The sequence below is a fragment of the Phenylobacterium sp. LH3H17 genome, assembly GCF_024298925.1.
Taxonomy (GTDB): Bacteria; Pseudomonadota; Alphaproteobacteria; order Caulobacterales; family Caulobacteraceae; genus Phenylobacterium.
The window spans coordinates 110,554-559,014 of sequence record NZ_CP101283.1 but is presented as its reverse complement, the minus strand read 5'-3'; the positions used below and the strand labels follow the sequence as shown (position 1 = coordinate 559,014).

Annotated in this window: 432 protein-coding genes, 4 tRNA genes, 8 pseudogenes and 1 riboswitch (2 of these 445 cut by a window edge); of the genes and pseudogenes, 217 read left to right on the top strand and 227 right to left on the bottom strand. The window is 68.0% G+C overall.

The features are described from left to right. Positions 1-1,321 carry the 5' portion of an amino acid permease gene (locus M9M90_RS02775; protein WP_254835640.1) on the bottom strand. 77 nt of this gene lie to the left of the window's left edge, so only the first 1,321 of its 1,398 coding nucleotides appear in the window; its start codon is at positions 1,319-1,321; its stop codon lies off the left edge, out of view. 168 nt (positions 1,322-1,489) lie between these two features. Between M9M90_RS02775 and M9M90_RS02770 the strand changes: the two genes are divergently transcribed. Next, positions 1,490-3,235 (top strand): DUF885 family protein, encoded by a 1,746-nt coding sequence (locus M9M90_RS02770; protein WP_254835639.1) that lies wholly within the window; start codon positions 1,490-1,492, stop codon positions 3,233-3,235. 60 nt (positions 3,236-3,295) lie between these two features. On the opposite strand, the gene M9M90_RS02765 is transcribed toward M9M90_RS02770, so the two are convergent. From M9M90_RS02765 to M9M90_RS02750, 4 genes are all read right to left on the bottom strand, one after another. Beyond that, positions 3,296-3,655 (bottom strand): YdbL family protein, encoded by a 360-nt coding sequence (locus M9M90_RS02765; RefSeq protein ID WP_254835638.1) that lies wholly within the window; start codon positions 3,653-3,655, stop codon positions 3,296-3,298. Between the two features lie 9 nt (positions 3,656-3,664). Further along, positions 3,665-3,844, bottom strand: a complete 180-nt coding sequence (locus M9M90_RS02760; protein ID WP_254835637.1) for a YnbE family lipoprotein — start codon at positions 3,842-3,844, stop codon at positions 3,665-3,667. 35 nt (positions 3,845-3,879) lie between these two features. Then, the gene (locus tag M9M90_RS02755) at positions 3,880-6,963 is read right to left on the bottom strand and encodes a YdbH domain-containing protein (RefSeq protein WP_254835636.1); all 3,084 of its coding nucleotides are present in this window, start codon (positions 6,961-6,963) and stop codon (positions 3,880-3,882) included. Between the two features lie 61 nt (positions 6,964-7,024). Continuing rightward, positions 7,025-7,801 carry an SDR family oxidoreductase gene (locus tag M9M90_RS02750; RefSeq protein WP_254835635.1) on the bottom strand — a complete coding sequence of 259 codons (777 nt, stop codon included), beginning with the start codon at positions 7,799-7,801 and terminating at the stop codon, positions 7,025-7,027. A gap of 174 nt (positions 7,802-7,975) precedes the next feature. On the opposite strand from M9M90_RS02750, the gene M9M90_RS02745 reads away from it, so the two are divergent. The 5 genes and pseudogenes from M9M90_RS02745 (at position 7,976) to M9M90_RS02725 (ending at position 14,117) form a co-directional block, all read left to right on the top strand. Then, positions 7,976-10,057: a 3-hydroxyacyl-CoA dehydrogenase NAD-binding domain-containing protein gene (locus M9M90_RS02745; RefSeq protein ID WP_254835634.1), complete on the top strand. Its 2,082-nt coding sequence runs from the start codon at positions 7,976-7,978 to the stop codon at positions 10,055-10,057. A 112-nt stretch (positions 10,058-10,169) separates the two neighbouring features. Beyond that, positions 10,170-11,372, top strand: coding sequence for an acetyl-CoA C-acyltransferase (locus tag M9M90_RS02740; protein ID WP_254835633.1), 1,203 nt, complete (start codon positions 10,170-10,172; stop codon positions 11,370-11,372). 141 nt (positions 11,373-11,513) lie between these two features. Then, positions 11,514-11,924 carry a GFA family protein gene (locus M9M90_RS02735; RefSeq protein ID WP_254835632.1) on the top strand — a complete coding sequence of 137 codons (411 nt, stop codon included), beginning with the start codon at positions 11,514-11,516 and terminating at the stop codon, positions 11,922-11,924. Positions 11,925-12,588: 664 nt separating this feature from the next. Next, a pseudogene (locus M9M90_RS21245) lies at positions 12,589-12,729 on the top strand (PEPxxWA-CTERM sorting domain-containing protein); the annotation flags it as partial. 152 nt (positions 12,730-12,881) lie between these two features. Next, on the top strand, positions 12,882-14,117 hold the full coding sequence (locus M9M90_RS02725; RefSeq protein WP_254835630.1) for an acetyl-CoA C-acetyltransferase: 1,236 nt from the start codon (positions 12,882-12,884) through the stop codon (positions 14,115-14,117). Between the two features lies 1 nt (position 14,118). On the opposite strand, the gene M9M90_RS02720 is transcribed toward M9M90_RS02725, so the two are convergent. The 5 genes from M9M90_RS02720 to M9M90_RS02700 all read right to left on the bottom strand — a co-directional run bounded on the left by M9M90_RS02720 (position 14,119) and on the right by M9M90_RS02700 (position 18,258). Then, entirely contained in the window at positions 14,119-15,513 is a 1,395-nt protein-coding gene (locus tag M9M90_RS02720; RefSeq protein ID WP_254835629.1) for a D-arabinono-1,4-lactone oxidase, read from the bottom strand. After that, positions 15,510-15,848 carry a cytochrome c5 family protein gene (locus M9M90_RS02715; RefSeq protein ID WP_254835628.1) on the bottom strand — a complete coding sequence of 113 codons (339 nt, stop codon included), beginning with the start codon at positions 15,846-15,848 and terminating at the stop codon, positions 15,510-15,512. Before M9M90_RS02715 ends, M9M90_RS02720 begins: the two co-directional genes overlap by 4 nt. A gap of 74 nt (positions 15,849-15,922) precedes the next feature. After that, a complete protein-coding gene (locus tag M9M90_RS02710) occupies positions 15,923-16,132 on the bottom strand; it encodes a dodecin family protein (RefSeq protein WP_254835627.1) in 210 nt (69 codons plus the stop codon). Between the two features lie 64 nt (positions 16,133-16,196). After that, positions 16,197-16,973 carry an alpha/beta fold hydrolase gene (locus M9M90_RS02705; protein ID WP_254835626.1) on the bottom strand — a complete coding sequence of 259 codons (777 nt, stop codon included), beginning with the start codon at positions 16,971-16,973 and terminating at the stop codon, positions 16,197-16,199. A gap of 13 nt (positions 16,974-16,986) precedes the next feature. Next, complete coding sequence (locus M9M90_RS02700; RefSeq protein WP_254835625.1) at positions 16,987-18,258, bottom strand: LLM class flavin-dependent oxidoreductase; 1,272 nt, start codon at positions 18,256-18,258, stop codon at positions 16,987-16,989. Between the two features lie 187 nt (positions 18,259-18,445). Here M9M90_RS02700 and M9M90_RS02695 point away from each other — a divergent pair, with 187 nt between their 5' ends. After that, positions 18,446-18,655 carry a DUF2061 domain-containing protein gene (locus M9M90_RS02695; RefSeq protein ID WP_254835624.1) on the top strand — a complete coding sequence of 70 codons (210 nt, stop codon included), beginning with the start codon at positions 18,446-18,448 and terminating at the stop codon, positions 18,653-18,655. 20 nt (positions 18,656-18,675) lie between these two features. Further along, positions 18,676-19,143, top strand: coding sequence for a Dps family protein (locus M9M90_RS02690; RefSeq protein WP_254835623.1), 468 nt, complete (start codon positions 18,676-18,678; stop codon positions 19,141-19,143). A 232-nt stretch (positions 19,144-19,375) separates the two neighbouring features. Here the strand turns inward: M9M90_RS02690 and M9M90_RS02685 are convergent, their stop codons facing one another. The 4 genes from M9M90_RS02685 to M9M90_RS02670 form a co-directional block, all read right to left on the bottom strand. Further along, entirely contained in the window at positions 19,376-21,925 is a 2,550-nt protein-coding gene (locus M9M90_RS02685) for a TonB-dependent receptor (RefSeq protein ID WP_254835622.1), read from the bottom strand. A 137-nt stretch (positions 21,926-22,062) separates the two neighbouring features. After that, positions 22,063-22,662 carry a TetR/AcrR family transcriptional regulator gene (locus tag M9M90_RS02680; protein WP_254835621.1) on the bottom strand — a complete coding sequence of 200 codons (600 nt, stop codon included), beginning with the start codon at positions 22,660-22,662 and terminating at the stop codon, positions 22,063-22,065. A 159-nt stretch (positions 22,663-22,821) separates the two neighbouring features. Continuing rightward, positions 22,822-23,292, bottom strand: a complete 471-nt coding sequence (gene ybaK / locus M9M90_RS02675; protein WP_254835620.1) for a Cys-tRNA(Pro) deacylase — start codon at positions 23,290-23,292, stop codon at positions 22,822-22,824. After that, positions 23,293-26,655 carry an amidohydrolase family protein gene (locus M9M90_RS02670; RefSeq protein WP_254835619.1) on the bottom strand — a complete coding sequence of 1,121 codons (3,363 nt, stop codon included), beginning with the start codon at positions 26,653-26,655 and terminating at the stop codon, positions 23,293-23,295. It abuts the gene before it with no gap. Positions 26,656-26,876: 221 nt separating this feature from the next. Here M9M90_RS02670 and M9M90_RS02665 point away from each other — a divergent pair, with 221 nt between their 5' ends. Together M9M90_RS02665 and M9M90_RS02660 are read left to right on the top strand one after the other, a co-directional pair. Continuing rightward, positions 26,877-28,268 carry a cystathionine beta-synthase gene (locus M9M90_RS02665; RefSeq protein WP_254835618.1) on the top strand — a complete coding sequence of 464 codons (1,392 nt, stop codon included), beginning with the start codon at positions 26,877-26,879 and terminating at the stop codon, positions 28,266-28,268. Next, positions 28,265-29,440: a cystathionine gamma-synthase gene (locus tag M9M90_RS02660; protein WP_254835617.1), complete on the top strand. Its 1,176-nt coding sequence runs from the start codon at positions 28,265-28,267 to the stop codon at positions 29,438-29,440. The genes M9M90_RS02665 and M9M90_RS02660 overlap by 4 nt, the downstream gene beginning before the upstream one ends. Positions 29,441-29,605: 165 nt before the next feature. On the opposite strand, the gene M9M90_RS02655 is transcribed toward M9M90_RS02660, so the two are convergent. Together M9M90_RS02655 and M9M90_RS02650 are read right to left on the bottom strand one after the other, a co-directional pair. Then, positions 29,606-29,854, bottom strand: a complete 249-nt coding sequence (locus M9M90_RS02655) for a hypothetical protein (RefSeq protein WP_254835616.1) — start codon at positions 29,852-29,854, stop codon at positions 29,606-29,608. Positions 29,855-29,910: 56 nt separating this feature from the next. Continuing rightward, positions 29,911-30,399: an Lrp/AsnC family transcriptional regulator gene (locus M9M90_RS02650; protein WP_254837208.1), complete on the bottom strand. Its 489-nt coding sequence runs from the start codon at positions 30,397-30,399 to the stop codon at positions 29,911-29,913. A gap of 109 nt (positions 30,400-30,508) precedes the next feature. Between M9M90_RS02650 and ald the strand changes: the two genes are divergently transcribed. Further along, the gene (gene ald, locus M9M90_RS02645; protein ID WP_254835615.1) at positions 30,509-31,609 is read left to right on the top strand and encodes an alanine dehydrogenase; all 1,101 of its coding nucleotides are present in this window, start codon (positions 30,509-30,511) and stop codon (positions 31,607-31,609) included. Between the two features lie 210 nt (positions 31,610-31,819). Here ald and M9M90_RS02640 read toward each other — a convergent pair whose 3' ends face one another. Beyond that, positions 31,820-33,430 carry an amidohydrolase gene (locus M9M90_RS02640; RefSeq protein ID WP_254835614.1) on the bottom strand — a complete coding sequence of 537 codons (1,611 nt, stop codon included), beginning with the start codon at positions 33,428-33,430 and terminating at the stop codon, positions 31,820-31,822. Between the two features lie 123 nt (positions 33,431-33,553). Between M9M90_RS02640 and fghA the strand changes: the two genes are divergently transcribed. The 4 genes from fghA (at position 33,554) to M9M90_RS02620 (ending at position 37,735) form a co-directional block, all read left to right on the top strand. Continuing rightward, a complete protein-coding gene (gene fghA, locus M9M90_RS02635) occupies positions 33,554-34,390 on the top strand; it encodes an S-formylglutathione hydrolase (protein ID WP_305885134.1) in 837 nt (278 codons plus the stop codon). Between the two features lie 65 nt (positions 34,391-34,455). Continuing rightward, positions 34,456-35,217, top strand: coding sequence for a polysaccharide deacetylase family protein (locus tag M9M90_RS02630; protein ID WP_254835613.1), 762 nt, complete (start codon positions 34,456-34,458; stop codon positions 35,215-35,217). After that, entirely contained in the window at positions 35,214-36,527 is a 1,314-nt protein-coding gene (locus M9M90_RS02625; protein WP_254835612.1) for an O-antigen ligase, read from the top strand. The genes M9M90_RS02630 and M9M90_RS02625 overlap by 4 nt, the downstream gene beginning before the upstream one ends. Positions 36,528-36,595: 68 nt before the next feature. Then, positions 36,596-37,735, top strand: coding sequence for an acyltransferase (locus M9M90_RS02620; RefSeq protein ID WP_254835611.1), 1,140 nt, complete (start codon positions 36,596-36,598; stop codon positions 37,733-37,735). 7 nt (positions 37,736-37,742) lie between these two features. Here the strand turns inward: M9M90_RS02620 and M9M90_RS02615 are convergent, their stop codons facing one another. From M9M90_RS02615 to M9M90_RS02605, 3 genes are read right to left on the bottom strand one after another with little or no spacing between them, the layout of a single operon-like run. Continuing rightward, a complete protein-coding gene (locus M9M90_RS02615) occupies positions 37,743-38,831 on the bottom strand; it encodes a GNAT family N-acetyltransferase (RefSeq protein WP_254835610.1) in 1,089 nt (362 codons plus the stop codon). 60 nt (positions 38,832-38,891) lie between these two features. Beyond that, positions 38,892-39,323 (bottom strand): hypothetical protein, encoded by a 432-nt coding sequence (locus M9M90_RS02610; RefSeq protein ID WP_254835609.1) that lies wholly within the window; start codon positions 39,321-39,323, stop codon positions 38,892-38,894. A 14-nt stretch (positions 39,324-39,337) separates the two neighbouring features. Beyond that, a complete protein-coding gene (locus tag M9M90_RS02605) occupies positions 39,338-40,531 on the bottom strand; it encodes an NF038122 family metalloprotease (RefSeq protein ID WP_254835608.1) in 1,194 nt (397 codons plus the stop codon). 275 nt (positions 40,532-40,806) lie between these two features. Here M9M90_RS02605 and M9M90_RS02600 point away from each other — a divergent pair, with 275 nt between their 5' ends. Next, positions 40,807-40,974, top strand: a complete 168-nt coding sequence (locus tag M9M90_RS02600) for a hypothetical protein (protein WP_254835607.1) — start codon at positions 40,807-40,809, stop codon at positions 40,972-40,974. A 16-nt stretch (positions 40,975-40,990) separates the two neighbouring features. Here the strand turns inward: M9M90_RS02600 and M9M90_RS02595 are convergent, their stop codons facing one another. Then, a complete protein-coding gene (locus tag M9M90_RS02595) occupies positions 40,991-41,860 on the bottom strand; it encodes a tetratricopeptide repeat protein (protein ID WP_254835606.1) in 870 nt (289 codons plus the stop codon). 180 nt (positions 41,861-42,040) lie between these two features. Between M9M90_RS02595 and M9M90_RS21240 the strand changes: the two are divergent. Together M9M90_RS21240 and M9M90_RS02590 are read left to right on the top strand one after the other, a co-directional pair. Then, positions 42,041-42,196: pseudogene (locus M9M90_RS21240) on the top strand (DUF6538 domain-containing protein); the annotation flags it as partial. A gap of 102 nt (positions 42,197-42,298) precedes the next feature. Beyond that, positions 42,299-43,816, top strand: a complete 1,518-nt coding sequence (locus tag M9M90_RS02590; protein WP_254835605.1) for a site-specific integrase — start codon at positions 42,299-42,301, stop codon at positions 43,814-43,816. A gap of 1,087 nt (positions 43,817-44,903) precedes the next feature. Here M9M90_RS02590 and M9M90_RS02585 read toward each other — a convergent pair. Both M9M90_RS02585 and M9M90_RS02580 read right to left on the bottom strand, forming a co-directional pair. Further along, positions 44,904-45,083 carry a hypothetical protein gene (locus M9M90_RS02585; protein WP_254835604.1) on the bottom strand — a complete coding sequence of 60 codons (180 nt, stop codon included), beginning with the start codon at positions 45,081-45,083 and terminating at the stop codon, positions 44,904-44,906. A 328-nt stretch (positions 45,084-45,411) separates the two neighbouring features. Next, a complete protein-coding gene (locus tag M9M90_RS02580) occupies positions 45,412-46,251 on the bottom strand; it encodes a hypothetical protein (protein WP_254835603.1) in 840 nt (279 codons plus the stop codon). Positions 46,252-46,412: 161 nt separating this feature from the next. On the opposite strand from M9M90_RS02580, the gene M9M90_RS02575 reads away from it, so the two are divergent. Together M9M90_RS02575 and M9M90_RS02570 are read left to right on the top strand one after the other, a co-directional pair. Beyond that, positions 46,413-47,096, top strand: a complete 684-nt coding sequence (locus M9M90_RS02575) for a recombinase family protein (protein WP_254835602.1) — start codon at positions 46,413-46,415, stop codon at positions 47,094-47,096. A 130-nt stretch (positions 47,097-47,226) separates the two neighbouring features. After that, complete coding sequence (locus M9M90_RS02570) at positions 47,227-48,297, top strand: DUF262 domain-containing protein (RefSeq protein ID WP_254835601.1); 1,071 nt, start codon at positions 47,227-47,229, stop codon at positions 48,295-48,297. Between the two features lie 735 nt (positions 48,298-49,032). On the opposite strand, the gene M9M90_RS02565 is transcribed toward M9M90_RS02570, so the two are convergent. The 3 genes from M9M90_RS02565 to M9M90_RS02555 all read right to left on the bottom strand — a co-directional run bounded on the left by M9M90_RS02565 (position 49,033) and on the right by M9M90_RS02555 (position 51,351). Beyond that, positions 49,033-49,122, bottom strand: a tRNA-Ser gene (locus M9M90_RS02565). Positions 49,123-49,336: 214 nt separating this feature from the next. Continuing rightward, entirely contained in the window at positions 49,337-49,810 is a 474-nt protein-coding gene (rraA, locus tag M9M90_RS02560; protein ID WP_254835600.1) for a ribonuclease E activity regulator RraA, read from the bottom strand. Next, complete coding sequence (locus M9M90_RS02555; protein ID WP_254835599.1) at positions 49,807-51,351, bottom strand: class I adenylate-forming enzyme family protein; 1,545 nt, start codon at positions 51,349-51,351, stop codon at positions 49,807-49,809. The genes rraA and M9M90_RS02555 overlap by 4 nt, the downstream gene beginning before the upstream one ends. Before the next feature lie 188 nt (positions 51,352-51,539). Here M9M90_RS02555 and M9M90_RS02550 point away from each other — a divergent pair, with 188 nt between their 5' ends. The 3 genes from M9M90_RS02550 (at position 51,540) to M9M90_RS02540 (ending at position 54,727) form a co-directional block, all read left to right on the top strand. Next, a complete protein-coding gene (locus tag M9M90_RS02550) occupies positions 51,540-53,021 on the top strand; it encodes an AMP-binding protein (protein WP_254835598.1) in 1,482 nt (493 codons plus the stop codon). Between the two features lie 97 nt (positions 53,022-53,118). Further along, the gene (locus tag M9M90_RS02545; RefSeq protein ID WP_254835597.1) at positions 53,119-54,306 is read left to right on the top strand and encodes a thiolase domain-containing protein; all 1,188 of its coding nucleotides are present in this window, start codon (positions 53,119-53,121) and stop codon (positions 54,304-54,306) included. A gap of 4 nt (positions 54,307-54,310) precedes the next feature. Further along, the gene (locus M9M90_RS02540) at positions 54,311-54,727 is read left to right on the top strand and encodes a Zn-ribbon domain-containing OB-fold protein (RefSeq protein WP_254835596.1); all 417 of its coding nucleotides are present in this window, start codon (positions 54,311-54,313) and stop codon (positions 54,725-54,727) included. Here M9M90_RS02540 and M9M90_RS02535 read toward each other — a convergent pair. Continuing rightward, on the bottom strand, positions 54,724-55,272 hold the full coding sequence (locus tag M9M90_RS02535) for a hypothetical protein (RefSeq protein WP_254835595.1): 549 nt from the start codon (positions 55,270-55,272) through the stop codon (positions 54,724-54,726). The genes M9M90_RS02540 and M9M90_RS02535 overlap by 4 nt on opposite strands. Then, positions 55,272-56,489, bottom strand: coding sequence for a CaiB/BaiF CoA-transferase family protein (locus M9M90_RS02530; protein ID WP_254835593.1), 1,218 nt, complete (start codon positions 56,487-56,489; stop codon positions 55,272-55,274). Before M9M90_RS02530 ends, M9M90_RS02535 begins: the two co-directional genes overlap by 1 nt. Positions 56,490-56,562: 73 nt before the next feature. Between M9M90_RS02530 and M9M90_RS02525 the strand changes: the two genes are divergently transcribed. Both M9M90_RS02525 and M9M90_RS02520 read left to right on the top strand, forming a co-directional pair. Further along, positions 56,563-57,729: an acyl-CoA dehydrogenase family protein gene (locus M9M90_RS02525; RefSeq protein WP_254835592.1), complete on the top strand. Its 1,167-nt coding sequence runs from the start codon at positions 56,563-56,565 to the stop codon at positions 57,727-57,729. Beyond that, entirely contained in the window at positions 57,726-58,508 is a 783-nt protein-coding gene (locus M9M90_RS02520; RefSeq protein ID WP_254835591.1) for an enoyl-CoA hydratase/isomerase family protein, read from the top strand. Before M9M90_RS02525 ends, M9M90_RS02520 begins: the two co-directional genes overlap by 4 nt. A 79-nt stretch (positions 58,509-58,587) precedes the next feature. Here M9M90_RS02520 and eda read toward each other — a convergent pair whose 3' ends face one another. From eda to pgl, 4 genes are read right to left on the bottom strand one after another with little or no spacing between them, the layout of a single operon-like run. Beyond that, positions 58,588-59,220, bottom strand: coding sequence for a bifunctional 4-hydroxy-2-oxoglutarate aldolase/2-dehydro-3-deoxy-phosphogluconate aldolase (gene eda, locus M9M90_RS02515; protein WP_254835590.1), 633 nt, complete (start codon positions 59,218-59,220; stop codon positions 58,588-58,590). Then, on the bottom strand, positions 59,217-60,194 hold the full coding sequence (glk, locus tag M9M90_RS02510; protein WP_254835589.1) for a glucokinase: 978 nt from the start codon (positions 60,192-60,194) through the stop codon (positions 59,217-59,219). The genes eda and glk overlap by 4 nt, the downstream gene beginning before the upstream one ends. Continuing rightward, complete coding sequence (gene edd / locus M9M90_RS02505; protein ID WP_254835588.1) at positions 60,191-62,011, bottom strand: phosphogluconate dehydratase; 1,821 nt, start codon at positions 62,009-62,011, stop codon at positions 60,191-60,193. The genes glk and edd overlap by 4 nt, the downstream gene beginning before the upstream one ends. 14 nt (positions 62,012-62,025) lie before the next feature. Then, the gene (gene pgl, locus M9M90_RS02500) at positions 62,026-62,700 is read right to left on the bottom strand and encodes a 6-phosphogluconolactonase (RefSeq protein ID WP_254835586.1); all 675 of its coding nucleotides are present in this window, start codon (positions 62,698-62,700) and stop codon (positions 62,026-62,028) included. 170 nt (positions 62,701-62,870) lie between these two features. Between pgl and M9M90_RS02495 the strand changes: the two genes are divergently transcribed. Further along, positions 62,871-63,935, top strand: a complete 1,065-nt coding sequence (locus tag M9M90_RS02495; RefSeq protein WP_254835585.1) for a glycosyltransferase family 4 protein — start codon at positions 62,871-62,873, stop codon at positions 63,933-63,935. Between the two features lie 12 nt (positions 63,936-63,947). Beyond that, positions 63,948-66,098 (top strand): amylo-alpha-1,6-glucosidase, encoded by a 2,151-nt coding sequence (locus M9M90_RS02490; protein WP_254835584.1) that lies wholly within the window; start codon positions 63,948-63,950, stop codon positions 66,096-66,098. A 181-nt stretch (positions 66,099-66,279) separates the two neighbouring features. Here the strand turns inward: M9M90_RS02490 and pyk are convergent, their stop codons facing one another. Next, complete coding sequence (pyk, locus tag M9M90_RS02485) at positions 66,280-67,698, bottom strand: pyruvate kinase (RefSeq protein ID WP_254835583.1); 1,419 nt, start codon at positions 67,696-67,698, stop codon at positions 66,280-66,282. A 134-nt stretch (positions 67,699-67,832) separates the two neighbouring features. On the opposite strand from pyk, the gene M9M90_RS02480 reads away from it, so the two are divergent. Next, positions 67,833-69,644, top strand: a complete 1,812-nt coding sequence (locus M9M90_RS02480; protein WP_254835582.1) for a glycoside hydrolase family 15 protein — start codon at positions 67,833-67,835, stop codon at positions 69,642-69,644. A 54-nt stretch (positions 69,645-69,698) separates the two neighbouring features. Next, on the top strand, positions 69,699-69,947 hold the full coding sequence (locus M9M90_RS02475; RefSeq protein ID WP_254835581.1) for a DUF5961 family protein: 249 nt from the start codon (positions 69,699-69,701) through the stop codon (positions 69,945-69,947). A 21-nt stretch (positions 69,948-69,968) separates the two neighbouring features. On the opposite strand, the gene zwf is transcribed toward M9M90_RS02475, so the two are convergent. Beyond that, complete coding sequence (gene zwf / locus M9M90_RS02470; protein WP_254835580.1) at positions 69,969-71,438, bottom strand: glucose-6-phosphate dehydrogenase; 1,470 nt, start codon at positions 71,436-71,438, stop codon at positions 69,969-69,971. A gap of 162 nt (positions 71,439-71,600) precedes the next feature. Between zwf and otsB the strand changes: the two genes are divergently transcribed. The 4 genes and pseudogenes from otsB (at position 71,601) to M9M90_RS02450 (ending at position 76,971) form a co-directional block, all read left to right on the top strand. Then, complete coding sequence (otsB, locus tag M9M90_RS02465; RefSeq protein ID WP_254835578.1) at positions 71,601-72,353, top strand: trehalose-phosphatase; 753 nt, start codon at positions 71,601-71,603, stop codon at positions 72,351-72,353. Further along, positions 72,350-73,717, top strand: a pseudogene (locus M9M90_RS02460) (trehalose-6-phosphate synthase); the annotation flags it as partial. The gene otsB and the pseudogene M9M90_RS02460, both read left to right, overlap by 4 nt. Before the next feature lie 37 nt (positions 73,718-73,754). Then, positions 73,755-76,379: a DNA ligase D gene (gene ligD / locus M9M90_RS02455; protein ID WP_254835577.1), complete on the top strand. Its 2,625-nt coding sequence runs from the start codon at positions 73,755-73,757 to the stop codon at positions 76,377-76,379. Between the two features lie 112 nt (positions 76,380-76,491). After that, positions 76,492-76,971, top strand: a complete 480-nt coding sequence (locus M9M90_RS02450) for an RcnB family protein (RefSeq protein ID WP_254835576.1) — start codon at positions 76,492-76,494, stop codon at positions 76,969-76,971. Between the two features lie 55 nt (positions 76,972-77,026). Here the strand turns inward: M9M90_RS02450 and M9M90_RS02445 are convergent, their stop codons facing one another. The 6 genes from M9M90_RS02445 to M9M90_RS02420 form a co-directional block, all read right to left on the bottom strand. Beyond that, positions 77,027-77,890, bottom strand: a complete 864-nt coding sequence (locus M9M90_RS02445) for a Ku protein (RefSeq protein ID WP_254835575.1) — start codon at positions 77,888-77,890, stop codon at positions 77,027-77,029. Between the two features lie 50 nt (positions 77,891-77,940). Beyond that, positions 77,941-79,440 (bottom strand): carboxylesterase/lipase family protein, encoded by a 1,500-nt coding sequence (locus M9M90_RS02440; protein WP_254835574.1) that lies wholly within the window; start codon positions 79,438-79,440, stop codon positions 77,941-77,943. Between the two features lie 63 nt (positions 79,441-79,503). Continuing rightward, entirely contained in the window at positions 79,504-82,719 is a 3,216-nt protein-coding gene (locus M9M90_RS02435) for an error-prone DNA polymerase (protein WP_254835573.1), read from the bottom strand. Between the two features lie 4 nt (positions 82,720-82,723). After that, positions 82,724-83,128, bottom strand: a complete 405-nt coding sequence (locus M9M90_RS02430) for a VOC family protein (protein WP_254835572.1) — start codon at positions 83,126-83,128, stop codon at positions 82,724-82,726. Between the two features lie 13 nt (positions 83,129-83,141). Then, positions 83,142-84,662, bottom strand: coding sequence for a DNA polymerase Y family protein (locus M9M90_RS02425; protein WP_254835571.1), 1,521 nt, complete (start codon positions 84,660-84,662; stop codon positions 83,142-83,144). Next, entirely contained in the window at positions 84,580-85,368 is a 789-nt protein-coding gene (locus M9M90_RS02420) for an ImuA family protein (protein WP_254835570.1), read from the bottom strand. The genes M9M90_RS02425 and M9M90_RS02420 overlap by 83 nt, the downstream gene beginning before the upstream one ends. 135 nt (positions 85,369-85,503) lie before the next feature. Between M9M90_RS02420 and M9M90_RS02415 the strand changes: the two genes are divergently transcribed. Together M9M90_RS02415 and M9M90_RS02410 are read left to right on the top strand one after the other, a co-directional pair. Further along, on the top strand, positions 85,504-86,631 hold the full coding sequence (locus M9M90_RS02415) for a sialidase family protein (protein WP_254835569.1): 1,128 nt from the start codon (positions 85,504-85,506) through the stop codon (positions 86,629-86,631). Next, positions 86,628-86,891 (top strand): MoaD/ThiS family protein, encoded by a 264-nt coding sequence (locus M9M90_RS02410; RefSeq protein ID WP_254835568.1) that lies wholly within the window; start codon positions 86,628-86,630, stop codon positions 86,889-86,891. The genes M9M90_RS02415 and M9M90_RS02410 overlap by 4 nt, the downstream gene beginning before the upstream one ends. A gap of 33 nt (positions 86,892-86,924) precedes the next feature. On the opposite strand, the gene serA is transcribed toward M9M90_RS02410, so the two are convergent. Beyond that, positions 86,925-88,499 (bottom strand): phosphoglycerate dehydrogenase, encoded by a 1,575-nt coding sequence (gene serA / locus M9M90_RS02405; RefSeq protein WP_254835567.1) that lies wholly within the window; start codon positions 88,497-88,499, stop codon positions 86,925-86,927. Positions 88,500-88,639: 140 nt separating this feature from the next. Then, positions 88,640-89,809 carry a phosphoserine transaminase gene (locus tag M9M90_RS02400; RefSeq protein WP_254835566.1) on the bottom strand — a complete coding sequence of 390 codons (1,170 nt, stop codon included), beginning with the start codon at positions 89,807-89,809 and terminating at the stop codon, positions 88,640-88,642. A 173-nt stretch (positions 89,810-89,982) separates the two neighbouring features. On the opposite strand from M9M90_RS02400, the gene M9M90_RS02395 reads away from it, so the two are divergent. Next, positions 89,983-90,900 carry a DMT family transporter gene (locus M9M90_RS02395; RefSeq protein ID WP_254835565.1) on the top strand — a complete coding sequence of 306 codons (918 nt, stop codon included), beginning with the start codon at positions 89,983-89,985 and terminating at the stop codon, positions 90,898-90,900. Here the strand turns inward: M9M90_RS02395 and M9M90_RS02390 are convergent. Next, the gene (locus M9M90_RS02390; protein WP_254835564.1) at positions 90,866-91,327 is read right to left on the bottom strand and encodes a hypothetical protein; all 462 of its coding nucleotides are present in this window, start codon (positions 91,325-91,327) and stop codon (positions 90,866-90,868) included. The two genes, M9M90_RS02395 and M9M90_RS02390, sit on opposite strands and share 35 nt — an antisense overlap. Before the next feature lie 65 nt (positions 91,328-91,392). Continuing rightward, positions 91,393-91,728 (bottom strand): hypothetical protein, encoded by a 336-nt coding sequence (locus M9M90_RS02385; protein ID WP_254835563.1) that lies wholly within the window; start codon positions 91,726-91,728, stop codon positions 91,393-91,395. Positions 91,729-91,974: 246 nt separating this feature from the next. Between M9M90_RS02385 and M9M90_RS02380 the strand changes: the two genes are divergently transcribed. From M9M90_RS02380 to M9M90_RS02360, 5 genes are all read left to right on the top strand, one after another. Next, complete coding sequence (locus M9M90_RS02380) at positions 91,975-93,879, top strand: ATP-binding protein (protein WP_254835562.1); 1,905 nt, start codon at positions 91,975-91,977, stop codon at positions 93,877-93,879. 130 nt (positions 93,880-94,009) lie between these two features. Beyond that, a complete protein-coding gene (locus M9M90_RS02375; protein ID WP_254835561.1) occupies positions 94,010-94,453 on the top strand; it encodes a hypothetical protein in 444 nt (147 codons plus the stop codon). Between the two features lie 95 nt (positions 94,454-94,548). Continuing rightward, a complete protein-coding gene (locus tag M9M90_RS21235) occupies positions 94,549-95,244 on the top strand; it encodes a hypothetical protein (RefSeq protein WP_371876892.1) in 696 nt (231 codons plus the stop codon). Between the two features lie 159 nt (positions 95,245-95,403). After that, a complete protein-coding gene (locus tag M9M90_RS02365) occupies positions 95,404-97,095 on the top strand; it encodes an ATP-binding protein (RefSeq protein WP_254835560.1) in 1,692 nt (563 codons plus the stop codon). Between the two features lie 9 nt (positions 97,096-97,104). Next, the gene (locus tag M9M90_RS02360) at positions 97,105-97,548 is read left to right on the top strand and encodes a GNAT family N-acetyltransferase (RefSeq protein WP_254835559.1); all 444 of its coding nucleotides are present in this window, start codon (positions 97,105-97,107) and stop codon (positions 97,546-97,548) included. Here M9M90_RS02360 and M9M90_RS02355 read toward each other — a convergent pair. Continuing rightward, the gene (locus tag M9M90_RS02355; protein WP_254835558.1) at positions 97,545-98,114 is read right to left on the bottom strand and encodes a nucleotidyltransferase family protein; all 570 of its coding nucleotides are present in this window, start codon (positions 98,112-98,114) and stop codon (positions 97,545-97,547) included. The two genes, M9M90_RS02360 and M9M90_RS02355, sit on opposite strands and share 4 nt — an antisense overlap. Beyond that, complete coding sequence (gene thiD, locus M9M90_RS02350; protein WP_254835557.1) at positions 98,111-98,917, bottom strand: bifunctional hydroxymethylpyrimidine kinase/phosphomethylpyrimidine kinase; 807 nt, start codon at positions 98,915-98,917, stop codon at positions 98,111-98,113. Before thiD ends, M9M90_RS02355 begins: the two co-directional genes overlap by 4 nt. 102 nt (positions 98,918-99,019) lie before the next feature. On the opposite strand from thiD, the gene M9M90_RS02345 reads away from it, so the two are divergent. Then, a complete protein-coding gene (locus tag M9M90_RS02345) occupies positions 99,020-99,760 on the top strand; it encodes an SDR family oxidoreductase (protein WP_254835556.1) in 741 nt (246 codons plus the stop codon). On the opposite strand, the gene folP is transcribed toward M9M90_RS02345, so the two are convergent. The 3 genes from folP to rpsU all read right to left on the bottom strand — a co-directional run bounded on the left by folP (position 99,744) and on the right by rpsU (position 102,922). After that, the gene (gene folP, locus M9M90_RS02340; protein ID WP_254835555.1) at positions 99,744-100,544 is read right to left on the bottom strand and encodes a dihydropteroate synthase; all 801 of its coding nucleotides are present in this window, start codon (positions 100,542-100,544) and stop codon (positions 99,744-99,746) included. The genes M9M90_RS02345 and folP overlap by 17 nt on opposite strands. Before the next feature lie 76 nt (positions 100,545-100,620). Next, the gene (gene ftsH, locus M9M90_RS02335) at positions 100,621-102,498 is read right to left on the bottom strand and encodes an ATP-dependent zinc metalloprotease FtsH (protein ID WP_254835554.1); all 1,878 of its coding nucleotides are present in this window, start codon (positions 102,496-102,498) and stop codon (positions 100,621-100,623) included. 190 nt (positions 102,499-102,688) lie between these two features. Then, positions 102,689-102,922 (bottom strand): 30S ribosomal protein S21, encoded by a 234-nt coding sequence (gene rpsU / locus M9M90_RS02330; protein WP_254837206.1) that lies wholly within the window; start codon positions 102,920-102,922, stop codon positions 102,689-102,691. Between the two features lie 177 nt (positions 102,923-103,099). Between rpsU and M9M90_RS02325 the strand changes: the two genes are divergently transcribed. Together M9M90_RS02325 and M9M90_RS02320 are read left to right on the top strand one after the other, a co-directional pair. Further along, entirely contained in the window at positions 103,100-103,732 is a 633-nt protein-coding gene (locus tag M9M90_RS02325) for a COQ9 family protein (RefSeq protein ID WP_254835553.1), read from the top strand. 24 nt (positions 103,733-103,756) lie between these two features. After that, entirely contained in the window at positions 103,757-104,554 is a 798-nt protein-coding gene (locus M9M90_RS02320; RefSeq protein WP_254835552.1) for an alpha/beta fold hydrolase, read from the top strand. Here the strand turns inward: M9M90_RS02320 and M9M90_RS02315 are convergent. Beyond that, positions 104,551-105,966, bottom strand: a complete 1,416-nt coding sequence (locus tag M9M90_RS02315; protein ID WP_254835551.1) for an HWE histidine kinase domain-containing protein — start codon at positions 105,964-105,966, stop codon at positions 104,551-104,553. The genes M9M90_RS02320 and M9M90_RS02315 overlap by 4 nt on opposite strands. Before the next feature lie 185 nt (positions 105,967-106,151). Between M9M90_RS02315 and M9M90_RS02310 the strand changes: the two genes are divergently transcribed. The 4 genes from M9M90_RS02310 (at position 106,152) to M9M90_RS02295 (ending at position 107,805) form a co-directional block, all read left to right on the top strand. Continuing rightward, positions 106,152-106,475: a hypothetical protein gene (locus M9M90_RS02310; RefSeq protein ID WP_254835550.1), complete on the top strand. Its 324-nt coding sequence runs from the start codon at positions 106,152-106,154 to the stop codon at positions 106,473-106,475. After that, complete coding sequence (locus M9M90_RS02305; protein ID WP_254835549.1) at positions 106,472-106,864, top strand: hypothetical protein; 393 nt, start codon at positions 106,472-106,474, stop codon at positions 106,862-106,864. The genes M9M90_RS02310 and M9M90_RS02305 overlap by 4 nt, the downstream gene beginning before the upstream one ends. Before the next feature lie 68 nt (positions 106,865-106,932). Further along, on the top strand, positions 106,933-107,616 hold the full coding sequence (locus M9M90_RS02300; RefSeq protein ID WP_254835548.1) for a superoxide dismutase: 684 nt from the start codon (positions 106,933-106,935) through the stop codon (positions 107,614-107,616). A gap of 15 nt (positions 107,617-107,631) precedes the next feature. Then, complete coding sequence (locus M9M90_RS02295) at positions 107,632-107,805, top strand: DUF1328 domain-containing protein (protein ID WP_254835547.1); 174 nt, start codon at positions 107,632-107,634, stop codon at positions 107,803-107,805. A 54-nt stretch (positions 107,806-107,859) separates the two neighbouring features. On the opposite strand, the gene M9M90_RS02290 is transcribed toward M9M90_RS02295, so the two are convergent. Next, complete coding sequence (locus M9M90_RS02290) at positions 107,860-108,642, bottom strand: metallophosphoesterase (RefSeq protein WP_254835546.1); 783 nt, start codon at positions 108,640-108,642, stop codon at positions 107,860-107,862. Further along, positions 108,639-109,520, bottom strand: a complete 882-nt coding sequence (locus M9M90_RS02285; protein ID WP_254835545.1) for a diacylglycerol kinase family protein — start codon at positions 109,518-109,520, stop codon at positions 108,639-108,641. The genes M9M90_RS02290 and M9M90_RS02285 overlap by 4 nt, the downstream gene beginning before the upstream one ends. Before the next feature lie 185 nt (positions 109,521-109,705). Between M9M90_RS02285 and M9M90_RS02280 the strand changes: the two genes are divergently transcribed. Both M9M90_RS02280 and M9M90_RS02275 read left to right on the top strand, forming a co-directional pair. Continuing rightward, entirely contained in the window at positions 109,706-110,041 is a 336-nt protein-coding gene (locus M9M90_RS02280) for a YMGG-like glycine zipper-containing protein (RefSeq protein WP_254837205.1), read from the top strand. A gap of 84 nt (positions 110,042-110,125) precedes the next feature. After that, positions 110,126-110,575, top strand: coding sequence for an OmpA family protein (locus M9M90_RS02275; protein WP_254835544.1), 450 nt, complete (start codon positions 110,126-110,128; stop codon positions 110,573-110,575). A 192-nt stretch (positions 110,576-110,767) separates the two neighbouring features. Here the strand turns inward: M9M90_RS02275 and M9M90_RS02270 are convergent, their stop codons facing one another. Beyond that, entirely contained in the window at positions 110,768-111,094 is a 327-nt protein-coding gene (locus tag M9M90_RS02270) for a hypothetical protein (RefSeq protein WP_254835543.1), read from the bottom strand. A 144-nt stretch (positions 111,095-111,238) separates the two neighbouring features. Between M9M90_RS02270 and M9M90_RS02265 the strand changes: the two genes are divergently transcribed. Then, complete coding sequence (locus M9M90_RS02265; protein ID WP_254835542.1) at positions 111,239-111,445, top strand: hypothetical protein; 207 nt, start codon at positions 111,239-111,241, stop codon at positions 111,443-111,445. A gap of 36 nt (positions 111,446-111,481) precedes the next feature. Then, positions 111,482-111,745 carry a hypothetical protein gene (locus tag M9M90_RS02260; RefSeq protein WP_254835541.1) on the top strand — a complete coding sequence of 88 codons (264 nt, stop codon included), beginning with the start codon at positions 111,482-111,484 and terminating at the stop codon, positions 111,743-111,745. A 65-nt stretch (positions 111,746-111,810) separates the two neighbouring features. Here M9M90_RS02260 and M9M90_RS02255 read toward each other — a convergent pair whose 3' ends face one another. Both M9M90_RS02255 and M9M90_RS02250 read right to left on the bottom strand, forming a co-directional pair. Further along, complete coding sequence (locus M9M90_RS02255; RefSeq protein ID WP_254835540.1) at positions 111,811-111,984, bottom strand: DUF1328 domain-containing protein; 174 nt, start codon at positions 111,982-111,984, stop codon at positions 111,811-111,813. 79 nt (positions 111,985-112,063) lie between these two features. After that, complete coding sequence (locus M9M90_RS02250; protein ID WP_254835539.1) at positions 112,064-112,861, bottom strand: response regulator; 798 nt, start codon at positions 112,859-112,861, stop codon at positions 112,064-112,066. Between the two features lie 218 nt (positions 112,862-113,079). On the opposite strand from M9M90_RS02250, the gene M9M90_RS02245 reads away from it, so the two are divergent. Genes M9M90_RS02245 through M9M90_RS02230 form a run of 4 tightly spaced genes read left to right on the top strand, consistent with a single transcriptional unit; the run spans position 113,080 to position 115,790 of the window. Continuing rightward, positions 113,080-113,268: a NepR family anti-sigma factor gene (locus tag M9M90_RS02245; RefSeq protein WP_254837204.1), complete on the top strand. Its 189-nt coding sequence runs from the start codon at positions 113,080-113,082 to the stop codon at positions 113,266-113,268. Beyond that, entirely contained in the window at positions 113,268-113,873 is a 606-nt protein-coding gene (locus M9M90_RS02240) for a sigma-70 family RNA polymerase sigma factor (protein ID WP_254835538.1), read from the top strand. The genes M9M90_RS02245 and M9M90_RS02240 overlap by 1 nt, the downstream gene beginning before the upstream one ends. Positions 113,874-113,883: 10 nt before the next feature. Then, complete coding sequence (locus tag M9M90_RS02235) at positions 113,884-115,605, top strand: sensor histidine kinase (protein WP_254835537.1); 1,722 nt, start codon at positions 113,884-113,886, stop codon at positions 115,603-115,605. 47 nt (positions 115,606-115,652) lie between these two features. Then, positions 115,653-115,790, top strand: coding sequence for an entericidin A/B family lipoprotein (locus M9M90_RS02230; protein WP_254835536.1), 138 nt, complete (start codon positions 115,653-115,655; stop codon positions 115,788-115,790). 56 nt (positions 115,791-115,846) lie between these two features. Here M9M90_RS02230 and M9M90_RS02225 read toward each other — a convergent pair whose 3' ends face one another. Further along, entirely contained in the window at positions 115,847-116,674 is an 828-nt protein-coding gene (locus M9M90_RS02225; RefSeq protein WP_254835535.1) for a protein-glutamate O-methyltransferase CheR, read from the bottom strand. After that, positions 116,671-117,036: a PleD family two-component system response regulator gene (locus tag M9M90_RS02220; protein ID WP_254835534.1), complete on the bottom strand. Its 366-nt coding sequence runs from the start codon at positions 117,034-117,036 to the stop codon at positions 116,671-116,673. The genes M9M90_RS02225 and M9M90_RS02220 overlap by 4 nt, the downstream gene beginning before the upstream one ends. A 207-nt stretch (positions 117,037-117,243) precedes the next feature. Between M9M90_RS02220 and M9M90_RS02215 the strand changes: the two genes are divergently transcribed. Then, positions 117,244-117,969: a glutathione binding-like protein gene (locus tag M9M90_RS02215; RefSeq protein WP_254835533.1), complete on the top strand. Its 726-nt coding sequence runs from the start codon at positions 117,244-117,246 to the stop codon at positions 117,967-117,969. On the opposite strand, the gene M9M90_RS02210 is transcribed toward M9M90_RS02215, so the two are convergent. The 4 genes from M9M90_RS02210 to M9M90_RS02195 form a co-directional block, all read right to left on the bottom strand. After that, positions 117,966-118,397 (bottom strand): nuclear transport factor 2 family protein, encoded by a 432-nt coding sequence (locus M9M90_RS02210; protein WP_254835532.1) that lies wholly within the window; start codon positions 118,395-118,397, stop codon positions 117,966-117,968. The genes M9M90_RS02215 and M9M90_RS02210 overlap by 4 nt on opposite strands. Positions 118,398-118,466: 69 nt before the next feature. Further along, positions 118,467-119,285, bottom strand: coding sequence for an SDR family NAD(P)-dependent oxidoreductase (locus tag M9M90_RS02205; protein ID WP_254835531.1), 819 nt, complete (start codon positions 119,283-119,285; stop codon positions 118,467-118,469). A 59-nt stretch (positions 119,286-119,344) separates the two neighbouring features. Continuing rightward, on the bottom strand, positions 119,345-120,226 hold the full coding sequence (locus tag M9M90_RS02200) for a TauD/TfdA family dioxygenase (RefSeq protein WP_254835530.1): 882 nt from the start codon (positions 120,224-120,226) through the stop codon (positions 119,345-119,347). A gap of 65 nt (positions 120,227-120,291) precedes the next feature. Then, a complete protein-coding gene (locus M9M90_RS02195) occupies positions 120,292-120,678 on the bottom strand; it encodes a VOC family protein (protein ID WP_254835529.1) in 387 nt (128 codons plus the stop codon). 71 nt (positions 120,679-120,749) lie between these two features. On the opposite strand from M9M90_RS02195, the gene M9M90_RS02190 reads away from it, so the two are divergent. Continuing rightward, on the top strand, positions 120,750-122,084 hold the full coding sequence (locus tag M9M90_RS02190; protein ID WP_254835528.1) for an amidohydrolase family protein: 1,335 nt from the start codon (positions 120,750-120,752) through the stop codon (positions 122,082-122,084). A 185-nt stretch (positions 122,085-122,269) separates the two neighbouring features. Continuing rightward, positions 122,270-122,896 carry a glutathione S-transferase family protein gene (locus tag M9M90_RS02185; protein WP_254835527.1) on the top strand — a complete coding sequence of 209 codons (627 nt, stop codon included), beginning with the start codon at positions 122,270-122,272 and terminating at the stop codon, positions 122,894-122,896. 122 nt (positions 122,897-123,018) lie between these two features. Here the strand turns inward: M9M90_RS02185 and M9M90_RS02180 are convergent, their stop codons facing one another. The 3 genes from M9M90_RS02180 to chpT all read right to left on the bottom strand — a co-directional run bounded on the left by M9M90_RS02180 (position 123,019) and on the right by chpT (position 125,142). Next, positions 123,019-123,888 carry a phosphotransferase family protein gene (locus M9M90_RS02180; protein WP_254835526.1) on the bottom strand — a complete coding sequence of 290 codons (870 nt, stop codon included), beginning with the start codon at positions 123,886-123,888 and terminating at the stop codon, positions 123,019-123,021. Positions 123,889-124,025: 137 nt separating this feature from the next. Further along, the gene (locus M9M90_RS02175; protein ID WP_254835525.1) at positions 124,026-124,403 is read right to left on the bottom strand and encodes a VOC family protein; all 378 of its coding nucleotides are present in this window, start codon (positions 124,401-124,403) and stop codon (positions 124,026-124,028) included. A 64-nt stretch (positions 124,404-124,467) separates the two neighbouring features. Then, on the bottom strand, positions 124,468-125,142 hold the full coding sequence (chpT, locus tag M9M90_RS02170; protein ID WP_254835524.1) for a histidine phosphotransferase ChpT: 675 nt from the start codon (positions 125,140-125,142) through the stop codon (positions 124,468-124,470). Positions 125,143-125,208: 66 nt separating this feature from the next. Here chpT and M9M90_RS02165 point away from each other — a divergent pair, with 66 nt between their 5' ends. Both M9M90_RS02165 and cysQ read left to right on the top strand, forming a co-directional pair. Continuing rightward, on the top strand, positions 125,209-125,406 hold the full coding sequence (locus tag M9M90_RS02165; RefSeq protein ID WP_254835523.1) for a DUF3553 domain-containing protein: 198 nt from the start codon (positions 125,209-125,211) through the stop codon (positions 125,404-125,406). Then, positions 125,403-126,164 (top strand): 3'(2'),5'-bisphosphate nucleotidase CysQ, encoded by a 762-nt coding sequence (cysQ, locus tag M9M90_RS02160; RefSeq protein ID WP_254835522.1) that lies wholly within the window; start codon positions 125,403-125,405, stop codon positions 126,162-126,164. The genes M9M90_RS02165 and cysQ overlap by 4 nt, the downstream gene beginning before the upstream one ends. Here cysQ and M9M90_RS02155 read toward each other — a convergent pair. After that, the gene (locus M9M90_RS02155; protein WP_254835521.1) at positions 126,161-126,343 is read right to left on the bottom strand and encodes a hypothetical protein; all 183 of its coding nucleotides are present in this window, start codon (positions 126,341-126,343) and stop codon (positions 126,161-126,163) included. The two genes, cysQ and M9M90_RS02155, sit on opposite strands and share 4 nt — an antisense overlap. A gap of 209 nt (positions 126,344-126,552) precedes the next feature. On the opposite strand from M9M90_RS02155, the gene M9M90_RS02150 reads away from it, so the two are divergent. The 6 genes from M9M90_RS02150 (at position 126,553) to M9M90_RS02125 (ending at position 136,175) form a co-directional block, all read left to right on the top strand. Next, a complete protein-coding gene (locus M9M90_RS02150) occupies positions 126,553-128,640 on the top strand; it encodes a TonB-dependent siderophore receptor (protein ID WP_254835520.1) in 2,088 nt (695 codons plus the stop codon). Positions 128,641-128,777: 137 nt separating this feature from the next. Then, complete coding sequence (locus tag M9M90_RS02145) at positions 128,778-129,566, top strand: enoyl-CoA hydratase/isomerase family protein (RefSeq protein WP_254835519.1); 789 nt, start codon at positions 128,778-128,780, stop codon at positions 129,564-129,566. 44 nt (positions 129,567-129,610) lie between these two features. Continuing rightward, positions 129,611-130,801, top strand: a complete 1,191-nt coding sequence (locus M9M90_RS02140; RefSeq protein WP_254835517.1) for an acyl-CoA dehydrogenase — start codon at positions 129,611-129,613, stop codon at positions 130,799-130,801. Between the two features lie 88 nt (positions 130,802-130,889). Beyond that, the gene (locus M9M90_RS02135; protein WP_254835516.1) at positions 130,890-133,574 is read left to right on the top strand and encodes a PAS domain S-box protein; all 2,685 of its coding nucleotides are present in this window, start codon (positions 130,890-130,892) and stop codon (positions 133,572-133,574) included. A 48-nt stretch (positions 133,575-133,622) separates the two neighbouring features. After that, complete coding sequence (locus M9M90_RS02130; protein WP_254835515.1) at positions 133,623-134,423, top strand: CPBP family intramembrane glutamic endopeptidase; 801 nt, start codon at positions 133,623-133,625, stop codon at positions 134,421-134,423. Positions 134,424-134,495: 72 nt separating this feature from the next. Continuing rightward, entirely contained in the window at positions 134,496-136,175 is a 1,680-nt protein-coding gene (locus M9M90_RS02125) for an MFS transporter (RefSeq protein WP_254835514.1), read from the top strand. On the opposite strand, the gene M9M90_RS02120 is transcribed toward M9M90_RS02125, so the two are convergent. The 5 genes from M9M90_RS02120 to M9M90_RS02100 form a co-directional block, all read right to left on the bottom strand. After that, entirely contained in the window at positions 136,172-137,176 is a 1,005-nt protein-coding gene (locus M9M90_RS02120) for a phosphotransferase (RefSeq protein WP_254835513.1), read from the bottom strand. The genes M9M90_RS02125 and M9M90_RS02120 overlap by 4 nt on opposite strands. A 66-nt stretch (positions 137,177-137,242) precedes the next feature. Next, on the bottom strand, positions 137,243-137,938 hold the full coding sequence (modB, locus tag M9M90_RS02115; RefSeq protein ID WP_254835512.1) for a molybdate ABC transporter permease subunit: 696 nt from the start codon (positions 137,936-137,938) through the stop codon (positions 137,243-137,245). Continuing rightward, positions 137,935-138,831, bottom strand: a complete 897-nt coding sequence (locus M9M90_RS02110; protein WP_254835511.1) for a siroheme synthase — start codon at positions 138,829-138,831, stop codon at positions 137,935-137,937. The genes modB and M9M90_RS02110 overlap by 4 nt, the downstream gene beginning before the upstream one ends. Positions 138,832-138,836: 5 nt before the next feature. Beyond that, positions 138,837-139,145, bottom strand: a complete 309-nt coding sequence (locus M9M90_RS02105; protein WP_254835510.1) for an MliC family protein — start codon at positions 139,143-139,145, stop codon at positions 138,837-138,839. After that, positions 139,142-139,498: a cytochrome c family protein gene (locus tag M9M90_RS02100; RefSeq protein WP_254835509.1), complete on the bottom strand. Its 357-nt coding sequence runs from the start codon at positions 139,496-139,498 to the stop codon at positions 139,142-139,144. Before M9M90_RS02100 ends, M9M90_RS02105 begins: the two co-directional genes overlap by 4 nt. A gap of 129 nt (positions 139,499-139,627) precedes the next feature. On the opposite strand from M9M90_RS02100, the gene M9M90_RS02095 reads away from it, so the two are divergent. Both M9M90_RS02095 and M9M90_RS02090 read left to right on the top strand, forming a co-directional pair. Continuing rightward, positions 139,628-140,122, top strand: a complete 495-nt coding sequence (locus M9M90_RS02095; RefSeq protein WP_254835508.1) for a (2Fe-2S)-binding protein — start codon at positions 139,628-139,630, stop codon at positions 140,120-140,122. 14 nt (positions 140,123-140,136) lie between these two features. Then, positions 140,137-142,317, top strand: a complete 2,181-nt coding sequence (locus M9M90_RS02090; protein WP_254835507.1) for a xanthine dehydrogenase family protein molybdopterin-binding subunit — start codon at positions 140,137-140,139, stop codon at positions 142,315-142,317. Here M9M90_RS02090 and M9M90_RS02085 read toward each other — a convergent pair. Further along, on the bottom strand, positions 142,314-142,910 hold the full coding sequence (locus M9M90_RS02085) for an NTP transferase domain-containing protein (protein ID WP_254835506.1): 597 nt from the start codon (positions 142,908-142,910) through the stop codon (positions 142,314-142,316). The genes M9M90_RS02090 and M9M90_RS02085 overlap by 4 nt on opposite strands. A 32-nt stretch (positions 142,911-142,942) precedes the next feature. Between M9M90_RS02085 and moaA the strand changes: the two genes are divergently transcribed. The 6 genes from moaA to glp are packed head-to-tail and all read left to right on the top strand — an operon-like array spanning position 142,943 to position 146,891. Continuing rightward, a complete protein-coding gene (moaA, locus tag M9M90_RS02080; protein WP_254835505.1) occupies positions 142,943-143,983 on the top strand; it encodes a GTP 3',8-cyclase MoaA in 1,041 nt (346 codons plus the stop codon). 4 nt (positions 143,984-143,987) lie between these two features. Continuing rightward, positions 143,988-144,227: a MoaD/ThiS family protein gene (locus M9M90_RS02075; RefSeq protein ID WP_254835504.1), complete on the top strand. Its 240-nt coding sequence runs from the start codon at positions 143,988-143,990 to the stop codon at positions 144,225-144,227. Beyond that, positions 144,224-144,667: a molybdenum cofactor biosynthesis protein MoaE gene (locus M9M90_RS02070; RefSeq protein ID WP_254835503.1), complete on the top strand. Its 444-nt coding sequence runs from the start codon at positions 144,224-144,226 to the stop codon at positions 144,665-144,667. The genes M9M90_RS02075 and M9M90_RS02070 overlap by 4 nt, the downstream gene beginning before the upstream one ends. A 3-nt stretch (positions 144,668-144,670) precedes the next feature. Further along, complete coding sequence (gene moaB, locus M9M90_RS02065) at positions 144,671-145,225, top strand: molybdenum cofactor biosynthesis protein B (RefSeq protein ID WP_254835502.1); 555 nt, start codon at positions 144,671-144,673, stop codon at positions 145,223-145,225. Then, positions 145,222-145,692, top strand: coding sequence for a cyclic pyranopterin monophosphate synthase MoaC (moaC, locus tag M9M90_RS02060; RefSeq protein WP_254835501.1), 471 nt, complete (start codon positions 145,222-145,224; stop codon positions 145,690-145,692). Before moaB ends, moaC begins: the two co-directional genes overlap by 4 nt. Continuing rightward, entirely contained in the window at positions 145,689-146,891 is a 1,203-nt protein-coding gene (glp, locus tag M9M90_RS02055; RefSeq protein ID WP_254835500.1) for a gephyrin-like molybdotransferase Glp, read from the top strand. Before moaC ends, glp begins: the two co-directional genes overlap by 4 nt. Here glp and M9M90_RS02050 read toward each other — a convergent pair. Together M9M90_RS02050 and M9M90_RS02045 are read right to left on the bottom strand one after the other, a co-directional pair. Continuing rightward, a complete protein-coding gene (locus tag M9M90_RS02050) occupies positions 146,813-148,381 on the bottom strand; it encodes an NAD(P)/FAD-dependent oxidoreductase (RefSeq protein ID WP_254835499.1) in 1,569 nt (522 codons plus the stop codon). The genes glp and M9M90_RS02050 overlap by 79 nt on opposite strands. A gap of 427 nt (positions 148,382-148,808) precedes the next feature. After that, complete coding sequence (locus M9M90_RS02045; protein WP_254835498.1) at positions 148,809-149,801, bottom strand: XdhC family protein; 993 nt, start codon at positions 149,799-149,801, stop codon at positions 148,809-148,811. 100 nt (positions 149,802-149,901) lie between these two features. Here M9M90_RS02045 and M9M90_RS02040 point away from each other — a divergent pair, with 100 nt between their 5' ends. Both M9M90_RS02040 and M9M90_RS02035 read left to right on the top strand, forming a co-directional pair. Beyond that, positions 149,902-150,777 (top strand): bifunctional regulator KidO, encoded by an 876-nt coding sequence (locus tag M9M90_RS02040; protein ID WP_254835497.1) that lies wholly within the window; start codon positions 149,902-149,904, stop codon positions 150,775-150,777. A 14-nt stretch (positions 150,778-150,791) separates the two neighbouring features. Further along, a complete protein-coding gene (locus M9M90_RS02035) occupies positions 150,792-151,499 on the top strand; it encodes a cytidylyltransferase domain-containing protein (protein ID WP_254835496.1) in 708 nt (235 codons plus the stop codon). Positions 151,500-151,508: 9 nt separating this feature from the next. Here M9M90_RS02035 and mtgA read toward each other — a convergent pair whose 3' ends face one another. After that, on the bottom strand, positions 151,509-152,213 hold the full coding sequence (gene mtgA, locus M9M90_RS02030; RefSeq protein ID WP_254835495.1) for a monofunctional biosynthetic peptidoglycan transglycosylase: 705 nt from the start codon (positions 152,211-152,213) through the stop codon (positions 151,509-151,511). Positions 152,214-152,297: 84 nt separating this feature from the next. On the opposite strand from mtgA, the gene M9M90_RS02025 reads away from it, so the two are divergent. Continuing rightward, complete coding sequence (locus M9M90_RS02025; RefSeq protein WP_254837203.1) at positions 152,298-152,960, top strand: nitroreductase; 663 nt, start codon at positions 152,298-152,300, stop codon at positions 152,958-152,960. Positions 152,961-153,126: 166 nt separating this feature from the next. Here the strand turns inward: M9M90_RS02025 and M9M90_RS02020 are convergent, their stop codons facing one another. After that, complete coding sequence (locus M9M90_RS02020; protein ID WP_254835494.1) at positions 153,127-154,095, bottom strand: WD40 repeat domain-containing protein; 969 nt, start codon at positions 154,093-154,095, stop codon at positions 153,127-153,129. Positions 154,096-154,292: 197 nt separating this feature from the next. Here M9M90_RS02020 and M9M90_RS02015 point away from each other — a divergent pair, with 197 nt between their 5' ends. Further along, positions 154,293-154,721 (top strand): biopolymer transporter ExbD, encoded by a 429-nt coding sequence (locus M9M90_RS02015; RefSeq protein WP_254835493.1) that lies wholly within the window; start codon positions 154,293-154,295, stop codon positions 154,719-154,721. A 21-nt stretch (positions 154,722-154,742) separates the two neighbouring features. Here the strand turns inward: M9M90_RS02015 and M9M90_RS02010 are convergent, their stop codons facing one another. Both M9M90_RS02010 and M9M90_RS02005 read right to left on the bottom strand, forming a co-directional pair. Beyond that, positions 154,743-155,678 (bottom strand): NAD(P)/FAD-dependent oxidoreductase, encoded by a 936-nt coding sequence (locus M9M90_RS02010; RefSeq protein ID WP_254835492.1) that lies wholly within the window; start codon positions 155,676-155,678, stop codon positions 154,743-154,745. Positions 155,679-155,716: 38 nt separating this feature from the next. Then, a complete protein-coding gene (locus M9M90_RS02005; RefSeq protein ID WP_254835491.1) occupies positions 155,717-156,787 on the bottom strand; it encodes a GTP-binding protein in 1,071 nt (356 codons plus the stop codon). Positions 156,788-156,891: 104 nt separating this feature from the next. On the opposite strand from M9M90_RS02005, the gene dmeF reads away from it, so the two are divergent. The 15 genes from dmeF to M9M90_RS01930 all read left to right on the top strand — a co-directional run bounded on the left by dmeF (position 156,892) and on the right by M9M90_RS01930 (position 169,926). Beyond that, complete coding sequence (gene dmeF / locus M9M90_RS02000; protein ID WP_254835490.1) at positions 156,892-157,809, top strand: CDF family Co(II)/Ni(II) efflux transporter DmeF; 918 nt, start codon at positions 156,892-156,894, stop codon at positions 157,807-157,809. 92 nt (positions 157,810-157,901) lie between these two features. After that, on the top strand, positions 157,902-158,510 hold the full coding sequence (gene rplU / locus M9M90_RS01995; RefSeq protein WP_254835489.1) for a 50S ribosomal protein L21: 609 nt from the start codon (positions 157,902-157,904) through the stop codon (positions 158,508-158,510). A gap of 31 nt (positions 158,511-158,541) precedes the next feature. Beyond that, a complete protein-coding gene (gene rpmA, locus M9M90_RS01990) occupies positions 158,542-158,811 on the top strand; it encodes a 50S ribosomal protein L27 (protein ID WP_254835488.1) in 270 nt (89 codons plus the stop codon). Positions 158,812-158,936: 125 nt separating this feature from the next. After that, positions 158,937-159,470, top strand: a complete 534-nt coding sequence (locus M9M90_RS01985) for a GNAT family N-acetyltransferase (protein ID WP_254835487.1) — start codon at positions 158,937-158,939, stop codon at positions 159,468-159,470. A gap of 72 nt (positions 159,471-159,542) precedes the next feature. After that, a complete protein-coding gene (gene obgE, locus M9M90_RS01980) occupies positions 159,543-160,592 on the top strand; it encodes a GTPase ObgE (RefSeq protein WP_254835486.1) in 1,050 nt (349 codons plus the stop codon). A gap of 1 nt (position 160,593) precedes the next feature. Further along, entirely contained in the window at positions 160,594-161,721 is a 1,128-nt protein-coding gene (gene proB / locus M9M90_RS01975; RefSeq protein WP_254835485.1) for a glutamate 5-kinase, read from the top strand. A gap of 127 nt (positions 161,722-161,848) precedes the next feature. Then, the gene (locus M9M90_RS01970) at positions 161,849-163,360 is read left to right on the top strand and encodes an aldehyde dehydrogenase family protein (RefSeq protein ID WP_254835484.1); all 1,512 of its coding nucleotides are present in this window, start codon (positions 161,849-161,851) and stop codon (positions 163,358-163,360) included. A 33-nt stretch (positions 163,361-163,393) separates the two neighbouring features. Further along, positions 163,394-164,053, top strand: a complete 660-nt coding sequence (locus tag M9M90_RS01965) for a nicotinate-nucleotide adenylyltransferase (protein WP_254835483.1) — start codon at positions 163,394-163,396, stop codon at positions 164,051-164,053. 82 nt (positions 164,054-164,135) lie between these two features. Next, positions 164,136-164,549, top strand: a complete 414-nt coding sequence (gene rsfS / locus M9M90_RS01960; protein WP_254837202.1) for a ribosome silencing factor — start codon at positions 164,136-164,138, stop codon at positions 164,547-164,549. 16 nt (positions 164,550-164,565) lie between these two features. Then, the gene (gene rlmH / locus M9M90_RS01955; RefSeq protein WP_254835482.1) at positions 164,566-165,030 is read left to right on the top strand and encodes a 23S rRNA (pseudouridine(1915)-N(3))-methyltransferase RlmH; all 465 of its coding nucleotides are present in this window, start codon (positions 164,566-164,568) and stop codon (positions 165,028-165,030) included. Positions 165,031-165,062: 32 nt separating this feature from the next. After that, positions 165,063-165,923, top strand: a complete 861-nt coding sequence (locus tag M9M90_RS01950) for a murein hydrolase activator EnvC (RefSeq protein ID WP_254835481.1) — start codon at positions 165,063-165,065, stop codon at positions 165,921-165,923. Positions 165,924-165,970: 47 nt separating this feature from the next. Further along, entirely contained in the window at positions 165,971-167,359 is a 1,389-nt protein-coding gene (locus tag M9M90_RS01945) for a S41 family peptidase (RefSeq protein WP_254835480.1), read from the top strand. Positions 167,360-167,477: 118 nt separating this feature from the next. Beyond that, positions 167,478-168,635, top strand: coding sequence for a divergent polysaccharide deacetylase family protein (locus tag M9M90_RS01940; protein WP_254835479.1), 1,158 nt, complete (start codon positions 167,478-167,480; stop codon positions 168,633-168,635). Between the two features lie 11 nt (positions 168,636-168,646). Further along, positions 168,647-169,141: an RNA pyrophosphohydrolase gene (locus M9M90_RS01935; RefSeq protein WP_254835478.1), complete on the top strand. Its 495-nt coding sequence runs from the start codon at positions 168,647-168,649 to the stop codon at positions 169,139-169,141. A gap of 8 nt (positions 169,142-169,149) precedes the next feature. Further along, entirely contained in the window at positions 169,150-169,926 is a 777-nt protein-coding gene (locus M9M90_RS01930; RefSeq protein WP_254835477.1) for an alpha/beta hydrolase, read from the top strand. Between the two features lie 120 nt (positions 169,927-170,046). On the opposite strand, the gene sugE is transcribed toward M9M90_RS01930, so the two are convergent. The 9 genes from sugE to M9M90_RS01885 form a co-directional block, all read right to left on the bottom strand. Next, positions 170,047-170,373, bottom strand: coding sequence for a quaternary ammonium compound efflux SMR transporter SugE (sugE, locus tag M9M90_RS01925; RefSeq protein WP_254835476.1), 327 nt, complete (start codon positions 170,371-170,373; stop codon positions 170,047-170,049). Between the two features lie 111 nt (positions 170,374-170,484). Next, complete coding sequence (locus M9M90_RS01920; RefSeq protein WP_254835475.1) at positions 170,485-171,183, bottom strand: hypothetical protein; 699 nt, start codon at positions 171,181-171,183, stop codon at positions 170,485-170,487. A 100-nt stretch (positions 171,184-171,283) separates the two neighbouring features. After that, positions 171,284-171,550, bottom strand: coding sequence for an ATP synthase F1 subunit epsilon (locus tag M9M90_RS01915; protein ID WP_254835474.1), 267 nt, complete (start codon positions 171,548-171,550; stop codon positions 171,284-171,286). Positions 171,551-171,555: 5 nt separating this feature from the next. Beyond that, a complete protein-coding gene (gene atpD, locus M9M90_RS01910; RefSeq protein ID WP_254835473.1) occupies positions 171,556-173,142 on the bottom strand; it encodes a F0F1 ATP synthase subunit beta in 1,587 nt (528 codons plus the stop codon). Positions 173,143-173,158: 16 nt separating this feature from the next. Next, on the bottom strand, positions 173,159-174,028 hold the full coding sequence (locus M9M90_RS01905; RefSeq protein ID WP_254835472.1) for a F0F1 ATP synthase subunit gamma: 870 nt from the start codon (positions 174,026-174,028) through the stop codon (positions 173,159-173,161). 22 nt (positions 174,029-174,050) lie between these two features. Beyond that, on the bottom strand, positions 174,051-175,586 hold the full coding sequence (gene atpA, locus M9M90_RS01900) for a F0F1 ATP synthase subunit alpha (RefSeq protein ID WP_254835471.1): 1,536 nt from the start codon (positions 175,584-175,586) through the stop codon (positions 174,051-174,053). A gap of 4 nt (positions 175,587-175,590) precedes the next feature. Further along, positions 175,591-176,145 (bottom strand): F0F1 ATP synthase subunit delta, encoded by a 555-nt coding sequence (locus M9M90_RS01895; RefSeq protein ID WP_254835470.1) that lies wholly within the window; start codon positions 176,143-176,145, stop codon positions 175,591-175,593. 185 nt (positions 176,146-176,330) lie between these two features. Next, positions 176,331-176,642, bottom strand: coding sequence for a hypothetical protein (locus M9M90_RS01890; RefSeq protein WP_254835469.1), 312 nt, complete (start codon positions 176,640-176,642; stop codon positions 176,331-176,333). 147 nt (positions 176,643-176,789) lie between these two features. Further along, the gene (locus M9M90_RS01885) at positions 176,790-177,128 is read right to left on the bottom strand and encodes a hypothetical protein (RefSeq protein ID WP_254835468.1); all 339 of its coding nucleotides are present in this window, start codon (positions 177,126-177,128) and stop codon (positions 176,790-176,792) included. A gap of 363 nt (positions 177,129-177,491) precedes the next feature. Here M9M90_RS01885 and M9M90_RS01880 point away from each other — a divergent pair, with 363 nt between their 5' ends. After that, positions 177,492-179,477, top strand: a complete 1,986-nt coding sequence (locus M9M90_RS01880; protein ID WP_305885132.1) for a transglycosylase domain-containing protein — start codon at positions 177,492-177,494, stop codon at positions 179,475-179,477. Between the two features lie 18 nt (positions 179,478-179,495). On the opposite strand, the gene M9M90_RS01875 is transcribed toward M9M90_RS01880, so the two are convergent. The 3 genes from M9M90_RS01875 to M9M90_RS01865 all read right to left on the bottom strand — a co-directional run bounded on the left by M9M90_RS01875 (position 179,496) and on the right by M9M90_RS01865 (position 182,225). Then, a complete protein-coding gene (locus M9M90_RS01875; RefSeq protein ID WP_254835467.1) occupies positions 179,496-180,233 on the bottom strand; it encodes a M48 family metallopeptidase in 738 nt (245 codons plus the stop codon). Positions 180,234-180,242: 9 nt separating this feature from the next. Then, positions 180,243-181,514 (bottom strand): polyhydroxyalkanoate depolymerase, encoded by a 1,272-nt coding sequence (locus M9M90_RS01870; protein WP_254835466.1) that lies wholly within the window; start codon positions 181,512-181,514, stop codon positions 180,243-180,245. A gap of 120 nt (positions 181,515-181,634) precedes the next feature. Continuing rightward, positions 181,635-182,225, bottom strand: coding sequence for an SCO family protein (locus M9M90_RS01865; RefSeq protein ID WP_254835465.1), 591 nt, complete (start codon positions 182,223-182,225; stop codon positions 181,635-181,637). A gap of 52 nt (positions 182,226-182,277) precedes the next feature. Here M9M90_RS01865 and M9M90_RS01860 point away from each other — a divergent pair, with 52 nt between their 5' ends. Then, the gene (locus M9M90_RS01860) at positions 182,278-183,666 is read left to right on the top strand and encodes an ActS/PrrB/RegB family redox-sensitive histidine kinase (protein ID WP_254835464.1); all 1,389 of its coding nucleotides are present in this window, start codon (positions 182,278-182,280) and stop codon (positions 183,664-183,666) included. A gap of 80 nt (positions 183,667-183,746) precedes the next feature. After that, entirely contained in the window at positions 183,747-184,304 is a 558-nt protein-coding gene (locus tag M9M90_RS01855; protein ID WP_254835463.1) for an ActR/PrrA/RegA family redox response regulator transcription factor, read from the top strand. A 92-nt stretch (positions 184,305-184,396) separates the two neighbouring features. Here M9M90_RS01855 and mmcB read toward each other — a convergent pair whose 3' ends face one another. The 5 genes from mmcB to M9M90_RS01830 form a co-directional block, all read right to left on the bottom strand. Then, a complete protein-coding gene (gene mmcB / locus M9M90_RS01850) occupies positions 184,397-184,852 on the bottom strand; it encodes a DNA repair putative endonuclease MmcB (protein WP_254835462.1) in 456 nt (151 codons plus the stop codon). A 295-nt stretch (positions 184,853-185,147) separates the two neighbouring features. After that, positions 185,148-185,696 (bottom strand): lipocalin family protein, encoded by a 549-nt coding sequence (locus M9M90_RS01845; protein WP_254835461.1) that lies wholly within the window; start codon positions 185,694-185,696, stop codon positions 185,148-185,150. 90 nt (positions 185,697-185,786) lie between these two features. Further along, positions 185,787-186,917 (bottom strand): ferritin-like domain-containing protein, encoded by a 1,131-nt coding sequence (locus M9M90_RS01840; protein WP_254835460.1) that lies wholly within the window; start codon positions 186,915-186,917, stop codon positions 185,787-185,789. A gap of 93 nt (positions 186,918-187,010) precedes the next feature. Beyond that, positions 187,011-187,376, bottom strand: a complete 366-nt coding sequence (locus M9M90_RS01835) for a cytochrome c (RefSeq protein WP_254835459.1) — start codon at positions 187,374-187,376, stop codon at positions 187,011-187,013. A gap of 143 nt (positions 187,377-187,519) precedes the next feature. Then, positions 187,520-188,650, bottom strand: a complete 1,131-nt coding sequence (locus tag M9M90_RS01830; RefSeq protein ID WP_254837200.1) for a ferritin-like domain-containing protein — start codon at positions 188,648-188,650, stop codon at positions 187,520-187,522. A gap of 182 nt (positions 188,651-188,832) precedes the next feature. Here M9M90_RS01830 and M9M90_RS01825 point away from each other — a divergent pair, with 182 nt between their 5' ends. Beyond that, complete coding sequence (locus M9M90_RS01825) at positions 188,833-189,816, top strand: RNA polymerase sigma factor (protein ID WP_254835458.1); 984 nt, start codon at positions 188,833-188,835, stop codon at positions 189,814-189,816. Between the two features lie 75 nt (positions 189,817-189,891). On the opposite strand, the gene M9M90_RS01820 is transcribed toward M9M90_RS01825, so the two are convergent. Further along, positions 189,892-190,299, bottom strand: coding sequence for a metallopeptidase family protein (locus M9M90_RS01820; RefSeq protein ID WP_254835457.1), 408 nt, complete (start codon positions 190,297-190,299; stop codon positions 189,892-189,894). Continuing rightward, positions 190,292-190,873, bottom strand: a complete 582-nt coding sequence (locus M9M90_RS01815; RefSeq protein ID WP_254835456.1) for a hypothetical protein — start codon at positions 190,871-190,873, stop codon at positions 190,292-190,294. Before M9M90_RS01815 ends, M9M90_RS01820 begins: the two co-directional genes overlap by 8 nt. A gap of 87 nt (positions 190,874-190,960) precedes the next feature. Here M9M90_RS01815 and M9M90_RS01810 point away from each other — a divergent pair, with 87 nt between their 5' ends. After that, positions 190,961-193,279 (top strand): PAS domain-containing sensor histidine kinase, encoded by a 2,319-nt coding sequence (locus M9M90_RS01810; RefSeq protein WP_254835455.1) that lies wholly within the window; start codon positions 190,961-190,963, stop codon positions 193,277-193,279. A 45-nt stretch (positions 193,280-193,324) separates the two neighbouring features. Here the strand turns inward: M9M90_RS01810 and M9M90_RS01805 are convergent, their stop codons facing one another. From M9M90_RS01805 to sdhC, 9 genes are all read right to left on the bottom strand, one after another. Next, positions 193,325-193,858, bottom strand: a complete 534-nt coding sequence (locus M9M90_RS01805) for a DUF882 domain-containing protein (protein WP_254835454.1) — start codon at positions 193,856-193,858, stop codon at positions 193,325-193,327. A 37-nt stretch (positions 193,859-193,895) separates the two neighbouring features. Continuing rightward, positions 193,896-195,338, bottom strand: a complete 1,443-nt coding sequence (locus M9M90_RS01800; protein ID WP_254835453.1) for a murein L,D-transpeptidase — start codon at positions 195,336-195,338, stop codon at positions 193,896-193,898. A gap of 114 nt (positions 195,339-195,452) precedes the next feature. After that, entirely contained in the window at positions 195,453-196,646 is a 1,194-nt protein-coding gene (locus M9M90_RS01795; protein WP_254835452.1) for a trans-aconitate 2-methyltransferase, read from the bottom strand. A gap of 72 nt (positions 196,647-196,718) precedes the next feature. Then, positions 196,719-197,039 carry a 2Fe-2S iron-sulfur cluster-binding protein gene (locus M9M90_RS01790; protein ID WP_254835451.1) on the bottom strand — a complete coding sequence of 107 codons (321 nt, stop codon included), beginning with the start codon at positions 197,037-197,039 and terminating at the stop codon, positions 196,719-196,721. Positions 197,040-197,058: 19 nt separating this feature from the next. Beyond that, entirely contained in the window at positions 197,059-198,288 is a 1,230-nt protein-coding gene (locus tag M9M90_RS01785; RefSeq protein ID WP_254835450.1) for an NAD(P)/FAD-dependent oxidoreductase, read from the bottom strand. 83 nt (positions 198,289-198,371) lie between these two features. Continuing rightward, positions 198,372-199,154, bottom strand: a complete 783-nt coding sequence (locus tag M9M90_RS01780; RefSeq protein WP_254835449.1) for a succinate dehydrogenase iron-sulfur subunit — start codon at positions 199,152-199,154, stop codon at positions 198,372-198,374. A 61-nt stretch (positions 199,155-199,215) separates the two neighbouring features. After that, on the bottom strand, positions 199,216-201,003 hold the full coding sequence (sdhA, locus tag M9M90_RS01775; RefSeq protein WP_254835448.1) for a succinate dehydrogenase flavoprotein subunit: 1,788 nt from the start codon (positions 201,001-201,003) through the stop codon (positions 199,216-199,218). A gap of 4 nt (positions 201,004-201,007) precedes the next feature. Then, entirely contained in the window at positions 201,008-201,400 is a 393-nt protein-coding gene (gene sdhD, locus M9M90_RS01770) for a succinate dehydrogenase, hydrophobic membrane anchor protein (protein WP_254835447.1), read from the bottom strand. Continuing rightward, positions 201,400-201,798: a succinate dehydrogenase, cytochrome b556 subunit gene (gene sdhC, locus M9M90_RS01765; RefSeq protein ID WP_254835446.1), complete on the bottom strand. Its 399-nt coding sequence runs from the start codon at positions 201,796-201,798 to the stop codon at positions 201,400-201,402. Before sdhC ends, sdhD begins: the two co-directional genes overlap by 1 nt. 182 nt (positions 201,799-201,980) lie before the next feature. Between sdhC and M9M90_RS01760 the strand changes: the two genes are divergently transcribed. Then, positions 201,981-202,862, top strand: a complete 882-nt coding sequence (locus tag M9M90_RS01760) for a LysR substrate-binding domain-containing protein (protein WP_254835445.1) — start codon at positions 201,981-201,983, stop codon at positions 202,860-202,862. Here the strand turns inward: M9M90_RS01760 and zapE are convergent. Next, a complete protein-coding gene (gene zapE / locus M9M90_RS01755) occupies positions 202,859-203,974 on the bottom strand; it encodes a cell division protein ZapE (RefSeq protein WP_254835444.1) in 1,116 nt (371 codons plus the stop codon). The genes M9M90_RS01760 and zapE overlap by 4 nt on opposite strands. A 95-nt stretch (positions 203,975-204,069) precedes the next feature. Here zapE and M9M90_RS01750 point away from each other — a divergent pair, with 95 nt between their 5' ends. Next, positions 204,070-204,345, top strand: coding sequence for a hypothetical protein (locus M9M90_RS01750; protein WP_254835443.1), 276 nt, complete (start codon positions 204,070-204,072; stop codon positions 204,343-204,345). On the opposite strand, the gene M9M90_RS01745 is transcribed toward M9M90_RS01750, so the two are convergent. Then, positions 204,336-204,980, bottom strand: a complete 645-nt coding sequence (locus tag M9M90_RS01745; protein ID WP_254835442.1) for a hypothetical protein — start codon at positions 204,978-204,980, stop codon at positions 204,336-204,338. The genes M9M90_RS01750 and M9M90_RS01745 overlap by 10 nt on opposite strands. A gap of 30 nt (positions 204,981-205,010) precedes the next feature. Then, entirely contained in the window at positions 205,011-206,123 is a 1,113-nt protein-coding gene (gene mnmH / locus M9M90_RS01740) for a tRNA 2-selenouridine(34) synthase MnmH (RefSeq protein ID WP_254835441.1), read from the bottom strand. Between the two features lie 65 nt (positions 206,124-206,188). On the opposite strand from mnmH, the gene selD reads away from it, so the two are divergent. The 8 genes from selD to trxA all read left to right on the top strand — a co-directional run bounded on the left by selD (position 206,189) and on the right by trxA (position 217,285). Then, complete coding sequence (gene selD, locus M9M90_RS01735) at positions 206,189-207,223, top strand: selenide, water dikinase SelD (protein ID WP_254835440.1); 1,035 nt, start codon at positions 206,189-206,191, stop codon at positions 207,221-207,223. A 42-nt stretch (positions 207,224-207,265) separates the two neighbouring features. Next, positions 207,266-208,132 (top strand): GNAT family N-acetyltransferase, encoded by an 867-nt coding sequence (locus M9M90_RS01730; RefSeq protein ID WP_254835439.1) that lies wholly within the window; start codon positions 207,266-207,268, stop codon positions 208,130-208,132. Then, positions 208,129-208,614, top strand: a complete 486-nt coding sequence (gene tsaE, locus M9M90_RS01725) for a tRNA (adenosine(37)-N6)-threonylcarbamoyltransferase complex ATPase subunit type 1 TsaE (protein ID WP_254835438.1) — start codon at positions 208,129-208,131, stop codon at positions 208,612-208,614. The genes M9M90_RS01730 and tsaE overlap by 4 nt, the downstream gene beginning before the upstream one ends. After that, positions 208,592-209,692 carry an N-acetylmuramate/N-acetylglucosamine kinase AmgK gene (gene amgK / locus M9M90_RS01720; protein WP_254835437.1) on the top strand — a complete coding sequence of 367 codons (1,101 nt, stop codon included), beginning with the start codon at positions 208,592-208,594 and terminating at the stop codon, positions 209,690-209,692. Before tsaE ends, amgK begins: the two co-directional genes overlap by 23 nt. Positions 209,693-209,712: 20 nt before the next feature. Further along, entirely contained in the window at positions 209,713-210,402 is a 690-nt protein-coding gene (locus tag M9M90_RS01715) for a nucleotidyltransferase family protein (protein ID WP_371876945.1), read from the top strand. Then, positions 210,399-213,410 carry a double-strand break repair protein AddB gene (gene addB, locus M9M90_RS01710; protein ID WP_254835435.1) on the top strand — a complete coding sequence of 1,004 codons (3,012 nt, stop codon included), beginning with the start codon at positions 210,399-210,401 and terminating at the stop codon, positions 213,408-213,410. The genes M9M90_RS01715 and addB overlap by 4 nt, the downstream gene beginning before the upstream one ends. Beyond that, positions 213,407-216,880 carry a double-strand break repair helicase AddA gene (gene addA / locus M9M90_RS01705; RefSeq protein ID WP_254835434.1) on the top strand — a complete coding sequence of 1,158 codons (3,474 nt, stop codon included), beginning with the start codon at positions 213,407-213,409 and terminating at the stop codon, positions 216,878-216,880. The genes addB and addA overlap by 4 nt, the downstream gene beginning before the upstream one ends. Positions 216,881-216,961: 81 nt before the next feature. Further along, positions 216,962-217,285, top strand: coding sequence for a thioredoxin (trxA, locus tag M9M90_RS01700; RefSeq protein WP_254835433.1), 324 nt, complete (start codon positions 216,962-216,964; stop codon positions 217,283-217,285). A gap of 151 nt (positions 217,286-217,436) precedes the next feature. Here the strand turns inward: trxA and M9M90_RS01695 are convergent, their stop codons facing one another. The 10 genes from M9M90_RS01695 to aroA form a co-directional block, all read right to left on the bottom strand. Further along, positions 217,437-218,756 (bottom strand): folylpolyglutamate synthase/dihydrofolate synthase family protein, encoded by a 1,320-nt coding sequence (locus M9M90_RS01695; protein ID WP_254835432.1) that lies wholly within the window; start codon positions 218,754-218,756, stop codon positions 217,437-217,439. A 136-nt stretch (positions 218,757-218,892) separates the two neighbouring features. Then, positions 218,893-219,825 carry an acetyl-CoA carboxylase carboxyltransferase subunit beta gene (locus M9M90_RS01690; RefSeq protein ID WP_254835431.1) on the bottom strand — a complete coding sequence of 311 codons (933 nt, stop codon included), beginning with the start codon at positions 219,823-219,825 and terminating at the stop codon, positions 218,893-218,895. 6 nt (positions 219,826-219,831) lie between these two features. After that, a complete protein-coding gene (gene trpA, locus M9M90_RS01685; RefSeq protein WP_254835430.1) occupies positions 219,832-220,665 on the bottom strand; it encodes a tryptophan synthase subunit alpha in 834 nt (277 codons plus the stop codon). Beyond that, positions 220,662-221,882 carry a tryptophan synthase subunit beta gene (trpB, locus tag M9M90_RS01680; RefSeq protein WP_254835429.1) on the bottom strand — a complete coding sequence of 407 codons (1,221 nt, stop codon included), beginning with the start codon at positions 221,880-221,882 and terminating at the stop codon, positions 220,662-220,664. The genes trpA and trpB overlap by 4 nt, the downstream gene beginning before the upstream one ends. A 7-nt stretch (positions 221,883-221,889) precedes the next feature. Continuing rightward, positions 221,890-222,534 carry a phosphoribosylanthranilate isomerase gene (locus M9M90_RS01675; protein ID WP_254835428.1) on the bottom strand — a complete coding sequence of 215 codons (645 nt, stop codon included), beginning with the start codon at positions 222,532-222,534 and terminating at the stop codon, positions 221,890-221,892. A gap of 59 nt (positions 222,535-222,593) precedes the next feature. After that, positions 222,594-223,004: a large-conductance mechanosensitive channel protein MscL gene (mscL, locus tag M9M90_RS01670; RefSeq protein WP_254835427.1), complete on the bottom strand. Its 411-nt coding sequence runs from the start codon at positions 223,002-223,004 to the stop codon at positions 222,594-222,596. A 70-nt stretch (positions 223,005-223,074) separates the two neighbouring features. Beyond that, positions 223,075-223,359: an integration host factor subunit beta gene (locus M9M90_RS01665; RefSeq protein ID WP_254835426.1), complete on the bottom strand. Its 285-nt coding sequence runs from the start codon at positions 223,357-223,359 to the stop codon at positions 223,075-223,077. 336 nt (positions 223,360-223,695) lie between these two features. Further along, positions 223,696-225,438 (bottom strand): 30S ribosomal protein S1, encoded by a 1,743-nt coding sequence (gene rpsA, locus M9M90_RS01660; RefSeq protein WP_256549224.1) that lies wholly within the window; start codon positions 225,436-225,438, stop codon positions 223,696-223,698. Between the two features lie 132 nt (positions 225,439-225,570). Next, the gene (gene cmk, locus M9M90_RS01655; protein ID WP_254835424.1) at positions 225,571-226,221 is read right to left on the bottom strand and encodes a (d)CMP kinase; all 651 of its coding nucleotides are present in this window, start codon (positions 226,219-226,221) and stop codon (positions 225,571-225,573) included. Beyond that, on the bottom strand, positions 226,218-227,546 hold the full coding sequence (gene aroA, locus M9M90_RS01650; RefSeq protein ID WP_254835423.1) for a 3-phosphoshikimate 1-carboxyvinyltransferase: 1,329 nt from the start codon (positions 227,544-227,546) through the stop codon (positions 226,218-226,220). The genes cmk and aroA overlap by 4 nt, the downstream gene beginning before the upstream one ends. 119 nt (positions 227,547-227,665) lie before the next feature. Between aroA and M9M90_RS01645 the strand changes: the two genes are divergently transcribed. The 5 genes from M9M90_RS01645 to M9M90_RS01625 all read left to right on the top strand — a co-directional run bounded on the left by M9M90_RS01645 (position 227,666) and on the right by M9M90_RS01625 (position 230,522). Further along, positions 227,666-228,133, top strand: a complete 468-nt coding sequence (locus M9M90_RS01645) for a TIGR02300 family protein (RefSeq protein ID WP_254835422.1) — start codon at positions 227,666-227,668, stop codon at positions 228,131-228,133. Between the two features lie 119 nt (positions 228,134-228,252). Next, positions 228,253-228,328 (top strand) — tRNA-Ala (locus tag M9M90_RS01640). A gap of 168 nt (positions 228,329-228,496) precedes the next feature. Then, positions 228,497-229,687, top strand: a complete 1,191-nt coding sequence (gene nhaA, locus M9M90_RS01635; protein ID WP_254835421.1) for a Na+/H+ antiporter NhaA — start codon at positions 228,497-228,499, stop codon at positions 229,685-229,687. A gap of 95 nt (positions 229,688-229,782) precedes the next feature. Further along, complete coding sequence (locus tag M9M90_RS01630) at positions 229,783-230,196, top strand: Hsp20 family protein (RefSeq protein WP_254835420.1); 414 nt, start codon at positions 229,783-229,785, stop codon at positions 230,194-230,196. Between the two features lie 71 nt (positions 230,197-230,267). After that, positions 230,268-230,522 (top strand): DUF1150 domain-containing protein, encoded by a 255-nt coding sequence (locus M9M90_RS01625; protein ID WP_254837199.1) that lies wholly within the window; start codon positions 230,268-230,270, stop codon positions 230,520-230,522. A gap of 49 nt (positions 230,523-230,571) precedes the next feature. Here the strand turns inward: M9M90_RS01625 and M9M90_RS01620 are convergent, their stop codons facing one another. The 3 genes from M9M90_RS01620 to M9M90_RS01610 form a co-directional block, all read right to left on the bottom strand. After that, positions 230,572-231,036, bottom strand: coding sequence for a PTS sugar transporter subunit IIA (locus tag M9M90_RS01620; protein ID WP_254835419.1), 465 nt, complete (start codon positions 231,034-231,036; stop codon positions 230,572-230,574). A gap of 68 nt (positions 231,037-231,104) precedes the next feature. Next, a complete protein-coding gene (hpf, locus tag M9M90_RS01615; protein WP_254837198.1) occupies positions 231,105-231,743 on the bottom strand; it encodes a ribosome hibernation-promoting factor, HPF/YfiA family in 639 nt (212 codons plus the stop codon). 32 nt (positions 231,744-231,775) lie between these two features. Then, entirely contained in the window at positions 231,776-232,396 is a 621-nt protein-coding gene (locus M9M90_RS01610) for an exopolysaccharide biosynthesis protein (protein ID WP_254835418.1), read from the bottom strand. A gap of 300 nt (positions 232,397-232,696) precedes the next feature. On the opposite strand from M9M90_RS01610, the gene M9M90_RS01605 reads away from it, so the two are divergent. Beyond that, positions 232,697-233,746, top strand: a complete 1,050-nt coding sequence (locus M9M90_RS01605; protein ID WP_254835417.1) for an aspartate-semialdehyde dehydrogenase — start codon at positions 232,697-232,699, stop codon at positions 233,744-233,746. Between the two features lie 107 nt (positions 233,747-233,853). Here the strand turns inward: M9M90_RS01605 and rpoN are convergent, their stop codons facing one another. Continuing rightward, positions 233,854-235,344 (bottom strand): RNA polymerase factor sigma-54, encoded by a 1,491-nt coding sequence (gene rpoN, locus M9M90_RS01600; RefSeq protein ID WP_254835416.1) that lies wholly within the window; start codon positions 235,342-235,344, stop codon positions 233,854-233,856. Positions 235,345-235,463: 119 nt separating this feature from the next. Continuing rightward, positions 235,464-236,207, bottom strand: coding sequence for a glutathione S-transferase family protein (locus tag M9M90_RS01595; protein ID WP_254835415.1), 744 nt, complete (start codon positions 236,205-236,207; stop codon positions 235,464-235,466). Positions 236,208-236,312: 105 nt separating this feature from the next. On the opposite strand from M9M90_RS01595, the gene M9M90_RS01590 reads away from it, so the two are divergent. Further along, a complete protein-coding gene (locus M9M90_RS01590; protein WP_254837197.1) occupies positions 236,313-237,035 on the top strand; it encodes a YafY family protein in 723 nt (240 codons plus the stop codon). A 220-nt stretch (positions 237,036-237,255) separates the two neighbouring features. Here M9M90_RS01590 and lptB read toward each other — a convergent pair whose 3' ends face one another. The 6 genes from lptB to M9M90_RS01560 form a co-directional block, all read right to left on the bottom strand. Beyond that, positions 237,256-237,990, bottom strand: coding sequence for an LPS export ABC transporter ATP-binding protein (gene lptB / locus M9M90_RS01585; protein ID WP_254837196.1), 735 nt, complete (start codon positions 237,988-237,990; stop codon positions 237,256-237,258). Positions 237,991-238,012: 22 nt separating this feature from the next. After that, a complete protein-coding gene (locus M9M90_RS01580) occupies positions 238,013-238,564 on the bottom strand; it encodes an LptA/OstA family protein (RefSeq protein WP_254835414.1) in 552 nt (183 codons plus the stop codon). A 68-nt stretch (positions 238,565-238,632) separates the two neighbouring features. Beyond that, a complete protein-coding gene (gene lptC / locus M9M90_RS01575; protein ID WP_254835413.1) occupies positions 238,633-239,250 on the bottom strand; it encodes an LPS export ABC transporter periplasmic protein LptC in 618 nt (205 codons plus the stop codon). Positions 239,251-239,258: 8 nt separating this feature from the next. Beyond that, positions 239,259-239,876, bottom strand: coding sequence for a ribonuclease D (locus tag M9M90_RS01570; protein WP_254835412.1), 618 nt, complete (start codon positions 239,874-239,876; stop codon positions 239,259-239,261). Between the two features lie 51 nt (positions 239,877-239,927). Continuing rightward, positions 239,928-240,014, bottom strand: a tRNA-Leu gene (locus tag M9M90_RS01565). Between the two features lie 31 nt (positions 240,015-240,045). Beyond that, positions 240,046-240,456: a Rid family hydrolase gene (locus tag M9M90_RS01560; RefSeq protein ID WP_254835411.1), complete on the bottom strand. Its 411-nt coding sequence runs from the start codon at positions 240,454-240,456 to the stop codon at positions 240,046-240,048. A 120-nt stretch (positions 240,457-240,576) separates the two neighbouring features. Between M9M90_RS01560 and M9M90_RS01555 the strand changes: the two genes are divergently transcribed. Next, the gene (locus M9M90_RS01555) at positions 240,577-241,548 is read left to right on the top strand and encodes a complex I NDUFA9 subunit family protein (RefSeq protein WP_254835410.1); all 972 of its coding nucleotides are present in this window, start codon (positions 240,577-240,579) and stop codon (positions 241,546-241,548) included. On the opposite strand, the gene M9M90_RS01550 is transcribed toward M9M90_RS01555, so the two are convergent. Then, positions 241,545-242,351, bottom strand: a complete 807-nt coding sequence (locus M9M90_RS01550; RefSeq protein WP_254835409.1) for an undecaprenyl-diphosphate phosphatase — start codon at positions 242,349-242,351, stop codon at positions 241,545-241,547. The two genes, M9M90_RS01555 and M9M90_RS01550, sit on opposite strands and share 4 nt — an antisense overlap. A gap of 219 nt (positions 242,352-242,570) precedes the next feature. Here M9M90_RS01550 and M9M90_RS01545 point away from each other — a divergent pair, with 219 nt between their 5' ends. Both M9M90_RS01545 and gltB read left to right on the top strand, forming a co-directional pair. Next, positions 242,571-244,019, top strand: coding sequence for an NAD(P)-dependent oxidoreductase (locus tag M9M90_RS01545; RefSeq protein WP_254835408.1), 1,449 nt, complete (start codon positions 242,571-242,573; stop codon positions 244,017-244,019). Positions 244,020-244,024: 5 nt separating this feature from the next. Next, on the top strand, positions 244,025-248,560 hold the full coding sequence (gene gltB, locus M9M90_RS01540; RefSeq protein WP_254835407.1) for a glutamate synthase large subunit: 4,536 nt from the start codon (positions 244,025-244,027) through the stop codon (positions 248,558-248,560). 77 nt (positions 248,561-248,637) lie between these two features. Here the strand turns inward: gltB and M9M90_RS01535 are convergent, their stop codons facing one another. Continuing rightward, on the bottom strand, positions 248,638-249,018 hold the full coding sequence (locus M9M90_RS01535; RefSeq protein ID WP_254835406.1) for an endonuclease domain-containing protein: 381 nt from the start codon (positions 249,016-249,018) through the stop codon (positions 248,638-248,640). Positions 249,019-249,095: 77 nt separating this feature from the next. Further along, a complete protein-coding gene (locus M9M90_RS01530; protein ID WP_254835405.1) occupies positions 249,096-250,271 on the bottom strand; it encodes a citrate synthase in 1,176 nt (391 codons plus the stop codon). Positions 250,272-250,346: 75 nt separating this feature from the next. Here M9M90_RS01530 and M9M90_RS01525 point away from each other — a divergent pair, with 75 nt between their 5' ends. The 4 genes from M9M90_RS01525 (at position 250,347) to queG (ending at position 254,400) form a co-directional block, all read left to right on the top strand. Beyond that, entirely contained in the window at positions 250,347-251,432 is a 1,086-nt protein-coding gene (locus tag M9M90_RS01525; RefSeq protein ID WP_254835404.1) for a citrate synthase/methylcitrate synthase, read from the top strand. A 188-nt stretch (positions 251,433-251,620) separates the two neighbouring features. After that, positions 251,621-252,583, top strand: coding sequence for a cation diffusion facilitator family transporter (locus tag M9M90_RS01520; protein ID WP_254835403.1), 963 nt, complete (start codon positions 251,621-251,623; stop codon positions 252,581-252,583). A 10-nt stretch (positions 252,584-252,593) separates the two neighbouring features. Then, positions 252,594-253,280, top strand: a complete 687-nt coding sequence (locus M9M90_RS01515) for a glutathione S-transferase family protein (RefSeq protein WP_254835402.1) — start codon at positions 252,594-252,596, stop codon at positions 253,278-253,280. Beyond that, positions 253,261-254,400, top strand: a complete 1,140-nt coding sequence (queG, locus tag M9M90_RS01510; RefSeq protein WP_254835401.1) for a tRNA epoxyqueuosine(34) reductase QueG — start codon at positions 253,261-253,263, stop codon at positions 254,398-254,400. Before M9M90_RS01515 ends, queG begins: the two co-directional genes overlap by 20 nt. Here queG and M9M90_RS01505 read toward each other — a convergent pair. The 4 genes from M9M90_RS01505 to M9M90_RS01490 all read right to left on the bottom strand — a co-directional run bounded on the left by M9M90_RS01505 (position 254,397) and on the right by M9M90_RS01490 (position 258,285). Continuing rightward, complete coding sequence (locus M9M90_RS01505; protein WP_254835400.1) at positions 254,397-255,035, bottom strand: glutathione S-transferase family protein; 639 nt, start codon at positions 255,033-255,035, stop codon at positions 254,397-254,399. The two genes, queG and M9M90_RS01505, sit on opposite strands and share 4 nt — an antisense overlap. Next, positions 255,035-255,853 (bottom strand): crotonase/enoyl-CoA hydratase family protein, encoded by an 819-nt coding sequence (locus M9M90_RS01500; protein WP_254835399.1) that lies wholly within the window; start codon positions 255,851-255,853, stop codon positions 255,035-255,037. The genes M9M90_RS01505 and M9M90_RS01500 overlap by 1 nt, the downstream gene beginning before the upstream one ends. An 11-nt stretch (positions 255,854-255,864) precedes the next feature. Beyond that, positions 255,865-256,773 carry a glutathione S-transferase family protein gene (locus M9M90_RS01495; RefSeq protein WP_254835398.1) on the bottom strand — a complete coding sequence of 303 codons (909 nt, stop codon included), beginning with the start codon at positions 256,771-256,773 and terminating at the stop codon, positions 255,865-255,867. A gap of 81 nt (positions 256,774-256,854) precedes the next feature. Continuing rightward, on the bottom strand, positions 256,855-258,285 hold the full coding sequence (locus M9M90_RS01490; protein WP_254835397.1) for an MFS transporter: 1,431 nt from the start codon (positions 258,283-258,285) through the stop codon (positions 256,855-256,857). Between the two features lie 152 nt (positions 258,286-258,437). Here M9M90_RS01490 and M9M90_RS01485 point away from each other — a divergent pair, with 152 nt between their 5' ends. Continuing rightward, positions 258,438-259,589, top strand: coding sequence for a trans-acting enoyl reductase family protein (locus M9M90_RS01485; RefSeq protein ID WP_254835396.1), 1,152 nt, complete (start codon positions 258,438-258,440; stop codon positions 259,587-259,589). A 191-nt stretch (positions 259,590-259,780) separates the two neighbouring features. Then, positions 259,781-260,107, top strand: coding sequence for a UrcA family protein (locus M9M90_RS01480; protein WP_254835395.1), 327 nt, complete (start codon positions 259,781-259,783; stop codon positions 260,105-260,107). A 635-nt stretch (positions 260,108-260,742) separates the two neighbouring features. Here M9M90_RS01480 and M9M90_RS01475 read toward each other — a convergent pair. Further along, the gene (locus M9M90_RS01475) at positions 260,743-261,564 is read right to left on the bottom strand and encodes an acyl-CoA thioesterase II (RefSeq protein ID WP_254835394.1); all 822 of its coding nucleotides are present in this window, start codon (positions 261,562-261,564) and stop codon (positions 260,743-260,745) included. A gap of 2 nt (positions 261,565-261,566) precedes the next feature. Then, positions 261,567-262,121, bottom strand: a complete 555-nt coding sequence (gene rfbC, locus M9M90_RS01470; RefSeq protein WP_254835393.1) for a dTDP-4-dehydrorhamnose 3,5-epimerase — start codon at positions 262,119-262,121, stop codon at positions 261,567-261,569. 33 nt (positions 262,122-262,154) lie between these two features. Between rfbC and M9M90_RS01465 the strand changes: the two genes are divergently transcribed. Then, positions 262,155-263,189, top strand: coding sequence for a glycosyltransferase family 2 protein (locus tag M9M90_RS01465; RefSeq protein ID WP_254835392.1), 1,035 nt, complete (start codon positions 262,155-262,157; stop codon positions 263,187-263,189). Here M9M90_RS01465 and argE read toward each other — a convergent pair. Next, the gene (argE, locus tag M9M90_RS01460) at positions 263,149-264,330 is read right to left on the bottom strand and encodes an acetylornithine deacetylase (protein WP_254835391.1); all 1,182 of its coding nucleotides are present in this window, start codon (positions 264,328-264,330) and stop codon (positions 263,149-263,151) included. The two genes, M9M90_RS01465 and argE, sit on opposite strands and share 41 nt — an antisense overlap. Positions 264,331-264,433: 103 nt before the next feature. Here argE and purU point away from each other — a divergent pair, with 103 nt between their 5' ends. The 3 genes from purU to M9M90_RS01445 all read left to right on the top strand — a co-directional run bounded on the left by purU (position 264,434) and on the right by M9M90_RS01445 (position 266,839). Then, positions 264,434-265,276: a formyltetrahydrofolate deformylase gene (purU, locus tag M9M90_RS01455; protein WP_254835390.1), complete on the top strand. Its 843-nt coding sequence runs from the start codon at positions 264,434-264,436 to the stop codon at positions 265,274-265,276. Positions 265,277-265,502: 226 nt separating this feature from the next. Continuing rightward, positions 265,503-266,330 (top strand): enoyl-CoA hydratase-related protein, encoded by an 828-nt coding sequence (locus M9M90_RS01450; RefSeq protein ID WP_254835389.1) that lies wholly within the window; start codon positions 265,503-265,505, stop codon positions 266,328-266,330. 59 nt (positions 266,331-266,389) lie between these two features. After that, a complete protein-coding gene (locus M9M90_RS01445) occupies positions 266,390-266,839 on the top strand; it encodes a DUF2214 family protein (protein ID WP_254835388.1) in 450 nt (149 codons plus the stop codon). 160 nt (positions 266,840-266,999) lie between these two features. Here the strand turns inward: M9M90_RS01445 and M9M90_RS01440 are convergent, their stop codons facing one another. The 7 genes from M9M90_RS01440 to M9M90_RS01410 form a co-directional block, all read right to left on the bottom strand. Beyond that, positions 267,000-267,797: an SDR family NAD(P)-dependent oxidoreductase gene (locus M9M90_RS01440; RefSeq protein WP_254835387.1), complete on the bottom strand. Its 798-nt coding sequence runs from the start codon at positions 267,795-267,797 to the stop codon at positions 267,000-267,002. 2 nt (positions 267,798-267,799) lie between these two features. Beyond that, positions 267,800-268,363: a carboxymuconolactone decarboxylase family protein gene (locus M9M90_RS01435; RefSeq protein ID WP_254835386.1), complete on the bottom strand. Its 564-nt coding sequence runs from the start codon at positions 268,361-268,363 to the stop codon at positions 267,800-267,802. Positions 268,364-268,461: 98 nt separating this feature from the next. After that, positions 268,462-268,962, bottom strand: coding sequence for an FKBP-type peptidyl-prolyl cis-trans isomerase (locus tag M9M90_RS01430; protein ID WP_254835385.1), 501 nt, complete (start codon positions 268,960-268,962; stop codon positions 268,462-268,464). Between the two features lie 11 nt (positions 268,963-268,973). After that, positions 268,974-270,176 carry a threonine ammonia-lyase gene (locus M9M90_RS01425; protein ID WP_254835384.1) on the bottom strand — a complete coding sequence of 401 codons (1,203 nt, stop codon included), beginning with the start codon at positions 270,174-270,176 and terminating at the stop codon, positions 268,974-268,976. A 72-nt stretch (positions 270,177-270,248) separates the two neighbouring features. Further along, positions 270,249-271,331 carry a GNAT family N-acetyltransferase gene (locus M9M90_RS01420; protein ID WP_254835383.1) on the bottom strand — a complete coding sequence of 361 codons (1,083 nt, stop codon included), beginning with the start codon at positions 271,329-271,331 and terminating at the stop codon, positions 270,249-270,251. 71 nt (positions 271,332-271,402) lie between these two features. After that, complete coding sequence (locus M9M90_RS01415) at positions 271,403-272,467, bottom strand: mannose-1-phosphate guanylyltransferase (protein WP_254835382.1); 1,065 nt, start codon at positions 272,465-272,467, stop codon at positions 271,403-271,405. Further along, positions 272,468-274,285: a dipeptide ABC transporter ATP-binding protein gene (locus M9M90_RS01410; protein ID WP_254835381.1), complete on the bottom strand. Its 1,818-nt coding sequence runs from the start codon at positions 274,283-274,285 to the stop codon at positions 272,468-272,470. A 104-nt stretch (positions 274,286-274,389) separates the two neighbouring features. Here M9M90_RS01410 and M9M90_RS01405 point away from each other — a divergent pair, with 104 nt between their 5' ends. Genes M9M90_RS01405 through M9M90_RS01395 form a run of 3 tightly spaced genes read left to right on the top strand, consistent with a single transcriptional unit; the run spans position 274,390 to position 277,189 of the window. Next, positions 274,390-274,917: an HAD-IIIA family hydrolase gene (locus M9M90_RS01405; RefSeq protein ID WP_254835380.1), complete on the top strand. Its 528-nt coding sequence runs from the start codon at positions 274,390-274,392 to the stop codon at positions 274,915-274,917. Continuing rightward, positions 274,914-275,822, top strand: a complete 909-nt coding sequence (locus M9M90_RS01400) for an ABC transporter ATP-binding protein (RefSeq protein ID WP_254835379.1) — start codon at positions 274,914-274,916, stop codon at positions 275,820-275,822. Before M9M90_RS01405 ends, M9M90_RS01400 begins: the two co-directional genes overlap by 4 nt. Next, positions 275,819-277,189 (top strand): ABC transporter permease, encoded by a 1,371-nt coding sequence (locus M9M90_RS01395; protein WP_254835378.1) that lies wholly within the window; start codon positions 275,819-275,821, stop codon positions 277,187-277,189. The genes M9M90_RS01400 and M9M90_RS01395 overlap by 4 nt, the downstream gene beginning before the upstream one ends. On the opposite strand, the gene M9M90_RS01390 is transcribed toward M9M90_RS01395, so the two are convergent. The 4 genes from M9M90_RS01390 to M9M90_RS01375 form a co-directional block, all read right to left on the bottom strand. Then, complete coding sequence (locus tag M9M90_RS01390) at positions 277,146-278,765, bottom strand: cisplatin damage response ATP-dependent DNA ligase (protein ID WP_254835377.1); 1,620 nt, start codon at positions 278,763-278,765, stop codon at positions 277,146-277,148. The two genes, M9M90_RS01395 and M9M90_RS01390, sit on opposite strands and share 44 nt — an antisense overlap. A gap of 34 nt (positions 278,766-278,799) precedes the next feature. Then, positions 278,800-278,964, bottom strand: coding sequence for a hypothetical protein (locus M9M90_RS01385; RefSeq protein ID WP_254835376.1), 165 nt, complete (start codon positions 278,962-278,964; stop codon positions 278,800-278,802). 46 nt (positions 278,965-279,010) lie between these two features. Continuing rightward, on the bottom strand, positions 279,011-280,021 hold the full coding sequence (locus M9M90_RS01380) for a ligase-associated DNA damage response exonuclease (protein WP_254835375.1): 1,011 nt from the start codon (positions 280,019-280,021) through the stop codon (positions 279,011-279,013). 358 nt (positions 280,022-280,379) lie between these two features. Then, positions 280,380-282,290, bottom strand: a complete 1,911-nt coding sequence (locus tag M9M90_RS01375; RefSeq protein ID WP_254835374.1) for a TonB-dependent receptor domain-containing protein — start codon at positions 282,288-282,290, stop codon at positions 280,380-280,382. Between the two features lie 195 nt (positions 282,291-282,485). On the opposite strand from M9M90_RS01375, the gene M9M90_RS01370 reads away from it, so the two are divergent. Together M9M90_RS01370 and M9M90_RS01365 are read left to right on the top strand one after the other, a co-directional pair. After that, positions 282,486-282,902 (top strand): PaaI family thioesterase, encoded by a 417-nt coding sequence (locus M9M90_RS01370; RefSeq protein ID WP_371876891.1) that lies wholly within the window; start codon positions 282,486-282,488, stop codon positions 282,900-282,902. Next, positions 282,899-283,315, top strand: coding sequence for a PaaI family thioesterase (locus tag M9M90_RS01365; RefSeq protein WP_254835372.1), 417 nt, complete (start codon positions 282,899-282,901; stop codon positions 283,313-283,315). The genes M9M90_RS01370 and M9M90_RS01365 overlap by 4 nt, the downstream gene beginning before the upstream one ends. On the opposite strand, the gene M9M90_RS01360 is transcribed toward M9M90_RS01365, so the two are convergent. Both M9M90_RS01360 and phnD read right to left on the bottom strand, forming a co-directional pair. Next, positions 283,312-283,692, bottom strand: coding sequence for a hypothetical protein (locus M9M90_RS01360; RefSeq protein WP_254835371.1), 381 nt, complete (start codon positions 283,690-283,692; stop codon positions 283,312-283,314). The two genes, M9M90_RS01365 and M9M90_RS01360, sit on opposite strands and share 4 nt — an antisense overlap. Positions 283,693-283,750: 58 nt before the next feature. Beyond that, on the bottom strand, positions 283,751-284,743 hold the full coding sequence (phnD, locus tag M9M90_RS01355; protein WP_254835370.1) for a phosphate/phosphite/phosphonate ABC transporter substrate-binding protein: 993 nt from the start codon (positions 284,741-284,743) through the stop codon (positions 283,751-283,753). Positions 284,744-284,873: 130 nt separating this feature from the next. Between phnD and M9M90_RS01350 the strand changes: the two genes are divergently transcribed. The 5 genes from M9M90_RS01350 to M9M90_RS01330 all read left to right on the top strand — a co-directional run bounded on the left by M9M90_RS01350 (position 284,874) and on the right by M9M90_RS01330 (position 289,886). After that, the gene (locus M9M90_RS01350) at positions 284,874-286,568 is read left to right on the top strand and encodes a lysine--tRNA ligase (RefSeq protein ID WP_254835369.1); all 1,695 of its coding nucleotides are present in this window, start codon (positions 284,874-284,876) and stop codon (positions 286,566-286,568) included. A gap of 52 nt (positions 286,569-286,620) precedes the next feature. Then, entirely contained in the window at positions 286,621-286,989 is a 369-nt protein-coding gene (locus M9M90_RS01345) for a YccF domain-containing protein (protein ID WP_254835368.1), read from the top strand. Between the two features lie 104 nt (positions 286,990-287,093). Then, positions 287,094-287,567, top strand: coding sequence for a MerR family DNA-binding transcriptional regulator (locus tag M9M90_RS01340; protein WP_254835367.1), 474 nt, complete (start codon positions 287,094-287,096; stop codon positions 287,565-287,567). A 79-nt stretch (positions 287,568-287,646) separates the two neighbouring features. Further along, positions 287,647-289,434 (top strand): acyl-CoA dehydrogenase C-terminal domain-containing protein, encoded by a 1,788-nt coding sequence (locus M9M90_RS01335; RefSeq protein ID WP_254835366.1) that lies wholly within the window; start codon positions 287,647-287,649, stop codon positions 289,432-289,434. Next, positions 289,434-289,886 carry an OsmC family protein gene (locus M9M90_RS01330; protein WP_254835365.1) on the top strand — a complete coding sequence of 151 codons (453 nt, stop codon included), beginning with the start codon at positions 289,434-289,436 and terminating at the stop codon, positions 289,884-289,886. Before M9M90_RS01335 ends, M9M90_RS01330 begins: the two co-directional genes overlap by 1 nt. Here the strand turns inward: M9M90_RS01330 and M9M90_RS01325 are convergent. The 3 genes from M9M90_RS01325 to M9M90_RS01315 form a co-directional block, all read right to left on the bottom strand. Further along, positions 289,873-290,307 (bottom strand): very short patch repair endonuclease, encoded by a 435-nt coding sequence (locus tag M9M90_RS01325; RefSeq protein WP_254835364.1) that lies wholly within the window; start codon positions 290,305-290,307, stop codon positions 289,873-289,875. The two genes, M9M90_RS01330 and M9M90_RS01325, sit on opposite strands and share 14 nt — an antisense overlap. Further along, positions 290,304-291,293, bottom strand: a complete 990-nt coding sequence (gene cysK / locus M9M90_RS01320) for a cysteine synthase A (RefSeq protein ID WP_254835363.1) — start codon at positions 291,291-291,293, stop codon at positions 290,304-290,306. Before cysK ends, M9M90_RS01325 begins: the two co-directional genes overlap by 4 nt. A gap of 96 nt (positions 291,294-291,389) precedes the next feature. Continuing rightward, positions 291,390-292,526, bottom strand: coding sequence for a DNA cytosine methyltransferase (locus M9M90_RS01315; RefSeq protein ID WP_254835362.1), 1,137 nt, complete (start codon positions 292,524-292,526; stop codon positions 291,390-291,392). Between the two features lie 45 nt (positions 292,527-292,571). Here M9M90_RS01315 and M9M90_RS01310 point away from each other — a divergent pair, with 45 nt between their 5' ends. The 3 genes from M9M90_RS01310 to recQ all read left to right on the top strand — a co-directional run bounded on the left by M9M90_RS01310 (position 292,572) and on the right by recQ (position 296,867). Then, positions 292,572-293,066: a COG3650 family protein gene (locus M9M90_RS01310; RefSeq protein ID WP_254835361.1), complete on the top strand. Its 495-nt coding sequence runs from the start codon at positions 292,572-292,574 to the stop codon at positions 293,064-293,066. Between the two features lie 106 nt (positions 293,067-293,172). Beyond that, positions 293,173-294,912, top strand: a complete 1,740-nt coding sequence (locus M9M90_RS01305) for an amidohydrolase family protein (protein ID WP_254835360.1) — start codon at positions 293,173-293,175, stop codon at positions 294,910-294,912. A gap of 110 nt (positions 294,913-295,022) precedes the next feature. Beyond that, positions 295,023-296,867: a DNA helicase RecQ gene (recQ, locus tag M9M90_RS01300; RefSeq protein ID WP_254835359.1), complete on the top strand. Its 1,845-nt coding sequence runs from the start codon at positions 295,023-295,025 to the stop codon at positions 296,865-296,867. Between the two features lie 18 nt (positions 296,868-296,885). On the opposite strand, the gene M9M90_RS01295 is transcribed toward recQ, so the two are convergent. The 4 genes from M9M90_RS01295 to recF form a co-directional block, all read right to left on the bottom strand. Next, the gene (locus tag M9M90_RS01295) at positions 296,886-297,305 is read right to left on the bottom strand and encodes a CBS domain-containing protein (protein ID WP_254835358.1); all 420 of its coding nucleotides are present in this window, start codon (positions 297,303-297,305) and stop codon (positions 296,886-296,888) included. A 92-nt stretch (positions 297,306-297,397) separates the two neighbouring features. After that, positions 297,398-299,635 carry a TonB-dependent receptor gene (locus tag M9M90_RS01290; protein WP_254835357.1) on the bottom strand — a complete coding sequence of 746 codons (2,238 nt, stop codon included), beginning with the start codon at positions 299,633-299,635 and terminating at the stop codon, positions 297,398-297,400. Between the two features lie 169 nt (positions 299,636-299,804). Beyond that, the gene (gene gyrB / locus M9M90_RS01285) at positions 299,805-302,246 is read right to left on the bottom strand and encodes a DNA topoisomerase (ATP-hydrolyzing) subunit B (RefSeq protein WP_254835356.1); all 2,442 of its coding nucleotides are present in this window, start codon (positions 302,244-302,246) and stop codon (positions 299,805-299,807) included. After that, on the bottom strand, positions 302,243-303,382 hold the full coding sequence (gene recF / locus M9M90_RS01280) for a DNA replication/repair protein RecF (protein ID WP_254837195.1): 1,140 nt from the start codon (positions 303,380-303,382) through the stop codon (positions 302,243-302,245). Before recF ends, gyrB begins: the two co-directional genes overlap by 4 nt. Before the next feature lie 107 nt (positions 303,383-303,489). On the opposite strand from recF, the gene M9M90_RS01275 reads away from it, so the two are divergent. Beyond that, positions 303,490-303,981 carry a pyridoxamine 5'-phosphate oxidase family protein gene (locus M9M90_RS01275; protein ID WP_254835355.1) on the top strand — a complete coding sequence of 164 codons (492 nt, stop codon included), beginning with the start codon at positions 303,490-303,492 and terminating at the stop codon, positions 303,979-303,981. A 47-nt stretch (positions 303,982-304,028) separates the two neighbouring features. Here M9M90_RS01275 and M9M90_RS01270 read toward each other — a convergent pair whose 3' ends face one another. The 6 genes from M9M90_RS01270 to hrcA all read right to left on the bottom strand — a co-directional run bounded on the left by M9M90_RS01270 (position 304,029) and on the right by hrcA (position 312,183). Continuing rightward, positions 304,029-305,960: a prolyl oligopeptidase family serine peptidase gene (locus tag M9M90_RS01270; protein ID WP_254835354.1), complete on the bottom strand. Its 1,932-nt coding sequence runs from the start codon at positions 305,958-305,960 to the stop codon at positions 304,029-304,031. A 53-nt stretch (positions 305,961-306,013) separates the two neighbouring features. Then, entirely contained in the window at positions 306,014-307,132 is a 1,119-nt protein-coding gene (gene dnaN / locus M9M90_RS01265) for a DNA polymerase III subunit beta (protein ID WP_254835353.1), read from the bottom strand. 138 nt (positions 307,133-307,270) lie between these two features. Next, complete coding sequence (locus tag M9M90_RS01260; protein ID WP_254835352.1) at positions 307,271-309,220, bottom strand: PAS domain-containing sensor histidine kinase; 1,950 nt, start codon at positions 309,218-309,220, stop codon at positions 307,271-307,273. Between the two features lie 91 nt (positions 309,221-309,311). Then, positions 309,312-310,301 carry a retroviral-like aspartic protease family protein gene (locus M9M90_RS01255; RefSeq protein ID WP_254835351.1) on the bottom strand — a complete coding sequence of 330 codons (990 nt, stop codon included), beginning with the start codon at positions 310,299-310,301 and terminating at the stop codon, positions 309,312-309,314. A 105-nt stretch (positions 310,302-310,406) separates the two neighbouring features. Continuing rightward, complete coding sequence (gene grpE / locus M9M90_RS01250; protein WP_254835350.1) at positions 310,407-311,021, bottom strand: nucleotide exchange factor GrpE; 615 nt, start codon at positions 311,019-311,021, stop codon at positions 310,407-310,409. 10 nt (positions 311,022-311,031) lie between these two features. Continuing rightward, complete coding sequence (gene hrcA, locus M9M90_RS01245; RefSeq protein WP_371876890.1) at positions 311,032-312,183, bottom strand: heat-inducible transcriptional repressor HrcA; 1,152 nt, start codon at positions 312,181-312,183, stop codon at positions 311,032-311,034. Between the two features lie 14 nt (positions 312,184-312,197). Here hrcA and rph point away from each other — a divergent pair, with 14 nt between their 5' ends. Beyond that, positions 312,198-312,914 (top strand): ribonuclease PH, encoded by a 717-nt coding sequence (gene rph / locus M9M90_RS01240; protein WP_254835349.1) that lies wholly within the window; start codon positions 312,198-312,200, stop codon positions 312,912-312,914. Positions 312,915-313,299: 385 nt separating this feature from the next. On the opposite strand, the gene M9M90_RS01235 is transcribed toward rph, so the two are convergent. Next, positions 313,300-313,539 (bottom strand): helix-turn-helix transcriptional regulator, encoded by a 240-nt coding sequence (locus M9M90_RS01235; RefSeq protein WP_254835348.1) that lies wholly within the window; start codon positions 313,537-313,539, stop codon positions 313,300-313,302. A 1-nt stretch (position 313,540) separates the two neighbouring features. Next, the gene (locus M9M90_RS01230) at positions 313,541-314,071 is read right to left on the bottom strand and encodes a DUF2975 domain-containing protein (protein ID WP_254835347.1); all 531 of its coding nucleotides are present in this window, start codon (positions 314,069-314,071) and stop codon (positions 313,541-313,543) included. A 365-nt stretch (positions 314,072-314,436) separates the two neighbouring features. Here M9M90_RS01230 and rdgB point away from each other — a divergent pair, with 365 nt between their 5' ends. The 8 genes and pseudogenes from rdgB to M9M90_RS01190 all read left to right on the top strand — a co-directional run. Next, a complete protein-coding gene (gene rdgB, locus M9M90_RS01225; RefSeq protein WP_254835346.1) occupies positions 314,437-315,036 on the top strand; it encodes an RdgB/HAM1 family non-canonical purine NTP pyrophosphatase in 600 nt (199 codons plus the stop codon). Beyond that, on the top strand, positions 315,033-316,184 hold the full coding sequence (hemW, locus tag M9M90_RS01220) for a radical SAM family heme chaperone HemW (RefSeq protein ID WP_254835345.1): 1,152 nt from the start codon (positions 315,033-315,035) through the stop codon (positions 316,182-316,184). The genes rdgB and hemW overlap by 4 nt, the downstream gene beginning before the upstream one ends. A 64-nt stretch (positions 316,185-316,248) precedes the next feature. Further along, positions 316,249-318,315, top strand: coding sequence for a S9 family peptidase (locus M9M90_RS01215; protein ID WP_254835344.1), 2,067 nt, complete (start codon positions 316,249-316,251; stop codon positions 318,313-318,315). A 41-nt stretch (positions 318,316-318,356) separates the two neighbouring features. Then, a complete protein-coding gene (gene rsmI, locus M9M90_RS01210; RefSeq protein WP_254835343.1) occupies positions 318,357-319,232 on the top strand; it encodes a 16S rRNA (cytidine(1402)-2'-O)-methyltransferase in 876 nt (291 codons plus the stop codon). Continuing rightward, positions 319,229-319,603, top strand: a complete 375-nt coding sequence (locus M9M90_RS01205) for a YraN family protein (RefSeq protein WP_254835342.1) — start codon at positions 319,229-319,231, stop codon at positions 319,601-319,603. Before rsmI ends, M9M90_RS01205 begins: the two co-directional genes overlap by 4 nt. Positions 319,604-319,617: 14 nt before the next feature. After that, positions 319,618-320,433 carry a SirB1 family protein gene (locus M9M90_RS01200; protein WP_254835341.1) on the top strand — a complete coding sequence of 272 codons (816 nt, stop codon included), beginning with the start codon at positions 319,618-319,620 and terminating at the stop codon, positions 320,431-320,433. A gap of 80 nt (positions 320,434-320,513) precedes the next feature. Next, a complete protein-coding gene (gene gshB / locus M9M90_RS01195) occupies positions 320,514-321,461 on the top strand; it encodes a glutathione synthase (RefSeq protein WP_254835340.1) in 948 nt (315 codons plus the stop codon). A gap of 201 nt (positions 321,462-321,662) precedes the next feature. Beyond that, positions 321,663-322,577: pseudogene (locus M9M90_RS01190) on the top strand (YifB family Mg chelatase-like AAA ATPase); the annotation flags it as partial. A gap of 75 nt (positions 322,578-322,652) precedes the next feature. Here M9M90_RS01190 and M9M90_RS01185 read toward each other — a convergent pair. Next, complete coding sequence (locus tag M9M90_RS01185) at positions 322,653-322,820, bottom strand: hypothetical protein (RefSeq protein ID WP_254835339.1); 168 nt, start codon at positions 322,818-322,820, stop codon at positions 322,653-322,655. 25 nt (positions 322,821-322,845) lie between these two features. Between M9M90_RS01185 and M9M90_RS01180 the strand changes: the two genes are divergently transcribed. The 4 genes from M9M90_RS01180 (at position 322,846) to M9M90_RS01165 (ending at position 325,324) form a co-directional block, all read left to right on the top strand. Then, complete coding sequence (locus M9M90_RS01180; RefSeq protein ID WP_254835338.1) at positions 322,846-323,331, top strand: hypothetical protein; 486 nt, start codon at positions 322,846-322,848, stop codon at positions 323,329-323,331. Positions 323,332-323,493: 162 nt separating this feature from the next. Then, positions 323,494-323,817, top strand: a complete 324-nt coding sequence (locus tag M9M90_RS01175) for a DUF6471 domain-containing protein (protein ID WP_254835337.1) — start codon at positions 323,494-323,496, stop codon at positions 323,815-323,817. Positions 323,818-323,918: 101 nt separating this feature from the next. Beyond that, positions 323,919-324,653, top strand: coding sequence for a hypothetical protein (locus tag M9M90_RS01170; protein WP_254835336.1), 735 nt, complete (start codon positions 323,919-323,921; stop codon positions 324,651-324,653). Between the two features lie 86 nt (positions 324,654-324,739). Then, positions 324,740-325,324, top strand: coding sequence for a hypothetical protein (locus M9M90_RS01165; protein ID WP_254835335.1), 585 nt, complete (start codon positions 324,740-324,742; stop codon positions 325,322-325,324). A gap of 31 nt (positions 325,325-325,355) precedes the next feature. On the opposite strand, the gene M9M90_RS01160 is transcribed toward M9M90_RS01165, so the two are convergent. Next, positions 325,356-325,841: a hypothetical protein gene (locus M9M90_RS01160; protein WP_254835334.1), complete on the bottom strand. Its 486-nt coding sequence runs from the start codon at positions 325,839-325,841 to the stop codon at positions 325,356-325,358. A 68-nt stretch (positions 325,842-325,909) separates the two neighbouring features. Here M9M90_RS01160 and M9M90_RS01155 point away from each other — a divergent pair, with 68 nt between their 5' ends. The 3 genes from M9M90_RS01155 (at position 325,910) to M9M90_RS01145 (ending at position 328,496) form a co-directional block, all read left to right on the top strand. Further along, positions 325,910-326,134 (top strand): helix-turn-helix domain-containing protein, encoded by a 225-nt coding sequence (locus M9M90_RS01155; RefSeq protein WP_254835333.1) that lies wholly within the window; start codon positions 325,910-325,912, stop codon positions 326,132-326,134. 743 nt (positions 326,135-326,877) lie between these two features. Next, a complete protein-coding gene (locus M9M90_RS01150; RefSeq protein ID WP_254835332.1) occupies positions 326,878-327,429 on the top strand; it encodes a hypothetical protein in 552 nt (183 codons plus the stop codon). 131 nt (positions 327,430-327,560) lie between these two features. Further along, positions 327,561-328,496: an STM4504/CBY_0614 family protein gene (locus M9M90_RS01145; protein WP_254835331.1), complete on the top strand. Its 936-nt coding sequence runs from the start codon at positions 327,561-327,563 to the stop codon at positions 328,494-328,496. 40 nt (positions 328,497-328,536) lie between these two features. Here M9M90_RS01145 and M9M90_RS01140 read toward each other — a convergent pair whose 3' ends face one another. Continuing rightward, on the bottom strand, positions 328,537-329,466 hold the full coding sequence (locus M9M90_RS01140) for a hypothetical protein (protein WP_254835330.1): 930 nt from the start codon (positions 329,464-329,466) through the stop codon (positions 328,537-328,539). Between the two features lie 260 nt (positions 329,467-329,726). Between M9M90_RS01140 and M9M90_RS01135 the strand changes: the two genes are divergently transcribed. From M9M90_RS01135 to M9M90_RS01125, 3 genes are all read left to right on the top strand, one after another. Beyond that, the gene (locus M9M90_RS01135; protein WP_254835329.1) at positions 329,727-330,068 is read left to right on the top strand and encodes a hypothetical protein; all 342 of its coding nucleotides are present in this window, start codon (positions 329,727-329,729) and stop codon (positions 330,066-330,068) included. A gap of 208 nt (positions 330,069-330,276) precedes the next feature. Beyond that, positions 330,277-330,828 carry a type II toxin-antitoxin system antitoxin SocA domain-containing protein gene (locus M9M90_RS01130; protein WP_254835328.1) on the top strand — a complete coding sequence of 184 codons (552 nt, stop codon included), beginning with the start codon at positions 330,277-330,279 and terminating at the stop codon, positions 330,826-330,828. After that, a complete protein-coding gene (locus tag M9M90_RS01125) occupies positions 330,828-331,211 on the top strand; it encodes a hypothetical protein (protein ID WP_254835327.1) in 384 nt (127 codons plus the stop codon). Before M9M90_RS01130 ends, M9M90_RS01125 begins: the two co-directional genes overlap by 1 nt. 56 nt (positions 331,212-331,267) lie before the next feature. Here the strand turns inward: M9M90_RS01125 and M9M90_RS01120 are convergent, their stop codons facing one another. Next, a complete protein-coding gene (locus M9M90_RS01120) occupies positions 331,268-331,555 on the bottom strand; it encodes a DUF6471 domain-containing protein (RefSeq protein WP_254835326.1) in 288 nt (95 codons plus the stop codon). A gap of 180 nt (positions 331,556-331,735) precedes the next feature. Here M9M90_RS01120 and M9M90_RS01115 point away from each other — a divergent pair. Further along, positions 331,736-332,704 (top strand): annotated as a pseudogene (locus M9M90_RS01115) (IS1595 family transposase); the annotation flags it as partial. A 593-nt stretch (positions 332,705-333,297) separates the two neighbouring features. On the opposite strand, the gene M9M90_RS01110 reads toward M9M90_RS01115, so the two are convergent. After that, the gene (locus tag M9M90_RS01110; protein ID WP_254835325.1) at positions 333,298-333,612 is read right to left on the bottom strand and encodes an outer membrane protein assembly factor BamE; all 315 of its coding nucleotides are present in this window, start codon (positions 333,610-333,612) and stop codon (positions 333,298-333,300) included. A 99-nt stretch (positions 333,613-333,711) separates the two neighbouring features. Here M9M90_RS01110 and M9M90_RS01105 point away from each other — a divergent pair, with 99 nt between their 5' ends. The 3 genes and pseudogenes from M9M90_RS01105 to M9M90_RS21230 form a co-directional block, all read left to right on the top strand. Further along, positions 333,712-334,113, top strand: coding sequence for a hypothetical protein (locus M9M90_RS01105; protein ID WP_254835324.1), 402 nt, complete (start codon positions 333,712-333,714; stop codon positions 334,111-334,113). Beyond that, on the top strand, positions 334,113-334,814 hold the full coding sequence (locus M9M90_RS01100; RefSeq protein WP_254835323.1) for a hypothetical protein: 702 nt from the start codon (positions 334,113-334,115) through the stop codon (positions 334,812-334,814). The genes M9M90_RS01105 and M9M90_RS01100 overlap by 1 nt, the downstream gene beginning before the upstream one ends. A gap of 56 nt (positions 334,815-334,870) precedes the next feature. Further along, a pseudogene (locus tag M9M90_RS21230) lies at positions 334,871-335,002 on the top strand (ATP-binding protein); the annotation flags it as partial. On the opposite strand, the gene M9M90_RS01095 reads toward M9M90_RS21230, so the two are convergent. Beyond that, complete coding sequence (locus M9M90_RS01095; protein ID WP_254835322.1) at positions 334,963-336,486, bottom strand: recombinase family protein; 1,524 nt, start codon at positions 336,484-336,486, stop codon at positions 334,963-334,965. The pseudogene M9M90_RS21230 and the gene M9M90_RS01095 overlap by 40 nt on opposite strands. A gap of 156 nt (positions 336,487-336,642) precedes the next feature. Between M9M90_RS01095 and M9M90_RS01090 the strand changes: the two genes are divergently transcribed. Next, positions 336,643-337,020, top strand: coding sequence for a response regulator (locus M9M90_RS01090; protein WP_371876889.1), 378 nt, complete (start codon positions 336,643-336,645; stop codon positions 337,018-337,020). A gap of 188 nt (positions 337,021-337,208) precedes the next feature. On the opposite strand, the gene M9M90_RS01085 is transcribed toward M9M90_RS01090, so the two are convergent. From M9M90_RS01085 to M9M90_RS01050, 8 genes are all read right to left on the bottom strand, one after another. Further along, the gene (locus M9M90_RS01085; RefSeq protein ID WP_254835320.1) at positions 337,209-338,312 is read right to left on the bottom strand and encodes a PfkB family carbohydrate kinase; all 1,104 of its coding nucleotides are present in this window, start codon (positions 338,310-338,312) and stop codon (positions 337,209-337,211) included. Between the two features lie 2 nt (positions 338,313-338,314). Beyond that, positions 338,315-339,430, bottom strand: a complete 1,116-nt coding sequence (locus M9M90_RS01080) for a hypothetical protein (RefSeq protein ID WP_254835319.1) — start codon at positions 339,428-339,430, stop codon at positions 338,315-338,317. Positions 339,431-339,432: 2 nt separating this feature from the next. Then, on the bottom strand, positions 339,433-341,343 hold the full coding sequence (locus tag M9M90_RS01075; protein WP_254835318.1) for a hypothetical protein: 1,911 nt from the start codon (positions 341,341-341,343) through the stop codon (positions 339,433-339,435). A gap of 9 nt (positions 341,344-341,352) precedes the next feature. Beyond that, positions 341,353-342,495 carry a hypothetical protein gene (locus tag M9M90_RS01070; protein WP_254835317.1) on the bottom strand — a complete coding sequence of 381 codons (1,143 nt, stop codon included), beginning with the start codon at positions 342,493-342,495 and terminating at the stop codon, positions 341,353-341,355. Then, complete coding sequence (locus tag M9M90_RS01065; protein WP_254835316.1) at positions 342,492-344,435, bottom strand: HAD hydrolase family protein; 1,944 nt, start codon at positions 344,433-344,435, stop codon at positions 342,492-342,494. Before M9M90_RS01065 ends, M9M90_RS01070 begins: the two co-directional genes overlap by 4 nt. A gap of 315 nt (positions 344,436-344,750) precedes the next feature. Continuing rightward, positions 344,751-345,269, bottom strand: coding sequence for a hypothetical protein (locus M9M90_RS01060; RefSeq protein ID WP_254835315.1), 519 nt, complete (start codon positions 345,267-345,269; stop codon positions 344,751-344,753). Beyond that, positions 345,266-345,607, bottom strand: a complete 342-nt coding sequence (locus M9M90_RS01055; protein WP_254835314.1) for a helix-turn-helix transcriptional regulator — start codon at positions 345,605-345,607, stop codon at positions 345,266-345,268. Before M9M90_RS01055 ends, M9M90_RS01060 begins: the two co-directional genes overlap by 4 nt. A gap of 90 nt (positions 345,608-345,697) precedes the next feature. Continuing rightward, complete coding sequence (locus M9M90_RS01050) at positions 345,698-347,017, bottom strand: hypothetical protein (protein ID WP_254835313.1); 1,320 nt, start codon at positions 347,015-347,017, stop codon at positions 345,698-345,700. Positions 347,018-347,125: 108 nt separating this feature from the next. Between M9M90_RS01050 and M9M90_RS01045 the strand changes: the two genes are divergently transcribed. Both M9M90_RS01045 and M9M90_RS01040 read left to right on the top strand, forming a co-directional pair. Then, positions 347,126-347,353, top strand: a complete 228-nt coding sequence (locus M9M90_RS01045; RefSeq protein ID WP_254835312.1) for a hypothetical protein — start codon at positions 347,126-347,128, stop codon at positions 347,351-347,353. Next, complete coding sequence (locus M9M90_RS01040; RefSeq protein WP_254835311.1) at positions 347,350-348,975, top strand: recombinase family protein; 1,626 nt, start codon at positions 347,350-347,352, stop codon at positions 348,973-348,975. Before M9M90_RS01045 ends, M9M90_RS01040 begins: the two co-directional genes overlap by 4 nt. Positions 348,976-349,062: 87 nt before the next feature. Here M9M90_RS01040 and M9M90_RS01035 read toward each other — a convergent pair whose 3' ends face one another. Both M9M90_RS01035 and M9M90_RS01030 read right to left on the bottom strand, forming a co-directional pair. After that, a complete protein-coding gene (locus M9M90_RS01035; protein WP_254835310.1) occupies positions 349,063-349,335 on the bottom strand; it encodes a hypothetical protein in 273 nt (90 codons plus the stop codon). Between the two features lie 65 nt (positions 349,336-349,400). Continuing rightward, complete coding sequence (locus tag M9M90_RS01030) at positions 349,401-349,559, bottom strand: hypothetical protein (protein WP_254835309.1); 159 nt, start codon at positions 349,557-349,559, stop codon at positions 349,401-349,403. A 150-nt stretch (positions 349,560-349,709) separates the two neighbouring features. Between M9M90_RS01030 and M9M90_RS01025 the strand changes: the two genes are divergently transcribed. The 5 genes from M9M90_RS01025 to M9M90_RS01005 are packed head-to-tail and all read left to right on the top strand — an operon-like array spanning position 349,710 to position 353,429. Then, positions 349,710-350,489 (top strand): hypothetical protein, encoded by a 780-nt coding sequence (locus M9M90_RS01025; protein WP_254835308.1) that lies wholly within the window; start codon positions 349,710-349,712, stop codon positions 350,487-350,489. An 8-nt stretch (positions 350,490-350,497) separates the two neighbouring features. After that, on the top strand, positions 350,498-351,595 hold the full coding sequence (locus M9M90_RS01020) for a hypothetical protein (RefSeq protein ID WP_254835307.1): 1,098 nt from the start codon (positions 350,498-350,500) through the stop codon (positions 351,593-351,595). Then, a complete protein-coding gene (locus M9M90_RS01015) occupies positions 351,592-351,930 on the top strand; it encodes a PEP-utilizing enzyme (protein ID WP_254835306.1) in 339 nt (112 codons plus the stop codon). Before M9M90_RS01020 ends, M9M90_RS01015 begins: the two co-directional genes overlap by 4 nt. A gap of 1 nt (position 351,931) precedes the next feature. Then, positions 351,932-352,858 carry a PEP/pyruvate-binding domain-containing protein gene (locus M9M90_RS01010; protein ID WP_254835305.1) on the top strand — a complete coding sequence of 309 codons (927 nt, stop codon included), beginning with the start codon at positions 351,932-351,934 and terminating at the stop codon, positions 352,856-352,858. A 16-nt stretch (positions 352,859-352,874) separates the two neighbouring features. Next, positions 352,875-353,429 carry a cysteine hydrolase family protein gene (locus M9M90_RS01005; protein WP_254835304.1) on the top strand — a complete coding sequence of 185 codons (555 nt, stop codon included), beginning with the start codon at positions 352,875-352,877 and terminating at the stop codon, positions 353,427-353,429. 84 nt (positions 353,430-353,513) lie between these two features. Here M9M90_RS01005 and M9M90_RS01000 read toward each other — a convergent pair whose 3' ends face one another. After that, on the bottom strand, positions 353,514-355,433 hold the full coding sequence (locus M9M90_RS01000; RefSeq protein ID WP_254835303.1) for a ParB/RepB/Spo0J family partition protein: 1,920 nt from the start codon (positions 355,431-355,433) through the stop codon (positions 353,514-353,516). A 498-nt stretch (positions 355,434-355,931) separates the two neighbouring features. Between M9M90_RS01000 and M9M90_RS00995 the strand changes: the two genes are divergently transcribed. Both M9M90_RS00995 and M9M90_RS00990 read left to right on the top strand, forming a co-directional pair. Continuing rightward, entirely contained in the window at positions 355,932-356,285 is a 354-nt protein-coding gene (locus M9M90_RS00995; protein ID WP_254835302.1) for a DUF3768 domain-containing protein, read from the top strand. Positions 356,286-356,594: 309 nt separating this feature from the next. Further along, entirely contained in the window at positions 356,595-358,472 is a 1,878-nt protein-coding gene (locus tag M9M90_RS00990; RefSeq protein ID WP_254835301.1) for a heme peroxidase family protein, read from the top strand. Between the two features lie 217 nt (positions 358,473-358,689). Here the strand turns inward: M9M90_RS00990 and M9M90_RS00985 are convergent, their stop codons facing one another. Beyond that, positions 358,690-359,919, bottom strand: a complete 1,230-nt coding sequence (locus M9M90_RS00985; protein WP_254835300.1) for a type IV secretory system conjugative DNA transfer family protein — start codon at positions 359,917-359,919, stop codon at positions 358,690-358,692. Positions 359,920-361,059: 1,140 nt separating this feature from the next. On the opposite strand from M9M90_RS00985, the gene M9M90_RS00980 reads away from it, so the two are divergent. The 5 genes from M9M90_RS00980 (at position 361,060) to M9M90_RS21180 (ending at position 367,596) form a co-directional block, all read left to right on the top strand. After that, complete coding sequence (locus M9M90_RS00980) at positions 361,060-362,430, top strand: hypothetical protein (protein ID WP_254835299.1); 1,371 nt, start codon at positions 361,060-361,062, stop codon at positions 362,428-362,430. Between the two features lie 43 nt (positions 362,431-362,473). Further along, positions 362,474-363,901, top strand: coding sequence for a phospholipase effector Tle1 domain-containing protein (locus M9M90_RS00975; RefSeq protein WP_254835298.1), 1,428 nt, complete (start codon positions 362,474-362,476; stop codon positions 363,899-363,901). A 287-nt stretch (positions 363,902-364,188) separates the two neighbouring features. Continuing rightward, on the top strand, positions 364,189-365,385 hold the full coding sequence (locus M9M90_RS00970; RefSeq protein ID WP_254835297.1) for a hypothetical protein: 1,197 nt from the start codon (positions 364,189-364,191) through the stop codon (positions 365,383-365,385). Between the two features lie 675 nt (positions 365,386-366,060). Next, positions 366,061-366,603, top strand: coding sequence for a hypothetical protein (locus tag M9M90_RS00965; protein WP_254835296.1), 543 nt, complete (start codon positions 366,061-366,063; stop codon positions 366,601-366,603). 15 nt (positions 366,604-366,618) lie between these two features. Then, positions 366,619-367,596, top strand: coding sequence for a M10 family metallopeptidase C-terminal domain-containing protein (locus M9M90_RS21180; RefSeq protein WP_305885131.1), 978 nt, complete (start codon positions 366,619-366,621; stop codon positions 367,594-367,596). A 557-nt stretch (positions 367,597-368,153) separates the two neighbouring features. Here M9M90_RS21180 and M9M90_RS00950 read toward each other — a convergent pair. Then, entirely contained in the window at positions 368,154-368,348 is a 195-nt protein-coding gene (locus M9M90_RS00950) for a hypothetical protein (protein WP_254835295.1), read from the bottom strand. Continuing rightward, positions 368,341-369,333 carry a hypothetical protein gene (locus tag M9M90_RS00945; RefSeq protein WP_254835294.1) on the bottom strand — a complete coding sequence of 331 codons (993 nt, stop codon included), beginning with the start codon at positions 369,331-369,333 and terminating at the stop codon, positions 368,341-368,343. Before M9M90_RS00945 ends, M9M90_RS00950 begins: the two co-directional genes overlap by 8 nt. Before the next feature lie 323 nt (positions 369,334-369,656). Between M9M90_RS00945 and M9M90_RS00940 the strand changes: the two genes are divergently transcribed. After that, the gene (locus M9M90_RS00940) at positions 369,657-370,067 is read left to right on the top strand and encodes a hypothetical protein (RefSeq protein ID WP_254835293.1); all 411 of its coding nucleotides are present in this window, start codon (positions 369,657-369,659) and stop codon (positions 370,065-370,067) included. A gap of 3 nt (positions 370,068-370,070) precedes the next feature. Then, the gene (locus tag M9M90_RS00935) at positions 370,071-372,740 is read left to right on the top strand and encodes a type IV secretion system DNA-binding domain-containing protein (RefSeq protein WP_254835292.1); all 2,670 of its coding nucleotides are present in this window, start codon (positions 370,071-370,073) and stop codon (positions 372,738-372,740) included. Between the two features lie 45 nt (positions 372,741-372,785). Here M9M90_RS00935 and M9M90_RS00930 read toward each other — a convergent pair whose 3' ends face one another. Then, positions 372,786-373,727, bottom strand: a complete 942-nt coding sequence (locus tag M9M90_RS00930) for a hypothetical protein (RefSeq protein ID WP_254835291.1) — start codon at positions 373,725-373,727, stop codon at positions 372,786-372,788. Between the two features lie 430 nt (positions 373,728-374,157). Between M9M90_RS00930 and M9M90_RS00925 the strand changes: the two genes are divergently transcribed. Next, positions 374,158-375,096: a S1/P1 nuclease gene (locus tag M9M90_RS00925; RefSeq protein WP_254835290.1), complete on the top strand. Its 939-nt coding sequence runs from the start codon at positions 374,158-374,160 to the stop codon at positions 375,094-375,096. 40 nt (positions 375,097-375,136) lie between these two features. Here the strand turns inward: M9M90_RS00925 and M9M90_RS00920 are convergent, their stop codons facing one another. Next, a complete protein-coding gene (locus M9M90_RS00920; protein WP_254835289.1) occupies positions 375,137-375,832 on the bottom strand; it encodes a PEPxxWA-CTERM sorting domain-containing protein in 696 nt (231 codons plus the stop codon). A gap of 127 nt (positions 375,833-375,959) precedes the next feature. On the opposite strand from M9M90_RS00920, the gene M9M90_RS00915 reads away from it, so the two are divergent. Further along, on the top strand, positions 375,960-376,217 hold the full coding sequence (locus M9M90_RS00915; protein WP_254835288.1) for a helix-turn-helix domain-containing protein: 258 nt from the start codon (positions 375,960-375,962) through the stop codon (positions 376,215-376,217). A 17-nt stretch (positions 376,218-376,234) separates the two neighbouring features. Here the strand turns inward: M9M90_RS00915 and M9M90_RS00910 are convergent, their stop codons facing one another. Together M9M90_RS00910 and M9M90_RS00905 are read right to left on the bottom strand one after the other, a co-directional pair. Next, the gene (locus M9M90_RS00910; RefSeq protein WP_254837192.1) at positions 376,235-377,089 is read right to left on the bottom strand and encodes a recombinase family protein; all 855 of its coding nucleotides are present in this window, start codon (positions 377,087-377,089) and stop codon (positions 376,235-376,237) included. Then, positions 376,995-377,525: a recombinase family protein gene (locus tag M9M90_RS00905; protein ID WP_371876888.1), complete on the bottom strand. Its 531-nt coding sequence runs from the start codon at positions 377,523-377,525 to the stop codon at positions 376,995-376,997. The genes M9M90_RS00910 and M9M90_RS00905 overlap by 95 nt, the downstream gene beginning before the upstream one ends. A gap of 407 nt (positions 377,526-377,932) precedes the next feature. On the opposite strand from M9M90_RS00905, the gene M9M90_RS00900 reads away from it, so the two are divergent. Continuing rightward, positions 377,933-378,106: a hypothetical protein gene (locus M9M90_RS00900; RefSeq protein WP_254835287.1), complete on the top strand. Its 174-nt coding sequence runs from the start codon at positions 377,933-377,935 to the stop codon at positions 378,104-378,106. A 27-nt stretch (positions 378,107-378,133) separates the two neighbouring features. On the opposite strand, the gene M9M90_RS00895 is transcribed toward M9M90_RS00900, so the two are convergent. Then, complete coding sequence (locus tag M9M90_RS00895) at positions 378,134-379,300, bottom strand: tetratricopeptide repeat protein (protein WP_254835286.1); 1,167 nt, start codon at positions 379,298-379,300, stop codon at positions 378,134-378,136. 254 nt (positions 379,301-379,554) lie between these two features. Here M9M90_RS00895 and M9M90_RS00890 point away from each other — a divergent pair, with 254 nt between their 5' ends. From M9M90_RS00890 to M9M90_RS00885, 3 genes are all read left to right on the top strand, one after another. Continuing rightward, positions 379,555-380,304, top strand: a complete 750-nt coding sequence (locus tag M9M90_RS00890) for a TylF/MycF/NovP-related O-methyltransferase (RefSeq protein ID WP_254835285.1) — start codon at positions 379,555-379,557, stop codon at positions 380,302-380,304. A 189-nt stretch (positions 380,305-380,493) separates the two neighbouring features. After that, the gene (locus M9M90_RS21120) at positions 380,494-380,628 is read left to right on the top strand and encodes a hypothetical protein (RefSeq protein WP_256549223.1); all 135 of its coding nucleotides are present in this window, start codon (positions 380,494-380,496) and stop codon (positions 380,626-380,628) included. Positions 380,629-380,681: 53 nt separating this feature from the next. Further along, positions 380,682-381,245, top strand: coding sequence for a TylF/MycF/NovP-related O-methyltransferase (locus tag M9M90_RS00885; RefSeq protein WP_254835284.1), 564 nt, complete (start codon positions 380,682-380,684; stop codon positions 381,243-381,245). 820 nt (positions 381,246-382,065) lie between these two features. On the opposite strand, the gene M9M90_RS00880 is transcribed toward M9M90_RS00885, so the two are convergent. Further along, positions 382,066-388,521 (bottom strand): RHS repeat domain-containing protein, encoded by a 6,456-nt coding sequence (locus M9M90_RS00880; protein ID WP_254835283.1) that lies wholly within the window; start codon positions 388,519-388,521, stop codon positions 382,066-382,068. 374 nt (positions 388,522-388,895) lie between these two features. On the opposite strand from M9M90_RS00880, the gene M9M90_RS00875 reads away from it, so the two are divergent. Beyond that, complete coding sequence (locus M9M90_RS00875) at positions 388,896-391,985, top strand: Ig-like domain-containing protein (RefSeq protein WP_305885147.1); 3,090 nt, start codon at positions 388,896-388,898, stop codon at positions 391,983-391,985. 41 nt (positions 391,986-392,026) lie between these two features. On the opposite strand, the gene M9M90_RS00865 is transcribed toward M9M90_RS00875, so the two are convergent. Genes M9M90_RS00865 through M9M90_RS00810 form a run of 12 tightly spaced genes read right to left on the bottom strand, consistent with a single transcriptional unit; the run spans position 392,027 to position 402,008 of the window. Next, the gene (locus M9M90_RS00865) at positions 392,027-392,548 is read right to left on the bottom strand and encodes a hypothetical protein (RefSeq protein ID WP_254835282.1); all 522 of its coding nucleotides are present in this window, start codon (positions 392,546-392,548) and stop codon (positions 392,027-392,029) included. A gap of 10 nt (positions 392,549-392,558) precedes the next feature. Further along, the gene (locus M9M90_RS00860) at positions 392,559-393,764 is read right to left on the bottom strand and encodes a type II secretion system F family protein (RefSeq protein ID WP_254835281.1); all 1,206 of its coding nucleotides are present in this window, start codon (positions 393,762-393,764) and stop codon (positions 392,559-392,561) included. Next, the gene (locus M9M90_RS00855) at positions 393,757-395,463 is read right to left on the bottom strand and encodes a GspE/PulE family protein (protein ID WP_254835280.1); all 1,707 of its coding nucleotides are present in this window, start codon (positions 395,461-395,463) and stop codon (positions 393,757-393,759) included. Before M9M90_RS00855 ends, M9M90_RS00860 begins: the two co-directional genes overlap by 8 nt. Beyond that, positions 395,445-396,191 carry an A24 family peptidase gene (locus M9M90_RS00850; protein WP_254835279.1) on the bottom strand — a complete coding sequence of 249 codons (747 nt, stop codon included), beginning with the start codon at positions 396,189-396,191 and terminating at the stop codon, positions 395,445-395,447. Before M9M90_RS00850 ends, M9M90_RS00855 begins: the two co-directional genes overlap by 19 nt. Beyond that, positions 396,188-396,625 (bottom strand): type II secretion system major pseudopilin GspG, encoded by a 438-nt coding sequence (gene gspG, locus M9M90_RS00845; RefSeq protein ID WP_254835278.1) that lies wholly within the window; start codon positions 396,623-396,625, stop codon positions 396,188-396,190. Before gspG ends, M9M90_RS00850 begins: the two co-directional genes overlap by 4 nt. Then, positions 396,595-397,245, bottom strand: coding sequence for a hypothetical protein (locus M9M90_RS00840; RefSeq protein WP_254835277.1), 651 nt, complete (start codon positions 397,243-397,245; stop codon positions 396,595-396,597). Before M9M90_RS00840 ends, gspG begins: the two co-directional genes overlap by 31 nt. 34 nt (positions 397,246-397,279) lie before the next feature. Beyond that, positions 397,280-399,184, bottom strand: a complete 1,905-nt coding sequence (gene gspD, locus M9M90_RS00835; protein ID WP_254835276.1) for a type II secretion system secretin GspD — start codon at positions 399,182-399,184, stop codon at positions 397,280-397,282. Further along, positions 399,184-399,729: a hypothetical protein gene (locus M9M90_RS00830; protein WP_254835275.1), complete on the bottom strand. Its 546-nt coding sequence runs from the start codon at positions 399,727-399,729 to the stop codon at positions 399,184-399,186. The genes gspD and M9M90_RS00830 overlap by 1 nt, the downstream gene beginning before the upstream one ends. Beyond that, positions 399,726-400,241: a GspMb/PilO family protein gene (locus tag M9M90_RS00825; RefSeq protein WP_254835274.1), complete on the bottom strand. Its 516-nt coding sequence runs from the start codon at positions 400,239-400,241 to the stop codon at positions 399,726-399,728. Before M9M90_RS00825 ends, M9M90_RS00830 begins: the two co-directional genes overlap by 4 nt. Further along, positions 400,238-401,044 (bottom strand): hypothetical protein, encoded by an 807-nt coding sequence (locus M9M90_RS00820; RefSeq protein ID WP_254835273.1) that lies wholly within the window; start codon positions 401,042-401,044, stop codon positions 400,238-400,240. Before M9M90_RS00820 ends, M9M90_RS00825 begins: the two co-directional genes overlap by 4 nt. Next, positions 401,041-401,604 carry a prepilin-type N-terminal cleavage/methylation domain-containing protein gene (locus M9M90_RS00815; protein WP_254835272.1) on the bottom strand — a complete coding sequence of 188 codons (564 nt, stop codon included), beginning with the start codon at positions 401,602-401,604 and terminating at the stop codon, positions 401,041-401,043. The genes M9M90_RS00820 and M9M90_RS00815 overlap by 4 nt, the downstream gene beginning before the upstream one ends. Further along, a complete protein-coding gene (locus M9M90_RS00810; protein WP_254835271.1) occupies positions 401,601-402,008 on the bottom strand; it encodes a hypothetical protein in 408 nt (135 codons plus the stop codon). Before M9M90_RS00810 ends, M9M90_RS00815 begins: the two co-directional genes overlap by 4 nt. 136 nt (positions 402,009-402,144) lie before the next feature. Between M9M90_RS00810 and M9M90_RS00805 the strand changes: the two genes are divergently transcribed. Further along, positions 402,145-402,906 carry a hypothetical protein gene (locus M9M90_RS00805; protein WP_254835270.1) on the top strand — a complete coding sequence of 254 codons (762 nt, stop codon included), beginning with the start codon at positions 402,145-402,147 and terminating at the stop codon, positions 402,904-402,906. A 67-nt stretch (positions 402,907-402,973) separates the two neighbouring features. Here the strand turns inward: M9M90_RS00805 and M9M90_RS00800 are convergent, their stop codons facing one another. Continuing rightward, entirely contained in the window at positions 402,974-403,423 is a 450-nt protein-coding gene (locus tag M9M90_RS00800; protein WP_254835269.1) for a helix-turn-helix domain-containing protein, read from the bottom strand. Positions 403,424-403,430: 7 nt separating this feature from the next. On the opposite strand from M9M90_RS00800, the pseudogene M9M90_RS00795 reads away from it, so the two are divergent. Together M9M90_RS00795 and M9M90_RS00790 are read left to right on the top strand one after the other, a co-directional pair. After that, positions 403,431-403,925: pseudogene (locus tag M9M90_RS00795) on the top strand (ATP-binding protein); the annotation flags it as partial. Between the two features lie 11 nt (positions 403,926-403,936). Beyond that, positions 403,937-404,341 (top strand): GFA family protein, encoded by a 405-nt coding sequence (locus tag M9M90_RS00790; RefSeq protein WP_254835268.1) that lies wholly within the window; start codon positions 403,937-403,939, stop codon positions 404,339-404,341. On the opposite strand, the gene M9M90_RS00785 is transcribed toward M9M90_RS00790, so the two are convergent. From M9M90_RS00785 to M9M90_RS21225, 4 genes and pseudogenes are all read right to left on the bottom strand, one after another. Then, complete coding sequence (locus tag M9M90_RS00785; RefSeq protein WP_254835267.1) at positions 404,326-404,760, bottom strand: hypothetical protein; 435 nt, start codon at positions 404,758-404,760, stop codon at positions 404,326-404,328. The two genes, M9M90_RS00790 and M9M90_RS00785, sit on opposite strands and share 16 nt — an antisense overlap. Before the next feature lie 62 nt (positions 404,761-404,822). Then, the gene (locus tag M9M90_RS00780; RefSeq protein WP_254835266.1) at positions 404,823-405,176 is read right to left on the bottom strand and encodes a hypothetical protein; all 354 of its coding nucleotides are present in this window, start codon (positions 405,174-405,176) and stop codon (positions 404,823-404,825) included. 169 nt (positions 405,177-405,345) lie between these two features. Then, on the bottom strand, positions 405,346-405,738 hold the full coding sequence (locus M9M90_RS00775; RefSeq protein ID WP_254835265.1) for a hypothetical protein: 393 nt from the start codon (positions 405,736-405,738) through the stop codon (positions 405,346-405,348). 124 nt (positions 405,739-405,862) lie between these two features. Continuing rightward, positions 405,863-406,051 (bottom strand): annotated as a pseudogene (locus M9M90_RS21225) (response regulator transcription factor); the annotation flags it as partial. Between the two features lie 99 nt (positions 406,052-406,150). Between M9M90_RS21225 and M9M90_RS00770 the strand changes: the two are divergent. From M9M90_RS00770 to M9M90_RS00760, 3 genes are read left to right on the top strand one after another with little or no spacing between them, the layout of a single operon-like run. Then, positions 406,151-406,540, top strand: a complete 390-nt coding sequence (locus M9M90_RS00770; protein ID WP_254835264.1) for a helix-turn-helix domain-containing protein — start codon at positions 406,151-406,153, stop codon at positions 406,538-406,540. Positions 406,541-406,586: 46 nt separating this feature from the next. Further along, positions 406,587-408,116 carry a response regulator gene (locus M9M90_RS00765; protein WP_254835263.1) on the top strand — a complete coding sequence of 510 codons (1,530 nt, stop codon included), beginning with the start codon at positions 406,587-406,589 and terminating at the stop codon, positions 408,114-408,116. A 37-nt stretch (positions 408,117-408,153) separates the two neighbouring features. Further along, positions 408,154-409,884 (top strand): MFS transporter, encoded by a 1,731-nt coding sequence (locus M9M90_RS00760; protein ID WP_254835262.1) that lies wholly within the window; start codon positions 408,154-408,156, stop codon positions 409,882-409,884. A gap of 160 nt (positions 409,885-410,044) precedes the next feature. On the opposite strand, the gene M9M90_RS00755 is transcribed toward M9M90_RS00760, so the two are convergent. From M9M90_RS00755 to rlmN, 3 genes are read right to left on the bottom strand one after another with little or no spacing between them, the layout of a single operon-like run. After that, positions 410,045-410,875 (bottom strand): serine protease, encoded by an 831-nt coding sequence (locus M9M90_RS00755; protein ID WP_254835261.1) that lies wholly within the window; start codon positions 410,873-410,875, stop codon positions 410,045-410,047. A 4-nt stretch (positions 410,876-410,879) separates the two neighbouring features. Further along, the gene (locus M9M90_RS00750) at positions 410,880-411,308 is read right to left on the bottom strand and encodes a DUF350 domain-containing protein (RefSeq protein WP_254835260.1); all 429 of its coding nucleotides are present in this window, start codon (positions 411,306-411,308) and stop codon (positions 410,880-410,882) included. Between the two features lie 52 nt (positions 411,309-411,360). Further along, the gene (rlmN, locus tag M9M90_RS00745) at positions 411,361-412,539 is read right to left on the bottom strand and encodes a 23S rRNA (adenine(2503)-C(2))-methyltransferase RlmN (protein ID WP_254835259.1); all 1,179 of its coding nucleotides are present in this window, start codon (positions 412,537-412,539) and stop codon (positions 411,361-411,363) included. 176 nt (positions 412,540-412,715) lie between these two features. Here rlmN and M9M90_RS00740 point away from each other — a divergent pair, with 176 nt between their 5' ends. The 4 genes from M9M90_RS00740 (at position 412,716) to M9M90_RS00725 (ending at position 416,455) form a co-directional block, all read left to right on the top strand. Beyond that, positions 412,716-413,720 carry an NADPH:quinone oxidoreductase family protein gene (locus M9M90_RS00740; protein ID WP_254835258.1) on the top strand — a complete coding sequence of 335 codons (1,005 nt, stop codon included), beginning with the start codon at positions 412,716-412,718 and terminating at the stop codon, positions 413,718-413,720. 233 nt (positions 413,721-413,953) lie between these two features. Beyond that, complete coding sequence (locus M9M90_RS00735) at positions 413,954-414,805, top strand: SDR family NAD(P)-dependent oxidoreductase (RefSeq protein WP_254835257.1); 852 nt, start codon at positions 413,954-413,956, stop codon at positions 414,803-414,805. Positions 414,806-414,822: 17 nt separating this feature from the next. Then, the gene (locus M9M90_RS00730) at positions 414,823-415,539 is read left to right on the top strand and encodes a 2OG-Fe(II) oxygenase family protein (RefSeq protein ID WP_254835256.1); all 717 of its coding nucleotides are present in this window, start codon (positions 414,823-414,825) and stop codon (positions 415,537-415,539) included. A gap of 43 nt (positions 415,540-415,582) precedes the next feature. Further along, entirely contained in the window at positions 415,583-416,455 is an 873-nt protein-coding gene (locus M9M90_RS00725) for a DMT family transporter (protein WP_254837190.1), read from the top strand. Here the strand turns inward: M9M90_RS00725 and M9M90_RS00720 are convergent. Next, on the bottom strand, positions 416,452-416,880 hold the full coding sequence (locus tag M9M90_RS00720; protein WP_254835255.1) for a YkvA family protein: 429 nt from the start codon (positions 416,878-416,880) through the stop codon (positions 416,452-416,454). The genes M9M90_RS00725 and M9M90_RS00720 overlap by 4 nt on opposite strands. Positions 416,881-416,931: 51 nt before the next feature. On the opposite strand from M9M90_RS00720, the gene M9M90_RS00715 reads away from it, so the two are divergent. Both M9M90_RS00715 and M9M90_RS00710 read left to right on the top strand, forming a co-directional pair. Further along, positions 416,932-417,711, top strand: coding sequence for an SDR family NAD(P)-dependent oxidoreductase (locus tag M9M90_RS00715; protein WP_254835254.1), 780 nt, complete (start codon positions 416,932-416,934; stop codon positions 417,709-417,711). 117 nt (positions 417,712-417,828) lie between these two features. Next, positions 417,829-420,528 carry a PAS domain-containing protein gene (locus M9M90_RS00710; protein ID WP_254835253.1) on the top strand — a complete coding sequence of 900 codons (2,700 nt, stop codon included), beginning with the start codon at positions 417,829-417,831 and terminating at the stop codon, positions 420,526-420,528. A gap of 59 nt (positions 420,529-420,587) precedes the next feature. Here the strand turns inward: M9M90_RS00710 and M9M90_RS00705 are convergent, their stop codons facing one another. Further along, the gene (locus M9M90_RS00705; protein ID WP_254835252.1) at positions 420,588-422,069 is read right to left on the bottom strand and encodes a helicase HerA-like domain-containing protein; all 1,482 of its coding nucleotides are present in this window, start codon (positions 422,067-422,069) and stop codon (positions 420,588-420,590) included. Between the two features lie 251 nt (positions 422,070-422,320). Here M9M90_RS00705 and M9M90_RS00700 point away from each other — a divergent pair, with 251 nt between their 5' ends. Beyond that, entirely contained in the window at positions 422,321-423,457 is a 1,137-nt protein-coding gene (locus M9M90_RS00700; protein ID WP_254835251.1) for an AI-2E family transporter, read from the top strand. A 211-nt stretch (positions 423,458-423,668) separates the two neighbouring features. Beyond that, positions 423,669-428,513, top strand: a complete 4,845-nt coding sequence (locus tag M9M90_RS00695; RefSeq protein WP_254835250.1) for an NAD-glutamate dehydrogenase — start codon at positions 423,669-423,671, stop codon at positions 428,511-428,513. Positions 428,514-428,579: 66 nt separating this feature from the next. Here the strand turns inward: M9M90_RS00695 and purH are convergent, their stop codons facing one another. The 4 genes from purH to M9M90_RS00675 all read right to left on the bottom strand — a co-directional run bounded on the left by purH (position 428,580) and on the right by M9M90_RS00675 (position 434,109). Beyond that, complete coding sequence (gene purH, locus M9M90_RS00690) at positions 428,580-430,193, bottom strand: bifunctional phosphoribosylaminoimidazolecarboxamide formyltransferase/IMP cyclohydrolase (protein WP_254835249.1); 1,614 nt, start codon at positions 430,191-430,193, stop codon at positions 428,580-428,582. A gap of 23 nt (positions 430,194-430,216) precedes the next feature. Continuing rightward, positions 430,217-430,299, bottom strand: a riboswitch (ZMP/ZTP riboswitch). Between the two features lie 59 nt (positions 430,300-430,358). Then, positions 430,359-432,089, bottom strand: a complete 1,731-nt coding sequence (locus tag M9M90_RS00685; RefSeq protein WP_254835248.1) for a heparinase II/III family protein — start codon at positions 432,087-432,089, stop codon at positions 430,359-430,361. Between the two features lie 4 nt (positions 432,090-432,093). Next, positions 432,094-432,756, bottom strand: a complete 663-nt coding sequence (gene rpe / locus M9M90_RS00680) for a ribulose-phosphate 3-epimerase (protein WP_254835247.1) — start codon at positions 432,754-432,756, stop codon at positions 432,094-432,096. 69 nt (positions 432,757-432,825) lie between these two features. Further along, positions 432,826-434,109 (bottom strand): RsmB/NOP family class I SAM-dependent RNA methyltransferase, encoded by a 1,284-nt coding sequence (locus M9M90_RS00675; protein ID WP_254835246.1) that lies wholly within the window; start codon positions 434,107-434,109, stop codon positions 432,826-432,828. 82 nt (positions 434,110-434,191) lie between these two features. Between M9M90_RS00675 and M9M90_RS00670 the strand changes: the two genes are divergently transcribed. Continuing rightward, positions 434,192-434,392 (top strand): DUF1674 domain-containing protein, encoded by a 201-nt coding sequence (locus tag M9M90_RS00670; RefSeq protein WP_254835245.1) that lies wholly within the window; start codon positions 434,192-434,194, stop codon positions 434,390-434,392. Positions 434,393-434,481: 89 nt separating this feature from the next. Beyond that, a complete protein-coding gene (locus M9M90_RS00665) occupies positions 434,482-435,120 on the top strand; it encodes a hypothetical protein (RefSeq protein ID WP_254835244.1) in 639 nt (212 codons plus the stop codon). 158 nt (positions 435,121-435,278) lie between these two features. Here the strand turns inward: M9M90_RS00665 and pyrF are convergent, their stop codons facing one another. Then, positions 435,279-435,992 carry an orotidine-5'-phosphate decarboxylase gene (pyrF, locus tag M9M90_RS00660; RefSeq protein ID WP_254835243.1) on the bottom strand — a complete coding sequence of 238 codons (714 nt, stop codon included), beginning with the start codon at positions 435,990-435,992 and terminating at the stop codon, positions 435,279-435,281. A 75-nt stretch (positions 435,993-436,067) separates the two neighbouring features. Here pyrF and M9M90_RS00655 point away from each other — a divergent pair, with 75 nt between their 5' ends. Next, on the top strand, positions 436,068-436,757 hold the full coding sequence (locus M9M90_RS00655; protein ID WP_254835242.1) for a MarC family protein: 690 nt from the start codon (positions 436,068-436,070) through the stop codon (positions 436,755-436,757). Here the strand turns inward: M9M90_RS00655 and M9M90_RS00650 are convergent, their stop codons facing one another. Continuing rightward, a complete protein-coding gene (locus tag M9M90_RS00650; RefSeq protein ID WP_254835241.1) occupies positions 436,758-437,561 on the bottom strand; it encodes an SDR family oxidoreductase in 804 nt (267 codons plus the stop codon). Between the two features lie 206 nt (positions 437,562-437,767). On the opposite strand from M9M90_RS00650, the gene M9M90_RS00645 reads away from it, so the two are divergent. The 3 genes from M9M90_RS00645 to M9M90_RS00635 all read left to right on the top strand — a co-directional run bounded on the left by M9M90_RS00645 (position 437,768) and on the right by M9M90_RS00635 (position 441,355). After that, positions 437,768-439,687 carry a potassium transporter Kup gene (locus tag M9M90_RS00645; protein ID WP_254835240.1) on the top strand — a complete coding sequence of 640 codons (1,920 nt, stop codon included), beginning with the start codon at positions 437,768-437,770 and terminating at the stop codon, positions 439,685-439,687. Beyond that, positions 439,688-440,044, top strand: a complete 357-nt coding sequence (locus tag M9M90_RS00640) for a hypothetical protein (protein ID WP_254835239.1) — start codon at positions 439,688-439,690, stop codon at positions 440,042-440,044. It begins immediately after the preceding gene. Between the two features lie 81 nt (positions 440,045-440,125). Continuing rightward, positions 440,126-441,355: an argininosuccinate synthase gene (locus tag M9M90_RS00635; RefSeq protein ID WP_254835238.1), complete on the top strand. Its 1,230-nt coding sequence runs from the start codon at positions 440,126-440,128 to the stop codon at positions 441,353-441,355. Here the strand turns inward: M9M90_RS00635 and M9M90_RS00630 are convergent. Then, positions 441,352-441,558 (bottom strand): KTSC domain-containing protein, encoded by a 207-nt coding sequence (locus M9M90_RS00630; RefSeq protein ID WP_254835237.1) that lies wholly within the window; start codon positions 441,556-441,558, stop codon positions 441,352-441,354. The genes M9M90_RS00635 and M9M90_RS00630 overlap by 4 nt on opposite strands. Positions 441,559-441,692: 134 nt before the next feature. Between M9M90_RS00630 and M9M90_RS00625 the strand changes: the two genes are divergently transcribed. Then, positions 441,693-442,097: an MAPEG family protein gene (locus M9M90_RS00625; RefSeq protein ID WP_254835236.1), complete on the top strand. Its 405-nt coding sequence runs from the start codon at positions 441,693-441,695 to the stop codon at positions 442,095-442,097. Positions 442,098-442,196: 99 nt separating this feature from the next. Beyond that, positions 442,197-442,361: a hypothetical protein gene (locus tag M9M90_RS00620; RefSeq protein WP_254835235.1), complete on the top strand. Its 165-nt coding sequence runs from the start codon at positions 442,197-442,199 to the stop codon at positions 442,359-442,361. A gap of 68 nt (positions 442,362-442,429) precedes the next feature. Here the strand turns inward: M9M90_RS00620 and M9M90_RS00615 are convergent, their stop codons facing one another. Continuing rightward, a complete protein-coding gene (locus M9M90_RS00615) occupies positions 442,430-443,200 on the bottom strand; it encodes a sulfite exporter TauE/SafE family protein (protein ID WP_254835234.1) in 771 nt (256 codons plus the stop codon). Between the two features lie 112 nt (positions 443,201-443,312). Here M9M90_RS00615 and M9M90_RS00610 point away from each other — a divergent pair, with 112 nt between their 5' ends. Then, positions 443,313-443,945, top strand: a complete 633-nt coding sequence (locus tag M9M90_RS00610; RefSeq protein WP_254835233.1) for a LysE family translocator — start codon at positions 443,313-443,315, stop codon at positions 443,943-443,945. Positions 443,946-444,030: 85 nt separating this feature from the next. Beyond that, positions 444,031-444,618 (top strand): hypothetical protein, encoded by a 588-nt coding sequence (locus tag M9M90_RS00605; protein WP_254835232.1) that lies wholly within the window; start codon positions 444,031-444,033, stop codon positions 444,616-444,618. On the opposite strand, the gene M9M90_RS00600 is transcribed toward M9M90_RS00605, so the two are convergent. Together M9M90_RS00600 and M9M90_RS00595 are read right to left on the bottom strand one after the other, a co-directional pair. After that, positions 444,615-444,899: a hypothetical protein gene (locus tag M9M90_RS00600; protein WP_254835231.1), complete on the bottom strand. Its 285-nt coding sequence runs from the start codon at positions 444,897-444,899 to the stop codon at positions 444,615-444,617. The genes M9M90_RS00605 and M9M90_RS00600 overlap by 4 nt on opposite strands. Beyond that, complete coding sequence (locus tag M9M90_RS00595) at positions 444,892-445,200, bottom strand: hypothetical protein (RefSeq protein ID WP_254835230.1); 309 nt, start codon at positions 445,198-445,200, stop codon at positions 444,892-444,894. The genes M9M90_RS00600 and M9M90_RS00595 overlap by 8 nt, the downstream gene beginning before the upstream one ends. A 365-nt stretch (positions 445,201-445,565) precedes the next feature. Here M9M90_RS00595 and M9M90_RS00590 point away from each other — a divergent pair, with 365 nt between their 5' ends. Further along, complete coding sequence (locus M9M90_RS00590) at positions 445,566-446,402, top strand: enoyl-CoA hydratase/isomerase family protein (RefSeq protein ID WP_254835229.1); 837 nt, start codon at positions 445,566-445,568, stop codon at positions 446,400-446,402. 61 nt (positions 446,403-446,463) lie between these two features. Here the strand turns inward: M9M90_RS00590 and M9M90_RS00585 are convergent. Beyond that, positions 446,464-446,538 (bottom strand) — tRNA-Gly (locus tag M9M90_RS00585). A 99-nt stretch (positions 446,539-446,637) separates the two neighbouring features. Then, positions 446,638-447,378, bottom strand: a complete 741-nt coding sequence (locus tag M9M90_RS00580) for a DUF6065 family protein (protein ID WP_254835228.1) — start codon at positions 447,376-447,378, stop codon at positions 446,638-446,640. 76 nt (positions 447,379-447,454) lie between these two features. Here M9M90_RS00580 and M9M90_RS00575 point away from each other — a divergent pair, with 76 nt between their 5' ends. Together M9M90_RS00575 and M9M90_RS00570 are read left to right on the top strand one after the other, a co-directional pair. Next, positions 447,455-447,967, top strand: coding sequence for a prolyl-tRNA synthetase associated domain-containing protein (locus M9M90_RS00575; protein ID WP_254835227.1), 513 nt, complete (start codon positions 447,455-447,457; stop codon positions 447,965-447,967). Positions 447,968-448,052: 85 nt separating this feature from the next. Continuing rightward, positions 448,053-448,461, top strand: the start of a protein-coding gene (locus M9M90_RS00570; protein WP_254835226.1) for a co-chaperone YbbN. Its footprint extends 488 nt past the window's final position; the window shows 409 of its 897 coding nt (coding positions 1-409); its start codon is at positions 448,053-448,055; the stop codon falls past the right edge of the window.

Sequence of the window (448,461 nt, the reverse complement as noted above, 5' to 3'; positions counted from 1 at the left end):
GCATCGTCTTCGCCGTCAGGCTGGAAAACAGGTAGACGCAGCCGACCAGGCCCAGCGGGCCGATCAGCCAGATCGCCGGGGTCTTGAAGAGCCGCTCCAGGGTGGGGGCTCGGCGGCGCAGGACCATGACCGCCAGGATGGTGGCGATGAAGGCCGCCAGGGTTCCGGCGTTGGCCAGGGCGGCGATCTGCGACAGCGGTAGGGCGCCGGCGATGATCGCGGCGATGACCCCCGTCAGGATGGTGACCGCCGAGGGGACGCCGCGCTTGTTCACCCTGGCCAGGCTGCGCGGCAGCAGGCCGTCGCGGGCCATGGCGAAGAACACCCGGCTCTGGCCGAACATGAACACCATGATGACCGTGGGCATGGCGATCACCGCGGCGCCGGCGATCAGCGAGGCGGCCACGGGCTGGTTCAGCTCGCGCAGGATGAAGGCCAGCGGCTCCTCGCTCTTGGAGAAGACGTCGTAGGGCGAGGCGCCCAGGGCGACGGCGGCGACGATCATGTAAATCAGGGTGCAGGCCACCATCGACCCGACGATGCCGATGGTCAGGTCGCGGCGCGGGTTCTTGGCCTCCTCCGCCGCCGTGGAGATGGCGTCGAAACCGTAGAAGGCGAAGAAGATGATCGCCGCGGCGCCCATCACCCCGAACTTCGTCCCGTCGACATCCTGGGCGCCGAAGCCGAACGGCGCGAAGGGGGTGAAGTGGCCAGCGTCGAAGCTGGGCAGGGTGAGGGCGACGAAGGCCGCCAGGGCCACCAGCTTCACGCAGACCAGGATGAAGTTGACCGTGGCGCTCTCGCGGGTGCCCACCAGCAGCAGGCTGGTGACCAGCAGGGCGATGAACACCGCCGGCAGGTTGACCAGGCCGCCGGCCTCCGGGCCCGAGAGCAGGTAGGCCGGCACGGGCCAGCCCGCCTGCTGGATCAGGCCCGACGCGTAGCCCGCCCAGCCCACCGCCACCGCGCTGCAGACCAGGGTGTATTCGAGGATCAGGCTCCAGCCGATCACCCAGGCGGCCATCTCGCCCAGGGTGACGTAGGAATATGTGTAGGCGCTGCCCGCCTGGGGCATGAGTGTGGCCATCTCGGCATAGCAAAGCGCCGCGCAGGCGCAGACCGCGCCGGCCACCGCGAAGGACAGGATCACCGCCGGCCCTGCCAGGCCCGCCGCCACGCCGGTCAGGGTATAGATGCCGGTGCCGATGATCGCGCCGATGCCCAGCGCCATCAGATGCGCCCACCCCAGCGTGGCCTTCAGCTTGTGGTCGCCTTCGTGATGCGGGGCCTCCATGGCTCTGCGGCGTGTGACGAAACTCATGAAGGAACCCCCGGTTTTGGCGCGGCGAGCATGGCCTTAATCGCGAAGCACATGAAGTGGGGTGATTCTTCGCCCCTGGGCGAATGACGTTAGCTGAAAATGCCCTTGGCGCCGGCCACCGCCTGCTCCAGCTTGGCGCCGCCCCAAACCTTGCTTGAAGGTGACCTCATGCGCCACGCGCTCGCCGTCCTCGCCCTGACCCTCGCCGCGAGCCCGGCCCTGGCCGACGACGCGGCCCTCAACCGGGTGGTCGCAGACTACGAGGCCTTCCGCCTGGCCGACGATCCCATCGAAGCCGCCAGCCAGGGCGACCGCGCCGCCCTCTCACGGCTGCCCGACGACAGCCCCAGGGCCGACGCGGCGCGCAAGACGGCGCTGGCGGGGTTCAAGACCCGCCTGGCGGCCATCGATCCCGGCGTGCTCTCGGGCGAGGCCAGGATCAACCGCGAATTCCTCACCTGGGCGGTCGAGCGCCGGCTGGCGAGCCTGGCCTTCGACGAGTCGCGGATGCCGTTCAATTCCGACGGCGGCTTCCACTGGACGATGGGCTATCTCGCCGCCTCCACGCCGATGCGCGGCCTGGCCGACGGCAGGGCCTGGATCGACCGGCTGAACGCCGTGCCGGCCTATTACGCCGTCGAGATCGACAACGCCCGGCGCGGCGCCAAGAGCGGCTTCACCCAGCCCGTCTCCACCACCGAGAAGGTGCTGGCCTTCGCCCGTGAACAGGCGGCGGCGCCGCTGGACACCGACCCGATGCTGGCGCCGCTCAAGGCCCTGCCCACCTCCGTCCCCCAAGCGCAACGCGACGCCTTGCTCGCTGAAGCCACGGCGGTCGTCCGCGACAAGATCCGTCCGGCCCAGGCCGGTTTCGTCGTGTTCCTGGAGAAGGAATACCTGCCCAGGAGCCGCAAGGCGTTGGGGGCCCGCGCGTTGCCGGACGGCGAGCGCTACTACACCTGGCTGGTGCAGGACCACACCACGACCAGTCTCACCCCCGACCAGATCCACCAGAACGGCCTGAACGAGGTGGCCCGCATCCGCCAGGAGATGGATGGCGTCATCGCCGAGACCGGCTTCAAGGGCAGCTTCCCGGAGTTCCAGGCCTTCCTGCGCACGGACCCGCGGTTCTACGCGACCTCACGCGAGGACCTGCTGGAAAAGGCGTCCGAAATCTCCAAGCGCATCGACGACAAGCTGCCCGCCTGGTTCGCCACCCTGCCCCGCCTGACCTACGGCGTGCGGCCGGTGCCCGCCGCCATCGAGGCGAACTACACCACCGGCCGCTATTTCCAGGGCAATCCCAGGCTGGGGATCGCCGGGGGCTACATGGTCAACACCTCCAGCCTGGACCAGCGCGGGCTCTATGAGCTGCCGGCCCTGACCCTGCACGAGGCGGTTCCCGGTCACCACCTGCAGATCGCGCTTGGCCAGGAGGCGCAGGACATTCCGACCTTCCGCCGCGAGGCCGGCGTCACCGCCTTCACCGAGGGCTGGGGCCTCTATGCCGAGAAACTGGGCGGGGAGATGGGCATCTACCGCGACGCCTATGAGCGGTTCGGACGGCTCAGCTACGAGATGTGGCGCGCCTGCCGGCTGGTGGCCGACACCGGCATCCATTGGAAGGGCTGGAGCCTGGAACAGGCCCGCAAATGCTTCGCGGAGAACTCGGCCCTGTCGCCGCTGAATATCGAGGTGGAGCTGGCCCGCTACGTCTCGTGGCCCGCCCAGGCGCTGGCCTACAAGACCGGCGAGATGAAGATCGTGTCCTTGCGCGAAAAGGCGAAAGCCGAGCTGGGCGAAAGGTTCGACATCCGCCGCTTCCACGACGCGGTGCTGCTGGCCGGGCCCCTGCCGCTGGACATGCTGGAGCGCCGGATCGACGCCTGGGTGGCGGTGGAGAAGGCGCGATAAGGCGGCCGTCATCCTCCGGTCAGCCGCAGGCTGATCCGGGGGATGAGAAACGTATGGAATCTACTTCCGCACCCAGTTCCCCGAGGCGTCCTGGTAGAATTCGCCGGGCTTCAGGCGTTCCTGCACCACGGTCTTGAAGGCCGAGGCGCCGGCGACTTCCACGGTGACGCCGTTCTTGGCGGCGGCCTGGGCGTAGACCTGGCGGCGGCCGGCGTTGATCTCGGCCACAGCGGCCTTGGTCGCCGCGTCTCCGGGCTTCACGAAGCCCAGATTGCCGTCGTTCTGCTCGCCAACGATTCCGGCGGCCTTGGCGGCGTCCACGACAGCCTTGGACGCGACGACATCGGCATAGGCCGAGCCCGCGCAGGTGATGCTTCCGACCGCCACGGCGACCGGCGCCAGCCATTGATTGAAGGTCATGGTCATTTCCTAGAACAGGTTCGGGTTCTGCTTGATCAGCGCCTTGACGTCGTCGTCGAGGCGCAGCCGGACATCGGCGTCCAGCTTGGCGTAGATGGTGATGGGCGCCACCTCCACCTTGATGGTGGCGCAGGCCCCCAGGAGTAAGACGCCGATCAGGGCGGCCGCGGCGGCTGGGGCTCTTATCATTCCGTCGTCTCCAATTTCGCGGCGAAGGTGGCGCTTCACGGCTGAACGGCTTGTGAACCGCGCAGCGACCGATAGTCGGCGAAGTCCTTCAAGAGCTGATCCAGGTTCAACGACGTGTCCAGCGTCAAGTCCACCTTGGTGCCCGAAGGCAGGGGCAAGGCCTTTTTGAGGAACCGCCGGGTGATCAGGTCGATGATCGACAGCCGGATCTCCTGCTTCTTCGGCGGGGCATGCTCGCCCTTCACATGCAGCAGGACGCCCAGGCGGCCGTTGGGCAGGCTGTTCACCTCAGCGTCCAGGGACTCGAAGGCCAGATGCTCCATGGCCTGGTAGGCGAATTCGCTGAAGGCGTTGATCTGGCCGGGGGCCGTCGCGGCATTGAGCGCGTCGGCCATCCCCTCGGCCGCGCCGGGCGGCGCGCCGGGCGCTTCGACCGTGGCCGCGCCGCCCTCCTCCGAGACGGGGATTAGGGCCTCGCGTCGGATGGACACCCGGCCGGGCTGGATCGCCGCCAGCTTCCCGTTCGAGACCCGCACCCCCTCCGGCGTCACCTCGAAGGGCACGCGGCCGCTCAGCCGGGCGTCGAGGTCGACGCGGTCGCCGAAGGGCGAGGCCTCGATCAGATCCGACACCTGCACCCCCTCGAAATTCACGACGCCCGTCCAGGTCGCGCCCGGCTTGAACGGCAGGGTGAAGGGCTCGAAGACCAGGGTCCCGCCGCCGACCGCCAGCCTGGCGCCCTCGACGGTCAGGGCCTCGCCCTCCAGCCCGAACCGCGCCTCCACGTCTGTCAGCGGGACCAGGGTGGCGACGCTTTCCGCCTTGAGGCTCTGGCCCGGCGCGGCGGTCAGCGGGATCAGGCTGTTGAACGCCACCTTACCGCTCAGGCCCGTCAGCGGTCCGAACGGGCTCACGAAATCCATCCGTTCGACGCTCAGGGTTCCGTGGCTCGACGAGGTGTCGGGCGTCCAGGCGATCTGGCCCTGGAACCGCGCGCGGCCCGTGGCGGGCGAGGCGACCATGGCGGCCATGGGCGAGAGACTGGCCGGTTGGAGCCCGCCGTCCTCGAAGGCCAGCACGCCCGTGTCGAAGTCGAGGCCGCCTTGGCCGTTGGCCGCGTGGCGAAGTTGGGCCTGACCGAGCCGGCGACCGGCGAGATCGGTGACCACGAATTCTCCGGTCCAACCGCCATCGGCCGCCGAGGCCTCGCCGGTGGCGCGCACCGGCTGGAACCTTGTCTCCGCCGCCGTGTCGTCCACCCGCGCGGCGGTGATCACGGCGCGGCCGGCCAGGGCCTCGCCCGCGCCGTGGAAGTCGAGGTCGCCCGCCGCCTCGGAGATCCTGGCCTCCAGGAACGGCGCGCGGGCGCCCAAGCCCTGGGCCCGTCCGCGCAGCCGCCAACCGCCCTTGGCCAAGGTGAGCATCGGCCCGCCCGCCGGACAGACCTTGGCGTCGATGGCCTCGATGTCGTTCTCGCCGAGTTCGAGTCGCTGAGCGGCGACCATCGCGCAGCGGCTGGCGACGAAGCTGGTCGAGCCGCTCGCCACCCGCAGTTCGCCTGCGGTATCGAGACTCCCTGCCTCGACAGGTCCAAAGCTTCCGCTGGCCTTGAGGGCGGTCGTGGCCACCAGGCCGTTCGAGATCAGACGGTAGCGCGGCACGAGCAGCTCGGCCTTGGGCAGGCCGCCGCCGTCGACATTCAGCCGGAACGCCCCCCGGCCGGCGGCGTAGAGCGGCCCGCCGTGGGCGGCCAGGATCGCCCTGCCGCCGGTTTCGGTGGTCATGGTCGCCGGGGCGCCCAGGGCGACCATGACCTCCTGGCCCTTGATCCGCAGGGAGACCTGGCTCGCCTCCATATGGAAGCCCCGCAGCGCCTTCTTCAGGGCGGCTGTCTGGGCCGGATCGTCGGTGCGGGGCGCTCCGAGGCCGGTCCAGGCTCCGTCAGTCGTTAGTCCGCCCTCAAGTTCCGCCTCGACGACGCCGCCTGCGAATCGCCCCGGCCCCTGGAACTTGGCCACGGCCTGGGAGAGTCGTGTCTCGCCGGAATCGATGGTCGCGGCCCTCGCCTCGGCGAACAGGTTGGCGGACACCGCCTCGCCGCCGGACCGGGTCCATTTGATCTCGTGGGCGTGCAGGTTGAGATCGAGGTCGCGCGCCTTGGCGGCGGAGACTTCCGCGGCCTTGGCGACCAATCGTGTTTCGGCGTCGCCGCGCAGGATCAGGGCCTCCAGGGGCCCTCGGACGCTGCCGCCGAACACCGCGTCGAGACGAGGGGCTTGCAGCTCCGTCCCGCCGGAGACGATCCGCCGTCCCGTCAGATCGATCCGGGCGCTCACCTCCCCGTCAGCGCGCCGGCGGTCGAGATCGGGATAGGGCGCGCGGAGCGAGACTTTGAGCTGGGCGTCGCTGGCCGACAGGCCGCCGACCTGGGCGCGCCTTAGGGGCAGGTTCAGCGCCACGTCGACCCGGCCACGGGTCGTGACCAGCTTCACCTGGCCGGGACCGCTCTGCAGGGACATGTTCCCGTCACGCAGGGCGGTGGCGCCGATCTTCGCATCCAGGGACATCAGCCGGCCGTCGGCGAGCTGGGCGTTGAGGCGGGCCTGGACGGGACCGTAGTCGGTGGCCAGCCGCAGGACGCCCTCGCGAACCCGGATCTCGGGCAGGCGCGCGTCGGGCCTAGGCGGACGCCGCGTGAGCTCTTCGATGACCGGATCGAGGGAGCCCAGGCTGAGCTTGCCGCCCTTGAAGTTAGCCTTGATCACCGGCCGGTGCAGGACCACCGAGGTGATCCGCACGCCAAACGGTTCGCCCGACCAGAAGCCGGTGAAGCCGTAGCGGACTTCGGCGAGCTCGGCGGTGACGTCGGCGTCACGCTCAGGCCCCAGCCGCAGGCGGGCCGCGAAGGCCCCCAGCTCGAAGTCGCGGAACTCCACCGAGGCCGGCACGCCGCGGGCCTCCAGCCAGCCGACCAGGGCCTCGCGCGCCAGGGCCCGGCGCGCGGCGTAGGCGGCGGCCAGGGCCAGGACGACCGCCACCACCAACACCCCGACAGCCCATCGCGCATAGGCCCGCGACGGGATTTTACGGGCCGGCGGAGATGGGGCGGTTTCGGTCAATCGGACGACGCTCAAAAGGGGATCGTCAGGTCATAACGCAAAACCGCCCAAAGCGTGGCCGTCAGAGACCGCCTGTCGTCGCCATGGCCACCCCGCCGTCCACCGCGATGGTCTCGCCAACCACGTAGTCGCCGGCCCGGCTGGCCAGGTAGATGGCGGCAGCGGCCATGTCGTCGTCGCGGCCGATGCGGCGCGAGGGAATGCGCTTGGCGATCTCGTCGCCCTGGTCGCGGGCCACCCGGTTCATCTCCGAGGCGAACGCGCCGGGCGCGATGCCGGTGACGTTGATGGAGTCCTTGATCAGCTCGGCGGCCATGCGGCGGGTCAGGTAGATCAGGCCCGACTTCGAGGCGTGGTAGGAATAGGTCTCCTGCGGATTGAGGCGGATGCCGTCGATCGAGCAGATGTTGATCACCTTGGCCGGCTGGTCGTGGCTGGCCGCGGCCTTCAGAGCCTTGTGCAGGGCCTGGGTCAGGAAGAAGGGCGACTTGAGGTTCAGGTTCAGCACCTTGTCCCAGCCGCTCTCCGGGAACTCATCGAAGGGCGCGCCCCAGGCGGCGCCGGCGTTGTTGACCAGGATGTCGAGCTTGGGCTCCAGGGCGGTGAAGCGCTTGGCGAGTGCCTGGCAGCCCTCCACCGTCGAGACGTCCTGCGGCAGCGAGATGCATTGGGCGCCGAGCTCGGCCGCTGTCTCGTCGCAGGCGCCGGGCTTGCGCGAGGAGATGTAGACCTTGGCGCCCTGGTCGATGAAGCCCTTGGCGATCATCTTGCCGATGCCGCGCGAGCCGCCGGTGACGAGGGCCACCCGGCCCTCCAGCGAAAACAGTCCCTGAGCCATGTGGCGCCTTCCCTAAGGTGATCGTTCCCACCGCTCATAGACCCGGGTTCGGGGCTCGCAAACCCAACGGATTTTTGACTCGCGCGCGCCAAGCGAGGCCTATAAACAGCCGTTTGAATCCGAGCGCGGCCAACTCTTACGAGCCGCCCCTTCCATCAGTCGAGGATGCGCCCCATGGCCGAGATCAATTCGGTGACCGACCTTTCGCTGGAAGGCGATGTCGCCGTCATCACGCTCAACTCCCCTCCCGTGAACGCCCTGTCGGCCAAGGTCCGCGAAGGCCTCTACGAAGGCTTCAAGGCGGCCGGCGCCAATGACGCGGCCAAGGCCATCGTGCTGATCTGCGAGGGCCGCACCTTCATCGCCGGCGCCGACATCACCGAATTCGGCGGCGCCATGGCCGGGCCCAGCCTGACCGACGTGCAGGACATGATGGAGAACTCGCCCAAGCCGGTGATCGCCGCCATCCACGGCACCGTCCTGGGCGGCGGCCTGGAAGTGGCACTTTGCGCCCACTATCGCGTGGCGGTCCCCTCGGCGAAGTTCGGCCTGCCGGAAGTGAACCTGGGCCTGCTGCCGGGCGCCGGCGGCACCCAGCGCCTGCCGCGCGTGGTCGGCCCCGAGCGCGCGCTTGAAATGATGACCTCCGGCCGCCACGTCCCGGCCAAGGAGGCCCTTGCCGGCGGCCTGGCCGACGAGCTGGTCGAAGAGGGCAAGCTCAAGGAGGGCGCCCTGGCCTTCGCGAAGAAAGTGCTGGCTGAGAATCGCCCGCTCACCCGCATCCGCGACCAGAACGACAAGGTCGAGGCCGCCCGTGGCAAGCCCGAAATCTTCGCCGAGTTCCGCAAGGCCAATGCGCGGAAGTTCCGCGGCTTCCTGGCGCCGGAATACAATATCCAGACCATCGAGGCGGCGGTGAACCTGCCCTTCGAGGAGGGGCTGAAGGTCGAGCGCAAGCTGTTCGGCGAGCTGATGAGCGGCCCGCAGTCGGCGGCCCAGCGCTACGCGTTCTTCGCCGAGCGCACGGCCAACAAGATCCCGGGCATCGCCGACGACACCCCGCTGATCCCCATCAAGAAGGTCGGGATCATCGGCGCCGGCACCATGGGCGGCGGCATCGCCATGAACTTCGCCAACGCCGGCATCCCGGTGGTGATCGTCGAGCAGAAGCAGGAGCCGCTGGACCGGGGTCTGGCCACCATCCGCAAGAACTACGAGCGCACCGCCTCGCGCGGCGGGATCACCGCCCAGCAGGTCGAGGACCGCTGCGCCCTGATCACCGGCTCACTGTCGATGGAGGACTCCTTCGGCGACGTCGACCTGGTGATCGAGGCGGTGTTCGAGCGCATGGACATCAAGAAGGACATCTTCGCCAAGCTGGACGCGATCTGTAAGCCCGGCGCGATCCTGGCCACCAACACCTCGGGCCTGAACATCGACGAGATCGCCTCGGTGACCAAGCGTCCCGAGAGCGTCATCGGCCTGCACTTCTTCTCCCCGGCCAATGTGATGAAGCTGCTGGAGATCGTCCGCGCCGATCACACCTCCGACAGCGTCATCGCCACCTCGATGAAGCTGGCCAAGCAGATCGGCAAGGTCGCGGTCCTGGTCGGCGTCTGCCCGGGCTTCGTCGGCAACCGTATCCTGGGCCAGCGGCAGCGCGAGGCTCAGAAGCTGGTCATGGAAGGCGCCATGCCCTGGGACGTCGACCGCGTGCTGTACGACTTCGGCTTCCCCATGGGCCCCTTCGCCATGAGCGACCTGGCCGGGCTCGACATCGGCTGGGTGAAGGAGAAGTCCAACGGCGAGAGCATCCGCGACGTGCTCTGCGAAGCCGATCGCCGCGGCCAGAAGACGGGCGCGGGCTATTACGACTACGACGAGAACCGCAACGCCAAGCCCAGCCCCTTCACCGAGAAGGTGATCAACGACTTCATCGTCAAGTCGGGCGCCAATCCGCGCAAGGTCAGCGACGAGGAGATCCTGGAACGCTGCATCTATCCGATGATCAACGAGGGCGTGAAGATCCTCGAAGAGGGCAAGGCCATCCGCGCCTCCGACATCGATGTAGTCTGGCAGAACGGCTACGGCTGGCCGGTCTATCGCGGCGGCCCCATGTGGTACGGCGATCAGATCGGCCCCGCCAAGGTGCTGGCCAAGATGCAGGAGTTCCAGGCGAAGATGGGCGACCAGTTCAAGCCCGCGCCGCTGCTGGAAAAACTCGTCGCCGACGGCAAGAAGTTCTCCGACCTCTAGGTTCCAGGAGCCCGCCCGCGCCCCGAGCGCCGGCGGGCTCTTTTTTGCCCGCCACCTCCCCCTACGTCAGGTTCGGGGTCGATCTTAAGCAACGAAACAGGACACCCCCTTCATGCGTGAAGCCGTTATCGTCTCCACAGCCCGCACCCCGATCGGCAAGGCCTATCGCGGCGCGTTCAACAACACCTCCGGCGCCGAACTCGGCGGCCACGTGATCGCCCAGGCGGTGGCCCGCGCCGGCGTCGATCCGGGCGAGATCGACGACGTGGTCATGGGCGCGGCCCTTCAGCAGGGCTCGACCGGCAACAACATCGCCCGCCAAGCCGCCCTGCGCGCCGGCCTGCCCAACACCGTCTCGGGCATGACCCTCGACCGCCAGTGTTCCTCGGGCCTGATGGGCATCGCCACGGCCGCCAAGTACATCATCAACGACGGAGCGACGGTGGCCGTCGGCGGCGGGCTTGAAAGCATCAGCCTGGTCCAGAACGACAAGATGAACCGCTACCGCACCAGCGATAAGTGGCTGAACGAGCACGTCCCGGAAATCCACACCTCGATGCTCGAGACCGCCGAGATCGTGGCCGAGCGCTACAATGTCAGCCGCGAAGCCCAGGACGAGTACGCCTACCAGTCCCAGCAGCGCACCGCCGCGGCCCAGTCCGCCGGCTATTTCAACGCCGAGATCGCGCCGCTGACCTCGATCATGATGGTGCAGAACAAGGAGACCGGTGAGTTCTCCGAAAAGGAAGTCCGCCTGACCCAGGACGAGGGCAACCGGCCCCAGACCACCCTCGCCGACCTGCAGAAGCTGGCCCCTGTGTTCAAGGGCGGCCAGTACGTCAAGGAAGGCCGGTTCATCACCGCCGGCAACGCCAGCCAGCTCTCCGACGGCGCCGCGGCCGTGGTGCTGATGGAGCGCAAGGAAGCCGAGCGTCGCGGCCTGACCCCGCTGGGCGCCTATCGCGGCATGGCCGTGGCCGGCTGCGGCCCGGAAGAAATGGGCATCGGCCCAGTGTTCGCGATCCCCAAGCTGCTGGAGCGCAACGGCCTGAAGATCGACGACATCGACATGTGGGAGTTGAACGAGGCCTTCGCCTCGCAATGCCTCTACTGCCGCGACGAGCTGGGAATCGACCCCGCCAAGTACAACGTCTCGGGCGGCGCCATCTCCATCGGCCACCCCTATGGCATGACGGGAGCCCGGGCGACGGGCCACATCCTGCACGAAGGCAAGCGTCGCGGCGCCAAGTACGGCGTCGTCACCATGTGCGTCGGCGGCGGCATGGGCGCCGCGGGCCTGTTCGAGATCTTCTAGGCGACACAGGCTTCAGAAGCCGAAACGCGGTAGGGCCGCCCCGATGGGGCGGCCCTTTTCGTTTGACCACTCGCCCGGCGAGGCTAGGCGGCGGGGCCCTATCCGGCCAGGATGACATCTGGCCCACCAGGGAGACGCGGCATGGACAAGTTCACGGGCGGCTGCCTGTGCGGCGACGTCCGGCTTGTGGCGTTGGGTCGCCCGGACCGGGTCGGCATCTGTCACTGCCTCGACTGCCGCAAGCATCATGGCGCCCTCTTCCACGCCGCGGCTGTGTTCCCTCAGGACGCCGTGAGGATGGAAGGCGAGACCCACGACTACCTCGGCCGCCACTTCTGTCCCCGCTGCGGCTCGTCCGTCTTCGCCCGCAGCGGTGACGAGATCGAAGTGCACCTTGGATCCCTGGATGCTCCCGACCAGCTCATCCCGACCTATGAGCTCTGGACCGTCCGCCGAGAATCCTGGCTGCCGCCGTTTCCGGTCGAGACACGCTACGAACGCGATCGAGACGCCCCACGCCCGTCCGACCTCACTCGACTCGTTCAAGATTGAACGAATCGTCGAAGGCCGACGTTGTCGCATTGGCCAAGTCATTCCCCTCACACGGGAAAATTCACGTTGCGGCGCAGCCACACCCCCAAAAGGGGGCGGTCCCGCCAGGCTTTACCGATCATTAACAAGCCTCAACAGGCCCGGAGTCCTGGGCTCTGTTCGCAAGTTTGTGCGGCAAGTGGGGTGTTCTATGCGTTTTAGGCTTGGTTTTGCTGCGGCAGCGTCGGTGCTGGCGCTTTCGGTTTCCGCGCCCGCGATGGCGACGACGCTCATCGAGGATTTCGAGGCCCCGTTCCCCGCGTGGGAATCGGGCTGGCTAGCGACCAATTCCAATCTTCAGAATTATTACGGCGCGGGCGGCGACCGGGGAAACAACCCCGACGGCCTCTGGATCGCGGACGGCCTGGGTAACGGCACGGACTCGGTGATCAGTTTCGACGCCGCGTTCGGCGCGACCCTGTCGAGCTTCGATATCGACATCGCCGCATACGCCACCCCCACGCTGCGGATCTGGGACCTGGCCGGGGCCACGCTCCTGTCCGTCGTGCTCCCCTACAATCCCGGCGCCTACAGCGACCCGGGCTCCTACAATCACTTCTCGGTCACCTCGACCAACGGCATCGGCGGCTTCTCGCTCATTGGCGACAGCGTCGAGGGCAATGTCAGCATCGACAATGTTCGGGTGAATCTGGAAGGCATGGGCAGCGCGGTCCCGGAGCCCGCGACCTGGGCCATGATGATCACTGGGTTCGGCCTGGCCGGCTCGGCCCTGCGCCGCCGCCGCGAGACCCGCGTCCTGGCCTGAGGCGAAGGGTCCACGGATCGATCGGGGGCCGTCCTGCGGGGCGGCCCTTTTTCGTTCGGCGCGAAATTCCGCTGGCCTGCCGTGGCGTACGGGGGGCCAATGTCCTGGCGAATTCCGCCCGCGAGGCGGTGCGACAAGGCGAGGATATTCCGATGGGCGAGGCCTGGATCATCGATACGGCGCGCACGCCGCGGGGCGTGGGCAAGGTGGACAAGGGCGGGCTGGCCAATGTCCACCCGCAGCGGATCCTCTCGACGGTGCTGAAGGCGCTGGCCGAGCGGAACGGCCTGAACACCGCCGACGTCGACGACGTCATCGCCGGCTGCGGCACCCAGAGCGGCAAGCAGGGCTCCTGCATCGCCCGGATGGCGGCGCTGGACGCCGGCTACTCGGTCGAGGCGCCCGGCATGAGCCTGGACCGCTTCTGCGGCTCGGGCCTGACGGCCGTGAACCTGGCGGCCATGGGCGTGATGTCCGGCGCCCAGGACCTGGTGATCGCCGGCGGCGTGGAGAGCATGTCCCACGGCTCGACCCTGAAGCGGCAGGCCGGCCCGACCCTCGACAGCCTGAACACCCATCTGCGCGCCATCCATCCGCAGCCCCACCAGGGCGTGTGCGGCGACGTGGTGGCGACCCTGGAGGGCTTCACCCGCGAAGACGTGGACAAGCTGGCGGTCGAGAGCCAGCGGCGCGCGGCCCATGCCCTGGCCAACGGCTATTTCTCCAAGAGCCTGATCCCGGTCTACAACGACGACGGATCGCTTGCCCTCGACAACGAGGAGTATCCGCGGCCCCAGACCACCCTCGAGGGCCTGGGCCAGCTCAAGGCCGCCTTCGCCGCCCTCTACGACATGCCGCTGGACGAGGAAGGCCTCTCCTTCCGCCGCCTGGTGGAGGCCACCTATCCCGACCTGAAGATCAACCACGTGCACCATGCCGGCAACTCGTCTGGCGTGGTGGACGGCGCGGGCGCGGTGGTCATCGCCTCGCCGGACTATGCCCGCGCGCATGGCCTGAAGCCGCGGGCGCGGATCGTCTCCATCGCCACGGCAGGCGACTCTCCGGAGCTGATGCTGAACGCCCCCGGTCCGGCGGCCCGCAAGGCGCTGCGCAAGGCCGGCATGTCGATGAAAGACATCCAGCTGGTGGAGATCAACGAAGCCTTCGCCGTGGTGCCGCTGAAGTTCATGCGCGACCTCGACGTCAACCCGGACATCGTCAACGTCAATGGCGGGGCCATCGCGCTCGGCCATCCGATCGGCGCAACCGGGGCCATGATCCTGGGCACTCTGCTTGACGAGATGGAACGCCGCGACTTGACCGTCGGCATGGCCACCCTCTGCGCCGCCGGCGGCATGGCTCCGGCCGCGATCATCGAGCGGATCTAGGTCAGACCCCGAACAGACCCTTCAGATACGGGTTCAGTAGCCGCCCCTCCGGATCAAGCCGGCGGCGGACCTCCAGGAAGTCCGTCCAGTTCGGATAGAGGGCGGCCAGGTCGGTCGCCTTCAGGCTGTGCAGCTTGCCCCAGTGCGGGCGGCCGCCGTGCTTGCGCAGGATCGGCTGGATCAGGCTGAACAGGAAGTCGTACTCGTCCTTGTAGTGACAATGGACAGCGATGGAGCCGCGCGGGCCACCCTGGAAGGGCGAGAGCCAGGCCTCGTCGGCGGCGATGCGGCGAACCTCGATGGGAAAGAAGACGTCGCGGCGGTGGGTCTCGATGGCGGCCACCACCTCCTTCAGCGCCGCCATGTGGGTGGCGACCGGCAGGTGGAACTCCATCTCGTTGAAGCGCACGGGCCGCTCGGTGGAAAGCAGCTTCCAGCCCTCGTCGATGGCCTCCTCCGGCTCGGCGGAGCCAAGCAGGGCCTTGGCCGCGGCCTTGCGCATCGGAGTGGAGAACCGCGTCAGATTGCGGAGTTGCTTCAGCACTTCGAGAAAGGCGTCGTCGGTGGAGGCCGCCCGCACGGTCGCGGCGGCGTCGGTCTCGTCATGGCTGATCCCGGCGGCTAGGTCGGTGAACGGCACGGCGTAGAACTCGAAATTGCGATGCTTGTCCCAGCGCGCCTCGGCCGCCTCAACCATGGCCTCGAGCGGTTCGATCCAGACGCGGCGGTGCAGGCGGCGGTTGGACGTGGTCGCGAGCCGTGCCTGGGTGATAACGCCCAAGGCGCCCAGCGAGACCTTGGCGGCCTGAAAGACGTCCGCGTTCTGATTGGCGTCGCAGTCCAGGACATCGCCCGAGACGGTGGCCAGGCGCAGGGCGGTGACGTCGCCGTGGATGGCCTTCAGCGCCTTCCCCGTGCCATGGGTGGCGGTGCCCAGGCAGCCGCCCAGGGACTGCTTGTTGATGTCGGGCAGGTTGGCCATGGCCCGGCCGCGCTCGGCCAGCGCGGGGCCCAGCGCGCCCAGCCGGGTCCCGGCCCAGACCACCGCCTCGTCGCCCTCCCAGCGCTCGACACCGGCGAGACCGTCGAGGGTCATCAGGCTGCCGGAGGTGGGCACGAGGGCGGTGAAGGAATGGCCGGCTCCGACGGCGCGCACGGGCCCGACAGCGGTCCTGAGCGCCTGGGCGACCTCGGCCTCCGACGTCGGGGCCAGGCGGGCGGCGGGATAGGCGTGCTCGATCCCCGACCAGTTGCGCCAGAGCAGGCGGTTGTCGGCGTCCAGACTGGGCGGGGACGGCGGCTCGGGTTTGTCGCGGGTCGCCAGGTAGGTTCCGCCCGCTCCCACGCCCACGACGCCGGCGGCCCCGGCGGCCAAGGCCGCGCGCCGCGAGATCACGACTTGCCCGCCATGAACCGGGTCAGGGCCTGGAAGTCGTCCGGGGTGCAGGCGGCGCATTGCCCGCCGGCCGGCATGGCCTTGAAGCCCTGGATCACGTGATCCCTCAGCACGTCCTCTCCCTGCTTCCAGCGCGGCGCCCAGGCCTTGGCGTCGTGGATGAGCGGCGCGCCCGATTGCGGATTGACGTGGCAGGCCTTGCACGAGCCCTCGTACAGGCCCGCCAGCCGGGCGTCAGTCGGGGCGAGGCTCGCCGGGTCGGCCGGCGGCCCTTCCTTCGCCCCGCAGGCGCAGAGGATCAAACCCGCGAGCGCGAGCAGCGCAAGATGCTTCAAAGAGTCCCTCCCGCAGCGTTCGCCGTCCGGCCTAGCTTAGCCTTGAGTCCCCGGCGAAGTCTCGCTGCGGAGCCCTAGCTCGGGTCGTACTTGAAGCTGACGCTGAGTTTGGTGCGGAAGGACTCTATCTTCCCGTCGGCCCCCAGGGTGATATCGAGCTTGGTCACCTCCGCGACCCGAAGCTCGCGCAATGACCCCGCCGCCGCGGCCAGGGCCTGCTTGGCCGCATCCTCCCAGCCGGTTTCGCTCGTGCCGATGATCTCGGTGACACGGTAGACGCTCATAGGCTTCTCCCTTCGCATCCCCCGACCGTCATTGAGCGCCGCAATCGACGCCACGGCAAGCGGCTCAGCCCAGCCGGTTGACCGCCTCCACCACGGCGCCGGTCTTCTCCAGGATCACCATGTGGCCGGCCTCGGGGATCGAGACCAGCTCGGCGCCGGCGATCCCCTTCTTGAAGCCGTGGGCGTAGAAGGGGGGCACGAGGCGGTCGCTGTCGCCCCAGACGACGACAGTCCTGGCCTTGATCCGGTAGAGCCGCTGGGCCAGGCCCCGCTCCGGGATCGGGAACAGGATGCGGCCGGCCATGCCGAGCTGGCGCGCATTGGTCACCAGATAGGTCTGCAGGAAGTTGGGGTCCTCGACATTGCGCCCGGCGGTCAGCATGGCGGCGCCGGCCTCCGCGTCATGGAACAGCATCTGCGGCATCTCGTAGGGCATCAGCGAGAAGAGATCCGCGACGGGATGGTCGTCGTCCCACAGCCCCGCCGGACAAATCAGGGCCAGGCGCGAGACGTCGTGGGGCGCGAGGGCGGCCATTTCCGCGGCGATCATGCCGCCCATGGAGTGGCCGACCAGGATCGGATCCTTCAGGCCAAGCGCCTCGACCACGTCCCAGCCGTGCAGGGTGAAATCCAGCATGTCGCGGATCTCGGGGCATTCCTCACTGTCGCCATAGCCCGGGACCAGCGGCGCATAGACGTGGTGCGTCTGGGCCAGGGCGTTCAGGAACGGATCCTCGGCCGTTACGCCGCCCGCGCCATGCAGAAACACCAGGTCGGGGCCCGAGCCGCCTTCCAGGTAGCGAACGGGCACGTGCCGGGTCTGGACGGTCTTCAGTTCCATGTTCGTCGTCCCCTCAAGCGTAGGTCTTGGCGAGGTCGGCGCCGGTGGGCGCCTCCTTCGGCAGGCGGCCGGCGGTCACCCGCTTGTCGAGGGGACTGGTCCAGAAGCGGTTGTCGTCGTCCCAGTCGGGGAACATGTTCCGCAGCTTGGGCATCACCTTCTCGGCGAACAGCTTGGTGGAATACATGCACTTGTCGGCCGGCATGTTCCCCACATGCATCAGGCAGAAGATGTTGCCGACGTTGAGGCCCTTGATCAGGTCTTCCATCCGCTGGCGGACGGTCTCGGGAGAGCCGGCGATCACGTGGCCCTGCTCGGTCAGCTCCTTCCAGGTGAGCTGGGTGTAGCCGCCGCGCGGCGGCGCGTACTGGCTGAGGGCGCCGGTCTGGATGGTCTTGATGGTCCGGTAGCCCGGCGCGTCGGCGAAGCCCGGATAGACGTGCAGGCAGCGATTGTAGAAGTAGCTGACGTGCTCGGAATAGAGACGCTCGGCCTCCTCGTCGGTGTCGGCCACCAGGATGGTCTGGGCGAAGCCGGCCCGGTAGGGGCTCTTGTCCACCCCCCGCTCCTCGACCCGTTTCCAGTACCCGCTCATCAGGGCCTGGGCGCGCAGGTAGCCCGAGAAGCTGAGGTAGGAATAGGAATAGGTGTTGTCGATGCAGAAGTCGTAGGTCTCCACCGAGCCGCCGCCGGGGATGTGGACCGGCGGATGCGGCTTGTCCTGGATCGGGCGCGGCCAGATGTTCACGTGCCGCAGCTTGTTGTAGCGGCCGTTCCAGGCGAAGGGCTCGCGCGTGGTCCAGGCCTTGATGATCAGGTCGTGGGCTTCCTGGTACTTCTCCCGCGTCAGGGACGGGATCTGGCCGTAGCAATAGTTGGTGTCCATCGAGGTCCCCACCGGGAACCCGGCCACCAGCCGCCCGCCGGAGATGCAGTCCAGCATGGCGAACTCCTCGGCCACGCGGATCGGCGGATTGTAGAGGGCGATGGAGTTGCCAAGGACCACGATGGCCGCGTCCTTGGTGCGGCGCGCCAGCCCCGCGGCGATGATGTTGGGGCTGGGCATGATGCCGTAGCCGTTCTGGTGGTGCTCGTTCACCCCGACGCCGTCGAACCCGAGCGTGTCGGCGTACTCAAGGAGGTCCATGTAGGTGTTGTAGACCTCATGGCTCTTGGCCGGGTCGAACAGCTTCTGGTCGATATCGACCCAGACCGAGCGGTTCTTCTCCCGGAAGTCGTCCGGCAGATACGGCCACGGCATCAGGTTGAACCAGGTGAACTTCATGGGTCGCTCCTCCACGCCGCCTCTGTCGGGCGATCATGTGAACAACGATAACCAAAATGTCCGGGACGCCAAGCGACTTCGGGCGATAAGCAGACGCCGCCTCGCGGAAGAAAAACTGATCGCCGACAGGCTTCCAATAAGTTCGCTTTAGGATATATTGCGAACCATTCTCAATTGGATGCCCGCCATGCACGCCGCCAAGAAAACCCTGAGCTACAGCCTGATGCACATGACGGTGGCGATCGGGGTGGCGTTCGCCCTGACACGGGACTGGCGCGCGGCCCTGGCCATAGGCCTGATCGAACCCATCTTCCAGACGCTCGCCTTCGCGGTGCATGAGAGGGTCTGGGAGCGGATCGGCCGCCGAACCGACGCGGCGCGTTCCGCGACCGCCTGACAGCCAAGGAGATTGAAGACATGACCAACGCCGGACCCAATCCCGCCGCCCGCAAGGCCGCCGCCGACGGCCTTGCCAGGCTGCTGGCCGATTCCTACGCGGTCTATCTGAAGACCCATGGTTACCACTGGAATGTCCGGGGCTCGAACTTCGCCCAGCTCCACACCCTGTTCATGGACCAGTACACCGAGATGTGGACGGCCATCGACGAGGTCGCGGAGCGCATCCGCGCGCTGGGCGAGCTCGCTCCGCAGGGCTACGTGTCGTTCGGCAAGCTGTCGGCGATCAAGGACGGCGATCCGACCAACAAGGCCGAGGGGATGGTCAAGGACCTGATCTCCAGCCACGAGACCCTGATCGGCACGCTTTACGCGACCTTGCCCGCGGCCCAGGAGGCCGGCGACGAGGTCACCGCGGGTCTTCTCACCGACCGGCTGACCGCGCACGAGAAGCACGCCTGGATGCTGCGCGCGACCCTCGACATCTAGGCCCAAGCGACGCCCAGCCGCCGCGGACCGGGGAGGTTCTTTGGCGGCTGGACTCGCAGGCAACGACACCTGACGGCGCCGCATGCGGCGAGGACAGGCCTCGCCGACTACGCCTGGAGACTGGCGCCGCCCGCGACGCGGCGCATGATCCATCCGGACTATGGCGGAGGCTGGAACGGGAAAGGGCGCCGCGGTCTCCCGCGACGCCCTTGGAACCCAGGTTTGGAAACCCTTAGAAGCGGTACTGGAACTCCATGCCGAACGTGCGCGGGAAGTTCAGCTTCACCGTGCGGCGGAAGGTGTTGGCCGCGGTGACGGACGAGGTCGTCGAGCTCTGATAGGCCGTCTCGTCGAAGGCGTTCTTCACATAGCCGATGATCGTGAAGCGGCTGTCGCCGTCCTTCCACAGCGCGCGGAAGTCGACAATCTCGTTCGACGGCGCAGTGGAGTTGGGCTGGCTGAAGACGGTGGTCTGCATATCGTCAGTATAGGTGTAGGTGCCGCCCAGGGTCAGGCTCCCGGCCGCGAAGTCAAAGGTGTAGTTGGCGCCGAGGTTCAGCTTGTGCTCGGACGTCATGGGCAGGCGATTGCCGACCAGGGTTTGCGGCTGGCTGCCATTGGGCAGGGCCGCGCCGATCGGCTTGGCCCCGGGCTGCAGGGCCCGTGGGTCGTTGGCGTCGACGAAGCAGCAGCCTTTCTCGATCTCGGCGTTGAGGTAGGAGTAGCTGCCGAAGATCGACAGGTTGTCGAGCGGGGCCCACTGGGTCTCGAGCTCGAAACCGTAGTTGCGGGCGTCGAGGTTCAGGAACTGCGAGCCGGTGGAGCCGGTGGTCGCGTTGAGCACCACGGTGAGCGGCGCCTGGAAGCCCTTGTAGTCGGCGTAGAACACCGCCGCATTGACCTGGAAGCGGCCGCCGAAGGTCTTCTTCAGGCCGAGCTCATAGTTGTCGACATATTCAGGGTCGGCGTAGGGGAACGGCGTCAGACCGTTGGAAGCCAGCCAACCGCCCGACTTGTAGCCGCGGCTATAGCGGGCGTAGGCGTTGGTGTCATCGTCAGGCTGCCACTGCAGGCCCAGGGTCCCGGTCCAGGCGTCGTAGTCGGCCGCCAGGTTGCGAACCAGGCCGCCGTTCGGGTCCTGCCGCAGATTGGAATACAGCGGATTGGCCGCGCAGGTGGCGATGGTTGGGCCGCCGCAGACCACGAAGGTGGTGAAGTCGACGGCCATGCCCTGGGCGGCGGTCAGCGGAATGCCGACCGAGCGCAGGATGGTCGTGGTGGTGTTGGTCCGCGACACGTAACGGGCGAAGTCGGTGCCGGTCTTCTCATCCTTGGTCCAGCGCAGGCCGGCGGTCAGGGTGAGGGTGTCGGTGAACGCGTAGTCGATCTGGCCGAAGGCGGCGAACGAGTCGACCTCGAGGCTCCCGTCCACCAGCAGGAAGTTGCCGTTGGGGTTCGGGGCCGCCAGGCCGCCGGTGGCCAGGTTGATCGGCGACAACATCGACGGATCGCCCAGCACGCGCAGGCCCTGCGGCTGCGAATAGACCTGGTGGTACTGGAAGGCGCCGACGATCCATTGCAGCGGGTCATCGGTGTTGGACGAGATGTTGATCTCGTTCGACCACCACTTTTGCTTCTCCTGATAGAAGAAGCGCTCGTTGGGCGAGACGCCGGTGGCGGTGTAGGCGCCGAACGGGGTCGCCGCGTTGACGCTGAAGTTGCCGGAGCGCGAGGAGCGGTCCTCGTCGCCGTTGGTGTTGTAGACATAGGCCTGGTACCCGGCGAGGTACTTCACGCTGATGTCGCCGAGGTCCCAGGTCAGGTCGAAGTGCAGACGGTTGTGGTTGGAGAGCTTGCCCTCCATCGTCTGGTTGGTGTCGATCTTGAACGGGTCGGACCCGGTGATGTTCGCCGTGCCGTAGCCAAGCGTCGGGTTGTAGTAGAGCGCCGCGTTGCCCAGGCCCGTGACGGACACGGTGTCGTAGGGCGTGATGACCGCCTCGTGGACGTTGCCGACCCCGTAGCTGTCGTCCCAGTCGAACTTCGTATAGCGCAGGCGCGCGGTGATGTTCTCGCCGAGATCGGCCTCGATCTGGGCCTCGACCACGTAGCGCTTCACGGCGCTGGTGTCGCCGGCCGGGCCGACGTTGTCGATGAAGCCCTTCTCGCGCCGCTCCAGCGAACCGCCGAGCAGGAAGCGCAGGCCCTCGGTGACGGGTCCGGTCACCAGGGCGTCGGTGCGCCAGGTTCCGTAGTTGCCGACCGCCGCGCGGACCTCGCCGTTGAACTCGTCGCTCGGCCGCTTGCCGATGATGTTGAGCGCGCCGCCGATGGAGTTGCGGCCGTAGAGGGTGCCCTGCGGGCCCCGCAGGATCTCTGTCCGCTCGATGAACAGCGACGGCGTCGAGCTATCGGCCATCGAGTTGGAGAAGATGCCGTCCGAATAGAGCGCCACCGAGGGGTCGGTGCCGATCGCGTTGGTCAGGCGCCCGAAGCCGCGGATCGAGAGGCGGTCATTGTTGGTGTAGGCGACGCTGGGCGTGACCCGCGCCAGGTCCTCGACGGTGGCGACCCCGAGCAGGTCGCGTTTTTCACTGGTGTAGGCGGTGACGGCCACCGGCACGTCCTGCAGGCTCTGTTCCCGCTTTTCGGCGGTGATCACCAGCTCTTCGATGGTGAAGGCCGTGTCCTGAGCCATGGCCGGTGCGGCCGCGGCGGTAAGTGCGGCGACAGACGCGCCCATGACGAAAAGACTGCGAAGACGCAGGGGTTGATGCAGCAATGTTACCTCCCAGCCAGACGCGGGCGTTATGCCGCCCGTCGCGAGTGCTTAATGGATTGACGCTGGAGGTCTCGAACGGCGTTCGAATAGGGGGAAATACGTCGCGCCCCGTTTTCCTCTGTGGGGTGTGTCTTTCATCACGCGCGGGCGATGAGCGCCGTCAGCCCCCGCACGGCGGACTGCACCGCCTCGTCGCCCTGCTCGCCGCCGTCCGCGCCGCGGGCCAGGCCGACGGCGGCGATACCGCGCCCCCAGGCCCAGATCGCCTCGGCCATGTCGTGGGCGATGGCCTCCGGATAAAGGCCCTGGAAGTCGGCCATGATCGCGCTGCGGGACACCGCGATGGCCTCGGCCTCGGCCTCGGCGACGTCGGTCCGGCCGGAGTCGCGCGCCTCGTACATCAGTTCGTAGAGCTCGCGCTTCTCGCGCAGGAAGGCGAGATAGGCGCCGCCCGTGGTGCGCAGGCCCCCGCCCGCTGGATCGGCCGCATAGGCCTCGTGCATGGCCAGGGCCAGTTGCCGGAAGCCGTCGACCGCCAGGCCGGCCAGCAGCGCGGCCTTGTCGACGTAATGATAGTAGACCGTGCCTGGCGCGACCCCGGCCCGCTCGGCGATGGCGCGCAGGCTGAGCGCGGCCCGGCCGCTCTCGGCCAGGATATCGCGCGCCGCCGCCAGCAGCTGCCCGCGCACATTGCCGACATGGTAATTGCGCCGCCGGGCGAGCCTCGCCGGGGTCATGCCATCGAACCGAAGGCAGGGCGTTCGCCCCGCGACACCGTCACGCTCATCTCGCCTCGCGGGCGCGCCAAATTATCAATGGTAACCTATCCGGCTCAAGCAGCGGCCGCCAACGAAACCTGCCCGCAAATCGCAACCGATCCGTGAAGACGACCGGTGTCACGTCAGGCGCGCGACCTTGGCGCCCAGGGTGGCTGCCAGGTCGCCGGGCGCGAGCTCCACCTGCAGGCCCCTCTGGCCGCCGTTCACATAGACCTTGGGGTGGGCCATGGCGGCGGCGTCCACCACGGTGGGAACCGATTTCTTCTGGCCGAAGGGGCTGACCCCGCCCACCCGGTAGCCGGTGATCCGCTCGGCGTCGGCGGGTTTCATCATGCCGGCCGACTTGCCCCCGACCGCGGCGGCCAGCTTCTTCATGGCCACCTCCTGGTCCGAGGCCAACACCGCGCAGACCGGATTGCCGTCCACCAGGGTCATCAGGGTCTTGAGCACCCGATCCGGCGCGACCCCCAGGCTCTCGGCGGCCTGCAGCCCGACCCGGGGCGCGTCAGGATCATAGTCGTAGGTCGCCAGGCCATAGGCGACGCCCGCCTTGTCCAGCGCGAGCGTCGCGGGGGTGCTCCTGGCCATCTAGTCGTCCTGATGGCTGACGGCGGCGGTGGAGCCGACGCCCCAGCCCTCGGCGCCCGGCAGCTCGAACCAGAACGGCTTCTTGGCCTTGCCGCCCAGCTCTTCCATCGACATGGCGTCGTAGACCCGGCCGTTGGCGACGGTGTAGCGGATCGAGGTCGAGTTGCGGATGTCGGCCAGCGGGTCGGCGTCCAGCACCAGCAGGTCGGCCAGCTTGCCAGGCTCAAGTGAGCCGAGGTCGCGATCCATTCCCAGATAGGCCGCGCCGTCGAGGGTGGCGGCCTTCAACACCTGCATCGGGGTCATGCCGCCCTGGGCCATCATCCACATCTCCCAGTGCGCGCCCAAACCCTCGCGCTGGCCGTGGGCGCCGAGCTGGACTGAGACCCCCTTGTCGGCGAGGGCTTTCACCATCCGGGCGATGTTGACGTGGTTGTACTCCTCTTCCGGCGCCTTGACCGGCCGGCGCGCGCGGGCGTCGAGGATGCGGCGGGGGACATACTTCGAGAGCCGTGGATCGGCCCACACATCGGTATGGGCGTACCAGTAGTTCTCGCCGAAGGGGCCCCCATAGGCGACGATCAGGGTGGGGGTATAGCCCACCTTGGTGGCCGGCCAGAGCTGCAGCACGTCGTCATAGATGGCCGCCGGCGGGATCGAGTGCTCCACCCCGGTGTGACCGTCGACCACGAAGGTCATGTCGTGCTCGAACAGCGAGCCGCCTTCCGGGACCACCATCATCTTCAGCTCGCGGGCGGCGGCCAGGATCTGCTGGCGCTGCTCGCGGCGGGGCTGGTTGTAGCTCTTGACGCTGAAGGCCCCGATGGCCGCCATCCGGCGCAGGGTCGAGCGCGCGTCGTCCAGGCTGTCGATCTGGGCCGTGAACGGCGCCTTGGCTCCGTAGAGGATGGTGCCGGTGGAGAAGATCCGCGGCCCTACCACCGCCCCGGCCTTGGCCAGCTCGGAGTGGGCGAAGATCTCGCCCGAGTCGTTCGAGGGGTCGTGGATGGTGGTGACCCCGAAGGCCAGGGAGGCATAGTTCACCCAGCTCTGCTGCGGGATGATCTGGTCCGACCCCATGGAGCCGTGCCAGTGCACGTCGATGATGCCGGGGATGATGGTCTTGCCAGCCACGTCGATCACCTTCGCGCCGGCCGGCACGGTGACGGAACCACGCGGCCCCACCGCCTCGATGCGATTGCCGTTCAGCACCACCACGCCATCGGCGATCACCTCGTCGCCCTTCATGGTGACGATGCGGGCGCCGGTGAGCGCCGTGCGGCCGGTCGGCGCCGCATAGGCCTGGGTGAAGGAAATGTCGGTCCCGTGCTCGGCCGGCTTGGGCAGCTCCTTGGGGGCGCCGTCGACGAAGGCGAAGGCGTCCTTCAGGTCGCGGGAGAACAGCTCAGGGCCTTCCGACCACCACAGCTTCCTGGCGTCGCCCGACCAGTGCAGGAAGTAGCCCGCGTCCTGGGTCACCCGAGTCACCGGCAGGGCCGCGGCCTTGGGCGAGATGTCCACCGACTTGCCGGTGCGGGCGAAGGGCATGACATAGGCGTTGAACCGCTCGGTCCAGGCCACCCACTTCTCGTCGGGGCTGATGGCGTACTCGGCGGCGAATTCGCTCAGCAGGTGGCTGCGCTCCTCCGAGCCGTCCAGCTTGGCCGACTTCAGCGCGCGCTTGTTCTCCGCCTCGAAGGACATGAAGAACACCCGGTCCCCGGTCGCCCCGAACTGCGGCTGCACCCCGCCCTTCGAGACCAGGGCCGGCTTGCCGCCGCCCTTGGCCGGGATCGCGTACAGGCCCGGCTCGCGGCCCCACATGGCCGAGGTCAGGAAGCCGTCGGAGACCGCCCGATAGACGATGGTCGCGCCGTCGGGGCTGAAGGCCGGTTCCAGATAGTGACCGGGTTGGCTGGAGACCACGCGGCCCTCGCCGCCGCCTGCCGGGACCACCCGGACCGTGCCGAAGTCCTGGTCGTTCCAGGTGGTGTAGACGATGGACCGGCCGTCCCGGCTCCAGGCCGGATAGAACTCGAAGTGGTCGCTCTGGCGGGTCAGACGGCGCGGGCGCGCGCCCGATTTCAGGTCCTTGATCCAGAGATGGCCGAGGGCCTGGTAGACGACCATGTCGCCGGCCGGATTGACCTCGGTCCAGCGCAGCATCTTCACCTTGAAGTCCTTGGGCGCGACCTCCACCGGGAAGCGCACGGCCTCCTGGATCGTGCGGCTGGCCTTCACGTGGAAGGGGATTTCGGCCACCGCCCTAGAGGCCACCTCGACCCGCTTGATCTTGCCGCCGGCCCAGACCACCAGGGCCTTGTTGTCGGGGGTCCAGGCCATGGACGGATAGACCCCGTGGATGGCCCAGGTCTCCTGCATGTCGCGGTCGAGACCGTCGAAGATCGCGGTTTCGCGGCCCGAGGCCAGGTCCATCACGAAGAGGGTGGATTTGTACCGGACCCGCCGGATGAAGGCCAAGGACTTGCCGTCCGGCGAGGGGGTGGGGCGGATCGATCCGCCGGGCCCGGTGACGAACGGCTCGAGCTCGCCCTTCTCGCGGTCCAGGCGTTGGATCACATAGATCTGGCCGTTGACGTCCTTGGAGTATTCGAACACCCCGCCGGGTGTGGCGTCGTCGCTGAAATAGAGATAGCGGCCGTCGGGGCTGAAGGCCGGCTCACCGGAGTCCTTCTGCTCGGTGCGCTTCTTGGTGAGCTGCAGCCCCTCGCCGCCCGAGCGGTGATAGAGCCACATCTCCCCGGCCCCCAGCGAGCGGGTCGAGCTGAAATGCTTGCGCGCCACGATGTATTCGGAGTCCGGCGTCCAGTCGGGCTGGCTCAGCAGGCGGAAGGTCTCCTTGGTGACCTGGCGCGGGTTGGAGCCGTCCCGGTCCACGATCCAGATATTATCGCCGCCGCCCCGATCCGAGGTGAAGGCGATCCAGCGCCCGTTGGGCGAATAGGCCGGGTGCATGTCCCAGGCCATGCCGGTGGTGAGCGCGCGGGCCTCGCCGCCGCCGATCGGGATCACATAGAGGTCGCCCAGCAGGTCGAAAACCACCTCGCGGCCGTCGGGGCTGACGTCCAGGCTCATCCAGGTGCCGGAGGTCACGTCGATGGAGACCTCCCGGGTCGGTCCGGGCGGGGCGTCCACGTCCCACTTGGGCTTGTCGGCCGCCTTCTCCAGCGACGGCGTCGCCACGGGCTTGTTCAGTTCCGAGGTGTTCGGCCGGGGCTCCTTCTCGGCCTTGCCCGCCTCGGTAGGGACCGGCTGCGGCGTCGGGGCCGGCGCGGTCTGGGCGAAGGCCGGCGCGGACAGCGCGGCGACGAGGGCTGCGGCGAGCAGGCGGCGAACGATCATGAGGACCCCGGACTTGATGTGCGCGCAATTCAACCGAGGGGCGCGAGCTTGTCGAGTCCGCTCAGGCGCGATTTCGCGCGATCTCGTTCGACGGACGCTGTTCCTGTGGCGGTCGAAGCGGGCTATTGGGGTAAAATCTCCCATGCGCCCGGACAGATGGCGCGGAAACGGACCCTTGGGCGTTTCCCCGTCTGCCCCCACCTTTCGACGACGAGAACCCGATGAACGCCCATCCGCCGCTTTCCCCGCCGGTCGGGTCCGCCCTGGACCTGATAGGCAACACCCCGATGCTGGAATTGACCGGCTTCGACACCGGGCCGTGCCGCCTGTTCGTCAAGCTGGAGAACGCCAATCCCGGCGGCTCGATCAAGGATCGGATCGCGCTCTCCATGATCGAGGCCGCCGAGGCCGACGGCAGCCTCAAGCCGGGCGGGACGATCGTCGAGGCCACCGCCGGCAACACCGGCCTGGGCCTGGCCCAGGTGGGCGTGCTGAAGGGCTACCGCATCCTGCTGGTGGTCCCCGACAAGATGAGCCGGGAAAAGATCCAGCACCTGCGGGCCATGGGCGTGGACGTGCGGATCACCCGCTCCGACGTCGGCAAGGGGCATCCGGAATACTACCAGGACATGGCCCTGCGCCTGGCCGCCGATATTCCCGGCGCTTACTTCATCAACCAGTTCTCCAACCCGGCCAATCCGAAGGCCCATGAGACCACCACCGGCCCCGAGATCCTGGAGCAGATGGAAGGCGACCTGGACGCCGTGGTGGTGGGCGTTGGCTCCGGCGGGACGCTCACGGGCCTCGGCCGCTACTTCGCCAAGGCCTCGCCGAAGACCAAGATGGTGCTGGCCGATCCGACGGGTTCGATCCTCGCCCCCTTGATCAACACCGGGAAGACCATCGAACCCGGCTCCTGGGTGGTCGAGGGCATCGGCGAGGACTTCATCCCCGACAACTGCGATCTCGAGCTGGTGTCGAAGGCCTACTCGATCACCGACACCGAAAGCATCGCCGCCGCCCGCGAACTGCTGAACAAGGCCGGGGTGCTGGGCGGCTCGTCGTCGGGCACCCTGCTGGCCGCCGCCCTGCGCTATTGCCGCGAGCAGACCGAGCCCAAGCGGGTGGTGACCCTCGTCTGCGACACCGGCTCCCGCTACCTGTCGAAGGTCTACAACGACTCCTGGCTGGCCGAGCAGGGGCTGACTGAGCGTCACCTGCACGGCGACCTGCGCGACCTGATCGCGCGCGCGCCTTCCGAAGGCGGGGCGATCACCGTGGGGCCGCACGACACCCTGCTCACCGCCTATAACCGAATGCGCCAGGCCGATGTCAGCCAGCTCCCGGTGCTGGACGACGGGCGGCTGATCGGCCTCATCGACGAGAGCGATCTGCTGGACGCGGTCGAGGACAGCAAACCCGACCGCCGCTTCGCCCAGGACGTGGCCACGGCCATGACCGCCAAGCTCAACACCCTGCAGGCCGGCGACTCGCTGGACGCCCTGTTGCCGGTCTTCGAAAAGGACCAGGTGGCCATCGTGCTGGACGGGCGCGAATTCCTCGGGCTGATCACCCGTATCGACCTCATCAACTATCTCAGGCGCGCGGCGTGACCGAAGACATCAAGGGCAAGAACCGGCTGGAATTCGCAACCCGCGCCATCCACGGCGGCCAGTTCCACGACCCCACCACCGGGGCGGTGATGCCGCCGATCTACGCCACCTCGACCTACGCCCAGACCAGTCCGGGAGAGCACAAGGGCTTCGAATATTCCCGCAGCCAGAACCCCACCCGCTTCGCCTTCGAGCGCGCGGTGGCGGACCTGGAGAGCGGGACAAGGGGCTACGCCTTCGCCTCGGGCCTGGCGGCGATCTCGACCTTCCTGGAGGTGCTGGACGCCGGCGACCACGTAATCGCCAGCGAGGACCTCTACGGCGGCTCGTTCCGGCTGTTCGACAAGGTGCGCAAGCGCTCGGCCGGGCTTGAGTTCAGCTTCGTCGACCTGTCCGACCTGGCCGCCGTCGAGGCGGCGATCCGGCCCAATACGAAGCTGATCTGGGTGGAGACCCCCACCAACCCGATGCTGCGCCTGGCCGACCTCGAGGCCATCGCCGCGCTCGCCAGGAAGCATGGCCTGCTGGCCGCGGCCGACAACACTTTCGCCAGCCCCTACTGCCAGCGGCCACTGGAGTTCGGCTTCGACGTGGTGATGCATTCCACCACCAAATACCTCTCGGGCCATTCCGACATCGTCGGCGGCTGCCTGATCGTGGGGAGCAACAAGGACCTCGCCGACCAGGTGGGCTTCCTGCAGAACGCCGTCGGCGCGGTGGCCTCGCCGTTCGACTCGTTCCTGGCCCTGCGCGGCGTGAAGACCCTGGCGCTGCGCATGCAACGCCACTGCGAGAGCGGCATGAAGATCGCCCGCTGGCTGGAGGCGCGGTCCGACGTGGCGCAGGTGGTCTATCCGGGCCTTCCCAGCCATCCGCAGCACGAGCTGGCCAAGCGCCAGATGACCGGCGGTTTCGGCGGCATGATCTCGGCGGTGCTCGACCGCGACCTGGCCGGGACCGTGCGGATGCTGGAGCGCACCCGGCTGTTCACCCTCGCCGAGAGCCTGGGCGGGGTTGAGAGCCTGATCGAACATCCGGCGATCATGACCCACGCCTCGATCCCGGCGGAGACCCGTGCCCGCATCGGCATCGCCGACGGCCTGATCCGGCTGTCGGTGGGCATCGAGGACGCCGACGACCTGATCGCCGATCTGGATCAGGCGCTGAGTTAGGAACGGAACAAGACCCAGTTGCTCCCCCTCTGGGGGAGCTGTCAGCGAAGCTGGCAGAGGGGAATTTGACTCTTGTGGGCTTCAACCCCCTCCGTCACGTCGCCGAAGAGGGCGACGCGCCACCTCCCCCAAAGCGCGCTGCGCGCTGGGGGAGGATCTGAGCCTCTAGTGACCCGCGTGCTTCGCCTTCTGAGCCGTATCCCAGGCCACGAACTCGGGGCCGTCGATCTTGCCGTCAGCGTTCTTGTCGGCCTTGGCGAACTCGGTCGCGGGCAGCTTGTAGGCGACCCATTCGGCCTTATCGATCCGGTCGTCCTTGCTGGTGTCGGCCGGATGGATGAACCGGCCTGGGGCAGCCAGGGCGGTCGAGGCGCAGGCGGCGAGGGCCAGTGCGAGAAGGGCGGTGACGCGCATGGGGGAACTCCTTGTTGCGGCGGGAACCTGCCCAGGACCCATGGCGAAATTGGGCCCTAGCGGAGCGGTAGGGCCGTGCGTCGCACCACCGTGCGCAGGGCGATGGACGAGTTGATCCGCGCCACCCCGGGCAGCCGGGTCAGGCGGGTGGCGTGCACCCGCTCCAGGTCGTCCATGTCGGCGGCGACCACCCGCAGGACATAGTCGGCCTGGCCGGTCATCAGGTGGCATTCCATGATCTCGGGCGCCTCGGTCACCGCGGCCTCGAAGGCCGACAGCACGTCCTGGGCCTGGCTGGCCAGGGTGATGGACACGAAGACCGAGAGGCCCAGGCCCACGGCGCGGGGATCGACCGCCGCCGCATAGCCTGTGATCACCCCCTCCGCCTCCAGGGCGCGCACCCGGCGGAAGCAGGCGGACTCCGAGAGGTGCGCGGCCTCGGCGAGTTCCACGTTCGTCGCTCGTCCATGCGCCTGCAAATGAGACAATAGGCGCTTATCCGCGATATCGAGGTCGTGAGTTGAGGATTTCACCGCGAGGGGCATCTTTCGCACAAGAAACTTGTGGAACACTGATCTCTGGCCCGCTGTTTTTCAAGGTTTCATCTGCAACTATCCACTAGCCTCGGCGCTATAAGGTGGAGGAAAAACGCCCATGCGCATCGGCACTGTGACCGAGATCAAGCCTCTCGAGCGTCGCGTGGGCCTCGTGCCCGCCGTCGTCGCCACCCTGACCGCCCACGGCCATGAGGTCTTCGTCCAATCGGGCGCCGGCGCCGGGGTCGGCCTGAGCGACGCCGACTATGCCGCCGCGGGCGGCAAGATCGTTCCCGACGCGGCCGCCGTCTTCGCCGCCGCCGACACCATCGTGAAGGTCAAGGAGCCGCAAGCCCAGGAGATCGCCCTCCTCACCCCGCGCCACACCCTCTTCACCTACTTGCACCTCGCCCCTGATCCAGAGCAGACCAAGGGTTTGATGGCCTCGGGCGCCACCTGCATCGCCTATGAAACCATCCTCGGCCGCAAGGGCGACCTGCCGCTGCTCACTCCCATGAGCCAGGTGGCCGGGCGCATGGCCGCCCAGGTCGGCGCGGCCTACCTGCTTGCCCCGGCCGGCGGACGCGGCCTGCTGATGGGCGGCGTGCCCGGCGTGCCTCCAGCCAAGGTGTTGATCCTGGGGGCCGGGGTCTCCGGCTTCAACGCTGCGGAGATCGCCGTCGGCATGCGCGCCGACGTAACCATCATGGATATCCTGCCCGAACGCCTGGCGGCGATGGACTCCCATTTCGAAGGCCGCGCCCGCACGGTGCTGTCCTCGCGCGGCGCACTGCTGGAACTGCTGCCCACGGCCGACCTGATCATCGGTTGCGTGCTGATCACCGGCGCCTCGGCGCCCAAGCTGATCCGGCGCGAGGACCTGAAGCTGATGCGCAAGGGTTCGGTGCTGGTTGACGTCGCCATCGACCAGGGCGGCTGTTTCGAGACCTCGCACCCGACCGCCCACGACGAGCCGACCTATGTGGTCGATGGCGTTGTCCACTACTGCGTGGCCAACATGCCCGGGGCCGCCCCGCTCACCTCGACCTATGCGCTCGGCGCGGCGACCACCCCCTACGTGCTGGCTCTGGCCGACAAGGGTATGGAGCGCGCCTTCGCCGAGGATCCCGGTTTCGCCGCCGGACTGAATGTCGCCGGTGGACGGGTCGTCCACCCGGCGGTGGCCGCTTCGCAGGACCTTCCCCCGGTCGCGGCCTGACTCGGCCTGGGGGCGGCGGAGGTTTCCCCGCCCCCGGCCTTTTTCCTTCCCCCGAGATCCTCCCCCAGCGCGAAGCGCGATTTGGGAGAGGTGGATCGCCGCCCTCTTTGGCGGCGAGACGGAGGGCGCTGAAGCGCTCAGAAGAGAGTCAAAGTCCCCCTCAGTCAGCTTCGCTGACAGCTCCCCCAAGAGGGGAGCATCTGGGCTGGGTCACTTCCCCTTCGGTGGCGTGAGTTCCGTGGGCGGCCACCTGACCCCGAGCTGATCCAGATAGGTCGGGTATTTTTCGGGGTTGTAGTAGAATTTCGCCATGTCGGGACGATAGCGCGCCATGACGCCGGTATTGATCTCGACCGGCGGCTTGTCCGTGGCCGAGAGCATCGGCTGGTACTTCTGGTCCTTGGTCTGGACCTTGGTGAAATAGTCGCTGGCGGCAGTGCGAAGAGCCGGCCGGGTCAGGATGTCCAGCAGGGTCATGGCCACCACCTTCGATCCCGCGACCACCCCCTTGTGCGCCACCGGCGTGGCCATGGAGATGGCGTTGGACCAGTGGTGCCCCGGCAGTTCCGGGATGTTGGACGGGTAGTAGATCGAGACGGTCGGCATGGTCCACGAGATGTCGCCGATATCGTCCGACCCGCCGCTCTCGGGCTTCTCGAGCGGTGTCTTCAACCCTTCCAGCTCGGTGGCGAGACCCTTCTCCCTGGCGCCGAGATTCTTCTGCACCGCCTTGGCGAAGGCCTGTTCCTCAGGCGTCCACCTGGGCAGGCCGACCCTGTCGATATTGGCCTTGGCGGCCTCGGCCAGGGGCTTGTTGAAATGCTGCGGCGCGGCCGCGCCGATCACCCGGCGCTCGACCGTGGTGTCGGTCATCTTGGCCGCCGCCTCGGCGATGGTGTTGCCGATCTCGAAGCTCTTGCGGATGTCGGCGAAGTTCTGCTCGCGGAAATAGTACCAGACCTTGGCCACGGACGGGACGACATTGGGCTGGTCGCCGCCGTCGGTGATCACATAGTGCGAGCGCTGTTCCGGCCGCAGGTGCTCGCGACGCATGTTCCAGCCCATGTTCATCAGCTCGACCGCATCGAGTGCGCTCTTGCCGCGCCAGGGCGCGCCGGCCGAGTGGGCGGCCGAGCCCTTGAAGACGTACTCCACCGAGACCAGGCCGGTGCCCTGGGGCTGGCCCCAGGCGGTCTGAAGGTTACTGCCGACGTGGGTGAAGACTGCCGCGTCGACGCCCTTGAACACCCCGTCGCGGACCATGTAGGCCTTGCCGCCCAGCAGCTCCTCGGCGACGCCAGGCCAGAGGACGAGGGTACCGGCGATCCCCTCCTTCTCCATGATCTCCTTGACCGTGAGCGCGGCGACCACGTTGAGCGCCTGGCCGGAATTGTGACCCTCGCCGTGGCCGGGCGCGCCCTCGACCAGCGGCTCGTGCCAGGGCACGCCAGGCTTCTGTGAGGCCTTGGGAATGCCGTCGATGTCGCTCCCCAGCGCGATCACCGGGCCGCCCTTGCCGTTGGTCCAGGTCGCCGTCCAGCCGGTGGGCAGGCCCGCCACGCCGCGCTGGATGGTGAAACCGTTCTTCTCCAGCACCCCGGTGACGTATTTCGAGGTCTCGACTTCCTGGAAGGCCAGTTCGCCATAGGAGAAGATCTGGTCGTTCATCACCTGGGCGAGCTTGGCGCGCGAGTCCACGCCGGCCATCGCCCGGCCCTTCAGAGCCGTGACCTTGCCGGCGGAATAACCCTGGGCGAGCGCCGCCGGCGCGGTGGCGGCGAGCAGACCGGCGAGCGCCAGGGCTGGCAGAAACGTCCTCATGGAGACCCCCTCGAATCCTGAAGCGACAGGGGGACATGGAATCGACCGCCTGCGAAAGCCCCGAGGCGAAACATTGCGCGCCGAGGCGAGTCCCCCGGCAAGGATTCCGGGTTAGAAGACCCCATGAGCCTGGAAATCCTGCAACAACACCGCGTCCACGGCGGGACGCTCAGCTATCGCCGCCACGCCAGCGCCGCCACCGGCACGCCCATGCGGTTCAGCGTCTTCCTGCCCCCGGTCGAGGGGCCGGTCCCCTGGGTGATCTGGCTGTCGGGCCTGACCTGCACCGAGGACAACTTCACGACCAAGGCCGGGGCCTATGGAGCCGCGGCGCGGCTGGGGCTCGCCGTGGTGGCCCCCGACACCAGCCCGCGCGGCGAGGGCGTGGCCGACGATCCCGCCTACGACCTGGGCCAGGGCGCGGGCTTCTATGTCGACGCCACGCAGGCGCCCTGGGCGGCGCACTTCCGCATGGAAACCTACGTCACCCGCGACCTGATCGACGTCGTGACCGAGAGCTGCGCGGTCGTCCCGGCGCGGCTGGGGGTTTTCGGCCATTCCATGGGCGGGCACGGCGCGCTCACCCTGGCCCTGCGCCATCCGGACCTGTTCAAGTCGGTCTCGGCCTTCGCCCCGATCTGTTCGCCGAGCCGCTGCGACTGGGGCCGCAAGGCCTTCAACGCCTATCTGGGCGATGATGAAGCAGCCTGGCGCGAGCACGACGCGGCCCAGCTGCTGGCGGCCCGCGCCGCGCGCGGCCGGTTCGACGACATCCTGGTCGACCAGGGCCTGGCCGACAGCTTCCTGGAGGCCCAGCTCAAGCCCGAACTGCTGGAGGCCGCGGCGGCCGAGGCCGGCCAGAAGCTGACCCTGAGGCGGCAGGAGGGTTACGACCACTCCTATTTCTTCATGACCAGCTTCATCGAAGACCACCTGGCGTGGCACGCGGCGCGGCTCTAGCAGGCGTTTGTTAGGATTGAACTGGCAGGATTCGGCTGCGCCCCCGCAGCTTGGATTCCACAACCATGGGCATCTACCGCAAGGTCAACAACGTCCTGACCCGCCGTCTGCCGGTCAACACCGTGCGCTCGCGCGCGCCGAGGGCCATCGCCAGCATCACCTATGACGACTTCCCCAAGAGCGCCTGGACCGTGGCCGGTCCGATCATGGCGAAGTTCGGGGTGCGGGCGACCTACTATGTCGCCGGTCGGTTCTGCGGGATCACCGAGGACGGCATCGAGTACTTCGATCTGGCCGACCTCAAGGCCGTGGCCGCCGCCGGACACGAGATCGGCTGCCACAGCTATTCCCACGGCTTCGCCTCGAAGTCCGACAATGGGACGCTCCTGCACGAGATCGAGCGCAACGCCGCCTTCCTGCGGAAGCACCTCGGCGATCTCGTCATCGAGAGCTACGCCTACCCCTACGGAGACGTCTCGCCGCGCACCAAATCCCTGCTGGGCGGGGCCTTCAAGAGCGCCCGGGGCATTTCGCGGCGGGTCAATGAGGGGATGATCGACCTCGCCATGGTGCATTCCATCGTCCTGGAGCATCGACGCTGGCGGCCGGACGAGATCGAGGCCTCCATCGCCCGCGCCAAGGCCACCGGCGGCTGGATCACCTTCTTCACCCACGATGTCGGCGACGCTCCGCTCGATTTCGGCGTCCTGCCCGAACGCCTGGAGTGGGTGCTCCAGCGCATCGCCGACCACGGCATCGAGGTCCTGCCGGTCAATGAGGCCGTCGACCTGATCGTCAATGGCGAGCCGCAAGCAGCGGCGGCGTGATCAGCCCCGACCAGCTCGCCGAACCCTATGAGCGGCTGACGGTCGTTCGCCTGATCGAGGCGAGCCTGACCGTCCTGGTGGTGGCGCTGATGTCCAGCGCCCTCATCGGCCCGCTGTTCGATCCGCTGCAGACCGGGGGCGACGAGGTTCCGATCCTTCGGGTCATGTGGTTGCCGGTCTATGCCCTGATCGCCGCCCTGGCCGCATTCCGGCTGCCCCAGCTCTTCAGGTTCTGGGGTCCGGCGCTGGCCTTCCTGGTCCTGGTGGGCTGGGCCGGCGCCTCGGTCATGTGGTCCATCGAGCCGGACGTCACCCTGCGCCGGGCCATCGCGCTCGCCGCCACCACCCTGATGGGGCTCTATCTAGCCTCCAGCCTGGGCGGGCGGCGCTTCGCCGAACTGGTGGCGCTCACCATGCTGCTGCTGGCCCTGGGCAGCTATTTCGTCTGCCTGGCCGTGCCGAAGATGGGGGTCAGCCAGGACATCAACGCCGGCACCTGGCGTGGGCTCTGGTACGAGAAGAACGAGATGGGGGCGATGATGGTCTACGCCTCGCTCGCCGCCGTCGCGGCCTTCCTGACCAATCCGCGCCGGCGGCTGCTGTGGGGCGGCGCCCTGGTGCTGTTCATCGGCCTGATCATCATGACCCGGTCGGCGACCTCGTTCCTCAGCCTGCTGATCGTGCTGGGCGGGGCCACGGTTTTCGCCTTCATGCGCCTGGGGCGAGCGGCTTCAGTGGTGGCGATCTGGCTGGGGGTGACCGGGATGTCGGCCCTGGCCGGCCTCTACCTGTTCGCGCCGACCCTCTTTTATGCAGCGCTTGGCAAGGATGCGACCTTCACCGGCCGCACCGACATCTGGAATGCGGTGCTACGCGCCCACGAGGCCGAGCCGGTGCTGGGCTACGGATATGCAGCCTTCTGGGGTCGGCAGTCCGACATCGCCAACTGGATCCGCGATGCTCTGCAATGGCGGGTGCCCAGCGCCCACAACGGCTGGCTGGACCTGCTGATCCAGCTCGGCCTGGTTGGCGTCGGCATCTTCGCGGCGATCTTCGCCATCAGCCTGCTGACCGCCGTGGTGCGCCACCAGAGGCTGGGCGACGGCTATTGGGCGACCCTGTTCCTGGCGGTCTACAGCCTACAGACCATGTCGGAGAGCATCATCCTGGTGCACAACAACCTCTCCTGGGTGTTCGCCGTCGCCGCCATGGCCCGGATTCTGGGCCCGAAGCCGGCAACCGCCGGGGCCGCCGCGCACAGGCCGGCCGTGACCGCGCGGCCCATGACCTGGACCCCCGCCCACGCCTGAAACTGTCCCATTCCGGGATGGCTTGACCCTTGCAATCCGCCCCCTTGATGGACTGCGGGAGGTCGGCGATGTCGTGGTTTGGGATTGAGACGCGGAAGAGCGTCCCGCCGATCGAGCGGGGCGGCTGGCTCGACGTCATGCGCATCGTCGTCGCGATCCTGATGATCCTTCACCACTTCGAGCTGGCGGGTCCCTCCCCGACGTCCAGCTTCATTCCGTTCTTCGAGCGGGGCTACCTGCTCACCGACTTCTTCCTGATCGACTCCGGCTACGTCCTGGCCCGGGTCTATGGCGAGCGCGTTCTGGCCGGCGGCATGTCCCTGGGCGACTTCTTCAAGAAGCGCTTCCTTCGCGTCGTCCCGGCACACCTCATCATGTCCCTGACCCTGATCGCCCTGGTGCTGGTAAGCGGCGCGCTGGGCGTCATGCCGCGCAACCCGCAATGGTTCGACTGGAAGGAGCTTCCCGCCCAGTTCTTCCTCGTCCAGTCCTACGGCGTCCCCGGCGGACGCGGCTGGAACGCGCCTAGCTGGTCGCTCTCGGCCCTGCTCGGCTGCTACCTGATGTTCCCGCTGCTGCTGCGCGGCATGTCCCGGTTCAACCCGTTCGTCATGCTCGGCCTGGGGATCGCCGTCTTCACGGCCTGCAACCTGGCGACCTGGGCGATCCTCAACTATCCCGTCTACCAGATGCCCCTGAAGTTCGGCATCTTCCGGGCCCTGCCCCTGTTCATCCTGGGCATGGCGCTCGCCCGTTTCGCCCAGCAGGTCTACCTGCCCGAGCGCCTCGCCAAGGGCCTGGGCCTGGTCGCCCTGGCCGGCTTCATCGGCGTGCAGACCTTCGGCGAGTTCAGCCTGATCTCGCTCAGCCTGATCTGCGCCATGATCATGGCCTCGGGCGCCATCCCGGTGCGTCGCAAGTCCTGGCTGGTGGAGAAGGCCGCAGTGATCTCCTTCTCGGTCTTCATCACCAACGAGGTTGTCCGCATCGCCTGGTTCGGGGTGGTCAACCAGCTCATCGCCCGGTTCGGCCTGAGCGAACCCGTCCAATGGACCCTGTGGGGCATGGGCGTGGCTCTCGCCCTCGCCTTCGCCACCGCCTTCCACTACGCGATCGACAATCCGATCCAGGTAGCGGTGAACCGTCCGAAGACGCAGACCGGCCGGGTGCGCACGGTAGTCAACCAGTCCGTGCCCTACCCCAGCTAGCGAACGCCTAGACCGGAGCCGCCGCCCACTGGGCGGCGGTGCGCTCGACCCGACCCACCACGCGCCGCGGCAGGCTGGCCGCCGGACCCACCGGCAGGGCGGCCCAGCGCCGGCCGGCTTGAGCCATGGCCTCGGTGGCGCGGCCGATGGGGGATGTCGCATAGGCCAGGCCCCGGACCAGCTCCGTCCCGCCATTGCCCAGTTGCCGCTTCCATGGATAGTCGCCCGGTCCGAGATCGACCTCGTGGACCCCATCGGCCGCCTTGCCGCGCACCACCTCCAAGGCGAGGACATTGCCTGGCGCGTAGGTGGCGAATTTGGGCTCGTAGGTGGTCAACCAGTAATGCAGCGCGCCACCGCTTCGCAGACCCAGATGGGCCGCCGCCAGTTCGCCATCGACCCTCATGGACGACAGCACGGCGCCGAAGGACTCCGGCGTTGCCTCCGGCAGGGCCGCGATCAGGCGACGGCTCCACGCCCACGACAGGGCGTCGGGATGGCGGGAACGGCGATACTGCGCCGACTTCAGCGCCATCAGGGTCGCCAGGGTTTCCGGCGAACGGTCGTCGATGACGAACTCGACCCGGCGGCCGTCGGCCTCAAGCTTGCGCATCGCGCCGCGGTGGTTCGAGAGCGCTTTTGGCGCGGCGCGACCCTGAGGCCGGGCATAGGCTTCGAAGCCGTCGGCGATATCGACCATGTGTGAGACATCGCGGTCGTCGGCATGGGCGGCGAGGCCTGGATCGGCCGCAGGCGCGCCCTCGAACCGATAGCCCGCGGGCCCACGCGCCAGGGCTGCCCCGACGTCCAGCGTCAGGCCGGGCTCGGCCACGAAGCCATGCCAATCGCAGAATGTCCCACCGGCCGGGCGGGCGACGCCGAACACCCCGGGATGGAAGGGCAGGAACGCCACGGCGCGCCCGCGAGCGGTCCCACGCGAGACCAAGAGGTCACCGCGCGCGCGGTCCACCGCGTCGAACCAACCGAGGTCGAAATAGGGGCTAGAGAGGAAGCGCTGCGCGGCGCGAAAGGTCGTCCAGGCCTGGCGGTCGGCCGGCGTCAGCTCCCGCCAGCGGACGATCTGGAAATCGACCATGAGGTCACGACCCTTGCTCCCGTTCGGGCGGCACCATGGCCCATTCCGAATACGAAACGGTTAAGTCCTGGGCTTGCGAACGGGCGCCTTGGCCGGCGCCACGAGCGGCGCGGTCGGCTTGGGCGCCGGGGTGGTGAACAGCACCGTGCCGGTGACCGGCTGGGCCACGCCCATCAGCTTCGCGCGGAGGGTCAGCAGGTAGCGTCCGTCGGTGTTGAGGTCGGTCTTGAAGGCGTAGACCCCATGGTCGGCGGTCGGCAGGACGGTGACCGGGGCGTAGGCGCCCGGCTGGCCGTCGGGCGACTTGTCGAGGCTGGCGTCCAGGATGGCGGCGCCATGCTGCGGCCGGCCGGCGGCGTCGCGGATGCGCACCTGCAGCACCACCCCCACCTGGCGGCGCGGATAGGGATCGACCGCCTCGAACAGGTAGTCGGAGGTCTGGGCGAACGCCGGGCCGCCGGCTGCGATCCCCAGGACCGCGACCAGCAGCACCAGGCGCCGCCCCGTCAGGCCCGCGCGAACGCCGGATTGCGCCGGGTCCGGCGCATGGCGCCGCCGATCAGGAAGAAGCCGGTGATCGTCAGCGCCCATGTGGTGGGTTCCGGAATGGCCGCATAATAGATGTCGCGGGTGGTGTAGGACCTGGTCGAGTTCAGCACATCATAGTCGATGTTCCAGCCGATGGCGTCGAAGGCCGCCAGGTCCAGCGACGTCACCCTTCCCGCCTGGCCATAGGCCACCGTGGGGTCCAGGGCGCCCAGCTGCGGCATACCGACCAGATTGTCCTTCCAGTGCGAAGCCTGGCGGCCGTCGCCGTTGTACGCGCCCGTCGAAAAGTAGCCCCCGCCATAGATGGTCTTCCCGTCGATGGAGAAGAACGGCGAGCCGCCCACCGACCAGTCGAGCGCGACGCCGCTATTGCCGCCGCTGTAGCGGTAGAGGTCCAGCACCGAGGCGATGGCGAAGTCGTCCAGCGGCAGCATGCCCAGCGCCGGGTCGGTCAGCAGCGGGCCGTCCGGGAAGCCAAGGACATCATAGATGTCGACGCCGCTCACGAAGCCCAGGACGTGGCCGATCTCGTGTACCGCCACGCTGATGAAGTCGATGGCGTTGTCGGCGATCCCGTTCGACGGGTCGAAGTCGAAATTGAAGTCGCTGCTGAACGAAATGGAGCCGTCGGCGACGTTGCCGAACCCGGTGAAACCAAGGGCCTTCAGGTTGGCGCTGTTGGCGTCGAGGAACGAGTTGTTGGCGCTGCCGTCGGCGTCCAGCACGCGGGTGAGGGCATTGGAGCCCAGACCGCCGCCGAGATCGCCCGGCGTGATCACGCTCAACGCGCCCACCCCGTAATCGCCTGGGGTCAGGGTCGGCAGGTTGGCGACCGCGATGGCGTCCAGCGACGTCGACCCGACCGCGGCAAGCTGGTTCTGGATGGTCTCCGTGTCGACCACGAAGGACCGGCTGCCGGCCTGACCCAGGACGCCCGGGCCCAGGGACTGGAAGCGCACATCCAGGTTGATGGTGACGTCGTTGGTGAGGCGCTTGGACCAGAACCCGGCCGCGGCGGTGAAACCGAACAACGCCTGACTGCCAGAATCCACGCCGCCCAGATTGTTCAACACGATCGTCGCCGAGGTCGCCGGCGTCGAAATCCCGCCGACGACCAGAGCCATGGCCGCGGACAACATAAGCTTCCTCATACGCCCCTCCTGATGATCCCGGACTGCGCAGTATCCGGAGGTTCACGGCCCCGGGATGCTTAATGACCTTTAACAATTTCGAGCGAAACACAGCCGATTCTGTCCGGCAATGGAAATTTATTGCCACGCTTGTTGATCTGGCGCATGACGTCACCTCGTTAACCATCTTTTCCGGAATGAAATCACAGTGCGGCTAGAATCGGGCCGCGCGCGCTTTTCGCCGGACAGGGGACGGGCCCAGGCGTTAGACTCTCCTCATCAAGAGGACGCTGACCATGGCCGACGACGCACCGCCCTCCGAGACTCCGATCCAGAAGGCCCTGCGGCTGAAGAAGGCCGCCATCGCCGCCAAGCCCCAGCCGCCTCGGGGCGGCAAGTTCCAGCGCGAACAGGCCGCCGCGGCCCAATCCTCGTCCAAGTCCAAACCGTGGATGTCCCGCTAGGCGCGCCGAAGCTGCCTCACGCGGGGATCGTCACCCTGCCCGGGTCGCCGCCAGCCATTTCCCACAGGTCGCGCTCGGCGGCGATATAGCCGAAGGCGAAGCGGCTGCGGCCCTGGAGGATCTGCTCGAACACCTCACGGGCGCGGTCCATCTCCCCATTGTACAGATACCAGTTGCCGACCCCATATCCCTGGGTGGCGTAGATGGTCTCCAGGTCGTGGATCACCTGGGAGCCCTTGTCGGGATTCAGCAGGTCCTCGGGCCGAAGCTCCCCGCGGTACATCCGCAAACGACGATAATAGGAGGGTCCCTCGACGAACGCCCCGTCCGGCAAGTCGTCGGGTATCGCCCCCAGAACCTGATCCGCCGCGGCATCGTCGCCCTTGCGGCGCAAGGTCATGTAAAGCCAGTCGTTGCAGGCGGTTAGCCCGTCATAGTCCTCCGGGCGCACCCACTCCAGGCACCGCCGGTAGGCGGCCTCCGCCGCATCCCACTCCCTCAGGAGATAGTGCGCCAAGGCGAGGTGATACCAGGTGTTGAACTGAATGCTGGTCGCCGGCACCGGAAGCTCGTTGCCGATCCCGTCCGGCTCGATCCACTCCGACATGCCCTCGATCAGGTCCGCGGCGCGCGCAAGGTCGGCCTGTCCCTCGGCGAACCGCCGGGTCGATAGAAAACGGTGGCCGCGCTGACGCAGGAGTTCGAAGGAGTCTGGAAAACGCTCCAGCCCTTCGGTGAACACCGTGATGGCTTCGTCTATCCGATACCGGAACCCCAGCACGCGGCCGTACCACACGGTGTTGGCCAGGGAAGGGTCGCCTTGGAAATGGGAGCGGGCGCTCTCCAGGGTGCGGCGGGAGCGTTCACGCGTACTGTCTTCGGTCATGCCGCCAGTGAAGCCGCCGGCGCGGGCGCTGGCAAGGGCGGCCGAGGCGATATTGCGTGGCGGAGAGGGTGGGACTCTTTCATGTGATACGCGCCGGATACTGATCTATAAAAGAAACTTGACGATCAATAGGTTGAGTGTGAAACGCGCACCACAGCTCGTATCACAAGTGGTGATTTTGTGCCCCGCGTACCCTCACACATCTTCGACCGCGACGGATGGTTTGCATACCGACGCCGCGTCCCTCTGAGCATTCGCCACTTCCCAGAATTCAGCGGGGCCGAGTGGTTCCACAGATCACTCAGAACGAGGAAGCTCGTTGAGGCTCGCCGCGCTGCGCAAGAGTACGAGGAACTATTCGAAAGGTGCCTAGCTCAAGTGAGCAGCTACGCTTCCGGAGCCACAACGGCACCGGAAGCCATCCTCACAGATGACCTCTTGAAGCAGATCGCCTTCGAGGTGTGGAGCAAAGGCGTTGAAGGGATTAAGCGGGAACACAGGGTGAACCGCACGCCCGATGCCCAGATGGCGGTCGCAGACGAGGACGAATGGGCAACCCAGACCGCTGCGGGGCTTGCCGATCCAACGCGAGCACTCCGGACCAGATGGCTATTGAGACGAGACATCGAGGAAGTGCTTCAGATCAGCGCCGAGGCTGAGTGCCGGAAGAGGGGGCTTCCGGTAGGTGGGCATGAACAGGGCCAGATCGCCGATGCGTTGTTCGAAGCGGAGGTCGGCAAACTGCAAGCACGGTCCGAACTAGCCCATGGGTTGGCGCTTCCAACGGTCGATCACCGCCTGGTTCCGAGCCAACAGATGCCGAAGGGGCGTGGAGCTAGCTGGACGTTCTCCGAATGGGCAGAGAGGGCTCTTTCTGCGCAGCCAAGCGGCGCATCTTGGCAGCACAAAGTCAGAAAAGTTGCGGACGATTTCGAAGCATTCCTCCCGCGGAAGAAAGCGATCTACGAAATCGAAAAAGGCGACATTCAGGACTTCGTCGATTTCCTAATTCAATGCCCTAATCGGTCAATGCAACGCTTCCCCGGTTTGAGCCTGCGTGACGCTGTTCGAGCAAACAACTCTCGCCAAGGCGAGCTGAAGCCATTCAGGACAGTGAGTCCCAACACTATTCGGGACACACAGTTCGCGGTCCTCCGGTGGGTGCTGGCTTTCGCGCATGCACGTGACGCCGTTGCCTTTAACCCAGCCACCGGGGTGAAGGTGCCGGGTGCGAGAAAGAAGGGCGGTCGGAAGTCGGCTTTCCAGATCGAGGAGCTAAACGCCCTATTCGCCCACCCAACCTTCGTCGGTTGCAGGTCACCAATCCGCCCCAACACCCCAGGCGACTACTTGTTTGCGGACCATCGAGTTTGGGCTCCGCTGCTGATGCTCTTCACCGGAGCGCGCCCCAGCGAGTTGGCCCAATTGAAAGTTAGCGATGTGAAACTGGGACATCGCTATCCGCATATTAACATTCTGACAGAGTACGATCCCGACGATCCAGACGATCACGAGTACACGGCGTTCAAAACCGAGAACGCCCGAAGGCAAGTTCCTATCCACCCCGAACTAGATGCGCTTGGGTTTGCGTCCTACGTCGCAAAGCAGCCGAAGGCGGGACGCCTCTTTCCGGAGTGGAAGAGTTCACCTGACGCGAGAAAGCTGTACTCGTCTGCTGGGTGGATCAGGCGCATCAACGACACCTACATCCCAGCGATCACGAATAGGAAGCCCAAGCCGACACTCTATTCGCTTCGCCATACGTTCAAGACCCAGATGGCTCGCGATGGCGTTCCTGCGCAAAACCAGAACCAGATATTGGGCCATGCTCAAGTCGGTATGGACCCAAACTACCTGGATGACCTTGGCATCGAGAGCCACTACGAACATGTCCGCCGCGTGAACTATCGCGGACTTGATCTCAGCTCGTTGCGCTCGAAATACTCGAAGTCTTAGAAAACATCCAACCCAGAATGACCCTGATACCCGGTTCATTCCATGAAGCATTCAGACCCTTATACTTCGACGGACCCTTTACTAAACCGAACAAAATTGCCCGGACCTATTAGGTCCCGACCCTTATATGTGGAAAACCGAGGCCAATAACCGTTATAGTGTTTCGATTTGTGCGGGCAGATGCTCATCTGGCGGCCCAACTTACCTAACGCGTCCGAACCAATGTGCCATTCGTAGCACCTGCGGATGAAGAAGCCCCCCTTCGCTCCCAGATATCCAGGTGCATTCGGCGCGCAAGTGAGCCATCGCGGATAAGACCTATAAGGGTCCCTTGGTTGGTCAACATAGATGCTTGCAGGGGGTCGCATTCCCCAAGCGCTACCTATCCAGCGGTTTCTCGCCCGATCGACGCCAGCGAGCTTCCCTGCGCGCCTTTCAGCTATCGTCAGCGGGACCTTTGGCCTGCGCACAACTGAGCCCTGCGGAGACCAGCGCGAACTCCTCAACCGGGTCACCGCCATTCGAGCTGCGGCTCGGGAAGCCGACCATTGGAGGGGCGAGTTCATCCGCGCGATTAAAGGCTAGCCGACCGACCTTCGCCCCCTCCGCAGTCGGCCAACAATCTGCTACAAGCCCAGCGATGCCTGAGCGTAGTCCGTCGCTTCCTGTCGAAGCCGTTTTTGATGATGAGACCTCGCTACCGGAGCGGTCACCTCCGCCGAGCTTGAAACGGCTGAGAGCCATGAAGTTCCGCGCGTCAGGGCGTGGGGAGCAGCGGCTGAAGAGGGAGGTAATCTGGCATAGCGAGCGCGGAAAGCCCCGGAAAGTTCGGTCAGAAAAATCGAGATCGGCGTGGCGAACCGACAAGCGCCGAGACGAGAAAATCTTTAGTTTTATCAACACGTCTTTGCGTTCTAGACAGCCCGTCCGCGTGACTCCGTCGAGCAGCGATACAGTTAGTGCCGCGAAAGAACAATTGCGAGATGCGAAGGTCTCCGGAACACGGATCATTCCGGAAGTTGGGCTTCCTCATTGGGATCATGCCGACCCACACTTGAAGATGCTCGGATGGGGGATGGCGTCTTGGTCATTGAAAGCGGTTCCCTTCTCCCTCCACCTGAACGAACTCGTGGTCCAGAACGCCAAACAGGATCGACGGGGCCTGGCGCGACACCTTCAAGATCGGATCGGGCGTCACCTGCGGGAGCGGTTCCCAGAAGCAACCCCATCGTTCTGGTTTGCCGTGGAACAGGGCTCTCTCGAACAACCACACCTCCACGGGGCTATTCAAATTCCCGAAGGACAGGACGAGCTAATCCGGAGCGCCCTAAGAGCAGCCGGTGGTTCTTGGAAATCCGCAATCCGTCAGCTCACCCTCAGCCCTCGACGCAACGCGGTGAGTTGGGTCGGCTACTCGACTAAGTGGTTATACGGGACGAGGGTGCGGCTGAGAGACGAAAAAACCACGGGCGCAAGCCACACTATCCGGCAAGCCGCCCGCGCCTGGTATCAAGAGGCCCGAAGGAGTCGGGTGACCCTTTATCCCTAGGCAACCCAAAGCCAATCCTCGAAAGTGCCAGACTGTTTTGAAGGAGCTATCTGTCGCCTTCTGGGTCACCACCCTCTTCCGGCTGCGATGGCGTGGACATCTGAGCGCCCCTCGCCACTCGTTCCCGCAGCTTCTCTTGATGGCGAAGCCTTCGTGTTCGTTCAGCGAGGGCGCTGCTGATAGGACTAGCGCGCCCTATGTACGTGCGGCTGACGTTGTGCTCCGACAAGGTCTTACCACCAGACGGATTTAGAGCGCTTACTCCAAAACCCATAGCGCTTTGAAATACTCCCCGCTGCGCACTAACCCATGCAAGTCTCTCGGGCCAATTTGCGTACTCGCGCCCTCTTTCGGTAATATGTACTTGGTCATCAACAACATCTATGAGGCCATGCTGGTATAGCACTGTTAAAATGTTCGATCTGTTTGATGGCGAAAGCTCAGGCCAGCTTGAATTAAATTCGCCTATGCTCATTACGCCACCCAGTAACAACATATCCAACAACTGCTGCGTGCTTAGGACGAGCAATCCGTTCAAATATCGGAAGTCGTCCTCTCTCTTCTTGTTCGTCAAAAGCACCTCGACTAGGCGATCCCCAGGTGCAGCTCCACCGGGCTCATCCTCCTGTCGGTCGTTTTGTTCAGCGGCCTCCACCGCTGCGACTTCGCCAGCTTGATCGCCATCCCTAGGGGGCGCGAGGTCTACAGGCTGCACCGGCATCGGGTCGAATACTGCGCCCTTCGGCCTAACGTTCGTAAGAAATACAGCGATCTCCGTTCCAAATCTTCTGAAGAAAATGACGATTACGATCAGGGCAAGTGGGGGCCAAGTGAGGAATACCTTGAGGTAGTCCAGCAAGATCACCCAATCGAGGTTGCACGCCATCAGAGACTCCAGCTCGTGGTTGCTCAAACCCTAGCTGCTCGCGGTGCGCGTAGGAAGGAAGTCCCCGCATTCAGTGCGCTTCACTCAGAAATGGACCCTTGGCCCCGAACTTCCGGCGTGTGACATTTGTTTCAACGTCGGATGAAACAGGTGCCACGCTTATGAAGCGTTACGTCGCTTACTATCGAGTCTCGACCAAGCGTCAGGGCGAGAGTGGTCTTGGGCTTGAAGCTCAACATGAGGCGGTAAGGCGCTTTATTGGCGAAGCTGATTTGGTCGCCCAGCATCAAGAGATTGAGAGCGGTGGCCGTGCCGATAGGCCAGCTCTCGAAGCCGCGCTGCGGGATTGCCGGGTCCACCGAGCTACGCTGGTGATCGCCAAGTTGGATCGCCTCGCTCGATCCGTGGCTTTCATCTCAAAGCTTCAGGAAGAGGGTGTCGATTTCGTCGCCGTCGATCTGCCACACGCCAACACGTTCACAGTGCAGATCATGGCAGCGACCGCGGAATTCGAACGCAAGCTCATATCGGAGCGGACACGCGCCGCGCTCGGTGCCGCGAAGGTGCGAGGGGTCCGCCTTGGCGGTCGTCGTGAAGGACACCGGATCGAGGACTATTCCCACCTTGGCCGGGAGCAGTCTGCGAAGGTGCGATCCGCGCTGGCCGGTGCGCTTGCCGAAGATCGTTCGGAGATCATCCAGGCGATCCGATGCGAGGGAGCAACCAGTCTTCGGGGGATAGCCCGCGCCCTCAACATGAGAGGTGTTCCCGCGCCGCGTGGGGGTCACTGGTGCGCCGGGCAGGTGAAGCGAGTCATCCAGCGGGCTGGCGCGGGAACGACCTAAAGATCAAGGCCGCTCGACGAGGCCACCCGAGCTGGAAGCCTCCTGATGCGCGCTCCGGTGTTGTGGACTTCAAGAAAGAGCTAGACAGTTGGGTGGGCGCTGCTGTTCGCGTCCCTAGGCGAATAAGAGCATGAGACGATCAGAACGCAGCAGCTATACGCCGATTGACTTTGTTCAGTGGCATGAGGCCGGAACGCTAGTCATATCGCCGAAATTTCAACGTCGTGGCGTATGGAACCGCGCTGCTCGTTCGTACTTGATCGACACCCTACTACTCGGCCTACCCGTGCCTCCGATCTACATTCGAGTTACCCAAGACGTGAAGCGCCGATCTGTCATACGAGAGATCGTGGACGGACAACAACGCGTTAGTGCCATTCTGGACTACATGAACGACAAGTTCACTCTAGGAAAGAACATTGAGTCTCCGTGTGCCGGAAAGCGGTTTAAAAACCTAACCGAGCAAGAGCAGGATAGGATTTCTCAGTATTCATTCGTATGCGAGGTGTTTTACGGCGTCGAAGACGATGATATACTTCGGGTTTTTTCTAGGTTGAATACTTATTCTGTTCGATTGAACGATCAAGAACTTAGAAACGGCCAGTATTTCGGGGATTTCAAGCAGTCGGTTTATAAACTCGCCCTCGAACATCTCGCGTTTTGGCGGAACAACAAGCTTTTCAGCGAAACCGGCATCGCACGGATGAACGAGGTCGAACTGACGAGCGAACTTGTGATCTTAATGATCGACGGAATTCAGGACAAAAAGAAAAGTATCAATAAGTACTATGCGAAGTTCGAGGAAGCCTTCGAAGACCGCGAAGTGCTGGAAGGTCGTTTTAGATTTGTAATTGATAGCATTAATGATGCAATGAAGGGAGAAGGACTCAGCGGTACGGAATTTAGACGTGTTCCACTTTTCTATTCCCTATTCGGTGCTGTTTACGACAAAGCCTTTGGGATGCCCAGGGATAGAATTACTCAAAATCCCCGTGGCCGGATTTCTGCTGACGAGATAGAGCAGCTAGGGGATGCAATTCATACGCTGTCGGACGCCCTAGCTTCCGCGAAGGAACCCGAAGGCGCGGATGGAGTGGCTCCAGCGTTCGAAGATTTTGTCCTCGCCTGCCTGCGCCAAACGGACAACCTCAAGCCCCGGCGCACGCGCCTTGAGACAATCTACAAGGTCGCGTTCGGGTGAGATGCCCCGTCCTCTCCCGCCCCTAGCCGACGATTTCGCGCGGCAAATCAGACTTGCTAACGACCTCACTGGGCGGATCGAGGCCGCGCAAATTGGACTTCGTGGTCAGGGGGCCGCGCGGGGAGAAATTGGTCTCACGAGCCTCGAGCTGACATACGAGCTGGCCTATCTAAGAACATTCCTCGCCTGGGAGGTTTTCTTGGAGGAGGCGTTTTACCGCCTGCTCTGCGGCTACACTCGGATCGGTGTCCAGGAGCCGCTTCGTGGAGCGCGGTACTTTCATCGGATAGCGGATGCGGAGGCCGCAGTTCTAAACGGTCGCGCGTACAAGCTCTGGCACAACCCGGGCCACGTGATCACGCGCGCACAGGGCTTCTTTGCAGGTGGGAATTTCGAACTGGTCCTGTCGTCAGCCCAAGTCAGACTCGGCTACTTCGCCGCAGTCCGGCACCGCATAGCCCACGCACAAACCCACGCTTCGGCGGAGTTCGATCAGAGTACGCAGACCCTGGCTGGCCGCAGATATCGCGCTTCCCGGCCTGGCCGCTTCCTGAGAGATCGCGTTGCCGGATCGGTGCCTCCGGAACGGTGGATCGAGGCCATATCGGACGAACTGCTCGGATTAGCTCGCCAAATCTGTCCCTAGGCCACCTCGCGGGCCGTGCGACACAACGCGTGACACATCAGACGTCAGTCCGCATCAATGGCATTGAAATTATTACGATTTCTGTGTCATGGCGGAGAGGGTGGGATTCGAACCCACGGTACCCTTCCAGGTACGCCGCATTTCGAGTGCGGTGCTTTCGACCACTCAGCCACCTCTCCAGAGACGACATCGGGCCCCGTTGAAAGGGCCCGCTGAGCGAGGCGCGGAACCTACTCATCCGGCCCCGGTAGATCAAGCGGGCGTTTTGGCGCCCCTCAGTTGGGCCGCAGGACCATCTGGCTGCAGCGGAAAAGCGCCATCAAATTGCCGGTGTCGGGGTTGGTGGGGATCGGCGTCGGCGAGGGCGGGAAACTGAGCGGACATGGCGCGATCCTATCCGTCGGCGGCCAGCACCGCGATCCCGTCCTCGTCGGCGTGCAGCATGTCGCCCGGCACGAAGACCACGCCGCCGAAGGCCACCGGGGTGTCGACCACCCCCTCGCCGCGCTTGATCCCACGCATGGGGATGGTCCCCAGCGCCTTGATCCCGATGTCGAGGGTGGACAGCACCACGCTGTCGCGCACGGCGCCGAAGACCACGATCCCGGCCCAGCCGTTCTTCACCGCGTCGCCCGCCAGCACGTCGCCCACAAGCGCCCGGCGCAGCGAACCGCCCCCGTCGACCACCAGGACGCAATCCTCGCCCGGCTCGGCCAGCAGGGCCTTCACCACGCTGTTGTCCTCGTAGCAGCGGACCGTGCGGATGGGACCGGCGAAGGCGGTATTGCCGCCGAAGTCGCGGAACTGGATTTCGCAGACCTCGACGGTCTCCTCGTGCTCGTCGCAGAGATCGGCGACCGAGGTCACGAGGCCGGCCCCCTGTAGGCGTCGCGCAGGTCGCGTTTCAGCACCTTGCCGATATGGCTGCGCGGCAGGTGGTCGACCAGCTGCAGGTCGGCCAGGCGCTGGGTCTTGCCCAGCTTGTCGTTGACCCAGGTCTTCAGGGCCTCGGCGGCGATGGACCGGCCGGGCTTCAGCGCCACGAAGGCCACCGGGGTCTCGCCCCACTTGTCGGACGGCACGCCGACCACCGCGGCCTCCAGCACGCGCTCATGCTTGACGATCTCGACCTCCAGGTCGCTGGGATAGACGTTGAACCCGCCCGAGATGATCATGTCCTTCTTGCGGTCCATGAGGGTGAGGAACCCGTCCTCGTCGAAGCGGCCGACGTCGCCCGTGCGGATGAAGCGCAGGCCGTCGGGCGAATACCACTCGGCCTCGGAGGTCTTGCCCGGCTGGTTGTGGTAGCCCACCATCATCGCGCCGGAGCGGCCCACCACCTCGCCGACCTCGCCCTGGGCGACCTCCTTGCCGTCCTCGTCGATCAGCCGGATGTCGTGGCCCGGCAGGGGCTTGCCCACCGTGTGCAGCTTGTCGGGATGCTCGTGGGCCACCAGGCCGCAGGAGCCGCCGCCCTCGGTCATGCCGTAGTATTCGATCAGCCCGCCCGGCCAGCGCTTCAGCACGTCGGCCTTGATCTCCGGTGAGAAGGGCGCGCTGGTCGAGAACTTCATCTTGAAGCTGGAGAGGTCATAGCTGTCGAAATCGGCCCGCTCCATGATCCGGCGATACTGCACCGGCACCAGCATGGCGTGGGTGGCGCGGTGCTTTTCGGCCAGCTTCAGGAACTGCTCGGCGTCGAACTTGGGCATCAGCACCGCCGTGCCGCCGTTCGAGATGGTCGGCAGGTACGAGACGAGCGTCGTGTTCGAATAGAGCGGGGTGGAGATCATGGTCACTGAGTCGGCCGGATAGACCCCCCGGCGGATCTGGCCCCAGCGCATGCGGTGCGGCTGGACGATGCCCTTCGGGGCGCCGGTGGTCCCCGACGAATAGATGATGTTGAAGCCCTGGTCGGGATCGACGGTGACCGGAGTGGGTTTGGAGCCCTTGGGCGCCAGCCAGGACTCGAAGGCGATTCCGGCCGACGAACCGTCGAGCGCCACGCGCTGGGCGGTGATCTGGTCGGCCACGCCCTCCAGCTGCTTGGCCACGCCGGCGTCGAGGAAGAACACCCTCGCCCCGCAGTCGTTGAGCATCATGACCAGGCTATCGGGTGTCGACGACGGCGCCAGGGGGGCCACCACGGCGCCCGCCCGCAGGATGCCGAAGAAGGTGGCGCCATATTCGGCGGAGGTCGTGGCGCAAACCGCGGCCACGTCGGCCTTGCCGACGCCCTCGCGCTGCAGGGCCGCGGCGATGCGGTCCATCAACTCGTCCAGCTGGGCGTAGGAGATGGTGCGGTTGGCGTCGACCAGGGCCGGCTTGGCGCCCAGTTCCTTGGCCTGGGCGCGGACCACCTGCTCCAGCGTGCCGAACTCCTGGGTCAGCAGCTCTTCCACGGACATGGCCTTCTCCCTCTCAAACGCTTGTACGACGTCCTAAAGCCCGAAATGGCCGCCGCCGCAATCGGCGCTTGCCATCCGAGCCTGCCGCGAAGGAAACTCACCGCGCCCGCCCCCGCATTTCGGCGGCGCACCCCATTCAAGATCAGCGGGCCGCCAGAGCCCGATCCATTTCCAGGGACGGAACACACATGTCTGACGAGATGATCTCGCTCGGCGCCAAGCTGAAACTGCTGGCCGAGCTGAAGCCCGACGCCCCGGCGGTGAGCTGCGGCGACACCACCCTGACCTATTCGCAGTTCCACAAGCTGACCAACCGCGCCGCGCGGGGCCTGCTCGCCCACGGCGTGAAGCTGGGCGATCTGGTGACGCTGGGCCTGCCCAATTCGACCGACTTCGCGGTGGCCTGCTGGGCCATGTGGAAGGTGGGCGCCACGCCGCAGCCGGTGGCCTTCCGCCTGCCCAAGGCCGAGCTGGAAGCGATCATCGAGCTGGCGAACACGCCGGTGGTCATCGCCGAGTTCGAGCATCAGATCGACCGGCCGATGCTGTCGGTCTCCGACCTGCTGGCGCTCTCCGACGACGACAGCGACCTGCCCGACGTCACCGCCCCGGTCTCCAAGGCGCCGACCAGCGGCGGCTCCACCGGACGGCCCAAGCTGATCCTGGCCGGTCAGCCCGGGGTCAGCACCAGGGAGATCCCGGAGGTCGGCGGCTGGCGGCTGAAGGCGGACTCCATCGCCCTGCTGCCCGCGCCGCTCTATCACAACGCCGGCTTCGGCATGATGATGGCGGCCTTCGCCATGGGCGCGCACATGGTGCTGCTGCCGCGCTTCGAGGCCGAGGCGACCCTGGCCGCCATCGAAAAGCACAAGGCGACCTGGGTCTATCTGGTCCCCACCATGATGAACCGCATCTGGCACCTGCCTCAGGAGGTGCGCGACCGCTACGACCTCTCGTCGCTGGAGACGCTCTGGCACCTGGCCGCGCCCTGCCCGGCCTGGCTGAAGGAGGCCTTCATCCACTGGGTGGGAGCCGAGACGGTGATGGAGCTCTATGCCGGCACCGAGGCCCAGGCGGTGACCACCATCTCCGGCGCCGAGTGGCTGGAGCATCGGGGCTCGGTCGGTAAGGTCAGCGCCGGAGAAATGATGGCGGTGGGCGACGACGGCCAGCCCCTGCCCCCCCGCGAGGTGGGCGAGATCTACATGCGCCGCGCCGCCGGCGCCGCCCCGACCTACAAGTATCTGGGCGCCACGGCCAAGACCCTGCCCGGCGACTGGGAGAGCCTGGGCGACATCGGCTGGTTCGACGAGGACGGCTATCTCTACCTGGCCGACCGGCGCACCGACATGATCCTGGTGGGCGGCTCCAACGTCTATCCGGCCGAGATCGAGGCGGCGCTGGAGGAGCACCCCGACGTGCAGTCCTGCGCGGTGATCGGCATCCCCGACGACGATCTGGGGAACAAGATCCACGCCATCGTCCAGACCAAGGGCGCGCGCGACGAGGAGAGCATCCGGGCGCACCTGGCGTCCCGCCTGGTCACCTACAAGCAGCCGCGAACCTACGAGTTCGTCGATGAACCCCTGCGCGACGACGCCGGCAAGGTGCGCCGCACGGCCCTGCGCGATGAGCGGATCGCCAAACTGAAGGCATCCCAGCCGGCATAGGCCTTAGCTCGACCAGGACTTGCCGCGGGGCGATTGTCGCCCTTGCTGCGCTGCGATATGCCAACGCCATTCTTCAAAGATATTTCCGGGGAAACGCATGAGTATCAGAGGCAAGGCCTACATCATGGGGGCCTACGAGCATCCGCTCCGCGACGCGCCCGACAAGTCGACGCCGCAGCTCCACGCCGAATGCGCCAAGGGCGCCCTGGCTGACGCCGGCCTGACCAAGGACGATATCGACGGCTATTTCTGCGCCGGCGACGCGCCCGGCTTCGGGGCCATGTCGATGATCGACTATATGGGCCTGCGCAATGTCCGGCACATGGACTCCACCGAGACCGGCGGCTCGTCCTACCTGCTGCACGTGGGCCATGCGGCCCAGGCGATCGCCGAGGGCAAGTGCAAGGTGGCTCTCGTCACCCTGGCCGGCCGTCCGCGGCAGAACAAGGGCGGCTGGGGCGGAGGCGCGGGCAAGCCCGGCCAGCTCACCGACGGTCCGCCCGAAGCGGGCTACGAGAACATCTACGGCGGCTCGACCCACAACACCTATGGCATGTGCGCCATGCGCCACATGCACGAGTACGGCACGACGTCGGAACAGCTCGCCTGGATCAAGGTGGCCGCCAGCCACCATGCCCAGTGGAACGAGCACGCCTTCCTGAAGGACGTGGTGACCGTCGAGCAGGTGGTCAATTCCCGCATGATCGCCGACCCGCTGCATCTGCTGGACTGCTGCGTGGTCACCGACGGCGGCGGCGCCCTGATCGTCGTGGCCCCCGAGATCGCCAAGAGCCTGAACCGGCCCAAGGTGAAGATCATGGGCGCCGGCGAGTCCCCCAAGGGCCCTATGGGCGGTCGCGATCTCGACCTCACCCATTCCGGCGCCGTCTGGTCCGGCCCCATCGCCTTCGGCGAGGCGGGCGTGACGCCGGCCGACATCAAGTACGCCTCGATCTACGACAGCTTCACCATCACCGTGCTGATGCAGCTTGAGGACCTCGGCTTCTGCAAGAAGGGCGAGGGCGGCAAGTTCGTCTCCGACGGCAACCTGATCTCGGGTGTCGGCAAGCTGCCCTTCAACACCGACGGCGGCGGGCTCTGCAACAACCACCCGACCAACCGCGGCGGCATCACCAAGGTGATCGAGGCGGTGCGCCAGCTCCGCGGCGAGGCCCACCCCAAGGTCCAGGTGCCCAACTGCGATATCGCGCTCGCCCACGGCACGGGCGGCTCGCTCGGCACCCGCCACGGCGCGGCGACCCTCATCATGGAACGGGAGGCTTAAGACCATGAGCGACGTTCAAGACGCCCCCACCAACATGGCCCGCAAGATCCCGGCGCCGCCGGTGACCATCGAGAGCAAGCCCTTCTGGGACGCGGCCGCCGAGGGAAAGTTCCTCATCAAGCGGTGCAACGCCTGCGGCGAGGCCCATTGGTATCCGCGCGCGCTTTGCCCCTTCTGCTTCTCGGACGAGACGGTCTGGGAAGAGAGCCCGGGCGAAGGCGTGATCTACACCTACAGCGTCATGCACCGCTCCCCGACCGGCCCTTACGCCATCGGCTATGTGACCCTGAACGAAGGTCCGGCGGTCCTGACCAACTTCGTCGACGTCAAGCCCGACGGTCTGTCCATCGGCCAGAAGGTCAAGGTGAAGTTCCAGGACACCGAGGGCGGTCCGCCGGTCCCGGTGTTCGCGCCGATCTAAGCCACGGCCTCGCGAGCCAGCCGCGCGATCAGCGGCTGGGCCTCGCGGGGATGGCGCAGGCGATGGATCGTGAGATGGCTTAGCCGGTCGTCGGCGAAGGCCTCCACGTAGCGCGCCCGGCGGCGGGCGAAGGTGTCCCAGGCCCAGCGGATGGGATGCTCCTTGTCCAGCCAGGACGCCCAAGTCTCCACATTGCCGGTCCCAGGCCAGACTTCCTTCCGGCTCAGCGATCGCTGGAAGGAGCGGCGCAGCACCCGCGACATGATCACGCCGCGCCCGTAGTCCAGCCAGACGATATGGGTGGCGCGGGCCAGGATGGTCGGCAGGACGCGGCTGTAGTTGCCGTCGGTGACCCAGGCGTCGCCGGCCACGGCCGCCTCGACCCTGCGGACGAAGGTTTCGGGATCATGAGTGTTGAGGTCGCGCCAGCCCGCCTGCCAGTTGATGGCGTCCAGCTCGATCACCGTTAGGCCGCGCGCCGCGCCCAGGCGGCGGGTGAAGGTCGACTTTCCCGACCCGGAACTGCCGACCACCGCCACCCGCATCAGTCGTCCTTCAGCCCCATCTCGGCGCGCACCTCGGCGGTGTTCTCGCCCAGGCGCGGGGCGTGGCGGCGGATGTTGCTGGGCGAGCCGGTGAACTTCACCGGCGGCTTCATGGCGTTGTAGGGCCCCGAATGGGGGTGCTCGTAGCGCTCGAAGAAACCCACCGCCTTGAGGTGCGGGTCGTCGGGCAGGTCGTCCAGGCGTGCGGTCTTCACCACCGGGATCGACAGCGGCTTCAGCAGGTCCAGCCACTCGTCGGTGGTCTTGGTCTTGGTGACCTCGCCGACCAGGGCGTAGAGCTCGTGAATGTGCTTGCCCCGCGTCGAATAGTCGGAGAATCGCGGATCCTTGCCGAAGGTTTCACCCCAGCCGGCGGCGGCGAAGAACTGGTCCCACTGCTTGTCCGTATAGGGCAGCAGGCCGATATAACCGTCCTTGGTCTGGTACGGGTTGCGGTTGGGATTGGCCACCCGCTGATAGGCCCACTGGCCGGTCGGCGGCTCGAAGGTGTGGTCGTAGAGGTGCTCGACCAGGGTGAAGCTGGTGACGCATTCCAGCATCGGCACCTCGATGAACTGCCCTTCGCCGGTCCGCTCGCGATGCAGCAGGCCCGCGGTGATCGCCTGGCACATGAACAGGCCTGAGACCTTGTCGGCGATCAGGCTCGGCAGGATGCGCGGGGTGGGGTTGCCGTCGGTGCGCGGCAGCAGGTCGGCCAGGCCCGAGGCCGACTGGATCAGGTCGTCATAGGCCGGCTCCCCGGCATATGGGCCCTCCGAGCCGTAGCCGGCGGCGTGGACATAGACCACGTCGGGGCGCAGGGCCTTCACGTCCTCATAGGCCAGGCCCAGGCGCTTCAGGCCGTCATAGCGGATGGAGGTGGCGAACACCTCGCAGCTCGCAATCAGGGCCTCCAGCAGCGGCCGCGACTTGGGGTCCTTCATGTCGACGAGGACCGAGCGCTTGTTGCGGTTGATGGTCAGGAAGATGGGGCCGAGGTCGCGGGGGGTGTCCTTGGGCACGTGGCCCGCCCAGCGCATGATGTCGCCGCCGTCGCCGCGGCCGGAGCCCGGATCCTCCAGCTTGATGACCTCGGCGCCCTGGTCGCCCAGCATCTGGGTGGCGTAGGCGCCGAAGACCACGCTGGTGAGATCCAGGATGCGGATTCCCTTGAGAGGGCCTGTCGCCTCGCCGGCCAGTTTCCTCGGTTCCGTCACGTCACGCCTCCCCTAGACCGCGCCAGTCGCTATGATCGTCGCAAAGATCGCGCACTGACGCGGGGGAGGGCTAGTGGACTTCGCACTTTCCGACGAACACCGGATGCTCAAGGAGCTGGTGGCGCGGTTCGTCAAGGACGAGCTGATGCCGCTGGAGGCCGGTGTTCTGGCCCGCGAGACGTCCGGCGGTGGGCTGGGCATCGGCGCGGCCGAGCACCAGCGCCTCGATGAGGTGTCCAGATCGCTCGGCCTCTGGGGCCTGGATGCGCCCGAGGACGTCGGCGGGGTCGATCTGCCCTATGTCGCCATGGTGGGCGTCAACGAGGAGCTGGGCCGCACCGTCACCCCCTACACCCTGCCGCCCGACAGCCCGAACCTTCGCATGCTGATGGCCACGGTGAGCGAGCGCCAGCGGGTGGCCTATCTCGCCCCCTATGTGGCGGGCGAGACCATCAGCGCCATCGGCATCTCCGAACCCGGCGCGGGCGCCGACCCCGCCGGCATGCTGACCACCGCCGAGCGCGACGGCGAGGACTGGATCCTGCGCGGCCGCAAGATCTGGATCACGCGGGCCGAAGAGGCCGACTTCACCATCGTCATGGCGGTGAGCAACAAGGAGAAGGGCGCGCGAGGCGGGATGAGCGCCTTCCTGGTCGACAAGGGAACGCCCGGGTTCAACATCCAGCGCAAGATCCCGATGATCGGCGGTCAGGCGACCTATGAGATCACGCTCGACGATTGCCGCGTCGAGGGCTGGAAACTGTTGGGCGAGGAAGGCAACGGCTTCGGCCCCATGCAGATCCGCCTGGGCACCCGGCGGATCGAGATGGCCTCCTGGTCGATCGGCATGGCCCAGCGGGCGCTGGACATGATCTGCGAGTACGCGCCCCAGCGGAAGACCTTCGGGCTGCCGCTGTCGGAGCGCCAGGCGATCCAGTTCTGGGTCGCCGACGCCGCCACCCGCATCCACGCCGCGCGGCTGATGACCTATGACTGCGCCTGGAAGCTGGACCAGGGCCGCGACGTCCGCCAGGAGATCTCGATGATCAAGGCCTACGCCACCGAGATGGCGTGGGAGGTGGTCGACCGGGCCATGCAGACCTTCGGGGCCATGGGTATGACCAAGGAACTGCCGCTGCAACTGATGGCCGCCAAGCTGCGGACCATGCGAATCTATGACGGCCCCACCGAAGTCCACAAATGGGTGGTGGCCCGCAACCTGTTGGGGACCAGACGATGAAGACCGCTTACGGCGACGACCTGACCGTGACCCTCGACGGCCACGTGGCGACGGTGATCATCGACCGACCGCCCTACAACCACGTCTCGGTCGGGCTGATGCGCGACCTGGCCGACGCCCTGGAGGACGCCGACCGCGACAACAACATCCGGGCCATCGTCCTGGCCTCGGCTGGCAAGGCCTTCTGCGCCGGCGCCGACCTAGTGTCGTCCGACGGCATCGCCAACAACGGCATGGGCGGCATCAACGCCCTCTATGACCAGGCGGTGCGGCTGTTCTCCGTGGAGACCCCGATCGTCGCCGCGGTGCAGGGCGCCGCGGTCGGCGCGGGCCTGGGCCTGGCCCTGGTGGCCGACTTCCGGGTGGCCGCGCCGGAGGCCAGGTTCTCCGCCAACTTCGTCAAGCTGGGCTTCCATCCGGGCTTCGGCCTCACCTACACCCTGCCCCGGCTGGTCGGCGAGCAGCGGGCCAGCCTGATGTTCCTCACGGGCCGCCGCGTCCCGGCCGAAGAGGGCCTGGCCTGGGGTCTGGTGGACGAGGTGGTCCCGCAGGAGCACCTGCTGGCCGCCGCTCAGCGCCTGGCCGGCGAGATCGCCGAGAACGCGCCGCTGGCGGTGACCGCCACCCGCAAAACCCTGCGCGGCGAACTGGCCGCCGCGGTCCGCGCCCAGACCAATCACGAACACGCCGAGCAGACCATCCTGCGGGCCACCGAGGACTTCGCCGAAGGGGTCCGGGCGGTGCAGGAACGCCGGCCGGGGAACTTCCAGGGGCGATAGAATTTCAACAGCATTGGCGTTGAATCGCCTGTCGAAGCTGACTGACGGCGACCTTTACTCTTGCCCTTGGGCTTGAGGGTCAGGCCGCCGCCACAGGCGCCTTGCCGAGCTGGGAGGCGGCCTTGGCCAGGGCGGTGATGCGGTCCCAGTCGCCGGCCAGGACGGCGTCGCGGGGCGCCACCCAGCTGCCGCCCACGCAGATCACATTGGGCTGGGCCAGGTAGTCCGGCGCGTTGTTCAGGTCGACCCCGCCGGTCGGGCAGAAGATGGCTTGCGGGAAGGGGCTGGCGAAGGCCTTCAACGCGCCCACGCCGCCGACGATGTTGGCCGGGAACAGCTTGAAATGGCTGAAGCCCGCTCGCAGGCCCCACATCAGTTCGGTGGCGGTGGCGATGCCCGGCAGCAGCGGCAGGGGGCCGTCGGCGCCCTCGCCCTCGATCAGGCCGGGGCTGACCCCGAACTTGGCGCCGTTGTCGGCCGCGGCCTGGCGCTTGGCGGCCGTGGTCACGGTGCCGACCCCGACAACGGCCTCGGGGACCTCGCCGGCGATGCGACGCACGCAATCCAGGGCCACCGGGGTGCGCAGGGTGACTTCCAGCGCGTAGAGCCCGCCCGCCACCAGGGCCTTGGCGAGGGGCACGGCGTGCGCTTCCTCCTCGATGATCAGGACCGGCACCACGGGCGCCAACTTCAGGATCTCGGCGAGGGTCAAAGGCGGCTTCCTTCCAGTTGTTCCAGCACACGGGCCGCCCCAACCAGGGCCGCGTAGGGATGCACGATCAGCGAGGTCGGGATGTCGCGGGTATAGTCCGAAAGCCGGCCCTTGTCCTCGAACCGGCGGCGGAAGCCGCCCGAGGCCAGGCGATCGGCCATGCGCGGGGCGATGCCGCCCGACACATAGACTCCGCCGCGGGCGCCGCAGGTGAGCGCCAGGTCGCCGGCCACCGAGCCGAGGATCTCGCAGAACCGGTCCAGGGTCTCCTCGGCCAGCAGGTCGCCGCCCGCCTGGCCGGCCGCCAGCACGGCCTTCTCGTCCGGAAGATCGGCGGCCACGCCGCGCACGTCGGCCAGGCCGCGATAGAGCGCATGCAGCCCCGGCCCCGACAGGATGCGCTCGATGGAGACCCGCCCGTGGGTGCGGCGCAGGCTGGCCCAGACGGCGGCCTCGACCCCGTCATAGGGGGCGAAGGCGGCGTGTCCGCCCTCGCTGGAGATCGGAATGTCGCCGCGCTCGGTGCGCACCACCATGGAGACGCCGAAGCCGGTGCCGGCCCCCAGCACCACCACCGGAGCGCCCTCCGCGCCCTTCAGCTTCGGGCCGATCACCCGCAGGTCGTCGGCGTCCAGCACCGGGGCGGCCAGGGCCTGGGCGGCGAAGTCGTTGATCAGCTTGGCGGCGTGGAACTCGAAGGTGCCGATCAGCTCGCCCTCGGAGACCCGCCAGTCGAGGTTGGTGAACTCGATCTCGCCGTCGACCACGGGTCCGGCCACGGCCAGCACCGCCTTGTCCGGGCGCTGGCGCCCGGCGATGGTCTCCAGATAGTCGGCGATCACATCGGTCAACGCGCCGTATTCCGACGCCGCATAGGTCTTGGGATTGCGGATGCGGCCCGTCGAATCGACCAGGGCCAGGCGGGCGTTGGTGCCGCCGACATCGCCGACCAGACCGATATAGGCGACCTTCATGCTGCGTCTCCGAACAGGGCGCAGGCGCCGGCCTCGGCGGGCCCCGCGGCCCGGCGCATCCAACCAAACAGCTCGCGGCCGTAGCCGAAGGCGGCGGGCGGCGTGGGCGCGGCGGCGCGGGCCGAGAGCTCGGCCGGATCGACCAGGATCGCCAGCTCGCCGGTGTGGCCGTCGAGGCGGATGACGTCGCCGTCCCGCACACTGGCCAGTACGCCGCCCATGGCGGCCTCCGGGGTCACGTGGATGGCCGCGGGCACCTTGCCCGAGGCGCCCGACATTCGCCCGTCCGTGACCAGCGCCACCTTGAAGCCCTTGTCCTGCAGCACGCCCAGCACCGGGGTCAGGCTGTGCAGCTCCGGCATGCCGTTGGCGCGCGGGCCCTGGAAGCGGACCACGGCGATGAAGTCGCGGTTGAGCTCGCCACGCTTGTGGGCCGCCAGCAGGTCGTCCTGGTCGTCGAACACCAGGGCGGGCGCCTCGACCGCCAGGTTCTCGGGCTTGACCGCAGAGGTCTTGATGACCGCGCGGCCCAGGCCCCCCTTCAGCAGCCGCAGGCCGCCCTCCGGCTGGAAGGGGTCGGAGACAGGGCGCAGGATGTCGGGGTTCAGGCTCTGGGCGGTCCCGTCGCGCCAGACCAGTTCGCCGTGCTCCAGGAAAGGCTCCTGCTGGTAGCGGCGCAGGCCGGGTCCGGCGACCGTGGTCACGTCGTCGTGCGCCAGGCCGGCGTCCAGCAGTTCGCGCACCACGAAGGCCATGCCGCCGGCGGCGTGGAAGGCGTTCACATCCTCGCTGCCGTTGGGATAGACCCGCGCCAGCAGCGGGGTGACGGCCGACAGCTCGTCGAAATCCGTCCAGTCGATCAGCACGCCCGCGGCCCGGGCCATGGCGACCAGATGCAGGGTGTGGTTGGTCGAGCCGCCGGTGGCGAGCAGCCCGGCCAGGGCGTTGACGATGGCCTTGGCGTCCACCACCGCGGCCATCGGCGTATAGGCGTTGGCCGCCTGGGTGATCTCGACGGCGCGCTTCGGAGCGTAGGCCACGAGGGCGTCGCGCAGGGGTGTGTTGGGGTGGATGAAGGCCGAGCCTGGCAGATGCAGGCCCATCATCTCCATCATCATCTGGTTGGAGTTGGCGGTGCCATAGAAGGTGCAGGTCCCCGGCCCGTGATAGGACTTCATCTCGACGTCGAGCAGTTCGTCACGGGTGGCCTTGCCCTCGGCGAACAGGCCGCGCACCCGGGCCTTCTCGGCGTTGGAGAGGCCGCTGCTCATAGGCCCGCCGGGCACGAAGATCACCGGCAGGTGGCCGAAGGCCAGGGCGCCGATGGTCAGGCCGGGCACGATCTTGTCGCAGATCCCCAGCAGCAGGGCGGCGTCGAAGGCGTCGTGGGTCAGGGCGACGGCCGTCGACATGGCGATGACGTCGCGGGAGAACAGCGACAGCTCCATCCCCGGACGGCCCTGGGTCACGCCATCGCACATGGCGGGCGTCCCGCCGGCGAACTGGGCCGTGGCGCCCACCTCCTCCGCCCCGGCCTTGATGAGCTCGGGGAAGCGCTCCAGCGGCTGGTGGGCCGACAGCATGTCGTTATAGGCCGAGACGATGGCGATATTGGGCGCCGCGGGATTGCGCATCCGCTGCTTGTCCTCGTCCGGCGAGGCGGCGAAGGCGTGGGCCCAGTTGGCGCAGGAGAGCTTGGCGCGACCCGGGCCCTGGTTGCGGGCGGCCTCCATGCGGTCCAGGTAGTCGGCACGGACCTCGCGGCTGCGTTCGACGATGCGTTCGGTGACAGCGGCGGTGACGGGATGGAGGGACATGGCGGCTCTCGAACTCACGGCGTCCAGAGGATGCGAACGGGCGCTTTAGCCTGTTCCAGCAAGGCGTGCACGGGAAGACCGGCGCCGTTCTCGACGATCGCCCGCTTCGTCGCGCCGGAGATCAGGATCAGGGTGGCGCGGGCGCGCAGCAGGGCGGGCAGGGTCATGGTGATCCGCGCGACGGGCGGGGAGCCGACGCCGGCCGGAACGCCCAGCAGCAGGCGGTCGGAGGCCAGATCCATGCCGGCCGCGAGCACAGGGCTGCCGGGGATCAGCGAGGCCACGTGGCCGTCCTCGCCCATGCCCAGCAGCAGCATGTCGTAGGAGCCGAGGGCCGCGATCTCCGGCTCGGCCAGGTCGGCGGCGGCCTGGGGACTGTCGGCCGGGCGCGACAGCGGCACGAAGCGCGCGGCGGCGGCGGCCTCGACCAGCAGCCGCTCGCGCACCAGGCGTTCGTTGGAATCCGGCGAGTCCGAGGGCACGAAGCGATCGTCCGACAGGGTGACGGCGACCCGGCTCCAATCCAGCCGCGAGCGGCAGAGCTGGTCATAGACCGGCGCGGGCGAACGGCCGCCGGTAGCCACCAGGCTGGCGCCGCCGCGATGGTCGATCGCCGAGAGCAGGGCCGCATGCGCGGCGGTCGCGGCGGCCGCGGCGAGGGCGGCGGAAGTCGGGAAGGTCTCGATCATGTTCCGCCCTTAACGCCTGTGAACGACAAACGCCGCCGCATTTCGCCTATCGGGCGAGAATTAGCGCCGCGCTGCGGAACAATCCCCTGGGTTGGGGAGCTATGCCTATGGCCCGCCTCCAATCCGCGCGGCCTGTTGAGGGGGCTTGCCCGCATCGTCAGGAGTCCACCATGAGGATCGCTCAGGTTCCGCCGCTCTATGAGGCCGTCCCGCCCAAGTTCTATGGCGGCACGGAGCGGGTGGTGGCGCACCTGACCGACGCCCTGGTGGAGTTGGGCCACGAGGTCACCCTGTTCGCCAGCGCCGAGGCCCAGACCAAGGCGCGGCTGGTCTCCGTCCGCGACCAGGCGATCCGTCTGGACCCGGCGACGCTGAAGTCGGACCTGGCGGCCCACATGACCCAGCTCATCGAGGTGCGGCGGCGCGCGTCGGAGTTCGACGTGATCCACTTCCACACCGATATGATCCATTTCCCCTTCTTCGAGGCCATGCCGGACAAGACGCTCACCACCCTGCACGGTCGCCTGGACCTGAAGGACCTGCCCGACGTCTACCGGCGCTGGCGACAGTTCCCGCTGGTCTCGATCTCCGACGACCAGAGGCGGCCGATTCCCTTCGCCAACTGGGCGGGCACGGTGCATCACGGCATGAGCGCCGACCTCTACCGGCCGAGCTACGAGCCCGGCGCCTACCTGGCCTTCCTCGGGCGGATCTCGCCGGAAAAGCGGCCGGACCGCGCCATCGCCATCGCCAAGCGGTTGGGCATGCGCCTGAAGATCGCCGCCAAGGTCGACTCCGCCGACCAGCGCTACTATCAGGATAAGATCGAGCCGCTGATCCTGGCCGAGCCCCTGGTCGAGTTCGTCGGCGAGATCGGCGACGCTGAGAAGTCGGCTTTCCTGGGCGGGGCCGCGGCCCTGCTGTTCCCCATCGATTGGCCGGAACCCTTCGGCCTGGTGATGATCGAGGCCATGGCTTGCGGGACGCCGGTGGTGGCCTATGCCTGCGGCTCGGTGCCGGAGGTGATCGAGGACGGGGTCACCGGCTATATCGTTCACGACGAGGACGAGGCCGCCGCCGCCGTGCGCCGCGCCGTGGGCTTGGACCGGCGGGAGGTGAGGCGCAGATTCGAGCATCGGTTCTCGGCGACGGCCATGGCCCGGCGGTATCTTGATCTGTACGCGGGCGCCGGCGCGTCCGTCCCGCGCGACGTCGCCCTCGCCGCGAACGGCTGAGGACAGAGACCGATGGACGACCTCGCGCCGGCCCCCGACGCGCCCGTCGAGCACGGCGAAACCCGCGAGCCCCGCGTCCCGTACCGGATGTTCTCGCTGAAGGACAAGGACACCTTCGTGGTGTGCGACGCCTTCGGCGACATCCTGGGCGCCGGCGACGGCCTGTTCCACAACGACACCCGTATCCTGTCGCAGTTCCGGCTGCTGCTGGGCGGCCAGCCCCCGTCCCTGCTGTCGGCGGCGATCGCCCAGGATAACGTCTTCTTCACCTCCAACGGCGCCAACCAGGCCCTGCCCTATCCCGGCGGCCCCATGGGCCCGCCCGGCGTTCTGCACGTGGAGCGCAAGCGGTTCCTGTGGGAGGAACGGCTTTACGAGCGGATCACCTGCTTCAACTACAGCCGCGACGTGGTGCTGCTGCCCCTGTCGCTGGAGTTCGCCGCGGACTTCCACGACATGTTCGAGGTGCGCGGCATGACGCGCGCCAAGCGGGGCTACCAGCGCACGCCCGAGCTCGACGGCCGCTCAGTGCGCTTCCGCTACGAGGGGCTGGACGCGGTCGAACGGACCAGCGTCATCACATTCTCCGACCCGCCTGGGCGGCTGGGAGCGCACCGGGCCGACTACATGTATTCCCTGCAGCCCGAGGGCCGGCTGGAGCTCTATCTGGAGATCGGATCGGACGGCGGCCACATCCCCAGCAAGGAGCGTTTCCGCGACGCCGCGGCCCGCGCGCGCTGGGACATGCGGGCGCGGCGCCGGCACGGGGCGCGGCTGCGGACCTCAGGGCGACTGTTCAACGAATGGCTGGAAAAATCCAAGGCCGACCTCGCCCTGCTCACCACCCGCATGGAGACCGGTCCCTATCCCTATGCCGGCATCCCCTGGTTCTCGACCGCCTTCGGCCGCGACGCGATCATCACCGCCTGGCAGATCCTCTGGTTCGAGCCCAGCCTGGCCAAGGGCGTGCTGACCTACCTGGCCGCACACCAGGCCGAGGAGGTCTCCGCGTTCCGCGACTCCGCCCCGGGCAAGATCATGCACGAGACCCGCAAGGGCGAGATGCCGGCCTTGGGCGAGGTGCCGTTCGGCCGCTATTACGGCGGCGTCGACACCACGCCGCTGTTCGTGGCCCTGGCCGGCGCCTATGCCGAGCGCACCGGCGACTTCGCCCTGATCGACGACCTGTGGCCGGCCCTGCAGGCGGCGACCGCCTGGATGGAGCGCTACGGCGACACCAACGCCGACGGGCTGATCGACTACAAGCGCGGCCAGGATTCCGGCCTCTCCAACCAGGGCTGGAAGGATTCCGAGGACAGCGTCTTCCACAAGGACGGCCGGTTCCCCGATGGTCCGATCGCGCTGGTGGAGGTGCAGGGCTACGCGTTCAGCGCCTTCCGGGCCATGGCCGGTTTCGCCCGCCGCAAGGACGACACCCGAAGCGCCGAGCGCTGGGCCGGGCGCGCCGAGCAGATCCGCGAGGCGGTCGAGCGGCTGTTCTGGATGGAGGACCAGGGGTATTACGGCATCGCCATCGACGGTGAGGGGACGCTCTGCCGAGTGCTGTCCTCAAACCCAGGCCACCTGCTGTTCTCCGGCCTGCCGTCCCCTGACCGTGCGCGGCGGGTGACCAAGCGGATCCTTTCGGCGGCGTTCGATTCCGGGTGGGGGGTGCGCACGCTGGCCACGGGCCAGGCGCGCTTCAACCCGATGAGCTATCACAACGGATCGGTCTGGCCGCACGACACCGCGCTCTGCGCCATGGGCCTGTCGCGCTACGGCGAGCGCGAGGGGGTGGTGTCCCTGACCTCGGGCCTGTTCGAGACCGCCAACAATTACGAGATGCGCCTACCGGAACTGTTCTGCGGCTTCACACGCATGCCCGGCGAGCCGCCCGTGGCCTACCCAGTGGCCTGCCTGCCGCAGGCCTGGGCGGCGGGTTCGGTGTTCATGATGGTCCAGGCCTGCCTGGGCATCCATATCGACGGCGACAAGGGCGAGGTCGACGTCTACGACCCGCGTCTGCCGATCGGCATCGACCGGTTGTGGATCGATGGCCTGCGGGTCGGTGACGCCAGGATCGACCTGGGCTTCGAGCGCGTCGGTTCGCGTGTCGAGGTTCACGCCCGCGGCGGCGCGGGCGTGCCGGTCAGGGTGCGCTAGTCGTTTGCTGGCAAGAGTCCAGGACCACAGATCCTCCCCCAGCGCGGAGCGCGGATTGGGGGAGGTGGATCGTCGCGAAGCGGCGAGACGGAGGGGGCTTCATCCACGGCCGAGAGAGTCAAAGTCCCCCTCAGTCGGCTGCGCCGCCAGCTCCCCCAGAGGGGGAGCATTTGCCCTGTCCCTATCGGCGTGGGGTATGGGCGAGCCGCAGGATATTGGCCGCGCCGGGCGAGCCCATGGGCAGACCCGCCAGGATCAGAACCCGCTGACCCGGCCCGGCAAGACCCATCTCCATGGCCTGCTCCACCGCTGCGCGGGCGAGGTCCTCGGGGTCGGAGATCGCCTCGGTCACCTTGGACTCCACGCCCCAGACCAGGGCGAGCCGGCGCGCCGCCGCCGGGTACGGCGTCAGGGCCAGAATCGGCTGCAGCGGCCGCTCGCGCGCCATCCGCATGGCGGTCTGCCCAGTGGTGGTGAAGGTCACCAGGCAGGCGGTGGAGGCGGCCTCCGCGGCGCGGCGGGCGGCGGCCACCAGAGCGTCGGCGTCGGCGTCGTCCACCGGATACTCCGCGCGCATCAGCTCGCTCCAGCGCGGGTCCTGTTCCACGCGGGAGAGGATGCGGTCCATGATGGTGACGGCCTCCACCGGATAGTCGCCCACCGCGCTCTCGGCCGAGAGCATGACCGCGTCGGCGCCCTCGTAGACCGCGCCGGCCACGTCGGAGGCCTCGGCGCGGGTGGGGGTCGGGGAGTGGATCATCGATTCCAGCATCTGGGTGGCGACGATCACCGGGATGCCGCGGGTCCGCGCCGCCCGGATCAGGGCCTTCTGCACCACCGGCACATCCTCGGGATTGAGCTCCACCCCCAGGTCGCCGCGGGCGACCATCACCGCCTGGCAAAGGTCGAGGATCTCGTCGAGGGCCTCCAGGGCGGCGGGCTTTTCGATCTTGGCCAGGACGCTCGCGCGGCCCTGGACGATCTGGCGCAGCTCGGCCATGTCCGAGGCCCGCTGGACGAAGGAGAGCGCCACCCAGTCGACGCCTTCATTGAGGGCGAAGGCCAGGTCCTGGCGGTCCTTGGGCGTCAGGGCCGGGATCGGGATGGCCAGGCCGGGCAGGTTGAGGCCCTTGTGGTCGGAGAGGCTGTCGCCGGAGACCACCACCGTATCGGCGAAGTCCTTGCCGCAGCGGCGGACCTTCAGCCGCACCTTGCCGTCGTCCAGCAGGATGTCGGCGCCCGGCCGCAAGGCGGCGAACACCTCGGCCAGGGGCACGCCCACGCGGCTGGCGTCGCCGGGAACCTCGGAGAGGTCGAGCCGGAAGTCCTGGCCCGGCCGGATCCGCACCGTCTTGTCCGCGAACTCGCCCAGGCGGATCTTCGGGCCCTGCAGGTCGGCCAGCACCGCCAGCGGCCGGCCGACCACGGCCTCGGCCGCGCGAACGTCGGCAATGGTCCGGGCGTGGTCGTCATGGACGCCATGGCTGAAATTGACCCGGAACACATCGGCGCCGGCGCGGGCCAGTTCGGCGATCCTGGCCACACCCCGGCTGGCCGGGCCGAGGGTCGCGACGATGCGGGCTCGGCGGTCGCGGATCATCCTGGGCTCCTTGGGGGCGGCAACCGGTGTCATGGCGCTCGGGCGGCGCCTGATGATTCGGATCGCAGACTATCAAACCGCGCACGCATGGTGTCTCCCTTGAACCGTTCCTGCCGCTTGCGGATTCCTGACCAATGACCCAGACCCTCGACCTGTTCCCTATCGGCAACTGCGCGGCAAGCGCCCTGATCGACCGCGCCGGCCGGTTCGTCTGGGCCTGCGCGCCCCGGGTCGACGGGGACCCGGTGTTCTCGGCCCTGCTGGGCGGACGCGATCCCGACGAGGACATCGAGGCCCAGGGACTTTGGACGGTGGACCTGGAGGACCAGGCCAGCGTCCGCCAGAGCTACCTGCGCAACACCCCGATCCTCTCGACCGAGATCACCGACAAGTCGGGCGCCGTGGTGCAGGTGATCGACTTCTGCCCGCGCTACCGGCAGTTCGGCCGGGTCTACCGGCCGATGGCCTTCGTCCGCATCGTGCGGCCGCTGGCCGGCACGGCCAATATCCGCATATCCCTGCGCCCGACCGTCAACTGGGGCCAGACACCCCTCGCGCGGACCTCCGGCTCCAACCACATCCGCTATGTGGGTGGGGAGATGACCCTGCGGATGACCACCGACGCGCCCGTGGGTCACATCGAGCACGAGCGGCTGTTCCGGCTGGAGGAGCCTATCGCCATGTTCCTCGGCGCCGACGAGGGGTTTGATTCCGACCTCTCCACCACCGTCGAGCGGATGCTGAAGGAGACCACCGACTATTGGCGCGGCTGGGTGCGCACCCTGTCGGTGCCGCTGGAGTGGCAGGAGGCGGTGATCCGCGCGGCGATCACGCTCAAGCTCTGCGCCCATGAGGAGACCGGCGCCATCGTCGCGGCCCTGACCACCTCGATCCCCGAGCACCCGCCCCACGACGGCCAGCAGGGCCGCAACTGGGACTACCGCTATTGCTGGCTGCGCGACGCCTATTACGTGGTGCAGGCGCTGAACCGGCTGGGCGCCGCCGACATGCTGGAAAACTATCTCGGCTACCTGCGCAACATCGTCGACCGCTCGAAGGGCGGCCACGTCCAGCCGCTCTACGGGGTGGGGCTGGAGCCCTCGCTCACCGAGCGTTTCGCCGAGCACCTGCCGGGCTATCGCGGCATGGGCCCGGTGCGGCTGGGCAACCAGGCGCACGAACACCTGCAGCATGACGTCTACGGACAGATCGTGCTTTCCACGGTGCAGGCCTTCTTCGACGAGCGGCTGTTCCGGCCGGCCACGGTCGACGACTTCCGCAGCCTGGAGCCGGTGGGCGACCGGGCCTTCGAGCTGCACGACAAGCCCGACGCCAGCCTGTGGGAGTTCAGGGGCCGCGAGGCGGTGCACACCTATTCGGCGGTGATGTGCTGGGCGGCCTGCGACCGGCTGGGCAATGCGGCGGCCAAGCTGGGCCTGCTGGAACGCGCCGATTTCTGGAACGAACGCGCCGCCACGGTGCGGCAGACCATCGAGACACGGGCCTGGAACGCCGAGCTCGGCCGTTTCGCCGCGACCTTCGGCGGCGACGAGCTGGACGCTAGCCTGCTGCAGCTGGTCGATGTCCGCTTCGTCAGTCCGGACGACCCACGCATGGCCGCCACCATCGCGGCGGTCGAGCAAGGCCTGCGCCGGGGGTCCTTCATGCTGCGCTACGCCCAGCCCGACGACTTCGGTGAACCCAAGACCGCGTTCAACATCTGCACCTTCTGGCTCATCGAGGTGCTGCACCTGTCGGGACGCGCGGCCGAGGCCCGCGAGCTGTTCACCGAGATGCTGAACCGCCGCACGGCGGCGGGGTTGCTGTCGGAGGATATCGCCTTCGACGGCGGCGAACTGTGGGGCAACTATCCGCAGACCTATTCCCTGGTCGGGCTGATCAACTGCGCGACCATGCTGTCGAAACCCTGGGCTTCGGTGAGGTGAATCCTTTTCGCGTCCTGGGAGTTGTCTAGCGGACACGCCAGCAAGAGGCGCCCGATGACGAGCCAAACCCAGTCCGCCCCGATCCGCCGGTTCTCGGCCCACGGGGTCCATGAACGCCGCAACCAGAGCCACGACGTGTTCGGGGTGAGCTTCGAGGACGCAGCCCTCGACTTCATCGACCGCTGGCGCCCCGTCCCCGACGAGGACGGCGAGATCCAGGTCCAGCTCACCGACTGCGAGACCGGCGAGCGCCAATGCCTGATCGTCGACCTGGAAGGCGGCGAGATAGGAAGCTGCGACTAGGCCCCGCGCAGGTGGGCGCGCCTAGTCGTACCAGGCCCGTTCGGAGCGTTCGATCAGGGCGAAGGCGCCCGACGGGCCCCATGACCCGGCCGCATAGGGCTTGGGCGCCATGCCGGATTCCCGCCAAGCGTCGGCCACGCCGTCGATCCATTCCCAGGCCCGCTCCACCTCGTCGCGGCGGACGAACAGGGTGCGGTTGCCCGCGATGACGTCCAGGATCAGCCGCTCATAGGCGATGCGCCGGCGGGCGTTGGGGCCGGAATAGGCCTTGGCCAGGGAGAGCGACAGCGGCAAGGACTGCAGCCGCATTCCGCCCTCCGAGAGGCCCGGCGCCTTGTTCATCATCAGCAGTTCGATGTCTTCGTCCGGTTGCAGGTCGATGACCAGCCGGTTGGCCTGCAGGTCGGCCTTGGCAGCGGCGTCGAAGATCGAATGCGGCACCGCCTTGAACTGGATGGCGATCTGAGTGCGCCGCTCCGGCAGGCGCTTGCCGGTGCGCAGGAAGAACGGCACCCCGGCCCAGCGCCAGTTGTCGATATCGACCCGCAGGGCGACGAAGGTGTCGGTCTCCGACGGCTGGCCGCGCTCGGTCGCATAGCCCGCGGCGCTCTCGCCGCTCACCACGCCGGCCGTGTACTGGCCGCGCACGCTGACCGCCTGGACGTCGGCGCGGGTCACCGGACGCAGGGAGCGCAGCACCTTGACCTTCTCGTCGCGGACCGAGTCCGGCTCCATGTCCGACGGCGGCTCCATGGCCACCAGGCATAGGAGCTGCAGCATGTGGTTCTGCACCATGTCGCGCAGGGCGCCGTACTCGTCGTAATAGGGCCAGCGGTCCCCCACCCCTTCCGTCTCGGCCACCGTGATCTGCACGTGGTCGATGGTCAGGTTGTTCCACAGCGGTTCGAAAAGGACATTGGCGAAGCGCAGGGCCAGAAGGTTCTGCACCGTCTCCTTGCCGAGATAGTGGTCGATCCGGAAGATGCTCTCCTCGGCGAAGACCTGGGCCACCGCGCCGTTGATGACCTTCGAGCTCGCCAGGTCGCGGCCGATGGGCTTTTCCAGCACGATGCGCGTCTGGGGCGTGGCAAGGCCCGCGGCCGCCAGGGCGGCGCAGACGCGGCCATAGATGCTGGGCGACAGGGCCAGATAGAAGATCGGGGTCTTGGCGGGGCCGATGGCGACCTTCAGCTCCGCGGCCCCCTCCGGGGTGGTGGCGTCGGCGCCCACATAGTCGAGCCGGGCCTCGAACCGGGCCCAGACCTTCTCGTCGAGTCCCGACGCGCCTCCGCGGCCTCCGACCGCGTCCTTGACCTGCGCCCTGAACGCCTCGCGGCTCATCTCGGCGCGCGCCGTGGCGATGATCCGGAAGCCGTCGGCGAGGAACCCGTCGGCGTCCAGGAAGTACAGCGACGGGAACAGCATCCTCTGGGCGAGGTCGCCCGTGCCGCCGAACAGGACGATCACATCGGCGAGAGGCTGCTCGGCCATCGAAGTCACCTTTTCGAGAGATTGGGCTCGAAACGCGCATAGCCGTGTTCGGGGGCGCAACGTCAAGCCCTGGTCCGTCGTTCAACACCTGGAACGGGAGGATATGGATCGATACACGCTGGCGAGCGTTTCCTTGCCGGTGGGCGCATCTATAAGGAATTCATGAGCATCGCGGAATTGCAGATCGGGCTCGAAAGTCCGCCGGCGCGCCTGGCGCTCGCGGGTACGGCCCTGTTCCTGGACCTTGATGGCACCCTGGCGACCATCGCCGAGCGGCCTGAGGACGTGCGTCCCGATCCCCGCCGCACCAACCTGGTCGAGCGCCTGTTGCATGGGTTGGACGGTCGCCTGGCCGTGGTCAGCGGTCGCTCGCTTGAGGATATCGATCACATCCTGGAAGGCCGGGTGACCACCGTCGCCGCCATCCATGGCCTGGTTCGCCGCGACGCTCGCGGCGTGGTGGGCGAAGCCGCGCCGCATCCGGCCCTGGGCCAGGCGGCGGCCCGGCTCGCCGAGTTCGCCGCCCGCGACCGCGACCTGCTCATCGAGGACAAGACCCTCAGCCTGGCCCTTCACTATCGCCAGGCGCCGCACCTGGCTCAGCCGGCCCGGGAGCTCGCCCGGGCGATCGCCGACGAGACGGGCCTCACCTGCCAGCCCGGCGACATGGTGGTGGAGTTGCGCACCCCCGGCGCAAGCAAGGGCGACTCCATCCGCGCCTTCATGACCGAACCGCCCTTCGCCGGCGCTATGCCGGTCTTCCTGGGCGACGACCTGACCGACGAACACGGCTTCTTCGCCGCCAATACGCTGGGCGGGTACGGTGTCCTCGTGGGCCCCCAGCGCCGCACCGCGGCGCGCTACCGCCTGCCCGACGTCGAGGCCGTCCTGGCCTGGCTGGAGGCGGCGTCATGAGCCGCCTGATCGTCGTATCCAATCGGGTCAATCCGCCCAGCGGCAAGGGCGACGAGAGCGTGGGCGGCCTGGCCATGGCGCTGTCGGCGGCCCTGCGCGAATATTCCGGCCTGTGGTTCGGCTGGAGCGGCAAGACCACGCCGGAATTCACCGGCCAGCTCTCCGTGCAGATCGCCGACGGGGTGACGGTGGCCACGATCGACCTCGAGGAGGCCGATGTCAGCGAGTACTACAATGGCTATGCCAATAAGACGCTCTGGCCGCTGTTCCACTACCGCCAGGACCTGACCGCCTACGACCGCTCGTTCGACGAGGGCTACCAGCGGGTGAACCGCCGGTTCGCCGAGACCCTGCGCCCCCTCATCGAGGAGGGCGACCTGATCTGGATCCACGACTACCACCTGATCCCGCTCGGCCGGGAACTGCGCGCGCTGGGGGTCGAGAACCGGATCGGCTTCTTCCTGCACATCCCCTGGCCCGCCCACCAGCTGGTGGCGACCCTGCCGCGCCACAAGCAGCTTGTGGAGGCCCTGTTCGACTACGACCTGGTCGGCTTCCAGACGCCGGAATACCGCCAGGCCTTCGAGGAATACGTGCTGAGCGAGGTGGACGGCGCCGTCGTCGACGAGACGCGGCTGCGGGCCTTCGGCAAGACCGTCCAGGTCGGCGATTTCCCCATCGGCATCGACGCGGCCGAGTTCGCCGAGATGGTGGCGAGCGAGCGGGCCGAACGCACCTTCGGGGTGATGGCGGCCCACACCGCCTTCCGCAAGATGATCGTGGGCGTCGACCGCCTCGACTATTCGAAGGGTCTGGAGGAGCGGTTCCTGGGCTTCGAGCGCCTGCTGGCCGACAACCCGGACCTGCGCCGCGAGGTGCTGATGTTGCAGATCGCCCCGGTGAGCCGCGAAGGCGTCGACTCCTACCAGGAGATCCGCGCGCGGCTGGACGCCCTGTCGGGCCGGATCAATGGCGAATATGCCGACATCGACTGGAATCCGGTCCGCTACGTGAATCGCAACTACCGCCGCGACGAGCTGGCGGGGGTCTATCGCGCCGCCAAGGTCGGCTTGGTCACGCCCATGCGCGACGGCATGAACCTGGTGGCCAAGGAGTTCGTCGCCGCCCAGGATCCCGACGATCCCGGCGTGCTGGTGCTGTCGAAGTTCGCCGGCGCCGCCAAGCAGATGGGCGAGGCCCTGATCGTCAATCCCAACAGCCCTGAAGAGATCGCCGAGGCCCTGAAGCGGGCGCTCAGCATGGGGCTCGCGGAGCGAATCCGCCGTTGGAGCGCTCTAAACGAGGGCGTTCAACGCGACGACGTCACGGCCTGGCGGGACGCCTTCGTAAAGGCGCTTGCCGGGGAAGAAGAGCCGCGCAAGCCAGCCGAAGGCCGACATTATGGCGAACAAGCTCGCCCGCTATCAGTCGATGAGAGACTTCTCCCGGACCTCGGAGCCGAGCGGGAAGCAGACGTCCGCACCTTCGGAGCGTCTGCGCTACGTGATTCAGAAGCACGCGGCGACCCGTCTCCACTACGACTTCCGACTGGAACTGGACGGAGTCTTCAAGTCCTGGGCCGTGACCAGGGGACCCTCGCTCGACCCACACGACCGTAGGCTGGCGGTCGAGACCGAGGACCATCCGCTCGACTATGGCGACTTCGAGGGCACGATCCCCAAGGGCGAGTACGGCGGCGGCTCGGTCATGTTGTGGGACCGCGGCTATTGGGCGCCCGAGCCCGGGACCGACGCCCACGAGGGTCTGAAGAAGGGCGACCTGAAGATCGTGCTCGAAGGCGAGCGCCTGCACGGGGGCTTCGTCCTGGTGCGGATGAAGAGCGACCGCGAGGGCGGCAAGCGCAACAACTGGCTGTTGATTAAGCACCGCGACCAATTCGCCAGGGAGGGCGACGCGGACGCCTTGCTTGCGGAGAACGCCAGTTCCGTGGCCTCCGGGCGCGACATGGACGCCATCACCGCCGGCAAGGGCAAGGCGCCCAAGCCGTTCATGAAGCTGCGGAAGACGAAGGCGACCGCCGACGACACCTGGCGGAGCAAAGGCGTCTCCGAGATCGCGTCGAGGCCCCTGAAGGCCGCGCCCGCGCCCAAGCTCACTGGCGCGTCAAAGGCGAAGTCCACACCTCTTCCGTCCTTCGTCGAGCCGCAGTTCTGCAAGTCCGTCGACCGCCCGCCGCTGGGCCCGGGCTGGGTCCATGAGGTGAAGTTCGACGGCTACCGGCTGCAGATCCGAGTTGAAGGCGGCAAGGCGGTGATCCGCACCCGCAAGGGCCTGGACTGGACGGCGAAGTTCAAGGCGATCGCGGAGGCCGCGTCGAAGCTGCCCGACTGCATGCTGGACGGCGAGGCCGTGGCCCTGGACCACAACGGCGCGCCCAGCTTCCACGGCCTGCAGGCGGCCCTTTCGGACGGCGACACCGGCGACCTGATCTATTTCGCCTTCGACCTCATGTTCGCCGATGGCAAGGACCTGCGTCCGCTAGCCCTGGGCGACCGCAAGGCGGCGCTGAAGGCGCTGTTGTCGGAGGACGATCCCCGCCTTCGCTATGTCGACCACTTCGAGACCTCTGGCGACGCGGTGCTGCAGTCGGCCTGTCGCATGGAGCTGGAGGGGATCGTCTCCAAGCGCCTGGACGCGGCCTACCGCTCCGGCCGCGGCGAGGCCTGGACCAAGGCCAAGTGCCGGGCGGGCCATGAGGTGGTGATCGGCGGCTGGACCGGCGAGCGGGGGCAGCTCCGTTCTCTGCTGGTGGGGGTCAACCACGACGGCAAGCTGCTCCATGTGGGCCGGGTGGGCACGGGCTTCGGCCGCGACGTGGTCGCCCGCGTGCTGCCGGCCCTCGAGGCGGCTGAGAGCGACAAGAGCCCGTTCACGGGCCCCAAGGCTCCCCGCAAGTCGCCCAACATCCACTGGGCCAAGCCCGAACTCGTGGCGGAGATCGAGTTCGCGGGTTTCACCGGCGACGGCAATGTCCGGCACGCCGCCTTCAAGGGCCTGCGCGCCGACAAGCCGGCCGAGGAAGTGGAGGCCGAGGTTCCGGTCCCGGTCGAGGAAGCCGAGCTGGCCCAGCCCAAGCCGGCCAGGACCATCGCCAGGGGCGCGGCGAAGGAGGCCGAGGTGCTGGGGGTGCGCATCTCCAGCCCGGACAAGCCGCTCTGGCCCAACTCGGCCGACGATCCCAGGCCGGTGACCAAGCTCGACCTGGCCCAGTACCTGGAGGCGGTGGGGCCATGGATGATGCCGCACATCGTGGGCCGTCCCTGCTCGGTGATCCGCACCCCGGACGGAATCGGCGGCGAGCAATTCTTCCAGCGCCATGTGGGCAAGGGCGCCTCGAACCTGATCGAGCAGGTCCAGGTTCTGGGCGATCACAAGCCCTACCAGCAGATCGACCGCATCGAGGGCCTGATCGCCTTCGCCCAGACCGGGGCCACCGAGTACCACCCCTGGAATTGCCGGCCGCATGAGCCGGAGGTTCCCGGCCGCCTGATCTTCGATCTCGATCCCGGGCCCGACGTCACTTTCGACGACGTGATCGCCACGGCCCGCGACGTGCGCGACCGGCTGGAGGAGCTGGGCCTGGTCGCCTTCTGCAAGACCACCGGCGGCAAGGGCCTGCATGTGGTCACCCCCCTGGCCAAGCCCAAGGGCAAGCTCGACTGGCCCACCGCCAAGGCCTTCGCCCGGACCCTGTGCGAACGCATGGCCGCCGAAGAGCCCGACAAGTACGTAGTCAACATGTCCAAGAAGCTGCGCGGCGGCCGGATCTTCCTCGACTATCTGCGCAACGACCGGCTCTCCACCGCCGTGGCCCCGCTGTCACCCCGGGCGCGGGAGGGGGCGACGGTCTCCTTCCCCCTCACCTGGAGCCAGGTGAAACCGGGTCTGGATCCCAAGCGCTACACGATCCGCACCGCCCCCGGCCTGCTGAAGAAGACCACAGCCTGGACCGATTACGCCGACAGCGAGCGGCCGCTGGAAACGGCGATCAAGCGTCTGGGCTGACACATCGCGGTCCAATTGCGTCGCGGGGATGAACCTAAGCTGAGCCATTCCGTTCAGACCGGGCTCAAGCGGGACCCATCATCATGGCTCCAAGTTCAACAGGAGAGCCGAGATGAAGAAAATTCTGACCGCCACCATGGCCTTGGCCGTCCTCGCCAGCGCCGGCGCCGCCAGCGCGCAACCCCATAACGGTGTCCGCCACGATGACCGCCGCGATGAACAGCGCCACGACCGCCAGGACGAGCGCCGCGATGACCGCCGCGACTATCGTGACGACCGTCGTGAAGACCGCAGCGAGAATCGCGCCGAACGCCGCGCCGAACGCCGCTATGACCGTCACGTCCAGCGCGCCCACAAGCATTACCGCGCCGCCGAATACCAGCGGCCGTCGGCCTACCGCTATCATCAGTGGACCCGCGGCGAGCGCCTGCCGGCCAGCTACCGCGCCGCCCATTACCGCATCGATCACCGCCACTACGGCCTGCGCGCGCCGCCCCGCGGCTACTACTACACCCGGGTCGACAACGACGTGGTGCTGACCGCGGCCGCCAGCGGCCTGATCGCCTCGGTGATCGTCGGCCTCTTCCAGTAGGTCGCGCCTTCGACATAAACGAGCGCCCCCGGCGAGATCCGGGGGCGTTCGCATGTCAGGCCCGCTTCTTGGCCGCCGGCTTGCGGGCCGCCGAGGTCTTTGCGGGCGCCTTGCGGGCCGGGGTGGCCTTGCGCCGCGATCCGCCGCCCTCGCCCAGGCTTCGCCGCAGGGCCTCCATCAGATCGATGACCTCCGCCTCCTTGGGCTCCTCGACCTTAGCGATTCGGCCGTGGTGCTTTTCCTTCTCCGTGATCAGCTTGCGCAGGGCGTCCTCGTAGCGGTCGTTGAATTCGGCCGGGTCGAAGGGGCCTTCCAGCTGCTCAATGATCTTCTCGGCGATGGCCACCATCTTGGGATCGGCGTGGGCCTTGGGGATGTGGCCGAACACGTCCTTCGGATCGCGCACCTCCTTGTTGGAGCGGATCGTATAGGCAAGGATCCCGCGGTCGCGAGGCTCCAGGGCCAGGACCCGCTCGCGCTGGTGCATCACCACCCGGGCCAGGGCCACCTTGCCCGCCCCTTCCATGGCCTCGCGGATCACGCTGTAGGCCTCGATCGCCATGTCGCCGTCGGGGGCCAGGAAATAGGGGTCGTTCCAGTAGAGCCGGTCGATCTCGGACTCGTCGACGAAGCGCTCGATATCGATGGTCCGGGTGGTCTCCAGCCGGACGTTCCTGATCTCCTCGTCGGTGACCACGACGTAGCGGCCCTTCTCGATCTCATAGCCCTTGACGATGTCGGCGCGGTCCACCGGCCCGGTCTCCGGATCGGTGGGGATCATGCGGATACGGTTGTGGGTCTCCTTGTGCAGCATGTTGAAGGAGACGTCGCTGCTGCGCGAGGTGGCGGTGTGCAGCGCCACGGGGCAGCTCACAAGGGACAGGCGCAGATAGCCTTGCCAGGTCGGGCGGGGGGCCATGACGCGGACTCCGAAGCTTCAGAAGTCCGTGGAACGCCGCGCGGGGCGATTCAGTTCGCCGGCAGGGCCAGGGTCGGCAGGGCCACGGTCTCCTGGGCGTCCAGCCGGCTCTTGCGGAAGCCGGCGCGAACGCCGTTTCCGGCCCCGAACTCCATGAGCTGATCGCTCCTGGGCGAGTAGGCCGGCCAGGGCTGGGTCCCGCATTTCGGAACGCCCGCCTTGGCGAAGGCGACCCAGCAGGCGTGCATGAGGGTGGCCATGGCGCGGTCCTCGTCGCTGACCGCGCTCATCGGCGTGCGGCGGCCCCAGTATTCGAAGACGTACTGGATCTCGGCGGCGTGGAAGGCCCGGGTCATCATCGGCCGGAAGCGGCTACCGACATAGGAGAAGTGATAGAGCCAGGCAGGCTTGCCGCCCGAGGCCTTGGCCGCCACCCAGCGGGCCGGCCCGACCATGAGCCGGTCGGTGAAGACGGCGCGGCCGAGGGTCTCGTCACTGGCCGCGGCCTCCTCGGCATAGACGCTCCGGGCGGCGGCCGAAATCGTGGCGGCCATCTCCGGCTTCCACGGTCCCAGCAGCGAGTCTTCGCCCGAATTGGCCCCGATGATCAGCGGCAGGTCGGCGGCGCGCCCGGCGGCGAACGCCTGGCTCGGGGTCTCGGTCATCAGCTTGCCGTCGACGAAGGGGCCGTAGTCGCCGCCGAGCTTGGCGATCAGCGTGGCGGCCGGCAGCTTGCGCAGGTCGTTGGCGCTGGCCTCGGCGCCGGCCAGGCGCAGGCTCTCGGCGGCCTTGGCGCCCTTGGCCTCCTCGTCCGCCAGGGTCGAGACCCGGAACCAGCCGCCGCCCGACTGGACGATGGCTCTCTTGAACAGCGGCTTGGCCTTGGGCGTGGAGAGCAGGGCCAGGGTGCTCATGCCCCCGGCGCTCTCGCCGAACACGGTGACGTTCTTGGGGTCGCCCCCGAAGGCCGCGATATTGCGCTGGACCCATTCCAGGGCCGCGATCTGATCCATCAGGCCATAGTTGCCGGTGGGCTCGGCCCCGGCCTCGCGGGTCAGGGCCGGATGGGCGAAATACCCCAGCGGCCCCAGGCGGTAGTTGATCGACACCAGCACCACCCCGTCACGGGCGAAGTTCGAGCCATCATAGACCCAACCGGCGCCCGTTCGGTGGCCGCCGCCGTGCAGCCAGACCATGACCGGGGCCTTCCTGGCGGCTTTCGGTGCGAAGACGTTGAGCTGCAGGCAGTCCTCGCTCATCGGCCCGTTGGCGCCGCCGGCATTGGGCGAGCCGTCCGGGCTCATCGGCTGCATGCAGGACGGGCCGTTGGCGGTGGCGTCGCGCTCTCCGGTCCAGGCCACGGGTGGCGCGGGCGGCGCCCAGCGCAGCTTGCCTACCGGCGGGGCGGCGAAGGGTATGTTGCGGAAGACCTCGGCGGTCTCGCCGGACGTCCCCGCCAGCACCCCGCTCTCGACCGTGGCCTTGACCTGCGCCTGGGCCGACCCGGCCAGCATCAAGACGCTCAGCGCCGTCGCAAAAAACCGAAGCATGGCGTTTTCCCCCCGCCCGTTGGTTGTGCGGAGGATTTGCCTGCACGCCCTCCGGGTCAAGCCTCAGTGGAAATCGCGGCTGCGGATCAGGCGGCCCGTGACGTTGCTGCGGATCGCCGGGGCCGGGCCGTCGTCGTCCCGCATCTGGGCCAGGCGGTCGGAGAGGTCGGTGAACCGGCGGGCGACGATGTGGATCACATTGCTCTCGCTCTGCACCTGGCCGTGGACCACCAGGAACGAGGCGCTCATCACCAGGCGGCGGTTGGCGTCGAAGGCGTCCTTCCAGACCACGATATTGGCGATGCCGGTCTCGTCTTCGAGGGTCAGGAAGGTGACCCCCTTGGCGGTGCCGGGCCGCTGGCGGACCAGGACCAGCCCGCCCACCGTGACCAGCCGCCGGTCGGGCGTGCGGGCCAGGTCCTTGCAGGGGATGGCGCCGTAGCTCTTCAGGGTCTCGCGGAAGAAGCCGATGGGATGGGCCTTCAGGGAGAGGCTGGTGGTCCGGTAGTCTTCCATCACCTCCTGGGGCAGGTGCATCAGGGGCAGCTCCACCTGGCGCTCCTTCACCCCCATGGCGGCCAGCAGGGGCGCGTTTTTCAGGCTGCCGGTCTCGTCGGCCAGGCCCTTCACCGCCCACAGGGCCTGGCGGCGCGAGAGCCCGAGACCTGCGAAGGCGTCGGCCTCCGCCAGCAGCTCCAGCGACCGCCGCGAGAGCCCGGCCCGCACGGCGAAGCCGTCGAGGGTGCGCACCCCGGCCTGGCGCGCGGCGATCAGGCCTTCGGCCTCCTCCTTGTTGAGCCCCTTCACCTGGCGCAGGCCCAGCCGCACGGCGCGCAGCCTGCCTGGCACGGTCGCCGGCTCCAGGGTGCAGTCCCAGTCGCTCTCCAGCACGTCGGGGGAGCGTATCTCCACCCCATGCTCGCGCGCGTCGCGGACCAGTTGGGCCGGCTGGTAGAAGCCCATGGGCTGGCTGTTCAGCAGGGCGGCGCAGAAGGCGTCGGGCCAGCGCCACTTCATCCAGGCCGAGGCGTAGACCAGGAGGGCGAAGCTGATCGCGTGGCTCTCCGGGAAACCGTAGGAGCCGAAGCCCTCGATCTGCTTGAAGCAGCGGCGGACGAACTCCGGATCGTAGCCGCGGGACTCCATGCCGTTGATGAACTTCGCCTCGTACTCCCCGACATTGCCGTGGTGGCGGAAGGTGGCCATGGAGCGGCGCAGGCCGTCGGCGTCGTCGTCCGAGAACTTGGCCGCCTCGATGGCGATCCGCATGGCCTGTTCCTGGAACAGCGGCACGCCGTGGGTCTTGCCCAATATGGCCTTGAGCTCGTCCTGGGGATGCGGCGGGGCCGGGCGCGGATAGTCGATCAGGCTCGGGTCGTTGCGGCGCTTCAGATAGGGGTGGACCATGTCGCCCTGGATCGGGCCCGGCCGGACGATCGCCACCTCGACCACCAGGTCATAGAACTTGCGGGGCTTCAGCCGGGGCAGCATCGACATCTGGGCGCGGCTTTCCACCTGGAAGACGCCCACCGAGTCGGCCTTGCAGAGCATGTCGTAGACCTCCGGGACCTCCTGGGGGATGTGGGAGATGTCGGTGATCTTCCGCCCCACCGTGGGGTCGTCCTCGGGGATCATCTCGAACCCCCGCTTCAGCGCCGTCAGCATGCCCAGCGCCAGGACATCGACCTTCATCAGGCCCAGCGCGTCGATGTCGTCCTTGTCCCATTCGATGAAGGTGCGGTCGTCCATGGCGGCGTTGCCGATCGGGACGGTCTCGTCCAGCCGCCGCTTGGTCAGGACATAGCCGCCCACGTGCTGCGACAGGTGGCGGGGGAACTTGAGCAGCTGGGTCGCCAGGCTCACCGCCCTGCGGACCTCGGGATTGGTCGGATCGAGCCCCGCCTGGCGCACATGGCCGTCGGGCACCTCCTCGCCCCAGCTGCCCCAGATGGTCCCGGCGAGCGCGGCGGTGACGTCCTCGGTCAGGCCCAGGGCCTTGCCCACCTGGCGGATGGCCATGCGCGGGCGGTAGTGGATGACCGTGGCCACGATGGCGGCGCGGTGGCGGCCATAGCGGCGATAGACGTACTGCATCACCTCCTCGCGCCGCTCGTGCTCGAAATCCACGTCGATGTCGGGGGGCTCACCGCGCTTCTCGGAGATGAAGCGGGAGAACAGCAGGTCCTGGTCTTCCTTCGTCGGGTCGACCGCCGTCACGCCCAGGCAGAAGCAGACGCAGGAATTGGCCGCCGAGCCCCGGCCCTGGCAGAGGATCCCCTGTTCGCGCGCCCAGGCGACGATGTCGTGGACGGTGAGGAAGTAGTTGGCGAAATCGAGCTTCTCGATCAGGTCCAGCTCATGCTGGATGGTCCGGCGCTCCCTCTCCCCCATGCCCTTGTCGAAGCGGGTCTTGGCGCCCTCCCAGGCCAGGTCGCGCAGGTGCTGGATGGCGGTCTTGCCCCGCGGCACCGGCTCGTCGGGATATTCGTATTTGAGCTGGGAGAGATCGAAGCCGATCCGATCGACGATCTCCAGGCTGCGCTCCACCGCGCCGGGGAAGCGGGCGAAGAGGCGGGCCATCTCGACGGGGGACTTCAGGTGCCGCTCGGCGTTGGCCTCCAACTTCAGGCCTGCGTCGTGGATGGTGCAGGTCTCGCGGATGCAGGTGACCACGTCCTGCAGCGGGCGGCGTTCGGCGGCGTGGTAGAGCACGTCGTTGGTGGCGACCATCGGGGCGCCCGCAAGCTCGGCCAGCGCGGCCAGCTTCGACAGCCGGTGCAGGTCGCGGGCGCCATAGGGCCGCGAGGCGGTCAGCCAGACATCGCCGCGCAGCTCTCCGGCGATCCGTTTCAGCTCGTGCTCGAAGGCCTCGTCCAGGCGGGCGGGGGGAACGATCAGGACGAGCTGGCCCTCGGAGTGCTGGGCGAAATCCTCCCAGTGCAGCTCGCACTCGCCCTTCTCCGAACGGCGCTGGCCGACGGTGAGCAGGCGGGTCAGGCGGCCATAGGCCTCGCGGTCGGAGGGGTAGCAGAGCAGGGACGGCGTGCCGTCGGTGAAGTCCAGACGACAGCCGGTCAGGGCGCGGACCCTGGTTCCGCCCTTGCCCAACCGCCGCATCTCCGACCAGGCCCGGACCACCCCCGCCAGGGAGTTGCGGTCGACGATCCCGATGGCCTCCATGCCCAGGCAGGCGGCGGTGAAGACCAGCTCGTCCGGATGCGACGCCCCGCGCAGGAACGAGAAGTTCGTCGTGGCCTGGAGCTCGGCGTAGCGGGTCATGATGTCAGGTAAGGTCGGTGAAGGGGTTCCAGGCCACTTCCCAATAGTGGCCGTCCGGATCGGCGAAATAGCCGGAATAGCCGCCCCAGGAGACGTCCTTCGGAGGCACGGTGGCGACGGCGCCGGCCGCCAGGGCCTGGGCGTAGACCTGGTCGACCGCGGCTTTGCTGGGGGCGTTGTGGGACAGCATGACGCCGCCGAAGCTGGGCGGCGCGGCGGGTACGTCCACCTCCTTGGCCATCTCCCGCCAGGGGAACAGGGCGAGCCAGGTCCCCTCCAGCCGGAACATGGCGAAGTCCTCGCCTTCCTTGAAGTTGTGAATCGGGAAGCCCAGGCCATCCCGGTAGAAGGCGATCGAACGGGGCATGTCGGTGACGGCCAGGGTGATCAGGCTGATCTTGGGTTTCATGGTCTCTCCTCATTCATCCGAACAGTCCGTGCAGCCACCACCTGGCGGGTTGGTCTTCGGAATAGAGCCCCTCGCGATAGAGCCAGAAGCGCGCGCCTTCCTGGTCCTCCACCCGGTAATAGTCGCGGACATGGTCGGTGCGGACCTCGTCGATCTCGCCGCGCCACCATTCGGCGCCGATGCGCTCGGGCCCTTCGGCGAAGCGCACGCGGTGGGTCTGCTTGCGCCACTGGAACTGGCGGGGCGGGTCGTCGGGGGTGAGCGCCAGGACCAGGTCCAGGGGCTCTGGACGGCGAAAGAGGCGCAAGGGCCGCGGGGTCTCCGGGTTCCAGCCCTGGCTGGGGCCAAGCGGCGCGCCGGGCCGCGCGCTCTGCTCGGGGACGTGGCTCTGCACCGGGGCGCTCTTCCAGACCCGGTCCTCGCCCAGGCGGTTGGCCAGCCGGTCCACCAGGGGCGCCAGGCCCTCCTCCAGCGCCGCCTCGCGGGTGGCGTCCAGCCGCGCCTGACGACCGGACAGCACCTCCACCGCCTCGGCGGTGATCGTCACCACCTCGATCCCGAAGCCGGGATCGACGGTCTCCAGCTTGGGCGCGAACAGCTTGGCGATCCGCGCCGGATCGCGGCCGGGGATGGAGAGGCCGATGGTCAGCGGATAGGCCTTGCCGTCCAACCGGTGAAAGGTGAGCTCGAACCGCTTGGCCCCCCGACTTTCCAGCTCCAGCCGCGCGCAGAGCTTGGCGGCCACGTCGCGGCTCACCCTTGCCAGGTCCTCCAGCACGCTGATCGGTTCGAAGAAGGCCAGCCGCGCGAACCACGGATTGGGCGGGCGGCGGAAGGTCAGCGCCTCCTCGGCCCGGCCCATGGCCTGGTCCAGCCGCAGCAGGGCCTGTTTGCCGAACCGGCGGGCGAAGGGGGCGCGCGGCAGGCCGATGATCTGGAACAGGTAGCGCAGACCCAGCCGCTCGATCTGGGCGGCGGCCTCGGGCGGGAGGCGCAAGGCCGCGGGGGGCAGATAGGCCAGCAGGTCGGCCTGGCCGCCCGGCGGCGCGATGATCTCCGCGCCCTTCCCATGGTGGGCGAGCGCCCAGGCCGCGCCGGGGGTGTCGGCCACGGCGCAGCGGAAAAAAAGGCCGTTGCGGGCCAGGCGGGCGCGGAAATCGGAGACCAACTCGGCCTCGCCGCCCCAAAGGTGGTCGACCCCGGTGATGTCCAGGAACAGGCCGTCGGGCGGAGCGGCCGCCACCGCGTGGGAAAACCGAACCGACCAGTCGACCAGGGCGGTGAGCGCCGCGGCGTCGGCCTCGGGTTCCGCCTCCGCGGTGACCAGGTCGGGAACCAGGGCCGCGGCGTCGGTGGCTTTCTGGCCGGGGAACAGGCCCGCGGCCGCGGCGGCCTTGTCCACCGCCGACAGCCGCCGCACGGCCTTCACGGTCTCGATCAATCCGAACGGGCTAGGCCGAGAGTCGGACGGATTGCGCCGGCGCCAGTTGGCGATCGCCCAGTTCGGCGACCAGGCGCAGAGGATGCGGGCCATCTTGGGCCTCCCAGGTAAAAGCGGCTTGCGCCTCCATCAGCCAGCCGCCGGGCCGCCCGCCCCGGCACCGTTCCAGCTCGACCCGCCAGCGCGGAGGACCCAGGCCGAACTCGCCGGGCGCGGGCTCGCTGGCCGCGGGCGCGATCTTCCAGCGGGTGGCCGCCGCCGAGCCGCTGGCGCTCTGCCTGCCTAAGCCCCCATAGGGTCGGCGGCGGATCACGAACCCGGTGGCGCCGTGCTTCTCGCAGGCCAGTTGCAGCCGCCGCCCGGCGGTGAGATCCACGGCCTCCACCTCGGCGAAGACCGCGGTGACGCCGGCGGTGGCTAGCGCATCCTCGGCCACGGCTAGGGCCTCGGCCTCGTCGCGGGCGCAGACCTGGATCAGCCGCTGCGCCGGAAAGCCCAGCCCCGACAGGCCCGGAGCGAACAGGTCGTCGCGCCGCAGCACCCAGACCGCCTCGCCCCGCCGGGCCAGGGGCGCGGCGACGAGCGCGGCGAAGGCGGCGGGGGAGGCCCCGGTCTCGACCTCCATCCCCGCCCCGGTGAATTCGTGCCATTGGCCCAGGGGCAGGCCCTGGCCCAGGAAACAGCCGTCCAGCCGGGGATCGCCGAACGGCAGGGACTCAGAGTCCGCCCGTCCGCCCGCCTCGAGGGCGGCGATCTTCGCCTTGAGCGCGGCAAGTCGCGCCTCGCGAAAACCGGACATGGCTTTCTGTTCTCCTGTTCTTATTTTGTTCTAGTTTTGGACTCAAAAGAGTCAAGCGCCTTACGGTGGAGTCAGCTCTCTTGACCCCGCTCGCGACCGGACGAATCCTGCGGGGTCTGGAAGAAAGGGCACGCCATGGCCGCCACCCAGCTTCTCGTGGGCACCCGCAAGGGCGCCTGGATCTATCGCAGCGACGATGCGCGCCGGACCTGGAGCGTCCAGGGACCGATCTTCCTCGGCCACATCGTCAACCACCTGGTGCTCGACCCGCGCGACGGGAAGACCCTGCTCATGGCCGCCTCCACCGGCCACCTGGGCCCGACCATCTTCCGCTCGATCGACGGCGGGGCCACCTGGACCGAGGCCGAGCGTCCGCCGGCCTTCCCGAAGGTCGAGGAGGGCCAAGGCCCCGCGCGGTCGGTGAACCACAGCTTCTGGCTGGAGCCGGGCCATGCCAGCGAGCCCGGCGTCTGGTGGGCGGGGACCTCGCCCCCCGGCCTGTTCCGCAGCGCCGACGGAGGAGCGACCTGGGACGGAGTGGCCGGCTTCAACAACCATCCCATGTACTGGAAGTGGTGCCCGGAAGACGGCGGCACGCCGGACGGGGCGCTGCTCAACCAGATCCAGATCGATCCGCGCGACCCGCGCCACATGTATATCGCCACCTCCACCGCCGGGGTGTTCGAGAGCCATGACCAGGGCGCCGGCTGGGCGCCGCTGAACCAGGGGGTGGAGGCCAGCTTCATGCCCGACCCCTATCCGGAATATGGCCAGGACGCGCACTACATCGCCCTGGCGCCCACCATGCCCGACCGCCTCTGGCAGCAGAACCATTGCGGCGTCTATCGGCTGGACCGGCCGGCCGAGCGCTGGGACCGGATCGGCGAGGCCATGCCCAAGGAGATCGGCGACATCGGCTTCACCATCGTCCCCCACCCGCGCGCCGCCGACACCGCCTGGGTCTTCCCCATGGACGGCACCGAGGTCTGGCCGCGCACCAGTCCAGGCGGAAAGCCGGCGGTCTACCGGACCCGTGACGCGGGCGCGAGCTGGGAGCGCCAGGACCGGGGATTCCCTGTCGAACAGGCCTGGTTCACGGTCAAGCGCCAGGCCTTCTGCGCCGATCGGGACACCTCGGTGGGGCTCTATCTGGGGACCACCGGCGGCGAGCTCTGGATGAGCGACGATGAGGGCGAGGCTTGGCGGCCGATCGCCGCCCACCTGCCCGAGATCTACTCGGTGAGCGCCGCGCCCCTGCCATGATCGCGGTCTTCATCCCCTCCCAGCTCACCTCCTACACCGGCGGGGCCAGCCGGCTGACGGCGGCCGGGGCAAGCATCGAGGCGGTGCTGGACGACCTGGACCGACGGTTTCCGGGACTGAAGTTCCGCGTGGTCGACGAGCAAGACCGCATCCGCCGCCACATGCGCATCTTCCGCAACGGCGACCGCGCCCAGGACGTCCGCGCGCCGGTGGGCGAGGGCGACGAGGTGCTGATCTTCGGGGCGCTGTCGGGAGGCTAGGTCCCTCCTCACAAGGAGGAGGGACGAGCGCATTCAGAACCGCAGGGTGCGGGCTTCCTTGACGTGGGGCAGGGCGCGGATCTTGGCGATCAGGCCATCGGTGGGATCCTGGTCGACCCCGACCAGGGCGATGGCGTCCTCGCCGGCCGAGACCCGGCCCAGGTTGAAGGTGGCGATGTTGACCCCCGCGTCGGCCAGCAGGGCCCCCAGGGCGCCGATGAAGCCCGGCTTATCCAGGTTGTTCACATAGAGCATGGTCGTGCCGAACGGCGCGTCCAGGTCCATGCCCTTGACCTCGATGATGCGCGGGGTCCCGGCCATGACCGACCCGGCGAAGGAGCGCTTGCCCAGCGACGTGGTGACGGTGATCCGCACCAGGCTCTCATAGATGGGGCTGTCGTCCTGCTTGCTCTCCGAGACGGTGATGCCGCGCTCCTTGGCCACGGCCGGGGCCGAGACCATGTTCACGTCCTCGAGCATCGGGCGCAGCACGCCGGCCAGGGCCGCGGCGGTGAGCGGCCGGGTGTTGAGGTTGGCGACCTCGCCCTCATAGGCGATGTCCACGGCCTTGACCTCGACGTCGACCATCTGGCCGGCGAAGGCGCCCAGGCGTTCGGCGAGCGCGATGAAGGGCTTCAGCTTCGGGGCCTCGTCGGCGGTGACCGAGGGGCTGTTCAGCGCGTTGGAGACCGCGCCGGTGAGCAGGTAATCGCTCATCTGCTCGGCGACCTGCAGGGCCACGTTCTCCTGGGCCTCCATGGTCGAGGCGCCCAGGTGCGGGGTGGCGATGAAGTTCTCCGCCCCGAACAGGACGTTTTCCTTGGCCGGCTCCTCGACGAAGACGTCGAAGGCCGCTCCGCCGATGTGGCCATCGTCCAGGCCTTTGCGCAGGGCCGCCTCGTCCACCAGGCCGCCGCGGGCGCAGTTGACGATGAGAACACCCTTCTTGGTCTTGGCCAGGTTCTCGGCCGACAGGATGTTGCGGGTCTTGTCGGTGAGCGGGGTGTGCAGGGTGATGACGTCGGCGCGGGCCAGCAGGTCTTCCAGCTCGACCTTCTCCACGCCCATCTCCACGGCGCGCTCGGCCGACAGGAACGGGTCGTAGGCCACCACCTTCATCTTCAGGCCGTTGGCGCGGTCGGCAACGATGCCGCCGATATTGCCCGCCCCGATCAGGCCCAGGGTCTTGGCGTAGAGCTCCACGCCCATGAAGCGGTTCTTCTCCCACTTGCCGGCCTGGGTGGAGACGTCGGCGGCGGGGAGCTGCCGGGCGAGCGCGAACATCATGGCGATGGCGTGCTCGGCGGTGGTGATCGAGTTGCCGAAGGGCGTGTTCATCACCACGATCCCCTTGGAAGTCGCCGCGGGGATGTCGACATTGTCCACGCCGATGCCGGCGCGGCCGATGACCTTGAGGTTTCCGGCGGCGGCGATGACGTCCTTGTCGGCCTTGGTGGCCGAGCGGACCGCCAGGCCGTCATAGTCGCCGATGATCTTGAGCAGTTCGTCCTTGGTGAGGCCGGTCTTCACATCGGCGTCGACGCCGCGCTGCTTGAAGATCTCGATGGCGGCGGGGCTGAGTTTGTCGGCGATCAGTACGCGGGGCATGGGGCGGTGTCCTTACGGAGATATCTGTGAAGGCCCCCTCCACCGCTTCGCGGTCCCCCTCCCCCAGTGGGGGAGGATCTTGGGCCCGGATGCTCCCCCTCTGGGGGAGCTGTCGCGAAGCGACTGAGGGGGTTTAGGGCTTAGGCGGTCTGGAGCGCTTCGAGGGTCGAGGCGAAGGCCCAGTCGAGCCAGGGGGTCAGGGCCTCGATGTCGGAGGTTTCCACCGTGGCGCCGCACCAGATCCGAAGACCGGCCGGGGCGTCGCGATAGCCGCCGATGTCCAGGGCCGCGCCTTCCTTCTCGAGGATGGAGGCCAGCTTCTTGGCGAAGTCGGCCTGGGCCTCGTCGGAGAGCGCAGTGATGCGGGGGTCGACCACCTTGAGGCAGACCGAGGTGTTGGACCGCGTCGCCGGATCGGCGGCGAGGAACTCAACCCAGCCGGTGCGTTCCACCCACTCGGCCAGGGCGGCGAGGTTGGCGTCGGCCCGGCGCTGCATCTCGGCCAGGCCGCCGATGGAGGCGCCCCACTTGAGCGCGTCGATGGCGTCTTCCACGCAAAGCATGGAGGGCGTGTTGATCGTGGCGCCCTCGAAGATCTCGCGCGACAGCTTGCCGGCCTTGGTCATCCGGAAGAGCTTCGGCATCGGCCAGGCCGGGGTGTAGCTCTCGAGGCGCTCGACGGCGCGCGGCGAGAGGATCAGCACGCCGTGCGCGCCCTCCCCGCCCAGCGCCTTCTGCCAGGAGAAGGTCACCACATCCAGCTTGGCCCAGTCGAGATCCTGGGCGAAGGCGGCGCTGGTGGCGTCGCAGATCACGATGCCTTCACGGTCGGCGGCGATGAAGTCGGCGTTGGGGACGCGGACCCCGGAAGTCGTGCCGTTCCAGGTGAAGACCAGGTCGGCGTCCTTACGGACCTTGGAGAGGTCCGGCAGTTCCCCATAGGGGGCGTCCAGCACCTCGGCGGGCAGCTTGAGCTGCTTGGTCACGTCGGTGACCCAGTCCTTGCCGAAGCTTTCGAAGGCCAGCAACTGGACCGGCTTGGGACCCAGCATCGACCACATCGCCATCTCGACGGCGCCGGTGTCGGAGCCGGCCACGATGCCGATCAGGTAGTCCTCCGGAACCTCCAGCACCTGGCGGGTGCGGTCGATCGCCTCTTGCAGGCGCGCCTTGCCCAGCTTCGACCTGTGCGATCGGCCGAGGACGGCGTTCTGGAGATTTTGGGGATTCCAGCCGGGGCGCTTGGCGCAGGGCCCGGAAGAAAACTCGGGGCGAGCCGGGCGCATTGCCGGCGTGGCGAGGGTCGTCATAGCGATGTCTCCCATCCTTACAGATGAGCAGCGCCCCGTTGGGGGGGCGTGGCCCGCCGCGGAGAAACCCTGGTTTCCGCCCCGGATCAAGCGAAAGTTTTCGAAACCCGATGTGAGCGGAACTGATGACGCGACCGCTTGGTGCGCGGAGCGACCCGTGATCTCAAGGTCTGATGACGAGCCGCCCGCAACCGATCGACTGGCTGGTGATGGCCTTCCTGGTGATCGCCTGGGGCTCGGCCTTCGCCGCCTTGAAGGTCGCCGTGGAGTACATCTCGCCGGTCTGGAACGCGGCCCTGCGACTATGGATCGCGGTGGCGACCTTGGGCCTGGTCCTGGCCATCCAACGCCAGAAGTTGCCGCCGCCCGGCGACCCGGCCTGGCGGTTCTACGCGGTGGTCGGCCTGGTCGGCATGGCCGCGCCCTTCGTGCTGTTCGCCTATGCGGCCCAGAGCCTGCCCTCGGCGGTCAACGCCATGTGCAACGGGGCCTCGCCGATCTTCACCGCCGCCCTGGCGCATGTCTTCGTGGCCGGCGACCGGCTGACCCTGCAGCGCAGCGCCGGGGTCGGGCTGGGCTTCGTGGGCTTGGCCGTGCTGCTGGCGCCCAAGCTGATGGGCGGCCTGACCATGGAGGCCATGGCCATGATGGCCGCCCTGGGGGCCGCGGCGCTCTATGCCGTCGCCAACGTGGTGACCAAGCACGCGCCGGCCGTGGCGGCGACCGCCGGCGCCCTGATGATGTCGCTTTGGGGGGCGGCCTACGCCACGGCGGCGGCCGTGTTCACGGCGCCCCTGCCCGCCTGGCCACCGCTTCCGGCCCTGGTCGCGGTGATCGCCCAGGGCGTCTTCCCCGCGGGCCTCGCCACCATCGGCTGGGTGTTCCTGATCCAGCGGCGCGGCCCGCTGTTCGTGTCGCTGTCGATCTATCTGGCGCCGCTTTGGGCGACCGCGGTCGGGGTGACCTTCCTGGGCGAGCGGCCGAGCTGGATGGCGTTCGCGGCCCTGGGCCTGATCCTGGCCGGGGTGGCGCTGGCGACCCTGGAGCGGCGCGGACCTATGCCGCCGCGGCGGCCTTCGACGCAGCCTTGACCCGCGCGCGCCAGGAAACGATCGCCCCGGCCGTCAGACAGATCAGGATGGCGTAGAGATTGATGTTGTTGATCAGGCGATGGAGCGAATCCACCTCGCGGTCGGTCACCAGATAGAACGAGTGCAGGCTGAACTGAGCCGCCTGGAACATCAGGGCGCCGCCCAGCCAGAGGCTGGCGTAGCGCACCGCGATGGCCAGAAGCCCGACCGCGGTCAGGCCGTCGCCTATCAGCTGGGCGATGGGCATGAAACTGCTGAAGCTCGGAGGCAGGAGACGGCCGAATTCCCAGAGCAGGGCGAAGCCCAGGATCAGCGCAGCGCCAAGGCGCTCGGCGGGGCCGCCCTTCCAAAGAGCGAAGCCGCAGGCGCTCAACATCAGGACCAGGAAGAGGGCCCAGAAGAGCAGATGGATAGCTACGTCCGACATGCATTGCGCCCCTAACCGAGATTAGGGGCGCAACACCAGTTAAACTATTGCAACCAAGTCGGGGGTTAGCCGACTTCGCGCATCAGGGTCTTTTGAACGGCGAGGGCCATGGGCGGCTTTTCGTAGCCGTTCATCTTGGTCCGCACGCCCAGGCGAAGCTGAGCTTCGGCCAGTTCGTTGTGCACGCCCACCATCGCGGTGCGGGCTTCGCTGAGCGCCTTGACGGCCGCCATCAGCTTCACTTGCACGTCGTCGGCGAACACCATCGACACCTTAACGTCCTGGCGGGCCTTCAGGAGGTCCGCCATCAGCTCGGCGGCTTCAACCATGGCCTGATCGACCGCCGCTTCCGTCGAGAACAATTTGGTCGCGACACGCTGTGCGACAAACGCCTTTTCCATGGGAAACCCCTCCGAGGAATTAACTTACCGGAAGCTAAGGTAAACCAGAGGTTAAGGGGCGTCTAATAGATTCACGTTCGGTTAACTATGATTTCCCGCGACAACTGCGCGCAACGGTTGTGACTGTGTCGGAAAGGCAACAGATTCCGTCGAATTCCCCTGATGGGCGAGGTCCGAGCGGGACCGTGGAAGCAAACCGTTAGGGGAAATCGACTAGGTAAAGCGCTCGATGGAACGCCGAGCGCCATGACCGACCAGCCTCGCAAGACCGGCACGGCCCACCACGCGACCTTCCATGCGCGCGTGGCCGGCGTGGCCCTGATCACCACCGTGGTTGTGCTGGTCGCCGCCTGCCTGACCTTCATGCTGCAGCAGTGGGCGGTGGCCCGCGAGCAGACCCATCAGAGCCATGTGGCGCTGTCGGAGATCACCGCCAGCGCGGCCGGACAGGCGCTCTCGGAACGGGATACGGACGCCGCCGCAGCCTCCATCTCGGCCCTCGCCAAGGCCGATCGGGTGATCGGCGCCCAGCTGTTCGACAGCCAGGGTCGGAAGGTGGCGACCTTCGCCCGCGCCGGCGGAACCGACGCCCTGGAGACCGAAATTCTCCGCACGCCGGTCCGCGCTGGCGGCGCCCAGGTGGGAGAACTGGTGATGACGGCGGAGACGCCGCGCCTCACCGCCCTGCTCCCGCAATTCATCGCCCTGACCGGCGCGCTGTTCTTCGGTGGCGTCGGCGTGGCGCTGTTCCTGGCGCGCGGACTCGCCTCTCGCGTGATCGCGCCGGTCCAGAAACTGTCGGAAGCCATGCACGAGGTCGCCGGAAGCGGCAGCTTCGCGCCCGTCGAGGTTGCGGCGGACGACGCCCTGTTCCGCAGCCTGACCGACAGCTTCAACCACCTTTTGGCGAAACTCGATGAACGCGAGCAGGCCCTGCAGCGCACCCTGCGCGAGCTGGTCGAGGCCCGCGACGCCGCCAACGCCGCCAATGTGCTGAAATCCCAGTTCCTGGCCAATATGAGCCACGAGATCCGCACGCCGCTGAACGGCGTCCTGGCCATGGCCGAGGTCATGTCCATGGGCGACCTGACCCACGTGCAACGCGAACGCCTGGACGTGATCCGCCAGTCGGGCGGCCTGCTGCTGGCCGTGCTGAACGACGTGCTGGACCTCTCCAAGATCGAGGCCGGCAAGCTGACCCTGCTGGTCGACGACTTCGACCTGGAGACCGCGCTCGCCCCCACTCGCGAGAGCTTCGCCGTGGTCGCGGAACGCAAGGGGCTGTCGTTCAAGGTCGAAGTGGCCGAGGCGGCCCGCGGCGCCTGGCGCGGCGACGCCGACCGCATCCGCCAGGTGGTGGGCAACCTGCTCTCCAACGCCGTGAAATTCACCCTGCAGGGCGAGGTCAGCGCGACCTTCGACGTGGCCCCCGACAGCGGCGACCTGCGCCTGACCGTCCGCGACACAGGCGTCGGCATCGCCGCCGAGAAGCAGGCCGCCCTGTTCGAGAAGTTCACCCAGGCCGACAACTCGGCCACCCGCCGGTTCGGCGGCACGGGCCTCGGCCTGGCCATCTGCCGCGAGCTGACCCAGATGATGGGAGGGGTGATCTCGGTGGAGAGCCGAGAAGGCCAGGGTTCGGTCTTCATCGTCGAGCTGCCGCTGGAACGCGGCGAGGTGGCGGCCCCTTCGATCGTCGCTGTCCAGGCCGCCGCCGAGGGCGCCGACGAAGGCGCCCTGCGCCTGCTGGCCGCCGAGGACAACCCGACCAATCAGCAGGTGCTGGCCGCGGTCATGGGCTCGCTTGGCATCGAGATCGACATCGTCGCCGACGGCAAGCTGGCCTTCGAGGCCTGGCGCGATGGGGCCTACGACCTGATCCTGATGGATATCCAGATGCCGGTGATGGACGGCATCGACTCGGCCCGCGCCATTCGCGCCGCCGAGGCCGAGCGCGGCCGCCCGCGTACGCCCATCGTGGCGCTCACGGCCAACGCCCTCTCCCACCAGGTCGAGGAATATCTCGCGGCCGGCATGGACGGCCACGTGGCCAAGCCGATCGAGATCTCCAAGCTGTACGACGCCATCAGCCGCGCGCTGAGCGAAGCGGCCACCGTCGGCGCGTCGCAGGCTTCGGCCACCGCCGCCTAGCCGCTCATCTGGCGCCCACGTCCATCTGAACGTCAGACAACGACCGCCTCAGGTCCGTTTCACCTGGGATGGGGTCATCTAGGGCTCAACGTCGCCTCACCAGGCGGCGTCGACGTCCAAGGAGGACCCAATGAAGAAGATCCTGCTCTCCCTGACAGCGGCCGCCGCCTTGACCGCCGCCGCCGTCCCGGCCGCCGCCCAATCCTATGACGGCCATCGCACCTATGAGCGCACTTACGAACGCGGCTACGATGGCGGCGACCGCTATGATCGCGGAAATCGCTACGATGGCGGCGACCGCTACGATCGCGGAAATCGCTACGAGCGCAACGACCGCGCCGATCGCCTGCAATGGCGCATCGAAAGGGCCGAGCGCCGTGGGGACCTCAGTTACCAGGAAGCCGCGCGCCTGAGGGGCTATGTGCAGGCGGTTGAGAACCTGGCCGACCGCTATCGCCGCAACGGCTACACGACCGCCGAACGCCGCGCCATCGAACAGCGCTACGCCTCGATCGAGCACCGCCTGCGCCAAGAGCGCAATGAGTACGGCTACGGCTACGGCGAGCGCCGTTAAGCGGCCCGGCCGCCGCTGAACCAATCATCCTTCGGCTCGTTTCCCTCGCCATGCCGGCGGGGGGCGACGCCGGAGGAACGACTTAGGAGATCACCATGAAAAACAAGACCCTGACCCTATTCGCCGCCGCCGCCGCCTCGGTGCTCGCCCTGTCGGCCGGCACGGCCTCGGCCCAGGCCTGGAGCTCGATCAATGAACGCCAGGCCACCCTCGACGCCCGCATCGACGCCGGCGTCCGCTCGGGCGACCTGACCCGCAGCGAGGCAGTCGAGCTGCGCAGCGCGTTCAACGACGTGGCCCGCCTGGAAGCCCGCTATCGCGTCGACGGCCTGTCGGCCTGGGAACGCGAGGATCTGGATCGCCGGTTCGACGCCCTGTCGAACCGCATCCGCTATGATCGCAACGACAGCCAGGACCGCCGGGATAACGGCAATGGTCGTTGGGACAACGACAACAATGGTCGTTGGGACAACGACGACAATGGCCGCTGGGATAACAACAACTGGCGTGACGGCCAGGGCCGCTGGATGAACATCAACCAGCGCCAGGCGCAGCTCGATCGCCGGATCGATCAAGGCGTGCGTAGCGGGAAGATCACCACTCGCGAGGCCTATCGCCTGCGGGCCGACTTCCAGGTCATCGCGCGGCTCGAGGCCCGCTATCGGGTCAACGGGCTGTCGGCCTGGGAACGCACCGACCTGGACCGTCGCTTCAACACCCTGGCCGCGCGGATCCGCTGGGAACGGCGGGACGATGAGCGCTACCGCGACGGCTACGGCCAGCGCCGCTAAAGCCTCAAGCGCCCTGCGGCGGCGACGTCGCGGGTGAGGAGAGCGGAAGGGGGACGGCTTCACGGCCGTCCCCCTTTTCGTGCGCTCGGGGACCGCTGGTTTACGGGGGGTTAGCACGTAACGCGTTATGCCAAGTGACTCGACTGACAAAGGCCAGGCATGGGCGCTGTCCGCATCTCGTCCGACCTGATGGAGGTCCTGGCCGCGAGGCGGTCCCAGGCACGCTTCCGCATCGGCGTGGCCGTGGCGATGCTGGCGGGTTTCGGAACCACCGTCGGCTGGGCCTTCGCCTTCGGCTGGTTCGCCGTTTATATGGGCCTCCAGTTCGTCGAGCATCTGCTCCTCCGCCGCGGCGACCTCTCGACCGTCGCAAGCCTGGCCCTGCTGTCCACCAACGCGATTGTCTTTGGAGCCTATGGCGCCATGGGTCCGGTCATGGACGGCGCCTGGGGCCTGGCCTGCGCCATCGCGCTGATGTGCGGGGGCCTGCTCAACACCGCCCTGACCAGCCAGAAATCACTGCAGGCTTTCGTGGCGAGCGCCTGGCCCTTCGCCTTCTTCCTGGCCGCAATGCCCTTCGCGGCGATCGCCATAGGGGCCGAAGTCCGCCATGCCGTGGCGCTCGCCATCTCCGCGGTCCTGATCGTCGCCTGCACAGCCATGATCTGGCGCGCCGCCGCCCGCGCGCTCATCGCCGAGGGCGAGGCGCGCGCCAGGGCCGAGGCCGCCGACGCCGCCAAGTCCGCCTTCGTCGCCATGGTCAGCCACGAGCTGCGCACCCCCATCAGCGCCATCCTGGCCGGCGCCGTTGAGGCGGGCCGGCCAGAAGCCGCCGGCGCCAGGGCCTCCAATCTGGATCTGATCGGCTCCTCGGCGCGGATGATGCGGACCCTGCTGGACGACCTGCTCGACCTTTCCAAGATCGAGGCCGGCAAGATGGGCGTGGAGGTCACGCCCTTCGACCTGCGCCGTCTGATGTTGGAGACCGTCCGCTTCTGGGCGCCCGAGGCCCGCCGCCGCGATCTGCGCTTCCGCGTCGAGGGCGCGCGCCAGGTCCCGGCCTGGGTCGAGGGTGACCCGACCCGCGTGCGCCAGGTGCTCAACAACCTGTTCTCCAACGCGCTGAAGTTCACCGACGCCGGTTCCGTCACCCTGAAGTTCACGTCAGGCCCGGACGGCCAGGCGACCCTGTCGGTGATCGACACCGGCCCGGGAATGGACGCCGATCAACTTGACCGCCTGTTCACCCCCTACGGCCAGGCCAGCGACAGTGTCGCGCGGACCCATGGCGGAACCGGCCTCGGCCTCAATATCAGCCGCGAACTCTCCCGCCTGATGGGCGGCGACCTGGCGGTGGAGAGCGCGCCGGGCCAGGGATCGGCCTTCCATCTCCAGGTCAGGCTGCCCGCCGCCGCGCCGCCGTCCGTCGTGGTGGACGCGACCCAGGATCGCGAGGGCCTGCGCCTGTTGATCGTTGACGACCACGAGATCAACCGCCGCGCCTTCACCCTGATGCTGCAGGGCGCCTGCGACGAGCTCGCCGTGGCCCAGGACGGAATCGAGGCCCTGGAACAGCTGGCGACCCAGCCCTTCGACCTCGTGCTCATGGACCTCAACATGCCCCGCATGGGCGGCATGGAGGCCGTGCGGCGCCTGCGGGCGGAGCCGGGCCCCAACCAGGCCACGCCGGTCATCGCGCTCACGGCCTCGGTGGCGCCCAAGGAGGTGGCCGCCTGCATGGCCGCGGGGATGAGCGGCTTTGTCATGAAGCCGGTGGAGGCTAAGGAGCTGTTCGCGGCGATCGAGCAGGCTCTGACCGAGGCGCCCGCGCCCGTCGCCCTCACCGCCTAGAGAACGTCCATGCCCCACGAGACCCGCACCGCCGATGGCTTCGTCGTGAGCGACGAGGCCGCACGCTTCGACCGTGACCGCGCCCATGGTTGGATCGCCGGCGAGAGTTACTGGGCGCCCGGCATCCCGCGGGACCTGTTCGACAAGTCGCTGGACCACAGCCTGGTCGTGGGCGTCTACGCCCCCGACGGGACCATGGCCGGCATGGCCCGCGTGGTCACCGACCGGGCGACCTTCGGCTGGATCTGCGACGTCTTCGTGGGCGAGGCCTATCGCGGCGCCAACCTCGGCAAGGTCATGATGGCCTATCTGAAGGATCATCCGGACATGCAGGGCTTCCGCCGCCTGCACCTGGCCACCCGCGACGCCCATGGGCTCTACGCCCAGTTCGGGTTCGTTCCGCTGACCGCTCCAGAAAGCTGGATGGAGATCCGCGGGCCCGGCTACCTCTAGGCCTCGATCGAGAGTTCCGGCCAGCGGGCCTGGGCCGCCTGCGCCGTACGCAGGAATCCATTGGTCCTTCGGGTCGGATTGGGGCGCAGGCGCAGAGCGAAAATGTCGTCCAGGCCGAAGGGCGCGACGATCGTCATCCGCCCGTCCCGCTGCAGCCGCGCGCCCACGGCGAAGGTCGCGCTGGTGAACCGTCCCAGGGCCTCGGCGCTCGAGCCGAGCGGCGCATAGGGCTCGCCGAACTTGCCTTCGAACCACAGGTGAACGCGGGCCTGATTGCGCACCTCGACCATCTCGCGCAGCCGCGGTTCGAAGGCGGCCGCCACTCGCTTGATGACCACGTCCTCGGCCTCGTAGCTGACGTCCGGATCGAAATAGCCCAGATCGTAGTCCTTGATCCCGTAGTCGGGGTCGCGGCCGGTGAGATGGTTCAGGGCCCGCTGATAGATGGCCCCTGAGAACAGCAGCCAGTCCGGTAGGTCGAGTTCCCGGGCCGTCTCCATGACCTGCATCAGGCTCGGCGCGGCGCGCAGGATGGCCTCCAGCCTCTCGGTCAGGTCCCGGCTCATCGTTTCTCCCGCAGCGGCCAGCCGTGGTCCAGCGGGCCGTGGCCCGCCCCGAACCCCGGCGCACGGCGCATGGCCTCGTGCACATAGGCCCAGGCCCGCGCCACCGCCTCCGTGAGGCTCAACCCCTGGGCCAGGCCGGTGGCGCAGGCCGAGGCCAGGGTGCAGCCGGTGCCGTGGGTGTGGCGGGTCTCCAGGCGCTCGCCCTCGAAGGTCGTCTCGCCGTCCGGCGTCACCAGCACGTCGATCACCGTCGCGCCGGCCACATGGCCGCCCTTCATCAGCACGGCCCGGGCGCCCAGCTTCAGCAAGGCCTCGCCCGCCCGGCGGAGGTCGTCGGTGGTGGCCACCGCCAGGCCGCTCAGGGCTTCGGCCTCCGGCGCATTTGGGGTCAGCAGGGCCGCGCGGGGAATGAGCAAGGTGCGGACCGCCACGACCGCCTCGGCGGCCAACAGGCTCGCTCCGCCCTTGGCGACCATCACCGGATCGATCACCGCCGGAAGCGTCCGGGCGCTGTCGAGGACGCGCGCCACGGTCTCGACCATGGCCACATCGCCCAGCATGCCGGTCTTGATGGCGTCGGCGCCGATATCGTCCAGCACGGCGCGGGCCTGGGCCTCGACCACCGCGGCCGGAATCGGATGGACGCCGGTGACGCCCAGGGTGTTCTGCACGGTGACCGCCGTGACCGCGGTGGCCGCATAGCCGCCCAGCGCCGTGACCGTCTTGATGTCGGCCTGGATCCCCGCCCCGCCCCCGGAGTCGGAACCCGCTATGATCAGCACGCGACCTTTGTTCTCGGACATGGCCTGGACCTAGCGTGACCGGCGGCGAAATGCATCGGGATTTGCGCGACGTCCGCCGTTCTCTCATGGCGTGGTCGCACCCCGCCCTGCTAGCTTGACCGGATGACAGACAAGATCGCACTCGTCACCGGCGCGGGCTCCGGCATTGGTCGCGCTGCGGCGCACGGCTTGCTGGACGCCGGCTGGAAGGTGGTCCTGGCCGGACGGCGGGCCGATGCGCTGGTGGCCACGGCCGCCCATGCGCCGGACCGGGCCCTGGTGGTGCCGACCGACATCGCCGACGAAAGCCAGGTCCACGATCTGTTCGCGGCCATCAGCGTCGGTCACAAGCGCCTGGACCTGCTGTTCAACAACGCCGGCGCCTCAGCGGGCGGGCGGCTGGAAGACCTCTCGCTCGAGAACTGGAAGCGGGTGGTCGACGTCAACCTCACCGGCGCCTTCCTCTGCACCCGCGGCGCGTTCCGGATGATGAAGGCCCAGACGCCGATGGGCGGGCGGATCATCAACAACGGCTCGATCTCGGCCCACGTCCCGCGGCCCTTTTCGGTGGCCTATACGACCACCAAGCACGCCATCACCGGGCTCACCCGGTCGACCTCGCTGGACGGACGCGCCTATGACATCGCCTGCGGCCAGATCGACATCGGCAACGCCGCCACCGAGATGACCGGCGCCATGGCCAAGGGCGTGCCCCAGGCCGATGGGACCTTCGCCTCGGAGCCGCTGATGGACGTCAAGGCCGTCGCCGACGCGGTGGTGTTCATGGCCGGCCTGCCGCTGGACGCCAATGTCCAGTTCATGACGGTGATGGCCACCAAGATGCCCTTCATCGGGCGCGGTTGATCGCCTCCCAGACCTTGAGGGCCTGAACCGTCTCTGCGACGTCATGCACCCGCACGACCGCCGCGCCGGCCTGGACCCCCGCCAGGGCCGCGGCGAGCGAACCTGGCAGGCGCGTATCGGCAGGAAGGGCTGCGGGATCAAGGGCGGCGATGAAGCGCTTGCGGCTTACCCCCAGCAGCACCGGGAAGCCCAGGGCGACCAGGACGTCCATATGGGCAAGCAGGGCCAGATTGTGCTCCAGCCGCTTGCCGAAGCCGATCCCGGGATCGAGCCAGATCTTCTCGCGCGCCACCCCGGCCGCCATTGCGACCTCGGCCCGGACATTCAGGAACGCGGCCACCTCGGCCACCACGTCGTCGTAGCGTGGATCGGCCTGCATGGTGCGGGGCTCGCCCTGCATATGCATCAGCACAACGCCGCAGCCGAGCTCGGCGGCGACGGCCGGCGCCTCGTCGGAAAAGCCCAGGGCCGTGACGTCGTTCCAGATGTCGGCGCCGGCGGCCATGGCGGCGCGGGCCACCTCGGGCTTCATCGTGTCCACCGAAATGGCGACGGCGCTCTCCGCGCGGATCGCCCCGATCAGCGGGACCAGCCGGGCGATCTCGTCGCCCGCGGAGACGGGGGCGGCGCCGGGGCGGGTGGACTCCGCGCCGAGGTCCAGGATGTCGGCGCCTTGCGCGATCAGGTCGCGGGCATGGGCACGCGCCGCGTAGGGCGCCAGGAACCGGCCTCCGTCGGAGAAGCTGTCTGGGGTGAGGTTGACCACCCCCATGACCTTCACCATCGCGCCCTCGCCCAAATGAAAACGCCCTCCCGATACAGGATCGGGAGGGCGTGGAGAATGGTGGAGACCCTTGGCCCTAGGCGGGTTCGGGACGCGGCGAGATCGGCACCGAGACCGAGGGACCCGAAGGCCGCTTGATATCGCTGTCCTCGCGGTTCGGCGCGACGCCCTTCAGCACGTTGATGATCTCGTCGCCGCTGAGGGTTTCGTATTCCAGCAGGGCCTTGGCCAGGGTGTGCAGTTCGTCGAGCTTTTCCGTCAGGATGCGGCGGGCCTCGTCGAACGCGTTCTGGACCAGGGCCTTGACCTCCTGGTCGATCAGCCGGGCGGTTTCTTCCGAGACGTTCTGGGTGCGCGACACCGAGTGGCCAAGGAAGACCTCGTCCTGGTTCTCGCCGTAGGAGACCACGCCGAGCTTGTCGGAGAAGCCCCACTTTGTGACCATGGCGCGCGCCAGGCGCGTGGCCTGGTCGATGTCGGACGAGGCGCCGGAGGTGATCTTGTCCTTGCCGAAGATCAGCTCCTCGGCCATGCGGCCGCCCATCAGGATGGTCAGGCGCGAGGTCATCTGCTCGAAGGACATGGAGAGCTGGTCCCGCTCGGGCAGCTGCATGACCATGCCGAGCGCGCGGCCGCGCGGGATGATCGTGGCCTTGTGGACCGGGTCGGTGGCCGGGACGTTGAGGGCCAGCAGGGCGTGGCCGCCTTCGTGATAGGCGGTGAGGCGCTTTTCCTCGTCGGTCATCGCCATGGACTTGCGCTCGGCGCCCATCATGACCCGATCCTTGGCGTCCTCGAAATCGCGCTGGGTGACCATGCGGCGGTTCTTGCGCGCGGCCATCAGGGCGGCTTCGTTGACGAGGTTGGCCAGGTCGGCGCCGGAGAAGCCCGGCGTGCCGCGCGCGATGGTCTTCACCTCCACGTCGGCGGCCAGGGGCACGTTCTTCATGTGGACGCGCAGGATGCGCTCGCGCCCGCCGATGTCGGGGTTCGACACCACCACCTGTCGGTCGAAACGGCCCGGACGCAGCAGGGCCGGGTCCAGGACGTCGGGACGGTTGGTCGAGGCGATGACGATGATGGCTTCCGACGGGTCGAAGCCGTCCATCTCCACCAGAAGCTGGTTGAGGGTCTGCTCACGCTCGTCGTTGCCGCCGCCCAGGCCCGCGCCACGATGGCGGCCCACGGCGTCGATCTCGTCGATGAAGATGATGCAGGGGCTGTTCTTCTTGGCCTGCTCGAACATGTCGCGCACGCGGCTGGCGCCGACGCCGACGAACATCTCCACGAAGTCGGACCCGGAGATGTAGAAGAACGGCACGCCGGCCTCGCCCGCGACGGCGCGGCCCAGCAGGGTCTTGCCGGTGCCGGGGGGGCCGACCATCAGGGCGCCCTTGGGAATCTTGCCGCCCAGGCGCTGGAACTTCTGCGGGTCCTTCAGGAAGTCGACGATCTCGCTCAGCTCTTCCTTGGCCTCGTCGACGCCGGCCACGTCGTCGAAGGTCACCCGGTTCTTGTTCTCGGTCATCATCTTGGCCTTGGACTTTCCGAAGCCCATGGCGCCGCGGGCGCCGCCCTGCATCTGACGCATGAAGAAGATCCAGACCCCGATCAGCAGCAGGATCGGCAGGCTGTTGAGCAGCAGGCCCATGAGGCCGCCGCCGGCGGACTTCACATTGATGTCCGCGCCCTGGGCTTCCAGGCGCTTGAGCAGCTCTTCCTGGTTGGTCGGCGTCAGGGCGGTAAAGGACTTTCCGCTGGCGTCCTTGATCTCGACCGCGGTGCCGCGGATCGTCGCGGACTTCACCTCGCCGGAGTTCACCTTGGCCAGCATCTGGGAATAGGAGACCTGCCCCGCCGCGCCGGCCGCCTGGCTGCCGCCGGTCATCATGCTGTACAGGCCGATCAGGACGACGACGATGACGCCCCAGATGGCGAGGTTACGTAGATTCATGTCGCGCCTTCGATAAGTGTCTCACTTGCCCAAGATAGGTGGGCGGACCCCAAAACTCCAGCAAGGCCCGTGCCGCGCGACCGAACATCGCGGTTCGGTGAACGCATTACACGCCAAGGCGGCGCTCCAGGCAGCAAAAAGGCCGTACGGAACCCGCACGGCCTTTTAAAGCTTGGCTTTGAAAGAAGTCCTACCGCACGGGCTTCTTCGGCGCCGCGATCAGGCCTTCGCGCTGCGCGCGCTTGCGGGCCAGCTTGCGGGCGCGGCGAACGGCCTCGGCCTTCTGGCGCGCGCGCTTCTCGCTCGGCTTCTCATAATGCACGTGCCGCTTCATCTCGCGGAACGAGCCCTCGCGCTGCATCTTCTTCTTCAGCGCCTTGAGGGCCTGATCGACGTTATTGTCGCGAACGAAAATCTGAACCAGAGGTCTCTCTCCTATTACCCGTTCCCGCTCGGCCAATCCTGGGGTCAGGCGGCGGCGAACGGACAAAAGCTTTTTAACCCGATGGCTACGGGCCTTCGAGTTGAGCGCGGGCAGATAGCAGAACGATCAGCCGATGTCCACGGCGGACAGGCGCAAAAAGGCCGGTTAAAAGAAGCCATGACGAACCAAGACGGCTGGGCCGAAACCACTGAGCAACAGGTGCTGGACGCAGCGCTCACGCGAGTCACCACCGGGGGCTTCACCTGGCCGACGGTGCGCGCGGCGGGCCAGGCCTGCGGGCTTTCTGCGGCCGAGACCGAACTTCTGCTGCCGAACGGACCGGCGGACCTCGCCGCCCTGCTGGCGAGACGGCATGATTCCACAGCCCTGGCCGCCCTGCCCGACCCCGCCGGCCTGAAGATCCGCGCCAGGATCCGCGCCGCCGTCGAGGCGCGGCTGGACGCCGCGGCCCAGGACGAGGCGGCCGTGCGCCGCTGGGCGGGATACTTGTCCCTGCCGCTCCACCTCCCGCTGGCCGCGCGGCTGCTGTGGGACAGCGCCGACAAGCTGTGGCGCTGGGCGGGCGACACGGCCACCGACGAGAACCACTATTCCAAGCGCGCGATCCTGGCGGGCATCCTGGCCTCGGCGCTCGCCATCCGGCTGTCGGGCGGCAAGGAGGAGGCGATGAGCTTCGTCGACGCCCGCATCGAGAACGTCATGGCCTTCGAGACCTGGAAGGCCGGCCTGAAGACCGGCGACCTGCTGAAGGACCTGGCGGGCGCCCTGGCCAAGCTCCGCTACGGCTAGGCCGTGACGCTGGGAGACGATTGAATGCCGACCGTGCATGTGAACGGACTTGATATCTATTTCGAACGGGCCGGCGAGGGTGCGCCCCTGCTGTTCATCTCCGGCACCGGGGGCGACCTGCGCAACAAGCCCAACCAGTTCGACGGACCGCTGGCCAAGGCTTTCGACCTGGTCTCCCACGACCAGCGCGGGCTCGGCCGGTCCGACAAGCCTGATCGGCCCTACAGCATGGCCGACTATGCCGATGACGCCGCCGGGCTGATGGCCCACCTCGGCTGGGACCAGGCCCATGTGGTCGGCGTCTCATTCGGCGGAATGGTGGCCCAGGAGCTGGCCCTGCGGCATCCCGGCCGCATCGAACGCCTGGTCCTGGCCTGCACCTCGCCGGGCGGGGCGGGCGGCGCCTCCTATCCCTTCCACGAGATCGAGCATCTGACCGGAGAAGCCCGGGCCAGGCATCTGATCCCGATCTCCGACACTCGCCGCGACGCCGGCTGGGCGGCCGCCAACCCCGAGACCTACGCTCAGCTGGTGGCGTTGGGATCGGCCGATCCCTTCGCCGACGAACCTGGCCGCAGGCAGGGCGCCCACCGCCAGCTCGAGGCCCGCAAGGACCACGATACCTGGGACCGGTTGGGAGACATCGAGGCCCCGACCCTGATCGCGGCGGGTCGCTACGATGGCGTGGCCCTGCCGGAGACCCAGGAGAAGATGGCCGCCCGTATCCCGCACGCGACGCTGCGCTTCTTCGAGGGCGGCCACCTGTTCATGCTGCAGGACCGCGCCGCGGTCCCGGCCATGGTGGAGTTCCTGAAGGTCTAGACTCCTCGCAGCACCGCCGCCACGGCGGCCGCCACCTGCGTCACGTCATAGGGCTTGCGGATGATCGGGGCGTCGAATCCCAAGGGGGCGCCGCCAGCATCACCATAGCCTGTGGCGAACACGAAGGGGATGCCGCGCGCTGCGAGGGCCTCGGCCACGGGGGTCACCGACAGGCCGTTGAGATTGGCGTCGAGCACGGCCGCGTCGATCCGCTGGTTCAGTAGGGCCATGGCCTCGGAGAGTTCGTAGGCGGGGCCGATGACTTCTGCGCCCGCCTCCGACAGCCCGGTCTCCAGCTCCAGGGCCAACAGCACCGCGTCCTCGACGATCAGCACCCGCGAGCCGGTGAGATCGGTCGGACCGGTGGGCGCCGAGACCGTTTCGATCGCCTGGCGCACCGGCGCCTCTGGGACGGTCTCGGGTCGTGCGACCACGGCCGCGGGACTGGCGCGCAACCGCACCCGCACCCCGGCCCGACGATACTCGACCTCGGTCTCGCCGTTCAACTCGCGCCCTGTCACCTGGGCCAGCAGGGTGGAGCCGAAACCGCGTCGGGTCGGTGGATTGACCGGGGGTCCTCCAGTCTCCGTCCAGAACAACTCGAACCCGCCGTCGGCGAGCCGCGTCCAACGCACCTCCACGCGGCCGGACTCTACGGAGAGCGCCCCGAACTTGACCGCATTGGTGGCCAGTTCGTGCAGGGCCAGCGAAAGGGCGTTGGCGGCACGAGGCGTGAGGAACAGCTCCGGCCCCTCCCAGCGGGTCTGGCCGGGCGCCAAGCCGCCCAGCTCCGCGGCGGCGAGGTGGGCGATCGCCGCGCCTCGCCAGCGGGCGGCGGTCAGCAGTTCGTTGGCCGAACCCATGGCCTTCAGCCGCCCAGCGAAGGTGGCCAGGAAGCTGTCCAGTGAGGTGGTGCGCTTGGCGGTCTGGAAGGCCAGGGCCTGGACCGTGGCCAGGACGTTCTTCACCCGGTGATCCAGCTCCCCCATCAGGGTGCGGCGGCGATCATCCTCCAGGTGGTTGTCGCTGACGTCCTGCACGACACCGCAGACGCGGACGGGGCGGCCGTCATCATCACGTACCAGCAGGCCGGACGAGCGCATCCAGACCGTGCGCCCGTCGTCCTCGCGAATCCGCCGGTATTCCGTCTCGAACCGCCCCGTGGCGCGCATCGAGGCTTCCATGGTCTTGCGGGTGGTTTCGCGATCCTCGGGATGGACGCCGCGATAGAGCGCCTCGCCCTTCTCGGCGTCCAGGTCGCCTTGCGGCAGGCCTGTTATCGCCGACATCCGCGCGCTGATGCGGAAGATGTCGCGGACCATGTCCCACTCGTACTCGCCCAGGCGCGCCGATTGCAGCGCCAGCTCGAGGCGTTCCCTGTCGAGGTTGGGTTCAGAGGCGGTCTTCGCCATAGCCGCACCATAAAGCCAGCTTCGCTGCGAAGCGACAGGAACCGAGAGTTGCACCCAGCCTTTTGCGGCGTCGTCAGCAACCGGCTTCCGCCGCATGCCGGAACCGCCTAATATGTGCGGCGTTTGGGCTGTAACGCCTGGGCGCCCTTGCTTGAGGCCTGCCGAACATCCTGGAGACCACCCACATGGGCACGAACGCCATCGACCATGCCACCGACGAGGCCCGCAACGCGGCTCACTCGGTCACCGAGTCCGCCGCCAAGCTGACGGCCGAGGCCCAACGCAGCTTCAACGACGCGGCCAAGCGTTTCGAGAAGGTGGTCGCCGAGGGCCTGGAACAGGTCCGCGCCCAGTCGCGCACCTATGCCGACAACGCCGGCCAGCACATCGACGAAGCCCAGCGCTACGTCGTCGAGCGCGTGAAGGAACGTCCCCTGATCGCCGCGGGCGCCGCCCTGGGCGCCGGCCTGCTGATCGGCCTCCTGCTGGCCAGCGGCCGCAAGCGTTGATCCTGAAGAAGGCGGTCTATTTCGCCGTCGCCGTCGCCGCGCTCGCCGCGGCGGCGGTCGTTTGCGTGGTCGCCCTGGCCATGGCGCTGCACGCCGCGGTGCTTCCCTCGGTCGGGCCCGCCTGGGCGTCGGTGATCGTCGCGGGCGCCGCGACGGTGGTGATGGCCATCCTGGCCGCGATCCTGCTGATCCGCGCTAATCCGCCGAAAAAGTTGCGCGTCGGGGGCCAGGAGAAAGACCTGACCTCGCGCGTCTTCGAGCTGGCCCGCGACAAGCCCTGGGTGGCCGCCGGCGTGGTGGCCGCGGCCGCCGCCGTGGCGCTGAAGAACCCTAAGATCACCGCCGCGGTCGTCTCGGCGGTCATGGCCGGCCGCGCCTCCAAGAAATAGCGAACCAAACGCCCGGAGGGGGGTTTTCCAGGGACAGCGGGCTTACCGCGCCTCCCCAGGATGATCCCATGTTCGAGCTTCCCCCACTGCCCTATGACCACGCCGCGCTTGAGCCGGTGATTGGTCGGGCGACCATGCACCTGCACCACGAGAAGCATCACCAGAAGTACGTCGACACCACCAACCAGCTTTTGGGCGAGCAGGGCGCGCGCCCCACCAGCCTTGAAGATGTCATCCGCGAAGCCGCCGGAAAGGCGGACGCCAGGAAGCTGTTCAACAACGCCGCCCAGCTCTGGAACCACACCTTTTTCTGGACCTGCATGAGCGCCAAGGCCCAGACGCCGACGGATGGCCTGGCCGAGGCGATCGACCGCGATTTCGGCGGCCTGGCCGACCTCAAGGCGAAGTTCGTCGAACTCGGCGCTGCTCACTTCGGCTCGGGCTGGGTCTGGCTGGCGGCCGAGGGCCAGACGCTCAGGGTGGTCGACACCCATGACGGCGACGACCTGCTCACCCACCAGGGCCTAACCCCGCTGTTCGTCTGCGACCTGTGGGAGCACGCCTATTATCTCGACCACAAGAACGACCGGCAGGCCTTCCTGGAGGCGTGGTTCGACGCCCTGCCGAACTGGGCCTTCGCCGGCGACCAGTATGCGGCGGCGCGCGGAGACGGCGAGATCTGGCGCCATCCGGATCCCGTCAGTTCTTCGGGAACGGGAGCGGCCGAAAAGCGTTCGAATCTGGGACGCTAACTCGGAGGAACGACTATGCTCGGTTGGGCTTTGACTTTCCTGGTGGTCGCTCTGATCGCCGGTCTTCTCGGTTTCACTTCCATCGCCGGCGCGGCGATGGGCATTGCGAAGATTGTCTTCTTCGTGTTCTTGGTGCTGTTCGTGGTTTCCCTCATCATGCACATGGTGCGAGGGCGCGGCGCACTCTAGCACGCTCCACGACTCGACAACTAAAACGCCCGCCTTCCCCGGAAGGCGGGCGTTTTATTGCCGGCGGTCCAGCGACCAGGTGCGCGAGGTCTCGTAGTGCGAGCCCTTCCAGTCCTGGGCCTTGATGTGGATCTCGCGCTCGTCGGCCTCCACGATGTTGAAACCCGCGGGCACACCGCGTTCGCGCAGGGAAAGGGTCCCGGCCCCGGCGGCGTAGGTCTTCGCGTCGCCGAAGGGATAGGGCCAGGCGAAGGGCGCGTGGATATGGCCTGAAAGCACCAGGTCGACCTGGCTTTCCGAAAACGCCTTGGCCGCGGCCTCCCCGCCCCAGACCTTGGCGGTCATCGGGCCCCCGATCATCTCGGACAATGGGTGATGACACACCAGCACCTTGAGCTGGCTGGCCGGCGCCGCGCAAAGCCAATCGCGGGCGCGCTCGGTCTGGCTGCGAGAAATCTGGCCCTTTGACCAGTTGGCGCGCGGCTGGACGCCCCGGGCCGTATTGACGCCGAACACGGCGAGGCCCGGCGATACGTGGGTCTGGCCCTCGACCTGGCCGATCAGACGCTGGAACCGTCCGAAGGGCGAGAAGAACCGCTCGAACCAGGCGATATAGGGCGCGTCGTGATTGCCCGGCGTCACCAGGACGGGGCCCGGCAGGGTCTTGATCCAGGCCGCGGCGGCCTCGAACTCGCCGATCTCGCCGAACTGGGTCAGGTCGCCCGAGATGATGGTCAGGTCGAATCCGCCGCCGCGCAGCACCTCGGCCGCGCCGGTCACCGCGGCGACGTTCTCTCCTCCGAAATGGATGTCCGACAGGTGCGCCAGGCGGATCAAACCCCATGCTCCTTTGGCGGGGCGAGGATCCGCGCCACCTTCGGCCGCCAGGTCACCCGGGTGGTGGCGTTCAATCGCACGGGCTCTCCGTCCAGCACGGCCGGAATGCGGCCGGCGGCCCAGACCCCGGCCGAACGGCAGGACCGCACCTCCACCGCTGGATCGTTGCGCCAGTCGTCGACGATGGCCTTGATCCCCATGCGGGCGGCGTCGGCCAGGCCCTTGGGATCGATGGCCGCGACCTCCAGGGCCTGCTCGTCGTTCGACATGGCCTTCGACGCCATTGGGCAGAGAAAGGTGAGCGCCTCGGCCTTGCCTCGGGGCCCACCGTCGAGGGCATAGCGCAGGCGTCCGGAAAAGGCGCGACGCCAGGCGCGCTGGGCGCGGGCCAGGGCCAGCTTCAACTCCCCGTCGCGCACCGCCTCGCGGGCGGGCGCCCAGAGGGCGGGCGAGCCCAGGATCGCCGCCACCAGGAAGGTGCGGCCATCGATCTCACCGCCACCGATCGCCTGTTCCCGGCCGTCCTCAAGAATGGTCTTCAGGGCCTCCTGCCAGGGAACGACGCCATAGACCGCGTGAGGCAGCATGTTCATGGTCCCGCCCGGCAGCGGGGCGATCAGCGGACCGTCGGGACCGGCGAGCTCCGCCGCCGCCCGCGCCGTGCCGTCGCCGGCTAGCACCAGCACGGCGTCGGGCGCAGCGTCGATGGCATCCCGCAGGCAACGGCCCAGCTCGCCCGGAGCCGGCGCGCTGACTGTGGCCCGAACGCCCCATTCCGCCAGCAAGGCCTGTATCTCATCGGGCGCGCCCGGCCCGACGCTGCCGGAGGCGACGTTCACCACCACTTCGACTCTGGAAATCTTCGGCTTACCCGCCACTGTGTCGTCCTTAGCCCCACTCGCCGATCCGGCGCCCTTATGACGCAGACGGCGGCGTTTCCGAAACGGCGCCGTCTGCGGCAGGTTCCGGCAGGTCGAACCCGGAACCCCGGCGACCGCCGATGCGTTGCGGCACGAGGGATAAGCTCAAGGAGAGCCAAGAGATGCTGAAGCACCGATCATTCATGCCGCTGATCGCCATCGCCGGCGCCGGCCTGTTGGCCGCGGCCTGCACCACCACCGGCAATGTCGAGCGCAACGCCGCGGGCGGCGCGGCTCTGGGCGCACTGGCCGGCGCGGTGATCGGCAATAACGTGGGTTCCGGCGACGCCGGCACCGGCGCCGCCATCGGCGCGGCCATCGGCGGCACGGCCGGCGCGGTCAAGGGTTGTCGGGAAGACGGCGGCTGCGGCGCCAACTCCACCAACAAGCGCCAGTATTATGACGAGCGTGCGGGGCGGTACTATTATTACGACTCCGCCTCCGGCCGGTATTACTGGGAAAACGGCAGTCCCCGCTGAGGCGGCGGCTACAGCACTGGTATCAGAAGGGCGGTCGGCTATGCTGGCCGCCCTTTCCACGTTACGGCGCGACAGGGGCGTACGATGAAGGCTCAGGCGATCTTGACGATCACCCTGGTTGCGGGACTTGCAACCGCCGGCTGCGCCACGCGCGCGGGACGGGACCGCATCGTCACCGCGACCTCGCGCTGCGAGGACGTCACCGTCCAGGTCTATTTCGAACCCGACAGCGCACAGATCACCTCGGAGGGCCGCGCGGTGCTGGCCCAGGCTTCGACCCAGGCCAAGACCTGCAGGGTGGACCGCGTGACGGTTCTGGGGCTGGCTGACGCCGCCGGCGCCCCTGCGGCGAACCTCGAACTCTCGAAGAGACGCGCCGCCTCGGTGAGCGAGGCCCTGGCCGCCACAGGCCTCCCAACCGCGGAAGTCGACCTGACAGCCGCCGGCCAGAGCGGGGCCACCACCCGCACCGGGGACCTGCAGCCCCTACGCCGACGGGCCGATGTGACGGTGGAGCTCAGCAGGCCCCGCTAGGCCGAGGCAGGCAAAGAAGAAGGCGGACCTGGGGTCCGCCTTGAAGTCTGCATCATCGAGAAAAAGGGGGTGCGGAGACGGCAGACCGGCATAGTCGCCGGCCTCAAGTCGGGGGGGGGCGTCGCCGCCTCCGCATCGAATAAACCCACACCCAAATGTTATGTTCCCGGCATAGGCGAGTTTTTTTGCCGCCTATTCGAAGGTTGGTTCGATGGCCGGCATGGCGTCGAATTCGGCCTTGGTCAGGGGCGCGCTCAGGCTAGCGCCCGCGACCTTCAAGGCCTTGACGGAGAGGCTGCGAGGACCGCTGGCCCGGACGCCTTTAGGCCGCACCAGCACCTGGGCCGGCGCCCCATCGGCGCCCAGGATCACCCGCTCCACATGACCCAGCACGACGCCGCCCTGGCCGATCACAGCCTTGCCCTCGAGGCCGGCGGCGTCGACCGGCGCGGCGGCCTGGGCGGTCAGCGGCAGCGACATCAGGAGGAGGGCCGCGATCAGGGATCTGAACTTGCTCATGGCCCTAAGATGGCCCTTCCGGCGCAAAAAGCGAACCCGCCCGATGACGCGGGCCGCCGCGCACGGTCAAGCCGGGAACACCGGACTGGTCCCGCACGTTAGCGAGGTGCGGGCGTTTCGCCCGTGAACAGGGGCGCGAGGGACATGATGCGCGGATACGAGGCTCCGCACGGCGGACTGGTTCTCTTCTCCACACCCTCCCGTCGACAGCGCATAGCGCGGCGGCGATGGATGGCGATCGGGGCGGTTCTGAGCATCGCGGTGGCCGGCGGCGTGCTCGGCCAGATGTCGGCCGTCCGCGACGACACCGAGCACCCGGTTCCTCCCGGCCCGTTCAGCTATCTGCCCTAGTTCCCGCCTCTGGCGACGCATTCAGGAGACCACTGCATGGCCACCACTTCCCGATTCACCCGCACCGGCCTGGGCGCGACGCGCGCGCGGCAGGGACGGCTGGGCGTTCATATGTTCTGGGTGCTCGTGGTTTCCACGGCGCTGGCGGCGCTCGCCCTTTTCGGGGCTTGGAGCTGGCGGGCCGACGACCTGGCCTCGACGGCGCCCAACAACGCCCGCCAACAGGCCGACGCCAAGGCTTTCGACATGGGCGAGCCCGCGCCGGCGGCCCTGCAGACGGCCCCCACGCCCGGTCGCTGACCTCCGCGTTCGGGAAATGGAAACGGCCGCCCGCGGGCGGCCGTTTTCGTTGGGCGACGGATCGCTCAGAGCACCGACTGGCCGCGCACGGCCCGCAGGACGAAGCTGGCGATCAGCAGGACCAGGAAGACCACGAACAGGACCTTGGCGATGGTGGCGGCGAGCCCGGCCAGCCCCACGAAGCCGAGCAAGCCCGCCACGATGGCGAGAACGGCGAAGACCAGCGACCAACCCAACATGGCGAACTCCCGAAATGAAAACGCCGCGCCCGGCGGGGCGCGGCGAGATCAGTTCAACGCCTTATGCAGAGCGTCGTTCCTAGGCCGCCTTGCGGGTGTTCCTCGGATGAAAGAACAGGGCCTGGCCGATAGCCGCCTTCACGGTTTCGGGTTGGAACGGCTTGGTGATCAGGAAGGTCGGCTCGGGCCGTTCCCCGGTCAGCAGTCGTTCGGGGAAGGCGGTGATGAAGATCACCGGGATGTCGAAGCGGGCCAGGATGTCCTTCACCGCATCGATGCCCGAAGAGCCGTCGGCGAGCTGGATGTCGGCGAGCACAAGCCCCGGGGTGCGGCGGTTGATGGCGTCCACCGCCTCGGTGCGAGTGGCGGCGATATCGACCACCGTGTGGCCCAGTTCGGTGACCAGGGCTTCGATGTCGGCCGCGATGACCGGCTCGTCCTCGATGATCAGCACCTCGGTGGCCAGTTCGGCGTCGATCTCGGCTTGAGCCTCGCCGATCAGCCGTTCGACCTCCGCGAAGTCGGCGCCCAGGATCTGGGCGGCCTCGGACGGGGTGAAGCCCTCAAGAGCGGTGAGCAGGAAGGCCTGGCGCGAACGCGGCGCGATCCGCATCAGACGGCGACTGGCGTCGTCGGTCCCTTCCGTGACGTCCGCAGGGGGCTCGAGCTGGGCGCCGGTGGACAGCCAGATGGCGTGGAAGACGTGGTACAGGGCGACGCGGGGAGTCAGATTCGACTCCAGGACCCGTTCGCCTGCAGCCAGCGCTTCCAGCGCCACGCGGACATAATGATCGCCGGTGGTCTGATCGCCAGTAAGCGCGCGCGCGTAGCGGCGCACATAGGGCAGATGCGGCGCCAGTCGGGCAAGAAGACTCAAGGCTATACCCCTCCCGTAAAAAATCATGAGAGCGCGCGGGGGCGTGACCCCGAGACCCATCATAGGCGCCTAAACGTGGCCTTTGGGAACCGGTTCCCTCGGAATATGGTTTTCTGCATCTTAGGGCGCACGCATGGAACCCGGATTGGAATGGGACGTTGAGCGGCGACGAAGAGGTATCGAGGGGGCGGGCTCCGCGAAAGCCGGGCGCCGACGACATGATAGAACAGCGACCCACAGAGGAACGACGCAAGGCGTCAGCCGCTCTGGACGAAGCCCGCCTGCGTCAGCAGGCGATCGGCGTGCGTTTGCGTCAGATGTTCGACGAAGTGGTCAGCGAACCTGTCCCCGACGAGTTCCTCGAGATTCTCCGCAGGGCTGACAAAACGGCTGCGGAGAAGGGCTGATGGCGGAAGTTAAGGCCGACCGTCCCCCCCGCACGCCTGCGGCCGACGAGGCGTTCAAGCGCGAACTCGTCCAGCTCATTCCCCATCTGCGGGCCTTCGCCCGCACCCTGGCGGGCGAGCCGGCCGGCGCCGACGACCTGGCGCAGGACGCCATGATGAAGGCGTGGGATGCCCGCGCGAGCTTCCAGATGGGCACCAACATGAAGGCCTGGACCTTCATGATCCTGCGCAATCAGTTCTATTCCGAGAAGCGCCGATCCTGGCGCCAGACCCAGCTCGACCAGGAAGCCGCCGAGCGGACCCTTGTGGCCGTGGACGACCCCGAGGCCCCGGTGGCCTTGGACGAACTGCGGCTCAGCCTGGCCCAGCTCCCCGCAGAACAACGCGAGGCGCTGATCCTGGTCGGCGCCGGCGGCTTCGCCTACGAGGAGGCCGCCGAGATCTGCGGCTGCGCCGTGGGCACGGTGAAGAGCCGCGTCAGCCGCGCGCGTAAGGCCTTGCACGTCATCCTCGACGACGGCTCATATGAGCGCGACGGCGGGTCGGCCGGCGACGCCATGCGATCCATCCTGGCGGACGCGGAGCGTCTCAGCACCGTTCGCTAGAAAGAGGACGATGCATTCGCCCTGGGGTTCGCTGTCAACGATCAGGGTCCGGCTGACGGCCGCGCTGGCGGCCGCGCTTTTGCCGGTCCTGATGCTGGGCGTGATCCAATCGGCGATCGCATTCCGCAATGATCGCGACCAGCTCCGCGAGGAGTTGGCCGCCTCGGCCGAGCGCAGCGCCGCAACGGCCCGGGCGCGGATGGAAGCCGCCGACATCCTGCTCCAGACCCTGGCGCCGGGGTCGGTGGGCCTGAACTGCGCCACCCGCCTGGACCTCGTGACGAAGCGCATCCCGGGCTATTTCAACCTGATCCGCTTCGATCGGCGCGGTCGGGTGGCCTGCGCCGCCAGCGACGTGCCCGCCGATCCGGGCCGCGCCGGACGGGAGTGGTTCAAGCGAACGGCGGCCGGCGACAACCTGGTCATCACCCGCGATCCGGGCGCCGAATACGCCCGCGTTCCGGCCCTGCTGGCGGCGGTGCCGGCGAGGGACCCCCGCGTGGGCTTCGACGGCGCCTTCGTGGCGGTGATCTCGCTGGAGAGCCTGGCGCCGCGGACCGCCGACCGCTCCCTGCCCGAGCAGGCCGAGGTGGCCCTGGCCGACGGCGACGGGGGCTTCATCAACGCCACCGACAAGGAGGCCTTCCCGGACCTCCCCGCGAACTGGCGCACCGAGGCGATGAAGAAAGGCTCGCTGGTCTGGTACGCCAACGACCTGCGCGGCGAGCGCCGAGTGTTCTCGGCCGCGCCGCTGGTGGGCGACGAGCTCTATGTGATCCTCTCGGCGCGCTCGGGCGGGATCTTCTCCTGGGCGACCCTCAACCCGCTGACCGGCATAGCTTTTCCGATCCTGACCTTCATCCTGGCCCTGGTGGCGGTGTCGGTGGTGACCGAACGGGTGGTCACCCGCTGGATCGCCTATCTGCAGCGGATCGCCGCGCTCTACGCGCGGGGCCGGCTCAGCGTGCGGCCGATCCAGGCGGAACAGATGCCGCCCGAAATCCGCGACCTGGCCGAGACGCTGGAGGACATGGCCGACGCCATCGTCGGGCGCGACGCCTCGCTGCGCGACAGCCTCGCGCAGAAGGACGCGCTGATGCGCGAGATCCACCACCGGGTGAAGAACAACCTCCAGGTCATCTCCTCCCTGCTGAACATGCAGCAGCGCGCCCTGGCCGACCCCGCCGCGCGTGCGGCCATGTCCGACACCCGCCAGCGGATCACGGCGCTCGCCCTGATCTACCGCGCCCTCTACCAGGGTCCGGACCTGAAGCGGGTGGACCTGCGCGCCTTCCTGGAGGAACTCACCGCCCAGCTGGTCTCGGCCGACGCCATCCGCGGATCCCACGTCCAGACCGAGATCCATGTCGACGACCTGGTGATCGATCCCGACCGCCTGGCGCCGCTGGCCCTGTTCGCGGTCGAGGCCATCACCAACGCCCAGAAGCACGCCTTCGCCGGCCGCGGCGGCACGCTCAGCGTCAATTTCCGCGTCCATGGCGAGGAGGCCGAGCTGGAGATTTGCGACGATGGCGCCGCCCCCGACGACGCCCTGGTCTCCTCCGGCGTCGGCCGCACCCTGATGACCGCGTTCAGCCGCCAGCTTCGCGGCCGCTCAGAGCTGGTGCGAAACGACAAGGGCGGGATAACCGCGCGGCTGATCTTCCCGACACCCTCGGCCGACCCACAGCCAAAGCCGGCCTCGGCCAACGGGAACCAGGCGGCGGCTTAACCGTTAGGTCTGCGCGAGATTTCCAACCATCCCTGGAGACACCCAAAATGCGTATGTTCGCCATCCTGGCCGTCATGGCCGCGAGCCTCACCATCAGCGCCTGCAACACTGTGTCCGGAGCCGGCAAGGATGTGAGCGCCGCCGGTGACGCCGTCAGCGACACGGCCGAAGACGCCAAGCGCTAGGCAACGCCTGATGAGACGAGAAGGCCCCGCTCCGGCGGGGCCTTTTTCGTTTGACCCTAGGCCGCGACGCGAAAGGCGGGGTTGCGGGCGAACAGGCCTGGCCGGCCGGCCACCGGCTGGAAGGCGTCCTCGAAGCCCGTGGCGGTCTCGCCTTCGCCCAGGAACAGAAAGCCCTCGGGGCTGAGCGCGCGGGCCAGGTTCTCCAGCAGGCGGGCCTTCATCGGCTCGACCAGGTCGCACAGCACATAGCGGCAGAAGATCACGTCGAAGCGGCCGGCGGTAGACAGGTCGGCCACCAGGTTGATCCGCCGCCAGCGCACCATCTGGCGGACCCGCGGCGAGAGCGCCCACATGTCATCGACCTTCTCGAAGTGCCGCACCAGCTGGCGGATCGGCAGGCCGCGTTGCACCTCGAACTGCGTGTATAGGCCGCTCTGGGCCTTTTCGAGCTGGCGTTCGCAGAGGTCGGAGCCGAACAGCTCGACCTTGATCCCAGGCATCTCGGGCCGCTCGTCCTCGACGATCATGGCCAGGGAATAGACTTCCTGGCCCGAGCCGCAGGCGGCCGACCAGATGCGGATGGGTTCGCCGTCGCGCACGCGGGCCAGGGTCGGCAACACCTCTTCGCGGAACAGCGAAAACGGCGCGCGGTCGCGGAAGAATGCCGTCTCCGACTGGGCCATGGCCTCGACGATGGCCCAGGCCAGCCGGTCCTCGCGTTTGGTGCGCAGGGCGGTGACCAGGTCGGGGATCGCGCTGAAGCCCTCACGCCGCGCCACGGGCGCGAGGCGGCTCTCGATCAGGTAGGACTTTTCGGGATCGACCCGAAGCCCCGCGCGCGCCGCGCAGAGCTGGGCCACCAGTTCGCGGTCTTCCGGCCTCATACCAGACCCACCTCGGCGAACTTGGCGGCGATGATGTCGCCGTCGAAGGGCTTCATGATGTACTCGTCGGCGCCGCAATCGAGCGCCTCTCGGATCCGGGCCAGGTCGTTCTCGACCGTGCAGAACACCACGACCGGGGCCTTGCCGCCCGGCTCGAGCCGCAGGTGGCGCAGGAAGTCGATGCCGGTCATCTGCGGCATGTTCCAATCCAGCAGGACAGCATCGGGCATCGCCGCCCGGCACCAGGCGAGCGCCTCCATCCCGTCGGCGGCCTCGGCGATCTCGAAGCCGATGTCCTCCAGGATGCGGCGGGCGACCTTGCGGATCACCCGGCTGTCGTCGACGACTAGGCAGGTCTTCAACGGGATGCTCCTTCCCCCGGGTTTCTTGTGCTCCGCTGGTGGTTAAGGAGGGGTATGGCCGCGAGATTTTTTTGCACTGCGATGGGCGCGCGGGGTCTCGGCCGCCCAAGACTTTCCCGGACCGCCTATCAGTTTTTGTCGGCTTGAAGCCGCTCCGCCCGCCGCTAGGGTCTCGAACCTGCCCGCCAAAGTCCCGAGAGGCCCGCGATGATCGACGTCCACTACTGGCCGACCCCCAACGGCAAGAAGGTCACCATCCTGCTGGAGGAACTGGCGCTTCCCTACCAGATCGTCCCCGTCCGCATCGGCCAGGGCGACCAGTTCACCGACGATTTCCTCAAGATCAGTCCCAACAACCGCATGCCGGCCATCGTCGACCGCGCGCCGGCCGACGGCGGGCCGCCGATCGCCATCTTCGAGTCCGGGGCGATCATGCTGTACCTGGCCGAGAAGGCCGGCCGGTTCCTGGGGCACGACCTGCGAAGCCGCTACGAGGTCACCCAGTGGGTGATCTGGCAGATGGCGAACCAGGGCCCGAAGTTCGGCGAGCGCGGACATTTCAGCCGCGTCCCGCAGAGCGCCGGCGACCAGTCCTACGCCCAGCGCCGGTTCAACGACGAGACCCATCGCCTCTACGGCGTGCTGAACAATCGCCTTTACGACCGGCCCTATATCGCGGGCGACGAATACTCGATCGCTGACATGATCAGCTATCCGTGGACCGCCGGCTGGGAGCAGCAGGGCATCGACATGGGCGAGTTCAAGTACTTCAAGCGCTGGTTCGACGAGATGGCCGCGCGGCCCGCCGTCCAGCGCGGCATGGCGGTCACCGCCGGCCCCTCGGTCGATCCCGCGACCCTGACCCCCGAGGAGCAGGCGGCCATCCGCAAGATGCTCTACAACCAGCGCGCCCGGCCCGCCCCGGTGGGCTAGGGCGCCGGCGTCGGGGTCACCTGGACGAAGACTACCTGCCAGCGGCCGTCGCGCCAGGCGAACACGTCCGAATAGTGGAACCGCTCGACGAACGGCTTGCCGTTCTCGCTCCCGCGCAGCTCCACGCGGCCGCCGACGATGGCGGCCTGCGGGCCCAGGGGCACGAAGACCGGGTCGAGGATGGTCAGGGGTTCGAAGGTCATGCCCGGCGTCAGCCAGCCGGCGATGAAGTCGGCGCGATCCGCATGCTTGCCCGATCCCCGGACGATGACGAAGTCCTGGGCCAGGAACCGTTCCAGCGCCGCCTTGTCGCCGGTGAGCTGGGCCTGATCGAAGGCCTTGGCGGCGGACCTGACGTCCATGTCGGGCGCGGGCGCGGCCGCGATCAGCAGTGGCGCGAAGAGACCGGCGGTCAGCAGGCGGCGCATGGAGGACCTCCGGGAAAGCGACCGCCTTCCTAGCGATCCCCCACGCGTCGCGCTGTCAGGTTTCTAGGTTCACACCAGTTCCGACGGCTTGACGCCCAGCTCCTTGAGGAACGGCTCGGCATATTCGACCCTGCCGGTCATGGTCTTGGGATCGCCGGAGGCCAGGCGATAGACCGCCTCCGAGATGAACTCGATGGGCTGGACGCGGTCCTTGGTGGCCTCGTTGATCAGGCCGTGCACCGCCACGCCGGGGGTGTCGACCAGGCCCGGCGAGACCACATTGACCGCGATGCCGTCGTCGTAGACTTCCGAGGCCAGGCCGGTCGTGAAGCGCTCCAGCGCCGCCTTGCACATGCCATAGACCGTGCCGCCGCGGCCGCCGCGATAGGGCTGTTTCGGGTGGATGCCCGCCGGCGAGGAGATGTTGACGATCCAGCCCTGCTTGCGGGCCTTCATGCCCGGCAGGACGAGCTGGGCCAGGTGGAAGGGCGCATAGACCTGCACCTCCATCATCAGCTTGAAGCGCTTCTCCGGGAACTCCTCCACGGGGATGAAATAGGTGATGGCGGCGTTGTTGATGAGGATGTCGATGGGCCCGAAGGTGGCCTCCGCCTCCTCGACCAGCCGTTCCCGTTCGATCGCCTGGGCCAGGTCGGCCTTGACGAAGGCGGCCTTGCCGCCGGCCTTGTTGATGCGGTCGACCGTGTCGGCCAGGGTCCCGGGCAGGCGGCTCTCGCCGTCCGAGGCGGTGCGGGCCGAGACCACCACGCTGGCGCCCTCCATGGCCAGGCGCGCGGCGATGGATTCGCCGATACCGCGGCTGGCGCCGGTGACCAGGGCCACCTTGCCCTTCAGGCTTCCGTTCGGATTGATGCGGGCGTCGCTCATTTGAAATTCTCCCTGATGAAAGTCTTTGTTTTTAAATTGGATAACGAACTCGAAGCGGCCTACTCGGCCGGTTCTGAGACTTGCGCGGCTGAGGTTCTGGCCACCTCCGACGGCCAGGCGTCGACCGTCACCCGGCGCATGTGCCGCCGCTCGCCGGGATAGTCGTTGAGCGCGAAATGCCAGACCGAGCGGTTGTCCCAGAAGGCCACCGAACCCGGCGCCCACGCGAACCGGCAGGTGAAGGCCTCGTAGCGGGAATGCTCGAACAGGAAGTCCAGCAGGGCCTTGCTCTCCCGCCGGCTCCAGCCCTCGATTCGCATTGTGAAGGCCGGATTGACATAGAGCGCCTTGCGGCCGGTTTCCGGGTGGACCTTGACCACCGGATGGACGAACTCGCCCACCGCGCCCTCGGCCTCGACGACCTTCATGGTTTTGCGCGACTGGGCCGAGTGGCCCTGGGCGGAATATTCCCGGCCGGCCGAATGGACGGCGTTGAGGGTCTCCAGGGTCTTCTTCAGCCCCGGCGACAGGGCGTCGTAGGCGGCCGCCTGGCTGGCGAACAGGGTGTCGCCGCCGAACGAGGGCAGCTCAACCGCATAGAGGATCGAGCCGATGGAAGGATGCTCCAGGAAGCTCATGTCGGAGTGCCAGCCGCCGCCGAAATTGACCCGGTCCTCAGGCTCCTTGACGATCTCCATCACCTCCGGATGGGCGTCCATGCCGGCCACATAGGGGTGGATGTTCAGCGGCCCGAACCGGCGGCCAAAGGCCAGTTGCCGCTCCGGCGTCAGGGCCTGGTCGCGGAAGAAGATCACCTGGTGGGTGACGAAGGCCGCGCGGATCTCGGCGATCGTGGCGTCCGACAGGTCCTGCGAGAGATCGACCCCGGAGATCTCGGCGCCGAGCGCTCCGGCGATTTTACGGATCTTGAGACCGGCCATGGGGACCTCCGAGTGATGCCGGCGAATGAAACATCGCAACGGCGCCGGAAGCCAGCGAGAAGCGCTCAGGCCGGTTGCAGTAAATCCCATCGGTTCCCGTAGAGATCCTGGAAGACCGCCACGGTGGCGTAGGGTTCGTGGCGTGGCGCCTCCAAGAACCTCACGCCGGCCGCGCTCATCGCGGCGTGGTCGCGGGCGAAGTCGTCGGTGCTGAGAAACAGGCCCACCCGGCCGCCCGTCTGGTCGCCGATCCGCGCGGCCTGGGCGTCGTTGACCGCCTTGGCCAGCAGCAGGCCGCAGGCAGAGCCCGGCGGGGTGACCACCACCCAGCGCTTGCCGTCGCCCTGGGGAACGTCGGAGGTGAGCGTGAAGCCCAGCTTCTCCACATAGAAGGCGACGGCCTCGTCATAGTCGGCGACCACCAGGGCGATGAGGCTGATCTGCTGGGGCATGGCGGCGACTCGAGCGGCTGGACGGCGGGGAGGCTCAGGCTAGAGTGCCGCGGCGTTTCGGGGGAGTTCTCATGCATCGTCTAATGGCCGGTATCTCGGCGATCGTCCTTGGCCTGGCCGCCGCGAGCGGCGCGGCCGCCCAGCCGGCCAAGGTCACGGTGATCCACGCCGGCGCCCTGCTGGACCGCCCGGGCCAGGCGCCGCGCGGCGCCTCCACCCTGGTGATCCGTGGCGGCAAGGTGGAGTCGGTCCGCGACGGATTCGTCGCCCCGGAGACCGGAGCGGAACTGGTCGACCTGAAGGACCAGTTCGTCCTGCCGGGCCTGATCGACATGCACGTCCACATCTTCAACGACGACGACAAGCTGCGCGCCCGGATCGAGGGGGCGAACCGCGACATCGAGGACAACATGGTGATCGGGATCGACAACGCCCGGCGCACCCTGGAGGCCGGCTTCACCACCATCCGCGACCTGGGCTCCGACATCCGCAGCGTCACGGCCCTGCGCGACGGGATCAATTCCGGCCTGCTGGCGGGGCCCACCATCGTGCCGGCCGGGCGCGCGATCGCCATCACCGCGGGCCATGCTGACGGCTCCAACAATCTCAACCGCGACCTGGCCGAGATCGCCCGCGCCCGGGCGGACAACGTCTGCAACGGCCCCGAGGACTGCCGCCGCGCGGTGCGCTCCCAGATCGGCCAGGGCGCCGAGGTGATAAAGTTCACCGCCACCGGCGGGGTCAATTCCAACATCGCCGGCGGCCTGGGCCGCCAGATGTTCGACGACGAGATGAAGGCCATCGTCGACACCGCCCACATGTTCAACCGCAAGGTCGCCGCCCACGCCCACGGCACGGACGGCATCATCGCGGCGCTCAACGCCGGGGTGGACTCCATCGAGCACGGCACCTTCGGCACCAAGGAGACCGACGCCCTGTTCAAGAAGACCGGGGCCTATTTCGTCCCGACCATGCTGGCGCCCCAGGCTGCGCTTTCGCAGGCCCGGGCGGGCTCGCGCTCGAAGGCCACGCTGGAGAAGGCCGAGATCGCCGGGCGCGCCGCCATGGACAACCACCGCCGCGCCATCGCGTCCGGGGTGAAGATCGCCTTCGGCACCGATACCGGCGTCTCCTCGCACGGCGACAACGGCAAGGAGTTCGCCCTGATGGTCAGCGTGGGCATGAGCCCGGCCGAGGCGATCAAGTCCGCCACCGTTACCGCCGCCGAACTACTGGACCGTTCGACCACCCTGGGAACCCTGGAGCCCGGCAAGGACGCCGACATCATCGCCGTCGCCAAGAGCCCGCTCACCGACGTCGCCGAGCTGGAACGCCCGACCTTCGTCATGCGCCGCGGCGTGGTCCACAAGCTGGCCGGCCAGCGCCAGGCGTTTCCGGCGGACTAGGCGCGCCGAGGGGCGGAATGGCATGGTCCGTCATGAGCCGAATGGGACTTACGCCAAGCGAGACAACGCGAAGCAGAGCGAACGCCACAGTCGGCGCTATCGCTGACTATCCGGCAGATTTGCCTACTGGGCCGCTCAAGGTCAGCCAAGGGTAGATCCCAGTCACACCAGGAAAGGGCCGGCGCATGATCACCGTGTGGGGCGGACAGACTTCCCGATCGATCCGGGTCGTCTGGGTGCTGGAGGAGATGGGCCTTCCCTATCGGGTGCGGCAGGTGGACATGTTGGCCGCCGAGCAGGACCCCGAGTTCCTGGCGATCAACCCCGCTGATTACATCCCGGCGATCCAGGACGGCGACGTCGCCATGGTCGAGTCGATCGCCATCATGGAATACCTGATGGGCCGCTACGGACCGACGCCGCTGGCGCCGGCGCCCAGCGATCCGACCTTCCCTGCCTACCAACAGTTCCTGCACCTGGGCGAGGCCGGACTCGCGACCCTGATGATGCCGGTCGTCGTCAGCCGCTTTATCGCTCCTGAGGCCGAGCGTGAGAACTGGGGCGCGACCTGGTGTCTGAAGTCATTTCAGAAGCGGCTGAAGCTGGTCAGCCAACGGCTTGCCCACTCGCCCTACCTCGCCGGCGAGACCTTCACCGCCGCCGACATCTCGGTGACCTACGCCCTGAACCTGGGCCTGAGACACTGCGACGTCACCCTGAGCGACGCCGAACGGGCCTACCTCGCCCGCACCACGGGCCGCGACGCCTACAAGCGCGCCATGGAGCGTTCGCACGAAGGGGTGAACACCTAACCCCCCGTCTCCGCCGCGCAGCGAGACAGGAGGGGGGCCGCACCCAAGGTCCACAAAGGGTGGCTATCAGACATGGAGCCGGGATGGTTGCGGCTGATCTTGTCGAGGGTCCCGGAGGCCCGTCAGCCATGCCCCTCAAGTTGCCTAGCCATGGCTTCAAGCGACGGCCATGGCGGGCCCTTGCGCAGGGTGTCGATGAAGTGTTCGGCCCACTGTCGGCCGTTCGGGAACTGGTCGTCGGCATCCCAACGCCACGCCGCGACCATCGCGAGTACGAGGGCGCGGCACTCGCTCAGCAACGCCCGATCCACATCCGGATAGTGCTCGATGACCGCCTCAGGCACGTGAGCCAGGTCGAACTCTATCGGCCCGAAACAACAGGTCTCAAGGTCGATGAATAGCGGCCCGATCTTCGTTCCCAGCACGTTCCCCGGGTGCGGTTCGCCGTGAAGCAACTGCTCCGCTGCGCCGCGATCGACGATCGTTCGCCTGAGGCTGTTCAACATGCCGCTGAGAAGTTGCCGGTCTGCCTCGGCGAGGTCCGGTGTTCGGCCCCGGTCCGCCACGAGTTCCTGGGCTTCCGCGACGCGGTCGGTGAAGTGTGGGGCCGTGATCTCGATCGTCCGCATGCCGGCGTGCAGACGGCAAAGCGCATCTGCATAGTCGGCCGGCGCGACGCCCGGCGTCACGGGCGCGTAGTAGGTCCAAAGCGTAATCGCGAAGCCGGCGCGCTCGTAGACACGCGGCGGAACCCTAGGTTCGAGAGCCGCTGCAGGACTCTCGATCTCGGCAAGCCGCCCGGCAAGCTCGACCTCGAAGTGCGCCACTTGTCCCGCCATGGGCGCGACCCGGGCAAATGAGTCACACGGTTGTAGGCACAGGGCGAGCTTGTTTGAGTTGTGAAGAACGACCGCGTCGTCGACGTGGAGGCCAAGGCCCTTGGCGGTCGAGATGGCCGCGGCCACCGCACGCTGAAGTTCAGGGGCCTGCAAGGGGTCCTCGCTCTGCGCTCAAGGATTGGCCCAGTACGGGAAGCTGCTCCCCATCAACACGGGTCGCACGGGCAGGCAACCTAATGGCGGCGGATGTCCGCTTGCGGTCGAAAGCGGACGTCCAGGTCCCGACCGCCTCAGTGCATCGTCCCCGCGACGATCTCCAGCTTGTTGCCGTCGGGATCGAGGAGCACACAGCCGTAATAGTCGGGGCCGATGTCCGGGTGCGGGCCGGAGGCGCGGACCGAGGTGGCGCCCGACGCCAGCGCGGCGGCATAGGCCTTGTCCACGGCAAGGCGCGAGTCGGCGGTGAAGGCGATGTGGGTCCCCAGGCCGGCCACGCGATCGCCTTCGACCGGATAGAGCCAGAAGTCGCGGGTCGCGCCGCCCGGTCCATAGGCCAGCTCGTTGTCGGCGGCCCAGGCGTTGGCGCAGCCCAGCGGGGCGAAGAAGGCGTCGTAAAAGGTCTTCGCCGCGGCGAGGTCTCTGACGCCGACGGAGAGGTGATCGAACATGGAGAGACGCCCTTTGCGGTGAAGCCCGGGCTGTAGTTGGGAGCCACGCCTCAACGCCGCAAGGTCAGCCCGGGATCGTGGCGGCGAAGGTGACCTTCTCCTCGGTCACGTCGGCGAAAATCCGCCCGCCGGCGTCCCCGACGAACAGGTGGGTGTAATAGGCCTGGACCCAGTGGCCGTGCAGGCCTTCGCCCGGCCCCTCGCCCTGCAGGCCGCGCAGGACCTCGGGGCGCAGCCGCGCCTTGGGGCCGACAGCCTCGACGGCGATCGCCATGCCGCCGCCGGCCTCGGCCACCGCACGGATGCGGGCCACGCCGCCGGTCGGCAGGGCCGCGCCGGCCATCTGGGCCAGGTTCAGGAGCGTGCGCGCGGCGGGCTTGTTCACCGCCGGCGGCTCCACCTGCCAGTCCAGTTCGGCGCGCATGTGATGGAACAGCCCGCCCGCCAGCTTGGCCAGTTCGCGGGCGTCGAAGGTCTCGGCCGAGGCCGAGGCGCCGAAGGCCACGCGGCTGAAGGACAGCAGGTCGGCGAGCTTGCGCGCCGAGCCCTGGATGAGGCCCATGGCCTCTTCCTTCATGTCCTGGGCGCTGGGATCATCCAGGAGGTCGAGCCCTGAGACGATGGCGCTGGCCGGACTTATGAAGTCGTGACACATGCGCGCGGCGAGATAGGCCGCCACTTCGGCTGTTTTCGGCGGGGCCGGGGGTTCGGCGGGGGCGGGGGTGTCGACGTGCGTCATGAGAACCCGAACTTGGTCTGATTTGGCCCTTTGGCAAACCGGGCGGGCGCTCTACAGAACGCGGCCATGAGCGGTCCCGATCCCTTCCTGGAGCCCGGCGTGCTGGTGAGGCACCCGACCCTGGACGACTGGGGCCTGGGCCAGGTGCAGTCGGTGGCGGGAGCCAAGGTGACAGTGAACTTCGAGAACATGGGCAAGCAGGTGATCGACTCGACCGTCATCACCCTGGTCTTCGTCGGCGACGATCCGCGCGAGGCCCGATGAGCAACGAACTCGGCGCGGCCCTGGCCGACATCTGCGAAGAGGCCGCCGCCCTCATCCTGCCCCTGTGGAAATCTGGCCTCACCGTCTTCTCGAAGGCCGACGAGAGCCCGGTCACCGAGGCCGACCGCCAGGGCGAGGCCCTGATCGTCGCGCGGCTGACCGCGCTCTATCCCGACACGCCGGTAATCTCCGAGGAGGACGCCAGCGAATTCGGCACGCCCGACGCCATCGGCCCGCGATTCTTCCTGGTCGATCCGGTGGACGGCACCAAGGCCTTCGTGCGCGGCGACCCCAACTTCACCGTCAATATCGGCCTGATCGAACATGGCCGCCCGGTCGCCGGGGCGGTCTGCGCGCCCGCCACCAACGAGACCTGGTTCACGGCGGACGGCAAGGCCATGAAGCGCCAGGCCGGCGGCGCCGCCCGGCCCGTGAGCGTGCGGCCCTGGCCCACAGGCGCGGCCGTCGCCCTGGTCAGCCACACCATGGGTGAGGAGACCGTCGCCAGGCTCACCCGGCAGTACGGCTTCGACCTGCGCGAACCGATGGATTCCTCGATCAAGTTCTGCCGGATCGCCGAGGGCGCGGCCGACATCTATCCGCGTCACGGGCCGACCATGGAGTGGGACGTGGCCGCCGGCCACGCGGTGCTGGAGGCCGCGGGCGGGACCGTGACCACACCGGAAGGCGAGACCTTCCACTATGGCAAGGCCCTGGAAGGCTTCCGCAACGGCTGGTTCGTCGCCAAGGGCGGCTAGATCTCGCGGGGGATGTCCCGAGCCATCGACAGGGGCTCGGTGACGGCGGGCGTGGCCGCGCGGGTCAAGGCCTGGGCGCCGCCGCCCAGCAGCAGGTAGCCCAGGAACCCCACGGCGAAGCCGACGGCCGCGAGCCACAGGAACGGCCGCGCGATGTCGGATGGGCTGGCGGCGAGCATGATCCTTCTCCGGTGAACAGCGCCTGGATGTGGAACCAGCGAAAGCCGGCTTGGTTGCGCGCGGTCAGTTGCGAATAATTCTCATTGCTAAGACGAGACGCGATATCTAAGAACGCCTCTTAGTTTCATTCGCATATTGGCTTGAGGGGTTGGCGGTGGTGGTTCGAGGCAAGACAGGCGGGCGCCTCCAGGGGACGCTGGCGGCCCTGATGGCCGGCGTCGCGGCGCTGGCGCTCTCGCCGCGGCACGCCTGGGCCGAGACCGACCAGGCCGTCGCCTCCATGGCTGCCGTGGAGATCTCGGGCGTCACTGTGACGGGCCGCAGGGACGCCTACGACGCCAAGCAGATTTCCACCGCCACCAAGACCGACACGCCCCTGCGCGACGTCCCGCAATCGGTGACGGTGATCACCCAGGAGCTGATGTCGGACCAGGCGATGCAGAGCATGGCCGACGTCGTCCGCTACGTTCCCGGCGTCACCATGGGCCAGGGCGAAGGCCACCGCGACGCCCCCACCATCCGGGGGAATTCCAGCACCGCCGACTTCTTCGTCGATGGGGTGCGCGACGACGTCCAGTATTATCGCGACATCTACAACGCCCAGCGGGTCGAGTTCCTCAAGGGCCCCAACGCCATGATCTTCGGCCGCGGCGGCGGCGGCGGCGTGATCAACCGCGTGACCAAGCAGGCCGGCTGGGACCCTCGGCGCGAAGTGAAGCTGGAAGTCGGCTCCCACGACCACAAGCGACTCACCGCAGACCTGAACCAACCGCTGAGCGCCCAGCTCGCGGGCCGGCTCAACGTGCTCTACGAGGACTCCGGGAACTTCCGCGACCACGTTTCGCTGGAGCGATGGGGGATCGCGCCGACCCTCACCTATCTTCCCAACGACCGGCTCGCGCTGCGCGTCGCCTATGAGCATTTCGAGGACGACCGGGTCGTCGACCGAGGCATCCCGTCATTTCAGGGCCGCCCGTCGCGTGCGCCCGTCGAGACCTTCTTCGGCGCGCCGAGGCTCAGCTACGCCACGGCGCGGGTCGACGCGCTGAGCGCCGCGGCAGAGTACGAGATCGGCGAGGGCCTGACGGTCAGCAGCAACCTGGTCTACGCGAGCTACGACAAGTTCTATCAGAACGTGCTGCCCGGCGCGGTGAACGCCGCTGGCGCCCAGGTCACGATCACGGGCTACAACAGCCCGACCGAACGGGAGAACCTGTTCAACCAGACCGACCTGATCTGGAAGACCCAGACCGGTTCGATCAAGCACACCCTGCTGGTGGGCGCCGAGTTCGGGGTCCAGGAGACCGACAACTTCCGCAGCACCGCCTACTTCAACGGGACCGCGACCTCGATCCTGGTGCCGTTCGCCAGCCCGACGATCCTCAACGGCGATATCGCGTTCCGGCAGAGCGCGACGGACGCCGACAACCACGTCACCGCCAAGGTGGCCGCGGTCTATCTCCAGGACCAGATCGAGCTCACGCCGCAGTTCCAGGTCATTCTCGGGTTGCGCTACGACAGCTTCGACCTGGACTTCGAGAACCACCGCAACGGCGACCGGCTGAGCCGCACCGACGACCTGGTCTCGCCGCGGGCGGGCGTGGTCTACAAGCCCATCGACGCCGTCTCGCTCTACGCCAGCTATTCGAAGTCCTTCCTGCCGAGCTCAGGCGACCAGTTCTCGTCCCTGACCGCGACCTCCAGGACCCTGGAGCCGGAAGAGTTCGAGAACTACGAGGTGGGCCTGAAATGGGAAATTCGTCCCGATATCATCCTGACCGCGGCCGCCTATCAGCTCGACCGTGACAACACCACCGCGCGCGACCCGAACAATCCCGCCTTGACCGTGCAGACGGGCAGCCAGCGCACCAAGGGCTTTGAGCTCGGCGTCAGCGGCCGGATCAACGAGGTCTGGGAGGTGGTCGGCGGCTTCGCCTGGCAGGATGCCGAGATCACCAGCGCCACCACCGCCGCCAACCCTGGTCAGAAGGTCGCCCTGACCCCCAGGCACACGCTCTCGCTGTGGAACAAGTTCCAGGTGACTCAGGACTGGGCCCTTGGATTGGGCCTGATCCACCAGGACAAGATGTTCGCGGCTATCGACAACGCCGTGATCCTGCCCGGCTTCACGCGCGTCGACGCGGCGGTGTTCTACGACGTCACAGGCAGCCTCAAGCTGCAGGTCAATGTCGAGAACCTGCTGGACGAGGCGTACTATCCGACCTCCCACGGGAACAACAACATCATGCCGGGCGCGCCGCGCACGGTGCGCGCCTCCCTGGCCGCCAGGTTCTGATCCCGCGGCGCCGATCCCCTCCCCCCTCGGATCGGCTCTCGTGACGCCCCGCCGGCCGGCCCGGCGGGGCGTTTTCGCTCAGGCCGCTTGCTTCCCGCGATCGATGGGCGAGACTTGCCGAAACGGGAGGGGCGCATATGGCCTACGAGACCATCACCTACGAGACGCGCGGCCAGGTCGGCGTCGTCACTCTCAACCGCCCCGAAAAGCTGAACGCCATTTCCGCCGAGCTGAGGCGCGACGTGCATGCGGCCTTCGCCGAAGCCCGCGAGGACGACAACGTGCGGGTCCTGGTCATGACGGGGGCTGGGCGCGGCTTCTGTTCGGGGGCCGACCTCACCGGGACCCTGCCGCCGGCCGCGACGTCGCAGAACGACCGACTGGACGAGATGGGCTGGGTGGGCCGCTGGGCGCGGCTGTTCCACGACTTCGACAAGCCGCTGATCGGAGCGATCAACGGGGTCTGCGCCGGGGCCGGCATGAGCGCGGCGCTCGCCTGCGACGTCCGGATCGGCGGACCCGGCGCGCGGTTCAAGACCACCTTCGCCGAGCGCAATCTCTCGCCGGACTCCGGCCTCTCCTGGTTCCTGCCGCGCATCGTCGGCTACGCCGCGGCCGCCGATCTGATCTTCACCAGCCGCATGGTGGAAGCGCAGGAAGCCCTGTCGCTCGGCCTGCTCAACCGGCTGGTCGAGGGGGATCTCATCGAGGCCGCCGTGGCCTATGGCGAACAGATGGCCCAGTGGCCGCCCCTGGCCATCCGATCCTCCAAGCGGGTGCTGCAGCATAGCCACGGCGCGGGCCTGGAAGAGGCGCTGAAGTACGAGTCGGTCGGCCTTGGCTTCTCGCGCCGATCTCCCAATGACGCCAAGGAGTCCATCGCCTCGTTCCGTGAGAAGCGCAAAGGCGTCTACACGGGCACGTAAAATGGCGTCATAAGGCGCGCGAACTTCCTTCAAGGAGACGCGCCATGGCCCTGGACGCCGCAGACACCCAGAAGACCTTCGACTGGGAAGACCCGCTGGACCTCGCCTCGCGCCTCACCGAGGAGGAACGCATGGTCTGGGACGCGGCGCGATCCTACGCCCGGGAGAAACTGCTGCCCCGGGTGGTCTCGGCCTATGCCGACGAGCGGTTCGACCGCGAGATCATGACCGAGATGGGCGCCATGGGCTTCCTCGGCGCGACCCTGCCCGAAAAGTACGGCGGGGCCGGGGTCAGCCACGTGGCCTATGGCCTGATCGCCCGCGAGATCGAGGCGGTCGACTCCGGCTACCGCTCGGCCATGAGCGTGCAGTCCTCGTTGGTCATGTACCCGATCTACGCCTTCGGTTCGGAAGAGCAGAAGATGAAGTACCTGCCGGGCATGGCGCGCGGCGAGATCGTCGGCTGCTTCGGCCTGACCGAGGCCGACGGCGGGTCCGACCCGGCCTCCATGCGCACGGTGGCGAAGAAGACCGACGGCGGCTACGTGCTCAACGGCGCCAAGATGTGGATCACCAACGCGCCCATCGCCGATGTCTGCCTGGTCTGGGCCAAGCTGGACGGGGTGATCCGCGGCTTCCTGGTGGATCGCGGCTCCAAGGGTCTGGAGACGCCGAAGATCCTCAACAAGCTCTCCCTGCGCGCCTCGGTGACCGGCGAGATTTCGCTCAGCGACGTCTTCGTGCCGGAGGACATGATGATGCCGGGGGTCAGCGGCCTGCGCGGACCGTTCTCCTGCCTCAACAAGGCGCGCTACGGCATCTCCTGGGGGGCCATGGGCGCGGCCGAGTTCTGCCTGCACGCCAGCCGGGACTACACCCTGACCCGCAAGGTGTTCGGCAAGCCGCTCGCCGCCCGCCAGCTGGTGCAGAAGAAGCTCGCCGACATGCAGACCGAGATCGCGCTGGGCTTCGAGGGCGCCCTGGCGCTCGGCCGCCTGCTCGACCAGGGCGCCTGGGTGCCGGAAGCGATCAGCCTGATGAAGCGCAACAACTGCGGCAAGGCCCTGGCCATCGCGCGCGAGGCCCGCGACATCCATGGCGGCAACGGGATTTCCGGCGACTATCACGTGATGCGCCATGCCGCGAACCTGGAGACGGTAAACACCTATGAAGGCGCCCACGACGTCCACGCCCTGATCCTCGGGCGCGCCATCACCGGCGAGAATGCTTTCTAACCGCAACTTCTGCGATTGGCGCCGGCGCCTCATACGTTGCGTTTACCGCGATTGGTCTAGGCTCCCCTGAACTCGGGGGAACGGGGCGATGCCCACACCGCAGCGGATCGGCGCGGCCAACACCGGCGACATGGCCCGGTGGCTGTTCAGCAACAGCCGCGAGGTCATGTTCATCATCGGCGGTGACGGCCAGGTCGAACAGGTCAACCCGGCCTTCGAACGCGCCACCGGCTGGACCCAGGACGAGATAAGCGGTCGCGGCGTGCGCGACATCGTCCACCATGAGGATCTCGCCGACTACGACGCCCATCTCGCCCGGCTCGTCGAGGGCGGGACCAGCGAGAGCCTGTTGCGGCTGCGTACCCGGGACGGCGGCTTCCGCTGGTTCGACGGACGGGCGGAACTCACGGCGGATGGCCGCATCGTGGGAGTCGCGCTGGACGTGACCGAAGAGCGGCGCCGTGCGGACGAGCTGGCCACCGCCCATCGCACCCAGGTCCTGCTGTCGGTCACCGCCGGAATCGGCAGCTGGGTCTTCGAACCGGAAACAGACACGATCACCTGGTCCGAGGACATCCTCTCGGTCACGGGCTACGCGCCGGAGGAGATCGCCGACAGCGGCCAGTTCGAAGCCCTGCTTCATCCCGACGAGGCCGAGCGGATCAAGGCGATCTTCATCGCCGGAACGGTCAAGGGCCAGGGGCGGACCTTCGAACACCGAATGCGTGGCCGAGGCGGCCGGTGGACCTCCTGGCGCGCCACCTTCCATACCGAGCCGCGGCCCGGCGGCGCCTACGCCCTGGTCGGCGTCTCCCAGAACATCACCGAACTGGCCAAGGCCCGCGACGAGGCCCTGCGCGGCCAGCAACAGATCCACCAGTTGATCGAGAACGCCCCCTTCGCGGTGGCCATGTTCGACCGGCAGCTGCGCTACATGGTCGTCTCCAACACCTGGCGGCAGGCCTTCAAGCTCGATCAGCGCGACCACATCGGGCTCACCCTGAAGGATGTTTTCCCCACCGCGCCGAAGCGGCTGCTGGACGCCCAGGCTCGCGCGCTGACCGGCGAGTTGGTCAGGGCCAAGGAGGATCGGTTCACCGACGGCCAGGGGACGAAGCACTGGGTGCGCTGGGAGGCCCGTCCCTGGCGCGACGCCAAGGACGCGGTCCAGGGGATCATCTGCTACGTGGACGATATCTCGGCCCTGGCCGAGGCGCGCACAGACGCTCAGCAGAACGCCCACCGGCTGAAGCTGGCGCTGGAGGCGGCCGACGCCGGAGTCTACGAGATCGACCACCGCAACAAGACCGTCTGGGTCTCGCCGGAATATCGCCGGCTGCTTGGGGGCCACCCCGGCGGCTACGAAGCCGCCCAGCAGCTGAAGTTTCCGCGCTTCCATCCCGACGACGTGGACCACGTGCGCCAGTCGTTCCGGAAGATCCGCGCCGGCCGGGAAGCGGGCGGCGCCATCATCGAGGCGCGCGTGATCGGGCGGGAGGGCGCCATCCGCTGGACGCGGATCTTCCATCGCCTGAAGCACGACAGCAAAGGACGCCCGGTCAAGGGCGTCGGCATGATCCAGGACTTCGACGAGCGTAAGCGCCAGGAGCTGGCCCTGGTCGAGGCCCAGTACGCCGCCCAGGCCGCCGGCGACGCCAAGGCCGCCTTCCTGGCCAATATGAGCCACGAGATCCGCACTCCGATGAACGGCGTCATGGGCGTGTTGCACCTGCTGAAGAGCGAGGCCCTATCGGAGGAGGGCCGCAAGATGCTGGAGGAGGCGCTCTCCTGCGGCCAGATGCTGGCCGAGCTGCTCAACGACGTGATCGACTTCTCGAAGATCGAGGCCGGCCGGCTGGAACTGGCCTGCGAGCCCACCGACCCGCGCGCCCTGATCGAGGGCGTCGCGCGCCTGCTGCGACCGCAGGCGGAGGCCAAGGGCCTGTTGCTGAACGTCGAGATCCCGGCCGACCTGGGTTGGGTGCGGACCGATCCGGTGCGGTTGCGCCAGGCGCTATTCAACCTGATCGGCAACGCGGTGAAGTTCACCCTCGCGGGCCAGGTCACCATCCGCGCGGCCCTGAAGCCCGGGCCGGTCGAACCGCTGCTGCGCCTGGAAGTGGCCGACACCGGGGTCGGCATCCCCGAAGCCGTGCAGCCGCGCATCTTCCAGCGCTTCGACCAGGGCGACGCCTCGACCACCCGCAAGTTCGGCGGCTCGGGGCTGGGCCTCGCCATCACCCAGCGTCTGGCCGAGATGCTGGGCGGCAAGGTGGGCTTCGCCTCGACCGAGGGCGTCGGCTCGATCTTCTGGCTTGAGGTGGCCGCCCCGGCCGCCGATCCGGTCGCCGCGGCCATCGAGACCAACGAGCCCTATCTCGAGGGGCTGAAGGTTCTGGTGGTGGAGGACAACCCCACCAACCGGATGATCGTCACCAAGCTGCTGGAGAACCTGGGCGCGGTGGTGGAGACCGCCGCCGACGGCCTGCTGGGCGTCGAGGCCGCAGCCCGCGGCGGATTCGACCTCATCCTGATGGACGTCCAGATGCCAGGCATAGACGGCCTGGAGGCCTGTCGCCGCATCCGCGCCCTGGGCGGCCAGACGGCGGCGACGCCGATCGTGGCGCTCACCGCCAACGTCCTCTCCCATCAGCGCCAGTCCTATCTGGCGGCGGGCATGGATGGGGTGGTCGGCAAGCCCATCTCCCCCGCCGCCCTGCTGGCCGAGATCTCGCGCCTGAGCGGCGATGCTGTGGACGAGGCGGCGGCCTGAGGACTTGACGGCGAGCGGCGAAGCGGCCCGGATCGCCCGTCCAACGCTTTGGAGGCCGCGCCCCTGACCCCTGCGCCCACGACGCCCCCGTCGCCGATCCTCTTCCTGTCGATCCTGTTCGCGGCCTCCATACCCTTCTGGGTGGTGAGCTCCCGGGTCGGGGTGCAGTTCCTGCCCGGACTGCCCCTGTCGGCGAGCATGGCCATCCTGCCGTCCCTGGTCGCGCTGTTGCTGCTGTGGCGTCGCCAGGGCCGTAGCGCCGCGCTCGCGCTGCTGCGACGGTGCTTCGATTTCAAGCGTCTGCCCCGAATCGTATGGCTGGTCCCGGTGGTGCTGATTGCACCCCTCGCGACCTGGGCGGGGCTCGCCGTGCGGCCGGATCTTGGCCCGCTGCCGGCCAACCTGGCGGTGACCGCGACGGTGATGTTCGCGGTGTTTTTCGTGAGCGCGCTGGGCGAGGAGCTGGGCTGGTCCGGCTATCTGCTCGAACCGATGCAGGCTCGCTGGGGCGCCCTGCCCGCCGCCCTGATGATCGGGGCCGTCTGGGCGGCCTGGCATGTGGTCCCGTTCCTTGAGGCCGGACGCTCGGTCGACTGGGTCGCGTGGCAGGCCGCCAAGACCGTCGCGGGGCGGGTGATCATGGTGTGGCTGTTCCTGAACACTGGCCGCAGCATCTTCTACGTCAGCCTCTTCCACGCCCTGGACAATCTGGCGGTGTTCACCTCGCCGGGTTACGGGATCGCCTACGATCCGATGGTCACCGCCCTGGTCACCATCGCGCTCGCGCTGATCGTGACCTTGCGATGGGGCCCGACGCTCGTCGGCCGCGACCGGCGCGCCGGCGCCTGACACCGCCCATGCTCTTCCAACGCGCGCGCGCTCGGTGCTAGACCACCTGCCAAGGATTTGGGGGAGAGAAGCATGGCGGAGATCGCCGCGGACTCGACGGACACGGCGGAAAAGAAGCCCGCCTCGCTGCGCACCGTGGTGGCGGCCTCCGCCGCCGGGACCACCTTCGAGTGGTACGACTTCTTTGTCTTCGGCAGTCTGATCCAGGTCATCTCCAAGACCTTCTTTTCGGGCCTCAGCGACACCGCGGGCTACATCGCCGCCCTCGCCCTGTTCGGCGCGGGCTTCCTGTTCCGCCCGGTGGGCGCCCTGGTGTTCGGCCGCATCGGCGATAAGACCGGCCGCAAGGGCGCCTTCCTGGTCACCGTCATGCTGATGGGCGGCGCGACCTTCGCCATCGGCCTCTTGCCCACCTATGCCCAGGCTGGGCTGTGGGCGCCCGGCCTGCTGGTGCTGATGCGCATTCTGCAGGGCTTCGCGCTAGGCGGCGAATACGGCGGGGCGGCGATCTATGTGGCCGAGCATGCGCCGCCGAACGGCCGCGGCCGGGCGACCAGCTGGGTGCAGACCTCCGCCGCCTTCGGCCTGTTCGGGGCTCTGGTGGTGATTCTCGTCACCCGGCTGGTGGTCGGCGATCTTTATGGACCCGAGGCTTTCGACGCCTGGGGCTGGCGCATTCCTTTCCTGTTCTCCGCCGGCCTGTTGGCGGTCTCCATATGGATGCGTCTGAAGCTCACCGAGAGCCCGGCCTTCGCCAAGATGAAGTCCGAGGGCGGCGGCTCGGCCTCGCCCTATCAAGAGTCCTTCGGCCAGTGGAAGAACCTGAAGATCGTGCTCCTGGCGCTCGCGGCGATCATGTCGGCCCAGGGCGCGGTCTGGTACACGGCCTTCTTCTACACCCAGACCTTCATGGAGAAGTTCCTCAAGGTCGATCCGGCGACCATCAACCTGCTGATGATGTCGGCCACGGCGGTCAGCGCCATCTTCTACGTCGTCTTCGGCTGGCTGTCGGACAAGGTCGGCCGCAAGAAGGTGATGCTGTTCGGCATGACCCTGATGCTGGTGGCCTATTTCCCCGGGTTCCACATGCTGGCCCGCACCGCCAACCCAGCGTTGGCCGAGGCCGAGGCCCGCACGCCGGTGGTGGTGGTGGCCGACCCGGCCGACTGCTCGCTGCAGTTCGATCCCGTGGGCAAGGCCTCCTTCACCTCGTCCTGCGACATCGCCAAGAGCACGCTGGCCAACGCCGGGGTCTCCTATTCCAACCAGGCCGCCCCGGCCGGGACCCTGGCCCAGGTGAAGATCGGCGAGGCGGTGGTCGCTTCGACCTCCGCCTCGGGCCTGGCCAAGGACCAGGCCAAGGTGGTCAAGACGGGCGTCGAGACCGCGATCAAGGCGGGCCTCACCGCCGCCGGCTATCCGGCCAAGGCCGACCCCGCGCGGATCAACATCCCCGGCGTCTTCGCCGTGCTGTTCGTCTTCGTGATCGCCGCCACCGCCCTGTTTGGCCCGATCGCCGCGACCCTGGTGGAGCTGTTCCCGACCCGGATCCGCTACACGGCCATGTCGCTGCCCTATCACATCGGCACCGGCTGGATCGGCGGCTTCGTGCCCTTCACCGCCTTCGCTATCGTCGCGGCGACCGGGAACATCTATTCGGGCCTCTGGTACCCCTTCGCCTTCACCCTGCTCTCGGTGGTGACCTGCTTCTTCCTGCTGCCGGAGACCAACGGCCGCTCGCTGGACGACTAGGCGGCCACCAGGGCCAAGGCCTCCGGGAACCGGGCTGAACGCAGGCCGTCCAGGGCCGCGTTCAGGCGCGCCTTGCCGTAGGCCAGGCGGCCGCGCCAGGTTTCCAGCGCGAAGTCGCCGGTCCCCAGAGCCTGGTGAATCTCCGCCAGGCTCGGGGCCTCCAGGCTGGTCTCGCGCAGATCGGGACATTCTGCGGCGACGCCGTTCAGCAGGATCACCCCGTAGAAGACCTGGTTGATCTGCCGCATCAGATAGAGCCGCGCCTGACGCTCGGCGGTCGGCGCCTGGCCGAAATAGGTCGTCGCCAGCAGCGCCTCCTCCTCCGGCGTGTGGGCGAAGACATTGGCGAGCGTCGCCAGATCCACATAGCGGTCGGCCAGGAACGATGACTCCCAGTCCACCAGCCACAGGCGCCCCCCGTCATAGAGGATGTTGCGGGGGTTCAGGTCGTTGTGGCTGGAGACCCGGTCCCCTTCGGCCGTCCGATAGCCGGCGCGCAGGACGGCATAGCGGGCGAACAACTCCTCGACCGCGGCCGGGGCGATCAGGCCGCTGGCCTGGAACACCCCGATCAGCCCGTCCATGCCGTCCATGTAGTCGATCAGCGGCGGGAAGGCGGGCGTCTCGTGCAGGGCGCGAATGGTCTGGGCGGCCTCGACGATCAGGTCGGCGCGGGTCCCGCGATAGTCCAGGACCAGGGACTGCTCCTCGATGAAGTCCATGATCGCCACGCCATCGGCGGCGTCGGCGTAGCGCACCCGCGGCGCAATGTACGCGGCGGCCGCCGCGCCCATGCAACCGTACCAGCGGCCGGGGTCCCGGAAGTCGTCGCGGGCGCCCTCGATCCGCAGCAGATAGGCGATGCCGCCGACACGGATTCTGTAGACCGAGGCGCCGGAAAGGCCGCCGGTCAGCGGCTTGGCGGAATCCATTTCCGTCGTCCCGAAGGCGGCGGTCAGGGCGCGGTCGACCGCGGGACGTTTGGCTTCGGGAATGGGCATGGACGGCTCCAGATGAGCCGTTATTTTACCCGGATATAATTCCGAGTCAATAATACCCGGATGATATTAGCTCGAACCCCGCGAGGTGCGGCCCGCCCAGCGGCCCACCGCGTCGGAGACCAGGACGGCGGCCACGGCGATGGCGGCGGCGACCAGGCACAGGGCCGCGGCCCGGGCCTCGCCCCCCGGCGACTGGGTGGCGCCGTAGATCGCCGACGGCAGGGTCAGGGTCTCCCCTGGAATGGCGGCCACGAAGGTGATGGTGGCGCCGAACTCGCCCAGGGCCTTGGCGAATCCCAGGATGGCGCCCGCCGCCACGCCGGGGGCGGCCAGCGGCACGGTCACCCTGAAGAAGCGCGTGAAGGGGCCCGCCCCCAGGGTCAGGGCCACCTCGTCGACCTCGCGGTCGATGGCTTCGATCGCCAGGCGCATGGGCCGCACCATCAGCGGGAAGGCCATGATCCCGGCGGCGAGCGCCGCCCCCGTCCAGTCGAAGGCGAAGACGATCCCAGCCTTCTCCAGCAGCGCCCCGACGGCGCCGCGGCGGCCGAACAGCAGCAGCAGCACGTAGCCGGTCGCCACCGGCGGCAGGACCAGGGGCAGGGTGACCGCGGCGTCCAGCACGACCCGGGCGGCGAAGCGGCCGCGCGCCTGGGCCAGCGCGGCGGCCAGGGCCAGGGGCAGGCCCAGCAGGGTGGCGGCCAGCGCCACCTTCAGCGACAGGGCGACGGCGGCGAAATCCTCCGGCGTCAAGGCGCTCACCGGTCGGGCGCCGCCGACAGGACCTCGATGGCCGCGCCGGCCGCGGCCAGGGCCTGCAGGTCGGCGGGCGACGGAGCCCCGCAGATCACCCGCACCACCCGCAGGCCCGAGCCGGCCAGGGCTGCGAGCCTGGCCGGAGTGACGGCGTCGGGCGCCATCCGCTCGGCGTCGCGGCGGGCCAAAGTCAGGATGTCGGGGTCGGCCTCGGCGTCGGCGATGAGGACATCAGCGGCGGCGAGTGCGCGGCTGGCGCGCAGGGTCAGCAGGTCGGCGGGGCCGCGCCCGGCCACGAACTGCACCTTGCCCTGGGCAGAGGGCCCCTTGGCCAGGGCCTCGCGGAGCAGCCGCGTCGCGGCCTCCATGTCGTCGGCCTGGGCGGCGTGGGCGGCAGGCCCGGACAGGGCCTCGCGCAGGAAGGCTCGGCGGGCCGGCAGTTCAGGCAGGGCCTGGCGCACCTCGTCCTGCAGCATGCGGAACAGGGCCGCCACCCGGCCCGCGCCCTCAGGCACCCGCTGCTCGATGTCGTTGCGCAGCATGGCGGCCAGCATGGGCGAGGCGCCGCCGGTGCCGATGGCCGCCACCACCTCGCCCCGGTCGATCACCGAGGGGGTGGTGAAGTCGCAGAGCGCTGGGCGGTCGACCACATTGACCAGCACCCCGGCGGCGCGCGCCGCGCGAGCGGCGGCCTGGGCGAAGAGGTCGTCGTCCGTGGCGATGAAGGCCAGGACCGCCCCAGCATAGGTTCCGGCGATGAAGGCGGCCGGACCCTCGACGCGGACAAGGGTCGCGGGGGAGCCCGCGAACAGGCGGGCCTTGGCCTCGGCCGCCTCGCCGGAGCCGGCGATCACCACCTTGGCCCCGTGCAGGGGAATGAAGGCTGGGAAGACGTCCACGCGGCTCAGCCGGTCCGGCAGTCGCGGTAGGGGCCGCCGGCCGCGCCGTTCAGCAAGGCCCCGTCGCCCTTGGTGAAGAGCTCGACGCCGGCCCGGGCGTAGCGCGCGCCTGAGCCCGATCGCACGTGCGGCAGGCTGTAGGATGTCCCGCCTGCGGTCACCCGCGCCTTGTCTCCCTTCAGGGCGTAGGCCGCCGTGAACCGCTTGCCGCCCGCGCAGGCATAGGTCATCGGCGCGTCGGTGGCGTCCTCCGGCATGACGCTGGCGCAGCCGCCAAGCGCCAACAGGCCGACCAGGACGAGAGCCGCCCTCACTTGAGGGTTTTCAGATAGGACACGACGGCGGCGCGGTCGGCGGGATTGGCCACCCCGACCATCATCTTGGTCCCGGGGGCGAACCTGGACGGGGCGGCGACGTAGGCGTCCAGGGCGGCGTCGGTCCAGGTCCCGCCCTTGCCGGCCAGGGCCGCCGAATACTTGAAGTCGGAGAGGCGCGCGATCTTGCCGCCCGCCACCCCCGCCAGGCTGGGGCCCATGAGCGTGGACTTGGCGCCGTGGCAGCTCTTGCACTGCAACTGGAAGACCTTGGCGCCGTCGGCGGCTGCGGCCGGGCCTGCGACGAACAGGGCCGCCAGGGCCCCGGCGAACATCCTTGCAGACCGAGTCATTTTCATCTCCCACCAAGCTCCGCAGATACCTAACCCGTCAGCGGGCGAACCGCCACTTGGACCCACTTTACCGCGCCAGCTAAACACTGTTAAGATTGCATCGTTATCCGACATTCGGGAGGGCTCTCCATGGCCATGACGCTTGACGTGAACGGCAAACCCTTGGCCGTGAAGGCCGCGGCTGACACGCCACTATTGTGGGTGCTGCGCGATGAACTGGGCCTGACCGGCACGAAGTATGGCTGCGGAATCTCTCAGTGCGGCGCCTGCACGGTGCTGGCGGACGGCCAGCCGATCCGGTCCTGCGCCATGCCCATCGAAGGCTTGGCCGGGGTCAAGATCACCACGATCGAGAGCCTGGGCGGCGCCCATCCGGTGCAGGCCGCCTGGGTCAAGCACGACGTGCCGCAGTGCGGCTACTGCCAGTCCGGCCAAATCATGTCGGCCGTGGCCCTGCTCGATTCCGCCCCCAAGCCCACCGACGCCGACATCGACGGCGCCATGGACGGCCACATCTGCCGCTGCGGGACCTATCAGCGAATCCGCGCGGCCATCAAGGACGCCGCGGGCCTCGCCCCGGCCGCTCCGGCGGCGGTCGTCGCCGCGCCGGCCGCCAAGCTCTGATCGGGACCCACGCCATGAACGCTCATGTGAAATCCCCCCTGAAAGCCACCCGCCGCGACGTGGTCATCGGCGCGACCCTGGTCGGCGGCTCGCTGCTGGTCGGCGGCTGTTCGATAGGCGACGTCCTCTCGGTCGGCGCCAAGACCGACTTCGGCGCCTTCGGGCCCTTCGTGAAGATCGACCCGGCCGGCGTCGTCACGGTGGTCTGCAAGCACATCGAGTTCGGTCAGGGCAACCATGCGGGCCTGGCCGCCATCGTCGCCGAAGAGCTCGAAGCCGACTGGACCAAGGTCAAGGTCGAGCACGCCCCGGCCATCGCCAAGGTCTACGCCAACACGGGCATGGGGGTGCAGGGCACCGGCGGCTCGTCCGCCATCGCCAATTCCTGGGACCAGCTGCGCAAGGCCGGCGCCTCGGCCAAGGCCATGTTCGTCGAGGCCGCCGCCAACAAGTGGAACGCCCCGGCCGGCGAGATCGTGGTCAAGGACAGCGTGGTCGGCCACCCCGGCTCCTCCAGGTCCGCCACCTTCGCCGAGCTGCTGCCGGACGCCGCCAAGGTGACCCCGCCCCAGTCGCCCACGCTCAAGGACCCCAAGACGTTCACCCTGATCGGCACCGACCGGGTGCGCCGCAAGGACGCCCAGGCCAAGTCGGACGGGACGGCGAGGTTCACCCAGGACGTCCAGATGCCGGACATGCTGGTGGCCATGGTGGCTCACGCCCCGCGCTACGGCGCCAAGGTGGCGTCCTTCGACGCGGCCGAGGCCAAGAAGGTCGCGGGCGTGGTCGAGGTCTACGAGATCCCCACCGGGATCGCCGTGGTGGCGCAGAACACCTGGGCCGCCCGCAAGGGCCGCGACGCGCTCAAGGTGACCTGGAACGAGGACGAGGCCGAGAAGCGATCCTCCGACGCGATCCTGACCAGCTACAAGGACCTCGCCTCGGGCAAGACCCCGGCTGACGACAAGGTGAAATGGAAGCCCTTCGAGTCGAAGGGCGATATCACCACGGCCAAGGGCGAGGCCTTCGAGGCGGCCTATGACTTTCCCTATCTGGCCCATGCCTGCATGGAGCCGATGAACTGCGTGGCCCAGGTGGGCGGCGGCAAGGCCAAGCTCACCTTCGGCTCGCAGATCCCCACCGTCGACCAGCTCAACACCGCCAAGATCGTCGGCATGCTGCCGGGCGCGGTGGAGATCGAGACCCTGTTCGCCGGCGGCTCCTTCGGCCGCCGCGCCAACTTCCAGTCCGACTACATCGCCGAATGCGTCCAGATCGCCAAGAAGGTCGGCAAGATGCGGCCGGTGAAGCTGGTCTGGACCCGTGAGGACGACATGGCGGCGGGCTATTTCCGCCCGATCGTCCACCACACCGTCCGGGTCACCGTGGACAAGGACGGCTATCCGGCGTCCTGGCGCCAGCGGGTGGTCACCCAGTCGATCATGAAGGGCTCGCCCACCGGGGAGCCGAAGCTGGACGAGACCGCCGTCGAAGGCGTGCTGGGCTCGCCCTATCTGAAGGCCACGCCCATCGTCGACGCCCAGCTGATCCAGCCGGACATCGGCGTGCCGGTGCTCTGGTGGCGCTCGGTGGGCGCGACCCACACCGCCTTCGTGATGGAGCACACCATCGACCAGCTGGCCAAGCGGGCGAACAAGGACCCGGTGGACTATCGCCGCGCCCTCTACACAAAGGCCGACGCCAAGCGGCACCTGGCGGTGCTGAACCTGGCCGCCGAGAAGGCCGGATGGGGCGCCCCGGCCCCGGCCGGCTGGACCCGCGGCGTGGCGGTGCACGAGAGCTTCGGCTCGGTGGTCGCCCAGGTGGCCGAGGTCAAGCTGGTGGACGGGGTCCCCAAGGTGGGCCGCGTGGTCACCGCCATCGACTGCGGCACGGCCATCGCGCCGGACCAGATCGCCGCCCAGATCGAGGGCGGCACCTGCTATGGCCTGTCGGCGGCGCTCTATGGCAATATCAGCGTCAAGGACGGGGTGGTCGAGCAGACCAACTTCGACACCTACCGGGTGCTGCGCAACAGCGAGGCGCCGATCGTCGAGACCCACATCGTGCCCTCCGGCGCGGTCCCCAGCGGGGTCGGCGAACCCGGAACACCGGTGATCGGGCCGGCCGTGGCCAACGCCCTGTTCGCGATCAACGGCCAGGCCGTCACCAGCCAGCCGTTCGTCAAGGCCTAGCTCGCTAGGTCGCCGCGCTCGTCCACGTCGAACAGCACCCCGTCGTCGGGGGCCTCGACCAGGGCGAGGCGGTCGCCCAGGTTCTTGAGGATCGCCCGCGCCCCGGCATCGCCCGTGAGGGTCAGCAGCTCCGGCAGCAGGGCCGCGCCGATCAGGGCCGGGTGGCCGCGCCGCCCCTCGAAGACCGGGGCGGCGGCCGGCGCGCCGGCTCGAACCGCCTCGATCAGGGGCGCGAACACCGCGTGAGGAACTCTTGGCATATCGCCCAGGAACACGAACACGCCCGCGCAGCCGGGGCTGAGCTCGGCGGCGGCGCGGCGTAGGGAGGCGCCCATGCCCTCGGCATGGTCGGCCGCATTGACGAGGGTCAGCCGACCATCAACGGCCGGGCTGGCGCGGACGGCGGCGGCCACCGCATCGCCGTCGGCTCCCGTCACCACGATCACCTTGACCACCGGCGCGGCGAAGGCGGCGGCCAGGGCGCCATCCAGCAGCACCCCGCCGGCATGGGGCGCCAGCAGCTTGCCGCCGCCGAACCGAGTGCCCGCCCCGGCGGCCAAAACCACCGCCTCGAATGCGCCCGCCCCTGTCACCGCCCCGTCTTCCCCTCTATGTTAGGGCCAGCATGACGCCCCATGACGCCCCCTCGCCGCAAGCGCCAACGCGCTCGACCCCGGTCCTGATCGACGGTTTTGGCCGGGCCGTGACCTATCTGCGGGTTTCGGTCACCGACCGTTGCGACCTGCGCTGCGTCTATTGCATGGCCGAGCACATGACCTTCCTGCCGAAGGCGCAGGTGCTGACCCTCGAGGAGCTGGACCGTATCGCCTCGGCCTTCATCGGCCAGGGGGTGCGAAAGCTGCGCCTGACGGGCGGCGAGCCCCTGGTCCGCAAGGGCTTCATGGGCCTGGTCGAGAGCCTGTCGCGGCATCTGCGGTCCGGCGCCCTGGACGAGCTGACCCTGACCACCAACGGCACGCGGCTGAGCGAATTCGCGAGCGACCTGGCCCGGTTCGGGGTCCGGCGGATCAATGTGTCCATGGACACGCTGAAGCCCGACCTGTTCCGCAAGCTGACCCGCGGCGGCGACCTCGCCAAGGTGATCGCCGGGATCGACGCGGCGCTGGCCGCCGGCATCGCGGTCAAGATCAACGCCGTGGCGCTGAAGGACGACAACGCCGCCGAACTGGCCGACCTGATCGCCTGGGCGCATGCGCGGGGCTGCGACGCCACCCTGATCGAGGCCATGCCGCTGGGCGAGATCGAGGTCGACCGCACCGACCAGTTCCTGTCGCTGAAGGACGTGCGCCGCGACCTCGAGAGCTTCTGGACGCTCACCGACATCGACCACCAGACGGGCGGACCGGCGCGCTATGTCCGGATCGCCGAGACCGGCGGACGACTGGGCCTCATCACCCCGCTCAGCCACAATTTCTGCGAGGCCTGCAACCGCGTGCGGCTGACCTGCACCGGCACCCTGCACACCTGCCTGGGCCGTGAGGACGCCAGCGACCTGCGCGCGGTGATCCGCGCCGGCGCCGACGACGAGGCCCTGATCGATGCGGTCCGCCTGGCGGTGGACGCCAAGCCTAAGGGCCACGACTTCCAGATCGCCCGCGCCTCGGCCCCGGCCGTGGCCCGCCACATGTCGACCACGGGAGGCTAGAGCCATGGCCCGGGTCCTGCTGTTCGGCCGTCTGAGCGATGTCGCCGGCTGGCGCTCGCGGGAGGTCGAGAGCCCCAGCGTCCACGCCCTGCGCGATCTGCTGAGCGCCGAGGATGCGCGGCTGGGCGAGGCGCTCGCCGCCCCCGGCGTCCAGATCGCGCTCGACCAGACCATCGTCCGCGGCGACGCGGCGCTCTCCCTCCGCTCCGAGGTCGCCTTCCTGCCCCCCATGAGCGGCGGATGATCCGGCTCACCGACCAGCCCTTCGATCCCGGCGTCCTGCTCTCGGACTTCTGCCGGGAGCGGACCGAGACCGGGGCGGTCGCCAGCTTCGTGGGCCTGGCCCGCGCCGAGCTTGGCGCCGCCGCCATCCTGGAGCTGGAAGCCTATCCCGGCTTCACCGAGGGCGAGATCAACCGCATCGCCCAGGAGGCGATCGACCGTTTCAGCCTGGACGACTTCGCGGTCGTCCATCGGGTCGGCCAGATCGCGCCCGGCGAATCCATCGTCTTCGTGGCCACCGCCGCCACCCATCGCCGCGCCGCCTTCGAGGCCTGCGATTTCCTCATGGACTACTTGAAGAGCCGCGCCCCCTTCTGGAAGAAGGAGACCGGTCCGGACGGCGCGCGCTGGATAGAGCCGAAACCACAGGACCACGCCGACATCGCCCGTTGGGAGACTTAGAGAATGAACGCCCCTGTCGCCGCCCCCGGCGGCCACATCAACGCGAACCTGGCCCTCAAGCCGGTGCGGATCGCGGTCCTGACCATCTCCGACACCCGTGACGAGGAGAGCGACACCTCCGGCCACGTCCTGGCCGAGCGGATCACCGGCGCCGGCCACGAGCTGGCGGCCAAGGAGATCGTCAAGGACGACGTCGCCCAGATCCGCGAGCAGATCAAAGCCTGGGTGGCTTCGGGAACCATCGAGGCCATCATCACCACCGGCGGCACCGGCATCACCGGCCGCGATGTGACCCCCGAAGCCGTCGAGCCGCTGTTCGACAAGAAGCTCGATGGCTTCTCGGTGATCTTCCACCTGGTCTCCTACCAGTCGGTGGGGCTCTCGACCCTGCAGAGCCGCGCCACGGCGGGCCTAGTCGGCGGTGTGTTCGTCTTCTGCCTGCCAGGCTCCAACGGGGCGGTGAAGGACGGGTGGGACAAGGTGATCTCCGCCCAACTCGACAGCCGCCACGGCCCCTGCAACATGGTCGAACTCATGCCCCGCCTGCTTGAGCAGTGAGCAAGCTCACCCATATCGACGAGACCGGCCGCGCCAACATGGTCGACGTCTCGGCCAAGGCGGTCACCGCGCGCGAGGCCGTGGCCGAGGGGTTCGTGCGGATGTCCGCCGAGACCCTGGCGCTGGCGCTGTCCGGCGACGCCAAGAAGGGCGATGTCCGCGCCACCGCGGAGATCGCCGGGATCATGGCGGCCAAGAAGACCTCCGATCTGATCCCGCTCTGCCATCCCCTGGCCCTGTCCAAGGTCGAGGTCCGGGTCGAGCCGGGCGACGGCGGGCTTTCCGTAACCGCGCGCGTGCGCACCTCCGGCCAGACGGGCGTGGAGATGGAGGCGCTCACCGCCGTCTCCGTGGCCTGCCTGACCGTCTACGACATGCTGAAGGCCGCCGATAAGGCCATGACCATAGAGGCCGTGCGCCTGATGAAGAAGTCGGGTGGCAAGTCCGGCGACTGGGTCCGCCCATGAAGCTGATGAGCGTGGAGGCCGCCCGCGCCGCCATGCTGGCGGAGGTTTCCGCCCTGCCCGCCGAGACTGTCCCGCTGGGCCAGGCCGTGGGCCGGGTCCTGGCCGAGGATATCGCCGCCGTCCGCGACCAGCCCCCCTTCACCAATTCGGCCATGGACGGCTGGGCCGTCCGGTCGGCCGATGCGCCGGGCACGCTGACGATCATCGGCGAGAGCGCCGCGGGCCACGGGTATGAGGGCCAGGTCCAGCCGGGCGAGGCGGTGCGGATATTCACCGGCGCGGCCTTGCCCACCGGCGCCGACAGCGTGGTGATCCAGGAGAACGCCGCGCGCGATGGCGGCCTGATCGCCGTCCCGGCCTGCCGTCCGGGCGACAACATCCGCGACGCCGGCAAGGACTTCCGGGTGGGCGATGTGCTGCTGCGCAAGGGAACCCGCATCGATCCCTGGCGGCTGTCGCTGGCCGCCTCGGCTGGCCGCGCCGAGGTCGCCGTCCATCGCCGTCCGCGCGTCGCCATCCTCTCCACCGGCGAGGAGATCGTCGAGGCGCCGGCCACGCCCGGACCGTTCCAGATTTACGATTCCGGCTCGCCGGCCCTGAAGGTCATGGTGGAGGCGTGGGGCGGCGAGGCCACCAAGCTCTCCGGCGTCCGCGACCAGCTCGAGGCGGTGGTAGAGGCCATGCGCGGCGCCGACGCCGACCTGATCGTCACGGTCGGCGGCGCCTCGGTGGGCGACCACGACCTGGTGCGCGCCGCGGCCCAGGCGCTCGGCCTGTCCCTACGGGTCGAGAGCGTCGCGGTGCGTCCCGGCAAACCCACCTTCTTCGGCGTGCTGGCCGACGGCCGACGGCTGCTGGGCCTGCCCGGCAATCCGGCCTCTGCCTTCGTCTGCGCCGAGTTGTTCCTGAAACCCCTGGTCGCCGCCTATTGCGGGACCACGGCCGAACCGGTCCTGGCCACGGCGCGCCTGACCGCGCCGCTGGCCGCCAACGGACCGCGCGAGCACTGGATGCGCGCCAAGCTCCGCCACGACGAGGGATCGACCCTCGCCGAGCCCTACCTCGACCAGGATAGCTCCCTGGTCGGCGTCTTCGCCGCCGCCGACGCGCTGCTGCGCCGTCAGGCGGGCGCCGCGGCCCTGTCGGCCGGCGACTTGGTTGAGGTGCTGCCGCTGGCCCGCGCCGGGGCGCCTTCGTAGACGAAGGCCGCATCGTCGAGGTCGATGGCCGGGATCTCGTCCTTCTCGGCCCAGTAGTCCTGGGTGTGGCGCCATTCGGCCTTGTCGCCGCTCTTAGGCAGCAGGTGCATGCCGCGCATCAGATAGCCCGGATTGAAGTTCTCCGGATCGATCCAGGGCTGCAACGCCATGTCCTGGTCCTGCGGCCTCAGGGCCACCATGACCTTCTTGACGCCCTTCTTCTCCATGTGCCCCAGCAGCCGGGCCACGAAGTCGCCGATCAAATCGGCCCGCAGGGTCCAGCTGGCGCGGAAATAGCCAAACACCCAGACCAGGTTCGGCACCCCCGTGAACATCATGCCGCGGTAGGTGACGGTCTTGGAGAAATCTAGAGGCTGGCCGTCGATCGCAAAGTCGATGTCGCCCAGGACATTGAGATCGAAGCCGGTGGCGGTGACCACGATGTCGGCCTCCAGCGTCTCGCCGGACTTCAGCAGGATGCCCGTCTCGGTGAAACGCTCGATCTCGCCGGTGACCACCGAGGCCTTGCCGGCCCGGATTCCCTGGAACAGATCGCCGTCAGGGATGAAGGCGATGCGCTGGCGCCAGGGCCGGTAGGTGGGGGTGAAGTGCTTCACCACCTGGTCCTCGGGCAGGAAGGCGCGGACCCCGGCCAGCAGCTCGGCCTTGACCGTCTCCGGCTCCTCCAGCGACCGCCGGGTGAAGGCCGCCTGGTCGAAGAGGATCTTGCGGCGCACGATCTCGTGGATCCAGGTCTCGTCGATCTCGAGCTGGCGCAGGGTGTCGGCCAGCTCGTTGGCGTTGCGGCCAGGGATGAAATAGGTCGGCGAGCGCTGCAGCACCGTGACGTGCGCGCAGTCGCCGGCGATGGCCGGGGCCAGGGTGGCGGCGGTAGCGCCCGAGCCGATCACGACGACCTTCTTGCCCTTATAGTCGAGGTCCTCAGGCCAGGTCTGCGGATGGACGATCTTGCCCTTGTAGTCGGCCATGCCCTCCCATTCGGGCGTGTAGCCCTTGCCGTGACGGTAGTAGCCCTGGCACATCCAGAGGAAGCCGGTGGTGAACCGCACGGTCTCGCCGGTGTCGGAGCGCACCGCCTCCAGCGTCCACAGGTTCTCGCGGCTGGACCAGCTCGCCGAGGTGATCGTGTGCCCGTAGCGGATGTGGGAGCCGAGGTCGTTCTCCTCGATAACCTCGTTCATGTAGGTGAGGATCTCGGCCGCCGTGGCGATCGGGGTTCCGGTCCAGGGCTTGAAGCGATAGCCGAAGGTGTAGAGGTCGCTGTCGGAGCGGATGCCCGGGTACTTGTGGGTCAGCCAGGTGCCGCCGAAGTTCTCCTGGGCCTCCAGCACCACATAGCTGTCGTTCGGGCGCTGCTTGCTGAGGTGATAGGCCCCTCCGACCCCGGAGATCCCGGCTCCCACGATGATGACGTCGAAATGCTCGACGGCCTTTGTCGTCGGCCGGGTGAGGGTGGCGCTGGCGCTCATGGTGTCTTCCTGCCCTGTCAGTCGGCGGCGACCTGCCAAGAGGGGGCGCCGCTCGCAAATTCGAGTCCGCCCGATCCTGAGTTATCAATGATAAGTTTGCAAGGGGTCGGCGGCGCCTTGGATTGTGGCGCCTCGCCTCAGGGGGTCATTGACCAAGGTCAAGGCGCGCCGCGCCTTGACCGGAACGCCAGGACTATCGCGTGCTGCGGCGATCGTTGAGCAGGGGCTTGCGCGATTGCGGGGCCCAGGAGCCGGCCGACGAACGCGAGTCGATGAGGTCGCGCCGGACGGGCGTCGGGGGCGTGGTGGCGTAGGGTTTCATGGAACAAGGGCCTTTCGGGCCGCGCCACGCGGAGGTTCCGCGCCGGGCGAAGCCTCAGAATAGCACATCAGACCACTCCGTGCGGTGTTTAGGCCTGTTCCGCGCCTAGGAGACCGTCGCCCTGTCACGCTTGGAGGGCGCTTCGCGCGCCGGTTCGGGCGTGCGGGGATGGCGCAGGCTGACGATCTCGCCGATCACCGAGATGGCCACCTCCCAGGGGGCCTTGCCGCCGATATCGAGGCCGATCGGCGCGTGGACCCGCGCCAGAACCTGTTCCGGCACGCCGGCGGCGCGAAGGGGCGCCAGGCGTTCCGCCAGCCGCTTACGCGCGCCCAGCAGGCCCACATAGCCCGCGGCCGAGGGCAAAGCGGCGGCCAGGGCCTCGCGGTCCGTGTCGATATTGTGGGTGGCCACCGCGATGTAGGTCCAGGCGTCGCAGCCGATGGCGTCCAGCGCGGCCTGCGGCTCGTCGCGGCGGTAGCCCAGGCCTGGAATAGGCGGCGGCGCCTCGGGTCCCTTCGAGCGCACGAACGTGGTCTCCAGCCCGCTCAGCACCCCCAGCTGGGCGATGGCCAGCGCCGTGGGGTCGGAGCCGAACACCACCAGGCGCGGGACCGGATCGTGGCGGCGGCTCACGGCTCCCTCCCAGGCCTGGGCGTCCTGCGCGCAGACCCGGCGGCGGCCGTCGCTGACCCAGGTCGTGGGCCGGCGCTCAACCATGGCGGCCAGCAGTTCGGCGAGCGCCGGATCGCCGGCCTCGACCTTCTCCACGAAGATTTCGATGCGCGCGCCGCACAGCAGGGCGATGTCCGGCCACGGGCTGCCCTCGCCATAGACCAGCCGTCGGGGCTCACCGTCTTCCAGGCAGGCGAAGGCGTGGTCGGCGACGTCGCTTTCCACGCATCCGCCCGAAAAATAACCGGCGACGATCCCGTCGGCGAAGACCATCTGGGTCCCGACCGGACGCGGTCCGCCACCCTCGACCGCGATCAGGGTGGCCAGGGCGACGGTGGTTTTCCGTTGCCGGGCTTGGGCTAGGGCGGGCCGCACATCGTCGGCCAGGCCGAACAGGGGCCACTCGGGCAGGGGTTCACGCATGGCTTGAGCTTAACCCCCCATAAACGTCCTAGACACGGGTTCTTTAGGCCTTTGACCAAAGATGGGGGCTCTTCGGGTTCGTATCCAGCACACCGGCTTCATGACCTCACCACTTTCCAAGCTCGGCCTCGGCTCCGCCCAGTTCGGCCTCGACCAGTCCGTTGGCGTTCGCGGCCGCTCGCCGCAGATCGACGCCCGCGACATCCTGGACATCGCCGCGCGTTCGCAACTGGCCGTGTTCGACGTGGCCGGCCATTCGGCCATGGCCGAGACCGCGCTCGGCGAGGTCATGCCGCGACCCAATCCGTTCCGCGTCTCCATCTCCACGGTTCGCGCCGACCGCGGGCCCGACTTCGTCGAGCAGGAGGCGCGCGCCGCCCTGCGCCGCATGGGCGTGGAACAGGCCGACGCCATACTGGTGCCCGCCGCCTCCGAGCTGTTCGGCCCACATGGCGCGGCCCTGTGGGATCGCCTGAAATCCCTCAAGGACCAGGGCCTGACCCGCAAGATCGGCGTCTCGGTCTTCGCCTCCGACGACCCGCTGGGCGTGGCCCGCCGGTTCCGTCCCGACATCGTCCAGGCCCCGGCCTCCCTGCTCGACCAGCGCCTGCTGATCGACGGGACCCTGGCCGCGCTCACCGGCTACGGGATAGAAGTGCATCTGCGCTCCATCTTCCTGAACGGCCTGCTGTTCCTCCCGCCCGACCGCGCGCCCAACCACCTGAAGGCCGCCGCCAGCCGCATCAGCCGCGCGCGGCGCCTGATCGCCGAGGGCAGGTCAGACCCGCTGCAGGCCGCGCTCGGTTTCGCCCTGTCGCGGCCCGAGGCCGCCACCGTCCTGGTGGGCGTCTCCTCGCCCGCCGAGCTTTCGGCCGTCATCGCCGCGGCCTCCAGCCCGCCCCCGGACCTCGATTGGGACGAAATGGCGCTGGACGATCCCGTGGCGCTCGATCCCCGCGCCTGGGCGGCCGCCTAGAGGCTAAGAATGCCATGATCCTCGCCATCCTGCAGGTCCGGATGACCTCCCCTCGCCTTCCGGGCAAGGCGATGGCGCCGCTGCGGGGCGAGCCGATGATCTGGCGGCAGGTGGAGCGTATCCGTCTGGCGCGCTGCATCTCCAAGCTGGTGGTCGCCACCAGCGCCGAGACCTCCGACGATCCCCTGGCGAGCTTCCTGGTCTCCCGCGGCCAGACCGTGTTCCGCGGCGCCTCGGAGAACCTCTCCGACCGCTTCATGCGCTGCGTGGAGGCCGCCGGTCCGGTGACCCACGTGGTGCGGATCAAGGGCGACTCGCCCTTCGTGGACCCCGCCGTGATCGACGCGACCGTGCGCCTGGCCCTCGCCACCGGCGCCGCCTACGTCTCCAACCGCGTCGAGCGCTCCTTCCCCAAGGGGCTGGAGGTCGAGGTGGTGACCGCCCAGGCCCTGGCCAGCGCGGCGACCGAAACCGACCCGCAGGTTGCTGCCACGAGATCGCCCCTGGCCCAGATCCGCGAACGCGCCGACCGCTATCCCCAGGCCCACTGCCTGGCCCCGCGCGACTTCTCGAAACTGGACTGGCGGGTGAAGACGCCGGCCGATTTCGCCTTCGCCCGCGCCGTCTACGACGCGCTGCATTCGGCCGATCCGGGCTTCTCGATGGAAGACGTCCTGGACATCACCCAAGGCCGCCAGGACCTCGCCCGCTGGGCTGCCTGAGCCGACGCTTCACCCCAGGACGCAGGCGGCCATGCCCTCGCGGTTGATGGTCCCGGCCGCGCGGGTGATCTTGCCCGAGCGGCGCTTCACATAGGGACCCGGCTTGGCCGCGCGCCATTTGAGCGGGCTGGGCAGGATGGCCGCCAGCCGCGCGGCCTGGGCGGGGGTGAGCTGGTCGGCCCCGACCCCGAAGTTCTTCCGCGCCGCAGCCTCCGCGCCATAGACCCCGGGACCCCATTCGATGGAGTTCAGATAGACCTCCATGATCCGCCGCTTGCCCCACATGGTCTCGATCAGGACCGTAAAATAGGCCTCCAGCCCCTTGCGGACATACGAACGGCCCGGCCACAGAAAGACGTTCTTGGCGGTCTGCTGGCTGATGGTGGAGCCGCCGCGCAGCTTGCGGCCCTTGGCGTTGTTGGACATGGCCTTTTCCAGGGCGTTGAAATCGAAGCCGTGGTGCTCGCAGAACTTGGCGTCCTCGGCGGCGATCACCGCGCGCACAAGCCGGGGCGAGATGTGGTCCAGGGACCGCCAGCGCCGGTCGAAGCCCTTGCCCTCGAACACCCGCTGGATCATCAGCCAGGTGATGGGCGGCGGCACGAACCGGTACATGGCCGTGGTCAGGATTGGGCCGATCAGACCGAACACCACCACCAGGACGAAGACGCCCCGGGCCAGCCGACCGAAGAATCCCTTTGATGGCTTGGCCAAGCTTGCTTGCCCTTACGTGGCGGCGAGATGCTAGCGATGCGTTGAGCCGCCCACATGGTCAAGCCACCCGAAGGACGCACCACCGTGAACGTTTCCGACGCCGTCGAACGCCGCGTCTCCATCCGGGCCTTCAAGCCCGAGACCCCGCCGGAACAGACGGTCCGGGAGATCCTGCAGGCCGCGGCCCGCGCGCCGTCCGGCGGCAATCTGCAGCCCTGGCGGGTCTATGGCCTGGCCGGCGCGCCGCTGGCGGAGCTGAAGGCGCAGGTGGCCGCCAATCCGTTCGGCGAGACCCCGGAATACGACGTCTATCCGCCCAATCTCTGGGATCCGTTCCGCACCCGGCGGTTCCAGAACGGCGAGGACCTCTACGCCACCCTCGGCATCCCTCGCGAGGACAAGCCCGCCCGCCTGCGGCAGCTGGCCAAGAACGGCGAGCTGTTCGGCGCGCCCGTGGGCCTGTTCTTCTGTCTCGATCGCAAGCTGGGCCCGCCCCAGTGGTCGGACGTGGGCATGTACATGCAGACGGTCATGCTGCTGGCGGTCGAGCGGGGCCTGGACACCTGCGCGCAGGAATACTGGGCGCGTTATCCGCAAACCCTGGCGCGCCTGCTCAACCTGCCCGAAGACCACATGGTCTTTTCCGGCATGGCGCTCGGCTGGCGCGACGAGAGCGCGCCCATCAACAGCCTGCGCTCGGCCCGAGACCCCTTCGAGACCTGGGCCGAACTGCGCGGCTTCGACTAGCGATCGCCTAGTTCCTCCCCCAGCGCGGAGCGCGATTTGGGGGAGGTGGCTCGGAGCGGAGCGGAGAGACGGAGGGGGTTGAAGCGCTCTAAAGAGAGTCAAAATCCCCCTCACCCGGCCATACGGCCGGGAGCTCCCCCAGAGGGGGAGCAACTATCGACGGAGACTAGCCGATATCGGCCACTCCGGCGCCGCCGTCCTCGTCGCCCCAGGCCAGCCGCTTGCCGTCAGGGGTGATCGCCAGGGCGGTGATCGGCGGGCCCTTCTCGGCCTTGACCGTATTGATCCTCTGGCCGGCCAGGTCGCACCACCAGACCCGCCCGTCGTCCAGGCCCGCGGCCACGATCTGGCCGTTCGCGGTTCCGGCCACCCGCGCCACCATGGCGCTTTCGTCGAAGCCGATCTCGGCGGCCTGCTTGCCCATGGGCCCGGTGGAGCCGGCGAAGGGCCAGATCACCGCGCCAGGCGCCCCGGAGGTCGCCAGCAGGGCGCCCTTGGCCAGGAAGGCCAGGCTCTTCACCTTGCCCGGATAGCCGCCCATCTTGAGGTTCTTCTCGTCGGCCACCCGCCAGCCGTGGAGCTGGTTCTCCTGCATGGCCGACATCAGGAACTTGCCGTCGGGGCTCCAGGCCAGGCCCACATGGCTGCCGGCCCACTTCAGCACATAGGGCTTCTGCTCGGCGATCCGCCCGTACCAGAGCCAGGCGCCGTTGTAGGTGGCCGTGGCGATTCGCCGTCCCTTGGGATCGAAGGCCACGTCGGCCACCGACTTTTCATGAGAAAACACGCGGGAAAAGGCCGGGTCGGCGGTGTCGCGGACGTGCAGCTCCTTGCCCGCCCCGAAGGCGATCAGCCTGGACTCGGGGCTGGCCGCCACCGATTCGATCCAGCGGCCCTGGACCTTGGCGATCTCCTCGGACCCGGTCGTGCGCGTCCAGACCAGCCGTCCGTCGTCGCCCCCGCTCAGCACGCCGTCGCCGGAGGGATGCAGGCAGGCGGCCAGAATCGCCCCGTCGTGGGCCTCGACGTGCTCGCCGGTCTCGAATCGGATGCTGCCGTCCCCGAGCGCGAAGGCGGCCTTGCCGGCCTTTCCGAACAGGGCGGCGGTGACATAGGCGTCGAAATCGAAAGTCATGGCGCCTCTTAGCCGCCTAACGCCGGTCTTGGCGAGGGCCGGAAATCCAGGCCACGCCGCCATGGAACCAATCAAGGGTCGAACTTGGCGGCCAAGTCGGGGCGGTTGGCTCTTTACAATCGGCTTTCGTTTGGCGAAGGGTTTCCGCGACCACGTGGCGGCCCCGGATCCAAGGGGCCCTAGGGAAGGAATATCATATGGGTGCGAAGCTGGGCGGCGGGGGTAGCGGCAAGTTCGATCTCGGCCAGAACAGCGACATCAACGTCACGCCGTTCGTCGACGTGATGCTGGTGCTCCTTATCATCTTCATGGTGGCCGTTCCGGCCGCCACGGTTTCGATCAAGCTCGACCTGCCGCCGGCCATCCCGCCGCCGCCGGGCACCAAGATCGTCGAACCGACCCTGATCAATATCCAGATGGCCGGCCTCTATATCGGCGACGTGCCCACCACCCTGGACACCCTGCCGGCCGATCTGTCGCGCATCATCGACAAGCCCGAGCCCACCGAGGAGCGCGTCTATATCCGCGCCGATCGCACCGTGCGCTACGGCGACTTCATGGCGGTGATGAACACCCTGCAGAGCAACGGCTTCTTCCAGGTCGCCCTGATCAACGAAGAGCTGTAGTCCTTCGGACCACCGACGAGATCAGGCCCGCCCAGGGAAACCGGGGCGGGCCTTTTTCGTGGCGTCTATCTCCCGCAGCCGGTTGTGGATGGCGGTGGCGGCGATGGCGGCCTCGCCCTGGGCCGTGCTGATCTGGTTGAGGCCGCGCACCAGATCGCCCGCCGCGTAGAGACCAGGGACCGAGGTCTGCTGGTGGTCGTCCACATAGAGCCGGCCGTCGTCGTCGAAACGGGCGCCGAGCCGCACAGCCAGTTCCGAACGAGGTTCGACCCCAAGGGCCGAATAGATGATGTCGAAGCGCCGCGGCTCGCCCGGGCCGAGGCAAAGCGCGCTGATCTGGTGGTTGTCCAGCACCACCCGCTCCACTCCGGTCTCGATGATGTCGATACCGACCTCCATGAGGTCCCGGCGGTCCGGGTCCGGCAGGTCGCCAGGCTCGCCCACATGGATCAGGTTGACCTGGTTGCTATAGGTCTTGAGGAACAGGGCCTCGCGGGCGCCGGGCGCGCCGGCGCCGATCACCGCCAGGCGCTGGTCCATCGCTTCGTAGCCGTCGCAGATCGGGCAGATGCGCACGAGGCCCTGGCGAACGGCGGCCTCGACCCCGGGCAGGGGCGGTTCGTTGTCGGACACGCCTGTGGCCAGCAGCACGGTGCGGGCGAACAGGTCCTTGCCTTCGACCACGGCGCGGAAGCCGAGTTCATCCACCTCGAGGTCTTCAACCACGGCCTTGCGGACGACGGCTCCATAGCGCTCGGCCTGAGTCCGGATTCGGGCGAGCAGCTCGATCCCGCCGACCCCGTCGGGAAAGCCCGGATGGTTATGGCTGGTCGGAATCCAGGCGGCCCGGCTGTCTCCGGAATCGAAGATCACTGCGTCGCGGCGGAAGCGGCCCAGATAGATGCCGGCCGTAAGCCCCGCAGGGCCGGCGCCGACGACAATGGAGTCGAGGATCATCCGGCGAGAACGCCGTCGAGCCGTTCCGGCTCCCGAGGCTAGGCCGCGCAGGCCTCGAAGCCGGCGCGCAGCTTGGCCTCGTCCAGGTTGCGGCCGATGAACACCATGCGGCTGTAGCGCTTGTCGCCCGGCTTCCAGTCGCCCTGGAAGTCGCCCTCCAGGATCATGTGGACGGCCTGGAACACCAGCCGGCGGTCGTCGCCGGCCACGTCCAGTATGCCCTTGGCCCGCAGGATGTCCGGCCCCTGGTCGGCCAGGAGCTGGTTCAGCCAGTTGGTGACCCGCTGGCCATGAATCGGCTTGTCGAGGGTCAGCGAGATGCCGCGGATGCCCGCCGCGGCCGCATGGTCCTCATGACCATGGCCGTGGTGATCGTGGCCATGAGCGCCGTGATGATGATGGTCGTGATCATGGTCGCAATCCTCGTCATGGACGTGGCCCTCCTCGCCGTGGGGAGGGTTCAGGAATTCGGGCTGCACCTCGGTGATGCGGGCCAGGTCGAAGCCGCCGCGGCCGAGGATCTTGTCCAGGGACACATTGGAGCGCTGGGCGCGGTGGATGGGGGCCAGCGGGTTGATCCGCCGGATCGCCGCCTCGACGCTCTTCAGCTCGGCCTCGGTCACCAGGTCGGTCTTGTTCAGCACGATCTGGTCGGCGAAGGCGATCTGCTCGACCGCCTCGCGGCTGTCGGCCAGGCGAAGCATCAGGTGCTTAGCGTCCACCACGGTGGTGACGCTGTCGAGCTGGGTCTTGGCCTTGACGTCGTCGTCGACGAAGAAGGTCTGGGCCACCGGGCCGGGATCGGCCAGGCCCGTGGTCTCGACGATGATGGCGTCGAACTTGCCCTTGCGCTTCATCAGGCCCGAGAGAACTCGGATCAGGTCGCCGCGCACCGTGCAGCAGACGCAGCCATTGTTCATCTCGAAGACCTCTTCGTCGGCGCCGACGATCAGGTCGTTGTCGATGCCGACCTCGCCGAACTCGTTGACGATGACGGCGTAGCGCTTGCCGTGGTCCTCGGTGAGGATGCGGTTGAGCAGGGTGGTCTTGCCGGCGCCGAGATAGCCGGTGAGCACCGTAACGGGGGTCTTGTCGGTCATGGCCGACATCTAGTCATTGCAGGGGCCCAAGGGAACAGGCGCCGCGCTTGCAGTCAAAAGTGTTATCATATAACACCACGGCTGAAGACCGTAGTTGTGGGAAGAGTGCGACCGTGACCACCTCCACGCCCGAGACCCAAGCGCAGATCGACGCTTTCCGCGCCGACCGCGTCTATCTGGGCGCGGACCATGCCCGCAACGAGCGGCGCACCTGGATCGTGGCGGCCATCTGCCTCGTGACCCTGGTGGTCCAGATCGTCGGCGGGCTCATCTTCAACTCCATGGCCCTGGTGGCCAACGGCCTGCACCTGGCCGCCCATGTGGCCGCCCTGCTGGTGGCGGCCGGCGCCTATGGCCTGGCCCGGCGGTTCGCCGACGATCCGAGATTCTCCTTCGGGACGGGCAAGCTCGGCTACCTGGCGGGTTTCGCGAACGCCTCGGTCCTGGCGATCACGGCCCTGTTCATCGCCTTGGAGAGCCTGTCGCGCCTCATGGAGCCGGCGCCGGTGGCCTATGACGGCGCCCTGGCGCTGGCGGCCGGAGCCCTGGTGGTCAATCTGATCTGCATGTGGCTGCTACGGCCGGCCCATGCCCATGCGCATGATCGCGACGGCGACCTGAACCTCTCGGCCGCCCACCTGCACCTGGCCGCCGACGCGGCGGTCTCGGCGCTCGCCATATTCGGCCTGGCGCTGGGGCGGTTCTTCGGTTGGGGCTGGGCCGACAGCCTGGCGGGCCTGGCCGGGGCGGTCCTGGTCGCCCACTTCGCCTGGCGGCTGTTGCGCAGGGCCGGCGCGGTGCTGCTGGACATGAATCCGTCGCCCGAACTCACCGCCGAGATCCGCCACCGGCTCGTCACCGGCGACGAGCGGCTGCTGGACCTGCACCTGTGGCGGCTGGGTCCCGGCCACCATGCCGCCATCGCGGTGATCGAGGCCAAGGCCCCCCTGTCGCCGTCCGCCTATCGGGCGCGCCTGGCCGGCCTGCCCGGATTGAGCCACGTGACCGTCGAAACGAGGGACTCGCGTTGACTTGCACAGGACCCGCTGTATAAGTCCGGCCCTCTCGCCTGCGGGGCCTCTCGCGGGCGCAATTCCTTTTGCTAAAGTCCAAGGCGCTAACGATGTACGCGGTGATCAAAACCGGCGGAAAGCAGTACCGGGTCCAACCTGGCGATCTGCTGGTTGTCGAAAAGCTCGACGGTGAACCGGGCGCCAATGTGGCCTTCGGTGACGTCCTGATGCTGGGCGATGGCGAGACGGTGACCCTCGGGGCCCCGATCGTCGACGGCGCGAGCGTCTCGGCCACCCTGATCGAAACCCGCAAGGGCGAGAAGGTGAAGATCTTCAAGAAGATCCGCCGCCAGGGTTACCGCCGCACCAAGGGCCACCGCCAACACGAGTCGGTCCTGCGCGTCACCTCGATCGCCGGCGCCGGCAAGACCGACAAGTGGGACGGCACCGTCGACCTGACCACCAAGGCCATGCTGGACGCCCGGGCCCGCAACCTGAAGCACGTGATCACGACCCTGGAAGGCGTCGCCGCCCCGGTCGCGGCTCCTGCCAAGGCCAAGGCCGCTCCGAAGGCCGCCGCGCCCGCCGCCGCGACCGAGGAAGCCCCCGCTAAGAAGGCCGCCGCGCCGAAGAAGACCGCGGAGCCCAAGGCCGAAGCCGCCCCCAAGGCTGCGCCGAAGAAGGCCGCCGCCAAGAAATCCGACGACGCCGCCGAATAGGCCCGGCGTCCACCAAGTTTAGGAGAGCACAATGGCTCACAAGAAATCTGGCGGCTCCTCGCGTAACGGTCGCGACTCGGCCGGCCGTCGTCTCGGCGTGAAGAAGTTCGGCGGCGAATCCGTCGTCGGCGGCAACATCATCATCCGTCAGCGCGGCACCAAGTTCTTCGCCGGCGACAATGTCGGCATGGGCAAGGACCACACCCTCTTCGCCATGGCCGCCGGCGCCGTGAAGTTCATCACCAAGCGCAACGACCGCACCTACGTGAACGTGGTGCCGGCCGAGACCACCGCGAAGTAAGACGAGCCTCATTCCGGGTTCGTCGCAAGGCGAACCGGGCAAAGAACTTCCGAGGGGGAGTCCGGAACGCCGGACTCCCCCTCGTTGTTTTTTCAGGGTCCCAGCAGAGGACCGGGAGGTAGACCATGTGCGCCATCGAGATCGAACCGGTCATCCGCACGCAGCGGCTTGCGCTGCGCCGGCCGCGCAAGGCCGACGCTCCCAGGATCGCCGAGTACTGCAACGACTTCGACGTGGCCAGGATGACCTCGAAGGTCCCCTACCCCTATGGGCTGGCCGACGCCGAGGCGTTCCTCCAACGGCTGGACTATATGGATCCGGAGCACGAGATCACCTTCGCCATCGAGCATCCCGACGACGGCCTGGTGGGCGTCATGGGCTTCTTCGACAATGACGAGGGCCGTCCGGAGATCGGCTACTGGCTGGGCCGTCCCCACTGGGGCAAAGGCTACGCCACCGAGGCTGCGGAACGCGCCCTGGTCTGGGCCCACCGGACCTGGGGTCGCCGCTATGTCGTGGCCGGCCACTTCTCGGACAATCCGGCCTCCGGCCAGGTCCTGAGCAAGCTGGGCTTCCTCTATACGGGCGAGGTCAAGCTGCTGGCCTCCACCGCCCGCGGCGCGGAGGTCCCCGCCCGCATGATGGTCTGGCTGGCCTGATCCACCCTTCAACTCCCCGCCCGTCGCGCACCAACGCTCGACGGGCGGCTTCCCGTGCTACAAAAGGCCCCGATGAAGTTTCTCGACGAGTGCAAGATCTACATCCGCTCCGGAAACGGGGGCGGCGGCGCCGTGTCGTTCCGGCGTGAGAAGTATATCGAGTACGGCGGACCGGACGGCGGCGACGGCGGTCGTGGCGGCGACGTCTGGATCGAGGCTGTCGAGGGCCTCAACACCCTGATCGACTTCCGCTACGCCCAGCATTTCCGCGCCGGTACCGGCATCCACGGCATGGGTCGCAACCGCCACGGGGCGGCCGGCGACGACGTGGTGCTGAAGGTCCCCGTCGGCACCCAGGTGCTGGCCGAGGACAAGGAAACCCTGGTCGCCGACATGGACAAGCCCGGCCAGCGCCTGTTGCTGCTCAAGGGCGGCAACGGCGGCTGGGGCAACGACCGCTTCAAGGGCCCGGTCAACCAGGCGCCCAAGCACGCCAATCCCGGCCAGGAGGGCGAGGAACGCTGGATCTGGCTGCGGCTGAAACTGATCGCCGACGTGGGCCTGGTGGGCCTGCCCAACGCCGGCAAGTCGACCTTCCTCGCCGCGGCCAGCGCCGCCAAGCCGAAGATCGCCGACTATCCGTTCACCACCATCGCGCCCAACCTGGGCGTGGTTGACCTCTCCACCAACGAGCGCTTCGTCATCGCCGACATCCCCGGCCTGATCGAGGGCGCCTCGGACGGGGCGGGACTGGGCACCCGGTTCCTGGGCCACGTGGAGCGCACCGCCACCCTGATCCATCTGGTGGACGCCACCCAGACCGACGTGGTCGAGGCCTGGAAGACCGTCCGCGCCGAGTTGGAAGCCTATGCCGACGAGCTGGGCGACAAGGTGGAGATCCTGGCGCTGAACAAGATCGACGCCCTGGACGAGAGCACGGTGGAGATGCAGCGCGAGGCCCTGGCCGACGCGTCCGGAGCCGAGGTCCGACTGGTCTCCGGCGTCTCCGGCAAGGGGGTGACCGAGCTGCTGCGCGAGGCCTACGCCATGGTCCGCGAACGCAGGGCCGCCGCCGCCCAGGCCGACCCCACCGACGAAGCCAATACCGGCTGGGTCCCCTGAGATGAGCGGACTCGCCCAGGCCAAGCGGGTGGTGGTGAAGGTCGGCTCGGCCCTGGTGGCCGGCCCCGACGGTCCCGACCGCGCCTGGCTCGCCGCCTTCGCCGCCGACCTCGCCCGGCTCAATGCGCGGGGCCAGCAGGTTCTGGTGGTCTCCTCCGGCGCCGTGGCGCTCGGCCGCCGCCGGCTCTCCATCTCGCGCAAGGCGCTGACCCTGCCGGAGAAACAGGCCTGCGCCGCCGCCGGCCAGTCGGCCCTGATGCGGGCCTGGGAAGAGGCGCTGGAGCCCCACGGCCTGGCCGCCGCCCAGGTGTTGCTCACCCGCGACGACACCGAGGTCCGCCGCCGCTGGCTGAACGCCCACGCCACCCTCTCGACCCTGCTGGCGCTGGGCTGCGTGCCGGTCATCAACGAGAACGACACCGTGGTCACCGAGGAGATCCGCTACGGCGACAACGACCGCCTGGCCGCCCGTGTGGCCCAGATGATCGGCGCCGACGTCCTGGTGCTGCTGTCGGACATCGACGGCCTCTACACCGCTGATCCGCGCCACGATCCCGACGCCCGGCATCTGGCCCGGGTCAGCCACCTGACCGCGGAGATCGAGGCCATGGCGGGGGGCGCCAACGCCCGGGCCGGGGTCGGCACCGGCGGCATGGCCACCAAGATCGCCGCCGCCCGCATCGCCCAGGGTGCTGGCTGCACCACGGTCATCACGCTGGGTCGCCGGCCCTCGCCGCTCGCCGCCATCGAGGACGGCGAGACCGCCACGGTCATCGAGCCCTCGGTATCGGTGGCCGCGGCCTACAAGGCCTGGATCGCCGGATCCCTCGCGCCCTCGGGGGCCGTGGTGGTCGACGCCGGGGCCGCCCGGGCGCTTTCCACCGGCAAGAGCCTGCTGGCCGCCGGGGTCCGCGCCGTGCAAGGCCGGTTCGGCAAGGGCGACGCCGTACGGGTGGTGGACGAGGCGGGGCTGGAAATCGGCCGGGGCCTGGCGCGCTACGACGCCGCCGACGCCGAAAAGATCTGCGGCCTGAAGTCGGACGCCATCGAGGCCATGCTGGGCTTCACCTCCGGCCCGCTGATCCACGCCGACGACCTGGCCCTGACGCCCACGCGGGCGCCGGCCTGATTTTCGGCCCGGATTTGCGGCGCCGGGCAAAGGGGCCTACTAAACCTCAACTTGAGCATATGGGCGCGTGATGGACGACGCGGCGGCGAGACCTACGGCTGAAGCGGCGGCGCCCCGGTCCGGGCGGTTGGAAACGCTCGCCCCAGGCCAGGCCATCCCGTTCGGCGGCGACCGCGTCGCCCATGTCTCCGAGCCCCTGGCCAAAGCCTTCCAGACCGGCGACCGACTGGTGGTGGTGCAGGAGACCGGCGACCTGCTGCACGTCCCCGCCGTGATCCAGAGCCTGGCCGCCGACGCGGTCGGCAGGGCCCACGGCGCCTTCCAGGCGCTGGGCGCGACCAGCGACCAGGCGATCACCGATTTCTTTCGGGCCTTCGCGGCCAACCTCGCCGACGACACGATCTGGAGCGCCATCAGCGACGCCAACGCGACCGATGTGGCCAGCGCCCAGACGCGCGGCCGGTCCACCACGCGGCTGGCGGTCAGCGAGGTCATGCGCCGCGACATGATCGCCGGGCTCGAGGTCTGGCGCGTCGCCCCGGCCAGCCGTGGCCGGGTGCTGGAACGGGTCGAGCACCCGGGCTGGAGCGTCGAGCAGACAGCCGCCCCCCTGGGGGTGGTCGGCTTCATCTTCGAGGGCCGGCCCAATGTCTTCGCCGACGCCACCGGCGTGCTGCGAACCGGCAACACCGTGGTCTTCCGCATCGGCTCAGACGCCCTGGGCACGGCCAGGGCCATCGTCGAACACGCCCTGGAACCGGCCCTGAAGGCCGCCGGCCTGCCCGAAGGCGCCGCGGCCCTGGTGGACAGCCCCGCCCACGCCGCCGGCTGGGCCATGTTCTCCGATCCGCGCCTGGCGCTCGCCGTGGCCCGCGGCTCCGGCCCCGCGGTGGCCCAGCTGGGCGCCATCGCCCGCCAGGCCGGAACGCCGGTCAGCCTGCACGGCACGGGCGGCGCCTGGATCGTCGCCGACCCGAGCGCCGACGCCGAACGCTTCAAGCGGGCCGTCTACCACTCGCTCGACCGTAAGGTCTGCAACACGCTCAATGTCTGCGCCATTGTCCGCGAACGCGCCTCCGATCTGGTCCCAGCCTTCCTTGAGGCCCTGCGGGCCGCCGGGGAGCGCCGCCAAGGCGTAAAGCTGCACGTGGTCGAGGGCGGCGAGAGCCTGCTCCCCGCGAGCTGGCGCGCCGCACGCCTCATGGTCGCCCGCGCCGAAGGGCCCCGTGAGGAAGACCAGGTCGAGATCCTGGCCCGCGAGGATCTGGGCCGTGAATGGGAGTGGGAGGAAACCCCCGAGCTCTCCCTGGTGATCGTCGACAGCGTCGAGGAGGCCGTCGCGCTCTTCAACCGCTACAGCCCGCAGTTCGCCGCCAGCCTGATCGCGCAGGACGCCCAGGCCCACGAGCGCTTCTACGCGGCGATCAACGCCCCCTTCGTCGGCGACGGCTTCACCCGCTGGGTGGACGGCCAGTTCGCCCTGGACCGGCCCGAGCTTGGCCTCTCCAACTGGGAGCACGGCCGGCTGTTCGCCCGCGGCGGGGTGCTCTCCGGCGACGGGGTGTTCGCCGTCCGCGCTCGTGTGCGCCAGACCGATCCCGACCTCGACCGCAATCCCGACACGGCCAGGCCGCTTTGAACCCCCATCCAGTTTTGAACCTCAGGAACGCGCATGTGGTTCGCCGGTCCCGCTAGGCGTCGGCCCAAGGCCGGGCGGCCGGCGGCGCTCAAGCTGGGTTTCCAGTTGGAGCCCGGCATGCGGGTCGGCCTCTATGGCGGCTCGTTCAATCCGGCCCACCAGGGCCACGCCCACGTGGCGGAGACGGCGCGCCGCCGGCTGGGCCTCGACCGGGTGATCTGGCTGGTCTCGCCGCAGAACCCCCTGAAGGCCTCGGCCGAGACCGTGCCGCTCAAGCAGCGCATGGCCGGGGCCAGGGGCGTGGCGCGGGGCCGGGCGATGGTCGTCTCCGACGCCGAGACCCGCACCGGCTCGCAGTACACCATCGACACCTTGCGGGCGCTGAAGGCGCGGTTCCCGCGCGTGCATTTCGTCTGGATCATGGGGGCCGACAGTCTGGCCACCTTCCACCGCTGGCGCGGGTGGACCCAGATCATGGCCGAGGTTCCGGTCGCCGTGGTCTCGCGTCCCTGGATCTCGCTGAAGAGCCGATTTTCGCCGGCCGCGCGGCGTTTCGCCCATGCCCGCCTGGCCCCGCAGCAGGCCAGGCTGCTGCCCGGCGCCACGCCGCCGCGCTGGGTTTTCCTGACCGGACCGTTGAATTTCCAGTCCTCCACGGCGCTCCGCGAGCGAATGCGGCAAGGGGGCGGCTGACGACTTCGTGAGGCTGGGCTGACCGATGCGGCTTTTCGTGATACGAGGGGTTTCATAGCGAGGCTAAAAAGGAGCGACCCCGCTGAGCCCTGACCCTGCGCCTAGCGCGCACGAAGCCGTTGTTTCCCAGGCTTCCCTTGACACCCAGGCGCGGATCACCGCCCTGGAAAACCTGATCCTGGCGCGTCTCGACGACGACAAGGCCCAGGATGTCGTCTTCATCGATCTGAAGGGTAAGAGCGCGGTGGCCGACGGCCTTGTCGTCGCCTCCGGCCGTTCGCACCGTCATGTCGGCGCCATGGCCGACCACCTGCTGCGCGCCCTGAAGGAAGAGGGCTACGGCAAGGCCCGGGTCGAGGGCATGCCCCACTGCGACTGGGTGCTGATCGACACCGGCGACGTGATCGTCCACCTGTTCCGGCCCGAGGTCCGCCAGTTCTACAACATCGAGAAGATCTGGTCGGTCGACGCCCCGCACCGCACCGCCTCGAGCTGACGGCCCTTCCGCCGAAGTGAAAATCACGATCCTCGCCGTCGGACGCCTGCCGCGCTCGCCGGAAGCTGATCTCGTGAAACTGTATGTCGAGCGCGCCACCGCCGCGGGCCGCGCCCTGGCGCTCGGGCCCGTCGAGGTGGTGGAGGTCGAGGCCAGGAAGCCCGGCAAGGGTCCCGAGGCCGAGGTCCTGCGCCCGCACCTGGAAGGCGCCCATGTCATCGCCTGCGACGAGCACGGGACCCAGCGCACGTCCAGGGACTTCGCGTCCCTGGTCGCGCGGCTGCGCGACGATGGGACGCGGCGGCTGGTGCTGGTGATCGGCGGCGCGGACGGCCTCGATCCCGTCCTGCTGGGGGAGGTCCACGGCAAGCTGGCCTTCGGGCCCCAAACCTGGCCGCATGCGCTGGCCCGCGTCATGCTGACCGAGCAGGTCTACCGCGCCGTGACCATCCTGGCCGGCGGCCCCTACCACCGCGATTGAGGCTCATGGCGACGCGGACTATCCCTGGGGACATGACCCGCCGCTTCGCCCCCGCCTTAGCGCTAATCGCGACGCTCGCGTTCACGGCCGTGGCCCTGGCCGCCGACGATCGCGCGCGGCTGGAGAAGCTGAACGTCCGCGAGACCGTACTGGCCGCCGAGCAGGGGCGGAACCTCAATCGCCTGGCCCGGCTGCTGACGGTGCTGGCCCAGTTCCGCCGCGATCCGCCGCCGGCCCTGCTGGTCAGCCCCGATGACGCCGTCGACGCGGTGCGCGCCGCCATACTGGTCAAGGCGATCACGCCCGAGCTGCACCGACGCGCCCGGGCCTATTCCGCCGAGGCCGTGCAGATCGCCCGCCAGCGCCGCCTGGCCGCGGTGGCCAGCGAGGCCCTGTTCACCGCCGACAGCCGCGCCGCCGAAGCTCGTGCCGACACCACCCCGCCGGGCGCGGCCCTGGCCCTGCGCCCGGCCCTGGACGCCCCGCTGTCGGCGCCCGAGGGGCTGGCGATGCCGACGCCTGGAGCACTGACCCACCGGTTTGGCGAGGCACTGCCCGGGGGCGGCCGCGCCAACGGGCTGACCATCGCCTCGGCGAAAGGCGCCCGCGTGACGGCGCCGGGCGCCGGATTGGTCCAATATGTGGGCCCGGTTAAGGGTTGGGGCGTCATATTGATCTTGAGATTGCCGGGTGGATACCATCTGGTGTTGGCAGGCCTCGACCGGGCGACCGTCGGTATCGGACAATCGGTCGCGGCGGGCGCGCCTGTCGGAAGGATGCCGGATGGGAGACAATCCCCATCTGAGCTCTATCTGGAGGTCCGGGAAGGCGGAGCGCCCGTCGATCCGGAGCGTTGGTTGAGAACCGGAGCGAAACAAGCTTCGGGAGATTGATGCGTAAGCGGCGCTTTTTCGCCGCAAGGGAGGCTTAAGGGCCTGATATGCGAAAGTATCTTCTGATTGGGGCTTCGGCCTTCGTACTCGGCGCCGGCTCCATGGCCTATGTCAGCCAGGCCGCCATCGCCTCCGCGCAACCCAAGACCCAGACCTACAAGACGCTTCAGTTGTTCGGCGACGTGGTGGACATCGTCGAGCGGCAGTATGTGACCGAGGTCGACGATCAGAAGCTGATCGAGGCGGCCATCGACGGCATGCTGACCTCGCTCGACCCGCATTCCGGCTACCTCAATCCCGACAGCTTCGACGACATGCGCGACCAGACGCGCGGCGAATACGGCGGCCTCGGCATCGAGGTCACCAGCGAGGACGGCGTGGTCAAGGTGATCTCGCCCATGGACGACACCCCGGCCTTCAAGGCGGGCGTCAAGGCCGGCGACTTCATCACCGCGGTTAATGGCGAAAGCGTGCTGGGACTGTCGGTCAACGAGGCCGTCAAGCAGATGCGCGGCAAGCCGGGCGAACTGGTCACCCTGACCATCGCGCGCGAGAAGACCGATCCCTTCGACGTCAAGATCGTCCGCGAGGTGATCAAGCCCAAGTCCGCCACCGCCAAGATGGAAGGCGACTACGGCTATCTGCGCGTCTCGGCCTTCAACGAGAAGACCACCGACGAGGCGGAGGCGGCGCTCACCGACCTGAGGATCAAGAATCCGAAGATGAAGGGCCTGATCCTCGACCTGCGTAACAATCCGGGTGGTCTGCTCGACCAGGCGGTCGGCATCTCCGACCTGTTCCTGGACGGCGGCGAGGTGGTCTCCCAGCGCGGCCGCGATCCGCGCGACATCGAACGCTACAACGCCCGCACCGGCGACGCCGCCGGCGGCCTGCCCATGGTGGTGCTGATCAATTCCGGATCCGCCTCGGCCGCCGAGATCGTGGCCGGCGCCCTGCAGGACCGCAAGCGCGCGGAACTGGTCGGCCTGACCAGCTTCGGCAAGGGTTCGGTCCAGACCGTGATCCCGCTGCACGGCGGCATCGACGGGGCGCTGAAGCTCACCACCGCCCGCTACTACACCCCCTCGGGACGCTCGATCCAGAAGACCGGCATCGAACCCGACCTGGAGGTCGCCGAGACCCGCGACGAGGCCCAGCGCATCGCCAACCGCGCCTTCCAGTTCTCCGAGGCCTCGTTCCGCAACGCGCTGAACGCCGAAGAGGGCAAGAAGCGCATCGGCGCCCATGAGCCGGCCGAGGCGCCGCCCACCGATTTCGACACCAAGACCGGCGATTTCCAGCTCGCCCGGGCCAAGGACGTGCTGCGCCACGGCTCGGTCGCGGCCACGCCCAAGCTTCCGAAACCGGCCCCGAAGATGGCCGCCGTGGTCGCCCCGCGCTCGCCCAACGTCGAGCCGCCGGCAACCAAGAAATAATCGCCGGAATCCTCCCCGTCCTTGAGCGCGGGGAGGCCCTTCCGACGTTCACTGTATAAGTCGTTGTTAACCATAAGCGTGGGACGGTGCGGACCTGGAACGTTCCGTGATCGCGCGCATGTTTTCGACAAAGAACCTGATCCCCGCCATGGCCGCGCCGACCGACGGATTTCGTCCGGCGGACCTGTTGGCGCGCGCCTTCTCCAACCCGCACCTGACCGCCGGCCTGGCGGGCGGGTTGCTGCTGATCACCCTCCTGACGGTGATCGCCCTGCTGGGCGACCCGCGGGCCAGCACCCCCGTGGTGCGGCTGTCGCTCGCCAAGGTCCAGGGCGTGGCGGCCCCTCCCGGATGGCGTGAGGCCCTGACCGCCGCGCCGCGCGAGCCGGTGGTGGTCGAGGACATCTTCCGCCTGTCGGAGACCCCGCTTGAACCCGGCGGCGCCTTCGGCGGCCAGGCCACCATCACCATGGCCGGCGGCCGCGCCTTCCACGCCGCCGATCCCCTGGCCCAGGCGCCCCTGGCCGGGTTCCACGTCCAGGGCTCCGGCGGCCTGCTGCCGATCATCGCCGCCAACGGCAAGACGCCGGCCGAGGCCTATGCTCGGCCCTTCGTCCCCAACGGCCGGCCCAAGGTGGGCATGGTGGTCGGCGGTCTGGGGCTCAACGCCCAGGCCACCCGCCAGGCGATCGACGGGCTGCCGCCGGAGATCACACTCTCCTTCGTCCCCTATGCCGAGGGCCTGCAGGGCTGGATCGACCTCGCCCGCGCCGCCGGCCACGAGGTGCTCCTGGAGACCCCCATGGAGCCCGTCGACTATCCCGACAACGATCCGGGCCCCTACACCCTGATGGCCACGGCCCAGGGGACCGAGACCGTCAAGAAGCTGGAGTGGGTGCTGTCGCGCGCCACGGGCTATTTCGGGGTGACCAACTATCTCGGCTCGCGCTTCCTGGGCTCCGACACCGGCATGAACGCCTTCACCGGCGCCCTGCGCGGCCGGGGCCTGGCCTTCATCGACGACGGCCAGGCCGCCCGGCGCGGCGGCGGCATCCCCAGGGCCTCGGCCGTGCGGATCATCGACGAGCAGCTCTCCGGCGAGGCCATCGACCAGCAGCTCCTGCAGGTCGAGGCCTTCGCCCTCCAGAACGGGCAAGCCCTGGGATCCGGCTTCGCCTATCCTGTGACCCTGTCGCAGGTCGCATCCTGGGCTGAATCGGTAGAATCTCGCGGATATCAGCTGGCTCCGGCTTCCGCCCTGACCAGCCGTCGCTAAAATAGGACGAGATGAACCACGACCTGGCCCTCTATCGCCCGAATGTCGGGGTGGTGCTCTTCCACCCCGACGGACGCGTCTGGCTGGGCCGTCGTTACGCGGCGCCTGAACCCTACAACTGGCAATTCCCGCAGGGCGGCGTCGATGAGGGCGAGAACCTGACCGAGGCCGCGTTCCGCGAGCTCGCCGAGGAAACCGGCGTCGTCTCGACCACCCTGCTCGGACGCACCGAAGGCTGGCTCGCCTACGACTTCCCGCCGGAGCACACTGGCTCGAAGGTCGCAAAGGGCTGGAAGGGCCAACGCCAGGTATGGTTCGCCCTGCGCTTCGACGGCGACGAGAGCGAGATCGACCTATCCGGGAACGGCCATCCCGAGTTCGACGCCTGGCGCTGGGGAAAACTGGAAGAGGCACCTGGCCTGGTCGTGCCGTTCAAGCGCGCCAACTATGAGGCCGTGGTGCGGGCGTTCCGCGACTTCGGCCGCTTCCGGGGACGCGCGGCCTGAGCCGGCCCATGGCAACAGACATGCCGCCGATCATCATGGTGCATGGCGCCTTCTGTGGCGGCTGGGCCTACGAGGCCTTTCGCAGGCCCTTCGAGGCGGCGGGCCACCTGGTCCTAACCCCCAACCTGCGCGGCCATGGCGAGGGCGAGCGATCGGACGCCGTGGCCGGGGTCTCGATGACCGACTACGCCCGCGACATCGCCGCCCTCTGCGCCGCCCAACCGCGGCCGCCGATCCTTGTGGGTCACTCCCTGGGAGGGCTGGTTGCCCAGCTCGCCGCACGCCGCGCAGAGGTCTCGGCGGTGGTCCTGCTGGCGCCGTCCGCCCCCTGGGGCGTCTCCGGGTCGTCGATGGAAGAGGCGGTGACCGCCTTCGGCCTGCACATGCTGGGACCGTTCTGGGCTCAGGGCGTGGCGCCCGATCGTGGGCTGATGCGCCAGTACAGCCTCAATCGGATGCCCAAGCCCGAACGCGAGGCCGTCATCGACCGCCTGCGCCCCGAGAGCGGCCGGGCGCTGTGGGAGACGCTGAACTGGTGGATGGACCCGTTCATGACCACCGCCGTGGGCTCCGGCCCCCTGCCGGCCCCCAGCCTCGTGCTGTGCGGCGACCGCGACGTGGTCCACCCGCCCGGCACCGTGCGCCAGACCGCCGAGCGGATCGGGGCGGCCTTCCGCCTCAAGCCCGGCATGAGCCACTGGCTTCTGGGCGAGCCCGGCTGGGATGAGGTGGCCGACGAGATCCTGACCTGGCTGGACGGCGTCCCCGCGCGCGACGCGGCGTAGCCGCCAAGACGCTCGTCCTTGGCCGGGGCACATCAGGCCTCGGTCGCCTGGCGCGGGTCGTTGGCTCTATGGGTAGGGATGCCGGACCTGCCGACGTCGAGCCCGTCCGTCAATCGCCGATCACTGACCCGGGGGGCTCAGGATCTTCAGGCCGACGATGCCGGATACGATCAGGCCCACGCAGGCAAGCCGGGCGACGGTGGCGGGCTCCTTGAACAGGATGATCCCCAGGATGACAGTCCCCACGGCGCCGATACCCGTCCAGACGGCGTAGGCGGTGCCCAGGTGCAGGGATTTCACCGCCAGTCCCAGCAGGGCCATGGAGACCACCATGCTGGTCACTGTGGCCACGGTCGGCCAGAGCCGGGTGAAGCCGTCGGTGTATTTCAGACCCACCGCCCAGCCGATCTCGCAAAGACCGGCGACGAACAGAATGACCCAAGCCATGGCTCGCAGCCTCCCAGCTATTGGGGTCGTCCCCGGGAAAAGCAAAAGGCGCCGGGGTCGTCCCCGGCGCCTTTCCGAAATAGGTCGCGCCCGCAGGCGCGGCAACCCGACTTAGAACTTGCGCTCGGAATAGAGCACTTCGCCCATGTCCCACTTATTGTTCACCGAAGCGCCGTCCGGCTTCTTCAGCTGCATGAACACCAGGCCGATCGACTCGTGGTCGGTCAGATATTCCCAGGTGTTGGTGACGCGCTTGTACTCCGCGCTCGGGGTGTAGTCGTTGCGCTGCTGCAGCAGCTCGGGCTGATGCAGGAACGAGAAGATGTTCAGGCCCACGATGATCGGCGTCTCCTTGCCGATCTCGTAGTTCACGACCATGCGGCAGACGTCCTTGTTGGATCCGGTGGGCCAGATGGTCAGGGTGTAGGGCTTGCCCACCAAGGTGGCGGTGTAGGTCAGGTCGCGGCGGCTCTTCTTGTACCCCACCATCCCCTTCATGATCTGGTCGAGGTTGCCGCCCTTCACCAGGGGCTTACAGACCCGGTTCAGCACGTCGATGATCTGACCTTCCGCACCGGTGGTCGGGATGGTGTAGACCTTCTCCGGAACCGGGGCCGGCGGGGCCACGGCGGCCGGCGGCGCGGCGGGATTGGTCGCGGGCGGAGCCATCGGATCGACCGCCGGCGGGTTCGCGGGGGCGGCCGGAGGGGCGGCGACGGGAGCCGGTTCAGCGGCAGGCGGCGAGGTCTGGGCCGTGGCGCTGGTGGCGACGCCGGCGAGGGCGATCAGACTGACGATGGCGGTGCGCATGGCTGCGTTTCCCCTGACTTGATGTTGCATCACACTCAATGCGGCCGTCCCTCACAAGAGCCCTAGTGGAGCTTTCCGGCGAGTTCGAGGCCTTAGAGTGTCAGCCGCGCGCCGCGACAGCGTGCTCCGCGAGAATGGTCAAGCCGTCCGGGGTGACGTCGGCGAAGCCGCCCTCGACCTCGAAGACCGTCAACTGGCCGTCGTTGTGGACGACCACCTGGCCCGCCTTGAGCGCGGTCATGAACGGCGCGTGGCCGGCCAGGACGCCGAAGCCGCCCTCGGTCCCCTGCGCGTCGACCTGGTCGACCTCGCCGGAGAACAGTTCGCGTTCCGGCGAGACCAGGGAGAAGTGAAGCTTCTCGGCCATCTTGCTTAGGCTTCCGCGGCCAGACGCTCGGCCTTGGCCACCGCGTCTTCGATGGTGCCGACGTTGTAGAACGCGGCTTCCGGCAGGTGGTCGTACTCACCGTCCACCACCGCCTTGAACGAGCGGATGGTGTCTTCCAGGCTGACGAACACGCCCGGCATGTTGGTGAACTGTTCGGCCACGTGGAACGGCTGGCTGAGGAACTTGGAGATCTTCCGGGCGCGAGCCACGGTCAGCTTGTCGTCTTCCGACAGCTCGTCCATGCCCAGGATGGCGATGATGTCCTTCAGGGACTTGTAGGCCTGAAGGGTTTCCTGGACGCGGCGGGCGACCTGGTAGTGCTCCTCGCCGATCACCAGCGGGTCCATGATCCGGCTGGTCGAGTCCAGCGGGTCCACGGCCGGGAAGATGGCCTGGGCCGCGATGTCGCGTGAAAGCACGGTGGTGGCGTCCAGGTGGGCGAAGGAGGCGGCGGGCGCCGGGTCGGTCAGGTCGTCGGCGGGCACGTAGATGGCCTGGACCGAGGTGATCGAGCCCTTGGCGGTCGAGGTGATGCGCTCCTGCAGGTTGCCCATCTCGGTGGCCAGGGTGGGCTGATAGCCCACGGCCGAGGGGATGCGGCCCAGCAGGGCGGACACTTCGGAACCAGCCTGGGTGAAGCGGAAGATGTTGTCGATGAAGAGCAGCACGTCCTTGCCCTCTTCGTCGCGGAAGTACTCGGCTTGCGCCAGGCCGGTGAGGGCCACGCGGGCGCGGGCGCCGGGGGGCTCGTTCATCTGGCCGTAGACCAGGGTGCAACGGCTGTCGCCGCCGCCGCCGGCCTGGTTCACGTTGGACTCGATCATCTCGTGATAGAGGTCGTTGCCTTCGCGGGTGCGCTCACCGACGCCGGCCAGCACCGAGTAGCCGCCGTAGGCCTTGGCGATGTTGTTGATCAGCTCCTGCATGGTCACGGTCTTGCCCACGCCGGCGCCGCCGAACAGGCCGATCTTACCGCCCTTGGTGTAGGGGCAGAGCAGGTCGACGACCTTGATGCCCGTGACCAGCACTTCGGCCGAAGTCGATTGCTCGGCGAAGGTCGGGGCGTCGCGGTGGATCGGCGAATAGAACTTGGTGTCGATCGGGCCCGCCTCGTCGATCGGGTCGCCGATGACGTTCATGATGCGGCCGAGCGTGGCCGGGCCCACCGGCACGGTGATGGCGCGACCGGTGTCGATCACCGGAGCGCCGCGGGTCAGGCCCTCGGTGGTGTCCATGGCGATGGCGCGGACGGTGTTCTCGCCCAGGTGCTGGGCGACTTCCAGCACCAGGCGGAAGGGCGCGCCCGTCCGTTGGTCGGTGTTGGTGGTTTCCAGCGCGTTGAGGATCGCGGGCAGGGCGCCTTCGAACTCGACGTCGACGACGGCGCCGATGATCTGCGAGATGCGGCCGGTGGCGACGCCGGCGACAGCCGCCGGCTTCGGCGCGGCGGCCTTCTTGGCGGCGGGAGCCGCAGCCTTGGCGGCAGGCGCCTTGGCCGTGGCGGCCTTGGGAGCGGCGGCCGCCTTCGGGGCGGCGGCTTTCTTGGCGGGGGCCTTAGGGGTCATAGCCATGGTCGGACTCTTTCGGTTAGAGCGCTTCGGCGCCGGAGATGATCTCGATCAGCTCCTTGGTGATCTGCGCCTGGCGAGTACGGTTCTTGAGCAGGTTGAGCGCGGCGATCATGTCGCCGGCGTTGCGGGTGGCGTTGTCCATGGCCGCCATCTGGGCGGCGTAGAACCCGGCCTGGTTCTCGAGCATGGCCGACATCACCTGGACGGTGAGGTTGCGCGGCAGCAGAATCTCGAGGATCGCGCCTTCGTCAGGTTCATATTCGTAGGCCGCGCCCTTCAGGTCGACCGTGGGCGCATCGCCCCCGATCTGGGCGGGGATGAGCTGGCGCACGGTCGGGGTCTGGGTGACCACCGACTTGAACTGGCTGAACACCAGGGTGACCACGTCGACCTCGCCGGCCTCGAACAGCTCGGTGATCTTCTCGGCCACCGGCTGGGCGACGGCCAGGGACGGCACGCCGGCCTCGAAGGTCGCCACCGTGCGGTCGCCGTACTGTCGGCGCAGCAGGTCGCGGGCCTTCTTGCCGACGGTCAGGATGCGGACATCCTTGCCTTCGGCGATCAGGGTGCGGATGCGTTCGCGCGCGGCGCGCAGGATGGCGGTGTTGAAGCCGCCGGCCAGGCCGCGGTCCGAGGTCGCCACCACCACCAGGTGCTTCTGGTCCGAGCCGGTGCCCACCAGCAGCTTGGGCGCGCCGTCGCCGGAGACGCCCGCCGCCAGGTTGGCGATCACCGCGGCCATGCGCTGGGCGTAGGGCCGGGCGTTCTGGGCGGCTTCGGTGGAACGACGCAGCTTGGCCGCGGCGACCATCTGCAGCGCTTTCGTGATCTTCCGCGTGGAATCCACGCTTTTGATCCGATCGCGCATCTCTTTGACGCTGGCCATCTCCTAATGCTCCAGCGTCGTCTTAGGCGAAGGTCTTCACGAAGGCTTCCAGAGCTTCCTTGAGCTGGGCCTCGGTATCCGCCTTCAGCTCCTTGGAGGTGCGGATGGTGTCGAGGATGCCCTGGTGCTTGGAGTGCAGGCGGCTAAGCAGCTCGGCCTCGAAGCGGCCGACCTGGTTGGTCGGGATGGTGTCCAGATAGCCGCGGGTGCCGGCGTAGATCACGGCCACCTGCTCCTCGACCGCGAGCGGCGAGTACTGGGGCTGCTTCAGGAGTTCGGTGAGGCGCTCGCCCCGCGCCAGCTGGCGCTGGGTGGTGACGTCGAGGTCGGAGCCGAACTTGGCGAAGGCGGCCAGCTCGCGATACTGGGCCAGGTCGCCCTTGATCGGTCCGGAGGCCTGCTTCATCGCCTTGATCTGGGCCGAGGAGCCCACGCGGCTGACGCTAATGCCGACGTTCACGGCCGGGCGGATGCCCTGGAAGAACAGGTCGGTTTCCAGGAAGATCTGGCCGTCGGTGATCGAGATCACGTTGGTCGGGATATAGGCCGACACGTCGTTGGCCTGGGTCTCGATGATCGGCAGGGCGGTCAGCGAGCCGGAGCCGTTGTCCTCGTTCAGCTTGGCCGCGCGCTCCAGCAGGCGGCTATGCAGATAGAACACGTCGCCCGGATAGGCTTCGCGGCCCGGCGGGCGGCGCAGCAGCAGGGACATCTGGCGATAGGCGACGGCCTGCTTGGAAAGGTCGTCATAGATGATGACGGCGTGCATGCCGTTGTCGCGGAACCACTCGCCCATGGCGCAGCCGGCGAACGGGGCCAGGAACTGCAGCGGGGCCGGCTCCGAGGCGGTGGCGGCGACCACGATGGTGTAGTCGAGCGCGCCGCGCTCCTCGAGGGTCTTGACGATCTGGGCGACGGTCGAGCGCTTCTGGCCGATGGCGACGTAGATGCAATAGAGCTTGGCGCTCTCATCCGTGCCCGCGTTGATCGACTTCTGGTTCAGGATGGTGTCGATCGCCACGGCGGTCTTGCCGGTCTGGCGATCGCCGATGATCAGTTCGCGCTGGCCGCGGCCGACCGGGATCAGCGAGTCGATGGCCTTCAGGCCGGTCTGCACGGGCTCGTGCACCGACTTGCGCGGAATGATGCCGGGAGCCTTGACGTCCACGCGGCGGCGCTCGGCGGCGCCGACGATCGGGCCCTTGCCGTCGATCGGCTCGCCCAGCGGGTTGACGACGCGGCCCAGCAGGCCCTTGCCGACCGGCACGTCCACGATCTCGCCCAGGCGGCGGACTTCGTGGCCCTCCGAGATGGCGCGGTCATCGCCGAAGATCACGATACCGACGTTGTCGCGTTCCAGGTTCAGGGCCATGCCCTTCACGCCGGCCTTCGGGAACTCGACCATTTCGCCCGCCTGGACGTTGTCGAGCCCGAATACGCGGGCGATGCCGTCACCGACGGACAGCACCTGGCCGACGTCGGAGACGTCGGCTTCTTCGCCGAAATTGGCGATCTGCGACTTGAGGATGGCCGAAATCTCGGCGGCGCGGATGTCCATGGGCTTACGCTCTCTTCAGGGCGAACTTGAGGGAGTCGAGCTTCGAACGGAGCGAAGCGTCGAACAGTCGGGAACCGACCCGCACCTTGATGCCGCCCAGGATGGACGGATCGACGCGGGTCTCGATTTCAGGATCCTTGCCGAGCGCGGTGCGCAAGGCGGCGGCGACGCCCTTGGTCTGGGCGGGCGTCAGCGGGATGGCGGAGGTCACCTGGGCCGAGACCGCACCGCGCGCCTTGGCGGCGAGGGCCTCGAAGGCCTCGATCACCGCCGGCAACACCGCGGCGCGGCCGTTGGCGGCCAGCAGGCCCAGGAACTTCTTGGTGGTGGCGTTGAGCTTCGCCTTGTCGGCGATCGCGGCCAGGGCGCGGCCCTTGTCCGCCGCGCCGAACGCCGGAGAGGCCAGCAGGGTATGGAAGTCCCGGCTGTCGGCGCGCATCTTCTTCAGCGCTTTCAGGTCGGCCTCGACGGCCGCCAGCTGCTTTTCGTCGTTCGCGAGATCGAACAGGGCTTGAGCATATCTGCCGCCCACATTCGAAGCCTTGGAATCGTCCGCCACTTATTATGTCCGCCCGATGCGTGTCGAAAGCCGCGGCAGGGGAACCCCACAGCGGCCTAAAGGCTTGAAAGCGCTTGGAAAAGCACATTGGCCGTCGGGACTGGTAGAGCCCCCTGGCCCGAAGCCGCGCGCCTGATAGCACGCGATTTTCGGCGCCGCAACCAAACCGGCCGCGACACCTTGGATTATACGGCCTTGGAAGTCTCCCCGGATCTGCGGAAAACGGCCGAAGCGGTCGCCAGGACCGCGCCATCGGGGGCCAACAACCGTCCATGGGCGAAGACGAGCGTGCGCGTCGCACGCTCGACGGCGGCCTCGACCACCACCGCGGCGCCCGGCGACGCCGTCGGGCCGTAGTCGAGCGTCAGAGAGACCGGCTCTGCCCCGGGGCCCGCGGCCTCCAGCAGCAGCGGCTCGATCAGGCGGGCCACGGCGGCCGGGGCGTCGGGCAGGCGCGCCTGGCGGCGCAGGCGTTCGAGGGTGGTGTCTGGGGTCATGGAGGCGGTCCCTTACGCGGGCGCGCGCGAAACTCCAAAGAAAAAGGGCGCCGGGGACATACCCCGGCGCCCAAGTGACAGGCTCGACTGGAAACAGCGGCTGGGAGGCGCGCCTCCCGGTGCGCGAACCTGCTCGTGGAGTTGCGACTAGCGGTTGGCGACCTGGGTGGCCGGCAGGGCCGCCACGTTGCAGGCGCCAAGCTTGGTCTCGTCCAGTTGCTTGCGCGCGCCGCCAAAGGAGGCGACCGCGCCCAGTTCCTTCGCGAGGTCCTTGCAGGTCGAGGTGGCGTAGGTGCGCGAGGACGGGGCCGAGGCCACGCAGGTGTCGCCTTCGCAGAGGAAGACGGCGCCGCCGGCGATGACCTTGGTCTTGGAGGCGATCGGCGCCTGCAGCTTGGCGGTGATGGGATCGTCGGCCAGGGCGGCGCCGGCGAACGAGACGGAGACAATAGCGGCGCAGGCGGCCGCAAGGGTACGGAGCTTCATGGAAAGCCCTCCAGCGTTTCGGGGAGAAAAGGCAGGCCTGAAGCCTGGCTCGGCGCAATCCGGGGATCGCAACCGGTATCCCCACCGGTGGCGCGAAATGAACTAAGCAACGCTAAGATAACACTGCTTAGATTGGTGGCAAGAGACAATTTCTATGGTCAGCTATTCAAAAATGCAGGGGTGTCGTTCGAGCCACGGACATCTATCGATCGCAATCGCCTCGTGGAGCCGTGCTCCCACGCCAGTCGTCCGCGCGCGACTGCCCGGCCCGTTCATCTCTCGTCAATCTTGTCGCGCGTTTGGTGCGGCTAGGTTATCTGTCGCCTCGGAGCGGGGGCGATCCACGGCGATTTAGGACGAGACATGGCCAGACCAGGACCGGATTCCCGCCGGCCGGCCCCGCGAACCCCGCAGCGACCCCCACCGCGAACCCCTCTCCAGGCCTTCCTCTACTGGACCATGGTGCTGGGCGTGTGGGGCCTGATCTTCGTGGTGGCGTTCTTCGCGGTCTTCGCCACCGATCTGCCCGACACCTCCAAGCTCTACGATGTCCAGCGCCAGCCCTCGATCTCCTATCTGGACCAGTCCGGCGCCGTGATCGCCGTGCGCGGCAGCCAGTACGCGCCGCCCGTCGACCTGGACAAGCTGCCACCGCACGTTCCCAAGGCCTTCATCGCCATCGAGGACCGCTGGTTCTACTGGCACATCGGGTTCAACCCGTGGGGCATTCTTCGCTCGCAGATCTACAACACCACCCACAAGGGCGGTCCGCTGCGCGGCGGTTCGACCATCACCCAGCAGCTTGCCCGCAACCTCTTCCTGACCCCGAACCAGAACTACCGCAGAAAGGCTCAGGAACTGATCCTGGCCATGTGGCTGGAGGCCAAGTTCAGCAAGAAGGAGATCCTCTCTCTCTATCTGAACCGGGTGTATTTCGGGGCCGGCGCCTACGGAATCGAGGCCGCCAGCCAGCGCTATTTCGGCAAGCCGGCCAGTCAGCTCACCCTGGGCGAAAGCGCCCTCCTGGCCGGGCTTATGAAGGGCCCCTCGCGCTACAGCCCGGTCTCGGCCACCAAGCGCGCCGAGCAGCGGGCCAATGTGGTGCTGAATGAGATGGTCCGCTCCGGCGCCATCACCACCGCCGAGCGGGACGAGGCCTTCAAGACCCCGGTGAAGGTCAATCCGACCCTGGCCAGCCAGAGGGCGCAGTACTTCACCGACTGGGTCGACGACCAGGTCCGCTCCCTGCTTGGCGAGCCCACCGAGGACCTGGTGGTGGAGACCACCCTCGATCTGCCCATCCAGACCGCCGCCGAGCGGGCGGTGCGCCGCGGCGTCGCCGCCGCCAAGGGCCAGGGCGTCCAACAGGCCGCCCTGGTGGCCATCGACGGCGAGGGCCGCATCCGCGCCTATGTGGGCGGCGTCTCCTATGAGGAAAGCCAGTTCGACCGCGCGACCATGGCCCGGCGCCAGGCCGGCTCGGCCTTCAAGCCCTTCGTCTATCTCACCGCCATGGAGAACGGCCGCACGCCGGACGTCCAGGTGGTCGACGAGCCGTTGAAGATCGGCAACTGGGAGCCGCGCAACTATACGGGCGACTTCCGCGGCCCGATGACCCTGCAGAATGCGCTGGCCCAGTCGATCAACACGGTGGCCGCGCGCCTGGCCAACGAGGTGGGCACCGGCAACGTGGCCGCCACCGCCCGGCGGCTTGGGATCACCTCCCATATCCAGCTCGACCCCTCGATGGCGCTAGGCGCGGTGGAGGTCAGCCCCATGGAAATGGCCCAGGCCTATGCGCCCTTCGCCAATGGCGGCTTCCTGGCCAAGGGGTACGGCATCACCCGCATCCGCACCGCCTCGGGCAAGGTGCTCTACGACCACACCGTGGAAAAAGCCCAGCGCCAGGCGGTGATCGGCTCGCCCGCCCTGCAGTACATGAACCAGATGATGCGCCAGGTGATCGCGTCGGGGACGGGGACGCGGGCCAATGTTCCCGGCTACGACCTGGCCGGCAAGACCGGCACCACCAGCGACTACCGGGACGCCTGGTTCGTCGGCTACACGGGCGGCTTCGTCACCGCCGTCTGGGTGGGCAAGGACGACAATAAGCCCATGAAGCGGGTCACCGGCGGCAATGCGCCGGCCGGCATTTGGCGCGATTTCATGGCCGCGGCCCTGCCGCGCCTGAAGACCCAGGAAATCCCCGGCGGGACCGTCACGCCGGAGCGGGCGGACGCTGACCCCATCGGGGACGTCATCGACGGCATCGGCGACGCCATTGGGATCGGAAACGATCCGCCGCCGCCCGAAAGGCCGCCCGCGCGGGAAGAGGCGCCGCCTTACTGAACGCGGCGCCCTCGACGCCTACCGCCCGAAGGCGTGCAGCCTGGCGCCTTCGGCCCGCAGCCAGGCGCGGTGGGGGCGCTCGTCGCCGACCAGCGCCTTCACATGGGCCCAGAAGCGCGGCCCGTGGTTCAGCTCCAGCAGGTGGGCGCATTCGTGGGCGGCCACATAGTCGGCGACCTCGAACTCGGCCAGGGCCAGGCGCCAGGAGTAGCGGATCGCCGCGGGCTTGCCCGGCAGGCCCGGACGGCAGGAGCCCCAGCGGGCGCGGGCGTCCATCACCGTCACGCTGGGCAGCTTGGCGCCAAGCCGGGCGCAGTGGACGGCGGTGCGCTCGGTGAACACCCGCAGGGCCTCGCGCCTGATCGCGCGGATCACGGCGTTGGCGTAGGTCGCCCCCTCACCCCGCGCGGAGATTCGGGCCGGCTCATCCCCGGCGGCGGGATGGAAGCGGGCCGGCTTGCCGCTGGCCTCCAGGCGGCAGGGCTGGCCGAACAGGACAATGGTCATGCCCGGTGCGATGGACTGCGACTGCGGGAGTTCGGCCAGGCGCTCGGCGATCCATTCGGCGCGGTCGCGGGCGAAGGCGGCGGCCTCGGACAGGCGCCGGGCGCTGGGGGCGGTGGCGACGATCTCGCGCTTGGTGCGGTCCAGCCGCAGGGAGACGCGCCGGGCGCGGGAATGGACTTTCAGGCGCACGACGGCCCCGGCCACCTCCAGCCGATCGCCGTCGGCCAGGGTACGGCCGAACAAGCTCATGCGACCTATCTAGGCTGCGTCGCGCTTCTTTTCGATGCCCGCTTCCTGGCGGCGAATGAACGCACGCACCCGCGGATAGATCTCCTCGCGGAAACGGCGGCCGTTGAACACGCCGTAATGGCCCACATGCGGCTGCACGTAGTCTTCCTTGAAGTCGTCCGAGAGCCCGGTGCAGAGCGCGTGCGCCGCCTGGGTCTGGCCGATCCCGGAGATGTCGTCGTTCTCGCCCTCCACGGTCAGCAGCCCGATGTCGCGGATCGAGCCGGGCTGGACCGATCGCCCGCGATGGACCAGCTCGCCCTTGGGCAGCAGGTAGCTCTGGAACACATAGTCGATGGTCTGGAGGTAGAACTCCTCGGGCAGATCCAGCACCGAGAGATACTCGTCGTAGAACTCCAGGTGCTTCTCGGCGGAGTCGCCGTCGCCCGCCATCAGGTCCTTCAGATACTGCTTGTGAGCGTCCTGATGCTTTTCCTTGTTCATCGACATGAAGCTGTAGAGCTGCACGAAGCCCGGATAGACCCGGCGGCCCATGCCCGGATAGGGCGCGGGCACGGCGTCGATCATGTTGGACTTGAACCAGGCGAAGGGCTTTTCCTCGGCCAGCTTGTTGGTGACCGTGGGCGAGAGCCGCGCGTCGATGGGAGAGCCCATGATGGTCATGGTGCCGGGACGGCTTTCCTCGTCGTCCTCCGACATCAGGGCCGCGGCGGCCAGAACGGCGGGCCCCGGCTGGCAGACGGCGACCACGTGCGGGCGCGGTCCAAGCAGGCGCAGCATGTCGCGGACATGGTCGACGAAGTCGTGGAAGTCGAAGCGGCCTTCCATCAGCGGGACGTCGCGGGCGTTGGACCAGTCGGTGATGAACACCTCGTGGTCCTGCAGGAAGGCCTCGACCGTGCCGCGGAGCAGGGTGGCGTAGTGGCCCGACAGGGGGGCGACGATCAGCACCGCGGGCTCCAGCTCGCGGCGGCCGGCCTTGCGCATGTCGGACATGTCGCGGCTGAAGTGGATCATCTTCACCCACGGGGTCGACGAGACCACCGTCGGCCGAACCCGCACCGGCTTGCCGTCGATCTCGACGCTGTCGATGCTCCAGGCGGGCTTGCCGTAGCGGCGGGTGAGGTTGGCGAACAGGTCGGCGTTGGCGAACAAACGCCGGCCCAGGTCGCTGTCCTTTGCCGGATTCAGCGGCGAGGACCAGAAGTCGCGCATGGCCCGGGTGGCGAACCGCAACGGGGTGGAGGCGTAATAGCCCGCCTCGTAAAGCGTATAGAGCATCGTAGAAGACGTCCTTGTGCTGCGTCGCAGCGTAGCATGACCATACTTAAGGATGTCCAGCGGTAACCGGTTCCCGATGCGGCGCTTCGACGCTCCGGACAAATTTCGCACCTGCGGCGCCTAGCCCATGGCCTCGCCGATCTGGCGGGCGATTTCCTCGGGCGTGATCCCGTAGGGCAGGATGCGGTCGAAACGGCCCTTGGGGTCCATCAGGTAGGCCGGGGTCGAATGGTCGACCAGGTAATCCGGCCCCTCGCCATTCTTCTTGTAATAGGCGTGGTAGGCCTTGGCCGCGACGGCCACCTGCTCCCGGGTCCCGGTCAGGCCGATGGTCCCCTTCGGAAAGGCCGCGCCGGCGAGATAGGTCTTCAGCTGGGCGGGGGTGTCGCGTTCGGGATCGACGGAGATGAACACCACCTGGGTCCGCGCAGACTTCGGTCCCAGCAGGGCCTGGGCGCGCTCCACGGCCTGCAGGGTCGTCGGGCAGACATCGGGGCAGTAGGTGAAGCCGAAGAACACCACGCTCCACTTGCCCTTCAGGATGGTTTCGTCGACCGGCCTGCCGTCCTGGTTCACAAGCTGGAAGGGACCGCCTACCGCGGCCGGGGCGGGACTGTCGAAGGCGCCGGTGCGCCAGGCGATGCCGGCCAGCACGGCCAGGCCCACCAGACAGGCGGCGAGCAGGATCAGGTGGCGGGGTTTCGTCGGCATGGAGGCCTTTGGGGCTCGTCAGGCGGGGCGCAACGCGCGATGGTCGCGGTCCATGGCGTCCACCAAGAACACGTCGCCGCAGAAGCCGTCGCCCGGCCTCGATAGGCAAAGCGCCGCGCCCGCGCAAGCCGGCGACGACTGGGGCCTTGGCGGCGGGCGCGGCGGGCGCCTGCGCCTGCGGACCCTGGTCACCCTGCGCTGGATGATCGTGGCCGGCGAACTGCTGCTGTTGGCGGTGGCGGGCCTGGGGTTCGGTTTCGAGGCCCCCTACCCGTTCTGCTTCGCCGTCGTCGGAGCCTCGGCCTGGGTGAACCTGCTGACCGGCGTGGCTTCGCCGGGCCAGCGCCTGATCAGCGACTGGGAGGCGGTGGGCCAGCTCAGCTTCGACGTCGTCCAGATCTCGATCCTGCTGTTCCTCACCGGCGGCACAGCCAACCCGTTCATCCTGATGCTGATCGCCCCGGTGACCCTGGCGGCCGCCACCCTGGCGCCGCGGGCGGTGACGGCGTTGGGGGCCGAAGCCATCACGGCCTCGATCGCGCTGGCCTTCTTCCACCTGCCGCTACCCAGCCTGCCCGGCGCCGCGGTCGAGTTGCCGCTCAGCTTCATGATCGGGGCGGCGGCGGCCAATGTCGCGGGCGTCATCGTCATCGCCGGCAATGTCCGGCAGGCGGCCGAGGAGTCCTCGCGCATGGCCCTGGCCCTGGACGTCACCCAGGCGGTGCTGGCGCGCGAACAGCGGCTCTCGGCCCTGGGGGCCCTGGCCGCCGCCGCGGCCCATGAGCTCGGCACGCCCCTGGCCACCATCTCCATCGTCGCCAAGGAGCTCGCCCGAGAGGCGCCGACCGCCCAGGTCAAGGAGGACGCCGAGCTGCTGATCGCCCAGTCCGAGCGCTGCCGCGAGATCCTGCGCCGGCTGACCGACGCCCCCGCCGCGGCCTCGGACGAGCTCCACGAGCGGATGAGCCTGCTGCAACTGCTGAACGAGGTGATCGAACCCCACGCCGATGTCCGCGGCGTGCGGGTGGAGGCGATCGTCTCCGGCGCTCCCGGGGTGGCCGCCCCCAACATCTGGCGGATGCCCGAGGTGCTGCACGCCATGACCTCCTTCGTCGAGAACGCCGTCGACTTCGCGGCCTCGGAGATCCTGGTGACCGTCCGCTTCGATGCTCAGAGCGTGGGAATGGAGGTGCGCGATGACGGACCGGGCTTCTCGCCCGAGGTGCTGGCCAAGCTCGGCGAGCCCTATGTCACAAGCCGGCCGGGGGTGGCCGGCGGTCGCACCGGCCACATCGGGATGGGCCTCGGCTTCTTCATCGCCAAGACACTATTGGAACGAACCGGCGCTGTAGTCACTTTCCAGAACGGTCGCCCGCGCGGCGCCGTGGTCGCGGCCCGTTGGCCGAGGGCGCGGATCGAGGCGCTGGGCGGAAACGGCTGAAGACCCTTGCGGATCGCCGCCAAGCAGCGACATGATGCCGCAGGAGGCGTGGACGCCAACGCCCCTATCGGAGGTTGCGCATGACCGATCTCTCCGCCGACATCGCCGCACTGTCGGATCGAAGCCTGCTGGTGCTCGATGACGACGCCCCGCTGCGCACGCGGCTGGGCCGAGCCCTCGAGCAACGCGGGTTCGAGCCCGTGCTGGTGGGCAGCGTCAGCGAGGCCCTGGCGGCGGTGAAGGCCCATCCGCCAGCCTATGCCGTGCTGGACATGCGGCTGGAAGACGGAACCGGCCTGAAGGTGGTGGAGGCGGTGCGCGGCGCCCGCGCCGACGCAAAAGTCATCATGCTGACCGGCTACGGCAACATCGCCACGGCGGTGGCGGCGGTGAAGTCCGGGGCCATCGACTACCTCTCCAAGCCCGCCGACGCCGACGACGTGGCCCGCGCCCTGCTGGCCCGCAAGGACGAGTCGCCGCCCCCGCCTGACAATCCCATGAGCGCCGACCGGGTTCGCTGGGAGCACATCCAGCGGGTCTACGAGCTGTGCGGCCACAACGTCTCTGAGACCGCCCGGCGGCTGAACATGCATCGCCGCACCCTGCAGCGGATCCTCGCCAAGCGCGCCCCAAAATAGACCGCCCGGGTCCTCTCCTCCTGGGGGAGCTGGCGCAACGCCTCGGTCAGCTTTGCTCACGGTTCGCGCCGAGAGGGAGCATCTAGGCTGCGCTAGCCTTCCAGCTGGGTCACCACCACGCCGGCCGCGCGCATGGCGGCCAGGCGGCCGAAGGCGATGGTCAGCGCCTTGCGCCGGGCGCCGGCCAGGGGAACGGTGGGCGCCTCGCGCAGCACCGCGCCTCCGAAGGCGTCGCAGACGATCAGGCCCGGCTCCTCCGGCAGGATCTCGCGCGGGAACTCAGGCGCCACGGCGAAGGCGAAGCTGTCGCAATAGGGCATGTACTCATGCCACTTGCGGTCCACCCGATAATCCTCGAGGCCCGACTTCACCTCGACGATGACGATGTGGCCCCTGGGCGACAGGGCCATGAGGTCGGCGCGCCGGCCGTTGGGCAGGGTCACCTCGGCCAGCGGCGCATAGCCCAGGTCGACCAGCAGCCGGGCCGCGCCGCGGGTGACCGCGGCGGTGATCTCGGGACGGGTGATGGTGACGATGGTGACGCCCATGCCCGAATTTATGTTCCGGCTTCGTTCCGGATGCAAGTCGCCTAGGAGTGGGGGGCGGGGCGCTGGTCTTCCGGATTCTCGCCCGCCACGACGTTTCGATAGTCCTCGATCCGGGCGCGCAGGCCCTCGATCTGGCCTCGAAGCTCGCCGATCACACGGTCGAGCTCTTCGGGCTGGTCCCAACTACGGGGCTCGGAGGGACGGGGAGACTGATGCGAATTGGAAGGCATTGGGAGGGCAACCCAAGCGGGCAACGTCCGGTTCCCGACAGACGCCCAGAAGTTGTTGCAGCGCTTCAGTTCTTCGCGGGCTGGGGGAATTCCAGTCGGGCCACGTCGTAACCGAGCTGCTTGACCCGGGCCAGGGCCTGGGCCCGGACCCCGCTGGCCAGGGTGGGACGTTGCGACATCAGCCACATGGCCCGGCCGCCCGGCGTGCCCAGGATGACCCATCCCTGGTCGGGGCGATGGGCCAGGACCCAGTATTCCTGCTTCACCATCCCGCCGAAGAAGGTCATCTGCAGCTTGGCGTTGGTCTTGGGATCGATGACCTTGGCCTTGGCCTTCCATTCGGTGGCCGGCCCGGCCAATGAGCCCTTGTAGCAGGCCTGGAGCACCGAGAACCCTTCGCCGTTCCGGACCCAGTCGGAAGTGCCGCCCTGACAGCCGCTCTGCACCTTGTTGGGCAGGCGTGCGACTTCGTACCAGCGCCCGGTCATCTTGGTCAGCTCGACGCGCTCCGTCGGCTGCGGGGGCGCGGCCAGGGCGGGGACGGCGGCGACGCACAGGGCCGCGAACGCGACACAGGCGGCGACAAACGCGATGGAGAGGTCCGGAAAACGCATGGGCGGTATGGCTAACGCTTCAGGGGGGAACATGTAAACGCCCGCGGACCATGTCCGCGGGCGCATGAACCCAATCCGAACGAAAAAGGGCTATTCCGCGGCGATCGAGACGTTGGCGGCGATGCGATCCTTGAAGTTGATCTTCTGGAGATACTTAATCCCCTCCTCAGCGATGTCGTCGCCGACCATCCTGTCGCCTTCCGCCTTCAGCTCCTCCATGTCGACATACATGCCGTAGAAGGCCCGCGTGCGGTCGGTGATGATTCCGGCGTTCAGCAGGGTCTTGATGAGCACGCGGAAGATGTTGCTGGCTTCCTTCATGTCCTCGCGGCGCGCCTCGTCTGTGGCGATCAGCTGGATCTCCTCCAGGACGCGCGCGGGGTCGAGGCCGAACTCCTCATAGAGCGCGACCTGTTCCGAGGGCGAGACCAGGTTGAACAGCACCGCCTGGAAGCAATGGGCCGCCCAGTCCTCGACGATGATGTGCTCGGCTTCCGACAGCTTGGGGATGGTCCGGTCGGCCCAGATCTTCCCGAACTTGTGGTGGAAGGCCTCGTCGGTCATCACCAGCTGCATGAGCTGGCGTCCCAGGGGGTCGTTGAGCTTCTGATAGAAGGTGGCGAAGGCGCCCATGGCCAGGCCCTCCACCAGCATCTGCATGCCGATGATCTTCTTATAGACCTCCGGCGAGCCGATGATGTCGACCAGCAGGTCCTGCAGCACCTTGCTGCACGCCACCGGCCGGCCCCAGCGGGCCTTGATGTACTTGGCGAAGGCCGTGACGTGGCGGGCCTCTTCGCGGGTCTGGTTGGCGGCGTATTCCTGCGCGCCCTGGTCCAACAGCACGTGGCAGAGGCTGGCCGAGAGGTTCAGCGCGCCCTGCTCGCCATGCAGGATCGAGGAGAAGGAGTAGAGCAGCGACTTGTTGAGGAACTGGGCGCGCAGCGACGGCGTGTTCAGCTTCGCCTTCACATAGTCCGTCTGCAGGGCCGCGCTGAGCTCCTCCGGCATCAGGGCGTCGTTCTCCATGTCCCAGGGCGCGGAGAAGTCGATGTACTTCGGGTCGAGCGGATCCCAGAAGTGGTCGTGGGTGGCCGAGATGATCTTGTCGAAGGCCGTCGAGCGGTTGTTGTAACGGTCGAGGTCGAGCATGGACTCGAAGTCGTCCGGCGCCACGGCGTCGTAGATCAGATCCTTGGTGATGTTGCCGTCGGCGGCCATGCGATCCTCCCGGTGATCTTGTCGGGGCGAAGGTCATCACCCCCGAAGCCGGGCGTCAACGCAAAATGACGCTTGCGTCATCTTCGTCGACCCTCAACGGGGCGGCGGCTCGGACTGCAGGGTCTCCAGGTAAGCCACCAGATCTTCGGCCTCCTGGCGACCGATCTGGATCGGCGGCATCTCGCCCGAGCCGTGCTGCGAGATTTCCGTGAACCGCCTTTGCAGGGACAGGGCGTTGTAGCGGACCCTCAAGTCGCGGAAGCGTGGCCCGAACGAGGCAGGGCCATCGTCCAGGCCGACCACATGGCAACCCGCGCAGCGCCGCTCGGCGAAGGCCTGGCCCCGTTGAACGGCCGGATCGGCGGCGCCGCCGCCGCCAGCCGCCGGTACGGCGGCTGCTCCGGCGCAGCCGGCCAGGGCCGCGGCAAGACCCAGCATCGCCCAAGACCTGTTCGCCATCGAAGCCTCCATGGGATGGAATCACAGCATGGCGCCGTTCGACGCCGCGCGCGCCTCCGTTGCTCTACCTAGACGCGGCGGCGCACGAAAAAGCCCGCCGGTGGGGGCCGGCGGGCCGAAGTCGTTGAGGAAGCTGGCTCGGCCTACTCCGCGGCGATGGAGATCGCCTGGCCGACGCGGTCTTTGAAATTGATCTCCTGGAGGTACTTGATGCCCTCTTCGGCGATGTCGTCGCCGACCATCCGGTCGCCCTCGCCGCGCAGTTCCTCGATGTCCACATAGGTGGCGTAGAAGGCCTTGGTGCGGTCGGTGATGATGCCGGCGTTGAGCAGGGTCTTCACCAGCACCCGGAAGATGTTGGTCTGCTCCTTCATGTTCTCACGGCGCTTGTCGTCGTTCATGATCTCCGCCATCTCGGCGATGACCTTGTCCGGATCCAGGCCGAATTCCTCATAAAGGTCGCGCTGCTGGGTGGGCGCCACCAGGTTGAACAGCAGGGTCTGGAAGCAGTGCGCCGCCCAGGTCTCGATGATCTCGTGCTCGGCCTCGGAGAGATGCGGGATGGTGCGGTCGGCCCAGATCTTCCCGAACTTGTGGTGGAAGGCCTCGTCGGTCATCACCAGCTGCAGGAGCCGCTTGCCCATCGGGTCGCGGATATTGTTGAAGAAGGTGGCGAAGGCGCCCATGGCCAGGCCCTCCACCAGCATCTGCATGCCGATGATCTTCTTATAGACCTCCGGCGAGCCGATGATGTCGACCAGCAGGGCCTTCAGCGTCGGGCCGCATTCCACCGGCCGGCCCCAACGGGCCTTGATGTACTTGGCGAAGGCCGTGACGTGGCGGGCCTCTTCGCGGGTCTGGTTGGCGGCGTATTCCTGCGCGCCCTGGTCCAGCAGCACGTGGCAGAGGCTGGCCGAGAGGTTCAGCGCGCCCTGCTCGCCATGCAGGATCGAGGAGAAGGACCGCAGGGCCGACTGGTTCACGAACCGGACGCGGGTCTTCCAGTCGCTGAGGTGGTTGGAGACGTAGTCGGTGGACATGGAGATGATCATGTCCTCCGGCAGGAGCATCTCGTTCTCCATGTCGAAGGGCTCGTCGAAGTCGATGTACTTCTTGTCGAGCGGATCCCAGAAATGGTCGTGGGTGGCCGAGATGATCTTATCGAAGGCCGTCGAGCGGCTGTTGTAGCGATCGAGGTCCAGCATCGCCTCGAAGTCGTCGGGCGACACGGCCTCGTAGATGATGTCCTTGGTGATGTTGCCGTCGGCCGCCATGGGCAGATCCTCCTTCGGCGGGCGCGCGCGCAGGCGGCCCACGGTTTCCTCTTGGCGCGAACCCTCCCAAGAGAACGCAGATCAGTCAAGGAAAATGACGCATGCGTCACTTTCCTACCGACCCAGTATCCTTGACGCGCCGCCGTTCGTCTTGAGCAGATGGACATCAGGGAGGAGCGGCGATGACCGAGCCGATCACGGACGACACCTCGCGCGCCCTGCGCACGGCCTGGTTCGACTATCTGGACGCCATCGAGCCGTTGCGCTCGGCCCTGCACGCCTACGGCCTGAAACTGACCGGCGATGTCTGGGACGCCGAGGACCTGGTGCAGGACACCCTGCTGAAGGGTTTCGCTATGATCGGCCGCGGCGACCTGCACGGGCCGGGCAGCCCGGTAGCCGACACCAGGGCCTATATGTTCCGGACCGCCTCCAACCTATGGATCGACCGGATGCGCCGGACCGCGCGGGAACAAGCCTGGATCGCCGAACCCCGGCTGCAGCCCGCGAGCGCCGATCCCGACGCCGCGCGCCAGGGCGCTGAGGCGCTGTTCGCCGCCGCCTCACCCCAGGCGCGGGCGGCCGTGGTGCTGAAGGACGTGTTCGACTTCACCCTGGAGGAGATCGCCGACCAGCTCCGCACCACGGTGGGCGCGGTGAAGGCGGCCCTGCATCGCGGCAGAGCGGCCCTGGCCGCCGCGCCATCCCATCCACCCCGCCGGGACGGGCCGTCCCAGGTCCTGGTGGAGCGGTTCATCGACGCCTTCAATTCCCGCGACGTGCCGACCCTGACCGCGGTGCTCACCGAGACCTGCTCGATCGAGGTCCCCGGTGTCGGTGGCGGCCGCGGACGGCGCGGCGGCTGGGCCGAGGCCAGCGTCGGCCATGCTGACGGTCGCCTGGAGTCGGACGTCTATCGCGGCGAGCCGGTGGTGCTGTTCTTCAACGAGGCCGGCCAGCTCTACGACATCGTGCGGCTGGAGGGCGACGGCGAGCTGGTCAGCCGGATCACCAACTACTGCTACTGCCCCGACACCCTGGAGGCGGTGGCCGCCGAGTTGGGCCACGAGGTCTCGCCGCTGGGCTACCACCAGCCGCCGGACATCCTCACCCGCATGATCGCCACCACCACCCTGCCCTGGGGCGAGACCGGGCTCCGGGCTTGAGGCCACCCCCACCAATGTTTCGCGGCCCCCCTCCCCCGTAGCTGTGGGGGGAAAGGGATGCGCGAGCCCGCTCCCTTAATCCGCCGCCGCCTCGATGGCGTGGATATCGTCGTCGGAGAGGCCGAAATGGTGGCCGATCTCGTGGACCAGGACGTGGGTCACCAGGTCCTCCAGGGTGACATCGCCGCGCTCGGCCCACTCGTCGAGGATCGGTCGGCGATAGAGGAACACCCGCGAGGGGCCGGGGCTGGGGTCGAAGACCGAGCGGTGGCCGAGGTCGACACCATGATAGAGGCCGGTCAGTTCGAAGGCGTCGGGGATACCCAGCTCGTGCAGGACGTCGGCCGTGGCGAAGTCGTCGACGCGGAACACCACCTCGCCGGTCATGTCGCGAAAGCCCTTGGGCAGGGCGGCGAAGGCGGCCTCGGCGATGGCCGCCAGGTCGTCCAGGGTCGGCGCGGGGCCGCGATACGGATCACTCATCGGGTACGATGATATGCGGCGACTCGGGCAGGCGCGCCTCGAAAAGCCCGATATCGAGCGGCTGTTGCGGCTTGACCGCCCGCAGCGGCTGCTGGGTCAGGGCGCGCACGGTCTCCGGATCGAGGTCCTGGCGGCCCTTGCGGCGGGCTTGGCGCGCCTGGGGCGTTTCCGTTCGGACAGCGGGCGCGGCCCCGATCCGCCAGTAGGAGACCATCAGCCGCCAGACGGTGGGCGGGGCGGCCTTGGCCGTCGGCCAGCGGCGGCCGTCCTCGTAGCTGGGCTCCGCCTGGGCGGGGGCGCGGGTGCGGCTCGCCGCCACCGTCTCGGACAGGCGCAGGTAGCGGTCCTCGGGCGGCAGGCTGGCGGTGCGGCCCGGTCGTTCGTCCTCCAGCCGCCCGGCATAGGCGTCGAGCGCCGCCTCCCGGGTCGCGAACGGGGGGCCGGCGGGCTCCACGACGAAGGCCACGGGCTCGCCGGCCAACGCCTGGGCCTCCCGTTCACGCGCCGCGCGCGCCAAGGGAGCCGAAAGCGCCTGTTCGGCGTTGGCCGCCACGGGGTAGAGGATCGCGGTCATGCTTGCGATCATCGCCGAAAACACAGGACCGGAATATGGTGATCGGATGATTCGCTGTCGACGAGGACGGGCGTCGATGGAACGCCGATGAGCGAGCACGAGCTCATCCTGGCCGCGGCCGCGGGCGCCGTCATGCTGGCCATCTGCGCCACCCTGCTCGCACTGGCCCAGCGGCGGCAGGGCGAGGCGAGGATCGAGGCCCTGCGACAGCAGGTCGCCGGCCTGGAGCTGGGCGCCGAGGCCGCCCAGGCCTCGGCCGAAGCTTTCGATTCCGCCCTGCTGGCCGTCCAGGACGGCCATGCCCTGCTGGCCTCGGGCGAGGAGAGCCTGGCGGTCTGCGTCACCGCGCTCGGTCTGGTCAACGCCGATCCCCAGGCGGTGATGGCCGCTCTGATGCGGGCCGACCCCGACCACGCCCGGCGCCTGCGCGCCCTGTTCGAGCGCGGCGAGGCCTGCGCCTTCGAGGTGCGCGGCCCGGCCGGGGTGGTGGCCGTGGAGGGACGCGCGGCCGGGGCGCTCGCCTGGCTGCGGCTTTCGGCGATCATCGGCGAGGATGCGGGCCTGCCCACCGCCCCTCGGTTCGCCGCCTTCCTCAACGCCCGCGCCACCCCGGCGTGGATCGCCGCCGCCGACGGGGCGCCGGTCTGGGCCAACGGCGCCTGGCTGGCGGCGGCGGGCGTGGCCGATCTCGACGAGGCCGCGGCCAAGGGCGCGAGCTTCGACAAGGCCAGCGACGCCTTGGCCAGCGAGGCCGCCAACCTGGGCCGCAAACGCGAGACCCTCCGCTGGACCAGCCTGGATGGGCGCCGCCGCGCCTTCCAGGTCACCGCCCAGCCGCTGGAAGGCGGCGGAGTCGGGGTCTGGACCGAGGATGTCACCGAGGCCGAGGAGATGCGCGAACTTCTCAAGCGCCAGCTCGCCGCCCACGACGAGACCCTGAACCACATCGCCGACGCCGTGGCGATCTTCGGCGAGGGCAAGAAGCTCATCTTCCACAACACCGCCTTCGCCGAGTTGTGGGGGCTGGAGCCCGCCTGGTTGGCCGAGCTGCCGACCCACGGCGAGATTCTGGACCGCCTGCGCCAACGCCGCCGCCTGCCGGAGACCGTCAACTACGACAAGTGGAAGGCCGCCGAACTCGACCGCTACGAGGATGTCGCCTCGGCGCCCGACGACCTGTGGAGCCTGCCTGACGGCCGCACCCTGCGGGTGGTCCGCCAACCGCACCCCATGGGTGGGGTGGTGCTGCTGTTCTCCGACATCACCGGCGAGCTGAAGCTCAAGGCGCAATACAACGCCCTGATCCAGGTGCAACAGGCCACCCTCGACAAGCTGAACGACGCCGTGGCGGTGTTCGGCTCTGATGGCCGCCTGCGGCTGCACAACGACGCCTTCGAGCGATTCTGGAACATCACGCCGGCGCAGCTGGATCTGGCCCACGACTTCGAGGGCGTGGTCGAGCTCTGCATCCCGCGCCTGCACGACATGGGTTTCTGGCGCGAGCTGAAGGGCCGGGTGGCCGACACCGATCCCCAAGCCCGCGCGCCAATCTCCGGCGAGGTGAAGACCTCTGACTCCCGCATCGTGGTCTACCAGTCACGCCCCCTGCCGGATGGGGCCACCCTGATCGCCTTCACAGACGTCACCGACGCCCGCAAGCTGGAGAGCGCCCTGGCCGACCGTTCCGCGGCGCTCGCCGACGCCGAGCGGCTGAAGCGCGACTTCGTGGGCAACGTCTCCTATGAGCTGCGCACGCCGCTCACGACGATCATTGGCTATTCCGAGCTGCTGGAGCGCTCGGGGGAGAACCTCTCGGAGCGCGGCCGCGGCCACGCCGCGGCGGTCCGCACGGCGGCGACCCAGCTCGCCCGCTCCATCGACGATGTTCTGGACATGGCCCAGATCGACGCCGACGAGATGGCGCTGGATCTCGACGACGTCCGGGTCGCCGACCTGCTCAGCCAGACCGCAGGCCGCTGGACCCCCGAGGCCGACGCCGCCGGGGTGACCATCAAGGTCGAGCATGCCGAGGACATCGGCCTGATCCGCGGCGACATGAAGCGCCTGACCCAGGCGCTGGACCACCTGACCGAGAACGCCATCCGCCAGACCCCCCCCGGCGGGCTGGTGACCATCGCCGCGCGTCGCGCCCAGGGCGAAATCCAGCTGCAGGTGACCGACACCGGGCGCGGCATCCCGTTCCACGTCCAGGCCCATATCTTCGACCGGTTCATCGGCCGCGAGCGCGGCGGGCCGGGCCTGGGCCTGGCCCTGGTCAAGGCGCTGGTGGAGCTGCACGGCGGCTGGGTGGCCCTGGAGAGCGAGCCGGGCGCCGGCGCGACCTTCACCTGCCACCTGCCCGAAGCCGCCCAGGGGGCGGCGGGACATCCGGAGCTGAGCTTCTAGAAGGTCCAGTTCCACCGGGGGGCCGGCGGCGCGGTCGGGCCGCCGTCAGCCAACCCACTGGCGGGGCCGACCCACGTCGATGTGCACGAAATCCGATCCGGGATAGTAGCCGACGCCGCCGCGCTGCAGGTTCAGGGCGGCCTGTCTCACGCGCGAAAGCGGTGCGCCCGGGATGCGGATGTCCATGGCCTTGCCGTCCATGTGCAGGCTGCGCGTGGCGACGCCGGAACTCTTCCGATGCAGGGCGGCGTTGCTGGCCGGCGACCGATAGCCGGAAATGACCTGGACCGGCTGATCCGACCCCAACTGGTCGGTGAGGGTCGCCAGGAGGTCCAGGAGGTTGCGGTCCATCGCATGCACTTCGCCCGTGCGGTGGTCGCGGAGCACCTTGTCAATGGCGCCCAGGGCGTCGGTCATGTAGCCGCCGCCTTCGAAATAGGTCGCCCGAATCGCCTCGCCCGTATGCAGGTTCAGCAGCGACACGCGGCGCGGCGCGGCGGCATATGCGCGGGCGCCGCAGGCGGTAGCCCCCAGGAAACCCACTCCTGCGGCGAGCAGACGGCGACGGTCGGGTGACATTGGGCCTCCTCAAGTTCGGGCCTGAGTATAGCTCAGCTCAGCGCGATCTTGCCTCAGCGCACTCTGTCGCACCTCGAGGGTTCGCCGCAACGCCGTATTGTCCGGCCAGGGCCTTGGCGAGGACATCGTCCCAGCGATACGGGTCCGGGCGGAGATTCACCCCGGACGCGTCGACGAAGGCGGTCTGGTAGATGACGTACAGGGGCAGAGGCCTCTCGAGGCCGATGCGGCGGGTGACGTCCGTGGCGATGGCGACATCGATGTCGGTCGCCGTCCATCCTTGCGTTTCGAGGAGGTCGGCCGCCAGTTCCCGGGGCCGCTCCAGACGCATGCAGCCGTGGCTGAGGGTACGGATGGGCCGGGCGAAGGCGCTCTTGCCCGGTGTGTCGTGCAGGTAGACGCCGAACGGACTGGGCAGGTCGAACTTGACGCGGCCCAGGGCGTTGGCCGCGCCGGGGCGCTGCTGCAACCGCCCCTCGACGTAGCTGAACCCATGCCGCGCCAGGTAGCCAGGGTCTCTTGCGGCCTTCGGAAGGATCTCTTCCGAGGCGATCGACGCCGGGACGTTCCAGGGCGGATTGAACACGATCGACTCGATCTGCGAGGCGAACATCGGAGTCTTGTGCTTCAGGTCGCCGACAATGATCCGCATCGACAGGACGGGCTCGCCGGCCTCGAACAGGGTCGCCTCGGCGGCGGCGACGTTCACTTCCAGCCGGCGGGGCGGAGGCTGGCGGGGCATCCATCGCATCCGCTCCAGACTGGCGTCGATCTGCGCCAGCCGGGCATCGGCCGATACGTCTAGCGCCCTGCGGGTCTGAGGCCCGACCACGCCGTCCGGCTCGAGGCCATGAAGGCCCTGGAAACGCACCAGCGCCGCCTGCAGGTCGGCATCATATACCTCCGGCGTCGGAGCGCTCGACAGCCGATAGCCTTCGGCGGTCAGACGCTCTCGCAACATGACGACCCGCGGGTCGGACTGTCCGGCCCGGAGGCTGTAGTCGGACGGCAAGGCGTCCCAGCCGCCGCGGGCGACCATGGCGGCATAGTCGCGCCGGGCGGCCGACAGGGCGGCGTACCGGGGATCTGCCGGAGGCAGGGAGCTCAGCCATGCCGCAAGCCGGCCCTCGGTCCGGACAGCGGCGAATTCCGCCGCAAGATCGCGCTTCTCGGGCTGCAGGCTCCAAAGGCGATCGATCGCGGAGGGCCGAAGCCGCTGCCCGGTCTCGGCCATGGCGTACTCCAGCACGGCCCGCTCGAGGGCGCTGTCGTCGAGGGCGGCCAGGGGCGTCGCGATGGGTCGCGGTCCATCGGTCAGAACCTTGTAGATCATCTGCCGCTCGGCGCCCGACAGGGGCGCTGGGGCCGGCTCGCTCTTCGCCGAGAGAGGCGCGACCAGGATCGCGAACAGCACCGTGAGAGCTAGCCAGCACGATCTGCGCTGGGCGTATCCCGTCCGGAAGCCTTGCTTGTTTTGCATGCCTGCACGTTCAACCCAGGCGTTCGAGCGCGCCTTGACGCGCGTCAACCTGCAAGGCCGAGACGCCCCGGAGTCCGCCGTCCAGACCCTGCCCACCGTGGTGAGGCGCATCGCTCAGCTCCGCAGGGCGCGGCGCGACCAGCCGGAATAGGTCATGGCCGCGGCGGCCGGCGCCTCGGCGTAGGCGTAGCCGGTCAGGCCCGAGTTGCTCTCCAGATGCAGGCGGATCACCGCGCCCGCCGGCGCCTGCAGCCGGAAGCGCCAGCCGACCGGGAGGTTGGCGGCGTTCGGGAAGGCCGCCAGCACGTCGGGCCGTTCGCGGTCGGGGACAACGCTGAGCGCCAGCCGGCCGTCCACGTGGACGCTGACCCGGGAGATCTCGCATCCAGGCGTGCGCTCCAGGGCCCAGCCGGCATAGTCGCTCTCGCCGGTCGGCAGCAGGGTGGCGGTCTCCAGACCGCCCATGGGCGTGCTGGCCAGCTTCAGGCCCGAGAGGTCGACGCCGGGGGCGCCCACCACATAGAGGTCCTGGTTCTCGTAAAGTCCCTTGGGAAACCGCCGCCAACTGGCGCCTGGGCTGACCGCCTCGATCGCGGCGCCGACATAGGCCTCCGTCACATAGGACATGCCGTAGATTTCCAGGTCGAGGGAGCCGCTCTCGCTGAACCGCAGATAGGTCAGGCCGGACGGGTCCATGGCGTGGCCGGGCGGCAGGATGGCCTGGTCATGGACGCTGAAGGCCAGCACGCCCCGGGGGCCCAGGAAGCTATGCAGCTTGGCCAGCCACCGCTGGAACAGGCCGTCGGGCAGGTGGGAGAACATCGAGCCGACGAAGACCAGGTCGTGGCGGCCCGTATGGTCGAATTCTTCGGGGTCAGGGGCGGAGAAGACGCCGGTGACCCCGAAGGTCTGTTCCTGCCAGGCGACGGCGTCGTGATATATGTCGCCGACGAAGATCTGCGACGGCTTGAGCGTCTGCTCCAGGACCCGGGTCAGCCGTCCCCAGCCCGAGGCGAAGTCCAGCACCGTACCCAGGTTGGCGAAGCCGCCCAGGGCGCCGTCGACGATCTGGCGATAGGCGTCGAAGTGGCGGAGCGTCGACTCGACGAACTTGAACCCGGCGATCGAGACGTCGTGCTCGTAGTTCGGCAGGATCGCCTTGAAGAACATCTCGTCGTTCGCCGGCAGCGGCCGGCAGAAGCGATCGGAGTCCAGGCCGTAGCGGCCGAGATAGTCGCGGATGAAGGCCAGATAGCGCGGATCGATCGTGTCGAAGGCGAGATCGCGGCTCTGGCCGACGTCCGTCATGGGCATGCTCCGCAAGGTCCCGACCCGATTCCACGGGCCGGGGTGGGACCTAACCCAATCGTCGGAATGCGCCTAGTGCTGGCTCTCGGGCAGGCGCACGACAAGGCCGTCCAGCTCGTCGGAGACCTTGATCTGGCAGGAGAGGCGGCTGTTGGGTTCGACGTTCTCGGCGAAGTCCAGCATGGAGTCCTCCATGGCCGATTTCGCGCCGGTTTTGGCCAGCCATTCGCCGTCCACATAGACGTGGCAGGTGGCGCAGGCGCAGGCCCCGCCGCAGTCGGCGTCGATGCCCGGGATGTTGTTCTTCACCGCGCCTTCCATCACCGTCAGGCCGGTCTTCACGTCGATCGCGTGCTCGGTTCCGTCGTGTTCGACATAGGTGATCTTTGCCATTTACTCCCCTTCGCCGCTTTTATGCGGCGACCTCTTTCATGGAAACGGATGGGTCCGCAAGCTTGTCGAGGTCGACCGGCTTGCGGTTGGCGATGAGCAATTTGCCCATCATGAATTCGGGCGGCGAGTTGATCGCCTCCACGGATTGGATCTGGTCGCCCTTCAGGTGGAAGACGGCGAACTTGGCGTTGGCCGGGTCGCCGCGCAGCAGGATGCGGTCGACGTCGAAGGCGTAGCCAGCGATCTGGAGCTTCAGGTCGTACTGGTCCGACCATTGCCACGGCACCTCGCCCGGCGGGGGCGCTCGGCCGACAATGGCGCTGGCGGCCTGCTTGGCCTGCTCCAGGGCGTTGGGCACGCTCTCCATGCGGAACATGCGATCATAGATCGGCATCGGCCGGTGGGCCACGTCGCCGATGGCGAAGATCGAACGGTCCGCGGTGCGCGCCTCCAGGTCGACCACGATGCCGCGAGCAGTCTCGAGGCCGGCCTCCTTGGCGATCTCGTCATTGGGCGCGGCGCCCACCCCGATCAGGGCGGCGTCGCAGGCGATGACCCGGCCATCGGCCAGCTTCACCCCGGTGACACGGCCGTTCTCGCCTTCGAAGCCCGCCACCGTGGCGCCCAGCTCGAAGGTGACGTCATGGCGGCGGTGATAGTCGAGGAAAAAGGTGGAGAGCTCCTCGCAGGCGACGCGGGCCAGCAGGCGCGGCTCGCGCTCGATCACCACCACCTCGGCGCCGAGGGCGCGGCCCGAGGCCGCCGCCTCCAGCCCGATATAGCCGCCGCCGATCACCGCCAGGCGTTTGCCGGGCCCGATGGTGGCCTTTAGAATCTCGGCGTCGGCCGCCGTGCGCAGCTCCAGCAGGCCGTCCAGGTGCGCGCCCTCGACCGGCAGCTTGATGGCCCGGGCGCCGGTGGCGATGATCAGAAAATCGTAGGTCAGCACCTCGCCGGTGGACAGGGTGACCTGCTTGGCCTCCCGCGCCAGCTTGGTCGCTCGGGTGTTCGGCCGGAAGTCGATCCCATGCTCGGCGTAGAATTCCAGCGGCTTCAGGGCGAGGGATTCGGCGTCGGCCTCCCCCTTCAGCCAGGCCTTGCTGAGCGGCGGCCGCTGATAGGGCGGGATCGGTTCTTCGCCCACGAGGGTGATCGGGCCTTCGTGGCCGTACTGGCGCAGCAGGGCGGCCGCGGTGCCTCCCGCGTGACCGGCCCCGAGGATCACCACATGCGTGTCCGAATGGCTCATAGATGCCCCATGCAGAAAAGTGACGGCGGCGTCAACTTCCCGAACACAGTTCGGATTGCATTAGCCTCCCCGGAAGAGAAGCCTCAGACGACGCGGTCCACCAGCATCTTCTTGATCTCGCCGATGGCCTTGGCGGGATTCAGCCCCTTCGGGCAAACCTGGGCGCAATTCATGATTGTGTGGCAGCGGTAGAGCTTGAAGGGGTCCTCGAGATCATCCAGCCGATCGCCGGTCGCCTCGTCGCGGCTGTCGACCAGCCAGCGGTAGGACTGCAGGAGGGCCGCGGGGCCCAGGTACTTCTCGCCGTTCCACCAGTAGCTGGGGCAGGAGGTCGAGCAGCAGGCGCAGAGGATGCACTCGTAGAGGCCGTCGATCTTGGAACGGTCTTCGGGGGTCTGCAGCCACTCGGTCTGCGGCTCAGGGGTGGTGGTGTGCAGCCAGGGCTCGATGGAGGCGTACTGGGCGTAGAACATGGTCATGTCGGGGATCAGGTCCTTGATCACCGGCATGTGGGGCAGCGGGGCGATCTGGCACTGGGCGCCCGGGACCTCTTCATGGCCGTGGGTGCAGGCCAGCGTGTTGCGCCCGCCGATGTTCATGGCGCACGACCCGCAGACCCCTTCGCGGCAGGAGCGGCGGAAGCTGAGCGTCGGGTCGACGGTGTTCTTGATGTGGATCAGCACATCCAGGACCATCGGGCCGCAGGCGTCGACGTCCACGTCATAGGTGTCCCAGCGCGGGTTCTCGGTCCCCTCGGGATCGTAGCGGTAGACCTTGAAGGTCTTGACCTTGCTCGCGCCGGCCGGGGCCGGGTGGTGCTGGCCCCTCTGGACGCGGGAGTTCTTGGGAAGGCGGAGTTGGACCATCAGGCGCTGACCTTGAGCGGGGACGCGTGGATTGGGGTGCGGGGAAACGCCATCGCCGGGCCTAGTAGACCCGCGCCTTGGGCGGGATGTAGGCGATGTCGTTGGTCATGGTGAAGCTGTGCACCGGCCGGTAATCGATGGCGACCTTGCCCGTGGCGTCGTCGAACCAGGTCAGGGTGTGCTTCATCCACTCGCCGTCGTTGCGGTCGGGGAAGTCTTCGTGCGCGTGGGCGCCGCGGCTTTCGGTGCGGTTGTGGGCGCCAGCCACCGTGGTGATCGCCTGGCCGACCAGGTTGTCGAACTCCAGGGTCTCCACCAGGTCGGTGTTCCAGATCAGGCCGCGGTCGGTGACCTTGAGGTCGGGCCGCTTGGCGTGGATGGCCTCCAGACGCTTGACCCCCGAAGCCAGGCTGTCGGTGGTGCGGAACACCGCGGCGTCATCCTGCATGGCCTTCTGCATCTCCAGGCGCAGGGCGGCGGTGGGGGTGTTTCCCGAGGCGTTGCGGAACCTGTCGAAGCGGGCCAGGTGGCCGTCGGTCATGGCCGGCTTCAGCTCGACCTGGGTCGCGCCGGCCTTGATGGTGTCGGCGCAGCGCAGGGCCGCCGAGCGGCCGAACACCACCAGGTCGATCAGCGAGTTGGACCCCAGGCGGTTGGCGCCGTGCACCGAGACGCAGGCCGCCTCGCCCACCGCCATCAGGCCCGGAACCACCTTGTCCGGATCGTCTCCCAGCCGGGTGACCACCTCGGAATAGAAGTTCGTGGGGATGCCGCCCATGTTGTAGTGCACGGTCGGCAGGACCGGGATGGGCTCCCTGGTCACGTCGACCCCGGCGAAGATCTTGGCGCTCTCGGAGATGCCCGGCAGGCGCTCGGCCAGGATCTTCGGGTCCAGGTGGTCGAGGTGCAGGAAGATGTGGTCCTTCTTCGGACCCACCCCGCGCCCCTCGCGGATCTCGATGGTCATGGCGCGGCTGACCATGTCGCGCGGCGCCAGGTCCTTCACCGACGGCGCATAGCGCTCCATGAAGCGCTCGCCCTGGGAATTGGTCAGGTAGCCGCCCTCGCCCCGGGCGCCCTCGGTGATCAGGCAGCCGGCGCCGTAGATGCCGGTGGGGTGGAACTGCACGAACTCCATGTCCTGCAGGGGCAGGCCGGCGCGCAGGGCCATGCCGCCGCCGTCGCCGGTGCAGGTGTGCGCGCTGGTGGCCGAGAAATAGGCGCGGCCATAGCCGCCGGTCGCCAGGATCACCTGCTGGGCCTGGAACCGGTGCAGGGTGCCGTCGTCCAGCTTCCAGGCGGTAACGCCACGGCACACGCCCTCGTCCATGATCAGGTCCAGGGCGAAGTACTCGATGAAGAACTCCGTGTCCTTGGACAGGGCCTGGCCATACATGGTGTGGAGCATGGCGTGCCCGGTGCGGTCGGCCGCCGCGCAGGTGCGCTGGATCGGGGCCTCGCCATAGTTGCGGGTCATTCCGCCGAAGGCGCGCTGGTAGATCTTGCCTTCCGGGGTGCGCGAGAACGGCACGCCCCAGTGCTCCAGCTCATAGACCGCGGCCGGGGCGTTACGGCACAGGTATTCGATGGCGTCCTGGTCGCCCAGCCAGTCCGACCCCTTGACGGTGTCGTACATGTGCCAGCGCCAGTCGTCCTCGCCCATATTGCCCAGGCTGGCGGAGATGCCGCCCTGCGCCGCCACGGTATGGCTGCGGGTCGGGAAGACCTTGGTGATGCAGGCCGTCTTCAGGCCGGCCGCGGCGCAGCCCAGCGCCGCGCGCAGGCCGGAGCCGCCGGCCCCCACCACGACGACGTCGAACTTGTGGTCGATGAACTGATAGCTCGCCATGGGATCAGAGAGCGCCTCCCAGCGCGACCTTCAGGATGGAGAACACCGCCAGCGCACCCGCGAGCGCGCAGACGAAGAGGTTGAGCAGCAGCAGGCCGGTCCGGCTGAGGGTCTTTTCGACATAGTCCTCGATGACCACCCGCATGCCGCCGTGCATGTGCAGGTAGCTGACCACCACCAGCAGGACCATCAGGGTCGGATTCAGCGGCGAGGCGGTCAGCCAGGCGACGGCGCCGGCATAGTCCATCCTGGCGAGTTGCAGGACGGCGAAGACGCCCCAGAGCACCAGCGGCACGAGGGCCACGGCCGTGACGCGCTCGGAAATCCACGCCCCGACCCCGTGCTTGGCGGCGCCCAGCCCGCGGGCCCGGCCGAGCGGCGTGCGATAGCTGCTCATCAAAGCGCTCCGGTCATGAAGGCGATGGCCCAGATGGCCAGGGTCGCGGCGATGGCGAAGGCGATGCAGACCACCGCCCCCATGCTGGCGGTCTGCGGCCGGTAGCCGAAGCCCGCATCCCAGATCAGGTGCTGCACGCCCTTGGCCAGGTGGAAGAAGGTCGAGAGGGTCAGGCCGAACATGGCCAGCAGCCCCAGCGGCGAGCCGATCACCGCCTGGAACGTCGCATAGGCCTCAGGCCCCGAGGCCAGGCAGACCGCCCAGGCCGCGAGGATCAGGCCGCCGCCATAGATGGCGCAGCCGGTCACGCGGTGGGCGATGGAGGTCGCCATGGTCACGTGCCATCGCCAGATGGACGTGAACGGCGAGAGCGGGCGTGCGCGGGGAGCGTCTGTCATGGGGCCGTTTTCCGAACAGGAAGAAGCGGCTCCGCTTTTAAGCCGCCTCCCCGGGCTGTCAACGAAGGCCCGGGAACAACGGCGAACGCCGCGCGCCTTCCTTCGCCAAATCCGAAGTCTGAGCTATTCTGGCGATGGCGCAATGCGTCTTTGCTGTAGGTTCCCTTCGCGGGAGACGAAGGTTGCGGTTCGATCTGGTCGATCTGAAGCTGTTCTGCGAGGTGGTGGACGCGGGTTCCATCACCGGAGGCGCGGAACGCAGCGCCCTGGCCCTGGCGGCCGCCTCGACGCGCATCCGCAACATGGAGCAGGCGCTGGGTGCGCCTCTGCTGTCGCGCTCGCGCCAAGGGGTCGCCCCGACCCCGGCGGGCCTAACCCTACTGAAGCACGCCCGCACCATCCTGGCCCAGAGCGCTCTCCTGCGCGAGGACCTGGGGTCTTATGCCGGAGGCTTCTCCGGCGAGGTGCGGCTGCTGGCCAACACCAATGCGCTGACGGAGTTCCTGCCCGAGGCGCTCAGCCGCTTCCTGGCCGATCACCCGCAGGTCAGCGTCAATCTGGAGGAACGGCTCTCCGATGAGATCGTCGGGCTGATCGCCGAGGGTGTCGGCGACGTCGGCATCGTGGCGGGCACGGTGGACGTGGGCCGACTGGAGACCTTCCCGTTCCGCACCGACCGCTTCGTGGTGGTCACCGGCGCCGGCCATCCGCTGGCGAGCCGGGCCTCGGTCACCTTCGCCGACGTCCTGGACTGCGACATCGTCGGCCTGGACCGGGCGAGTTCGCTGCAGCGCTTCCTCGCCGGCAAGGCGGCCCGGGAGGGCAGGCCCCTGCGTCTGCGGGTGCAGCTTCGCAGCTTCGACGCGGTCTGCCGGCTGGTGGAGTGCGGGGTGGGCGTCGGCATCGTGCCCCAGACCACGGCGGCACGGGCGGCCAAGACCATGGCCCTGGGCGTCGTCGACCTTTCCGACGACTGGGCCCTGCGCGAACTGACCATCTGCGTGCGCGGGATGGACGAACTTCGACCTTTTGCGCGGGAGCTGGTGGCCAGCCTGCGCGCCTAGTCGCGCTCGCTCAGCCAGTCCGCCGAGCGCATTTCCTGCAGGCGCGAGGCCGTGCGCTCGAACTCGAAGGCGCCGTCGCCTTCGGGATACAGCGCCATGGGCTCGGCCTCGGCCAGGACGATCAGCCGGACGCGGGCCTCGTAGAGGGCGTCGATCAGGATCACGAACCGGCGCGCCTCCTCCCGCCGGTTGGCGGTCAGCCGCGGCAGGTCCTCCAGGAACACGGTGTGGAAGTGTTCGGCGACGGCCACGTAGTCGTTGGGGCCCAGCGCCACCGAGCAGAGGCTGGCGAACGAGGCGCGGACCATCCCGCCCGAGGCGTGCGGCAGGTGCACCTTGCGGCCCAGGATCTCCAGGGTCTCGCCGATCTCCCCCTCGCCGCCCAGCATGTCGCGCCACAGTTCCATGAAGCTGCGCTGGTTGTCAGGATCGTTGGGCGAGAACCAGGTCCCGGCGGCCCGCAGCCGATCCAGGCGGTAGTCGTGCGAACCCGCTACCGAAACCACCTCCATCCGCGCCTTGATCAGGGCGATGAACGGCAGGAACAGCTGACGGTTGATGCCGTCCTTATAGAGGGCGTCGGGACCTCGGTTCGAGGTCGCCACCAGGGTCACGCCGCGGGCCAGCAGGGCCTCGAACAGCCGCCCCAGGATCATGGCGTCGGCGATGTCGGTGACCTGGAACTCGTCGAAGCACAGCAGCCGAGCCTCGGCGGCCACGACATCGGCGACCGGAGCGATGGGATCATCGCCCTTGGCCTGACCGAACCTCGCCTTGCGCGCCGCGGGGTCGCCCTTGCGCCAGGCGTCGATCAGCCGGTGAACCTCGCCCATGAAGACGTGGAAGTGGGTGCGGCGCTTCTTCTCCACCGGGGCCGTTTCGAAGAACAGGTCCATCAGCATGGACTTGCCGCGCCCGACCGGGCCCCAGAGATATACCCCCCGTTGGCTCTCCGGCTTCTTGAACAGGGCGCCCCAGCCGCTGGGCTGGGCCTCTTCCAGATCGGCCTCGAGGCGCGCAAGGGCCGCCAGGGCCGGACCCTGGGCCGGGTCGGGACGGATGTCGCCCCGCGCCAGGCGGGCGTCATAGGCGGCGGTGAGGGCGGACGGCATCGTCCCGGCCTAACCCGCCCGCGCGGCGGCCTCAAGGGGAACGGGCCATGCCGCTCACGGGTTGATGATGCTGCACCCAGCAACAGGAGCCGACCATGCCCCAGGAACCCCGGAGCTATTCGCCGACGCCGCATGAGGCCAGCCGGGCCCGCGAGTTGGACGGCAATGTCGGTCAGGACGGTCCGCGCGACCCCGATCAGGTCGACGGGGAAGCCCGCGCCTTCGAACCGGGACCGGCCAATCAGGACCTGTTCGAACTGGAGGAGGAGCTGCTGGCCGAACGGCCGAGCAAGGCCCCGGCCGACCGCGAACACGGCCCCAAGACCAAGGGCCGCAGCAAGCAGATCGTCTCGGGAAAGCCTTACGGCTGAGCCGCGCCCAACTCCTTGCGCACGAAGCGGTAGGTCTCGCGCTTCTCGCAGGCGCAGGCCCGCATCTCGCCCTCCGGGGTCCACCAGACCAGTAGCGGATAGGCGAAGTTGATCCCGTTGGCCTTCATCAGCGGGGTCATATCGTCGACGAACTTGCGGCCGGCCTCCACCACCGCCGTGCGGGCCAGGTCGCCGTCGGCCGGCGGGATCCCCGGCGCCTTCCAGGCTTCGGCGGGGACGGATTCCCATCGCTCCATCAGCGGCCATGACCGATTGAGCCACAGCTCGGCCACCGTGGCGCGCTCGGCCGGGGTGGATTTCGAGACCCCGTTATAGTCGCGCCGAGCGACCTCAATGACACGCGTGTCCACCTTGGCCGCGTGCAGGCCCGGAAACTCCTCCTGCTTGAACCGGACACAATCCGGGCAGGTCCGGAACGAGACCATGTAGAGCTTGGGCCCGGTCATTCCGGGCGAGACCCAGCCGGCGGTCTCCAGCAGCTTGGCGATCTCTGCTTGATGCTTGGTGATGGTCTTCGGCCGCCAGCGCAGGTCGTAGTTCCACCAGGCGAATAGGCCGCCGCCGACCACGGCGACGATCAGGATCAGAATCGCCCACAGACGAAAGCGCTTCATGCATGGCTCCGACACATCTTGGGCGTGACGTTAGGTCGTCCGGTCCGTCTCCACCAGCGCGGCGACGCGGTCGGCTGCGGCCGACAGGGTCGTCGGCTCGAGCGTGTCGAGCTCGATCAGGGCCAATCTCGGCCTCGTGTCCTTGCGCGCCGAGCGTTCATAGGCGGGATCGTAGTGCAACTCGATCAGGGCCTGGGCCAGGTCGGCGAAGGCGCCGGCCTCGATCATGCCACGCCAGCCGGCCAGGCGCTTGGCGCTGGGATGCGCCGGCAGCCGGGTCAGGGCGTCCTCCAGCCGCGCGCGATCCCGGGTGATATCGCCATAGGCGCTGAGGGTGTAGCGGGCCCGCTCCGCCACCGGGGCGGCGATCTCGATGCGCGGTGCGCCGGCCATGGCCTTCCAGAGCATGGGCGGGGTCATCCGGTCGCCGATCTTGCTGGACTCCGCCTCGGCGACGATGGGTCGGGTGGGATCGAGCTTGTCCAGGGCCGCCAGCAGCCGGCTCTCGAACATCTTCTGGCTGGGCTGCGGCCGCCCGGCTATGGCCCCGAACAGCGACCCTCGATGGCCGGCCAGGCCTTCCAGGTCCAGAACCTGCAGGCCCCGCGCCGCCAGCATTCCCAGCATCTCAGTCTTGCCCGAACCGGTATGGCCATCCAGCAGGACCAGCTTCAGCGGCGCCTCGGCCTCGTAGAGCCGCGCCTGGACGCTGCGCCGATAGGTCCGGTAGCCGCCGGACAACAGGGTGGTGCGCCAGCCCACCTGGGACAGGATCGTGGCCATGGCGGTCGAGCGCTGTCCGCCCCGCCAGCAATAGACCAGGGGGGCGAAGGCTCCCGTCCGGTCGGCCAGCGCGGTCTCCAGGTGCCGGGCGATGTTGCGCGCCACATAGGCCGCCCCGATCCGGCGGGCCAGGAACCGCGACTGTTGGACATAGATGGTCCCGACCTCGGCCCGCTCGGCGTCGGTGAGCACCGGCAGGTTGATGGCGCCCGGAACGTGATCCTCCGCGAACTCGCCAGGACTACGGACATCGATGATCGCGTCGAACCGCGCCAGGCTGGCGGCGTCGACCTCGGTGGTGACCCCGATGGCCGCCGCGCCCTGGCCTCCCGACGCCACGGGCGTCCCGTCCTGCCCCATCGCCTCTTTCCGCGCGCTGCTGTAACCCGTCCATCTCGCCTCTTGGCCAAGGGACCGCAAGCGCCATGACCATTCGTCTCACCTCGCTCGCCCATGGAGGCGGCTGCGGCTGCAAGCTGGCGCCGGGCGTTCTGAAGGACATCCTGTCGGGCATGCCGGCCACGGCGATCTTCCCCCAGCTGCTGGTGGGGACCGAGACCTCGGACGACGCGGCGGTCTGGCGACTGAACGACAGCCAGGCCCTGGTGGCGACCACCGATTTCTTCATGCCGGTGGTGGACGACCCCTTCGACTTTGGGCGCATCGCCGCGACCAATGCGCTGTCGGACATCTACGCCATGGGGGCGACGCCGATCTTCGCCCTCGCCATCGTCGGGATGCCGGTGGATAAGCTGCCGCCCGCCACGATCCGCGCCATCCTGGAGGGGGGCGCCTCGGTCTGCGCGGCGGCGGGGGTTCCCGTGGCCGGCGGCCACTCCATCGACAGCGTGGAGCCGATCTATGGCCTGGTGGCGCTCGGCCTGGTCCATCCCGACAAGCTGTTGAAGAACAACGGGGCCCGGGCCGGCGACAGCCTGATCCTCACCAAGGGCCTGGGCGTCGGCATCCTCAGCGCGGCCTTCAAACAGGAGAGGCTGGACGCCGACGGCTACGCGGGGTTGATCGCCTCGACCACCCAGCTCAACACCGTCGGAGCGGAGCTCGCGGGCATGGTTCATGGGCTCACCGATGTCACCGGCTTCGGGCTGCTTGGCCATGCCCTGGAGATGTGCCGGGGGGCCGGCCTCGCCGCCGAGCTCTTCGCCGAGGCGCCCATCCTGCTGCCCGGGGTCGAAGCCCTGGCGCGGGACGGCGTGCGCACCGGCGCCTCGGGCCGCAATTGGTCGAGCTACGGCGAGGACGTGCGCCTGCCGGGCGACCTGCCCGACTGGCGGCGCGACATCCTGTGCGATCCCCAGACCAGCGGCGGCCTGCTGATCGCCGTCTCGCCGGACAAGGCCGCCAGGGTGCTGGAGCTGGTCCGCGCCCGCGGCTTCGAGCGCGCCGCCGTGGTCGGCCGGCTGACGGACGGGCCGCCGCAGGTGCGGGTGCTCGGCTGAGGCGCTTGCGGTAGGCGAGGGGCGGAGGGCACACTCGCCGTCATGACGGTCGCGACCACCTCCGACGTCGTGCGGGCCGCCCAGGACCGCCACGACCACATCGTCGACATCCTGATCGCCGAGCGGGCGCCCAAGCTCTCGGGAAGCGCGGCCTGGCCGCTGGCGCGCCCGCTGCTCTACGCCCTGCTGGACTACGCCAAGGCCCGGCGCATGGCGCAGGCCATCGCCCCCCTGCCCGGCCGCGCGGCGCTGGACCATGTGTCCCGGCTGCTGGACGTGCGGGTGACCACCCGGGGCCTGGCCCATGTGCCCCCCACGGGCCGGGTCATACTGATCTGCAACCACCCCACCGGCATCGCCGATGGGATCGCGGTGTTCGACGCGCTCAAGGCCGTTCGCCCGGACATCTGCTTCTATGCCAATTCCGACGCCCATCGGGTGTCCCCCGGCTTCGACGAGGTGCTGATCCCGGTCGAGTGGGTGGAGGCCAAGCGCACCCGCGAACGCACCCGGCTCACCCTGCAAATGACCCGCGAGGCCATGGAGGCCGAGCGCGCCCTGGTGATCTTCCCGGCCGGCCGCCTGGCGCGGCGCGGTCCCGACGGCCGGCTGTCGGACCCGGAGTGGCAGACCAGCGCCCTCTCCCTGGCCCGCAAGTACGAGGCGCCGGTCGTGCCGATGCACCTGACCGGTCCAACTTCGAACCTCTTTCATCTCTTCAACCGCTTCAGCGGCGAGCTGCGTGACATCACCCTCTTCCACGAGCTGCTGAACAAGCGCGGCCGCGCCTTCGGCCTGACCGTCGGGCGGGCCGTGGCGCCGCACAGCCTCGACCCCGACGCCACCGCCGCGACCCTGGCGCTGAAGGCCTATATCGAGCGCGCGCTGCCTGCCGAGGCCGTCACATGATCGCCCTGCCGGCCGAGGGCGACTTCCGCCTCGACGACGAGGCGGCCACCGCGCGGCTGGGCGCGGCCATCGCCCGCGAGCTCCGACCCGGCGAAGCCGTCTGCCTGAGCGGACCGCTGGGGGCCGGCAAGTCGACCCTGGCCCGCGCCCTCGTCCGGACCCTGACCACGGCGACGGAGGAGGTGCCCAGCCCGACCTTCACCCTGGTGCAGTTCTATGAGGGCCACGGACTCAAGGTCGCCCATTTCGACCTCTATCGCCTGACCAGCTCGGACGAAGCCTATGAGATCGGCCTGGACGAGGCGCTTGACGACGGCGCCGCGGTGATCGAATGGCCGGAGCGGCTGGCGGGCCACCTGCCCGCCGACCGACTCGATATAGAGATCGTCATCGACATCGCGCCGGACGGCGGGGAAGCGCGCCGCGCACGGCTGATTCCCGCCGGCGCCTGGGAAGGACGTGGGCTTGAGTTCGCAACGTGAGGGCCAGAAGGCCGAGTTCCTGAGGCAGGCGGGCCTGGCCGACGTCCAGCGCGTGGCCCTGGCCGGCGACGCCTCGACGCGCACCTATGAGCGCCTGTATCTGGCGGACGGGACCAGCCTGATCCTGATGGACCAGCCGCCCAACGCCGAGACCGCGCCCTGCCCACCCGGCGCCACCCCGGAACAGCGCCGCGCCGCCGGCTACAACGCCATGGCCCGCCTGGCCGCGGGCCGGGTCGACGCCTTCGTGGCCACCGCCGCCTGGCTGCGCGGCCAGGGCCTCTCGGCGCCGGAGATCATCGCTCACGACGCGCCCCATGGCCTGGCGGTGCTTGAGGACCTCGGCGACGGCCTGTTCGCTAAGCTGATCGAGGCCGGCCAGGACGAGGCGCCGCTGTATGACGACGCCATCGCCACCCTGGTCAGCCTGCACTCCGCCGCCCCACCCAGCGTGTTGGAGGCGCCGGGCGGCGTCGCCTGGCCGCTGCTGGACTATGACGATGTGGCGCTGAAGACCGCCGGCGACCTGTTGCCGGAATGGCTGCCGAAGCTCAGGCCCGAACTCGCTTTCGACGACGCCGTGATCGCCGAGTGGGAGGCCATCTGGGCCCCGATCCGCGCCCACGGGGCGGCCGGCGCCAGCGTTTTCTGCCACCGCGACTACCATGCCGAGAACCTGATCTGGCTGCCGGAGCGGCTGGGTCCGGCCCGGGTCGGCCTGCTGGACTTCCAGGACGCCGTGCGCGCCCATCCGGCCTGGGACATGTCCATGCTGCTGCACGACGCCCGTCGCGACGTCTCGCCCGAGCGGGAGGCCGCCGCGCTGGCCCGCTATTTCGAGCTTCGGACCCAGGTCGACCGCGACGCCTTCCTGGCTGACTATCATGCGCTGGGCGCGCTCAATATCGTGCGCATCCTGGGGATCTTCGCCCGGCTGGTCACCCGCGACCGCAAGCCCCGCTACGCCGCCTTCATGCCCAGGCTCTGGACCTATCTGGACCGCTGCCTGGCCGATCCATCCCTGGCGGCGCTGAAGGGTTGGATGGACGCCAACGTCCCGGCCGAGGCGCGCCGGTGACCGCCTCAATCAAGACCGCCATGGTGCTGGCCGCGGGCCTGGGCACCCGGATGAAGCCGCTCACCGACCACCGGCCGAAGGCCCTGGTCGAGGTGGCCGGCAGGGCGCTGATCGACCACGTGCTGGACCGCCTGGCGCAGGCCGGGGTCGAGACCGCCGTGGTCAACGTCCATCACTTCGCCGAACAGATGGAGGCCCACCTTGCGGGGCGCACGCGGCCCCACGTGGTGATCTCCGACGAGCGCGCCGCCCTGCTGGACTCCGGCGGGGGAATCAAAGCGGCGCGGGCGATCCTGGGCGACGAGCCGGTGTTCGTGGCCAATATCGACAGCCTGTGGATCGACGGGACCACGCCGCCGCTGGAGCTGATGAAGGCCGCCTGGGACCCGGCGCGCATGGACATCCTGATGCTGCTGGTCCCCAAGGGCCAGGGGATCGGCTTCGAGGGGCCCCGCGGCTTCTTCCTGGACCCCGACGGACGGGTCACCCATTCCGCCGACGACGCCAACCCCGCGCCCTTCGCCAATATCGGCTTCCAGATCATGAAGCCCGGCCTGCTGGACGAGGAGCCCGACGGCGCCTTTTCCATCCTGCCGGTGTGGTGGCGGCTGCAGAAGACCGGGCGCATCTTCGGCGTCGCCATGGACGCCTTCTGGATGCACGTGGGCGACCCCGCCGCGCGCGACGAAGCCGAGGCGAGACTGACGTGAGCGCCTCCGGGCTCTTCACCGGCCCGGCCCCGCGCTGGTTCACGATCCCGGCCTACCGCCCCTTTGTCCACGACCTGGCCCAGGGCCTGTTCGACACCCTGAGCCACCTCGGGCCCGAGGCCCTGTCCCAGGCGGTGGTCCTGACCCCGACCCGGCGCGGCGCCCGGGCGCTGGCCGACGCCTTCATCGCGGCCGGCGGCGGGCGCGCAGTGCTGCCGCCGCAGATCCGGCCCCTAGGCGACCTGGACGAGGGGGAGCCCCCCTTCGAACCCGGCGACCTGGCCCTGGACCTGCCCGCCGCCATCGGAGCCCTGCAGCGGCGCTTCGAGCTGACCCGGCTGGTCAAGCAGCACGAGGCCAAGCTCAATCGCGACCTGGACGCCGCGGCCGCCCTGGAGCTGGCCGACGCCCTGGGCGGCTTCCTCGACAGCCTGCAGATCGAGGAGGTCGAAGGCGACGGCCTGGCCGACCTGGTGTTGGGGGAGCTGGCCGAGCACTGGAAGGTCAGCCGCGATTTCCTGCAGACCGCGCTCACCGAGTGGCCGAAGCGGCTTGAAACCATGGGGCTGGTGGACGTCACGCGCCGCCGGGTGGCCCTCCTGCGCAAGCTGGCCGAGACCTGGACCTTCCATCCGCCCCAGGGGGTGCTGATCGCCGCGGGCTCCACCGGCACCGCCCCAGCCACCGCCGACCTGCTGCGGGTCATCGCCGAGCTGCCCCAGGGCGCGGTGGTGCTGCCAGGCCTGGATCGCAACCTGGCCAAGGAGGCCTGGGTCGAGGTCGGCGAGCAGCATCCGCAGGGGGCCATGAAGCGCCTGCTGGACCGCGCCGGGGTCACGCGCGAGGACGTGGCCGACTGGCCGGCTTCGGCCAGCTTCCAATCTCGGGGCCGCTGGCGGCTGCGGGTGGTCAACGAGGCCCTGCGCCCCCCGGAGCGCACCGCCGACTGGCTGAGCGTGATCGAGACCCTGCGCAGCGAGGCCGCCGAGGAGAGAATCGATCCGGTCGTCGAGGGGCTGAAGGGCTTTTCCGTGGTCACCGCCCGCGCCGAGGACGAGGCCGCCACGGTCGCCGCCCTGCTGCTGCGCGAGGTCCTGGAGACGCCGGGCAAGACCGCCGCCCTGGTGGCGCCGGACCAGACCCTGGCGCGGCGGGTCGCCGCCAAGCTGGCCCGCTGGGGCGTGGCCGCCGACTCCTCGGCCGGCTGGGCGTTGTCGGGCTGTTCCTGCGGCGTACTGGCCGGCCTCGTGGCCAAGGCCCTGGTCGATCCCCTCGACCCCATCGTGCTGCTGGCCATCCTCAAGCATCCCCTGGTGCGCCTGGGCCTTGACGGCGAGAGCCTGGAACGCCAGCGCACGGCCCTGGAGCTCGCCGCCCTGCGCGGCCCGCGCAAGACCACCTGGGACGCCCTGGAAGCCCAGCTCGGACGCCGTCGGGAGGACCCGAAATTCCAGGACGTCGACCAAGCCCTGGTCCTGGCGCGTCGCCTGCGCGAGCTGTTCCGCGACCCAGCCGACGAGGCGCGCCCGCCATCGGAGATCGCGCGCCGCCTGGCCCACGCCATGGAGTCCCTGGCCCAGGGCGAGACCGGCGATGATCTGTGGGCCGGCCACGGCGGCGAGGCCCTGGCGCGCCTGCTCTCGGGGCTGATGAACGAGTCCGAGGGCCTGCCCCACACCAGCCCGCGCGGCTTCGCCGACCTGCTGACCCGGCTGATGGCCGGGGAGAGCGTGCGCACCGGCGGCGCCACCCATCCGCGCCTGCGCATCCTGGGGGCCATCGAGGCCCGCTTGACCCGCGCCGACCGGCTGATTGTGGCGGGGCTGGAGGAGGGGGTCTGGCCCCAGGGCGCGCCGCTCGACCCCTTCCTGTCACGGCCCATGCGCAAGCAGCTGGGCCTGCCGCCGCCGGAGCGCAGGGTGGGCCTGGCCGCGCACGACTTCGCCCAGGCCGCGTGCGCCCCAGAGGTGATCCTGCTGCATTCCGAGCGCCGCGAGGGCGCGCCGGCGGTGAAGTCGCGCTGGCTGTGGCGGCTGGAGACCCTGGCGCGCGGCGCCGGGATCGACCTGCCCGGACGCCCCGAGGTCCTGGCCTGGGCCCGGGCGCTGGACGCCGCCGACGAGTACAGGCCCGCCAGCCGCCCAGCGCCCGATCCGCCCCTGGCCGACCGCCCGCGGCGGATGGCGGTGACCCGCATCGAGGCCCTGACCCGCGACCCCTATTCGGTGTGGGCGCGCGACATCCTGAAGCTCTACCTGTTGGACCGCCCCGACGAGGCGGTGGAGGCCCGCGCCCGCGGCACGGCGATCCATGCGGCCTTCGAGCGCTTCGCGACCGACCATCCCACCCAGCTTCCGGACGACGCCGCCGACATTTTCGAAGCCCTCTACCTGGCCGAACTGGAGGCCGCAGGCATGCCGCATGAGGCGCTGGCGCGGGAAGCCGCCCTGGCCCGCGAGGCGGCCGCCTGGGTGGCCGAGCTGGAGCAGCGCCGCCGCGCCGACGGCCGCGCCATCTATGTGGAGAAGAGCGGCGAACTGACCTTGCCCCTGCCGGGCGGGCCGTTCACCGTCACCGCCAAGGCCGACCGAATCGAGATCGACCCCCAGGGCTTCGGCCACATCCTCGACTACAAGACCGGCAAGGCGCCCTCGAAGAAGGTGGTGGAGACCGGCTTCTCGCCGCAGCTCACCCTGACCGCGGCGATCCTGCAGGCGGGCGGCTTCAAAGGCCTGGGCCATCCCGAACCCGGAGAGCTGACCTATCTGGAGATCACCGGCCGCAAGCCCGCCGGCCGCGAGGAGGTTCGCGCCCTGCCCGGCGACGAGAGCGCGCTCGCCGCCGCCAACGCCTATGAGGGCCTGGCCCGGTTGATCGGCCAGTTCGACGAGGGTCGCCGCTACGTCTCGCGCATCGCCCCGCAGTTCGTGAAACTGCACATGAGCGACTACGACCACTTGGCGCGGGTGTTCGAGTGGTCGACCAGCGGCGAGGAGGAAGGCGAGTGAGCCTGACGCTCGTCCCGAAACCCGATCCGCAGCGCCTGGCCGCCGATCCGGGCCTCTCGGCCTTCGTCACCGCCAACGCCGGTTCGGGCAAGACCAAGACCCTGATCGACCGGGTCGCGCGCCTGCTGCTGGCCGGCGCCGAGCCCGAGACCATCCTCTGCGTCACCTACACCAAGGCTGCCGCCGCCGAGATGCAGCGCAGGCTGTACGAGCTGCTGGGCGGCTGGTCCGTCTGCGACGACGCCGCCCTGCGCAAGGCTCTGGCCGAGCTGGAGGGTCGCGAACCCCAGGACTACGACCACCGCGGCCTCTCCTCGGCCCGGGCCCTGTTCGCCCGCGCCCTAGAGACTCCGGGCGGCCTGAAAATCCAGACCATCCACGCCTTCTGCGAAAAGCTGCTGCGGCGGTTCCCGCTGGAGGCGGGCGTCTCGCCGGGCTTCCGGGTGATGGACGACGCGGCCTCGGCCACCATCGCCGCGGCGGCTCGCAAGGCCGTCGCCCGTCACGCCCTGCGCGGCGAGGGCCTGGTCGCCGAGGCCTATGCCCGCTTCTCGGTGGCCCTGGACTTCGGGGCCTTCCAGGCGATGTTCGCGGCCTTCGAGAGCGGCCGGGGCCGGCTGGCGGCCTATTTGGATCGCGAGGGCGGGCTCGAGGGCGCGGTGGCCGACGTCTGGCGGGTCTGTGGCTTCGATGCGGAGATCGATCCCGAGACTCTGGAAGCCGAGGCCATGGATGGCCTGGACCAGCGCGCCTGGATCGCCTGCGCCGAGGTCCTCGCCAATGGCGGCAAGACCGACCAGAAGTGCGCCGACCAGCTCCGCATGATTGCCCGAAACCCTGCGGCGACGATCGCCGACTGCCTGGGCGCGCTCTTCACCGAAAAGGGCCAGGGAACGCCCGCGGCCTGGGTGGCCAAGACCAGCGGCCTGAAGTCGCGCGAGGATCTGCGCAGCTTTCTGCTGCTGGAACAGGACCGCCTGGCCGAACTGCGCGAACGCCTGCGCGCCGCCCAGGTCGCCTTGGACACCAAGGCCGCCCTGATCCTGGCCCACGCCTATCTGGAGGCCTACCGGCTGGAGAAGACCTTCTCCGGGGCGCTGGACTTCTCCGACCTCATCGAGAAGACCCGCGACCTCGTCGCCTCGCGGCCGATGGCGGCCTGGGTGCTCTACAAGCTGGACGGCGGCATCGATCACATCCTTGTGGACGAGGCCCAGGACACCGCCCCCGAGCAGTGGGAGATCGTCCGGGCCCTGACCGAGGAATTCTTCTCCGGCGACGGCGTGACGGCCGATCGCCGCCGCAACATGTTCGTGGTCGGCGACGAGAAGCAGTCGATCTACTCCTTCCAGGGCGCGCGGCCCGAGCTGCTGATCCAGGAGTTCGAGTTCCACCGCAATCGCGCCACGGGCGCAGGTTACCGGTTCGAGCGGGTGGACCTGCTGACCTCCTGGCGCTCGACGCCGGAGGTGCTCGGCTTCGTCGACGCGGCCTTCGCGCCAGCCGAGCTCTCCCAGGCGATCCTGCCGCGGCTTGAGGCCGAGCTGATCCGCCACGAGGCGGTGCGCCGCGACCATGCCGGCTGCGTCGACCTCTGGCCCCTGGAGCGCGAGATTCCCAGCGACGACCGCCTGGCGTGGGACGCGCCGCTGGACGAGGAAGCCGAGGGCAGCGCCAACAAGCGGCTGGCTGGCAAGATCGCCGCCGAGATTTCCGCCCTGCTGGCTCGCGGCGACCGCGTCTGGGACAAGGACGCCAAGGTCTGGCGGCCGGCTAAGGCCGGCGACGTGCTGATCCTGGTGCGGCGGCGCAAGGCGCTGTTCGAGGAGATCCTGCGGGCGCTGAAGCGCCGCGGGGTCCCGGTGGCCGGGGCCGACCGGCTGGCGCTCTCCGAGCACATCGTCTTTGACGACCTGCTGGCCGTGGCTCGCTTCGTGCAGTTCCCTGCCGATGAACTGACCCTGGCCGCCCTGCTGAAGAGCCCGTTCTGCGGCCTCGACGACGACAGCCTCTACGCCCTGGCCAAGGGCCGCGCGGTGGGGCTGTGGGCCACCTTGGCGGCGCGGGCGGCGGAACATCCGGCCTGGGCCGAGGCCCACGCCCTGCTTGACGATCTCCGCACACAGGGCCCCCGGCGGCGGCCCTTCGAATTCTACGCCGGCCTGCTGGGGTCACGCGGCGCCGACGGCCGCTCCATGCGCCAGCGCCTGCTGCGACGCCTGGGGAGTGAGGCCGAGGACGCGCTGGACGAGTTCCTGGCCCAGGTCCTGGCCGCCGAGAGCCGCGGGGTCGACGACCTGGAGAGCCTGGCCGCGGCCTTCGCCAGCCTCGACATCGTGGTCAAGCGCGAGATGGAGGCCGGCCGCGACGAGGTCCGGGTGATGACCGCCCACGGCGCCAAAGGCCTGGAGGCTCCCATCGTGTTCCTGCCCGAGACCACGCTGGCGCGCGGCGCGCGGGGCTCGCCCCTGATGCCCACCGAGCAGGGCGGATTCCTGTGGAGCGCCGCCAAGGGGTCCGACTGCGAAGCCTCCGCCAAGGCCCGCGAATGGCGGGCCGGCAAGGAGGAGGACGAGGCCTACCGCCTGCTCTATGTGGCCCTCACCCGCGCCCGCGACCGGCTGGTGCTGTGCGGCCGGGTGGCGGCCAACGCCAAGGAGGAGAACCTCAAGGGCTGGTGGGGGGCGCTCACCGCGGCCTTCGAACACGCCGAGGTCTCGCCGCGCAAGCGCCATGTCCGGTCGGGCGGCATGGATATCCTGCGCTTCGGCGACGATCCCACGCCCATGGGCGCGGCGACCGCCGATGTCGCGCCCGCCCACCCCATCCCCGCCTGGACCGCCGAACCGGCCAGGGCCGAGGCCTATGCCCGCTACGCCTCGCCCTCGCAGCTCGGAGAGGACGTGGCGGCCCCCGCCGCCTCGCCCCTGGCGGCCCAGGGCGGGCTGGGCCGTTTCCGGCGCGGCGACCTGATCCACCGCCTGCTGCAGATCCTGCCCGACTTGGCGCTAGCCGGGCGTCCCGACGCCGCCCGCCGCATTCTGGCCCGCGAGCGCGACCTTACCGGGGAGCAGCGGGCCGAGATGACCGCCGCAGCCCTGGCCGTCCTGACCGACGGCGCCTTCGCCGAGGTGTTCGGGCCTGGAAGTCGGGCCGAGGTCTCGGTAGCCGGCTCCGCCAAGGCCCTGCCCGACGGTCTGACGATTTCCGGACGCGTCGACCGGCTGGTGGTGCTGCCCGACCGGGTGCTGGCGGTCGATTTCAAGACCAACCGCCCCTCCCCGGACCGTATCGAGGACGCCGACCCCGCCTATCTCACCCAGATGGCTGTCTATGCCGCTGTGCTGGCGGAAGTCTTCCCCGGCAAGGACATCGAGGCCGCCCTGGTCTGGACCGATGGTCCGAAACTGATGGTGGTTCCAGAAAACGTGTTGGCCTTGTCCCTTGCTCAGCTGGGCCGCTCCGGTTGATACCGGGTGTGACGCCGCCTACATGGCTGGATCGAGAGTCGCGGCTGGGCGTTCCCAAAGCCGCGCAATGAGGAGCTTTTCATGAGCACCGTGACGGTCACCGACGAGTCCTTCGACAAGGACGTCCTGCAAGCTTCCGGCCCCGTGCTGGTGGATTTCTGGGCGGAGTGGTGCGGTCCCTGCAAGCAGATCGCGCCGGCCCTGGAGCAGATCGCCACCGAACTCGGCGGACAGGTGACCGTGGCCAAGCTGAACATCGAGGATTCGCCCACCACGCCCTCGCGCTACGGCGTGCGCGGCATCCCCACCATGATGCTGTTCAAGGACGGCCAGATGGCCTCCATGAAGGTCGGCGCCATGCCCAAGCAGAAGATCCTGGACTGGCTGAGCGAGGCGGGGGTCTAGGGACCTCCAGATGCTCCCCCTCTGGGGGAGCTGTCAGCGAAGCTGACTGAGGGGGACTTTGACTCGCTTTCGAGCGCTTCAACCCCCTCCGTCACGTCGCCGAAGAGGGCGACGCGCCACCTCCCCCATGAGGGGAGGATCTGGAAGAGACCTAGCTCGGCCACGTCTCCGGGCTCATCGCCAGGACCTCGCCGGCGAAGTGCAGCCCGCCGCAGATCAGGACATGCGGCGCTGGGCCGGAGCCTTCCAGCGCCCGCCGCAGCCCCGCCTCCACATCCAGGACCACCTCGGCCTCCAGCCCGGCGGCTCTGGCCGCGGCGGCGAGTTCGCCCGCGTCCGCTGCATTGGGCGAGTCGAACGTCGTGGTGAAGACCTTGGGATTGAGCCCCGCGAAGGGCTGGAAGAAGCCCAGGGCGTCCTTGCGGGCGAACATCGCGGCCACCAGCACCAGGGGACGCGGATCGCGGGCGACCAGCCGGCCGGCCGCCTCGGCCAGCGCCCGGCCCGCATGGGGATTGTGGCCGCCGTCCAACCAGAGATCGGCCCCGCGCTCATCGGCCAACTTGGCCATCGGTCCATCGGTCAGGCGCTGGAACCGCGCCGGCCAGACCGCCGAGGCGACCCCCTTGGCCAGCGCCGCCTCGTCGATGCGTGGATCGCCCAGGGCAAGCGCCGCGGCCACGGCCAGGCCGGCGTTGGCGAACTGGTAGCCGCCGAACAGGCTGGGCGGCGGCAGGTCGTATAGCCGGTCCTCCATCTGCACCAGTAGCCGGCCGCGCTCCTCCCAGGCGTCGAAGTCGCGGCCCATCAGGGTGACCGGGGCGCCGAGCGCCTCGGCCTCCGCGAGGATCACCGCCTCGCCCTCCTCGATCTGGCGCGCGACGACAGCTGGGCGGCCCGCCTTGATGATCCCAGCCTTCTCCCAGGCGATCTTGGTCAGCTCCGGCCCCAGCATCTCCAGGTGGTCATAGTCCACCGGGGTGATCACGCTGACCGCCGGTGCGTCGAAGATGTTAGTGGCGTCGAACCGGCCGCCAAGGCCCACCTCGACGATGCAGAGGTCGGCCGGGGTCTCGGCGAAGGCCTGTAGGGCCAGGACCGTGGTGATCTCGAAGAAGCTGATCGGTTCTCCGGCGTTGGCGGCCTCGACCCGGTCGATCAGGTCCGAAAGCTGTGCGTCGGTGATCAGGGTCCCGGCCAGGCGGATGCGCTCGGCGAAGCGGACCAGGTGCGGCGAGGTGATGGCGTGGACCCTCAGACCCGCGGCCTCGCCGATGGCCCGCAGATAGGCCACGGTCGAACCCTTGCCATTGGTGCCGGCCACGTGGATCACCGGCGGCAGGCGCTTCTCGGGGTTTCCCAGGGCGGCGAGCAGGCGCTCCACCCGCCCTGTGGTCAGGTCGATCAGCGACGGATGATGTGCGCGCAGCCGCAGGATCACCTCGTCCGAGGCGCGGATCGGATCATACATTTCTAAATCCTCCCCCGCTGGGGGAGGGGGACCACGAAGTGGTGGAGGGGGCCGCAGCCGCCGCAGCGTTGAGAGTCAAAGTCCCCCTCAGTCAGCTTCGCTGACAGCTCCCCCAAAGGGGGAGCATCTATGGAAATCAGGCCGCTTTCGAACGCGCGCGTCCCATCATCAGGGTCTTGAGCAGGGAGCCCAGGACCTGGGGCAGTTCGGCGCGGGTGACCACTCGGTCGACCATGCCGCGCTCCACCAGGAACTCGGCGCGCTGGAAGCCCACCGGCAGGGTCTCGCGGATCGTCTGCTCGATCACCCGGCGGCCGGCGAAGGCGATCATGGCGTTGGGCTCGGCCAGGTGGATGTCGCCCAGCATGGCGTACGACGCCGTGACCCCGCCCGTGGTCGGGTCGGTGAGCACCACGATATAGGGCAGGCCCGCGGCCTTGACCTCGTTCAGCGCCAGGGTCGTGCGCGCCATCTGCATCAGGGCCAGCGTGCCCTCCTGCATCCGCGCCCCGCCGGCGGCGGTGAAGATCACATAGGGGACCTCGCGGCGCACGGCTTCCTGGGCGGCCTTGATGAAGGCCTCGCCCACCCCGATGCCCAGCGAACCGCCCATGAAGGCGAAGTCCTGCACCGAGACTACCGCGCCCTGACCCTTGATGGTCCCGTAGGCGCTGGTCATGGCGTCCTGCGACCCGATGGTCTTCCGGGCGGCCTTCAGCCGTTCCATGTAGGGGCGCACGTCGGGGAACTTCAGCGGGTCGTCGACCACGCCCGTAGGCGCCGCCAGCTTCTCATAGACCCCGTCGTCAAAGGTGTAGCGCAGGCGCTGATCGGCGCCGATCCGCATGTGACTGCCGGAGGGGGTCACCCAAAGGGCGGCCTCCAGGTCCGAGCGATAGATCATTTCCCCGGTGTCGGGGCACTTCACCCAGAGATTCTCGGGGGTCTCGCGCTTGGCCACCAGATTGCGCACGCCGGGCGCGATCTTGGCCAGCCATCCGCGTCGCTCGCGGGGCCCCTGGGGACCGCCCTTGCCGGGCTTGTCGTTTCGCTGTTCAGCCATCGCCATGGGGTTCTACACCGTGAGGCTTTCGACTCGCGCGGAGCGCACAGCCTTAGCCAAGGATTCGACTTTGGAAAGCACCCGCCCGGTCACAGATTCGTTCATTGCCAAGGCGAAAGCGACCTCGTCAACCAGCGCGGAACCCACCACCACGGCGTCGGCGACCTTGGCGATCGCTCCGGCGCGCTCCGGCGTCTTGATGCCGAAGCCCACCGCCACCGGCAGGCCGGAGGCGGCGCGGACCCGGGCCACATGGGGCGCCACGGTGTCGGCGTCGGCTTCCTTCACCCCCGTCACCCCGGCGACGGACACGTAATAGACGAAGCCCGAGGTGCGGCGCACGACGATGGGCAGTCGCGCATCGTCGGTAGTCGGCGTGGCCAGCCGGATCAGGGACAGGTTCTCCGCGTCGAGCGCGTCGGCCAGGGGATCGGCTTCTTCCGGCGGGATGTCGACGACGATCAGGCCGTCGACCCCGGCGGCGGCCATGTCGCGGGCGAAGGCCGGAAAGCCCCAGCCGATCAGCGGATTGGCGTAGCCCATCAGGATCACGGGCGTCGTGTCGTCGCCCTTGCGGAACTGCGCCACCGCGGCCAGCACGCCCTTCAAGGTCATGCCGTTCGCCAGCGCCCGCTGGGCGGCGCGCTGGATCGGCGGCCCCTCGGCCATGGGATCGGAGAACGGGAAGCCCACCTCGATCAGGTCCGCGCCGGCGCCCGGCAGGGCCTTCAGGATCGCCGCGGCGGTGGCGGCGTCGGGATCGCCGGCCATGACATAGGGGACGAAGGCCGCCCGGTTCTCCGCCTTGAGCTGGGCGAAGCGGGCCTCGATACGGGCTTTGGTCAAATCTGGCGTCCCAGATGGGCGGCGACGGTCTCGACGTCCTTGTCGCCGCGGCCGGAAAGGTTGAGCACCACGATGCCGTCCTTGCCCACCTCGGCGCAGATCTCGGGCAGGCGGGCCAGGGCATGCGCCGACTCGATAGCTGGGAGGATGCCTTCAAGCTCGGCGAGCAGCTGGAACGCCGCCAGGGCCTCGGCGTCGGTGCAGGTCAGGTACTTGGCCCGGCCCACGTCGTGCAGCCAGGAATGCTCCGGCCCGATGCCGGGATAGTCGAGCCCGGCCGAGATGGAGTGGGCCTCGGTGATCTGGCCTTCCCTGTCCTGCAGCAGATAGGTCTTGTTGCCGTGCAGGACGCCCGGGCGTCCGCCGTTGATCGCCGCGGCGTGGCGCTCGGTGTCCAGGCCCTGGCCGGAGGCCTCGACCCCGAAGAGTTTCACCGACTCGTCGTTGAGGAACGGGTGGAACAGGCCGATGGCGTTGGAGCCGCCGCCGACGCAGGCGACCAGGGCGTCGGGAAGGCGGCCCTCCATCTCCAGGATCTGCTGCCGGGCCTCGATTCCGATCACCGCCTGGAAGTCGCGGACCATGAGCGGATAGGGGTGCGGCCCGGCCGCCGAGCCGATCAGGTAATAGGTGTCGTGGACATTGGTGACCCAGTCGCGCAGGGCCTCGTTCATGGCGTCCTTGAGGGTCGCCGATCCGGAAGTCACCGGCTCGACCTTGGCGCCCAGCAGGTTCATGCGGAAGACGTTGGGCTTCTGCCGCTCCACGTCCACCGCGCCCATATAGACCACGCAGGGCAGGCCGAACCGGGCGCAGACGGTGGCCGTGGCCACCCCGTGCTGGCCGGCGCCGGTCTCGGCGATGATCCGGGTCTTACCCATCTTCATGGCCAGCAGAATCTGGCCCATGCAGTTGTTGATCTTGTGCGCGCCGGTGTGGTTCAGCTCCTCGCGCTTCAGATAGATCTTCGCCCCGCCATAGTGCTGCGTCAGGCGCTCGGCGAAATAGAGCGGGCTGGGGCGGCCCACATAGTGCTTGAGGAAGCTCTTCAGTTCGCCCTGGAAGGCCGGGTCGACCTTGGCCGCCGAGTAGGCCGCGTCCAGGTCGTGAACCAGCGGCATCAGGGTCTCGGGCACATAGCGCCCGCCATAGTCCCCGAACCGGCCGGCGGCGTCCGGGTAGGCGGTGTAGTCGTTGGGGGTCAAAGGCGCGTTCAAGAGAACCTCAGGCGCGACGGACGGCGTCAAGGAAGGCCACGATCAAGGCCGGGTCCTTTAGTCCGGGACCGCGCTCCACGCCAGAGGAAACGTCCACCAGCGGCGCGCCGGACAGCCGCACGGCCTCGCCCACGTTCCAGGGATCCAGGCCCCCGGCGAGGAACCAGGGCCGCTCGAACCTGCGCCCGGCGAGCAGGGTCCAGTCGAACCGCGCCCCCGCGCCGCCCGGCAGCGGATGGTCGCTGGGCGGCTTCGCGTCGAACATCAGGTGGTCGACGACACTCTCGTAGGGCCGGGCCGTGTCGATGTCGTGGGCGCTCGAGACCGAGATCACCTTGATCACGCCGGCGCCCGAGCGCAGCGCCACCTGGCGGGCGCGAGCGGGGGTCTCCTTGCCGTGCAGCTGGATGAAGTCGGGCTTGAGCGTCGCGGCCAGCTGCTCGACCAGGGCGTCGTCGGGATCGACGGTCACCGCGACGATCTTGGCGTTCTTTGCCCGCGCCGGCGGCGTCAGGCGCGCGGCCATCTCGGGTTCGATGTTCCGCGGGCTCTTGGCGAAAAACATGAAGCCCAGATGCGACGCGCCGCCGTCCAGGGCGGCCGTCACGGTCTGGGGGGTAGTCAGGCCACAGATCTTCGCGGTCACGCTCATGGCGCCCGAATAGGGGCTTCGGCGGCCCCGCCGCAAGGGCCTGCCGGAAACGAGGTCTCCTAGCGCGACTTCAGCAGGTCGCGGATCTCGGTCAGCAGGGCCTCGCTGGGGGTGGGCGCCGCGTCCGCCTCGGGCGCGGCCGCCTGCTCCCGCCGCATGGCGTTCACCGCCTTGACCAGCAGGAAGATGACCCAGGCCACGATCACGAACTGGACGAGCGTGTTGAGGAACGCGCCATACTGGATCGACACCAGCTCGCTGGCGACGGTGGCGGGATCGTCCGGCTTGAGTACCCACTGCAGCTTGGCGAAGTCGAACCCACCCAGGGCCAGGCCGATGGGGGGCATGATCACCTGGTCCACTAGGCTGGCGACGATCTTGCCGAAGCTGGCGCCTATGATGACGCCCACCGCCAGGTCGACGACATTGCCCCGCGCGATGAACTCGCGGAACTCCGAGAACGTGCTCATGGTCGGACCCTCCTGAACCCTGAAGTCGGAGGATCGGCCTATCGGACGCCGCAGGTCAACCTTGCGTGGCCTACTCGTCGGCGTTGAGCCGCTCTCGCAGCTCCTTGCCGCTCTTGAAGAAGGGGACGTGCTTGGCGCGCACCTCGACGGCCTCGCCGGTGCGCGGATTGCGGCCGGCGCGGGCTTCGCGCGAGCGGACCGACAGGGCGCCGAAGCCGCGCAGTTCGACCCGGCCGTCCGTTTCCAGCGCCTTGATCATGCGTTCGAGGATCACCCCGACCACGCGCTCGATATCGCGCTGCGTCAGGTGCGGATTCTCTTCGGCGAGCCTGGCGATCAGTTCCGACTTGATCATGCCTATTTCCGAATCCCCGAGCCGCGTGGGAGCCACGGCCTTTCGAAAGTTCAACAAGAGCATCGCCTTAGCGGTCGAACTCAAAAACCACGGTAATGCTCGGGAGCGAGCGGGACCATGGTCGAGTCCCGTTGGATGTTCAAGGCGCAATCCGGGTTTAGCCGATGATCGCCACTCCTCCACGACCGGTTTTCGGAAAAACCCCACCGGACGTACGCTGCTGGGCAAATTCTACTCAGAATTGCAGTACGGGGCGCCCGACCCCGAAAAAAGAGAAGGCGGCGGACCGGTTTCCCGATCCGCCGCCCAGCTTCGATCCCCGGAGGGACGCGTGGCCTACTCTTTGGTGGTGCCGGCCTTCTCGCGAAGGGCCGCGCCCAGGATGTCGCCCAGCGAGGCGCCGGAGTCCGAGGACCCGAACTTCTCGATGGCTTCCTTCTCCTCGACCATCTCCAGAGCCTTGATCGACAGAGCCACGCGGCGCGCGGCCTTGTCGATGCTGGAGATCTGCGCGTCGACGCGGTCGCCCACGGCGAAGCGCTCGGGGCGCTGGTCGGCACGGTCGCGGCTGAGGTCCGACTTACGAATGAAGGCCGTCATCGGGGCTTCTTCGTCGCCGAACTTCACCTCGATGCCACCGGTCGTGATCTCGGTGACGGTGACGGTGACGGTCTGCTTGGTGCGGTAGGTGTCGCCCTGCATCGGGTCGCCGGCCAGCTGCTTGATGCCCAGCGAGATGCGTTCCTTCTCGACGTCGACGTCAAGGACGCGCGCCTTGACCACATCGCCCTTGTTGTACTTGGCGATGGCCTCTTCACCCGACACGGTCCAGTCGAGATCGCTCAGGTGCACCATGCCGTCGATGTCGTTCTCGAGGCCGATGAACAGACCGAATTCGGTGGCGTTCTTGACCTCGCCCTCGACCGTCGATCCGACCGGATGGGCGGCGACGAAGGCGTCCCACGGGTTGTCCATAGCCTGCTTGAGGCCCAGGGACACGCGGCGCTTGGACGGATCGACGTCCAGAACGACCACGTCGACTTCCTGGCTGGTGGAGACGATCTTGCCGGGGTGGACGTTCTTCTTGGTCCAGGACATTTCCGAGACGTGGACCAGGCCCTCGACCCCGGCTTCCAGCTCCACGAAGGCGCCGTAGTCGGTGATGTTGGTGATCCGGCCGGTGAACTTCGCGCCCACCGGATACTTGGCTTCCACGCCGTCCCACGGGTCGGACTGCAGCTGCTTCATGCCGAGGCTGATGCGCTGGGTGTCCGGGTTGATCTTGACGATCTGGACCTTCACCGTGTCGCCGACCGCGAGCACCTGGCTCGGGTGGTTGACGCGCTTCCAGCTCATGTCGGTGACGTGCAGCAGGCCGTCGATGCCGCCCAGGTCCACGAACGCGCCGTAGTCGGTGATGTTCTTGACCACGCCTTCGCGGATTTCGCCCTCTTGCAGCTGGGAGACCAGCTCGGTGCGCTGTTCGGCGCGGGCTTCTTCCAGGATCGCGCGGCGGGAAACGACGATGTTTCCACGAGGCCTGTCCATCTTGAGGATGGCGAAGGGCTGTTCCTTGCCCATCAGCGGGCCGACGTCGCGCACGGGGCGGATGTCGACTTGGCTGCCCGGCAGGAAGGCCGAGGCGCCGCCCAGGTCGACGGTGAAGCCGCCCTTCACGCGGCCGACGATGGCGCCCATCACCGGCTCGTTCTTCTCGTAGACGCCTTCGAGGCGCGTCCAGGCCTCCTCGCGGCGGGCCTTGTCGCGGCTGATGACCGCTTCGCCCATGGCGTTCTCGACGCGCTCGAGGAAGACCTCGACGGTCGCGCCGATGCTGATCGGCGACTTGCCGTCCTCGTCGACGCCGAATTCCTTCACCGACACCCGGCCTTCGGTCTTCAGACCGACGTCGATGATCGCGAAGTCCTTCTCGATCCCCACGACGATCCCCTTGACCACCGTGCCTTCCATGAAGTCACGGCCGCCCATCGACTCGTCGAGCAGGGCGGAAAAGTCGTCGCGGGTGGGGTTGAGGCTCATATCGTCAGCCATTTTGGTCTTTCGTTCTTCAAATGACATTGGGTCCGCGACGCCGAAGCGTTCGGAACGGAGTCCCCGTGTCGGGTTAAGGGTTGCGACCGATAGCGTGATGACTCACGCCGGTGATTTGCCCGCGGCCGTGCGAGGGAAAGGCGCGGTTGGATTGCCGGACTAGGATCGCTCCCAGCGGGCTCGCGCCGCCTCGACGATACGGCGGGCCGCATCGGTGGCCTGCTCTATAGTCATTTCGCTGGTGTCCAGCAAGACGGCGTCGTCCGCGGGCCGCATCGGCGAGTCGGCGCGGCCGCCGTCGCGGGCGTCGCGCTTGCGGATGTCGTCGAGGATTTCCTCGAAGGTGACCGCCTCGCCCTGGACCTTCAGCTGCTTCCAGCGGCGCCCGGCCCGGACCTCGGGCGCGGCGGTGACATAGAGCTTGGCCGGCGCCTCGGGCGCGATGACGGTGCCGATGTCGCGCCCGTCGATCACCGCCCCGCCCGGCCGACGGGCGAAGGCCTGCTGCATCTCGCGCAAGGCCAGGCGCACCGGGGTGTGGATCGCCACGCGGCTGGCGGCCTCGCCCGCCTCGCGGGTGCGGAACGCGGGGTCGCCCAGCACATCGGCGGTCAGGGCCCGGGCCACGGCGGTCACCTCGGCGACCGCGTCGAAGTCGATGCCCTTTCGCGCCGCGAGCACGCCCACCGCCCGGTAGAGCAGGCCGGAATCCAGAACCGGCATGTCGTAGGCCTCGCCCAGGCGGTGCGCGATCGTGCCCTTCCCTGAGGCGGCCGGCCCGTCGACGGCGATGACGAAGGGCTCGCTCACGCCTCCTCCAGGGTTCCGCCCAGGCCGCGCATCATCTCGACGAAGCCGGGGAAGCTGGTGGCGATCATGCCCGGCTCGTCGACGCTGACCGCACCCTCGGCGGCGAAGCCCATGACCAGGTGGCTCATCGCGATCCGGTGGTCGCCATGCGTGACCACGTGGGCCCCGCCGGCGGCCGGATGGTTGCCGCGCGCCGAGCCGACCACGATCAGCCCCTCCGGCTCTTCCTCGACCCCGATGCCGCAGGCGGCCAGGCCCGCGGCCATGAGGGCGATGCGGTCGCTCTCCTTGACCCGCATCTCGCCGATGCCGCGCATGTGGGTCGGACCGTCGGCATAGGCCGCGGCCACGGCCAGGATCGGATACTCGTCGATCATCGAGGGCGCCCGTTCGGGCGGCACCTCGACACCGCGCAGGGCCGAGTGGCGGGCGGTGACGTCGCCCACCGGCTCGCCGCCCTCGTCGCGGCGGTTCGCGATGGTCAGGTCGGCGCCCATATCGATCAGGGTGGTGAAGAGGCCGGTGCGCAGCTCGTTCAGCAGCACGCCCTCCACCGTCACCTCCGAGCCCGGGGTGATCAGGGCCGCCACCAGGGGAAAGGCGGCCGAGGACGGGTCGCCCGGAACCCGGATCTTCGTCCCCGTCAGCACCTGGCCGCCGGCCAGGCCGATATGACGCTCGCCGTCCCGGTCCTCGACATCGACTACGACCCCGAAGGCTCGCAGCATGCGCTCGGTGTGGTCGCGGGTCGGCTCGGGCTCGATCACCCTGGCCCCGCCGTCGGCGTGCAGGCCGGCCAGCAGCACCGCCGATTTCACCTGGGCCGAGGGCTCGGGCAGTCGGTAGGTGATCGCCTTCAGGCGCCCGCCCTGCAGGGTGAGCGGCAGCCGGCCGCCGGAGCGGCCCGAGAACCGCGCGCCCATCTCGATCAGGGGCTTCATCACCCGGTTCATCGGCCGGCCGCGGAGGGAGGCGTCGCCGGTGAAGGTCACCGCCAGATCGAAACCGGCGGCGGCGCCCATGATCAGCCGCACCCCGGTGCCGGCGTTGCCGCAGTCGATGATGTCCGACGGTTCGGAGAAGCCGCCCTGCCCCTCGACCCGCCAGCGTCCGTCGCCCAGCCGTTCGACGCTGGCGCCGAACGCCCGCATCGCCTGGGCGGTGCGCAGAACGTCGTCGCCTTCCAGAAGCCCCTCGATCTCGGTGACGCCTTGCGCCAGGGCGCCCAGGATGAGCGCCCGGTGGGAGATCGACTTGTCGCCTGGGGCGCGCACGCGGCCCCGCAGCGGGCCGCCGCGATGCGCGGTCAGTCCTGCCGACGTCATAGGAATGCCAAGCTCCTCGGAGTCTTGCGGGTTTCGGAAAAGGGGTTTGCTTTTGACAGCGCCGTCCGCGCGTGGCAAGGGAGCCGGCTTCATTTGAACCCCTGTCCAGAGGCCCGCCCTTGGCCAATCCCGAACTGGGTGCAAAACAGCTTTGCCCCAACTGCCAAGCGAAATTCTACGACCTGACCCGTCGCCCGGCTCACTGCCCCAAGTGCGACCACGAATTCGACCCTGACGAAGCCGTCCGTAATCGCCGTGTCCGCGCCCGCGCCGCGCCGGTCGATCACGACGCCGAGGAGGCCGAAGATCAAGTCCGCGCCAAGGCCGAGGCTGAAGACGAGGAAGAGGAGGACGAAGTCGTCACCCCCGAACTCGACGAGGCGGTGGCCGACGTTCCCCTGATCTCCGACGACGACGACGAGGCGCCTGACGCCGCGCCGGAAGACCAGCTCTCGGAGTTCACCGAGGACGACGACCTCGAGGACGAGGACGACGCCGACGTGCCGTTCCTGGAAGACGAGGACGAGGACGATTTCGACGACACCGAAATCGAAGGTCTGCCCGGCGAGGGCGACGACGACCGCTAGGATTTCAGGCGCGACAACCCGCCCGGAAAAAAAGCCTTCCGGGCGGGTTGATCGCGCCAAACTCTCAGACTAGGTTCCGCGCCTCTTCGGCGGGGACCCCGCCAGAGACCCGAGACCTCGGGGCTATAGCTCAGCTGGTAGAGCGCTTGAATGGCATTCAAGAGGTCAGCGGTTCGACTCCGCTTAGCTCCACCATGGAGGCCCGCAGTGAAAGCTGCGGGCCTTCGCCTTTTCCGGCGCGGGCTTCGGATCACGATCCAAGCCACCACCATGACAAGTCCGACGGCAGGTCTGCGTTCACATCGCTATGACCGTCGCCGCTTTCCTTTGCGCTGAGCTGGACCGTCGCGGTAGCCACTCCGGATGACCGTTCCGATACGACCGCGCGCCGCCTCGATGCTCCGGGACTTCCTGCGCAGCGAGTCAGCGGGGGGGCTGGTGCTGATGGCGACAGCCGCCGCCGCCCTCGTCGTCGCCAACTCGCCCTTGGCCGAGGCCTACTTTTCGACCCTGCACATGCCGCTCGCCGGGCTGGACCTGCTGCACTGGATCAACGACGGCCTGATGGCGATCTTCTTCCTGCTGGTGGGACTGGAGATCAAACGCGAGATGCTCGACGGGGAGCTCTCCACCTGGTCGCGCCGCGCCCTCCCCGGCTTCGCCGCTGTCGGAGGCATGATCGTCCCAGCCCTGATCTACGTGGGGATCAACGCCGGATCGCCGGAAACCCTTCGCGGCTGGGCGATCCCCGCGGCCACAGACATCGCCTTCGCCTTGGGCGTGCTGTCGCTGCTCGGCAAGCGCGTGCCGATTTCGCTCAAGGTCTTTCTCGCGGCCCTGGCGATCCTGGATGACCTGGGGGCGGTGCTGATCATCGCCTTCTTCTACACCGACGACCTGTCTCCCGTGTTCCTCGGCCTGTCGGCCCTGACGCTGGGCGGCCTGATCGCCTTGAACCGGCTCAAGGTGACGCGACTGACGCCTTATCTGGCCCTGGGGGCGGTGCTCTGGTGGCTGGTGCTCAAGTCCGGGGTGCATGCGACGCTTGCCGGGGTGGCGCTGGCCCTCACCATACCCATGCGCGCCACGCCCGCCGCACCGGAAGCCCGGGACTCTGCCTTGCATCGGCTGGAGCACGCGATCGCGCCGTGGGTGGCCTTCCTCGTGGTGCCGATCTTCGGTTTCGCCAACGCCGGCGTTTCCTTCGCGGGCATGAGCCTCTCGGCGCTCGCCGCGCCGGTCCCGCTCGGCGTCGCCGCCGGCCTCTTCCTCGGCAAGCAGATCGGGGTTTTCGCCGCGTCCTGGATCGTGGTTCGGCTGAACCTCGCCGACCTGCCGGCTCACGCCACCTGGCGGCAGGTCTACGGCGTCTCGTTGCTTTGCGGGATCGGCTTCACCATGAGCCTGTTCATCGGTCTGCTGGCGTTCAAGGCGCCGGAACTGCAGGACGCGGTGAAGCTAGGCGTGCTGGCCGGTTCGGGGCTTGCGGGTCTGGCGGGCTCGGCGGTGCTGGCGGGAGCCAAGCGTGAGCAGACACCGACCGCGAGCCGTTGAAATCGGTGGGCCGACGCACCAGATAGGGCCTAACCGGGGCGTCGCGCCGATTGCGGGCGAGGTTCCGGGGAGTCGCTTGGAGCGAGGACTCTGGAATGAATCGGTCGATCGTATTCGACAGCCCTTTCCTGCTGGGCTTCGATCACACCCGTAGCCTGATCGAGCGTGCGGCCAAGGCCGCGGCCGAGAGCTATCCCCCCTACAACGTGGAGGATCGCGGCGACGGGGCCCTGCGCATCACCTTGGCCGTGGCCGGGTTCACGCCCGACCAGCTCCACGTGACGGTGGAGGACCGCCAGCTGATCGTGGCCGGCAAGCGCGAAGGCGCGGGCGAGGAGGCCTATCTGCATCGCGGCATCGCGGCGCGGGGCTTCATCCGCAATTTCGTCCTCGCCGACGGCATGATGGTGGAGGGCGCCCTGCTGGAGCACGGCCTGCTTCATATCGACCTAACCCGACCGGAACCTGAACGGCTGGTTCAGAGGATTCCCATCCGCACCGGCGGATAATCCAGCCCAGCTAGGACGATCGGCTGAACCTGCGGTCGTCGGATGCGTTGAGTTTTACGGAGGTGGTCATGATGACGCCGAATCTTACGACCGAAGCTTTTGCCGCTCTTGGCGGACCCGATCTCGTCTATGTCCGGCCGATCAAGGCCGCCGAGATCATCGCCTCGACCCCAGCGGCCCAGATCCAGGGCTTCGATCTCGATCCCAACCAGACCCTCTACGCGGTCCACCGGGCTGACGGCGAACGTCTGGCTGTGCTGACCGACAAGGAATCCGCCGTCGCCGCCGCCCTTGCCCACGAACTGGCGCCGGTCTCGGTCCACTAGGTCGTTGGGCGCCGCTCATCCCCGCCGCGAGGCGGGGACTTGAGCGCATTCACGCGGCCGCGGACGGCCGCTCCTGCACAAGCAAGGCATGGATGGCGTCGGGCGTGCGCGCCTTGCGCAGATGATCGCGCAGGTCGCCCTGGCGCAGCAGGCGCGAGACCCGCGCGAGCGCCCGCAGGTGCTCGGTCGAGGCGTTCGGCGGGGCGAACAGCGCGAAGATCAGATCCACCGGCTGGTCGTCCACAGCATCAAAGTCCACCGGGGTGTCGAGGCGGATGAACACGCCGCGCATGCGGGTGAGGCCTTCCAGCCGCGCGTGCGGCGCGGCGACGCCGTAGCCCACTCCGGTGGAGCCCGCGAGCTCGCGATCAGCCAGAGCGTCGAGGATCACCCCGGCGTCGATGCCGAAGTTGCGGGACGCGACCTCAGCCACCAGAGCCAGGACTTGGCGCTTGTTCGGCGCGGAGGCTCGCGCCGCGATCGCGGCGCGGTCCAGGATATCGCCAATCTGCATAACGTGTGACGCCCAAACAAAATGGCCCCGACCACACCCCGGGATCGGAACGCCGGAAGTCCGGGGTCCTAGACCCCGGCTCCGTTCAGCGCATTCCCATTCACGGATTTCGTGCGTTCAGGGTCGATCCAGCCGATATTCCCGTCAGGCCGGCGGTACACGACGGACAAGCCGCCGTGAGCGGCGTTCCTAAACACGATTGTCTGAGACTCCGTCAAGTCCAACTCCATGACCGCGCTGGAAACGGTCATCTCGCGAACGGGCCTTTCCGTTTCCGCGATAACCATTCCCGATGGCGGCGTATGGGCGGACTGCGGCGTTTCGCCTTCGTCCCAGTCCATGTCCTCGTCGCCCTCGGGCGCTCGGATCACGAAATAGGAGGCGGTCTCCGCCTGGCGGGCGGAGGCCGCGGCGGAGTGGCTCTTCAACCGGCGCTTATAGCGCCGGATGCGAGTCTCCATCTTGGCCAGGGCGGCGTCGAAGGCCCCGTGGGCGTCTCCGCCCAGGCCATGACTTTGCAGGGCTTGGCCTGAGGCCAGCTTCACCGCGCAGTCGACTCTGAAGGAATGGCCCTCTCGGCTGACGACCACGTCCGCGGCGCCGCCGCGATCGAAGTATTTGCCGATAGAACCGGTGATTTCGTCGGTGACCCGCTCGCGCAGGGCCTCCCCGACGGCGACATGCTTGCCGGAAACAAGGACTTGCATGTGAAGAACAACGCGCCTCCGCGCGGTTGGTGTCAAGCGGCCCCGAACCAGTTCACGAGATGTCGAACGCCATCGATCACCAGGTCGGCTGCGACGAACAAAACCGCGCCGCTCACGGCCGCCAGGGCGTAGCCCAGCAAGGCGAAAACCCCATCCCGCTGGAACAGGGAGAAGCCCAGCACGCCAATCGTGAGCGCTGGCAACAGATTGCCCAGCGGGATTGGCAATATCAGCACGAAAGACAGCAGGGTGCAGATCACCCCGATGATCCGATCCCCCGCCGGCCCGAACATGAAGGTAAGCCTGGGTCGTGAAACCTGCTCGATCCGCTCCACCCAGGGGAGCAGCCGGTTGAAGGCCACATGGAGGCTGGCGCCCGTCACTTTGCGGTCGTCGATGATCCGCGGCAGCCAGAGCGTGGATATGCCCAGCGCCACCTGCGGCGACAGCAGCAGCAGCGGCGCGCCCAGGAGGGTGGATGACCCCGGTGGCAGAGGGAGCAGGTTGGGTATCGAGAAGACGAACATCAGCGCGCCGAACGCCCGGCGGCCGAACAGGTCGACGACCTCGCCCACGGACAGGCTTTCCTGCTCGCCGAGGTCGCGGAGGATCTGGGAGATCGGCTTTCGGTGATCGCCGGCGGCCAGCGTCATATTGCTTTCCAAGACTCCCAACTATCGGCTCCAAGATCGTGGCGCAGCCACAACGCGCGAGCGACGAAATGGATTTGCGCTGCTTTGCGCTGTTTACAAGCAGCCCAGCTTCGAACTATTTCGCGGCCATGCGTCGTTCGATGATCAAAAGCGCGATTAAAACCACCATGCCCGCGGGGCCTGGGGTTTGGCGCGCGCACGCCGCGTAGCACCCCCAAGGACCCCGCCGCCAGGACGGGGTCGCCGATTTCCTTCGAAGACAGGCTCCCCCTCCTCCGGCATCACTGGAGACGAGACCTGATGCTGTCCACCCTCGAAGCCCCTGCCCGCCCCGCCGGCCAGAAGCTGTTCAATGTCGCGGTCGTAGGCGCCACCGGCGCCGTCGGCGGCGAAGTGATCGGCTGCCTGGAACGCCGCCGGTTCCCGGTCCGCGACCTGCGCCTGCTGGCCTCGCCGCGTTCGGCGGGTAAGACCGTCAGCTACAACGGCCGCGAGGTCACCATCGAAGCCCTGGACGAGTCGAGCTTCGCCGGCATGGACATCGCCATCTTCGCCTCCTCCAGCGGGATCAGCCGCCAGTACGCTCCGATCGCCGCGGCGGCCGGCTGCCTGGTGGTCGACAACTCGTCGGCCTTCCGCATGCAGGACGACATCGCCCTCGTGGTGCCGGAGGTGAACGGCGAGCTGCTGGCCTCCCGTCCGGCGATCGTGGCCAATCCCAACTGCGTGGCCGCCATCGCGGTCATGGCCCTGCAGCCGCTGCACGCGCACAACAAGGTCGTCCGGGTGATCGGGGCCACCTATCAGGCCGCGTCGGGCGCCGGCGCCGCGGCCATGGCCGAGCTGGAGCAGTCCACCGCCGCCTACCTGGCCGGCGAGACCTACGCTCCGCAGGTCCTGCCGCACCCCTACGCCTTCAACCTGTTCAGTCACAACGCCGAGGTCGATCCGGCCAGCGGCTATAATGGCGAGGAGCTGAAGGCCATGGCCGAGATCCGCAAGATCATGTCGGCCCCGGAGATGCGGCTCTCCTTCACCTGCGTGCGGGTGCCGGTTCTGCGAGCCCATTCCATGTCGCTGGTGGTGGAGTTCGAGAACCCGGTGACGCCTTCCCAGGCCGAGGCGTGGCTGGCCGACGCCCCCGGCGTGCGGCTGATCAACGACCACGCCGCCAACCGCTATCCGATGCCCAACGAGGTCTCGGGCCAGGACGAGGTGGCGGTCGGCCGCATCCGCACCGACCTGTCCGACCCCACCGGCCGCACCCTGTCGATCTTCCTGGCCGGCGACCAGCTCCTGAAGGGCGCGGCGCTCAACGCGGTGCAGATCGCGGAGGTCTTGGCGCGCTAAGGCGCTTGCTCCCCGATCCATGGGGGAGGGTGACCGTCTTTGGTGGTGGATGGGGAGACGGGGCTCGGCGCTTGAGGCCGCCTCTCCACCACCCTTAGGGCCGCGCCCTAGGCGGTTTCCTTGAGCATCCGCCGACGCTCCACCGAGGAGGGGATGCGCATGGCCTCGCGGTACTTGGCGACCGTGCGCCGGGCGATGTCGACCCCGGTCTCCTTCAGGATGTCGACGATGGCGTCGTCGGAATGGACGTCGCTGTCGGTGCGCTCGGCGTCGATCAGCTGCTTGATCTTATGGCGCACGCTCTCGGCCGAATGGGCCTCGCCGCCCGAGGACGAGGCGATGGAGGAGGTGAAGAAGAACTTCAGCTCGAACATGCCGCGCGGGGTGGCCATGTACTTGTTGGAGGTCACCCGGCTGACGGTGGACTCGTGCATGCCGATGGCGTCGGCCACGGTCTTGAGGTTCAGCGGCCGCAGGTGCTCCACCCCGTAGGCCAGGAAGCCGTCCTGCTGACGGACGATCTCAGAGGCCACCTTTAGGATCGTCTTGGCGCGTTGATCGAGGCTCTTCACGAGCCAATTGGCGCTGGCCATGCAGTCGGCCACGAAGACCTTCTCCTGGTCGGTGCGCGCCGCCCCGGAGACCCGGGCGTGGTAGCGCTGGTCGACCAGCAGCTTGGGCAGGGTGTCGGTGTTGAGCTCCACGTGCCACAGGCCGGCCTGGCCCTCGCGCACGGAGACATCGGGGGCCACGGGCTGGGAGGGTTCGCCGCCGAAGGCCGCGCCCGGCCGGGGGGTCAGGGCCCGCAGCTCGGCGACCATGTCGCGCAGGTCCTCGTCGTCGACGCCGCAGGCCTTGCGCAGGGCGGTCATGTCGCGCTTGGCCAGCAGTTCGAGATTGTCCAGCAGGGCCATCATCGCAGGGTCGCAGCGGTCCAGCTCCTGGAGCTGCAGCAACAGGCATTCGCGCACGTCGCGGGCGAAGACGCCGGTGGGCTCGAATCCCTGCAGGGTCTTCAGCACCGATTCCACCATTGGCAGACCACAGCCCAGCCGCTCGGCCGCGTCGGGCAGGTCGCAGCGCAGATAGCCGCCCTCGTCGACCGAATCGATCAGTACGGTGGCCACGGCGAGCTCGGCCGGCGAGAGCCGCGCCACGGAGAGCTGGTCGTGCAGATGCTCGCCCAGGGTCTTTTCCTTGGTCAGCCGGCCCTCGAAATCGTCGCCGTCCTCGAAGCCGCCCCCGCCCGAACCGGCCTTGGACCAGTCGATGGCGCCGCCGGCGTGCTGGGCTTCGGAATCCCCCGTGGCGATCTCGCCGGGCGAGGCCTGGTCGTGGGTGATGTCCATGTGCGGCTCGGCGCCGCCGTCCGGAATCTGGTCGGTGGAGAAGTCGTCCGATTCGCGCGGCGCCTCCTCGCGATCGGGCTCGTGATCGGTCTCGTCGCGGGCCAGCAGCGGGTTGCGTTCGAGCTCGCCCTCGACATAGGCCTCGAGCTCGAGGTTCGACAATTGCAGCAGCTTGATCGCCTGCTGCAGCTGGGGGGTGATGACCAGCCCCTGGCCTTGCCGAAGTTCCAAACGCGCGCCGAGCGCCAAATCCGCCTCCTGGCCTGAATCTTGCTCAAACCTAGGGCGCCCATCACCACCGATTAGTTAACTCCCTCAAATTGGGATTGCCGCGCGGACGGCGGGGGAGCGCCGTCCGCGCGCCACTGTCACGCGGCGACCGCCTCGGGCGCGCGGAACAGCGGGGTCCAGTCATGGTCGGGATAGACGCCGGCCATCATCCGATCGACATAGGCGACCAGGTTGTCGAACCGCATGGCCCGGTCTCGGATCGGGGCGTCGAAATAGGGCGTCATCAGACCCGACAGCATGCCGAAGGCGACGGCGTCGAGGCTGGTCGGGCGCTCGCCCATCATGAAAACCTGATCGCCCAGCAGGGCCGAAAGCGCGGCGAGCGAGCGCACGCCCAGGCCTAGGATCTCGGCCTCCGAGTGGCGGCCGACCCCGACGGCGCGGATATTACCGCCGATCTCGTGCTGGATCTGCTTGCGCAGGTCCTCCTGCATCTCCGGCGGCAGGTCCTTGAAGAACATGGCCGGGCCCTTGGCGAAGTTCTCGGGCACGAGCCAGCGCACGTGGGCCATGGTCCAGGCGAAGTGGTTCTCGATCATCCGCTCGATGGCCCAGGCCTGGGCCCGCTGCACCGGGCAGAGGCCCTCGTCGAAGTCGACCCCGTACTTCCGCTCCAGGTGCAGGCGGATGAAGTGGCTGTCGGCGATCATCTCGCCGTCGTCCTCGATCCAGGGGAGCTGGCCCTTGGGCGAGCTCTCCCGCTGGGCCTCGACCCGCTCATAGGCGACCCCGGCCATCTGCAGGTGCACCTCGGTCTTGGTGACATAGGGGCTGATTTCCGGAAGTCCGAAACCGGCGCCGAAGCCGTGGAGCGTGATCATTGGGGTCCCTCCCGTGATTTGACCCCCTAGGCTTAGCGCGCGTCTGCTGCCACCATGTTGTCAGCAGCGTGGCGGCATGCTGCGGTCATGACGAAGCGGATGTCCATGCGACGCGCCGACCGGCTCTTCCAGATCATCCAGATCCTCCGCCGATCGCGCGGGCCGATCACCGCCGACAAGGTGGCCGAGGAGCTGGAGACGTCCAAGCGCACGGTCTATCGCGACATCGCCACCCTGATGGGCCAGCGGGTGCCGATCCGCGGCGAGGCCGGCATGGGCTATGTGCTGGACCAGGGGTTCGACCTGCCGCCCCTGATGCTGACGCCGGACGAGATCGAGGCGGCGGTCCTGGGCGCCCAGTGGGTGATCGGCCGCGGCGACCCGGCCCTGGCCCGCGCCGCCGAGGACCTGATCGCCAAGATCGCCGCCGCGGTGCCCGAGCGCCTGCGCCCCTATGCCCTGGAGCCGACCAGCCGGGTCCCGCCCGCCTGGATGACCGAGCCTGACCGCGTGGACATGGCCCAGGTTCGCCTGGCCATCCGCGGCGGCCGCAAGATCCACCTCAAGTACCGCGACGAGCAGGAGCGCCCGACCGAGCGGCTGATCTGGCCTATCACCGTGGGCTACATGCAGACCGTCCGCCTGCTGATCGGCTGGTGCGAGCTGCGCCAGGACTTCCGCAGCTTCCGCACCGACCGGGTGGAGGAGGCGGCCTTCCTGGAAGACCGCTACCCTGAACGTCCCGCCGCCCTGCGCGCCAAGTGGCGGGCCAGCATCCCCAACCGACCGCCGCCGCGGCCGCCGAAAGCTCCTCCTCTCCCCGCTTGAGGGGAGAGGGTAGGCTCTGCGGCGCGCTGCGGCGCAATCCGGCCTCTCAGCAGACTCAAAGCAGCGGCAAAGCCCCCTCACCCGACCCTCTCCCCCCGAGAAGACGGGGGAGGAGAGGAGGAGATCGGCACCCCGCGCCGAGAAGCGGTCGGCACGTAGAGACGCTGCGGATCGGTATTGGCGCGTCTCAAGCCTGATTTGTCCAGGCGCTGGCCCGCGCTCAGCCGAAGTGTTCGCCCAGATAGACGCGGCGGACTTCGGGGTTGTCGACGATCTCGGCGGGAGAGCCTTCGAACAGCACTTCGCCGGCGTGGATGATCGAGGCGCGGTCGATGATGTCCAGGGTCTCGCGGACATTGTGGTCGGTGATCAGGATGCCGATGCCGCGGCCCTTCAGGTAAGAGATCACCTCGCGGATGTCGGCGATAGCCAGGGGGTCGATGCCGGCGAAGGGCTCGTCCAGCAGCATGAAGGAGGGCTCGGAGGCCAGGGCCCGGGCGATCTCCACCCGGCGGCGCTCGCCCCCCGACAGCGAGATGGCCGGCGACTTGCGCAGGTGCTCGATGTGCAGCTCTTCCAGCAGTTCGGTGACCGTGGCCTTGGCGCGGGCGGCGCTGGTCTCGCGCAGCTCCACCACCGCCATGACATTCTCCTCGACGCTCATGGCGCGGAAGATCGAGGTTTCCTGCGGCAGGTAGCCCACGCCCATGCGGGCGCGCTGGTACATGGGCTGGCCGGTGATGTTCTCGCCGTCCAGATAGATCGAGCCGTAGTCGGCCGGGATCAGGCCGGTGATCATGTAGAAGCAGGTGGTCTTGCCCGCACCGTTGGGGCCCAGCAGGCCCACCACCTCCCCGCGGGCCAGCCGCAGGGAGACGCCCTTGACCACCGGACGGCCGCGGAAGGACTTGCCGATATTATCGACCACAAGTCCCTCGCCGGCGAGTTCCGGCAGGGTGGCGAAGCGTTCGGGCACCCTAGCGACGCGGGGCGGACGGCCCCGCCGCTTGCTGCTTCTGGGGATAGATCACCGCTCGCGGGCGCGCCTTGCCGCCGCGGCCCTTGGAATTCGACTGCATCTGGGCGTCGCCGGTTGCGACATTGACGGTCAACCGCTCGCCGCGCAGCACGTTCTGGCCGTTCACCGCCACCACGTCGCCGGTGATGACGATTCGCTCGCCCGGCACGTCATAGTCGGCCGCGTCGCCGCGCACCTTCTGCTGGGGGGTCACGTAATAGACGTTGCCGATGGCCTCCATGCGGTCCAGCTCGCCGCAGGTGGCGCCCTTGCCGCCGGCCTTGGCGGGCCCCTTCTTGCTGTAGGTCTTCAGCACGTCGGCGCGCAGCCGGGTGCGGTCCTGCAGGGCCTCGGCCGAACCGCTCCAGATCGACAGGCACTGGGTGTTGACCACTTCGAGGGAGTCGGCGGTGATATCGACGGGGGCGTCGGAATCCTGTGAGAGCTGCGCGCTGGCAGGCCCCGCGGCCAGGAGGCCCAGGGCGCAGGCCCCGGCGGCCCAGCGTTTCATCTCAAGCTTGCTCATGCTCATGAAGCCCATGTGGGAAGCCCCGCGCCCCAAACCCAGTCCGTGGAAGTCTACTTCGAATTTATCTGGCCGCGCACGCCGCCCTTGAAGACCAAGCGCTCGCCCTTGTCGTACACGCCATAGGACTTCGCGGTGATTTCGCCAAGCGATCCGACGCCCGATATCTGGCCCTGACCTTCCAGCTCGCCGGTGGCGGTGTTGAAGATCGAGCTGGCGGTGTCGAAATTGGCGTTGGCCCCGTTCATCTTGACGCCGCCGTCCAGGTTCAGCACCCGGCGGTCCTCGCGGTAGACGCCGGATTTGGCGGTGATCCGCGTGGGATTGGGCCCCTCCTCGTCGAGGATCAGGGTCGGCTTCTCCAGAACCACGCGCTGATAGTCGCCCTCGTCGCGCACCGCCACCTTGGCTGTCAGGACGAAGGCGCGGCCCTTGTCGTCGCGGCCGACGAAGCGGGGATTGACCAGCTGGATCGGTTCGTCGTCCCCGGCCGGCGTCGCGCGCCCGCCCATCACCGTGGCCTGGACCACGAAACCGCCCATGGTCAGCAGGATCAGCGCGATCGCGCCCGGCAGCAGAATCCGCAACCGCCGGATCATCCGCGAGCGCCGGCGCCACCGGGCGAAGTCCCGGCGCGGTCCTGGAGAGGCGGAGATGGCGGCGTCGGTCACCTAGGACCTCATGCGTGGGCGAAGATATCGACCTCTTCCCATCCCGCCACGTCCAGCATGGCGCGGTGGGGCAGGAAGTCGAAGCAGGCGCGGGCCAGGTGGTCGCGGCCCTCGCGGACCAGCATGGCGTCCAGCCGCGCGCGCAGGGCGTGCAGATGCAGCACGTCGGAGGCCGCATAGGCGAGCTGGTCGTCGGAAAGCTTGGCCGCCCCCCAATCGGAGCTCTGCTGCGCCTTGGACATGTCGACGCCCAGCAGCTCCCGCGAGACATCCTTCAGCCCATGGCGGTCTGTATAGGTCCGCGCCAGCTTCGACGCGATCTTGGTGCAGTAGACGGGGGCGGTCATCACCCCAAGGTGCAGGTGGAACATGGCGATATCGAAGCGGCCGAAGTGAAAGATCTTCACGATCTTCGGATCGGTCAGCAGCCGCTTCAGATTGGGGGCGTCGTAGTCGGGCCGCGACAGGCGCACCACATGGGCGTCGCCCTTGCCGTCGGAGAGCTGGACCACGCACAGCGGATCGCGGCCCAGCCGCAGGCCCATGGTCTCGGAATCCACCGCCACGGCCTCGGCGTCCATAAGGACGCCCGCCGGCAGATCGCCTTCGTGCAGGAAATTAGCCAAGGGGCCTCACGCTCCGGATCAGTATGTGTCCTCTCATTATAGAGAGGAGGATGGTGCCCAGGAAAGGACTCGAACCTTCACGACCTTACGGCCACTGGCACCTGAAGCCAGCGCGTCTACCAATTCCGCCACCTGGGCCCGATCCGCCGGATCGCGCGAGGCGCGTTCCTTAGGGCGCCGTCTGGGCCGGGTCAACGCCCCTTTGCGACGGGATGACGGCGGTCACCTCGATCTCGACCCGGGCGGCAGGCGGCGCCAGCCCCGAGACCTGGACAAGGCTGGCGGCCGGCAGGGCGGCGCCGAACACCTTGGCGTGGGCGCGCGCGACATGATCCAGGTCGGCGAGGTCGATCACGTAGGTCACGGTGCGCACCACATCGTCCATGTGGGCGCCCACCTCCGACAGGGCCGAGGCGATAATCGCCAGGGCCGAGCGCGCCTGGACATAGGCGCTGGCCTCGAGGTCGGCGGCCCGCGCCGTGGTGCCGGCGACGAAGACCTGGTTCTCGACCCGGACGGCCCGCGAATAGCCGTAGACCGCCTCAAAGGGCTCGCCGGATCCAATCCTGGTGACAGACATGGCATCCTCCTGACGCCGCATCATAACCCCTGAAGCGCCCGCGCGGATCGCTCGCATTGCGGCGGCGCGGCGCATCGTCTATCCGGGCGGCCTAGCAGTCACTGATTTCAGGCAGGCGCCATGCAGGATCTGGTCACCGTCTTCGGCGGATCGGGCTTCGTCGGAAGCCAGGTGGTGCGGGCGCTCGCCCGTCAGGGCCTGCGCGTCCGTGTCGCGGTCCGCCAGCCGCACCTGGCCCACACCATGCGCCTGATGGGCGACGTTGGTCAGATCGAGGTGGTCCAGGCCAATATCCGCGTCGCCGATTCCGTGCGCCGTGCGCTCCAGGGCGCCGTGGCCTGCGTGAACCTGGTGGGCGTGCTCTACGAGACCGGCCGCCAGAAATTCGACGCCATCCATCTGGACGGCGCGCGCAACGTCGCCGCCATCGCCAAGGAGCTCGGCGTCGAGCGCCTGGTCCAGATCTCCGCGCTTGGCGCCGACGAGGGTTCCTCGTCGAAGTACGCCCGCACCAAGGCGGCCGGCGAGGCCGCGGTGCGCGCCGCCTTCCCCGAGGCCGTGCTGGTCCGGCCCTCCGTCGTGTTCGGCGCCGGCGACGACTTCTTCAACAAGTTCGCCGAGATGGCGGTGATCAGCCCGGTCCTGCCGCTGATCGGCGGCGGCGCCACGAGGTTCCAGCCGGTGTTCGTGGGCGATGTCGCCAAGGCCGTGGCCAAGGCGGCCTCCGAGCCCGGTCACCAAGGCAAGACCTACGAGCTGGGCGGCCCGGCGGTTCTCTCGTTCCGCGAGGTCCTGGACCTGATCCTCAGGGAGACCGAGCGCAAGCGCATCCTGCTGCCCCTTCCCTTTCCGATCGCGCGGATGATCGGCGCGCTGTGCTCGCCCCTCGCGTTCTTCACGCCGTGGGCCCCGCCGCTGACCACCGACCAGGTCGAATCCCTGAAGTCCGACAACGTTGTCTCCGGCGCCTATCCGGGTCTGGCTGAACTCGGGATCGAGCCGACGACGGTCGAGGCGATCCTGCCCACCTATCTCTACCGCTTCCGCAAGGGTGGCCAGTTCGCCGACCTGACGGAGTCGGTCGCGGTCTAGCTTCCTGCGAACTGCAGAACGCCGAGCCCGATTACGCCCACGGCGATCCGCCACCAGCCGTAGGGCGTCAGGCCGAAGCGGTTGATGAAGTCCAGCATGGTCCGCACCACGACCAGGCCGGAGATGAAGCTCACCACGAAGCCGACGGCGATGATCCCGAGATTGTCGCCGGTCAGCACGTCCTTGTTCTCCCAGAAATCCAGGGCGAAGGCGCCGACCATGGTCGGGATGGCCATGAAGAACGAGAACTCGGCCGCCGCGCGCCGGTCGATACCCAGCAGCACCCCGCCGACGATGGTGGCCCCGGAACGCGAAACCCCCGGAACGATCGACAGGCACTGGCAGAGGCCGATCCCCAGGGTGCGCTTCCAGGACAGCGCCATGGAGTCCGCCTCCTTGGGCTTCGGCGCCCAGCGGTCGACGGCGATCAGGGCGATCCCGCCCAGGATCAGCATGACGCAGATCAGGCCGGCGCTCTCGAAGAGCACGGTCTTGATGAAGTCGTGCAGGGTCAGGCCCACGATCACCGAAGGGATCACCGCGATCACCACGCTGGCGGCGAACCAGCGGGCCTTGGGGTCGCTGGGCAGCCGCAGGAACACGTCCCACAGCCTTTGGAAATAGAGCACCACGACCGCCAGGATCGCGCCCAGCTGGATCATGACGCTGAAGGTGTCCCAGAAGCCGTCCGGGAGGCCCAGCAGGGTCTTGGTCAGCAGCAGATGCCCCGTGGAGGAGACCGGAATGAACTCCGTCAGGCCTTCGACGAGGCCGAGGATGACGGCGTAGATCCAATCGGCCACGGCAGAACTCCTTACTGGGACAGGGTGGGACAAGGCGGCGAACATGGTAAATATGGCGTTTATCCCAATATTGGACTAAATTGCACGCCCAACCCGAATGGAAGGCTAGCATCGCCAATCCGTCCTGCTAGATAGTCTAATTACTGGATCAACTGGTTTTCCAGCGACCGGTTCTTGTGTAGAAACCTGCCGCGCCCAGGTCGGGCGGGAGGCGCCGCCATGGCCGAACGGATGCTGAAATTCACCACCGTCGAGCGGTCCACGCCGGCTAAGCGCGCGGCGATCGCGCGCACGGGCGACTTCCACGAGATCTATGCCGACTTCATCGACGCCAAGGCGGCCGAGCAGGCCTCGCGCTGCTCGCAATGTGGCATCCCGTTCTGTCAGACCCATTGCCCGCTCCACAACAACATCCCCGACTGGCTGCGGATGACGGCGGAAGGACGGCTGGAAGAGGCCTATCTTCTGTCCCAGGCGACCAATTCCATGCCCGAGATCTGCGGCCGCATCTGCCCGCAGGACCGGCTGTGCGAAGGCTCCTGCACCATCGAACAGTCTGGCCATGGCACCGTCACCATCGGGGCCGTCGAGCGCTACCTGACCGACAAGGCCTGGGAGGAAGGCTGGGTCGCCCCCCTGCGCGCCGGACCGCCGCGCGGCCAGTCGGTCGGCGTGATCGGCGCCGGGCCCGCGGGCCTGGCCGCCGCCGAGCGTCTGCGCGAGGGTGGTTATGATGTCACCATCTATGACCGCCACGACCGGGCCGGCGGCCTGCTGATCTACGGCATCCCCGGCTTCAAGCTGGAGAAGGAGGTCGTGGAGCGCCGCACCCGCCGCCTGGCCGAGGGCGGGATCGGGTTCAGGCTGAACTTCGAGGTCGGCCGCGACGCCACCCTGGAGGAGCTGCGCCGGCGCCACGACTCCATCCTGATCGCCACCGGGGTCTATGCGGCCCGCGATCTGATCGTCCCCGGCGCGGGATCGGCCGGGGTGACCCCGGCCCTCGACTACCTGATCGCCTCGAACCGGACGGGCCTGGGCGACCGTGTGCCCGCCTTCGAGAGCGGCGAACTGAACGCCGAAGGCCGCGACGTGGTCGTGGTCGGCGGCGGCGACACGGCCATGGACTGCGTTCGCACCGCCGTGCGCCAGGGGGCGAGATCCGTCACCTGCCTCTATCGCCGCGACCGGGCCAACATGCCGGGCTCGGCCCGCGAGGTCGCCCACGCGGAGGAAGAGGGCGTGGTGTTCGAATGGCTGGCCGCGCCCCGCGCCGTGCTGGGCGAGGCCGATCGGGCCGAGGGCCTGCGCGCCGCGCGCATGCGCCTGGGGCCACCCGACGCCACTGGTCGCCAGTCGCCGGAAGAGGTCGAGGGCGGCGCTTTCGACCTGCCCGCCGACCTGGTCATCAAGGCGTTGGGCTTCGATCCCGAGGACCTGCCGCGGGCATTCGAGGCGCCCGGCCTGGCGGTCACCCGCTGGGGCACGGTGAAGGCCGACTTCAAGACCATGGAGACCGCCCTGCCGGGCGTCTTCGCCGCCGGCGACATCGTGCGCGGCGCCTCCCTGGTGGTCTGGGCCATCCGCGACGGCCGCGACGCCGCCGACGCCATCCATTCCTACCTTCAGGCCAAGGCCGGCGCCCCGGCGCTGGTCGCGGCGGAGTGACACCCATGAGCGAGATGCAGCGCTATCTGGCCAACCGCGAAAAGCTCATCGAGGGGCACGCCTACAACCCCGCCGACGAGCGCGACGCCTGCGGCGTGGGCCTGGTCTGCGCCCTGGACGGCCAGCCGCGCCGCGAGGTGGTGGAGCTGGCCATCCGGGCGCTGAAGTCCGTCTGGCACCGGGGCGCGGTCGACGCCGACGGCAAGACCGGCGACGGCGCCGGCATCCTGCTGAGCGTTCCGCAGGACTTCTTCGCCGACCAGGTCGCCCGCATCGGCCACACCGTGCGCCCCGGCCCCATCGCCGTGGGCCAGGTCTTCCTGCCCCGCAACGACCTGGGCGCCCAGGAGGCCGCGCGCACCATCGTCGAGGCTGAGGCCCTACGCTTCGGCTTCTACATCTATGGCTGGCGCCAGGTGCCGGTGGACACCTCGGTGATCGGTGAGAAGGCCAACGCCACCCGCCCCGAGATCGAGCAGATCATGCTCTCCCCGCCCGCCGGCCTGTCGGGCGAGCCACTGGAGCGCGCCCTTTTCCTTTGCCGCAAACGGATCGAGAAGCGCGTGGCGGCCGCGGCGATCCGCGACTTCTACCTGTGCTCCTTCTCGGCCCGGCAGTTGATCTACAAGGGCATGTTCCTGGCCCAGCACATCGACGAGTTCTATCCCGACCTGACGGACGAGCGGTTCTCGGCCGCGGTGGCGATCTTTCACCAGCGCTACTCCACCAACACCTTCCCCGAGTGGCGGCTGGCCCAGCCGTTCCGGATGCTGGCCCACAACGGCGAGATCAACACCGTCAAGGGCAACATCAACTGGATGAAGTCCCACGAGATCCGCATGGCCGCCGACGCCTTCGGCGAGCTGGGAGACGACGTGAAGCCGGTGATCCAGCCAGGCGGATCGGACTCAGCGGCCCTGGACAACACCTTCGAGGTGCTGGTGCGGGCCGGGCGCGACGCGCCCATGGCCAAGGCCCTGCTGATCCCCGAGGCGTGGAACGCCCGCTCCGACGAGCAGATCAGCCCGGCCCACAAGGCGCTCTACGCCTATTGCAACGCCGTGATGGAGCCCTGGGACGGGCCGGCCGCCATCTGCGCGAGCGACGGGCGTTGGGTGGTGGCCGGCAAGGACCGCAACGGGCTTCGGCCCCTGCGGGTGGCCTATACCGACGACGGCCTGCTGATCATGGGCTCGGAAGCCGGCATGTGCCGGGTCGACGAGGCCCGCATCGTCAGGAAGACCCACATCGCGCCGGGCCGGATGATCGCCGTCGACCTGGCCGAGGGACGGCTCTACGCCGAGGACGAGATCATCGACCACCTGGCCGACCGCCACCCCTACGACCAGTGGCTGGGCAACATGGTCGACCTGGAGGCCAGGATCGGCGCCGGGCCCGAGCCCCGGGCCTATGGCCGCGAGGAGCTGGTCCGCCGCCAGGCCGCCGCCGGCATGAGCCTTGAGGACCTCGAGCTGATCCTCGCCCCCATGGTGGAGGACGCCAAGGAGGCCGTCGGCTCCATGGGTGACGACGCGCCGCTTGCGGTGCTGTCCGACCAGTACCGGCCGCTCAGCCACTTCTTCCGGCAGAATTTCAGCCAGGTGACCAACCCGCCGATCGATTCCCTGCGGGAAACTTCGGTGATGAGCCTGAAGACCCGGTTCAAGAACCTCGGCAACATCCTGGCCCAGGACGAGGCCCAGACCGACGTCTTCGTGCTGGAGAGCCCGGTGCTCACCACCGGAATGTACCAGCGCATCCTCGGCTTCATCGGCGAGAAGAACGTCGCGATTATCGACTGCAGCATGCCGATCCCGCCGGCCGAGTGCCGGCCGGGCGACGCCCTGCGGGCCAATCTCGACCGCATTCGCGCCGAGGCGGAGGACGCGGCCCTGCGCGGCTGCGCCACCATCGTGCTCACCGACGAGGCCTGCGGACCCGACCGCGTCGCCCTGCCGATGATCCTGGCGACCGGCGGGGTGCACACCTGGCTGGTGGCCAAGGGGCTGCGCTCCTACGTCTCGATCATCGTCCGCTCGGCCGAGTGCCTGGACACCCATTATTTCGCGGTGCTGGTGGGCTGCGGCGCCACGGCGGTGAACGCCTATCTGGCCCAGGAGAGCTTCCAGGACCGCCTGGAGCGCGGCCTGACCGGCGAGCTGACGCTCCGCGAGCTCTGCCTCAACTTCAAGCACGCCATCGAGGGCGGGCTCCTGAAGATCATCGCCAAGATGGGGATCGCGGTGATCTCCTCCTATCGCGGCGGTCTGAACTTCGAGGCCGTGGGCCTGTCCCGCGCCCTGGTGGCCGAGTTCTTCCCGGGCATGCCCTCGCGCATCTCCGGCATCGGCCTGGCTGGCCTGGAGGCCAAGGCGGCGGACCTGCACCGCAAGGCCTGGGACCCGGCGGCGGTCAGCCTGCCGGTCGGTGGCTTCTACAAGGCGCGCCGCGCCGGCGAGAGCCACGCCTTCGAGGCCCGCATGATCCACACCCTGCAGGCTGCCTGCGACACCGGCGACTACGGGACCTACAAGCGCTTCTCGGACGGCATGCGGCGCATGCCCCAGATCCAGCTCCGCGACCTGCTGGACCTGCGCTCCAGCGAGCGGCCCGTCAGCCTGGACGAGGTCGAGAGCGTCAACGAGATCAGGAAGCGCTTCCTGACGCCCGGCATGAGCATGGGCGCGCTCAGCCCCGAGGCCCACGGGGTGCTGAACATCGCCATGAACCGCATCGGGGCCAAGAGCGTCTCCGGCGAGGGCGGCGAGGACAGCTCGCGCTACAAGCCCCTGCCCAATGGCGACAACCCCAACTCGGCGGTGAAGCAGATCGCCTCGGGCCGGTTCGGCGTCACCGCCGAATACCTGAACCAATGCCGCGAGATCGAGATCAAGGTCAGCCAGGGCGCCAAGCCCGGCGAAGGCGGCCAGCTGCCCGGCTTCAAGGTCACCGAGCTGATCGCCCGACTGCGCCACGCAACGCCGGGGGTGATGCTGATCAGCCCGCCGCCGCACCACGACATCTATTCCATCGAGGACCTGGCCCAGCTCATCTACGACCTGAAGCAGATCAATCCCGACGCCCGGGTCTGCGTGAAGCTGGTGGCCATGACCGGCATCGGGGCCATCGCCGCCGGGGTCGCCAAGGCCAAGGCCGACGTGATCCTGATCTCCGGCAATGTCGGCGGCACCGGCGCCTCGCCCCAGACCTCGATCAAGTATGCCGGCGGACCGTGGGAGATGGGACTGTCCGAGGCCAACCAGGTCCTGACCCTCAACAACCTGCGCCACTCCGTGCGCTTGCGGGCCGACGGCGGCATGCGCACCGGCCGCGACGTGGTGATCGCCGCCATGCTGGGCGCGGAGGAGTACGGCATCGGCACGGCCAGCCTGATCGCCATGGGCTGCATCATGGTGCGCCAGTGTCATTCCAACACCTGCCCGGTGGGGGTCTGCACCCAGGACGAGGCCCTGCGCGCCAAGTTCTCCGGCAGCCCGGAAAAGGTCATCAACCTCTTCACCTTCATCGCCGAGGAGGTGCGCGAGATCCTGGCGTCGCTCGGCTTCCGGTCTCTCATTGAGATCGTCGGCCGCACGGACCTGTTGCAGCAGGTCAGCCGCGGCGGCGAGCACCTGGACGACCTGGACCTCAACCCTCTGCTGGTCCGGGCCGACCCCGGCCAGAACAAGCCCTACTGCGTCGTCGAGGGCCGCACCGAGGTGCCCGACACCCTGGACGCGCAGATCGTCCGCGACGCCGCCCCGCTGCTGGAACGCGGCGAGAAGATGCAGCTCACCTACACGGTGCGGAATACGGCCCGCGCCATCGGGGCGCGGACCTCGTCGCACATCGTTCGCAAGTTCGGCATGGACGGGTTGGCGCCCGGCCACCTCACCGTCCAGCTCAAGGGCTCGGCCGGCCAGAGCCTGGGGGCCTTCGCCGTCCAGGGCCTGCGCATCGAACTGACCGGCGAGGCCAACGACTATGTGGGCAAGGGTCTGTCAGGCGCGACGATCATCATCCGGCCCTCGCCGCACCTGGCGGCGCCCGAGGCTAACGCCATCCTCGGCAACACGGTGCTGTATGGCGCGACGGCGGGACGCCTGTTCGCCGCGGGCCTAGCCGGCGAGCGGTTCGGCGTCCGCAATTCCGGTGCGGTCACGGTGGTCGAGGGCTGCGGCGCCAATGGGCTGGAATACATGACCGGCGGCCGGGCGGTGATCCTGGGGCCGGTGGGCTTCAACTTCGCCGCCGGGATGACCGGTGGCATGGCCTATGTGCTCGACCTGCACGACCGTTTCGAGACCATGCTCAATACCGACAGCGTGGTGATCCAGCGGATCGGCACCCACGCCTGGGAGCATGACCTCAAGGCCCTGGTGGAGGAACACGCCCGCGAGACGGGGTCAGCCTTCGCCGCCGGCATCCTGCGCGACTGGGACCGCTATCTCGGCAAGTTCTGGCAGGTGGTCCCCAAGGAAATGGTCCACCGCCTCGACCTGCCCCTGGCCGAGGAAGAGGCCGTGCATCACCGGGCTTAGCAGCTCTTCTCCTCTCCCCATTCATGGGGAGAGGGTGGGGTGAGGGGGCGCGACGCGAAGCGGCGCAATCCGGTGGTTCAATCGGGCAGGTTCGGCAAGTCCGGCATGTTTGGCGACTCGCCGCCGCACGCTTCCAGGATCGCATCACAAACGCCTTCGCGGCCTTCGAACACAGCGTGATTCCAGAAGCGCAAAATCGTGAACCCCTGAGTCTGCAGGAACGCCGTGCGGCGCTCGTCGTACGCGACAGCATCTGCATGCTGAGCGCCATCGAGCTCAATGACGAGCCGGTTCTCAAGGCAGAGGAAGTCGACGATGTAAGCGCCAACCGGAACCTGGCGGCGCCACTTCCAACCGCCCAGTCGGCGATTTCGCAGGACCTCCCACAGGCGAGCTTCCGCTCGTGTGTCGTTGGCGCGAAGCGCCCGCGCTCGATCTGTGGGCACGTTGCGCGGCACGGAGGCCCCCCTCACCCTACCCTCTCCCCCCTGGTAGCGGGGGGAGAGGAGGTGTCAACATTCCGAGCGGTGGGCGACTATCCCCCCTCCACATCCACCCCCACGTAGCGCGCCCTTGGCCGGATGAGCTGGTCGGTCTGGCCTTGCTCGATGGCGTGGGCGATCCAGCCGGCGCAGCGGGCGACGGCGAAGAGGGCGAAGGGCGCGTCCCTGGGCAGCTTCAGGGTCTGCGCCAGGGAGACCAGGGCGAAGTCCACATTGGGGGCCAGGCCGGTGACCGCCGTGACCGCGCCCTGCAGGGCCTGCATGTCCGGCGTCGGCGTGAACCGCTCCAGCAGAGCCTCGGCGCGCGGGTCGCTCTGCGGATAGAGGTTGTGGCCGAAGCCGGGGATCAGCCGGTCCTCGGCCAGCAGAGCCGCGATGGCGGCGCGGGGACTGGTGGCCGCGGCCTGGGCGGCGAAGCTCTGACAGGCCGCCGCCGCCCCGCCGTGCCGGGGCCCCGACAGCGCCGCCAGCCCCGCCAGCGCGCTGGCCGCCAGGGAGGCGCCCGTGGAGGCCGCCACCCGAGCGGCGAAGGTCGAGGCGTTGAGCTCGTGATCGGCCAGCAGCACCAGGGCGCGGCGGATCAGGTCGGCCCCCGTCCCGCCCGGTCCCAGGCCCCAGGCCAGGGCCAGCCGGTTGGCGATCGCTCCTCCGCCCACCTGTCCCGCCACGGCGTCGGTCAGCACGTCCAGCAGGGTCGCGGCCTCCACGGCGAGCGCCATGGGATTGCGCCCCCGCGCCGGTGGGTCGACCCCGGCCCGGGCGGCCAGGGCCGCGAAAGCCCGCGAGCGCATGTCAGGCCCCTCCGGCGGGCTGGGCCGGTCGGTTCGTTTCAGCGCCACCCCATGTCCGCCGCGCAGCAACCGGGCCACGGCCTCCAGGGTCTCGGTGTCCGACAGGGTCACGGCGTCGCGGCCTCGGTAGTAGAGCCGTCCGCCCGAAATGGTGGTGATCGCCGAGGCCAGGACCGGCTCGCCCCAGGCGATGGCGCCGGCGGCCACCTCGGCCACCTTGCGGCTCCGGGTCTTGCGATCGGTGAGCGCGGCGATGTCGGCCGCCCGATAGAGGCTGCGGCGGGGATCGCGGGGATCGACCCTGACCTGGACCCGGCCGCGACTGACATAGGCGTAGAGGGTCTGGGGCCGGACGCCCAGGCGCTCGCGGGCCTCGTCGGCGGCAATCCAGTCGGTCTTGGCGGCGTGGCTGGTCATATATTGATTATATTGATCAAGATTGACGCACTCAGCTTGGCGGCAAATATCGCTTCAAGCAAGAGGAGATGCGCCATGTCCGATGGCCTTGAGAACGTCGTCGCCGCCGAGACCGTGATGTCCGAAGTCGATGGCCAGCGCGGCGTGCTGATCATTCGTGGCCGGTCGCTGGACGACCTGGCCGGCCGCACCCGGTTCGAGGAGGTGGCTCGACTGCTGTTCGACGGCTTCTTCAACGACCTTCCCGACGATCTGACCGCGGCCCTTGGCGCGGCCCGAGCCGAGGTGTTCGGCGAGGTGGCGGCCCTGGACACCGGCCTGATGGACCGCAGCCCCATCGAGGCCATGCGGGCGCTCACCGCCCGTCTGGCCGACGGCGACGACCTGGCCACGGCCTTGCGCCTGACAGCCGCGCCGGCGGTGTTCACCGCCGCGGTGGTCCGCGCCCAGGCCGGCGAGGCGCCCATCGCCCCCGATCCGGGCCTGACTCACGCCGCCGACATCCTGCGCATGACCCGGGGCGGCACGCCCACCAAGGCCGAGACCGAGGCGCTGGACACCTATCTGGTCACGGTCAGCGACCACGGACTGAACGCCTCGACCTTCGCAGCCCGGGTGATCGCCTCGACGCGGGCGGGCCTGACCTCGGCCGTGGTCGGCGGGATCAGCGCGCTCAAGGGCCCGCTGCATGGCGGCGCGCCGGGCCCGGTCATCGACATGCTGAACGAGATCGGCCGGCCGGAGAACGCCCGCCAATGGATCGAGCAGGCCCTGGCCCGCGGCGACCGGCTGATGGGCTTCGGTCATCGGGTGTACCGGGTGCGCGACCCGCGCGCCGACGCGCTCAAGGCCGCCGTTCGGAAGCTGCGCGAGGGCTCCAACAGCCAGCCGGCGCGGGTGGAGTTCGCTGAGGCCGTGGAGGCCGCGGCGCTCGCCATCCTCAAGGAGCACAAGCCCGACCGGGCGCTGGACACCAATGTGGAGTTCTACACCGCCCTGCTGCTGGAGGCCCTGGCCTTCCCGCCCAGCGCCTTCACCTGCGTCTTCGCCATGGGCCGGGTCGCCGGCTGGATCGCCCACGCCCGCGAACAGGTCGCCGGCGGCCGCCTGATCCGCCCGCAGTCGCGCTATGTGGGACCGGCGCCGCTTAAGGCGGCGTAGAGCCCTCCGGCGCGGCGCGCGGGGGGAGGATCTGGAGTTCGCGCAGCCCCCCAAGATGCTCCCCCTCTGGGGGAGCTGGCGGCGAAGCCGACTGAGGGGGACTTCGGCCTGCGTCCGGCGCCGCGGAGACTCCCGGTTGAGAGTCATTCTCGGTGGGATCGGCTGAAGGCTCGCATTAGACAGGCGGGATGAACCCCGCCCAAGGCCTCACCACCGCCGAGACCGCCCGGCTGACCCGAGGGGTCACTCTGCTGTCGATCGGCGTCGCCCTGGTGCTGGTGTCGATCAAGGCGGTGGCCTGGCGGGCGAGCGGCTCGGTCTCCCTGTTGGCTTCCATGGCTGATTCCGGCCTCGACCTGCTGGCCTCCATGGTGACCTTCTTCGCCGTGCGGTACGCGGCCGCGCCGCCCGACGCCGAGCATCGCTTTGGCCACGGCAAGGCCGAGGCCTTCGCCAGCCTGGTGCAGGCGGGCCTGGTCTTCGCCTCGGCCGCCCTGATCGGCCAGGAAGCCATCCGCCACATGCTCGAACCTCACGAGTTGCGGGAGGAAGGGCTGGCGGTCGGCGTGATGGTGATCTCCACCATCCTGACGGCCGCCCTGATCGCCGCCCAAAGCTGGGTCCTGCGGCGCACCGCCTCCGTGGCGATCGCCGGCGACCGGGCCCACTACGCCACCGACCTGGCCTCCAACGCCGTGGCCTTGCTGGGCATCGGTGCGTCGGTCTGGCTGGGGCTCAACAATCTCGACGCCGCCGCCGCCCTGGTGGTCACCGCCCTCCTGCTCTGGGGGGCGGTCAGCGTGTTCCGCGAGGCCTCCAACCAGCTCCTCGACCACGAACTCCCTCAGGAGGACCGCGACCATATCGTGCGGCTCGTCACCTCCGACCCCAGGCTGACAGACGTTCACCAGCTCCGCACACGCGCGTCGGGCCCCTATATCCATATGCAGATGCACGTGGACCTCGACCCCAACCTGTCCCTCGAGGACGCGCACGCCGTGCTCGTCGCCGCCGAGAAGCGCGTGCTGGAAGTCTTCCCCCGCGCGGACATCCTGATGCATCCCGACCCGCGCGGCTCGGCCGAGCCGCACGGCGGCGCGTTCGCGGAAATGGGTCTCGGTAAACGCGGCCTTAACGCGGACGAGCGATAGTCCGCCACTGATGAGCGCAGAACGCACCCTTCACCACTTCCCGCTGGACCCGGCCTCGCGCCAGGTGCGTCTGGCGCTGGGCGAGAAGCGGTTGCCCTTCGCCGAGGAGCCGGCGAAGTACTGGGAACGGCCGTCCGAGCTGATCGCCATGAACGCCTCGGGCCTGACCCCGGTGCTCGTCATCGGGACGGGCCGCGACCGGCTGGTGCTGTGCGAGAGCCGCGCCATCCTCGACCATCTGGAAGAGGCCCATCCCGAGCCGCCACTGCTCGGCCGCGAGCCTGCCGAGCGGGCCGAGGCGCGACGCCTGCTGCAATGGTTCGACCGCAAGTTCGACTATGAGGTCGGCGGCTTCCTGCTGCACGAGAAGATGGAGAAGCGGCTGCTGGGCCTGGGCTCGCCCGACCTGGCCGCCCTGCGTCAGGGTCGCGACGCCCTGCGCCAGCACCTGGTCTATGTGGAGGGCCTGCTCGCCTCCCGCGACTGGCTGGCCGGCAAGCGCCTCTCCCTGGCCGACTTCGCCGCAGCCGCGCACCTGTCGGTGATCGACTATTTCGGCGACGTGCCCTGGCGCGACTTCCCCGCGACCAAGACCTGGTACATGAAGCTGAAGTCGAGGCCGGCCTTCCGGCCCCTGCTGACCGATCGTTGGCCCGGCCTCGCGCCGGCGCCGCATTATGACGATCTCGACTTCTGATCCACGCAAAGAGCTGATCGCCGCCAAGGCCGCCGAGCTGGGTTTCGACGCCTGCCGGTTCGCCGACGTCACGCAGGCCTGGCCGGCCGGCGAGCGGCTGATGGAATTCCTGGCCCAGGGGCGCCACGGCGAGATGGGCTGGCTGCAGGAAACGGCCGAGCGCCGCGGCCATCCGCGCGCCATGTGGGCCGGCGCCCGCACCGCGATCATGCTGGGGACCAACTATGGCCCGGACGCCGACCCCCTGGCGGCGCTGGCGCGCAGGGACCGCGGGACGATCAGCGTCTATGCCCAGGGCGACGACTATCACGAGCTGATCAAGGGCCGGCTGAAACAGCTCGCCGGCTGGGTGGTCGCCAGGTTCGGCGGCGAGCTGAAGGTGTTCGTCGACAGCGCGCCGCTGATGGAGAAGCCCCTGGCGGAGCAGGCAGGCCTCGGCTGGCAGGGCAAGCACACCAACCTGGTCAGCCGCGAGTTCGGCTCCTGGCTGTTCCTGGGCTCGATCCTCACCGAACTGCAGTTGGCCCCCGACGGCCCGAGCGGCGGGTCCTGCGGCCAGTGCCAGGCCTGCCTGGACATCTGTCCGACCAAGGCCTTCCCCGCGCCCTACCAGCTCGATGCGCGGCGCTGCATCTCCTACCTGACCATCGAGCTGAAGGGACCGATCCCGCGCGAGTTCCGCGAGGCGCTCGGCAACCGGATCTATGGCTGCGACGACTGTCTGGCCGTCTGTCCCTGGAACAAGTTCGCCGCCGTGGCCCGCGAGCAGCGGCTGCACGCCCGCGACGCCTTGCGCGCGCCGACCCTGGAGGATCTCGCCGCCCTGGACGACGCCGTGTTTCGCGCCCTGTTCGCCAAGAGCCCGGTCAAGCGCATCGGCCGCGACCGCTTCGTACGCAACGTACTCTACGCCATCGGCAATTCGGGCGAGGCTCGGCTGGCGGCGGCGGCTGAGCGGTTGCTGGGCGATCCCTCGCCCCTCGTGCGGGGCGCCGCGGTCTGGGCCCTGTCGCGCCTGCTGGATGCGGGAGCATTCGGGGCGCTGCGGGACCGCTCCACCGAACTCGACCTCGATGTACGGGCCGAATGGAACGCGAACCCGCTCACCCCGGCGGTCTAGGCCTGCCAGTCGGGGACAGCCTCGCTCGCCTGCGCCGCCTTGGCGCCTTTGAAGCCGTCGCGCTCCTGCAGCCGGGCCCAATAGGCGGCCACCGCGGGGCTGAACCGCTCGTGCAGCCCCAGGGTCTGCGCTAGGAGCAGGGCGTAGCCCACCGAGATGTCCGCCGCCGTGAACCGGCCGGCGCAGAGGTGCTCGGCGGTTTGCAGGGCCGTGTCCACCGCCCGCAGCCGGGCCATGAACCAGCGGCTGTAGTCCTCGGCCACCTGCGGATTGCGCCGCTCCCTGGGCTCCAGCCGCGTGTAGCGAAGTACGAGGGTTTGCGGGAAGGTCAGGGTCGCCTCGCCCAGATAGAGCCAGTTCAGCCAGGCGCCATAGGCTGGGTCGTCGGGGCTCACCAGCAGCGGGCCGCCGTGCTTGACCGCCAGGTACTGGACGATGGCGGAGGACTCGGTCATCCGCGTGGCCCCGTCGACCAGCAGCGGGATGGTGCCCAACGGGTTCTCGGCCAGATAGTCCGGCGCGCGGACCCTGGGCGGGAAGGGCAGCAGCTTCAGCTCATAGGGCACGCCCAGCTCCTCCAGGGCCCAGAGGACGCGGAAGGAGCGGGCGTCGGCGCAGTGGTAGAGGGTCGGCATCAGTCGGCGTAGACCGCGGCGCGCTTCTGCATGTTGGACATCACCGCCTCGACCTGGTTGGGCGAACCGATGAGAGCGGTCTGTTCCTGGCTCTCGGCCAGCAGGATGGCGTGCTGGTCGGCGTCCGGCGCCATGTCCAGCAGCCGCTTGGCGGCGCGGATGGCGTGGGGGTTCTTGGCCGCGATGTCCGCCGCCAGGGCCAGGGCCTCGGCGTAGGGATCGGCGCAGACGCGGGTGGCGAAGCCCATTCGCAGGGCCTCCTCGCCGTTGAACTGGCGGCCGGTATAGGTCAGCTCCCGGGCCACGTCGTCGCGCACCAGGCGCTTCATCAGCACCAGGCCGGCCATGTCGGGCACCAGGCCCCACTTGATCTCCATGACCGACATGCGGGTGTCGGCGGTGACGAAGCGGATGTCGGCGCCGAGCGCCAGCTGGAACCCGCCGCCGAAAGCCACCCCGTGGATCGCGGCGATCACCGGCACGGTCTGTTCGCGCCAGACCATCACCGCGTGCTGGGCGCGGTTGGATCCGCCGGGGGTGCGCTTGGTCGTGACCAGGGTCTCGCCGGTGGACGACTGGCCGCCCGATCGCTCGCCGGAGGCCATCTTGCCGAAATTGCCCATGTCGAGCCCGGCGCAGAACGCCCGGCCCTCGCCCGAGAGCACGATGGCCCGGACGCCGGGCCGGGTCTTCAGCGCCTCGCCGGTCTCGATCAGGGCTGAGAACATGGCGTCGTCGAGGGCGTTCATCTTGTCGGTGCGGACCAGGCGGACATCGGCCACGCCGTCCTTCAGCTCCACCTTGATGCGGTCTTCCATGGGGCGCTCCTTCAGGCCTTGCCGACGCGATAGCCGGCGCGGGGAAAATGGATGTGGGTCTTGCCCAGTTCGGGCGTCTCGCGGGCGATGACCACCCGCTCGGGGGTGGCGGCGACGAGGGTTCCGGCGACGGGGTCGCGGCCGTAGTCGTCCGCCTCCACGGTCACCGCCGCGCCCACCGCCAGGGCCTGCGGATCGGCGTGGTCGTGGATCGGCGGCGCGGCCGGCTCGGCGTCGTGGGCGACCTGCAGAGCCTGCGCCCCGGTGATCTCGCGGCGGGTCCCGTGGCCGATGGCGGCGACCCGGTCGCGCCAGGCCTGGGTCCGCGGCATGCCGCTCAGCAGCCCATAGGCGACGGCGGGCAGGCTGCGGGCCAGGAACCACAGGTTCATATAGGCGGCGATGTCGGAAAGCCCGGGCGCATCGCCGTCGAGCCAGTCGCCGCGCGCCAGGCCCGCCTCGATCCAGGCCGCCTGGGCGCGCCATTGGGGCCGCATGACGCCGGCCGCGGCCTTCATCGCGGCGACGTCGAACGGCCGGCCGGACAGCTTCTCGCGGTCCAGGATGAACTCGCGCGAGGTGGCGTCGCCCAGCTCCCCGAAGATGATCGGCACGGTGACACCGAAGAACAGGCGGTCGGCCCAGAAGTTGACCGCCCAGCCGGCGCCGAAGACGCTGGGCGGGCTGGGGGCGCGGGCCTCGATCTCGGCCAGGATGACCTGGGTGTCGCAATAGATGTCGGCGCCGATCTGCATCACCGGGATGCGGCGATAGCCGCCGGTCAGGGGGACCAGGTCGGGCTTGGGCATGATCACCGGCGCCTGCACGGAATCCCAGGCCAGCCCCTTCAGGCCGAACATCAGCCGCACCTTCTCGGAGAAGGGCGAGGTGTCGTAGTGGTGCAGAATCAGCCCGGCCATCGTCGTTCCTCGCGCGCCTCCGGCGGGCCCGCTGGCCTTACGCTGTCACGGATCTGGCCGCGAGAACACTCTGACCCGACGTCAGCCGGGCTTGCCGTCGGGCGCCAGGACAGGGATCGCCGGCTCGGTCCCCAGGCTCTCCACGACCGGGGCCTCGGCGTACTGGGCGTCATGCGCATCGAGGCGGATGCGGATCTCGGCGTGCCGAACCGAGTCGAGCCGCCATCCGATCAGGCAGGCGCCGCCCAGCATGACGAAGACGATCGGCCCCGCGATGAAGGCGATCTCCAGGCTGCGGATCGCCTCGGGCGTATTCACCGCGCCGGCCGCGGCGTCGTACCCAAGCTGTCCCAGAAGGGGGAAGGTGACCCCGATGGCGAAGGCCGCGGCGATCTTGGCGCCCAGGGAGTTGAGCGCGTAGATCAGGCTGATCTGCTCGCGGCCCTGCTCGAGGCGAACCTCGTCGGCCACGTCGGCGAGCATGGCCCGGATCATCAGGTCGAACCCCGCGGCCATGAAGCCGCACCACAGCATCACCGGCAGCCCCCAGGCGACGCTGCCCTTGGGGACGAGCATCACGGTGCAGAGCGCCAGCGAGTAGGCCGTGGTGGTGGCCATCAGGGTCTTGTGCTTGCCGAACCGGGTGGCGACGAAGGCCGTGGTCGGCGCGCCGAGGACGCCGGCCACCACATAGACCAGCAGCAGGATCGAGGCCTGTTCGGCGCTGTAGCCGCGCGCGTCGGTGAAGAAGAACAGGTAGAGCGCGCTCATCCAGCCCGGGCCCATGGTCAGGGACATCTGGGCCAGGAACAGGCGCAGCAGGTCAGGCTTGAGGAGCAGCCGGACATAGTCCTTGAGCGCGAAGGCCGGCCCAGGCGAGAGAGGCAGCAGCTTCTCCGGCGTCCGGGCGGTCAGCAGGACCGCCAGCGGGATCAGGCCGAGGATGAACCAGCCCTGGGCCTGGACGCCCTTGGCCTCGCTCAGGCCCATCCCGTCGGCGATGATGGGGATCATCAGGACCGCGACGGCCCCCACGACCCCCGCGGCGGCCAGCACCCCGAAGACCCGCGAGCGCTCGTTGTACTCGGGCGCCAGGGTGGCGGCCCAGGCGGAGTGTCCCAGGCCCAGGATCGAGGTGCCGAGATACAGCACCAGCAGCCAGCCGATCAGATAGATCGACCCAATGCCCGCCGGCGCGAGGAACAGCGCATAGGTCGCCGCCATCATGATCGGGCCGCCCAGCAGCATCCAGGCGCGGTATCGGCCGAGCCGGGTCCGGGTCCGGTCCATGGCGACGCCCAGGATCGGATCGACCACCAGGTCGATCAGCCGCACGACGGCCCAGGCCCCGCCGATCACCGCCAGGCTGACTCCCAGGTGCTTGGCGAAGTAGGCCGGAAGATAGACGGCGACAGCCACTGCGTAAGCGCCGAGCGGCACCGAGAGGGACGCGAAGCCGAACACCAGGGATAGGGGCAGGCGCCGGTCGCGCGACGGTGGGGCCTCGGACAACTGGACATGCTCCTCAGCGCCAAAGTGACGCGGGCGTCATTGATCGCGGCGCTCCCAGGCGGGGTCAAGCCACGTTGATCGCGTTACCCCGCCTTTGCAGCCGCGTCGGTTCCGGGCATAAAGACGTACATTGTAAATCCCAGGAGACGGCCATGAACCGCGACGCGGAGTTCGACATCATCGTCTATGGAGCCACCGGGTTCACCGGCCGGCTGGTGGCCGAGTACCTGGCCCAGCGCTACGGGGTCGGCGGCGAGGTGAAGTGGGCCATGGCCGGGCGCAGCCCCGACAAGCTGGCCGCGGTGCGCGATGAGATCGGCGCGCCCAAGGACACCCCCCTGGTGGTCGCCGACGCGGCGGACGCCGCCTCGCTCAAGGCCATGGTCGGCCGGGCCAAGGCGATCCTGACCACCGTCGGCCCCTACCAGCTGTATGGCGACGCCCTGATCGCGGCCTGCGCCGCGGCCGGGACCGACTATCTGGACCTGTCGGGCGAGCCCAACTGGATGGCCGCCACCATCGCCGCCCACCACGAGACCGCCAAGGCCAGCGGCGCGCGGATCCTGCACTCGGCGGGCTTCGACTCCATCCCCTTCGAGCTGGGCGTGTTCTTCGCCCAGGAGACCGCCAAGGCGAAGCTGGGCGGTCCGGTCCCCCGGGTGAAGGGCCGGGTTCGCTCCATGCGGGGCGGCCTCTCGGGCGGCACCGCCGCCAGCGGCCGGGCGACCATGGCCGCGATCATGAAGGATCCCAGCTTGATGGCCTTGATGGCCAACCCCTTCGCGCTCACGCCCGGCTTCACCGGTCCGGAACAGCCGCGCGGCGACCAGCCCGAGCACGACCCCGACATGGACGCCCAGGTCGGCCCCTTCATGATGGCGGCGATCAACACCAAGAACGTCCACCGCTCGAACTTCCTGATGGGCCATCCGTACGGGACGGACTTCGTCTATGACGAGATGAGCGTGGTCGACCCCAAGGCCCCGGCCAGCTTCGCCATGAGCGCCGAGGGCGGACCCCAGCCCGGCGAGGGCCCCAGCAAGGAAGAGCGCGACGCCGGCTTCTACGACCTGGTGTTCATCGGGATCGCCAGGGACGGGCGCAAGGTGAAGGTCAGCGTCCATGGCGACCGCGACCCGGGCTACGGCTCGACCTCCAAGCTGATCGCCGAAACCGCCATCTGCCTGGTCAAGGACGCCCCCGAGGTCGGAGGCGGGGTGCTGACCCCCGGCGCGGCGCTCGGAAGCCGCCTGGTCGACCGCCTGCAGAAGAACGCCGGCCTGACCTTCAAGGTCGAGGGCTAGGTAACCCGCCGCCGCGTCAGCCTGTGACGCGGCGGCGTCACCTAAGTAAACTATATGTAACCAGATTAATGAACTTCCTGTAATACTCTTAAATCTCTGTCATTACTCCGACTTAACAAGACTTCGTCACTCATGAGGTCTACCTCGTTGGTCATCGGCCGCCCAGGGCGACCAGCAACGGGAGAAACCAGATGTTCAAGTCCACCCTCGCCGGCGTCGCCACCCTGGCCCTCGCCATCATCCCGGTCGCCGCGCTCGCCACGGCCGCCCACGCCGCTCCGGTGACCATCCGCGCCGCCGACATCGACACCCTCAGCCCCGAGGGCGTCCAGGCCTTCCACGACCGCGCCGAGGCCGCCGCCCGCAAGTTCTGCCGCGCCGAAACGGCGAACCAGCGCGGCCTAGTCGCCAACGCTCGGTGCATGGAAGCGGTGAAGGTCGAGATCTCCGAGAAGTTCGCGGCCCGCAACTCCGCCCTTGCCGCCCAGCGCCAAGCCAACACCCTGGCCAGCCGCTAACCGCCGCTGTCAGACCCCGTCCGGACCCGGCTCCCCCCAGGTTCGGACTCCCAAGGCCCGCCGCCCCACGGCGGGCCTTTTCATGTCTGGATGTCACGCCTCCCAGCTGCTCCCCTCCTGGGGGAGCTGTCAGCGAAGCTGACTGAGGGGGACTTTGACTCACTCGCGCGCGCTTCAACCCCCTCCGTCGCGCCGCCGAAGAGGGCGACGCGCCACCTCCCCCAAACCCCGCTGCGCGCTGGGGGAGGATCGGAGCCGGCGCCTACTCCCGCACCAGCGGCAGGCTGACCCCTTCCCCAGATGCTCCCCCTCTGGGGGATCTGTCAGCGAAGCTGACTGAGGGGGACTTTGACTCACTCGCGCGCGCTTCAACCCCCTCCGTCGCGCCGCCGAAGAGGGCGACGCGCCACCTCCCCCAAACCGCGCTGCGCGCTGGGGGAGGATCGGAGCCGGCGCCTACTCCCGCACCAGCGGCAGGCTGACCCCTTTCCCAGATGCTCCCCCTCTGGGGGAGCTGTCAGCGAAGCTGACTGAGGGGGACTTTGACTCGCTATTGTGGGCTTCAACCCCCTCCGTCACGTCGCCGAAGACGGCGACGCGCCACCTCCCCCAGAAGGGGAGGATCTATCCACCTCTCACCGATAGCGGATCAGGGCTTCCTGGGCGGCCGAGGCGACCAGCTTGCCGGCGCGGTTGAAGATCGATCCGCGGTTGAAGCCCCGCCCACCGGAGGCCGAGGGGCTGTCCTGGACATAGAGGTGCCAGTCGCTGAAGTCGGTGGCCTCGTGGAACCACAGGGCGTGGTCCAGGCTCGCCACCTGCAGCCGCCCCTCGCTCCACACCACCTCGTGCGGACGCAGGGAGGTGTCCAGCAGGGTCATGTCGGAGGCGTAGGCGAGCGCGCACTGGTTTATCGCCACATCGGCGGGCAGGGGCTCGCGGGCCTTGAACCAGACCGACTGGGTCGGCTCCATCTTCGGCGCCTTGCCGTGCGGCATGGGATCGACCGGACGCACCTCGATGGGCCAGGTGCGGCGCGCGCTGTCGTCGCCGGCCGCCTTGCGCAGCTCGTCCTCGTCCATCAGCCCGTCGGGGCCGGGCGGGGAGGGCATCTCGATCTGGTGCTCGAACCCGGTCTCGGGGACCTGGAAGGAGGCGGCCAGGTTGAAGATCTGCTGGCCATGCTGCAGGGCCACCACCCGGCGCACGGCGAAGCTGCCCCCGTCACGCACCCGCTCCACCTTGAGCAGGATCGGGATCTTCGGGTCGCCCGGCCGGATGAAATAGGCGTGCATTGAGTGGCAGTGGCGCCCGTCGATGGTGCGATAGGCCGCGGTCAGCGCCTGGGCGATCACCTGGCCGCCATAGATGCGGCGGGTCTCGCCCTCGGGGGTGTGGCCGCGGAACATGTCGAGGTCGATGGGCTCGATGTCGAGGATGCGGACCAGTTCGCTCATGATCAGAACGCCGCCGCCGGCAGGTCCCTCAGCCGGGGCAGGACCTTGTCCTTGTCCGACAGGGTGGGCTCACCGGTGAAGCCCCAGTCGATGGCCAGGTCCGGATCGTTCCAGATGATCCCGCCCTCGGTCTCCGGCGCATACTGGCCGTCGACCTTGTAGAAGAGCTCGCAGTTGTCGACGAGCGTGCAGTAGCCGTGGGCGAAGCCGCGCGGCACCAGGATCTGCTCGCCGCCCTCGGCGGTGAGCCTCGCCCCCGCCCACTGGCCATAGGTCGCCGAGCCCTGGCGGATATCCACCGCCACGTCGAAGATCGCGCCCCTCAGCACCCGGACCAGCTTGGCCTGGGCGTGGGGCGCCTTCTGGAAGTGCAGGCCGCGCACGGTTCCGGCCCGGGCGCTGAAGGCCTGGTTGTCCTGCACGAAGTCATGGTCGAGCCCGGCCTGCGCCATCACCCGGCGGCTCCAGGTCTCGGAGAACCATCCCCGCCCATCGCCATGGCGCTTGGGCGTGATAAGCAGGACTTCAGGGATCGAGAGCGGCGTGATCGACGTCATGGCGGTCCGGGAGCTTTGGAAAACCGCCACCGCATGGACGACCGCGCGCAGGAAGACAAGGCACCCCTCATCACCGTGTGCGTGATCGCCTGGAACTCGGGGCCCACCCTGCGCACCTGCCTGGAGCATCTGGCCGCCCAGAGCTTCACCGACTTCGAGACCCTGGTCATAGACAACGCCTCGCCCGATCCCGGCGACGCGGCGATCGCCCGGGCGTTCCCCGGCATGCGGCTAATCGAGAACGCCGAGAACCTCGGCTTCTCCGGCGCCGGCAACCAGTCCGCCCGCGAGGGCCGGGGGAAGTGGCTGGTCTTCCTCAATCCCGACGCCTTCGCCGACCCCGACTGGCTGGCCGAGCTGGTGGCGGCCTCGCAGCGCCATCCCACCGTGCGCTCCTTCACCTCGCGCCAGCTGATGGACGAGGATCCCGCCCTGCTGGACGGACTGGGCGACGTGATGAGCGGCTACGGCATCCCCTATCGCGGCGGCTACCTGTCGAAATGCCCCGACCGGATACCGGAGGGCGAGGTCTTCTCCCCCTGCGGCGCGGCCATGATGATCGACCGGGCGCTGTTCCTGGAGCAGGGCGGCTTCGACGAGTTCTTCTTCTGCTATTCCGAGGACGTGGACCTGGGCTACCGGCTGCAGCTGGCCGGCGAGCCCACCGTGCTGGCGCCCAAGGCGGTGATCCGCCACGTGGGCTCGGCCTCCACCGGCGGCCGCAAGTCGGAGTTCGCCGTCTTCCACGGCACCCGCAACCGCTTCTACGGGGTCTATAAGGACACCCCCTGGCCGCTGCTGCCCATCGTCGTGCCGCTGCACCTGCTGGCGGTGGCCTATATCTCCTCGCGCCGGGAGAACTGGCCCCAGGCCCATATCGTCTGGCGCGCCTTCAAGGCCTCGCTGAAGGGCCTGCCGACCGTGCTGAAGAGCCGTCGCGAGGTCCAGGCCCGGCGCAGGGTCTCCGCCTGGGCCATCGCCCGCGCCATGACCTGGAACCCCCGCGACCTGACGGGCCGCCGCCCGGTCATTCGCCGCGTGCGGCCCAATCGACCAGGCGAGCCATGAAGGCCGCCCCGCGCTCCATCTGCGAGCGCTCGACATATTCGTTGGCCTGGTGGGCCTGGTCGATGCTGCCCGGACCGCAGATCACCGTCGAATACCCCGCCTGCTGGAACTGGCCGGCCTCGGCGGCGTAGGGCACCACTCGCGGCGGGCCGTTGTCGCCGGCCAGCCGCCGGGCGAAGGCCTCGGCCGCCCCGTCCTTCTCCACCGACATGGCCGGCGTGCCCGAGCGCCGGGAGATCTTCGCGCCGGCCTCCGGGAAGCGGGCCTTCATGGCGGCGTCCGCGGCGGCGATCTGGCCGAAGAAGGGCTCCAGGACTTTCATTGGATCCTGCCCGGGCGGACAGCGCAGGTCGAACTGGAAGCTGCATTCCCGCGCCAGGATGTTGCCGGCCGTCCCGCCATGGACGAGGCCGATGGTCAGGGTCGTATGCTTGGGCACGAAGGGTGAGGCCGGGTCCGCCTCGCGCTCCAGCCGCTCGGCTAGGTCCGACAGGGAAGCCATGAGCTTCACCGCCTCCATATTGGCCGAGACGCCTAGATGGGTCTGGCTGGAGTGAGCCTCCTTGCCGGTCACCGTGACCACGAAGCTGGAGATCCCCTTGTGGCCCGACACCGCCACCATGTCGGTGGGTTCGCCCACCACCACCAGGGCCGGACGCGGCAGCTCGGCGGCGATCAGGGCGATCAGGTCCGGCGCCCCCAGGCAGCCGATCTCCTCGTCATATGAAAAGGCCAGGTGCACGGGCGCCCGAGGCTTGGCCGCCACGAGGTCGGGCACCGCGGCTAGCGCCAGGGCCAGGAACCCCTTCATGTCACACGTGCCGCGCCCATAGATCCGTCCGTCGTCCTTGGGCGTCAGCACGAAAGGATCGGTGACCCAGGCCTGGCCGTCCACCGGCACCACGTCGGTATGGCCCGACAGCACCACCCCGCCCTCGACGGCGGGTCCCACCGTGGCCAGCAGGTTTGACTTGGTCCCGTCGTGGTTCGGAACCCGCCGGTGCGCCACCCCGTGGCCGTCCAGATAGGCCTCGACCCACTCGATCAGGGCCAGGTTGGAGAGCCGCGAGGTGGTGTCGAACGAGACCAGGCTCGCGAGGATGTCGATGGCGCGGGGCGTCAGGGCTTCGGCTGAGGGCATGGCGGCGACCCTAGCCGGTCGCCCCGCGCGCTTCCAAGCGATGAGGCTCTCCGGCGCGCTGTAACTTGACGGTCAGCCTAAAGTCGGGGCTTTGAGCGGCGCCATGATCCTGACCCTCTCCTGTCCCGACCTGCCGGGCATCGTCGCCCGCGTCTCCAGCTTCCTATACGAGCGCGGGGCCAACATCCTCGACGCCCAGCAGTACGACGATGTCGAGACCGGCCACTTCTTCATGCGGGTGGTGTTCGCCGCTCCCGGCGCGGACACGGACGCCCTGCGCGGCGAGTTCGGCGACCTGGCCCAGGGCTTTTCCATGCGCTGGAGCCTGCGCGACGCGAAGGTCCGGCAGAAGGTGATGATCCTGGCCAGCCAGCAGGACCACTGCCTGGCCGACCTGCTCTATCGCTGGCGGCGCGGCGAGCTGCCGATGGAGATCGCCGCGGTGGTCTCGAACCACCCGATCGAGACCTACGCCAAGCTCGACCTCAGCGATGTTCCCTTCCACCACTTGCCCGTCACCCGCGCCACCAAGCTGGAGCAGGAGGCGGCGATCTGGGCGCTGATCCAGGAGACCGGGACCGAACTGGTGGTGCTCGCCCGCTACATGCAGGTGCTGTCCGAGGGGCTGGCGGCCAAGCTGGAGGAGCGCTGCATCAATATCCACCACTCGTTCCTGCCGGGCTTCAAGGGCGCGCGGCCCTATCACCAGGCCCATGAGCGCGGCGTGAAGGTGATCGGCGCCACCGCCCATTACGTGACCGCCAATCTCGACGAGGGCCCGATCATCGAGCAGGACGTGGAGCGCATCAGCCATCGCGACACCCCCGCGGCCCTGATCCGGAAGGGCCGCGACATCGAGCGCCGCGTCCTGGCCCGCGCCGTGCGCTGGAAGCTTGAGGACCGGGTGCTGCTGAACGGGGCCAAGACCGTGGTGTTCACGGACTAGCGCCGAGCGCTTCAACCCCTTCCGACTCTCCGCTTCGCTGCGAGCCACCTCCCCCAGACCGCGCTGCGCGCTGGGGGAGGATCTAGGAAGCTCCGAACCGGATGCTCCCCTTCTGGAGGAGCTGTCACCGCAGGTGACCGAGGGGGACTTTTGACTCTTGCCCCTCCCCCTGGACTACCGGGACGGCAGGCGCCTAGCCTCCCTCCAAAGTCCAGGGAGGACGCCAATGGCCGAAGAACCGATCCTGCTGATCGACGAGCCCGCGCCGCATGTGCGCCGGATCACCCTCAACCGCCCGAACAAGCGCAACGCGTTGTCAAACGCCCTGCGGGCCGAGATCTACAGCGCCCTGGAGGCCGGCGACCGCGACCCGGAGGTGCGGGTGATGATCGTGCGCGGCGCGGGAACTTGCTTCTCCTCGGGCTATGACCTGGCCGGGCTGGGCGAGCTGCCGTGGCACACGGCGGGAAACCAGGGCCAGTGGGCGCGCCATGTGGTCGAGGGCTGCTTCAAGGTCTGGGACCTGGCCAAGCCGGTGATCGCCCAGGTGCATGGCTGGTGCCTGGCCGGGGGCTCGGAGCTCGCCACCTCCTGCGACCTGGTCTATGTCGCCGAGGACGCCCAGATCGGCTACCCGGCCGTGCGCACCATGAGCCCCGCCGACAACCATTCCCATGCCTGGCTGATGGGCATGCGGGCGGCCATGGAGCAGATGCTGACGGGCGATTCCATCGACGGCGCCGAGGCCGTGCGGCTGGGCTTCGCCAACCGCGCCTTCCCCGCCGACCGGCTTGAGGAGGAGGTCTTGGCCATGGCGATCCGGGTGGCCAAGGTCGACCCGGAACTGGCCCAGCTCAACAAGCGCGCCGTGCATCGCCAGATGGAGGCCATGGGCATGCGCACCGGCATCCGCGCGGCCACCGACGTCCATGCCCTGGGCTGGCACACCAAGGCGTCGCGGGACTACATGGCCCAGATGCGCCAGGGCGTGACCCAGGCGCTCACCGCCCGCGACAGCGCCTTCGGCGACTACCGGACCGGCGAGAAGTCGTAGTATTTACATAGTAAGCGAATAGAGCGAAGGTCGCCGCGCCAATCGCCTGGAGTCGCGCCGTGACCGACCTCGTCCTCGCCATCGCCCACCACCTGCTGGTCTTCGCCCTGGCCGCCATCCTGGCCTTCGAGCTGGCCCTGGTTCGCCCTGGCCTGGCGGGCGCGGATCTCAAGCGCCTGGGGATGATCGACCTGCATTACGGCCTGGTCGCGGGCCTGATCCTGGCGGTCGGGTTCGCCCGCGTCTTCCTGGGCGTGAAAGGCCCCGACGCCTATCTCGGCAACTGGGTGTTCTGGGCCAAGATCGCCGCCTTCCTCGTGGTCGGGGTGCTGTCGGTCCAGCCGACGATCCGCATCGCCGGATGGCGGCGCGCGGCGAAGGCCGAACCCGGCTTCGCCTTGTCCACCGAGCAAGCGGCTTCAGTGCGCGGCTTCATCGTGGCCGAACTCGCCATCTTCGCCCTGATCCCCGCCCTCGCCGCCGCCATGGCCCGGGGCTACGGGCTGTAGGAAGACCAGATCCTCCCCCAGCGCGCAGCGCGGTCTGGGGGAGGTGGATCGTCGCCTCTTCGCGACGAGACGGAGGGGGTTGAAGCGCCCGAAAGAAGGTCAAAGTCCCCCTCACCCGGCCATGCGGCCGGGAGCTCCCCCAGGAGGGGAGCATCTAGGATCAGCCGATCCGGCTGGACATCCCGCCATCGACCATCAGCACCACGCCGGTGATGAACCGCGCCTCGTCGGAGGCCAGGAACAGGGCCGCATAGGCGGTGTCCCAGGCCGTGCCCATCCGGCCGCCCAGGGGCACCCGGGCGTTGCGGGCGTCGCGGACCGCCTGCTGCTCCTGGCCGCTGGCCTGAGCGATGCCGGCCACGGCCATCGGGGTGTCCATCAGGCCCATGGCGATGGCGTTGCAGCGCACGCCCTTGGCCGCATTGGCCTGGGCCGTCGAGGTGGTCAGCCGGTTCACCGCGGCCTTGGAGACCTCGTAGGCCACCTGGTTCCCGCCGGCGATGGAGGCCAGGGACGAGATGTTGACGATCGCCCCGCCGCCCTGCTCGCGCATGATGGGCAAGGCGGCCTTGGTCGACAGCCAGGTCCCCTTGAGGTTCACCGCCAGGATGCGGTCGAAGGCCGCCTCTTCCAGCCGGTGGGCCGGGCCGTCGCCGCCCCCGCCGATGCCGACATTGTTGACCAGGATGTCGATACGTTCCCAGCGGGCCTTGGCCGCCTCGACCATGGCCTGGCAGTCGGCCGCCTTGGTGATGTCGGCGCCGAAGGCGGCGGCCTTGCCGCCCTCGGCGACGATCATCTCGGCCGTCTCCTCGGCCCGCTCCACCAGCCGGTCGACACAGAGAACCTCGGCGCCTTGCCGGGCGAACAGCAGCGAAATAGCCCGGCCGTTGCCGATGGTCTCGCCCGGCGTCTGGCCCGCGCCGACGACGATGGCGGTCTTGCCCGCGAGCCGCATGCTCAGAAGCCCTTCAGGTCGGGATCGAGCACCTGGCCGGCGTCCAGCTGCACGCCGAACGAGTTCAGGATCATCGAGACCTGGGTGTACTGGCCGGCCGTGAACACCACGTCCATGCACTGCTTGTCGGAGAAGTGGCGGGTGAGCGCCGCCCAGGTCCCGTCGGTGATGAACTGGTCCTTGTGCAGCTCGTCGGCGGCGTTCAACAGGGCCCGGTCGGCGGGGCTCCAGTTGGGCGCGTCGCCGCCCTGCTTGATCGCCTCGATCTCGGCGGCGGTCAGGCCCTCGCGCAGGCCGATGGCGTGGTGCTGGGTCCACTCGTAGCCGGACTTGCAGAGATAGCCGATGCGCAGGATGACGATCTCGCGCTCCCGGGCCGGCAGGTCGTTGCGGCGCGAGAGCACGTAATTGCCCCAGGCCAGGAAACCCTTCGCCGCCTTTGGGGCCTGGACCATGGTGCGGAAGATGTTCAGCACCCGATCGCCCATGGGCGCGAGGATTTCCTTTTGGTCGGGGGTCAGGTCGGCGTCCTGGACCGGCGCGATCCTGGGCTTGGTCAGTCTCATCCGTGTGTTTCCCCATGCTGATTTGGGGCCAACAAACAGATGCCGGGCGATGCGCGCAATAGGCTTTCCGCCAGGGGTCCTCTATCGGCGGGTATGCGTCAGCCCTGGCCGATGCGACCCGGACCGGGCAGAACGTCGATCAATTCGATACGGAAGATCAATACACTGTTGCCCGGGATCTCGCCGCCGCCCGCGCCTTCTTCGCCATAGCCCAGGGCCGGCGGCACATAGAGCACCCACTCGTCGCCGGGCCGCATGAGTTGCAGCGCCTCCTGCCAGGCGGGGATCAGCGCGCCCAGCGGCATGGCCGCCGGGGCGCCGCGCTCATAGGATGAGTCGAACACCTTGCCCGACAGCAGCTTGCCCTCGTAGTGGACCTTGACCTCGTCCTGCGGGGCGGGCTTCAGCCCGTCGGCGGGGCCCGAGCGGACGATCTTGTACTGCAGGCCCGACGGCAGGGACTTGACCCCCGGCGCCTTGGCGTTGGTCGCCAGATAGGCGGTGGCCTCGGCGGCCGCCTTGGCGGCCTCCTGGCTGTCGGCCTTGCCGCAGGCGGCCAGCGACAGGGCGGCGGCCAGGGCCACGATCAGACGTTTCATTCGCAAGACCTTCAGACGGCGCGCGGCGGGTAGCCGCGATCGCGCAGGGCGTCCATGATTTCCTGGGTGTGCTGGGCGTCGCGGGTCTCGATCATGATGTCGAACTCCGCGCCCTTGGCCGGCACGTCGAGGGCCAGGCGGTTGTGGGCCACCTCGACGATATTGCCGCCCATCTGGCCGATCACCGTCGAGACAGTGGCCAGCAGGCCCGGCCGGTCGTCGCCGATGATCCGCAAGCTGACCAGCCGCTGTTCGCGCACCAGCTCCCGGGTCAGGACCGAGGCCAGCAGCCGGGTGTCGATGTTGCCGCCGGTGACAATCAGCCCGACCTTCTTGCCCCGGAACTGCTCGGGATAGGCCAGCAGGGCGGCGAGCGACGCGCCCCCGGCGCCTTCGACCACGGTCTTCTCGACATTGCAGTACAGCGCAACGGCCCGCTCGAAGTGCGACTCCTCGATCAGCAGCACCTCGTCGATCAGCGGCCGGGCCACGGCGTAGGACAGGGCGCCGACCTGCTTGACCGCGATGCCCTCTGCGATGGTGGCCCCGCCCGTGATCCCGTTCACGCCGCGCATCTTGGCGGTGAAGGAGGGGTACATCGCCGGTTCGACGCCGACGATCCGGACCCGCGGGTTGATCGACTTGGCCACGGTGGCGCAGCCGGCGATCAGCCCGCCGCCGCCGATGGGGATGGGCAGGACCTCCAGGTCCGGCACGTCCTCGAACATCTCCAGGGCCACGGTGCCCTGGCCGGCCATGACCTGCAGGTCGTTGAAGGGGTGGACGAAGGAGAGGTCCCGCTCATTGCAGAGCGCCATGGCGACACCCGAGGCCTCGTCATAGTTGTCGCCTTCGATCACCACCTCGGCGCCGTGAGCGCGGGTCTGCTGCACCTTCACGAACGGCGTCCCGCGCGGCATGACGATGGTGACGGGGATTCCCAGGCGCGCCGCGTGATAGGCCAGGCCCTGGCTGTGGTTGCCGGCCGAGGCGGCGATCACCCCGCGCCCGCGCTCGTTGTCCGAGAGCTGCAGCAGGGTGTTGAGCGCCCCACGCTCCTTGTAGGCCGCGGTGAACTGCAGGTTCTCGAACTTCACCCAGACCTCGGCCCCGGTGATCTCCGACAGGGTGCGCGAATGGCGGCAGGGGGTGCGTTCTATATGCCCGGCCAGCCGTCCGGCGGCCGCGCGGATGTCGTCGATGGAAAGCGTCATGGCCTAGCCGATGTGGTGCGGGACGCCACGTCTAGCGGCGAGCGCGCCAATCGGCAATGTGCGCCGCCTCGGCTACCGAAGCCCTCGCCACTGATCCATGCGGCGCATCGCCTTGCCGGGCAGTTCGGAAATCTGGCCCAAGGGCAGGGCTTCCGCCACACGGCGCACCCCATAGGCGACCGCCCGCGTCAGGGTCGCGGGGGAGGGGGCGCCGACGAAACCGTGGGTCACCCACTGGCCGTGATTGGCGAGGTCGCGCTTGAAGCGGTAGTCGCCGGGGCCGAGGTCCAGGCGGCGATAGGGCGTGTCGTCCATCCAGCGCAGGATGGACTGGAACAGCAGCAGACCCGGGGAGTAGCGCTCGAACTCCGGGTCGTGGGCGATGATCCAGCCGTGGATCGTGCGGCGCCCGCGCAGATGCAGGTGCGCCGCCGCCAGCCGGTCGCCGAAGTGCAGGGTGAACATGACCCCGCCGAAGTCCGGATCGCGGCTGGCGAACATCTCGGACATCAGGTCTCGGGTCCAGCCGGTCTCGAAGATGTCGGTCTGGCCGGTGGCCTTGAGCTGGGCGCGCTTCCACGCCATCAGCTTGTCGAAGTCGGCGCTGGAGCGGGAGAAGGCCTGGAAGACCGCGGGACCGATCTCGCGCTCAGCCTTGCGGCGCTTCTTGTCGCAGTCCTTCAGCACCGAGGTGCCGGCCGCGCGGCGCTCGGCCTCATAGGCCTCGTAGCCGCCCTCGACATCGATGACATGGGAGACGAACCGGCCGCGGGCGAAGCGACGGAACGCCGGCTGGCTCTCCAGCATGTGGGAGAAGTCCAGCCGATGGACGCCCAGGGCCGCGACCATGGCGCGGGCGTCGACGGCGACCCCGGCCTCGGCCACCACGCCCTGGTAGTCGCACATCGGGGCCCCGGCCGGCATGGCGGTGAAGGAACCCACCCTGACCGGCATGAACGCCACGTCGCGGCCGTCCTTATGGGCCACGGCGACGCGGACATTGCGCGCGCCCTCGCCCTGGATCCGCTCGATCAGCCGCGCCCAGCCCGGCGCGAGGAAGGGCGTATCCAGCTCGATATCGGCCGCCTGGAGTTCGCCCCAGCGCGCGACGCGCTCAGCCGAAAGGTCCTGCGGACGTAGGACGTCGATTTGCAAAGGCGCGGTCCCCGGACCCGAAACTTGAGCGGTCAAGGATAACGCCCAAGTCTTTCCGGGACCTTGCCGCGCTACAGGAGGTCGCTTCTGCCCTTGGCCTTGAGCGCGTCGACCGCGGCGCGGACGGCGCCGGGGGCGTCGCGGCGGGTGACCAGGACCACCCCGTTCTCCACCACCACCACCAGGTCATCGACCCCGGCCAGGACCACGGCCGGGCCGTCGGTGCGCGCGAGCGAGCCGCGGCTTTCCACCGCCGTCACCTCGCCGTCGAGCGCATTGCCGTCGGCGTCGCGGACGGACAACTCCCAGAGCGCGTCCCAATTGCCGACGTCGGCCCAGCCGATGTCGGCGGCGACCACCCCGGCGCGGTCGGTCTTCTCCATCACCGCCACGTCGATGGCGATGCTGGGCGCCGACAGGAAGGCCTCGCCGAGGCTCACCAGGCCGCCGGCCCGCGCGGCGCCGGCCACGGCGGCCTCGGCGGCGGCGGCCACCTCGGGCGCCAGGGCTCGAGCGATGTCGAGGAATGCCGCGGCCTTGAACAGGAACATGCCGCCGTTCCAGGAGTAGTCCGGGTCGGCCACGAAGCGCCGGGCCGTAGCGAGGTCGGGTTTCTCCACGAACTGGGCGACCCGGCGCACCGGGCCTTCGCCCGTGGCGCGGATGTAGCCGTAGATGGTGGCCGGGCCTGCGGGCTTCAGCCCGAACAGCACGATCTGCCCGGCCTCGGCCGCCGCGCGACCGGTCTCGATGGCGGCGTGCAGGGCGGCCACGTCGGCGACCAAGTTGTCGGCGTGCAACAGCACCATCAGGGCGTCGGGGTCGCGCTCGGCGCCGAAGGCGGCCACCGCCACCGAGGCCGGGCCTGTGTTGCGCGGCGCGGGCTCGGCGATCAGGGCCTGGGGCGTCACCCCGACCTCGGCGAGCTGGGCGCGGGCGAGGTCGGCATGGGCCGCGGCGCAAACCACGATCGGCGCCGCGAACATCTCGCCCACCACCCGCAGGGCGGTGTCCTGGATCAGGCTGTGCTCGCCGCCCAACCGATGGAACTGCTTGGGCCGGGCCTGGCGCGACAGGGGCCACAGACGCGTGCCGGCGCCCCCCGACATCAGGACGGGGATGATCTTGCGCGCCACTCAGGCGACTCCGGCGGGCGGGTCGTATTCGGAGACCAGGTGTCCGGGGGCGATCTCCTTGAGCTCCGGGACATAGACCTGGGCCAGCGGGTCGGCGGAGAGCCGCGAGGGCAGGAAGCGCAGGGCGCTGCGCGGATCGAGCGGGGAGGGCGGCTCACCCACCAGCTTGACGCGGGCCCGGGCCCGCTCGCGCACCGGATCAGGGATCGGCGCGGCCGAGAGCAGGGCCTTGGTGTAGGGGTGCTGCGGCGCCTCATAGAGCCGCTGGCGGTCGGCCTGCTCCATGACCCGGCCCAGATAGAGCACCATGATCCGGTGGCTGATCTCGCGCACCACCGCCAGGTCGTGGCTGATGAAGATCATCGCCAGGCCCATCTCCTTCTGCAGCTCGATCAGCAGGTCGATGATCTGAGCGCGGATGGAGACGTCCAGGGCCGAGACCGCCTCGTCGCAGATCACCAGCTTCGGCCGCAGGATCATCGCCCGGGCGATGCCGACCCGCTGGTTCTGACCGCCGGAGAGCTCATGCGGATAGCGGTTGATGAGGCTGGGCGAGAGGCCGGCGCGCAGCATCATCGCCTTGACCTCGGTCTCGCGCTCCGCGTGGGTCATGCCGTTGCGGAAGACCTGCAGCGGCTCGGCGATGGAGTCGCCGACGGTCATGCGCGGATCGAGGCTGGCGAGCGGATCCTGGAAGACGATCTGCAGGTCCTTGCGGGCGGACCGCATGGACTCGCGGTCCGCATGGGTGATGTCGCGGCCCAGCAGGGTGACGGCGCCGGCCGTCGGCGGCAGCAGGTTCAGCACCGCGCGGCTCAGGGTCGACTTGCCGCAGCCGCTCTCCCCCACCACGCCCAGGGTCTCGCCTTGGCGGACCTGGAAGCTGACCCCGTCGACGGCGCGAAGGGCGCCCTTGGCCCCGAACGCGCCCTGGCGGACCGGGAACCAGACCTTGATGTCATGGCCCTCGACGATCACCGGGGCGTCGGGCGCCACTGGGGCCAGGGTCGGCCGGCCGCCGCGATCGGCGCGGTCCAGGCGCGGGATCGCCTCCAGCAGGGCCCGGGTATAGTCCGACTTCGGCGCGCCGAAGATCGCCTCGGCCGTGCCCTCCTCCACATAGGCGCCGTCCTTCATCACGCAGACGCGGTCGGCCAGCCGGGCGATGACCCCCATGTCGTGGGTGATCAGCACCATGGCCGTGCCGGTCTCGCGGCCGAGCTCGGCCATCAGGTCGAGGATCTCGGCCTGGACGGTGACGTCGAGGGCGGTGGTGGGTTCGTCAGCGATCAGCAGGGCCGGACCGCCGGCCATGGCCGTGGCGATCATCACCCGCTGGCGCATGCCGCCGGAAAGCTCGTGGGGATATTGCGACAGCCGCCGCGCCGCGTCGGGGATACGCACCCGGCCGACCCAGTCCTTGGCGTGGGCCATGGCGTCGCGATCGCTCATGCCCAGGTGCAGGCGCAGGGGCTCGGCGATCTGCTCGCCGATGCGCACGTGCGGGGTGAGCGCCGTGAGCGGATCCTGGAAGATCATGGTCATCTTCGAGCCGCGGATCCTGTTGAGCGCCCGGGGCTTCAGACCCAGGATCTCCTGGTCCAGGAACTTCACCGAGCCGCTCGCGCGGCCATTGGCGGCCAGCAGGCCCATGACCGCCATGAAGGTCTGGCTCTTGCCCGAGCCGCTCTCGCCCACCACGCCGAGGGTCTCGCCGCGTTGGACGGACAGGGTGACCCCGCGCACCGCGTTCACCAGCCCGTCATGGGTGGTGAAATCGACCTTCAGGTTGTCGATGGAAAGGACGGGATCAGCCAAGGCGACCTCAACTCTGGGCAAACGCGAGGGCCGACCATAGCCTCGTCGCCGTCCATTGCGAAAGCGTAAGCCCCAAGCCGTGCGCCTGGCTGTATAGTGGCGCCGTGAGCCTGCCCGACGCCCAGACCCGCCCCGCCCTGTTCCTCGACCGAGACGGGGTGCTCAACAAGGACCCCGGCTATGTCCACCGCTGGGAGGATTTCCATTGGATTCCCGGCGCGCGGGACGCCGTCGCCGCCTTCAACCGCGCGGGCTGGTGGGTGTTCGTGGTGACCAATCAGTCGGGGGTGGGGCGCGGCTACTATGGCGAGGACGACGTGGTCGCCCTGCACGCCAGGATGTCGGAGAGCCTGGCAGAGGCCGGCGGCCACATCGACGCCTTCTACTATTGCCCGCAGCATCCGGACGCGACCGTGGAGGCCTATCGCCACCCCGATCCGCCGGACCGCAAGCCCAATCCCGGCATGATCCTGCGCGCCCTGCGCGAGCATCCTGTCGACGTCGCTCGCTCGATCATGGTCGGCGACAAGGACGCTGACATGGAGGCCGCCCGTCGGGCGGGCATCCGCGGACTCAAGTTCCCGAGCGACAACCTGATGGACTTCCTGGAGAAGGAACTGGTTCCGGCATGATCGAGGTGAAGGACGTCGTCTACGACTACCCATCGGCGCGGGCGCTGCATGGGGTGTCGTTCAAGGTCGAGGCGGGCGCTGTCCTGGCCATGGTCGGCCCAAACGGAGCGGGCAAGACCACCCTGCTGCGCTGCATGGCGGCGCTCGACAACGCCACCGAGGGGACGATCTCCATCGGTGGGCTCGACACCCGCGACGACCCGCGCGGCGTCCACGGGACCATTGGGTACCTGCCGGACTTCTTCGGCCTCTACGAAGACCTGTCGGTGCGTCGCGCGCTCACCTACGCCGCCCGCTCGCGGGGGGTTTCCGAAGCCGCCACGCCGCACGCCGTCGAGCAGGCCGCCTCCCGGGTCCAGCTCACCGACCGGCTAGAGATGCGGGCCGGGGAGCTGTCGCGCGGCCTAAAGCAGCGCCTGGCCATCGGCCAGACCATCGTCCACCAGCCCCGGGTCCTGCTGCTGGACGAGCCCGCCGCGGGCCTGGATCCCGAGGCGCGCCGGGCGCTCTCCGACCTCATCCTTCGGCTCTCTCGCGAGGGCATGACCATCGTGGTCTCCTCGCACATCCTTTCCGAGCTGGAGGACTATTCCACCCAGATGCTGATGATCCGCGACGGCCGGGTGGCCGGCGGCGGGGTGGTCGCGGCCGGCGCCGGCGTGCGCGATGGAACCCGGATCAGCGTCACCTTCGTGGGCCCGCCCGCCGACCTCGACAAGGTGCTGGCGAAGCTCGACATCGCGCTGGAGCGCCGCGACGGCGACAGCGCCATCCTGCTGGCCGCCAACGGCGACGACGACGCTGCGGTGCTGGCCAAGCTGGTCGGCGCGGGGCTGAAGGTCTCGGCCTTCCAGCCCACCCGCCGGACCCTGGAAGACGCCTACCTCGCCGAGGCCCAGTCATGAACCCGGAATTCCAGCGCAATATCTGGCTCGAATCGGCGCCCCGCCGCGTGGCCTGGGCCGTGGTCGTCCTGCTGATGATCTATGGCGCGGCGATCATGGTCCTCCGCACCAATCCCTATGGCGCCCTCACCGGCCTGGGCGGGGTCGGCGCGGTGGTCTTCGTGGCCTGCGGGATGATCTGGGGCGCGCGCGCCACGGGGGGCTCGATCCTCAACGAGATCGCCGACCGAACCTGGGACTTCCAGCGGCTCTCGGCGCTGGATCCCTGGTCGATGACCTGGGGCAAGCTCCTGGGCAGCGCCAGTCTGGCCTGGATCTGCGCGCTCACCGGCCTGTTGCTGATGGCCGCGGCCAGCCTGCAGCGGGGCGAGCCGGGCGCGGTCTCGACCCTGGTCTTCCTGATAGCCCTGGCGGTGCTGCTGCAGGCGATCTCCATGGGCGCGGCCCTGATCGGGGTGCGCAAGGCCCGGGCCGAAGGCCGAACCGCGCGCGCCGGCGGCGTGCTGGGCGGGTTGATCGTCGGCGGCGTCCTGCTGTCCTGGGTCGCCGGCTCGGCCGGCTTCCAGCGCGGGGCGGGGCTGGAGGGCTTCGGCGCCATGCTGGGCGCCAAGGGCCTCATCGACTGGGGCGGTCGATACTGGTCCGCCGACGCCTTCCGGGCCGTGTCGGTGACGCTGTTCGCCGCCTGGGCGGTGATCGGGGCCTGGCGGCTCATGCGGCTGGAACTGCAGATGCGCAACGGTCCCGTCGTCTGGCCGGCCTTCCTGGTCTTCCTGGCCGTGTTCGCCGGCGGCTTCGCCTGGCGGGACGGCGGGCTTTCCGGAGCCCTGACCACCGGCGCCCTAGTCGTGGCGCTCAGCGCCTATGCCGCGGCCTTCGCCGAGCCCGCCGACCGGGTGCGGATGCGCCAGTTCCGCCACCACGCCCTGGCCGGAGACTTCGCCCGCGCGGCCCCGCTGGCGCCCGCGCCCCTGGCCCCACTGGTCCTGGCCGCCCTGCTGGTCGTCGCCGCCCTGGCGGTCGGCGCCGGCAGCTTCGCGCGGCCGGGCCTGGCCCAGGCCGCGGCCCTGATCGCCTTCCTGCTGCGCGATCTGGGCGTCATCGCGCTCTGCCGACTGGGCGAGCGGCCGCAGCGCGGCGACTTCTCCGCCGTGGTGGCGTTGGCCGTGTTGTACGGGGTCGGCGGCGTCGTCGGCTGGTCGATCGACCGGGAGACCGGGGCGGCGCTCTTCGCCCCATTGAGCGCGGCGCCGATGCTGAGCCTGATCTCGGGCCTTGTGCAGGCGGCCATCGCCTGGGCCCTGGTCGTCCGCAGGCTGGGACCTAGCGTCCCTCCATCTGCGTCAGCATCCGTTCCAGCGTCGTAAGCTCGTCGGCCTCCCCGGCCGGCTTGTCCCAGCGGATACGGCTGATGCGCGGGAAGCGCATGGCCACGCCGGACTTGTGCCGGGTCGAGCGCTGCAGACCCTCGAAGGCCACCTCGAACACCAGGCCGAAATGGATCTCGGCCCGGACCGAGCGCACCGGGCCGAACCGCTCGACGGTGTTGTCGCGGACGAACTTGTCGATCTGCTTCAGCTCCTCGTCGGTGAAGCCGAAATAGGCCTTGCCGACCGGGGTGAGCGCCCGCTTGCCGTCGGGACCCTCCGTCCAGACCCCGAAGGTGTAGTCGGAATAGAAGCTGGAACGCTTGCCGTGGCCGCGCTGGGCGTACATCAGCACCGCGTCGATCAGGAACGGGTCGCGCTTCCACTTGAACCAAGGTCCCTTGGGCCGGCCGGCCTCGTAGATCGAGTCCCAGCGCTTGAGCATCAGGCCCTCGGCGATCTGCGGGTCGCCCGGCGGCGGCTCGCGGCGCAGATCGGTGAGCTGGGCCCAGGTCTCGAAGGGCTGCATCGGCGAGAGGTCGATCCGCGAGGTCTGGAGCCGGCCCACGAAGACCTCCAGCCGCTTGCGCCGCTCCGCGAAGGGCAGGACGCGGGTGTCCTCGGCCCCGTCGGCCAGCAGGTCATAGGCGCGGATACCGGCCGGGAAGTTCAGCAGCATCTTGGCGTCCACGGTCTTGCGGTTCAGCCGCTGCTGCAGGTCGCCGAAGCTCGCGACTGTCCCCTCGCGCATCACCAGCAGCTCTCCGTCCAACGCGCCCTCGAATTCCAGGGCGTCCAGCACGTCAGGGAAGGTCCTGGAGATGTCGTCGCCATTGCGGGTGTAGAGCCGGCGCACCCCCGCCTCGTTCACCGCCTGGACCCGGATGCCGTCCCACTTCCATTCGGCGGCGTAGTCGGCGGGATCGAGCTTGCCGAAGTCGACGGCCTCGTCGATGGCCTGGGCCAGCATCACCGGCCGGAAGCGGCCAGGCGCCACGGCTGAGGGCCGGTCCGAGCGGCCCTCCAGCCAGGCGAACAGGTCCTCATAGGGCGGGTGCAGGGCGTGCCAGACCTCCTCGATCTGGGCCACTTCCACCTGGCCCAGGTCGGCTGCGGCCTGCTTGGCCATCCGGGCGGAAACCCCGACGCGCAGGCCACCGGTCATCAGCTTCAGCAGCGCCCAGCGGCCGGTGGGCTCCAGTCCGTCCAGCCAGGCCTCGATCAGCCGCTGGACCTCGGTCCGCGAGGCGCCGCGCAGGGCGTCGACCACCTCCGAGAGTTCGGGCTCGCGGTTGGCGCCCGGCCGCGCGGGCCAGACCAGGGCCACGGTCTCGGCCAGGTCGCCCACATAGTCGTAGGACCAGCGGAACAGGGTGGGATCCATCCGCTCTTCCACCGCCTTGCGGATGAAGGCGGGCTTGGCGGCGTTGAAGCTGAGATCGCCGGTGAGCGCGGCCAGCGCCCAGCCCCGGTCGGGATCGGGCGTCTCGGCCAGGTAGTCGCGAACCAGGGTCAGCTTGGCGTTGCGCGACGCCGTCAGCGACAGTCGGTCCAGAAGCTCGGCGAAAGCGCGCATGGCGAGAGCTTAAGGCGCCCCGGGCGGCTTGGCCTCAACCCTCGCCGATCATGCCGCCTTCGCGGTCCGGCTGGCGCGGGGCGGGGGCGGCCTCATCGATCATGCCGGTCTCGGCCGGGGGCGGCTGTTCGGTGGATTTCAGGCCGCCCTCCTTCACGGGCTCCGGCGGCGGGGCGGGCTTGTTGCGCGGGTCGGTCATGGTGCGTCTCCCTTGCCGCCCCAACGCGGAGGGCGGTCCTCTGTTCCTAGTCCTCGGCCTCGTCGTCATAGCCGACCAGGGCGAGCGCCCGAGCCTTGATCCCGTGCAGCTCGGCCCAGCGGGCCAGGGCCTCCTCGCGGCCGTGGGTGATCCAGAGTTCGCCCGGGCGAATCTCGTCCACCGTGGCGGTGAGCTCGTCCCAGTCGGCATGGTCGGAGATCACCAGGGGCAGCTCGACGCCGCGCTGGCGGGCGCGGGCGCGGATCTGCATCCAGCCCGAGGCGAAGGCGCCGACCGGATCGGGGAACCGCCGCGACCAGCGGTCGGCGATGGCCGAGGGCGGAGCGATGATGATGGCGCCGGCGAAGTCCTGCCTGGTGGTTGAGGTGGCGGGGGCCAGCGGCCCCAGGGGAATGCCGTGGGCCTCATAGAGCCGGTTCAACCGCTCCAGGGCGCCGTGGACGTAGATCGTCTTGTCCCAGCCCGCCTCGCGCAGCAGGCGGATCACCCTCTGCGCCTTGCCCAGGGCATAGGCCCCGACCAGGTGCGCGCGCTCGGGAAACTGGGCGACCGAGCGCAGCAGGCGGGCGATCTCGCCCCGGTCGTCGGGATGACGGAATACGGGCAGGCCGAAGGTGGCCTCGGAGATGAAGACGTCGCAGGGGACCGGCTCGAAGGCCGGGCAGGTCGGATCGCGGCGGCGCTTGTAGTCGCCCGAGACCACCATGGTCAGGCCTTTCCAGCGCACCACCGCCTGGGCTGAGCCGAGAACGTGCCCGGCCGGGACCAGGGTCACCTCGACCTCGTCGCGAGCGATGGTCTCGCCGTAGGCGGCGGCCTGGGTCTCGTAGGCGAAGTCCTCTCCATAGCGCTCGGCCATGATGGCGAGGGTCTGCGGCGTGGCCAGCACCCGCTCGTGGCCCGCCCGCGCATGATCGGCATGGCCGTGGGTGATCACCGCGCGCGCCACCGGCCGCACGGGGTCGATGTAGAAGTCGCCGGGCGCGCAATAGAGCCCCTCGGGCCGGGGGCAGAGCAGGGCTTCGGGCTTGATCATCCTTGGCGATATGGGGGCTGGTCTGACTTCAGGAACATTACAGAGTATTCATATTGTGAAAAAGGGGTCATGACTAAGACTTAACGAGTATTCGGAAGAGAAGTTTCATATACCCCTCTCATCGGGTTGCGGTTGTCGCGGCCCAAGGAAAAAGAGGGACACCACCATGCACAAGACCTCCGCCTTCAACGGCCTCGCCAACCTCGTCCTCGCCGCCACCCCGCTGCTGGCCGTCGCGCTCGCCGTCTACACCCAAGCCTTCACCGCCGTCTAAGGCGCGGTCGGTTGAATAACGATCAGGAGACGGAGGCGCTCCGCGGCCGATAGGTCCAAGGCCGCCTCCGTCCAGATCGAAGCCTCAGAACTCCTTCGTCACCAGAACACGGAACCGCCGCGGCGCGGTATAGGCGAGGGTCTCGGCCGGACTGGCCGAGTAGCCGTAGTCATCCAGGACATTCAACGCCTGAACCCGCAGGGTGGCCCTGCCCGGAAGGCGATATCTCAAGCCAAGATCCAGCGTCGTATCCGCCGCAAGCATGGGCTGGACGCCGCCGGCCGCGCTCCGATACGGCCGCCGCCCCACATGCTCCAGGCCCGTGTCCAGCGACAGGCCCGGCATGGCGCGAACCACATAGTTGAGATTGGCCACGGCGCGGAACCGCTCCACGCCCACCGGCCGCCCGCCGGAGAGCCCATCGCGGGTCGGATCCAGCACATAGCCCCCCACCACCACCGACAGCGCCTCGCTCAGCCGTCCGGCCAGCGAGGCCTCCACGCCACGATGGCGGACCACGCCGATCAGGCCGTAGGCATTGGTGGCCGTATCCAGGCCGGCATAGGGCTTCTCGGTCTCGAACGCCGCCACCACCAGCCGCATGCCCGCCGACACGGCGTAGCGCATCCCGGCCTCCACCTGGCGCACGCGGATGGCCGGCAGCAGCTCGTTGCGGTTGGCGGCCGAGGCCGGGGCCGTGCCCGCCTCTTCCAGGCCCCGGCTGACGCCGCCGTACAGATCGAGCCGATCGGTGACCCGATAGGCGCCGGCCAGGTTATAGAGCCAGGGGGTGGCGGTGCGGGCGCTGCGCAGGCCGTCGGCGGCGATCGAGGTCTTGTCGTAGTCGGTGCGCAGCAACCCGGCATTGACGGTCAGCGCGTCGCGCCAGTCGAGTCGGTAGGACAGACCCAGGCCCCATTGGTCGACCTCGCTGGTGGCGTTGGCCCGGGCCGCGGAGAGGTCCGGCGCGGCCACCGGGCGAAGGCGACCGCCCAGGGAGACTGTCCCCAGGTCGACGATCCGATCGCCGCCGAAGCGGCTGTCGGAGAGCCGTCCGCGGCCGATCAGGGTCAGGCGGTGGCGGGTATCCTCCCACCGGCCGCCCCAGGCCAGCCGCGCCTCGCCCGACCAGGCCGAGGCTTCCTGCGCCGGGGAGACAAAGGCCACCCCCCGGGCCGTCAGGTCGCCGTCCAGGCCGCGATAGAGATGGGCCACGGCCCGGCTGGGATCCTCCTGAGAGAAGGCCCCCGTCAGGCCCAGGCTCCACGCCTCCGACAGGGGGGCCTGGACCATGACCCCCAGGATTCGCCGCTGGCCGCGCTCGACCGCCCAGTCCTGGACGGCGCGCGCACCGCGTTCCGGCCGCGGCGGATGCGCGCCATCGGCGACGGTGAATCGATAGAGGCCGCCGCGCTCATAATCGTACTCGCCGCCGAACACCTGTAGCCGCACGGCGCCCAGCGACACCCGCGCCGTCCCGCCCAGCAGCATGGAGCGGCCCGACGGACCGCCCTGGCCGTTGTCGTTGTCGAACACGACCCCCAGGCCCAGGGCCCCGGAATGTCGGTCGCGCCCGTCGCCGTGTTTCAGGAGCAGGTCGGCATAGGGCTGCTCGTATTCGTCCAGGCCCAGGGTGAGGTAGCTCGCCTCCCCGGGCTTGGGGTCGCGGATCTTGTAGTCCACCACCCCCGAGGGACCCGGCAGGTCGATGGCCAGGGCGTTGAGGCCGATCCGTACCGTGGTCGACTCGATGAAAAAGCTGCTCACCCCGGAGCTCTTGACGAAATAGCCGCCATTGACCCGGTAGTTGCCCGCCGCCTCCAGGCTAAAGCCCCGCACCGCCGTGGCGTCATAGATCCCGACCGCCTCATCTCCGGCGATGAAGCCGAAAGCGTCGTCGGCGCCGACCACCGCATTGGCGGTGGCCTGGCCGAACGCCGGCCCGGCCAGGCAGGCGACCGCCAGGGAGACGGAGACGGAAAGGAATGGACGCATGACAAGGGGGCTCCACAAGACGCGCGACCGCCGCGCGGGCCGTGGATGACCTGGAGCCTGACCGTCCGACACTCCGTTTCTTGTGCGGGAATTCGAAGCCCGCCTTCCGCTCCGTCACATTGACCGCACAGGGCCGGCGCCGCACCTTGCAGGATGACCGCAATCCCAGAAGCGTTTCGCCAGCAGGCCCGGAACATGGTGCAGTCGGTGCCCCAGGCCGCCGCGCTGGGCTTCGAACTCATCTCGGTGGAGCCCGGGCACGGCGCCATCTTCGCCCCCTGGCGCGAGGACCTGGTGGGCGACCCCGACACCGGCGTCATCGCCGGAGGCGTGGTCACCGCCCTGCTCGACCATTGCTGCGGCCTGGCGATCACGTCCTCGATGATGGGCAATGTCGCTGCCTTCTCGACCGCGACCCTCGACCTGCGCATCGACTATATGCGCCCCGCCGCGCCCCGCGCCGGCGTCACCGCCCAGGCTCACTGCTACAAGGTCACGCGGAGCATCGCCTTTGTGCGCGCCCAGGCCTTCGACACCGACCCGGCCGACCCTATCGCCACGGCCCAGGCGGCTTTCGTCCTGAAGCGCCCCGAAGAGCCGGCCAAGCCATGAGTGATCCCGCCGAACGCCTGCAGGCCTTCCTCGAGCGCGTGCCCTATGTGCGCTTCCTCGGCATGCGCGCCGAACTGGCCGGGGACGAGATGACCGCCATCCTGCCCTTCGCCCCGCACCTGATCGGCAACGTGATGATGCCGGCCCTGCACGGCGGGGTGATCGGCGCCTTCATGGAGATGGCCGCCCTCTCGCAACTCTCGCTCACCGCCCAGAGCCCGCGGGTCCACAAGACCATCGACGTCACCATCGAGTACCTGCGCCCCGGTAAGGCCCAGACCACCTACGCCCGCGCCGACGTGCGCAAGATCGGCCGCCAGATCGCCAACGTGCATGTGGAGGCCTGGCAGGAGGCCCGGGCCAAGCCGATCGCCGCCCTGCGCGGTCACTTCCTGCTGGCGGGCGAGTCCTAGGCCGCGGCCTCCGCGTTCTCGCGCTTGTTCATGGTCGCCTGGGCGGCCATGGCGATGTCCAGGATGGCGATGGCGGCGACGGTCGCCAGGGCCGCGATGGCGTAGTTCCGCCGCGGATTGTCGCGATCCACGGCGCGGGCCAGGGCGGTGATGTCCATGACGTCGCCGCCGACCCGCATCCAGAACCAGGGGCCAGGCTTGACGGGCGAGAGCAGGCCCGCGCCCGAAGCGATCTCCCGGGCCCCGAACGCGCTCATCGCCTCGTCCTCGAACTTCAGCCCGAAGAACTTCGACACCCGCTCGGGCGACGCCACGGCGACGAGCCCCAGCCCGATGGAAAACAGGCCCAAGGCGCGTTTGGCGATCAGCAGGTTCATCGGCGGCGTCCTCTCCAGTTCGGAGCAATGACGCCCAAGGCGGCGGTTGGGTTCCGGCCTAGAGACCCAGCGCCTTCCTCTGCGCCGCGATCTTGGCGAGCTCGGCTTCCGCCGCGGCCGTGGCGGCCGCGTCGCCCTTGCGCCTGGCGACCATAAGCTGGCCGGCGGCCTCCATCTCGCGCACCGGCAGCAGGTGGCTGTCGTCGGCGCGCTTGAAGGGCTTGGTCTGGATACGCTCGAGGATCTTGCGCTGGCGCTCGGCCTCGGGCCCCTCGCCGACGCCGTAGCTGAACATGAAGGCGTCGATCTTGGCCTTGAGCGTCGGGTCCAGGTCCTTGCGGCGGACCATCGGGTCCTCCGGGATGGTCGGCGAGGTCCAGATCACCTCGACATTCTTCAGGGTGTTGCGGGCCATGTCGGTCTCCATCATCCCCATCCGGTCCATGGAGGCGGTGTTGTTGGTGGCCGCGTCCAGCAGGCCCTGGGCCACCGAGAACAGATTGGCCTCGTGGTTGGCCGAGCGCAGGGTCTTAAAGCAGGCGTTGGGATCGATCCCCCGCGGCGAGAACAGGTAGGTCATGGGCGCGAGCGTGCCCGAGGTCGACTTGGCGTCGCCCATGCCGAAGTCCAGGCTCCTGTCGCAGGCCAGCAGTTTCTCCAGCGTGATCCCCGAGCCCTTCTTGACGATAATCACCGCCTGGTAGCCGTCCGGCCCGTTGGGCTTCACTGTGCGGGCGAAGACCTCGCCATTGGCCCGGCGCACCGCCTCCAGCCCCGACTGGTTGGTGAACCAGCCCACATCGGTCTGCCGGAAGCGCATGGCCTCGATCAGCGAGGTGTAGTTGGTGCCGAAGAACGGCTTCACCGGAATGCCGATCTGCTTCTCCATCTCCGCCAGGAACGGGCCCCAGTCGGCCATCATGGTCTGGCGGCCCTCGGTCGACATGATCGAGAAGTTCAGCACCGTGGGCGCCGCGGGCGTCTCTTCAGCCGGCTTCCCGCAGGCGGCCAGCGCCAGGGGAAGGGCCAGAACCATGCGCCTTGCGATCATCCGTGACTCCTCGATCTTGGCCCACAGCGGGCCAAAGCGTCAGTGTCGGCGGCTTGCGTGACACGCTCGCGACGGAGATGAGCCGAAAAGTCCGCTTGAGGCGAGGGGCTTAGGGCGTTAACGCCCGCCCATGTCCGTGACCAACGCCCTGCATGGCCTCTCCCACCAAGCCCGCGACGCCAAGAGCTGGCCCTTCGAGCAGGCCCGCCTGCTGCTCGACCGCATCCTGCGCCTGCGCCTGACCGACGGTGAACGCGACCTGGCCGCCAGCCTGATCGGCGAGGGCAAGGCCGCCGAGGCCGTGGCGACCTTCCCCGCCCTGCTGAAGCCGGTGGTCTTCGAGACCGGCTACGGTCCCTCGGGCCTGCCGCACCTGGGCACCTTCGGCGAGGTGGCCCGCACCACCATGGTGCGCGTCGCCTTCCGCGCCCTGACCGACGACGCCATCCCCACCCGGCTGATCGCCTTCAGCGACGACATGGACGGCCTGCGCAAGATCCCGCCCAACGTGCCGAACGGCGACGAGTTGGCCCTCGACCTCGACAAGCCGCTGACCGTGGTCCGCGACCCGTTCGGCACCCATGCCAGCTTCGGCGCGCACAACAACGCGCGCCTGTGCGCCTTCCTCGACGGCTTCGGCTTCGACTACGAGTTCGTCTCCTCCACCGACTGCTATCGCGGCGGTCGCTTCGACCCCACCCTGCTGACGGCGCTCGAGCGGTTCGACGCCATCCAGAAGATCATGCTGCCGTCCCTGGGCGAGGAGCGCCGCGCGACCTATTCGCCGTTCCTGCCGATCAGTCCCAGGACCGGCAAGGTGCTGCAGGTCCCGACCCTCGAGCGGAACCTCGAGCGGGGCGCGATCGTGTTCCGCGACGAGGACGGCGAACAGGTAGAGGTCCCGGTCACCGGCGGTGGCGTGAAGATGCAGTGGCGGCCCGACTGGGCGCTGCGCTGGACCGCGCTGGAGGTCGACTATGAAATGTCCGGCAAGGACCTGATCGACAGCGTCCGGCTCTCGAACCAGGTCTGCAAGGTGCTGGGCGGGACCCCGCCGGCCGGGTTCAACTACGAGCTCTTCATGGACGAGAACAACCAGAAGATCTCCAAGACCAAGGGCAACGGCCTGACCATGGAGGAGTGGCTGCGTTACGGCGCGCCGGAGAGCCTAGCCTACTACATGTACCAGTCGCCCAAGTCGGCGAAGCGGCTCTATTTCGACGTCATCCCCAAGGCGACGGACGAGTATCTGCAGCAGTTGGACGCCTATAACCGGGCCCGCGCCGAGGGCGCCAACGGGCCGGCCATCGACAATCCGGCCTGGCACGTCCACCACGGCGCGCCGCCGGAAAAGGGATCGCCGGTCAGCTTCTCCCTGCTCCTGAACCTGGTCTCGGCGGCGGACGCCTCGACCAAGGAGATCCTCTGGGGCTTCATCCGCAACTACATCCCGGGCGCGACCCCGGAGAGCGAGCCCCTGCTCGACCGGCTCAGCGACTTCGCGATCAACTACTACGAGGACTTCGTGAAGCCCTCGAAGCGGTTCCGTGAACCGGACGCCAAGGAACGCGCCGCGATGGCCGATCTGGTCGCCCGCTTCAAGGCCCTGCCGGTCGGCGCCGACGCCGAGGCGATCCAGAACGAGGTGTTCGAGGCTGGCAAGGCCGCGGGCTTCGAGCCGTTGCGCGGCTGGTTCCAGGCGCTCTACGAGGTGTTGCTGGGCCAGAGCCAGGGACCGCGCTTCGGCTCCTTCGCCGCCATCTTCGGCATCGATCGCACCGTGGCCCTGATCCAACGGGCCCTGGCCGGCGAATTGGTGGGCTAGGCGCGCCTCGCGGTCTGTCCATGCTATTGATCCGCGTCAGCGGAGGGGCCCGATGAGACTATTGCTCAACCTACTTTGGTTCATCCTCGGGGGCTGGATCTCCGGGACCCTGTGGCTGCTGGCCGGGGCGATCCTGGCGATCACCATCATGGGCCTGCCCTGGACGCCCGCGGCGTTCCGCATCGCCGGCTTCAGCTACTGGCCGTTCGGCAAGACCATCGTCGACCGCGACACGGGCGCGACAAGCCTGCTGCTGAACATCCTGTGGCTCGTCCTGGCGGGCTGGTGGCTGGCCCTGCATCACATCGTCCTGGCGGCCGGACTGGCGGTGACCATCATCGGCATCCCCTTCGCCTGGCAACACGTCAAGCTGGCGATCCTGTCCCTGACTCCGGTCGGCAAGACTGTCCTCGAGACCTGAACCGCCGGCCGTCACGCCCAGGTTACCGTCGATCACCTTGACGTAAACGGAAGGGTGGTTTTACAGTGTCAGGAATAGAAACACAGCGTCCAGGGAGGACGCCCATGCCCGCAGATTTGCGCCGGCCAAACCGCACCTTCACCATCCGCCAGCTCTGTCTGGAGTTCAAATGCACGCCCCGCGCCCTGCGGTTCTATGAGGACAAGGGCCTGCTGGCCCCGGCCCGCGACGGCATGAACCGGGTGTATTCCTACAAGGACCGCGCCCGGCTGCAGCTCATCCTGCGCGGCAAGCGGGTGGGCCTGGCCCTGGCCGAGATCGGCGAGATCCTCGACCTCTACGAGGTGGACGACGGCGGCGCGGCGCAGAACGCCAAGTCGCTGATGAAATTCCGCGAACGCATCGTCGCCCTCGAGGCCCAGCGCAACGACATCGACCAGGCGATCGAACAACTCCGCCACGGTTGTGACGCCCTGGAGCGGCAGCTGGCGGCCACCCGGCCCGACCTGCTGCCCCGCGCCGCCGATTACGACCAGGTGCTGCGCGAGCGGCTGGGCGATCTGGAACACGCCAAATAGGCTTCGACGCGTCGCCGCGGCAGGCTATCTGGAGGGCTCGCGGCGCGCCGCGAGCCCTTTCTCGTCCATCGGAGCGGACATGCCCTACCAGCCTCCCGTACGCGATCACGTCTTCCTGCTGCGCGACGTGCTGCAGCTCGAGACCTATTCCAACCTGCCGGGCTTCCAGGACGCGGCCATGGACGTGGTCGAGCAGATCATCGAGGAGGCCGGCCGCTTCACCGGCGAGGTGCTGGCTCCCCTGAACGCGGTGGGCGACAAGCAGGGCTGCACCTGGAACACCGACCACACGGTCACCACGCCGACCGGCTTCAAGGAGGCCTACGCCAAGCTGGTGGAGGGCGGCTGGCCGGCTCTGGGCGCCGAGCCCGCCTATGGCGGCCAGGGACTGCCACATGTTGTCAATCTGTCGTTCTCGGAGATGAGCTCCTCGGCCAACATGGCCTTCTCCATGTATCCGGGCCTGACCCACGGGGCCTATTCGGCGATCCTCAACGGCGGCTCCGACGACCAGAAGGACCTCTACCTGCCGAAGCTCGCCTCCGGTCAGTGGGGCGGGACCATGAACCTCACCGAGCCGCACTGCGGCACGGACCTGGGCCTGCTGCGCACCAAGGCGGTCCCGCAGGGCGACGGCAGCTACAAGATCTCGGGAACCAAGATCTGGATCTCGGGCGGCGAGCACGACATGGCCGAGAACATCGTCCACCTGGTCCTGGCCCGCATCGAGGGCGCGCCGGGCGGAACCCGCGGCATCAGCCTGTTCATCGTGCCCAAGTTCATTCCGGATGCGCACGGCAAGCCCGGCCCGCGCAACAGCGTCTATTGCGACGGCCTGGAAGAGAAGATGGGCATCCACGGCAACGCCACCTGCGTGATCCGCCACGAGGAGAGCACGGGCTGGCTGGTGGGCACGGAGAACCAGGGCCTGCGGCTGATGTTCGTGATGATGAACGAGGCCCGCATCGGGGTCGGCATGCAGGGCGTGGCCCAGGCCGAGGCCGCCTACCAGGCCGCCGCGGCCTTCGCCAAGGAGCGCCTGCAGGGCCGCTCGCTGACCGGGCCGAAGAACCCCGACGGCCCAGCCGATCCGATCATCGTCCACCCCGATGTGCGCCGCATGCTGATGGACAGCCGCGCCATCATCGAGGGCGGTCGCGCCTTCCTGTTCTGGACCGCCCTGCACGGCGATCTGGCCCATGCCAGCCCCGACGAGGCGGTGCGCCAGAAGGCCGGCGACTACATGGCGCTGATGACCCCCGTGGTGAAGGGCTACCTCACGGCCAAGGGCCTCGACGTCTGTTCCGACGCCGTCCAGATCCACGGCGGCTCGGGCTTCACCGAGCACTTCCCGGTCAGCCAGTACATGCGCGATGTCCGCATCGCCCTGATCTATGAGGGGACCAATGGGGTCCAGGCCCTGGACCTGGTGGGCCGCAAGCTGGCGGCGGACGGCGGCCGGGCGGTGATGAGCTTCTTCGCCGAGATCGACGCCTTCGTGGAGGCCAATCAAGCCGATGAGGCCCTCAAGCCCTTCACCGAAGGTCTGGCCGAGGCCAAGACCAAGCTGCAGGACGCCACCATGTGGCTGATGCAGAACGGGCTGATGAACCCCGACAACGCCGGGGCGGCGTCCACCGACTACATGCACCTATTCGGCCTGACGGCGCTCAGCTACATGTGGGCCCTGATCGCCAAGGCCGCTAACGCGAAGATCGCGGCGGGAGACAGCGATCCGTTCTACGCCAACAAGCTGGTGATCGGCCGCTACTTCAACCAGCGGATCCTGCCCGAGGCGGACGGTCACCTGGCCAAGCTCAAGACCGGGTCCGAACTGATGATGGCCTTGCCGGCGGAGGCCTTCTGATGGCGACTTACACCGCCGACATCGCCTGGGAATTGCGCGACGGCGAGGACTTCGCCAAGGGCCGCTACAGCCGCGGTCACGTCATCAGCTTCGACGGCGGCCTGATCGTTCCGGCCTCGGCCTCGCCCCATGTGGTGGGCAAGTGGGCGGTCCAGGAGGCGGTGGACCCGGAGGAGATGTTCGTCGCCGCGCTGTCCAACTGCCACATGCTGACCTTTCTCCATAAGGCGCGGCTGGCGGACTTCGTCGTCACCGCCTATCGCGACCACGCTTCGGGGATCATGGAAGAGATCGCGCCCGGCCGGATGGCGGTGACCAAGGTGACGCTCACGCCCCGTATCGAATGGGACGGCGCCGGGCCGGACGCAGCCGCGCTCGCCCACCTGCACCACGAGGCGCATGAGGAGTGCTTCATCGCCAATTCGGTGAAGACCGAGGTCACGGTGACCTAGTTGGGCTCGGCGGGGACGCCAGCAGCCTCGCCAGCCGATCGCGCAAGGCCGGTGCGTCCTTCAGATCGCACTCCCAGATCGTCTCGACCCGCCAGCCCCGGGCGCCCAGCGCCTCGACGGCCACCCCGTCGCGGGCCTTGTTTCGGGCCACCTTGCCGACCCAGTAGTCGCGATTGGCCTTGGGCACCCGCGACCCGCGCGCGCAGTCATGGCCGTGCCAGAAGCAGCCGTGGACGAAGATCGCCAGCCTGCGCCCCGGCATGACGATGTCCGGCGAGCCCGGTAGGTCCTTGCGGTTCAGCCGATAGCGGGCGCCGAGCGCCGTCAGGGCCTTGCGCACCAGCAGCTCGGGCGTGGTGTTCTTGCCCTTCACCCGGCGCATCACCGCCGAGCGCTTCTCCGGCGGATAGACGTCGGTCAAAGCCCGTCGAACAGCGCCGTCGACAGGTAGCGCTCGGCGAAGCTCGGGATGATGGCCACGACCAACTTGCCCCGGAACTCGTCGCGGCTGGCCAGGTCGAAGGCCGCCGTAAGCGCCGCGCCGGACGAGATGCCCACCGGGATACCTTCCTCGCGGGCGACCCGGCGGGCCATGGCGAAGCTGTCGTCGTTGGAGACCTGGATGATCTCGTCGATGATGCCGCGATCGAGGATCGAAGGCACGAACCCCGCCCCGATGCCCTGGATCTTGTGCGGCGCCGGCTGACCGCCGGACAGCACGGGCGAGGACTCGGGCTCGACGGCCACCATGCGCACCGAGGGCTTGCGGGCCTTCAGCACCTGGCCGACCCCGGTGATGGTGCCGCCGGTGCCGACCCCGGAGATCACCGCGTCGACGCGGCCATCGGTGTCGTTCCAGATCTCCTCGGCGGTGGAGACCCGGTGGATCAGCGGATTGGCCTCGTTGTCGAACTGCTGGGGCATGACCGCGCCAGGCGTGGCCTCGACGATCTCGCGGGCGCGGGCGACGGCGCCGGCCATTCCGCGTTCGGCCGGGGTGAGTTCGAGCTTGGCGCCCAGGATGATCAGCATCTTGCGGCGCTCGATCGACATGCTCTCGGGCATGACCAGGGTGATCGGATAGCCCTTGGCCGCGGCCACGAAGGCGAGCGCGATGCCGGTGTTGCCGCTGGTCGGCTCGACGATGGACCCGCCGGGCTTCAGGTGGCCCTTGGCCTCCATCCATTCGATCATCGAGACGCCGATCCGGTCCTTCACCGAGGCCAGCGGATTGAAGAACTCCAGCTTGGCGACCACCTCGCCCTTGGGCTTCAGCGCCGCGGTCAGCCGCGGCAGGCGGACCAGCGGGGTGTCGCCGATCAGATCGAGGACGGAGTCGAATATCTTGCCGCGCCCGGCGCGCTTATAGCGGGCGGCGTCATAGGTGGTGGATCCGGCGTCGGCCATGGGATGTCTCTGGCTGCAAGGGTCGATTGCCGGTGAACTTAGGCCCGTGGCCGGGATTTGGAAGCGCACTTCTTCTGGGGGTCGGCGGCAGAACGCCTATTCGGCCGCCATTACCTCATCGGCCCGCTTGAGCAGCGGCTCCAGGATCTCGGCGGCCAGCCAGGCCACCACCGGGACCACCACCCCGTCGCCCATGACATGCAGGGCCGAGGTGGCCGTGGATGGAATCCGATAGGTCTCCGGCAGGCCCATAAGCCGCGCGGCCTCCCGTCCCGTGACCAGGCGCGAGCGGACGCTGTCGCCCTCCACCACGATCAGGGTCTGGCGCGAGGAGCCGCCGCGCGGGGTGCGCAGGCAGCCGGCCAGGCCGTCGAACCGCGCCTCGGCCCGCTGGATCCGGACCCCGTCCTCGATCCGCATGCGTTTGAAGACCGCGCCGACCGAACGGACGCCGGTCGCCTGGACCGCCGCCAGCCGCCGCCGGTGCAGCGGCGACATCAGCTCGATCAGCCGCGCCGTGCGCGCCGTTCCGTGCCAGGCGACCGCCTCGTCCGGCTCCAGCACGCTGGCGAGGTCGGTGTTACGCGCCGCCGGCCCCTCCCCCCGCCACCAGATCCATCGGGCGGCGAGCTCGGGCGGCAACCGGGCGTGGGCGTCTCGCACCAACCGGGTCTGGAAGGGGCTGTCGCCGACGAGAAGATCCGGCGGGGCCTCCCTCGTGGCGACGACGAACACCCGCGGTCGCGACTGCGGGACGAAGCGTGCCGCGTCGATCTCCAGGACGCCGAAGCTGTAGCCCCGTTCCGCCAGGGCGGCGCAAAGGGCGGTGAAGTCCGCCCCGCCGTGCGAGGTGAGCAGGCCGCTGACGTTCTCGATCACCACGCAGCGCGGGGCGTCCGGCCCCAAGGCCTCGATCAGCCGCCAGAACCCGAAGAAGGCCGAGGACTTGCCGCCCGCCAACCCGGCCCGGCCGCCGGCCAGGCTGAAATCCTGGCAGGGCGAGGAAGCCCAGGCCAGGTCGGCGGCTCCCGGCAGGCGGGCCGGATCGATGTCCCAGACGTCGCCCTCGTGGAAATGCTCCGCCGCGTCGGCGAAATTGGCCCTGTAGGTCGCGGCCTTCACCGGATCGAAGTCGTTGGCGAAGGCGCAGGACCAGCGCGCGCCCAGGCCCAGCCGCGCCATGCCGCCGCCGGCGAAGAATTCCAGAAATGTTAGGGCGCTGTTCCGACTCATCGGGCAGGAGTCTAGCCTGCCCGCGCCGCCGCGAAAGGACTGCCGATGCGACATGGTCTCCCCTGGACGCTTGCCGGCGTACTGGCCGCCCTGATGCTGGCCGCCTGCCAGCCGCAGTCGCCGGACGGAAAGGCCGCGCCGCCGCCGGCCGACGCCCCTGAGGCGCCCGTAGCGCCGCAACCTCCCGAAGCGCCGGTTGAGCCCGCGACGAAGGAATTTACCGGCGACCTCGATGCGCGCGGCAATGAACCCTTCTGGGCCCTGGCGATCCGCCCCGACAAGATCACCTTCACCCGGCCCGACCCGGAGCCGCCGGTGGTGGTGGACAATCCCGGCGCCGGAGTCGACGACGGCCAGCACGCGGTGTGGTCGACCAACAAGGACGGCAAGACCTTCATGGTCAGCCTGGCGCAGGAAGAGTGCTCCGACGGCATGTCGGACCTGAAGTATCCCTATCTCGCCGTGGTCACCCTGGGCGACCAGACATTCAGAGGCTGCGCCTTCAAGACCGGTCAGCAGCCCCGCGAGGACGCCCAATGACGGCTCTCCGCCTTTGAGCCTCATTCGGAGAATGACGCTGGGGCGCCCTTGACCTGACCCCACAGTCGGGCGGCTAATTCTTCCAAGGAATTTGGGAGAGACGGCCATGGAACAGGCCTGGGACCTCGTGATCCGCGGCGGGACCGTGGTGGATGGTACGGGGACCGCCCCGTTCCGCGCCGACGTGGCGGTCAAGGACGGGCTGATCGCCCGGATCGGCGAGGTCGCCGGCCGCGGGGCCGAGGAGATCGACGCCACCGGCCGGATCGTCACCCCGGGCTTCGTCGACATCCACACCCACTATGACGGCCAGGCGACCTGGGACCACCACATGCAGCCCTCGGCCTGGCATGGGGTGACCACCGTGGTCATGGGCAATTGCGGCGTCGGCTTCGCCCCCTGCCGGCCCGAGGACCACGACCGGCTGATCCGCCTGATGGAAGGCGTCGAGGACATCCCCTTCCCGGTGCTGACCGAGGGCCTCCCCTGGAACTGGGAAAGCTTCCCCGACTACCTCGACTCGCTCGACCGGCGGTCCTTCGACGTGGACATCGGGACCCAGTTGCCCCACGCGGCGCTGCGGGTCTATGTGATGGGCGAGCGCGGGGCCAACCGCGAGGACGCCACGCCGGCCGACATCCACGCCATGGCCGCCATCGCCAAGCGGGCGGTGGAAGCCGGCGCCCTGGGCTTCTCCACCTCGCGGACGCTGAACCACCGCACCAGCGACGGCCAGCCGACCCCCACCCTGACCGCCTCGGAGGACGAGCTCGCCGGCATCGCCATGGGCCTGGCCGCCGCCGGCAAGGGGACCCTGCAGTTCGTCTCCGACTTCGCCGATCCCGAGGCCGAGTTCGCCATGCTGCGCCGGCTGGTGGAGCGCTCGGGCCGGCCGCTGTCCTTCTCGCTGGTGCAGAGCCCGCGCGATCCCGACCAGTGGAAGCTGCTGCTGGAGCGCCTGGCCGAGGCGTCGGCCGCCGGACTGGAGATGCGCGCCCAGGTCTGCGGCCGGCCGGTGGGGATCCTGTTCGGGTTCGAACTGACCCTCAATCCGTTCAGCGCCTATCCGACCTATCGCGACATCGCCACGCTGCCCCTGGCGCAGCGGATCGCACGACTGCGGGACCCCGACTTCCGCGCCCGGTTGTTGGCCGACGGCGCGCCCGGCGGGCCGGGTTTCGGGGCCAACATGACCCGCAACTGGCAGATCATGTTCCTGATGGGCGAGACCCCGGACTACGAGCAGACCGCCGACCGCACCATCGCCGCCCTGGCCGCCGCGCAGGGGACGACACCGGAGGAGCTGGCCCTGGACCACATGCTGTCCAATGACGGCAAGGGCATGCTCTACCTGCCGTTCCTCAACTACGCCAACGGCTCGCTGGACCCCAGCTACGCCATGCTGACCCATCCCGACACGGTGCCCGGCCTCTCGGACGGCGGCGCCCATGTGGGGATGATCTGCGACGGCTCCTTCCCGACCTCCAACCTCACCCACTGGACACGGGACCGCACGCGCGGCCCGAAGCTCAGCCTCGAGGCGATGATCCGTATGCAGACAAACGACACAGCCAAGGCCGTCGGCCTGTACGATCGCGGCCTGATCGCCGAGGGCTACCGGGCCGATCTCAATGTCATCGACTATGAGAACCTGACCCTCAAGGCGCCCGCCGTGGCCTACGACCTGCCGACCGGCGGTCGACGGCTGGTGCAGCGCGCCGACGGCTATGTGGCCACCATCGTCGCCGGCCAGGTCACCTATCGCGACGGCGAACCTACCGGCGCCCTGCCGGGCCGTCTGTTGCGCGGCGCGCGGGCAGCGCCCGTCGCCATGGCCGCGGAGTAGACCGGAGCGCGCCTTGCTGCGGAAATGCTGCGCAGCATGAGCTGCAGCAAAACGCAGCCGCGTCGCATTGCCTCTTCGCCTGCCGGGCGGCGCACGCCATATAGCGCCCTATGCCAGCCTCTCGCCTAGATGAGGCGCGGGAGATCCTGCGCCGCACCTTCGGACATGCCGAATTCCGTGGCCGCCAGGCCGAGGTGATCGCCGAGATCCTGGGCGGGCGCAGCGCCATGGCCGTGCTCCCCACTGGCGGCGGCAAGAGCGTCTGCTATCAGATCCCCGCCATGATGCGCCCGGGCCTGGGCCTGGTGGTCTCGCCGCTGATCGCGCTGATGGCCGATCAGGTGGCCGGGCTGCAGCAATCGGGCGTCTCCGCCGCGCGGCTGGATTCCACCGGCGAGGCCTGGGAGCGGGCCGACACCTGGGAGAAGATCGAGGCCGGGACGCTGGACCTGCTCTACATCTCCCCCGAGGGCCTGATGCAGCCCTCCATGCTGGAGCGGCTGTCGCGTACGCCGCTGGCGCTGATCGCCATCGACGAGGCCCACTGCGTCAGCCAGTGGGGCCATGACTTCCGGCCCGAGTACCGGATGCTGGGGCGGCTGGCCGACATCTTCCCGAAGGTTCCGCGCCTGGCGGTCACCGCGACCGCCGACGCCCGGACCCGCGACGACATCCGTGCCGAGCTGAAGCTGGAGGAGTCGGCCGAGTTCGTGGCCTCCTTCGCCCGGCCGGAGCTGGCTCTGTCGGCCGAGCGCAAGCGCGGTAACGCCCACAAGCGGGTGGCCGAGCTGGTGGCCGCCCGCCCCGACCGTTCGGGTGTGATCTATGCCGGCTCCCGCGACGGGACCGAGAAGCTGGCCGAACTGCTGCGGAGCGAGGGCGTTCCGGCCCACGCCTATCACGCCGGCCTGGAGAAGGGCCTGCGCGCCCAGCGGCTGGAGACCTTCCTGGAGGCCGACGCCGCGGTGATGGTGGCGACCATCGCCTTCGGCATGGGGGTGGACAAGCCCGACGTCCGCTACGTGATCCACGCCGATCCGCCGGCCTCCATCGAGGCCTATTGGCAGGAGATCGGCCGCGCCGGCCGCGACGGAGACCCGGCCGAAGGCATCACCCTCTACGGCGCCTCCGACATGGCCTGGGCCTATCGGCGGATCGACGGGCGCGAGGTCGACGACGGGGTCAAGCAGGTCCAGAGCCGCAAGGTGCGCCAGCTCTATACGATGCTGGACGGGACAACCTGCCGCGCCGCCGGGGTTCGGCGCTATTTCGGCGAGGAGGGGGTGGACGCCTGCGGCGTCTGCGACCTCTGCCTGGGAACCGTCGAGACCATCGACGCCACCGAGGCCGCGCAGAAGGCCCTGTCGGCGGCGCACCGCATGGGCGGCCGGTTCGGGCGGGGGCGCCTGGTCGAGCACCTGTTGGGCAAGACCAAGGAGCCCTCCAGCTTCGAGGCCGGCCTCACCACCTTCGGGATCGGTAAGGAGTTCAGCCCCACCGGCTGGCGCGACCTGATCGATCAGCTGCTGTTCGACGGGCTGCTGCGCGAGGACCCCAATGACGGCCGCCCCCTGGTGGGGCTGGGCGACATCGAGGGGGTCAAGGCGGTCTATCGCGGCGAGCGCCGGGTGGCCCTGCGCCAGGGGCTGGAGGAACACGACCCCACCACCAGGTCGGGCAAGCCGCGCAAGAAGACCCGCGCCTCAAGCGCGGCCACCGCCATCGGCCCGCACGACCAGCCGCTGTTCGAAGCCCTGCGCGCCTGGCGCCGCGACGAGGCCCACCGCCAGCACCTTCCGCCCTATGTGATCTTCCACGACCGCACCCTGGCCGAGATCGCGGTGAAGAAGCCCGGCGGCCTCGCCACCCTTGCGGCCATCAACGGGGTCGGCGAGGGCAAGCTGGAACGCTACGGCGAGGCGGTCCTCGCCGTGCTGCGGGGCATGGACGCCTAAGGTCGCCCGGGGGCGGCCCTAGTGGATCGTCTGGCTATGCTCGCCGCCCGGCTGGGCGATGCCGCTCAGCGCCTCGCCGGCTTCGGCGTTGTGGCCGGTGCAGGCCAGGTCGGCCAGGGACACGATGCCGACCAGCCGCTTGTTGCGGTCGAGAACCGGCAGCCGACGGATCTGCTGCTCGCTCATGTTGCGCAGCACGTCGTCCACATCCTCGTCGTCGAAGCAGTAGAGAACCTCTGTGCTCATCAGCTCGCGCACCTTGGCGTCGGGGCCCCGGTTCATGGCGACGCCACGGATGGCGATGTCCCGGTCAGTGATCATCCCCACCAACCGGTCGTTCTCGCTCACCGGCAGGATGCCGGCGTCGAGTTCGGCCATCCTCGTGGCGGCTTGGGCGGCGGTTTCGTCCGGATTGGCCATCCGGACGTCGCGCGTCATGCATTCGCTCACACGCATATCGAACCTCATTGGGACAGGTTGGGCCCCCGCATGAGGTGAACCACGGCCGGGGGCCGTTGTTCCTGCGCGATCTAGAACTTCGCCTTCACCTCGACGCCGAGGGTGCGGGGGTCGTTGACGAAGCCGGTCAGGTTGTTGAAGTCGATGCCGCCCTCCAGGCTCTCGTCGTCGGTGATGTTGCGCGCGAAGACCGCCGCCTCCCAGCCGGCCGTGGCGGCGTAGCCGAGGCGCAGGCCGCCTTCCAGCAGCCGGTCGTCGGTGAACTCGGCGGACTGGTAGAGGAAGAAGTTGATCTTCGAGCGATAGGCCCAGTCGGTGAAGGCAAAGAACTCGCCGTCGCCGTAGGGGATCGCGTAGCGCGCCGTGAAGTTGGCGATCCAGCGCGGGGCGTTGGGCAGGCTGTTGCCGTCGATCCGCACCGTGCCGGCGATCGGGCCGGCCGGGTCCAGCACGGTGCAGCCGCCGCCGCAGGGCTGGGTGAAGAGGTTCGGGTCCTGGATCTCGGTGTGATTGTAGGAGAGGCCTGCGGTGAGCAGCAGGTGCTCCATGGGCGCAGCCTCGCCGTTGAACTCGAAGCCGTAGCCCTCGGCCTTGGCGGCGTTGATCAGCTGATTAAAGTTGGCCCCGCCGCCCACGGCGGTGAGCTGCAGATCGTCGACCTTGTAGAAGAAGACGTTGGCGTCGACCCGGGCGCGGCGGTCGAACAGGTCGGCCTTGAAGCCGGCCTCGTAGGACATCAGGGTCTCCTTGTCGGCCACCGAGATGGTCGAGCCGAACAGCAGCCGTCCCTGGATCGAGGGCGCGCGATAGCCCTTGGCGATGCGAGCGTAGAGATTGACGTCCTCGGTGACCGCATAGGTGGTGTTGAGGTTGAAGCTGATCTCGTCGCTCTCCGGCGAGGCGCGCAGCACGCCCGGCGGGACCGGGGCGAAGGGCGGGGTGATCAGCTGGGCGGCCATGAACTCCTTGCTGTCGTCGGAATAGCGCAGGCCGCCCCCGATGCTCCACTGCTCGGTCAGCTTGTAGTCGAGATTGCCGAACAGGGCCCAGGAGGTGGTCTTCTGGTGCTGGATGGCCAGGCCGTTGCGCGCCCCGCCGCCCAGGGTGTCGTAGTTGATCGAGTCGATCTTCACGTCTTCGAAGAAGTAGAAGGCGCCCAGGGTGTACTTCAGGGCCCCGGCGTCGCCCGCGACGCGCAGCTCCTGGCTCCACTGAGCGTGATGGGGCATTCCGTCGGCGCTCTCGGCGGTGAACGGGATGAAGCCCGGGCCGGACGGCGGGGCGAAGACGGCGCCGAAGCCGCCGTCGATATCGCCGCGCGAGAAGGCGGTGACGTGCTCATAGGCGGTGATCGAGGTGATCACCGGCCCGCCCAGGTCATAGGTCAGCTTCAGGCTGGCGCCGGAGGCTTCCACCGTCTGGCCGGACCGGGACTCTGCGTCCTGGAAGATGGTCTCGCGGTCGAAGCCGGGAACGAAGTCGTTGGTCCCCTTGGTGATGATGTTGGCCCGGAAGATCTGCGGCGTGCCGTCTAGGTGCATGTAGTGGGCGTTGAACAGGGCGCTGAACGCTTCGTTGGGCGTGAACAGCAGCTGGCCGCGGAAGGCGTGTTCGTCATAGCCGCCGGTGGCGTTCTTCTTGCCGGTGAAGCCGTTGTCCACCCAGTCGTCGCGGTGCTGGTAGAGGGCCGACAACCTGCCGGCCAGCACGCCCTCGATGATCGGGCCGCCGACCGCGCCCTCGGCGTTTATCGTCCCGAAGGTGGCGTAGGAGACTTGGCCGTAGCCGCCGAAGGTCTGGCGGGGCTTGGCGCTGTCGAACTTCAGGACCCCCGCCGGGGTGTTGCGGCCGAACAGGGTGCCCTGCGGCCCGCGCAGCGCCTCGACCTGATCGATGTCGAACAGCGGGAAGCCTTTCAGCACCGGGCTTTCCAGCACCACCTCGTCATAGACGAAGGAGACCGGCTGGGAGGCGTTGAGGTCGAAGTCGGTATTGCCCAGGCCGCGGATATAGGGCCGCGGGAAGGTGCGGCCGAAGGAGGATTCCAGGGTCACGCTGGGAATGCGGGCGGAGAACACCCGGATGTCGCCGCCGGACGAGCGGATCACCGCCAGCTTCTCGCCGCTCACCGCCGTCACCGAGACCGGCACGTCGTTGAGGCTCTCGGCCCGCTTCTGGGCGGTGATGATCACCTCCTCCAGCTCGGTCCCGGCGTCCTGGGCCAGGGCCGCGCCCGGGGCGAGCATGGCCATCACCAGAGCGGCCCGCGCCGCATGCTTCATGAAATGCGTACGCGAAAGCGGCGACATGGCGAGATCCTCTTGGGCTGGAATTGCTCGCGCTCTAGGCGAGTCCAAGCCGTCATGGAAGCGCAACAATACGGTGGTGCGCACGAGAGGCGCGCAATGTGTCCCGGGCGCCGCGAAACGCCCGGAACTCAGGCGTCCCGGGGCAGATTCAACCCCGACTCTCGCATTTTCAGACGTCGACCTCGGCGTCCAGGGCGTTCGCCTGGATAAACTCGCGGCGCGGCTCGACCAAGTCGCCCATCAGGCGGGTGAACATGTCGTCGGCGTCGTCGGCGTGGTTGACCTTGACCTGCAGCAGGGTGCGGGCGTCGGCGTCCAGCGTGGTTTCCCAGAGCTGATCGGGGTTCATCTCGCCCAGACCCTTGTAGCGCTGGATCGCCAGGCCGCGGCGGCCGGCTTCCATGACCGCAGCGAACAGGTCCAGCGGGCCGCGCACCTTGGCCGAGCGGTCCTTGCGGGTGAAGGTCCCCACGCCCTGGAAGGTCTCGGCCATGGCGGCCGAGCGTTCAGCCAGGCGTCGCGCGTCGGCGGCGTGCAGCAGCAGGTCGTCCAGCACCACGCGCTCGGACACACCGCGGCGGATGCGGGAGAAGGCGAAACCGCCGGTGGCCGCGACCTCTCCGGTCCAGGCGCCGTCGCCTTCCTCGGCGTAGAGGTCCATGCGACTGGCGGCCTTGGTCATGTCGCCGCCGCCCTCGTTCAGCAGTCCGGCCAAGGCGGCCTGCTCAATGGCGATGGCCGGCGCCCGGCTGGAAAGCCGCTCGATATTGGCCTTGGCCCCGCGGGCGCTCTGCACCAGGGCCAGCAGGTCGGCGCCGACCAGCCGTTCACCGGACTCCAGGTCCAGGGTCGCGCCCTCGACGCCCTCGTCGATCAGGTAGTTTTCGAGCTCGGCGTCGTCCTTGAGGTAGCGCGACTGCCGGTTCTTGGTCGCCTTATAGAGCGGCGGCTGGGCGATATAGAGATAGCCGCGCTCGATCAGCTCCGGCATCTGCCGGTAGAAGAAGGTCAGCAGCAGAGTGCGGATGTGGGCGCCGTCGACGTCGGCGTCGGTCATGATCACGATCTTGTGGTAGCGGAGCTTCTCGATATCGAACTCGTCGCGACCAATGCCGGCCCCCAGCGCCACGATCAGGGTGCCGATCTGGTCGGACGACAACATCTTGTCGAACCGGGCGCGCTCCACGTTCAGGATCTTGCCGCGCAGGGGCAGGATCGCCTGGTTCTCACGGTTGCGGGCCTGCTTGGCCGAGCCGCCGGCGGAGTCGCCCTCCACCAGGAAGATCTCGGACTTGGCGGGGTCGCGCTCCTGGCAGTCGGCCAGCTTGCCGGGCAGGGAGGTGATGTCGAGCGCCGACTTGCGCCGCGTCAGTTCGCGGGCCTTGCGGGCCGCCTCGCGGGCGGCGGCGGCCTCGGCGATCTTCTGGACGATCAGCTTGGCCTCGGTCGGATGCTCCTCGAACCACTGGCCGATGCCCTCGGAGACCAGGCCTTCCACGGCCGGCCGGACCTCGGAGGAGACCAGCTTGTCCTTGGTCTGGGATGAGAACTTCGGATCGGGCACCTTGACCGACAGCACGCAGGTCAGGCCCTCGCGGGCGTCCTCCCCCGACAGCGAGACCTTCTCGCGCTTGGTGGCGCCCGAGCTCTCCGCATAGCCGGTGATGATCCGGGTGAGCGCCGAGCGGAAGGCGGCCAGGTGCGTGCCGCCGTCCTTCTGCGGGATGTTGTTGGTGAAGCAGAGGACGTTCTCGTGATAGCCGTCGTTCCACCAGAGCGACATGTCGAGCTCGACGTTCTCCTTCTTGCCGCGGATCACGATCGGGGCCCGCAGCAGGGGCGTCTTGGCCTTGTCCAGGTGGCGCACGAAGGCCTCGATGCCGCCCTCATAGTGCAGCAGCTCGACGAAGGGCTCGGCCTCGCGGTTGTCCTTCAGCCAGATGGTCACGCCGGAGTTCAGGAAGGCGAGCTCCCGCAGCCGGTGCTCCAGGGTCTTCCGGTCGTAGTCGACGAAGGCGAAGGTGTCGGTTGAGGCCATGAAGGTGACCTCGGTGCCCGAAAGGAATTCGCCGTTCTCGCGCAGGGGCGCGTCGCCGGTGACGATCAGGGGCGAGACCGCGTCTCCGCGGCGGAACTCCATCTCGTAGGCCTTGCCGCCGCGATAGATCCTCAGCTTCAGCCAGTCGGAGAGCGCATTCACCACCGAGACGCCGACGCCGTGCAGGCCGCCCGAGACCTTGTAGGAGTTCTGGTCGAATTTCCCGCCGGCGTGCAGCTGGGTCATGATGACCTCGGCCGCCGAGACGCCTTCGCCCTCGTGGATGTCGGTGGGGATGCCGCGGCCGTCGTCGGTGACGGTCACCGAACCGTCGGCGTTGAGGATCACCTCCACCCGCGTGGCCCAGCCGGCCAGGGTCTCGTCGATGGCGTTGTCGACCACCTCATAGACCATGTGGTGCAGGCCCGAGCCGTCGTCGGTGTCGCCGATGTACATGCCGGGGCGCTTGCGCACCGCGTCCAGGCCCTTCAGCACCTTGATGGATTCCGCGCCGTACTCGGCTTGGCCGGCATGCTCGCCCGAGGTGTCGGGGATCTGCGTCTCGTCAGTCATTCAGTGTCCAGAATCGCCAGGCTGGAGCCGTCCACATGGACGCCCTGGGCCCGGCCCTTCAAATCCTCAAAGAGAAGCTCGTCCGTGCCGGTCAGGAACGCCTGCAGCTCGAGCGCCTCGATTTCGTCGAACAGCGCGGCCCGCCTGCGGCGGTCCAGGTGCGCTGCGACCTCGTCCAGCAACAATATAGGGTTTGGCGCCGATTCTGCACGCGAAAGACGCGCCGCCTGGGCCAGAACAAGGTTCAAAATCAGGGCTTTCTGCTCGCCGGTCGAGCATTCCGCCGCCGGACGGTCCTTTTCGGCGTGGACCACCAGCAGATCGCCCCGGTGGGGGCCGGTGAGCGCCCGCCCGGCGGCGGCGTCGCGATCCCGCGCCGACGCCAGGGACCGGGCCAGCCGGGCCTCGATCTCGGCGAACTCCACCCCTTCGCCCGCCATCCGCTCCCAGTCGCCGGTGAGGGTCAGCTTCGCCTGCGGGAAAGGCCTGTCGCCGCGGCCGTCGATCTCGGCCTGCAGTGCGGCTAGCGTCCGGGCGCGGGCCTCGGCCATCAGGGCCCCGGCCTCGGCCAGCCGGGCTTCCAGCGCCGAGAGCCAGGCCGGGTCGGCGGGCCCGTCGGTCAGCAGACGCATGCGCTCGCGCTGGGATTTCTCATAGGCCGAGACATGGGCCGCGTGGCTGGGCTCGCCGGCGAACACCAGGCGGTCCAGGAACCGGCGGCGGTCGCCCGCGCCCTCCAGGAACAGCCGGTCCTGGGCCGGGGTCAGCCAGACCTGGCGCTGAAGGTCGGCCAGGCGCCCCGGCGGCACGGCCTCGCCCTCCAGCCGCACCGTGCGCCGCGCGGCGCCGGGGGTCTCGACGCCAGTTCCGACGCGGGTCTCCTCGCCGGCCTCGACGATGACGGCGGCCACCGCCCAGGCCCGTCCCTGGGTCTCGCCCGGCTGGCGGCGCCCCAGTTCGGCGATGGCCGCGCCGCGCAGCCCCCGGCCGGCGGTGAACAGGCTGATCGCCTCCAGCAGGTTGGTCTTGCCCGCCCCGTTGGGGCCCACCAGGAACACCGGCCGCCCGTCGAGGGCGAGCTCGGCCCGCTCATAGGAGCGGAAGTCCGTCAGGGTCAGGTGGTTGAAGGCGGTCACCGGCGCGTCATAGCGGGTTTCGCGCACGCGCGCGAAGGCGGCGAGCTCTGCCGTCGGAACAACCGGTGGCCCGCCTCGTTCGACATCCTCAACGGAGGATGCCCCCCATGACCGACACGACCGACATCAAAGCCAAGTTCTGGAAAGCCCTGAAGTCCGACAGGACCGTCATGCTGGGCCTGGCCGGGGTCGAGGAAGACCACGCCCAGCCGATGACCGCCCAGACCGAGGGCGACCACGACCAGGGGCCGATCTACTTCTTCACCGCCAAGGACACCGATATCGCCGAAGCCCTCGGGACGGGCCATCGCGCCGTGTTCCAGTTCGCCGACAAGGGCCACCACCTGTTCGCCTCGGTGCATGGCCGGCTGTCCCCCGACAATGACCGCGCCACGATCGAGCGCCTTTGGAACCCCTTCGTCGCAGCCTGGTTCGAGGGCGGCAAGGACGACCCGAAGCTGCAGCTCCTGCGCTTCGAACCCGACGACGCCCAGATCTGGCTGAACGAGAACAGCCTGTTCGCCGGGGTGAAGATGCTGCTCGGCAGCGATCCCAAGCAGGACTACGCCGACAAGGTCGCCGAGGTGCGGCTGAACTAGGCTTCACAGCCGATCTCGGCGTCTGCGCCCGCGCTCGCGCGGAGCGGCTACGACCCCGCCCCAAACACCTTCCGCAGGAACAGCGTCTCGGCCTCCCGTAGCGCGTCGCGGTTCTGTTTCTTGCGGAAGCCGTGGCCTTCGTCCTTGGCCATCATCCACCAGACGTCGCCGCCGTTGGCGCGAACCTTGGCGACGATCTGCTCGCCCTCGGTCCAGGGCACGCGCGGATCGTTGAAGCCGGCGATGACGAACAGCGGCTTGGTCATCTTGTCGGTGAGGTTCAGCGGCGAGATGCGGTCGAACTCGGCCTTCATCTTCGGGTCGCGCTCGTCGCCGTACTCCACCCGCCGCAGGTCGCGCCGGTAGCCCTCGGTATGGGTCAGGAAGGTGGTGAAGTCGGAGATGCCCACCGTGTCGATGGCCCCGGCCAGGCGGTCGTTATAGGCCGCCAGCGCCGCCAGGGTCATGAACCCGCCATAGGATCCTCCGGACACCACCACCCGGCTTTTGTCGAGGTCCGGCTGGCTCGCGATCCAGTCCAGCAGGGCTCCGATGTCCCGGACCGAGTCCTGGCGCTTCATGGCGTTGTCCAGCGCCAGATAGGTCTTCCCATAGCCGGTCGAGCCGCGGACATTCGGCGAGATCACCGTCGCCCCCAGCGCGTTCACCCAGTACTGGTATGTGGTCGAGAAGCCCGGCCGCGACTGGCCCTCGGGCCCGCCATGGATGTCGATGATGACGGGCGTGGGCTCCTTCGCGGCCTTGGGCCGGTAGACCCAGGCGGGGATCTGCCGCCGGTCGAAGCTGACAAAGCGGATCAGGCTCGGCTCGACCATGTCGGCGGGCTTCAGTCCCCCCATCTCGCTATGGGTCCAGCGGACCAGGCTCGCCTCGGCGATATTCCAGGTCCAGACATCGGCCGGCGAGGTCGCCGAGTTCAGCCCGATGGCCAGGCGCAGGGCGTCGGGCGAAAACTTCAGGTCCGCCAGCACCCCCACCGGCAGCTCCGGCTGCGGCAGGGCGCGGCGGGTCATGATGTCGGCGACCACCACCCGGGAGCGGCCGTCCTGATTGATCGCATAGGCCAGCAGCCGGCCGTTCTCGGAGAGGTCGAAGGCCTCGATTTCCCAGGCGCCGCCGTCGGCGACCACCGTCTTGCGGCCGCTGACCAGGTCGTATTCGACCAGCCGGGCGACCTCGGACTTTTCGTCCGACAGCATCAGGACCCGGCGGCCGTCGGGGGTGAACTCGCCGCCGGAATAGGCGATCAGCTTCCGGGACGGATTGATCTCGGTCACCCGGCCGGTGGCGGTTTCCAGCACGAAGACCTTGCTCGACTGGGCCGAGATGGCGCGCCTGAAGAGGATCCTGCCGCCATCCGCCGAAAAGGCCGCGGGCCCGACGGCGCCCTTGCCCTTCAGGGCCACGCGGCGGGTCGCCGGCTGGCCGGTGCGCATCAGCATGATGTCGTAGTCGCCCTTGCCGGGGGTCACCCGGCTCCAGGCCAGCAGGGTCCCGTCGGGGGAGAAGACGAACCCGGTGTTGCGGGTCTTGGGGTCGGTGACCAAGGCCTCGCCGCCCTCGACCGCCGAGGCGTAGCCCTGGAAGTACTCATCGCCGCCGGTGTCGCGGGCGAGGACGAAGGCGCCCGGAACCATCGGCTGGGCCGCGGCCGAGGTCACCGGTTCGTCGAAGAAGGTGAGCTGGGTTCGGTCGCCTCCGGGCGCCTTTACATGGTGGATCTGCGGCGTCTGGCCGAAGCGGGTGGCGATCAGCATCGTCCCGTCGCCCAGCCAGTCGAGGAAGTTGGCCGAGCGGGTGTTCTGATAGCGGTGGAGTTGCTCGCGCACGGCGGGCGGGGTCTCGGGCACGTTCTCGGTGACCAGGGCCCCGACCTCGCGCTTAACCACGGGCGTCGCGGCCAGGGCGGAGCCGCCCGTCAGCAGGGCGGCGAGGCCGCCGATCAGCACGCTACGCATGGACGTTCCACCCGTAATCTCATGGGCGAACCCGCGCCGCCGAGCGTCGAGGGTCAGACCCGCAGCGGCATCAACACGTACTGGACGTCCGCGTCGGTGGGATCGAGCACCAGGGCCGGGTCGTTGGGACCGCCGAAGCGGAATTCGGCCTGTTCGGCGCTGATCTGGTCGGTGACGTCCAGCAGGTAGCGGGCGTTGAAGCTGAGCTCGAAGGCCTCGCCGTCGTAGTCGACCTCGATCTCCTCGACCGCCTGGCCGGCTTCCATGTTGCGCACGGTGAGGATCACCTTGCCGGGCTCGATGGCCATGCGAACCGAGCGGCTCTTTTCGGCCGAGATGGTGGCGACGCGATCCACCGCCTGGGCGAACAGCTTGTTGTCGACCATCATCACCCGGTTGTTGTCCTTGGGGATGACACGGCTGTAGTCGGGGAAGTTGCCGTCGATGACCTTCGAGGTCAGCGCCGCCCCGCCGAAATCGAGCCGGACCTTCTGGGCGCTGAGCTGCAGGTCGACCGATTCGCCGGCGTCCTCCAGCAGGCGACGGGCCTCGGCGATGGTCTTGCGCGGCACGATGACGCCGGGCGTGCCGGCCGAGCCCTCGGGCGCGATCATCTCGGCCAGGGCCAGCCGGTGGCCGTCGGTGGCCACGGCGCGCAGCTTGGCCACCCCGTCCTCCACCACCGTGTGCAGGTAGAGGCCGTTCAGATAGTAGCGGGTCTCCTCGGTGGAGATCGCGAACCGGGTTTTGTCGATCAGTCGGATCAGGTCGCCCACGTCCACGGGCACGCGCGAGGAGAGCCCGTCCGAGGACATGACCGGGAAGTCGCCGGCCGGCAGCACCGGGAGGTTGAACCGCGAGCGCCCGGCCGAGACCGTCAGGCGTGGGTCCTCGCCCGTGAAGGACAGGGAGACGTCGGCGCCTTCCGGCAGCTTGCGGACGATCTCATAGAGCGTGTGGGCGGGCGCGGTGATCTGGCCCGGCTGGTCCACCTGGGCGAAGGCCTCGTCGATGATCTCCATGTCGAGATCGGTCGCCGAGAAGGTCAGCCGTTCGCGCTCGGCCGACAGCAGCACATTGGACAGGATCGGGATGGTGTTGCGCCGCTCGACGGCGCTCTGCACATGCCCCAGCGCCTTGATGAGCGCCGCCCGTTCGATCGTAAGCTTCATGATGTGGTCCGGACCTCCAAGCGCCGGTGCGAGGGAGTCGCCGGCGCCCCCCGCAGGAAGGGACCTGGGACTTTAATCATTTAGAAGCCGCGGGGAAGAGGGGCTTGGCGCCTGCGGCGTCCGGCCTGGTGATATTGCTCAGCCGGGGGAGAGTTCGGCGGTCCCGCAGACGCCGCGCAGGATCTGGGCGAGCTCAGACTGGGTGTACGGCTTGGCCAGCCGCGGCGTGGTTTCGCCCTCGCCGGGCGACAGCTCGGCGTAGCCGGTCGCCAGGATCACCGGCAGATCCCCGTAGCGGCGCGCGATCTCCTCCGCCAGCTGCAGGCCGCTCATCTGCGGCATGGCGTGGTCGGTGATCACCACGTCCACGCGGGTCTCGCCCAGCCTCTCGAGCGCCTCGGCGGCGGAGGACGCGGCGATCGGCCGGTGACCGAGGTCTTCCAGCATCGCGGCGAGGTTCAACAGGACCAGATGGTCGTCATCCACCGCGAGGACGACCAGGGGCCGGAGGCGCTCGTCGCCGGGCGGCCCGGCCGCGCGCGGGGTTTTTGGCGTCCCGACTGCGTCGGCGCGTGGCAGCCACAGGGCCGCCGTGGTCCCGTGATCCGGCCGGCTGCTCAGCACAAGGCGACCACCCGACTGCTCGGCCAGGCCGTGGGCCGTCGAAAGACCGAGCCCCGTGCCCTTGCCGACGCCCTTGGTGGTGTAGAACGGCTCGGTGGCTCGAGCGAGCGTCTGCTCGTCCATCCCGTCGCCCTCGTCGACCACCGCCAACCGGATGTAGTCGCCGGCCGGCAGGCCCGGCCCGGCGCTGGGCTCGATGCACTCCGCCGTCGCTCCGATTGTGACCGTTCCGCCTCCCGGCATGGCGTCGCGGGCGTTCACCACTAGGTTCAGGAGCGCCGCTTCAAGCTGGTTGGCGTCGGTGAAGGCTGGCGGAAGCGCGGGTGGGAACCGCATGACAAGCTTGATGGACGGCCCCACCGATCTCTGCAGCAGCCCGGTCATGCCCCGCACCAGGGCGGGAACGTCGACCCCGTCCAGCTCCAGCTCCTGCTTGCGGGCGAAGGCCAGCATCCGCTGGGTCAGCGCCGCGCCGCGCTGGGCCCCCTGCACGGCGTTGTCGAGCAGGGCCCTGGCCTTGGGGTCGGCCGGGAGCCGTTTGCGCAACAGCTCCAGGCTGCCCAACACCGCCATCAGCAGGTTGTTGAAGTCATGGGCCACGCCGCCGGTGAGTTGGCCGATGGCCTCGAGCTTCTGAGACTGGAAGAGCGCCTGGCGGGCCTGGTCGAGTGCGTCCTGCGCCTGCCGTCGCTCGGTGATGTCGCGGGTGATCTTGGCGAATCCGATCGCCACGCCCGCGTCGTCGCGGATCGGGTCGATGACCACATGGGCCCAGAAGCGCGTACCGTCCTTGCGGACGCGCCAGCCTTCCTTTTCGAAGCGCCCCTCCGCCGCGGCGGTGCGCAACGCCAGGGCCGGTTCGCCGGCCTCGCGGTCCGCCTCGGTGTAGAAGCGGCTGAAATGCTGGCCGATGATCTCCTGGGGCGCGTAGCCCTTGATCCGCTGGGCTCCGGCGTTCCAACTGGTCACGCGTCCGTCCAGGTCGAGCAGGAAGATGGCATAGTCTGTGACGCCCTGGACCAGCAGCCGGAACTGCTGCTCGCTGCGCCGCAAGGCTTCCTCCGCCGCCCTGCGCTCGGTCAGGTCGCGGGTGATCTTCGCGAAGCCCACCAGCTCGCCGGTCGGAGCGCGGATCGGATCGATCAGCACGTGAGCCCAGAATCGGTCGCCGCCCTTGCGGACGCGCCAGCCCTCGGTCTCGTACCGGCCCTCCTGAGCCGCGGTCCGCAAGGCGGTGGCCGGAACATCCGCCGCGCGGTCCTCCTCGGTGTAGAAACGGGAGAAGTGATCGCCGATGATCTCCTCGGCCTCATAGCCCTTGAAGCGACGGGCGCCCGAGTTCCAGCTCACCACCCGGCCGTCGGGATCGAGCATGTAGATGGCGTAGTCGGTGATCGCATCGACCAGCACGCGATACCGACTGTCGTCGGTCGCCAGCGCTATGGAATATCCCGGGCGATCCATCACGACCCCAAACGCAGGGGCCACGGCCCCTCCAACGACCCGAAGCGTATATGCGTGGCTAAGGTTCCCGCCAGGGGTCCTCGGCGCTCGCCTAGGCCCTGGCGCTGTCGGCGATGTCGAAGCGGACCGAGGAGCGGCCGAAGTCGAGCGACACGGTGGTGAACTGGGTCAGCAGGTCGATACCCAGCATCATCGTCGGGGTGTCGTGCAGATCCCACAGCCTGAAGACCGGCACGTCGCTGAACACCACCGGGACGTTGCCCAGGGTCAGGCCGCCCAGGCGCATGAACGGCAGGTTGAGCTGCTCGCCCGTGAAAGCCTCGCCGGCGATGGACAGCATGCCGACCTTCTGGGCCTTGGACGCCGCCCTCGGGTCCATCCGTTCGATGATCCGCCGCAGGGCGGTGTTGCCCAGGGAGAACTGCGAGCCTGAATCGATCATGGCGCTGATCTTGTGGCCGCTGAGATCGGCGTCGACGATGGTGAGCTGACCGGACTTCCGCCGGGCCGGCACCACCACCTTGCCCTCCGCGCTGGCCTCGCGGCGGGACTTGGTGATCTCCAGCGTCCTGCCGGCGAAGCCCAGGACCAGGCGCTGGCCCTTGAGCCAGTCGATGCCCAGCACCCCGTCGATCCCGAACGCGCCCATGGGCAGGACCGGCGCCTCGATATTGCGCCGGCTGCGCGAGCCGATGTCGAGACGGTCGATGGTGACGCTGGCCCGCGAGCGCGGTCCGACGACGGTGTGCACCCTGAGCGCCCGGCCGCGCGGCAGGGCGAGGGTCTCGGCCAGGCCCTGCGAGACGCAGGACGTGTTGGCCCCGGTGTCGACCATGAAGCGGAACGGCCCGCGGCCATTGATCATCACCGGCGCGGTGACGTGGTCGAACACGTTGCTGGAGGCGGTGTCGACCCTGGTCGGCGGGTGGTCCTCGTCGGCGACCTCGGCCAGGACCTCGGGGGGAAGAACGGTGGACGCGGCCTCCTGACCGAACGCCCAGCCCGGCGCGGTGAGCAGGGCTCCGCCAGCGGCGGCGCTCCACCCCATCAGCGCCCGGCGAGTCTGTGACCCTGCCTGCACGTTTCCGACCCCTTTTTGTTCTGGGCCGAGCTTACGCCCGGTGGGGGTCACGGTCAAATGACCGAGGCCGGAATTTCCCTTGCGGGACAAGGAGTAACTCAGACGTTACGCCCGGGTGTCGACCGCGCCGCCAGAGTCCTCGCCGTCCTGGGCTGCATAGGGATTGGCCGGGGCGTCGCCGCCGCCTGGGGCCTGGGCGCCGGAGCCCTTGGCGGCCACCACGACCATGGCCGGACGGATCAGCCGGCCCAGCAGTTCGTAGCCGGGCTGCAGGGTGTTGATCACCCCGCCGGCGGCCACGTCCGGCGAGGCCTGTTCCATCACCGCCTGGTGCTGGTGGGGGTCGAACCTGGCGCCGGCGACCGGATCGATCTTCTTCAGGCCGTTGTTCTCGAAGGCGGTCTGCAGCGCCTTCTCGGTCATCTCGACGCCGACCACGAAATTGTTCACCGCCGGCTCGCCGCTGGCCGGCGGGGTGGTCAGGGCGCGCGACAGGGTGTCGGACACCGTCAGCAGGTCGCGGGCGAATTTCTGGATGGCGTAGGCGCGCGCGTCATTGGCCTCGCGCTCCGTCCGGCGCTTGGTGTTCTCCGCATCGGCGGCCACGCGCAGGACCTGGTCCTTCAGCGCCTGGTTCTCGGCCCGCAAGGCCAGGAGCTCGTCGGCCGCAGCGTCGGCGATCTGTTCGAAGTCTTCAGCCGGCGTTTGATCGTCGGACATCTACAATCCTTTACCCGTTAGCGACCTGGGAGAGCACGCGGGCGGTATAGTCCACCAGCGGGATCACCCGGGCATAGTTGAGACGCGCGGGCCCGATCACGCCGATCGCGCCCAGCACCTTTTGCTGGCCCGTCATATAGGGCGCGGCGATCACGGCGGAACCCGAAAGCGAAAACAGCCGCGTTTCGGCGCCGATGAAGATCCGCACGCCCTGGGCTTCCCGGACGTCGTCCAGCAAACCGATCAGCTGTTCCTTTTGTTCAAGATCGTCGAACAGCATGCGGACCCGCTCCAGGTCGTCGAGGGCCTCGCGGTCGTGCAGCAGGTTGGCGCGGCCGCGGACGATCAGGGACCGCTCGGCGCCTTCGCCGCCCCCCCAGCCGGCGAGGCCTTCCTCGACCAGGCGCGCCGTCATCTCGTTCAACTGGCTGCGCGCGGTGTCCAGCTCGTGCCGCACCTCGGCCTTGGCCTCGTTGAGGGTGCGGCCCCGCAGCCGCGCGTTCATGAAATTCGAGGCTTCCTGCAGGGCGCTGGGGGTGACGCCGGCGGCCAGCTTCATCAGACGGTTCTCGACCACCCCGTCCTCGAACACCATCACCGCCAGGGCCTGGTCGGCGGAGAGCGAGACGAACTCCACGTGCTTGACCCCGGCGTCGCGCACCGGACTCACCACCACGCCGGCGCCGCCCGCCAGGCCCGACAGGATCGCGGTGGCCTCGTTCAGCGCCTCCTCGAAGTTCATGCCCTTGCCGGTGAGGCGCGCCTCGATGGAGCGGCGGTCGTCCTCGGCCACGTCGCCCACCTCCAGCAGGCCGTCGACGAACAGCCTCAGGCCCGCATGGGTCGGCGCGCGGCCGGCGCTCACATGCGGCGCCCCCAGCAGGCCCAGCTGGGTCAGGTCCTGCATGGTGTTGCGGATCGAGGCGGGCGACAGGTGCACCCCGCCCTTGGAGAGCGTGCGCGAGCCCACGGGGTCGCCGGTCTCCAGATAGCTCTCCACCACGCGGCGGAAAATATCGCGGGCGCGGGCGTCCAGTTCGGCGAGCGAAGGCCCGGGTGAAAGCAGGGGACTGGTCACGATAGGCGGCGGTGCTCGTTGCGAGCCATGGACGGAACCTCTTCGATCTAGGATAAGCCCGCCGGCGCAAGACGCCAGCACCATCGCCAAGGTTTCCCATGCGCCCGTCCGACCGCACCGCCGACCTGCTCCGTCCCGTGACCCTGGAGGTGGGCGTCAACCGCTATGCGGAGGGCTCGTGCCTGGCGTCCTTCGGCCACACCAAGGTGCTGATCACCGCCAGCGTCGAGGACCGGGTGCCGGGCTTCATGCGCGGCCGCGGCCAGGGCTGGGTGACCGCCGAATACGGCATGCTGCCGCGCGCCACCCACACACGGGGCCGCCGTGAAGCCTCGGAGGGCAAGCAGTCGGGCCGCACCCAGGAGATCCAACGGCTGATCGGCCGCTCCATGCGCGCCATCGTCGATCCCATAGCGCTCGGCGAGCGCCAGATCTCCATCGACTGCGATGTGATCCAGGCCGATGGCGGCACGCGGACGGCGGCGATCACCGGCGCCTGGGTGGCCCTGCGGGTGGCGACGAAATACCTGATGGAGGAAGGCCTGATCGTGAAGGACCCGATCCTGGATCAGGTGGCGGCGATCTCGTGCGGGATCTTCAAGGGCGTTCCGGTCCTGGACCTGGAATACGAGGAGGATTCCAACGCCGAGGCCGACGCCAACTTCGTGCTGACCGGCACGGGCGACATCGTGGAGGTCCAGGCCACCGGCGAGAAGCGCGGCTTCAGCCAGGGCGAGTTCGAGGCGCTGTTCTCCCTGGCCCGCAAGGGCATCGGCGAGCTCTGCGAGCTGCAGAGGATCGCGACGGGCGGCTGAGGACTCGCTGCGCCCATAGATGCTCCCCTTCTGGGGGAGCTGTCGGCGAAGCCGACTGAGGGGGACTTTGACCCTTGCTCGTGGGCTTCAGCCCCCTCCGTAACGTCGCCAAAGAGGGCGCCGCGCCACCTCCCCCAGAAGGGGAGGAACGAGCGGTCTTAGAACCCGAACAGCGGGTAGCGGTACGAGCCGCCGCGGGCGATTTCGCGGGCGAACGGGCCCATCAGCTTGACGATGAAGGTCTCAATGGCGTGAGCCATGATGCAGCTCCTTGTGTGCAATGCAGCAATTGTTGCAGCGCACATATGAGCAGAGTCCTAACTTATCAATGGTTAGATCGGCATTTTTGACGGGTGCGCTGCAATTTCTTCGGGCGTATAGCGACCTAGAAGCCGTCGTCGTCGCCGGGACCGTCGTCGGGCCCGGGCTCGTAGTCGAGCAGGTCACCTGGCCGGCAGTCGAGTTCACGGCACAGGGCCGAGAGGGTCGAGAAGCGCACCGCGCGCGCCTTGCCGGTCTTGAGGATCGACAGGTTGGCGATGGTCACGCCGGCCCGGTCGGCAAGCTCGGTCAGCGACATCCGCCGCTCCAGCAGCACGCGGTCGAGGTTTACACGGATCGGCATGTCAGATCGTCAGTTCCGCTTCGCGGCGCAGCCGCGCACCCTCGCGGAACACCTCCGCAAGTACGAAGACCACCAGGACCGAGAACCAGGCGGTCAGGCTGAAATTGGGTTCGACCTCATTGGCGCCGGGCAGCAGCCAGGCGCCCACGGCCCAGACGGCGTAGCGGAGCAGTTCCAGGCCGGCCAGGATCAGGCCGATCACCCGCAGGCGCCGCACATTGTCGGGGTGGAAGGGGTCTCCGGCCGTCAGGGTCATGAAGATCCGCCGCAGCCGATCGACGATGAACAGGACACCGGTCATGTAGAGCGCCGCAGCCGCCAATCCGCCCACCATCACGGGGCCGAGATTGGCGATCTCCGCGGCGCCGGCGCGGATCGAGATGCTGTCGATCAGCTCCGGATTGAAGCTTAGGAGCAGAGCCAGCAACATCAACACGCCCACCAGGATCACCCCCGCCCAAAGGGCGAAGAACACCACGTCCAGGATGGTCTTCAGGAAGCTCGACACCGAGCCGGGTCCCAAGGCGCGCATCGCGGCCCTCCGTCGAAAGCGAAGGCGCCAGACTAGGCGATCAGGCGCTGCGCCACCACGGCCACGGTCGGAACCGCCGCCATAACCACGACCGCCATCATCAGGACCCGGTCCATCGCGCTCATCATGGAAGAGAACATTTTCAATCTCCTGTCTCATTGTGCGACGCAACATTTGTCGCGCCCTTCTGAGCAGCATGAATAGGACCACATCGCTTTTCGATCAATCTAATTATCGATTATCGATATTAAATCGACGTAACATTATGAACTTTTCGCAATGCAGCAGAAGCGCCGCGGCCGGCGGCATGGCGGGCGGACCCGGCCTCGCCTATGGTTCGCGGCCATCCTGTCCCGGAGTCCTCCATGGCCCTCAAGCTCGAACCCGGCGCCAAGCTGGTGGTCGCCACCCATAATCCCGGCAAGGCGCGCGAACTGGCGGCCATCCTCGACAATCGCTTCGAGCTGGTCACGGCCGGAAGCCTCGGCCTGCCGGAGCCCGAGGAGACCGAGGCCACCTTCACCGGCAACGCCCTGCTGAAGGCCCGCGCGGCGGCCGAGGCCTCTGGGCTGATCGCCCTGGCCGACGATTCTGGGCTGTCGGTGGCGGCCCTGGACGGCCAGCCGGGCATCTTCTCGGCGCGCTGGGGCGGCCCGGACAAGGATTTCGCCGCCGCCATGCGCAAGGTCGAGGAACGTCTGGAGGAGACCGGAAGCGAGGATCGCGGCGCCTGGTTCACCTGCGCGCTCGCCGTCGCCTGGCCGGACGGACCGGCGGTGGTGGTCGAGGGCCGGGTGGACGGGACCCTGGTCTTCCCCGGCCGCGGCGACCGGGGCCACGGCTATGATCCGATCTTCCAGGCGCTCGGCCATGACGTCACCTATGGCGAGCTCGACCCCGAGGTGAAGGACGCCGACAGCCATCGGGCGCGGGCCTTCGCCAAGCTCAAGGCCGCCCTGACTTGAGCCCCGCCCCGCCGCTGGGCGTTTATGTCCACTGGCCCTATTGCGCCCGCATCTGCCCCTATTGCGACTTCAACGTCGTCCGCGCGCGAGGCCGCGACGAGGAGCAGGCGCGGCTGGTCCAGGCGATCTGCGCCGACCTCGCCGCCCAGCGCGAGCTGACCGGCCCGCGTGAACTGGTCTCGGTCTTCCTGGGCGGCGGCACGCCCTCGCTGATGGACCCGGACTGGGCAGGTGAGATCGTGGCGCTCGCCAAGCGGCTCTGGACGCCCGCCGACGACATCGAGGTCACCCTCGAGGCCAATCCCACCGACGCCGAGGCCGACCGGTTCGCGGGCTTCGCGGCCGCGGGTGTGGACCGGCTGTCGCTCGGCCTGCAGTCTCTGCACGACGACGCGCTCAAGCTGCTTGGCCGCAACCACGATGCGGCCCAGGCGCTGCGCGCGGCCGAGGTCGCCGCCAGGACCTTCCCACGGCTGTCCCTGGACCTGATCTACGCCCGCCCCGGCCAGACCCCGCTCGCCTGGGCCGAGGAGCTCCAGGCGGCGATCAAGCTGGGCGCGGAGCACATCTCGCCCTACCAGCTGACCATCGAAACCGGCACCGCCTTCGACCGGGCGGTGCGGCGCGGGACCCTGGTCCCGCCGGGCGAGGACACCGCCGCGGATCTGTTCGAGACCACCCAGCAGGTCCTGGAAGCCGCGGGCTTCGAGGCCTATGAGGTCTCCAACCATGCGCGCGGGTCCGCCGCCCGCTCGCGCCACAACCTAGTCTACTGGACCGGCGCAGACTATGTGGGCGTGGGTCCTGGGGCCCATGGGCGCCTGACGCTGCAGGGCCGACGCGTCGCCACCTGCGCCCAGGCCAGGCCCGCCGACTACATCGCCGCCGTCGCCGCGGCCGGGACCGGCTTCGCCACCCGCGAGACCCTCGATCCGCGTCAGACCGCCGAGGAGCGGCTGCTGTCGGGCCTGCGGATCGGGCCGGGCGTGGCCTTCGCCGAGGTGGCGGCCCTGGGACTCTCGCCCGATCACCCCGAGGTGGCCTCCCTGGTCGCCGCCGGCCTGATCGCGGACGATAGCCTTCGCCTGCGGGCCACAGCCGCTGGCCGCCTGCTGCTGGACCACCTCACCGGCCGGCTGGCGAGCTGACCCTGCGACTTGGCTTCGACGCCGCGACGAGCCTAGGTTGCGCGGAAACTCGAAGGGGGACGACATGGCGAACTGGGCTCTGGCGATGGCGGCGGCGCTCGTCCTGTCGGGCGGCGCGGCGTCGGCCCAGGCTCCGGCCGCGGCCCCGGCGGCCAAGCCAAGCGCCGCCGGCGGACTGGGCCTGACCCAACTCGCCCTTATGGACCGGGTCTCGGACCCCCGCCTGTCGCCGGACGCCCGGCGCGTCCTCTACAATGTCCGCGCCACCGACTGGGCCGGCAACCGCGGCGCCACGGCCCTCTGGGTGATCGAGCCCGACGGGTCGCGCCGCCGGCTTGCCGTCTCCGATGGCGGGGCGAGCTCGGGCCGCTGGGCGCCGGATGGATCCATCTACTTCCTGTCGAGCCGGGGCGGCTCCAACCAGGTCTGGCGCGCCGACCGCGACGGCCAGGCGGCGGCGCAGGTGACCAGCCTCCCTGTGGACGTCACCCATTTCCGCATCTCGGCCGACGGCCGCGACCTAGTCCTGGCTGCGGCGGTCTTCCTGGACTGTTCCGACCTCGCCTGCACCCGCGACCGCCTGAAGGCCCAGGCCGACAGCAAGTCGACGGTCCGCGCCTATGACCGCCTGCCCCTGCGGCCGTGGGACACGTGGAACGACGGGCGGCGCAGCCACCTGTTCGTCCAGCCCCTCAACGGCTCGGGCCTGGCGCAGGGCGCGCCGCGCGACCTCACGCCCGGCTTCGACGGCGACATCCCGTCGCGGCCGCTGGGCGGCGACGACGCCTTCGTCATCAGCGGTAGCCACGTGGTCTTCCAGGCCCAGAACCAGGGCGCGGCCGAGGCCTTCACCGACAACGCCGACCTGTTCCGCGTGGCCCTCGCCGGCGGCGCGCCGGCAAACCTCACCCAGGCCAACCGCGCGCCTGACTACGCCCCGGCCATCTCTCCCGACGGCCGGCGCCTGGCCTGGCTGGCGGGGCGTCGCGAGAACGTCGGCGGCGACCAGCCGGCGATCGTGGTGGCCGACGCCGACGGGTCCAATCCCCGCACCATCGCCGGAGACTGGGATCGCGGCCCGGGCAGCCTCAGGTGGAGCTCGGACGGCAGGGCGCTCTACGCCACCGCAGCGGAGAACGGGCAGCAGAAGCTGTTCCGCATCGAGGTCCGATCGGGAGCCGTCGCCGCGGTCAGCGGAACCGGAACCGTCGCCGGCTTCGACGAGGCGCGGGGGCGGCTGGTCCTAACGCACGAGAGCTTCCAGGGCCCGACCCAGATCGTCGAAGGCGGCCGCGCCCTGACCGATCACAACGCCGCAGCCCTGACCGGTCTGGACCTGCCGAAGGCCGAGGTATTCACCTTCCCGGGCTGGAACGGCGAGCCGGTGCAGGGCTGGGTGTTCAAGCCGGCGGGCTATGTGGAGGGGCGGCGATACCCCGTAGTCTACCTCATCCACGGCGGCCCCAAGTCGCCCTGGACCGACGGCTGGAGCTACCGCTGGAACCCGCAGGTCTATGCCGCCGCCGGCTATGGCGTGGTGATGGTCAACTTCCACGGCTCCCCTGGATTCGGCCAGGCCTTCACCGATTCGATCACCAACCATTGGGGCGACCGGCCGCTGGAAGACCTGCAGAAGGGCTGGACCGCGGCCCTGGCGGCCAATCCCTGGATGGACGGTGACCGGGCCTGCGCGGTCGGCGCGTCCTACGGCGGTTACATGGTCAACCTGATCGCCGGACGCTGGAACGGGCCCTGGCGCTGCCTGGTGAACCACGCCGGCGTGTTCGACGTGGCCCAGATGATGAACGCCATGGACACGGCCAATTTCGTCAGCGAGTTCGGCGGCCCCGCCTGGGAGCGGCCGGAGGTCTACGCCGCCTTCACCCCCAACGCCTACGTGGCCGACTGGAAGAAGCCGATGCTGGTCCTGCACGGCTCGCGCGACTTCCGCGTGCCGGTGGAGCAGGGCCTGGCTACGTTCTCGGCCCTGCAGCGCAAGGGAATCGAGAGCCGCTTCGTCCACGTGCCGGACGAGAACCACTGGGTGCTCAAGCCCCAGAACTGGATGGCCTGGCAGCAGGAGATCCTGGACTGGACCCAGGCCCATACCGGACCGCCGCCGGCCCCCTGATCGGGCTTGCCTTCCGCGGCCTGAGCGGCGAAGCCTTGCCCATGTCGCGCCATCCCCCACCGCCGCAGCTCTCTGACGCGCCGCTCGCGCCCGGCCTCTATGTGGTGGCCACGCCCATCGGCAACCTGCGCGACATCACCCTTCGGGCCCTCGACGTGCTCGCCGCCGCCGACCTGGTCCTGGCCGAGGACACCCGGGTGGCGGGCAAGCTGCTCCACGCCTTCGGCCTCTCCAAGAAGCTCGAGCGCTATGACGAGCACGCCGCCGAGCGGGCCGGTCCCAAGGCGCTCGCCGTCCTCGCCGATGGCGGCCGGGTGGCCCTGGTGTCGGACGCCGGCACGCCTCTGGTCTCCGATCCCGGCTTCCTGCTGGTGCGCGAGGCGATCGCCCAAGGCTCGGCCGTCTATCCGATCCCCGGCGCCTCGGCCCTGCTGGCGGGGCTGTCCGTGGCCGGATTGCCCACCGACCGCTTCCTGTTCGCGGGCTTCCCACCGCCCAAGAGCGCCGCGCGGCGCACCTTCTTCGAGGAACTGGCCGGAATCCGCGCCACCCTGGTGTTCTTCGAGGGCGGCTCGCGGGTGGCCGCCAGCCTGGCCGACATGGCCGCGGTGTTCGGGCCGCGCGAGGCCGTCGTCGCCCGCGAACTGACCAAGCTCTACGAGACCGTGACCCGTGGGTCGCTGGACGACCTGGCCGCCGATCCCAAGATGGTCGCGCCCAAGGGCGAGTTCGTCCTGATGGTCGGGCCGGGCCGGGTCGAGGCCGCCACCGCCGCCGACGCCGACACCGCCCTGCTCGACGCGCTTGCTCGCCTGCGCCCCGCCGAGGCCGCCGCCGAGGTGGCCAAGGCGCTGGGCCTGCCGCGCCGGGACCTCTACCGCCGTGCCATGGCGCTCAAGGCGGGAGACGGGGAGTGAACCCCGTCCGCCAGGCGCGCGGGACCGCGGCGCGGCTGGCCGGCCGCCGGGCCGAGGTCTGGGCGGCGATCTGGCTGATGGCCAAGGGCTACCGCATCCTGGGCTTCCGCCTGCGCACGCCCCAGGGGGAGATCGACCTGCTGGCCCAACGCGGCCAGGTGCTGGCGGTGGTCGAGGTCAAGCAGCGCACGACCCTTGAGTCCGCTCTGGAAGCCGTCACCCAAACCCAGCGCGATCGCCTGCGCCGGGCGGGGCAAATGCTCGCAGCCCGACGGCCCAGCTTGCAAAAACTCGCGGTTCGCCTCGATCTGATCGCGCTCGCGCCCGGCAAGCTTCCGATTCATAGTCGGGACGCTTGGAACGGCGCCTGAGTCGCCAGGAACTGATGACCCGAGAAGACGCTGAAACCCTGCTGAAGGAAGCCGGCCGCGCCGGCGACGGCGACTTCCCGCTGCTGGAGGCCGCCATCGCCTGCGCCGTGCACGAGGATCCCGAGCGCGATCCGGACGCCGCCCGCGACCTGGCCCGCTTCGGGGTCGAGCGCCTGACCGAGCGCCTGGCCCTCGAGAGCCCGGAAGAGGCCCTGGCCGAGGCCATGGCCGGCGACCTGCGCCTGGGCGGCGACCTGTTCACCTACGAGCATCCCGACAACGCCGACGTCGTGGCCGTGGCCACCCGGCGCAAGGGCCTGCCCGTGGCGCTGGGGGTGTTCTACCTGCATGTGGCGCGCAAGTGCGGCCTGACCGTCCAGGGAGTCGATTTCCCCGGCCACTTCCTGCTGCGCATCGAGACCGCCGAGGGACCGCTGGCCATGGACCCGTTCAGCGAGGGCCGGGTGGTGCTGCCCTCCGAGCTCACCCGCCGGGCCCTGCACGCCGGCCTGACCCCCAACGTGGCCGACCGGCTGGACCGGCTGATGGCGCCGGCCAGCGACCGCGATGTGCTGATCCGTCTGCAGAACAACATCTTCGCCCGCGCCAGCAACGCCCGCGACTTCCCCCGCGCCGAGCGCGCCGCCCTGCGCCGCGCCCTGCTCGATCCCGCCGACCACCGCCCCTGGCTGGACGTCGCCGCCGCCCGCGAGGGCCAGGGCGCGCTGGCCGGCGCGATGGAGGCCCTGACCCACGCCGGGACCCTGGACGGCGGCGCGGCGCTGGCCGCCCGCGCCCAGCGCGAACGGGTGCGCCTGCGGCTGAACTGACAGCGCCCTCAGCGATCCTCGCTGGCGCTCGGGCCCCGCCCCGCCTATCTCAGACGCCTTCGCCGTAAGGAACCGAGCCGATGTCGTTGAAGGTCGCCGTCCAGATGGACCCCCTCGAGGCCGTCAATATCGAGGGCGACACGACCTTCCTCATGCTGGAGAACGCCCAGGCGCGGGGCCACGAGCTGTTCGTCTACACTCCGGACCGGCTGGCCATGGAGGATGGCAAGGTCTTCACCCGCGGCCGTTCGGTGACCGTCGAGCGCGTCAAGGGCGCCCATGCCAGGTTCGGACCCTGGGAGGTGCGCGAACTGGCCGAGTTCGACGTCATCCTGCTGCGCCAGGACCCGCCGTTCGACATGGCCTACATCACCTCGACCCATTTCCTGGACAAGGTGCATCCCCAGACCCTGGTGGTGAACAACCCCGCCGAGGTGCGCAACGCGCCCGAGAAGCTGTTCGTCACCGACTTCCCCGGCGTCCAGCCCCCGACCCTGATCACCTCCGACATCGAGGCGATCTACGACTTCCGCGACCGGCACGGGGACATCGTGCTGAAGCCGCTCTACGGCCTGGGCGGCTCGGGGGTGGCGCGGCTGCTGGCGGACGACCCCAATCTCGACGCGATGCTGGACCTGCACCGGGCCATAGGCCGCGAGCCGGTGATCGCCCAGAAGTTCCTGCCCGCCGTGTCCAAGGGCGACAAGCGCATCCTGCTGGTGGACGGCGAGGCGGTCGGCGGCATCAACAGGGTGCCAAAGGCCGGCCAGATCCGCTCCAACCTCGCCGTCGGCGGCGTCGCCGAGGCCGTGGAGCTGTCGGCCCGCGACCTGGAACTGTGCGCCATCATCGGTCCCGAGCTGAAGCGACGCGGCCTGATGTTCGTCGGCATCGACGTGATCGGCGACTACATGACCGAGATCAACGTCACCTCTCCGACCGGCGCCCAGGCCCTGAAACGCTTCAGCGGGATCGACGCGACCGAGGTCATGTGGAAACGGATTGAAGCCCTCCGCGCCAAGGCTTAGCTTGGGCTTCAAGACACCCGACCAAGTCGCGGAAACCGCTCACTTTCCCCTTAGGTTCTATTTTTGTTCTTGATCCGAGCCGCGCGGCGTGCTGGGCTTGTGGATAAAGTTGAACTCTTTCAAGCGCGTGATTGCCGAAAGTAAAGACGAGCTTCGGCGAGCATCAGTTCTTGATTTCTAGTGGGACGGGCGGGGGTCTGCATGGCGTCGCGGGTGGTCACGGTGGCGTTCCAGGGCGTCGAGGCGCGGCGCGTGGACGTCGAGGTCCAGCTCACCGGCGGCGAGCCGAAATTCATGCTGGTCGGACTGGGCGACAAGGCGGTCGCCGAAAGCCGCGAGCGGGTTCGCGCCGCCTTCGCGGGCCTGGGCCTGGCCATGCCCTCGCGGCGGATCATCGCCAACCTGGCGCCGGCTGACCTTCCCAAGGAAGGCGCCCACTACGACCTGCCTATCGCGCTCGCGGTCATGGGGGCCATGGGCATCCTGCCGCCCGACGCGCTCGCCGACTGGGCGGCCATGGGCGAGCTCTCGCTGGACGGACGGATCGTGGCGGTGGCCGGGGCCTTGCCCGCCGCCGTGGCCGCCGGGGCCATGGGCCTGGGCCTGATCTGTCCCGAGGCCTCGGGCCCGGAGGCCGCCTGGGCCGGCGACACCCGCGTGCTGGCCGCGCCCTCGCTCATCGGCATCGTCAACCACTTCCGCGGGACCCAGATCCTCTCGGCGCCCCGGCCCGGCCCCATGCTGGACGGCGAGCGGGTCCCCGACCTGCGCGAGGTGAAGGGCCAGGAGAACGCCAAGCGGGCCCTGGAGATCGCCGCGGCCGGCGGCCACAACCTGCTGTTCACCGGCCCGCCGGGCTCGGGCAAGTCGATGATGGCCGCGCGCCTGCCCGGCCTTCTGCCGCCGCTGTCGCCCACCGAGCTGCTGGAGACGTCCATGGTCCACTCGGTGGCCGGACTGATCGCCAAGGGGGCGCTGACCCGGACACGGCCGTTCCGCACCCCGCACCATTCCGCCAGCATGGCGGCGCTCACCGGCGGCGGTCTGCGGGTGAAGCCTGGCGAGGTCTCCCTGGCCCACAACGGGGTGCTGTTCCTGGACGAGCTTCCGGAGTTCTCCGGCCTTATGGAGCAAACACACCCACGCTGAAGCTGCCCTTTTTGGGGGTCCGGGGGTATTTTTGAGGGATGCTTACTCACCCAGCTTCTCCTCAAGCTCCGCGACCCGCGCGTCCAGCACCTCGATCTGGCTGGACAGGTCCTCGACCTTCGCCAGGGCGTTGCGCGCGTTCACGTCGGCAATCTCCAGCCGCTCAGGATCGACGCACCCCACCACGCTCAGCGCGGCAACCAGCGCCAAGATCAACCTGCCCACATCGACCCCCATGTCCGTAGAGCGCCCCAACACAGTCGCAGGCCTGATCGCCAAGCGCGACGATCTCATCAAGCTGCGCAACCACCTAGAGGCTGAGGCCCGAAAGGTGACTTGCGACATCGACCACCTCGACGCGGTGATCCCGTTGTTCAATCCCGCGAACGCGCCTGAGGCCATCCAGCGCTACGTGACCAAGCACCGGGCGCGGAAAAACCACCTCAAGCGCTTCGTCATCGCCTTCCTCCGCGACAACGACGGGTTCCACACGTCGCGTACGATCACCGAAGCGTGGATCGCGGATCGGGGCTTAAGGGCCGATGAGGCGACGTACGTCATCTTGCGCAAGCGCGTTGGCGCTTGCCTCACGGTGATGCGCACGGACGGCCTGACGATCAACGGTGAGATGGACGGCGAGTACAAGACGTGGGGACGAGCCGAGTTGAACGCCGAGGCAAGGGCTGCGCTGGTGGCGCGCCCGAAATTCATTGCGAACTAGCCGCCCTGGAAATACCGGCTGAGGGCGGATTCTGCTGTCACCGCACCTGCCAGGAGGTTGTTCGTCACAGGCCGTACGGGTTGTTCCGCGCCAAGCTGAGAGAGCGAATCTTATTGTATGATGCCTCTCTATCTCGCTTCACCTTCGTCCTCAGAGAACCGGATGGCCTACAGCGCCGCGAATGCTTCGTCCTCTGACATTCGGAAGACGTTCGCCAGCGAGAGCGACCGGATGATGATGTTCATCGCGCTAGGAGATATGGGCCTGGGAAAGGAGTGGGAGGAACGGGCGAAGGGATTGCTCAAGGGCAAACTTAAGCGACGCCAGGTCGGCTATGCCCAGCTAGCCGTCCGCCTTGACGCCATGGGGATCACAGAGAGCTCGGCCAACATCGCCAACAAGATCAGCCGTGGCGCCTTCACAGCCGTCTGCCTCCTCCAATGCATGGAAGCCATTGGGCCTAGGCTGAGAATGGGTGAGGACTAGTGGCGTACTCGCCGTTTCATAGGCGCTCGCGTGACCCTGATGCGCCCAAACCAAAGCGGGACTGGGTCGACTACACGACGATAGGCACAGCGATTGTCGGGGTGATCGTTGTCGTCATCTCCACCGTCCTTACCCAAATCAATAGCGCTGGCTCTTCCAAAGACACTGCGGATGCCATCGAGCGGGTCGCAGATGTCGCGGAAGCTGCGCAAGCGCAAGCCGACGCGATGAAGGCCCAGATCGCCGAGATGAGAACCCAGACTGGCGCGTTAGAGAAACAGGCCACCGCTGGCCGTGATCAGGCCCGAGCCCTTGATGAAGCGAATAACAACAATCGGACGACGATGATGCTGAATGCTCGCCCGAACGTGAGCATTAAGCGACTAGAATTCCTAGAAGTTCCCTCTCCCGATGGCGGGGACTTGGAATTCACGCTCACACCGGTTTGGCTCAACAGCGGAAGCACTCAGACAAAGAATCTTTTCAATAATACCGAGTGCTTTCACACCGATAGGCCGATGTTGGAGATGAAGACCGTTCGGGGGCTTCCAAGAGGGGCCATCAGAAACATCATTGGCCCGAGGGCAGACGCTCAAATAGGTTCTTGTACCGTTTCCGGAAAACTGATGAACAGTCTCAAGCTCGGCAAGCGATATTTGTACTTTCGCGCTCGACTTGACTACACAGACGCGTTTGACAACGAACAATACCGAACCGAGATGTGTGCAGAAATCCGCCCAAAGCCCGGCGATTACACTACACGCGGCCAAAATCTTGGCATGGACGCGGTAACGTGTGGTCGTTTCAATTGCCAAGATGGCGACTGTGAACCGTAAGTCCCCGCTTGGCGTGTTCTGGGGTTTGCGGATTCTAACGCGGTCGAACACCATGCGCGAAAATGCCAAACTTTGGTGCCGCCTCAATGGCCAAGGTCGGAAGCTGCCAAGCCGTGTTAGCCTTCGGAATGACACCGCAAGCTGAGCCAAGCAACTTTTGGGAGGCGTTCTCGGCGGTCGCGACTGCCGGTGCGGCAGTCGTCGCACTTGGCATCGCCGTCGCGTCCTACCTCATCGACACTCACCGCCGATGGGAAGCCGCACGCAGCACGTTGAGGCTCGCGGAGTCTGTCGCGAAGGACGCCACCGACTTCTTCCAAACGATGCAGGATCGAGGCAGCTTCACTAGCCATTTCTGTAAGATCACGCGCACCAGTGGCAGCTTCCAAGCAGTACTGCTTAACATGCAGGAGCTTCGACTAGTCGACCTTCCCACCGAAAGGGCCGTGGCGGCATTCAGCCGAGTGCGAGCCCTGGTTATGGATTTCGACGGTAGCTTGGCCCTGCTCGCAGGTGTGCCGGGGTCGGCGTCGAGAATCAATGCGAAACCCCACCTCAGCGGATGCGGCGTTGCTGCACTAAATCTGACGTTGGAGGTCGAGGCGTTCGCTCACCCCCTGGCTTTCAGGTGGCCTAGGCTCTGGAAGCGGAGGAAGAGGCTTGAGGCCTGAAACGCGCGCCATGGCGCTATCCTGTTTCCCCTCAGCGCGGACCTTCGTAGCCCGCCGTATAGGGCCAGGCCGCCTGGGCGATGGCCTCCGCTTCAGCCTCCTTGGCAGTTCGCCCGTGGGCAGCGAAGTAGGCGTTTTCGTATCTTGTCCTCGCGGCCCGCTCACGCGGGAACCAGTATGACTCGTACTCGGGGATATCCGCGTCAGTGGCCGGGTAGTGATTGTTGGCTTCGGTCTGGGCCGTCAAGAACTCTGCGCGGGCCTTCTCAAGCGTCGCCAAGCTTTCGGCCTTCCGTCGACGCTCTAGGCCTTCAGCCTTGGCGCGGGCGCTGTCATTGAGCGTCGCTTGGGCCTCCTCGGCCTTCTTCGTAGCTCTTGTGGCGATCTCGGCGGCAGCTTCAGCTTTGACTTTTTCCGGGCGCACCAAGCCGTCGATCTTACTGCCTACGAATGCAAACCCAGCCAGAGCAACAAAGGCCGCGATGCCGCTACCGAAGCTAGGGGAACTGTTTGCCATCGCCGCCTCCGTGCCAATAGGCAGTATACTGCCTAGACGGTGCCGCTTGCGGACTGGCCCGTCAAGGCATGGGTCCGTGGGAGAAAATCGTTGGCGCCAACGTGCGCCGCCTACGCACAGAGCGCGGCCTTACCCAGGAACAACTGGCCTTCGAGGCTGGGATCGCGATGCGCTACATCGGCATGATCGAACGTGCCGAGACTTCAGCGACCGTGGGGATGTTGGGAAAACTGGCGGCGGTTTTGGGGGTGGAGCCAGGGGCGCTGCTTAGCGCGACCGAAAGCCCTGCTTGAGGTGAAGCTCAAGGAATTGGCGAAACGCTGAGAGCGCCGCGTCGGACGTCAAGCTGGCTGGAGGCCCCAAATTCATCGCCTCAAATCCCGTAACCCCGCAGGCGGCGGTCACTCCTTCCGGACTATCAAACCGAAATATTAGGGGGCGGTCATCGTGAGGCCTCGGCCTCAGGACGTATGTGAATTGTTTTCGGTGCGCGGTGTCGACGTCCAGCAACTGGAGGCTTCTACCGCCGGGATGGCTCGACACTTTGAGCCTCGCCCGCGAAACAATTCTCATAGCCTGAGAGACATTCTGATCAGATTCACGCTCGGCGATGCGTTCCTCTTGATCAGACCATTCGTCGCGGGAGCTCTGCTCCAACAGTACGCGAACTCTGCGCTCTTCGTCGGTTTCTTGATCTTCGCTCATCGAGGCTCCTCTACCGACATTGATACCTCATTGTCGGCGCTCTGACACTCTCAGGTCTCCGCCTTTCGCCAGAATACGAAATTGGCTCCCGTGGGCAGTTCACTTGGGGCCTCAGAAGGCGCCTTGCCTGAGGGTGCTGAGCAAAGTTCATCGCCAGGAAAAATCCGTCGCGACATCTCGTCCACAATATCGAACAACAGCAGTATACGATGATGATCATCCATTATAGCGCCCCAGCCTTTGCCGTAAGTTACAGAGTATTCTTAAACAATATTGCCCAGTATACTACGCTTGTTCGTGAAATTGTCAACAACAAGGAAGAGTCAAAACCGTGGTTGTCTCAATTGATCAGCAGCTGCTGCCAATATTCTCGTTCGCCGCCGGATTTGCCGCGAAATGGCTGGCGGATTGGCAACAGAGTTCGCGCCAAACACGACGCGAACGCGAGGCGCGGTTAGATGCTCGACGAGATCGGCTTGAGCAGGAGCAGATCAGTTTCCAACGGCAGACTTTGTTGGCCGCGCAAGAGTCGTCAGCGCGGCTGATGAGAGGGATGGGAAAGGCCCATCACGCTGACATCATCGCATTCCGCTTAAGCGGAAAATGGAAGAAAAACTACCTGCCCGAGGGAGATGCCGAGGCAATCAGGCAGGGGATAGAAGACATCATAAAGTACTCGGTTCGCATTCGGGATGTCGAGGCGCGCGGCCTCCTGGATAGATTCCGAGAAGGCTCGAATTATGTGGAGTTTGTAGAGGGGCCGGACGAGGCAGATCAGGCGCTGCTGAGCATGTCGAAGCTCTACGAGGCAGTGAATGCAAGGATTGGACATGTGCTTAGAAGCTTGGACGACCACGACCTATTGGGTGTGGCGGGCAAGTAGGCCGTCACTCCTATTTTGTGGCGCTCGACTCGACGCTTCCGCCCCGGCAAGGCCACCGTGGCCAAAAGTTGAGTTTCGAGGGGGTCCGTCGGGGCATACTCGCCGTCGGAGCTGATTCCGAGGACCTAACGATGCCGCCCTTCAAGACCTTCAAACAGCGGAAACTGGAAGCTGAGCGCGCGGGGATGGGAGAGGTCTATAAATACGACGCGTTATCCCAAAAGCTGAGAAACCAGCTCGGTCAAATTTTCGCGGACGCCATTGGAGAGTATAGCAATAGAGAGTATCAAGTAGAGAACAATTCATATTGGGACGCGGTACATAAACATTTGTGTAAAGTTGAAGGTCGCGACTTCTTAACTGATCAGAACTTCGACGCAAAAGATGACATCATATACTACATCAGGACATGTCAGGATGTTGATGACGCGTTGAGTGCAATTGAGATGTGCTGCCGAATGATCGATTTAATTGGTCGGTCTGTGCCTACCTATGAGTATTCCGAAAAAGGCATTGTGCAGAACGCAGACGACGCCCTCGCGGAAGTCAACTATTGGTTCCGTGAGGCAGCCGTTGGCTACCAATTCGAGAGCGGCCACGTGATCCGCGTGGACTCGCAGATGACACACGCCGAGATCGTCAAACCGGCGCTGATCCTGCTCTCCGACAAGCGGTTCGCGGGGCCGGAGCAAGAGTATCTTCAAGCGCACAACCACTATCGATCCGGGCAGTACAAGGACGCGATCGTCTGGGCCAACAAGGCGTTCGAGAGCACGATGAAGGCGGCGTGCGACATTTGCCATTGGCCTTACCCGGCAGGCGCTCGGGCGTCCGATCTGCTGAAGGTGCTAAGGGCGAACAAGCTCTGGCCGGACTATCTCGACACTTCGTTCGACCAGTTGGCCGCAACCCTCGCGTCTGGACTTCCCAAGGTGCGGAACGAGGAGGGCGGGCATGGCGACGGTGCCGAACCAAGGCAAACACCTGGCTACATTGCCGCCTATGCACTTCACCTAGCTGCGGCGAAAATCTTGCTCATCGCTGAAGCTGCGCTGAGCAAGCGATAGACCTCGGTTCTAAATTTGAGTGCTCGCCAACAAGATGGTCCTATTGGTGAGGGCTTAAGGCGGCGGCAGCATCCGTGGCCAGGGCCGCGGCGTCGGCAGCCTTGTCGATCTCATTCCAATCGCCGGTGTCTGCCGCCTCTGTGGCCTCAACGTCTGAACTAAAATCGATCATTGGCGCCGCGTCAGATTGCGGCAAGACGACAACCGGCAGTTCCGCGAGCATTGCGCCGACCACGCTGCGGGATAGCCCAACCAACGAAATCGCCTGTTCAACCGTGAGCGTTTCCTCCGGGTGGAAAATTACGTTTCGATGCAAATCTTTCAATTGCTGAAGCGCGGCAATCACCTTGGCGTCCCCGCAGCCCGCGCTTTTGAGCGCGTGGAGGTAAACTCCGATGTTGCGTTGCTTGGGCTTGGGCAGGTTGCCGGTCACAACCTCCCAGTAGCGACGGAGGACTGCCTCAACTGCTCTAAGGGTGTGGAAGCCACACGCTGTGGAGAGTTCGAAAGCGAGGCACTTGCCAGCCTCCCGCATGTCATCAACTGCATCAGGTACTTTGCCCTTAATGTCTGCGGGAAAGAGGTCTTCCCCGGCCGCAATAAGGCTTATGGTCGAATATGGCGGCTTCTCAACGACGATGTAGCTGTCGGTCACCGCCAGTTCGCTCGTAAGAACAATCTCGAAGCTGTTCATCAGATTGATGAGCTGCGCCTTATCCCAATTGCTAAACGGGTCTTCCCACTTTCGTTGGGTGATCGCCTCGACGAAATTGTAAACTTGATACCCGTGGCTCAGCGAGCTGCGGAAGCAGCCTTTAATCGTCGCGTCCGTAAAGAGCTGTTTCACTGCCGCTAGTACTGCATGAAGTTCAAACCAGACATCACCCACGCTGACATCTGAGGCCATATATCGAACCGAGTTGAGGGTCGTGCTCAGTCGATAGAAGTAGGACAGGTCTAGGCGCAGCATGATGTCCTCGGTTTGTTATGCCCGGCGAATCGAGAGATCGACCCACGAGATCGGATCTCGGATATCACCCAAATAACATTCCGCGAAGATGGCATTCAAGCATATCAAGCACGCATCTGATGTACTATTATAATACTTTGAATATTGACCTTGATTTCTTGACTATTTGTGATTCGGGCGCAGAATGTCGTCAGTTAGTTGATCCATTATTTTATCAACGCATTGCTCGGACAACTTAAATGTCATCACAAAGCTCAAGGATGCGACTTGTAGTCGGTCATCGCGACGCCCTGCCGGTCGAAGCGCCCCTGAAGGTGGCGTTGCTCACAAAAGCGCCCACGCCGGAAGGCTGGTTCGGCGTCGAGCTGGAAGCGCCAGGTTATGCCCGCGCTGACGTGACGTTCGACATAGTGCGACCCACCGATTCCAAAGCTCTCAGTGAGACCAACGTTGAATGGAGCTTCGCGGGCATCTGGGCGGTGACGCATGCGGCGATTATCAGCAGCGAGGGAGATACGCTCGCCTATGGCCCAATTGAGGGGCCGCGTCCTTTTGCGGGAAGCATCGCCTTCACGCCGGGACGGTTGGAGCTTCGGTGTTAGCGGCAGCGCGGCGACCGCATGCAGCATGTGACCGGTGGCGGAAGAGGCCCCCGAAGCATTGAGCGACGAAGAATCGCTCGGACTCCGTTCGGGGCGCTTGTCAATATGGCTTGGGTAACCACTTGACAGATAGTATGATTCGCGAGGCGCCGCTGTGCGCAGGGAGTCCGGTTTGCAATTCAATCATCCCCGAGCGCGAAGGACGGGAATGGTCCCGAACCCTGATAAGGTTCGGGAGGCGATTGTGCACATTATCGCGGAGGCCGACCGGCGCCATATCCTCGTGACGCAGTACGACATCCTGAAGTCGATGTTTTTCGCGGATCGAGCCCACCTGAACAAGTACGGTAGGCCAATCACTTTTGACGAGTACGTCGCCATGCCCGACGGGCCGGTGCCTAGCCTTGCGTACAACGTACTGAAGGAGGAACCCCCCGCATTAAGGGAGGTTGGCCTCGACGCGGTGCTTTGGAAGGTGATGGCAGGAGGCGGAAAGAAAAAATACTACTCGGCGGCCCAGCGCGAGGCTTCCGATGAGGTGCTTTCCGAGAGCGATATCGAGGAACTCGACGTGGCTCTCACGCACGTTAAGCGGCTTGGCTTTGCAGGCGTGTGGCGCGAAACCCACCGAGACCCGGCATACATGGCCGCATGGCGCGACGATCCTGAGCGACGCCAGTTCCCAATGGACTACGCGCTTCTTTACGAGCGGCCAAATCCACAGGCTGCCGAAGAATTGAAGTTCTACGCTTCACTCTAATGGCATTCGTTCCAGGCGACATCATCAGCCTGGATTCTCCCGTCGCCGGCCACAAAAAATACCACGTCTGTCTGGGCGATAATGCCCACGGAGTGCTGGTCTGTCTGTATCTGAACTCCGCTGGCGGCTACCTCGACAACCAACCGTTCGATTGTTTGCGGTTCCCAATGATACCGCCGTCGGCGAGCGGACTAACGGTGGTCGCGTATTCCATGCTCCCACGATACGCGCATCGACAGTTGACGATCTTCAAGGCTCAAAAGCTGGGTGAAATTGCGAAGGATGTTGCGGCGGAAATGGCCGCCTTCGTCCCCGGGGTTAAGTCACTGCCGAAGCCCGACAAGGCCTTCGTTCTGGGGCAATTGCAGATGATGGCGATCTAGCACTACGAAACTGATCAAGCGTTCCTCACCTGGCTCTTTGTGGCGCTCGCTACGCGCTAAGTGCCGCGCGACCAAAGCTCCGGATTCACCGCCGGGTTGGGAAACTCGCCGTCCAGCCGCAGCGTCTGGCAATCCATCGCCACGAGACACTGAACGAAGAAGGTCGCGGAGAAGGTGCCGCGCGCGATCTTGTTTCGGAGGTTGCGCTCGTTCTCCTCGATCCCCCACCGGCGCAGGACCGAAATCAGGTCGGCGGTCTTCATGTTCCGTTTGACCATCTCCGCCCGCAGCATGCCCTTCACGCGGGCTTGCCACTCGGTCTCAAGAGCTTCGTTGACGATCATCCGTCCGCCCCTTCGGGTAGGTTGGCATCAAAAATGATGCTCAGGCATTGTAATTGATGCGCGTCTCAGTATATACCACCACATATGATGCTAACGCATGGAATGAGGTGATTGGCCGCAGAAGCCACATATGAGGCCCCGTACGTCCCTTGGGAGGGTCACATCAGGCGGCGTCGGGTCTTGGTCAACGAGCGGGGCCAGGAGAAGCAGCACTATCTGCTGAGCGCTGCGTCGCGCACGCTTTCGCCGATGCGAATCGCGCGGCTGTCGGACGACGAAGCCTACCGAACATTCTGCACGATCCGGTTCGCCGACACCGGCGGGCACCCGACGTGTCCTCACTGCAAGTCCGCCCGCATCTACGAAATCTCGACCCGCCGAATTTTCAAATGCGCGGACTGTCGGCGCCAGTTCTCCGCCACGTCGGGCACGGCGTTCGCCAGCCGCAAGATGTCGTATCGCGACATCCTCTACGCGGTGATGGTCTTCGTGAATGGAGCAAGCGGCGTCTCAGCGCTCAGGCTGAGCCGGGAGGTCGATTGCAGTTACAAGACCGCGTTCGTCCTGTGCGCCAAGCTGCGCGAAGCGATGGCGAAGTCCCGCGATCCACGGCCGCTCCAAGGCGAAGTTGAGGTCGACGGAATTGTCTTCCCGCATTCGGCCCGCAAAGGGAGGATGAGAGATCAGCGGTTCACACAGCCGAACCCTCGCAGTACGCAACAGGTGGTCGTGGGTGCTCGTGAAAGGGGCGAGCACGGCCAAAGCCGTCTGACCGTTGTCCTCAGGAACGAGACCGTTGGCATCCCATTCATCCTAGATTCCGTGAGCGCGGGCAGCACCTTCCTCACAGACAATGGAGCTTGGACGCCCTTCGGAACCAAGGGTCCGCACTACATCGTGAACCACGACGAGGGGTATTTGATCGACGACATCTGCACCAATCAGATCGAGAGCCTGTTCGCCCGCCTCCGCCGATCCCAACGCGGCGTCCACTACCGGATAATCGGCTCGAATCTCGATCTGTACGCACAGGAGGTATCCTGGCGAGAGGATCACCGGCGTCTCAGCAACGGGGAACAGTGGTTACGCCTGCTGCATGCCACGAGCCATCAACCGGTCTCGCCGCGATGGAAGGGCTACTGGCAACGCTGGCTCGGGCCGACCGTCACCCGTCGCAAGCGTGACCGCCGTTATCATTGGCGCGTCGCCTATGGCTTCAGGCGAGCCGCGCAGGTGTCGCAGAGCGGAGCGCGTATAGCATCGGCGATCCCTGACCTATTTCCAGCAGGCCTGCCGCATGCAGCCGCTTTGCCGCTGCTCTCACGCTGATGTCGATCTTTTTTGCGACTTCCTCAGGTTCACCACCCCTCCCGGTCAGCGCCATCACGCCTCTCGCGATCTGGCGAGCCGTCATCGGTTCGCGGCTCTTTCGCAGGACGGTCAACATGGCCTGGGGTACGCCATTGCGCATCAATAGCTGGGCCTCTCGTGGCTTCCTTGGCTTGATACCGCGTGGCTTCCATTCCGGATCAAACATCCGGATCACGTAGGCGAGTTGGCTGAGGCCCTTCTTGATCTCGGCCTTTCGCCGATCGATCCGCTCGGTAGCTAGCTGGATGTTTCGAAGTCCCCACTCGCCTTCGATCTGGCGCTCACAGGTCGCTAGATCACCAAGCAAGTCAGCGTATTTTCGGGTCAGAGATTTGACGACTTGGACGCCCGCCACGCGATCACCTCAGGAGCTAGAACCGGCCACCGGTCTGGGTACGGTTGATCTCGCGGACCATGCGGCCCGACGCGTCGAACATGATCGAGATCGAGCGGGCGCCAGACTTGCCGGAGAGCATGTTCGCCTCACTGTGTAGCCACAGCAGAAGCAGGTGTCCGTCTGGCATGGTGGTCTGAGAGTTGGGTTGGCCCAGGCGAGAAATTACCTCGGACTTCGACATGCCTGGCTGAAGCTGCGTTGCCGTCGCCTCGTCGTAGTCAGTACCCATGCTGGCGCAGCTCGAACAGCCAAGCGCGAGGATCAGACAGAGTGCGGCGGCCTTGTGCATTGATGCGTCCCCCACCTCTTATAGTATAGCTTACTACAAGGACACGTCTCGCGAAAACGCGCGACCGGCCGCAGGTTCCCCGAGCAATTGAGGCTGGGCATGGCAGTTCAAGACCCGGAAGTCTCGTCGCTGGTCTCCGCATTGCTCGCGAGCGAGTTGGATTGGCTCGGAGTGGAGGTGGCTCAGGCCATAAGCGACCTAGAACAACGCGCACTCGATACGGCGGACGATAGATACGGGGCGGGGCGCCAACAGCTCGATCTGATGGAGCGCGTCGTGTTTGACGTCACGAAGGGTGAGATCGACGCCACCCGTGAATTGAGAGAACTGGCTCCCGAGTTTGAAGTCGAGGCCGTGGTGACCGTCGGCCTGCCGGAAGGTCGGGAGGACGATCTCACCGATCCTAGGCGTGAGATCGCTTTGAGGAAGTTCAACGATGCGTTGGTAGAGGCAATCGGAAGGGCAGACCAAGCGATCCGTCGCCGAGAGGAGCTGCTCTAGTGGACAACCTGCTCCAACAGGCCGCACACGATCTCAGCGTCACCGTACCGGGATTCACTGGCGGAAAGGCGTTCGAAGGGCTTGTGCTGTTCAAACTGGCAATCGAACTACGAAACTTGGGCAACCCGGTTGAAGCCCTAAGCCACAAGGGTAATCCTACTCTCACGTTTAGATTGCGAGGCGGCCCCGGTCACATTCCAAGCCCGACGCAATCGGGCCTGTACCCATCTTACTTTCGGATTGGAACCCCAAGTTTCCTGACGGAACTGCACAACAGCGTTGAGTTCACCGGGTTCAGTGGCGGAGACCACGAGATTGATATTGCCGCAGTGCGGTCGGCTGATGTCGACGCCGTCCGTGCGAAGGGCGGGGGGCAATTGGAAATGCCTCCAATCGTCGGGGCGGAACTCAAGCGATACGCTTCTTCGGCAACGCTAGATAAGAATTTCATTCGAGCGCTGCTGGGGTGGATTGTTGATTTGTTGCCCCTTTGGACATTCGACCTTGTCGTGTTGAAGGGGCTCCGCGCCTGGAGCGGCGCGTCAAAGACCTCGGCATTTTGGTTTCTAACGACAGGGCAACTGTCGGACGAAGCCAAAGGCTTCGGTCGCCACTACTCCCTGCACGTAGAGGACGGCGTCACGGCGGCCAACCTGACACCGCTGGTCGCGGAGATGGCGACCTTTGTCGAAATGGCTTGAAAATACCCCCGGACCCCCAAAAAGGGCAGCTTCAGCGTGGGTGTGTTTGCTCCATAAGGCCGGAGTTCTCCGCCCAGGCCCTGGATTCCCTGCGCCAGCCCCTGGAGACCGGCGAGGTGACGGTGGCCCGGGCCAACGCCCATGTCTGCTACCCGGCCCGCTTCCAGCTCGTCGCCGCCCAGAACCCCTGAGGATGCGTGGCACTTTGGTCGCTTGTTCCCGAAGGGAGATAGAGGAGATCGATTTCGATCTCCTCCTTGCCGATAACGATGCGGTTGGTGGTCGCCTCGACCATCTGACGCTTCTGCGGAGCCGTCATTGAGGACCAACCTTCGGTAAGGGTCTTAGCTCCTTGGATGGCCTCTTCTTGGGAAGAGGCTGCGATACGCATCACGTCGAGTTCGGCTTGGATGCGCGGCAGCTCTTCTTCGAGCTGCCGGCGTCGTTCAGATATCGGCCGATGGCGACGCGCGAAGTCTTCCTTCGGAAATCCGCCCGCGTTGTACAGGTCGAACACGGCGTCCTCTTCCGCCTCGACCTTCTTGAAATCGCCGAGCGTCTTTTCGATCAAACGCTCCTTCTCGCGGATCGCGTCGGCGACCGCGCGCGAGTGCGCTTCGATCTCGGCGGGAGAGAGCAGGAAGCGATGGAGTTCGGAAAGGAAGACGGCTTCCAGGTCGCCAGTGGGGATTTTGTTGCGGCAACCTTCGCAGACGTATTTCGGCGAGCCTGCGCGCACGTACATCTTCGTGCCGCAGTGGCAGTGCGCGATGCCCGCGAAGAGGTGCACCGCCTTGCGCGTGACGTGCTTCACCTGCTGGCTTTGAGTGGTGAGGATCGCGGCGCACTTGTCCCACAACTCGTCTGAGACGATGGCCTCCACCGGCACCATGACCCAGTCGCTCTCGGGCTTGAGCGTCCACGCCTTCTTGTTGTCGTTGGTGCGGGTGTAGTTCAGGCGGCGGACGCCGCGCGCACTGGTGTCGGTTAGGAGGCGGTCGATGGTCGTCCCCGACCACATCTCGCCCTTGCGGGTTCGATAGCCCCGATCATTGAGGATGCGAGCGACCGTGCGCTTGCGCTGATGCTCGGCGAACAGCTCGAACATGAGCCGCCGGACGGGCGCTTCGTCGGGATGTACGGCCAGGCGCTTGTCGAGCCATTGGTATCCGTACGGAGCGGCCCCACCCGTCGACTTGCCGAGCTGCGCGCGGATCGGGACCGTGGCCGCGACGCGGTCGGCAATCTCCTCACGCTCCCACTGCGCCATGGCCGCGATCATCGTGAAGAAGAGCCGGCCAGCGGGCGAACTCGTATCGATGCTTTCCTGAAGCGAGATCAGGTCCGCGTTCGCGGCGCGGAAGTGATCGGCGAATTCCAGCAGCTCCTTGGTGTTGCGCGCGAGCCTAGCGAGCTTCGAGAAGACGAGGCCAGAGATACGCCCGCTGCGGATATCGGCGAGCATTCGCTGGGCCTCCGCGTGCGCGATGACGGCCTTCCCGCTCACCGCTTCGAGGCGATAGGTCTCGGCAACCTCCCACCCCTTCATTTCGGCATATGCGCAGGCCCTGCGTTCATGGTGCTCGGGGCTCTCGCCGCGCGCCTGGTCCTCGGTCGAAACCCGTATCCAGACGCCAACCCGCTTGGCGTCTAACCCCCCGTCACGCTGCATTTCAGCCTCCAAGGTGTGGAACAAAGAGGATACGAAATGGCGAGGCCAATGTGAATCGAAAACACGGCGTGCGAGCAAACAAGCCGCGTGGGTTGCAACGACTAGCGCCGCCCATCAGTTAGGGATTCAGTCGGGCAACGGACGTCACCTGGCGGAGTGAAGCGTGTGATTCAGGGGCTGCGGGGACACGTCCTCATCATCGAAGATGAGATGCTCATCGCGATGGAAATTGAGAACCTGCTCGCGGACATGGGGTTCCAGACCTTCGACATCGCCGACAGCCCCGACCGCGCCTTGGCGTCCGCCATGGCCCATCGGCCCGACCTCATCACCGCCGACGTGCGGATCATCGGCGGAACCGGCATCGAGGCCGTCAACGCGATCATCGCCACGCTCGGTCCCGTCCCCGTCGTCTTCGTGACCGGCAACATCGATGACCTGAGAGATCAGGACCCATTCGCTCTCGTCGAGAAGCCAATCAGCGCCCGCTCCCTCGCGATGGCGTGTGAGCGCGTCTTCGACCGGGCGGCGTAAGTCCGAAAGGGCCTACTCATTCCTGACGAACTCGGCGCGGGTCCCCCCAAATAGAGGCCCTTCGATGCTACCTGTTCATGCCGCCGTCACCCGTCCAGTCGAGTGCTGGGGAGACCTCGACGGATTTTGTGGCATGACGCTCTTCGACGTTGCCGGCCCCGAGATGGCGGCAGTCGGCCGCCATTGCGTCACGCCGCCGATGTCTTGCGCCGGGCTGGCGTGTCGATCTTTGCTGAGGACAATCTTTCCTTGGGCTTGTCAGGCGGACAGGCCGGGCACGCGATTGACGTGCTTCGCATCTTCTGTCTCGGCTCCAGGGGAACCGTCTCTAGTCTGCCGGAGAGCAGGGCCTCGATCTGAGCGTCCAGCGCTGATCGGTCGATGGCGTACATGCCGCCGCGGGCACCCTCGAATCCGCAATTCCAAGCTGCCAACGCTTGGCCATAGCGAAGCGCCGATTGAATACCCTCAACGCCGGCGGCGCGCAGACCCTTTTGGCCACTGGCCGCGACCTTCGCTACCAAGCCTGCAGTACACCAATCGCCCGAGCCGCAGGTGTCGGCCACACGCGGGGCCGGAACGGCGTCCAAGTGCTTCCAGGCTGAGATTCCGCGGCCCAGTCGATGACGGAACTTCAACCCAGCCGCACCCAAGGTTTGAACCTCGACCAAAGTCGCCGAATCTTCCGCCATCACGCCTCCGACCGCCGCTAGGCGTTGATCCGCATACTTGACGACGTGGGCCAGCCTCAAGGCCTCGGCGAAAAGCTTCGGATCGGATTTGCCAGACGGTTCAAAGACCACCACAGCGCCGTCGGCCGACGCCTGAGCGGCCAAGGTCAGCGACGCGCGAGACAAGCGATCCATGAAGAATACAGCCGACCCAGCCAGCTTGGGCGCTACCGCCTCCACCGCATGGCGTGTCACGGCCTTGAAGCTGGGTAACCACTGCCCACAGCGCGGACAGGCCCAGGAGAAACGATGGGTCGGCGCGCCATCACGCCCGCGTCGGATCTCTTGAATAATGATCGGGGTATGGCTGGTCGGCGCGCAGCCTGCGAAGTCGAGCCGAACACCCCACTGCTTCATGTCGGCTTTGACGCGCTGCGAAGCCGGATCCCCGTTCATGCGGCCGATCGGGTAGGCGTCCCATCCCAGATAGGCCAGGATCGACAACACGTTTCCGCAGGTTCCACCCGCCCAGGATCGAACGGGCGCCTCAGGGTCGGCGCTCATGACGAGATCGAGGGCGATCAGTCCGGTGCCGAATGCCTGGGGTTTTGGGTCAGACATCGTCATCGCACAGGGGTACTTTCACTATGCAGCGCCGGGCGGGGCTGCGGATAGACGTCCCCTTCCAACCAGATATGAACGAGGTGCGGCTCCGCGGTCACGGCGGGAATAGACGCATCGAGATCGTAACCGATCGCCTCCATGTAGGCGACCGGCAAATCGCGCTCCAGCGCGGCCATGAGAGCCCCCAACGCCATGACCTTGCTCCCCACCGGCGACAGAACCAGCAGTGACCCGCCCACTTCCTGGAACACGGGCCTCCGCAGATCGTCCAATCTGAGGATGGTTCGGTAAAGATCGAGTGGATCGTCCTCGGCTGCATAAACGATGTTGCGCGTATCTACCGACCAAGCGCTCTCGAATTCGGTCAGGAATGCCTCAGCTAGCTCGTCTCCGAGGCGAGGGTTGGCCGCCGGGAAAGGTAGAATCGGGCAGGTGTCGTGAGGCGCTACGAAGTCATGCAGTCGGGTCAGCGCTCCTCGACGACGGACCGCTAGCTGCGGCAGCCACAACTTCGCGGCCGCGGCCGTGCCGTCGAGGGTCGAGCCACCCCGGAAGCCGTGCACATACCCCGGCGCGTCGCCGGCGATGGATTGAATCTCTGCGTCGAGCGTCGGGTCGTGGGCGACGAACACATGGAGATTGGCCGGACCTTTGCCCTGCTCGATACGCTCCACCAGATACCGGATGAGCGGGAAACTGGTGCCGACAGACAAAGCGCTGCTATCGACCACGACGTCCGTAAGGCCGTCGAAATCCTGGCGAGCAAGCACGGTGACAGCATTCCGCCCCCCGACCACCGCGCCGTCCGGCCCGAAGATGTCGATTGGCGCCACAACGTGGTCGGCGAGCGCCGCCATCAAAGCGCTGGCGTTGGTCGTCGCCCGTTGAAGCAGCCCCTGTGGCGGCTTGGGCCGGTTCTCCTGGATAAGGAGCCCCTTGACCGATCCGGCAGCAGCTGCGAGCCGCAAGGCGACCGCCGTTGATCGTGGATCAAAGCCGGCGCCGCCGACGAACAACACCTTGCGATCGGTTTGAGCAAAATAGTCGGCGATGAACGGATCGACCTCTTCCGCCCGATGGGCGATACAGGGATCCCAGCGGCGGGTCCGGGCCATGGCTACACCTCACCCAGCATCCGCACGAGATCGTTCGTACGCCGCTCCAAGAATCCGCCGCGCTTGAGTGTGAGGCCATGATGGAGCAGCAGCACACCGCCCAACTCGATCAAGCACCAGACCTTTTTCTTGGTCCCATGGTTGGGGACGAGGACGAAGGCGTTGTAGGCGACGCCAAATTGCAGAACTCGCGCCAGGTCGGGATGGGTGGTCGGTATCGCGTCGAACTCTTCCTGGGGAATCCCGATCGCGTTGGCACCGCCGCCGAGCGAGGCGTTTCCCTCCAAGCTCTTTTTGAGGCACTCGGCCGCCATCGCATCGGCGAGCCGGCGAACCAGCTGGTGCTGCGGAAAATCCCATTCCCTGACGATTTCGCCCGCGCGATCCCGTAGTAGGGCATTCTGGACGCCGCTGCGTAGGGTTGGCGGCTTGGCGCGAATAAGCTGGGTTTCGGACTGAGAGACGAGGCGAGCGGCCAACTGGAGGAACTGCTCTGCGTTCTCCGAGCTCGCGTCACACAGGGGATCGATGCCAAAATAGAACGGCCGGTCTTGCCGATGTAGCAAGTGGACGCGGGCGCCCTCCGCGACGCCGGCGTCGGCGGTCAACGGCTTGCTGAGTTCAGCATCCGTTGCGCCGTCATCGAAGAGGTTGGCCTGAGGAACGCGCTTGGCGTACCGCTGCAGGAGGATGGCCAGCATCGCCAGCTGAAGGTCTTCGCCCTCTTCGCCAGCACCCTTCATGTAGGCTGCTATTTCGGCTTCAAGATCCTGCCGCCGCTGCGCCGAAACGCCGTATCGGCGCTGAAGACCATCGACCTGGCCGGCCAACTTCTCCCGCTTGCCTGCAGCGATCACTTCCGGCTCGGTGGACAGCAGGTCGCCGAGGTTGTGGAGACCGCGCCGATTGAACACCTCCATTTGCCGCAAGTATCGCGCGGACATGTCCTTCGCCATCTTGCGGAAGGCACGCCGCTGGTTGGAGCGATCATCGCCGCTCTGAAGCCAGATGTCGGTGATCTCTCTTGCGCGCTTTAGACCCGGCTCCTCAGTGCTCCCCTCCAAGTCCTGTTCGACCAGAACGTCAGCGGGGGTCAGAGCGTCCAAGCGGGTGAGAATCCAGCGCCCGACCTTCAACTCTCGCCGAGCCAGCCAGCGCTGCAAGGCCGTGAGCTGAGCTGGATGCAGGCTGTGGGCGTCGTCGAAGATGACGAGTGGCCTGAGGTCGAATGTCTCGTCCCCATCTTTGACGCGAAAGGACTCGATGACATCAAAGGGACGATAGGCCGCCGCCGCCTCGCTATCGATATCGGCTACGTCGGGGGGCATCAGGGCGGCTGAGATTCGATAGATGGCCAGCTCGACTTCGCGAGCCCTGGTGAGGAGCGCAGGTCCTTGGACGCCGCCGATCACGGTCAGCGCGGCATCGGCGTCGGCTCGCGGAACGATCTCGACATCATCGAGTGAAACACCCGCCGCTACGAAATTGCGCAGCCAAGCCAGCACAGTACGGGCTTGCAGCAGCGCGATCATCAGGCCGGTCTTCAGATCTTCCGGATAGGGAAATTCCCAGAACTCCCGATACTCGCCTTCCAACGGCAGCCGACCCCCGATCAGAGTCGGTCGTTCGTCCTGGATCGCGCCGCAGGCAGTCAAGGTGTCGATCAGCGGCTTGTAGGTGCTGAGGCCGCGATTGCGCAGCAGTGCGCGGAGCGTGGAATATTGAAAGAGCCTCGCCAAGGTCGTCTTGCCGCTGCCCGGCGTGCCGATGATCATCGTGAGACGATCGTAGAGCCGCCCCTCGGTCGCGGGCTTCTGGAAGAAGGTCGCTAGCGGCTCGGGCGTCACGACCGCCAGAAACGCCTCGTCGTCACGGAGGTATTCGGTCGCGCGCTTCTCGAACGGGTTTGCCATCTCGTCTCTCTAAGCGTGGCGCTGGCGACGGCGGAAGAGCGGCCGCATGGCCGGGGCGAGAACGTCGTCGCGCTCCCCACCGTCGGTTTCTGCCCACAGCAGTGCGACGGAGTTGTTGGGTGTATTGTGGTCCAACACCAGCGGCAGCGCGCATCCGCCGTAGCCCAATCCCAGGTGCTCGACACCGCCAACATCAGTGTGGGCGGTCCGGATCGCTGGGTCATAGTAGGTGCGGGTCAAGGCGAGGAACTCGTCATAGCGGTTGGGGAGCGCGTCGATCGGCAGATCCGCTGGCAGCACTGCGCCGAAGGAGAAGTGCACGGCCTTCGCCCAGCCGTCGCCAGCGAGCGCCACCTGAGCCTTCGCTTGTCGTTCCCCGATGACCTGAGCGGCTGCGGTGGTGCCGACATAGTGGTGGACGCAGAGTTCCCAATCTGGCGCGAACAGACTGTCACCGCCCAGCTGTGCAGTCGCGGCGTCAACCGCCGCCTTGAACTTGACGAGCTTGCCCTTCCATTTCTGCTTCGTCTCGTCGAAGCGCAGGAACGAGGTTCCCGTCCCGACAAAGTCATCGATCAGATAGACTAGCCGGAATCGAGCCTCAGGGTCGCCTAGCTCATCTCGCAGAGACTTCAACAGATCCTGCCACTTGTCGGCATCGACCTGGGTGGCGACCACGAGCTGCTCGTTGGTGAGAAGCCCGGCGTTGGCATGACGGACTATGTCGATGCGGGCGCCGTCGCTCAGACCCATGAACAAGGTCTCTCGCCGAAGACGCTCGGCCGCCGCCCGGGCCTGTGGATCGGCTAGGACCCGATAGATCGGAATATCTCGTTCGGCCGCGGTTGTTCGGATCAGCCGTTCGCGGACGGTGCGTGGATAAAATTGTTCGACCAGCCGCTGCATCTCGTTTGGGCCGATGTAGACCAGGGCGCGGCGCACAAAGGCGTAGGCGGTTTCGCGTTCCGCCTTTTTAAACTGCTGAAGCCAGGTCGCGAGGCTTTCGATGAAGCGCATGCCGGCATGGAAGTCGCGATAGCCGTCGTACTTCAACCGGGCCATCAGGCGGAGCCAATTGAACTCTTCCCGCGCACGCTCGTCGCTCCAGTCCATGATTTGACTGAGGGTCTTCAGGCCGAGTTCCTGGTTCATCGAAACGCCGCCGGGTCGAACCTAAGGCAGCCGCCGTCGGGCCTTAGAGCGCGGAGATAGTCGAGAGTGGCGGCCACTCCACGTTGCCCGCGGACCGCCAGATTCCAGCAGGTGGTGGGGTCAACACTGATCTCATCAACGCTTAGGGCGTAGGGCTCGCGCAGCAGTTCATAGTCGTTGCCGGGCCATCGCCCCCGGTCACCGATCGTCAGCAGCGGCGCCGCGCCGACCACCACGCGCACGCGCTCAAGTACGTTTAGTTTGGAGACGCCTGCGGCGACGATGTCGATCGAGTGGCTCGATCGAGTGATGCGGGCGTCCTGATGATCGGTCATCAGGACGACCTGATGAGCCAGATCCCAAAGCCGGTTTTCTGGCATGGCCCGTTTGGCCTCGAGCGTGATCTGGTAACGCCGATCGGTCTGGTCCGCAGCATCGGCGAGCTCTGGCTGCGCCCGCAGCGCGACCGCGAGCGCAGCCAGAGTGTCGCAGACGATGTCGCCGCCATCCGGCGCGGCGCTATCGTCCAAGGCGGCGATCTCCGCGCCGTTGTAGTAGCCGATCAGGATACGCGGCCAGAGCTCTTGAGGGAGGCTGGCCTGCAAGTCGCGCCGAACAGACGCCCCGCGGCCGGTGGCGATGGCGATCTGGGCCCCGCTCTCGGCCAGTCTGCCCAGTTCGGCCGCAATGTCGGGGCGCGGCCTGAAAAATCGATGACGCGCATCGACGATTGTGCCGTCGTAATCCAAGACAACGCCGGCGAACGCGGCGTCTCGCAATCGGCCCTCAAAGGTCGTCAGCGCGGCGCGCCAGCGGTCGAGTTGACCCCTCTCCTCCAGGCGTTCGGGCGTCAGGCCGGCCTTGCGGGTAATCGCTACGGCCGCACGATCCGACACCTTTCTCGTTCTTGAGGACGGCGGCTTGGGCAGCGGCAGGTTGTAGAGCTTGCGGCCGAACTCCGGCACTCCGGGCCGGCCGGGATCAATGCCGCGGGCCACGCCTGCCCAGCCTGTAATCCGAAGCGCGGCGATGAGCGACGCTATCGACGCAGCCGCCGGCGACCCTGGCAGCTCCAGGCGAGCTTGTGGGATGTCCTGGGGGATTAGCGCAAGGGTTCGCTCGGCGAGCGCGCGGTCTTCATCCGAGAGGAAGGCGATGATCGCCGTGTGCTCCCCACGCTTCGCCAGCCAGTGGTGGCGCCCGTGGGCGAAGTTCCGATAGTCGGCGAGGTGGAGGTTCCCTAGGGCCGCTTCGGTAAATTTCGACTCCAGATCGACCGCGCCGATTCGGGTGGTCGATCCATGCAGGATCAGGGTCGTCGGGCGTTCCCATAGCGGCGAGGTATCTCTCGCCCAGGCCGATATCGGTTCAGCTCCGTCGATCAGCAAGGGCTCAACTTCGGCGACCGCCTGTTCCCAGGCCCTGGCGTTGGGAGCGAATTCAAGGGCGTAGGCGCGCGTCAGCAGGGCCGTGAAGGCGAGCAGTGAGTTTGTCGCCAAGAACCCGTCCTTGCCGGCAGGTGGCTCATAGAGGAGCAAATCGACGAAGGCGTGGTCGCGCCCAAGGTCGGCTAGCGCGCTATCTGAGCGACCACAGAGGACGCCAAGCTGGCGCGGCTCTCGGGCGACCAGAGCCTTGAAGGCCGCGAGGATATCGACATTACCGCCACCGGCGCTGAGCAACCATGTGGCGACACCCTCTTCGAGCGGCTCAGCTACGGCGTCGAGTGGCGTGGCGACCGCAGCGACACGTCCTGTCCAACGCTGATGCAGACCAGCGAGCGCATGGGCGGCGGTCAGAGATCCTCCCGATCCGATGGCGCGGAGAGGCGAGAGCCCTGCGGTCCTGACGGCCTGGCGCAACGGCACAAGATCGACGGCGTTCGCCCAAGAAAAGGTCTCGCGGAGCTTCGATATCTCAGTGGCGTAAGGCTTCGCCATAGGCATCCATCTTCCATGCTGCGCTGTGGAGCGTCTGCCTTCCGTTGGGCACTCGCAAGAACAAAATGCGAACAAATCGACTGCAAGCTCGATCCTTGAGTCGCTCAACCTTTTGTAGCGGTCGAAAGCGGCGTTCGTCACGGCTTCAGGCCGTCGCACGAGATCATCATTCCCAGCCAGCGAACTTCCGCACGGGGCTTAGGCAGACGACGGGATCGACCTCCGGACCTAGTGTCCGACCGCGAAGGGGCGCTCCGAGGGGCCGAGAAGAGGCCCAATCCAGTCGGTTTGGCGTACGGCCACCATGTGACCCAACTAGTAGATCAGCGAGTCGAACAGCCCGCCGGCTCCGAACCGGAAGTGTGTGAGGACGAGTGCCGCCGCCGAGAATAGCGCCATCCGTTCGTCCTCGCCGTGCCAGGCACGGCGCGGCTTCGGGAGCCTATGACGGAAGGCGTCGATATGCCGAGCAACCGCTTCGGCGATCTCCTGACGAGTGATCGCCCCGATACCGGAAAAACAGGTCCGGACGTGGTCGCGGGTGTAGACCGCCACTTGAACGCCGAGGTCGGCGGCCAGGGCGGCGATGGCGCGGCAAAGGCGAGCGACGCGATCGCCGCGACCGGAGGCCTCTCGTTCAAAAGCTTCCAGCACGATGGATTCGGGCTGGAAGCGCCGTAGCAACCGCTCGACCCGCCGCATGCAGATCAGGTTCTTGTCGCGGCGCGCGCTGACCATGCCCCAGTCATAGGGCGCGAACGGCCCTTCGAAGACCACCCATCCAAACCCTCGGGAATGGGCGTGCAGGCCGAGCGTGAAGGAGGGCGCCTTCATGCGGCAGGAAGTTGATTTGATCTCTCCACGATGTCGGACAGCAGTCTGCGCTTCAGGGCCGATTGCTCCCCTGGTTGGCTGCGCAGCTGATGATCCAAGAGCGCGCCGCGGTTCAGGACGTCTTCCTCGATCTTACCGTAGAGCGCCGGGAACATCTGGGCTGGCGGAATGCCGAAGACGGCCTGGCAGGCCAGGGCGAAAGGCAGGGTCGGATCGCGCTCGCCGAGCTCAGCCCGCCGGACGGTGCTGCGCGCCGAGTAGCCGATAAGGTCGGCCAGCTCCTGCGCGGAGAGGCCGTTTCGCTGGCGAAAGAACGCCAGATAGTTGGGGTGGGACATAGGGGTGAAAAATTAGAGACCCCGTCAGGGTCCCTTACATCATCGCCCACACGCGCGCGCATTCGTAGGCGGGCAATCGTGCCACTGTGGCTACATCGCGTCCGTGCGCTCGCCGGCGACGCCCGCGCGCTGCGCGAGCACTTGGATCGCCCCGAATTCCGAACGCGGCACCACATAGACGCCACGCATTCGCATCGTCCGCAATCGCAAGCGCGCGCGCAGAACCGCGCCGACCGCTTTCGGACTCATCGGCGCGCCTTGGTCTTCGGCCAGCCTCAGATTAAGCGCGACCGTCACCGCGCTCACGGTCACTTCTGGCGCGCCGCCGGCGAAGAGCTCAAGCAAGACGCGCAGCACTCCGGCTTCCAAGCTCGCCGCGCGGTCGTCACGCCATCGCGCCTGTTCCCTGACCAGGCGCTCACCAAGGCGACGCCGAACCTCCGCGTCCTCGATCAGCGACAGCAGCGCCAGGCCGGTCTGGTTCAGCCGCGGCTCGACGCCGGAGACCGTCCGCGACGGCTCGACGCGCACGCGGTCGCGATGATCGAAGCGCCAGGTCAGCAGCTTGTCGCGCAGGCTCGCCGCTTCGCCATGGAACGCGTCGGGCAGGGCGATCGGGATGTCGGCGCGGAGGCGATGGGCGCCGGTCTCCTCGGTGAGGAAGCGGCTTTCCAGCGCTCGGTCGGCGAAGCTCTCGCGCATGGCGACGATCTTCGGCCCGTAGACCTTGAAGGCGCGCGGGCTGAGCTCCCCGTGGCGGTTCGACATAGTGCGCAGGATCGGCAAGCCGTCGGCATTGCCGTTGTTGAGAATTTTGGTGAGCTGAGCGGTGGCGTCGGAGAACCGGAGATCGGCTTCGTCTAGAATCAGGGTGCCGCGGAAGACGTCGAGGATGTGGAAGATCGGCGAGACCGTGGAGGCGCCCGAGGCGAAGAACGACTTGTAGCAGAGGCTGCCCAGGGCCAGCAGGGCGCGGGTCTTGCCAGTGCCGTAGTCGCCGCGGAACCGCAGGTAGGGCAGGTCACGGAAGGCGTCGTAGACCCAGGTCAGCAGCACATAGTAGGGCGCGATCTCCCCGAACGACGCCGACAGATCGACATAGCGATGCAGGAATGCCGAGATCTCGGCGACCAGGTCCTGCGTGTTCGTCTGAGGACCAAAGCCGCAGGGCAGCAGCACGCTGCCGCTCGCGATGAGATTATTGGTCGGCGAATAGGGGACCAGGCGCTCGCCGGTCGGTAGGTCGATGCTCAGCTCCAGGGTCCGGCTCCCGTCGGGCCGGCCAATCGCTAGCGACGTCGTGGCGGCCACCGGATCGTAGACCAGCTCGATCAGGGTCCCGTCCGCCAGCCGCCGCGACACCGTAGGTTCGGAGACGGGTCTTCGCGCACTCGGTCTGGGATCAGGCATCGGGTCCAGCTTACGGCCGCTGTTCGCCCCCTCCCAGGCCGGCAACCTCGCCACGCCGGCGCGTTGGCCCGCCTGGTCGTTCGCCGGTCCTTCGGCGACGCTAATCACATGACCGACCCCGCCCGCGAACCCGGCGCCTTCCTGCTCGATCGGTTCCTCCCCGACGCACCCGAGGAGATGCGAACACGCGCCCTCGATGCCTTCCGGCGCTACGGGCGGCATCTTTCAAATCTCGGGCGGGCGCTCGACCAGTCCGACCAACCCACCTGGGCCAGCTCGCCGGAAGACGGCGGGCACCGTAGACTGGACCCTGGCGACCCCGCCGCCTCTCCATGAAAACCTACCTCGCCTATGTCCGCGTCTCGACGGTCAAACAGGGCCAACACGGCTCCTCCTTGCAGGAGCAGAGAAGCGCCATCGAGGCCTACGCCCAGCGCCACGGGCTCGAAATCGTCGGCTGGTACGAAGAGATGGAGACGGCCGCCAAGCAGGGACGCAGCACCTTCAATCGGCTGCTCACCGACCTGCGGAAACGCCGGGCGGCCGGCGTGATTCTGCACAAGATCGACCGTGGCGCGCGCAATCTGAAGGACTGGTCGAAGATCGTCGATCTGTCGGACCAGGGGCTTGAGGTGCATCTCGCGCATGAGAGCCTGGATCTCCTGACCCGCGGCGGGCGGCTGGCGGCCGACATCCAGGCCGTGGTGGCGGCGGACTTCATTCGCAACCTGCGCGACGAGGTCCGGAAGGGCATCCGGGGACGACTGAAGCAGGGCTACTACCCGTTCGCCGCGCCGCTGGGATATCTCGACCGCGGCAAGGCGGTGGCGAAGGCCATCGATCCGCTCAAGGGTCCGCTCGTCGCCGAGGCCTTCGAGCGCTACGCGTCCGGCCAGTACACCCTGGAACCCCTGCGGCAGGTCATGGCCACGCTCGGCCTGGTCGGTCGAGGCGGTAGGCCGGTCGCCAAAGCGTACTTGGCCGACATGCTGCAGAACCCGTTCTACATCGGCGTGATCCGACTGCGGACCACCGGCGAGACCTTTCAGGGCCTGCACGCGCCGCTTATCCCCAAGGCGCTGTTCGACCGGGTGCAGGACGTCCTCAGCGGCCGCGCCTTCGCCCGGGAACAGCGGCATCGCCACCTCTACCGACGGCTGATCCGTTGCGCGGCGTGCGGCCGGCTCCTCACCGGTGAGCGACAGAAAGGGCGGGTCTATTACCGCTGCCATGCCGTCACCTGCCGCGGGGTCTCGGTGGCGGAGGCCGAGGTCGACAAGCTCGTCGACGGTCTCTTCGCGCTGGTCGCCTTCACCGACGAGGAGTTGAGGGACTTGGGGGACTTGCTGACAGCCTCCGAGACCGACCTGCGGGACGCCGAGCGCGCCGCCAAGGCGGAAGCGGCCCTGCGGCTCGAACGCTGCGACGCCCGCCTGGAGGCGCTGACCGATGCCCTGCTCGACGGACGGATCGACAAGACGGCCTATGACGAACGAAGACCGGCCTTGCTCATCGAGCGCCGTGGCTATCTCGACCAGATCGAGGCCCAAGTCGAGAGCCCGAGCGCTCAAGCTCTTCAAAAGTTCGAACGGGCGAAAACGGCGCAGCTAGGCCGTATCGGGCTGACGCCGGATCAAATCCGCGAATCGCTCCTGGAGCTGAGTTCGAACTTGGTCGTGGAGGGAAAAAGGCTAGGCGTTAGGCTGCGCTTTCCCTTCGACGTGATCGCGAAATGGCGGCTTTTACAGGAATGTGGACCACTCCTTACCGCAGTTCGAACTTTTCCGATCACGGCGCTGGTTTCCGACGCCTCGAACGAAGTCCCCCAAGTCCTCATGTCCCTCGACGACGGTACTTGGTGTTGGCGGCCGCCTCCGGAACACGGGCGGCTTTCCCAAGCCCGTGTTCAAGACGAGACGCGAGCCGCCGACACCCACACCGAACCCCCGCGACTGTAGGGCCGAGGGGATCAATGGCAACTTGGGCCTTAGAACGAAACCGACCGCCTCGCGGTCGAAGGCGTCGTCAGCTACGCGGAGGGCTGATCACCAGTCCTCCTCGAGGACGAGCTCCCCGTCCTTACGGATGAAATGCAGGGGATGGCAGGTGGGGTCGCCGTCGCCCTTCAGCAGATAGAGCGGGCCGACATAGCCTGGCGATCCGGAGATGAAATCGAAGCGGACAGCATAGGTCCCGCATTCTTTCAGCATCGCCCTGCCTTCGCCCGGCTCAAGCCCCCAGGCCTCCCGGACAGCCTCGATGCCGGCCAGTTCTTCCCACTCACCATCCGTCAAGGCATGCGGTGCGTTGTCAGTCATATGTATTTAGTTTGTATACAGAGTATGTGGCGCCGGGCGGGAACCCGCAAGCCGGGCGCCCAGCCCTAGGTGGGGTCCTCGGCGTCTGGCGGCGGCTTCAACGATTCATAGAGCGCCGCTTCCTCGCGGGCCAAACGCCTAGCCTGCCGGCGGGTCGGCCGCTTGCCGAAGACCCGCTCCCAGCGATCGGCGAATTCCTCGAGTTCGGCGTCGGTCAGATCCATGCCCCCCAATCATCGGGCAGAACGCTATCGGCCGCACGGCGGGTCTTCTCGCCAGCCCCGCTTCCTAACCCCAGCCCTACGCGCAACTTGGCTGTTGACCGCTGTTCTCAAATTTGAGAATATGCGAATGACAGAGCTTTGGGGATGACGATGGATTTGACGGTGATCAAGGACTTCCTGAAGGCGCGGCTCTCGACACGAGAGGCCATGGAGGAAGCGGCCGCCGTGGCTGGCATCTCACTTGCGACCGCTTATCGCTACAAATCCAACCCCGAAGCGATGAGCCTCGGCGTCCTGACTCGCCTCTCGGAGCACTTTGGCCTGCCCCTCGCCAATGGCGCGGCCTGGGGGCGAATGGATGTCCTGGGGTCGGAGCGACGGCGCCTCAGCCTCGAGACGACGATCTCCGCGCAGGCCGGTGCCCGGTTCATGATCATGGCGCCCTACACCGTGAACGACGAATTGGCCGACATCACCCGCGAGCTGCTGCGGGCCGACTACGGCACCCGGGCGGCGCAGCTCGAAGGCGAGATCCTCTCCATCCGCGGCAAGCGGGCGGAGCTCTACCGCAGCGAAACCTATGACAGCTGGGAGATTTGGAATGGCCTCGGCTACGCAGACTTCTTCCATGGCCGGGGTCGCTTCGCCGCAATCCCCGAGGATCTCAGACGGGCCCAGATCGACGTCTTCCTGACCTCGTCGGCGAGTCCCAAGCGCCACCGCTACTTTTACACCGCCCCCGACCTTCCCACATTCGGTTGCTACTCCGATCCCGGGGTCGCGCTCGTGCGGATCGAGGACATCCATCTGGAGTTCCAAGCGCCGACGCTGGTGTCCAGCTTTGAGGACACCTTCAACGAGCTTCTCAACCGATGCGAGACCAAGACGCGTGATGATTTTGTCGATTTCGCCAAAACCCCTCCTCACTGAGCGCAAAAATGACCCCCATCGGCAGCATCGAGACCGGCGCGGCCCCTTCTCTGTCGATCCCCCAAAGGGGTTCGTCGCCTGATTTCCCCGTCGTCGGAAGCGCGAGCCGCTCGGCGACCGCCCTGCACAATGTCGAACAGAGCATCGCCCGACACGAATCCTGGTTCGGCCGCGAACGGCTGATCCGCCTGATCGGCGGCGTCCCGGCCGCCGACCTGGAGGGGCATGTCGACCACTATCGCCAGGTGATCCGCACCCGGTCCTGGCCGAACGAGTCTCGCCCGACGCCACTGGCCACCTTCATCGACGAGTACGAGCGCGCGGCCCTGGCCTATGTCGGCGCGGGATTCCAGGCCCTGATCTATGTCGAGGATCCGACGCTTGCCGGCTTCCGCGCCGCCAACCGCCTGGTCGAGGCCTCCGAGGCGCTGCGGGGGCAGTTTGGAAAGCGCTCGCCTAACGGCCTTGACGCGCGCCTCGACGCCTATGAAGGCGAACTCGCCAGCCTCCTCGATGAGACCGGACTGGGCGATGAGCCAAACGCCCTCGAACTCCTCTGCACGCCGGGCGAACCCCACCTGTCGGCGGAGAGCACGCTGCTCCAGGATCTCGCCCGGGCGCAGAGGGCCTTTCCCGAGCCGCCGACCCTCGAACATCTCAGCCGAGCCGAGCCTGGGCGCGCCGAAGCCGTCTGGGTGTTCCTGCGCCGCCACGCGAAATGGAGCCTCGCGCAACTGGGCTTCTGGTACGAGCAACTGAGCGGAGAGCTCCTCCGGGATCAGGGGCGGGCCGCGGCGCGGCGGCGGAACCAGATGGCGCAGGCGCGCCACGACCTGATGATCAAGATCGGCCGCGTCGCGAGCCTCGCGGCGCAGGGCCGCATTCACGACCTTTCGACGGCGATGACCCTTCTCAACCACCTGAACCTGAGCCTGGAGCCGAGTTTCAGCTTCAAGGGCGGGCTGGGGCTGGCCCATGACCTGGTCTTCCGTATGGGTGAGGAAGCCGTCGATTTCGAACGCGCCAGCATCGACACGATCCGCGCCAAGAAGTGGGTCCTGTTCGCGACCGCAGACCTTTCCAGCCGAATGGAGGCCCACGCGTGAACCAGGTGAAGAAGTACAGCCTGCCCTGTAAGCCGGCCTGCGGCGGGCAGGCCACCGGACGCCCGGTCGTCGTCAGCGGCCCGCAGGACTTGGCCCAAGTAGGTGCGGGCGACATCCTGGTCGCGCTGGAGACCAATATCGCCTTCGTGCCGGCCATGCACCGGGCGGCGGCGATCGTGACCGAGCAGGGCGGCCGGTTTTGCCATGCGGCGGTCTGGGCTCGCGAGAACGACAAGCCGACTGTCCTTCAGGCGACGGACGCCACCCAACTGCTGCTCGGCGTGATGCTGGTCTGTGTCGATGCCGACCGCGGCATGATCGAGTGGGAGGGCTGACATGTCGCTCAAGGCCAAGAATCTGGAGATCCTGGGCCGCAATGGCGTCGCCGTCCCCCGAGGGTTCGCGCTGAGCGAAGACCACTTCGCCGCGGCCGTGTCGCCCTATGCGAGCGCCATTGTGGAGGCCCTGCCAGACGCGGACCGCATCGCGGCCATCATCCAAGGCCTCCCGACGCCGCCGTTGACGCGCCGTAGGCTCACAGAAGGTCTCGCCGCCCTGGGCGACGCCAGCCGCTTCGCGGTTCGATCTTCGGCCCATATCTGGGCCCAGGGTCAGGCGGTCGCGGAAGATAGCGAGATGGTCTCCATGGCGGGACAGTTCGAGTCCTATCTGAACGTGCCGCGCCACCAGGTCATGACGGCGGTCCGCCGTTGCTGGGCGTCCCTGTTCAACGACCGCAGCCTAGACCGCTTCAAGGCGGACGCCGCCTATGTCGCCGGCAGCCGCATGGCAGTCATCGTCCAGGAGATGGTGGTGGCGAAAGCCTCAGCCGTGATGATGACCGCCGATCCCCAAGGATCGGGCGAGACCGGCGCCGTCGAGTTCGCTTGGGGACCTTGCGAGGCCATCGTCGCCGGCATGGTCAGCCCCGACGAAGCGACCTTCGATCGGCGGACGGGCCGTGTTCTGAGCCTGACGACCGGTCGCAAGGAGCTTCGCGTCGCCTACGGCGCGTTCTCGCGGCTCGGCGAGAACATCACGCGCCTTCCCACCAGCCCGGCCGAACGCGCCACGCCGGCCTTGAGCCCGGAGGTGATCGACCGACTGATCGCCCTCGGCTGCCGGATCGAGACCCTGTTCGGCCGACCACAGGACATCGAGGCGGTCGTGGACGCCGGCGACCGGATCGTGATCACCCAGGCGCGCAGCGTAACGACCTTACCCCCAACCCTTGCGCCGCTGACCATCGCGGCCGCTGTATAATCTAGGAACCCTCCGCATGACCAAGGCACTGATCTGCATCGACTTCATCAACGAGATCGTCGGCTCCGACGGGAAGCTGGCGGCGAAGGGTTACCATGCGTTCGTCGAACGCCACGGCACGCTCGGCAAGCTCGCGGCCCTTCAGTCGGCGATACGCGCCGAGGGCGGCCGGGTCATCCACGTGCATTTGGGGTTCAGCCCGGACTATGCTGACCACCCGGCCGCCTCGCCCTTGTTCGGTGGCGCTCGCGCCGGCGGAATCCTGCAGCTTGGTTCCCGCTCGACCGAGATCGTGCCTGAGGTCGCTCCGCGCGACGGCGACATCGTCATCGCCAAGAAACGGGTGAGCGCGTTCTATGCCACGACGCTGGAGCTGACGCTCCGCAGCCTCGGGATCACCGAGGTCACGATCGCCGGGGTGGCGACCGACATCGCCGTGCAGTCGGCCGCCCGCGACGCCCATGATCGCGATTTCGCGGTCTCGGTGGCGCAGGATGCCTCTGCGGCGGCCTCGGATGAGGACCATGCGGGAGCGCTGGCCAATCTCAGCAAGATCGCCCGCTTGGTCTGACACCGGCCGGCGGCGCGCAGCGCCGCCGAAAATATGAAAAGAGGGCCGCCCGAAGACGGCCCTCACCACCGCCCGCTCTCAACCTCAGGTGGTGGTGACGCCGAGGTCCGGGTCAGGCGCGGCGTCCAGCGACCTTAGCACCTGAGGCAACCAGCGACGCCCCTCCAGCAACCCCTGGGCCGCCAGCGCCATGGGCTCTTTCTTGAGACCGTCGACCTGACGCAAGGCCTCCGGCCCCACGCCCTCCTCCACTGCCGCGAGGATGTGCGGCTTGGTCACCCGGCCGAGATAGCTTTCCACGGTCGGGGTCCAGTAGTCGGCCATGTCGAGCCCAAGCCGGATCGCCAGGGCGTCGGCCTGGTCCAGCGCCCGAGACCGGCGGCCCGGCGTCTGGACCGCGTTCAGGCTGAGCGCCGTGCAATGGGCGAGTAGACGGAGCTGTGCCTCCTGCGACATCTCCAGCACATGGGTCCAGAGCGCCGAAGCTGATCGCGGCAACTCAGCCGCCCATTGCGCGTGCCGCGCCTCGATCTCTCGCCCGGCCGGGCTGTCGGCGAGGCCGGGGGCGTAGCCCTCCAGGTGGACGCTCTCCAGCCGGAGGTCCAAGCAGGTCCCGAAGCCGCCGTCCAAGTCGAAGCACTGCAAGGCCAAGGCATGGACCACCGCCGCCAGGGCGACGTCCGGGGTCTCGCCGAGCGCATGACGCAGGGCGGCGGAACGATGGGCGGTTAGGTCGGCGATGAGCCGTTCCGGCAACGGAGACGGCCCGGCCGGCTCGTCCCGTTCGGCTGCGGGTTCATCGGACAGCTCGTCAGGCTCTGGGCTCGCGGGCTCGTCCTCGCGACGGATGAACCCCGCCTCGAGCCGCGCCGCGCCGTCGGGTCCCAGCACCACGAACACCCCAGCCCGGGCGATATCCTCCGGGTCATAGGCCACCCGCTTGGCGTCCAGCTCGGCCAGCTCCGTGTCCAGGTCGTGCAGCTTGGCGAGCGCGGCCTCGTCCTCGTCTTCCTCCAGCTCGGCGACCAGGGCGTCGTAGTCGGTGGCGAGCTGCGCGGCGCGCGCCTCATCCTCGGCCGGAAGCTCGTGGCGTCGGGGATAGATCCGGCCCATCTGGAAGGCCGATGGATGGTCGAGGCTGGGGGTCGCCCACTTCCACCCCTCCTGCAGGGCGGCCTCAGCCAGGGCGGTGAGCTTCTCCATCGCCAGCCGGTCCAGCAGGGCCGGGTCGGCATAGTAGCCGCCATGATCGTCGGCGAAGAGGTCGCGTTCGAGGACGCCGCCCGCCGCCAGATAGGCCTCGGCCCCGACATAGACCGCGCGCTTGTCGCGCCCCGACACCCGGTCCTCGGTCAAGGCGCGGCGGATAACCTGCGGCTCCTTGTTCCAAGAGAGGCCGTGCCAGACGGCCTCCTGCCGGGCGTGGTCGTCGCTCAGCGTGAAGGCCATCAGCTGGTCCAGGGTCATGCCGCCCTGGCGATAGAGCTTCATCAAGGCCGGGCTGACGGCGGCAAGCTTCAGTCGCTGGCGGACCACGGTCGGCGTCACCCCAAACCGGGCGGCGATCTCCTCAGGCCCGAACCCGCGATCCTGCGCCAGTTGTTGGAACGCCTCGAACTGGTCGGCCGGATGCATGGCGAAGCGGGTGATGTTCTCATCGAGGCTGATCTCGTGCGCGTCGTTGGCGAGATCGACCAGACAGCGAATGGGCGACGCCTTGCCGATTTCCTTGCGCTGGGCGCGCAACCGAAGCGCCTGACGGCGACCCTCGCCGACCGTGACGAGATAGTAGCCGGTGGGCAGGCCGTCGCCGTCCATTTCCGGCTCCACCACCGGCGGCTGAATCACCCCCTTAGCGGCGATACTGGCGGCCAGGGCTTCCACGTCGGCCTTGGCGTGCGGGGTGCGCCGGGCATTGCGCGGCGAAGCCTTGAGCCTGTTGAGCGGCACCTCGATCACCGCGCCGTGGCCGGGCCGAGATTGGATTTCAGATTGGGCAGTCATGGGAATAGTCCTTCCTGTTAGGGCGCAAGCGCGCCTCGCGCCTGCGCCCCTGCCCGTCGGCGAGACCGGGGGTAGCAAGCGCCAGGGCGGACCGCCGGGAGGGGAATCGCCCGGTCTGCACGGAGCCGAAGGCGGAGGAAGATCGGGGAGACCCGGCGGGCCGGCGGCCGCGAGGCCGCGCACCCTGGCGGGCGCGAGGGGCGGCGCCCCTTAGCTCTTTTCGGCTACCGCCCCAGGCTTCGGCCGGGGGGTCTGTCGCGCCATAGTCATCATGCCGCCTTGCCGGGGCCGCGCACGGCTGGCCTTGGCGCCAGGGCGGCGCGATCGCCAGCCGTGCGGACGGACGCCGCCCATGGGAGCCTGGCGGAGGAGGGGGCTCGCGTGCCGCGGGGAGCGCCGGATCGGCCGGCGCTCCCGAACAGCACGGGAGTTTTCAATGGTTCCTTCTGAACGTCAGCGGGCCACATGCCCGCTACCCATCGCCATGGGATGCGTCCGATGACGGACCAGCCTTCATCGGACACGCAGAGGATCCGCGCCCTCAACGATCAAGTCCGGTCGGCCGGGCCCACGCAATCGGCCCAAGCACGATGGCTGATAACGGCGGGCGTTCGGGCGCTAGGAGATGCCGCCACCACGGCGGCGGTTCAAGCGGTGCGAAGGTTCGAAACCTTCGACGCCAATAATGACCCGCACGGCGAGCACGACTTCGGAGCGTTCACCATCGTCGGCGAGCAGCTATTCTGGAAAATCGATTACTACGACCACGACCTGTCGGCGGGCTCACCCGACGCGGCCGATGAGACCCTGACCTGCCGCGTCGTGACCCTCCTGCTCGCGTCTGAGTACTAACCTCTGCGGCGGCCCTAAATGGGCCGCCGCTCCTCGTTGCCACCTCTGGGGTTGCTAGAGGCCGCCACCACCGGGATGGGAAGGTCGGGACTGGCGGCATCCACCGCAGTCATTGTGTTCATGGTCTGTTCCGAGTAGCCTGGGAAGGGCAAGAGTGAGCGGTTGATCCGAGTCTCTCGACGTTCGGCGCCCCGCTCCAATCTTTCCCGTCAACGGGGAGATGTCGCGAATGTGAGTTAGCCTCAGTCCACCGATTGCTACATTAGATAGCAGCATTACGCATCACACCTGAGCCGAGAAGGCGCAGCCATGACGTCAGACCCGTCCGCTGTCTATGCAATCACTGGAAACGCGCGGACCAGTGGGGGCGCCGCGGCCGGCGTCGCAGTCGCTGTTTTCGATCTGGATCGCGGTCGCCTTCCGACCTTGTTGGCCGAAACCACCACGGACACGGATGGGCGCTTCCGACTGACCTTTGCCCAGGCTGCCGCGGGCGGTCGCGGCGAGGGCGACGTCGAGGCCTTGATCGTGATCGGCTCGGTCGGCGCGACCCGCCATCGCCTACCGTCACCGATCAGTCCAGGTGACCTCGACGTTGGTGAGCTCACCGCGCCTGAAAGCCCGACGACTGAGACCCAGGCGCCTGGCGATCCCGACACCGATGTCGGGCAAGGCGGTCAGAGCGCGGGCGATCCGAGCGGGGCCATCGCCGCGCCCGCCGATCGTGATCCGTCCTCCAAACCGGGAGACAATCGCGGGCATGGACGTAAGAGCCGGGACCTGCTGGTCCCGCGGTCGCCATTCTATGAGGGCGCCTTCGGTCGCCTGTTCCGGAAGCTGCCGCCTTGGGTGCCGCCCGGCAAAACCGACGCCGAAAAGGAAGCCGCCATCCGCGCGATTTCTGCAACCATGTTCGAAGGACCTGACCAAGGCTGGTCTGCTCCCGCCGACAATCCCGCCATACCCGCCGCCTATACCTACTTTGGTCAGTTCGTCGACCACGACGTCACTTTCGATCCGACATCCAGCCTGACGAAGCTGAACGATCCCGATCGACTTCAGAACTTTCGAACGCCCAAGTTCGATCTCGATAACCTCTACGGGGAGGGCCCCGACGATGAGCCCTTCCTCTATGACAAGACCCGGACCGGAGCCTTTCTCATGGGTCCCGGCAAAAGCCCTGGCGAGGTCGACCTGCTCCGTAACCCACAGGGTGTCGCGATCATCGGCGACCCGAGAAACGATGAGAATATCATCGTCTCGCAAATCCAAATGGCCTTCCTGAAACTGCACAACGCAGTGCTGGACCGCGTGCTTTCCAGTGGGGAGCATCAGGGCCGCGACGCCTTCCACCAGGCTCAAAACCTCGTGCGCTGGCACTATCAGTGGGTCGTGCTCTTCGACTTCCTGCCGAGGATATGTGGTCAAGCGATCGTTGACGCTGTGATCGCCCAGCGGCCTGGCGGCGTGGGTTACGACATCGATCTCCAGTACTACCGCCCCAAGCAGACCTCCTACATGCCGGTGGAGTTCTCGGCCGCCGCCTATCGTCTGGGCCACAGCATGATCCGCCAGGCCTACAATCTGAACAAGATCGTGACGGATCGTCCGATCTTCACGGACGCGGCAAACCCGGGGGAACTTGACGATCTGCGCGGTTTCCGCCCCTTGCCAGGCTTCTGGACCGTGGATTGGCGCCACTTCGTCGATTTGGATCCGGCGCAGCCCGTTCAACCTTCTCGGCGGCTTGACGCCAAACTCAGCAAGGCCCTTGAAAAGCTGCCCGGGGGAGAATCCTTGGCCGCGCTCAACTTGCTGAGAGGCTTCCGCCTAGCCTTGCCTTCAGGACAGTCCGTGGCCAAGGCCATGGGTCAGACACCCCTCGACAACGGCGAGCTTGGCTTGGACCCCGAGCTCGCGGGACCCGAGGCACCCCTTTGGTTCTACATTCTCAAGGAAGCCGAACTGCTCGGCGGCGGAGCGCATCTTGGGCCGGTCGGCGGCCGCATCGTAGCTGAGGTCTTCGTCGGGTTGGCCAAGAACGATCCGAACGCCTTCCTCAATGTTGATCCCGCCTGGACACCCACCACCGCCTTCCAGGGCCGCCCGCTTGTTCCCTTCGACGGCCCATTTCAATTGCGTCATCTGTTCGTCCTCGCCGGCGTCGACAAGGATCCTTTCCCCTAGGACAACTGCCTTCTGCGCGATGCGGGGCTGCAAGCCGCGCGTCCTCGGCCGGCCCATGGACCCGGCCGGCGAGACGCAATCTCGCGGGGTCCTGACGGTCCTGCAGGCATCCGGGTACTAACCTCGCGGCGGCTCCTGCAGAGCCGCCGCATTTCGTTGTCCCGCCCACGATGTCGCGAAAGTCCGGCGCCATGAGGTCGGGCGCGCATCCCTCTACTCAGATGTAGCCTTGCCAAGGCTGGGGAGGCGGGTCCGCTGGCGGCTCGTTCGCTATCCCCGCGAGTTCCGAAGACGCCATCATCATGGCGCTGAACGGCGGGCTGGGCGCCCCATCGATCATCAGCTTCAGATAGATGAGGCGGTTGGGCAGGTTGAGCAGGTCCTCGACCCCGAAATGCGGCTGGAACTCCTGGGCCAGGACGAGGGCGTCCTCCGGTCCCACCCGGAAGCTGATCAAGGTGCCGGCGTTGCCGAGCACCGCATGACGGATGTCCGGCTTTAATTGATGCAGATGCTGATGAGCTAGCACCAAGCCCACCCCGTATTTGCGCAGCTCCGACATCATGTTGATCAGCGACAGGGTGGTGAAGTTCTGGAACTCGTCGAGATAGACCATGAAGGGCGGCCGATCCGCGGGCGTGTCGGCGCGCGAAAAGGCCGCGAGGCCTAGGGTCGAGACGATCAGACCGCCCAGGATGTGGGCGCTGTCCTCGCCGATCTGACCCTTGGAAAGGTTGACCAGCAGGATGTGGCCTTCGTCCATCAGCACCCGGAACCGCAGATCGACCGGCGGCTCCACTAGCAGCCGGTAGAGCATGGGATCGGACAGCAGCGCTCCTAGCTTGTTCTGGATCGGCATGATGGCCTCGGCCCGCATCCGAGGCGGATAATTCTCGTATTCGACCTTCCAGAACGTCCGCACCACGTCGTTCCGAATCCCAGGCACGAGGCGTTTGCGGAACTTGTCGTCCTGTAGCAGCTCGAGGATGTCGGTGAGCTGCGAGCCGTCCTGCTCCAGCAGGGCGTAGAGGCAGTTGCGCAGCACATGCTCCATGCGCATGCCCCAGGCGTCCGGCCACAACTTGCTCAGGGTCTCCAGCAGGCCCGACACCGCCAGCGGTATCTTGTCCGACCGCACCCGCCGTAGGGGATTGTAGCCGAACGGCTGCATGGGATCGGGGGCGTCGAGATAGGTCACCCGCTCCCGCGCTTCCTCCGGCAGCGAAGCGTACAGCCGCTCCACTAGGTCGCCGTGCGGATCGACCAAGGCGAACCCGCGGCCCGCCACCGCGTCCTGGTAAGCCAGGGTCTCCAGCAGGGTCGACTTCCCCACGCCGGTCTTGCCGATGATGTACGCGTGGCTCAGGCGATCGGCTTGCCGCCAGCCGAACGGCCGGAACCGCCGGCGGAAAGTGGTGCGCCCGACATATGATATTCCAGGGGCCACGCTTCCAGACTCGCGTGGATCCGTCGGAAACACACGGCGGGCGATGTGGCCGTGGAGGCTCCCGACTCCGGCGGGGATCGGGGCTTGGCCGTCGAAGTCCGATCAGTCGTGTTCGCCTCTCGATGCTCTTGAAACGTTGAACACGCGCGGTGGCGCTGGAGGGACCGCAGGCCGTCGCTTGTTCCCGGCTAAGGCGCTCCGAGCGCGCGACGACTGCGTCCAGGAGGCCTTGTCTCGACCCTCCCACTGCGGCGGCGCACCCAGCGTTAAACGCTGGCACGATGTCCCTCCTGACCGGTTGCCATCAGGGCTCCCGCGCATCCGTGCTAGATGTTCATAACGGGGGGTTCGATGGTCGAGCGCTTTCTTCGCAGACAAGACTTCCTGGCAACACGCGATGGCTGCCTGAAGGGGGGCGCTGCCGCCAATGAACGCGGCCGAGCGCTTAAGGAACAGTATCGCGCTCTACAAGCTGAGTTGCGTCCGAAGATTGACGCGTTACAGCGTCAGGCCGACGAGGCGGCGAGCGAGTTCAAGCAGGCCTATCAGGAAGCAAGCGCAGCCTATTCAAGCGACGAGAAGGCCCTTGTGCGAAGAGCCTTTCGCTTGAGGGCAAGGCAGCACAATCGCGGTGCGAGAGCTTGAACGGCCAGGTGAACGCCCTGCGTTCACAGCTGAAATCGCTTCAGGACGGGTATCAAGCCGCATTCGAGGCAGCTAGAGCGGCGCAACTCGGTGCCGCCGAGGCGGAGCAGAAGGCGAAAACGGCACGAACGACGAGGGTTGAGGTCGCGCACAGCGGCTTTCTGTCCAATGATGCCGTCGGGGCCATCCTAGATCTCTTCCCCCAATCCGTTGCGGCGCAGATCACCTCAGTTCGTTTTGACGCAGGCCTCTCCGGTCCATCGGGCACAACAGCGCGAGGCGCTACTTTGTGGGATCGAAGTGGACGAGGCCAAATAGTGGTCGGTCCGCAGCCTTCGAGGCTCAACCATCCGAAGGAAACGCTCGGCTGTAGTTTGTGATCCGACAATCAGAGGTGGCGAGGCGTTGGGAGCTGTGCCTTAAGTACTCTAGGCGGCGCGCCGATCGCTTTTAGGACCCGAAGGGCGGCATCGAAACCAAGGAGCAGGGCCATAAATGAACCAGGCTTATATCCGCACGGCTCTATTAACGGCTCTTGGGGGCCTCATCCTAGGCTGCATCGTGTTCCAGGCCAGTTCCATGGCCTTCGACTACATGAAGCTCCGACACTTCCCGCTCTATGGCAGTGCGGCGTCGCTTGGAAGCTACGCCGAGACCGTCGACCGATTAATCGGCGAGATGGACCAGCGGGGCGAAACAGTCCGAAACCTGATCCGAGATCGATCAACGATCGACATCGACGTGGCGGGCCGCGCCCAGGCCGCTGAAAGCGCCATAGTGGAAGCTCGCAATTTTCTTCGCCAAAACCTCACCTCGCAGCAGATTGCGAACTCACAGTTCGACAAGGCCAGCGTAAATTTCACCGGTACGGACGCGATCTTCCAGAAGTTCTGCTCACCATCCGCTAACTCCGCCGCGGGCGGCGCCGCCACGGCGATAGAAGGGGTCTCGGGGGCCGGCGGCGATACGCCTTCCTCGGCGATTACGGAGTCCAGATCCGACGCGGCGGCGATGCTCTCCACAACGCTCACGCCGGCGCAGTTGACGATGTTCAAGGCCGCCTGCGCCATCACCGTCGACTATTGCGATGGGGATGCGCCTCATCCGTCCGCGGGCCAGCGGGCCAAGATGATCTGCACCCAAAAGACCCTCCAGGCCGCCAATCGCCGCAAGGAGGCCATCACGGCCTTCAACTATGACGCTGCCAAGTACATCACTGACGTTCAAAGGCTCAGCTATCCGAGCTTTGCCTCAAGTGACGTCGACACGGCCATCGCGGTCACCGAAAGCTATCGCGCCCTCACGGGTCAAGCGCTCCGAACCCCTTGCGCGACTTGCGGCAGCCCTGTTGTTGGTGAGGCGACCGTAGGGGCTTCAAAGCCCGCCGTCCGATCGCTCCGAGAGCGCATCTTCACGCCATTCTGGGACTTCTGGCTCAGCCTCCCACTGGCGATTTTGTACTTGGCTCTCGGTTTCATCTTCGGCGCCATCGGCAGCCTTTCCAGCTACCTCTACGGCTTCGCCGCGCCCAACAGTGTCGCCCCGACCCCGACGACAAGCCCTTGGTTTATGTTCTCCGCAGGGGGCGGGGCCGCCATCCTCATCTTGCTCATCGTGATGGCTGGCTTCCAATTCCTAACCGTCGGAGCGTCTAGCCCCGACCTGGCCTACCCGAACCCACTCACCGTGTGCGCGCTTAGCGTTGTGGTCGGCCTGCGCGGCGACCGGGTCCTTAGCGCCTTACAGGATTGGACAGGTCGGATGTTTTCGTCGAATCCGCCACCTGGCGGGCCTCACGCCAGTGGCGGGGCCGGCTCCGGAGGGGCCGGTGCAGGCGGCGGGGGCGGGGGCGCCGCGACGACCTAGGCGGCGAGGCACGCCGCGCGGGTGTTTCAGGCTGGAGAAGTGGATGGCGACGATGGCGAATAAGCGGCTGGTGTTTTGTTTTGACGGGACCAGCAACACGCTGGATCGGGACTACCCAACCAATGTTGCCACTACGGCCGCGGCTGTGCGCAACACCTCCAAGACTGGTCCACAGATCGTCTACTATGACGAAGGGGTAGGATCGACGCGTAAGGACGCCTTGGCAGGCGGCGCCTTCGGCGCCGGCCTCTATGACAAGGTCATCGAGGCCTACAAGTTCCTCGTCTTCAACCATGAACCTAACGATGAGATATTCATCTTCGGCTTTTCGCGCGGCGCCTACACTGCCCGCTCTTTCGCCGGCCTCATCCACCATGTCGGCGTTGTGAACAGCTGCTTTGCGGACAAGATCAAGGTGGCGACCGCCCTTTATCAGAGCCGCGGGAAAGATCCGGCGGACGGGCTTGAGGTGCTCAACCGGTTCAGAGCCGAGTTCGTAACCGACTGTTGCGCCAGCGACGAGGATCGCGCGTGGCGGGAAGGCAATCTCGCGGCCTTCGACCCTGCCCAGACACCGGTGGTCCGTATCCGCTATGTAGGTGTCTGGGACACCGTGAAGACAATCGGTTCTGGCTTATTCGGCGACCGCGACGATGACGGTGCGTATGACGCAGCCGAATTCCATGACCATCGGCTCCACAGTTCCGTGGAATCCGCCCGGCACGCCGTGGCGCTCGACGAGCGCCGCAAGAAGTTTGACGTCACACTCTGGGACAATGTTGACAAACTGAACCGGGATAAGGGCTTCAAGATTGATGACCCGGCGCGACCGTACCAGCAGGTCTGGTTTCCGGGCGACCACGGCTCGGTGGGCGGGGGTGGCGACGTTCGCGGGCTGTCCGACGAGGGGCTCGAATGGGTGCTCGAGGGTGCCAAGGAAGCTGATCTCGAGCTGGACACCTCTACGGTCTCGCGCATCTGGGGCGTGAAGCCAGATGTCCTCGCACCTCTGGAGAATGCCTCGAACGTCGGCTGGACCCCAGCCGAGATCGCCATGCGATTGCTACCGCGGGAGGACCGCAAGGGACCCCAGGGGCTGCACGAGGTCTCGCGCAGCGCGATCATCCGCTCGGCCGCGCCCGGAGACCTGACGCCGGAGAAGGCGCCCTATCGACCAAAGTCGCTCAAGTCAGTCGCCGCGGGCATTGGGGCGATCGAGAGCTTCGAGCCATGGGAATTTCAAGTCCGAGGGTCATACGGCGTGCCTGGCGAGAAGGTCGCCAACATTAAGGCGGGCACCCGCGAGTTTCGGAGGTACGTCGTCGCTCCAGGAGACCAGCTGGCGAAGATCGCCAAGGTTCTACTCGGCGATCCAGCACGACGCGTCGAAATTCTCGCACTCAACAGGACAACCATCCTTGATCCCGACCGTCTCTATGTTGGCCAGGTGATCAATGTCCCGCTTGCCTAACGGGAGCATATTCGAGACACAGTGCGTGTGCGCCGCCTTCTAGCTGCCGCCACCAAATGTGAAGCTGAGCTGACTTGGAATGAACGGCTCACCCTGCGGGAGTCGCGAAATACCACTCAGGTCAGCCTACTGATCGCATCAGGGCTTGACACAACCTTATGGTCGGCAAAACGTTGACACGCGCCTGAGCTTTATTGCCCGATCGGCAGAGACGGCGGCATCCTCCAGTAACAGTAAGTCGGCGCGTATCTTCGCGTCGGACGTATTCGTTTAGTTGGGAGAACATCGTGGCTAGTGAAGTCTATCAGAAATTCGTCAAAGAACTGACAGAGGACTTCCCTCTTGGTGACGCTGCCGCAGACTTTCCCGCACTCTCCGTCCCGTTGGACGATGGTGTGCAAGATCTGATTCAGAACGCCCTGGCCGCGGTCGGAGAGGCGGCCAATCCACTGTATGTCGAAGATCTTCTCAATGATTGCATGGTGCGGATCGGCAACTGCCTCAGCCTTCGAGATCGGGCCTACGATCTTGAAGTTCGTGCCGTCGGTGACGCTTTGGCCTACCGCGTCGAGAAGGCCGCTCTCGACCTGCAGAACAAGTCACTTGCCGTCCTGGGCCCGCACCAAGGCAAGCTCCTTCAGAACGCCATCGGCCTTGCTGTGGGAGACAAAGTCATTGCGCCCCAAAGTCTCGATGAAACTGCTTGGAAGGAACTTGAAGTCCTGCAAAGAGGGATGAACGCAGCAGTCACGACGGCGCTGGGCGTACGAAAGGCCAAGGCATCCGAGGATGGAAACGGTTCAAACTATTCACAACGATTTGCGTTTGTGAAGTCACTATTTGATCTCAACATCGTAGAAGCCTATCTTCGCTGCAGAGTATGCCGAGCCGGTTTGAAAGAAATCTATAAAATAGATCTGGAACTTCCGGCGCCCTCACCGACTGGTTACCTGGATAAGCTGGCAAAATGGGCACAGGAGGCATCTGATAAGCTCGATCGCGAGTTGGACTCGCGATCCATTGGCAATGCGATTTTCGCACTCTCGTCAGACGATGAGGCAGCAACAGATTTGTGGCTGATGGCCAAGGGCGAGTATGAAGCCGGGGTAGCCGCACGTCATATCCCGTTCAGACTGACGTCTTCAAACTTCGAACGTCTCGGCATGAAGGATGTGCTCCTCCGATCAGTGAGAATTCAGGCGCGTCCAGTGGACGATACGAAGACTCGCGTGTGGCAGGCCGTGTTGGCCTTGCCTCATAACAACTTGACGAGGCGGATCGAGAAATTCGCTGCAGCCATGTCAAGCAGCTATCAAGATCTTGCGGAGGCCGAGACTGTCGTTCGCGGGGTTCACAATATCTCACCCATTGGTCAGTGGGCGATCGACACTCTGTCTGCCAAGTCGCTGACCGGAGAACCGACGACAAAGGAGAGTCTGAAGAACATATATGTGATGCTTCGCGTCTCCTACAGGCCATTGTAATGCTTGTTCCGAGCAGAGCCGAGCGTCTCGAAGCTCGGGCCGCGATTGGCTCAGGCCGTGGTTCACATGCCGGTGGCTCCCGTTCAGCCGAGATGATTTCAGCGTCCACTGGAGAGGTTGCTCGTCACGAAAAGGAGGCAGCCCGGCACTCGAGCGACGCAGCCGCTGCAAGAGCCGTTGAAAAGGCGCTCAACCGAACCTCCGTTGGCCTCGGCGCAACTGCGGGCATAGTGGGAAGAGCTCCTCATCCTGGGGCCAAGGCAGTGGGAATAACTCTTGCCGTCGGCGCAGGGGCAGCGAAGGTGGGCGCGCTCAAAGCTGGCGAAGTCGCTGATGATAATGAAAAAGCCGCCCAAGAGGCCCGGGCGTCCGCCGAGCGAGCGCGGAAAGAAGCGGCACGAAAGCAGAGTGAGGAGCGCAAACGCAAAGAGACAGAAAGAGCAGAGCGGGGGCGCGATCGTGCGTTCGCCATCGACCGCGAGACCCGCGCCTTCGAGCGAGCGGAGCGATTTAGTCGTACCTGCTGAGGCACCTGCTCTTCGGGGCCGGATGCCGCATTCATCGTCTTCACCTAAATGGACTGGAACGGACGTGTTGGCGAGGCGGTGGTGCCCCTAATCTCAAGCTCATGATTGACGGGACGCCGAGCCGGCCATTCAGCGCGAGGACGCTTGCATGGTCGTGCGGTACAATAATGAGACCGCCATGTTGAATGCTCGGCATATCCTCGCTCTGGTTGGCTGCGCCTTGATAGTTACCTTTACGGCGTGGGCCCTGACGATCGGGCCGCTATCGAGCGTTCCAACACCTACAGAAACTGGGCGTGTGACGCCTCACGCCCCTCAAGCGATAATTGACTTTGCCGCGACGCTCCAGCCTGACGCGGAGGAACTGCGCGATGTGCTGTCAGAGTTTCAACCCGAGGAAAATTCAGGCCAGCAAGTCAGTTACCAGGCGTTCGACCTCAACGGGGATGGGGCGAGGGAGCGCTTCTTCTACATTTCGGGGGCTAGCAGTTGCGGAACCGGCAACTGCGCTATTCGCGTTTTTAGCGGTCCCTACGGCGCAAGACCGCCGATATTTGAAATTTCGTCCGGCCCTCTTATCTACGTGGTTAAGACCAAGACGAACGGGTTCTTCGACTTAGCGACCCCGATGACCGGGGAACGAGCGGGCGAGTTCAGAATTTGGCGTTGGAACGGTCAAACATACGACTAGGGAAGGTCGGGGGCGATGGCGAAGACCTACAAGCAGTTTCTGGATGCGCTCGGCCAAAAAGAGTCAGGCGGTAGCTATACGGCCGTAAATTCCTACGGCTATCTCGGAAAATACCAGTTTAGCGAACAGTCTCTCATCGACATCGGCATGTTCCGAAACGATGGCACGTCGAAGCTGGACTTCAAGACCGCCTACTGGACCGGCAAGTATGGGATCGATAGCAAGGCCGAGTTCCTGAGCACCCCGGCGGCCCAGGAAAACGCCATCCGCGATCTGATGGCGAAGCAGTATTCGTATCTTGATGACTATCTGCAGTACGACGGACAGACGCTGAACGGGATCAAGATCACGCTCTCTGGCATGCTGGCGGGCGCACACCTTGTCGGCAATGGCACAGAGCGCAAGTTCTTGGATGCCGGAGCCCACGGCAAAGCTCCGGTCGACGGGAACGGCACTAGCATCGTCGACTACATAAACAAGTTCGGCGGGTACGAGACCCCCTTCAAGGTCGACCACGGTCGGGCGGAAACCATTCGCGGCGGCGACGGCAAGGACGTCCTCAACGGTCTGGGCGGCAACGACGTGCTCTATGGAAATGGAGGTAACGACCAGCTGTTCGGTGGCGACGGGAGCGACACGCTGATCGGCGGTGGCGGCACGGACGTGATCACGCCGGGCGCGGGTCGGGACGTGATCCGCATCGACAAGCTCTCGGACACCAGGCCGGGCTATGGCGAACGCGATGCAGTGTCCGGCTTCGAGCACGGACGCGACAAGTTTGACTTTTCGCGGTTGGATTCGAACCCGAACAAGGCCGGCGTGCAGCACGATTGGAAGTTCATCGGCGATTCGCCGTTCCATCGAAACGTCGGCGCCGAAATCCGATTTGAGAACGGCATCCTGCAAATCAATGTCGATGGGGACCGCACTGCTGATGCGGAAATCGTTGTTACAGGAGGCACCGTGACGGCCTCGGATATCATCTTCTCATAGGTCACCGTGACCAACCGCGCGCTGTCGCGTTGTCGCTCAGGCTTCGCGAGACCTTCGTCATCGAGAAGCTTGAGCTCGATGACCGCATCGCCAAGCAGAAAGTCCGCGCCAGGCTCGCTGCGACGATCCGCGTCTAGATGAGCCCGGCAGCCGCCGGCAGCCTCGATCATTTCGAGCAAAACGGCTTCTGTCAGGGGGCGAATCTGGAACTCGTCCACGCCGCCAGCCTAGCAAGGCAGCGGACTTGTGTATCACTATCAGAGGTCGAGCTTGGTACCGACCGGTCCCGCATAGGGCGTAGAGAAGAGAATACGAATTGCGCGCGCCGTGGAGCCGGACACGCTGAACTTGGCGCGGCGTAGCGCCCACACGCTCGTCTGGCTAGTTTTGGTGGATCCTTGTCTTGTGCCGGCGGCACGATGTGTGACGCGAGCTGAGCGCGTATGGCCACACAGTCAGTCTAAATTCTGACGTCACGAAGGCTGAACAGAAGGCGCACTATTCCGCGCACGCATCGCAAAAGTGCACTCGGGCGAGCCGAGTGCACACGCAAGGATCTATTTCCCCGCCGCAAGTCCCTTTTCGCGGACTTTCCAGAAGAACTTGTCTGCCTTCGCCTGCGCTTCAGGGTTCAGCGGCTCAAACCGCCGAGGTTCGTTCAGAGGCGCGTCGGGATTTGAGACTTTGAAGCCCAGCGCGAACCTATCTTCAGTTTTCCGGTCCCTTTCAGCCATTCGTTCTTGGTCAGACATCCGCCTTTACCTCCTGTGTTTTGCCGTTAAGGCCTGCTGTTGTGCCCATAGCATAATACAGGTCTCCAGCAATTCCGTTAAGGATATGCACACACCTGTCTTCATCGAAGCCGCCAAATCGATTGTCGACGCAAAGCAGGCCAAGGCACTCCTCGCGGACGGATCGGTGATATGTTTTCACGGGAACAACTGCACATGCGTTATAGAAACGAGGGTAGTCCTTGTTCTTGTTCCAGTATTGTTTTCCAGCGCCCTTCAGGTCGTTCTCGACGAACCAATCTGTATAATCGTCGTCTTCGAGAATGGAACGGAACGCGGCGTTCTCGCTATAGTGATAAACAGGGTACTTCTCGTCCGTCACCCGCCGCATCTGACGGGAATGGGGATCTCGCTGAAGCGTGAACACATCGTGATAGGGAACGCCGCCTGCAATGGCCCCCGTGGCTTTAGTCGCATCGGGGCTGAAAATTTTGATGCATGCAGCACTGGGGTTCTGCGTGTAGCTTGAGAACAACTGAGCAGTCATGCCAAGCACGTCGTTCAAGTACGAAAGGAATTCATCGTCCGTCACAGAATGGGAGTTGATCAGTGCGGCACGTAGACGCACACAATACTCCGCATGCCGTGAAGAAATGAGGGCTCTGAGTTCCGATATTTGGGCATTAACCGACGCGCTGTGATTTGTAATCGTTTCGAGGCGTGCGTTCTCGATAAGCGATTTTCTTAGCTTTCTCTCTTTCGTTGTATACGAATACGACAGGAAGAGAATGAAGAGCAGCAGAACAACATTGGCGGTCGCCGTTACAAATACGATCTCGACCGCAATGTGCTCGTTCGGCTCTTCTGCTAGTCGCCAACCCAAGAAGCCATTTAGGGCAACCGCAGAGGCAGCCGCCGTCATCTCAAGAAATTGAGAAAATTTGTGGAGACCTGAGCCACGGCCATCGTCGTCGGCGCGGTGGTCTGGCTTGTTGGTGTCTGCCACTGCCCTCGTGCCGGAATTTGCCCCTAGCCCTTGAGTGCGCCCTTTCCGCCGATTTGGCAAACCAGGTCCGGGGCACACCCGCACGCGGCGACGCTGGTCCGCGAGAGGGACGCCGCAGCGCGTTCCCGAAGCCAAGCATGTTCTTTCGGTCGAGTTCAACCCGATGCCCCTTAGGCGCGAAGAGAAGTCCTTCAACGAACGCCCAGGAACCAAGCTCGTTCGCGCGCCCCGGGCGATAAGCAGGGGATAACGGCCATGCCGGAATGAGTTGGGGAATGCTCGCCTAGGAAATCAATCTGTATCTAGACTCCTTTAAGTTGTGGGTGCATCGTTATGCGCGCAGCTCGGGGGATCCAATGAAACTGCTACTCCGCCGCGACCAACGGTCAGGCATGCTCGGCAAACAAATCTTCAGCCTGGACGTCCGCGCTGACGTCTCCGCCGAGGAGAAGGCGACCATCGCGAAGTATAGGCTTGGCGAAACGCAGCTGTACGCGAGCCACGAAATCACCGGAGGCCATGGCCTCCTCGGGGTGGCCTCGCGCCTGGCGTGGAAGGCCGTGACCATCCACATCAACGTCAACGACCTAGCCAACGGCAAGCGCGTCGAGGCGAAGGACGTCGTCGAGCTGCTCGCTATCGAAGGCCACATCCGCGAGGCCGCTAAGACCTTCGTCGAGATCCTCAACGCGGCGAAGCATTTCGGCGGCGAAGAGGTTGTAGAACTGGCCTAGCCGGTGGCCTGGAACAGCAACCTCGGCCAATGGCTCTCCGGCGGCTCGCGCTCTCGCGAGATGGAAGAGACGCGTCTCGCCTGGGAGGACAGTGATCGGCTCTGGCGCAACTCCCCACTCGCCACCCAGACCACGTATGACCGCGTGCTCGACCTCATGGTCGGGGTCTTTTCGGACCTCCCACGACGCCCAGCCGGCCCCGTCGTCCAAGCCATCTGCGAGGCGACCGAAGACATCTTACGCCTCGAAAACGTCGGGCCCATCGAACCCATCTGGCCGGCCATCGAAGGCGACACCGCCGTAGCGGTCGACTTCCGCAAGATGGTCGCGCGCCGCAGGCGGTACGCCGCCGACTACACCCACATCCACGGCGTCGTGACTGACCGGCTCAAGGACGCATACCGGGCGATCTTCCGGGCGCTTCCGCTGTCATGCTTCGGTGAGTGGCCGGAGGACGGCTCCGCGTTCGAGGTGCCGCTGATTGAGCTGGTCGACGACCCGGCCCAGTTCGTCCAGGACCTCTATCTCTTCGCGTACGACGACGACACGTTCCGCCTCGATCTCTTCCGCAGGCTTCGCGACGCCTATACCCGCAACATCCTCGTGGCGTCGGGCTTCGCACCCGACGCCAACGCGGTCGAACTCACCAATCGACTGATCGCGCCGACCCGACAGAAGAACAAGACGCCGGCGGAACTCGTTGAGCTGTACCTGCGCGGCACGCCGTTCGCGGCGCTCCTCGAACTCCCTGTCCCTTTCCACATGCCGGACGAAATCAGGTTCGAGCACACGCACATTGTCGGCGGCACCGGCCACGGGAAGACGCAACTTCTCCAGCGCATGATCCACGCCGACCTGGTGGCCGCCAAGGACGATGGCCGCTCGGTCGTGGTGATCGACAGCCAGGGCGACCTCATCAACAAGCTGGTGCGCCTCGACCTCTTCGACCCGGATCAGCCGGGTTCGCTCTGGAACCGGCTCGTCCTCGTCGATCCCGGCGACATCGAATACCCGGCGGCGCTCAACCTCTTCGACGCCCACCTCGACCGTGTGGCGGAGTATCGCCCCGTCGACCGCGAGCGGGTGCTGAACGGCGTCGTCGAACTCTACGAGACCTTCTTCGGCGACATGCTGGGCGCCGAACTCACCCAGAAGCAGGGCGTCGTCTTCCGCTACCTCGCGCGCCTCATGGTCACCATCCCGGGCGCGACCATCCACACGCTCATGCAGATCATGGAGGACGGAAAGCCCTTCAAGCCCTACATGGAGCGGCTCGAAGGCTCCGCCCGCTACTTCTTCCAAACCGAGTTCTTCCACCCGTCGTTCGCGGCGACGAAGAAGCAAATCCTCCGCCGGCTTTGGGGCGTGCTCTCGACGCCGGCTTTCGAGCGGATGTTCGCGCAGCCCAAAAACAAGCTCGATCTCTTCGAGGCGACCCAAGCCGGAAGCATTGTCCTCATCTCGACCGCCAAGGATCTCCTGAAGCGCGACGGGAGCGCGCTCTTGGGCCGGTTCTTCATCAACATGCTGGCGCAGGCCGCCCTTGAGCGATCGGTCGTCCAGCCCGAGGACCGCACCCCCACCTTCGTCTATGTCGACGAAGCGCATGAGTATTTTGACGAGGGCGTCGAGACGATCCTGCAACAGGCCCGCAAGTTCAAAATTGCGTTGGTGTGCGCCCATCAGGGCATGGATCAGGCGAGCCCGCGGCTGAGGTCAGCACTGCTCTCGAACACCAGCTTCAAGTGCGTCGGCGGCGCGTCGGCCAAGGACGCCCGCGCGCTCGCCGACGAACTGCACACCACACCCGACTTCATCGACAGCATGAAGCGCCGGAACGGGCGCACGGAGTTCGCCGCCTGGGTCAAGAACCTCACGCCGCAGGCCATCCGGCTCTCGATCCCGCTTGGCCACTTAGAGCGCCAACCAACGCTCTCCGAAGAGGCGTATGACGGCCTGATCGAGATGAACCGCGTGCGGTACTGCGGCACCCTCGACGACGTTCTTAGATTTGGGTTCGCAGCGGGTACGCCGGACGAGCCCGAGCCGCCACCGCGCCCTGCCGCCGTCGCAGAAGAGCCAAGAGAGGCCCCGCCGGCTCCGCGCGAGCGCTACGAGTATCGGCCGATGCCGGAGCCTCCGGCCGTTGTCGAACGTGAGGAAGGCAAGGGCGGCAAGAAGCACCGCTACCTCCAGAACCTCGTGAAGGGCCTGGCCGAGCAGCAGGGTTTCCGGGCGACTGTTGAGGCACCCATGGCGGGCGGCGGCCAGGTGGACGTGCTGCTTGAGCGCGACGGCATATCGGTTGCCGTCGAGGTTTCGGTGACGACGCCCGTCGAGTGGGAGCGCCAGAACCTCAACCGCTGCCTCGCCGCCAACTATACGCGAACGGCGCTCGTCCTCGCCAAGTCCCAGCAGACCGCGAAGCGATACCGCGAGGCCGTCGTCGAGGGCCTATCCGAAGATGCGCTCACCCGTCTCACCATCCTCTACCCGGACGACCTTCCCGATTTCATCGCGTCGCTCGCGCCGGCTCCTGCGCCTGAGGACAACATCGTACGAGGATACCGCGTGAAGGTGTCGCGAACCGATGTGTCGCCCGAGGAAGCCAAGGCGCGTCGCGACACACTCGCCCGCCTCGTGGCGAAATCGCTGGACCAACAGGACGACTAAGTAGGCGCCAAGGAGCTGAGCTGGCTGAGAGCGGACCGACCTCGTCTAGCGGTCCCGCCGATTGCGTCCCTGGTATTTTCCTCGTCCGTGCCGCTCTTGGCTTTCAAGTGCTAGCTGCGAACCGCTTCTAGGAACTCGCGGCGGAATGAGCGCGCCCTGGATCGAGGTATGCAGCGTCCGCTCAGTGGGACCTATCTCAAAGCAGGCAGCAACCAGGAATCGACTATCTTGCAGCCGACGGTTCACGTTCTCTATTGCGCAAATTTGCTCCGCGCCCTCGTCGGTTTGGCCGACTACCAGGAGTGAACGTCGGCCATGACACCGCGCAATCGCATGGGCACCGACCGCCACCCTCAAGAGCTCCACAATGTTGTCGCCGTCGCGTCGCTCGTCCTTGAAAATCAGTAGGAGCGCTTTGGGGCCCCACTTCGGCCGCTCGGCGAGAAAAGGGCGGGCTAGCCAGCTATCCATGGTTTTGCGCTCAGGTAGTCCGAACGGCGAATAGCTCGGCCCATCGCGCCAGCTTGTGATTGGCCACTCCAGCGCGCTGAGACGAGTTTCGAGGGTGTCTTCCTCTTCTTCCTCAAACCCATCGTCCGCGTCGTGGATTGTTGGGCCAAACACGTCTTCGGCGGTCAATTCGTCCGAATCCCCATCGTCCTCCACCTCCGACTCAACGTCGTAGACCTGGAACCTATCGTGGAATGACAGCTCCCAGGCATAGGGCGGTGGACGCTCGAATGACCACGACCGCGACCCGACTTCCAGGAAGTTTAGGTCCTCAAGTTCGAAGGGAGATAGCAGCGTGCGTAGCTCGCCGAATGTCTCCTCCAAGTCGTGTGCAGCCGTGAGCGCCCAGACGCAGTCACTCCATGCGGCGATTAGATAACTGTCCCGCTTAGCCAGCCAATCGCTGAACTCGTACCAGGCGTTCCAGTTGAACTTCAGCGGGCGCTTGAAGCGCGCGCACAGGATGTATGGGGTCACGCTCGACATTCCTTGTGGGAGGAAAAACGCGCACTGCTCGTGGGATTTGAAGTGATGCCGCCTGGACTTCTGTCCGGCGGACTGTGGGCGGCCTTGGGCCCCACATCGCGCTCACATTACACCGCTTTCTGACGAGTCGACACCCACCGACCGAGAACATGGACAAAAAAGTTCGCGTAACGTTCCGGCGGATCGCTGTTGGGTTCGCCCCGGAACAAAGCGGGGCCGCCCCAACCGCGGCTTCCCTCTGAAGGGCATGACGACGGGACATCGCGATTTGAGGGAAAGAGCAGGACCCGAAGATCGAGCTTCGCGGCCCAAGGTCGTCGTCCCGGACGCCGAGACCCCTAGCGAACTCCCTCAGAGGGTATGATTCGACAGATTAACCATAGCGTGTATAGGGTGGCGCAGGGCGATTAAGGGGGAAGCTATGCGAAACTCGGCTCTCGTTCTGGGCGTCTCGATCGCCCTGGTGTCCGCGCCCCAGGCCCTGGCCTGGAATGCCCGAGGCCATATGGCGGTGGCGGTCATCGCCTGGGATCAAATGACGCCGCCCGCCCAGGCGCGCGCCTCGGCGCTGCTCCAGAGGAACCCCTACTATTCGAGCTGGACGAACGGCGTTCCCGCCGCGAACCGAGACGTGGTCGCCTTTGCGCGAGCCGCCACCTGGCCCGATCAGATCAGGAGCGACGGCGACTATGCCGACGACCAGGTCGACAGTCCGCCGACGACCGACGGCGGCTACCAGCCGCCACGCTACAAGCACCGCTATTGGCACTACAAGGATCTGCCCTTCACGCCGGACAACACGCCCACCGAAGCGCCACCGGAACCCAACGCGGCGACGCAGATCAGGGCGCTGTCGGCCGATCTTGGCGCGCCCGCGACGAGCGACGATCGGAAATCCTTTGCGCTGAGCTGGCTCCTGCACCTGGTCGGCGACGTTCATCAGCCGTTGCACGCGACCGCCCGGTACACTGCGGCGCTGCCCAGCGGCGACAACGGCGGCAACAAGGTTGGGGTCTGCCCGGAAGCGGCCTCGCAGTGTTCGTGGCGTCGCAGCACGCCCCTCCACACCTTCTGGGACGCGGCGATCGGCACGAGCAGCAGCAGCGCCTCGGCCATCACCAAGGCCCGATCAATGACGAAGGCGACAGGGCCCGCGACCCAGGTGTCGGACGTAGATGAATGGCTCTCCGAGAGCCAAAGCTTGGCCCGCACCGTCGTCTACTTGCCACCGGTCCGAAGCGGCAGTGGCCCCTATCGGCTGAACCACGCCTATGAGCTTCGCGCAGGGTCCTACGCCGAGCGCCGCATCGCGCTGGCAGGCGCCCGCCTGGCCAATTTGCTCAACCAGACGCTGCCCTAGCATAGCCTATCCAACCACGCCGTTCGGATCGCAGCCGTCTTTAGGCGACGAGCCGCCTCCCGCGCGAGGCCCGGAGCGTACTCCCGACCAGCCCGAAGCCAACAATCATCATCGCCCAGGTGGCGGGCTCAGGGACGGCCGAGCCGGCCACTTTCGACACGACGGAGGTCACCACGAGGGAGCCGTACGCGCGGTAGTCGTTAGCGCCGGTCTGGGTGTTGAAGCGCCAGAACTGGAAGCCGCCGAATATCGCCGGCTCAAGGCCGGCGAAGCTGAACGAGGTGTCGAGCGAGGCCGGGGCGAGCGGGGTGTGAAGCTGGGTGACGATGCCGTTGCTCGTCTCGAAGAGGCCGTCGTTCGAGAGTTCGGAAATGCTGTGGGAGACGTAGCTTCCTGGGTCGTACTGCATGCGCCCGTAGGTGCCGCTCGATGAGCCTACGGTCATCCCGTTGATGGTCATGGATGCGCTCAGGATGGGCACGGGGGAGGGGCTTGTTCCCTCAGCCTTGTCCACGAAGGCATCTGTCATGCGCCCGATGGCAGTGTCGGTCGCATAGACGGCGGTGAAAGCCTGTGAGGCGAGGTCAGCGCCGGCCGTTCCGAACAATCCGGTGACGTCGGTCCCGGTCTCGATGGTGCCTTGGTAGGTGGTGACGACGATGGCGGCGTTTGCCGCAGTCGCGACAGCAAGCGTGCCCGCCAGGGCCGCGCCCGCCACAATGGACTTGAACTTCATAGTGCCCTCCATGCCCCGCTCGGGCCGATGTGAGAACACGGATACACGAAGATTGTGTACATAGAAACTATGTACCCCTAATACGCGTATATCGGACGAGGCTGGCCTCCACAGAGCACCAGCCTTCATGCCCAAGTCGGTCTTCACCGACGCGTACGCGTTCGTCGTCGAATACCTCCTCGCCCTTCGGAAAGAGAAGGGCGTGAGCCAGGTCGAACTCGCTCGACGGCTCGGGAAGACCCAGCAGTTCGTTTCTCTCGTGGAGCGAAAAGAGCGCCGGATCGATGTGGTCGAGTTCTGCGTGTTCGTGCGGGCGCTGGAAGGTGACCCCGAGGCGGCCGTGGTTGAGGTCGCGCGCTCCCTACCGGACGATGCGGCGATCTAGCGCCCCCGTGACCGGCATCAGCCGATCGGCTCAACTTGCCGCTCATAGCCAACCATCGAATAGGCCGCCGCGAGGCCGCCGAACCGCTTCACATAGGTGCACGGCGCCGGCGTGAGATCAGAGGCCGCGATCAAGTCCCAACTCAGGCGTCCCGCCACCGTCAGCAGCTCGGCCAGACGTGCGATCAAGGTCTCGTCGGAGAATTTCCGGCCTCTGGGCTTGCGGCTCGTCCCGTTCCCGGGCGGCGTATACCCAATTGCGGCATAGGCGGCCGCGACGGTGCCGAAGCGGCGCTTATAGCTCTCGACGCAGGGTAGGGTCGGGCTGTCGTCAATCACCTTGATCGACAACCTGCCCTCGGTCCGCAGGAGATCGGCCAACCGGTCGAGCATGGCCTGGTCCGACAGGTTGCGGTGGGTGTCGCGCACCTGGCCGCCGCGCCGATACCCGATGAGTTGATAGGCGGCCATCAGACCTCCGAACCGGCGTTGATAGGTGGCCACGCAAGGGACCTCCTCTGCGTCCTCGATCATGGCGGTCGACAGGTAGCCGCGCTCCTTGCGCAGGCGCCGGAGGGCGTCGAGCATGTCCTCGTCCGTCATACACACCATCCGGTTGGCGATGGCGCGCCTGGCCGCGGCGAACATCTCCTGCCCGACCAGGGCCTCGAAGGCGCCCTCGACGCGGACCCAGGTCTCCGGCGGGTTTCGGAAGCCTGTGGTCGCTCGGAGCGGCCGGCAGTGGCGGCCAAAGATGTGGGGCCCGATGTACTTTTCGTCAGCGAGGACCCGACGCACGCGGTGACGGGTCCAGGGGCTCCTGAACTCCGCGAGCGAGCCCTCCGCGTTGAGGAGGCGCACGATGGCCTCCATGCTCATGCCGGCGATCACGAACAGCCGGTAGATCCGCCACGGTCTCCACCTCTTCGACCGGGCCGGGCACGAGGATGACGCGATGGCTGTGGACGGCCTTCTGTTCGCCCTTGGCGAGGAGGCCACAGGGCTCGCCGGCCTCGTTCACCACCTGGCGCCGCAGGCCGTAGCCCGCCGGCCCGCCCTGCCGATAACCCTTGGCCGCGAGACCTCGCTGAACCTTGGCGATCTTGACGGAGAGCTCGCGGCTGAACTCCGCGGCCATGGCGCGCTTGAACTGCTTCAGCAGCGCCGACATCACGCTGCCCTCGTTCTCGAAGGCCTCCGCGCAGTATTCCACGCGCACGCCGGCCGCCTTGCAGATGAACTCGTAGTGGGCGGCCTGGTCCGGATCTTGGAAACGTCCCCAGCGGCTCACATCGAGGACCAGGATCACGGTGAACCCCGCCTGGCGACCGACGACGTCGCCCAGTAGTTCGAGGAGCGCGTCCCGCCCCTCGATCCTCAGACCGCTCTTGCCCGCGTCCGAATAGGTCCTGACGATCTAATAGCCGTGCTCGGCGGCGTAGGACGCGATCCAGACCGCCTGGTGCTCCAGGGAATACCGCTGATGCTCCGTCGACATGCGGAGGTGCTGGCGGCCCGAACAGGAACCGCAGACGTGGCCGGACGGGTGGCCACAGGGCCTCGCTTCAAGGCCGCCTTGATACGGCCTAGCGCCAGAGGCTCGCCGGCGCGGTCCGGCGTCAACACACGCGCGCGCGCGTGACACGGCTACGTCAGCAGCGGACGTATGAACTGTATAAAACGTACGGTTTTCGACTTTCCATGTGACGTCACCGTATGCAAAGCCGACCCAAAACAGCCCCCCTCACGCGCGACACGCTCTCGCTCAAGCTCGGGACTTGGTTCGAGGCGCACGCCACCGGGACCGGCGTCATCGCGATCCCGGTGGTCCTTCTGATCCTGATTGCGGGCGCAGCTATGAAGCTCGTCGTCGAACGTCTGATCCTGTGATGACGCAGCGCCCACGTCGAGGTCGGACTAGGTGCGGCTCGCGAGTTTCCGGATCGGCTTGGCCAAATCATCGAAGACGCTCGTCCAATCATCCCGCACGCGCTGGCGATGAACCTTCACTGACGGGTACCAGGGGCAGTCCATCCCGCGTTCAAGCCAACGCCAGTCCCCGACATAGGGCACGACGACCGAGGTCGGCGCGCCCAGCGCTCCGGCCACGTGCACGCCGCTGGTGTCGGCGGTGATGAAGAGATTGCAGCAGGTCATGGCCGCGGCGGTGTCGACGAAGGCGTCGGGGCCCGGATCGAAGTCTTCGCCGAGCGTCTCGACAGCGCCCGGCGCCAGGGCGCCGAGTTGATCCAGGCCCGCGTGCTTCTGCAGACTGATGAGCCGGACGCCCGGAATACGGCCGAGGCGCTCCGCGGCCAGGGCGAGCGGAAACGACCGCAGGTTGGCGCGGACGCTGCCCTGCCAGGCGATGCCCACCTTGAGGCCTTCATCGCCGATCCGCCTCTTCCAGCGGGCCACCCGTTCGGGATCGGCTTGCAGGTACTGTCGGAAGCTCGGGATCGTCTTCAGCGTGGTCCCGAACAAGGTCGGCAGAGACATGTGGCCGCATTGGAAATCGTAGTCCGGCGTCGGCGCGTCATCGGCGATCAGGGTGATGGTAGGGCTCATGGTCGCCAGCAGCGCGTGCATGGCCGCCGGCGCTCCGAGGATCACCCTGGCGCCCGCTCGCTCGGCGAGAAGCGCGTAGCGGCCGAACTGGATCAGGTCGCCCTGGAACAGTTCCGGGAAGATGAAGAGGGTCTTGCCGGAGAGGTCCTCGCCGCGCCAGGGGCGCTCGAGGGCATAGCGCGCGTCATCGGCCCAACCGGGGCAGACCTTGCGCCACTCATATTCGCGGAACCCTTCGGCGATCTGGCCAAGCAGCAAGAGGGTGGTGGCCTTGTTGTGATGCGCCATGGCGAGGCCGGGCGCGACCTCCAACGTCTTGTCGTACCACGCCACCGTCTCTTTGAAGCGCTTCAGGGCGTGCAAGGTGGTGGCGATGTTGAACCGCAACGGAGCGCTCAGCGGGTCCAGGGCGAGCGCGCTCTGGAAGCTCTTCAGAGCCTCCTCGAACCGACCGGCCTGGGTGTGCTCGTCGCCCTCACGATGGAGATCGGACGCGGTCTTGGACGCGACTTGCAAACGGACACCCACCTAGCTTGAATTCGAAAGCCCTAGCCGGGTGAACGGAGGCGCGCAACGTCCAGGCTCTCGTCAGCCGACCGCCCGAGGATTCGAGAATTCAGGCAGACGCGCCGCGCAATGGCCGGCGCGCGTCATCGGCCTCCGTGGCGCTCAGCTCGGACGTCCCAGCCCCGACACGGCGGGGTCGCGCACAGGTGCTGATCGGCCTGGCGAGGCTGGGCGCCTTCCCGCACCTATGCCAAAGGAGCCCCATGCCTCTTTCCCAACCCAAGTTCCTCGGACGCTGGTTCTTCGGCCTGACGGATCCGGCGCGTTTCGTGAAGGCGCGCGACGAGATCGCAGACGTGCTGACCATGCAGCGGGGCTTCTTCGCCAGCGACAACCTGATCACCTGGGAAAAGTCGCTGGCCTTCCTGCGGGACGACGCATTCGCCAAGGCGTTCAACGCCCATGCGCAGTCGAGCGCCGAACGCGGAACCATCTGGCGTCTGGTGACGCTGGTCTGGGCCGCCCGGCAGGCCGCGAAGCTGCCCGGCGATTTCGTCGAGTGCGCCTGCTATCGCGGCACCTCGGCGCGCATCGTCGCCGATGTAGTCGACTTGTCCGATCGGCGATACTTTCTCTACGACCTTTTCGAGCATGACGAGGCCATGCCGCACCATGGCCTCCCCGCGCACGGCGCCGACCTCTATGACGAGGTGCGCGCGCGCTTCCCCGAGCCGAACGTGATCGTCACCAAGGGCCGCGTGCCCGACACCCTGGCCCAGGCCGCGCCCGATAAGATCGCCCTGCTCCATCTCGATCTCAACAATGCGGACGCCGAGATTGGGACCTTGGAGCTGCTGTTCGACCGCATCGTTCCCGGCGGCATCCTGGTGTTGGACGACTTCGGCTGGCTGGCCTACCAACCTCAACAACGCGCCGAAATCCCGTGGTTCGAGGCGCGCGGCTACAGCGTTCTGGAGCTGCCCACCGGCCAGGGCTTGGTGATCAAGCGCTAGGGTCGCCGTGATGCGCCGCGATCGTCCGACCGACGGACGCCATGGCGCCAACAAGGCCTGTCAGGTTGTCGAATCGGCGCGGCCGGCTTGCAAATTCCAGACGGCGCCACTACGGCGTTTACGCCTTGGACGGGCGCGTCCGCGGATTCGCACGCTCGTCGCGAGCTCCACCTTGACCGAGAGATAAAGATGCTCACCAAGCCCCCGTCCTATGTCGGCCTGAGCTTCTACAATCTGCTGGACGAGGAGAAATTCCGGGCGGCCCGCGATCAGATGATCGAGCAGATCAAGGCCAGACCGGCATCTTCGCAGCCGACAATCTGATCACCTGGAACAAGACCCTAGGCTTCCTTCGGGACGAAGGCCTTATCGCGGCGATGAATCGGAACACCCGATCTGGCCCCGAACGCGGCGGGGTCTGGCGGGTCTCCACCTTGCTGTGGGCGGCGAGGCACGTCGCCCACCTGGAGGGCGATTTCGTGGAATGCGCTTGTTACCGGGGAAGCTCGGCTAGGACGGTGGCCGATCTGATCGACATCTCGAAGCGTCGCCATTACCTCTATGACCTGTTCGACCACGACCCCGCCATGCCCCACCACCAGATGGCGGAGCATTCCTCGACGCTCTATGACGAGGTCCGGGCGCGGTTTCCGGAGCCCAATGTGATCATCACCCAGGGCAAGGTTCCCGAGAGCCTGGTGATCGCCGCGCCGGACCGCATCGCCTTCATGCATCTCGACCTCAACAACGCCGAAGCCGAGATTGGCGTCCTGGAGGTGCTATGGGACCGGATCGTTCCTGGCGGAATCCTCATCCTCGATGATTTCGGATGGCTTCCCTATTATCGGCAGTTCAACGCCGAGACCGATTGGTTCACTGCGCGGGGTCACGTCATTCTGGAGATGCCCACCGGCCAGGGCCTGGTGATCAAGCACGCCTGAGCCGGCCCGCCACGCTGGCGGCCCCTTGATCACGGCATGAGCGCGTCCGCCGCAACTTAGGCGCCGGGACCAGCCGGTGACAGAACGCTCCCGTCCACTGTCAGCCTTGCGCGGACCGGCTATGGCTATGGTTTGAATTGCCGCTGAGCTTGCCGATCTCTGACAACAGAATCGCGCGCAGCTACATAAGCCATACTTGGCCGCGAATATGAACTCGATGAAAAAATACGTCCAAAATCAAATCGTAGTCAATTTCTTAAGTCGAGAATAAATAAAAGGAGCACCAATGACTAAATAAACGAAAAGCAAAAATGTTCCAATTACTCGATTTGTAGCAACATCCTCTCCGGATTCTGCATCACATAGCGCCTTAGCCGCCGTCCACTGCATAATTATAAAACACAAAAAAAACGCAGCCAGAAACAACATCGACAATACCTGAAAGACTTTGAAGTAAGTCTCACCCTCGACTAGTACGGGTTTTATGCCCACCAAAAACAAACCCATGGCGACAAATAGAACTGCCGCGGACGAACCAAGATATTTGACTCGGAGCGCGCGCGTCGATTCTCGGCCAGCTTCGTGTGAACCTGTCGCGCCAAGCGACACCAACTTGGTCGATCGGTAGGTCCACATTAGATGCAAGAGAAGGCACCCGAACGCTCCAACCGCAAAGCAAATCAACGAGAGGGTTTGGTTTTCAGGGTTCGAGTATGTCGATATTGCGCATAGCAATATGTAAGTAGGCGAAAAAAACAGAGGCCTGATTGGCAAATTTCGCTTTAACGACATACCTTCAATACCCTTCTAATCACGCGACTCAATCATCGAGACACGAAGCGAGGTTACCGCCGACGTCAAACTGGAAGCCGAGTATAGTCGCCGCAGAAACACCTAGGACGGCTGTCGCCTCCCCGGCGGGTCTGAAAGGTTGATTGGCCATCTTCCTTTCTGGCGGCACATGCATTCCAACGGCCCCTTCTCGCTGAACGCCAGCCTCGCCTCCGATCGACGCTTCTTTGTTGCCTGCCTCAAGAGTCCCAGAGACTCCCTGCGTTACTTTAAGATAACCTCCTCGGCCAGTTACATACCCCAACCGGAAGGTTCCAGCATCTAGCTTGGCACCGATTTGGCCATAAGCGGATTTGAACTTGGCAGCAAGTTGATTTCCAAAGCTCACTTCGCCCCTAACGACAACGCAAGGCCCCGCCGCGTTTTCTTGGGCCTTCTTATATTTTTCAACCGCCTTCTTCCTGGCAACCACGATCAACTCTTCGAGTTCCGTAATCTGCTCCTTCAGCGTAGCGCTCGACACAAAGCTAACGGTGCTCGCTGGACCGCCGCCACCTGGATCGGCACGTCTCTCGACGACACGCCTCATAGCCTGCACTATGAGTTCTTCTACCGTGTTCGAGTCCGTCCTGCCTGCTTGCTTCAACAGCCCGGACGGATCAGAATCGTTGACTGGATCGCCTCCCACATAGGCGTATGTGTTTGGTCCGTCCCCGTAGCCGATCGGATCGGTCTGCAGAAACCGCCCCATCATGGGATCGTAGACCCGAGCCTTGTAGTGATAGAGTTGCGCCTCGGGCAACACAGTCTGGCCCGTATAGCGGAACCGAGATCCCGCCCAACTCTGCGGCTCACCATAGGGCCCATAGGTGTAGGAGGTGATCGCCCCACCTGCGTTCGACACAGCGATGATCGAGCCCAAGCGGTCGGGATGCAGGAAGCGGATGTCGGTGTCGGGATTGGCCCCCTCCATCCAAGCCATCGGCTCGTCCGTGCGATCACCGTGAATATAACTGCGAAGCAGCGTCGACGTGGCCGGATTCACCTCGGCGACGAGCTGTGAGCCCGCATAGTTGAAGGTCGTGCTGGCTCCGGCGGAGGTAGTCTTTAAAAGTCGGCCCAGGGGATCATAGCTCAGGGTCAGCGGCGCCGAGCCGCCGGTCACCGAGATCAACCGGTTCTCGGCGTCATAGGCAAAGGTCCGTACTCCGTCGGAGATCAGGTTGCCGTTAGCGTCGTACCCGGCCGCCGCCGCCATTGCCGCGTCTCGGTTCAGAGCATCGTGGGTGAAGTTGGTGGTCGTTGTCGGCTGGCCGCTCCAGACATAGCGCGACGAGCCCTGGGCCTGGTCGATCATCTGACCGGCCGGATTGTAGGCAAAGGTCTGGTACGATCCCGCCGATGCCGGCGCGCCGACGTGGCTCAGGCCGGAGAGCCACCCGACCCCATCGAAGGAATAGTCCGTCCGCACACCGTTCGGGCGGGTGATCGAGGCGCGGCGATTGAGCGGGCCGTAGCCGATGGTGGCAATCGGATAATTCGTCCAGTTCGCATAACCATAGACTCCCCGGCTTAGGTGGACCTCGGTGAGCCGGTTGGCGACGTCATAGACATAACGGCCGCCGTACGGATTCGCGACGCTCGTCCCCTCGAAGTTCACCTTCGTTCGATTGCCTTCGACGTCGTATTGCGTGGCGATCTGCCGACCGCCGCCGTTATCTTCAGAGACGACGCGATCCAGCGCGTCGAAGCCCTGAGTCAGCGCCGGCGGGTTGCTGAGCGAACCGAAACGCGCTTGGGTTAGCCGGCCATTATAGTCGTAGGTGTAGTAGACATCGTCGGCCGTGGTGTCCGGCAGGTCCTTCACCAGCAGCCGGTTCAGGGCGTCGTAGGTGTAGTTGAGAACCTTGCCGTCGCGCTTGCGCCACGAGGTGCGGTTGCCGTTCACGTCCCAGGTGTAGGCCTCATAGTCCGACGTGCTCGACAGACCCGACCCGCGCGGGTCGGCCGGATAGCGCAGCTTCTTCAACCGCCCGAAGCCGTCGTATTCAAACGTCGACGTGTTGCCGTTGCCGTCGGTCAGGGTCGTGTTCTGGCCATTGGGCGAATAGGTGTAGCGGGCAGTCACCTGCTGCACCGACGTGCCAACCCCCTGCTCGCTTTGCACGACTTGCCCCACGGCGTCATAGGTCGCGCGCACGATCCGGTCGGGGCCGTACACGCCCGGCGTAGAGGCGATGCAGGCGCTGGTCGGCAGGGCGCCATAGACTGCGGGGTTCATACGAACCGCAGTGCAGACCACCCGGTTCAAGGCGTCGTAGCTGTACTGTGTTACGCCGGCGGGCGTGACGTCCTTCACCTTGTTGCCGATCGCGTCGTACTCGGCGGTGGCGGTCTCAATCGGCGTGAAGGTCGTGCCTGAAAAAGAGCCGCGCTCCACCTTGGTCACCCGACCGACCAGATCGTAGGTCGTGCGCGTAGCCACTCTGGGCGCCGTGCCGACCTGTGGCTCGATCCGCAGGATGGGGCGCCGCACGAGGTCATAGGTGATGTTCGAAATCGCGCCGCGCGGCGACACCAGGGTGGCGGGATCGCCCTCGGGGCTTGGGCCGATGTCATAGAAGGCGCTCTGTTTCGTGACACTGTCGAACGAGACACCCGAATACGTCATCGACGTGCTCGCGCTCGCCGTGTTGGTGACCGACATGGTCAGTCCGCCCGGATAATAGTAGGCGCTGCGGCCCGGTCGCTGCTCGCCGGGCTGAGGCTCAGGATAGGAGACGTACTGAAGCTGACCCTGGCTGTAGGTGTAGTCGGTCTGGGCGCCCTTCGCGTCCTTAGTCCAATCCGGAGCGTTCCAGGTCGGGTTCCACGACGTCTCGGCGGTGATGCTCTGCCCGGCTTCGGCTGAGCCCGGCTTTGCGCGGACGATCTGCTTGGTGGGCTGGTTGCGGGCGTTGTATTCGAACTCGACCTTGTCACCTTCGGGCCCGGTCGCCGTAAGGGTTCTGCCGCGGCCGTCATAGGTCGTGACTGAGGCCGCGCCCAAGGCGTTGATAGCGCGGACCGGCCGACCGTCGAGATCGGCATAGGTGATCGAGCCATAGCCCAGCGCGTCGATGATCTCGGAGCGCAACCCGTTCGCCAGCAGGAACTGGGTCGAGGCACGGCTTCCGGCTAGCACCAGCTTGTCACGGCTTTCCTTGGCCCGCGCCAGGGTGTCGTAGACGTACTGGACCGCTGGCGCGCTCGGGGTGTCGGCGGGATAGATTTTCTCCAGGCGCTGGCGCGCATAGTCGCCCGTCCCGAGCGTCGAGATCTCGAACTTGGTCACCGCCCCGATCGGGTCGGTGTGCTGCACTAGCGGTCCGGCCGGCTGCGTGACGCTGACAATCCGCTCGTTTTGATTAGTCAAGCCATTGTCGAAACCGTCGACCCCACCGTTCGCGAACTCCAGCCGCAGTGAATAGGTATCGTTGTTGATGTAGCTCAGGCGCGAGAGTTCCGTCTGAGTGGCGTTGGTGTAGTTGAAGGACAGGGTGACCCCTCTCGGCCAGGCCCAGGTCGACAGACGGAAACCGTGTTGCTCGCCGCAGATCGTGGCCCCGGCGTCGCGTATCTCGGCGTTCCAGAACTGATAGGTCTGAACGTCGCCCTGTGGACCGGTCCGGGCGAAGGACATGCCCGCATAGGTCCAGCCGCGCGTTGGCACGTAGCTGAGCATTGCCGAGGAGCCGCAGTAGTTGCTCGGATGCCGGGGCAGAACCGAGCGGGCGCCAGTTTGGACCAGGGTCGAATAGGCGCCTGGACCGGGCGCGAACCACTGGCCGTTGGCCCTGCGGAGAAACTGCTTCGTCCCGGTCCCAAGGCTGACGGTCGCGACATTGTTGGCGAGTTCGCGAACCCACCAGGCATTGACCAACTGGCCGATCACCTCGCGCTTGATGGAGGCGCTCGACTTGTAGACGTCCTGGGCGGCGTAGAAGGCCGCGACCGTTCCGACAGACGCTCGGGCGTCGGTGTCGCTCATGGCTTCCAGGCCGCTGCCGGAAAGGGTCAGGTTGTTGTCCCAGTTGGTGGTCCAGCCCCCCTGGGGTTCGCGGTGATTGAGCGAGCCGTACGTGTCGTCCCTCACCTCGCCGCCGCGCCAGATCAACTGGCCGCTGAGGCTATAGGGGAAGGCGCCCACCCCGGACGTCACGCTGGCCGGGCTGACCGCGGTGATCGAACCGACGGGTGTGTCGACGAACCGCCCCTTGACCACGTCGGCGGAGGTGGCCGGGTCGTATTGGGTCTGGTGGTGCATCTGGGCGCCGCCACCGCCGGCGTCCAGGGCGCCATTGGGATTGATCACCAGGTTGGCGATTTCGATCGGGTCACCATTGCCATCGTACTTGCTGGCGGTGAGCGCCCCGCCCCTTTGGGACGATTGGGCATGGCTATAGGTGGCGCCGGTCACGAAGGTGAAGCCCGCCGCGCGCTCGCCGGGGCCCAGGAAAGCCTCCTCCGAGGCGATCACCGTGAAGCCCGCCGTCACATAGGCCGAGACGGCATCGGCCACGGCCTGCCGGCGCGCCAGGACCTCAGCGCTACCGATCTCGGGGGTGGCGCCGTCGCCATGTACGCCATCATCAGCGGTCGAAGTCATACCTTCTGTCTTCGACAGGCCGAGCGCCTGGCTGGCCTCGGTGGAATTGACGTATTGGAAGAACTTCCGCACCGTCCCGCCGGCGGGGTCGGTGCCGCTCTCCGGCGCGTTGCCCCACTCGAATCGTGCGGCAGTGGAGGTCGTATCCGGAAGGTCGGAGACCTGGGCCGACACGCTTCCCTTGAGCGCCGCGAGAGTCGCGGCCGTCGCGTGCAGCGCCGCGCGGCGGTCGAGGGCGACGGCGGTCCTGCTGGTGAGGCTGAGGCCAGTCTCCACGTCCAAGCGGTCGAAGCTGTCGGCGACCCAGTAGGAGCCGTTGGGGGTCTGGATCACCGTGGTGTCGGCGGACGACACGCCGATCGAATAGTGGTGGGCGTAGATCGACTTGGCGATCGCCGCGTGGATGCGGGCGGCCTTCGAGCTCTGGGCGAGCCAGCTCGCCGCCAGCAGTTCCCGACGACCGTCACCCTTCCAGGCCTTGTACTTGACGAAGCACGCCTTGCAGCCCGTGTCGCCCACCGCCGGCATGACCGTATCGCGCCGCGAGCCCCACTTGTCCACGAGCCCCGAGCCCGCGTCGCCGAAACCATCGACGATGGTTAAGGGCAGCGCATAGTTCACCGCACGGCTGAAGACGGTGTCCATATAGGCGCCGCTATTGGCGGCGTAGGGCGCGTTCAGGGTCAACGTGAGCGTGCCGCGGCTGAAGGTCGGATTGTCGGAATAGGCGCTGGGCGTGACGAGATTAATGGTCGCGCCGAGGTCGTCGACCAGCTTCAGCGCGCTGGTGAACGTCGCCCCGGTGGTGTCGAAATTGGTGTCGAACACCAGCCGCCGACCATAGATGTCGTCGGCATAGAGCAGTTTGTCGACAATCGTCGGCGTTGTTGTGTCGGGCCGCACCTTGGTGATCTGGACCTGCACCTTCGTTCGGTACTGGTTCGGCACGCCGGCGCCGTAGGTGCGCTGGGTGTTGTGGGTGTAGGGCAGAGCCAGCTGTCGCAGCCCACCGACCGGAAGCGTCGCCGGCGTGATCGACTGTCCGCCCACCACGTCGGACAGGCCGGCCGCGGGCGCGTTCGCCGCCAAGCTGGTTTCAATGGCCGCGGCATAGCCGGCGACCGTGCTCTTTACCGTTGCGTTGTCGTAGGTATGGCCAAACGAGACGCCTGACTGGGTTCCGGAATATCCGGTGACGCTCATCACCTGACCGGTGGTGAGGCCCGTGGCGGCGGCGAGGTCGATACCCGTCTTGAAGGTGTGCGGCTTGTAGGACGGATCGAAGAAATAGCCGACGCCCTGGATCGTCACATAGGTCCAGACGTGGCTCATCTGCACGGTTGTGACGCTGGCCGCGCCATAGGCGCAGTTGGCGGTTGTGGTCCCGTTGATCACCGCGGCGATGCCGCCGCTCGACAGCAGCTGGCAGGCCGCCGTGGCCGAGGTGATTCCCGTCCAGTCGGAGAACTGCGTGGCGCTCAGCGTGATCGTCCCGACCTTATACTCGGCCGTGAAACCGGACTCGCGCAGCAGCTCGACCATGAGGTGGGCTTGGTCGAAGGCCGTTGCGGCCCGATCGACGATCACCCCCATGGCGCCCTTGGTCAGGCCATAGGTCCAGACCGTCGTGGTGTTGTTGCGGACGTGCTCATAGATCAGGTCGGGGTCACCCTTCAGAGCGCGGGCGAGCTCCACGATTTCCTTCGGCCGCCCTACGGCGCCGGTGCTGTTGGTCGAGGTCGTCGCCGAGCCGAAATAGGTATTGGCCGCAGTGGGCGTGATCAGCGAGGCCGTGCCGATCTTGGTCGAGGCCGCTCCATGCGCGACCGTCGCCAAGGCCATCGACCCGATTAGGCCGCCCAGGGCGCGCGTCCAGACGCGCGGACCAACTCGTCCCCAACCCATACCCGCCCCCCGGCTCGCTTCGCGCCTTTTGGGCCGGCCGCCCAGACGTGAAAGACTTGATCTCCATGCGCGCCGAGGGTTCGTGCCGTCTTAGGCCCCTGCGCGGACAGGTTGCAGGAGCGTATGGCAAAGCTTCAGCAACCGTCAATTGCGAAGGTGGCCGGTTCAATCAGTTTCGCAAAACGGTGCTCTCAAGATCGGAGCACTGAGGCGACTTTGTCGCCCCACGCGCAAAGCGACCCTTGCATTTTCCCTTCCATCACAGATTGTAAGGCCAAGGTTGATGCCGGAGGGGGCTCGTGGCGATGCATGTTGTCAGGGACGCCCTGCGCGTCGGGGCGGTGAGCCTTTTCGCGCTCTGTGTCGGCGTCCCGGCAAGCCAGGCGCAGTCGACCCAATATACCTACGACGCCTTAGGGCGCTTGGTTTCGGCGATCGACGCGGATGGCAAGAAGGTCGCCTATACCTATGATAACGCCGGCAACCGCACTCGGTTGAGCAATGGCGCTGAGTTCGTCGAAATCATCCCGACGGCCTTCACGGCGTCCTCGAACGCCGGGACCACTGGACTGACGGCGGCCAACGGCATGAAGGACGGCGCGTTCACTGCGCTGGCCACCATCCATGCAACCAACACGGAGGTCGGCGCCTGGATCAAGGCCGATCTGGGCTCGGTCAAGAACGTTAACCACATCGACGTCGTTCCCGCAGTGGTGGCAAGCGTCACTGCAGACGCCGAGGACATCAACGGCACCATCGTCGAGTACTCAACCGACGGGACGATCTGGAAGACCGCGGCCACGGCGAACGGCCTCTCGGCCGGGGCGATGCGCACAATCAGCCTTGGCGGCGTTGCACTTCGCTATCTTCGGATCAAGCGGACGGGGAGCGGCCAGGTCGCCTTGGGCGACTTCCGCATCTTCTCAGCGGCGGCCGCCAATAGTCCCCTGATCGCAAACCCTGACGGCATCACCAGTACCGGCGTGGCCGTCACCTTCAACCCGATGACTAATGACAGCGACCAGGACGGTCATAGCTTCACCATCACCTCGGTCGAGGATCCCCCGCACGGCGTGACGTCGAACAATGCCGGCGCGTCGATCACCTACACGCCCGACGTCGGCTATTTCGGAGCTGACAGTTTTCTCTACACAATCGCCGACGGCTACAACGGCACGGCCAGCGCGCGGGTCTCGGTGCTGGTGCGCTCCGCCACAAATCATGCGCCGGTGGCCGTGGCCGACCAGTATGTCGTGGGTGATCGGGCGACCGCGCTCGTCGACGGAATCAGCGCCCTGCGGCCGCTCGACAACGACTATGATTCCGACGCCAACGTCCTGACCATCACCGCCAAGACCACGCCGGCCAATGGGACGGCGACCTTGGTGGGGACCAATCTCATCGAGTACCAGCCGAACGTCGGCTATGCGGGCCCTGACACCTTCAATTACACCATCTCCGATGGTGCCCTGACCGCGATCGGCGCGATCAATCTCACGGTCGGAAACGGCAAGCCGGTCGCGCAGAACGATGCCGCCACGATTCCCCGCAACACATCCATCGTCCTGGATCCGCGTCGTAACGACAGCGATCCGAACGGCGACCCCATCACGATGACCGCCGTCACCAGCCCGGGCAAGGGCGTGGCGATGCTCAACGCCAACCAGACCGTCACCTACACACCCAATTCGAACTTCACGGGTTCGGACAGCTTCACCTATATGCTCTCCGACGGACGCGGCGAGACCGCCCAGGCGACCGTCAGCATGACGGTCACGCCTCCGTTGCTAGGCGCGCTCGACGTCATGCAAGCTGACGTCTACGCCAGCCAAGTCATTCTGTCTGGCACCGCATTCTCGGTCGCGGCGGCAGCCTCGACGGCCACGAACGTCTATTCGCCGAATGACATGGCGAGCGGCAAATTCTACTGGGAGGTCAAACTCCAGTGCGGAATCCTCCTGCCGGGCATCGCCAACAATGTTTCCGTCGCACGGAATGTCGGCGGCTATTCGCAATACAACGCCGGAATCTACACCTACTCTGGCGCCTGGTGGGCCACCACGTCGAACCCCACAAGTCTCGGCGTCGGCGCCGTGAACGATGTCTATGGCTTCGCGCTGGACGCCGACGCCAAGACCTTGAAGATCTACAAGAACAACACCCTGGGGCCGACGATCAGTCTGCCCTTCCCCGGTCCCTATTTCGCCCATTCCGGGTCCCAGCCTGGCTATTCCATTTCCGGCCAGTCTTGCCCCGCTGGCGTCGCCCAGGGCGATTTCCGACTCGGATCGGCCGCCACGACCTACAGTCCCCCAAGCGGCTACAGCCACGTGCCGGCCGCGGCCGCGAACGCGCCGCCGGTGGCGATCGCCGATGACGCCAGCCTGCCGGTCAACACCTGGCTTTCGTTCGATCCGAAGGCAAACGATCTGGACGCCAACGGCGACACCCTGACCTATTCCGCCGTCGACGCGACCTCGCCGCACGGTGTCATCCAGAACCTGGGTTCGTACCTGCGATACACCCCGACCAGCGCCTATACTGGGCCCGACAGCTTCTCCTACACGGTGTCCGATGGCCGGGGCGGAACATCGACCGGGACGGTCAACTTGCTGATGACCTCGGCCGGATCCAAGACCTTCGCGATCTCCCCCGCCGTGGCTGGAAAGACGAGTTGGAATATCGCGGTCGACGGCCCCCTAGACCTTTCGGCGGGCGGGACCTGGACAATCATCCCCTCCAACACCTTCATGGTCGCCGCTAAGGTCTGGGGCGCCGGTGGCGGCAGCACGGCCGGCGGCGGAGGTGGTTACGCCGGGGGTACGGTGCTCCTGACCGCCAACGCTACCTACACGGTCCATGTCGGCGGCAGCAGCATGTCGGTAGCGGCTGGAATGAACGGCGGCGGCATCGGCGGCGGAAGCACCTATCGGGGGTTCGGCGGCGGCGGCTATAGCGGCATCCGCAATTCGGATGGGTCGGCGGTGCTGATCGCCGGCGGTGGCGGGGGCGCCGGAAATGGGCCGTCAGCCGCCGGCGGGGCGGGCGGCGGTGCGACGGCGCAGGACGGTTACCCTTATTCGACGGTCCCAGGCGGTGCAGGCGCCACGGCGACCTCGGGCCATGCACCCTATCAGGGCCGGGAAGGCTACGGAGACGGCGTGAGTGGCGGCGGCGGTGGGGGCGGTGGCGGATACCTAGGCGGCATCGGCGGCACCAACGAGCCCGGACTCTATGGCAGTGGGGGCGGGGGCGGGTCTGCCTTCGCTGGCGCCCGGGACACCATGTCGACGTCCCTGGTCGCGGGATCGGGCACGAGCCCCGGCAATGCCGGCGACGCGGCGCGCGGGACGGCGGCGCAACCAGCGACAGCCGGCCGGGTTGTGTTCCAATAGGCCTGAGCCCCTGCCGCCGCGAAACGGCGGCCCAGCGGGTTCTAACGCGTGGCCTTTGGCCCGGCGGCCTCAAGAACGAAGCGGAAGGCCTCGGGCCGCCAGGCCAGCCGCCGATCGCATCTCGCCGCTGGGTCGGGCTCCCCGCAGTCCGCCCCCGAGACGCTCACCCATAAGGTAGTCACGCCCGACAGCCGTTCGAGCCGGGATCCGTGGGTCACCGCCTGGAAGGCCGGGACGGTCCGCCCATCCTTCAGGCTCACGAACACTGTCAGGAGATCGCCCTGGCGCGCGAGCCCCGCGACCGGCTTGACGCAGGGTCGCCGGGCCGCGTCCACGACCCAGTCGTCGACCCCGTCGCGATTGAGGTCGACTCGATCGGGCGACAGACGGCCGGCCGCCGCGCCGCCGCAGGCCTGGGCGAGTTGCTCGAGATAGGCGCTCACCAGCGGCGGCTCCCCGGAAGGCTGGGCGGTCGACGGGTTCGCCAGGGCCGTCCCCAGGATCATCAGGGCCGCCCAAGGCGCAGCTCCGACCTTGGCTGCGCGTTTCTGGTTGTTCGCCATGATCCTGTTCCTATTCCAATACCGATTGTCCCATTTGGCTCACGCCAGACAGCAGACCGCCCATCAGGACGCCCAGCACGGCGCCGAGCAGGACAATGAGGGCCGGGCCGGCGATGCGCCCGAGGGTCTCGATCCGACGTAGAGCGGCGTCTTCCTCGAGCTTGCCGCCGCGCATCAGCAACTGCCCGACGGCGTTCGAAGCCTCGCCGACTGCTACAAGGCGCACGATTGCGGACGGGAAACCGGCGACGCCGGAGAGCGCGTTGGAGAGGTACTCACCCTGGCGCACGGCGTGGGCCACTGGTTCGAGCCTGCGCCGGGCGCCCTTGGACGACGAGGACCGGATAGCCAGACGCAGGGCCTCCCCGATCGGCGTCCCGGCCGCCAGCATGGTGCCGAGGGATGTGGCGAAGGATCCGAACACCAGGCCCGCGACCGTGCGACGCACGGGACCGTCCAGCAGCAGGCGCTCGATCGCCACGTCCAGCAGGCCCGCGACGCCCGCGACCCAGACCAGCGCCAGGCCGGCGGCGCCCAGCATCGCAATCACCAGGCCATGGGCGCGCAGGCCGTCGCTGGCGGCCATCATGACCGACAGGGCGAGCGGCGGTTCGGCGCCCATCTCAGTGGCCAGGGGCGCGATCGACGGCACGATGAACAGCAGGATCACCAGCAAGGCGCCAATGGCGCTCACCAGCACGAAGCCCGGATAGGCCATGACCGAGACCATTTGATCGCGCAGCTTGAGCCGGGAATAGATCACCTCGGCCGCCCGCTGTAGGCCGCCCGGCAGGTCTCCGGCCGCCTCGCCGGCTGCGACCATGGGCGCCACGAAGGCCTGGCGCTCTCCGAAGGCCTTAAGGAAGGCGCGCTCCAGGGATTCCCCGCCGGCGATATCGTCCGACAGCCGCGCGCTTAGGTCCTTGACGCCGGGGCGCTCGAACCGGGCCTCCAGGATGCCCAGGGCCGTGCGGATGTCGGCGCCGGCCTGGAGGAGATCGGCCAGGTTGGAGAGGAAGTCGGCGCACTCCCGGGGCCGCAGGCCCGCGGGCCTGGCCTTCGACGCCGCGGCCGCCGTCGCGCGCAGCGACAGCGGCGAGAGCCCGTCGCGCCGCAGCTGTTCGAAGGCGCTCGCATCGTCGAGGGCGATGACCGAACCCTTGACGCGGCGGCCGAAGGGGTCGATCGCCCGATAGAGGAACCGCCGCTCAGCCATGGAGCGCCGCGGCCACTTCCTCGAGCGTTGTCAGGCCACTCAGCGCCTTGTCGTAGCCGTCGTGCGCCATACCCCTCAGGCCGCCGGCCCGGGCGATCGCCTCGATCTCGGCGGCCGGCCGGTGCTCAGCCACGGCGCGCAGCAGGTCGTCGTTGGCCTGGAAGGCCTCGGCGATCGGGATCCTCCCGCGAAACCCCGTCGAGCGGCACTCCGGGCAGCCCACGGCATGGGCGAAACTCGCCGGCGGGGCCCGGCCCAACGCATGGGCGAAGAGGTGCTCGGGCTCGCTCGGCAGCTCGGGCGCCGCGCAGGCCTGGCAGAGCCGGCGCACGAGCCGCTGGGCGACCGCGCCTCGGAAGCCGGCGGCCAGCTGGTAGGGCTCCACGCCGATGTCGCGCAGGCGCGGCAACACCGCCAGCGCGTCATTGGCGTGGACGGAGGCCAGGACGAAGTGGCCGGTCATGGCGGCCTGCACGGCCACCGCCGCGGTCTCGGGATCGCGGATCTCGCCCACCAGGATGATGTCGGGGTCCTGGCGCAGGAACGAGCGCAGCGCCGAGGCGAAGGTGAGGCCAAGCTGGGCGGCGACCTGGGTCTGGGACACGTGGTCGAAGTGATATTCCACCGGGTCCTCGACGCTGAGGACCTTTTTGCCCGATCCGGCGAAGGTCTCGAGCAGGGCGTAGAGGGTCGTGGTCTTGCCGCTGCCGGTCGGGCCGGTGATCAGGAAGAGGCCGTGCGCCGCCCGGGCCGCGCGCCGCAACATCGCCGCGATGGTTTCGCTCAAGCCAAGGCTGTCGAGGTCTAGCGGCACGGCGGTGCGGTCGAGGATCCGCAGCACCGCCGACTCCCCGAAGACCGTCGGCGAGGTGGCCACGCGGACGTCAACCTGTTTGCCCTGGACCACGAAGGTGGTGCGCCCGTCCTGCGGCAGGCGGCGCTCGCCCAGGTTCAGGTTGGCGATCACCTTGACGCGGGAGACCGCAGGGGCGGCCAAATCGGCCGAGACCACCTGGTGGTCGATGAGCCGGCCGTCCACCCGCAAGCGCACCCGCAGGGCATGGCGTGTGGGCTCGAAGTGGATGTCGGAGGCGCCAGCGGCGATCGCGGCCTCGAACACCGAGGCCACCAGCCGGGCGCCCGATCCTTCCGTCGACCGGTCCTTGACGAGGTCGATCTCCCGCTCGAGCCGCCGCTCGTCGGGGGCCGGCGCCGTCGTGCCCGGCGCGCCATAGGCGTTGTCGAACGCCCGCTGCCACTCGGCCGGCCGCGCGGCCAGGATCCTGACATCGCATCCCGTGGCGAAGACCAGGCCCGAGAGCGCCTGGTCATCCAGCGGATCGCAGGCCGCGCAGGTGAGCGCCTTGGCCGCGCGGCGGAGCGGCAGCAGGCGCGCGCGGCGCAGGAAGTCGGTGGAGGCGCCCAGCCCGCTAAGATCGCCGGTCAGGGAGAGCTTGGCCGGCTCCCACACCTCGCAGCCGCAGACCTTGGCGTAGGCGCCCACAAGGTCGTCGTCGGAGAGACTGCCGAGCTGGTTCAGGACCTGCTCGATCGGCTGGCCGGTGCGTCCGGCGACCAGCTCGGCGCGGGCCAGCGCCGAGGCGTCCACGAGCCTTTCGGCCTGAAGGTGCTCCAGCACCGCCTCGCGCTTGGAGCGCCCGACGCTGGCGAAGACCGAGGTCAGGCTGTCATCGGCCACGGGGAGACCTCGCTCGCCACGCCGACACACCAGGCGCCAAGCGCGATGGCGGGGCCGAAGGGAATACGCCCCTCGGCGTCTCGACCGATCCGTCCGAGCAGGAGCCCGAAGCCGGCGGCCAAGGCCACCGCCCAGGGCGTCGCCGCGCCCAGCCAGAGGGCCAGCGCTCCAAGGAGCTTCACGTCGCCAAGGCCCAGGCCTGGGTCGGCGGCGAACCGGCCTCGAACGGCCCGCAGACCGAGCAGGATCGCCAGGGTCAAACCGGCGGCGGCCAGCCCTTCGAGGAGGCGGTCGGGCGACGCGGTCCAGGCGAGGGTCGCGCCGACGGCCGCCATGGCGACAGTCAGGCGGTCTGGCAGGCGCTGGGTGCGCCAGTCGATGGCGGCCGAGGCGATCAGCAGGAGCCCGAGGGCCGCGATCAGCAGGCCGCGTCGTGGGTCCTCGGCGAACATCGCGCTCACCAGGACCGCGCATCCGGCGACCTCGCCCACCACATGGATCGGGTCGATGGCCCCGCCGCAGCTCCGGCAGGCGCCAGCCTGGCGCAGGTAGGAGACAAGCGGCAAGGTCTCAGCGAAACCCAGGGGCGCGGCGCAACGGTCGCAGGCCGAACGGGCGGACCGAGCCGTCCCGGCGCGTTCGAAGCGGACCGCGCCGGTCACCGAGAAGCTTCCAAGCGCCAAGCCCGCCAGGCCCGCGACGACCAGGGCGGGGGCTGCCGGGGTCATGGGGCGGTGATGTCGCGGTCGAGGCCCGAGCCGTCAGCGCGACCGTCGGCGCCCAGGCTCTTCACCACGAAGCTCCGCCCCGCCTGCTCGCTCTTGTAGTCGACGTCGTTGCCCCAGGGATCGTCCAGCACCTTGCCGTCCTTGATGTAGGGGCCGGTCCAGCCGTCCACGTCGCCGGGCTGGTTGATCAGGGCGCGCAATCCCTCGGCCTCGGTCGGATACCGGCCGACGTCGGAGCGAAACATCTCCACGCCGGCGGCGATCGAATCCAACTGGAGCTTGGCGGTCTTGGCGCGGGCGCGGCCGAGCTGACCCACCAGGCCGGGGGTCAGGATCGCGGCGATCAGGCCGATGATCGCCATGACTACTAGGATTTCCGTCAGGGTGTAGCCCGCCTGGCCATCTAGCCGGCGGCGCTCAGTATTTCGGCGCATGTCCCCTCCCCCACATGACTCCGCGCCATCCGCCGCGCGACTGTCGCGGCCGGATGGCGAGCGTCTCCTGTAAATCTCACGATCCTGTCGTCGCGCCAACCCGTTGCGGTTGTGCCCCGCACACGCCAGACCTCGCCTACCCGCCAGTTGGGGAGATCGCGCTCGGCGCGGGGCTCGCCGGGCCCGGCGTAGGTGAAGGTCTTGGCCGTCCCAAAGGCGGAGATCATGCGCGGCGCGCAGGCCTGCCAGAGCGGCGCGGGATCGAGCTCGTCGATCTCCGTGGCCAGATCCTGCTCGTCGATCTGCGCCATCTTCGCCTTCAGCGCCGCGGGATCGGCCACGCCGAAGGCGGCGACAATCCCATCCGGCAGCTGGCTCGCCGCCTTGACGCCGAGCTTGCCGGCCTCCGGCTCGGCGAGCATCTCGACCCAGCCCACATCGGTGGAGAGGCTCCAGCCGAAGGGGCCCTCGTCGAGGCTACGCACGATGGCGGCGGCGGCCGCGAAATGGGCTCCGTCGAGCCCGTACTCGGCCTGGGTTCGCGCCATGTCGGCGCGTGCCAGGCGCAGGGCCGCGACGCTGCGCCCCACCAACGCCGCGGCGATCAAGGCGATCGCCAAGGCGAATACAAGGGCCGCGGGCGTCGCATAGCCGCTATTGCGGGGTGACGGTCGGGAGCAGCCCACGGGCCCTCAACTCGCGCATGTCGGAGGCCAAGTCCGTCATCGCCCGGTCGGCGTCGGCGGCGTCGGCGATGATGGTGGCGCTGAGCAGCACGATAAGTTCGCTGCGGCTCTGCTCGCGGCCCTCGCTGCGGAACAGGCTGCCCAGTACGGGAATGTCCTTCAGGCCCGGGACGCCGGCGTTGGAGCTGGACTTGTTGGTGCTGATCAGCCCGCCCAGCGCCACCGTCCCGCCGTTGCGCAGAATGAGCGCGCTCTCGAATCGCCGCTGCTGGATGGTGGGCGAGTCGATCCCCGACGTGCTGGTCTTGCTAACCGAGCTCACCTCCTGGGCGACCTCGAGCACCAGCTGGTTGTCGCCGCTGATCCGCGGCGTCACGGTCAGGATCACCCCGGTGCTGCGGTAGTCGACCGAACTGATCACCTGGGCGTCGGACGAATTGGTGCTCTGGGCCGACTGGGTGACAATTGGCACCTGATCGCCCACCTGCAGGCGGGCGGTGCGGTTGTCGAGGGCGATGATCTTCGGGGCCGAGATCACCTCGATGTTCGAGCGCGAACCCAGCGCCCGCACCGCGGCCTCGATGTTGTTGTTCAGGAAGGTGATGGAGAGGCCCGGGAAGGACGGCGCGACCACCCCGGTCTTGTTGTTCACCGCGCTGACCTGCAGGTCGTTGGAGAACACCGACCAGTCGACCCCGAACTGGAACTGTCGGCCCAGCGTCACCTCGATGATCGAGGCCTCGATCAGGATCTGGCGTTGCGGCCGGTCGATCTCGCCCAGGATCCGCTGCACCTGCACCCAGCGGGTGGGCGAGGCGAAGAACAGCAGCGCATTGCTCTCGCGATCAACCCCGATCCGCACCTCCTCATCGGTGTTGCCCGTTCCGGGCCCGGCCATCGCGAGCGCCATGACCGGCGCGCTAGTCGCGCCGGCGGCCGAGGACATCGGGGCGGAGGCGGTCGACGGGGTGAGGCTCTGTCCCGATGAGGTTCCCAGGAGGCCGCCGAGGGTCCGGGCCAGGGCCTCGGCGGAGGTGTGGCTCGGGCGATAGACCCAGAGCGTCGAGGAGACCTCTTTGCCCGGCGTGTCGAGCCGGGCCACCCATTTGGCGATCTCAGCCAGCGCTTCAGCCGAGCGCCCGAAGACGATGACCCCGTTCAACCGCTTGAGGGGCACAACGGTCACGCCGACCAGGCCCGCGCCCTGGACGATCCGCTCCAGCTCCCCCGCCACGGTCGTGGCCTGGGCCTGGGAAAGCTCGAACCACTGGATCCGGCTGTCCTGGAAGGCGCTCTGGTCGAAGATCTTCAGGGCGTCGAGGGCGGCGCGCAGCTGGGCGCCGGACCCGCCGAGCAGCAGCAGGCCCAGCTTGTCGTTGGCGTAGAGCACGGTGTCGGAGGCGGCGATGGCTTCCAGGGCCCGGGCGACCTCCGTCGGCTGGGCGTAGGCCAGCGGAATGGCCACCACCTCATAGCCGGCCAGACCGATGGCCCGTGGGTCCTGTCGGATCCCGGCGGTGGACTTGGCTTTGGCCTGCGGGGTGATCGCCAGCAGCTCGCCGTTTCGGACCATGGCGATGTTGTTGGCCGCCAGCACGGCTTCGAGGGCCGCGATCAGCTGCTCGCGGGTCAGTCGCTGCTCGATCCGGAAGGTGAGCCGGCCGGTGATGGTCGGGTCGATCGAATAGGCGACGCCCGCCTCGCCCAGCACCTCCTGGACCACCAGGGCGATCTCAGCGTTCTGGAAGGCGAAGGCGTAGGACTCCGCTGGGGGCCGCGCCTGGGCCAGGCTGGCCGGCGCAAGCCCGAACAGGCCCGCCATGAGACAGACCAGGCCCGCGATCGCCGCATGGGCGCTGTTACGCAAGATCACTAGGGCTGTTCTTTCGCGCTGGCGGGCGGGGGCGGCGACCGGAAGCCCGGAGGGATCCGATCGACGATGGTCGGAGAGACCTCGACGCTGTCGCTGGCGCTCGCGGCCGGCGCGCTGGAGGCCGACTGCTCGCCCAGTCCCAGTTCCTTGTCGCCGAGTTCGGTATCGAAAACCGCCTTGCTCGCGCTGACCGCGCGCAAGGTCACCCCGTCCTGCGACTCGCCGACACTCATCCACTGGGCGGCGGCCCCGTCGATGGACACCAGGGCCGCGGCGCGACGTCTGGACACCGACAGGCCGTCGACCCGGATCGCCGGCTCACGGACCGCGCCGGGCCCCACGGTGAGCGCGAAGATCGGCATGGCCAGCAGGCCCTCGCCGCGCGGCGTTTGCCGGAGCGTCGCCGAGGCCAGCGGCCGCAACGCCATCAGCTGCGCGGAGATGGGCGCGAGCCGGTCCAAGCTCGCGCTCGCCCCCCCAGCGGCCGACCAGGCGAGGAAGCCGGTCAGCAGGCCGATGGGCGCCGCCGCGCTAAGAAAGATCACTCGCCGCAAAACACGCGCCCCGAGAAAGCCAAGGTGACACTGGAGGTCTGCGAACTGAGATCGACGGTGTCGGCGAACACCATGGGCCGGTTGGCGGCCAGCCGGCGCAACAGCTCGATCGCGCCGTCGTAAGGCCCCGAGACCTCGAAGCGAAAGCGGATGGGAGTAACCTTGGACCTCGGATCCGCCGCTGGCTCGATCCGCACGTCGAGCGCTGTCAGGCCAAGCTGGCGCTCGCCCGCCAAGCTCGTGAGCTGCGCCCGCAGATCCTGGGCCTGACGAGCGGGTGTCCCCGCGCAAATCGTGCCTGGCTGCAGGGTCGCGGCCCCACGGCCCGGCCGCATCAGACGGGCGATCTCCGGAACCTGGGCCTCCAGGGCCCTGGCGCGGGTCTCGACGGCCTTGGGCGCGGCGATCGTCGCCAACAGCATTCCCAATCCAAGCGCGCAGCCGGCCACAGCCCCGGTCACGATGAAGGCGTCGCGCGCCGTCGGCGGTCCCTGCAGGATCACCGATCCGCTCCCAGGTCAGCGCCCCGGGCCGCCCGTGGTTCGACACCCCAAAGCCACACCCCCGGGCGAAGCTGGGCGCCGGAACGTTGCAAGGGGCGATCGCCAGCGATGAATGGCGGGGTCTGGCCGCGCGCCTCCACGGCGAGCAGGCCGTGATCCCAATGCAGGGCGGAGATCCGTGCGTCCGGCGCCTTGGACGCCGCGGCCCAGTCGAGATCGGCGAGCACCTCCTCGACGGGCCTGGAGCGCCCGATCTCGCCCCGAAGCCCGCGCGCCAGGGTGATCTGGTTTTGATGCGCCAGGGCCAGCTTGCGCTTGGCCAGGGCCAGTTGTTCGGCGGTTTCCAGCTTCGCCAGCGCCTGACTGCGCGCGCCGAGCGCCATCACCACGCCACCTCCCAGAACCGCTCCGCTCAGGACGATGGCCAGGGCCGCGATCGCGGCGAGCTTGACGCGATCAAGATCCTGCCGGCGCGCGCCGAAGGCGACCGTGATCGATTGGCCATCGACCTGGAGGGTAGTCTCGAAGGGCTCGCGATAGTCCTGACCGCGGATATAGAAGGCCGCGTATCGGGCGGGCCTGCCCGGCGACCAGCGATCGAGGCGCCTGAGTTGGACCAGCAGCTCGTCAATCGGCAGGGGTGAGCCATGCCGCGCGTCGAGCTGGGCGGCGCGCGACTGCTCCCACGGTAGGCCCGCGGGGACGGAGAAGGCCCGCACGAAGACCTGCGGCTGGACGGGCGCGGCGTCGTCCGCCGCTTCGACCGGCGTTGGCGCGTCACGCTCGGAGGCCAGCGAGATCATCGGCAGTCTCGCAGGACGGTGTCATAGGCGCACGGGGCCGGTTGCTCGAGCCAGAGCCGGGCGCTCAGGAGGATGGCCTCTCCCGAGCTCGAGGTGCGGATCAGCGAGATCGCCTTCAAAGATTGCCGCTCGGGCGCCTGGGGCGGCCAGATGTCCGACGCGCCGGCCGAGCCCTGGTAGACGAACCGGGCCTCTCCGGCGGCGCCGATGCCGATTTCCATTGGATCGCCGGACTGGGACTGGATGCGAAGCTGCTCGCCCGAACCGTCCCGGCGCAGGCTCACCTCGCAGGGATCGGGGGCCCCGCACGCGAACCGGAAGCCGTCCCCCGTCCCCACAAACCTGTCGGCCTCGTGCGAGCGAAAGGGCGCGCCGGCGAGCAGGAGATCGTCCACAAGATTCTGCGAGGCCCGGATTTCATGATCCTTCGCCACACCCTGGCTGGCCTGCAACTGCAGGCGTCCGATGACCTGCAGGCCAAGGCTCAGCCCTCCCATCGCCAGGCCGATGACGGCCAGCGCCGCGAGGGTCTCGGTGAGCGTGTAGCCGGCCTCGTTCATGGCTCTGGCGTCGCGGGACAGCTTTGGAGCGAGGCCATCTCATAGTGACGGCGGGTGTTCTGCCGCGTCAGTTCGACGGACCGGCGGCAGATCTCGATCGGACGTTCTCCGCCGGTGATCGACGTCTCGACCCGCCAAGCGAAGCCCTGGCTGACGCCGGTCTGCTCGCCCAATCGGTCAGGCGCCATCTCCATGAGATGGACCAGCAGTTGATGGGCCCGACGCAGATCTAGCGCCATCTCGCTGGCCTGGCCCGCGTTCCGCGCAGCGCCGAGCCCCTCGATCAGCACCATGGCGATGATCATCAGCCCGACCATGGCGTCGACGACAGCATAGCCGCCTTCGCTTCGGCGATCGGGCCGCAGACCGGTCCGCCGCCAAACCCGGGGGGCTCGGCGATCCACCGCGGACTTGACCCGTAAAACACGCACCCTGCGCCGCCCCCAAGCGTTGCCGTGCGAGCGATAACATATACATAGGGTTGCGCAACCTGCAGTGAGATCGGGGTCGGCATTCGCGTCGGGGGTCGTTGAGTCGTTCATGCCAACACGGCGCGCCCATCAGTCCCGTCGGAAGGGCCGCAGGCGATCTCGGCAAACCGCGATCCTGCTGACCTCGACCCTGCTTCATGCGGGCGTCTTCACGCTGATGTTCAGCGCGGCCAAAGGTGGCCTCGTCTCGGCGTCAAGCACCGCGGGCGGCGTGGCAGGGCCCACCATTAGCGTGGCGTTGGTCCGATTATATTCTCCGAGCCCGGTCATCGCGGAGCCGACCTCCGATCTCAGTCCCCTGGTGGCCCGGCTGCAAGCCACGGCCGAGAACGGCATCGCGATCCCGGTGAGCGCGCGCACAGACGATTTCCGCGGCCTTGCCGAGCGCCTGGCTGCGAACCAGGCCGCCAAGCCCGCGCCTACAGCCCCAGATCAACCCGGTGAGGATGCAAGACGGCCAGCCCCGCGCGCCCTCTCGGACGTCCTGGGCGAAGGGCGCGAGGGTCGCGAGAAAACCGACGGTGAGACGACAGGAAGCGCCTCGACCGGCGAGCTCTGGGGACGGGTCGCGCCCTGCTGGCGCAACATCGGGCGGCGCAACAAGGTCGCGGTGACGCTCCAGGTCTCGCTCGACACCCTCGGGCGGTTGCGCACGCCGCCGAAGGTTCTGCGCGCCTCGGCCGAAATTATAGACGAGCCGCGCCTGCAGTCCGAGGCCGGCGCGCTGGCGGCCCTGGCCGCCTGCCTGCCGCGCAATGAGGCACGGTTTGGAAACCAGGTGCACCGTCTCGAGTTTCCGGCGGCCCGGTAGTTAAAGAGTGGTGGCTTCGGCAGGATAGGCGATACGGTGAAATTCTCATTCGCTAGCGGGTCGCGATCTATCGCACCTCCCCTGGAAACACGGCCTTCGTCGAGAGCTGAAGGAATGCATCGATCACGTCGCGCGCCCGCGTCATCGGTTTCCATTCGCCCCTCTCCCACCGCGACCACGTTCCCTCATCCACGCCAACAAGAGCGGCCGCTCGCTTCACAGGAAGACCCCGCCGCCGCCGCTCCGCTTGTAGCGCCTCGCCTAACGTTGTTGGCTCTGGCCACGGCTCATACCCAAGGAAGCCGATGATCGCCGGATAGAAGCGGTCGAGCGGCTCGTAGTAGGCTTTCTCCCAATTCGTGTAGGTCCACTCGTTGACGCCCATGAGCCGTGCCGCCTCCACCTGCAACAAACCAAGCTCGCGCCGTCTGAGCCGGAGCCTCGCTGACAACGCCGTGTCCGCCTGGAGGGCGGTCAGGTCGGGCTTCAAACCCTTGAGGCGCACCGAAACGGGCATTCGCCAAAGTGCGACACACCCCTGCAAGTGCGGGATGGGCGGGACCGGCCGCGGCGCCTGCGGCCGGGCCCCGCGCTGCCAGACCGACTACCAGATGAAGGTCTCGGGCCCGTTCATGGACCGCATCGACCTGCAGATCGACGTGCCGCCGGTGAGCGCCGCCGACCTCGCCCTGCCCGCCCCGGCAGAGGGGACGGCCGAGGCCGCCGCCCGGGTGGCCGCCGCCCGCGCCCTGCAGGCCGAACGGGCCGGCGACGAGGGGGCCGCGCTCAACGCCCGCGCCGACGGTGACTTCCTCGAGAAGATCGCCGACCTCGATCCCCCGGCCCGGGCCCTGCTGGCCAAGGCCGCCGAGGCCGGCGGCCTGACCGCCCGCGGCTGGACCCGGACCCTGCGCCTGGCCCGCACCATTGCAGACCTCGACGGCTCCGGCGGCGTGCGCCGCGTCCATGTGGCCGAGGCGCTGGTCTATCGGCGCACGGTCGCGCCCGTCCTGGCCTGAAGGAAATTACGATGATCCGCGGAAGCTGCCTTTGCGGCGCGGTGCGCTTCGAGATCGCCGGCGAACCGCTGTCGTTGTCCTATTGCCACTGTTCGCGCTGCCGCAAGTCGGCCGGGGTCTTCGCCGCGGTGCTGATGGTCCGCGCCCGCGACTTCCGCCTGCTGTCCGGCGCCCAAGACATCCGCCGCTATGCCCCCGAGCCGCCGTTTCGCCACGTGCGCGGCTTCTGCGGAACCTGCGGCTCGCCCATCGGCGAGCCCTCCGACCAGCACGAGACCTTCCCGGTGGCGGCCTCGGCCCTGGACGACGATCCCGGCCTGCGCCCCGTGATCCACCTCAATGTCGCCTCCAAGCCGGCCTGGTACGAGATCACCGACGGGGTGAAGCAGATTCCGGGAAACTATGGGGTTGGCTGATCGGCGCGCATGCGGCGGCCCTCCAGCCATGCCCCCACCCCCAAGGCGGCTATCACCAGATAGCTCCAGATGACCAGGGCCTGTCGGTAGGGCATTGGGTTCACGCTGTGGTCGACCAGAATGGCGAGGTGGATGATCACCGCCAGGAGCTGGAATGCGCTGGCGAACAGCAGCCAGGTCCGGTCCGTGGTCAAGGTCAGCCAGACCAGCACTGCGAGCAGAGCCAGGTCGACAGCGAAGACGCCCCACTGGGGGTCGAACCAATTGCGTGAGTTCTGCGCCAACGGCGTGAGCGCCCATGCCAGAATACAGGCGCACGCCACGATCCATTCCGGGCGGCGTCCACGCCAGAATGCAAGGCCACAAACCAAGGCCATCACGACGAGCCAGATCTGTTGCGGGAGGTTCTGGAAATACAAGGTAAGGACCCCTGGTCGCCCAAGGGTCCCATTCTTCGCAGACGCGAGCCAGAGCTGAAAGCTCAGGCTGCGGTCTGACCCACCGTGCGGAGCCTGCGGCCGAGCGCCACCTGCGGGGGCTTTTCAGCGCCATCGCCGAACATCACCGCGCCCAGGCCGATCTGGGTCTTGGCGGCGTCCAGCTCCTTGTGGGTCTCGACGATGGCCCGCCGCGCGCTGGCGAGCGCGGCGATGGCCTCGCTGGCGCGTTCGACGGCGTCCTGGCCGATCAGGGCCGAGAGGCCAGCGTCGGCCCGAAGGCCCGGCATGACGCCCGCCAGGCGGGCGGTCTTGGCCAGGGCGACATCGATGGCGGCCTCGGCCTCGAACAGGCTGGCGGCGATCTGGTCGGCGATCATACGGCGTTGCTTGAGCATGAGTGTTCTCCTGCGCGCCGGTAGCCCCCCGGTGCGTTGGTGGAAGTTCCAGAATGTCGGTGGAGTCAGATCAGGTTTTGGAGGGCGTGGAGGCCGGCCAGCAGGGCCCCGAATGCGAGGGCCGAGACAATGGCGATGAGACCGACCAGGCCCAGGCGTATCGCGGGGCTTAGGTCATTTCGGCCGATCCCTCCTCCAACTCCGGCTGGAAGCTCTCGTCCAAGAGCGCCCAGCTGAGGCAGAGGATTTCCCGCAGCACCATTTCCGGCGGCTTGAAGCGGGCCATCTTGCGGGTGGCCGAAACCAGCTCCCGAGCCATGGCCTGCTTGGCCGGGGTGTCGACGAGGTCCGCCAGCTGCCGCTCCAGCTGGCCCCACGAAAAGCCGGGCGCCATCGGTTGGTCGTTCCGGTATTCCGGCCAGCGACGCTCGAAGGCCTCCACCTCCCGGCGCAGGCGCAGAGCCCGCTCGACGTCCGCCCGCCGGATCGCGGTGTCCGGCTCGCTCGGCAGCCCCGTCCGGATCGCCCTGACGTCCGCCAGCCTTCGCAACAACTCTCCCATACGCCCCATCTCCCTGTTCGGCGTCATGGAGCGGTAGCGGGGCCTCGTTGTCTGTCCTGATTGGATCATGTCCCGACGCGATGGGGACAACCGGGTCATGGTCGGCCAGGGCGCGCGCGGCGCTGTAGCGGTCGCCTACGCCCAACTTTCGCCGGGCGCGGTCGCAGTAGGTGTCGACCGAGGCCTTGGACATGCCAAGCTCGCGGGCGATCTGTTTGGAACTGAGATGACGGTCGACAAGCCGCAGGCAATCCCGCTCCCGGGGAGTGAGAAGCCCGACAAGGTCCTCGATCGTCTCTTGCGGCGCGCGCATAAGGTGAACAGGTTAGACACCCGCGCGAGAACGAGTCTACTCGCTATGGTTACGCTCTTGCGCCGTATATCGCCGCAGGGCGGCTGAGGAGGTCGCAACATGGCCCTCGACGACGCTGCCGGACCCGATCCCGTCGATATCGCCATCGGCGCGCGGATGCGCCTGCGGCGCAAGTCCCTGGGGATAAGCCAGGGGGCGCTTGCCGATCAGATCGGCGTGTCATTCCAGCAGGTGCAGAAGTACGAGCGCGGAGCCAACCGGGTCTCGGGCTCCACCCTGGTGGCGGTCGCCGCGGCGCTGGACACCACGGTCGGCTGGCTGGTCGGCGAGGAGGGCGCGATCTCCGACGCCGCCGACGACATCGTCCAGGCCCTGGCCGTATCCGGAGCGGTCGACCTGCTGGAAGCCTTCGTCGACATACCCAAGGCCTCGGCGCGGACGGCCCTGGTGGCCCTGGCGCGCGAGATGGCGGTCCCTCGCTCGTCCTGAGCGAGGTTTGACCCTCCATTAAGCGGCGGTCGTTAGGGTTGACGTCATGGCCCGCAAGACCCCACCCCGCGCCGCGAACGTCAGCGCCGAACAGCTCGCCTCCCTGAGCCACGAATTCCGCACGCCGCTGAACGGCGTGTTGGGCATGGCCCGGCTGTTGGAGGGCACCCGCCTGACCCAGGAGCAGCGCGCCTATGTGGCGGCGCTGCGCGATTCCGGCGAGCACCTGTTGGGCCTGGTCAACGACGTACTGGATTTCGCCCGCCTGGGCGCCGACAAGATCGAGCTGCAGCCGTCGACCTTCGAGGTCGAGGGCCTGCTGCGCTCGGTGTGCGAGCTGATGTCGCCGAGGGCGCGCGAAAAGGGGCTGGAGATCGCCTGGGCCGCTCCGGCCGGGATCGGCCAGGCCTTCGCCGATGAGGGCCGGCTGCGCCAGATCCTGCTGAATTTCGCGGGCAACGCCATCAAGTTCACGACGCAAGGCGGCGTGCTGGTCACCGTCGCCGAGGTGGGCGAACGCCTGCGCTTCACCGTGGCCGACACCGGCCCGGGTGTCACCGAGGCGGCCCGCGACAAGATCTTCGAGGCCTTCGAAATGGCCGACCCGTCGCACGACCTGCAACTGGGCGGGGCGGGCCTGGGCCTGGCCATCGCCCGCAAGCTGGCCAGCGCCATGCACGGCGCGGTCGGGGTCGAGACCTCGGCCCATGGGGGCGCGGCCTTCTGGTTCGAGGCGGACCTCGAACGCCTGCCGGCCACGCCTGAATTCGCCCTGCGCGGCCGCACCGTGGCCCTGGCCAGCGCCAATCCCGTCCTCGCCGAGTCGGCGCGGCGCCTGATCGAGGCCGGCGGCGGTGACGCCGTCGGCGCCACGAGCGTCGCGGCCCTGATCGCCCAGGCCGGCCCCGCCGATGTCCTCTTGCTGGACCACGCCCTCGCGGCGTCGGGCAAGACCCTGCCCCTGCCCGCCGGGCGCACGGCCATCGTGCTGCTCGCGCCGGAGGATCGCGGCCTGATCGACCGTTACCGCGCCGCGGGCTTCGCCGGCTACCTGATCAAGCCCCTGCGCCGGGGATCCCTGGCCGAGCGCGTGCTGGCCGCCGCCGGCCTGCGCGCGGGCGCCCATCGCGTCGAGGCGCCGGAAGAAGATGATCGCGTCGCCCCCGCCGCGGCGCCAGGCGCCCGCGTGCTGCTGGTCGAGGACAATCCCATCAACGCCCTGCTGGCCCGCACCCTGCTTCGCCGCGAAGGCTGCGCCGTCGACCAGGCCAGCGGCGGCGAGGAGGCGCTGGCGGCGCTCGCGGTCGGCGACTACGACCTGATCCTGATGGACATGCGCATGCCCGGCATGTCGGGCCTGCAGACCACCGAGCGGGCGCGGATCCTGGGGGTCAGGACTCCGGTCGTGGCGCTCACCGCCAACGCCTTCGAGGAGGACCGCCACGCCTGCCTGGCGGCCGGCATGGACGACTTCCTGGTCAAGCCGCTCTCTCCCGACGCCCTGCGCCGGGCGCTAGCCAAATGGACCGGGCGCGGCGACTGGACGGGAAAAGCGGAGCGGGCCAAGGTCCGCTGACGGCGGGGGCGGCCCCGCGCGCCGGGAACGCCTGTCCATGACCACCGAAAGCCAAGCCGCGCCGGCCCCCAAGCGTGGCGCCCTGCAGTCCCTGGCCGTCTATCTGGAGCGTCGCTCCCTGGTGATGCTGGCCCTGGGTTTCGCCTCGGGCCTGCCCAACCTGCTGATCTTCGACACCCTTTCGGCCTGGATGCGCGACGCCGGCCTCAGCCTTGAGACCATCGCCTTCCTCAGCCTGGCGACGCTGGCCTATTCCTTCAAGTTCCTCTGGGCGCCGCTGATCGACCGCACCAAGGTGCCGGGCCTGACCAAGTGGCTGGGCCATCGCCGCTCCTGGATGCTGGTGGCCCAGGCGGCGATCATGATCGGCCTCTGGCTGATGGCGGGCGGAAATCCGGCGACCAATCTGGGCCTGATCGCGCTCTTCGCGGTGGTGGTCGGCTTCGCCGGCGCGACCCAGGACATCGTCATCGACGCCTGGCGGATCGAGGCCGCGGGGCAGGAGAAGCAGGGCGTCATGGCGGCCGCCTATCAGTGGGGCTGGCGGCTGGCCAATGTGGCGGCCGGGGCCGCGGCCCTGGCCCTGGCCGAAGTGATCTCCTGGAACATGAGCTATGCGATCATGGCGCTCCTGATGCTGATCGGCGTCGCGGGCGTCCTGGGGGCGCCGCGCGAGGCCCAGCACGAGATCCGTCCGATCCACGCCGAGGACATCCCCTCGCGCCCGGCCTTCGAGATTCCCGAATGGTTCGCCCGCCTGGCGGTGCTGGTGTTCGGCGCCCTGGTGCTGGGCTCGGGGCTCTCGGGCAATGTAGCGATCATCACCGACGCCATGGCCCGCCTGGGTCAGACGGGCGCCGCCGAGGGCTTCAAGGCCGCCTGGGAGGCCAAGCCCTGGGGCGTCTTCGCACAGATCGCCGGGGTCGTCGTCGGCGGAACGATCATCTTCCTGGCCGCCTGCCCCGTGCCCGGGGTCCAGACCCGGCCGGGCCGCTATCTGGGCGTGGCCCTGGGCGAGCCGTTCCGCGAATTCTTCGCCCGGTTCGGGGGCCTGGCGGCGCTGATCCTGGCCACCATCTGCCTCTACCGGCTGTCGGACTTCGTGCTCAACATCATGAACCCGTTCTACCAGGACCTGGGCTTCTCGAAGATCGAGATCGCCGAGATCCGCAAGGTGTTCGGGATTCCCATGACCATGCTCGGCGTGGGCCTGGGCGGCTTCGCGGTGGTGCGGCTGGGCCTGCTGCGGGCCCTGGTGGTCGGCGCCTTCGCGGGTCCATTGAGCAACCTGGTGTTCGCCTGGCTGGCGACGCAGGGCGCCTCGATGAGCGCGCTGACCATCGCCATCGGAGTGGACAACATCGCCGGCGGCTTCTCCGGCACCTGCCTGATCGCCTACATGTCGAGCCTGACGTCGGCGGGCTTCACAGCGACCCAGTACGCCCTGTTCTCCTCGCTCTACTCTCTGCCGGGCAAGCTGGTGGCCTCGCAGTCGGGGCGGATCGTCGAGGGGGCGGCGGCCTCGGCCGACGCGGGCGGCGTCTTCGCCGCGCTCAAGGCCCTGTTCGCCGCCACCCCGGCCGAAGCCTATGCCGCGGCGGCGGCCAAGTCGGGGGTCACCGCCCAGGCGCTCGGCGCCGGCTATGTGGTCTTCTTCCTCTACTCGGCCCTGATCGGGGTGATCGGCGTGGTCCTGGCCTTCATGGTCGCGGCCAAGACCCCGAAGGATGAGACAGCTACCGACGCTGCGGCGGAGCCCGCGGTCTAGGTAGCCTGAGATGCTCCCCTTTTGGGGGAGCTGTCGGCAAAGCCGACTGAGGGGGACTTTGACTCGCCTTGGCGCGCTTCAACCCCCTCCGTCTCGTCGCGAAGAGGCGACGATCCACCTCCCCCAAACCGCGCTGCGCGCTAGGGGAGGATTTGGAGTTCTAGGTCTTCAGGCAGATCACCTGCGCCACGCGCAGGTCGCGGCGCAGGGTGTCGGCGACCCGGCCGTAGTTTTCGATGGTGATCGGCTCGCCCATGGCGAAACCCGCGGCCCGCTCGTGGGTGGCGACCAGCGCGCTGGTCACCGTCTCGGGCGCAGTGGTGTAGATCCGGCCCCGGCGGGGGGACTCGGCCACGGTGACGCCCACCACGCGGCCCGCGCGGTCCAGGGCCGGCGAGCCGGAAAGTCCAGCCAGGGAGCCCTTGAGATTGTCCGTGCGGCCGGTCTCGGCCCAGACCAGCACCGGCTCGGTGCGCGCGCCGCGACCGCGCACCACCAGGTTCTCACGGCCCAGCAGGCGCGAGGTGGCCTCCCCCGGCTGGCCCTGGGGGAAGCCCAGGTGATAGGCGCGGTCACCCCGGCGAAGCGGCTGGTCCAGACCCATGGGCAGGGGCGGCGCCCCGCCCTCGGTGGTGAGGATCGCGGCCTCGCCGCGCGGATCGATGCGCACCTTGGCCTCCACGCCGCGGCCCTCGGCCACCACGATGGCGGTTTGCGAACAGCCGTCGACCACGTGGCGAGCGGTGACCCAGACGCCCTTGTCGGCCACGGAGAAGGCGGTGCCCACCCCCGGTTCGGCCATGTCCGGCACGTCGACCACCACCGACGGATCGAACGGCGAGGCGGGACCCAGCGGCAGGCCCTCCTCCCCGGCCACCGGCGGCGGCGGCGGAGGGGCGTCGGCGCGTTCCTGGCGGCCCACGGCGCCGATCAGCAGCGCCAGCACCACCGCCAGATAGACCAACCAGTCGGGTAGCCGGGGGAAATGCACTGTCCTAGCCCGAGACCGCGGCGGCGATGATCACGGCGGTGGCCAGCTTGGCGCCGACCAGCAGGGCCGCGGCGGCGACCTCGCCCTCCTGGATCCGCTGGGGCAGGCCGCGCAGCAGCATGTCCACCAACCGGAAGACCAGCAACTGCAGCGCCACGGCCGCGGCGCCCCAGAGCGCGATCTCCAGCATGGAGGTGGAGCGCGCCAATGACGTGGCGAGCGGAATGGAGAGGCCGAGCAGCACACCGCCCAGCGACAGGGCGGCGGCGGAATTGCCGGCCCGGATCAGAGTGATCTCCTTGTGCGGCGTCAGCAGGATGTAGACGCCCGCGGCGAGGACCAGGATCAGCACCGTCACCGCGATATGCATCAGGGTGATCGGAAAGCCGGTTGCGAAGGCCTGGATTTCAGGGGACTGCAGGTCTGGCGGCATGGGGGCCCGTCAGCGAAAGTTAAGGTCGGGGCGAAGGGTTATCATGGTGGCGCTAGACCACAATGCCCTCAGCCTCCGGCGGCTCGACCGGGGCCTTGCGCCGGGCGCTGGCGCGGACCTTCTCGCTCTCCGACTTCAGCTGCCCGCAGGCCGCCAGGATGTCGCGGCCGCGCGGGGTGCGGATCGGCGAGGCGTAGCCGGCCTTGTTGAGGATCGCCGCGAACGTCTCGATCGCGCCCCAGCTCGAGCATTCGTAGTCCGTTCCCGGCCAGGGGTTGAACGGGATCAGGTTGATCTTGGCCGGCACGCCCTTGAGCAGCTTGAGCAGGGCGAGAGCCTCGGCCGGACTGTCGTTGACCCCCTTCAGCATGACGTATTCGAACGTCACCCGCCGGGCGTTGGACAGGCCCGGATAGGCGCGGATGCCGGCGATCAGCTGCTCGATCGGATACTTCTTGTTGAGCGGCACCAGGACGTCGCGCAGGGCGTCGTTGGTGGCGTGCAGCGAGATGGCCAGCATGGCCTGGGTGCGCTCGCCCAACTCGTGCAGCTCCGGGACCACGCCCGAGGTCGAGACGGTGATCCGCCGCCGCGAGATGGCGATGCCCTCTCCATCGGAGATGATGTCGATGGCGTCGGCCACATTGTCCAGATTGTAGAGCGGCTCGCCCATGCCCATGAAGACGATGTTGGAGAGCCGGCGGTCTTCCTTGGGCGAGGGCCATTCCGAAAGGTCGTCGCGGGCGACCTGGACCTGGGCGACGATCTCGGCGGCGGTCAGGTTGCGAACCAGGGCCTGGGTGCCGGTGTGGCAGAAGGTGCAGTTGAGCGTGCAGCCCACCTGGCTGGAGACGCAGAGCGCGCCGGATCGGCCGACATCGGGAATATAGACGGTCTCGACCTCGATCCCCGGGGCCATGCGGATCAGCCACTTGCGGGTGCCGTCCTTGGACACCTGGCGCTCGACGATCTCGGGCCGAGTCAGCGAGAAGGCCTCGGCGAGCGCCGCGCGGGTCTCCTTGGCGACGTCGGTCATCATGGCGAAGTCGGTGACGCCATAGTGGTGGATCCAGCGCCAGAGCTGGGTCGCCCGCATCTTGGCCTTTTCGGGCTTCACCACCTCGGCAGCCACCAGCGCCTCGGCGAGACCCTTGCGGGTCAGGCCGGAGAGGTTCGGCTTCACGGCCGTGGGCGCGGAGGATCCGCGCGAAAGATCAAGGGTGACGCCCAAGGGAAACTCGCTGTCTGGAAGCCTGCCAATATAGGCGAAGGCGGCCCTTCCACCAAATGAACCGCCCGCGACCTAGCCGCGCGGAGTCAATCAAACAAATGTTCGCCTGACCCTTCCGCGCCCCGCGCCCCTGCGCTAGCGTCCGCGCCAAATCCAAGATGACGCGGGAGACGACGATGAAAGCGGTGCTCAGCAAGGTTACGGGCGGACCCGAGACCCTGGTCTATGAGGACATCCCCGCGCCGGACGCGCCCAAGCCCGGCTTCGCCACCATCGACGTCAAGGCCGTGGGGATCAACTTCCCCGACGTGCTGATGATCGAGGACAAGTACCAGGCCAAGCCGCCGCGCCCCTTCGCCCCTGGTGGCGAACTCTCGGGCGTGATCTCCGCCGTCGGCGAAGGCGTGACCAATGTGAAGGTCGGCGACCGCGTCCTGGCGCAGATCGGTTCAGGCGGCATGGTCGAGCAGGTCAGCGCCCCGGCCGGCCGGCTGACCAAGATCCCCGACGCCATGCCCTACGACATCGCCGCGGCCTTCATCCTGACCTACGGCACCAGCTATCACGCGCTGAAGGACCGTGGTCACATCAAGCCCGGCGACACCCTGCTGGTGCTGGGCGCGGCCGGCGGCGTCGGCCTCTCGGCGGTGGAACTGGGCAAGGCCATGGGCGCCCGCGTGGTCGCCGCCTGCTCCACCCAGGAGAAGGTCGATCTGGCGATAAAGCACGGCGCCGACGCCGGGGTGGTCTATGGCCGCGGCCCCTTCGACAAGGATGGCCAGAAGGCGCTGGGCGCCCTGTTTAAGGAAGCCGGCGGCGCCGACGGTTTCGACCTGATCTATGACGCGGTGGGCGGCGACTATGCCGAGCCCGCCCTGCGCGCCATCGCCTGGGAAGGCCGCTACCTGGTGATCGGCTTCGCCGCCGGTGACATCCCGCGCATCCCCCTGAACCTCGCCCTCCTGAAGGGCTGCGACATCGTCGGCGTGTTCTGGGGCAACTGGACGGCGCGCAATCCCGGCCTCTTCCAGCAGAGCATCGAAGAGCTGCTGGAGCTCTACGCCAAAGGCAAGATCAAGCCCTACGTCTCCGAGAGCTTCCCGCTCGCCAAGGGCGCCGACGCGATCGCCCACCTCGGCAGCCGCAAGGCCATGGGCAAGGTCGTGGTGACGATCGACTGAGGTCCCCAGAGCCTCCCCCAACGCGCAGCGCGATTTGGGGGAGGTGGCGCGTCGCGCACTTCGGCGACGTGACGGCGGGGTTTCATCCCCGGCGGGAAGAGTCCGCCATTCGGCCGATAGCTCCCCCAGCGGGGGAGCATCTGGGGGTTGGCGCCAAGCCCGAACAGGGTCTTTCTCTCGACGCCGCGTCGATCCGGCTCTAGTTATCGCCGATCATATAAAGGGAGCGGGGCATGGCGGGTCGTCTGGACGGCAAGGTGGCGGTGATCACCGGGGCCGCGTCGGGGATTGGGCTGGGAACGGTCGAGCTGTTCGTGGCCGAGGGCGCGCGGGTCGTGGCCGCCGACATCCAGGACGAAAAAGGCGCCATGCTCGCCAGGCGCTTCCCCGGCAAGGTCGCCTACGCCCACTGCGACGTCACCGACGAGGGCCAGATCGAGGCCGCTCTGAAGCTGGCCAAGTCGGAATTCGGCGGGCTGGACATCCTGTTCAACAACGCCGGCATCTCCGACCGGATGACCTCGATCCCCGAGATCACCGCCGAGGGCTGGAGCTGGATCTTCGACGTCCTCGTCCGGGGCCCGGCGCTGGGCATGAAGCACGCCGTGCCGCTGATGCTGGAGCGCGGCGGCGGCTCGATCATCAACACCGCCTCGATCGCCGGACTGCAGGCCGGCTGGGGTCCCATCGCCTATTCCACGGCCAAGGCCGGGGTCGTCCACATGAGCCGGGTGGCGGCGGCCCAGCTCTCGCCGCAGAAGATCCGGGTCAACGCCATCTGCCCGGGCCTGATCGCCACCTCCATCTTCGGCGCCTCCATGGGCCTGCCGCGCGAGGTCGCCGACCAGATGGCCGCCCGCGTCGCGGAGGGCGCGGCCACGGTGCAGCCCGTGCCCAAGGCCGGCATGCCCGAAGACATCGCCCAGGCCGCGCTCTACCTGGCCTCCGACGCCTCGGCCTTCGTCTCGGGGACACACATCGTGGTCGACGGCGGGATCACCGTGGGCAGCCGCCACGCCTGGGATCAGAGCGCCGGCTCGCCCTTCGCCGCCATGTTCGGCGACCTGGCGCCGGCCCAGCCTTGAGCGGTGCGGCCTCCAGCTTGAGGCTCGCGCCCGGGGTCGACCCCGGCAAGCTGACGGCCGCCTTCGCCCGTTTCGGGCGCCTGCACCTGCCCGGCATATTGCCGCTCGCCCAGGCCCGGGCCGTGAGCACGGCGCTGGCGACCGCCACGCCTTGGCACAAGTCCATGCACATCGGCGGCAAGGCCTACGACTTCGCCCTGGAGACCCTGGCGGCCATGCCGGCGGACCGGCGCGCGGCCATGGACGCGGCCATGGTCGAGGGCGGCAAGGCCGGCTTCCAGTACCAGTTCGACGCCTGGCGGCTGTCGGACCTGATGGAGGCCGGCCAGCGCGCCGGCGGCCCCCTGGCGCCCCTGGAATCCGTCTACAGCCTGCTGAACAGCGAGGCCTTCCTCCAGTTCGTCCGCAAGCTGACGGGCGATCCGCGCCCGGCCTATGTTGACGCCCAGGCCACCCGCTACCGGGCCGGCGACTTCCTCGCCGCCCACGACGACGGCGTGGAGGGCAAGAACCGGCTCTACGCCTATGTGCTGAACTTCACCCCGGCCTGGCGCACCGACTGGGGCGGGCTGCTCGCCTTTTATGACCCCGACGGCCATGTGGCCGAGGCCTATGTCCCGACCTTCAATGCGCTGAACATCTTCCGAGTGCCCCAGCTGCACGCGGTGACCCAGGTGGCGAGCTACGCAGCCGGCGAGCGACTGTCGGTCACCGGATGGATCCGTGAGCGCTGAGCCCCGCGCCGCCCTGACCCCAAACGTCCACGGGGCCCTGTGGATGGTGGCCTCGGCGCTCGGCTTCACCGGCATGACCACGCTGATCAAGTTCCTGGGCGACGACTATCCGGCGGCGCTTCAGACCTTCTATCGCCAACTGGCGGGCTTCATCGTGCTCCTGCCGATCATCATCCGGCGCGGCCGCGGGGCCTATACGACCACCCGGCCGGGCATCCTGCTGTTCCGCTCGGCGGCGGGCACGGTGGGGATGATCCTCTCCTTCTACGCCTTCCAGAAGATGCCCCTGGCCGACGCCAATGCGCTGTCCTTCACCCGCACCCTCTGGCTGGTGCCGCTGGCGGCCCTGGTGGTGCGCGAGACCGTGGGGCCCCTGCGGATCGCCGCCGCGGTGGTCGGCTTCCTCGGGGTGCTGGTCATGCTGCGGCCGGGAGTGGACGGCACGTTCGCCATCGGCCTCCCGGCCCTGGCCATGCTGGCCTCGTCCTTCCTGTTCGCGCTCACCATCACCGGCATGAAGGTGATGACCCGCGACCATTCGCCCACCGTGCTGCTGGTCTGGGCCGCGACGCTCGGCCTGATCCTGGGCATACCCGGGGCGATCTTCACCTGGCGCTGGCCCGAACCCTTCGACCTGGTCCTGCTGGGGGCGATGGGCGTCCTGGGGACCATCACCCAGGGCTGCTACATCAAGGGCATGTCGATCGGCGACGCCGCGGCCATGGCGCCCATCGACTATATCCGACTGGTGTTCACGGTGATCGTCGGCGTCTCGCTGTTCCACGAGATCCCCAGCGTCTGGACCGTGGCCGGCGCGGCCCTGGTGGTGGCCTCGACCCTGCTCATCACCTGGCGCGAGCATCAGCTCAGCAAGGCCAGGCAGGCCGCCGTCGTCGTGAGCGAGGAGCCGCTCTAGTCGTCGTCGCGCTGCATCTGGTTCAGCAGGGCCTTGGCCTCGGCGCGATGGCGGGGCTTCAGGTTCTTACCCACCAGGGCCATGAGCGCGGCGAACACCGCGGCGTCATCGGTGAAGCCCACCACCGCCAGGACGTCGGGAATGGCGTCGGCCGGCAGGACGAAATAGGCGAGCGCCGCCATCATCATCGCCTTGGCCGTGCGCGGGGTCGCGGGGTCCTTGGCGCAGAACCACACCGAGAGCGCGTCCCCAGCGAAGGGGATCTTGGCCGCCGTGCGCCGGATCTTCGGCCAGAAGCCCTTGGCCACGCGCTGTTCATTGACCTGCACCACCGACGGGACCAGCGCCCGGGCGGGATCAAGCGTCTGCTTTGGGTCGAATGCGCCGCCGTTGACGTGGCGTGACGCTTTTGAGTCTGCGCTCATCGGGCTAAAGCCTCCGACATCAGTTTAGACGAGAACGGGAGCCAAGCGTCCATGAAACTCGATTCCTCCATCGCCGCGGTAGTCACCGGCGGCGCCTCGGGCCTCGGCGAAGCCACCGTGCGCCAACTCGCGGCCCACGGCGTCAAGGTCGCCATCTTCGACATGAACGAAGCCAAGGGCGAAGAAGTCGCAAAAGAAGTGGGCGGCGTGTTCTGCAAGTGCAACGTCACCTCCGACGACGAGGTCGACGCGGCCTTCGCCAAGGCCCGCGCGGCCCACGGCCAGGAGCGTATCCTGGTCAACTGCGCCGGCACCGGCAACGCGGCCAAGACCGCCGGCCGCGACAAGACCACCGGCGAGACCAAGCACTTCCCGCTCGACGCCTTCAACCTGATCATCCAGATCAACCTGGTGGGCACCTTCCGCTGCATCGCCAAGTCGGCCAAGGGCATGCTGGACCTGGAGCCGATCGACGGCGAGCGCGGGGCCATCGTCAACACCGCCTCGGTCGCGGCCGAGGACGGCCAGATGGGCCAGGCGGCCTATTCGGCGTCCAAGGGCGGCGTGGTCGGCATGACCCTGCCGATCGCCCGCGACCTGGCCAGCGAAGGCATCCGGGTGAACACCATCCTCCCCGGCATCTTCGACACCCCGCTGATGCGCGGCGCGCCGGAAGCGGTGAAACAGGCCCTGGCCAATTCCGTGCCCTTCCCCAAGCGCCTCGGCAACGCCGAGGACTACGCGTCCCTGGCGCTGGAGATGATCACCAACGGCTATTTCAACGGCGAGGACGTGCGCCTCGACGGAGCCATCCGGATGGCTCCGCGCTAAGGCATTCAGTCGGACCGGTCCGCGGGGCCGGTCCGCCTCATCCATGACGCGGCTTTACCTCCGCCCCGTTTCGGCCTTCCGTAGGCCGGAGTGCATTGTTGGGGGCGTTAGCGCGTCATGGTCGGACGTTGGGCGCAGAGGTTCGCGACCGCGATCGAACATCCGGCGGCGGCCTATGCCGCGGCCCTCGCCGCAGTGGCGCTCGCCGCCGGCCTCCGCTACGCCGCCGGTTTCGTCCTCCCCGATCCGCCCAACTTCATGGCCTACTATCCAGCGGTGCTGTTCGCGACCCTGGTGGCGGGCCTGCGCGGGGGCTTGATCGCCACCTTGGCCAGCGCGGGCGCGGTGGCGCTGTGGACGGACGCCCCCAACCAATCGCAGCTCATCTTCTTCATGGTCACGGCGCTCGCCACCGTGCTCATCGCCAGGGCGCTGCGCCGGGCCATCATCCGCGGGGTCGCCGCCGAGGAGCGGTTCCGCATCTTCCAGGAACACGGGCTGGACGCCTTCGTCATCCTCGAAGCGGTCATCGAGAATGGGGCTGTAGTCGACTTCGCCTGGGTCTACGCCAATCCCGCCGCCGAAGAGATGGCCCCCGACGGTATCGACGGCCTGGTCGGCCGCCGGGTCGGCGAGGCCTTTCCCGGCGAAATAGGGGCCGGGACCATCGCCCGCTTCGCCGCGGTGATGGCCTCCGGCGGCCCGGACGATATCGAGGTCCGCCGCGTCATCGATGGTCAGGAACGTGTACTGCGCTCCAGCGCCGTGCGGCTCGAAAATGGGGTGGCCGTCTCGTTCCGCGACGTCACCGCCCAGCGTGAGGCCGAGGCCGCCGCCGTTCGTGGCCGCGACCAGTTCCGCAACATCGCCAACGCCGCTCCCGTGCTGATCTGGACGAGCGGGGTCGACCAGCGCGCCAGCTGGTTCAATGACACGTGGCTCGCCTTCACCGGCCGCACCCTGGAGCAGGAACGGGGTCGCGGCTGGCTGGAGAACGTCCATCCCGACGACCGTGAACCCCTGCTGGCAGCCTATGCGGAGCATGCGGTCCACCGAGGAACGGCCCGTCTGGAGTACCGGATCCGCCGCCACGACGGCCGCTATCGCTGGCTGGAGGAAACCGCCGCGCCGGCCTTCGATAACGAGGGCGCCTTCATGGGTTATGTGGGCTCGTGCGTCGATGTCACCGATCGCCGGGTCGCCGAAACCGCCCTTCGCGAAGGCGAGGCCCGGGTCCGCGCCCTGGTCGACAGCCTGCCGCAACTCATCTGGTCGACGCGGGCCGACGGATATTGCGACTATCTGAGCCCGCAGTGGACCGCTTACACCGGAAAACCCGCCGCCGAACAGTTCGGCGAGGGATGGCTTGGGTTGGTGCACCCCGAGGACCGTGACGGGGTCCAGCAGGCCTGGTCCCAGGCCACACGCGGGGGCCTGCCTTACGACATCGAGTACCGCCTCCGCCGGCATGACGGGGTGTATCGCTGGGTCAACGGCCGCGCCTCGGCTGTCCGCGATCCGGCCGGAGCGATCCACCGCTGGTTCGGAACCTCCACCGACATCACCGAGATCGTCGAGGCCCGGACCGAACTGGAGGTCCGCGTCGCCGAGCGCACCCGTGAATTGCAGGAGAGCCTGGAGGAACAGGCCCGCGCGGAGGCCGCCCTGGCCCAGGCCCAGCGCCTGGAAACCGTCGGCCGGCTGACCGGCGGGGTCGCGCACGACTTCAACAACCTTTTGACCGTGGTGATCGGCGGCCTGGACATGATCCTGCGCCATCCCGAAGACACCGCCCGCGTGCGCCGCCTGGGCGAGGCGGCCCTGGCGGCGGGCCGTCGCGGCGAGCGCCTGACCCGCCAGCTTCTGGTCTTCGCCCGCCGTCAGGAGCTGAAGCTGGAGGTGGTGGACGTCCACGGCCTGGTCGAGCAGGTCGAGCCTCTGGCCCGCCGCGCCGGCGACGAGGGGGTTCCCCTGGTCCTGCGCGGCGATCCGGCGGTCGGCATGAGCCGTCTGGATCCAGCCCAGTTCGAGGCCGCCCTACTGAACCTGGTGGTCAACGCCGTGGACGCCACCGCCGGTCGGCCCGGTGCGAGCATCGAGATCACCACCGCCCGCCGCACGCTGGCGGAGGGCGAGGTCGCCGGCGCCCCGGCCGGCGACCACATCGTGGTCAGCGTCACCGACACCGGCGCGGGCATGGCGCCCGAGACCCTGGAACGGGCCTTCGAGCCGTTCTTCACCACCAAGGAGGTCGGCAAGGGCACCGGCCTCGGCCTGGCCCAGGTCTATGGTTTCATCAAGCAGGTCGGCGGCGCGGTGGCCATCGAGTCCGAACTGGGGCGCGGGACCACCGTGGCCCTCTACCTGCCCGCCGCCGAACCCGAGGCGCGGGTCGAGCCGCCCAACGACCACGTCGCCGTCGACGACGGTCGGGCGCGGGGCGCGCGGATCCTGCTGGTGGAGGACGACAGCGCCGTGCGGGCGGTCACCGAGGGCCTGCTGGACGATCTCGGCTGCCGGGTGACCAGCGAGGCCGACGGGCCCTCGGCCCTGCTGCGGCTCGCTGGGCCTGAGCGCTTCGACCTGCTGATCTCCGACATCGTGATGCCGGGCGGCATGAACGGCGCCGAGCTCGCCCGCGCCGCGCGGGCGCGCCATCCCGACCTGCCGATCATCCTCACCACCGGCTATGCCGGCGATCGCCTGGACCAGGCCCCGGACGCGTCGGCCTGGCCCGTCCTGCGCAAGCCTTTCCGCGCGGAGCAGCTCGCCGCCGCCGTCCGCGACGCCCTGGGCGATGCGCGGGTGAGCGTCTAGGACGCGATTGATCGGCTTCGCCGACAGCTCCCCCAAAGAGGGGGAGCATCTGGAGCCCCCTACCGCCGCTTCTTCAGGCTGCCTAGAACGCCGCGCATCAGTTCGCGGGCGATGGTGCTGCCGGCCTGGCGCAGCAGGGACTTGGCGAAGGCCTCGCCCATGCCCTGGCGGTTGGAGGCGCGGGCGCGGGGCTCGGCCCGGCGCGCCGGTTCGTCGTCCGGCTCGGCGGCCCGGCGGACGGGCGGGGCTTCCACGATCTCGGCCGCCGCGACGGCGCGGGCCTTGAGGGTCTCGAAGGCGCTCTCCCGATCCTTGGCGACATCATACAGCCCGCGTACCGGGCTCTGGGCCATGACCGCGGCGCGCTCGGCGGGCGTGATCGGACCCAGGCGCGAGACCGGGGGCCGGACCAGGGTCTTCTGCACCACGGTCGGCGCGCCGCGCTCGTCCAACACCGAGACCAGGGCCTCGCCGACACCCAGGCCCTGGATCGCCTCGGCGGTGTCGAAGGTCGGGTTCTCCCGGAAGCTCTGGGCGGCGGCGCGCAGGCCTTTCTGCTCCGCCGGTGTGTAGGCCCGAAGCGCATGCTGGATGCGGTTGCCCAGTTGGCCCAGCACCGTTTCGGGGATGTCGGCCGGGTTCTGGGTGACGAAATAGACCCCCACCCCCTTGGAGCGGATCAGGCGGACCACCTGCTCGACCTTTTCCAGCAGCGGCTTGGGGGCGTCGCGGAACAGCAGGTGCGCCTCGTCCAAGAAGAAGGCCAGGCGCGGCTTCTCGGGATCGCCCACCTCGGGCAGCTCCTCGAACAGCTCGCTCATCAGCCACAGCAGGAAGGTGGCGTAGAGCCGCGGGCTGGCGATCAGCCGGTTCGCCGCCAGGATGTTCACGTAGCCGCGCCCGGAGCCGTCGGTGCGCATCAGGTCGGAGAGCTGCAGGGCCGGCTCGCCGAACAGGCCCGCCCCGCCCTGGTCCTCCAGCATCAGCAGCTTCCGCTGGATGGTCGCCACCGTGGTGGGCGAGACGTTGCCGTACTTGGCGCCGAGCGCCGAGGCGTTTTCGGAGGCGAAGGTGAGCGCCGCCTGCAGGTCCTTCAGGTCCAGCAGCAGCAGGCCCTCGTCGTCGGCGGCGCGGAACACCACCGTCAGCACGCCCTCCTGGACGTCGTTCAGCTCCAGCATTCGCGAGATCAGCAGCGGGCCCATCTCCGAGACCGTGGCGCGGATCGGATGGCCCTGCTCGCCGAACAGGTCCCAGAACACCACCGGGGCGGCGGCCGGATTCAGGGTCAGGTTCATCTTCGCAGCGCGCGCCTGCATCTTCTCGTTGGGCGCGCCCACCGCGGCGATCCCGCAGAGATCGCCCTTCACGTCGGCGGCGAACACCGGCACCCCGGCGTCCGACAACCCTTGCGCCAGGATCTGCAGGGTGACGGTCTTGCCCGTCCCCGTGGCGCCGGCCACCAGGCCATGACGGTTGGCGCGGTCCAGCCGAAGCATTTCCGGATGGTCGGAAAAGCCGATCATGACGCCGTCGGACATCGTTTGCTCCCAAACACTTCGTACCGTTGGCCAAGCTATCCGCGCCGTGCGACGCCGACCACCGGCAAACCGGAAATCGGAAGGTGATTGCCGTTAATCTGTGGAATCTGAGCAGGTTGGACCGAAACTTAACGATCTGACGGCAAAACACCTCCAGTGCCCGCCCGAACCAGGGTAGGGATCGCCAAAATTGACGCGGACCTCCCCGACGCGGACAGTCGCGGTCGAACAGGGAGCTCCGCGAGAGACCGATGCCCGAAACCGCCTCCCAACCAACCGTCACCCGTACCGCCACGGTAATCCTGGCGGTGATCGCCTGCGGGGCGACGCTCTATTGGCTGCGGAGCATCCTCACGCCCCTGGCGCTGGCCGTCTTCCTGGCGGTGATGATCGATGGGTTCGCCCGGGTGATCCGCTCGCGCCTGCCCTGGGTGAGCGAACGGACGGCCCTGCCGGCGGCCATCGTGCTCTCGGTGCTGCTGTTCGGCGGCTCGACCTTCGTCATCGCCGAGAACGCCACGAGCTTCGTAGGACAGTTGGTGGCCTACACGCCGCGGCTCAACGGACTGATCGCCCAGGTGGCCGGCCTGCTGGGCATCGACGTGCCGCCGACCGTCAGCGAGCTGTTCGTGCGGCTGAACCCCAGCGCCTACCTGGCCGATGTCGCCAAGGGACTGCAGGGCTTCGCCTCCGACGCCTTCTTCATCCTGATCTATCTGGGCTTCATCATCGCTTCGCGGCGCGGTTTCCAGCGCAAGGTGGTGGGCCTGTTCCCGCACCATGCCGAGCGCACGGAAGCCATGGCGGCCTTCCGCCGCATCCGCGACGGGGTGGAGCGCTATCTGTGGGTCCAGACGGTCACCGGCCTGATCATCGCCGTCGCCTCCTGGATCGCCATGGCGGTGATGGGCCTGGACAACGCAATCTTCTGGGCCTTCCTGATCTTCATCGCCTCCTACATCCCGGTGATCGGCGGGGCGGTCGGCATCCTGGCGCCGCCGATCTTCGCGCTCATCCAGTTCCCCACCTTCTGGCCGGCGGTGATCCTGCTGGGGGTGCTGCAGGCCATCCAGTTCGTGGTCGGCAACATCATCCTGCCGCGCATGCAGGGCGACAGCCTCAACATGGACCCGGTGGTGGTCCTGCTCAGCCTGGCCTTCTGGGGCGCGCTGTGGGGCATGGCGGGCATGTTCCTGTCCACGCCGCTCACCGTCATGGCCATGGTGATCCTGGCCCAGTTCCGCGGCACCCGCTGGCTGGCCGTGTTGCTGTCGGCGGACGGCGAGCCGGAGAAACTGCGCGACCACCGGTCGTCCGGCGCGCCGGACAAGAAACCCGCGCTCGAAAAGCGCACTTCCGCGTCACGCAAGCGTGAACCCATATCCTGAAAACCAGGGTCTTCAACTTGGCTTTTTCCTTCCTATCTCAGTCTCGTTCGGGAAGCCCCCGATCTCTTGGCGACGCCGGCCTTAGCCCCAGCCGCCGCGAGCCCCGAGCGTTCCGCCTCGCCCCCCAGGGCGGAACAACGCGCCGCCGGACTCTCTCCTCCGGCGGCGTTCTCGTGTCCGCCCCCTCCCTCCTCGTGACCGGAGGCCGGATATGAGCAAGGCCCCTCGCAAGAGTTCCGCCCAGCGCGCCCTGATCGCCGCCTTCGGCAAGCTGGTCGGCGAAGAGAGCGACGCGGCGCGCGACTTCATCGCCCAGGCGGCGGAGGACGCGGCCCCCGACGAACTGCCCGAGATCCCCACCGCGGCGCTGGCCGCCCTGCTGGCCGACTTCTGGGCCTTCGCCGCCGTCCGCAAGGGTTCGGGCCCGGTGATCCGGCTCGCCCCCGTAGACGGCGTCCCCGAGCTGGAACGGCTGGAGATCCTGCAGAACGACGCGCCCTTCCTGGTCGATAGCGTGATGGGCGAGATCTCCGATCAGGGACTGTCGGTGCGGGCCATGTTCCACCCGATCGTCGCCGTCGGTCGCGACCGCAAGGGCGCACGGACGGCCGACGGCGCGCCCCGGCGCGAGTCGATGATCCAGGTGATCCTGGAGAAGGTGGGCGCGGACCGCGAGGCCGCCCTGGTCGCCGGGCTGAAGGCGGCGCTGGACGATGTGCGCGCCGCCGTCGACGACTTCCCGTCCATGCTGGCCCTCATGTCGCGCACCATCGACGAGCTGAAGGCCTCCCCGGCCAGCGCCGCCCGCGATGAGGACGTCGCTTTCCTGGAGTGGCTGCACGACGAGCATTTCGTCTATCTGGGCGCGCGAATCTATGAGTATCCGCGCCTGAAGAACGGCGACTACGCCCCGGAAGAGCCCCTCTTCCTGCCCGAGGACGGCCTGGGCGTGCTGCGCGATCCGACCCGCACGGTCCTGCGCCGCACCTCCGAGCCGGCCCTCCTGACCGCCCAGTTACAGGCCAGCCTGGGGGCCGATCCGGTGACCGTGGCCAAGTCCAATGTCCGCTCGCGCGTCCATCGCCGCGGGTACATGGACTATGTGGGGGTCAAGCGTTACGGCGCCGACGGCAAGCCCTCGGGAGAGATCCGGTTCGTCGGGCTGTTCACCGCCGAGGCCTATGACGAGCCGGCCCACAGCGTGCCGCTGATCCGCGCCAAGGTCGCCCACCTCCTGGCCCGCGCCGGCAAGGTCCCGGGCAGCCACAATGAAAAGCGCCTGCGCAACGTCCTGGAGAGCTATCCCCGCGACGAGCTGTTCCAGGCCGGCGAGGACGACCTGCTGGCCACGTCGCTCGCCATACTCCACCTCTACGACCGGCCGCGCGTGCGGCTGTTCGAACGGCGCGACCCCTTCGACCGCTTCGCCTCGGTGCTGCTCTACGTGCCGCGCGAACGCTATGATTCCGGCCTGCGCGAGCGGGCCGGCGACATGCTGGCCGAAGCCTATGGCGGCCGTGTCTCGGCCTATTATCCGACCTTCTCGGACTCCCCGCTCGCCCGGGTGCATTTCATCATCGGCTTCCAGCCGGGCGCCCATGACCAGCCCAACCTGAAGGCCGTCGAGGGCCAGATCGCCGCGGCCTCCCGCACCTGGTCCGACCGCTTCGCCGCGGCCGTGCGCGGCTCGGGACGCGACACCCCGCAGGTGGCCCAGGTCGTCGGCCGCTACGCCGAGGCCTTCTCGGCCGGCTACCGCGAGCGCTACGACGTCCAGGAGGCCCTGGCCGACATCGATGTCATCGAGAACCTGGCCCCCGGCGAGCCGGTGCGGGTGCGCGCCTTCCGCCGGGCCGCCGATTCGAAGACCCAGTTCCGGTTCAAGCTCTACCGCCCGGGTTCCCCCGCGCCGCTCGCCGACGTCCTGCCGATCCTGGAGAACATGGGCCTCAAGGCCATGGTCGAGAACGGCTTCCCGGTGACCCCGGCGGGCGCCCGGCGGGTCTATGTCCACGAGTTCGAGATCGACGACGCCCACGGCGAACACCTGGTGTTCGACGAGTTGCGCGCGGCCTTCGAGGACGCCTTCGTGGCCATCTGGATGGGCGCCACCGAGAACGACGGCTTCAACCGCCTGGTGCTGGAGCTCTCCATCTCCTGGCGCGAGGCCGCCCTGATCCGCGCCCTGGCGCGCCACCGCCAGCAGTCGGGGCTCGACCCCAGCCAAAGGGTCACCGAGACGGCGCTCTCCAACCATCCGGGCGTGGCGCGGCTGATCCTCGACCTGTTCCGCACCAAGTTCGACCCGGCGATCACCGCCGACCTGGGCGCGCGCTCGGCGCAGGCCGTGAAGGTGATGGACGAGATCACCTCGGCCCTGCAACTGGTCGACAGCCTGGACGACGACCGGGTCCTGCGCCGCCTGGCCCTGCTGGTCGCCGCCACCGTGCGGACCAACTACTACCAGCTCGACGCCGAGGGTCGGGTGAAGCCCTATATCAGTTTCAAGGTCGCCTCCCCGCAGGTGGCCGACCTGCCCCTGCCCAAGCCCTATCGCGAGATCTTCGTCTGGGCCACGCACGTCGAGGGCGTCCATCTGCGCTTCGGCCCCGTGGCCCGCGGCGGCCTGCGCTGGTCCGACCGCCGCGACGACTTCCGCACGGAGGTCCTGGGCCTGGTGAAGGCCCAGCAGACCAAGAACGCCGTCATCGTGCCGGTGGGCTCCAAGGGCGGCTTCTATCCCAAGCAGTTGCCCAAGGGGGGGACCCCGGACGCGATCAGGGCCGAGGCCATCCGCGCCTATAAGACCTTCCTCTGCGGCCTGCTCGACCTCACCGACAACCTCGACGCCGAGGGCAGGGTGATCCATCCCCAGGGCGTCGTGGTCCATGACGGCGACGATCCCTATCTGGTGGTCGCCGCCGACAAGGGCACGGCCACCTTCTCAGACATCGCCAACGGCGTGGCCGAGTCCTACGGCTTCTGGCTCGGCGACGCCTTCGCCTCGGGGGGCTCGGCGGGCTACGACCACAAGGTCATGGGCATCACCGCCCGCGGCGCCTGGGAAGCGGTCAAGCGCCACTTCCGCGAACTGGGCAAGGACATCCAGAGCCAGCCCTTCACCGTGGTCGGCGTGGGCGACATGTCCGGCGACGTGTTCGGCAACGGCATGCTGCTCTCGACCCAGATCCGCCTGCAGGCGGCCTTCGACCACCGCCACATCTTCGTCGACCCGGATCCCGACGTCGCCGCCTCCTACAAGGAGCGCGAGCGGATGTTCGCCCTCCCGCGCTCGGCCTGGGACGACTACGACCGCAAGAAGATCTCCAAGGGCGGCGGCGTATTTCCGCGAAGCCTGAAGTCGATCCCACTCAGCCGGGAGATCAAGGCCCTGCTGGGGGTCGAGGCCGACAGCCTGACCCCGGCCGAGTTGATGAACGCCATCCTCAAGGCGCCGGCCGAGATGCTCTATGTCGGCGGCATAGGCACCTATGTGAAGGCCCGTGGCGAGACCCACATCGAGGTCGGCGACAAGGCCAATGACGCCATCCGCGTCAACGCCGACGAGCTCAAGGTTCAGGTGATCGGCGAGGGCGCCAATCTCGGCCTCACCCAGGCCGGACGCATCGCGTTCGCCATGAAGGGCGGACGGATCAACACCGACGCCATCGACAACTCCGCCGGGGTCGATTCCTCCGACCACGAGGTCAACATCAAGATCCTCACCGGCATGCTGGAGCGCAACGGGGTCTTCAACCGGCCCAAGCGCGACAAGCTGCTGAAATCGATGACCGACGATGTCGGCCGCCACGTGCTGACCCACAACTACGACCAGACCCTGGCGCTCTCGCTGATGGACCTGGACGCGCCGGGCGAGCTGGAGCCGCACGCCCGGTTCATGAGCCTGCTGGAATCCCGCGGCCAGCTCGACCGCGCGGTGGAGGGTCTGCCCGACAACAATGCGATCGCCGAGCGCCGCCTGGCCGGCAAGGGCCTGACCCGGCCGGAAGAGGCCATCCTGCTGGCCTATGGCAAGCTGGAGCTCAAGCGCCACATGATCGAGAGCGAGGTCCCCGACGACCCGTTCTTCGAGGACGTCCTGGAAGGCTACTTCCCCAAGGGGGTACGCAAGTTCGACGAGGCGCTGCGTCGCCATCGCCTGCGCCGCGAGATCATCACCACCGTCACGGCCAACGACGTCATCAACCGCTGCGGACCGTCCTTCCCGGAACGGCTGATGGCGGCGGCCTCGTGCGACGTGACCGCCTTCATCACCGCCTATGAGGCGGCCAAGGCGGTGCTGGGCCTTCCGGCCCTGTGGAACCAGGTCTCGGCGCTGGACGGCCGGATCCCGGCGGCCGGCCAGATGGCCGTCTACCGGCGCCTGGCCTACACCCTGCGCGGCGAGACGTTCTGGCTGGCCCGCCGCGCGGCCCGCTCCGGCGGCGGGGTCGAGTCCCTGGTCCGGCGCTACGGCCCCGGTGCGGCGATGCTTAAGAAGCTGATCCCGGAGATCCTCTCCGCCGTGGAGCGCGAGCGTCTGGAAACCCAGGTTGTCCGCATGACCGAGGCCGGGGCGCCCGAGGACCTGGCCCGCCAGGTCGCCAACCTGCAGCCCCTGACCACCGCCGTCGACCTTGTCGACCTGGCCGACGCCTCGAGCTGGGCCCTGCCCAACGTCGCGCGGCTCTACCACCAGGTCGGCCGCACCTTCGCCTTCGACCGGCTGCGCGCCGCGGCCGGCGGCTTCACGGCCGGCGACAACTTCGAACGCACCGCCGTGCGGCGCCTGGTGGAGGACCTGCTGGCCGAACAGGCCGCCGTGACCCGCGCGATCATGACCTTCGCCGGGAACGCTCAGGCGGGCGAGACGGCGGAGACCGCCCAGGCCGCCATCGGCTCCTGGGCCGCGCTGCGCCGCGACCTGGCCGAGGCCGCCCGCAAGTCGGTGGAGGAGATCGAGGCCGCAGGCGGCGGCTGGAGCTTCGCCAAGCTGACCATCGCAAACGCCGCCCTGCGCGAGCTGGCGACGGCGAGCCCGGGGAAGAAGCGGTAAGACCCCAACGCTCGTCATCCTCCGGTCAGCCGAAGGCAGATCCGGGGGATGACGAGCGTTTGGAGGCTAGTGCCGGAACACCCGCACGCCCGTGAAGGCCATGGCCAGGCCGGCGGCGTCGGCGGCGTCGATCACCTCCTGGTCGCGGATCGATCCGCCCGGCTGGATCACCGCGGTCGCCCCGGCTTCGGCCGCCTGCAGCAGACCATCGGCGAAGGGGAAGAAGGCGTCCGAGGCGCAGGCCGAGCCCTTGGCCAGGGACGCCGGCAGGCCGGCGGCCTCGGCGGCTTCGCCCGCCCGCAGCGCCGCGATCCGGGCCGAGTCCTTACGGTTCATCTGGCCGGCCCCGATGCCCGCCGTCTGGCCGTCCTTGGCGTAGACGATGGCGTTGGACTTCACATGCTTGGCCACCGTGAAGGCGAACAGCATGTCGCGCACCTCGGCGTCCGTCGGCTGGCGCTTGGTGACGATCTTCAGGTCGCCGGCGGTGATGTGGGCGGTGTCGCGACTCTGCACCAGGAAACCCCCGGCCACCTGCTTGTAGGCGTCGCCCGCCGCACGCGGATCGGGCAGGCCTCCGGTCAGCAGCAGGCGCAGGTCCTTCTTCTTGGCGAACAGGGCGATGGCGTCCTCGTCGGCCTCCGGGGCGACCACGACCTCGGTGAAGATCTTGATGATCTCGCGGGCCGCGGCGGCGTCCAGCCGGCGGTTCACCGCCACGATGCCGCCGAAGGCCGAGACCGGATCGCACTGCAGGGCGCGCTCATAGGCGCTCTTCAGGTCCGCCCCCAGGGCCACGCCGCAGGGATTGGCGTGCTTGATGATCGCCACGGCGGCGCTGGCGGACGGATCGAACTCGGCGACCAGCTCGATGGCCGCGTCGGTGTCGGCGATGTTGTTGTAGCTGAGCGCCTTGCCCTGCATCTGGCGGGCGGTGGCGACGCCGATGCGCGGGCTTTCCTCGGCGTAGAAGGCCGCGGCCTGATGCGGATTCTCGCCATATCGCATGGTCTGAACCAGCTTGCCGGCGAAGGCGCGGCGGGCGGGAGCGGTTTCGCCCAGCGACTTGGCGAACCATGTGGAGATGGCCGCGTCATAGGCCGCCGTGCGGGCATAGGCGCGGGCCGCCAGTTTCTTCCGGAGGTCCAGGCTGGTGGCGCCGTCGGCCTTCAGTTCGGCCAGCACCTCTTCCAGGTCGGCGATCTCGGTGCAGATGGCCACATAGCCGTGGTTCTTGGCGGCCGAGCGCACCATGGCCGGTCCGCCGATGTCGATATTCTCGACGCAGTCCTCGAAGCTCCCGCCCTTCGCCACCGTGGCCTCGAAGGGGTAGAGGTTCACATAGACGATATCGATGCCGCCGATGCCGTGGTCGGCCATAGCCTTGGCGTGGTCGGGCGCGTCGCGCACCCCCAGCAGCCCGCCATGGACGATCGGATGCAGGGTCTTCACCCGCCCGTCCATCATCTCGGGAAAGCCGGTCAGGTCGGAGACGTCCTTCACCGCCAGGCCGGCGGCGGCGATGGCCGCCCGCGTGCCGCCGGTGGAGACCAGCTCCACGCCCAGTTCGGCCAGGACCTTCGCGGCCTCGACCAGGCCGGTCTTGTCGGAGACCGAGATCAGGGCGCGCTTGGGAGCGACACGGTCGGGGGCGGGCGGGAAATTCGGTGCGGCGGGCATGGCAGTCTCCTGATGCGTTTCAAGGAAATTGCCCAGGCGAGCGGCATATGAGATTCCGCGCTCCCCGGTGGTCGCCCACCTTCATTCGCCAGTCACACGGAATGGGCGGGGGCATAGGCCCGGAGCGGCCTCAGGTCAATGCGGCTGCGGATTGACAGCGCATTGTCACTGCGGCGGCGGCCACATGTCGGCGGCGGCGAGTTTCCAGCGGATGCGAGCGCCGGTGTCGACCCGGGCCTGGCCGCGCAGGACGATCTGCCGGGCCCGCCTGGGCTGTCCGTCCTGGAAGAAGACCGAAGGCTCCACCGAGGCGTCGGTGGCGTCGTTGCGCAGCCACCATCCGTGCTCCTGGTCGCCCGCCTGCAGAAGGACGCTCTTGCCGTCGCGGGCCAGGCTGGCCTTGACGTCGGGGTGCAGGTGGAAGCGCACCGTGAACGGGACGAAGCGACGCCCCGCCTCGCCCAGGTCGACGCCGGGACGGGCGGTGACGAAGCGGTCCTCGCCCCGAAGTTCGTCGGCGGCGAGGTCGAGATAGAGCCGCCGCTCATGGCGCAGGCCGAAACGCTTGGCCCAGCCGTCATGGGCCAGCTCCAGCCAGACCGCGCCGTCGGCCTCCTGCCGCCGGGCGTCCACTGCGTCGTAGCCGCCCACCAGACGCGGCCCCAGCACACCGGCCCGGAACCCGCCCAGGGGCTCGCCGCAGGGCGCGTCGCCCAGGGTCGCGGTCGATCCGGCGTCGGCCACCCGCAAGGCCTGGGGCCCCACGGCGTCGGGCGACCAGGCGCTTGCCACGATCACCCGCCGCGCGCCGATCAGCAGCTCCATGGCCAGGGGCTGGGCGCAGGCGGTGACGCTCCACGGGCCCCGGGCCGGCGGGGCGGCGTCGGCGATCACCTGCAGGCTACGACCCTCCAGCCGCTGGTAGCCGTTCCGCGCGGTGGGCAGCTTGGTCGAGGCGCCCTCGCTGGCCCGCGCGGCGGCCACATAGGCGGCGGCGCCGCCCTCGCCGCCCTGCAGGTCGGGCAGGCCGCCGTCGGCCAGGGTGAAGAATCGCACCGCCCCCGCCAGCCGATCGATGGCCCGCAGCATCTCGTCGGGCGGGGCGATCCCCCGATGCACAAGGGCCTCATCCAAGGCCTGCAGGTCGAACAGCAGCTCCAGGGCCGCCCGGGGGCAGCGCGAGGCGTGCCCGCCGTCCGGCTGCACCGTCACCGGCAGGACGCGCTGCAGCCGCGACAATCCCTTGGCGATCAGGTCCTCCCCAGCGTCACCCGCCAGCGCGGCGCCGGCCAGGGCCGCGGCGCAGGCGCGCTCGGCGGCCCGGACCGGTCCGTCGATCAGGGTAACCAGGTGCCGCGCCTGGCGCGCCAGGTCCTGGGCGATCAGGGCCGCCTCCGCGTCCGAGGCCTTGGCGCTGATGGCCTTCGCCGCGCAGGCCAGGCGGAACACCCGGCGCTCCAGCACCTCGGGCGACCAGGCGAAGCCGTTCCAGCGACCGAATAGCCGCCGCCAGTCCAGGGTCAGCCGCAGGGCCTCGGCCGCGCCGTCGTCCCCCAGGGCGATCAGGTCGGGGCTCCAGTCGAACCGGTGCAGGGCCGCGGCGAAGCGGCGCGAGGGACTGGGCCGGTCCCAGGGATCGCCGCCGACCCCAGCCTCGAGGCTGGCGCCGCCGAACTCGAAACGCCCGGCCAGGATGCGGCGTCCAGCGGCCAGGTCGGTCGGGCGCGGGTCCTTGGGTTCTCCGGCCAGGCCCTGGGCCTTCGGGCGCGAAAGCAGCCAGCGGTGCAGGCCGGTCCCGGCCCATTCGCGGCGAAGCGCGCGGCGGCCGCCTTCCGCCAGGGCCAGGGCCCAGGCGCCGCCGGGAGTGTCGAAAATCGCCGGAGGGCCGCCGGCCAAGACCCTAGCCGCCCTTCAACGCGCGGATGTTGCCGGCATAGGCGTCGGGGCCGCCCTTGAACACGGCCGTGCCGGCCACCAGCGCCGTGGCGCCGGCGGCGACGCAGAGAGGGGCGGTCTCAACGGTCACCCCGCCGTCGACCTCCAGCTCGATCGGCCGGCCGGTCTCGTCGATCATCTTGCGCAGGCGCTCGATCTTCCTGAGCTGCGAATGCATGAACTTCTGGCCGCCGAAGCCCGGATTGATCGACATGACCAGGATCAGGTCGATCTCGTCCATCATCCACTGGATGACGCTGGGATCGGTGGAGGGGTTGAACACCACCCCCGCCTTGGCCCCGAGCTCGCGGATGCGCTTGAGCGTGCGGTTGAGGTGCGGCCCGCTCTCGGGATGGACACTGATGATGTCGGCGCCGGCCTGGGCGAAGGCCTCCAGATACGGATCGACCGGGGCGATCATCAGGTGAACGTCGAAGGGGATCTTGGCGTGCGGCCGCAGGGCTTTGACGATGTCGGGGCCGAGGGTGATGTTCGGCACGAAGTGACCGTCCATGACGTCCACATGCACCCAGTCGGCGCCGGCCGCCTCGATGGCGGCGACCTCCTGGCCCAGCTTGGCGAAGTCCGAGGCCAGGATGGACGGGGCGATGATCGGAGCGCGGGTCATGATCCTCGACTTAGCCAAGCCCGGCCGTCGCGCCAACCGTCATTTCTCGCGGCGGAAGACTAGGGGTCGTCAGGCGCCGCGCGTGAAGCGGGCCACGTAGAAGCCGTCCTGTCCGCCCGGCCGCTGGTGGGGGAGCAGCCGCAGGGTCCCGTCGGCCAGCCGGCTGGCCTCGGGCGCGCCGCCCTCGCCGGGCGCGACGGGCGACAGCGAGAAGCCCGGGTGGCGCGCCAGGAAGCCCGCGACCTGGGCCTCGCCCTCCTCGGGCTCCAGCGAACAGACACAATAGACCAGCCGCCCGCGGACCTTGGTGCGCCGCGCCGCGGAGTCCAGCAGGCGTGACTGCACCCCCGCCAGGGCGGCGACGTCGCCGGGGCGTGCGGCCCACAGCACGTCGGGATGGCGACGATAGGTGCCGGTGGCGCTGCAGGGTGCGTCCAGCAGGACGGCGTCGAATTCGCGCGTATCGGCCCAGTCGCCGGCCTCGGCCGCCGCGATCTCGGCGCTGAGCCCCATGCGCTGCAGGTTCTCCCTCACCCGCTCCAGGCGCGCGGCGGAACGGTCGATGGCGGTGACCTGCGCTCCCGCGGCGGCCAGCTGCAGGGTCTTGCCGCCAGGGGCGGCGCACATGTCGAGCGCGGTCTCGCCCGCCTTGACGTCCAGCAGGCGTGCGGGGATGGCGGCGCTGGCGTCCTGCACCCACCAGGACCCGGCCCCGTAGGCGGGCCAGGCGGCCACGTCGCCCTTGCGCGCGGTGCGCAGGGTTCCGCCCGGCAGGATCTCCGCCTCAAGCTCGGCGGCCAGGGCCTCGAGACCCTCGGGCGACTTGGCCGACAGGTCGGTGGCCGGCTCATCGGCGATCAGGGCGGCCATGTCGTGGGCCGCCTGGGGCCCGTACGCCGCGCTCCAGCGGGCGTAGAGCCAGCCGGGGGCGAGGGTCTCGGGCTCGTCCAGGTTCGGAGGGTCGCGCAGCAGGCCGCGCAGCACGGCGTTGACCAGGCCCTTGAAGGCCCGGGTCGAGGAATGGCTGGCCGCCAGGTCGACGCTGGTGGTGACCGCGGCGAAGGCCGGGGTGTCCAGCACGAAGGCCTGGATCACCCCGATCCGCAGGATATTGCGCACCGCGTCCGGCGGGGCCTTTGCGAGCCTGGCGTCCAGGGCCCGGTCGACGGCGCCCAACCGGCGCAGGGTCGCCATGGCCAGCGCCATGGCGAAGCCCCGGTCGCGGGGCGGCAAGGCGCTGAAGGCAGGTCGGTTCAAGGCCTCGTCCAGGCCGGCGCGGCGCGCCAGGCTGGCCGAAAGGATGTCGAGGGCCGCGCGGCGGGCGGGCAGGCCGAGGTCTGTATCTGTCGTCACTGGCGGGGCGTGCCCTCAAAGGCGTCCCGACGCAAGCCCGCCAATGCTGGCGAATGGATCGCGAAAGGCCTAAATTCACCCCATGACCGATCAGATCCCGCCCAACGCGGCGCCGGACAAGCCCCTCACCCCCGCCGCCCGACGGGCGCTGGAAGAGGCCGCGGCGCGCCATGCCGCGGCGGCGGAGGCCGCCGAACGCGCCGCCGAGCTGGGCGGCCCAAAGGGTCTGGAGCCCACGCGCTTCGGCGACTGGGAGCGCAAGGGCATAGCGGTTGATTTTTAACCCTAACGCTCCCGCCTGAGGGGCAAGCGGTCGCGAGGCGGCCGCCCCACGCCTAGGCTCGCCCTGCAGTAGTGTGTGCGGAGGCGGTCATGCGTCGGATTCTAAGCGCGGTTGTCGGTCTGACCCTGGTGAGCGGCGCGAGCGCCGCCCTCGCCCAGGACCGTTATCCCGAGCTGATGGGCGGGCCCGACCAGGGACCCTACAGCCGCTACGACGAGCGCTACGAGCAGGGCGGCTACGCCGACGATCGGCGCATGGCCTATGCCGAGCGCAGCATCCAGGACCAGGAATACGACAGCGGCTGGCGCGGACGCTATGTGGACCCGGATCGCTACGGCCCGTCCGATCATGAGCGCCGGCATGCCGAGGCGCCGCGCTACGACCATCATCGCGAGCAGGCCCGGGGCTACGGCTACCAGATCCCGACCTATGGCTACGCTTCGCAGAACTACGGCTGGCCCGGCGCGGCCTGCCGCTCGACCTGCGGCGGCCGTGTGGTAGGCGAGATCGGCGTCCACCCCAGCCTCTTCTACGATTACGGCGGCGTCGGCGGCTACATGGACGGCGGCGGCTATGGCGGCGGGGGCGGGTACGCCGTCGCCGGCGCAGGCGCCTTCGCCGGCGCTTCGTCGCGGGCCTCGGCTTCGGCCTACTCGTCCTCGCGCGTCAATGTCCGCATCGGCGGCCGGGGCGGCTGCAAGGGCGGCTGCGGCGGCGGCAAGCGCTAGGGCGCTCTTAGATCCTCCCCTTTTGGGGGAGGTGGCGCGTCGCCCTCTTCGGCGACGTGACGGAGGGGGCTACAGCCCACAGGCAAGGGTCAAAGTCCCCCTCGGTCGGCTTCGCCGACAGCTCCCCCCAATGGGGGAGCATCTTGAGACCTCGCCCGTCAGACCCCGAACATCTCCGCGGCGATCCGCAGGGCCGCCTCGCGCGGGTCATTGGCGGCGCTGATCGGGCGGCCGCAGACGATGTGGCTGGCCCCGGCCTTTAGCGCCTCGGCCGGCGTTGCGGCGCGGGCCTGGTCGTTCTTGGCCGACCAGTCGGGCCGGACGCCCGGCGTCACCACCAGGAAGTCCTTGCCGCCGATGGAGCGCGCCAGGGCCGCCTCGTGCGGGCTGGCGATCACCCCGTCACAGCCGGCCTTCACCGCGTGGTGGATGCGCCGCTCGACCAGTTGCCGGGCGGTCTCCTGGAAACCCATCTCGATCAGGTCAGGGTCGGCCAGGCTGGTCAGGACGGTGACGCCCAGGATCTTCAGCGACGACCGGCCCTTGCCGCGCACCGCGGCCTCCATGACCTGCGGCTCGGCATGGACGGTTAGGAAGTCGCAGCCGGTGTCGGCCAGCACGCTGGCGGCCCGCTGCACCGTGGTGCCGATGTCGTGCAGTTTCCAGTCCAGGAACACCTGCTTGCCTTGGCCTTTCAGCTCGCGGGCCAGGCCCATCCCGCCGCCGGTGGCGAACAGCTCCAGGCCCACCTTGTAGAAGCTCACCGCGTCGCCCAGCGCCACGGTAAGGGCGCGGGCCTCCTCCACCGTGGGCAGGTCCAGCGGCACGATCAGGCGGGGATCGCAGCGGACGGCGGCGGCGGCGAGGCTCATGGCGGGCTCCATGCAGGGGCGCGCGACCTCCTAAGCGGAGTTCGGCGCGGCGTCGAATTGGGCTAAGACCCAGGGATGAGCCAGTGGGACTTCGCGGTCAACTTCTTCGTCGCCCTTTTCGCGTTGATCGACCCGATCGGGAACGTCCCGCTGTTCGCCGCGGCGACCAATGGGGTCAAGGGCCGCGAGAGCCGGCTGATCGCGGTCTACCTGTCGCTGTTCGTCCTGGTCTTCCTGACCTTCTTCTACTTCTCGGGCCTGGCCCTGCTGGAATTCTTCGGCATTTCGTTGGCGGCCTTCCGCATCGCCGGCGGGGTGATCCTGTTTCTGCTGGGCCTCGACATGGTGCGCAACGACTTCACCGCCAGCCTGACCCTCGAGGGCGACGACGGCGCCACGGCGGGCGGCAAGGCTCAGGCTCGCGCGCGGTTCGAGCGCATGATCGTCCCCTTCGCCATGCCGCTGCTGATCGGGCCCGGCGCCATCTCGACGGTGGTGATCTACGCCAGCGAGGCCAAGCGGTTCGGCCTGGCCGGGGCGGCCGTGGGGGTGGCGGTGATCGCCGCCCTGGCGCTGGCCACCATGCTCAGCTTCTGGGCGACCCCGGTGATCACCCGGCTGCTGGGCCGTATCGGCCTGACCATCGTGGTGCGGGTGCTGGGCCTGATCCTCTGCGCGCTCGCGGTGCAGTTCATCCTGGCGGGCGTCGCGGAGTCCACGGCCGGCGTCATCCTGCGCGAAGCCGCCGCGCCCTACGCGAAGTAGCTAGACCTTCCCACGGAACCGCGGCCCCTGGCTGGCCATGAGCGCCAGGGCCCAGTCGTCGGGGACCAGCTTGGCGACGGCGGCGATGGCCTTGTTCGGCGCGCCGGGGACGCAGATGGGGCGGTTGGCCTCCACAGCCTCGTAGCCGGCGGCGGCCACCTCGTCGGCGCCCAGCCACATCCATGCTGGCGCCCCGCGGCTGATCTGGTCGCGGGTGTGGTTGACGTCGTGGAATTCCGAATAGGTGAAGCCCGGACAGAGCGCGCTGACGTGCACGCCGGTGGCCTGGTTCTCCAGGTGCAGGCTTTGGGAGGCCTTCACCAGATAGCTCTTGGTGGCCGCATAGAGCGTCGCCCCCGCCGACCCGGGGATCAGCCCGGCCAGGGAAGCCACATTGACGATCCGCCCGAAGCGGCGCTCGACCATGCCCGGCAGCACCCTGTGGGCCAGTTCGGTGGGCGCCGTCAGCATCACCTGCAGGAAGGCCGCATGGGCCTCCCACGGGGTCTCCAGGAAGCCCCCGGGGATGCCGTAGCCGGCATTGTTGATCAGGGCGTCCACCACGCGGCCGTGGGCGGTCAGGCGCTCCAGGATCGCCGTCGGCGCGCCGGGCTCGGCCAGGTCGGCGGTGGCGGTCAGGGTCTCCACGCCGTAGCGCAGGCGGATTTCCTCGGCCAGTTTGTCAAGCCGGTCGGTGCGCCGGGCGGTGAGCGCCACGTCGTAACCATGACTGGCGAAGATCCGCGCGAAAGCCGCGCCGATGCCGGCCGAAGCCCCCGTCACCAGCGCCAGTCTGCGATCCATGTCGGCCCTCGAACCTCTCGAAGCGGTCAGGTCCCGAAGGTGGCCAAAGCGCCCGGAAGGTCAAGCCGCGCGCGCTCCGATGCCGTGAGCGTCAGCGTGACGCGGCCACGCCGACATTGTATGGCGGTCCAATCGGGTGTATCGCGCCCGCCGCGACGGCATCGGGCCGCCCAAGGGAACCTCCTCGTCGTTCCCGGAGACTTTGGATGGCTGATCCGGCCGACGCCCCTCGGGGTGCTGGAGAAGAGTCGCACTCCGCTCACAAGAAGGAAGGCTTCTGGGCGCTCGCCCTCGGCTCCGTGGGCGTGGTGTTCGGCGACATCGGGACCAGCCCGCTCTACGCCATGCGCGAGGCGCTCGCCCATTCGCGCGGCGGCGGAACCGACGAACTCGCCGTGCTCGGCGTGGTGTCGCTGGTCACCTGGGCGCTGATCCTCATCGTCACGATCAAATACGTCGTCTTCCTGATGCGCGCCGACAACAAGGGCGAAGGCGGTACGCTGGCCCTCATGGCCCTGGCCCAGCGTTCGCTTGGCCGGCGGTCCCGGGCGGTGTTCATCCTGGGCGTGGTCGGCGCGTCTCTGTTCTACGCCGACGGCGTGATCACCCCCGCCGTTTCGGTCCTCGGCTCCATCGAGGGCCTCAAGGAAGTCCCCGGCATGGGCGACAGGCTTGCGCCCCTGGTGCTTCCGCTGTCGGCGGCCATCCTCATCGCCCTCTTCATGGTGCAGTCGCGCGGCACGGCCAGCGTGGCGCGGCTGTTCGGACCGATCACGGCCATATGGTTCGTCACCCTTGGGGCGCTGGGGCTGCTGCATATCGGCGACGATCCGTCGATCATCCGGGGTCTGCTGCCGCACTACGGCGTGATGTTCCTGTTCTCCAACGGCCTGCTCGGTTTCGTCATCCTGGGTAGCGTCTTCCTGGCGGTCACCGGGGCCGAGGCGCTCTATGCGGACATGGGGCACTTCGGCAAGAAGCCGATCCGCACGGCCTGGGTGCTGCTGGTGCTGCCCGCCCTGGTCCTGAACTATCTCGGCCAAGGCGCCCTGGTGCTCGACAACCCGCTGGCCCGCGAGAACCCCTTCTTCCAGATGATCCCGGAGGCGATCTATTGGCCGGTGTGGCTGCTCTCGGTCGCCGCGACGGTGATCGCCAGCCAGGCCGTCATCACCGGCGCCTTCTCCATGACCCAGCAGGCGGTCCAGCTCGGCCTCCTGCCGCGGATCGACATCCGTCGGACCAGCGAGACCCAAGCGGGTCAGATCTTCGTGCCGCAGGTGAACACCTATCTGCTGATCGGCGTGCTGGTCCTGCTGGTGATGTTCCAGACCTCGTCGGGCCTGGCGGCGGCCTACGGCATCGCCGTCACCGGCGCGATGTTCGTCGACACCCTGCTGTTCTTCGTCATCATCCGCTACATGTGGAAGCGTCCGCTGTGGCAGGCCCTGGCGGCGGTGATCGGCTTCGGCGCCATCGACGTGGTCTTCCTCGGGTCGAACCTTCTGAAGATCCCCCAGGGCGCCTGGTTGCCGCTCGTGATGGGCGGCGCCCTGGTCGTGATCATGTGGACCTGGAACCGCGGCGCCGAGATCCTCAGCGAGAAGACCCGGCGCGACTCCGTGCCGCTGATCGAGCTGTCGGAAATCCTCAGGGCCCGGGCCCCGCACCGGGCGCCTGGGACGGCGATCTTCCTGACCTCGGACCCGGACATGGCGCCCGTCGCCCTGATGCATAACCTCAAGCACAACAAGGTGCTGCACGAGAAGAACATCGTGCTCACCGTGCTCACCGCCGAGACCCCGCGGGTGAAGGACGACGACCGCATCCGCATCGAGCCGGTCAATGACGACTTCAAGCGGGTGTTCATCACCTACGGCTTCATGGAGAGTCCGAACCTGCCCAAGGCGCTGGGCCTGTGCCGCAAACTCGGCCTGAAGTTCGACATCATGGCCACCAGCTTCTTCCTCGGCCGCCGCTCCATCGTGCCCTCGGCCCAGTCGGGCATGCCGCTCTGGCAGGACAAGGTCTTCATCTTCCTGATGAAGAACGCGGCCAATCCCACCGACTTCTACAAGATCCCGCCCGGACGGGTGGTCGAGCTCGGAACCCAGGTGACCGTCTAGATGACGCTGCTCTCCATCGCCGCCGACATCCTCTGGATCGTCGCCCTCTCGATCATGGCCTCGGCCAGCCTGACGGCCTGGCGGCGCATGGACCCGGACACCCGCGTGCCCATGCAGGGCGATCCCCGAAAGGCCCTTCGCCTGAAGCGCGATGTCGCGCTCGGCCTGCCGATCGGGCTGACCTTCCTGTTCGGCGCGGTGCTGCTCTGGGGCCATCGCAGCGTCACCGAGATCACCTACGACGTGATCTTCTTCGGCCTGCGGGCGACCTTGGCGGCGGTGATCGCCATCATGCATCTGCAATGGCTGCGCGGCGCCTTGAACGCGCTGGAGGCCGAGGGCGTGCTCAAGCCCTAGCTTCTGGCCTTGAAACCGTCGCCCCGGCGCCCTTAAAGGCGCTCGCCTGCTTCTATTCCCCTCGCCGAAAGACCGCGCCCCATGGCCACGCCGATCAAGAAAGTCGTCCTCGCCTATTCCGGCGGCCTCGACACCTCGATCATCCTGAAGTGGCTGCAGACCGAGTACGGGGCGGAGGTGGTGACCTTCACCGCCGACCTGGGCCAGGGCGAGGAGATCGAGCCCGCCCGGGCCAAGGCCCTGGCCGCCGGCGTCAAGCCGGAGAACATCTTCATCGAGGACGTGCGCGAGGAGTTCGTCCGCGACTTCGTCTTCCCGATGTTCCGCGCCAACACGGTCTATGAGGGCCAGTACCTGCTGGGCACCTCCATCGCCCGGCCTCTGATCGCCAAGCGGCAGATCGAGATCGCCCGCCAGACCGGCGCCGACGCCGTCAGCCACGGGGCGACCGGCAAGGGCAACGACCAGGTCCGCTTCGAGCTCGGCTATTACGCCCTGGAGCCCGACATCCACGTGATCGCCCCCTGGCGCGAGTGGGACTTCAAGAGCCGCGAGGCCCTGCTGGACTTCGCCGAGAAGCACCAGATCCAGATCACCAAGGACAAGCGCGGCGAGGCGCCCTTCAGCGTCGACGCCAACCTGCTGCACTCCTCCTCAGAGGGGAAGGTGCTGGAGGATCCGGCGGTCGAGGCGCCCGAGTTCGTGCACATGCGCACGATCGCCCCCGAGGACGCGCCGGACAAGCCGACCGTCTTCACCATGGACTTCGAGAAGGGCGACCCGATCGCCATCGACGGGGTGAAGATGAGCCCCGCCACGCTGCTGACCCGGCTCAACGATCTCGGTCACGACAACGGCGTCGGCCGCCTGGACCTCGTGGAGAACCGCTTCGTCGGCATGAAGTCACGCGGCGTCTACGAAACCCCCGGCGGCACCATCCTGCTGGCCGCCCACCGGGGCATCGAGTCCATCACCCTCGACCGCGGGTCCATGCACCTGAAGGACGAGCTGATGCCGAAGTACGCATCGCTGGTCTATAACGGTTTCTGGTTCGCCCCGGAGCGCGAGATGCTGCAGGCGGCCATCGACCACAGCCAGGCCATGGTCACCGGCCAGGTGCGGGTGAAGCTCTACAAGGGCAATGTCACCATTATCGGCCGCACCAGTCCCTACTCGCTGTACGACCAGGACCTGGTCACCTTCGAGGAAGGCAAGGTCGCCTACGACCACCGCGACGCGGCGGGCTTCATAAAGCTCAATGCGCTGCGCCTGCGCGTGGCCGCCAAGCGCGACCAGCGCATCAAGGGCTAACCGTCGAGCTTGTTGTAGGGATACTGGTCGCGGATCTCGAAGGCGAAGAACCGGCCCTTCGAATCCGCATCGACGAAGCTGCGGTGCACCTCGCCCGGCACGCCCACATAGACGTAGGCGTCGCCGTCGTGGAACGTCACGAACAGCTTCGCCCGCGCTTCGTCATAGCGGATGTCGCGGATAGCTTCGGACTCGACCTGCATGGCGGTCTCCCAACGTTCCGTGGACCGACCTTAAGAACGCATCGACTTGGCGGATTAGTTCCCTTTCCTCTGCGCGCCGTGGCAGTCTGCCGCAACGGCGAAGCTACCGCCGATGATTGTTCGGGGGAAAATCCATGCAACCACACGGCTATGTCGCGCTCGTCACCATCGCGGCGCTCCTCACCTATCTCTGGATGACGATCCGCGTCGGCCAGGCCCGGGCCAAGTGCGGGATCGCCGCCCCGGCCATGGTCGGCGACCCGCTGCTCGAGCGCACCATCCGGGTTCACTACAACACCCTGGAGGCCCTGCCGGTGTTCCTGGCGAGCCTCTGGCTGTTCGCCATCTACTGGAACGACATGGTCGCCGCGGGCCTGGGCGTGGTGTGGATCGTGGGCCGCATCGTCTATGCGCTCGGTTATTTCGCCGACCCCGGCAAGCGCGAGGCCGGCTTCATGATCCAGTTCACCGCCACCGCCATCCTGTTGTTCGGGGCCTTGGGTCGGATCGTCTGGTCGCTGGCGGTCGTGGGCGCCTAGCCGTCTCAATCTGCGACAGCAGCGCCAGGCAAGCGCCACTATAACGAGTGGCGCAATCCCGGGGTTTTTCACCGCCGGTGGCGCACGGAGGTGGGTCTCATGGCCGGAAGCCACCGGGCCTGGGCCTGGCCGTCTGCCGCGATCTGGCCCGCCTTATGGGCGGCGGCATCGCGGCCTGCTGCCGCCGAGGACAACGACGTCGACCAGCTGGCGCTCAAGACCCTGCTCATCGCCAACACCATGAACCACCAGCGGGCCGAGTAAGACGCCGCCGGCATCAACGGCCTGGTGGCCAAGCCCATCGAGATCGGCCGCCTCTTGGCGGGCCAGGTCTAGAGCAGCAGCGCCACGCCTTGCCAGATCGCCAGGCCGGTCACCAGCAGGCCGACGAACCAGGTCAGAGCCCGCAACGGCAGGACCTTCACCATCCAGCCGGCGACGGGCGCCGCGACGATCCCGCCGCCGATCAGGCCCAGGACCGACCACAGATACTGCTTCATGCCGCCCGACTGCCAATGGCCGCTGAGCAGAGCCGCGAGGAAGGTCGCTGAGATGGCGGCGGCGACGAAGGCCTCCGCCGCATTGGTTGTCCCGATGGCCTTGCGCGGCTCCGCGCCGGTCCCCAGCAGGGTCGAGGTCACCACCGGCCCCCAGCCGCCGCCGCCGACCGCGTCGAAGAACCCGCCGGCCAGGCCCAGTGGGAAGGGCGACTTCCAGGAGAACGGCTTGGGCCGCGCGCCCTTCCAGGCGCGATAGAGGATCACGACCCCCATCAGGCCCAGCCATCCGACGACGTAGGGCTTGATCAGGTCGCCGTCGATGGAGGTGAGCACGAAGGTGCCGACCACGCCGCCCAGCACCCCGCCCAGGGACAGCAGGAGCAGCAGCCGCCAGTCGACGTTGCGATGGGCGATGTGGGAGACGGCCGAGGCCGCGCCGGTGAAGACCTTGGCGGCGTGCACGCTGGCCGAGGCGGCCGCGGGCGGCACGCCATTGGCCAGCAGGACGGTGGTGGAGACCACGCCATAGGCCATGCCCAGCGCGCCATCGACGAGCTGGGCGGCGAAGCCGACGGCTGCGAACAACCAGAATTCCGGGCCCATCGTCCCTCCGTTCGATTTTGCAGGTCGCAGGTCTTCCGAACCTGGGCAATGGGGATTACCTGAGGGCGGCGCCAGCATCTCTGGGCTCCCTCCCCTCAAGCCCGGCCGAGACATGGACCTGCCCGTCGACCCCGCACGCTATGTCACCTTCCTGGGCGTCATGGCGGTCATGGCCATAACGCCGGGTCCCGCCAACCTGTTCGCCATCGCCACCGGCGCGCAGAAGGGCAAGGCCGCCGCCCTGACCGGCGTGCTCGGGATGAACAGCGCCACCCTGGTCTGGTTCGCCGCCGCGGCCCTGGGGCTGGGCGCCCTGATCCTGGCCTTCCCCCAGGTGTTCCACCTGCTGGCCTACGCCGGAGCGGCCTATATCGCCTGGCTGGGGATCAAGGCCCTGCTGGGAGCCTTTGGCAAGGACGCCGAACCGGGACACGGCGCCTTCAAGCAGGGCAAGTCGGCCTATCTGGACGGCTTCACCGTGCAGATCGCCAATCCCAAGGCCATCCTGTTCTTCACTGCGGTCCTGCCGCCCTTCCTCGATCCGCAGCGGCCCCTGGCGGCCCAACTCGCCGCCTTCGCCGCGGCGACCATCAGCATGGACGTGCTGTCCATGAGCGCCTACGGCCTGGGCGGGGCGGCCCTGGCGAGGCGGATGAGCGAGCCGCGATTCCGCCGGGGATTTTCGATCATGGTGGGCTTGCTTCTTCTCACCGCCGCCGTCCTGATGGCGGGCAAGGCGAGATAGTCGTGGCCCGACAAGCGCAACCACAATTAAGCCGATGTGTTTCCTTAAAAATCCCAGTGAGGGACATCTTTCAGGTGCGACAGCCATGACACGCAGAGCCGCCGCTATCGCCGCAAGCCTGGCCCTGGCGGGCCTGCTCAGCGCTTGCGCCACAGCCACCCCCTATCAACCCAACATCCCGGGACAGGCCGTCTCCGGCGGCTTCTCCGAACAGCGGCTGGAGAGCGACCGCTTCAAGGTCACGTTCGCCGGCAACAGCCTGACCTCCCGCGACACGGTCGAGGCCTATCTGCTGTACCGCGCCGCCGAGCTGACCGTGCAGCAGGGTTTCGACTGGTTCACCATCGTCGAACGCGACGTGGAGCGAGACCGGCGCACCTATGTCGAGCGCGACCCGTTCTATCGGCCCTGGTACGGCCCCTCCTACGGCTACTGGCGGCCGTACTGGCGCTATTACGGCGGCGGCTTCGGCTGGCGCACCTGGGACCCCTATTGGGGCGACCCGTTCTGGGCCGACCGCATGGACGTGCGCACGGTCGAGAAGTTCGAGGCCACCGCCGAGATCGTCATGCGCAGGGGCCCCAAGCCCGCCGACGACGCGCGCGCCTTCGACGCCCGCGGCGTGATGGACAATATCGGACCACGGGTCCTGCGGCCGGTCCCCAAGCCCTAGGCGGCCGCCCTCCATCCCAGGGCGACGCCGGACACCGCCGCCAGGGCGCGCAGGCGCTCGGCCAGGTGCTCGGCGCGCGCCTGGCTGAGGCCCGACACCTCCAGGCGGATGGAGACGCCGCCGCCCTCCTGGGTGGCGGTCATCTCGGCGATCTCCGCCCCCTGCACCGCGAACGGCCCCAGCACGCGCAGCAGCACGTCGCCGTCCCGCGCGGCCTCGATGAAGAAGGTCCGGCGTCCCGCCAGGCCTTCCGTCCATTTGAACGGGCTCCCGTCAGCCACGGCGACCGCCATAATCGCGTTTGAGCAGCAGGCGGCCGGCCTCGTCATAGGCGCTGAGCCGCAGGGCTCCGGCCTCGGTGGCCCAGATCAGTTCACGGCTGGGGCCTTGCGGCGGCCAGGTCAGGGCGCGCTCCACGGCCAGCAGGGTCTCGAGCGCTCCGCCGCCGCCGAGCGTCACCTCCAGGCGCGCGGTGTGCTCGAACAGGGCGTGGGAGACGAGTGTGCGCACGAAGCCGCGCACGGCGCTCCCGGCGTCGGGGTCACCCGATGAGGATGGGGATTGAGATAGGTCCTGGGGCATGGTTGTGGGTCCTTGTGATGAGGGTGTCGGGACCGACGGCGCGCAATAAAAAACCCCGCTGCCTGTGAAGGGAGCGGGGTTGCTGATCTTGCGATCCGTCGGCGGTTTTTAGGTCGCGCGCGTTCGCCCCGTTCCTGTGATGGGGATAATAATCATCATCATGGTTTTCGAGACGCAGCCGGCCGCACGCGCCGCGGGGCGCGTCGAGGTCGTCAGGCGTGGGTCGAAGGAAGCGCTCATGGCCGCCATGCTGATGAAGATCGCGCCAGCTCTATAGCCGAGATTGCGCGCGGCGGGCAATACGCGGCGCTTGACCCGCGCGGCCCGAGGCCTAGGCTGAGCGCTTACAACGTAAGGAGAAGGCGATGAGCGAGACCTCCAGCACGACGGCCGAACTGGTCCGCGAAGCGCCTGAAGTGATCTATGAGGCGGCCGACGGGATCGCCACGATCACCCTCAACCGCCCCGAGCGCCTGAACACGATTTCCGGCCCGATGCTGGCCCTGCTGACCCAACTGCTGATCAAGGCCAACGAGGACCCGGAGGTGCGGGTGGTGATCCTGACCGGGACCGGCCGGGCCTTCTGCGCGGGCCTGGACCTGGTGGGGGCCACCCAGGGCACGGGCATCGGCTCGGAGAGCCAGGCGGCGAACATCTCGGTCAATATCGACCTGCGCAACACCCCGCCCACCGTGCTGTTCGCCATGGACAAGCCGACCATCTGCGCGCTGAACGGCGCGGCGGCGGGCTACGGCATGGACACCGCCATGGGCTGCGACATCCGCATGATGGGCGAGAGCGCCAAGCTGGCCGCGGCCTTCGTCAAGCGCGGCGTCGTCCCGGAGTCGGGCGGCACCTGGATCCTCCCGCGGCTGATCGGCTGGTCGAAGGCCGCCGAGCTGATCTTTACCGGCCGCACCCTGTCGGCTCACCAGAGCCTGGACATGGGCCTGGCGACCCACGTGGTCCCCGACGCCGAGCTGATGACCCGGGCCCGCGAGCTGGCCGCCGAGATCGCCGCCAACGCGCCGCTGGCGGTGCAGTCGGCCAAGCGGCTGATGCGGATGGGCATGAACGAGACGTTCAACGACCACGTCCACCACGTCTATCTGCAATTCCTGCAGCTGATCCGCACCCAGGACTTCCGCGAGGGCATGGCCTCGTTCCTCGAGAAGCGCCCGCCGGACTTCAAGGCCCGCTGAGCCGAACGCAAAAAGCGGTCCCGAGGGACCGCTTTGATCGCTGCAACTTCCTGGAGGAAATTGGAGCGGGCGAAGAGATTCGAACTCTCGACCCCAACCTTGGCAAGGTTGTGCTCTACCACTGAGCTACGCCCGCAATCCGCGAGAGGCCGGATGACCGGCCGCCCGAAAATCGAGAGCGGGCTTATGGCAGAGGGTCGGGGCCTTTGCAACACCCCTCCTCCCCAAATCCGGCCTAGGTGAATCTGGGAGCCTTCAGCCGGCGCTTGTTCACGTGGTCCTTGGGCGGCTCGGCGATCTCCTCCGGGAACTCGCCCTTGAAGTAGAACCGCTGCCAGGCCTCCTTGGTGGCGTCCGGATCGGCGCGGAAGATGCGCTTGTTGAACTCGCTGCGGTGCTTCTCCCAGGTGTCGTACTGCTCGCGCAGTTCGGGGTTGCGCGCCATCGGCTTGATCACCGGCTGGAACTCGGCGAGCTGGCGGTCCTGGGTCAGGGTGATGAAGCAGAACGGCTCGCCCTTCTCGAAGCGCACCTTGCCCGGCCGGGTGAAGATCCAGTTCATCGTGAAGGGGAAGGGCAGCCAGTCGGTCTCCACCAGGCCGGCCAGGGGCTGGATGCCGTCCTTGATATGGTTGGGCGGCCCCTGGGCGATCATCGACCAGCCGGGCGGGGTGCGGAACAGATAGCCCGGGTGGAAGGTGAGGACCCCGTGGCTGAAATGGGTCTTCACGAAATTGTGGAAGTCCGGATTGGGCCGGTCGGACGTGAGCTTGATGTCTTCCTGCATCAGGCCGCCGTTCCATTCGGCGGTGAAGGCCATGGGGCAGAGGATCTCCCACCCGGTGGTGTTGGCCATGCTGAGCGGCAGGCAGCGATAGGGGTGGCGGTCCGAGAACCGGTCCATCCAGGCGCGTTGCGGGCGGCCGGGCACGATTTCCGGCGGGCGCTCGGCGGTGGGGTAGCACTCGAGCTCCATGGGGCTCCTCCAGCAGACTGAAGATCAGGTCTAGAGCGGCTGTCGCGCCCGCGTCCAGTTCGCTAATCAGGAGATCATGAAAACCCGCGCCGACCTCTTCGCCTTCTTCGACGCCCATGGCATCGATCACGCCACCGTCGAGCACCAGGCGGTGTTCCGGGTGGGCGAGGCGCCGGGCCTGAAGGACGACATCGAGGGCGCCCACACCAAGAACCTGTTCCTGAAGGACGCCAAGGGCCGGCTGTGGCTGATCTCGGCCCATGAGCACGCCCAGATCGACCTCAAGCGCCTGCACACGGTGATCGGCTCGGCTCGGCTGTCGTTCGGCAATGCCGAGCTGATGGCGCAGACCCTGGGCGTCACGCCGGGATCGGTCACCGCCTTCGCCCTGGTCAACGACACGGACCGCACCGTGACCTTCGTCCTGGACAAGACCTTGGCCGCGGCCGACCGCGTGAACTTCCACCCTTTGGAGAACACCGCCACCACCGGGGTGTCCAGGGCGGGCTTCCGCCGGTTCCTCGAGGTCCTGGGGATCACCCCCCTCGTGGTGGACTTTGCGGCCATGTCGATCGCCCTCGACGCCTAGCGGCGTTGAAGAGCGCGCCGGAAGGGACCATTTTAGCCGCCAGGCGCGTTGTGGCCTGGGAAGAGACAAGACGGGAAACACCCCTATGAGCCTGATCGGCGAAACCGCGCCCCATGCCGCCGCCGACCTGATCAAGGACGGAACCGACGCCAGCTTCATGGCCGACGTGATCGAGGCCTCCAACGACACACCGGTGATCGTCGATTTCTGGGCGACCTGGTGCGGCCCCTGCCGCCAGCTGGGCCCCTCGATCGAGAAGGCCGTCCTGGCCGCCAAGGGCAAGGTCAAGCTGGTCAAGGTCGACATCGACAAGAACCCGCAGTTCGCCGGTCAGCTGAGGGTGCAGTCGATCCCCGCGGTGTTCGCCTTCGTGGGCGGCAAGCCGGTGGACGGCTTCATGGGCGCCCTGCCCGACAGCCAGGTGAAGCAGTTCGTCGACCGCATCGCCGGCCAGGCCCCGGCCAACGAGACCGACGAGTTGCTGGCCATGGCCA

Bases quoted from the DNA above. Each gene is read 5' to 3' on its own strand.
- M9M90_RS02770 (WP_254835639.1), top strand. From the start codon at position 1,490: ATGCGCCACGCGCTCGCCGTCCTCGCCCTGACCCTCGCCGCGAGCCCG.
- M9M90_RS02765 (WP_254835638.1), bottom strand. From the start codon at position 3,655: ATGACCTTCAATCAATGGCTGGCGCCGGTCGCCGTGGCGGTCGGAAGC.
- M9M90_RS02760 (WP_254835637.1), bottom strand. From the start codon at position 3,844: ATGATAAGAGCCCCAGCCGCCGCGGCCGCCCTGATCGGCGTCTTACTC.
- M9M90_RS02750 (WP_254835635.1), bottom strand. From the start codon at position 7,801: ATGGCTCAGGGACTGTTTTCGCTGGAGGGCCGGGTGGCCCTCGTCACC.
- M9M90_RS02745 (WP_254835634.1), top strand. From the start codon at position 7,976: ATGGCCGAGATCAATTCGGTGACCGACCTTTCGCTGGAAGGCGATGTC.
- M9M90_RS02740 (WP_254835633.1), top strand. From the start codon at position 10,170: ATGCGTGAAGCCGTTATCGTCTCCACAGCCCGCACCCCGATCGGCAAG.
- M9M90_RS02735 (WP_254835632.1), top strand. From the start codon at position 11,514: ATGGACAAGTTCACGGGCGGCTGCCTGTGCGGCGACGTCCGGCTTGTG.
- M9M90_RS02725 (WP_254835630.1), top strand. From the start codon at position 12,882: ATGGGCGAGGCCTGGATCATCGATACGGCGCGCACGCCGCGGGGCGTG.
- M9M90_RS02710 (WP_254835627.1), bottom strand. From the start codon at position 16,132: ATGAGCGTCTACCGTGTCACCGAGATCATCGGCACGAGCGAAACCGGC.
- M9M90_RS02705 (WP_254835626.1), bottom strand. From the start codon at position 16,973: ATGGAACTGAAGACCGTCCAGACCCGGCACGTGCCCGTTCGCTACCTG.
- M9M90_RS02700 (WP_254835625.1), bottom strand. From the start codon at position 18,258: ATGAAGTTCACCTGGTTCAACCTGATGCCGTGGCCGTATCTGCCGGAC.
- M9M90_RS02695 (WP_254835624.1), top strand. From the start codon at position 18,446: ATGCACGCCGCCAAGAAAACCCTGAGCTACAGCCTGATGCACATGACG.
- M9M90_RS02690 (WP_254835623.1), top strand. From the start codon at position 18,676: ATGACCAACGCCGGACCCAATCCCGCCGCCCGCAAGGCCGCCGCCGAC.
- M9M90_RS02680 (WP_254835621.1), bottom strand. From the start codon at position 22,662: ATGACCCCGGCGAGGCTCGCCCGGCGGCGCAATTACCATGTCGGCAAT.
- ybaK (WP_254835620.1), bottom strand. From the start codon at position 23,292: ATGGCCAGGAGCACCCCCGCGACGCTCGCGCTGGACAAGGCGGGCGTC.
- M9M90_RS02670 (WP_254835619.1), bottom strand. From the start codon at position 26,655: ATGATCGTTCGCCGCCTGCTCGCCGCAGCCCTCGTCGCCGCGCTGTCC.
- M9M90_RS02665 (WP_254835618.1), top strand. From the start codon at position 26,877: ATGAACGCCCATCCGCCGCTTTCCCCGCCGGTCGGGTCCGCCCTGGAC.
- M9M90_RS02655 (WP_254835616.1), bottom strand. From the start codon at position 29,854: ATGCGCGTCACCGCCCTTCTCGCACTGGCCCTCGCCGCCTGCGCCTCG.
- M9M90_RS02650 (WP_254837208.1), bottom strand. From the start codon at position 30,399: ATGCCCCTCGCGGTGAAATCCTCAACTCACGACCTCGATATCGCGGAT.
- ald (WP_254835615.1), top strand. From the start codon at position 30,509: ATGCGCATCGGCACTGTGACCGAGATCAAGCCTCTCGAGCGTCGCGTG.
- M9M90_RS02640 (WP_254835614.1), bottom strand. From the start codon at position 33,430: ATGAGGACGTTTCTGCCAGCCCTGGCGCTCGCCGGTCTGCTCGCCGCC.
- fghA (WP_305885134.1), top strand. From the start codon at position 33,554: ATGAGCCTGGAAATCCTGCAACAACACCGCGTCCACGGCGGGACGCTC.
- M9M90_RS02630 (WP_254835613.1), top strand. From the start codon at position 34,456: ATGGGCATCTACCGCAAGGTCAACAACGTCCTGACCCGCCGTCTGCCG.
- M9M90_RS02620 (WP_254835611.1), top strand. From the start codon at position 36,596: ATGTCGTGGTTTGGGATTGAGACGCGGAAGAGCGTCCCGCCGATCGAG.
- M9M90_RS02615 (WP_254835610.1), bottom strand. From the start codon at position 38,831: ATGGTCGATTTCCAGATCGTCCGCTGGCGGGAGCTGACGCCGGCCGAC.
- M9M90_RS02605 (WP_254835608.1), bottom strand. From the start codon at position 40,531: ATGAGGAAGCTTATGTTGTCCGCGGCCATGGCTCTGGTCGTCGGCGGG.
- M9M90_RS02600 (WP_254835607.1), top strand. From the start codon at position 40,807: ATGGCCGACGACGCACCGCCCTCCGAGACTCCGATCCAGAAGGCCCTG.
- M9M90_RS02595 (WP_254835606.1), bottom strand. From the start codon at position 41,860: ATGACCGAAGACAGTACGCGTGAACGCTCCCGCCGCACCCTGGAGAGC.
- M9M90_RS02580 (WP_254835603.1), bottom strand. From the start codon at position 46,251: ATGGCGTGCAACCTCGATTGGGTGATCTTGCTGGACTACCTCAAGGTA.
- M9M90_RS02575 (WP_254835602.1), top strand. From the start codon at position 46,413: ATGAAGCGTTACGTCGCTTACTATCGAGTCTCGACCAAGCGTCAGGGC.
- M9M90_RS02570 (WP_254835601.1), top strand. From the start codon at position 47,227: ATGAGACGATCAGAACGCAGCAGCTATACGCCGATTGACTTTGTTCAG.
- M9M90_RS02555 (WP_254835599.1), bottom strand. From the start codon at position 51,351: ATGTCCGTGGAAGAGCTGCTGACCCAGGAGTTCGGCACGCTGGAGCAG.
- M9M90_RS02550 (WP_254835598.1), top strand. From the start codon at position 51,540: ATGTCTGACGAGATGATCTCGCTCGGCGCCAAGCTGAAACTGCTGGCC.
- M9M90_RS02545 (WP_254835597.1), top strand. From the start codon at position 53,119: ATGAGTATCAGAGGCAAGGCCTACATCATGGGGGCCTACGAGCATCCG.
- M9M90_RS02540 (WP_254835596.1), top strand. From the start codon at position 54,311: ATGAGCGACGTTCAAGACGCCCCCACCAACATGGCCCGCAAGATCCCG.
- M9M90_RS02535 (WP_254835595.1), bottom strand. From the start codon at position 55,272: ATGCGGGTGGCGGTGGTCGGCAGTTCCGGGTCGGGAAAGTCGACCTTC.
- M9M90_RS02520 (WP_254835591.1), top strand. From the start codon at position 57,726: ATGAAGACCGCTTACGGCGACGACCTGACCGTGACCCTCGACGGCCAC.
- glk (WP_254835589.1), bottom strand. From the start codon at position 60,194: ATGAAGGTCGCCTATATCGGTCTGGTCGGCGATGTCGGCGGCACCAAC.
- edd (WP_254835588.1), bottom strand. From the start codon at position 62,011: ATGTCCCTCCATCCCGTCACCGCCGCTGTCACCGAACGCATCGTCGAA.
- pgl (WP_254835586.1), bottom strand. From the start codon at position 62,700: ATGATCGAGACCTTCCCGACTTCCGCCGCCCTCGCCGCGGCCGCCGCG.
- M9M90_RS02495 (WP_254835585.1), top strand. From the start codon at position 62,871: ATGAGGATCGCTCAGGTTCCGCCGCTCTATGAGGCCGTCCCGCCCAAG.
- M9M90_RS02490 (WP_254835584.1), top strand. From the start codon at position 63,948: ATGGACGACCTCGCGCCGGCCCCCGACGCGCCCGTCGAGCACGGCGAA.
- pyk (WP_254835583.1), bottom strand. From the start codon at position 67,698: ATGATCCGCGACCGCCGAGCCCGCATCGTCGCGACCCTCGGCCCGGCC.
- M9M90_RS02480 (WP_254835582.1), top strand. From the start codon at position 67,833: ATGACCCAGACCCTCGACCTGTTCCCTATCGGCAACTGCGCGGCAAGC.
- M9M90_RS02475 (WP_254835581.1), top strand. From the start codon at position 69,699: ATGACGAGCCAAACCCAGTCCGCCCCGATCCGCCGGTTCTCGGCCCAC.
- zwf (WP_254835580.1), bottom strand. From the start codon at position 71,438: ATGGCCGAGCAGCCTCTCGCCGATGTGATCGTCCTGTTCGGCGGCACG.
- otsB (WP_254835578.1), top strand. From the start codon at position 71,601: ATGAGCATCGCGGAATTGCAGATCGGGCTCGAAAGTCCGCCGGCGCGC.
- ligD (WP_254835577.1), top strand. From the start codon at position 73,755: ATGGCGAACAAGCTCGCCCGCTATCAGTCGATGAGAGACTTCTCCCGG.
- M9M90_RS02450 (WP_254835576.1), top strand. From the start codon at position 76,492: ATGAAGAAAATTCTGACCGCCACCATGGCCTTGGCCGTCCTCGCCAGC.
- M9M90_RS02445 (WP_254835575.1), bottom strand. From the start codon at position 77,890: ATGGCCCCCCGCCCGACCTGGCAAGGCTATCTGCGCCTGTCCCTTGTG.
- M9M90_RS02440 (WP_254835574.1), bottom strand. From the start codon at position 79,440: ATGCTTCGGTTTTTTGCGACGGCGCTGAGCGTCTTGATGCTGGCCGGG.
- M9M90_RS02435 (WP_254835573.1), bottom strand. From the start codon at position 82,719: ATGACCCGCTACGCCGAGCTCCAGGCCACGACGAACTTCTCGTTCCTG.
- M9M90_RS02430 (WP_254835572.1), bottom strand. From the start codon at position 83,128: ATGAAACCCAAGATCAGCCTGATCACCCTGGCCGTCACCGACATGCCC.
- M9M90_RS02425 (WP_254835571.1), bottom strand. From the start codon at position 84,662: ATGGCCCGCATCCTCTGCGCCTGGTCGCCGAACTGGGCGATCGCCAAC.
- M9M90_RS02420 (WP_254835570.1), bottom strand. From the start codon at position 85,368: ATGTCCGGTTTTCGCGAGGCGCGACTTGCCGCGCTCAAGGCGAAGATC.
- M9M90_RS02415 (WP_254835569.1), top strand. From the start codon at position 85,504: ATGGCCGCCACCCAGCTTCTCGTGGGCACCCGCAAGGGCGCCTGGATC.
- M9M90_RS02410 (WP_254835568.1), top strand. From the start codon at position 86,628: ATGATCGCGGTCTTCATCCCCTCCCAGCTCACCTCCTACACCGGCGGG.
- serA (WP_254835567.1), bottom strand. From the start codon at position 88,499: ATGCCCCGCGTACTGATCGCCGACAAACTCAGCCCCGCCGCCATCGAG.
- M9M90_RS02400 (WP_254835566.1), bottom strand. From the start codon at position 89,809: ATGACGACCCTCGCCACGCCGGCAATGCGCCCGGCTCGCCCCGAGTTT.
- M9M90_RS02395 (WP_254835565.1), top strand. From the start codon at position 89,983: ATGACGAGCCGCCCGCAACCGATCGACTGGCTGGTGATGGCCTTCCTG.
- M9M90_RS02390 (WP_254835564.1), bottom strand. From the start codon at position 91,327: ATGTCGGACGTAGCTATCCATCTGCTCTTCTGGGCCCTCTTCCTGGTC.
- M9M90_RS02385 (WP_254835563.1), bottom strand. From the start codon at position 91,728: ATGGAAAAGGCGTTTGTCGCACAGCGTGTCGCGACCAAATTGTTCTCG.
- M9M90_RS02380 (WP_254835562.1), top strand. From the start codon at position 91,975: ATGACCGACCAGCCTCGCAAGACCGGCACGGCCCACCACGCGACCTTC.
- M9M90_RS02375 (WP_254835561.1), top strand. From the start codon at position 94,010: ATGAAGAAGATCCTGCTCTCCCTGACAGCGGCCGCCGCCTTGACCGCC.
- M9M90_RS21235 (WP_371876892.1), top strand. From the start codon at position 94,549: ATGAAAAACAAGACCCTGACCCTATTCGCCGCCGCCGCCGCCTCGGTG.
- M9M90_RS02365 (WP_254835560.1), top strand. From the start codon at position 95,404: ATGGGCGCTGTCCGCATCTCGTCCGACCTGATGGAGGTCCTGGCCGCG.
- M9M90_RS02360 (WP_254835559.1), top strand. From the start codon at position 97,105: ATGCCCCACGAGACCCGCACCGCCGATGGCTTCGTCGTGAGCGACGAG.
- M9M90_RS02355 (WP_254835558.1), bottom strand. From the start codon at position 98,114: ATGAGCCGGGACCTGACCGAGAGGCTGGAGGCCATCCTGCGCGCCGCG.
- thiD (WP_254835557.1), bottom strand. From the start codon at position 98,917: ATGTCCGAGAACAAAGGTCGCGTGCTGATCATAGCGGGTTCCGACTCC.
- M9M90_RS02345 (WP_254835556.1), top strand. From the start codon at position 99,020: ATGACAGACAAGATCGCACTCGTCACCGGCGCGGGCTCCGGCATTGGT.
- folP (WP_254835555.1), bottom strand. From the start codon at position 100,544: ATGGTGAAGGTCATGGGGGTGGTCAACCTCACCCCAGACAGCTTCTCC.
- ftsH (WP_254835554.1), bottom strand. From the start codon at position 102,498: ATGAATCTACGTAACCTCGCCATCTGGGGCGTCATCGTCGTCGTCCTG.
- M9M90_RS02325 (WP_254835553.1), top strand. From the start codon at position 103,100: ATGACGAACCAAGACGGCTGGGCCGAAACCACTGAGCAACAGGTGCTG.
- M9M90_RS02320 (WP_254835552.1), top strand. From the start codon at position 103,757: ATGCCGACCGTGCATGTGAACGGACTTGATATCTATTTCGAACGGGCC.
- M9M90_RS02315 (WP_254835551.1), bottom strand. From the start codon at position 105,966: ATGGCGAAGACCGCCTCTGAACCCAACCTCGACAGGGAACGCCTCGAG.
- M9M90_RS02310 (WP_254835550.1), top strand. From the start codon at position 106,152: ATGGGCACGAACGCCATCGACCATGCCACCGACGAGGCCCGCAACGCG.
- M9M90_RS02300 (WP_254835548.1), top strand. From the start codon at position 106,933: ATGTTCGAGCTTCCCCCACTGCCCTATGACCACGCCGCGCTTGAGCCG.
- M9M90_RS02295 (WP_254835547.1), top strand. From the start codon at position 107,632: ATGCTCGGTTGGGCTTTGACTTTCCTGGTGGTCGCTCTGATCGCCGGT.
- M9M90_RS02280 (WP_254837205.1), top strand. From the start codon at position 109,706: ATGCCGCTGATCGCCATCGCCGGCGCCGGCCTGTTGGCCGCGGCCTGC.
- M9M90_RS02275 (WP_254835544.1), top strand. From the start codon at position 110,126: ATGAAGGCTCAGGCGATCTTGACGATCACCCTGGTTGCGGGACTTGCA.
- M9M90_RS02270 (WP_254835543.1), bottom strand. From the start codon at position 111,094: ATGAGCAAGTTCAGATCCCTGATCGCGGCCCTCCTCCTGATGTCGCTG.
- M9M90_RS02265 (WP_254835542.1), top strand. From the start codon at position 111,239: ATGATGCGCGGATACGAGGCTCCGCACGGCGGACTGGTTCTCTTCTCC.
- M9M90_RS02260 (WP_254835541.1), top strand. From the start codon at position 111,482: ATGGCCACCACTTCCCGATTCACCCGCACCGGCCTGGGCGCGACGCGC.
- M9M90_RS02255 (WP_254835540.1), bottom strand. From the start codon at position 111,984: ATGTTGGGTTGGTCGCTGGTCTTCGCCGTTCTCGCCATCGTGGCGGGC.
- M9M90_RS02245 (WP_254837204.1), top strand. From the start codon at position 113,080: ATGATAGAACAGCGACCCACAGAGGAACGACGCAAGGCGTCAGCCGCT.
- M9M90_RS02240 (WP_254835538.1), top strand. From the start codon at position 113,268: ATGGCGGAAGTTAAGGCCGACCGTCCCCCCCGCACGCCTGCGGCCGAC.
- M9M90_RS02235 (WP_254835537.1), top strand. From the start codon at position 113,884: ATGCATTCGCCCTGGGGTTCGCTGTCAACGATCAGGGTCCGGCTGACG.
- M9M90_RS02230 (WP_254835536.1), top strand. From the start codon at position 115,653: ATGCGTATGTTCGCCATCCTGGCCGTCATGGCCGCGAGCCTCACCATC.
- M9M90_RS02225 (WP_254835535.1), bottom strand. From the start codon at position 116,674: ATGAGGCCGGAAGACCGCGAACTGGTGGCCCAGCTCTGCGCGGCGCGC.
- M9M90_RS02215 (WP_254835533.1), top strand. From the start codon at position 117,244: ATGATCGACGTCCACTACTGGCCGACCCCCAACGGCAAGAAGGTCACC.
- M9M90_RS02210 (WP_254835532.1), bottom strand. From the start codon at position 118,397: ATGCGCCGCCTGCTGACCGCCGGTCTCTTCGCGCCACTGCTGATCGCG.
- M9M90_RS02205 (WP_254835531.1), bottom strand. From the start codon at position 119,285: ATGAGCGACGCCCGCATCAATCCGAACGGAAGCCTGAAGGGCAAGGTG.
- M9M90_RS02200 (WP_254835530.1), bottom strand. From the start codon at position 120,226: ATGGCCGGTCTCAAGATCCGTAAAATCGCCGGAGCGCTCGGCGCCGAG.
- M9M90_RS02195 (WP_254835529.1), bottom strand. From the start codon at position 120,678: ATGCCCCAGCAGATCAGCCTCATCGCCCTGGTGGTCGCCGACTATGAC.
- M9M90_RS02190 (WP_254835528.1), top strand. From the start codon at position 120,750: ATGCATCGTCTAATGGCCGGTATCTCGGCGATCGTCCTTGGCCTGGCC.
- M9M90_RS02185 (WP_254835527.1), top strand. From the start codon at position 122,270: ATGATCACCGTGTGGGGCGGACAGACTTCCCGATCGATCCGGGTCGTC.
- M9M90_RS02175 (WP_254835525.1), bottom strand. From the start codon at position 124,403: ATGTTCGATCACCTCTCCGTCGGCGTCAGAGACCTCGCCGCGGCGAAG.
- chpT (WP_254835524.1), bottom strand. From the start codon at position 125,142: ATGACGCACGTCGACACCCCCGCCCCCGCCGAACCCCCGGCCCCGCCG.
- M9M90_RS02165 (WP_254835523.1), top strand. From the start codon at position 125,209: ATGAGCGGTCCCGATCCCTTCCTGGAGCCCGGCGTGCTGGTGAGGCAC.
- cysQ (WP_254835522.1), top strand. From the start codon at position 125,403: ATGAGCAACGAACTCGGCGCGGCCCTGGCCGACATCTGCGAAGAGGCC.
- M9M90_RS02155 (WP_254835521.1), bottom strand. From the start codon at position 126,343: ATGCTCGCCGCCAGCCCATCCGACATCGCGCGGCCGTTCCTGTGGCTC.
- M9M90_RS02150 (WP_254835520.1), top strand. From the start codon at position 126,553: ATGGCCGGCGTCGCGGCGCTGGCGCTCTCGCCGCGGCACGCCTGGGCC.
- M9M90_RS02145 (WP_254835519.1), top strand. From the start codon at position 128,778: ATGGCCTACGAGACCATCACCTACGAGACGCGCGGCCAGGTCGGCGTC.
- M9M90_RS02140 (WP_254835517.1), top strand. From the start codon at position 129,611: ATGGCCCTGGACGCCGCAGACACCCAGAAGACCTTCGACTGGGAAGAC.
- M9M90_RS02135 (WP_254835516.1), top strand. From the start codon at position 130,890: ATGCCCACACCGCAGCGGATCGGCGCGGCCAACACCGGCGACATGGCC.
- M9M90_RS02125 (WP_254835514.1), top strand. From the start codon at position 134,496: ATGGCGGAGATCGCCGCGGACTCGACGGACACGGCGGAAAAGAAGCCC.
- M9M90_RS02120 (WP_254835513.1), bottom strand. From the start codon at position 137,176: ATGCCCATTCCCGAAGCCAAACGTCCCGCGGTCGACCGCGCCCTGACC.
- M9M90_RS02100 (WP_254835509.1), bottom strand. From the start codon at position 139,498: ATGACTCGGTCTGCAAGGATGTTCGCCGGGGCCCTGGCGGCCCTGTTC.
- M9M90_RS02095 (WP_254835508.1), top strand. From the start codon at position 139,628: ATGGCCATGACGCTTGACGTGAACGGCAAACCCTTGGCCGTGAAGGCC.
- M9M90_RS02090 (WP_254835507.1), top strand. From the start codon at position 140,137: ATGAACGCTCATGTGAAATCCCCCCTGAAAGCCACCCGCCGCGACGTG.
- moaA (WP_254835505.1), top strand. From the start codon at position 142,943: ATGACGCCCCATGACGCCCCCTCGCCGCAAGCGCCAACGCGCTCGACC.
- M9M90_RS02075 (WP_254835504.1), top strand. From the start codon at position 143,988: ATGGCCCGGGTCCTGCTGTTCGGCCGTCTGAGCGATGTCGCCGGCTGG.
- M9M90_RS02070 (WP_254835503.1), top strand. From the start codon at position 144,224: ATGATCCGGCTCACCGACCAGCCCTTCGATCCCGGCGTCCTGCTCTCG.
- moaB (WP_254835502.1), top strand. From the start codon at position 144,671: ATGAACGCCCCTGTCGCCGCCCCCGGCGGCCACATCAACGCGAACCTG.
- glp (WP_254835500.1), top strand. From the start codon at position 145,689: ATGAAGCTGATGAGCGTGGAGGCCGCCCGCGCCGCCATGCTGGCGGAG.
- M9M90_RS02050 (WP_254835499.1), bottom strand. From the start codon at position 148,381: ATGAGCGCCAGCGCCACCCTCACCCGGCCGACGACAAAGGCCGTCGAG.
- M9M90_RS02045 (WP_254835498.1), bottom strand. From the start codon at position 149,801: ATGCGTGAACCCCTGCCCGAGTGGCCCCTGTTCGGCCTGGCCGACGAT.
- M9M90_RS02040 (WP_254835497.1), top strand. From the start codon at position 149,902: ATGACCTCACCACTTTCCAAGCTCGGCCTCGGCTCCGCCCAGTTCGGC.
- M9M90_RS02035 (WP_254835496.1), top strand. From the start codon at position 150,792: ATGATCCTCGCCATCCTGCAGGTCCGGATGACCTCCCCTCGCCTTCCG.
- M9M90_RS02020 (WP_254835494.1), bottom strand. From the start codon at position 154,095: ATGACTTTCGATTTCGACGCCTATGTCACCGCCGCCCTGTTCGGAAAG.
- M9M90_RS02015 (WP_254835493.1), top strand. From the start codon at position 154,293: ATGGGTGCGAAGCTGGGCGGCGGGGGTAGCGGCAAGTTCGATCTCGGC.
- M9M90_RS02010 (WP_254835492.1), bottom strand. From the start codon at position 155,678: ATGATCCTCGACTCCATTGTCGTCGGCGCCGGCCCTGCGGGGCTTACG.
- M9M90_RS02005 (WP_254835491.1), bottom strand. From the start codon at position 156,787: ATGTCGGCCATGACCGACAAGACCCCCGTTACGGTGCTCACCGGCTAT.
- rplU (WP_254835489.1), top strand. From the start codon at position 157,902: ATGTACGCGGTGATCAAAACCGGCGGAAAGCAGTACCGGGTCCAACCT.
- rpmA (WP_254835488.1), top strand. From the start codon at position 158,542: ATGGCTCACAAGAAATCTGGCGGCTCCTCGCGTAACGGTCGCGACTCG.
- M9M90_RS01985 (WP_254835487.1), top strand. From the start codon at position 158,937: ATGTGCGCCATCGAGATCGAACCGGTCATCCGCACGCAGCGGCTTGCG.
- obgE (WP_254835486.1), top strand. From the start codon at position 159,543: ATGAAGTTTCTCGACGAGTGCAAGATCTACATCCGCTCCGGAAACGGG.
- proB (WP_254835485.1), top strand. From the start codon at position 160,594: ATGAGCGGACTCGCCCAGGCCAAGCGGGTGGTGGTGAAGGTCGGCTCG.
- M9M90_RS01965 (WP_254835483.1), top strand. From the start codon at position 163,394: ATGTGGTTCGCCGGTCCCGCTAGGCGTCGGCCCAAGGCCGGGCGGCCG.
- M9M90_RS01950 (WP_254835481.1), top strand. From the start codon at position 165,063: ATGACCCGCCGCTTCGCCCCCGCCTTAGCGCTAATCGCGACGCTCGCG.
- M9M90_RS01945 (WP_254835480.1), top strand. From the start codon at position 165,971: ATGCGAAAGTATCTTCTGATTGGGGCTTCGGCCTTCGTACTCGGCGCC.
- M9M90_RS01940 (WP_254835479.1), top strand. From the start codon at position 167,478: ATGTTTTCGACAAAGAACCTGATCCCCGCCATGGCCGCGCCGACCGAC.
- M9M90_RS01935 (WP_254835478.1), top strand. From the start codon at position 168,647: ATGAACCACGACCTGGCCCTCTATCGCCCGAATGTCGGGGTGGTGCTC.
- M9M90_RS01930 (WP_254835477.1), top strand. From the start codon at position 169,150: ATGGCAACAGACATGCCGCCGATCATCATGGTGCATGGCGCCTTCTGT.
- sugE (WP_254835476.1), bottom strand. From the start codon at position 170,373: ATGGCTTGGGTCATTCTGTTCGTCGCCGGTCTTTGCGAGATCGGCTGG.
- M9M90_RS01920 (WP_254835475.1), bottom strand. From the start codon at position 171,183: ATGCGCACCGCCATCGTCAGTCTGATCGCCCTCGCCGGCGTCGCCACC.
- M9M90_RS01915 (WP_254835474.1), bottom strand. From the start codon at position 171,550: ATGGCCGAGAAGCTTCACTTCTCCCTGGTCTCGCCGGAACGCGAACTG.
- atpD (WP_254835473.1), bottom strand. From the start codon at position 173,142: ATGGCTATGACCCCTAAGGCCCCCGCCAAGAAAGCCGCCGCCCCGAAG.
- M9M90_RS01905 (WP_254835472.1), bottom strand. From the start codon at position 174,028: ATGGCCAGCGTCAAAGAGATGCGCGATCGGATCAAAAGCGTGGATTCC.
- atpA (WP_254835471.1), bottom strand. From the start codon at position 175,586: ATGGACATCCGCGCCGCCGAGATTTCGGCCATCCTCAAGTCGCAGATC.
- M9M90_RS01890 (WP_254835469.1), bottom strand. From the start codon at position 176,642: ATGACCCCAGACACCACCCTCGAACGCCTGCGCCGCCAGGCGCGCCTG.
- M9M90_RS01885 (WP_254835468.1), bottom strand. From the start codon at position 177,128: ATGAAGCTCCGTACCCTTGCGGCCGCCTGCGCCGCTATTGTCTCCGTC.
- M9M90_RS01880 (WP_305885132.1), top strand. From the start codon at position 177,492: ATGGCCAGACCAGGACCGGATTCCCGCCGGCCGGCCCCGCGAACCCCG.
- M9M90_RS01875 (WP_254835467.1), bottom strand. From the start codon at position 180,233: ATGAGCTTGTTCGGCCGTACCCTGGCCGACGGCGATCGGCTGGAGGTG.
- M9M90_RS01870 (WP_254835466.1), bottom strand. From the start codon at position 181,514: ATGCTCTATACGCTTTACGAGGCGGGCTATTACGCCTCCACCCCGTTG.
- M9M90_RS01865 (WP_254835465.1), bottom strand. From the start codon at position 182,225: ATGCCGACGAAACCCCGCCACCTGATCCTGCTCGCCGCCTGTCTGGTG.
- M9M90_RS01860 (WP_254835464.1), top strand. From the start codon at position 182,278: ATGGCGTCCACCAAGAACACGTCGCCGCAGAAGCCGTCGCCCGGCCTC.
- M9M90_RS01855 (WP_254835463.1), top strand. From the start codon at position 183,747: ATGACCGATCTCTCCGCCGACATCGCCGCACTGTCGGATCGAAGCCTG.
- mmcB (WP_254835462.1), bottom strand. From the start codon at position 184,852: ATGGGCGTCACCATCGTCACCATCACCCGTCCCGAGATCACCGCCGCG.
- M9M90_RS01845 (WP_254835461.1), bottom strand. From the start codon at position 185,696: ATGCGTTTTCCGGACCTCTCCATCGCGTTTGTCGCCGCCTGTGTCGCG.
- M9M90_RS01840 (WP_254835460.1), bottom strand. From the start codon at position 186,917: ATGGCCGCCGACGGCAACATCACCAAGGATCTGATCTACGACGCCGTG.
- M9M90_RS01835 (WP_254835459.1), bottom strand. From the start codon at position 187,376: ATGGCGAACAGGTCTTGGGCGATGCTGGGTCTTGCCGCGGCCCTGGCC.
- M9M90_RS01830 (WP_254837200.1), bottom strand. From the start codon at position 188,650: ATGGCGGCCGACGGCAACATCACCAAGGACATCATCTACGAGGCCGTG.
- M9M90_RS01825 (WP_254835458.1), top strand. From the start codon at position 188,833: ATGACCGAGCCGATCACGGACGACACCTCGCGCGCCCTGCGCACGGCC.
- M9M90_RS01820 (WP_254835457.1), bottom strand. From the start codon at position 190,299: ATGAGTGATCCGTATCGCGGCCCCGCGCCGACCCTGGACGACCTGGCG.
- M9M90_RS01815 (WP_254835456.1), bottom strand. From the start codon at position 190,873: ATGACCGCGATCCTCTACCCCGTGGCGGCCAACGCCGAACAGGCGCTT.
- M9M90_RS01810 (WP_254835455.1), top strand. From the start codon at position 190,961: ATGAGCGAGCACGAGCTCATCCTGGCCGCGGCCGCGGGCGCCGTCATG.
- M9M90_RS01805 (WP_254835454.1), bottom strand. From the start codon at position 193,858: ATGTCACCCGACCGTCGCCGTCTGCTCGCCGCAGGAGTGGGTTTCCTG.
- M9M90_RS01800 (WP_254835453.1), bottom strand. From the start codon at position 195,338: ATGCAAAACAAGCAAGGCTTCCGGACGGGATACGCCCAGCGCAGATCG.
- M9M90_RS01795 (WP_254835452.1), bottom strand. From the start codon at position 196,646: ATGACGGACGTCGGCCAGAGCCGCGATCTCGCCTTCGACACGATCGAT.
- M9M90_RS01790 (WP_254835451.1), bottom strand. From the start codon at position 197,039: ATGGCAAAGATCACCTATGTCGAACACGACGGAACCGAGCACGCGATC.
- M9M90_RS01785 (WP_254835450.1), bottom strand. From the start codon at position 198,288: ATGAGCCATTCGGACACGCATGTGGTGATCCTCGGGGCCGGTCACGCG.
- M9M90_RS01780 (WP_254835449.1), bottom strand. From the start codon at position 199,154: ATGGTCCAACTCCGCCTTCCCAAGAACTCCCGCGTCCAGAGGGGCCAG.
- sdhA (WP_254835448.1), bottom strand. From the start codon at position 201,003: ATGGCGAGCTATCAGTTCATCGACCACAAGTTCGACGTCGTCGTGGTG.
- sdhD (WP_254835447.1), bottom strand. From the start codon at position 201,400: ATGAGCAGCTATCGCACGCCGCTCGGCCGGGCCCGCGGGCTGGGCGCC.
- sdhC (WP_254835446.1), bottom strand. From the start codon at position 201,798: ATGACAGACGCTCCCCGCGCACGCCCGCTCTCGCCGTTCACGTCCATC.
- zapE (WP_254835444.1), bottom strand. From the start codon at position 203,974: ATGCCGTCCGCCCTCACCGCCGCCTATGACGCCCGCCTGGCGCGGGGC.
- M9M90_RS01750 (WP_254835443.1), top strand. From the start codon at position 204,070: ATGCCCCAGGAACCCCGGAGCTATTCGCCGACGCCGCATGAGGCCAGC.
- M9M90_RS01745 (WP_254835442.1), bottom strand. From the start codon at position 204,980: ATGAAGCGCTTTCGTCTGTGGGCGATTCTGATCCTGATCGTCGCCGTG.
- mnmH (WP_254835441.1), bottom strand. From the start codon at position 206,123: ATGGGGCAGGACGGGACGCCCGTGGCGTCGGGAGGCCAGGGCGCGGCG.
- selD (WP_254835440.1), top strand. From the start codon at position 206,189: ATGACCATTCGTCTCACCTCGCTCGCCCATGGAGGCGGCTGCGGCTGC.
- M9M90_RS01730 (WP_254835439.1), top strand. From the start codon at position 207,266: ATGACGGTCGCGACCACCTCCGACGTCGTGCGGGCCGCCCAGGACCGC.
- tsaE (WP_254835438.1), top strand. From the start codon at position 208,129: ATGATCGCCCTGCCGGCCGAGGGCGACTTCCGCCTCGACGACGAGGCG.
- M9M90_RS01715 (WP_371876945.1), top strand. From the start codon at position 209,713: ATGGTGCTGGCCGCGGGCCTGGGCACCCGGATGAAGCCGCTCACCGAC.
- trxA (WP_254835433.1), top strand. From the start codon at position 216,962: ATGAGCACCGTGACGGTCACCGACGAGTCCTTCGACAAGGACGTCCTG.
- M9M90_RS01695 (WP_254835432.1), bottom strand. From the start codon at position 218,756: ATGTATGATCCGATCCGCGCCTCGGACGAGGTGATCCTGCGGCTGCGC.
- M9M90_RS01690 (WP_254835431.1), bottom strand. From the start codon at position 219,825: ATGGCGATGGCTGAACAGCGAAACGACAAGCCCGGCAAGGGCGGTCCC.
- M9M90_RS01675 (WP_254835428.1), bottom strand. From the start codon at position 222,534: ATGAGCGTGACCGCGAAGATCTGTGGCCTGACTACCCCCCAGACCGTG.
- mscL (WP_254835427.1), bottom strand. From the start codon at position 223,004: ATGAGCACGTTCTCGGAGTTCCGCGAGTTCATCGCGCGGGGCAATGTC.
- M9M90_RS01665 (WP_254835426.1), bottom strand. From the start codon at position 223,359: ATGATCAAGTCGGAACTGATCGCCAGGCTCGCCGAAGAGAATCCGCAC.
- rpsA (WP_256549224.1), bottom strand. From the start codon at position 225,438: ATGTCATTTGAAGAACGAAAGACCAAAATGGCTGACGATATGAGCCTC.
- aroA (WP_254835423.1), bottom strand. From the start codon at position 227,546: ATGACGTCGGCAGGACTGACCGCGCATCGCGGCGGCCCGCTGCGGGGC.
- nhaA (WP_254835421.1), top strand. From the start codon at position 228,497: ATGACCGTTCCGATACGACCGCGCGCCGCCTCGATGCTCCGGGACTTC.
- M9M90_RS01630 (WP_254835420.1), top strand. From the start codon at position 229,783: ATGAATCGGTCGATCGTATTCGACAGCCCTTTCCTGCTGGGCTTCGAT.
- M9M90_RS01625 (WP_254837199.1), top strand. From the start codon at position 230,268: ATGACGCCGAATCTTACGACCGAAGCTTTTGCCGCTCTTGGCGGACCC.
- M9M90_RS01620 (WP_254835419.1), bottom strand. From the start codon at position 231,036: ATGCAGATTGGCGATATCCTGGACCGCGCCGCGATCGCGGCGCGAGCC.
- hpf (WP_254837198.1), bottom strand. From the start codon at position 231,743: ATGCAAGTCCTTGTTTCCGGCAAGCATGTCGCCGTCGGGGAGGCCCTG.
- M9M90_RS01610 (WP_254835418.1), bottom strand. From the start codon at position 232,396: ATGACGCTGGCCGCCGGCGATCACCGAAAGCCGATCTCCCAGATCCTC.
- M9M90_RS01605 (WP_254835417.1), top strand. From the start codon at position 232,697: ATGCTGTCCACCCTCGAAGCCCCTGCCCGCCCCGCCGGCCAGAAGCTG.
- M9M90_RS01595 (WP_254835415.1), bottom strand. From the start codon at position 236,207: ATGATCACGCTCCACGGCTTCGGCGCCGGTTTCGGACTTCCGGAAATC.
- M9M90_RS01590 (WP_254837197.1), top strand. From the start codon at position 236,313: ATGCGACGCGCCGACCGGCTCTTCCAGATCATCCAGATCCTCCGCCGA.
- M9M90_RS01580 (WP_254835414.1), bottom strand. From the start codon at position 238,564: ATGAAACGCTGGGCCGCCGGGGCCTGCGCCCTGGGCCTCCTGGCCGCG.
- M9M90_RS01560 (WP_254835411.1), bottom strand. From the start codon at position 240,456: ATGTCTGTCACCAGGATTGGATCCGGCGAGCCCTTTGAGGCGGTCTAC.
- M9M90_RS01555 (WP_254835410.1), top strand. From the start codon at position 240,577: ATGCAGGATCTGGTCACCGTCTTCGGCGGATCGGGCTTCGTCGGAAGC.
- M9M90_RS01545 (WP_254835408.1), top strand. From the start codon at position 242,571: ATGGCCGAACGGATGCTGAAATTCACCACCGTCGAGCGGTCCACGCCG.
- gltB (WP_254835407.1), top strand. From the start codon at position 244,025: ATGAGCGAGATGCAGCGCTATCTGGCCAACCGCGAAAAGCTCATCGAG.
- M9M90_RS01530 (WP_254835405.1), bottom strand. From the start codon at position 250,271: ATGACCAGCCACGCCGCCAAGACCGACTGGATTGCCGCCGACGAGGCC.
- M9M90_RS01525 (WP_254835404.1), top strand. From the start codon at position 250,347: ATGTCCGATGGCCTTGAGAACGTCGTCGCCGCCGAGACCGTGATGTCC.
- M9M90_RS01520 (WP_254835403.1), top strand. From the start codon at position 251,621: ATGAACCCCGCCCAAGGCCTCACCACCGCCGAGACCGCCCGGCTGACC.
- M9M90_RS01515 (WP_254835402.1), top strand. From the start codon at position 252,594: ATGAGCGCAGAACGCACCCTTCACCACTTCCCGCTGGACCCGGCCTCG.
- queG (WP_254835401.1), top strand. From the start codon at position 253,261: ATGACGATCTCGACTTCTGATCCACGCAAAGAGCTGATCGCCGCCAAG.
- M9M90_RS01505 (WP_254835400.1), bottom strand. From the start codon at position 255,035: ATGCCGACCCTCTACCACTGCGCCGACGCCCGCTCCTTCCGCGTCCTC.
- M9M90_RS01500 (WP_254835399.1), bottom strand. From the start codon at position 255,853: ATGGAAGACCGCATCAAGGTGGAGCTGAAGGACGGCGTGGCCGATGTC.
- M9M90_RS01495 (WP_254835398.1), bottom strand. From the start codon at position 256,773: ATGGCCGGGCTGATTCTGCACCACTACGACACCTCGCCCTTCTCCGAG.
- M9M90_RS01485 (WP_254835396.1), top strand. From the start codon at position 258,438: ATGAACCGCGACGCGGAGTTCGACATCATCGTCTATGGAGCCACCGGG.
- M9M90_RS01480 (WP_254835395.1), top strand. From the start codon at position 259,781: ATGTTCAAGTCCACCCTCGCCGGCGTCGCCACCCTGGCCCTCGCCATC.
- M9M90_RS01475 (WP_254835394.1), bottom strand. From the start codon at position 261,564: ATGAGCGAACTGGTCCGCATCCTCGACATCGAGCCCATCGACCTCGAC.
- rfbC (WP_254835393.1), bottom strand. From the start codon at position 262,121: ATGACGTCGATCACGCCGCTCTCGATCCCTGAAGTCCTGCTTATCACG.
- M9M90_RS01465 (WP_254835392.1), top strand. From the start codon at position 262,155: ATGGACGACCGCGCGCAGGAAGACAAGGCACCCCTCATCACCGTGTGC.
- argE (WP_254835391.1), bottom strand. From the start codon at position 264,330: ATGCCCTCAGCCGAAGCCCTGACGCCCCGCGCCATCGACATCCTCGCG.
- purU (WP_254835390.1), top strand. From the start codon at position 264,434: ATGATCCTGACCCTCTCCTGTCCCGACCTGCCGGGCATCGTCGCCCGC.
- M9M90_RS01450 (WP_254835389.1), top strand. From the start codon at position 265,503: ATGGCCGAAGAACCGATCCTGCTGATCGACGAGCCCGCGCCGCATGTG.
- M9M90_RS01440 (WP_254835387.1), bottom strand. From the start codon at position 267,797: ATGCGGCTCGCGGGCAAGACCGCCATCGTCGTCGGCGCGGGCCAGACG.
- M9M90_RS01435 (WP_254835386.1), bottom strand. From the start codon at position 268,363: ATGAGACTGACCAAGCCCAGGATCGCGCCGGTCCAGGACGCCGACCTG.
- M9M90_RS01430 (WP_254835385.1), bottom strand. From the start codon at position 268,962: ATGAAACGTCTGATCGTGGCCCTGGCCGCCGCCCTGTCGCTGGCCGCC.
- M9M90_RS01425 (WP_254835384.1), bottom strand. From the start codon at position 270,176: ATGACGCTTTCCATCGACGACATCCGCGCGGCCGCCGGACGGCTGGCC.
- M9M90_RS01400 (WP_254835379.1), top strand. From the start codon at position 274,914: ATGATCGAGGTGAAGGACGTCGTCTACGACTACCCATCGGCGCGGGCG.
- M9M90_RS01395 (WP_254835378.1), top strand. From the start codon at position 275,819: ATGAACCCGGAATTCCAGCGCAATATCTGGCTCGAATCGGCGCCCCGC.
- M9M90_RS01390 (WP_254835377.1), bottom strand. From the start codon at position 278,765: ATGCGCGCTTTCGCCGAGCTTCTGGACCGACTGTCGCTGACGGCGTCG.
- M9M90_RS01385 (WP_254835376.1), bottom strand. From the start codon at position 278,964: ATGACCGACCCGCGCAACAAGCCCGCCCCGCCGCCGGAGCCCGTGAAG.
- M9M90_RS01380 (WP_254835375.1), bottom strand. From the start codon at position 280,021: ATGATCAAGCCCGAAGCCCTGCTCTGCCCCCGGCCCGAGGGGCTCTAT.
- M9M90_RS01375 (WP_254835374.1), bottom strand. From the start codon at position 282,290: ATGCGTCCATTCCTTTCCGTCTCCGTCTCCCTGGCGGTCGCCTGCCTG.
- M9M90_RS01370 (WP_371876891.1), top strand. From the start codon at position 282,486: ATGGTGCAGTCGGTGCCCCAGGCCGCCGCGCTGGGCTTCGAACTCATC.
- M9M90_RS01365 (WP_254835372.1), top strand. From the start codon at position 282,899: ATGAGTGATCCCGCCGAACGCCTGCAGGCCTTCCTCGAGCGCGTGCCC.
- M9M90_RS01360 (WP_254835371.1), bottom strand. From the start codon at position 283,692: ATGAACCTGCTGATCGCCAAACGCGCCTTGGGCCTGTTTTCCATCGGG.
- phnD (WP_254835370.1), bottom strand. From the start codon at position 284,743: ATGATCGCAAGGCGCATGGTTCTGGCCCTTCCCCTGGCGCTGGCCGCC.
- M9M90_RS01350 (WP_254835369.1), top strand. From the start codon at position 284,874: ATGTCCGTGACCAACGCCCTGCATGGCCTCTCCCACCAAGCCCGCGAC.
- M9M90_RS01345 (WP_254835368.1), top strand. From the start codon at position 286,621: ATGAGACTATTGCTCAACCTACTTTGGTTCATCCTCGGGGGCTGGATC.
- M9M90_RS01340 (WP_254835367.1), top strand. From the start codon at position 287,094: ATGCCCGCAGATTTGCGCCGGCCAAACCGCACCTTCACCATCCGCCAG.
- M9M90_RS01335 (WP_254835366.1), top strand. From the start codon at position 287,647: ATGCCCTACCAGCCTCCCGTACGCGATCACGTCTTCCTGCTGCGCGAC.
- M9M90_RS01330 (WP_254835365.1), top strand. From the start codon at position 289,434: ATGGCGACTTACACCGCCGACATCGCCTGGGAATTGCGCGACGGCGAG.
- cysK (WP_254835363.1), bottom strand. From the start codon at position 291,293: ATGGCCGACGCCGGATCCACCACCTATGACGCCGCCCGCTATAAGCGC.
- M9M90_RS01315 (WP_254835362.1), bottom strand. From the start codon at position 292,526: ATGAGTCGGAACAGCGCCCTAACATTTCTGGAATTCTTCGCCGGCGGC.
- M9M90_RS01310 (WP_254835361.1), top strand. From the start codon at position 292,572: ATGCGACATGGTCTCCCCTGGACGCTTGCCGGCGTACTGGCCGCCCTG.
- M9M90_RS01305 (WP_254835360.1), top strand. From the start codon at position 293,173: ATGGAACAGGCCTGGGACCTCGTGATCCGCGGCGGGACCGTGGTGGAT.
- recQ (WP_254835359.1), top strand. From the start codon at position 295,023: ATGCCAGCCTCTCGCCTAGATGAGGCGCGGGAGATCCTGCGCCGCACC.
- M9M90_RS01295 (WP_254835358.1), bottom strand. From the start codon at position 297,305: ATGACGCGCGACGTCCGGATGGCCAATCCGGACGAAACCGCCGCCCAA.
- M9M90_RS01290 (WP_254835357.1), bottom strand. From the start codon at position 299,635: ATGTCGCCGCTTTCGCGTACGCATTTCATGAAGCATGCGGCGCGGGCC.
- gyrB (WP_254835356.1), bottom strand. From the start codon at position 302,246: ATGACTGACGAGACGCAGATCCCCGACACCTCGGGCGAGCATGCCGGC.
- M9M90_RS01275 (WP_254835355.1), top strand. From the start codon at position 303,490: ATGACCGACACGACCGACATCAAAGCCAAGTTCTGGAAAGCCCTGAAG.
- M9M90_RS01270 (WP_254835354.1), bottom strand. From the start codon at position 305,960: ATGCGTAGCGTGCTGATCGGCGGCCTCGCCGCCCTGCTGACGGGCGGC.
- dnaN (WP_254835353.1), bottom strand. From the start codon at position 307,132: ATGAAGCTTACGATCGAACGGGCGGCGCTCATCAAGGCGCTGGGGCAT.
- M9M90_RS01260 (WP_254835352.1), bottom strand. From the start codon at position 309,220: ATGGATCGCCCGGGATATTCCATAGCGCTGGCGACCGACGACAGTCGG.
- grpE (WP_254835350.1), bottom strand. From the start codon at position 311,021: ATGTCCGACGATCAAACGCCGGCTGAAGACTTCGAACAGATCGCCGAC.
- hrcA (WP_371876890.1), bottom strand. From the start codon at position 312,183: ATGGTGCTGGCGTCTTGCGCCGGCGGGCTTATCCTAGATCGAAGAGGT.
- rph (WP_254835349.1), top strand. From the start codon at position 312,198: ATGCGCCCGTCCGACCGCACCGCCGACCTGCTCCGTCCCGTGACCCTG.
- M9M90_RS01235 (WP_254835348.1), bottom strand. From the start codon at position 313,539: ATGCCGATCCGTGTAAACCTCGACCGCGTGCTGCTGGAGCGGCGGATG.
- M9M90_RS01230 (WP_254835347.1), bottom strand. From the start codon at position 314,071: ATGCGCGCCTTGGGACCCGGCTCGGTGTCGAGCTTCCTGAAGACCATC.
- rdgB (WP_254835346.1), top strand. From the start codon at position 314,437: ATGGCCCTCAAGCTCGAACCCGGCGCCAAGCTGGTGGTCGCCACCCAT.
- M9M90_RS01215 (WP_254835344.1), top strand. From the start codon at position 316,249: ATGGCGAACTGGGCTCTGGCGATGGCGGCGGCGCTCGTCCTGTCGGGC.
- rsmI (WP_254835343.1), top strand. From the start codon at position 318,357: ATGTCGCGCCATCCCCCACCGCCGCAGCTCTCTGACGCGCCGCTCGCG.
- M9M90_RS01200 (WP_254835341.1), top strand. From the start codon at position 319,618: ATGACCCGAGAAGACGCTGAAACCCTGCTGAAGGAAGCCGGCCGCGCC.
- gshB (WP_254835340.1), top strand. From the start codon at position 320,514: ATGTCGTTGAAGGTCGCCGTCCAGATGGACCCCCTCGAGGCCGTCAAT.
- M9M90_RS01180 (WP_254835338.1), top strand. From the start codon at position 322,846: ATGTCCGTAGAGCGCCCCAACACAGTCGCAGGCCTGATCGCCAAGCGC.
- M9M90_RS01175 (WP_254835337.1), top strand. From the start codon at position 323,494: ATGGCCTACAGCGCCGCGAATGCTTCGTCCTCTGACATTCGGAAGACG.
- M9M90_RS01165 (WP_254835335.1), top strand. From the start codon at position 324,740: ATGGCCAAGGTCGGAAGCTGCCAAGCCGTGTTAGCCTTCGGAATGACA.
- M9M90_RS01160 (WP_254835334.1), bottom strand. From the start codon at position 325,841: ATGGCAAACAGTTCCCCTAGCTTCGGTAGCGGCATCGCGGCCTTTGTT.
- M9M90_RS01155 (WP_254835333.1), top strand. From the start codon at position 325,910: ATGGGTCCGTGGGAGAAAATCGTTGGCGCCAACGTGCGCCGCCTACGC.
- M9M90_RS01145 (WP_254835331.1), top strand. From the start codon at position 327,561: ATGCCGCCCTTCAAGACCTTCAAACAGCGGAAACTGGAAGCTGAGCGC.
- M9M90_RS01140 (WP_254835330.1), bottom strand. From the start codon at position 329,466: ATGCTGCGCCTAGACCTGTCCTACTTCTATCGACTGAGCACGACCCTC.
- M9M90_RS01135 (WP_254835329.1), top strand. From the start codon at position 329,727: ATGCGACTTGTAGTCGGTCATCGCGACGCCCTGCCGGTCGAAGCGCCC.
- M9M90_RS01130 (WP_254835328.1), top strand. From the start codon at position 330,277: ATGGTCCCGAACCCTGATAAGGTTCGGGAGGCGATTGTGCACATTATC.
- M9M90_RS01125 (WP_254835327.1), top strand. From the start codon at position 330,828: ATGGCATTCGTTCCAGGCGACATCATCAGCCTGGATTCTCCCGTCGCC.
- M9M90_RS01120 (WP_254835326.1), bottom strand. From the start codon at position 331,555: ATGATCGTCAACGAAGCTCTTGAGACCGAGTGGCAAGCCCGCGTGAAG.
- M9M90_RS01110 (WP_254835325.1), bottom strand. From the start codon at position 333,612: ATGCACAAGGCCGCCGCACTCTGTCTGATCCTCGCGCTTGGCTGTTCG.
- M9M90_RS01105 (WP_254835324.1), top strand. From the start codon at position 333,712: ATGGCAGTTCAAGACCCGGAAGTCTCGTCGCTGGTCTCCGCATTGCTC.
- M9M90_RS01095 (WP_254835322.1), bottom strand. From the start codon at position 336,486: ATGCAGCGTGACGGGGGGTTAGACGCCAAGCGGGTTGGCGTCTGGATA.
- M9M90_RS01085 (WP_254835320.1), bottom strand. From the start codon at position 338,312: ATGTCTGACCCAAAACCCCAGGCATTCGGCACCGGACTGATCGCCCTC.
- M9M90_RS01080 (WP_254835319.1), bottom strand. From the start codon at position 339,430: ATGGCCCGGACCCGCCGCTGGGATCCCTGTATCGCCCATCGGGCGGAA.
- M9M90_RS01075 (WP_254835318.1), bottom strand. From the start codon at position 341,343: ATGGCAAACCCGTTCGAGAAGCGCGCGACCGAATACCTCCGTGACGAC.
- M9M90_RS01070 (WP_254835317.1), bottom strand. From the start codon at position 342,495: ATGAACCAGGAACTCGGCCTGAAGACCCTCAGTCAAATCATGGACTGG.
- M9M90_RS01065 (WP_254835316.1), bottom strand. From the start codon at position 344,435: ATGGCGAAGCCTTACGCCACTGAGATATCGAAGCTCCGCGAGACCTTT.
- M9M90_RS01060 (WP_254835315.1), bottom strand. From the start codon at position 345,269: ATGAAGGCGCCCTCCTTCACGCTCGGCCTGCACGCCCATTCCCGAGGG.
- M9M90_RS01055 (WP_254835314.1), bottom strand. From the start codon at position 345,607: ATGTCCCACCCCAACTATCTGGCGTTCTTTCGCCAGCGAAACGGCCTC.
- M9M90_RS01050 (WP_254835313.1), bottom strand. From the start codon at position 347,017: ATGCCTGATCCCAGACCGAGTGCGCGAAGACCCGTCTCCGAACCTACG.
- M9M90_RS01045 (WP_254835312.1), top strand. From the start codon at position 347,126: ATGACCGACCCCGCCCGCGAACCCGGCGCCTTCCTGCTCGATCGGTTC.
- M9M90_RS01040 (WP_254835311.1), top strand. From the start codon at position 347,350: ATGAAAACCTACCTCGCCTATGTCCGCGTCTCGACGGTCAAACAGGGC.
- M9M90_RS01035 (WP_254835310.1), bottom strand. From the start codon at position 349,335: ATGACTGACAACGCACCGCATGCCTTGACGGATGGTGAGTGGGAAGAA.
- M9M90_RS01030 (WP_254835309.1), bottom strand. From the start codon at position 349,559: ATGGATCTGACCGACGCCGAACTCGAGGAATTCGCCGATCGCTGGGAG.
- M9M90_RS01025 (WP_254835308.1), top strand. From the start codon at position 349,710: ATGGATTTGACGGTGATCAAGGACTTCCTGAAGGCGCGGCTCTCGACA.
- M9M90_RS01020 (WP_254835307.1), top strand. From the start codon at position 350,498: ATGACCCCCATCGGCAGCATCGAGACCGGCGCGGCCCCTTCTCTGTCG.
- M9M90_RS01010 (WP_254835305.1), top strand. From the start codon at position 351,932: ATGTCGCTCAAGGCCAAGAATCTGGAGATCCTGGGCCGCAATGGCGTC.
- M9M90_RS01005 (WP_254835304.1), top strand. From the start codon at position 352,875: ATGACCAAGGCACTGATCTGCATCGACTTCATCAACGAGATCGTCGGC.
- M9M90_RS01000 (WP_254835303.1), bottom strand. From the start codon at position 355,433: ATGACTGCCCAATCTGAAATCCAATCTCGGCCCGGCCACGGCGCGGTG.
- M9M90_RS00995 (WP_254835302.1), top strand. From the start codon at position 355,932: ATGACGGACCAGCCTTCATCGGACACGCAGAGGATCCGCGCCCTCAAC.
- M9M90_RS00990 (WP_254835301.1), top strand. From the start codon at position 356,595: ATGACGTCAGACCCGTCCGCTGTCTATGCAATCACTGGAAACGCGCGG.
- M9M90_RS00980 (WP_254835299.1), top strand. From the start codon at position 361,060: ATGAACCAGGCTTATATCCGCACGGCTCTATTAACGGCTCTTGGGGGC.
- M9M90_RS00975 (WP_254835298.1), top strand. From the start codon at position 362,474: ATGGCGACGATGGCGAATAAGCGGCTGGTGTTTTGTTTTGACGGGACC.
- M9M90_RS00965 (WP_254835296.1), top strand. From the start codon at position 366,061: ATGGTCGTGCGGTACAATAATGAGACCGCCATGTTGAATGCTCGGCAT.
- M9M90_RS21180 (WP_305885131.1), top strand. From the start codon at position 366,619: ATGGCGAAGACCTACAAGCAGTTTCTGGATGCGCTCGGCCAAAAAGAG.
- M9M90_RS00950 (WP_254835295.1), bottom strand. From the start codon at position 368,348: ATGTCTGACCAAGAACGAATGGCTGAAAGGGACCGGAAAACTGAAGAT.
- M9M90_RS00925 (WP_254835290.1), top strand. From the start codon at position 374,158: ATGCGAAACTCGGCTCTCGTTCTGGGCGTCTCGATCGCCCTGGTGTCC.
- M9M90_RS00920 (WP_254835289.1), bottom strand. From the start codon at position 375,832: ATGAAGTTCAAGTCCATTGTGGCGGGCGCGGCCCTGGCGGGCACGCTT.
- M9M90_RS00915 (WP_254835288.1), top strand. From the start codon at position 375,960: ATGCCCAAGTCGGTCTTCACCGACGCGTACGCGTTCGTCGTCGAATAC.
- M9M90_RS00910 (WP_254837192.1), bottom strand. From the start codon at position 377,089: ATGGAGGCCATCGTGCGCCTCCTCAACGCGGAGGGCTCGCTCGCGGAG.
- M9M90_RS00900 (WP_254835287.1), top strand. From the start codon at position 377,933: ATGCAAAGCCGACCCAAAACAGCCCCCCTCACGCGCGACACGCTCTCG.
- M9M90_RS00890 (WP_254835285.1), top strand. From the start codon at position 379,555: ATGCCTCTTTCCCAACCCAAGTTCCTCGGACGCTGGTTCTTCGGCCTG.
- M9M90_RS21120 (WP_256549223.1), top strand. From the start codon at position 380,494: ATGCTCACCAAGCCCCCGTCCTATGTCGGCCTGAGCTTCTACAATCTG.
- M9M90_RS00885 (WP_254835284.1), top strand. From the start codon at position 380,682: ATGAATCGGAACACCCGATCTGGCCCCGAACGCGGCGGGGTCTGGCGG.
- M9M90_RS00875 (WP_305885147.1), top strand. From the start codon at position 388,896: ATGCATGTTGTCAGGGACGCCCTGCGCGTCGGGGCGGTGAGCCTTTTC.
- M9M90_RS00865 (WP_254835282.1), bottom strand. From the start codon at position 392,548: ATGGCGAACAACCAGAAACGCGCAGCCAAGGTCGGAGCTGCGCCTTGG.
- M9M90_RS00860 (WP_254835281.1), bottom strand. From the start codon at position 393,764: ATGGCTGAGCGGCGGTTCCTCTATCGGGCGATCGACCCCTTCGGCCGC.
- M9M90_RS00850 (WP_254835279.1), bottom strand. From the start codon at position 396,191: ATGACCCCGGCAGCCCCCGCCCTGGTCGTCGCGGGCCTGGCGGGCTTG.
- gspG (WP_254835278.1), bottom strand. From the start codon at position 396,625: ATGCGCCGAAATACTGAGCGCCGCCGGCTAGATGGCCAGGCGGGCTAC.
- M9M90_RS00820 (WP_254835273.1), bottom strand. From the start codon at position 401,044: ATGATCTCGCTGGCCTCCGAGCGTGACGCGCCAACGCCGGTCGAAGCG.
- M9M90_RS00815 (WP_254835272.1), bottom strand. From the start codon at position 401,604: ATGAACGAGGCCGGCTACACGCTCACCGAGACCCTCGCGGCGCTGGCC.
- M9M90_RS00805 (WP_254835270.1), top strand. From the start codon at position 402,145: ATGCCAACACGGCGCGCCCATCAGTCCCGTCGGAAGGGCCGCAGGCGA.
- M9M90_RS00800 (WP_254835269.1), bottom strand. From the start codon at position 403,423: ATGCCCGTTTCGGTGCGCCTCAAGGGTTTGAAGCCCGACCTGACCGCC.
- M9M90_RS00790 (WP_254835268.1), top strand. From the start codon at position 403,937: ATGATCCGCGGAAGCTGCCTTTGCGGCGCGGTGCGCTTCGAGATCGCC.
- M9M90_RS00780 (WP_254835266.1), bottom strand. From the start codon at position 405,176: ATGCTCAAGCAACGCCGTATGATCGCCGACCAGATCGCCGCCAGCCTG.
- M9M90_RS00775 (WP_254835265.1), bottom strand. From the start codon at position 405,738: ATGGGAGAGTTGTTGCGAAGGCTGGCGGACGTCAGGGCGATCCGGACG.
- M9M90_RS00770 (WP_254835264.1), top strand. From the start codon at position 406,151: ATGGCCCTCGACGACGCTGCCGGACCCGATCCCGTCGATATCGCCATC.
- M9M90_RS00765 (WP_254835263.1), top strand. From the start codon at position 406,587: ATGGCCCGCAAGACCCCACCCCGCGCCGCGAACGTCAGCGCCGAACAG.
- M9M90_RS00760 (WP_254835262.1), top strand. From the start codon at position 408,154: ATGACCACCGAAAGCCAAGCCGCGCCGGCCCCCAAGCGTGGCGCCCTG.
- M9M90_RS00750 (WP_254835260.1), bottom strand. From the start codon at position 411,308: ATGCCGCCAGACCTGCAGTCCCCTGAAATCCAGGCCTTCGCAACCGGC.
- M9M90_RS00740 (WP_254835258.1), top strand. From the start codon at position 412,716: ATGAAAGCGGTGCTCAGCAAGGTTACGGGCGGACCCGAGACCCTGGTC.
- M9M90_RS00735 (WP_254835257.1), top strand. From the start codon at position 413,954: ATGGCGGGTCGTCTGGACGGCAAGGTGGCGGTGATCACCGGGGCCGCG.
- M9M90_RS00725 (WP_254837190.1), top strand. From the start codon at position 415,583: ATGGTGGCCTCGGCGCTCGGCTTCACCGGCATGACCACGCTGATCAAG.
- M9M90_RS00720 (WP_254835255.1), bottom strand. From the start codon at position 416,880: ATGAGCGCAGACTCAAAAGCGTCACGCCACGTCAACGGCGGCGCATTC.
- M9M90_RS00715 (WP_254835254.1), top strand. From the start codon at position 416,932: ATGAAACTCGATTCCTCCATCGCCGCGGTAGTCACCGGCGGCGCCTCG.
- M9M90_RS00710 (WP_254835253.1), top strand. From the start codon at position 417,829: ATGGTCGGACGTTGGGCGCAGAGGTTCGCGACCGCGATCGAACATCCG.
- M9M90_RS00705 (WP_254835252.1), bottom strand. From the start codon at position 422,069: ATGTCCGACGGCGTCATGATCGGCTTTTCCGACCATCCGGAAATGCTT.
- M9M90_RS00700 (WP_254835251.1), top strand. From the start codon at position 422,321: ATGCCCGAAACCGCCTCCCAACCAACCGTCACCCGTACCGCCACGGTA.
- M9M90_RS00695 (WP_254835250.1), top strand. From the start codon at position 423,669: ATGAGCAAGGCCCCTCGCAAGAGTTCCGCCCAGCGCGCCCTGATCGCC.
- purH (WP_254835249.1), bottom strand. From the start codon at position 430,193: ATGCCCGCCGCACCGAATTTCCCGCCCGCCCCCGACCGTGTCGCTCCC.
- rpe (WP_254835247.1), bottom strand. From the start codon at position 432,756: ATGACCCGCGCTCCGATCATCGCCCCGTCCATCCTGGCCTCGGACTTC.
- M9M90_RS00670 (WP_254835245.1), top strand. From the start codon at position 434,192: ATGACCGATCAGATCCCGCCCAACGCGGCGCCGGACAAGCCCCTCACC.
- M9M90_RS00665 (WP_254835244.1), top strand. From the start codon at position 434,482: ATGCGTCGGATTCTAAGCGCGGTTGTCGGTCTGACCCTGGTGAGCGGC.
- pyrF (WP_254835243.1), bottom strand. From the start codon at position 435,992: ATGAGCCTCGCCGCCGCCGCCGTCCGCTGCGATCCCCGCCTGATCGTG.
- M9M90_RS00655 (WP_254835242.1), top strand. From the start codon at position 436,068: ATGAGCCAGTGGGACTTCGCGGTCAACTTCTTCGTCGCCCTTTTCGCG.
- M9M90_RS00650 (WP_254835241.1), bottom strand. From the start codon at position 437,561: ATGGATCGCAGACTGGCGCTGGTGACGGGGGCTTCGGCCGGCATCGGC.
- M9M90_RS00645 (WP_254835240.1), top strand. From the start codon at position 437,768: ATGGCTGATCCGGCCGACGCCCCTCGGGGTGCTGGAGAAGAGTCGCAC.
- M9M90_RS00640 (WP_254835239.1), top strand. From the start codon at position 439,688: ATGACGCTGCTCTCCATCGCCGCCGACATCCTCTGGATCGTCGCCCTC.
- M9M90_RS00635 (WP_254835238.1), top strand. From the start codon at position 440,126: ATGGCCACGCCGATCAAGAAAGTCGTCCTCGCCTATTCCGGCGGCCTC.
- M9M90_RS00630 (WP_254835237.1), bottom strand. From the start codon at position 441,558: ATGCAGGTCGAGTCCGAAGCTATCCGCGACATCCGCTATGACGAAGCG.
- M9M90_RS00625 (WP_254835236.1), top strand. From the start codon at position 441,693: ATGCAACCACACGGCTATGTCGCGCTCGTCACCATCGCGGCGCTCCTC.
- M9M90_RS00620 (WP_254835235.1), top strand. From the start codon at position 442,197: ATGGCCGGAAGCCACCGGGCCTGGGCCTGGCCGTCTGCCGCGATCTGG.
- M9M90_RS00615 (WP_254835234.1), bottom strand. From the start codon at position 443,200: ATGGGCCCGGAATTCTGGTTGTTCGCAGCCGTCGGCTTCGCCGCCCAG.
- M9M90_RS00610 (WP_254835233.1), top strand. From the start codon at position 443,313: ATGGACCTGCCCGTCGACCCCGCACGCTATGTCACCTTCCTGGGCGTC.
- M9M90_RS00605 (WP_254835232.1), top strand. From the start codon at position 444,031: ATGACACGCAGAGCCGCCGCTATCGCCGCAAGCCTGGCCCTGGCGGGC.
- M9M90_RS00595 (WP_254835230.1), bottom strand. From the start codon at position 445,200: ATGCCCCAGGACCTATCTCAATCCCCATCCTCATCGGGTGACCCCGAC.
- M9M90_RS00590 (WP_254835229.1), top strand. From the start codon at position 445,566: ATGAGCGAGACCTCCAGCACGACGGCCGAACTGGTCCGCGAAGCGCCT.
- M9M90_RS00580 (WP_254835228.1), bottom strand. From the start codon at position 447,378: ATGGAGCTCGAGTGCTACCCCACCGCCGAGCGCCCGCCGGAAATCGTG.
- M9M90_RS00575 (WP_254835227.1), top strand. From the start codon at position 447,455: ATGAAAACCCGCGCCGACCTCTTCGCCTTCTTCGACGCCCATGGCATC.